Here is a 449,258-nt window from a genome sequence, read left to right as displayed (position 1 = left end):
CGGAAATGCTGGCGGGCGGCATCGACCTGATGGTTGAGGTGCCTCCGGTAGCATTGGGTGAATTCCAGAGCGACGCCTACACCGTGCACGAACAGGCGGGTCCGCACGTCTGGTTCCTGATCCTCAATGCCAAGGAAGGCCCCTTTGCCGACAAGCGCGTACGTCAGGCGGCGAACTATGCGATCAATAAATCCGCGATCGTGAATGACGTTCTGGAAGGCACCGCGGAAGTCGCCGCCGGTCCGACGCCTCCGGCCTTTGCCTGGGCCTATAACGAGGAACTGGAACCTTATCCCTATGATCCGGCCAAGGCCAAGGAGCTGATCTCCGACGCGGGCGCCGAAGGGGCGGAACTGACCTTCTACGTCACCGAAGGTGGCTCGGGCATGCTGGATCCGCTGGCCATGGGTACCGCCATTCAGGCCGATCTTGAGGCTGTCGGGTTTGACGTCAAAATCGAAACCTACGAATGGAATACCTTCCTTGGCCAAGTGAACCCCGGTCTGGAAGGCAAGGCTGACATGGCCGAGATGGCCTGGATGACCAACGATCCGGACACCCTGCCGTTCCTCGCGCTGCGCACCGGCGCATGGCCCGAAGAAGGCGGTTTCAACTCCGGCTATTACTCCAACCCCAAGGTGGATGAGTTGCTGGAAGCCGCCCGCGCTGCCACCGATCAGGAGGAGCGCGCCAAGCTCTACCGCGAAATGCAGACCATCGTGCAGGAAGACGCCCCGTGGGTCTTTGTCGCCAACTGGAAGCAGAACGCGGTGACCTCTGATCGGGTCGAAGGTTTTGCCCTGCAGCCGTCGTTCTTCCTGTTGCTGGATGACGTGGCCAAGAAATAAGAAACAAGGCGTCGCCGCAGCTGATCTTGCGGCGGCGCCACTCAGGAGGGACGCGCCATGGCGGGCTATATTCTGAAACGGCTGATGTCGGCGATACCTGTGCTGTTTGGTATTTCCATCATCGTCTTCGTCATCATGGCGATGATCCCCGGTGATCCGGCCACGGCTATTCTGGGCTCCTATGCCACGCCGGAGAATGTTGAGAAACTGAACCGGGATCTGGGTCTCGATCAGCCGATGGTGCAGCGGTATTTCATCTGGCTTGGCAATATGCTGCAGGGTGATTTCGGCCGCAGCTTCTCTCTCAACCGTGCCGTGCTGGACGAGGTGCTGGACCGCTTTGGCGCCACTCTGGTTCTGGCTGGTACCTCCTTTGTGCTGTGTTCCATTCTTGGCATCGCTGCGGGCGTTGTTTCCGCGGCGCGCCAATACGGTCTGGCGGACAAGGCGATCACCTTTGCCGTGCTTCTGGGGATTTCCATCCCGTCGTTTTTCCTTGGCATGATGATGATCCTGATCTTTGCCGTGAAGCTGCGCTGGTTTCCCGTGTCGGGCATGTGGCCCATATATGGCGCCCGCGATCTCTCTGCGCTGATCAGTCATCTGACCCTGCCCGCGCTGGCGCTGGCGGTGGTTGCGACCGGGGTGATTGCCCGGCTGTCGCGTTCGGCCATGCTGGAGGTGCTGCGGCAGGATTTCATCCGCACCGCGCGGGCCAAGGGCGTCCATGAACGCTCGGTGATCTGGCGCCATGCCCTGCGCGCGGCCATGGTCGGCATCATCCCGGTTCTGGGGGTGCAGGCGGGCTTCGTGCTGTCGGGCGCGGTCTATATCGAAATGGTGTTTCAGTGGCCGGGTGTCGGGCGGATGCTGGTCGATGCCATCCTGAAACGCGACATCCTGCTGGTGCAGGGCGGCGTGGTCTTTGTGGCGGCTTGTTACGTGCTGTTCAACATCGCGGTCGATGTCGCCCAGAGCATGCTGGATCCAAGGATCAAGACATGAAGAGCTTTCTTTCGCTTCTCGCCCGCAACCGGCTTGCCCTTGGCGGGCTGATCGTGATGGGCGTCGTCGTGCTGCTGGCGCTGGTGACACCGCTGTTGCCGCTGGCCGATCCGGATGTAACCAATACGGCAAACCGGTTCAAACTGCCGCTGTCAGAGGGCGGCTTGTTGGGCACCGATCATCTGGGCCGCGATCTTCTGAGCCGTCTGATGTGGGGCACCCGCCTGTCGCTGGCGGTCGGATTTGCCGCTGCGGTGATCGCCGCCACTCTGGGCGCTGCGATCGGGATCGTGGCGGGGTTCTATGGCGGGCGCACCGACAATATCATCATGCGCGGCGTCGATATGCTGATGGCCTTTCCCTATATACTGCTGGCGCTGGCCATCGTTGCGGCGCTGGGGCCGGGGCTGATGAATGCGTTGATCGCCGTCGCCGCTGTCAATATCCCCTTTTTCGCGCGCAACATCCGCGGCATCACCGTGGGCATCGCGCATAAGGAATTTGTCGATGCGGCGCGCTTGTCCGGCATGACCGACTGGCGGATCATCCTGACCGAAGTGCTGCCCAACGTGATCCCTGTGATCGTGATCGCGATGTCCACCACGGTCGGCTGGATGATCCTTGAAACCGCCGGTCTCAGCTTCCTCGGTCTCGGTTCACAGCCGCCGCAGGCCGACCTCGGCTCGATGCTGGGCGAGGCGCGTGCGGCGCTGATCTCGAACCCGCATACCTCGATTGTACCGGGGGCGATGATCCTGGTGATTGTCATGGCGATCAACCTTTTGGGCGACGGGGTGCGCGATGCGCTGGATCCCCGGCTGAAGTCCGGGGCGCTGTCGCGGCCGATGCCCACCACCCGTGTCGATCGAAGCGGCCCGGTTCCGGTGGCATCTGACGATGCCCTGCTGGCGCTGCGCGGGCTCAAGACCGAATTTCAGGTCAAGGACCGCGTCTACAAGGCGGTGGGCGGCGTCGATCTGAAGGTTCAGCCCGGCGAATGTCTGGGCGTGATCGGCGAAAGCGGCTCGGGCAAATCCGTCACAGCACTCAGCGTGATGGGGCTGGTGGCCTCGCCCCCCGGCGTGATCACCGGCGGCGCCGTCCACTACAAGGGCAAGGATCTGATTGGTGCCCCCTATGAAACCCTGCGGAGCCTGCGCGGCAGCCGGATCGCCTATATCTTTCAGGATCCTTTGGCGACGCTGCACCCCCTTTACACCATCGGCGATCAGCTGATTGAGGCGGTGCGCGCGCACCACCCAACGGACCGGGCCGCGGCGCGTGCCCATGCCATCGAGCTGCTGAAATCGGTGCGCATTCCCAATGCCGAGCAGCGGGTGGACAGCTACCCGCATGAGATGTCGGGCGGCATGCGGCAGCGTGTCGGCATCGCCATGGCGCTGGCCAACGATCCCGAGGTCATCATCGCGGATGAGCCGACCACCGCGCTGGATGTGACGGTGCAGGCGCAGATCCTGTCTCTGCTCGATGACCTGCGGCGCGAACGCGGGTTGGCGATCATCTTTATCACCCATGATTTCGGCGTTGTGGCGCAGATCTGCGACCGGGTCGCGGTGATGTACGCGGGGCGGATCGTGGAGGAAGGCCCCAGTGAGGCGATCCTCAACGCTCCGGCGCATCCCTATACCGCGCGGTTGATGGCCTGTGTGCCCGAATTGGGGCAGGGGCGGCGCGAGCTGGCCGCGATCCCGGGGCTGCCGCCTGCGGTCGACAGGTTGCCGCAAGGTTGCGCCTTTGCAGATCGATGCCACAAGGCACAAGAGGGCTGCCGAGCGGCAGATGTCCTGCTTTCCGATCATGGCGCCGACCACCGGGTGCGCTGCATCGCCCCCGAAGACACATTGCAGGAGGCACGCGCATGACGACGGCTCTGAAACTGACCGACCTCAGCAAGACCTTTCCGGTGGGCAAGCGTCTGTTCGGCCCGGCCAAGGGACTGGTGCGTGCGGTGCAGCCCCTGTCGCTCTCTGTTGAAGAGGGCGAAACACTCGGGATCGTCGGTGAGTCGGGCTGCGGGAAATCCACACTGGCGCGGATGCTGGTGGGCTTGCTGCCGCCCTCCACCGGTACGATTGAAATCAACGGTGCGCCGCTGGATGCCGCCGATCCGGCGGTGTTTGGCCGCAAGATCCAGTATGTGTTTCAGGACCCGATCAGCAGCCTCAATCCGCGCAAGACGATCCGCCAGATCATGGAAGCGCCGCTGAAGCACCTGCATGGCATGTCTGCCGAGGAGCGAGACGCCCGGATCCGGGAAATCTTTGCCGCGGTGAACCTGCGGGAGGAGTTCCTTGACCGCTACCCGCATGAATTCTCTGGCGGGCAGGCGCAGCGGATCGGCATCGCGCGCGCACTGGCGGCGGATGCGCGGATCCTGATCCTGGATGAGCCGGTCTCGGCGCTGGATGTTTCGGTGCAGGCGCAGGTTTTGAACCTGCTGGCTGATCTGAAGCAAAAGTTCGGGCTGACCTATCTGTTCATCAGTCACGATCTGGCTGTGGTCGAGGCAGTTAGCGACCGCGTTGCCGTGCTCTATTTCGGCGCGGTGGTCGAGGTCGGCCCGGCGGAGCAGATCTTTGCCCAGCCGAAACACCCCTATACCAAGCTCTTGGCGGATAGCGCCCCGGTTGTCGGGCGTGCGCTGGTGGCGCCGGAGGGACGCGAGACCGAACTGCCCGATCCGCTGAACCCGCCGCCGGGCTGCGCCTTCAGCGCCCGTTGTCCTTACGCCAGCGCTGAATGCAGGCAGGCGCCGCCGCCGCTTGAGCAGCAATCGGACGGGGTCTGGGCTGCCTGCTATCATCCGCTGTCTGAAACGGCCTGAAACCTTGGCGCGCGGCGCATGGGAGTAGGCCCCTGATAGGGCTGGATAGCCGGGGGAAATATGCGTCCCGCACAGGTTTGTCGCCTGCTGAATTTTTGACGCTATCGCCAATAAAATGAGCACTCACCCGTGGTCGGCGTCCGGCCGCGGCTCTGGCGCTGGCCTGCGGCACTGCGGCTGCTTGCGGAGCCAGCAGGGTTCGCCCTAGCGGGAATAATGAGTGCCAGATTGACAGTTGTTGTTGTCGAAGAAGATCGTGATCGTGCAATTGCCGTTGTCGATGCGATCAAGGATACCGCCGAGTGCGATGTCTACGTGATCGGCAATTCCAGTGCCCTGGCGCGCAAGATTGCGGCCCATGATCCCGACATTGTTCTGATCGACATCGACAACCCGACCCGTGACATGCTGGAGGAACTGACGCTGGCCTCCGGGCCTCTGGAGCGGCCGGTGGCCATGTTCGTGTCCGGCCCCGCCGGCGGGTTGGCGCAGACCGCGATCGAGGCGGGCGTATCGGCCTATGTGGTAGACGGTCTGGCGCCGGACCGGATCAAACCCGTTATGGACACCGCCATTGCTCGCTTTCGCATGGTGCGCCAGATCCGCAACGAACTGGCCGAAACCCGGCGGGCATTGGAAGAGCGCAAGGTCATCGACCGAGCCAAGGGGCTGCTGATGAAGGCAAAGGGCATTGATGAAGACGCCGCCTATGCGCTGCTGCGCAAGACGGCGATGGATCAGGGACGCCGGGTGCCGGATGTGGCAGAGGCGCTGGTCACGGCTTCGGGGCTCTTGGGATGAAGCGAAGCCACCTGCCTGTCGCCTATATGCCTCTGGTCGATGCTGCGCCGCTGATCATCGCGCAGGAGATGGGATTTGCCGAGTCCGAAGGGATTGCGCTTGATCTGATCGCCGCGCCCTCGTGGTCGTCTGTACGGGATATGCTGGCCTTTGGCCGGGTCGAGGCCGCTCATATGCTGTCACCGGTCCCGGTGGCGATGGCCATGGGGCTGGGCGGTGTGAAAACGGACCTTTCGGCGGTGTCGGTCCTGTCGGTCAATGGAAACGTCATCGGTGTTGGCCGTGCGCTGGAAGAGCGGTTGCGTGACATTGGCTATGGTTTTGATTTCGCCGATCCGGTGAAGGCCGCCGCAGCGCTGGCCGAGGTGCGCTCCGGCCCGGTTGTCTTTGGCGTGCCGTTTCCGTTCTCGATGCATGTGGAATTGCTGCGCTACTGGTGTGAAGGCACTGCCCTTGGGGCTGGGGGGATTGAAATCCGCACGGTGCCGCCGCCGCTGATGGCGACTGCGCTGGCCAATGGCGATGTGGATGCCTTCTGTGTCGGTGAACCCTGGGGATCGGTCGCGGTGGATCAGGGCTCAGGGGCGCTGCTGCTGCCCGGCAAGGCGATCTGGGGCTTTGCGCCGGAAAAGGTACTCGCCGTCAAAACCGATTGGGCCGAGAGCGAACCGGCTCTTCTGGGGCGGATGATGCGCGCGTTGTGGCAGGCTGGGCGCTGGCTGGCCAAACCCGAAAGTCGCAGCACCGCCGGAGAGATCCTGTCGCGCAAGAACTATCTGGATGTGTCGCCGGAACTGATTGACCGAGCCCTATCGGGGCAGTTCACCGTTTCGGATCGGGGCGAGCAGCGCCGGGTCGACAGTTTTGTCGAATTCCACCACGGCGCGGCCACCTTTCCGTGGCGCAGTCAGGCGAAATGGATCGCCCATCGTCTGCAACAATCCCATGAGGCCGCAGCCTCGCCCTCCCTTGATGAGGTCGCCCGGGTTTTCCGGGCGGATCTGCACCGCAGCCTACTGAGCGAAGCCGGAGTGGATATGCCGGGGGCCTCCGAAAAACTGGAAGGTGCGATTCGACACAAAACGGCGGTGGCCTCGACGCGGGGCGAATTGTGCCTGATGCCAGATGCGTTCTTTGATGGTCGGATTTTTGACCCAGAGGCCCTGGATTGATCACTTATTGGGCAGAAATCCCGCCCAGGCCGTCCTGGTTGGGAAAATCCCGATCAGATTTTCGTTTTTTCTTCGCGATCATGCTGCGCTGCCGCAAGATGAGGACATCGGTTCACAACGGGGTGGACCGATCCGAAATTCTCCCACTGACAGGGATATTCTGAGCAAGGCCGCTCTCGCACCGCCGAAACCATCGGCGCGTAGCGTAGCGGCCTGTTTTGCGTTTGCCCGGTTCCATCCTCCTCCGACCGGGCCTTACCGAAAGGGAAGAAGATGAGAAAACTGATGCTTGGCCTCGTGGCCTCTACCGTTCTGACCAGCCCGGCCTTTGCCGAAGCACTGGAACTTGAAAAAGATGAGTTGACCTTCGGCTTTATCAAGCTGACCGACATGGCGCCCCTCGCTGTGGCCTATGAGCAGGGCTATTTCCTCGACGAAGGCCTGTTCGTCACACTGGAAGCGCAGGCCAACTGGAAGGTGCTTCTGGACGGGGTGATCGGCGGCCAACTGGATGGCGCGCATATGCTGGCAGGGCAACCGCTGGCCGCGACCATCGGCTTTGGCACCGAGGCACATATCATCACGCCCTTCTCGATGGATCTGAACGGCAACGGCATCACCGTCTCCAACGAAGTCTGGGACATGATGAAGCCGAATATCCCCACCATGGATGACGGTCGCCCGCAGCATCCCATTTCTGCCGAGGCGCTGGCGCCGGTGGTCGAACAGTATAAATCCGAAGGCAAGCCCTTCAACATGGGCATGGTCTTCCCGGTCTCCACGCACAACTACGAACTGCGCTACTGGCTGGCCGCAGGCGGTCTGCATCCCGGCTATTACAGCCCGGAAAATGTGAGCGGCCAGATCGGCGCCGATGTCTTCCTGTCCGTGACCCCGCCGCCGCAGATGCCTGCCACGCTGGAAGCGGGCACCATCAACGGCTACTGCGTGGGCGAGCCGTGGAACCAGCAGGCGGTGTTCAAGGGCATCGGCGTTCCCGTGGTCACCGATTACGAGCTGTGGAAGAACAACCCGGAAAAGGTCTTTGGCATCACCGCCGAGTTTGCCGAAGAATACCCCAACACCACCCGCGCCGTGACCAAGGCCCTGATCCGCGCCGCCATCTGGCTGGATGAGAACGACAACGCCAACCGCCCAGAAGCGGTCGAGATCCTGAGCCGCCCGGAATATGTCGGCGCCGATTATGACGTCATCGCCAACTCGATGACCGGCACCTTTGAATATGAAAAGGGTGACAAGCGCGAAGTGCCCGATTTCAACGTCTTCTTCCGCTACAACGCCACATACCCGTTCTATTCGGATGCCGTCTGGTACCTGACGCAAATGCGCCGCTGGGGCCAGATCGCAGATGCCAAGCCCGACAGCTGGTATGACGAGGTCGCCAAATCGGTCTACCGCCCAGATATCTACCTGGACGCGGCCAAGATGCTGGTCGACGAGGGCCTTGCCGACAGTGCCGATTTCCCCTGGGACAGCGATGGCTACAAGGCCGCGACCCCGGCCGAGGATATCATCGACGGCATCGCCTTTGATGGCCGCACCCCCAACGCCTACCTCGAAAGCCTGCCGATCGGCCTGAAGGGTGAGCAGGTTGTCGTGGGCGCCGGTGTCGAAGGCTGACCTCTCCTGACCCGGAGCGCGCCTGAAGCGGCGCGCTCCATCTCCCCCCTCTCCGTTGTACCTCCGGTTCCGAAAGGCTCTTCCGATGACCACGACCGACCCCGATTTTGCCGCTGCCGAGGAGCGCGAAGCCCGGCGCGCAAGGCTGTTCACCAAGATCAACACCGCCGACAAATGGTTCCAGGTTCTGGGCCTTGCCTGGATGACTCCGATCCTGAAAGCGGTTGCTGGCGACAACCCGCAGGCCCAGGTCAAGGAAATCTGGCGCCTTCTTGCGGTGCCGCTGATCGCGATCCTCGCCTTCCTGCTGCTTTGGGGCACATTGGCGCCGAAGGTGCAGACCTCGCTTGGCGCGGTGCCCGGTCCGGCGCAGGTCTGGGCCGAGGTGGTGAACCTGCATGAAGACGCGCAGGCCAAGGCGGCCAAGCGCGAAAAATTCGAGGCCATGCTGGCCAAGCGCAACGAGAAACTGATCGCCGCGGGCCGCGCCGATGAGGTCAAGACCGTCGCCTATACCGGCGCGCCGAGCTATTACCAGCAGATCTGGACCTCGATCCGCACGGTGTTCTTTGGCTTCCTGATCGCCACCGCCGTTGCCGTTCCGCTGGGCATCGCGGCAGGTCTGTCGCCCACGGCAAATGCCGCCATCAACCCGCTGGTGCAGATCTTCAAGCCGGTTTCGCCGCTGGCCTGGCTGCCGATCGTCACCATGATCGTCTCGGCGGTCTATGCGACCAATGATGGGCTGTTCTCCAAGAGCTTCCTGATCTCGGCCATCACCGTGACGCTCTGCTCGCTCTGGCCGACGCTGATTAACACCGCGCTGGGCGTCGCCTCGATCGACAAGGATCTGGTGAATGTCTCCAAGGTCCTGAAAATGAACACCTGGACCAAGATCACCCGGCTGGTGCTGCCCTCGGCGCTGCCGCTGATCTTTACCGGGCTGCGCCTGTCCCTGGGCGTGGGCTGGATGGTGCTGATCGCTGCCGAAATGCTGGCGCAGAACCCCGGTCTTGGCAAATTCGTCTGGGATGAATTCCAGAACGGCTCTTCCAGCTCGCTCGCGAAGATCATGGTTGCCGTCTTCACCATCGGCATCATCGGCTTCCTTCTGGACCGGGTAATGTTTGCGCTGCAGTCCCTGTTCACCTTCACGAACAACCGGTGATCGCCATGGCTATTTTGACATTCGACAACGTCTCCAAAAGCTTTGGCACCGGCACCAGCGAAACCCATGTGCTGAAGAACATCAACCTTGAGGTGGAGGAAGGCGAATTCCTCGTGCTGCTTGGCTTTTCCGGCACCGGCAAGACGACGCTGATCAACCTGATGGCGGGGCTCGACAGCCCGACCAAAGGCACCGTCAGCTTTCGCGGCCAGAAGATCGACGGCCCGGGCCCCGAGCGCGGTGTGATCTTTCAAAGCTATTCGCTGATGCCCTGGCTGACCGTGGCGGGCAATGTGCGCCTTGCCGTCGACACCGTGTTCCCCAAGATGGCAAAGGCGGAAAAAGACGCGAAGGTCGCGCACTACATCGAGATGGTGGGCCTGTCCCATGCCGCCAGCCGCCGCCCGGCGGAACTGTCGGGGGGGATGCGTCAGCGGGTCAATGTTGCCCGCGCGCTGGCGATGTCGCCCGAGGTGTTGCTTCTGGATGAGCCGCTTTCGGCGCTGGATGCGCTGACCCGTGCAAATCTGGCGGATGAGATCGAGGCGATCTGGGAGGCGGACAAGAAGACCTGCGTCCTGATCACCAATGACGTGGATGAGGCGATCCTGCTGGCCGACCGCATCATTGCGCTCAATCCCGATGGCACCCTGGGTGAGGAGTTCCGTGTCACCATCCCCCGCCCGCGCGACCGGGTCGAGATGAACCACCACGAGGGGTTCAAATCCCTGCGCAGCCAGGTCACATCCTACCTGATGGAGGTTGGCATCGAATCCAAGGTCGAAGGCACCCGCCTGTTGCCGGATGTCACCCCGATCCATGGTCTGCCATCTGCGGTGGCCAAAGCCCAGGAAAGCGCAACCGAGGAACGCTTCCTCGACTTCTCGCAACTGCACAAGATCTACCCCACGCCAAAAGGGCCGCTCACCGTGGTCGAGGATTTCAACCTCAAGATCAACAAGGGCGAGTTCATCTCGCTGATCGGCCACTCGGGCTGCGGCAAATCCACTGTCCTGACCATGGCGGCGGGCCTCAACCCGATCTCCAAGGGCGCGATCAAACTGGACCGCCGCCACGTGGAGGGCGCCGATCCCGAACGCGCCGTGGTGTTCCAGTCGCCGAACCTGTTTCCCTGGCTGACCGCACGGGAGAACTGCGCCATCGGTGTCGACAAGGTCTACCCCAAAGCCAGCCGCGCCGAACGCCAGGACGTGGTGGAATACTATCTGGAGCGTGTCGGCCTTGCCGATGCGATGGACCGCCCGGCCAGCGACATGTCCAACGGCATGCAGCAACGGGTGGGCATCGCCCGCGCCTTTGCCCTGTCGCCAAAACTTCTGCTGCTGGATGAACCCTTCGGGATGCTCGACAGCCTGACCCGCTGGGAACTGCAAGAGGTGCTGATGGAGGTCTGGTCCCGCACCAAAGTGACCGCCATCTGCGTCACCCACGATGTGGACGAGGCGATCCTTTTGGCTGACCGGGTGGTGATGATGACCAATGGTCCGCAGGCCACCATCGGCAAGATCACCGAGGTCGACCTGCCGCGCCCACGCACCCGCAAGGCGCTGCTCGAACACCCGGATTACTACAGCTATCGGCAAGAGGTGCTCGATTTCCTGGAAGAATACGAGCATGGCGCGAAACCGAAAAAACCGGCGCTGAGCGCCGTCGCTGCGGAGTGAGGACCATGAAGCAGAAACTCGTTATCGTCGGGGCAGGCATGGCCTCGGGACGGATGCTGGAGCATCTTCTGAACGCGGACCCAGAGGCCTATGAAATCACCCTCTTCAACGCCGAACCCCGCGGCAACTACAACCGGCTGATGCTGTCGCCGGTGCTGTCGGGCGAAAAGACCTATGCCGAGATCGTCACCCATGACGAAGACTGGTACGCCGAAAATGGCATCACCTGCCGGTTTGGTGAAAAGGTCCACGCCATCGATCCTGCGCAGAAAGTCGTGCGCGGTGAAAAAGGCGATGTCGCTTACGACAAGCTGGTCATCGCCACCGGGTCCAACCCCTTCATGATCCCCCTGCCCGGACATGATCTGGCGGGCGTGATCCCCTACCGCGATCTGGAAGACACCGAGGCGATGATGGCCCTTGGCGACAGGCCCGGCACAAAGGCCGTCGTGATCGGTGGCGGCCTGTTGGGGCTGGAGGCGGCAGCGGGCATGGCGGCGCGCGGCGTCGATGTCACCGTCGTCCACATCATGGGTCACCTGATGGAGCGTCAGCTGGATGAGGCGGCAGGGTACCTCTTGCGCAAATCGCTGGTTGAGAAGGGGATCAAGGTCCTTTGCCAGGCGAACTCCAAGGAGATCCTGGATGACGGCACCGGCCATGTGAAGGCCCTGCGGCTGGAGGATGGCACCGAACTGCCCTGCGATCTGTTGGTGATGGCGGTGGGCATCCGCCCCAATATGGCGCTGGCAGAGGCAACGGGCCTTTCCTGCAACCGGGGCGTCGTGGTGGACGATCACATGGTGACCTCGGATCCCGATATCCTCGCCCTTGGTGAATGCGTTGAACACGATGGTGCGCTCTTTGGTCTTGTGGCGCCACTATACGATCAGGCCAAGGTGCTGGCGCAGACCCTTTTGGGACAAGAGGCGCGTTTCGTGAACAAGGAGGTCTCGACCAAGCTGAAGGTCACGGGATGTGATCTGTTCAGCGCCGGGGATTTCGCCGAAGGCGAGGGGCGCGAGGACATCGTATTCCGCGATCCCGCGCGCGGCGTCTATAAGCGTCTGGTGCTGGAAGGCGATCGTCTGATCGGCGCGGTCATGTACGGCGATACCGCCGATGGCAGCTGGTTCTTCGGACTGATCAAGGACGGCAGCGATATCAGTGAGATGCGCGATACGCTGATCTTTGGTCCGGCCTATCAGGGGGGCGCCTCTGCGGACCCTTTGTCAGCCGTTGCAGCCTTGCCGGATGATGCGGAAATCTGCGGCTGCAACGGCGTATGCAAGGGCGATATCGTCTCGGCGATCCACGATGGCGCCACCGATCTGGGAAGCCTGCGCGCCTGCACCAAGGCGTCGGCCTCCTGCGGGACCTGCACGGGGCTGGTGGAACAGGTGTTGGCGGTCACTCTTGGCGATGATTACGCCGCCCCAACGGCGCAGCCGATCTGCACCTGCTCTGACCTCACGCACGAAGACGTGCGCCGCCTGATCAAATCACAAGAGCTGAAATCTCAGGCTGCGGTCTGGCAGGAGCTGGGCTGGAAAACCCCCAATGGCTGCCATGTCTGCCGCCCGGCGGTGAACTTCTACCTTCTTGCCGACTGGCCGGTGGAATATCAGGACGATCCGCAAAGCCGTTTCGTCAACGAACGCAAGCACGCCAATATCCAGAAGGACGGCACCTTTTCCGTGGTGCCGCGCATGTGGGGGGGGATGACCACCCCGGCCGAGCTGCGCGCCATCGCCGATGCAGCCGAGAAATACAACGTGCCCACCGTGCATGTGACCGGCGGCCAGCGGATCGACCTCCTTGGCGTCAAGGGCGAGGATCTGCCGCATATCTGGGCCGATCTCAACAAGGCGGGCATGGTCTCGGGCCACGCCTACGCCAAGGGGCTGCGCACGGTGAAAACCTGCGTCGGCAAGGATCATTGCCGCTTTGGCACCCAGGACAGCACCGGCCTTGGCATCAAGCTGGAAAAAAGGCTCTGGGGTTCGTGGTCCCCGCATAAGGTGAAGCTGGCCGTCTCGGGCTGTCCGCGCAACTGCGCCGAGGCCACCTGCAAGGACATCGGCGTTGTCTGCGTCGACAGCGGTTACCAGATCGGTGTCGCAGGCGCGGCTGGCATGGATGTGAAGGAAACCGAACGGCTGGCCGATGTGGCAACCGAGGAAGAGGCGCTCGACCTCGCCACCGCCTTCATGCAGCTTTACCGCGAGAACGCCAAATACCTCGACCGGCCCTACAAATGGGTCGCCAAGGTCGGCCTTGATTGGGTGAAGGCCCGCGTCGTGGACGATCTGGAAGAACGCCAGCGCCTGATCGACGCGTTTGAGTTGTCACAAACCATCTACCGCAAGGACCCTTGGGCCAAGGAAGTGGAGGAGAAATCCGCCTCTTATGCCCCCCTTGCCGAACTCACCCTGGAGGCCGCGGAATGAGCTGGATCGATATCGGACATATTGACGAGGTGCCCCTGCGCGGGGCGCGGCTATTGAAAACCCCGATGGGCTGTATCGCGGTTTTTCGCACAGGCGAGGCAGAGGTCTTTGCCGCCTCCAACAGCTGCCCGCACAAGGGCGGCCCCTTGTCCGAAGGCATCGTGCATGGGCAATCGGTGACCTGCCCGCTGCACAACTGGGTCTTTGACCTCAATACCGGAGAGGCGCAGGGTGCTGATGACGGGCGGATCGAGACCTACCCCTTGCGTCTGGAAGGGCAGCGTATGCTGCTTGACTCCAGCGCCCTTACCGGGCGGAGCGCCGCATGAGTGCGTCCGGCGGGATCCGCTCCACCTGTCCTTATTGCGGGGTGGGCTGCGGGGTTCTGTTGTCTGAGGACAAGAACGGCGGTCTTGCCGTACGCGGCGATCCCGACCACCCGGCCAACTTCGGGCGGCTCTGTTCAAAAGGTTCGGCCTTGGGGGAAACTCTGGGGCTGGAGCATCGTTTGCTTGCTCCTAAGATAGACGGGCAGAATAGCGATTGGGACACGGCGCTCGATCTGGTTGCGGACCGGTTTTCCCAGACGATCCGCGATCACGGGCCGGACAGCGTTGCCTTCTATGTTTCGGGCCAGTTGCTGACCGAAGACTACTACGTCGCCAACAAGCTGATGAAAGGCTTCATCGGCTCGGCCAATATCGACACCAATTCGCGGCTCTGCATGGCCTCCAGCGTGGCGGGGCACAAGCGCGCCTTTGGCAGTGATACCGTGCCCGGCACCTACGAGGATCTGGACGAGGCCGATCTGGTGGTGCTGGTGGGATCGAACCTCGCCTGGTGCCATCCGGTGCTCTACCAGCGCCTTCTTGCGGCCCGCAAATCACGCGGCACCAAGATTGTGGTGGTGGACCCGCGCCGCACCGCCAGCTGCGACGGCGCCGATCTGCATCTGGCCTTGCAGCCGGGGTCGGACGTGGCCCTGTTCAACCACCTTCTGAGTGAGATCGATGCACGCGGTGCCATCGATGCCGAATACATGCAAGACACCACCGGTTTCGCGGCTGCGCTGGAGGCCGCCCGGGCAGACACGCTTGCCCCGACCGGCCTGACAGAGGAAGAGGTCCGCGCCTTCTGCGACATGTGGATCGGCACCAAAAAGACCGTCACCATCTACAGCCAGGGGGTCAACCAATCGACCAGCGGCAGCGACAAGGTCAACGCAATCCTCAACTGCCATCTGGCCACCGGGCGCATCGGCAAGCCCGGCATGGGGCCCCTGTCGGTGACCGGCCAGCCCAACGCCATGGGTGGGCGCGAGGTCGGCGGGCTGGCGAACATGCTGGCCTGTCATCTCGATCTGGAAAACCCCGATCACCGCCAGGCGGTGCGCGATTTCTGGCAGGCTCCGCAGATGCCCGAGGCACCGGGGCTGAAAGCGGTGGACATGTTCCGCGCTGTTGCCGATGGGCGGATCAAGGCGCTGTGGGTCATTCACACCAACCCCGCCGTGTCGATGCCCGACTCCGCCGCCGTGCGCGCTGCGATCAAGGCCTGCCCTTTCACCGTGGTCAGTGACATCACCGAACACAGTGACACCGCGCGTCTGGCACGGGTGCTGCTGCCCGCCAGCGCCTGGGGGGAGAAGGACGGCACCGTCACCAATTCAGACCGCACCATCAGCCGCCAGCGCGCGGCCCTGCCCGCACCCGGTGCGGCCCGACCCGATTGGCAGATCCTCTGCGAGGTGGGCAAACGCATGGGCTGGCACGCGGCCTTTGATTATGAAAGCCCGGTTGAGATCTTCCGTGAATATGCCGCCCTCTCCGGGATCGCTGGTCAGTTCGGACGTGATTTCGACATCTCCGGCTTCTCCGGGTTGGAGGCATCGGCCTATGACACCCTTGCCCCCACACGCTGGCCTGTCATCGCAGATCGCAGCGGTGGCCGGTTCTTTGCCGATGGCAATTTCTACCATAGTGACAAAAAGGCCCGGCTGCTGCCGCTGCGCTATCGCCCGCCTGCAGCCAGGACGGGGCCAAAGTACCCCTTCCGGCTGAATACCGGGCGGCTTCGCGACCAATGGCACACGATGACGCGCACGGGGCTGTCGCCACGCCTTGGCGCGCATATGCCCGAACCCTTCCTTGACCTGCACCCCAATGACGCCGCCACATTGGGTATCACCCCTGCGGATCTTGTGGAGGTGCGCAGCCCCAATGGAAGCGCCATCCTGCGCGCCCGGATCAGTGACGCGGTGCAACCCGGGCAGGTCTTTGCGCCGATCCACTGGACCGGGGAAACCGCGCCCTCTGGCCGGATCGACGATCTGGTCGCCGCCGAAACTGATCCGGTGTCAGGCCAGCCCGAAAGCAAGGCCAGCGTCGTTGCCGTCCAGAAGATGGAGGCCGCCTGGTATGGTTTCGCGGTCTCGACCCTGCCCATGGCGCCAAACGCCGACTATTGGGCGCTGGCCCCCACCCGTGGCGGCTATCGCGCCGAGATGGCCGGATACGCGCCTGCGCCTGAATGGGAAGAGGAAGCCCGCCGCCTGTTCGATCTGCCCGGCGCCGAAGCTGCCACCATTCTGGACCCCGCACGGGGAACAGCCCGGATCGCCCTGTTCGACAAGGGGCGCCTGCTTGCGGCCCTGTTTGTCGACCGGGAACCGGTGGCGGTGGTGCGGGATTATCTTGCCACGCTCCCGGATGCGGCAGGCACAGAGGTTCTGACCGGTCGCCCCCCGGCGGATGTGCCTGACCCCGGTCCGGTGATCTGCTCCTGCTTCGGGATTGGGATCAACACCATCATCAGTGCCATCGAAACCCAGCACCTGATGACAGTGGAAGCGATCGGTGTCGCACTGGAGGCGGGTACGAACTGCGGTTCCTGCCGTCCGGAACTGGCCGCCATTCTGGCAAGCACCCATCAGCGGGAGGCTGCGGAATGAGCCTGGCCGGTCATGTCGCCACCCTGGGCCGTGGCCCCGGACGCTCCCGCTCTTTGACCCAAGACGAAGCGCGGGACGCCATGACCCTGATGCTGGGCAAGGACGCCGCGCCCGAGGCCATTGGCGCGCTGTTGATGCTCTTGCGCATGAAGGGCGAAACGGCGGAAGAGATCGCCGGTTTCGCGGCTGCCGCACAAGAACAGGCCCCGGCGCTGCCGCGGGTCGACCTCGACTGGCCGTCCTATGCGGCAGGGCGCACGCGTGGGCTGCCCTGGTTCCTTGTCTCGGCGCTGATGGTGGCCCAAAGCGGCAAACGGGTGATGCTGCATGGCTGGAACGGATCCGATCCCACTGTGCGAAACGGTCTTGAAACCCTTGGCATCCCGATTGCCCATACCCCCGCCGAGGCTGAAGCCGCGCTGAACGCAGGGAATATCGTTTATATGCCGCTGGAAAATCTTTGCCCGCCCCTAATGCACCTCTTGTCCCTGCGTGCCGTGCTTGGCCTGCGTTCTTGCGTCAACACGGTGTGCCGGATGCTGAACCCCGCTGGCGCGGCTGCCAGTGTTCAGGGCGTCTTTCACCCCTCCTACCGGCTGTTGCAGGCCGATGCCGCCCAGCGACTTGGCTGGCGATCCCTGACCGTGATCAAGGGGGGCGGCGGCGAATTCGAACGCCACCCGGCCAAGGCCATCGAGGCCTTCGGTTTGCGGGACGGTGCCCCCTGGCAGGAAACCGAGGCGGCCCGACTGGAAGGCACCCGGCGGCTGGCGGACAGCGCCAGGCCGATCAACTCGCTGAAGGTCGCAGTCAGCCCCGCCGCCCTGCCGCGTTTCGAATCCGAAATCATCCTCGGCACGGCTCATCTTGCCATGGACACGCTGGGCTGTGCCGACAGCCCCTTGCACTTTCCCGATGGTACTCACGCGTCGACATCGCTTCCCCTGACAGCCTGAAAGGACATCCCATGACATTGCTGCAACGGCTGTTTCACATCCCCCTGTTTGTCCCGGTGCAAACACTTGCTCTCGCTTCAGGGCCTGCCTCCCTCATCCTGGCGCGGGTGGGCCGCACGCTGGACCGGATGACACCCCAGCTTAGCGCCCCTTCCACGCCGAAGGAACGGCAGGCAAAAGGTCATATCGCCTTGGTCGGGGCAGGGCCGGGGGCGGCGGACCTTTTGACCCTGCGCGCGGTCAAACGCCTGCAGCAGGCCGACGTGATTTTCTACGACCGCCTGGTTGATCCTGAAGTGCTGGAGCTTGCCCGGCCCGGTACTGAAATGGTCTTTGTCGGAAAACATGTCGGGGCGCACAGCTGGCCGCAGGAGAAGATCAACCGCGTGATCGTAACCGAAGCTCTGAAAGGACGCCGCGTTGTGCGGCTGAAATCCGGCGATCCCGGCATCTTTGGCCGCGCCAGCGAAGAGATGGAGGCGGCTGATGAGGCGGGCATCCCGGTTGAGCTGGTGTCTGGCATCACTGCAGCCTCAGCCGCTGGGGCGGCGCTGGGGCGCAGCCTGACCAGTCGCGGTGTTGCCAATGCACTGGTGCTGACCACGGGCACCGGCTGTGCCAGCGATCCTTTTCCCGATTGCACCCGCCTGTCGGGACCGGGCACGACGACGGCCTTTTACATGTCGGTGCGTCAGGCGCGGCGGCTCGCGGATCAGTTGATGCAGAAAGGCCTGCCTGCGGACAGCCCCGTTGATATCGCGGTGGAGGTCTCCAAACCCGGAGAGCGGCATTTTGCTGCCACGGTGAGCTCTTTGGCGGATGTCATCGCGGCCTGCCACATCACCGGCTGCGCGATCCTGCTGGTCACCTGGCCAGAGGGCGGGGTGCCCACAGTGCAATCGCAAACGGCGGCGGGTCAGACCGCCGAGGGTCCAAAGGCCGTGGCGGTTGTCTGATCTTCAGGCCCAGTCCAGCGGCGTGATGTCAAAGGACTTGATCCGCGAATAGAGCGTCGTCGGTTTAATCTGCAACAGGGTGGCGGCGCCGGTCGGGCCGGAGACGCGCCCGCCTGCCTCGCGCAGGGCGGCGATGATATTGTCCCGGACCATCTCCTGCATTCTGGCCTCGGTATGGAACCTGGTGCCGGGTGCCGGGGCGTCTTGGGTCGTGCCGGAGAGTTCGATGACCAGCTTGCGATCCTGCGAGACGATGGCGGCGCGCTCCATCGCATTGTGCAATTCGCGCACATTGCCGGGCCAGTCATAGGCCTGCATCTGCTGCATCACCCGTTCGGTGATCACCGGCACCGGCCGGTTCAGCCTGCGGCAGGCGATCTTCAGAAGGTGTGCGGCCAGCAGCGGAATGTCTTCGCGGCGGTCGCGCAGTGGCAGGCAGTTGATGGGAAAGACGTTGAGGAACAGAAACAGATCCTCGCGGATGCGCCCGGTGCGGCGCACGGTCTCCTCAGCCAGCGAGGTCGCCGCGATCACCCGGATATCGAGCGGCTTTTCCCGGGTATCGCCCAGCCGGGTGACGGATCCGCTTTGCAGGGCGTGTAGCAGCTTGCCCTGAATTTCGACCGGCAGTTCCGCGACATCGTCGATGAACAGGGTGCCGCCGTGGGCCAGTTCCAGTTTGCCGGGCTTGTCGCGCATGGCGCCATTCGGGGCGCCGCGCATCTGGCCGAAAAGTTCGGCCTCGACCTCCTCGGGGGCGACCGAACTGCATTTGAAATGGATCAGCGGCCGCCGGGCGCGGGGGCTGGTCTTGTGAATTTCGGTGGCGACCAGCGATTTCCCGGTGCCGGTTTCGCCGCTGATCAGGACAGTCGCCGTCGTCTTGGCCACCAGATCAATGCGGGCCACGATCTGCCGGATGGCGGGCGAGGATCCGATGATGTCGTGATGGGCGCGCTCTGATGTGATCGCCTCCTGCAGATAGGCGTTTTCCTGCTCCAGCCGGTCACGCAGGGCCGCGACCTCCTCCATCGCCTCGCGCAGCTTGCGTTCGCTTTCCTTGCGTTCGGTGATGTCGCGAAAGATCACCACCGCCCCAACCAGCACCTTCTGATCGTAGATCGGGGTCGAAACATATTCGACCCGGATCGGCTTGCCATCCTTGCGCCAGAATACCTCGTCCTCGATCCGGTGGACCTGTTCGAAGCGGAAGGAGCGGTAGATCGGGCATTGCTGCGACGGGTAGTGTTCGCCGTTGAGGTGATGATGGTGGATCATCGAGTGGATGTCCTTGCCCAGCAGATCTTCGGAGGTCCAGCCCAGCATTTCGCGCGCCGCGCGGTTGACGAATGTGGTCTTGCCCTCGGCGTTGACACCGTAGATGCCTTCGCCTGCAGCGTTGAGGATCAGCTGGTTCTGGCGTTCCAGCTCGGCAAAGAAACCTTCGGTGCGTTTCCAGTTCACAAGGCCGGCACGAAAGGTTTCCGCCAGCGCAGCAGTTTCGGCGCGCTGATCAAGAGCGCGCAGATCGGTCAGCGCCAGGATGATCCAGCCGTCCTGTCCCGGCACCGGCTGCGCCCGGAGTTCGCAGTTCAGCGCGCTGCCATCCCCAGCCCGCAGAGTAACGTCGCGGGTCCAGCTTGCGCCGCGATGGTCCACCTCCTCGAGGAACACCACAAACCGGGGCATGTCCTTACCCAGATAGTGTGAGAAGGGCAGGGGTGCGCTGCCGTCGTGCCCGTTTCCGAGGAGCCGGGCAGCGGATTGGTTCCAGTCAACCACCCGGTCTTCCGTGGTGTCGAGGACAAGCATGGCCTCGGGAATCGACTGCAAAAGGGAATCGGCGTTGAGAAGATCGAGTGACATGGGAAAAGGTTAAACCTCGTCCTCGTCAGGTTTAAACGAAATTTCGTAATTTACGATATATCGTAAATACGGGTGTCCGAAAATTAGCATAATACACTGAAATAATGTGTTTTTGTTTGCTGCTCAAATGTTGGGCGGCTGCTTTTTTTGTCCCGTGGCGGCTGTCAAAGTTTACGAAACATTGACTGAAAGGGGACACCCATGACGACAAAGAGCCTTGGAAATCCGTTCTCGGATAAGACCGATCTGCGACACGGCGCCGATTGCGGTTGCGATGGATGCCTGTCCGGACACGGCCATGACAAGGGCCATACCGAGCCGCAGCATATGTCCTCTGACGACATGATGGAACGCGCCGTCGAAAGCGCCATCGTGCGCTCGGTCTTTGGGCACAATGACATCGGTCGTCGCTCTTTCATGGGCATGCTGGGCGGCAGCACTGTGGCTGCGGCGCTGGCCTCGGTCTTTCCGATGGAGCAGGCCAAGGCGGCGATCCTCGACGAGCTGGGCCCGCCGGAGAAATCTGATCTCAACATCGGCTTTGTGCCGATCACTTGCGCCACCCCGATCATCATGGCGCAGCCGATGGGCTTCTACGAGCGCTATGGCCTCAACGCGCAGGTCATCAAGACGGCTGGCTGGGCCGTGGCCCGCGACAAGTCGCTGTCGGGGGAATATGACGCCAGCCACATGCTGACACCGATGCCGCTGGCAATGACGCTGGGCGCCGGATCCATCGCAGAACCCTACATCATGCCCGCGGTCGAGAACATCAACGGCCAGGCTATCGTGCTGTCGAACGAACACCTGGACAAGCGTGACCCGAAACAGTGGAAAGGCTTCACCTTCGGCGTGCCGTTTGAATATTCGATGCACAACTTCCTGCTGCGGTATTACGTGGCCGAACACGGGCTGGACCCGGATGTGGATATCCAGATCCGCGTGGTGCCGCCGCCTGAGATGGTCGCCAACCTGCGCGCTGGCAACCTTGATGGTTACCTGTCGCCCGACCCGTTCAACCAACGCGCCGTCTGGGAAGGCATCGGCTATATCCACATGCTGACCAAGGACATCTGGGAAGGTCACCCCTGCTGCGCCTTTGCCGCGCCGTTGTCCTTTGCGACCGAATTGCCGAACACCTATGGCGCCCTGCTGAAATCGATCATCGACGCCACGCAATACGCGTCAAACCCAGAAAACCGCAAGGAAATCTCCGAGGCCATCGCGCCGACCAACTACCTGAACCAGCCGGTTCCGGTGATCGAGCAGGTGCTGACCGGCACCTATGCCGACGGTCTGGGCGAGGTTCAGCGCGTGCCCGACCGGATCGATTTCGACCCCTTCCCCTGGCATTCCATGGGTGTCTGGATCCTGACCCAGATGAAACGCTGGGGCTATATCGAAGGCGACGTCGATTACAAAACGGTGGCTGAGCAGGTCTATCTGGCCGCCGACGCCAAGAAGGTGATGAACGATCTCGGCTACGAGGCGCCCGATGTCACCTACAAATCGCACACCATCATGGGCAAGACCTTCGATCCGGCCAAGCCCGAAGAATACGTGTCCAGTTTTGCGATCGGAAAGGGGTGATCCATGCTGGATAACCTTTCAGTCAATCAGCGCGCGGTGATCCTGTCCGTGGTGATGCTGGTGGTGGGCCTCCTGATCTGGGAGGCCGCCATTCCCGCCCAGAAGGCCGCGTCCGAGCTGACGGAATACGAGCGCCTGACCGGCGGCGGTGCCCCCAAGGCGGGCGTGCCCCCGCCAAGCCAGGTGATCGCCAAGGCCTGGGAGCAGCTATCGAACCCTTTTTATGATGCAGGCCCCAACGACAAGGGTATCGGCATCCAGATCGGCTATTCCATCTACCGGGTGCTGACCGGCTATCTGATGGCGGCGCTGATCGCAATCCCGCTGGGTTTCCTTATCGGGATGAGCCAGGTCGCCTATAAGGCCTTCAACCCCTTCATTCAGGTGCTGCGCCCGATTTCGCCGCTGGCCTGGATGCCGCTTGCGCTCTTCATCATTCAGGACAGTGAAGCCTCGGCGATCTTCGTGATCTTCATCTGTTCGATCTGGCCGATGCTGCTCAACACCGCCTTTGGCGTTGCCGGGGTGCGCGAGGACTGGGTCAATGTGGCCCGCACGCATGAACTCGGCGCTTTGCGCACCGCCTTTACGGTGATCCTGCCTGCGGCGGCGCCGACCATCATCACCGGTATGCGGATCTCCATCGGCATCGCCTGGCTGGTGATCGTTGCGGCAGAGATGCTCGTGGGGGGGACCGGCATTGGCTACTACGTCTGGAACGAGTGGAACAACCTCGACCTGACCTCCGTCATCTTCTCGATCCTCATGATTGGCGTTGTTGGCATGATGCTGGATGCCGCCTTTGGTGTCCTGCAGCGCGCCGTCGCCTACGCCGAATAGGAGCATTCCAATGCCTAAACCCTTTCTCAGTATCGAGCGTCTGACGCAGAAATTCCCCGACGGTCAGGGGGGCACCCTGACCGTTTTCGAAAACGCCACCTTTGGCATCGAAAAGGGAGAGTTCGTCTGCATCCTTGGCCACTCTGGCTGCGGCAAGTCGACGATCATGAACATCCTTGCCGGGCTAGCCGAGCCGACTTCGGGCGTGGTCAAGATGGATGGCACCGAGGTCTCCGGCCCGTCGCTGGACCGCGGGGTGGTGTTCCAGAACTATTCGCTGCTGCCCTGGCTTTCGACCCTGAAGAACGTCACCTTTGGTGTGAAGGCGCGCTATCCCGACTGGTCCAAGGCCAAGGTCGAAGAACACGCCCGGGAATATCTGGCCATGGTCGGGCTTGAAGGCGATGTGGTTCAGCGCAAGCCGAGCCAGCTGTCGGGTGGTATGCGTCAGCGGGTCTCCATCGCGCGGGCCTTTGCCAACCATCCCAAGCTTCTGCTGCTGGATGAACCCTTTGGCGCGTTGGATGCGCTGACCCGGGGCACCATTCAGGACGAACTCCTGAAGATCTGGGGCGGGACCGAGCAGACGGTATTCATGATCACCCATGACATCGACGAGGCGATCTTGCTGGCTGACCGCATCCTGCTCATGACCAACGGTCCTTTTGCCCGCGTGGCGGAGTCGGTGGAGATCACCATCCCGCGTCCGCGCAGCCGTACCGAGATCGTCGAACATCCCAACTACTACGCCATCCGCAACCACCTGGTGCAGTTCCTTGGCCAGAGGTCGAAAGAACTGGCCGGACAGAAAAGCGACGATCCCGATCAGCGGCCCGAAACCGTGCGGATCGACAAAACTGCGGCAGAACCCGCCACCGAAGCCGCACCAGAACCGGAACCGGCCCGCCACCTACAGGCGGTCAACGACTGACAGGTCGGCGCGGCCGGCTGAAGACAAATCAGGAGGACAACAGATGAAAGATACTTTTGAGGTGCCCACGATGATGAGCAAAGAAGACGTGACGATGATGATCCTCTCGGCCAAGAAACAGGCCGGGATGACCTGGGAAGGCATCGCCGAAAAGATCGGCATGTCGCCGGTCTGGACCCATTCGGCCTGCATGGGCATGAATGGCTTTCCCAAGGACAAGGCCGAAGCGCTGGTGACGGCTCTTGCCTTGCCGCAAGAGGCGGTCTCGGTTCTGGAAGAGCCGCCGACCAAGGTCTGGGAACAAGCCATCCCCACCGATCCCTGCATCTATCGACTGTACGAAATCGTCGGCGTCTACGGCCCGACCATCAAGGCGCTGATCGAAGAGAAATTCGGCACCGGCATCATGTCGGCCATCGATTTCGATATGCAGGTGATCCGCGTGCCCCACGAAAAGGGCGACCGGGTGAAGATCGAGATGTCCGGCAAATACCTCGGCTATAATTCCTGGTAAGCCATCAATCGGCCCATGTGCATTGGAACATGGGCCGCAGAAACCTTCGCACCCGCCGTTCCGCCCGATCCTCTTCCCTGGCAGGATGGTCGGGGTGGTCTATTTTAGATCAGTGGTTCAGCTGCGCGCGCAGCTCTTCGGCCTCGCGGCGGGCATCGCGCAGACCTTCCATGGCCGCGCTCAGCTCGGCTTCGGTCTGGGTCAGCTGGTTGGTCAGCTCCGCTTCGCGCTGTTGCAGATAGGTAATGGCCTGATCGCGTGTCTCTTCAGCCTCGTGCAATTCCTGGCTCATCCGGTCCAGATCGGCGACGTCGCTTTGCCGGACGCGGGTGAAACGGTGCACCAGCCAATTGGCAAACCAGCCCATCGCGAAGGCGGCAAACAGGATGATTGCGGTGGTGAGGATGAACTCTGTCCTGTTCATTGGCCCGATGTCTCCTGTTCTGTGTCGCCGGTCTCAGTGTCAGCCGCCTGTGCGTCGTCATCTTGCGTATCGTCAGCCTGGGTTTCCGTATCGGCCTCAGCGTCGCTGTCAGCCTCAGCGCTTTCGGCCTCTGCTGCCGTCTCCTCCACGGGCGCCGCGGCGCTGTCGAGGGTGCTTTCCTCGCTCTCGCCAGTCGTCGGCAGCAGCAGGCGGAAATCGATGCGGCGGTTGGCTTCGCGGCCTTCCTCGGTGTCATTCGAGGCGATCGGGCTGCTTTCGCCAAATCCGCGCGCGATATAGGTCGAGGTCAGGATCCGCCGCGCCCGCAGTTCATTGAGCACCGATTGCGCCCGCGCCTGGCTGAGGTTCTGGTTCATCTCCTCGCGGCCCTGACTGTCGGTGTGGCCCTGAATTTCAAGCCGCACCGGGCCGCATTTCTCAAGGATCGCGGCGATCTTGTCGATGATCACGTTGCTGCCGGCCTCCACCGTGGCCGAGCCGGGTTCAAAGGTGATCTTGCCATTCTCCAGTTGCACGCTGGTCAGCGCGGCCTGACACAGCTCCGGCGCCATCGGCTGATCCTTGGGCGCGGGGGGCTCTTCATAGGTGATGTCGAGCTCATAGTCTTCGGCCTCGCCCAGTTTGGCGGACAGGAACTTGGCAATCTCGGAGGAGGCGTCCTTGCGGTAGCTCATGCCGCGCAGGGTCAGATCCTCCGGCGTGACGCTGACCGCGCCGCGCTCCAGATAGGAAAGCGCCTCAAGCCCGGCCAGCACCCGCACCGGCCAGTCGGCAGGCAGGCCTTCGGCCACCCGCGCGGCGGTATAAACGCTGTCGGAGCCAAATCGCGCCTTGGCATAGCTGTCGGCGATGGTGCGGGTGGCGGCATCGGTGATGCGCCCGCGCAGCTGCACCTGGCCTTCGGGGCTGAGCGTGGCGGTGAATTCGGGCGGTCCGGCAGCGGCATCGGTTTCCGGCATAGGCAGCACCGCGTGCAGGGCAAAGACCTGCGGCAGCGCGGTTTCCAGCTCTCCCACCACTGTGTCGAATTGGGCCTCCGGCGTGCCTTCGGCGGCGACAAGGGTGATATCGGCGTTGGCGATGGTGACCGAGCCCTGACCCAGTTCCGCAAGGCTCTGAATGCTGAGTTCGGCGGCATCGGCCCATGTGGGGGAGGGAACCCCCATGCCAATCACGCAGTCGGCCTCTCCCTCCAGCCCGGCAGCGCGGGCGGCGGACAGGATGCGGGCGCGGCTTTCCTCGTCCTCGGCTGAGCAGGCATCGAACCGGGCACCGCTTTCGGAAATCAGGAACCGCAGGGTAAAGGGCGTGATCACCGGGCGCGGTGCCGCAATATCAAGGCTGAGACGGATTTGCGGCGGTGCCATCCTGCTCAGCTGGCGTTCAAAACTGTCGCGTTCTTCGACGCTGTCGGCGATTGCGGTCACCGAAACCGCGCCTGCCTCGACCGAGATCTTGGAGCGCGGCAGCAGCTCCAGCGCCGCGACGGCAAATTTCAACGCCGGGTCCCAGCCATCGGGGGTCGGGTAATCGGCGGTTTCCAGAAGATCGGCGACCTTCTTGTTGTTGTCTTCGGCGATCCGGTCCAGCTGACCGACCAGCGTCTCGCGCGAGGCGGACAGCGGGATCAACCCGCTGATTGAAATCCCCCGATCATTGCGCAGGATTTCCGCCGAAAACCGCGGCGGCGCCAATCCGTCCGAGGGCGGCACCGTGATATCGTCTATCACCCGCGCCGCATCGACAATGCTGCCTGCCAGAGAAATCGCTGCAAACCGGGTGGCCTCGTCCGGGGCGGTGCCCTGCAGGGTGACCCGCAGCCCGTCGGCGGTGACCTCGGCCCAGTGCAGGCCCGCAACATCCAGAGACCGGCGCACTTCGCGCTCGCTGCCACGCTCGACGGCTGTGACCGCAAACCCCGCTGCGATCAGGCTCAGCCCTGCCGCCGCGGCGAAGGACAAAGTCGGGATCAGAAACGAAGACAGGCGCATTGCAACAGCATTCCCAGATACGGTTGGGCTCTGTCATACAGGCCAGCGGCGGCCTGTTCAATCACACGAAAGTCGCCACGGCAAAGAAGATCAGCGGAATCAAGCCGGTATCGCGGTTGAGCCGGAACAGCTTCAACAGGCGTGGGTTGTTTTCGGGATCAAATACGCGCAATTGCCAAGTCATGTGCCAGCCCATAGCCCAGGGACCGGCAAGCGCAATCAGCAGGGTCAGAAGGTTGGCATCGACATGTGCGGCCAGCACCACGGCAAGGGCCATCAGGCCCACGGTTGCCACGATGAAGCGGCGCAGCCAGCTGGGGCTGTTGTTGCCAAACAGGCGGGCGGTGGATTTGACGCCGATCAGCGCGTCGTCCTCGGTGTCCTGATGCGCATAGATGGTGTCATAAAACAGCGTCCAGGCAATCCCCGCCAGATAGAGGATGACCGGCGGCCAGGCCAGCGATCCGGTATGCGCCACCCAGGCCAGCATCGCCCCCCAGTTGAAGGCCAGCCCAAGGAAGATCTGCGGCCACCAGGTGAAGCGTTTGGCAAAGGGGTAGACGGCAACCGGCAACAGCGCCAGCACGCCCATGCCGATGGCAGCCCAGTTGAAGGTCATCAGGATGCCAAAGGCTACAAGCGCCTGCGCGCACATCCAAGTCACCGCGCCCCGCACCGAGACTTGACCCGAGGGGATCGGGCGCGACCGGGTGCGCTCGACCGCGCCGTCAAAGTTGCGGTCGGTGATGTCGTTCCATGTGCAGCCCGCGCCGCGCATCAGCCAGGCGCCAAGCCCACAGGCGACAAAGATCCAGGCGTCCTGCCAGACCGGGGTGTCATCCCAGAGGATGGCCAGCGCCAGACCCCACCAGCAGGGGATCAGCAACAGCCATGTGCCGATCGGGCGGTCTGCGCGGCTCAGCCGCAGATAGGGGCGCGACCAGGCGGGCGCGTGGGTGTCCACCCAATTCCCCTTGACCGCATCTGCGACCTGACCATCTGGTGTTGGCGATTGCCCTTGCATATGTAGGACCTCATGAGTGCGAAGATCAGACTGTATGTAGAGCACCCCTTGGGGGCAGGGCAAACCATTCCTTTGGACCGGGATCAGGCGCATTACCTTTTTGGGGTGATGCGGCAGGCTGTCGGCGCCAAGGTGGCTTTGTTCAACGGGCGGGATGGGGAGTGGCTGGCCGAGGTGGCCGAAGCGGGCAAACGCGGCGGGGTTCTGGCCTGCCTTGAGCAGACCCGCCCCTTGCAGATGCCGCCGGACCTGTGGCTGATTTTTGCCCCGATCAAGAAGGCGCGCACCGATTTTATCGTCGAAAAAGCCGCCGAGATGGGCGCGGCGCGGATCATGCCGGTGCAGACCGAATTCACCAACTCCGAGCGCATCCGTCAGGACCGGCTGCAGGCCCACGCGGTGGAGGCTGCCGAGCAATGCGGTGGTACCTTCGTTCCCGAGGTGACGGATCTGCAGAAACTCTCGCGCCTGCTGGATCAATGGCCGCAGGAGCGTCAGTTGATGTTCTGCGACGAGGCCGAGGTGGGGCAACGACTGTTTCTGGACCGTGTTACGGGCGACGGTCGTGCGGGGGTGGACGGGCGCTGCCCGGCCTATCGTCCGGGCGAAGTCTCTCAGCCAGGATCCTGGGCCATCCTCATCGGTCCCGAAGGCGGTTTCTCTGAGGTGGAACGTAAGCGCCTGCACGGGATGCAGCAGGCCCATGTGGTCAGCCTTGGCCCGCGGATCCTGCGCGCGGACACCGCAGCGGTGGCGGCAATGACCCTGTGGCAGCAAAGTCTCGGGGATTGGTAACATGGTCTGGCGCGCCGCCCGCGCGGCTGACATTCCGCCGGTAGAGCGCCTGCTGCGCCAGCATCTGCAAAGCTCGATGTTCCTTCTGGGCAACCTGCAGGATCCCGGCAATGGACAGGTGATGGATCTTTGGGTGCAGGATGACCACTCGGGCGTCTTTGGTCTGACAGAGGCGGGCATGGTGCTGATGCAGGCGCCCCACGCGCGCGTCGAAGACTGGCAGTCTGCATCGGTGCTGCTGGCGGGACGCAGCATCGCGGGCTGCGCCGGAGACACCGCACAGCTGCGCGCCTTTCTCGCCGCCAGTGATTTTGTCTCCCGCCCCACACGGCTGGATGAAGACGAGCCGGGGTTCTCCCTTGACCTTGACCAGCTGGAAATACCGAAGGCCGAACAGGCGGCGCTGATCCCTCTGGCCGCGGCGCCGCGCGATCTGGTTCTGGACTGGCGGGCGGCCTATCATCGCGAAGTCTTGGCAACTGGGGCGGATGTCAGTGAAGAAAAGGCGGCGCAGGATATCGCCAGCTACCTCGATCGTGACAGTCACCGGGTCCTTGTTATTGCAGGCCAGCCGGTTGCCATGACAGGGTTCAATGCCCAGATACCGGAGGTGGTGCAGATCGGTGGCGTTTATACGCCGCCGGGTTTGCGGGGCAGGGGGTTGGCCCGCCTTGCCGTCGCCCTGCATCTGGACGAGGCCCGCAAGGCCGGGGCGCAGCGGGCCGTGTTGTTCGCCGCCAGCCCGGCAGCAGCGCGCGCCTATGAGGCAATCGGGTTCCGGCCCGCTGGATCATTTTCTCTGGTGCTTTTTGCCCCGGAACAGGAGGTGCCATGAGTTTCATCCGACCCGAAGCACAGGCCAGCCTGTGGCGCTGGCGCGAGCTGATCGTCGCGGCGCTGATGCTGCTGGTGGGGCTGAAGTGGGCTTTCACCTCCTATGGATTTACCGCCATGACCGGCTGGGCGCTGATCGCGGTCGGGCTGGTTCTGGCCGTGGTAGGCGCGCAGCGGTTGCGCTTCCGGCTGGGCGCGGGCGGGCCGGGTGTGGTCCAGGTGGACGAAGGGCAGATCGCCTATTTCGGCCCTCTCACAGGTGGCGCCGTTGCGGCCTCTGAAATCGAACGGCTGCGGCTGGATCACACCGCGAAACCGCCCCATTGGGTGCTGGAACAGCCGGGACAGCCGCCGCTGGCGATCCCGGTCAACGCCGAAGGTCACGAGGCACTGTTTGACGTCTTTGCCAGCCTTCCGGGGCTGCGCACGGAACGGATGCTGGCCGAGCTTCGCAAGGCCGGTGCTCACCAGGTCGTGATCTGGGAGCGCATCCCAAGCCGACCCACCCACCAAAGGCTGCATTGACACCGGCGTCGTTTGGCCCCACTTCTGACCGCCGAAAACAGCGAAACAACAGGACGGAGTGCCCGGCATGTCCATTCCCCAGTCCGGCGGCGGACCGATCGAACGCCACGAACAGATGGCCGAATACCTGGCCTCCGGCTGTAAACCGAGCACCGATTGGCGCATCGGCACCGAGCACGAGAAGTTCGGCTATTGCAAGGATACGCTGAAACCGCTGCCCTATGCTGGTCAACGCTCGATCCAGGCGGTGCTGGAAGGGCTGCGCGACCGCTATGGCTGGTCGCCCGTCACCGAAGGCGGCAACCTCATTGGTCTGACTAAGGATGGCGCCAACGTTAGCCTGGAACCCGGCGGGGCGCTGGAGCTTTCGGGCGCGCCTCTGGAAACCATTCACGAGACCTGCGACGAGGTGAACGTCCACCTGCGCGAGGTGAAGGAAATCGCCGACAAGATTGGCGTCGGTTTCATCGGCCTTGGCGCCGCTCCGATCTGGACCCATGACGAGATGCCGCTGATGCCCAAGGGGCGTTACCGGCTGATGAACGATTACATGGCCAAGGTTGGCACCATGGGCCGGGACATGATGCGCCGCACCACCACGGTGCAGGTGAACCTTGATTTCGCCTCCGAGGCCGACATGGTGCAGAAACTGCGCGTCGCCCTGGCGTTGCAGCCGGTGGCCACTGCGCTGTTTGCCAATTCGCCTTTCTTCGAAGGTAAACCCAACGGCCACAAGTCCTGGCGCAGCAAGATCTGGCGCCATCTCGACGATGCGCGCACCGGCATGCTGCCCTTCGTCTTTGAAGAGGGCATGGGATTTGAACGCTACGTGGAGTACGCGCTCGATGTGCCGATGTATTTCGTCTACCGCGATGGTGAATACATCAACGCGCTGGGTCAGTCCTTCCGCGACTTCCTCAATGGCAAACTGCCCGCGTTGCCCGGTGAAACCCCGACGCTCAGCGATTGGGCCGACCACCTGACCACCGCCTTTCCCGAGGCGCGGATCAAGAAATACATGGAGATGCGCGGCGCCGATGGCGGCCCCTGGCGCAGGCTCTGTGCGCTGCCGGCCTTCTGGGTGGGGCTGATGTATGACCAAAACAGTCTCGATGCGGCCTGGGATCTGGTCAAGGGCTGGGATGCGGAAACCCGCGAGGCCCTGCGTGTTGGCGCGGCGGAACAGGCGCTGCAGGCCGAGGTCGGCGACATCAAGATGCACGATCTGGCGCGTCAGGTGCTGGAGATTTCCGAGGCAGGCCTCAAGGCGCGCGCCCGTCCCGGCGCTGGTGGCATGGTCCCGGACGAGACGCATTTCCTGAATGCACTGAAGGAAAGCATCGACAGCGGCAAGGTCCCGGCAGACGAACTGCTGGAGCATTATCACGGCGACTGGAACGGCGATCTGACGCGCATCTACGCCGAATACAGCTACTGATCCGAAGGCTCTTCGCGGGTCAGAAAACCGGTTTGGTGAGCATCAGCCAGAGAATGCCCAGAACCGCCGCAAAGGCGGGCCAGCCACAGGCGAACCACCAGCGATAAAGCTGGTGGTAGCGTGCGGGCAAGGGCCTGCCTGCAACATGGGCAGCGCGGGCCAGATCGCGCAGCCGGATCTGGATCCAGACCACCGGCAGCCAAAAACAGCCGACCAGCACATAAAGGCCGAGCGACAGGACGACCCAACCCTCGGTCAGGGGCCACCCGGCCTGTTGCGTCAGCAAGTATCCAGTGATGGGTTGCAGGATTGCGGCGGTTGCGGTGAAGACCCCATCGGCCAGCACCACAATGCCCGAGACATGGGCGATCAGCGCCGGATCACGGCTGCGGTTCGAGATCAGCATGAAGAAGGCAATGCCTGCGCCGGTGCCAAGAAGGACGGTTGCACCGATCACATGCAGGAAGAGAAGAAGATCGTAGGTCATCTTTCCTCCATCAGCAGCCAGACCATGACGGCCAGCACCATGCCCGGCAGGACCTTGACCATCGGCCCCAATGGATCGCCCCACAGATCCGGGGCGACGAGGGCGCTTGCCAAGAGGTAAAGGGCAGAGAGGGCAATCATGGACAGGGCGGCGGGTCTGGTCCAGCGCCGCCAGAGGATGCCTAGGCCCAGACAGATGTCCGCTGCAGCGCCGCCCATGACGATGGGTGCAGCCAAGCCATGCGGTATGGCGCGATCGCTCAGCACTGCCGCAGCGCTGGCTACGTCAGCCAGTGCGATAAGGCCGGACAGGGTCCAGAACAGCGCAAGCACCGCAATGGCAAGCGGTAGCGCTAGAAAGGCGCGGGCAAAAATCCTGTCCTGCCGCGTGGCCGGGATACTGCGCAGCGTTGCTGTGAGGGATCGGCAGGGGGAACCTCCGGCGGCTGTCCAGTTCTGTGGATCGCCAGCTATTCCGTCTTGCAAGGCGGTGAGGGCGGTATTGCGCAGGGGCGCGCGCCAGCCGAGGTGCCCGAGAAGATCCGCAACCGCGCCAATGGGTTTGAGAATGCGTTGACCAAGGGGCAAGGACCAGCGCGCGGGCGGGTATCCCAGCCAGCTCCGCATGGCTTGCAGCAGTTCGGGGAAGCTGCGGCTCTCCTCTTCGGTGAGATTCGCAAGGGTGCCAGCGGGCACCTCGGAACGGGCGGCCATGCAGATGGCTTGGGTCAGATCGTCGATATGGACCGTCTGGATCTGGGCCTTGGGGAAAAGACGTGGGATCACGCCGGGCAGCGCCGCAGCAGCACGTAGCAGCGCGGTGCCGCCATAGGCCTCGGGTGCCAAGACAAGCGTAGGGCGCAGGATGACCCAGTTGTGATAGCGTGCCGCGATCAGCGCATCGCCCCGCGCCTTGGTGCGGAAGAACCGGGTGCTGGCCTCGGGGTGGGCACCTGCGGCGGAGATCTGGATCAGGCGGATCTTTGTGCCTTCAAGGGCCGCAAGAAGGGTGGTGATTGCCGTGACATGAATGGCTTTAAGATCGTCGCGGCCACCATCCTGAAGCGCGCCTGCCGCGTTCACCACAACATCAACGTCTGCAAGGATCGTTTTCCAGTCGCTGACAGAAAGGGCAGGGATGTCGCGGATGATCCACTCGGCCTGCGCATCGGACGCAAGGGCGGCTGTGCGCGACCGGCCAAGGCCGATGGTGTGAAACCCCGCTTGCGAAAGCGCGCGCATGGTGGCGGCGCCGATCAGCCCGTATCCACCAAGGACCAGCGCCTTGGGGCGGGAGGAGGTGTCTTTGTGGTCGGGGATCATGAGAAGCCTCGATTTGGCGGTGCCTGGGGGCGGTTGGGGGCGGGGGCCGTTTGGGGAAGGGGGCGCCGCTGAGGCGCCCCGCTTTCTGGTGACCTGTGCTCAGGCGGCGCTTGCGGCCGGTTTGCCTGTGGCAACTGTGGAAGGTGGGTTCACCGCCTCGCGGACCACGGCGCGCAGGGTGGCGACGGCGTGGGCGAAGCCGAGGCCGAGGCAGATCGCAGCAAAGCCGAGCGTGGGCAACAGGCCCCAGACACCTAGGTCAAGCACCGGCATCGCGGCGCCGATCAGCCCGATGCCCCCGAGGGCGATCATGGCATAGCCGGTTGCGATGGTGACGCCTGCCGCCTGCGCGGCACTGCCCGATTGCGGGCAGTCGCCTAAGATGCTGGAAATTTTGAGGATCATCAGAGTCATCGCGGTGACCATGAGAAGGGCGAGGGCGAGGTAGGTTGCGATTTGAAACAGCATGGTGGTGTCCTTTCGATTCAGAGGGGTTGTTTGTAGAAATCACGTTTGAGAGAGGCGTAAATGCAGCCGCTGATCCAGCCCCAGATAGGGGCAAAGAGACTTCCCCAAATCAAGCGCATGCCATCCCAGCTTTGTGTGGAACGGGACATGTCAGGCAGTTGTAGAATGATCCCAAACAGAATGAGGTTGGTAAGAAATGCCAGCCCTGCCCATGCTTCCGGAGACGAGTCGCGCATGGCCAGGTAGGCCAGCATTATTGGTGTTCCGGCCAGAACATAAACTGGTCCACCGATAAGGGTGGCGAAGGGGCTGATCAGAGTCGGTGCTCCTATCAATCCAACCAGCAGCGGCCCGCCGACGACGGCGAGGGCGAAGGCAACGGGGTCCACCAGGTGGCGCTTTGCCACGACTTCGGGCTCAGTATTTTTTAACCTATCAGTTATTTCTGTCATTTGTGAAATCTCCAGGTAAAATTTTTTGGGCAGGTCTAGTCGGATTTACCGCCGGGCAGGAAGCGCACCAGTTTCGATCCCATCTTCAGCACCGCCAGATGCACCGCGCGGGGCAGGCGGGAAAAGTCCATGTACCAGTCATCAAACATCTGCATCACGCGCAGGGTCTCGCCCATGCGCGCCTTGATGACCTTGGGGGTGTTGTCCTCTTCGGCCTCGGCCATGACCTCTTCAAGGGCGCGTAAGGTAGGGGCGAACTCGCGTTCACGGCGGGCGGCGATCACGGCATCCACCAGATCGAACATGTCGCGGATCGAGGTGAAATGATCGCGTCGGTCGCCCAGCTGGCGGGAGGATTTGACCAGCCCTTGTGACTGTAGTTCCTTTAGCCCGTTGGATACGTTGGAGCGGGCAAGGTTCAGCGTGTCGCAAATTTCCTCGGCGGTCAGCGCATCGGGCGAGATATGCAAGAGCGCGTGGATCTGCGCAACAGACCGGTTCACGCCCCATTTGGAGCCCATTTCCCCCCAGTGGAGGATGAAATTCTGCATGGCCGGGGTGAGGTTCATTCGAGCGATCCTGAAATTTCTGTAATTGCAGAAATAACTGGATTGCGAGTCGAGTCAAGAAAAAACCGACGGCAGGGGAATCCTGCCGCCGGGTAAAGCGTCCGTGAGTGAGGTCGCTTTTGCTAAGGCGTGGGAACCTTACTGGTTCTGCAGCTCAACCGGATCTTTGTGCTCGATGTCGCCCCAGTTTGCGTCGGCTTTTTCGATGAAGCCTGCGACGTCACCTTCCCAGCGCTCCTGGATGTCGGTTGCCAGGTTCAGGTACAGTTTGTCGTCAACGATTTTCCACAGGGTCGGGTCGCCGTCGAATTTGAAGCCCATGGCCGCGCCGAATGCGCAGTATCCGCCGTACTCGGGCAGGTAGGCTTCGGGGTTCTTTTCAAATGCAACTTTGTTTTCTTCGGAAGCAAAGCGATACAGAGCGTCGTTGTGCAGCGCGGTGATTTTCCAGTTGCCGGGGGTCGGCTCACCAACGGTGAAATATGCAACCGGGTCGTAGCCTTGCAGGGCCAGGCCGGTCGAGGACGCGTTCAGTTCCACGCCTGCTGCCATCGCCGAAGTCGCCAGTGCAACGGACAGCGCGACACCGCTCACAATAGTCTTGAATTTGTTCATGGTTCCATCCTTTGGAATGCGGGCCGATGGCGAAATGCGCCATGCGTCGGCCCTTGGGTCGATAGTCTGCGTGCAACCCTTTGCGGCTGTCACAGCACCCATGTGGAGGCAGAGGCGCTCACGTTCAAAACAACTCATAGTGACTGCGCTTGGTGGCACTTTTGGGTGTTCAGAACTGCACATCACAAGGCTGCGTGTTTTCTGTGATGGGGGTACGGCGCCTGCGGTTGCAGTGTCGAATGTTGCGCCGCACCAGCGCATTGCGAACAAAGGACAGGGAGCCTGACCGGATGAACAGGGTCTGACGCAAAAGAATGGTTAAAACTGCTTTTGCGCGGCAGGGAGCTTTAACCATTGCATGCTAGGAACCGGACCGCACATCCGATCAAGAGTCATCATGTTTAAAATTCGCTCCGAGGCCGACAAATGGAAATATGTCGTGGGCATTACCGGCATGGCCGTTTGCCTTTCGGTCCTGCTGACATGGCTGTTGCTGGGGGATGGGCTGTCGACCGATATGCTTCGGGCTTCGATTCTGGGGCCGCTGCTGATCGCGCCGCCTGCCTGCCTGATGTCGGCCAAACGCTCGCTTGAAATCCACCAGCTTAACAAACAGCTGGAGCATCTTCTGGCCCATGACCAGATGACCAACCTGCTCAGTCGCAGTCATTTCATGCGGCAGATGCATGAGATGCAGGGGGATCTACGGGGCAGTTTCCTGATGCTGGATATCGACCTGTTCAAGCAGGTGAACGATACCTATGGCCACCTAGTGGGGGATGAGGTGATCCGCCGCGTCGCCGCGGTGATTGAAGAACACGTGAAGCAGGACGGGCTGGCGGCGCGCTATGGCGGCGAGGAATTCGTGGTCTGCCTGCCGCAAAAGGATCTCGATGATGCCATGCAGCGCGCCGAGGACATCCGGCAGGCGGTGGAGCGGCAGACCGTCAAGGTGCTGGACAAAGAGCTGAACTGCACGATTTCCATCGGGCTTGGCTATGCCGATGGCTGCAACCCGGTGGAGGAGGTGCTGCGGCGCGCGGATGAGGCGCTTTATCTGGCCAAGCGTCAAGGTCGCAACCGCGTTGGGGCGCCGCTGCCGCTGGCCACATAGGCCGGGTGCGCCGGGGGTGCCGGAGTTATTTCTGGCCGATCTTCGGTTCAGTTCCGGCGCGCAGGCGGGCGATGTTTTCCGAATGGCGCCAGAAAACGATCACGGTCAGGGCAATGGTCAGCGCCACGATCTGCGGCACACCCAGCAGCAGCGCCCAAACCGGGGCGGCCAGCGCTGACAATAGCGCCGAAGCCGATGACATGCGGGTGATCGCAGCGCCTGCCAGCCAGGTCAGGCAGGCAGCAACGCCCACCGGCCAGGCCAGGGCCAGCATCAGGCCTAGGAAAGTCGCAACGCCCTTGCCACCCTTGAAGCCGAGCCAGACCGGGAAACAATGGCCGAGGAAGGCCGCAAGACCCGCCAGCTGCGCCGCGTCCTCTCCGGCCAGCATCCGTGCCAGAACCACCGCGGCCGCGCCCTTGCCACCATCCAGGAGTAGCGTCAGCAAGGCCGCGAGTTTCGATCCGGTGCGCAGCACATTGGTGGTGCCGATATTGCCCGATCCAATGTCCCGCAGGTTGCCAAGTCCCATCAGCCGCGTCAGCACCAGACCAAAGGGAATGGACCCCAGCCCGTAACCCACAAGGGCCCAGAGCAGCATCATCAGGAACGGGGTGTCGAATGCAGGCATCAGTCTCTCCGGAAAACGGGCGCGCCGGCCACATAGGTTGCCAGCACTCTGCCCTGCATCCGCTGGCCGTCAAAGGGGGTATTCTGCGATTTCGATTTCAGCGTAAAGCGGTCCAGCACAAAAGGCACATCCGCATCGAACAGGATCAGGTCCGCAGGTGCCCCGGCAGACATACGTCCGCAAGCGAGACCGAGCCGTTTTGCGGGGTTCAGGGACATCGCCCGGAACAGGGTCGGCAGATCCAGTTGCTCGGCATGATACAGGCGCAGGGCTGCGGGCAGCAGAGTCTCCAATGCCACGGCGCCGGCAGCGGCTTCTTCAAACGGCAGGCGTTTGCTTTCCTCATCCTGCGGCGTGTGCATCGAAGAAATCGTGTCGATCAGCCCGCTGCGCACCGCTTCGATCACCGCCAGCCGGTCCTCTTCCGCGCGCAGCGGCGGTTTCACCTTGAAGAAGGTGCGGTAGTCGGCCACGTCGAGCTCATTCAGGGTCAGGTGGTGGATCGAGGTGCCAGCCGTGATGTCCAGCCCATTGGCCTTGGCACGCTCCAATGCGGGCAGGGCGCGGGCGGTGGTGATCTGGTCGGCGTGATAGCGCGCGCCGGTCATCTCCAAGAGTGCGATATCCCGGTCCAGCCCCATGCGCTCCGCCATCGGGGACACCGCAGGCAGGCCGCGCAGGGTGGCGAATTTGCTGCTGCTGGCGGCGGCGCCCGCGCTCAGAACTGGCTCCTGCGGATGCGCAATCACCAAGGCGCCGCAGCTCTTGGCATAGGCCAGCGCGCGGGAAAACACCTTGGTATTGGCCACCACGTGATCGCAGTCGGAAAAGGCGACGGCGCCCGCATCCAGCAGAAAACCGATCTCGGTCATTTCGCGCCCTTCGCGCCCCTTGGTGAGCGCGGCCATGGGCAGCACGTTGACCGGCGTGTCGGCTTGGGCGCGGCGGGTGACGAACTCCAGCGTTTCGGGACTGTCGATTGCGGGATTGGTGTCCGGGCGGGTGATCATGGTGGTGACACCCCCCGCCGCCGCCGCAAGGCCGGCGGTCTTATAGCTTTCCTTGTGCCGCTCACCCGGCTCGCAGACCTTCACGCCAATATCGACGATACCGGGGGCGAGGCATATGCCGCCGCAATCGACCACTTCGGCCTCTGTCGGGTCAATGTTTCGCGCGCGAAACAGGTGCTCTGCCTGCGTACCCTCGGGCAGGATTTCGGTAATCTGACCGTCCGCGACAAGCACAGCCCCCGGCGCATCCGTTCCGGCCTCGGGGTCGATCAGTCGGGCATTGATGAACAGAGTGGTCATGCGCGGGCTCTTTCGATGGCTGAGAGGGTGGCGGCCGGATCGGCCTGATACTTGATAAGGTGCTTGTCACCGCCCCTGGTGATGATCTGGACGTAGCTGCCCATCGACCGGGCGGTCTCGATCTCACCCAGCGGCACCCGGCGCTCGGCGGGGCCGGTCAGCACACCATCTGCGATGCGCCAGACGACGGCCATTTCCTCGCTCGCCAGATACCAGCCGCGCAGGGCGATGGCAGCAAGCCCGCCGATGGCGCCGGTCCAGATATGCGGATTGCCCGCCGCCCAGAGGATCCCCATGCCCGCCGCCATGGCAAAGGCCGCCATCCAGGCGTGGGCGCGGATATAGGCGCTTCGGTCAGGGGTGAAGGTGATGTCGTCGGTACCCTGCTCCATGTCAGCGCACCAGCAGATAAAGTACGAGCCCGACCAGCCCCATCACCACCGCAAAAAGCGTGGCGCCGATGCGGCGGGCCTCGGCGCGCGCTTTGCGCGGGGCCAGCTTCGGTGCGGAATAGGGTTTGGCGCTTTCCGTCTCAATCGGGGCGCCACTCCAGCTGGTGCCGGGCGTGCCGTAGGTGGCGACGGGCTGGATCTGCTCGGCGGGCGTCAGGCGCATCTCGCGTCCGCCAAAGGCGCGCGAGCGGATCACCATGACATGTCCTTCGAGCGCGGCAAGGCGCTCTCGGTCCGGGGTAATCTGTTCTTCCGGAACGCCCATGCCTTCGGTCAGGTAGCCTGCCAGACCAAGCTCTTCGAGGTCGCTGACCGGGAAGATTTCGACCTGTTCCATATCCAGCGCATCAATCCCCAGCACCTGCGCCAGCGCGCCGGGCTCGCGCAGAAAGACGGCCTGTTCGGGGCGCATGTCGAGCTGGAACAGGCGGATCACGCCGTGTTCGCCCGCAGGGATATGAAGGACACCCTCCACCGGGATCAGCCCGCCTCTGCGACGCGGTCGGCGCGCAGGTTGCGGGCCAGAAGATCCATTGCGGCCATGCGCACAGCGACGCCCATTTCCACCTGCTCCTGAATGACCGAGCGGTTGATGTCATCGGCGATGGTGCCGTCGATTTCGACACCGCGGTTCATCGGGCCTGGGTGCATGACGATGGCGTCGGGTTTGGCCAGCGCCAGCTTTTCGGCATCGAGTCCGTAGCGGTGGTAGTATTCGCGTTCGGAGGGGATGAAACCGCCGTCCATGCGTTCCTTTTGAAGGCGCAGCATCATGACGACATCAACACCCTCAAGCCCTTCGCGCATGTCATCATAGATCTCGGCGCCGAATTCGGCGAAATGGCCGGGCACCAGCGTTGGCGGCCCGATCAGGCGGATGCGGTTTTCCATCTTGCCCAAGAGGATCAGGTTTGAGCGCGCCACGCGGCTGTGGGCGATGTCGCCGCAGATCGCGATGTTGAGGCGATGCAGCCGTCCCTTGGCGCGGCGGATGGTCAGCGCATCCAGCAGCGCCTGCGTCGGGTGTTCGTGCCGCCCGTCGCCCGCGTTCAGCACCGCACAGTTTACCTTTTGCGCCAAAAGGTCCACGGCGCCGGAATGGGGATGGCGCACCACCAACAGATCGGGATGCATCGCATTCAGCGTCATCGCGGTGTCGATCAGCGTCTCACCCTTTTTGATGCTGGACGCCTGCATCGCCATGTTCATCACATCCGCGCCCAGCCGTTTGCCGGCCAGTTCGAAGCTGGCCTGAGTGCGGGTGGAGTTTTCAAAGAACATGTTGATCTGCGTCAGCCCCGCCAGCACGTCGGAATGTTTTTCCGGGCGGCGGTTCAGATCCACGTAGGTATCGGCCAGATCCAGGATCTCGGTGATCTCATGGGGCTTCAGATGCTCGATCCCCAACAGATGACGGGCTGCAAAACCGGGGCCGGTGGGGGGTGGGGAAACATGAGACATGAGGCAGGCTCCGCGCTGTTTGCGCGCCCTTATAGGCGCGGCGTCGCTGCCGGGCAAGGCACCGTGCTGCCGCTGCGGGGTGGTTTGGCTCAAAGGTGTTACCTCTTGTCCCGATGCGCAAGTCTCTGGTTCCGCTTGGCGCTGAGGCAGAGTAGCTTTGCGCCATGGAATCGGCATTGGATTATCACAGCGCCCGCGCCTTGCTCGCGTGGCAGATCGAACTGGGCGCAACCGAAGCCCTGTGCGAGACGCCCGTGAACCGCTACGAGCTGGAGCAGCAGGTGCCCAAACCCGCGCGCGGCGCGCAGCCTGATGCACCGCAGCCCGGACAGATCCAGCGCCTCCCCGAGGTGGACCCGGTCGAAGTCGCGCAAAAGGCCGCCGCAGCTGCGACCTCCCTGCCTGCACTTCGCGAGGCGATGGCCGCCTTCGATCACTGCGAGCTGAAGCGCGGCGCCCGCAATCTGGTGTTCTGCGACGGTCAGGCCGGTTCCCGCGTGATGATCATCGGAGAGGCCCCGGGTCGCGACGAGGACCGCGAGGGGCGGCCTTTCGTGGGGCGTGCCGGGCAACTTCTGGACAAGATGCTGGGCGCCATCGATCTGGACCGCGACAAGAACGTCTATATCACCAACGTGCTGCCCTGGCGCCCGCCACAGAACCGCGATCCGCTGCCTGCGGAAATGGCGATGATGGTGCCTTTCCTGAAACGCCACGTGGAGCTGGCCGAGCCGGAGGTGCTGGTGCTGATGGGCAATATCAGCTGTCAGGCAGTGTTGGGCAAACGTGGCATCACCCGGCTGCGCGGGCAGTGGGATCAGGTCTGGGGCAAGCCGGTGATCCCGATGTTCCACCCGGCCTACCTCTTGCGCCAGCCCGCGCAGAAACGCGCCGCCTGGGCCGACCTTCTGGAGCTGAAGGCGCGGCTCACCGCCCTTTGACGAGGCTTTACACATGAATATTCTTGCCTTTTCCGACCTGCATCTGGTTCGCGCCCGCGCCGCCGATCTGGTGGCGGCCAGCGCGGATGCGGATCTGGTGGTGGGGGCCGGGGATTTCTGCAACGGGCGACAGGGGCTGGATCAGGCGATGGAGCTGCTGTCGGGGATCACCGCGCCGATGGTCATGGTCGCCGGCAATGCCGAAAGCGCCGAGGAGCTACGCGCTGCTGCGCCCGGGCATGCCCATGTGCTCCATGGAAATGGTGTCACAATCGATGGCATTACCTTCTGGGGGTTGGGCGGCGGTGTGCCGGAAACACCCTTTGGCGCCTGGTCCTGGGTTCTGTCCGAAGACGCAGCCGAGGACCTGCTCGCGCCCTGCACGCAGGCAGACGTGCTGGTGACCCATTCGCCGCCCAAGGGGCTGGGCGATCTCACCTCCACCGGCCTGTCGGTCGGCTCCACAGCGATCCGCGCCGCGATTGAGCGCCTGCAGCCGCAGCTGGCCCTGTTCGGTCACGTGCACGAGGCCTGGGGCACGCGCGGGAAGATCGGGCAGACGGCCTGCGCCAACCTTGGCCCGATGGCCAGTTTTTTCGAGGTGAGCCATGATTGATCCGCTGACGCTTCTTGCCTTTGTGCCCGCGGCGCTGGCGCTGAACCTGACGCCTGGGGCGGATATGATGTTCTGCCTTGGGCAGGGGCTGCGCTCGGGGCGGCGCGCGGCGGTCGCGGCCAGCGCCGGGATCACGGCGGGGTGTTTCGTGCATGTGGCACTGGCGGGTCTCGGCCTTGGAGCGGCGGTTGCTGCGGTTCCGGGACTTTTCGATGTAATCCGTTGGGTCGGCGTGGCCTATCTTCTTTATCTCGCTTGGACCACCTTCCGCAGCGGCCCGGCCCCCGGCGATGCGCCTGCGGTGCCTGCGGCGCGGGCCTTTCGTTCCGGATTTCTGGTGAATCTCACCAACCCCAAGGTGATCCTGTTCGTCCTCGCCTTTATCCCGCAATTCGTGGTCCCCGAGGCAGGCCCAGTGCTGCTGCAGTTCCTGATCTTCGGTGCGGTCCTGTCGCTGGGCGGTTTCGTGATCAACGGGTTGGTCGGGATCTTTGCGGGGCAGGCCGGGCGGCGGCTGATCACCAACCCGGTGGCGGGGCGCTGGCTGGGGCGGATCTCTGGCGGTATTTTTGCCGGTCTCGCGCTGAGGCTGGCCATTCTGGAAAAAGCATAAGGCGTAGCAGACCATGTCGCGTATCGATGAGAGCAAAGACTTCATTCCCGTCCGCATAGCCATCCTGACCGTCTCGGACAGTCGCTCTCTGGAGGAGGACCGCTCCGGGCAGGTTCTGGTGGATCGGCTGACCGAGGCAGGGCATGTGCTGGCCGATAGGAAGATCCTGCCGGATGAGCGCAGCGAGATTGCCGATCAATTGCGCGCCTGGGTGGCGAACTCGGAGGTGGACGTCGTGATTTCCACCGGCGGCACCGGCCTTACGGGCCGCGATGTCACGGTCGAGGCGCACCGCGATGTCTATGAAAAGGAAATCGACGCCTTCGGTACCGTCTTCACCATCGTGTCGATGCAGAAGATCGGCACCTCGGCGGTACAGTCACGGGCCACGGGGGGTGTTGCCGGGGGTACGTATCTGTTCGCTTTGCCCGGCAGCCCGGGCGCCTGCAAGGACGGCTGGGACGAAATCCTGGGCAGACAGCTCGATTTCCGCCACCGCCCCTGCAATTTCGTCGAGATAATGCCCCGTTTGGACGAACATCTGCGGCGGAAGTGATCCGCGGCCGCGTGTAACCTCGTAACGGGTACGTTCAGTTGCTATCTTTTCAGGTGGGCGATTGCGCCTGCCCAGGTGTTTTGCGGAATCGAAGCGGCAACATCTGCCACCGGAAGGAATATGAATGCGGTTTTTGCGGCATAGTTTGACGGGTCTTTTTCTGACGGCGGCGATGCTGGGTCTGCTGCTCTACGCGGGCTGGCTGGTGATGGGCGCGGTGCAGGCGCGGCTCAATGCCGAACCGCGCACGCCGCCTGCGCGCGAACGGATCTTTGCGGTGCGGGTAGTCTCAGCCGATGCACAGACCATCGCGCCAGAGCTGATCGCCTTTGGCCGCATCGACAGCCGCCGGACGCTGGAGTTGCGCACCGCGTTGGCCGGTCGGGTCATTCACCTGTCCGAGAATTTTGAAGAGGGGGGCCGCGTCGAGCAAGGCGCGTTGCTGGTGCAGATCGATCCTGCCGATGCGCAGGCGGCACTGGACCGGGCCGAGGCCGACATGATGGATGCCCGCGCCGAAGAGCGTGATGCGGGACGGGCCCTGATCCTGGCCAATGATGAGCTCGAAGCTGCGCAGGATCAGGCGGAATTGCGCGGCAAGGCCTATCAGCGGCAGCTGGATCTTGAGGAACGAGGTGTCGGTACCACGGCAACGGTGGAAACCGCAGCGCTGGCGGCAGCGCAGGCACGGCAGGCGGTGATTTCCCGCAGGCAGGCGATTTCGCAGGCCGAGGCCCGAGTGGATCAGGCCAAGACGCGGGTGGCCCGCGCCGAGATTGCGCTGGAAACCGCACAGCGCGATCTGGAAGATACCACGATTTCGGCCGCCTTCAGCGGTACCTTGCAGGCGGTCAGCCTGGTCGAAGGGCGTCTCGTCTCGGCCAATGAAAAACTCGCCGAACTGGTGGACGCGGACCGGCTGGAGGTGGCTTTCCGGGTTTCGACCCTGCAATACGCCCGCCTGCTGGATGATGCCGGACACCTGATCGAGGCCCCGGTGCGGGTGATGCTGGATGCTGCCGGGGCCGCGCTGTCGGCCACCGGGCAGCTGTCGCGGGTCAGCGGCGCCGCCGGGGACGGGCAGACCGGTCGTCTGGTCTATGCGCGCCTTGATGCGGCGCCAGGGTTCAAACCGGGGGATTTCGTGACCGTTTCGGTGACCGAACCGCCGGTGGAGAATGTCGTGCGGGTGCCTGCCTCGGCGCTGGGCAGCGACGGTGCGGTGCTGGTGCTGGGCGCCGAAGACCGGCTGGAGGCGCTGCCGGTGGAACTGGTGCGCAGACAGGGCGATGCGGTTCTGATCCGGGGCGAAGGCCTGGCAGGGCGCGAGATCGTCACTGGGCGCACGCCCCTTCTGGGCGCGGGTATCCGGGTGCGACCCCTGCGGATCGACGCCAAGGCTGAGATTGCCCCCGAAGCCGCAGGGCCTGAGCTGATAGAGCTGACCGAGGATCGCCGCGCCCGTCTTGTCGCCCTTGTCGAAGGCAACGCGCAGATGCCGGAAGAGGCTCGCAAACGGGTGCTGGCGCAGCTCTCGGAAACGGCGGTGCCTGCGCAACTGGTCAACCGTATCGAAGCCCGCAAGGGAGGCTGATCCATGCGCGATCTGTCCCGGCCCGCTGGCGGCCTGCTAAGCTACTTCACCCGTCACCGGACGGCGGCCAACCTTCTGTTGGTGATCTTGCTGGTGCTGGGCGCGGCGGCGATCCCCAACATGCGGGCGCAGTTCTTTCCCGATGTGATCGTGGAAAACGTCACCGTCCGGGTGCAATGGGATGGTGCCGGCCCCGAGGACGTGGATAGCGCCATCGTGCAGGCGTTGGAACCGGCCCTTCTGGCGGTGGACGGGGTCGAGGAAACCAGCGCCATCTCCCGCGAGGGTCTGGGCACCATCACGCTGGAGTTCGAACCGGGCTGGGATATGTCACGCGCCTCGGACGATGTGCAGACAGCGGTCAGCCTGGTCACCACCCTGCCGGAAGAGGCGGAAGAGCCCACCGTCAAACGCGGTGCCTGGCGCGATCGGGTGACCGACGTGGTGATCACCGGCGATATCGGCCCCGAGCAATTGGGGCTCTTTGCGGATGAGCTGGTCGTGCGCCTGTTCGAGGTCGGGGTCACCCGCACCACTATCCGCGGTGTTGCTGCGCCGGAAACCATCGTTGAAGTGCCCTCGTCTGCGCTGATCACCCATGATGTCAGCATGGCGGAAATCGCTGCCGCCATCGCCGCCGAGGTCGATGCCGATCCGGCGGGCGATGTCACCGGCGCCAATACCCGCGTCCGCACCGGCAGCGAGAAACGCACGCCGGACGAGCTGGCCGGAATTGTCCTGCGCACCAATGCGGACGGCTCGGCGCTGACCATTGGCGATGTGGCAACGATCCGGGTCGAAGGTGTCGACCGCAGCCGCTCCTATTTCGTGGGGGAGCATCCGGCGATGTCGGTGCGGGTCGACCGCTCGGATCAGGGCGATGCCATCGGCATCCAGCACAAGGTTGAAAAGGTCGTCGACGAATTGCAGCTGAGCCTGCCGCAGGGCGTCACCGCGGGGTTGATCCGCACTCGGGCCGAGGCGATCTCGGACCGGCTCAACATCCTTGTGGACAACGGGCTGATGGGGCTTGGGCTGGTGTTGATCCTGCTGTTCCTGTTCCTCAATGTGCGCATCGCCTTCTGGGTCGCGGCAGGCATTCCGGCGGCGATGTTTGCGGCCGTGGCGCTGATGTACGCGGCGGGGCTGACCATCAACATGGTCTCACTTTTTGGTCTGATCATCACCCTGGGGATCGTGGTCGATGATGCCATCGTGGTGGGCGAACATGCCGATTTCCGGGTTCGGCGGCTGGGCGAGACGCCGATGCAGGCGGCCGAGAACGCGGCCCGGCGCATGGCTCTGCCGGTGTTCGCTGCAACCCTGACTACGATCATCGCCTTTTTCGGTCTGGTTATCATCGGCGGGCGCTTTGGCGATCTGATCCGGGATATTCCCTTTACGGTGATCATGGTGCTGGCGGCCTCATTGGCGGAATGCTTCCTGATCCTGCCGAACCACATGGCTCATGCCCTGACCCACGCGCAGCAGCGGCACTGGTATGACTGGCCCAACCGGGCGGTGAACCGGGGCTTTCGCTGGGTCCGAGACGTCCTGTTCCGCCCGTTGATGGCGCTGGTGGTGCGCGCGCGTTACGTGGTGCTGGCAGGCGCGGCGGTCATTCTAGCCAGCCAGCTGGCGCTGTTCATTGGCGGCGATGTTAAATGGCGGTTCTTCAACGCGCCGGAGCGCGGTTCGATCACCGGCAATTTCGCCATGGCCGAGGGGGCGACCCGCGAAGACACGCTGGAGATGATGCGCGAGATGCAGCGCGCGACCGAGGCGCTGGGGGCGGAATACGCTGAACGCTATGGCGAAAACCCGCTGGATTTCGTCATGGCCGAGATTGGCGGCAATGCCGGGCGCGGTCTGTCAGGTGTCGAGGCCAAGGACGCTGACCTGCTGGGCGGCATCTCGATCGAGCTGATCGACGCGGACAAGCGGGATTACTCCAGCTTTGCCTTTGTCGCGGAGCTGCAGCAACGGGTGGTGCGCCATCCACTGGCAGAGACCGTTTCCTTCCGCAGCTGGCGGTCGGGGCCGGGCGGCGATGCGATGGACGTACAGTTCTACGGCGCCGATGTGCAGACGCTGAAGGCGGCCTCGGAGGATCTGAAAACCGCCGTCCTGCGCTATCCTGAGGTTTCGGCGGTGGAGGACAACCTCGCCTATGACAAGGAAGAGGTCATTCTGGATCTGACCCCGCAGGGGCAGGCGCTGAACTTTACCATCGACAGTCTGGGCCGGGCGCTGCGGGCGCGGCTCAACGGGATCGAGGCAGCGACCTATCCGGACGGACCGCGCAGCGCCACCATCCGGGTCGAACTGCCCGAGGGAGAGCTGACGGCGGATTTCCTGGAGCGTACCCTGATGCGGGCGCCGGGCGGCAGCTATGTGCCGCTGGCCGATATCGTTTCGGTCAGCCAACGCAGCGGGTTTTCCACCGTGCGGCGCGAAAACGGCATCCGGGTGATCAGCGTTACCGGCGATATCTCGGAGGACGATCCCGCCCGCGCCGAGGCGGTGATCACCGCGCTGCAGGAGGAGATCCTGCCGACAATCGCCAGCGAGCGTCAGGTGGAATGGCGTCTTGCGGGCCTCAGCGAGCAGGAGGACACTTTCCTGTCCGAGGCGGGCACCGGTATGATCCTGTGCCTGACCGGCATCTACCTGGTGCTGGCCTGGATCTTTGCCAGTTGGACGCGGCCCATCGTGGTGATGGCGATCATTCCCTTCGGCCTCGTGGGCACGATTTGGGGGCATTACATCTGGGAGGTGCCGCTCAGCATGTTCACGGTGGTGGGGCTTCTGGGCATGACCGGGATCATCATCAACGATTCCATCGTGCTGGTCACAACCATCGACGAATACGCGGCTGAGCGCGGCTTGGTGCCCTCGATCATCGACGGGGCCGCGGATCGTTTGCGTCCGGTAATGCTGACGACGCTGACCACCGTGCTGGGTCTGGCGCCTTTGATGTACGAAAGCTCGCAGCAGGCGCAGTTCCTGAAACCGACGGTGATCACGCTGGTCTACGGATTGGGTTTTGGCATGTTCCTAGTGCTTCTGGTGGTTCCCGCACTGGTCGCGGTGCAGCGGGACGCGGCGCGGCCCATCACATCGCTGCGCCGGGCGCTGCGGGCCGGTCAGCGCGCCCATACCCGGGTTTTGCGCTGGCTGATCGGCGGATCGGCTTTGGTACAGCTCGGCTGGCTGGTGCTTACGCTGGGCTGGGCCATTGCAACAGGCGCGCTGCATCCGGCCCTGCGTGGGGGGCTTATGGCCTCGGACACCGGGCTGGCCACGATGGAGCCGGTGCGGGCGGGGCTTATTCTGTTCCTGCTGGGGGCCGTGGTGTTCGGGCTGCTGACCTATGTGATCGGGGCGCTGTCCCACGGGCTGCGGTCGCGCCAGCGCGACCGGGCCAAGAGCGCGACCTCGGCCACCTGATCGATCAGCTCCAGCCCGCTGCGGTGCAGATCGTCCACTGCCACCCATTTGGCCTGCAGCGCATCATCATCCGGGGTCGGGGCGCCGCTGACATAATCGCAGAGCACGGCGGTCAGCAGGTAGTGGTGCGAAACCGCCTCGTCCGGGCCGGGCAGGATCACGTCGACATTGGTCAGATAGCCCCGCGGACGGGCGTGAACGCCGGTTTCCTCGTGAAGCTCGCGTGCGGCAGCCTCAAGCGCGGTTTCGCCCCATTCCACATGACCGCCGGGAAAGCCCCACCAGCCTGCGTTGGGCGGATTGCGGCGCTGGATCAGGATCACGCTGTCCTGTCCGGCCACGGTCTGGCAGACCACCGCCAGCGCGCCCAGAACCGGGCGGCTCATCCGGCGTCGCAGCCCTTGATATCCACCGAATGGCTGTGCCCCAGCACGGTAATGCGCAGTTTTGACCGGTCAATGGAGGTCGGGCTGTTGCTGGTTGCGGGCATGAACTCGGTCCGTGCCAGCAGAATACCGCCGCGTCGTTCGGTGCTGGTTTCCCCGGCCATCAGATGCGGTGTGCCCGGTTCGATCACCGCGACTTCCTCGCCACCGGCGCTGGGCATGGTGATCTGCGCTTCGACGCGCATACCGTAATTGCCGGGGGACAGGCTGCAGATCGCCGAGGAGACGCCTGCCTCCTGCGCCGAATAGGGTCGCGAGGCCAGCGCCGCGACGATCGCCGGGTTGCGGCCTGCTTCGGGGTCTGGCCGGTGATCAAAGGACAGCTCGGATGGCACGCAGACGTCCTTGCAAACGCCCAGTTCCATGCGTCCCTTGATGCGGACGGGTTTGGCAGGATTCGCGGGGGTGATCTCGATCGGCAGCACCAGCTGATCGTGATAGCCGATGGTGCGGTAGCCGGAGGTCATGAAGACTTCGGGGGCGGGCCATGTCATCGACACGTCGCCAATGTTGCGCGATCCACGCCAGGAAAATCTGGGCGGAATGCCGGCATCCCCGGGCGCCCGCCAGTAGGTTTTCCAGCCGCTGTCGAGCGTCAGCCGCAGCGCGCCCATATAGGTGCCCCGTTTCGTCATCCCGCCATCGAGGATCTCGATCTGCACCGGATCGGGCGATGCGCCCGCCTGCACAGTCGCAACCGGCATCAGCGCAAGAACGGCGCAGGCCGCCACGGCGGATTTCAGACGGGCCAGCCCGAACACAGATCGGGACACAGGGCGAGAGGAGGGGCGTTCATGTCTCATACACCAATAAATGCGCATTCCGTCTGCAAATGCCAAGTCACGTTCCGGTCAGACTTCGTCAGATCTGGCTGCTTCAGTGTCGCAGGGGACCAGCCCTTGCACCTCTGGGCGTGGGGCTGCATGCTGGTCGCATGCGGTCTGGTCCGATGGACCAAGCAGACAGAAAGACAGGCGATATGGATCTGACAGGTAAACTCTTGATTGCCATGCCGGGAATCGGCGATCCGCGGTTCGAACATGCGGTGGTGTTCCTGTGCTCTCACAGTGATGAGGGGGCGATGGGGCTGATCGTGAACAAGACGGCGCCGGGCGTGCAGCTGGGCAGTCTGCTGGAACAGCTGGAGATCGAGGCAAACACCGATGTTGCATCTCTGCCTGTCCGTTTCGGTGGTCCGGTCGAGACCCAGCGCGGCTTCGTTTTGCATTCGGACGATTATCATTCGCGGGTCAATTCTCTGGATGTTCCGGGCGGTTTTGCAATGACCGCGACGTTGGACATTCTGGAAGACATTGCCGAAGGCAGCGGGCCAGAGCAGATGGTCGTGATGCTGGGCTATGCTGGCTGGGGGCCGGGGCAGCTGGAAAGCGAAATCGTCGCCAATGGCTGGCTGACGGCCGAGGCCAGCGCCGAGCTGTTGTTCGAGATGGACGATCTGGAAAAATGGGGCGCGGCGTTGAAAACGCTGGGCGTGGACCCGGTGTCGCTGTCCTCAAGCGCCGGAACCGCCTGACCCCAGACGGCCAGTGCGGCCAGATACGCAGGGGCGGGTGGCCCCTGCGTGTTATTGTCTGTCAGGTCTGCGCCAATTAGGGACGGACGTAAGAGAACCCTTGTTCCTGCAGTTCCACCAGCCGGACCACACCGGAAGGCACGATCGAGGCTTCCTCGAGCAGCGCAACTTCCTTGCCTGCCTTCTCGCTCATCTTGCGGTGGGTGTTGCCGCAGGCGGAAAAGGACAGTTTGTCGTTCTCAAGGCTCATGGTTGCAATGCGGTCCGCGACTGGGCTTTTCCCCGGAATCAGCATGTGCAGGCCGGGGCCGTAGGCGACAACTTCCACAACCGCCGTGTCCCCTTGCGCCTCGTAATAGCGGGTCAGGTTCTGCACGTTGTTGAGCGCCATGTTCATGACCTTGGGGTCATTCTGATTGACATGAACGGCGATGTGATGCGTGGCACCTTCGGCAAGGGCTGCGGTGGTCCAGCCTGCGCACAGGCTTGTGGCTACAGCGGCCGCTGTCAGTAAATGTTTCATGATGTTCCTCCCTAGTAGGAGGTCAGGATAGCCCGGTATCCCGTTTATGCATAGAGACTAGCGAATATATGAATAATTGATGGGGTTTTGGCGGATCTGGCTGGCCGTTCGGGCCGGGTCAGTGCGCGGAACTGTCGTCCCGGGGCGCGGCGGCCCGGCGCAAACGGTCGTTGATCGCGCTGCCAAGGCCATGTTCGGGGATGGGCGCGACAGCAATCGGCTGACCGATTGCATCAAGCCGGTGCAGGTGTTCGAACAGATTGGCGGCGGCTTCGGCCAGATCGCCGATCGCTGACAGGTTCAGATCACAGTCCATGGAGCCAAAGCCGAGCAGCAGCTCGCCCTCACCGGCTTCTGTCGCGTTTAGGCGGACGCGGGCATTGGGCGCGTAGTGGGACAGCAGCTGCCCCGGCGCCGACAGGGGATCGGCTGCGTCGCGGTCGGTCAGCGACGTACCGAGGGTCGCCTCAATGTCCTCGGCTGCCAGTCCGCCGGGGCGCAGCAGCATGGGGTCTGGTCCGCTGAGGCCAACGATGGTGGATTCCACTCCTACGCCGCAGGGACCATCGTCCACGACGGCAGAGATCCTGCCGTTCAGCCCGGCCAGCACATGCGCGGCCGTAGTGGGGCTGATCCGTCCCGACGGGTTGGCCGAGGGCGCTGCCACCGGTCCGTCCACGAGGCGTAGCAGCCGCAGGGCGGTGGGATGGGCCGGAACCCGAACTGCCAGTGTCTGAAGTCCCGCGGTCACCAGTCCGGAAACGCCGTGGCCCTCGCGCAGTGGTAAGACCAGGGTCAGCGGCCCGGGCCAGAAGGCCGCTGCCAGCCGTTCGGCCAAATCGTTCCACTGCACCAGCTGCTGCGCCGCCGCGACGGAATGTACATGGGCAATCAGCGGGTTAAAGCTGGGGCGCCCCTTGGCTGCATAGACCGAAGCCACCGCCGTGCCGTTGCGGGCATCGGCGCCCAGGCCGTAGACCGTCTCGGTCGGAAAGGACACCAGCTGCCCCGCCTTCAGAAGATCGGCGGCGCGGCTCAGATCAGCATCCGAGGTCCCCAGAATTTCGGTGGTCAGGCTGGACATGGCGGGTGACGCGGCGTTTTGGTTGATTGAAAAGGTCGAGAGGATAGGTAATCGGACAGGCCGCGAGATATAAAGGGCCTCGTAAGCAATGCCAAGACTGGGTAAAAGACTAGCCCAGACACGAGAGAGCCCCACAGGACGCCAAGAGGACGCCAATGACCTTCCGTTCCCCCGTTTCCGAGTATGAGTTCATGCTCAAGCACATCGTCGGTTTCGAGGATGTGTCCGCAACCGACCTGTTTGCCGAGGCTTCGGACGACATGGTGACGGCGATTCTGACCGAAGCGGGCAAGATGTGCGACGAGGTGATGGCGCCGCTGGAGCGTCCGGGGGATCTGAACCCGGCCTATCTGGAAAACGGCGTTGTGCGTACTTCGCCCGGCTTTGCCGATGGCTGGCGTGCCATCGCCGAGGGAGGCTGGCTCGGGATGAGCGCACCGCAGGAGCACGGTGGCATGGGGCTGCCTATGACGATCACCTCGGCGGTCAATGAAATGATGTCCGGCGCCTGCCTGTCGTTGCAGCTGGCCCCGCTGATGAGCCAGGGCCAGATAGAGGCGTTGGATCACCACGCCAGCGACGCGCTGAAAGAGCTATACCTGCCGAAGCTGATTTCGGGCGAATGGACCGGCACCATGAACCTGACCGAGCCGCAGGCCGGATCGGACGTGGGCGCGCTCAGTTCCAAGGCCGTGCCGAATGGCGATGGCACCTATGCCGTCACTGGGCAGAAGATCTATATCACTTGGGGCGACAACGATTTCGCAGACAACGTCTGCCATCTGGTGCTGGCGCGGCTGCCCGACGGGGTGCCGGGCACCAAGGGGATCTCGCTGTTCCTGGTCCCCAAATTCCTGCCGGATGACAATGGCAACCCCGGCAAGGCCAACAGTCTCAAGGTGGTGAGTCTCGAACACAAGCTGGGCTTGCACGGCAGCCCGACCTGCGTGATGCAATATGATGGCGCCACCGGCTGGCTGGTGGGCGCCGAACATGGCGGTATGGCGGCCATGTTCACCATGATGAACAACGCGCGTCTGGGTGTCGGCGGTCAGGGTGTCGGCATTGCCGAAGCCGCCTATCAGAAGGCGCTGGCCTATGCGCTGGAGCGCAAGCAGGGCAAGACGCCGTCGGGCGGCATTGTTGACCACGCGGATGTGCGCCGTATGCTGATGGAGATGAAGGCGGATCTCTTTGCCTCCCGTGCGATCCTGCTGGCCTGCGCGCAGGCAATCGACATGTCCACTGCCACCGGAGATTCGGATTGCAAGACCCGCGCCGCCTTCCTGACCCCGATTGCCAAGGCATTCGGCACCGACACCGGCATTCGCGTCGCAGATATCGGCCTGCAGGTGCATGGTGGCATGGGCTTCATCGAGGAAACCGGCGCCGCGCAATTCTGCCGCGATGTGCGCGTGACCTCGATCTACGAAGGCACCAACGGCATTCAGGCGATGGATCTTGTTGCCCGCAAGATGATGGATGGCGGCGAGATGGCCAACCGTCTGATGGATGAGATCGAAGAACTGGCCGAACGCGCCCGTCCGACCCACCCCAATATGGCCGAAGCCGTCTGGCAGGCCTGCGAAAGCCTGCGCGAAGCGACCGACTGGCTGGTGGGGCAGGGTGATCTGCAGAACCGCTTTGCCGGGGCGGTGCCCTATCTGCGGGCCTTTGCCCGTGTTCTGGGGGGGCATTACCACCTGATGGCGGCCTTGGCTGACAAGGGCGGCCCGCGCGAAAAACTGGCGCGGTTCTACATCAAGCGGATGTTGCCCGAGCATGTCGGCCTGCTGCAGCACGCGCAGGAAGGTATCGAGGGTGCCATGGCGCTGACACTGGACGAGCTGGCCAGCTGATGGCCTCCGTTCCCGAAGTCGGCCCGCGTACCCCCTGGGAAGAACCGCCCGCGCTGGGCGAGGTGATCGAGGTCGCCGAAGGCGTCCTGTGGATGCGCCAGCCGCTGCCGATGAAGCTGGACCACGTCAACGTCTACGCGCTTGACGAGGGCGATAGCTGGACGGTGATCGACACCGGGTTCAACACCCGCAAGAGCCGCGAACTGTGGCAAAGCCTGATGGCAGGCCCGCTGAAGGGCAAACCCATCAGCCGTGTCGTCGCCACCCACCATCACCCGGATCACATCGGTCTGGCGGGCTGGTTCCAGTCCGAATACGGCGCCGAGCTGGTCACCACCCGTACTGCCTGGCTGTTCGCCCGCATGCTGACGCTGGATGTGCAGGAAACCTGGCCCGAGGAAACGCTGGCCTATTACCGCAGCGCGGGCATGGACAAGGAAATCTATGACCAGCGGGTTGCGGACCGGCCGTTCAATTTTGCCGATACCGTCTATCCGATGCCGCTGGGCTTTACCCGGGTGCAGCAGGGCGATGTGTTCCGCATGGGCGGGCGCGACTGGGATGTGCACATGGGCAACGGCCACGCGCCGGAACATGCCACCTTCTGGAGTCGTGACGACAATCTGGTGATCACCGGGGATCAGATTCTCTCGTCGATCAGCCCCAATATCGGCGTCTATGCCACCGAACCGATGGCGGACCCCTTGGGCGAATGGCTGGAGGCCTGCGAACGTCTGGCGCCGCTGGCACGGCATGATCATCTGGCCCTTGGGGGTCACAAGCTGCCGTTCTCGCGTCTGCCGCTGCGGATGCGGCAGCTGATCGACAACCACCACGGCGCGCTGGATCGGCTGATGGACCATCTCGACAGCCCGCGCACCGCGGCCGAGTGTTTTTCGCCGCTGTTCAAACGCGCCATCGGGCCGGGTGAATACGGGCTGGCGCTGGTCGAGGCGGTGGCCCATGTCAATCACCTTTTCCATCTGGGGCGGGTCACACGCGAACAGCGCCAAGACGGCGCCTGGCTGTATCAACGCAAAGGCTGACGGGGTGGCGCCAGGGCGCTACGCCGGGAAAGGCGGGCACAGATGAGTGACAAGACACGCAAACCGAGCGCTTCGGCCATTCACGACAGTATCGACACCAGCGCCGAGGCCGTCGAAGCGGCGATCCTGCCGCAGGTGCATGAGGTGCATTGCGACCCGAGGCCGGGCCAGAGCAGCCCGACGCTGCCCAAGGCGATGCAGAAACCGGCCGAAGAGAAAAGCCCGGCCCGCTGGGCCTATGAGCGGATGATTCTCTATATCAAGAACTTTGAAGAGCAGCTGGACAGCGCTCATGAGGTCGCGATGGGGTTTGCCGGTGGCGACGCCGGTGTCATGCGGATCGAGGGTATGGGCTATTTCGACCCTGACATCGTGACCTTTTACGGGTCGGATAACTCCGGTGCCCGCACGCAGCTGGTCCAGCATGTGACGCAGCTCAACGTGATGCTGCGGGCCCTGCCCAAGGCGCAGCCGGAAACCCCGGCCATGCGGATCGGATTTCGTCTGGCGAAGGATCTGGAGCCTGATCCGGCCCCGGATGCGGATCCCGATATCGTGGCAGAGGCAGAGCCGGATACCTGAGAGACCCGGTGCAGGGTCAACCGCGCGATTCGGCGATGTGATGCGTGACGACCCGCAAGTCGGGGCGAGACGGCTGTGCAAACAGGCCGCAGGCCTCGGGTTTTTCGCCCTGCTGCGCTGCATTGACGTCGTGACAGGGCGCGGGAAATCCAGTAATCAGCAGGAAATCGAACGCGAATAGGACATTTAGACATGGCTGAGCATAAACACGGAACCATGGACATCTCGGTTCAGGAAAAAACCTTTGCGGGTTTTGTGACCTTCACGGTGCGCTTCTGCATCGCTCTGGCGCTCTTCGCGGTCTTCCTGGCCGTCTTCGCGACCTGATCTTCGGGCTATGTCCGTGGGCCGTTTGCTGCTGCGCCTGACGCTTTGTGCGTCGGTTGCAGGGGGAGCCTTTGCGCTGTCGGGCTGCGCGTCGCAGCCGCAGCCCAATGCCGATGATGCAACGCTGGAACGTGTCGCGTATCGCGCCGAGGGCGCCCCATCCCTGACCCTTTATACGATGGTCAACAATCGGACCGGACAGGGCGGGCATACCTCGCTGATGGTCAATGCCTCGGAGCGGGTCATCTTTGATCCCGCCGGGTCGTTTTATGCAGACCGCGTACCCGAACGGGATGACGTGCTTTACGGGATCACGCCTGCCGTGGAAAAGGCCTATCGCGGATCGCACGCCCGCAGCACCCATCACGTGATGGTTCAGGAAGTTGCAGTGACGCCGGAACAGGCGCAACGCGCCTATGAACTGGTTGTCAGCAATGGCCGCGTGCCCGGTGCCTATTGCGCCAATGCCACCGCTTCGGTGTTGAAACAGGTTCCCGGTTTCGAGGATATCAAGGTTACCTTTTATCCGGTGAAGCTGGCCGACCAGTTTGAACAGCGGCCCGGCGTGAAAACCACCCGGTATTACGAGAACGATAGCGCCGACCTTCAGGAAGGGCTCGCGCGCAACAATGCGATCCTAAACGGAGAGTAGCGCGGCGCATCCTCAGAAAGTGCGCCGCAGCGGTGGATCCGTGGCCGACGCTTGCGTTTTAGCCCGATACGTAGAGCAGCAGCACGAAGGACCCTGCGCCAGTTCCCATGGCCAAGAGTACATTCTTGGTCAGATAGCCGACTGCCAGCGTCAGCGCCGCCACCGCGACATGCGGCAGGCTTGGGGTGCCGCCGGTCGGAGCGGGCCAAGCCACCAGCGGCGCCACCAGCGCCGGGATGATGGCAACAGCGGTATAGCGCAGGTGGCGCATCAGCCAGTCCGGCATGGCGCGCCCGCCGACAATCCCGATAAAGGCAAAACGCAGGGCGAAGCTGCCAACAGCCAGTCCGATGATGGCCGTCCACAGGATCACGGGGTCGATCAGGGCAGGGGCAGTGCTGGTCATTGCGCGGTCTCCTCTTGGCTGCGGCGCAGCCGGTTTTCCAGCCAGACCTCCGTCTGGGCGCCAGCCATCATACCAGCCAACCCAGCCACGATCAGACCCAGGTTATAGGGCAGCGCCGCCGCGGGCAGGGCGGTCGCGACAGCGACGAAACAGGCCACTACATGCGCGGGGGTGCGCAGCATCGGGCCGATCATCGCCAAAAAGGCCAGCGGCAGCACAAAGTCGAGGCCCCAGCTGTCGGGGACCTGCGCGCCGATCATGGCACCGGTAAAGGTCGCGATCATCCAGCCCGGTGCCACCAACCCGTTGGTGCCAAAGAAATACGCCATGCGTTCTGGTACGGTCATCTCCGGCTCGGTTTCGAATTGCACGATCGACAGGGCATAGGACTGATCGACGGTGAAATAGGCGGCAATCGCCCGCTGCCACAGCGGCGCCGACCCCAGATAGGGCGTCAGCGAGGCCGAATACATCGCCACCCGTAGGTTCACCGCAAGCGCCGAAATCAGCACGATGAGAATCGGCGCGTTCTCCTGCATCAGTTGCAGAGCGGTGAATTGAGCCGATCCGGCAAACACCGCGAGCGAGAAGGTCAGTGCCTCGGGGACAATAAGTCCCGCCTCGGCGGCCAGAACACCAAACAGCAGGCCAAAAGGTCCTGACACCAGAAGAAATGGTGCGCCATCGCGGACGCCCTTCCAAAAGGCCGATTTGGGTGTGGTGATCGCCATTTGCACGTCCTAAATTGAGACGCAGCACGGGGCTGCTGTCATGGCCTACGGGGGATTGGGGAGGTTTGCAATTGGCAAAAGCCGAAGATCACGCAGAGTATATCATCGCGCCTGCGCCGAAGAACGCGCGGCTGACACGCGCGGTGACGGGCGTCGATCACACCGGCGCCCAAAGCGAGATTTCCGTGGTCGAGGAACGTCCGCTGACCATCTATCTCAACCGGCAGGAGATCGTCACCGCAATGACAATCGGGGATTATCCCGAGTACCTGGCGCTTGGCTTTTTACGCAATCAGGGCATGCTGCGCGACGATGATGTGATCACCGGCGTCGATTACGACGAAGAGCTGGAAACCGCCGTTGTGCGCACCGAGGTCGAGACTTCGTACGAGGAAAAGCTGCAGAAAAAGACCCGCACCTCGGGCTGCGCCGTGGGCACCGTCTTTGGCGACATGATGGAGGGGCTGGAGGATGTCCGCCTGCCCGCAACGCCGGTGCGCACCTCCTGGCTCTATGCGCTGGCGCATAAGATCAACCGCACGCCGTCCCTATACCTTGAGGCCGGGGCCATCCACGGCACGGTACTGTGCCACCGCGACCGCCCGCTGGTCTATATGGAGGATGTCGGCCGCCACAATGCGGTGGACAAGATCGCAGGCTGGATGCTGTCCACGGGCAGCGATCCGGCGGATAAGATCCTTTACACCACCGGGCGGCTGACCTCTGAGATGGTGATCAAGACGGCGATGATGGGCATTCCGGTGCTGGTCTCCCGCTCCGGTTTCACCGCCTGGGGGGTAGAGATCGCCCGCGAGGTTGGCCTGACCCTGATTGGCCGGATGCGCGGCCAGCGGTTCATCTGTCTCTCCGGCGATGACCGGCTGGAACGGGACGTGGACCCCGCATCGATGCCACAGGAAGACAAGAAACATCGCAGGAAGAGCGCAGAATGATGTCAGCTACTCGTCATTGCCCGGCAAAGCCGGGCAGCGCCCAACCCGCCCTCCACGGGGCGGGCGCTTCGCACCCTCCCCGCCGGGTAGGACGCTGGGAGGGTGTGGCATGACCAAACCGCTCGGCGCAATCTTGGCGGGCGGTCTGGCCACCCGCATGGGCGGTGGCGACAAGGGGCTGCTGAACATCGGCGGGCAAAGCCTTTTGTCCCGCGTGATCGATCGGCTGTCGCCGCAAGTGGCAGGCCTCGCGCTCAACGCCAATGGGGATGCTGCGCGCTTTGCCGATCTTGGCCTGCCGGTGGTCGCCGACAGTATCGAAGGTTTTGCCGGGCCCCTGGCGGGTGTGCTGGCTGGGCTCGACTGGGCCGCCGAGCAAGGCGCTGAAGCCATCGTGACGGCGGCTGCCGACACGCCTTTCTTCCCTATCGATCTGGCGGCGCGGCTGATGGAGGCCTCCGAAGGGCAGACCCATCCCTTGGTGCTCGCCACAACCCCGCGCACCGGGGAAGAACTGAAATCCGGTGGGCGCAGCAAGGTGAACCGCCACCCCACCTTCGGCCTTTGGCCCGTGGCCCTGCGCGATGATCTGCGCGCGGCCCTTAATGATGGCCTGCGCAAGGTGGTCCTGTGGACCGACGCCCACGGCGGGCGTGAAGCGCTGTTTGAGGCTGATCCCTTTGATCCATTTTTTAACGTCAACACGCCCGAGGACCTGGCGCGTGCAGAGAGATTGCTAGTATGAAAATTTACGGAGTAACCGGCTGGAAAAACGCCGGCAAGACAGGCCTGATGGAGCGGCTGGTGGCTGAATTTTGTGCTCGTGGCCTGAGCGTTTCGACCCTGAAACACGCCCATCACAGCACCGATGTGGATCAGCCCGGCACCGACAGCCACCGCCATCGCAGCGCGGGCGCCTCAGAGGTTCTTCTGGCCTCGCCCAACCGGGTGGCGATCATGCAGGAATTGCGCGATGCGGAAGAGCCGTCCTTTGTCGATCTGCTGTCGCGGCTCAATCCAGTGGATCTGGTCCTTGTCGAGGGCTTCAAACGCGAACCGCATCCCAAGATTGAGGCCTATCGCACCGATGCGGGCAATCCGCTGATCGCGCCGGGGGATCAATCGATTCGGGCCGTGGCCAGCGATATTTCCCTCAATCTGGATCGGCCCGTGTTTGATCTGGACGATACCGTGGCGATTGCCGATTTTATCGCGGGTGAACTGGGCTTGTGAGGCCGTTTGACACCTTCGTGATGGTGGATTGGTCTGGCGGCAACGATGCCGGATCGCGTCCACGTCGCGATGCGATCTGGGCCTGCCAGGCGGACTGGCAAGGCGCCGAGGATCCGCTCTATTTCCGCAACCGGCAACTGGTCGAAGACTGGTTGTGCGATCAGGTGGAATTGGCGCTGAGCCGGGATCAACGGATTTGCATCGGATTTGATTTTCCCTTTGGCTATCCCGCAGGCTTTGGCCCGGCGCTGACCGGGCAGAGCGATCCTCTGGCGCTCTGGGATTGGTTCGAGGCGCGCATCGAAGACAGCCCCAGGGCAAACAACCGTTTTGATCTGGCGGGCCAGATCAACCGCCGCTTTGGCGGGCAGGGGCCTTTCTGGGCCAATGCGCTGAAGCGCGATATCGACGGGCTGCCGCGCACCAAGCGCACCTACCAAAACCCCTTTCCGGATCGGCGCGCGGTCGAACATCTGGCGCCGGGCGCCTTCACCTGCTGGCAGATGGCTGGCGCAGGTTCTGTCGGTGGTCAGATGATGATGGGATTGCCGGTGCTGTCCCGGTTGCGCCGCCGCTTTGCCCCGCATGTGGCCGCCTGGCCGTTTGAGGCGCTCGACAGGCCGGTGGCGCTGGTGGAGATCTGGCCCTCGCTGACGGTTCCTACGCCGCCTGCTGGCATGATCAAGGATGCCTGGCAGGTGCAGCAGGTGGCTCTGGAACTTGCCCGCCGCCCTGTGGCAGAATTGGAGAAGATGCTGGATATTACCGCCCCCGAAGAGGGCTGGATCCTTGGAGTGGAGCCGAGATGACCCTGAAGCCGCCGCCCCTGCGCGATGATTGCTTTGCCTTGCCGGCGGGCGTGAACTGGACCCCGGTCGAGGATGCGCTGGCGCTGCTGCGGCAGCGGCTGGGGCCGGTGACAGGCGTGGAGAGCCTGCCGCTGGATCAGGCGGTGGGGCGGGTGCTGGCCGCAGATGTGGTGGCGCAGCGATCGAACCCGCCGCAGCCCAATACCGCGGTGGATGGCTATGGCTTTGCCGGTCCCATACCCGAAGGGGCACAGGTCATGGATCTGGTCGCCGGGCGTGCGGCGGCGGGGGTGCCCTTTGACGGCGTGGTGCCTGCGGGGCAGGCCATTCGTATCCTGACCGGGGCCGCTCTGCCCGAAGGCGTCGATACGGTTATCCTGGAAGAGGACGTGACAACGGATGGCAGTCAGATCGCCTTTCACGGGCCGCTGAAGAAAGGGGCCAATACCCGCCGCGCCGGTGAGGATGTGGCGGCTGGAGATGTGATTCTGGGTGCGGGGCGGGTGGTGACACCTGCCGATCTGGCGCTCGCCGCGGCGACGGGAAACGACACATTACCACTTCGGCAGCCCTTGCGCGTTGGAGTGCTTTCCACCGGCGATGAACTGCGCGATCCGGGTGCGCCTGCCGGGCTGGGGCAGATCTATGATGCCAACCGGCCGATGCTGCTGGCGTTGCTGCGGCAGTTGGGCGTGATTGCCGTGGATCTGGGACGCGTCGGTGATGATCGCGCTGCGCTGCGGGCGCGGCTGGAAGGCGCGGCGTCGCAGGCGGATGTGATCCTGACCAGCGGCGGTGCCTCGGCGGGGGATGAAGATCATGTCTCGGCCCTTTTGCGGGAGGCAGGCGCCATGCAGGAATGGCGCATTGCCCTGAAACCCGGCCGTCCGCTGGCGCTGGGGATGTGGCAGGGAATGCCGGTCTTTGGCCTGCCGGGCAATCCGGTGGCGGCGCTGGTCTGTACGCTGATCTTTGCGCGCCCTGCCATCGGGGTGATGGCGGGGGCCGGGTGGCAGGAACCGCAGGGGTTCGATGTGCCTGCCGGGTTTGAAAAGCGCAAGAAACCGGGGCGGCGGGAATACCTGCGGGCCCGTATCCGGCAGGGGCGCGTCGAAGTGTTCAAATCCGAAGGCTCTGGCCGGATCAGTGGCCTCAGCTGGGCCGAGGGTCTGGTCGAGATTGGCGAGGATGCGGCGCATATCCGGCCCGGCGACCCGGTGCGTTTCCTGCCCTATGGCAGTTTTTCCCTTTAGGCAGGTGTCTGTGGGGCGGGAAGCTCCCGCCCATTCAGTATCATTGCAGGCAATGACCTTCGCGGTTGGGCCGGGCGCCCTGCGGTGCAGGGCGCGGGATGGTGGCAACCGCGCCGTACCCCGCGCGGGTGTCCCCTTGCCGAAAGCTGTAAAGACGGGAGCTGTGCGCCCGCCCGCTGAGGATCAGTCGAAAGTGCCCGCGACGCGGCCCACCAGCATGAAGGCGCGCGCGGTGCGGGTGTCGCCAAGAGCGGAGATTTCGCTGTCGTTGGCTTCGGTCTCAAATTCGGTGAACATCTGGTCGAACCGGCGCAAGAAGTGATGCGCGGCATCGCGGAAGATCGGATCCTGTTTCATCCGTGCGGCTGTCAGGGCCAGCGATGTCCGGTCCCGCACCCCGCCAAGCGCCGCCACGGCGCGACCGCGGGCGCCCTGGGCGAACTGGCGCCAGATTTCGGGGCGTGCCATATCCGGGCGCAGATCGTCCATATAGATGCCGTCTTGGCTGAGCAGGGTCAGAACGTCCTGCGCCGCCTGGATCACCTGCGAGGCCTTGCGGTCCTTGAGCGCGGCGCGCAGGGCCGAGAAGCCTTCTTCGTCCTCGGCGGTTTCCGGGAAATTGAGCGCGCGGATGAACTGGTCCACCGGCAGCGGCGGCGACATGTCCTCAGAGGAGGTGCCAAGGGCCAGCGTACCCTGATCCGCTGCCGCCATTTGCGCGGCCTCGGCAGGGATCGCCGGGCGCGGCGGGTTGCGGCGGCTGCTCTGGAAAGTGGCCAGTGCGCTTTCGGTCTTGCGCGTCGCCTCGGCGATTTCCTCGAGCTTCTTGGTGACCGAAGGCTCCGCCACCGCCGTGGCCTGCTGGGCGTGGGTCAGGTAGCTGTGCCGCAGACCGTCGATGGCCGATTGCAGGCGCAGGGTTTCCTCGCGCATGATCCGGATCGACCGCAGCACCATCGCGCCGCCCCAGAGCAGGATCACCGGCAGGCAGACGGCCAGCGCCGTCTGCACCCAGCCGGTCCAGCCATCGGCACCGTCCGTTTCAGCAGGAGCCAGAAGGTAGGCCGCCAGAACCGCCAAGAGCCAGATGCAGCCCAGCACGATCGCCCCCATCTCGGCGCCGCCCAATCCCGTGGCCGAGGGGCGCTCGAACGTGCCGAGCGGCTGGTTATGGGCGGTCTTTGAGGCGGGATCCGGTGCGGTCATGGCGGATGGGTTCTGTCTTGTCAGGAATAAACGATTTGCAAAATCTCATAGGCGCGCTCCCCGCCGGGGGTGCGTACCTCCACACTGTCGCCTTCTTCCTTGCCGATCAAGGCCCGGGCAATCGGTGATTTGATGTTCAGCAGGCCCGCTTCGATATTGGCCTCGTGTTCGCCGACGATCTGCCAAGTCTTTTCCTCGTCGGTGTCTTCATCCACCACGGTGACCTTGGCGCCGAATTTCACAGACCCTGACAGTTTCGCCGGATCGATCACATCGGCGAGGCTCAGAATGCCTTCAAGTTCCTTAATGCGGCCTTCGATGAAGGACTGTTTTTCGCGCGCCGAATGGTATTCGGCATTCTCCGACAGATCGCCAAGCTCGCGGGCTTCGGCGATGGCCTGGATGATGGCCGGGCGCTCGACGGATTTCAGGTTTTTGAGTTCCGCTTCGAGGGCCTGAAAGCCCGTCGGCGTCATCGGGATCTTTTCCATGGTCTGCTCCGCTTTCGTCTGGTCGTGCCGTGCATGTGCTACGGGTCTTTTGAACGTGACAGCCCCGCCGCAGGTGCGACGGGGCATTTATTCGTGTTGGCATTTACCTGACCCAATCGCGGGGCCAAATGCAAGGGGGACCTGCGGCCACGGGCAGAGTTTTGCTGCAGGGACCGGGACTTGCTGCGGGATTTATCGCCGCTTGATATGTCGCGGTGGCAGCGGGTCCGGCACTGGCAGATGCGCTTCGATGCGCCAGAACTGTGCCTCGGCCTGATCGCCGTGGAACCGCGTGCTGTGCCTGCCCCGGGGCCGCCTGTGTGCGTCGAGACCCAACAGCTCAATCATATTGAACAAGCTCATATTCCACCCCCTCTCCATCCAGGAAATAGAACCGTCGTCCGGGTTCGTAATCGGCGTGGTTCATCGGCGTGAAGCCGACCTCCCGAACCGCCTCCTCGGTGCGGTCCAGATCCTCGACGATCAGCGCCAGATGGTTGAGCGTTCCCTTGTTGGCATAGCGGGGCAGCGGATCACCCAGGTCTTCCGGTGGCGTATAAAGCGCAAGATAGCTGTCCTTGCTGCCGACGTGGACCGAAAGGCCGCCGTGGATTGCCGGACCCTGCCAGCGGATGCGCCAGCCAAAGACCTTTTCCATCCAGGCGGCGGTGGCATGGGGATCGCTGACGCAGAGGTTCGCGTGTTCAAGAATGGCGGTCATTTCGAATCTCCTTTGATAATCTCTGCATCCTGTGTAATTTCTAAACCTAACTTTAGATCAAGGTATTTTTCATCACGTCAGGGAAGGGATCCGACATGGCAAAATCCGCAGGTGTTTCGATTGGCTATCTGGCAGAGCGCACCGGGCTGGCGGTCTCTGCCATCCGGTATTACGAGGCGCAGGGTCTGGTAGAGCCCTGGCGCAATGCGGGCGGGCAGCGGCGGTTCCTGCGCTCGGATCTCAGGCGGCTCAGCTTCATCATGATCGCGCAGCAGTTCGGGTTTTCCCTGCCGGAGATCCGCGAGTACCTGAAAAAACTGCCGGGCGGGCGCACCCCGACGCAAGAGGATTGGGCGGCGATTTCCTCGGACTTCCGCGATCATCTGGATCAGCGAATCGAGACGCTTATGAAGCTGCGTGATAACCTTGATGGCTGTATCGGATGCGGCTGCCTGTCCTTGCCGAGATGCGCGCTATATAATCCGCAGGACAAGGCGGGAGAGAAGGGCACCGGCCCGCGCTATCTGATGGGGGACAGCCCAGAGGTTGAAAATGACGGATGAGCGTCGGAAATGAGTATGTTTTATACGGAAAAGCCCGTTCTGCTGGAACGTAACGCAGAGTATGGATTGACCTTTGTAATCCCCAAACGCTAAGCAACCGCGAAAGAAAATTGCGCCCAGGACCATCTGTCCGATGGGGACAGAAACGAACGATAGCCAAGGAGCACATCATCTATGGCCAAGATTGAACGCGAAGCGATGGAATATGACGTTGTGATCGTCGGGGCCGGCCCTGCGGGTCTGTCGGCGGCGATCCGTCTGAAGCAGCTGGACAGCGACCTTGAGGTCGTGGTGCTGGAAAAAGGCTCCGAAGTGGGCGCGCATATCCTGTCGGGCGCGGTTCTGGATCCCTGCGGTCTTGATGCGCTGATCCCCGACTGGAAGGAAAAGGGCGCGCCGCTCAACACGCCGGTCAAGGAAGACAACTTCTACATGATGGGCGAGTCGGGCGAGGTGCGGATCCCCAACTTCCCGATGCCGCCGCTGATGAACAACCACGGCAACTACATCGTCTCCATGGGCAATGTCTGCCGCTGGATGGCTGAACAGGCCGAGGAACTGGGCGTCGAGATTTTCCCGGGCATGGCCTGCTCCGAGCTGATCTACGGCGACAACGGCGAAGTCAAAGGCGTGGTCGCAGGTGTCTTCGGTCTGGAGGCCGACGGCTCTTACGGTCCCAACACTGAGCCGGGCATGGAGCTGCACGGCAAATATGTCTTCCTCGGCGAAGGCGTACGTGGCTCGCTGTCCAAGGAAGTGATCGCCAAATACGGCCTGTCCGATGGCAAGGAGCCGCAGAAATACGGCGTCGGCATGAAAGAGATCTGGGAGATCGACCCGGCCAAACACAAGGAAGGCACCGTCACCCACACCATGGGCTGGCCGCTGAATTCCAACGCTGGCGGTGGCTCCTTTATCTATCACCTGGAAAACAACCAGGTTTACGTGGGCTTCGTGGTGCACCTGAACTACAAGAACCCCTACCTGTTCCCCTACATGGAATTCCAGCGGTTCAAGCACCACCCGATGGTCGCCGAGCTGCTGGAAGGCGGCAAGCGCGTTGCCTATGGCGCCCGCGCCATCACCGAAGGCGGCTGGCAGTCGATGCCGAAGCTTGTGGCACCCGGTGTGGCGCTGCTGGGTTGCGCCGCAGGCATGGTCAACGTGCCGCGCATCAAGGGCAACCACAACGCCATGCTGTCGGGCAAGGCCGCAGCCGAAGCCGCATATGACGCCATCAAGGCCGAGCGTTCCGGTGACGAGCTGTCCGCCTATGAGACAGACGTGCGCGAAGGCGCTATCGGCAAGGACCTCAAGATGGTCCGCAACGTCAAACCGATGTGGTCGAAGTGGGGTCTCACTGCCTCGCTGATGCTGGGTGGTCTGGATATGTGGACCAACAACATCCTTGGCCTGTCCTTCTTTGGCACCCTTGGTCACGGCAAGAACGACGCCGAAGCCACCGAAGAAGCCAGCAAGCACAAGCCGATTGATTACCCGAAACCCGATGGCACCCTGTCCTTTGACCGGCTGACCAACGTCTCCTTCGCGATGACCAATCACGAGGAAAGCCAGCCTTGCCACCTGCACCTTGGCAATGCGGATACGCCGATCTCTGTCAACCTGCCGAAATACGACGAACCGGCGCAGCGCTATTGCCCGGCCGGCGTCTACGAGGTGGTCGAAAAGGACGGCAAGCCGGAGTTCGTGGTGAACTTCCAGAACTGCGTGCACTGCAAGACTTGTGACATCAAGGACCCGAGCCAGAACATCACCTGGACCACGCCGCAGGGCGGTGACGGGCCGAACTATCCCAATATGTGATCCGGTTTGGGCAGATTTGCCCGCAGCCGGGCGGATTTCCTCCGGTTTTGCCGGAAATAACGCAAAAGTGGGGCGCCTTCCGAGGCGCCCCATTGCGTGTTGTCAGCGCCCGGATTACCCTTTTTCACAATCACGAATACATACCCTTGGGGGAGGTCCCGGTGCCGGTTCAAAATCTTCGCAACCTGTCATCCGCGGCGCTGGTTGCGCTGTCTGTTTCGGTCACATCCACGCTGGGCCTTGCGGCGCCAGCTGCAGCCAACGGATTGGCGGGGGCTTACCTCGCTGGTCGTGCCGCCACCTATGAGAGTGATTTCTCGGCAGCTGCCGAATATTACACCCGCGCTCTGGTCCGCGATCCGAAGAACCCCGTGTTGATGGAAAATGTGGTCTTTGCCCAGCTGGCGCAGGGCGATCTGGATCGCGCACTGCCGGTGGCACAGCGCCTGTGGGAGATGGAGCTGCGCAGCCAGGCGACGAATATGGTCATGGTGGGCGATTTCGCCCGCCGCGGCGCCTTTGTCGACATTCTGGCGCGGGATCTGGCGATCCGCGATATTCACCCGCTGGTGGATGGGTTGCTGACAGCCTGGGCGCATATGGGCGAAGGGGCTGTCTCCGCCGCGATGCAGAGTTTCGAAGCCCTTGCCGAAGACCAGAACCTGCGCCCCTACGCGCAGTTTCATCAGGCGCTGGCGCTGGCCTCGGTCGGGGACTACGAGGGCGCAGAGGCGATGTTCGCCGCCGAGGATGGCAAGCTGACCCGCCTGTCGCGCCAATCGGTTCTGGCGCGGATGCAGATCCTGTCGCAGCTAGGGCAGAACGAAAAGGCGCTTGAGGTGCTGAGCGGGGCTTTCAGCAGCGGCTTTGATCCGGCGCTTGCGGATTTGCGGGGCCGACTTGAGGCAGGCGAGGCGCTTGGCTTTGCCATGGCGCCCGGCCCGGTCGAAGGGATCGCCGAAGTCTTTTTCACCATGGGATCGGCGCTGAATGGGCAGCAGGCGGATGACTATGTGCTGATGTATGCCCGCATGGCCTCGGTCCTGAACCCGGATCACGTCGATGCGGTTCTGCTAAGCGCGGAGCTCTTGGACAAGCTGGGCCGCTTCCCGCTGTCGATCGCCACCTATAAACAGGTGCCGCGCAGCCATCCCGATTATTATGCCGCTGAAATGGGCCGCGCCGAGGCGCTGCGCCGCTCGGCCAAACCGGACGCCGCAGCCGAGGTATTGGCGCAACTGGCAGAGATCTATCCTGAACTGCCACAGGTTCAGGTCAGCCTGGGCGACCTGCTGCGACAGCAGGAAGACTACACTGGCGCCGTGACCGCCTATGACAAGGCGCTGACCTACACGCCCGAGCAATCACCGAGCCGCTGGTTCCTTTATTATGCCCGCGGCATCTGCCACGAAAGGCTGGATAACTGGGCCGAGGCCGAGGCCGATTTCCGTGCCTCTCTGGCGCTGGAGCCGAACCGTCCGCAGGTGCTGAATTACCTTGGCTACTCGCTGGTGGAAAAGCAGAAGAACCTGGATGAGGCGCTCGACATGATCGAGCGTGCCGTCGCGGCACGTCCCGAGTCGGGCTATATCGTCGATTCGCTGGGCTGGGTGCTGTATCGCCTGGGCCGGTATAGCGAGGCGGTGGGCCATATGGAGCGCGCGGTGGAGCTGATGCCGGTGGATCCGGTGGTGAATGACCATCTTGGCGATGTCTTCTGGGCCGTGGGCCGCCAGCGCGAGGCCGAATTCCAGTGGAAACGAGCGCTGTCCTTCATCCACTCTGGCGAAGGCGATGGTGAAGCCGATCCCGAACGGATCCGCCGTAAGATCGAGGTCGGTCTGGATGTGGTGCTGGAAGAAGAAGGCGCGGATCCCCTGAAGGTTGCCAATGGCGGTTGAGGCTTTCGCCCCGGCCAAGATCAACCTGACCCTGCATGTGACCGGCCAGCGCGCCGATGGTTATCACCTGCTGGATTCGCTGGTGGCGTTTTGCGATGTCGGGGATCAGGTGCGGGTGCGCCCGGCTGAGGATCTGTCCCTGCATGTGACTGGGCCACGGGCGGCTGGCGTGCCCACGGACGGTTCCAACCTTGTGTTGCGGGCGGCAGAGGTTTTGAAACCTGCCGGGCAGGGCGCCGAGATTACGCTGGAAAAACACCTGCCTGCAGCGGCTGGCATTGGTGGCGGCTCTTCGGATGCGGCGGCAACGCTGCGGGCGTTGGCGCAGCTTTGGGATGTGGAGCTGCCCGGCGAAGCGGATTTGTTAAGCCTCGGCGCAGATGTGCCCGTCTGCATGGCGCCGGGAGCCTGGCGCATGGCCGGGATTGGCGAGGACCTGACGCCGCTGCCACCCTTGCCGTCCTGCGATATCCTGCTGGTGAATCCTGGTGTGGCGGTCTCGACCCCGGTGGTGTTCCGCGGGTTGGCCTCGCGCGAGAATCCGGCCATGCCGCAGGACCTGCCGGGCTGGGGCGATGCGCTGGAGCTGTCGGCATGGCTGGCGCGGCAGCGTAACGATCTGCAGGCCCCAGCCGTGGCCGCTGCGCCGGTGATCGGAGAGGTTCTGGACGCGCTGCGTGCCTCGGGGGCGTTGTTTTCGGCCATGTCCGGCTCTGGCGCCACCTGTTTTGCGCTGTTCGAACCTGACGAGGGGCAGGCGCAAAGCACGGCAGAGGATATTCGTGCGAAACACCCTGACTGGTGGGTGGCTTCGGGGCGCTTGCTCTAGGTGCGGGGGGCCTCCCGCGCCTGTATCGCCGCATCAAAGATGCAGCAAACAGCCTTGGGCCCGGCAGCGCGCCTGCGGCGCGCCGTTTTCCAGATCTGCTGAGAGGCGCCTGAAGCGCAGGTCTGCGCTGCAGGCGCCACATCGAGTGTGGAGTTCCAAAACCCGCCTCAAGGGCAAGCCGCGCGAGGCGCGGAGGCTGACGCCTCCCTTGACCCGGACTTTGGAAGAAAGGGGCTGACATGCCCGCTTTGGCGGGTTGCTCCGGCGGTTAGTGCAGCCGTGCCACCACGTAATCGGCGAGATCATGCAGCATCTGGCGGATCGGGTGCTCCGGCAGGCTTTGCAGCGCGGTCTTGGCCTTTTCGGCCCAGGCCATGGCGTCGTCGCGGGTGGCCTCCAGCGTCTTGTACTTGCCCATCAGCGCCAGAGCGTGGTCGAGATCGCCCTCTTCCTGGCGGCCCTTTTCGATGGTGCGGGTCCAGAAGGCGCGTTCCTCATCGGTGGCCTGCGCCACTGCCTTGATCACCGGCAGGGTCAGCTTGCGTTCGCGGAAATCGTCGCCGACGTTCTTGCCAGTTGCCTTGCTGTCGCCCTGATAATCCAGAAGGTCATCGGCGATCTGGAAAGCGATGCCCAGGGCATCACCGTAATCGAACAGCGCCTTGATCTGCGCTTCCTCCACCCCGGCGATGACGCCACCGACCTCGGTTGCGGCGGAGAACAGCGCTGCCGTCTTGCCGCGCACCACCTGCAGGTAGATCGCTTCGTCGGTTTTGAGGTCGGTTGCTGCGGTCATCTGCAGCACCTCGCCCTCGGCGATGGTGGCGGCAGCATTGGCGAGGATGTCCAGCACCCGCAAAGAGCCGGTTTCCACCATCAACTGGAAGCTGCGGGCAAAGAGGTAATCGCCGACCAGAACCGAGCTTTTGTTGTCCCACAAGAGGTTGGCGGTGGGACGGCCGCGGCGCTGGCCGCTTTCGTCGACCACATCGTCGTGCAGCAGGGTAGCGGTGTGGATGAACTCCACTGTGGCCGCCAGTTTGACGTGATTGTCGCCCTCGTAGCCACACATGCGCGCCGCCGCCAGGGTCAGCATCGGGCGCAGGCGCTTGCCGCCAGCCTCGACCAGATGGGCGGTTACCTCGGGGATCCGGGGCGCGTGCTCGGAGGCCATCCGCGTGCGGATCAGCGTGTTTACCGCCGCCATCTCGTCGCTGAGGGTGGCTGCCAGCATTTCATGCGGCTTTTGCGTCATGACTTGGTCCATTGCTTTCCCGGCTTTCAGGCTCGACAAGGTATTGCCCTTGCTCTTAGATCCATCCCCATGAAGGAACTTCTGCGCAGCACCGATCCAACCGTCCTGGCCTTTGCCTCAGCCCTTCTTGAGGGAGAGGATATAGACTGCTTTCAGTTGGACGTAAATATGAGCATCCTCGAGGGCGGCATCGGAATTTTCCCGCGCCGTTTAATGGTGCATCCGGATGATTATGACCCGGCTTTGCGGGTGATGCGCGACAATGACATCCCGCTGGGCCAATGAGCAATTTTGCCGACGCGGATCTGACCTGTAACGAGTTCCTGGGCGGCCGGGTGCGGCTGTATCAGCCCGTCAAAGGCTACCGTGCCGGGGTTGATCCTGTGTTGTTGGCGGCCGCTGTTCCGGCGCGGGCGGGGGAGCATGTGCTGGAGCTCGGCTGCGGTGCGGGGCAGGCGCTGCTGTGTCTTGCGGCACGGGTGCCGGGGCTGCGCCTTACGGGCGTGGAGTTGCAGGCCGCCTATGCCGACCTGGCGCGGCGCAACGGCGCGCTGAACGGGCAGGATGTCGATGTGATCAAGGCGGATCTGGCGCAGCTGCCGGTGTCTTTGCGCCAGACGCAGTTCGCCCATGTGATTGCCAATCCGCCCTACTACCGGGCAGGGGGGCACAGCCCGGCGCAGGATGCCGGGCGGCGGGTTGCCCTCGGAGAAGAGACACCGCTGCAGGACTGGATCGCCGTTGCCGCCAAACGGCTGGCGCCGCGTGGATACCTGCACATGATCCAGCGCGCGGACCGGTTGCCGGATATGCTGGTGGCCTGTGCCGGGAGGCTGGGGTCGCTGGAGGTGCTGCCGCTGGCGCCGCGACAGGGGCGGGCGGCAGAGCTGGTGATCCTGCGCGCGCGCAAGGAGGGGCGGGCGGAGTTCCGGCTGCACGCGCCGCTGATCCTGCACAAGGGCGCGCGGCACGAGCGGGACGGCGAAAGCTATCAGGAAGAGGTGGCCGATGTGCTGCGGCAGGGTGCGGCCCTGCCCTGGCCCGGGGAAAAGCGGCCCGCCTGAGCAGCCAATCCTCTATCGCGGCGAGTCGATCGCCAAGGCGGTGACGTGGTATCGGGGACTGCCATCAGAGCGTCGCCGGCGCCTGTCTGACCGGATGCTCATATGGGTAGGACCCTTGCGTCTTTCAAGCGTTACATAGTCGTTTTACCGTGGCTTTGCGCCTTTATTGCAAGGCCGAGCGGCGGTTTTTGGCAGTCTTCAGCCGATGCAACAAATTGATGACAAAACTGTGCGCCTGCAGCGTGACAGAAGCATTTTCTTATGCTCCACTTGAGGTGTCCTGCTGACGCAGGGCGTATTTTGCTCAAAAAGGAGGAACGGCATGAGCCTCAGCTCGCATCTCACGGAACTGAAGAAGAAGCACGAGCACCTCAGCATGGAAGTCGAACAGGCCCAACGTGCACCCAGTACCGACGGTCTGGAAGTCGCTGCCATGAAAAAGCAGAAACTGAAGCTCAAGGAAGAGATTGAGCGATTGTCCGCAAGCGAACTGGCGCACTGACGCGCGAGCAACTCGGGCGCAGCCGCAAACCGGAGCAAAACCGGCACGGGCGGCGCGCCCACGATATGTCTGATGAAATTGGGCTGCCAGATCTGGTGGCCCTTTTGCTTTTGAAAGGGGCTGTCCGGGCGAACCGCGTGCGAGTGGTCAGGAATGTTGCATTCAGGGGTGGGCGATATCGGTGACCGGGATGATATCGAACCGCTCAGACACATAGGATGTCTTGTCGATCTCACCCATGAACCAGTCGCGGAACGCCTTGATCTGGGGGCGATCCTCGGTGCCCTTGGCGCAGACAAAGCGAAACCGTCCTTCGGTTTCAATCGCAGTCGCGAAAGGGGCCACCAGACGCCCGGCGTGCAGATCGGTCACCACCATGGCGCGGCGGCCAAGCACGACGCCCGCCCCGGTCAGGGCGGCATCCACCGCATGGTCGGCCTGCGAGAAATGCGCGCCATGCGTGGGGGCAAAATCGATTCCGACAGCGGCGAACCATGCTGGCCAGTCGCAGGGCGGCTGCAGGAAGTTCAGGGATTCGTCGAACAGAAGCGGCGCCTCGGTCAGGCTTTCGGGGGTTTTGTATTTCTCTGCCAGTTCCGGCGTCATCACCGGTGTCATCCATTCCTTGCGCAGGGGCAGGGACCAAAGGCCCTCGTCCGGGCCGACGCCAAACCGGATTGCCACATCTACCTCGTCGCGCTGGAAATCCATCTGTCTGAGCGTCGCGGAAAAGCGCAGGTCGATTTCGGGATGGGCGCGGGCGAATTCATAAAGACGCGGCGCCAGCCATTTGGCGGTAAAGCCGGGGCCAGCGGTCACCGTCAGTGTGCTGTTGTCCTGCAGCCGCCGGGTGGCGCGCCAGGCATCGCCAAGAATCTCGAAACCCTCGGCGGCGCCTGGGGCCAGCGTGCGTCCGGCCTCGGTCAGCTCCACCGCACGGTTGAGCCGACGGAACAGCTGCGCGCCGAGGTGCTCCTCGAGCGATTTGATCTGAAAAGACAGCGCCGCCGGGGTCACGTTCAGCTCCTCTGCCGCCTTGGCAAAGGACATGTGGCGGGCGGCGGCATCAAAAGCGCGCAGAGCGGTCAGGGGGGGCAGGCGTTCTGGCATAGTCACATAAGTAATACTTAACTGAATGACTGAAAAGTCTCGTTTGTAAGTTTTTTCACCCGCAATCATATTGGTGTCAGGTTAATGATGCTGATCCGAAACGGAGGTTTGCGAGATGGAATATACAGTCAACGCCGATATCAAACTGGCCATGCAGCGTGCACATGAAGAACGCGGCAAGGTGCTGAAATCCTTCTGGGCGCGCCTGTTCCGCCGTGGCAAGCCTTCGCTGGTCAGCACAAGGGTTTCCCGCTGGGCATAGTGCACATGTCCTTACGGGATTGAAAAAGGGCCGGTCCATCAGGACCGGCCCTTGTTGTTTTTACCATTGCGCACTCGGATCAGACGAAGAACTGACCGCCGTTGGCGGAAATGGTCGACCCGTTGATGAAGCCTGCGTCGTCAGAGGCCAGGAAGGTCACGCAGCGGGCGATTTCCTCGGGCTCGCCCAGGCGGCCGGTCGGGATCTGTGCGATGATCGAATCACGCACCTTTTCCGGCACGGCCATCACCATTTCAGTGGCGATATAGCCGGGGCAGATCGCGTTGGCGGTGATGCCTGCGCGGGCGCCTTCCTGCGCCAGGGATTTGACGATGCCCAGATCGCCTGCCTTGGTGGCAGCATAGTTTACCTGAGCGAACTGACCTTTCTGACCGTTGATCGAGGAGATCACGATGATACGGCCGAACTTGCGCTCGCGCATGCCGGGCCAGATCGGGTGAATGGTGTTGAAGACGCCGGTCAGGTTGGTGTCGATCACCTGGTGCCACTGCTCGGGCGTCATCTTGTGGAAGGGGGCATCGCGGGTGATCCCAGCGTTTGCCACCACGACGTCAATGGGACCCAGATCGGCTTCGACCTTTTCGATACCGGCCTTGCTTTCCTCGTAGTCGCCCACGTTCCACTTGTAGGTCTTGATGCCGGTTTCCTCGGTGAATTTGGCCGCGGCTTCGTCATTGCCGGCATAGGTGGCTGCGACGTCATAGCCTTCGGCCTTCAGAGCCTTGGAAATTGCTGCGCCGATGCCGCGGGAGCCGCCTGTGACGAGTGCAGTTCGTGCCATTGAGTTGTCCTCCAGTGATTCATTTACTTGGTAATCTTGCTACATGCAGAGGTTAGTTTGAGCAACAATATTGCGCAACGGATTTTGCTGCGCCGCCGCATAAATTGTCGCACCCCTGACAAACCTTTGAAGCCTAAAAGAAAAGGGCGCCAGCATGGCGCCCTTAGATATGTCCGGTTACGAGGCCACGTTACGGGCGCTCCACGCACATGGCGACGCCCATACCGCCACCGATGCAAAGCGTGGCGAGGCCTTTCTTGGCACCGCGCCGCTTCATTTCAAACAGCAGCGTGTTCAGAACCCGGCAGCCCGAGGCGCCGATGGGGTGGCCGATGGCGATGGCGCCACCGTTGACGTTGACGATGCTGGGATCCCAGCCCATTTCCTTGTTCACGGCGCAGGCCTGCGCGGCAAAGGCTTCGTTGGCCTCAACCAGATCCAGATCCGAGGCGCTCCAGCCTGCCTTCTCCAGCGCCTTGCGGGAGGCGTGGATCGGGCCGACGCCCATGATCGAGGGATCGACGCCAGCGGTGGCATAAGAGGCGATGCGGGCCAGCGGCTCGATACCGCGTTTCTCGGCTTCATCGGCGCTCATCAGCAGGGTGGCCGCAGCACCGTCGTTCAGCCCGGAGGCGTTGGCAGCGGTGACCGATCCGTCCTTGGTGAAGGCGGGGCGCAGTTTCTGCATGGCTTCGATGGTGGCGCCGTGACGGATGTATTCGTCGCTGTCCACCACGATGTCGCCCTTGCGGGTTTTCACGGTGAAGGGGGTGATTTCATCAACGAACTTGCCCGCCTTCTGGGCGGCTTCGGCCTTGTTCTGGCTGCCGACGGCGAATTCGTCCTGCTGATCGCGGGAGATCTGCCACTGTTCGGCGACGTTTTCAGCGGTCTGGCCCATGTGGTAGCCGTTGAAGGCATCCCACAGACCGTCACGGATCATGGTGTCGATATACTTCATGTCGCCCATCTTGTGACCGGCGCGCAGATTTGCGGCGTGGGGCGACAGGGTCATGCTTTCCTGGCCGCCGGCGCAGACGATGGCGGCATCGCCCAACTGGATGTGCTGTGCGCCGAGGGCCACGGCGCGCAGACCGGAGCCGCAGACCTGGTTGATGCCCCAGGCGGCGCTTTCGATGGGCAAGCCGGCATTGATATGGGCCTGACGGGCCGGGTTCTGGCCCTGAGCGGCGGTCAGAACCTGACCGAGAATGGTTTCAGAGATCTCGCTTTTGTCGACGCCGGCGCGGGCAACAACGGCCTCCAGAACAGCGGCACCCAGATCATGGGCGGGCGTATTGGCGAACGAGCCGCCAAAACTGCCGACGGCGGTCCGTGCGGCGGATGCGATTACAACATTGGTCATTGATATGGGTCCTCTGCCATCAATTAACTCCGGAGATGTTGCACCCGCGCGGTCGGTGGTGAAATCAAAACCCCGCGATGGCAAACACGTCCTCCCGTACTCCGGGGCAGGCATAGCGTATTGCTGCACCTGCAGCAATCGACAGGGTGTCCCAGCGGCTGACGGGAAGTCAACCGGCATAAACGCAAAAAACCACCGGTGACGGTGGCTCTTTTTTGGGGGTCATACGGCCAGATGCACAGAAGGCTCTGAAACAAGGAGGCTATTTCCGAGCGCTGCAGTGCAGCGGATCAGGCGCGGCTGCGTTCCTTCAGTTCCTCCAGCCAGGGCGGGCTGACCGTCGGGGCGCCGAACAGGAAGCCCTGCATGCAGTCGACGCCGATGGAAACAAGGTATTGCGCATCGGCTTCGGATTCCACCGACTCGGCCACCACCAGCATGTCGAACTGCTTGGCAATGCCGACCAGAGCGCAGGTCACGGCCTGATTGTCCGGATTGCCGCTGATGCCGCGGATGAACTGACCGTCGATCTTGACCGCGTCAAAGAAGAATTCGCGAAAGTGAGCGATGGCCGTGGTGCCGGCCCCGAAGTTATCCAGCGCAAAGGCGATGCCGTGTTTCTGCAGCCGCTCCATGAAGTCGATGACCAGCTCTGGCGCGGCCATGGCCGAGGCTTCGGTGATTTCCAGAACCAGACGTTCGCCAATGGTGGAATCTTTCTTCAGGAAGCGGTTCAGCACGTCCATCCAGCGGCCGTAGCCGATGGAGCGCGCCGACATGTTCACGGACAGGCGGATCTGGGGCGATTTCATCAGCGCCCGCAGCCCGTGCTGCAGCGCCAGACAGTCCAGTGCTCGGCCGATTTCCTTTTCCTCGACCACATGCATGAAGTCACGGGCAGGAATCACCCGGCCGGTGGCATCCAGAACCCGGATGTAACCCTCATAAAAGGCGGTCTGATGCGGGGGCATGGCCTGCATGACCGGCTGGAAGGCCAGCATCGTCTGGTCATGCTTCACCGCCTCGGCAACCATATCCAATGTGGACCGGTCGCGGGATACTACCGCTGCGTTCAGTGGGTTTTCTGAGCCTTCTGGCAGGTCCGCTTTTTTCCAGCGACTGTGTTTCACTGTTTTGCCCCCTGGCTATACCTGTGCCTGATCATGTGCATGGAAACTATGCGTTGCTTTGCACTCTCGGACAAAAGGGTGAACCATGGATTAAAGTTAAAACTTTAGGAAAAGTCGCATCTGATGTCGCGGCCCGGTCTGTCAGGTCGGGTCGGCTGGTTGTTCAAATCCCGGCGTGCCGCGGTCCTCCGGGTTGCGGGCCAGGTATTTCGCCTTGATGGTTTCGCTGGTGTCGCGGCTACCATCGTGGCTGTAGCCGGGCGGCGCCAGCGCATAAAGCAGCCTTTGTTTCAGGGTCAGGCCGGGCTGGGTCATGTCACGGAAAATCCCCACCCATTCGTGAAAGGCGACCCGTAGCGGATTGAAGGTGCCGATGTTGTGGACAAGGCCGTAATCGACGCGGTCGTTCTCCTGTTCAGGAACGAAGGTGCCGAACACCCGGTCCCAGATGATGAAGACGCCGGCATAATTACAGTCCAGATAGCGCGGGTTGCGGCCATGGTGGGCGCGGTGGTGGCTAGGGGTGTTCATCACCGCCTCGAACCAGCGGGGCATCTTGCCAATCGCTTCGGTGTGGATCCAGAACTGGTAGATCAGGTTGAGGCCACCGACGAACAGTACCAGCGCCGGGTGGAATCCCAGCAGCACCAGCGGCGCGCGCACCACCATCATGAAGGTGAAGGTGCCGGTCCAGGTCTGCCGCAGCGCGGTGGTCAGGTTGTAATGCTGGCTGGAGTGATGGTTCACATGGCTGGCCCAGACCCAGCGTACCCGGTGGCCGAACCGGTGCACCCAGTAATAGCGCAGATCATCCAGCACGAAACAGACCAGCACCGCCCAGATCGACGTCCCCATATCAAGCGGCGTGAGCCGCCACAGAACCATGAAGAACGCCCAGGCGATGAAACCCAGCAGGATCCCTGCCGCGACGCTGCCCGCCCCCATGATCAGCGAGGTCAGCGCATCGCGGGTTTCATACCGCCCGCCCCGGCCTTTGATCGCGATCCACAGGAACTCGGCCAGGATCGTCGCGATGAAAAACGGCACCGCGTATTGGGTCACATCGGGGTAAGAGATTGGATCGCTCATCGGCGGGGTTCCTTCAGGACGGGATCATCATCTGTTGCCAGTCTTCGCGTTCGTGCGGCGCAAGAGAGAGCGAGACGCCCGGCGTGCCAAAATCGTGGAACTCCAGCCTGAGGCCGGTTCCGGTTTCAAAGACATCAAAATCAATAAGATGGCGCGCCACGGTGTCGGCGCCAAAGGCCCAGAGAAGGCCGGTTCCGCCTTCGGTCTGAACCAGCGCGGCGTGGCCGTTTTCGGCGATCAGCACCTGGTGGATCACATCATCGGGGAAATGGCGATGCCACTCGGCGCGGGCGTCCTCGACCGACAGCACCGTCTGCGCCGAGCGGCCCGACAGATGCAGGATCGCGGCGACCGCGCTGACGCCGCCGATAACCATGATCAGCAGGATCTCTAGTGGCATATGCTCCTCCCTGATCCCTACATTGGCGGACCGGGAAGGAGCCTGTCAAAGGTCGCGTGAGGTCAAGCCGTGATCGGGGCGCGGCCGGACCCGTTGCGGGATGCGCAGATCAATGCGTTGCAATCATCTCTTTGATGATCGCCTTGGCGCTGTCGCTGTTCCATTCCGCATCGCCCAGAAGGCGGGCAACCTCTTCGCCTTCGCGGTTGATCAGAACGGTAATGGGCAGGCCGATCACTGCCATGTTGCGGGCCAGTGCCTGTTTCGGATCGGTGTGGCGGGGCAGGCCGGTGATGCCGTTTTCCTCGAAGAACTTGACGATACCGGCGGGGGAATTGCGCCCGGTGGCGATGGTCAGAACCTCGAAGTCCTCGCCGCCGAACTCTTCCTGCAACTCGGCGATTTGCGGCATTTCCTTGCGGCAGGGGGCACACCAGGTCGCCCAGAAGTTCAGCAGAACGATCTTGCCCTGATAATCGGTCAGCGTGGCGGTGCCGCCATCGTTTTCCAGAAAGAACTCCGCGTCAGAGACGGGGCGCGGCTCGGAATGGACGACCAGCCGTTTCAGACTGTCGGCGCGCAGCGCCTCCAGCGTCGCGACATCTGCGGCGAAGGCGGCATTTGCACCCAAGGCAAGGGCCATATAAAGGGTGAGGTGACGAAACAGACGCATGTTATCTCCGGGGTTCAGCCATGACAGATCAATCCTCAAACCAGATGTGGGGCGGCCGCTTTGCCGCTGGCCCTGACGCGATCATGGAGGCAATTAATGCCTCAATCGGGTTTGACAAGCGTATGGCAGCCCAGGACATCGCAGGCTCAAGAGCCCATGCCGCCATGCTGGCCGCGACAGGCGTCATTACGGATAACGACGCCGAGGCCATTCGGGAAGGGCTACTCACGGTCTTGTCAGAGATCGAAAGCGGCAGCTTCCAGTTCTCTACCGCGCTGGAAGACATCCATATGAACGTCGAAGCGCGCCTGAAAGAGGTGATCGGAGAGCCCGCCGGGCGTCTGCACACCGGCCGGTCGCGCAATGATCAGGTGGCGACCGATTTCAAACTCTGGGTGCGCGATCAGTTCGACGCTGCCGAAAAGGGCCTGCTGGCGCTGATCAAGGCGCTGGTCGATCAGGCCGAGGCTGGCGCCGACTGGGTGATGCCCGGCTTTACCCACCTGCAGACCGCGCAGCCGGTAACCTGGGGCCATCACATGATGGCCTATGTGGAAATGTTCGGCCGTGATCTGTCCCGCGTGCGTGATGCCCGCGCCCGGATGAACGAATCGCCCCTGGGTGCGGCGGCGCTGGCTGGCACCTCCTTCCCCATCGACCGTGACATGACCGCATCGGCGCTGGGCTTTGACCGTCCTGCGGCAAACTCGCTCGATGCCGTGTCGGATCGCGATTTCGCGCTGGAGTTCCTGAGCACCGCATCGATCTGCGCCGTGCACCTCAGCCGTTTTGCCGAAGAGCTGGTGATCTGGTCCTCGGCCCAGTTCCGCTTCGTGACGCTTTCGGATCGCTTCTCCACCGGCTCCTCGATCATGCCGCAGAAGAAGAACCCGGATGCGGCCGAACTGATCCGCGCCAAGGTGGGCCGGATCTTCGGCGCCAATACCGCGCTGATGATGGTGATGAAGGGCCTGCCGCTGGCCTATTCCAAGGATATGCAGGAAGACAAGGAGCAGGTCTTTGATGCAGCCGACAACTGGATGCTGGCGCTGGCTGCGATGGAAGGCATGGTCAAGGATATGACTGGCAACCGCGAGTCGCTGGCTGCCGCCGCAGGTTCGGGTTTCTCCACCGCCACCGATCTGGCCGACTGGATGGTGCGGGTTCTGAAGGTGCCCTTCCGCGATGCCCACCATGTCACCGGCGCCTTGGTCGCGATGGCCGAGGGCCGTGGTTGCGATCTGCCTGACCTCAGTCTTGAGGACATGCAGGGCGTGCACGAAGGCATCACCGAGGATATCTTCACCGTTCTGGGAGTCGAAAACTCGGTCAACTCGCGCATGTCCTATGGCGGCACAGCGCCCGCGCAGGTGCGCGCGCAGGTGAAGCGCTGGAAAGAGATCCTGGCGGGCTAAGCAGCCATTCGCCGAGATCCTGTGGCGGGGGCGCTTGTGATTGGCCAGCGCCCCGCCCATATTGAATGAATACCCACCCGAGCCGAGGGCTTCTCTCCGATGCGCGTTCTTGTTGTTCTTTTCGTTGCAGCCATAACGCTTGCGGCCTGCGGCGTGGATGGAGAACCGGTGCGCCCCACGCTGAATGCCGGGGTTGGGGTCTCTACCAGCGGTGTCCATGCCGGGGGCAGCGTTGGCGTGCAGCAGGGACCGTTCAGCCTTCTTCTGGGCTTCTGATGCCTTCGCGCGCGGCCTGCGCCGTCCTCTGGCTGCCGGTCGTGGTCGCTTTGGCGGGATGTGAGCCGTCGGCCTCTGAACGCACTGCGGGTACCGCAAGCGGTAGCTCTGCGTCTCAGACACCCGGGTCGGGTGTGACAGTTTCGGGGTACGCCCGGGTTGGCGTTTCTATCGGGAACTGAACGCCGAAACCTTTGTCCCGGCACGATTTGAACAAATCCCAGCATAGTGATCGCCCAGCGACCGGCTGCCATATTGCGGTCCGATGGCGTCCTGCTGGCAGGAGGTCAGGAAAAACTCGAACGGCCCCCAGACGTGACGCGGGGTGCAACGTTTCATCACTGATAGGGTTGCATGGCCCAGCCACAGCGGCAGGTGGGTGATCCGGGCGGGTTTACCGAGGGCGTCAAAGGCCAGTTCTGCGATCTGATCGAGGCTCAGCACCTCGGGGCCGCCGATCTCCACATCCGCCTCCCCGGCTTCGATGGCATCAAGAATGGCACAGGACAGATCGCGGGCATGAATCGGATTGATCCGCACCGATCCGTCACCGATCAGCCAGACCCGGCCCTTTTTCGCCATCGACAGGATCTCTTCCATATCGGCAAAGAACCCGTTGGGGCGGATGACGCACGCCTGCAGCGGGGCGGTTTGCAGCACGCCGACGAACCGCGATTTGGCCGCCACCAGATCAGAGGTGGGGGTGCCCCGGGTCAGCACATGCACATAGGCAAACTGACCGACCCCGGCGTTCACCGCCTCTTTCAGCAGGTTGAGGTTGGCCTGATAATCCACATCCAGATAGGTCACACGGTCGGTCTGCCGGGTCAGCCCCAAGGCCGAGACAACGAGTTCCACCCCATCCATAAGTCCGCTGAGGCTGGCCGGGTCGGTGGCCTCTGCGGTGACGATTTCAACACCTCGGGGAAACCCGGACGTATCCGAGCCGGACCGGACCAGTGCCCGCACGGAGTAGCCCCGGGCCGACAGTTGCGCCACCAGATGGCGCCCCAGATGGCCAGTTGCACCGGCGACAAATGCAATCTTCTGATTTTCACTCATTGACACTAATCCATTTTTGACCAATTGGTCAGATATAGCGCGCTATCTAGGGGCCGCATGACTGACCCGCAAGTCATTTATATGCCGGGATAGGTCAACCCCGCTATGCATTCCGTGCAATCAGGCCCAAAAGGAACGGCAATGCCGAAGATCGTCGACAAGGATAAAATGAGGGCTGAGATCCTCGAGGCGGCGATGATGTGTTTTGCGCGCACGGGCTATCAGGCCACCAAAATGACCGATATTGCTAGGGCCGCAGGCGTGGCCAAGGGCACGCTCTATCTGTATTGCGACGGCAAGGATGACCTCATCCTGAGCTTGATCGGGCAATACTTCGACGGGCTGAGGGGCCAGATCACCCTGCTGCCCGCCCCGCAGACGCTTGAGCTTTATCTGGATGGCCTGCGCCAGACGGTGATCCTGGCGCAGCGTGATATGACATCGCTGATCTTTGAAGTGCTGGGACCGGGGTTCAAGGATTCCCGTGCCGTAGAGATCATCGACGGGTTTTTCGATTGGCTGGCCCGGCACTGGGCAGAACATTTCGCAGACCTTGCCGAAGCGCAGGAAATCCGCGCCGACTGCGATCCGATGGCGCTGGCGCGGGCGGTGATCGCGATGCTGGACGGGGTTTTCCTGCATCTGAGCCTGTTCGATGCGGGGTCCAAGATCGCCACCCTGCGGCGCGAGACCGCCTTTACCATGATCGCATCGGGGCTGCGGGGATAAACGCGCAGTGGACAGCGCTGTAGCAGGACAAATTCCATTGATCCGGCGGCCTCTTTTGGTCTAATCGCCAAGACATGGATCATTTTCTTTACCGCGATGGCGCGCTCTGCGCCGAGGACGTTCCGGTGGCTGAAATCGCCGCCGCCGTAGGCACGCCGTTCTATGTCTATTCCACCGCGACGCTGCTCAGGCATTTCCGCCTGTTCGACGAGGCGCTGGAAGGCACCGAGCATCTGGTCTGTTTTGCGATGAAGGCGGCCAGCAACCAGGCCATCCTGCAGACGCTGGCGCAGGCGGGCGCGGGCATGGATGTGGTCAGTCAGGGCGAATACCTGCGGGCCAAGGCGGCTGGTGTGCCGGGCGACAAGATCGTCTTTTCCGGCGTTGGCAAAACGGCCGAGGAAATCCGCTGCGCCCTGTCCGGTGGCATCCGCCAGTTCAACGTGGAATCCGAGCCCGAGATGGAGGTGATCAACGCGGTTGCGCTGGAACTGGGCACCCGTGCGCCGATCACCATCCGCATCAACCCCGATGTCGATGCGAAGACCCACGCCAAGATCGCCACCGGAAAATCCGAGAACAAATTCGGCATCCCGATTTCCCGCGCCAGCGAGGTCTACGCCCATGCCGCCAGCCTGCCGGGGCTGGAGGTGATCGGGATCGACGTGCATATCGGCTCGCAACTGACCGAGCTGGCTCCGTTCGAGGCCGCCTATCAGAAGGTTGCGGAGCTGACCGAGACCTTGCGCGCCGAAGGTCATGACATCCGCCGCCTCGATCTGGGGGGTGGGCTTGGCATTCCCTATACCCGCTCGAACGAGGCGCCGCCGCTGCCGGTGGAGTATGGCGCCCTGATCAAGCGTACGCTGGGCCACCTCGGCTGCGAGATCGAGATCGAACCGGGTCGCCTGATCGCGGGCAATGCCGGGCTGATGGTCAGCAAGGTAATTTATGTGAAATCCGGCGAGGGCCGTGATTTCCTGATCATCGATGGAGCCATGAACGATCTGATCCGCCCCGCCATGTACGAGGCGCATCACGATATCGTGCCGGTGATCGAACCGGAGCCGGGCGTCGAGAGCCAGCCTTATGATATCGTCGGGCCGGTCTGCGAATCCGGCGATACCTTTGCCAAGCAGCGCGATATGCCGCCGCTGGCTGCCGGGGATCTGATCGCCTTCCGCAGCGCCGGAGCCTATGGCGCGGTGATGTCGAGCGAATACAACTCGCGCCCTCTGATCCCCGAGGTACTGGTGCATGGGGATCAATTCGCGGCTATTCGCCGACGTCCGACCTTTGACGAAATGATAAACCGCGATACCATTCCGGAATGGCTCTGATCGCGGCTGCGGATTTTTCGCGGTCGGGGCACCCCCGCAACCGCGCCCGCACCCGCGCAGAGAGGCATCGCCGAAATGGCCGCATCCGACGCTGCATTCCCCAAGGCTGACCCGCGTCTGAAACCGCTGCGCTGGCCCCTGCGCCTAACGCGGGCGGGCATGATCGCGGAGCAGCTGCTGCGCGCCCTTTGGCCTGCGGCATCGGTGCTGATGCTGGCGCTGGCGGCGGTGATGCTGGGGCTGCACGATGAATTACCGGTCGAACTGGTCTGGTCTGGTGCCGTGCTCAGCGCGCTAGCGCTGGGGCTGGCGCTCATCTGGGGCATCAAACGGTTTTCCTGGCCAAGCCATGCGTCGGCGCTGGCGCGGCTGGACGCAACCCTGCCGGGGCGGCCGGTCAGCGCGCTCTTGGACAGTCAGGCGATTGGCGCTTCCGACCCGGCCTCGGCGGCCCTATGGCAGGCGCATCAGCGGCGCATGGCGACAGCGGCGCGGCAGGCCCGCGCGCCCTCTCCAAATCTGAAAATCGCAGCGGCGGATCCCTTTGCCCTGCGGTATATGGCACTGCTGGCGCTGGTAGTTGCGCTGGTCTTCGGCTCGTTCTGGCGGGTCAGCAGCCTCAGTGGCATGACACCGGGCGCGGCCTCAGCGATGAACGGGCCGACCTGGGAAGGCTGGATCGCACCGCCGCGTTACACGGGCCTGCCGGTTCTTTACCTCAACGATCAGCCTGCCGGAGAGCTGACCCTGCCCGAGGGCAGCCAGATCACCCTGCGGTTCTATGGTGAGATCGGCGCATTGACGCTGGATGAGACCGTTTCCGCCCGCACTGGCGAACTGCCCCCGGCGACCGATCCGCAGCAGGAATTCGAGGTCCGTCAGGAAGGTCAGCTGGCCATCGCCGGGCAGGGCGGGCGCGATTGGCAGGTCACGGTGACGCCGGATGCACCGCCCGCAGTTGCGGTGGCGGGCGCGCCGGATCTAGGCCCCGAAGGCGCGCTGAACCTACCCTTCGCGGCGCAGGATGATTACGGCGTCGTCGGCGGAACCGTGCGGATTTCTCTGGACCTTGCGGCGCTGGACCGGCGGCACGGGCTGCAGATCGACCCGGACCCGCGCGAGGATATCGTACTGGACCTGCCGCTGCCTCTCACCGGCGGGCGCAGCGATTTTACCGAACGCCTGATCGAGGATTTCTCGCAGCATCCCTGGGCCAATTTGCCGGTCACTTATACCTTCACCGCGCAGGACGCGGCGGGGCAGAGCGGCACGGCGGCTCCATTTGGCGCGCCGCTGACAGCGCGGCGCTTTTTTGATCCGCTGGCCGCCTCGGTAGCAGAGCAGCGCCGTGATATCCTTTGGGCGCGGGCCAATGCGCCGCGGGTGGCGCAGATCCTGCGGGCGGTGTCGCATCGCCCCGATGGGGTTTTCCGCGATGCGGGCAGCTATCTGCGCCTGCGCGGCATTCTGCGGCGGCTCGAAAGCCATCTGGCGGCAGGCGCACTGACATCCCCTGCGCAGGAAGACATCGCAGCGGCGCTGTGGGATCTGGCCATCGCGCTCGAGGAAGGCGATGTGGGCGACGCGCTGGAGCGGATGAAACGCGCTCAGGAGCGGCTGAGCCAGGCCATGCGCGAAGGCGCCAGCGATCAGGAGATCGCCCGCCTGATGCAGGAGCTGCGCGAAGCAACCGATGATTACCTGCGCCAGCTGCAACGGCAGGCCGAACAGAACGGCGAGATGATGGAACCGGGTGAGATGCCCGAGAACATGATGCAGCTCAGCCAGGACGACCTGCAGGCGATGATGGACCGCATTCAGGAACTGATGGAGCAGGGTCGCATGGCCGAGGCCGAGCAGGCCTTGCGTGAATTCCAGCAGATGATGGAAAACATGCGCATGACCCGCGGCCAGCAGGGCCAGCAGGGCGGCGATCAGGGACGTCAGGCCATGGAAGGTTTGGCAGAAACCCTGCGCGAACAGCAGGGTCTTTCCGATCAGGCCTTCCGCGATTTGCAGGAACAATTCAACAGCGACGCGCAGCGCGGTCAGAGTCAGGGCAACGAGGGCCGCAACGGCGGTCAGGGCCGTGGACAGAGCCACGATGGAACCGGCGGCACTGGCGAGGGCGGCGAACAATCCGGGCAACAGCAGGGTGGCGGCGGCGATCCGGGGCAAAGCCAGCCGGGGCAGGGTGGCTCTGGTGCCGATGGCAATCCCAGCGCGGGCGATCTGGCCCAGCGTCAGCAGGCCCTGCGGAACGAGCTGGAACGTCAGCGTGACGGCCTGCCCTTTGGGGGCGAGGAAGGGCGCAATGCCCGCGATGCGCTGGATCGGGCAGGCCGCGCCATGGAGGGTGCCGAAGAGTCGTTGCGGAACGGCGATCTGGCCGAGGCCATCGACCAGCAATCCGATGCGATGGAGGCCCTGCGCGAAGGCATGCGCTCGCTTGGCGAAGCCATGGCACAGCGCCAGCAGCCGGGACAGAACCAGGGACAGCAGGGACAGGCCCAGCCCAATGGCTCGGCCGAGGGGCTGGATCCGCTGGGACGCGCCAGCGGCATGGACAATGGCGACAGAGGTGCGGTTCCGGACCGGGGTTCGGCGCATGGCCGGGCCTGGGATCTGTTGGAGGAAATCCGTCGCCGGTCGCAGGATCGCAGCCGTAGCGAGGAAGAGCGCAACTATCTGCAGCGGCTGTTCGACCGGTTCTGAAGCGGCTAGGGCTGAATTGAGACCCTATGCGTGGCATTCTTTAAGGAAATGACGGTCTCAAACGCAGTTGATCAATGCGCCTGCTGGACCAGAAGCGGTGATCAGGGCTGCGGTGTTTGCAGCGCCTTGACCTGCGCATCCAGCCACAGCCGCGCCTGATCGACCCAGGTGACATAGCTGCTGAGGTAAGGATCGGCCTGCGGTACCGCCTCGGCGATCTTGGCGGCGTTGGTGTAGATCATCATCAGGATCAGCGCGAGCAGGATGGTGAGCGCAAAACCGCGTGCAAAGCCGCTTTTGCGTGGCACTGGCGTGTCCTCGGCAGCGGCCTGAACGGCGGCGGCATCCCCGGCGCGCAGGGTCGAGTTGATCTCTTCGATATCCGGCAGCACGCCCCGGCGTTGTCCGCTGGCTTCGGCTGCCAGTTGACGCGGGTCCTGCCCCTTGATCCGGGCCATCCGGTCCTTGGCCTGACGGGCGCGCAGGGCCTGTTCGTTTTCGGGCAGATCATCCAGACCCAGATTGGGCTGGCTCTCCAGCCCCTGTGCAGGCGCAGAGGCCGCGCGGAGGGAGGCTTCGCGCTCCGCCTCTTCGCGCAGGATGTCCGATAGCGCCGGGTCCAGGCCCCGCTGCCGCCGCGCGGCGCGTTCGGCTTCGTCATCCATGTCAGGGGCGGGGGCAGGCTCTTCCGGCTCGTCCTCTTCCTCGGCTGGCAGCTCCTCGGAGGTGGTCAGATCCTCTGCCGCCTCGGGTATCTGCTCTTCTTCAACATGGGTAGCGTGTTCTGGGGAAGGTGTTTCCTCGGCTGCGGCCTCTGATGTGATGGTTTCTTCTTTGGCGACCTGTTCGGATACCTCTGGTGTGCCCTCAGGCTCTGGGGCTGCGTCCTCGGCCACAGGGGGCTCTGCGCTGGCGCCTGCAGCGGGCTGGAACCAGGTGGTGCCGCAGCTGGAGCACTGAACATCGCGTCCTTCTTCCGGGATAACGTCATCCGGCACTTCGTACTGGGCAGCGCAATTCGGACATGTCAGGCGCATTCTCGGTCTCCTTGGACCCGGAGTCTTCCGGGTGCAATTCAGCGGTATTTTCAAATGACCATAGGGAGTTCGGGGCCATCAAGGAAGGGGCAATTGCGCGGGGCGCCGCGCACGCGGGCGTGACCGGCGGCGCCCGCACGGCTGCGGGCCATTGAAACTGGCGGTGCTCTGGGGCAAAACGAGCAAGCAGCACCAGGGGGACGCCGTGATCGAGCTGGACAACGTAGGCTACAATTATGGCGGCGGAGAGCTGCTGAGCAATCTGTCGATGCAGCTGGCGCCGGGATCCTTCCATTTCCTGACTGGTCCTTCGGGCACCGGCAAGACAACCCTGCTGAAGCTTTGCTATGGAGCGCTGACCCCGACCTCGGGGCGGGTGCGCGTCTTCAACATGGATGTCAAAGGGCTGGACCGGGACCAGATGGCCTTTCTGCGCCGCAGGGTCGGCGTGGTGCATCAGGATTGCCGGTTTCTGGACCACCTGCCGGTGATCGAGAATATCGCCCTTCCGCTAACCGTCTCGGGGCGGGATCTGGGGCAGGAGCAGGCGAACCTGCGCGAATTGCTGAACTGGGTCGGGCTTGCGGAGCGCTCGGATGCGCTGCCGCCAGAGCTGTCCGGCGGCGAACGCCAGCGTGCGGCGCTGGCGCGGTCGGTGATCCTGTCGCCGGATGTGATCATCGCCGACGAGCCGACTGGGAACGTCGATTGGGAAATGTCGCAACGGCTGCTGCAATTGCTGGTCGAGCTGAACCGCATGGGCAAGACCATCCTTGTGGCAACCCATGATCTGTCGCTGATCCGGGCGGCCAAGAACCAGGTTCAGGCCCGGGTGCTGAGGATTTACGACAAACAGCTGCATCTTGCGGGAGCGGATCTATGAGCAGGGACGGCTTTGGCGGGCGCCTGCGGGCGCTGATCAGCGGCGATGCACAGGCCGACCGGGTGGTGCCCCCCAGTGGCTTCACGGCGCAGCTGACCCTGTTTGCCGCGGGCGCGATGGCGTTTCTGGCGGTCTTTGCGCTGGCGCTGTCGCTGGCCTCGGGGCGGCTGGCGGACCGTTGGGCGGATGAACTGGCCCGCGCCGCGACCCTGCGCATCAATGCTCCCGCCGAACAGCGTGCCGCCCAGACCGAGGCGGCCCTGACCATTTTGCGGCAGACGCCGGGCGTGGCCTCGGCACGCGCCTTTACCCCCGAGGAACAGGCGGCGCTGCTGGCGCCCTGGTTCGGCGCCTCGGTGCCGATTGATGCGCTACCGGTGCCGCAGCTGATCGAGGTGATCGAGGATGATCCCGGCTATGATGCCACCGGGCTGCGCCTGCGCCTGCAGGCCGAAGTGCCCGGTGCGGTGCTGGACGATCACACCCGCTGGCGGGCGCCGCTGGTGGATGCGGCGCAATCGCTGCGGCGTCTGGCGGTGGTGTCGATCCTGCTGATCGGTGGCGCCATGGGGGCGATGATCTCGCTTGCGGCCAATGCGGCGCTTGCGGCCAATGCCCAAGTGATCGAAGTGCTGCGCCTTGTCGGCGCGCAGGACAGCTATATCGCGCAGGCCTTTATCCGCCGCTTTACCCTGCGGGCCTTCAGCGGCGCGGTTGTGGGGATGGGATTTGGCATGTTGGGTGTCTGGCTGATGCCTGCCGCCTCGGACGAGGGCGGCTTTCTGACCGGGCTTGGCTTTCAGGGCTGGGGCTGGCTGCTGCCGCTGGTCATTCCGGTGCTGGGGGCGCTGGTGGCCTATGTGGCGACGACCCGCGCGGCCAACAAACGTCTGGGAGAATTGACGTGAAGGATGCAATTCAATGGCTGCGCTCGCTGCTGTTCGTGGGCCAGATCTACCTGATGATGCCGGTGATTGGCCTTGCCTTTGCGCCCTGGGCGATCTTCAGCAAGCGCGGTGCGCGCGTCTGTTGCAAGACCTATTCGCGCTGGGTGTTCTGGAGCGCCCGCTGGATGGTTGGCATCCGCTGCGAGGTGCGCGGCACCCCGCCATCGGGTGAGGCGCTGATCGCGGCCAAGCATCAATCGTTCCTTGATATCATGATGATCTTCACCGCGCTGCCAACGGCCAAGTTCATCATGAAAAAGGAAATCCTGCGCACCCCGGTGATCGGTCAATACGCCAAGCTCTTGGACTGTGTGGCGGTGGATCGGGGCAAGCGCGGCGCCGCCATCCAGAAGATGGTTGCCGATGTGCATGCCGGGCGGCAGGAGGCGGGCCAGTTGGTGATCTACTCGCAAGGCACCCGCGTGGCCCCAGGCGTGAAGGCCGAGTATAAGGTCGGCACCGGCGTGCTCTACGAACAGCTGCAGCAGACCTGCGTGCCGGTGGCCACCAACGTTGGTGTGTTATGGCCGCGCAAGGGGATCATGCGCCGCCCCGGCGTTGCAGTGGTGGAGTTCCTGGACCCCATCGAACCGGGGCTGGAGCGGCAGGAATTCATGAAGATATTGGAAGAACGGGTCGAAGAGCGATCCGATGCATTGATGCGCGAAGCGGGGTTTGAACCGGATGGATTACATCGAAACACTTGAAGATCTGGAGGCGCTTTACGGGGAACCGGGAGCGCCTTCTTTACGAAAAGTGGCACGGCGGATAACGCCGCTTTACCGCAAATGGATCATGGCCTCGCGGCTGTGCGTCCTCTCGACCGTCGGTCCCGAAGGCACCGATGCAAGCCCGCGCGGCGACGATGGCCCCTGCGTGCTGGAGCTGGACCCCGGCACCCTGGCGCTGCCTGATTGGCGCGGCAACAACCGGATCGACTCGCTTCGTAATATCGTGCGCGATCCCCGGGTATCGCTGATGTTCTTCGTGCCCGGTTCAAACAACGTGGTGCGTCTCAATGGTCAGGCACGGATCACCGCCGATGAAGCCCTGCGCGCCCGCTTTGACCGGAACGGCAAGCAGCCCGCCACGGTGCTGGTGATCGCCATCGACGAGATCTACAGCCAATGCGCCCGCGCCCTGATGCGGGCGGGAACCTGGACCGCAGGCGATCAAAGCGAAGGCCTGCCCAGCATGGGAGAGATCCTCGCCGAGCAGACGAATGGCGAGGAAGGCGGCAAACCCTATGATGATGCCTGGGGCGCACGGGCGGCTGCGACCATGTGGTGAGAGGGCAGGAGCCAGCGCGGCCTGCGTATTCTGCACCGGCCTGCTAAATGAAAACGCCCCTGCAGCATGTTGCGGGGGCGTTTGTTTTTGGTCAAAGGGCAGGCTGCCCTCATATGCCTGATGTCAGGCGTGGATCGCGCCGTCGCCGCAGGCGAGTGCGGCTTCGCGCACCGCTTCGGAGTAGGTCGGGTGCGCGTGGCAGGTCAGGGCCAGATCCTCGGCAGAGGCGCCGAATTCCATCGCAACGCAGACCTCGTGGATCAGATCACCGGCGCCGGGGCCGATGATGGCAGCGCCCAGGATGCGGTCGGTTTCCTTGTCCGCGATCAGTTTGACGAAGCCTTCGCCCTGGTGCACGGCCTTGGCGCGGCCATTGCCCATAAAGTTGAACTTGCCGACCTTCAGCTTGCGGCCTTCGGCCTTGAGCGCGTCCTCGGTGGCGCCGACGGTGGCAACCTCGGGGGTGGTGTAGACGACACCGGGGATCACGCCATAGTTCACGTGGCCATGCTTGCCCGCGATCACCTCGGCCACCGCCATGCCTTCGTCCTCGGCCTTGTGGGCCAGCATCGGGCCCTCGATTACGTCGCCGATGGCGTAGATGCCCGGCACGCTGGTGGCCCATTTCGCATCGGTCGCGATCTGGCCGCGTTCGGTCAGTTTGACCCCCAGCGCATCAAGGCCCAGCCCCTCAGCATAGGGTTTGCGGCCGGTTGCAACGAGCACCACATCGGCGTCCAGCACCTCGGCATCGCCGCCTTTTTTCAGCTGGTAAGTCACCTTGCCCTTGGTCTTGGTGGTCTCGACGCCCTGAACGGCGGCGCCCATGATGAAGTTGAGGCCCTGCTTTTCAAGGATCCGTTTGAAGGTGCGCTGCACGTCCTTGTCCATGCCGGGGCAGACCGCGTCCATGTACTCGACGACGGTCACCTCCGAGCCAAGGCGGGCATAGACCGAGCCAAGCTCCAGCCCGATGACGCCCGCACCGATGACGACCATCTTTTTCGGCACCTTGGGCAACTCCAGCGCGCCGGTGCTGTCCACCACGATGCCCTTGTCGTTGTCGACCTCGACGCCGGGGAGGGAGGAGGGAACCGAGCCGGAGGCGATCACGATGTTCTTGGCCTCGTGCACGTCGTCGCCGACCTTGACCTGACCAGCAGCGGGGATCGAGGCCCAGCCTTTCAGCCAGTCGATCTTGTTCTTCTTCATCAGGAATTCGACACCGCCGGTGTTCTGGCCGATGACATCGTCCTTGTAGGCCTTCATCTGGTTCCAGTCGACGGACGGCGATTTGCCCTTGAGACCCATCTTGGCAAAGTTGTGCTCTGCCTCGTGCAGGGAGTGGGTCGCGTGCAGCAGCGCCTTGGACGGGATACAGCCCACGTTGAGGCAGGTGCCGCCAAGGGTTTCACGCCCTTCGACGATAGCGGTCTTCAGACCCAGCTGGGCGCAGCGGATGGCGCTGACATAGCCGCCGGGGCCGGCGCCGATGATGATCACGTCATAGGAAGCCATGGGAGGTCCTTTCGTTGGAACTAAGGAGAGGGCAGGGGCAATGGTCACGCATCGCCAGCGGCCCGTATTCGGGAATATGAGGAGGAGCGCCGCGCATCAGATCAGCGCCGCGATCAGCATGAGGGTGGTGGCCAGGAAGCCGACCGACCAGACGACCGACCGCCAGGGCGTGAGGCCGAATGCATAGGCGGGCACGTACAGAACCCGGCTCAGCACATAGACCCAGCCGCAGGCGGCGGTGAAGGGGGTGGACTGGCCGCCAAGGGTCACCACCACACATGCGATGGTGAAGAGGATCAGCCCTTCGAAGTGATTGTTCAGCGCCCGTTGCAGGCGGCCTGCCGTGCCGGTCAGTTGCACCGGCGTGTCACGCGGCCCCATTGCTACCTTGGGGCCGACCTGCCGGTTGGCGGTGATGGAATAGGCGAAGAATTGCAGAACCTGCAGCAGGGCGGCAAGTGTGAGGGCGGTGAGTTCAGCGGTCATTCCTAGCCTCTTCGTTTGCCCGGCAGTGCCGGGCAGCGCCCGACCCTCCCCACGGGAGGGCGCTTTCGCACCCACCCAGGGTCGGGCGCTGCCCTATGTTCTTTACAGATCCATCAGCAGGCGGCGGGGATCTTCCAGGGCTTCCTTGACGCGCACCAGGAAGGTCACGGCGCCTTTGCCGTCGACGATGCGGTGGTCATAGCTGAGCGCCAGATACATCATCGGGCGGATCACCACCTCACCATTGATGGCCATCGGGCGGTCCTGGATCTTGTGCATACCCAAAATACCCGATTGCGGCGGGTTCAGGATCGGCGAGGACATCAAGGAGCCATAGACACCACCGTTGGACAGGGTGAAGGTGCCGCCCTGCATCTCAGCCATCGACAGCTTGCCGTCACGGGCGCGCTTGCCCTTCTCGGCGATTGCCTTTTCGATCTCGGCAAAGGACATGCTGTCCGCATCGCGAATGACCGGAACCACGAGGCCGGTGGGGGTGCCGGCAGCAACGCCCATATGCACGAAGTTCTTGTAGACGATGTCGGTGCCGTCGATTTCGGCGTTGACCTCGGGAACTTCTTTCAGCGCGTGGCAGCAGGCTTTGGTGAAGAAGGACATGAAGCCGAGACGCACGCCGTGCTTCTTCTCGAACTGGTCCTTGTACTGATTGCGCAGGGCCATCACCTCGGTCATGTCCACCTCATTATAGGTGGTCAGCATGGCGGCGGTGTTCTGGCTGTCCTTCAGACGCTTGGCGATGGTCTGGCGCAGGCGGGTCATCTTCACCCGCTCTTCGCGTGCAGCATCATCGGCAGCAACCGGTGCGCGCGGTGCGGCCGGGGCAGCAGCAGGCGCGGGGGCAGAGGCTGCGGCGGCCACGGCGCGGGCAACGTCATCCTTCATGATGCGGCCATCGCGGCCGGTGCCTTCGACATTGGCAGCGGAGATCCCGGCTTCGGCCATGGCCTTTTCCGCCGAGGGCGCATTGGCGACGTCCTTGGCCGCGGCGGCAGGTGCCGCAGCTGCAGCGGGCGCAGCAGCCGGGGCCGCCGCCACCGCAGCACCGGAGCCCGAGATCACGCCGAGTTTCGCCGAGGCATCCACGGTGGTGCCTTCGGGCGCGGTGATTTCGGCCAGAACGCCAGCGGCGGGCGCGGGCACTTCGACAGAGACCTTGTCAGTTTCCAGCTCGCAGAGCATTTCATCCTGCGCGACAGTGTCGCCGACCTTCTTGAACCAGGTGGAGACGGTCGCCTCGGTCACGGATTCGCCAAGGGTCGGCACCATCACGTCGGTGGAGGCACCGCCGGCCGCGGCGGTGTCATCCCCGCCTGCGGGGGCCGCTTCGGCCTGCGCAGCAGCCTTGGGCTGGGGTGTTTCGGAGCCTGCGCTGCCTGCTTCGGAGATATTCGCCAGCAGCGCATCAACGCCCACTGTGTCGCCTTCGGCGGCAACGATCTCGGCTAGCACCCCAGCGGCGGGGGCGGGCACTTCGACGGTGACCTTGTCGGTCTCCAGCTCGCAGAGCATTTCATCGGCAGCAACCGCATCACCGGGTTTCTTGAACCAGGTGGCCACGGTTGCCTCGGTCACGGATTCACCCAGGGTGGGTACGCGCACTTCGGTGGTCATATCTCTTTTCCTCAGATGCTCAGCGCTTCATTCACAAGCGCGGCTTGTTGGGCTTTGTGTTGGCTGGCCAGGCCCGTCGCGGGCGAAGCCGATGTGGCGCGGCCGACGTATTGGGGCCGGGTGTGCTTGGAGCCGATGCGGGTCAGCACCCATTCGATGTTGGGCTCGATAAAGGTCCAGGCGCCCTGGTTCTTGGGCTCTTCCTGGCACCAGACCACTTCGGCATCCTTGAACCGCTCCAGCTCCTTCACCAAGCTGATCGCCGGGAAGGGGTAATACTGTTCGATCCGCATCAGGTAGATGTCGTCGATGCCACGGGCGTCGCGCTCCTCCAAGAGGTCGTAGTAGACCTTGCCCGAGCACAGCACGACGCGCTTGATCTTGTCGTCGGCAGCCAGTTTGGTTTCCGAATTGCCGTGCTGGGCGTCATCCCACAGCACCCGGTGGAAGCTGGAACCGGTGGTGAATTCCTCGGTCTTGCTGACCGCCAGCTTGTGACGCAGCAGCGACTTCGGTGTCATCAGCACCAGCGGCTTGCGGAAGGTGCGGTGCAGCTGACGGCGCAGGATGTGGAAGTAGTTCGCCGGTGTGGTGCAGTTGGCGACGATCCAGTTGTCCTGTCCGCACATCTGCAGGAAGCGTTCCAGACGCGCCGAGGAGTGCTCGGGGCCCTGACCTTCGAAACCATGCGGCAGAAGGCAGACAAGGCCGGACATCCGCAGCCATTTGCTTTCACCGGAGGAGATGAACTGGTCGAACATGATCTGGGCGCCGTTGGCGAAATCGCCGAACTGGGCTTCCCACAGGGTCAGCGCGTTGGGCTCGGCCAGAGAGTAGCCGTATTCAAAGCCCAGAACCGCGTATTCCGACAGGGCGGAATCGATCACCTCGTATTGCGACTGGCCCGCCCGGATGTTGTTGACCGGGTAGTAGCGTTCTTCGGTGTCCTGATTCACGATGCCGGAATGGCGCTGCGAGAAGGTGCCGCGGGTGGAGTCCTGCCCGGCCAGACGTACCGGGTAGCCTTCGGTCAGGAGCGAGCCAAAGGCCAGTGCCTCGCCGGTGGCCCAGTCGATGCCAGCACCGTTTTCGAACATCTTGGCGCGTGCATCGAGGAAGCGACCGATGGTCTTGTGCACCGGGAAACCGTCGGGCAGGCGGGTCAGAGCACCGGCAACCTCGTTGAAGGTCTCTTCGCTGATCGAGGTCTGACCGCGCTGATAGTCGTCCTTCTGCTTGTCCAGATGCGACCAGCGGCCATCCAGCCAGTCGGCCTTGTTGGGCTTGAAGTCCTTACCGGCTTCGAATTCCTCGTTCAGCTTGGCCTGGAAGGCGGCCTTCATGTCCTCGATTTCGCCCTCGGGGATCAGACCGTCCTTGACCAGACGCTCGGTATAGAGGCTGAGCGTGGTCTTATGGCTCTTGATGTTCTTGTACATCAACGGGTTGGTGAACATGGGCTCGTCGCCCTCGTTGTGACCGAACCGGCGGTAGCAGAACATGTCGATGACCACGTCTTTGCCGAACTTCTGACGGAACTCGGTCGCGACCTTGGCGGCGTGCACCACGGCTTCGGGATCGTCGCCGTTGACATGGAAGATCGGCGCCTCGACCACCAACGCGTTGTCGGTGGGGTAGGGCGAGGAGCGCGAGAAATGCGGCGCGGTGGTGAAGCCGATCTGGTTGTTCACCACGATGTGGATGGTGCCGCCGGTCTTGTGACCGCGCAGGCCCGACAGGGCGAAACATTCCGCCACAACGCCTTGACCGGCAAAGGCCGCATCGCCGTGCAGCAGGATCGGCAGAACCTTGGTGCGGGTGGCGTCACTCTTCTGGTCCTGCTTGGCGCGGACCTTGCCCAGAACCACCGGGTTCACCGCCTCAAGGTGCGAGGGGTTGGCGGTCAGGGACAGGTGAACGGTGTTGTTGTCGAACTCGCGGTCCGAGGAGGCGCCGAGGTGATATTTCACGTCGCCCGAGCCATCCACGTCTTCGGGCTTGAAGCTGCCGCCCTGGAATTCGTTGAAGATGGCGCGATAGGGCTTCTGCATCACGTTGGCCAGAACCGACAGGCGGCCACGGTGCGGCATGCCGATGACGATTTCCTCGATGCCGAGGTTGCCGCCACGCTTGATGATCTGCTCCATCGCCGGGATCAGGCTTTCGCCGCCATCTAGGCCAAAGCGCTTGGTGCCCATGTATTTGACGTGCAGGAACTTTTCAAAGCCCTCTGCCTCGACCATCTTGTTGAGGATCGCCTTGCGGCCCTCGCGGGTGAACTGGATTTCCTTGCCGAAGCCCTCGATCCGCTCTTTCAGCCAGGAGGACTGCTCGGGATCGGAGATATGCATGTATTGCAGCGCAAAGGTGCCGCAATAGGTGCGCTTCACGATGTCGATGATCTGCCGCATCGAGGCGACCTGAAGCCCCAGCACGTTGTCGATGAAGATCGGCCGGTCCATGTCCGCATCGGTGAAGCCGTAGGTCTTGGGGTCCAGCTCCGGGTGCGGGGTCTGGCCGCGCATGCCCAGCGGGTCCAGATCGGCGGCCAGATGGCCCCGGATCCGGTAGGCGCGGATCAGCATCAGGGCGCGGATCGAATCCAGCACCGCGCGTTGGATCTGTTCGTCAGAGACCTCAACCCCGGCCTTTGCGGCCTTTTCCGCGATCTTCTTGCCTGCGGCCTTGGCCTCCACCGGAGCGGGCCATTCGCCGGTCAGCGCACCGGTCAGATCGTCATTGGGCGCGGGTGGCCAGTCGCTGCGGGCCCAGGACGGGCCTGCGGCCTCGGCTTTCACGTCAAGCTCGGCATCGCCCATCTGGCGGAAGAACTCGGCCCAGGCGGCATCTACCGCACTCGGGTCATTGGCATACTGGGCATAAAGCTGCTCCAGATATTCCGCATTGTGTCCTTGCATGAACGAGGACGCATGGAAAATGTCATTTGGGCTTTGGTCGGTCATCTATAACTCCCGAAGAGTCGGTATGCGGTTGTGGGGTCAGATCAGGGTTCGCACTGGAACGTGACTTGTTCCTTGGTCGGGTCAAGCGCCGGTTCCGGGCCGGAGGTAATTGTTATGGAACTGGCGCCTTTGCAGATTTCGTTTGCGAGGCGGGCTTTGATGTCCTCGATGGGGGTGCCGGGTTCGAAATTCAGAACACCCTGCATCGGGGCGGTGATGGCCGCAGCGGAGGTTGCGGTCAGCACGGAAAGACACAGCGCGCCTGCAGTGGTGTGCAGCCGCGTGCGGAATGAGGGCGCAGGGAAGACATCATCTGGGTTGTGTTCAGTCATTTGGGCGCCTCTTGCAGGGTGGAACCGTGTGCGACTTGGCCTGTGGTCATTCGGAGCAGACTGGCCGACCCGGGTTTCCGAAAGGTGAAGCCGCAACGGGACGCTGCTGCAAAAGACGCCGGGATGGCCTCTTCAGCAACAGGGTCCGGGTGAAGGTGATTTGTCAAAACTGAAGACACCGCCCGGCGGCAACGCCGGGCAGCGCCGAACCCACTCCACGGGAGGGCGCTTTCGCACCCCCCCAGGGTCGGGCGCTGCCCGTGGCTGATATGGTCAGCCGCAGACACGTCAGCCCAGCTCGATCGCTTTCAGCACCGCTTCGCCCAGGCCCGCGGGGCTGTCGGCGACCACGATACCGGCCGATTTCATGGCTTCGATCTTGTCTTCGGCGCCGCCCTTGCCGCCGGCGACAATCGCGCCCGCGTGGCCCATGCGGCGGCCCGGAGGGGCGGTACGGCCGGCGATGAAGCCAGCAACCGGCTTCCAGCGGCCTTTCTTCTTCTGCTCGGCGAGGAAGGCTGCTGCCTCCTCTTCGGCAGAGCCGCCGATTTCACCGATCATGATGATCGACTGTGTCTCGTCGTCATCGAGGAACATGTCCAGCACGTCGATGTGCTCGGTGCCCTTGATGGGGTCACCGCCGATGCCAACCGCAGAGGATTGGCCGAGGCCGATATCAGACGTCTGTTTCACGGCTTCGTAAGTTAGGGTGCCGGAACGGCTCACAACACCCACGCTCCCGCGTTTGTGAATGTGACCGGGCATGATGCCGATCTTGCAGGCGTCGGGGGTGATGACACCGGGGCAGTTCGGGCCGATCAGGCGCGATTTGGAGCCTTCCAGCGCGCGCTGCACCTTCATCATGTCCAGAACCGGGATGCCTTCGGTGATGCAGACGATCAGTTCCATCTCGGCGTCGATCGCTTCAAGGATGGAATCCGCCGCGAAGGGGGGCGGCACGTAGATGACGGATGCATTGGCTTCGGTCACGTGCTTGGCTTCGTGCACCGAGTTGAAGACCGGCAGGTCAAGGTGGTTCTGACCACCTTTGCCGGGGGTCACGCCGCCGACCATCTTGGTGCCATAGGCGATGGCCTGTTCAGAGTGGAAGGTGCCCTGCGAGCCGGTGAAGCCCTGACAGATGACCTTGGTGTTTTCGTCGATGAGGACTGCCATTTGGCGTTCTCCTTAGAATTCTGAGCTTTGGGGAAAGGTGGGTTGTCACCCACCCCAAGGATTAGCCTTTGACGGCCTTAACGATCTTCTCGGCGCCGTCGGACAGGTTGTCTGCCGCGATCACGTCCAGGCCGGAGGTGTTGATGATCTCCTTGCCTGCTTCGACGTTGGTGCCTTCCAGACGCACGACCAGCGGAACCTCGAGACCGACCTCTTTCACCGCGGCGACCACGCCTTCGGCGATGACGTCGCAGCGCATAATGCCGCCGAAGATGTTGACCAGGATGCCTTTGACGTTGGGGTCAGAGGTGATGATCTTGAACGCCTCGGTCACTTTTTCCTTGGTGGCGCCGCCGCCCACGTCGAGGAAGTTCGCAGGCTCAGCGCCGTAGAGTTTGATGATGTCCATGGTGGCCATCGCCAGACCCGCGCCGTTCACCATGCAGCCGATCTCACCGTCGAGCGCGATGTAGTTCAGGTCATACTTGGAGGCTTCGAGTTCTTTGGGGTCTTCTTCGGTCTCGTCGCGAAGGGCGGCCACATCGGGGTGGCGGTAAACGGCGTTGCCGTCAAAGCCCAGCTTGGCGTCAAGCACCTTCAGATCGCCGCCATCGGTCACGATCAGCGGGTTGATCTCCAGCATCTCCATGTCTTTTTCGACGAAGGCTTTGTAGAGCTGACCCATCAGCTGCACGCACTGCTTGACCTGCGCGCCCTTGAGGCCGAGCGAGAAGGCGATGCGGCGGCCGTGGAACGGCTGGTAACCGGTGGCCGGATCGACGGAGAAGGAGAGGATTTTTTCCGGGGTCTCTGCCGCGACTTCCTCGATGTCCATGCCGCCTTCGGTGGAGCAGACAAAGGAGATGCGCGAGGTCTGGCGGTCCACCAGCAGCGCGAGATACAGCTCGGTCTCGATGCCGGACCCGGCTTCGATATAGATGCGGTTGACCTGTTTGCCCGCCGGGCCGGTCTGGTGGGTCACAAGGGTGCGGCCCAGCATCTTCTTGGCTTCTTCGGCGGCTTCTTCGACCGATTTGGTCAGGCGTACGCCACCTTTTTCACCGGCATCGGCTTCCTTGAAGGAGCCCTTGCCGCGGCCACCTGCGTGGATCTGCGCTTTGACAACCCAGAGCGGGCCGTCCAGCTCGCCGGCTGCGGTTTTTGCTTCATCGGCTTTCAGCACCACGCGCCCGTCGGACACCGGAGCGCCGTAGCTGCGGAGAAGGGCCTTGGCCTGATATTCGTGGATGTTCATAGAAAACTGTCCCGTCTGGCTAAATTGGTCGTCACTATAACGCCGTCATAGAGCAAAGGTTTAAAGGGTTTTCTGACGGCAGTCCGAGAAATGATGAAGTTTTTTCGCATTTGTGATCACACGTTTGAGGGCTGTGATCACAAATTTGACGACGCGGCGCTTGATTCGTCTGGCGCTGAAAATTTATTCAAAATGCCGAATGTCGTCACCCTCGCACGGGCAGCTCCGGCAAAGCCTGTCGCCATGATCCCCTCCGGAACAACGCATCGGTCAGATCGTCAGCACGATCCCGGACAGCAAAACGGGTCTCATCCACCTTATAAATTATGATGGGATGAGACCCGCAAGACCCGGTTCTGGAGGTGGGTGGGTTAGTGCGCAGCCATCGGCTGGGCAGTGTCGGCGGATTGTCGGCGCCGCAGCAGGATCAGCGCGCCAAGGACAAACGCCCATTCGGTCACCGTCACGATGATCAGTGTGGCATCTGGGGTACCGTCAAATCCGATGCTGACGATGCGGCCCAGCCCGTAGCCTGCATAGATCAGCAGGGACAGCAGCAGGGCAGGTTGCATATCCCGTCCGCGCAGCGCCGCGCCCAGCACGAAAAGGCCGGAAATCAGCACCACCACCCCGCCTGCGCGCAGGTCCGATCGGATCATGGTGCTGTCCGGCAGGATCTGGGCAGAGCTGGCATAAAGCGCTTCGGGCGCAAAGCTGAGCATCACCCCGACGAAGAGCAGGACTGCAGCGGACAGAAACAGATAGGGTTTCACGTATTTCGACATGAGAATGCCTCCTTTGACACGGTGTAAGATTTGTGATCTTGTGGCGCATAATCTTACGTCATGTCAAGCTGGAATCTTACATCGTGTCAAATAAGCGCGTGCAAACCCGCAATCTACTCCTTGAAACCGTCCTGTCGTTGCTGCTGGCCCCCGGGGGATCACCCCTGCGGATGGTGGATGTGGCCAAGGCTGCCGGGGTGACCCGGCAAACGGTCTATGCCCATTTTTCTAACCGTTCGGAGATGCTGATCTCGGCGATCCTGCATTTCGGCGATCAGCTCGATATAGAGGCGCGGCTGGCGCCCAGCCGCACGGCGCCGGACGGGCGCAGCCGCCTAGAGGCCTACACTCGGGCGATGCTGGAGTTCTTTCCGGAGATCTACCCACTGAAACAGTCGTTGATGCGGATGGGCGCGAGTGATGAAGAGGCGAAATCCGCTTGGCAGGACAGGATCCGCGCCATGAAGGAAGGCTGCGCCGAGGCGGTGAAGGCGCTGAAATCCGATGGCGACCTGCTGGAGCATCTAAGCGAAGCGCAGGCGACGGATCTCTATTTCACTCTGCTCAGCATGGATGGATGGGCGCATTGCGTGCTGGAAAACGGCTGGTCCGATGCGGACTACCTGGCCGAGATGCAGCGGGTGATCACCCTGGCGCTGGTCAAGCAGTGAGCCGCTGATCCGCAACGAAAAAGGGCCCGGAAAACCGGACCCTTTTGCAATTTTGTCTGACGACCGCGTCTTACGGCTTGGCGCTTAGGCCAGCGAGGCGTCAATGCCTTTGCAGGCGTCGACCAGACCTTTGACTGCGTTGACCGAGTTGTCGAACATGGCTTGCTCGTCTTTGGTCATCTTGATGTCGATGACGCGCTCGACGCCGCCGGCACCGATCACGGTGGGCACGCCCACGTACATGCCGTTGAGACCCAAGGCACCGTCCACATAGGCGGCGCAGGGCAGAACGCGCTTCTGGTCTTTCAGGTAGGCTTCGGCCATTTCGATTGCCGAGGTCGCCGGTGCGTAGAAGGCGGAGCCAGTTTTCAGCAGGCCAACGATTTCGGCGCCGCCATCACGGGTACGCTGCACGATGGCGTCCATCTTCTCTTGTGTGGTCCAGCCCATCTGCACCAGGTCGGGCAGCGGGATACCGGCAACGGTGGAGTAGCGGGTCAGCGGAACCATGGTGTCGCCGTGGCCGCCCAGAACGAAGGCGGTGACGTCTTTCATGGAGACCTTGAATTCTTCGGCCAGGAAGTGGCGGAAGCGGGCGGAGTCCAGAACGCCGGCCATGCCGCAGACTTTCTCGTGGGGCAGGCCCGAGAATTCGCGCAGAGCCCAGACCATCGCGTCCAGCGGGTTGGTGATGCAGATCACAAAGGCGTCGGGCGCGTTGTCGCGGATGCCTTCGCCAACGGATTTCATCACTTTCAGGTTGATGCCCAGCAGGTCATCGCGGCTCATGCCCGGCTTGCGCGGCACGCCGGCGGTGACGATGCAGACGTCTGCGCCCGCGATATCGGCATAGCTCTGGGTGCCCTTCAGCGAGGCGTCAAAACCTTCGGAGGGACCGGATTCTGCGATATCCAGCGCTTTGCCTTCCGGGGTGCCTTCGGCAATATCGAAAAGAACGACGTCGCCGAGTTCTTTCAGAGCTGCGAGATGGGCAAGGGTGCCACCGATCTGACCTGCGCCGATAAGGGCGATTTTGGGTCGTGCCATGGGGATGTCTCTCCGGTCCGGTTGAATTTGCAGCGATGCCTAAGCCCTAACGCGCCGCCACGCAAGCCTTCTGCGCTGCGGCGTGGGCTTTACGCGGCTTGCGGGCCTGCCGAAGGGCGGGCTAAATGATTTTGAAATAAAGGAGTTCTGCTGCGTGCCGATGGTGGATGTCAACCCGATGTTTTTCGCCGTTGCGGTGCCTGCCGTGGTCTTTGCCGGGGTGTCCAAGGGCGGCTTTGGCTCGGGCGCGGCCTTTGCCGGAGCTTCGATTCTTGCGCTGATTGTCGAGCCGGGTCAGGCGCTTGCGCTGATGCTGCCGCTGTTGATGCTGATCGATGTGGCGTCTCTCAGACCCTATTGGCGGCGCTGGAATGGGCGCGATGGTCTGTTGCTGATCGCGGGCGGGTTGCCGGGGGTGGCGCTGGGGGCCTGGCTGTTCTCCGCAATCGAGGCCGATACCATGCGGCTGTTGATCGGGGGGCTGTCGATTGCCTTTGTGATCTGGCAATTGCGCGGCCGCATCGGGCTGGCCATGCGGGCGCAGCGCGATCTGCCGGGCTGGAGCGGGGTTCTGGCCGGGGGCGTTGCGGGCTTCACCAGCTTCGTCAGCCACGCGGGCGGGCCGCCCGCCGCGGTCTATCTCCTCAGCCGCCGCCCTACGAAAACCGAATATCAGGCAACCACGGTGCTGGTCTTCTGGGTGCTGAATATCGCCAAGGCCGTGCCCTATGCCGGGCTGGGCCTGTTCAGCGCCGAGACGCTGAAACTGGATCTGATGCTGGCGCCCTTTGCCCTATTCGGGACATGGGCGGGGGTGCGGCTGCACCACAGCATTCCCGAAAGGGTATTCTTTGCCTTGGCCTATGTCCTGCTGACGGTGACGGGCGTCAAACTGATCTGGGACGGGCTGACCTGAGGGCTAGGCCCTGCGCATCCCGGCCCGTGTCAGCAGGCCGTATCAGGCGTCGTTGTCTGCGTTGGGCAGGGCTTCGGCCAGCGCCTCGTAGGATTGGCCCGAGGCCATCAGGCAGGTCATGCCATTGGGCATCGTCACGGTGATGGTCCAGGTGCCGGATTCGGTCGAGGCAAAGGTCTCCATCACCACGCCCTGACCGCCAATGCCGATGCTTTGGCGGCTTTCGCCGTATTTCTCGGCCAGTCGTCCGACGACGACCTCGCGCGGGGCGCAGTTGCGGCCCTGGGCGAAGGATTGCGTTGCGGTCAGCACCAGGATGGCCAGACCTGCGGTTGTTTTGAACATCGTCTTCTTCATGGGTTTTACCCTTTCCCGAACGGCCTGACAGGGAAAGAGACAGCAACCTGCGCTCTTCCGAAGTCCCATGTGTGGGCCGGTGTGTGAGTGACGTAATCGTTATGCGGGCCTTTGGCCCAGGGGAGTCTGCGGACCGCCGGGTCAGCAGGTTCAATGCAGGCCATTCCGGCCCCGTGCGGGCGGATCACAGTCGGACTGAAATGGGCTGGCCGTGATCACCTGCGCGATAGGTAAACTGTGCCAAGAAGGTGCTGATAACAGGTTAACCCTGTGCGCGCCCACGATTCGGTTGGAAATTCAAGGACTTTGTTGCGCGGATTTTGTGCTTTCTGCACTGCGGCAGGATTTTTCTTGAAAGTATCTGGCCGAATCTGTACCGGTTTGCGCAACAAAATAACTTGGAGAGATCAGATGGACCCGCGCACCCGCCCTTATCGTTCGGTTCTGTATATCCCCGGCTCAAAGCCGCGCGCGCTGGACAAGGCCCGCAACCTGCCGGTTGATGCGGTGATCTTTGACCTCGAGGACGCGGTTTCGGTCGAGGAAAAGGAAAACGCCCGCGACACGCTGGCCACGGCGCTGGCCGAAGGGGGGTATGGCGCCCGGGTGCGGATCGTGCGGATCAACGGGCTGGACACCCAGTGGGGCCGCGCCGATGCCGAGGCGGCGGCAAAGATGGATTGCGATGCGATCCTGCTGCCGAAGGTTTCCTCGTCGGCTGATCTGGACGCGCTGGCCGAAATCACCGGTGACAAGCCGCTCTGGGCAATGATGGAAACCCCGCGCGGCATGCTGAATGCGGCGGAGATCGCAGCGCATCCCAAATTGCAGGGCATGGTGATGGGCACCAACGATCTGGCCAAGGAGTTGCAGACCCGGTTCCGCGCCGACCGCCTGCCGATGATGGCCGGGCTGGGCCTGTGCCTGCTCGCGGCCAAGGCCGAAGGTAAGATCATCGTCGATGGCGTCTACAATGCCTTCAAGGATGATGGGGGGCTGAAAGTTGAATGCGATCAGGGTCGCGACATGGGCTTTGACGGCAAGACGCTGATCCACCCCGCGCAGGTTGATGTGACCAACACCGCCTTTGCCCCGTCTGAGGCCGAGATTGATCTGGCCCGCCGCCAGATTGCCGCCTTTGAAGAGGTCGAAGCGTCGGGGCAGGGCGTGGCCGTGGTTGATGGCAAGATCGTCGAGAACCTGCACGTCGCGACGGCGCGGGAGATTCTTGCAAAAGCGGATGCAATCGCAGCCATTTCGGCCTAGGTGTGAATCAGTTTAACACCTAAATCGGAGACTGATATGGCACTTCTGGTCCTGGGCATCCTGCTTTGGTGGGGCGGGCATATGTTCAAACGCCTCGCCCCCGACGCGCGCGCCTCCCTTGGCGACAAAGGCAAGGGGATCACCGCATTGGCCATCGTGGCGGGCATTGTCCTGATGGTCATCGGCTATCGCGCTACAGATTTCATCTACGTCTGGGCGCCGCCGTCCTTCATGGTGCATATCAACAACCTGCTGGTGCTGATTGCGATCTATATGATGTCTCCGGCCCCGAAAAAGGGCGCCCTGCTGTCCGGTATGCGGCATCCGATGCTGACGGGTTTCGCGCTTTGGGCGATTGCGCACCTTCTGGTCAATGGCGATCTCGCCTCGATCGTGCTGTTTGGCGGTATGCTGCTTTATGTGCCGGTGCAGATGATGCTGATCAACCGCGCAGAGCCGCAATGGACGCCCGGCCCCAAGGGCAGCATCGCCAAGGATGGCATGTTCTTTGTCGCCTCGATCGTGCTGCTGGCGGTGATCGGCTATATTCATGGGCTGATCGGCCCCACACCATTTCCGGGATAACTGAGCCATGAAACTTTACCGCTTTCTGAGCGAAGACGACACTTCTGCCTTTTGTCACAAGGTGACCGATGCGCTGAACAAGGGATGGGAGCTGTATGGCTCCCCCACCCAGACCTTTGACCCGGTCAAGGGCATCATGCGTTGCGGCCAATCCGTGGTGAAAGAGGTGGAGGGCACATACACACCTGACACAAAACTAGGAGAGCACTGATGGCCAAGACCACAGCTGCAAAAACCAATCCGGGGCGCTTTTTCGAAGACTACAAGGTGGGGGATGTGATCGCCCACGCGGTGCCGCGCACCGTTTCGGGGGGCGAACGGGCGCTGTATCACGCGCTCTATCCGGCGCGTCATGCGCTCTATTCCTCGGATGAATTTGCGCGCGGCTGTGGTCTGCCTGCAGCGCCGCTGGATGATCTGGCGGCCTTCCACATCGTGTTCGGCAAGACGGTACCGGATATCTCGCTCAATGCCGTCGCGAACCTGGGCTATGCCGAGGGCCGTTGGTTGCTGCCTGTTTACGAGGGCGACACGCTGCGCTCGGAATCCGAGGTGATCGGGGTCAAGCAGAACTCCAACGGCAAATCGGGCGTGGTCTACGTGCGGACCCGCGGGCTGAACCAGAACGACGATGTCGTGATGGAATACGTGCGCTGGGTGATGGTGCGTAAGAAGGACCTTGATGCGCCCGCGCCCGAAACCGTGATCCCCGAACTGAGCAAGGTGATCCCGGCCTCGGATCTGAAGATCCCCGGCGGGCTTGATTTCAGCACCTATGACTTCACCCTCGCCGGTGAGGCGCATCGCTGGGGCGATTACGAGGTGGGCGAGACCATCGACCACGTCGATGGTGTGACGGTTGAAGAGGCCGAGCATATGCTGGCCACCCGTCTGTGGCAGAACACCGCCAAGGTGCATTTCGACGCCACCGCGCGGCCCGATGGTACCCGGCTGATCTATGGCGGTCACGTAATCTCCATGGCGCGGGCGCTGTCCTTCAACGGGTTGGCCAATGCGCAGATGATCGTCGGGCTCAACGGCGGTGCGCATGCGAACCCCTGCCTGTCCGGCACCACCATCCGCGCTTGGTCCGAGGTACTGGACAAGGCCGATACCGAAGCCCCCGGCGTCGGTGCCATCCGCCTGCGCCTGGTCGCCACCAGCGGCGGCGCCCCCTTCGCGCTGAAGGGCGAAGACGGCAAATACCTGCCCGAGGTTCTGCTGGATCTCGACTACTGGGCGCTGATGCCCAAGTAAGCTCAATAGGCACGCCCCCGCTTGCGACCCGGCTGTTGCCCGGGACGGTGCGGGGGCTCTACACTTCTGACATCGAAATACGGATATATCGTCGGCCAGGCGGAGCCGAAGCGCCGCAGCCGTGATTCTGCGCAATTTTTGGGAAACCAAGATTTGTGATCACTTATCTGACCCGCGTGATCACAAAATCCGGCTTTTCTGCGATGCAGTACAAATATGACCCGATTTTTACCACTCGTTTGCGTGACAGCGCGCAAAAATCCGCTAAAACGTGAGCAGCTAACCGGAAAGGAGCCAACATGGCCGATGTAAATCGGGGCAATCGCCCGCTTTCGCCGCATCTGTCGATTTACCGCCCGCAGATCACCTCTGTCACCTCGATCCTCACGCGGATCACAGGCAACGCCCTGATCGTGACCGCATTGCTGGTTGTCTGGTGGTTCCTCGCTGCGGCGACCTCTGCTGAATATTTCGCAATCGCCAACGGAGTGCTGACCAGCTGGTTCGGCGATCTGGTCCTCAGCCTGTCGGTCCTGGGCATGTGGTATCACCTGCTGGCCGGTGTGCGTCACCTGCTCTGGGACAACGGCAAGATGATGGATCTGGAACCCGCGCAGAAACTGGGCTGGGTTGTCGTCATCGGGTCGGTCGTCCTGACCGCCATCACCCTGATCATCGTCTGACGCCAAGGGAGAGAGAAAGCTATGCGATATCTTACAGACCGCAAGCGCGCCATTGGCATGGGCGCCGCGAAATCCGGAACCGAGCATCACTGGTCGATGCAGGTCAGCTCGGTCGCGCTGCTGATCCTGGTGCCGCTGTTCATCTTCACCTTCGGCTGCGCGCTGGGCGGATCCTATGAAGAGATCACCGCCTATTACGCGCGTCCCTTCCCGGCGATCATCGCCGCGCTGACCATCTGGGTTGGCATGATGCACTTTAAATCGGGTGCGCAGATCATGCTTGAGGATTACGTCCACGGCTTCAAGGGCCGCCTGGCGATCATCCTGATGACCTGCCTGTCCTACGCCGTCGCCGTGACCGGGGTTTACGCCCTCGTCCGTCTGGCCCTTTAATCCCCGAGGTTCCCAATGGCTGCTTACGAATACGAAACACATGACTATGACGTGGTCGTGGTGGGTGCCGGCGGCGCCGGTCTGCGCGCGACTCTCGGCATGGCCGAACAGGGGCTGCGCACGGCCTGTGTAACCAAGGTTTTCCCGACCCGCTCCCACACGGTTGCGGCGCAGGGCGGTATCGCCGCCTCCCTGTCGAACATGGGCCCGGACCACTGGCAGTGGCACATGTATGACACCGTCAAGGGCTCGGACTGGCTGGGTGACACCGACGCGATGGAATACCTTGCCCGCGAAGCGCCCAAGGCGGTTTACGAGCTGGAACACTATGGCGTGCCCTTCTCGCGTACCGAAGAAGGCAAGATCTACCAGCGTCCGTTCGGTGGTCACACCACCGAATTCGGCGAAGGCCCCGCCGTGCAGCGGACCTGTGCCGCGGCTGACCGGACCGGTCACGCCATCCTGCACACGCTTTATGGTCAGAGCCTCAAGAACAACGCTGAGTTCTACATCGAGTATTTCGCCATCGACCTGATCATGTCCGAAGACGGGCAGTGCCAGGGCGTTGTTTGCTGGAAACTCGATGACGGCACCATGCATGTCTTCAACGCCAAGATGGTCGTGCTGGCCACCGGCGGTTATGGTCGTGCCTACTTCAGCGCCACCTCGGCCCACACCTGCACCGGCGACGGTGGCGGCATGGTGGCCCGTGCGGGTCTGCCGCTGCAGGACATGGAGTTCGTGCAGTTCCACCCGACCGGCATCTATGGCTCCGGCTGCCTGATCACCGAAGGCGCGCGCGGCGAAGGGGGTTACCTCACCAACTCCGAAGGCGAACGGTTCATGGAGCGTTACGCGCCCCAGTACAAGGACCTTGCCCCGCGCGACTATGTCTCCCGCTCCATGACCATGGAGATCCGCGAAGGCCGCGGTGTGGGCGAACATGGTGATCACATTCACCTGAACCTGTCGCACCTGCCGCCCGAAGCCCTGGCCGAACGTCTGCCGGGCATCTCGGAAAGCGCCAAGATCTTTGCCGGTGTCGATGTCACCAAGGAGCCGATCCCGGTTCTGCCGACGGTGCACTACAACATGGGCGGCATTCCGACCAACTACTGGGGTGAAGTGCTGAACCCCACCGCCGAAGATCCCACCGCCGTGGTGCCGGGTCTGATGGCTGTTGGCGAAGCGGGCTGTGCCTCGGTGCACGGTGCCAACCGTCTTGGCTCCAACTCGCTGATCGACCTCGTCGTGTTCGGTCGCGCCGCTGCGATCCGCGCCGGCAAAGTGGTGGATGCAGACGCGCCGAACCCGGTGCTGAACCAGTCCCAGATCGACAAGGCCTTTGATCGCTTCGACGGGCTGCGCAACGCGAGTGGCGGCATCCCGACCGCGGATCTGCGTCTGGAAATGCAGCGCACCATGCAATCCGATGCGGCTGTGTTCCGTACCTCGGAAACCATGGCCGAAGGCGTTGAGAAGATGACTGCCATCGCTGCGAAACTCGGGGACCTCAAGGTTACCGACCGCTCGCTGGTCTGGAACTCTGACCTGATGGAAACGCTGGAGCTGACCAACCTGATGCCGAACGCGCTGGCCACCATTGTTGGCGCAGAGGCCCGCAAGGAAAGCCGCGGCGCCCACGCGCATGAGGATTTCACCACCCGTGACGACGAAAACTGGCGCGTCCACTCGGTTGCCCGCGTCGAGGGCAATTCGGTCGATCTCAGCTATCGTCCCGTGGTCGTGGATCCGCTCAGCACCGAAGCCGAGGGCGGCATCAGCCTCAAGCGGATCGCGCCCAAAGCGCGGACCTTCTGAGGCAGAGCACCCAATGCCTCTGGTCGCATATCCCTTGCTTCATGCAGCGCGTCCCCTTCCGGGAGGGCGCCTGCCTGCATGCGGGGCTATGCGGGCCTGTGATATTGCCTGTGACGGGAGGGGCATCTGATGGCCTCTGTCGCATCGCAACCGGTCTCTGCATGGCAGCAGTTGGGGATTATCCCCGGCGTTGCCCTGCGCCTGTTCGGCATGCGCCGCTCGGGCAACCACGCCATCGTGGGGTGGATGCAACGCAATGCACCGGGCGGACGGTCGGTGTTCCTCAACAATTGCAAGCCGGGCAGCGATCCGTTCCGGTCCTTTCGCGGGATCGAAGTGGATGGTGCCCACGCGCCCCAGCACAAGGCGCTGCGTGATATGGCTTCGGTTGCGGGCACGGCAGGCAATGGCGCGCTTCTGGTGATGTCGTACGAGGATACCTCTCCGGCAGAATTCACTGGTGAGCGGCAGGTCTCTGGTCCCTTTGATGAGGGGCTCTTGACGCGGAACGTGGTGATCTATCGCAGTTTCCTCAACTGGTCCGCCTCGCTTTTGAAAAAAATGCAGGGCAATTCCGGTTACAGCCTGGTGCGGCGCAACGCGATCCTGCTGCGCGCCATGGACACCTATACCCGGCTGCTGGGACTGGTCGAACAGGCCCGCGATCTGGCGATCAGCTGCATCTCTTATGATCGCTGGTGCGGTGACGCGGCCTATCGCGCCGCGTTGCTGGGTGAGTTGGGTCTTGAGACCCGCGACAATACCCTTGGCACCGTGCAGCGCTATGGCGGTGGCTCCTCTTTCCAGAAAGAGGCGCAGAGCGCCGAAGACCTGCAAACCGATCAACGCTGGCGTCAGATGGCCGGGGATGCGGAATATCAGGCGGTGCTGCACCTTGCGGCGCGTGATACCGCGCTGACCGACCGGCTGTCGCGCCTGTTCCCCGCAGATGCTGCCGTGCTGTCCGGCATAGCGGCCAAGGCGCCAATGGCAAACGGAGGGCTGGCATGATGGCCCCCGCAGATAACAACGCTGACGCCCTTTTGGGCGCAACACTCGCTTTCCGGCAGGGTCGCCCCGCGCCGGTTCATCCGATCTCCTGTCTGCAGGCACCGCTTTGGTCCCTGACGATGGGCGGCTAAGCAAGGAGACAGATCTATGGTCGAATTCGCACTTCCGAAAAACTCCAAGATCACCACGGGTAAGACGTGGCCCAAGCCTGAAGGCGCAACCAATGTCCGCAAGTTCCAGATCTATCGCTGGAACCCGGATGACGGCAAGAACCCGCAGGTCGACACCTATTTCCTGGACATGGACAAATGCGGTCCCATGGTTCTGGACGCGCTGATCAAGATCAAGAACGAGATCGATCCGACGCTGACCTTCCGCCGCTCCTGCCGCGAAGGCATCTGTGGCTCCTGCGCGATGAACATCGACGGGATCAACACCCTGGCCTGTATCTATGGCCTGGATGAGGTGAAGGGCGACGTGAAGATCTACCCGCTGCCGCATATGCCGGTGGTGAAGGACCTTATCCCCGATCTGACGCATTTCTATGCGCAGCATGCCTCGATCATGCCCTGGCTGGAAACCAAGACCAACCGCCCCGCCAAGGAGTGGAAACAGTCCATCGAGGACCGCAAGAAGCTCGACGGTCTTTATGAATGCGTGATGTGTGCCTCCTGCTCCACCTCCTGCCCGAGCTACTGGTGGAACGGTGATCGCTACCTCGGCCCGGCGGCGCTGCTGCACGCCTACCGCTGGATCATCGACAGCCGCGATGAAGCCACCGGCGAGCGTCTGGATCAGCTGGAAGATCCCTTCAAGCTTTACCGCTGCCACAGCATCATGAACTGCGCCAAGACCTGCCCGAAGGGCCTGAACCCCGCCAAGGCGATTGCTCATATCAAGCAGATGATGGTCGAACGCGCCGTCTGATCCCAATAACGGTTTTGAAATCTGATCCGCCGCGACGAGTCCCTCGTCGCGGCGGTTTCTTTTGGGCTGGGGGCGCCGCGCCTCCTTGCCGCGCTTTGCCAAACCTGTCTAAGTCACCGGCATGGATCCTTTCATCTCTGCCCTTGTTTTGGCTGGTTTTGCCGGCTTGGCGCTGCCGATTGGTGGTGTGCTGGCGTGGATCGAGAACATCCGCGATGCAGAGCTTCAAAAAGCGGTGCTGTCCTGGGTTACCTCCTTTGGCGGTGGCGCCCTGCTGAGCGCGGTAGCGCTGGTGCTTATCCCCGAGGGAACAAGAATGCTGACGCCGATGGAGGCCCTGTTCTGGCTGGGGGCAGGCGGGCTCGCGTTCTACTGGATCGACAAGGGCATGTCCCGGGGGCAGGGCAGCCTGGCGCTGCTGTTTGCCATGCTGCTGGATTTCCTGCCTGAGGCGCTGGCCCTTGGCGCCATGCTGAGTGCGGAGGACGGCACCGCGCTGTTGCTGGCGCTGATGATCTTTTTGCAGAACGTGCCCGAAGGCTTTGCCGCATTCCGCGATATCTGGCGTTGCGACAGTCCAGCCTGGCACGCGCTGCTGCTGTTTGTTGGCCTGGCAGCCCTTGGCCCGCTGTGTGCCGCAGTGGGGCTGATCTGGCTGGAACAGCAGTCGCATATCCTGGACGTGATCATGGTCTTTGCCTCGGGCGGGATCCTGTATCTGCTGTTTCAGGACATTGCTCCGAAAGTGCATGAGGCGGGCAGTTCGGCGCCGTCGCTGGGGGCCGTGGCAGGCTTTGCGCTTGGGCTGGCCGGGCATCTGCTGATCGGATGATGTGCGGGCTGTTCAACGATGGCTCGTTTGTGGGGCGGCAGAGCTGCCGCTGCGCCAGGTCTTCTTGGGTCAAAGGTTTGTCATTTCTGCATGGCGACTTTGCTCAAAAGCGACCTGCTCACGCCTGCGTTCCTTGCATATGTTCTGGCCAAGGGAGGAAGCAGCCTGAACACAAGGACATGTTTCCATGGAAAATACCGTCGCACAGACCGCCAAACTCATCGAAGACAAAGCCGCCGCAGCGCTCAAGGATCTGGAGCAGGCATGGGCCTATTTCACCCCCGCTGCCCTGCCGCAGCCGCGTGAAGAGCAGCCGGTTGCCGCCTACGCGCCTTACTACGAGGCAGCCTGACCCGGGCACCTTGGCTGAGGCCGGATTGATAGGCTTGCAGGAGGGCGCTAGACAGCGCGTATGCCCATTCTTCTGCTGATCCTTCTCGCCGGTGTCTTTGCCTATTTCATTTGGCGCCATAACACGTCTTCGCTGACCCGCAACTGCCGCTGGCGCGCAGAGCGCAGCAAGGGCCAGTGGCGCTGCACCTTTTGCGGAGCGGTGCAGCCGGGTGACGCGGCGCCGCGCCAATGCCTGAACCCGGCAAGACAGGGCAGGGGAGGGCGCTGATCGGGGCGCCGGGGGATCTCCCGCGCACGACACGGCAGCCAGAGGCTGCCTTTCGCCCTTGGGCGGAGCGCCGCGCGATACGCGGCGCGGGACACGCGGCAGTTGGCGTGTTTCTGATGCGAGGGTTGCACCCCTAGGGTAGGGCCGGGCGTTGCCGATTCAGTGCAGCTTTCGGGGCGCTGAAAAAATCCGCAGCCTCGTGCAGAAAACCACTTGAACGACTCAAAGGTTTGCCCGATATGCGCGCTTAAGACGCCAACGCACGCGCCTCTGTCGAAAGGGCTCAAAGCCCTAGGGTTACGTAGCGACGGTAACGTCTCTGATTGAAGTGAGCGGTCATAGATGGCCGGGTCTTTTGGAGATGACCATGAACGCAAACGTCACCGGGCAAATCGCCCGCGAATGTGAAGTCGTACCTGCAGCACGCCACATCGAGTATATCGCGAACACCGCTTTCGCACGTCCTACCCTTGTGATCGACGGCGCCGCCGTGTCGCGCCAGTATCAGGCGCTGGCAAATGGTCTGGGCCGGGCGCGCATCCACTATGCGGTCAAGGCCAACCCCGAGGCAGCCCTGCTGCGCCGCCTCGTGCGCTCGGGTTCCAACTTCGATGCGGCCAGCCGCGCCGAGATCGAGATGTGCCTGGCCGCCGGTGCCGCGCCGCATCAGATCACCTTTGGCAACACCATCAAACGCCCGGCTGACATCGCCTTTGCCCATGGCATTGGCATCCGCCATTTCGCTGTCGATGCGGTGGAGGAGCTGGAGAAACTGGCCGAACACGCCCCCGGCGCCCATGTCTGTGTGCGTCTTCTGGTGGATGCGACCGGCGCGGACTGGCCTCTCAGCCGCAAGTTCGGCTGCACCCCGGATATGGCGCTGGCGCTGATGGATCGTGCGCGCACGCTGGGCCTCGTGGCCGATGGCCTGTCCTTCCATGTCGGCTCGCAGACACGTGACCCGATGATGTGGGGTGCAACTCTCGATCAGGTCCACGCTGTCTGGCAGGCCGCAAAAGATGCAGGCCATTCCATGCGCCTTCTGAACATCGGTGGCGGTTTTCCGGCGTCTTACGTCAATACCGTGATGGGGCCGAGTGACTATGCCCGCGCGGTGATGGCGCAGGTTGATGCACGTTTCCCTGATGCGTCCGAGGTGATGGCCGAGCCGGGCCGCGGTCTGGTGGCCGAGGCAGGCGCCATTGTGGCCGAGGTGCTGCTGGTGTCGAAAAAACACGACGAAGATCTGCACCGCTGGGTCTATCTGGATATCGGCAAGTTCTCGGGGCTGGCGGAAACCATGGATGAGGCGATCCGCTATCGCATCACCTCTGACCGCGATCATGAGAGCACTGGGCCTTGCGTTCTGGCGGGGCCCTCCTGCGACAGCGCGGATGTGCTTTATGAAAAGCAGCCCTACCAGCTGCCGCTTGGCCTCAAGGCTGGGGATCGCGTGGTGATCCATGCTTGTGGTGCCTATACCTCGACCTATGCCTCGGTCGGGTTCAATGGCTTCCCGCCGCTGGATGTGGTGGTGATCTGACCCCGGTGCGGGCCATGATCAGGGAAATTTGAAGGTCGCAAGGGCGTTCGGGGCTTGTACCCGGACGCCTTTGGTTTTTTGAATGCAGAGAACGACAACCGGACACCGCGCCCATCGTCGCAGATCGACCGCTTGTTCGGCCTTAGGCCGGACAGCCCCCGCCCGCCCCCAAGGCGGGGGCTTTGCCCCCACCACGGGCGAGGCCTGTCCTGCGCGCAATGGAAGAGGAGACACGGTACCCAGACACGAGGAGCCCTTGCGACCATGACCCATACCCATCATCCCGCCCCGGCAGACGCCGAGGCCCGCAAGGCCGTCAAACCGGTCATCTGCTATCCCAATGAAACACTGCCGGTGCCGGATCTACCGCTCTACCGGGCGGCGCGCGAGGGCGCGGAGAAGACCGGCGAGGTGCTGGTTCCGGCCCGCGATGCGGCTTGTTTCGAAGTGCCCGCCGGGCATTTCTTCCGCATCTCCTCGGTCGAGGGGCCGCAGGTGGGGGATCTCAACCTGTGGAACCGCAATGACCTGTCCGAGCGTTTCTATTCCGGCAAGAGCCGCGCCCTGCATGGCACCCACCTGACCAGCGGGGAGCGCATGTGGACCAGTTTCCCGTATCTGCGCCCAATGGCCACCATCACCGAGGATACGCTGGAGTGGTACGGCATGGATGCCTATGGCGGATCGGTGCACGATGTGATCGGCACCCGCTGTGATCCCTATACGGGCAATCTGCTGGCGGGCAGCCAGTACCACCATTGCTGCCACTCCAACCTGACCCGGGCGCTGGCCGATCATCTCGGGGTGAGCCTTGTGGAGGCGGAACCGCATGTGCATGACGTGCTGAACGTTTTCATGTGCACCGGCTTCACCCGCGACACCGGGCAGTATTTCATGAAGGCCAGCCCGGTGCGCCCCGGAGATTATCTGGAATTCTTTGCCGAGATAGACCTGCTGGGGGCGCTCAGCGCCTGCCCCGGCGGGGATTGCTCCTCCGAGCATTCCAGCGATACCGCTGCGTGCCATCCGTTGCTGGTAGAGGTCTTTGCCCCTGCTGCGGGCGCGCTGGAGGGATGGAGCAGCCCGCCGGTGAATGGCTACGACCGCAGTCACGGCCGCTAAAGCGGGCTCTCCCGCGCCTCTTTGCAGCCCTGCCGGGGGGCCGCAAAAGCCTTGGGCCCGGCAGCGCGCGTGCCGCGCGCTGCGCCATCGCCTGACGCAAGCACATAAGAAAGGCAGCGGAGGCGATCCGCTGCCTTTCTTATGTTCCTTAGAGATCGTGACCACGCCAGTCTCAGGCGAAGGCGGCTTCCAGCGCGATTTCAACCATATCGCCAAAGCTGCGCTCGCGCTGATCCGAGGGCAGCGCTTCGCCGGTTTGCAGATGGTCCGACACCGTCAGCACCGCCAGCGCCCGGCAGCCATAGCGCGCCGCGAGGGTGTAGAGCTCGGCGGCTTCCATCTCGACGCCCAGAATGCCGTGACGCACCATCTGTTCATTGAGGTCGGGCCGTTCGTCATAGAAGGTATCCGAAGAATAAATCCCGCCCACGTGGGTGGTGACATCACGCGCCTCGGCGGCCCGCGCAGCGGCCTGCAGCAGCGACCAGTCAGCGCAAGGGGCGAAATTGACCTCTTTGAAGATCGTGCCTGATGGGGATCCGGCAGTGGTGGCCGTCATCGCGAGGATGACATCTCTCAGTCCAACCGTTTTCTGCATGCCACCGCAGGAGCCGATACGGATCAGGGTTTTGGCGCCAAAATCCCGGATCAGCTCATTTGCGTAAATGGAAAGCGATGGCATTCCCATGCCGCTCCCCTGAATTGTCACCGGATTGCCGTTCCAGCTGCCGGTAAATCCCAGCATGCCCCGGACGTCATTTACCAGACGGGCGTCCTGTAAAAAGGTTTCTGCCGCCCATTTTGCGCGATAAGGATCGCCGGGCATCAGAACCGTTTCGGCAATCTCGCCATTTTTGGCGCCAATATGGATTGTCACTGCGTTTCTCCAGTCCGGTCAGGATCAGATTTCCAGATCCGAGATATCCATTCCGGCGGTCAGGGCAGCATGCACCCAGTGCGGTTTACGGCCACGGCCGCTCCAGGTTTCTTCGGGATTGTTCGGATTGCGGTATTTGGCGGCCGCTTTTTGTTTTTTACCGCCGCCACGCTGGTTGCCACCGGTAATCTCTTCCAGAGCAAAACCGTATTTGGCAGCAGCGGCTTCGGCGGCTTTCAGGGCTTCCTGACGTTCGCGGATTTCTGCCGATTTAATTGCCGCATCAATTTGAGATTTCAGCTCAACAAGTTCGCTGCGCGACATGGAAGAAAGATCAATGCTCATTGTGATACTCCGGATCGTTAGGGCCACACCCAATTTTTCGTGCGGCCCTATATGACGATATTGACCCGGAAATATTAGCGGAATTTTCCCCATTTTGGGAAAAAAATCGTGATCAACCCATTAAGATGCAATCGCGGGTGGTTTTGCGAGGTCGACAATGTCGCTCATAATTGAATTTAGCTCGAAGTCTTTTGGCGTATAGACCCGCGCCACTCCCATTTTTTTCAACCGTTCGGCATCGTCATCGGGAATAATACCGCCGACAACCACCGGAATGTGATCCAGCCCGGCATCGCGCAGCAGCTGCATCATGTCCTCGACCAGCGGCAGGTGGCTGCCGGACAGGATCGACAGGCCGATCACATGGGCGTCGTCCTTCTGAGCCTGAGCCACCAGTTCCTGCGGCGTCATGCGGATACCGTCATAGGTGATGTCCATGCCGCAGTCGCGGGCGCGGAAGGCGATCTGCTCGGCGCCGTTGGAGTGACCATCAAGGCCGGGTTTGCCGACCACGAACTTGAGCCGCCGTCCCAGCTGGTCGCTGACCGCGTTGACGGCATCGCGCAGGTCCTCAAGACCCTCGGTCTTGTTCGAGGGGGAGCCGGAGACACCGGTCGGGCCGCGATAGGTGCCATAGGCCTTGCGCATTTCCTCGGCCCATTCACCGGTGGTGACGCCTGCCTTGGCTGCCGCGATGGAGGGTTCCATGATGTTGCTGCCGTCCTTGGCCGCCTGACGCAGCGCGGCCAGCGCCTGCTCTACGGCGGCATTGTCGCGTTCGGCGCGCCAGGTGTTGAGGCGGGCGATCTGCTGCTGCTCTACGGCAGGATCGACGACCATGATGCCGCCATCTTCGGTCTGCAGCGGCGAGGGCTCGCCCTCGGTCCAGCGGTTGACGCCGACCACGACGGTCTCGTTGCGCTCGATCCGGTTCAGGCGTTCGGCGTTGGAATCCACCAGACGCGATTTCATGTATTCAATCGAGGCAACGGCGCCGCCCATGGAATCGAGGTTGGCCAGCTCGGCACGGGCGCCGTCCTTCAATTCCTCGACCTTGCGGTCTACCGCCGGGTTGCCGTCGAAAAGGTCCTCGTATTCCAGAAGGTCGGTCTCATAGGCCAGGATCTGCTGCATGCGCATCGACCATTGCTGATCCCAGGGGCGCGGGAGACCCAGCGCCTCGTTCCAGGCGGGCAGCTGCACGGCGCGGGCGCGCGCCTTTTTCGAAAGCGTCACCGCCAGCATTTCGATCAGGATACGGTAGACGTTGTTTTCCGGCTGCTGCTCGGTCAGGCCGAGGGAGTTGACCTGCACACCATAGCGGAAGCGGCGGAATTTCGGGTTGTCGACGCCATAGCGCTTTTCGCAGACCTCGTCCCAGAGATCGACAAAGGCGCGCATCTTGCACATCTCCGTCACGAACCGGATGCCTGCGTTCACAAAGAACGAGATCCGCCCCACCAGCGCCGGGAAATCCTCGGGTGCGATGCGCGGGCGCAGCTCGTCCAGAACCGCCTGCGCGGTGGCAAGCGCAAAGGCCAGCTCCTGCTCGGGCGTCGCGCCCGCCTCTTGCAGGTGGTAGGAGCAGACGTTCATCGGGTTCCACTTGGGCACGTTGGTGTAGCAGTATTCAGCCACATCCGCGATCATCTTGAGGCTGGGTTTCGGCGGACAGATATAGGTACCGCGCGACAGGTATTCCTTGATCAGATCGTTTTGTACCGTGCCTTGCAGCTTGCTGATGTCAGCGCCCTGTTCCTCGGCCACGGCAATATAAAGCGACAACAGCCAGGGCGCGGTCGCGTTGATCGTCATCGAGGTATTCATCTGCTCCAGCGGGATCTGGTCGAAGAGAGTACGCATGTCGCCCAGGTGGCTGACCGGCACACCGACCTTGCCCACCTCGCCGCGCGCCAGGACGTGATCACTGTCATAGCCAGTCTGGGTCGGCAGGTCGAAGGCGACGGACAGGCCGGTCTGGCCCTTGGCCAGGTTCGAGCGGTACAGCGCGTTGGAGGCCTCGGCGGTGGAGTGTCCGGCATAGGTCCGGATCAGCCAGGGACGATCGGCTTTGCGGTCATTCTGCGTCTGCGACATGGGCGGGCCTCGCGATTCTGTGGTGGGTAATTTTATTTCGCTGTGGCGATGTAAAGCGGAATAATAAACCCATGTCAATTCGCTGCGTTGCGGCGAACACCGCGTCAGGCGCTGATCCTGCGTTACAATTGCCCGTGCAGGCCTTTGCTGCCACAGTCGGGCCATGACGAGTACCGTAGAGCTTCCGCTTTGGCTGTTTGTGCTGATCCTGCTGTTTGCTGCGGTCACCTTTGCCTCGCATTTCCTGTTTCCATCCGTGCGCTGGTTCTTCCGGCGGCGGCTGGAACGGGCGGTGGCACGGCTCAACCAGCGGCTGGAGCGCCCGATCGAGCCATTCCGCCTTGCGCGGCGCTATGACATGATCCAGCGGCTGATCTACGATCCGCAGGTGGCGCAGGCGGTGGCCGATCACGCGGCGACCGAGGGCATTCCCGACAATGTCGCCTTTGAAGAGGCGCGGCGGTACGCACGCGAGATCGTGCCCTCCTTTTCCGCCTTCACCTATTTCAGCTTTGCCATTCGCGTCACGCGCTGGCTGTCCAATGCGATCTACCGGGTGCGGCTGGGCCATCAGGACGAAGAGGCGCTGCGTCGCATCGACCCGGAGGCAACGCTGGTTTTTGTGATGAACCACCGCAGCAATATGGATTACGTGCTGATCACCTATCTGGCAGCGCGGCGCTCGGCCCTGTCTTATGCGGTGGGGGAGTGGGCGCGGGTCTGGCCGCTGTCGCGGTTGATCCGGGCCATGGGGGCCTATTTCATCCGTCGCAAATCCCGCAATGAACTCTATCGCCGGGTGCTGGCCACCTATGTACGCCTTGCCACGCAGGGCGGCGCGACGCAGGCGATGTTCCCCGAAGGGGGGCTTAGCCTGGACGGCGCGCTGGCGCCGCCGCGTCTTGGGCTGCTGAAATACATTGTCGACGCGCGGGACCCGGCCGGGGCGGGGCGGGATGTGGTCTTTGTGCCGGTGGGGCTGAATTACGACTGGGTGCTGGAGGACAAGATCCTGACCTCGGCCGGGCGCGCCGGAGAGCGCCGGTTCCGCGCCCGTATCGGCGTGGTGATGGCGCGGATGCTGCGGCAGCTGTGGCTGTGGATGACCGGTCGCTATCACCGGTTCGGCTATGCTGCGGTGAACTTTGGCCGCCCTTTGAGCCTTGCGGAATTCACCGCCGCGCAGCAGGCTGCCGATCCTTCTGGGCCGGTCACGGCGTCAGATCTACCCGAACCCCTGTCGCAGGAGCTGATGGAGCGGATCGGTGATATCGTACCGGTACTGCCGGTGCCCGCGGTCTGCTGGTTGCTGCTGTCCGAAGGCGCAATGACGCGCAGCGCGCTGGAACAGCGGCTTGCGGCGCTGCTGGAGCGGATGCCGCTCTCCCATATCCATCTGCCCCGCGACAGCCGGTCCTATGCGGTTGAAACAGCGCTGCGGATCCTGGTGCGGCGCGGCATCCTGCGCTCCGAACACGGGCGTTACGTGCCGGTGCCCGCCAAACGGGACCTGCTGACCTACTATGCCAACTCCATTCGTCACCTCCTGCCTGCAGCGGCCCTGCCCACGGATGCTGCAGACGCCAAGGAAATTTCTGCGTCTGCGAGGTCATAAAATTACAAAACAACCTCAAATGGGGTTGCATTATTACCTTGCCGTTTTTATTCCCTAGGTAGACCCGCGATTCTGCATTGCGGCAAAACCGTTTTAACGAAGGAGGCCATCATGGCTCTGGACACGCAGACCGACGTTCTGTCCTACGAGGCGCCCGAGAAGGATCTCTATGAGATGGGCGAAATCCCTCCGATGGGTTACGTCCCCAAGAAGATGTACGCCTGGACCATCCGCAAGGAGCGCCACGGTGAGCCGAACACTGCCATGGTCGAGGAAGTGGTGGATGTGCCCGAGCTGGACAGCCACGAGGTGCTGGTCCTGGTGATGGCCGCCGGCGTCAACTACAACGGTGTCTGGGCCGCGCTGGGCAAGCCGATCTCGCCCTTTGACGGTCACAAGGCCCCCTATCACATCGCCGGCTCCGATGCCGCGGGTATCGTCTGGGCGGTTGGATCCAAGGTGAAGCGCTGGAAAGTCGGCGACGAGGTCGTGGTGCACTGCAACCAGGACGACGGCGACGACGAGGAATGCAACGGCGGCGACCCGATGTATTCGCCGAGCCAGCGTATCTGGGGCTATGAAACTCCCGATGGCTCCTTTGCTCAGTTCACCAATGTGCAGGCCCAGCAGCTGATGCCGCGCCCCAAGCACCTGACCTGGGAAGAAAGCGCCTGCTACACGCTGACGCTGGCCACCGCCTACCGGATGCTGTTCGGCCACGAGCCGCACGACCTGAAGCCGGGCCAGAACGTTCTGGTCTGGGGCGCGTCGGGTGGTCTTGGCTCCTACGCGATCCAGCTGATCAACACCGCCGGCGCCAATGCCATCGGCGTGATCTCGGACGAGAGCAAGCGGGAGTTCGTCATGGGCCTGGGTGCCAAGGGCGTTCTGAACCGCAAGGACTTCAACTGCTGGGGCCAGATGCCGACGGTCAACACCCCGGAATATGCCGCCTGGTTCAAGGAAGCGCGCAAGTTCGGCGCCGCGATCTGGGAAATCACCGGCAAGGGCGTGAACGTCGACATGGTGTTCGAACACCCCGGTGAGGCGACCTTCCCGGTCTCCACCTTTGTCTGTAAAAAAGGCGGCATGGTGGTGATCTGTGCAGGCACCACCGGCTATAACCTGACGCTCGATGTGCGCTACATGTGGATGCACCAGAAGCGCCTGCAGGGCAGCCACTTTGCCCACCTGAAACAGGCGTCTTCCGCGAACAAGCTGATGCTGGAGCGTCGTCTTGATCCCTGCATGTCCGAAGTGTTCACCTGGAACGACCTGCCTGAGGCGCATATGAAGATGCTGCGCAACGAACATCTGCCCGGCAATATGTCGGTTCTGGTGCAGGCGCCCAAGACCGGTCTTCGCACCCTTGAGGACGTTCTCGAAGCGGGCAAATAATCCCGCCCTGCCGGGTTTCTATTGCTGAAAATCAGAAGAGCGAATCATTTCAAGTGGTTCGCTCTTTTTTGTTTTCTGAATCTTAAAATATAACAATTTCAGAATGTTACTCTGGGCTTTCCTCACCATTTCTGGGGAAGGAAAATCTGCGAATATACGAAAAATTCTCGCAAAATTAGGCTGTCCTTGGGTGACATAGGCTCAAGGGGGGCCGATATGGCAAAAAATGAATGGATTCTGGACGTTCTCGTTGACCTCAGAGAGGTTGCCGCTGCAAAAGGTCTGGGGAGGCTAGGCGACCAGCTCGATATCGCGCTGGATATTGCTTATGCAGAGATCACGCCTCAGCTTGATGACAACGGTACGCGATCCTATGGGGAAAACGGTAGATCTGGACGGCATCCTGGAGGACTTGGATGCCACCACGACACTTGAGGGTCTGCAAAAGATCACCGAGCGCGTCCGGGATGCCTTTGAGATCGATCATATCGTCTATCACTGGGTCGATAGCGCAGGCGAGCAATACGGCTGTGGCACCTATGATGATGTCTGGGTCCAGCGCTATCTGGAGCAGGGGTATCTGCGGACCGATCCGGTCATCATTGGTTGTTATCAGCGGTTTCATCCGGTCGATTGGAAGCGGCTCGACTGGTCCACCAAATCGGCGCGTATTTTTCTGAAAGACGCGCTGGCGCATGGGGTCGGCAATCAGGGTTATTCAATTCCGATTCGCGGTCCCAACGGGCAATTCGCGCTCTTTACCGTCAATCACAATTGCTCAGATGAGGACTGGGAAGAATTCACCGAAGCCCACAGCCGCGAACTGATTCTGATGGCGCATTATTTCAACCGCAAAGCGCTGGAATTCGAACCTGATCGCGGCCCGGAACAGGCCCAAACCCTGTCGCCAAGGGAAATTGATGCACTGACCCTGCTGGCAATTGGTTACAGCCGTGCGCAGGTCGCACAAACGCTTTCAATTTCGGAACATACCTTGCGCGTTTACATTGAAAGTGCTCGATTTAAACTCGGCGCGCTGAATACGACTCATGCAATTGCCCGCGCATTAAGCTGCGGCTTTATCGTTGTCTGATCCGGGCGCGAAAATCTGCTCAAATCCAATCTTATGAATTCGTTAATGTCTTTGGCGCATCGCCTTCTGGGCGTAAGCTCCCCCTGCATTTCAAGCAAAAGGGGACGAAAAAATGCTTCGCTATATCTACGGACACGACCTGCATAAACATCCTGAACTGGCCCGCTCCATGTTTCAGGATCGCGCCGACCAATTCCGCACCCGTCTGGGCTGGGAGGTCAGCGTCGATGCCAACGGACAGGAACGCGATCAATACGATGCGCTGGATCCGCTTTATGTGATCTGGGAAATGCCGGATGGCAGCCATGGCGGCTCCATGCGGTTTTTGCCGACCACCGGGCGCGTGATGGTGAACGAAATTTTTGGCCATCTCACTGGCGGCAGCCCGATCACCAGCCCGCTGATCTGGGAATGCACCCGGTTCTGCCTGTCGCGCAATGCGCCGTCCAAGGTGGCAGGTGCGCTGATGTTGGGCGGGGGTGAGATCATGCGCAATTTCGGCATCCGCCATTTCGTCGGTGTCTTTGACCGTCGGATGATCCGGATCTATCGCGCCATCGGCTCCAGCCCCGAGGTTCTGGGCACCGAGGGAGAAGGCCGTGACCAGATCAACGTCGGTCTGTGGGAGTTCACTCCGGACAGTTATGACATGGTGGCCAGCCGCGCGGGCATCGCGCCCGAGCTGTCGCGGCTGTGGTTCGACCGCTCCTTTGGCGGTGCCGACCCGATGAAGCAGATGGCGCTGACTGGCTAGGACCCGGGTCTGTCTTGCGACCCCACATGCCACGGGGCCGGTTGCATCTGGTGCAGCCGACCCCGCAGCTGTAGGGTCGCGCCATGACAAAGCCGCTTATTCAATTCTCCGACGATCAGGCCGCCGCTTTTGACAGCGTGACTGCGCTTTTGCACCAGGCCGGGGTGGATCTGGACGATGGTCTGCTGCATCCGCCGCGCGGCGATGCCGGGGTGATGGCGGTGATCGGCAAGGCGGGATCGGGCAAGACCCTGCTGCTGGCCGAGCTTTACAAGGCGCTGGAAGATGCCGGCGTCGAAGTGGTGTCGGGCGATTACGAAAGCCGCAAGAAAAGCGGCAAGCGCACCCTTGCGATCCTGGCTCCCACCAACAAGGCAGCCAGCGTGCTGCGCCTGCGTGGGGTGCCCGCGACCACCATTCACCGGATTCTCTACACGCCGGTCTACGATCCCGAATACGAACGCATCGCCGAATGGTTGGCCGGAAACGGCGAAGAGCCTGATATCGAAGGTCTGACCGAAGAGGCGCTGGCCCGCGCGGCGGCCTTTTACGAGCGCAACAAATCGATCCCCGGGGCGCTGGCGGCGGCAGGGCTGCGCGGCTCCGATTTCATCACCGGCTGGAAGCGCCGCGAGGATCCGCTGGACATCGGCTTTGTCGATGAAGCCTCGATGCTGGATGATCGCCAGTTCAGCGATCTCAAAGAGATTTTCCCGACCCTGCTGCTGTTTGGCGACCCGGCGCAGCTGGCACCGGTGAACCAATCCGGCGCCATGATCTTTGACGGGCTGCCAGAGACGCGCAAACTGGTGCTGAGCCGCATTCACCGACAAGAGGCCGATAACCCTATTCTGGACCTTGCTCATGCGCTGGCGGATCCGCAGCTCGGGTTCGAAGATTTCGAACGCATGGTCGAAGACACCGCCCGCCGCGACGAGCGCGTGGTCTGGGGGCAGCGGGTCGAGGTCGACCTGATGGCGCGCTCTCCGGTGCTGGTCTGGCGCAACAACACCCGCATCCGCCTGATCAACGCCTTCCGCAGCGTCCATGGCGCCCCCGAGGACGCCCTGATTGAAGGCGAACCTTTGATCTGCGATGGCATCGAACTGCCGCTGAAACACCGCAAGAAACGTCTTGATCTTGAAGCCCGCGGGTTGATCAAGGGCGCGCAGGTGATCTACCTCGGCCCCGGCCGCAAACCTGGATTTTCCCGCCTGCACGTGATGGGCGCCGAGGATCCGCAGGTCTCGGCCGCCTCCATCGTGAAGATCGAGAAACCGGATGAGGAAGAGCCCTTCATCCCCTATGCCGCGCGCATGGGGGCGACCTTTTTGCACGGGGCGGCGGTGACCATTCACAAGGCGCAGGGCTCGCAATGGGAGACCGCGCAGGTCTTTGCCCCCGATATCTATGCCGCCGCGCGCATGGGCCGGGTCGAGGCCGGTCAGCCGCTGTGGAAACGGCTCGCCTATGTGGCGATCACCCGGGCGCAGGAGCGGCTGATCTGGGTGGTGCGCAACCGGCTGGCCAAACCCACCGGGCCGCTCCGGGTGGATGATCTGCGCGCTGCACCGGTGGCGGCGCTGACACTCGAGGCAGAGGAGGAAACCGCGTTATGAGCAACAAGACAATCCTGATCACCGGCGCCAGCTCTGGCATTGGCCGGGCGGTGGCCGAACAGTTCCTGACCCAAGGCTGGACCGTGGGCCTGCTGGCCCGGCGCGCGGACAAGCTGGCGGATGTGGCGCTGGGGCACGACCGGGCCTATGTGCTGCCTGCCGATGTCACCGATGCCACCGCCGTGGATCATGCGGTCAACAGCTTTGCCATGCAGGCCGGGCGGCTGGATGTGCTGTTCAACAACGCGGGTATCTTCACGCCGCCCGGCACCATCGATGAGATCGCGCTGGAGGATTGGCATGCCTCGGTCAATGTGAACCTCACGGGCATGTTCCTGGCGGCGCGGGCGGCGTTTCGGCAGATGCGCCATCAGGCACCGCAGGGCGGACGGATCATCAACAACGGCTCCATCGCTGCCCATGTGCCGCGTCCCGGCTCGGCCCCCTATGCGGCCACCAAATCGGCGATCACCGGGCTGACCCGCAGCATCTCTCTGGACGGTCGGCCCTTTGACATAGCGTGTGGGCAGATCGACATCGGCAATGCCCGCACCCCAATGGTGGAGGATCTGGCCCATCGCCATGCCGAGGCCAATCCCGAGGCGGCGCCGATGGACACCTTTGATGTGGCGGATGCGGCGCGGTCGGTGCTGCATATGGCTGAATTGCCGCTGGAGGCCAATGTGCAGTTCATGACGGTGATGGCCACCAAGATGCCCTATATCGGCCGCGGCTGAGGACGGCAGGGCGGGGGGCATAGAGGGGGAGCGCTCCCGCCTGTCTTCGATCTGCGGACGCAGCTCTCATCCCGTTGGGCCCGGCACCGCGCGTGGTGCGGTGCCTGTTGCGAGAGGTCGTGATCCTGTCGCCCTTGAAGACCTGGGCTAACCGTCTCGTCCCGGCTCGTTCGGGTTGCTGGAAAACAATGCGATCTTGTTGCCTTGTGGATCGCGCAAGTAGCCGACAAAGAACCGGGGGCCATAGGTGTCACGAAATCCTGGCGGCCCTTCGTCAGAGCCACCTGCGGCCAGCGCGGCGGCGTGGAGGGCGCGCACCTGTTCCTGGCTGCGCGCCTCAAAGGCCACCATGGCGCCATTGCCAGCCGAGGCCGCCTCTCCATCGAAGGGCGGTTTGACGTAGAAATCAGGCAGAGCGGGAGACTGGCCCGGCTCCACTGGCAGGGCGTAGCTTAGACCTTCAGGCCCCTCCGATAGCCCATAGCCAAGGGCCGGTAGGAAGGCAGAATAGAACTGTTTGGCACGCGTGATATCGTCAGCTCCGACGGTGACATAGGCGATCATGCTTGCTGTCCCATTGCGCGATACATCTGATTGCCAAGGTGGCAATCCGACTGGCTGTTTAGACTGCGAAACGGCATGAATTGACGCTCCTACCGGTCGCGCAGCAGCTGGAAGGCTGCCGAGGCGCCCCAGCCGGCAAGGACGGCAATGACCAGTGACATGATCCCGTAAATGAAGGGCCGTTCGCGCGAGAGGGCGTAGAGGAACCGCTCCAGCCCGACCTTGCGCACGTCGATTGCGGTTTCATAGCTGGAGACCACCTCGCCGCCGCGGGTCAGCAGGACGCGGGTGGTATAGGCGCCCTCGGTCAGGTTCGCGGGCATGTCGATCGCGGTGCGGAACAGGGTTTGCTGGTCCACGGTGACGGTGCTGGGCCGCAGGGAGTAAAGCCCTTCCTCGCGGCGGATGCGCACCACGGCCTCGGCAAAATCCTGGGCGCCGCGGATGTTCATCGCGGCCCCGACCGAGCGGATGGCGCGTTCGACCGATACCTTGTGGCGCAGGTCCTCGATATCCGTCAGAACCGCGCCGAAGGGGGCGCTGGTGGCTACGGCGTAAAAGCTAGGCGCGGAGTCGACCAGCACGCTGTCAACATTGACCCAGATGCCAAGCTTCTTTTCCTTGCGACGCACGGTGACCGGGGCGGAGGGGCCAGACACGGTGACGATCACTTCGAGCGGCGGCGCATCCGCCGGGATCGGAGTGTCGCGTTTCACCGCGCCGAAAACCAGGATTTCAGAGCCGTCAAAATCGGCGGTGATGGCGACGCGGTTCTGGCTGAGGCCAAGCACAACCGCTTCGCGCTCGTTAGCGCGACCCGGGGAAGCGAGAACCGCAGGAAGGCTGAGCAGGGCAATTAGCAACAGGCGGAAGAGCGGCGTCATCAGTGACCTCCTGCCACGCCGAGCGAGAACAACTCGTCCGGCTGAATAAGAAGCTCAAGCCCCAGTTTACCGCAGACCAGCAGCACCATCAGCGCCAGCAGGATCCGCAGCTGTTCGGCCTTGAGATAGGTGCCGATGCGGGTGCCGATCTGTGCCCCGACGACGCCGCCAACCAATAGGAGCACGGCCAGCACGATGTCCACGGTAAAGTTGGTGGTGGCGTGCAGCATGGTGGTAAAGGCGGTGACGAGGATGATCTGGAACAGCGAGGTTCCGACCACCACCTTGGTCGGCATGCCGAGGATATAGATCATTGCGGGCACCATGATGAAACCGCCGCCCACGCCCATGATCGCGGCCAGAATGCCGACCGCGACGCCGACCAGAACCGGCGGGATCACCGAGATATAAAGCCCGGAGGTGCGGAACCGCATCTTGAAGGGCAGGGCATGCACCCAGCTGCGCTGCCGCCGCGCAGCGGGCGCGCCGCCCGATTTGCGGGATTTGCGCAGGGCGCTGAGGCTTTCGATGAACATCAACCCGCCCACGACGCCAAGGAAGACAACGTAGCAGAGCTTCACCAGCAGATCGACCTGACCCATCTGTTTCAGGTGGTTGAAGACCACCACGCCGAGCGCGGCGCCAAGAAGACCACCGGCCTGCAGCACAAGCCCCATCTTGATGTCGACGGTACGCCTTCGAAAATGGGCAAGGACGCCGGAAAAAGAGGAAGCGACGATCTGGTTGGCCTCGGTCGCGACCGCCACAGCAGGCGGAATGCCGATGAAGAACAGCAGCGGTGTCATCAGAAAACCACCGCCGACGCCGAACATCCCCGAAAGGATACCCACCAGCCCACCCAGCCCCAGAAGAAGGAAGGCATTGACCGAAACCTCGGCGATGGGAAGGTAGATCTGCATACTCAATTTAGACCCCTTTGCCGGTGCAAAATCAACTGGCGATGCCGCCCCGCAGCATTCAGGACCGATAATCCGGATCAATCTGGACTTATCACCCCGGATGGGGGGGAAGAGCGCGGCCAAAACGCAAAACCGCCCGGCGCGGGGGCCGGGCGGTTTCAGCAGACTGAATGGGTGTATCAGGCCCTGTTCAGCGCTCCTTCACATAGGGCGCGCCGCCCGCGCGGGGCGGAATGGCCTTGCCGACGAAACCGGCCAGGATCACCACGGTCAGGATATAGGGCAGGGCATCCATCACCTGCACCGGGATGGTAACGCTGCCCAGTTCGATATTCTGGAACCGCAACGCGACCGCCTGCAACAGGCCGAACAGCAGGCAGGCGCCCATCGCGTGCCAGGGCCGCCATTTCGCAAAGATCAGCGCCGCCAGCGCGATGAAGCCGCGCCCGGCGGTCATGTCTTTCACGAAACCAGCCTGCAGGGCCGTCGCCAGATAGGCGCCCGCGATGCCGCACAGAAGGCCGCAGATCGCAACGGCGGCAAACCGCAGCCCCACCACCGAAACACCGGCCGTGTCCACCGCTGCCGGGTTTTCCCCGACCGCGCGCAGACGTAGGCCGAAACGGGTGCGGAACAGCACCCACCAGGTGAGCGGCACCGCGAGGAAGGCGGCATAGACGAGGATGGAATGCCCGGAGAGCAGCTCGGAATAGACCTGCTGGAACATGCCCGCTTCTGCGATCAGTTCGGACAGGGGGCGGCCCGCTGCCTCGGCGTCGCTGGGGCCGATGGCAAAGGGCAGTTCAAGACCGCCAAAGCGTCCTTCGCGCAGCAGCGAAGGCGTGCGTCCGCCCTGCTGGAACCAGTCCTGCGCGATCAGCACGGTCATGCCTGCGGCCAGAAAGTTGATGGCAACGCCTGAAATCAGCTGGTTGCCCCGAAAGGTGATCGAGGCCACCCCGTGCAGCCCAGCCAGCACCAGCGAGGAGGCGATACCCGCGAGCAGTCCCAGCCAGACATTGCCGGTGACTGCGGCCACTGCAGCGGACAGAAAGGCGGCCATCAGCATCTTGCCTTCAAGGCCGATGTCAAAGATGCCCGCGCGCTCTGAGAACAGGCCGGCCAGGCAGGCCAAAAGCAGCGGCGTCGCCAGACGGACGGTGCTGTCCAGCACCTGAATGATGGTCAGGAATTCCATCAGGCTTTCTCCTTCCGCAATGCAAGGAAGATCTTTTCAAGCGGTATCCGCACCATATTGTCCAGCGCGCCGGTAAAGAGGATGACCAGCGCCTGAATGACGACGATCAATTCGCGCGGGATCGAGGTCCAGAGCGCCAGTTCCGCGCCGCCCTGATAGAGGAAGCCAAAGAGGATCGCGGCCAGAAAAACGCCAAAGGGATGGTTGCGCCCCATCAGCGCCACGGCGATGCCGATGAAACCAGCGCCCTCGGTAGAGTTCAGAACCAGACGCTCGGCCTCGCCCATGACGTTGTTGATCGCCATCATGCCCGCAAGCCCACCCGAGATCAGCATCGAGATCATGATGATCTTCACCGGAGAGATCCCGGCATAAAGAGCGCCGGGTTCGGAATGGCCATAGGCGCGGATTTCATACCCCAGCCGCGTACGCCAGATCAGCAGCCAGACCACCACGCAGGCGGCAACGGCGACCAGAAGGCTCACGTTGGCCGGTGCCGATTTGGAAAAGGCGATACCGAATGGGGCTAGCAGCTCGTGCAGGCTTGGCAGGTGAACAGCTTCGGCAAAGCGGGCTGTGGCTGGATCCATGGCCCCTGCGGGCTTCAGCACATTGACCAGCATATAGTTCAGAACCGCGGCTGCGATGAAGTTGAACATGATGGTTGTGATGACGATATGGCTGCCGCGCTTGGCCTGAAGATAGGCCGGTATGGCAGCCCAGGCGGCCCCAAAGAGGGCGGCGCCAAGGGAGGCAAAGATCAGCGCCAGAGACCAGTGAGGCCAGGGGATGTAAAGGCAGACAAGCGCAACGCCAAGCCCCCCCAGCATCGCCTGACCTTCGCCGCCAATGTTGAACATCCGGGCGTGGAAGGCGACGGCGACCGCAAGGCCGGTGAACAGGAAATTGGTTGCATAGTACAGCGTGTAGCCCCAGCCGTAGGTGGAGCCGAGCGCGCCTGTCACCATCATCTTGACCGCGGCGAGTGGGTCCTCGCCGATGGCCAGAATGACCAGAGCCGACAGGAAGGCAGCCAGTATCAGGCTGATCAGCGGAATCAGGACCACATCGGCCCATTTCGGCATTTTTTCCATTTACGCGGCCTCCCCCGCGACACCGGCCATCAGAAGGCCCAGTTCCTTTTCATCGGTCTGATCGGCGGCGCGTTCGCCCATGATCATACCGTCAAACATCACCGCCACCCTATCAGACAGGGACAGGATCTCTTCCAACTCGACCGAGACCAGAAGGATCGCCTTGCCCTCATCGCGCAGGGCGACGATCTGCTTGTGAATGAATTCGATGGCGCCGATGTCGACGCCGCGGGTGGGCTGGCCGATCAGCAAGAGGTCGGGATTGCGCTCGATTTCACGGGCGACGACGATCTTCTGCTGGTTGCCGCCGGAAAAACTTTTGGCGGCCAGCCAGGGATCCGGCGGGCGCACGTCGAATTTCTCCATCTTCGCAGCGGTGTCGGCGCGCAGGGCGGCGTTGTCCATCAGAAGGCCCCGCTGGTATTCCGGCGCGTGGTGATAGCCAAAGGCGACGTTTTCCCAGGCGTGGAAATCCATGATCAGCCCTTCGCGCTGGCGGTCTTCGGGGACGTGGGCCACATGGGCGGCGCGGCGTGCCCGCCCGTCCGATCCGGCGCCAGACAGCGGCAGCGGCGTGCCATTGAGGCGGATCGTACCGGTGCCGGGGCGCATGCCGCCCAGCACCTCCAGCAGCTCTGACTGGCCATTGCCCGCCACACCGGCGATGCCGAGGATCTCTCCGGCGCGCACATTGAGGTCGATGCCCTTGACGCGCTCGACGCCTGCCTCGTCCACGACGCGCAGGTTCTCGACTTCCAGGATCGGCTTGCCGGGCTTGGCGGGGACCTTGTCCACGCGCAGCAGCACCTTGCGGCCCACCATCAGTTCGGCCAGATGTTCGGGGCTGGTCTCGGCGGTTTTTACCGTTGCGGTCATCTTGCCGCGGCGCATGACGCTGACCGTGTCGGTCGCCTCCATGATCTCGCGCAGCTTGTGGGTGATCAGGATGATCGTCTTGCCCTCGGCCCGCAGCCGGTCGAGGATGCGGAACAGCTGGTCCGCCTCTGCCGGGGTCAGAACGCCGGTGGGTTCATCCAGGATCAGGATCTCGGCCTTGCGGTACAGCGCCTTCAGGATCTCCACCCGCTGCTGCATGCCGACGCCGATCTCGTCGATGCGCTTGTCCGGGTCCACGAAGAGCTCGTATTCCTCTTCCAGCGCCTTCAGCTCCTTGCGGGCGCGGGTCAGCGAGGGCATCAACAGCCCGCTGTCCTCGGCGCCCAGAACGATGTTTTCCAGCACCGTGAAATTCTCGACCAGCTTGAAATGCTGGAACACCATGCCGATCCCGGCGGAAATGGCGGCCTGGCTGTCTGGGATTTCGGTCTTCTTGCCGTTGATCCAGACCTCGCCGCTGTCGGCCTTGTAAAAGCCGTAAAGGATGCTCATCAGGGTGGATTTGCCGGCGCCGTTTTCGCCGATGATCCCGTGGATCGTGCCGGGGGCGACGCTGATGGAGATGTCCTTGTTGGCCTGGACGGGGCCAAAGGCTTTGGAGATGCCTTTCAGTTCAATCGCTGGTGCCGTCATTCTGGCTCCTCAACATGCGGGGGCGCGGACCGGGGGGATGCCGGTGTGATGCGCAGGGGGCGGATACCGGTGCGGCGGTGCGTCCCTCGGATGGGATGGAAAAACCAAACCCGGAGGCGGCGTTGCGGCAGCCTCCGGGCAAAGTGGGCTCTGGCTATGCCTTTTCAGGCCGGGCCAGAGCGGTTGCCGATCAGAACGACAGCGCCGGGCAGCTGTCGTCAGACATGTAGTCATGCACCTTCAGCTCGCCCGAGGCGATCTTGGCTGCTGCAGCGTCCACCATGGCTTTCATCTCGTCCGAAACCAGCGGTGCGTTGTTGTCGTCCAGCGCGTAGCCGACGCCGCCATTGGCCAGCCCCATGACCGAGAAACCGGTTTCCATGTCAGCGCCATCGCTGAAGGCCTCGTAAACCGCGTTGTCCACGCGTTTCATCATCGAGGTCAGTACCTTACCCGGGTGCAGGTGGTTCTGGTTGCTGTCCACGCCGATGGACAGGATGTCCTCATCCGCAGCGGTCTGCAGAACGCCCACGCCGGTGCCGCCTGCCGCAGCATAGACCACGTCAGCGCCCTGGCTGATCTGCGCCTTGGTAAGCTCGGAGCCTTTTACCGGGTCGTTCCAGGCCGCCGGGGTGGTGCCGGTCATGTTGGCGATCACCTTGGCGTCGGGGTTGGCGGCCATCACGCCCTGGGCATAGCCACAGGCGAATTTGCGGATCAGCGGGATGTCCATGCCACCGATGAAGCCGACGGTGCCGGATTTGGAGGCCTCAGCTGCCATCATGCCGACGAGGTAGGAGCCCTCGTGCTCGTTGAAGACAACCGAGCGCACGTTGGGCGCGTCCACGACCATGTCGATGATGGTGAATTTGGTGTCCGGGTAGTCGGCAGCCACCTGGCCCAGAGCGTCAGCAAAGGCAAAGCCTGCCATCACGATCGGGTTGGAGCCCGCTTCGGCAAAGCGGCGCAGGGCCTGCTCGCGCTGGGCCTCGGATTGCAGTTCGATCTCGCGGAAGCTGCCGCCGGTCTCGTCTGCCCAGCGTTTTGCGCCCATGAACGCCGCTTCGTTGAAGGATTTGTCGAATTTGCCGCCAAGGTCAAAGATCAGCGCCGGATCCGCCAGGGCCGCGCCCGCAGTGACGGCCAGTGCGGCCGAGCCGCCCATCAGGGTTTTCATCAGGCTCATTAGAATACTCCCAGTTGTGTTTTATGATTGTCACAGCCGCCGTTGGGCTGCCCGGTGCGTTATGTGACCGGGACGAATAGAGGTGCGGCAATTTAGCCCGCAGCATCGCGGCAGGGTCAACCGCTTTTTGACCAAACGGTGGAATTCCATACGGGTGGCCTAACGTAAGCTGCACCGCATAAGCACCGCGTCCACAGGGGCGGCGCCTTTGCGGGCATAATAACCGGGCCGGGTTCCGCAAGTGGCGAATCCGCATGCCTGGTAGAGCGCCTGCGCCGGGGCATTGTCGGCGGCCACCTCCAGAAAGGCTTCGGTGGCGCCGCGTGTGCGGGCGAGATCCTGCCAGTCCTGCATCACCTGCCGGGCCAGACCCCGGCGCTGGTGCGCGGGGTGGGTGGCGATGGTCAGCAACTCGGCTTCATCCGCGATGACGCGGACAAGGGCGAAACAGCGGGCATCACCGATTGCAAAGGTCAGGGGGCTGTCCAGGAGGTCGGCGAATTCCGCAGCGCTCCAGGGGCGCGACTGGGTAAAGGCCGCTGCGTGGGTCTTGGCCATGTCGTCTGTGGCTGGGGCAGAGGCCACGGCGTCAGCCATCGATCAGCGCAGGCGGGGTATCGCGCGCGGGGGCGGCATCGGCAGCGCGCAGATAAAGCGGCGCGGGGGCGGCGGTGTCCTGATCCATCCGGGCGGCTGCCAGACGCGCGATCGCCTCGGCCAGCCCTGCGGGAGAGGCCTCGGGCGCAAAGGTCAGCCCGGCACCGCGCGCGGCTTCTTCGGCTTCCTCGCGGGGCATCAGACGCGGTGCCTGATCCGGCAGGGCGGCATAGACCTGATCACGCGGGGCCGGAATGCCGGGCAGGGTTCCTGCGGCGGCGCGGGCGTCAAAACCGTCGATGCCCACGGCCGGAACGCCAAGGCCCAGCGCCAGACCTCGGGCGGCGGAAACGGCGATGCGGATACCGGTGAAATTGCCGGGGCCTACGCCAACACCGATGGCATCCAGATCCGCCCATGTGGCGCCGCCTGTCGCCAGCACCTCTTCCAGCAGCGGCATCAGCCGTTCGGCCTGCCCGCGTGTCATCGGCTCCAGCGCCTCGGCAACAAGGGTGTCACCGCGCAGCAAAGCGGCCGCGCAATGCGCGGCCGATGTGTCAAAGCCCAGAACCAGTGGTTCGGTTGTCATCCTCTGTCCTTTCAGGTCGCCAGCATGGCGACGGGTCTGTCCTGCCGCTCAGACGGCGACCGGGCGGACCTCGGTGACTTCGGGGATGTAGTGGCGCAGCAGGTTCTCGATGCCCATTTTCAAGGTCAGCGTCGAGGAAGGGCAGCCCGCGCAGGCGCCTTGCATGTGCAGGTAGACGACGCCGCGTTCAAAGCCGTGGAAAGTGATATCGCCGCCGTCCTGGGCCACGGCCGGGCGCACGCGGCTGTCCAGCAAATCCTTGATCTGGTTGACAACTTCACCGTCCTCGCCGCTGTGTTCGGCATGGCCCGAGGCCTGCTCACCGCCCGCGCTGATCACCGGCTGGCCGGATTGGTAATGCTCCATCACCGCGCCCAGGATGGCGGGTTTGATGTGATCCCATTCGACGTCGTCGGCCTTGGTGACGGTGACGAAATCATTGCCGAAGAACACGCCGGTGACGCCGCTGACGGCGAAGATGCGGCTGGCCAGAGGAGAGCTCTCTGCCGCTTCGGGGCTGGCGAAATCGGCGGTGCCTGCCTCCAGAACGGTCTGCCCCGGAAGGAATTTCAGCGTCGCCGGGTTGGGCGTGGATTCGGTCTGAATGAACATTTCGGGTCTCCGTTGGTCTGCAGGAGATATGCGCGCCGTGGCCGCACAAGTCAAGGTTTGGAACGGTTCTAAATTGCCAAAGCCACCTGTGCATCAGGGAACAGCGGCAGCAATTGGGGGCTCAGGTAATCGCTTCCAGCCGGTCCTTGGACAGATCGCCCGGCACGATGGTGATTGGCACCGGCAGGCTGCCCGAGGTCTTGCTCAGCTGGTTTACCAGCGGTCCCGGCCCCTTGCGGTCGGTGCCCGCGCCCAGCACTAGAACGCCGATGTCGGGATCGGCTTCGATCTGGGCCAGGATCTCGGGTACGGCCTCGCCTTCGCGGATGATCAGCTCCGGATCCACCCCCTGACGGTCGCGCATCCATTTGGCGAAAACCTCGAAATGGGCGTGAATGCGTTCGCGGGCCTCTTCGCGCATGACTTCGCCCACGCCGATCCAGTGGTTGAATTCATCGGGCGGGATCACCGACAGGATCGCCACCCCGCCACCGGTGCGGGCCGCCCGCATCGCGGCGAACCGCATGGCGTTCAGGCATTCACGGCTGTCATCCAGCACAACCAGAAATTTGCGCATCTGTAGCCTCCACAATCCTGATCAATCTGCCCGAGGGGCCGCGTCCTGTCCATCGCTTTTCAGTGCGGCGCTGTTGGCAACCCGGGTTGCGTAGAGCATCAGAACCACCGCCAGCACCATCAGGCGGAACAGGTGTGCCGCCGCGACAAAGGTAGGATCGGCGCCAAGCGCGGCGCCGAGAATGATCATGGTTTCCAGCCCGCCGGGGGAAAATCCCAGCAGCACATCCAACAGCGGTAGGCCCGACAGATAGGCCGCTGGCAGGGCCGCTATCGCTGCCAGGCCGCAGGTCAGAAGGACGATCACGCCGCCCGCCAGCAGGCTGCCCTGCAATTCACGCCAGCTCATGCCGGTAAAGCGTCCCCCGATAAGGCTGCCCATCAGGATCAGCGCGCCCTGCGCCCCCCAGCCGGGCAACCCGCCGGCAGTCCAGCCGCCAAGATGGGTCGTCGCAGCGACCGTTATCCCGGCTATCAGCGTCGGGGCGGGCAGTTTGATCCGGCGCAGCGGCGGCGCGATGGCAAGGGCGATGGCGATCTGGATCGCGATCCAGCCCAGCGGTGTCACAGCGGCGCTGCCCGGCAGGCCAAAGCCGATCTCCATCCCCGCAAGGGTTGCCCCCAGCGGCACCAGCAGGGTCAGCGACATCAGCCGGATCGAGGCCAGCACCATCGGCCGCGTCAGGGACAGAGACAGGCTGTCCGCCAGCGCGATCACCAGCCCCAGATGCCCGGGCGCGGCGGCGAGAAAGGATTCATGCCGTTCAAACGGCAGGATGCGGGGCACCAGACTGCGCCCGGCGAAAGGCGTGACAATGGTCAGGGCCGCCAGCAGTCCAAAGGCCACCGGCCAGCGCATCATGGCGGCAAAACTTTCGGGGCTGACCATCGAGCCGATGCTGAGCCCCATCACCAGAAACGCCGCATCCCGAAGCCGGGGCGCGATATCCATGGGCGCGCCCCAGAGCCCGGCAAGAGAAACGGCGATGGCAGGCCCGGCCAGCAGGGCCATCGGCATATGGATCAGGGAGGCGATCAAAGCTCCGACCCCGCCGACGGCGATGGTCAGAAAGCTTTGTCGCCACTCACCCATGTGTGGCAGCCCAGTCCCAATACATCTCGCGCACGCGGCGGGCCATGGGGCCGATCTGATACTGACGGTCGTCGAAAGCGGTGACCGGGGTGACCTTGCTCATGTTGCCGGACATGAAGACTTCGTCGGCCTCCTCAAAGTCCTTAAAGCTCAGCACGGTCTCATGCACGGTGACGCCGTCGGCCTTCAGGTTCTTGATGTGACGGGCGCGGGTAATGCCGGCCAGGAAGGTGCCGTTGGCGATGGGGGTAAAGACCTCGCCATCGCGCACCATAAAGATATTGGCGGTGGCGGTTTCGGCCACGTTGCCCATGGCATCCTGCACCAGCGCGTTGGCAAAGCCCTTGGCCCGGGCCTCGCGCAGCATGCGGGCGTTGTTGGGGTAAAGGCAGCCGGCCTTGGCGTTGACCACGGCGTTTTCCAGCACCGGGCGGCGGTACTGGGTGCGGGTCAGCGTGGCGCTGGCATCCGCCGGGGCCATCGGGATCTCTTCCAGGCAGAGCGCGAACTTGGTGGTCTCCGGCTCGGGCGCAATCATCGTCGCATCGCCATCGGTGGCCCAGTACATCGGGCGGATATAGACCGCAGCGCCGGGGGCAAAGCGTTTCAGCCCCTCGCGGGTGATCTCCACCATATCCTCGACCGAGACGGTGGGTTTCATCATCAGCGCCGAGGCCGAGGCATTGGCGCGGGCGCAGTGTAGATCCAGATCCGGCGTCACCCCGTCAAACAGCCGCGCCCCGTCAAAGATCGAAGAGCCAAGCCAGGCCGCGTGGTCGGCGGCGGACATGATTGGCACGTCCCCGTCGTGCCACTGACCGTTGAAGTAGGTGTGGATGGTGCTGCCAGCTGCCATGATCGGGGCCTTTCAAAATGTCTTGCGTCCCCGGGACACTAGGAGGCTCTTCCGGCAAGGTCCAGTGCCCGGTCGGCGCTTCTTTGCACATGGGTGTGTGGGGGCCGCGGAGGTGTTGCGTTGCCACTGCGCGCCGGGACAAGGAGCTGGCAAGCTGTTTCGCACGCGAAACAAATGGGAAAACACCGAGGATCGGGCGCTTTGCGCGCGCCGCCCGGCGCGCGCCCGGCCCAAGGGGACAAGGCGCATCCGTGATGCGCAGCGTCCGGGCGGGAGTGCCCCGCCTGCCTGCCCGCCTGACTATATGGGCGCTTTTCCGGGAGACCGCGTAGGACCCTGTGTCGGATTGGGGGGCCGGAGCGGCTCAGTTGCCCGGTGTCAGGCCCAGCTTCCCAAGGATCGCACCCGCGTCTGCGGCCCAACGGTCGTGCAGCTCGGCATTGGTGTCATGGCGCAGGCCCATCGCGCGCAGCCCGTCGAATTTCTCCGAGGTTTGCGAGCCGAAAGAGGCCGCAACGCGGGGCCACCAGTAGTCCACCGCTTCCTGCGCCTGCGCTGTCTCGCCGTTCTCTACCAGCTGGGTCAGCCCCTCTTCGGCCAGCTCTGCATGGCGCTGCTCGATCGGGGCGATGCTGCGGAAAGCCTCTGCCAGAGGCTGGTAGGAGACCTGCGACAACTCCCCAAGTTGCACCGTGACAGCGCGGCCCATCAGAAGGTTCATCACCACCGCGTCAAGCCAGCCTTCCAGCGGGTAGTTGAACACCGCAAGGCGCATGTCGTGCTTGCTGCGGCTCTGGCCGATGTCGGCATCGCGGGTCAGCCGCGCGGTCCAGGGGTGGTGATCGGCGTAGGCCTCGGTATCGGCGCCGAATTCCCCCATGATCCGCAGCACCTTGTCGGCATTGTCGGATTTCTCCAGCACGATCTTGGCGGCGGCGATGCGGGCCTTGATGCCGGGACCTTCGTTGATGATATCGGCAAAGCCCGCGGCCCCGGCCAGCTCGCTGTCGACAAAGGTCGCCATCAGTTTCAAGAGTTCCGCACGATAGCGCGGCGGCACGTTGGATGGATTGGTGAGCTTGCCGCCCTGCGCAAGATAGCTGCTGAGGCTCATGTCCTCGGCCATATCTGATCCTCCCTGAATTCGGCCCTGTGAAACGGGCCCTTAAACACAGACGCGCCCGGAAGGGCGCGCCATTAAATGCATTACTGATCGTAATCCACGACCACCCTATCGGTGACAGGATAGGCCTGGCAGGACAAGACGTAGCCCTTTTCGACCTCGTAATCTTCGAGCGCGTGATTGGTGACCATTTCCACCTCGCCCTCCAGCACCTTGCAGCGGCAGGTGGAGCAGACCCCGGCCTTGCAGGCGTAGGGCGCGTCCATGGCGTTCTCCAGCGCCGCATCCAGGATGGTGGTGTCCTTGCCCATCTCGATGGTCTGGGTGGCGCCATCAAGGGTGATCGCGGCAGAGGTCTGGTTCGCGTTGCTGGCCGCATCGGCGGCGCTCGCCTTGCGCTTGGCCCGGCCGGGCTGGGCGCTGGCGAAGAGCTCGAACTTGATCTGATCGTCCTTCAGGCCTGCCGTGCGCAGCGCTGCGGCGATGCCCAGCATCATCGGTTCCGGCCCGCAGATAAAGGCGGTGTCGACGTTGTCGATATCAATCCAGTGCTCGAACAGCTGGGCGCATTTCTCCTCGGTCACCAGACCGGTGAAGAGGTCGATCTCCTGCGCATCGCTTTCCAGAATATGGATGACGTTGAAGCGCCCCATGTAGAGGTTCTTCAGGTCCTCCAGCTCCTCGCGGAACATGATCGTGTTGACGCCCTTGTTGGCGTAAACCAGCGTGAAGGTCGAATTTGGCTCGGCCGCCAGGGTGGTCTTCAGGATCGACAGCACCGGGGTGATGCCGGATCCGCCGGCAAAGCCGAGATAGGATTTTTCGGCGCCAGCATCGAGCGGCGTGAAGAAGGTGCCCATCGGCGCCATCGCCTGTAGGGTGTCACCGGGTTTCAGGTCGGTATTGGCCCAGGTCGAAAAGGCGCCGCCATCGACGCGCTTGATGCCGACCTGCAGGATGCCGTCCTCCTTGCCCGCGCAGATCGAGTAGCTGCGGCGCAGCTCCTCGCCGTCGAAATCGCGGCGGAAGGTCAGGTACTGGCCTTGGGTGAAATCGAACTCCGCCGCCGCGCCATTGGCGGGCTTCAGGGAGACAACAACCGCATCGCGGATCGTCTTGCGGACATCGGTGACTTCTAGATCGTGAAAGCGCGCCATGGAGGTCTCCTCAGATGCACTTGAAATAATCAAAGGGTTCGAGGCAGTCCTGACAGCGCCAGTGTGCCTTGCACGGGGTGGAGCCGAACTGGCTCACACGGGTGACGTTCTTGCTGCCGCAATGGGGGCATTTTTCGGGGCCGCCTGCGGCCTGGGGCGGAGCGATGCCGTATTCCTCCAGCTTGGCGCGGCCTTTTTCCGACAGCCAGTCGGTGGTCCAGGGCGGGGCGATCTGGGTTTTGAGGCGGATGTCCTCGACCCCGTGATCGCGCAGGGCGGTTTCGATATCCATGTTGATCACCGCCGTCGCAGGGCAGCCCGAATAGGTCGGGGTGACGGCCACCTCCAGCGTATCGCCGTCCCAGGCGACACCGCGGATGATGCCGAGATCGACCAGAGAGATCACCGGGATTTCCGGATCGGGCACGGCGTCCAGCCATTCCCAGATCTGCTCCACGCTTGGCTTGTCTACTGTTTGGCTCATGTGGATGTCCTCATCGGCTGTACCGCCCGGCCGATAGGCCGGGCAGCGCCCGTCCGCCCCCATTGGGCGGGCGCTTCGCTTCCGCCCGCGGACGGGCTCTGCCCTTGTTACTCTGCGCGCAGCCTTACCACTTGGCGCCGGGATAGGCGCGCTGCAGCCACTGCATATGGGTCAGAAGGTGGCCCAGATGCTCGGTGTGCATCTTACCGGTGCGCCCACCCTTGTGACCAAAGGCACTGTCTGGGATGGTCAGCGTTGCCTCGCCCATGATCCGGCCGATCAGCGCATCGAAATCACCCCGCAGGCTGGCCGGGTCGGGCGCGATACCCGCCTTGACCATCTCCGCGTCCACATCGTCGGATTGGAACATCTCGCCCACATAGGGCCAGAGGTAGTCCAACGCTTCCTGCATGCGGCGGTGGCTTTCCTCGGTGCCATCGCCCAAGCCGACGACAGTATCGGCCGAGCGTTCCAGATGATAGGCAACTTCCTTGCTGGCCTTGGCGGCAATCGCGGCGACCCGTTCGTCGCTGGATTTCATCAGATGGCCCAGCTGGATCGAGTGCCAGGCATCGAACAGGCACTGGCGCATCAAGGTGCGGCCAAAGTCGCCGTTCGGCACTTCGACCAGCAGCACATTGCGGAAATCCCAGACGTCGCGCAGGAAGGCGAGGTCATCGGCGCTCTTGCCTTCCCCCTGCACTTCGCCCGCAAGGCCAAGCCACATCTGGGTCTGGCCGATGAGGTCGAGCGCGGTATTGGCCAGCGCGATATCCTCTTCCAGAACCGGCGCGTGGCCACACCATTCGCTGACGCGGTGGCCCAGAATCAGGGTGTTGTCACCCATCCGCAAAAGGAACTGTGTAAAGGCTTCCTTGCGGGTCATCACATCGCCCCCACTTCTTCGGGGATGTCAAAAAAGGTCGGGTGACGGTAGACCTTGGATTCCGACGGCTCGTACAGCGGGCCTTTGTCACCGGGCGAGGAAGCGGCGATATTGTTCGCCTCGACCACCCAGATCGACACGCCTTCGTTGCGGCGGGTGTAGACGTCGCGGGCGTTCTTGATCGCCATTTCGGCGTCCGGCGCGTGCAGCGATCCGACGTGGCGGTGGCTCATGCCATGCTGACCGCGGATAAAGACTTCCCAAAGGGGCCATTCATGTTTCATGGGGTGTTCCTCCTGGCTGAGGGGCCACCCTGCCGCAGGTCGATCATGGACCGGGCAGGGGGCAGATAAGGCTTGGGTCGGTTATTCGGCGGCGTGTTTGCGCGCGGCCTTCTTCTGGGCGTGGGCCAGCAGGCCGTCACGGACCCATTCGCCGTCTTTCCAGGCGTCATTGCGCGCGGCCAGACGGTCGGTATTGCAGGGGCCGTTGCCCTGGATCACGTCGAAGAACTCCGACCAGTCGGGATCGGTGTAGTCATAGTGACCGCGTTCCTCGTTCCACTTGATGCCGGGATCGGGCAGCTCAAGACCCAGGAATTCGATCTGCGGCACGGTCTGGTCGACGAACTTCTGACGCAGTTCGTCATTGGTGTTCATCTTGATCTTCCAGGCCATCGATTGCGCCGAGTGCACCGAATCCTTGTCCGAGGGACCGAACATCATCAGCGACGGGAACCACAGACGGTTCAGCGCGTCCTGCGCCATCTTCTTCTGCTCAGGCGTACCTTCGGCCATCTTTCGGATGGCGTCATAGCCCTGGCGCTGGTGAAAGCTTTCTTCCTTGCAGACCCGGATCATGGCGCGGCTGTAAGGGCCGAAAGAGGTCCGCTGCAGCGGCACCTGGTTCATGATCGCGGCGCCGTCCACCAGCCAGCCCACTGCGCCGATATCGGCCCAGTTCAGCGTCGGGTAGTTGAAGATCGAGGAATACTTCATGCGGCCATCCAGCAGCATTTCCGTCAGCTCGTCACGGGACACACCCAGTGTTTCCGCCGCGCAGTAAAGATACAGACCATGGCCCGCCTCGTCCTGCACCTTGGCCAGCAGGATCGCCTTGCGCTCCAGCGTCGGGGCACGGGTGATCCAGTTGCCTTCGGGCAGCTGACCGACGATTTCCGAGTGGGCGTGCTGGCCGATCTGGCGGATCAGCGTCTTGCGATAGCCCTCGGGCATCCAGTCCTTGGGCTCGATCTTTTCGCCCCGGTCGATCCGCGCCTGAAAGGCGGCGAGTTTTTCGGGGTCGTCTTGCGTGGCCTCGGATTTCACCATCTGAGCATACATAGCGCGTTTCCTCCCTTACTGATTACACACGTTCAAGGATCAGGGCGGTGCCCTGTCCGACACCAACGCACATGGTGCACAGCGCGTAGCGCCCGCCAGTACGTTGCAGTTGATAGGCGGCGGTCAGCACCAGCCGGGCGCCGGACATGCCAAGCGGATGGCCGATGGCGATAGCACCGCCATTGGGATTAACATGGGGCGCATCGTCCGCCACGCCAAGGGCGCGAAGGGTCGCAAGCCCCTGCGAGGCGAAGGCCTCGTTGAGTTCGATCACGTCCATCTGGTCGATGGTGAGGCCGGTGCGGGCCAGAACCTTTTGCGTCGCGGGGACCGGGCCGATGCCCATCACGCGGGGTTCGACCCCGGCGGCGGCCATGCCGACGATGCGGGCCATCGGTTTCAGGCCGTTCTTGGCCGCGGCTGCCTCATTCGCCATCAGGATGGCAGCGGCGCCGTCGTTGACGCCCGAAGCATTGCCTGCGGTCACGCTCTTGTCCGGGCCGTTGACGCCTTTCAGCTTTGCCAGCTTGTCGGCGCCGGTGCCGGGGCGGGGGTGTTCGTCGGTGTCCACGACCAGGGCATCGCCCTTGCGCTGCGGAATGGTCACCGGGGTGATCTCTTCGGCAAAGACGCCTGCCTCATGTGCGCTGGCCCAGCGGACTTGGCTGCGGGCGGCAAATGCGTCCTGATCCTCGCGGGAGATATCATAATCTTCTGCAACGTTATCAGCGGTCTGCGGCATCGAGTCGGTGCCATACATCTCGTGCATCTTCTTGTTCACGAAGCGCCAGCCGATGGTGGTGTCGTAAACCGCATTGGCGCGGGTAAAGGCGCTGGTTGCCTTGGGCATCACGAAGGGCGCGCGGCTCATGCTTTCGACGCCGCCTGCGATGGCCATGTCATAGTCTCCGGCGCGGATGCCGCGGCTGGCCATGCCCACTGCGTCCATGCCGGATGCGCATAGGCGGTTGATGGTGGTGCCGGGCACATCCACCGGCAGGCCTGCCAGCAGGGCCGCCATGCGGGCCACGTTGCGGTTGCTTTCCCCGGCCTGGTTGGCATCGCCAAAGATCACATCGTCAATGCTGGCCCAGTCAACGTCCGGGTTGCGCGCGACCAGCGCGGCAATCGGGGCAGCGGCCAGATCGTCGGTGCGGACCTGGCTGAGGGCGCCGCCGTAGCGGCCAATGGGGGTCCGGGTGGCATCGCAGATGAATGCATCCATGGGGTTCGCGTCTCCTGTTTGGCTCAAAAATTAGCCGACCGTGTAGTCGGTGTACATTAAAGCAGCGATTCGCGGCAAGCAAAATGTAACGTAAAAGGTAGGTGATTGGAAAATCTGTAACACATTGTCGGAATCTGAATGACTTAACGTCCTTTTCCATCGGCGCGGATTTTCTGTTGCGGCCTGCCTGCGCTTTCAGGCAGGCTGAAACAGAACGATCGGTCTGTTGTGGTGCGGAGGACATCGCGACAGCTTTGCTAGGCCTGAAACAGGCGCATTGCGTCACGGGGGAGAGGACATGGCGGATATTCTGCGCATCGGCGGCGCCAGCGGCTTCTGGGGTGATGCTGCGCTGGCCACACCGCAGCTGCTGGCAGCGGGCGGGCTGGATTTCATCGTCTATGACTACCTGGCCGAGATCACCATGGCGATCCTGGCCCGCGCGCGCGCCAAGGATCCGGGCGCAGGCTACGCCACGGATTTCGTCAGCGGCGCCATGGCGCCCAACCTGACCGAGATCGCGGCGCAGGGTGTGCGGATCATCTCCAACGCGGGTGGGGTGAACCCCGGTGCTTGCGCTGCGGCCCTGCGGGAAGAGATCGCGCGGCAGGGGTTGTCGTTGAAAGTGGCCACCATCGAAGGCGACGATCTGACCGGGCAGGCTGAAGAGATCGCCGCAACAGGCCCGGTCGAGATGTTCTCGGGCGCGCCTTTCCCGCCCAAGGACAAGATCGCCAGCATCAACGCTTATCTTGGCGCCTTTCCCACTGCCGCCGCGCTGGACCGGGGCGCTGATATCGTCATTACAGGTCGTTGCGTCGACAGCGCCGTCACCCTTGGCGCCTGCATCCATCATTTCGGCTGGGCGCCGCAGGATCTGGACCGGCTCGCAGGCGGGTCACTGGCAGGGCATATCCTGGAATGCGGACCGCAGGCCACGGGTGGGAATTTCACCGACTGGCGCGAGGTGGTCGAGGGGCTGGATCGCATCGGCTATCCCATCGCCGAAGTGCAGGCAGATGGTAGTTTCGATTTGGTGAAGCCCGAAGGCACCGGCGGGCTGGTCTCGCGCGGCACGGTGGGCGAGCAGATGCTCTATGAGATCGGCGATCCGCAATCCTACGTGCTGCCGGATGTGATCTGTGACTTCTCGAATGTGACACTGGTGGAGACCGCTCCGAACCGGGTGCATGTGGCGGGGGCCAAGGGGCGCGGCGTCCCCGGCGACTACAAGACCTGCCTCACCCATGCCGATGGCTATCGCGCCGGGCATATTTTCACTTTCTACGGGCTGGAGGCCGAGGAGAAGGCCCAGGCCTTTTGCGATGCGGCGCTGGCGCGAACCCGGGCGGCTTTGACCCGCATGAACGCGCCCGATTTCACCGATGTCAGCGTGGAGCTGATCGGCGCCGAAAGCCAGTTCGGCGCGATGCGCCACAGCGCCCCGGCGCGCGAGGTCGCTGCCAAGATCGCGGTGCGCCACGTCGATGCCCGCGCCATTGGCCTTTTCATGAAAGAGGCAACCGGCCTGGGTCTTGCCACACCGCCGGGCCTTTCAGGATTTGCGGGCACACGGCCCCGGCCTAGCCCGGTGCTGGCGTTGTTTTCTTACCTCACGCCAAAGGATCAGGTGCCGGTGACGCTGCGCGACGGGGCGGGAGAGGTCGAGATCCCGACTGCTGAACCGCAGCCCGCCGATCCGCCCAGGCGCCCTGCGCTGCCGGTTGCTCCGGCAGCGAATAGGGTGGTCGAGGTGCCGCTCGTGCGCCTGGCCTATGGGCGCAGCGGTGACAAGGGTGACATCGCCAATATTGGCATTCTCGCCCGTCGCCCAGACTTCATGCCCTGGATCTGGTCCGCGCTGGACGCGGACCACCTGACCCGCGTCTTTGGTCATTTCACCAAAGGCCGGATTGAGCGGTTCTATCTGCCGGGGAGTGCGTCGATGAACATCCTGCTGCATGGCGCGCTGGGCGGGGGCGGCACCTCCTCCCTGCGCAATGACCCGCAGGCCAAGGGATACGCCCAGCTGCTGCTGGCCGCCCCGGTGCCGGTGGATGCGGATCTGGTGAGGGGGTGGGATGAATAACGAGGTGTCAGCCAGAAGGGCAGAGCTCGTCCGCGGGCGGAAGCGAAGCGCCCGCCCATGGGGGCGGACGGGCGCTGCCCGGCCTGTTGGCCGGGCGGGACAAGGCAAGATGATACAGGGAGCCGTGACATGACAGTCTTTCAAAGCCGGATCAGCCCGGCCAGCGATGCCTTTCAGCAGAACCGCGCCGAGATGCTGGCGCTGGTGGACCGGATGCGCACATTGGAAGCCCGCGCGGCAGCGAAATCCGATGAGCGCCGCCCGGTCTTTGACAAGCGCGGCCAGCTTTCTCCGCGCGAACGGGTCTCGGCGCTCTTGGATCCCGGCATGCCCTTTGTCGAACTCTACAACATGGCCTCATACCTCGTGGATGACCCGGATCCCGAGACATCGATCCCCGGTGCCTCGATCATCACCGGGATCGGGTATGTCTCGGGCGTGCGCTGCATGGTCTTTGCCGATGACGCGGGGATCAATGCAGGGGCGATGACCGGAAAATCGGTGGACAAGGCGCTGGGCGCGCTGGAGATCGCGCATCGCCAGAAGCTGCCTTTTATCCATCTGGTCGAAAGCGCGGGCGCCGATCTGATGCGCTACACGGTGGAACTCTGGGCCCATGGCGGTGGCATGTTTGCGGGGCTTGCAAGGCTCTCGGCGGCGGGCATTCCGGTGATCACGGTGCTGCACGGGGCATCGACTGCCGGGGGCGCGTATCAGCCGGGGCTGTCGGACTATGTGATCGGGGTCAAGGGCAACGGTATGGCGATGCTGGCGGGGGCCGCGCTGGTGCAGGCCGCCACCGGAGAGGTTGCCAAGGACGCCGACCTTGGCGGCGCCGAGATGCACGCCGAGGTGACGGGACTGGTGGAATACCTGGCCGAGGATGACGCCCACGGGATCGAGATCGCCCGCGATGTGGTCGCGGGGCTGGGCTGGCCTTCGGGGGCTGCGCAGGGTCCTGACTATGACGCGCCGCAATACGACCCCGATGAACTTGCGGGCGTGGTGCCGGTCGATTACCGTAAACCCTATGACATGCGCGAGGTCGCGGCGCGGATCGTGGATGGCTCGCGCCTTTTGGATTTCAAACCGGGCTATGGGCCTGCAACCCTGTGTCTGCAGGCGCGCATCATGGGGCAGCCCGTTGGGATCCTCGCCAACAACGGACCCATCGACCCGGACGGCGCCACCAAGGCGACGCATTTCCTGCAGGCAATAGATCAGGCGGGCACGCCGGTTGTCTTTCTGAACAACACCACCGGTTACATGGTGGGCACCGAGTATGAGCGCGGCGGCATGATCAAGCACGGCTCCAAGATGATACAGGCGGTGACGAACCTGCGGGTGCCCAAGATCTCGCTCTATGTGGGGGCAAGTTTCGGGGCCGGGAACTATGGCATGTGCGGCCATGCCTTTGGTGCCGACTTCTTGTTTACATGGCCCAACGCGATGACCGGCGTGATGGGCGGGGAACAGGCGGCGCTGACGATGGAGCAGGTCGCCCGCCGCACCGCCGCGCGCAAGGGGATCGCGGTGGATGAGGCGCGCCTTGCCGCCCAGCGGGCCAAGATCACCGCGCATTTCGACCGGCAATCGGATGCGTTTTACACCTCGGGGCATATGCTCGACATGGGGATGATCGACCCGCGCGACACCCGCCGGGTGATCGGCTTTTGCCTTGCCACCTGCGCCGAAGGGCGGGCGCGCGATCTGCGGCCCAACGCCTTTGGCGTGGCGCGGGCATGACGGGGGAGACGGACATGACACAGATCACATCACTCCTTGTTGCCAACCGGGGCGAGATTGCCCTGCGCATCATGAAAACCGCTCGCGCCATGGGGATCACCTGCATCGCGGTCCACACCGAGGCGGACGCCGCCAGCCCGCATGTGGCTTTTGCCGACCGGGCCATCTGCATTGGCGCAGGGCCGGTGGCCGACAGTTACCTGTCGGCGGAAAAACTGATCGCGGCAGCGCGGGAGGCGGGTGCGCAGGCGGTGCATCCGGGCTATGGCTTCCTGTCGGAAAGCGCCGAATTCGCAAGCGCCTGCACAGGGGCGGGCCTCATCTTCATTGGCCCCGGGGCCGAGGCGATCTCCCTGATGGGCAACAAGGCCGCCGCCAAGCGCCGCATGATCGCGGCGGGGGTGCCTTGTGTGCCGGGATACGAGGGCGAGGATCAGTCGGCGGATGTCTTGGCGGCAGAGGCCGCGCGCATCGGCTATCCGGTGATGATCAAGGCGGCAGCGGGCGGCGGCGGGCGCGGCATGCGGCTGGTGGAGGCGCCAGCGGAGTTTGCAGGCGCATTGGGGCTGGCGCAAAGCGAGGCTTTGTCCGCCTTTGGATCAGACGAGGTGATCCTGGAAAAGGCAGTGATCCGTCCTCGCCACGTGGAAATACAGGTCTTTGCTGATAGTCAGGGCAACACGATCCATCTGGGCGAACGCGATTGTTCCGTGCAGCGCCGTCATCAAAAGGTGGTGGAGGAAGCGCCAAGCCCCGCTCTGGATGAAGACTTGCGCGCCCGCATGGGCGCCGCTGCCGTGGAGGCTGCCCGCGCCATTGGCTATGTCGGCGCCGGCACGGTGGAGTTCCTGCTCGATGACAGCGGCGCCTTCTACTTTCTTGAGATGAACACGCGTTTGCAGGTGGAGCACCCGGTTACCGAAATGGTCACAGGTCTTGATCTTGTGGCGCTACAGATCCGCGTGGCAGCAGGGCGGCCCCTTGGGATCGTGCAAGAGGATGTAATCCTGACAGGCCATGCCATCGAGGTGCGCCTTTACGCCGAGGACCCCGCACAGGATTTTCTGCCGCAGGCCGGGCGCATTGCCCTCTGGCAGCCCCCGGTTGGCACGGGCATCCGCGTCGATGCGGGGATTGCCAGCGGGCAGGAGGTCTCTCCTTATTACGATCCGATGCTGGCGAAACTGATCGCCCATGGGGCCAGCCGGGCCGAGGCGTTGGAACGGCTGATCGGCGCACTGAAGGATCTGGCGCTGTTTGGACCGGCCAGCAACCGCGACTTCCTGCTGAGGGTGCTGGCCCATCCCGAGTTTGCCGCAGGGCAGGCCACGACCGGGTTTATCGCCGATCACCTGCCAGGGGATCTGACCGCACCGCTTGGCTCCGCAGAGGTCGCTTTGGCGGCGGCGCTGATCTATCGCAGTGATCAGGCTGCGGCAGCGCGGGCAAGTGGCGTGGCGCCCGAGCTTCTTGGCTGGTCCGCGCAAGGGGCTTTGCAATCGCGGATGAAGATCGCCGCCGGTGAAGCGGTCCATGATCTGCGGCTCAGCGAGACGGGCGGTGTCTTGACCGTCGCAGGGGGGGAGTGGTCGCATCAGGTGACCGGGCTGGACAGCGCGCTGCGCGTGGATGGCACCCGCGCGGATCTGCGGCACACTCATATGGAGGGCGACCGTCTTTTCCTGGCAACGGGCGCGCGCATTTTCGAGGTCTCGCGCATCCGCGCCGGGGCCAGCGCGGCAGCAGGAGAGGCTGATGGCCAGATCACCGCGCCGATGCATGGCGCGCTCTTGGAGGTCTGCGTCGCGGCGGGCGACAGTGTCACGCCGGGCAGCCGCCTCGCGGTGCTGGAGGCGATGAAGATGCAGCATGAAATCCTTGCCGCTGCTGCAGGCGTGGTGGCCGAGGTTCCGGTCGCCGCAGGCACACAGGTCAAGGCAGGCGATCTGTTGGTTTCCATCGACGTGGAAGGCGGCGCGGCATGAAATCGGATCTGTGCAAGCAGCTTAGCATTGAATTTCCGCTCTTTGCCTTTTCCCATTGCCGCGATGTGGTGGCCGCCGTCACCAATGCGGGCGGCATGGGCGTTTTCGGCGCCGCGATGATGAGCCCCGAGCAGCTTGAAGAGGAACTGAGCTGGATCGACGATCACGTCGGCGGGCGGCCCTATGGCGTTGATTTGATCGTGCCCAATAAGTTCGAGGCCAAGGGGCAGGACATTCCTGACGAACAGATCCTTGCCATGGTGCCCGAGGGGCATAAGGAATTCGCCGCCTCGGTGCTGCGCGACAAGGGCCTTGATCCCGGCGATCTGGACGCGCGGCGGCAGGAGCTGTTGGTCTTTCGCGACAATATCAGCGCGGACGGGGCAAGGCGCAGTCTGGAGGTCGCCTTTCGTCACCCCATCGCGCTGATTGCCAATGCGCTGGGCGTGCCGCCTGCCGATATGCTGGAGATGGGCAAGGCGCATGGGGTTGCCGTGGCGGCGCTGGTTGGCACGGCGCAGCACGCCCGCGCGCAGGTCGCGGCCGGGGTGGATATCATCGTCGCCGCAGGCGGAGAGGCCGGCGGGCACACGGGTGAGATTTCCACCATGGTGCTGGTGCCCGAGGTGGTTCAGTCCATCGCCGATATGGGCGCTGATGTGCCCGTGCTGGCGGCGGGCGGCATTGCCAGCGGCGCGCAGATGGCGGGCGCCATGGCGATGGGGGCGGCAGGGGCCTGGTGCGGCTCGGTCTGGCTGACGACCGCCGAGGCGGAGACCAACCCGGTGGTGAAGGAAAAGATGCTGGCGGCCAGCAGCGCCGATACGGTGCGGGCGCGGTCGCGCACCGGCAAGCCCTCGCGCCAGCTGGTCAGCGGCTGGACAGAGGCCTGGGAAGGGAAAGGCGCGCCCAAACCGCTGCCGATGCCCTTGCAAACGCTGGTATCTGAACCGGCGCTGGCGCGGATCGACCAGCTGAGCCAGACAGGCGATGCAGGCGCGCAGGAGCTGGCCACCTATTGGGTCGGGCAGGGCGTTGGTCTGATGACGCAGGCCATGTCGGCGGGCGCGGTGGTGCAGGCCTTCAAGGAGGATTTCCTGCGTGGCTATGAGCGGCTTCAGGCGGCGCTGGAGGGCTGAGGCAAAGGGCCGGAGCGGTCAATCGCCGGTGTAGTGCAGCACCGTGTTGGGATAGCCGGTGCCGTCGATCTCAAAGACGGTTTCGCCAACCGAGGCAAATCCCTGACGGTGATAAAACCCGATGGCGGGAGTGTTTTCGGAGTTCGTGGAGAGCCACGGCGCGCCCAATCCCTTGGCGCGGCAATGGTCCAGTCCAGCCCGCAACAGCGCCTGTCCGATGCCCCGCCCGTGGTGGCGCGGCTGCACGTAAAGGGTTGTGATCTCGGTGTTTGTGCCGCCGACTGGTGAGGGGCGATCTTCGGTGATCCGGATATAACCATCGATCCCGACCCGGTTCTGCGACACGATCAGCGTCTCACCCGGGTCCTGCAGCAGCGCGGCGAAATGGGCGGGGGTAAAGGCCTCCAGCACAAAGGTGGCAAAGGTGTCATTGACGCCCTCGCGCAGGTAGGTGCCGGTCCAGACCTCGATCGACAGCGCCGCCAGCGCGGCGCAATCGGTGGTTTTTGCCGGGCGCAGCTGCAGGAGGTGTTTGGTTTGGGGCTTTGCGGACATGGGGGTCTTTCCGTTTTCTGTCTGCGCATCCGTTGCGCCGCAACAGGGATCACATCCCGGCAACGGTGAAAATGGCGCGCCTGCATTTCGCGCTGTGGTTGCGGCGCGGCGGCAACAGGCCGGGCGCGCTGTTCTCTGGCTTTTGCGGCTGGCCTTCTTGCTTCACCTGTTTAATAGTTTGCGGACAAATCGCGGAGCAACGGGAGGGGAGCGCCGATGAATATTCTCTACATCATGTTTGACCAGCTGAGGTTCGATTACCTCAGCTGTGCGGGGCACCCTCATCTGCAGACGCCGCATATCGATGCGCTGGCAGCAAAGGGCGTGCGCTTTACCCGCGCCTATGTGCAGTCGCCGACCTGCGGCTCGTCGCGGATGTCCAGCTATACCGGGCGCTATCCTTCCAGCCACGGGGTGCAGTTCAACGGCTATCCCCTGCGGGTTGGGGAATGGACCATGGGCGATCACCTGCGCCGCGCCGGGATGGGCTGCCATCTGATCGGCAAGACCCATATGGTGGCCGATGCCGACGGGATGGAGCGTCTGGGGCTGGCGCCCGACAGTGTGATCGGGGTACGGCAGAGCGAATGCGGCTTTGATCCATTTATCCGCGACGACGGGCTTTGGGCCGAGGGGCCCGATGGGTTCTACGACGCCAAGCGCAGCCCGTATAACGAATACCTGAAATCCAAGGGCTATCCTGGCGAAAACCCATGGAACGACTTTGCCAATGCCGGGGTCGAGGGCAATGACGTCGCCTCGGGCTGGTTCATGGTCAATGCAGACAAGCCCGCCAATATCGCCGAAGAAGACAGCGAAACCCCCTGGCTGACCACCCAGGCGATGGAGTTTATCACTCAGGTTGAGGCGAAGGGTGATCAGCCCTGGTGCGCGCATCTGAGTTATATCAAGCCGCATTGGCCCTATATCGTTCCGGCGCCCTATCACGACATGTACGGCCCCGAACACGTGCTACCCGCCGTGCGTTCGGAAGCGGAGCGGGAAGATCCGCACCCAGTCTTTGGCGGCATGATGAACAACCGGATCGGCAAGACATTCTCGCGCGATGAAGTGCGCGAGCGGGTGATCCCCGCCTACATGGGGCTGATCAAGCAGGCCGACGATCAGATGGGCCGGCTGTTCGCCTGGCTGGAAGAGACCGGGCGGATGAAGGACACGATGATCGTGGTGACCTCGGACCATGGCGATTATCTGGGTGATCACTGGATGGGCGAGAAGAACCTGTTTCACGAACCGTCGATCAAGGTGCCGCTGATCATCTACGATCCGCGCGCCGAGGCCGATGCCACCCGGGGCACTACCTGTGATGAGCTGGTGGAGGCGATCGACCTGTTGCCCACCTTCCTTGAGGTCGCAGGCGGCGCTCCGGCGCCGCATATCCTGGAGGGGCGCTCACTCATGCCGCTGCTGCGCGGGGAGGAAACCGAGTGGCGCGACCACGCGGTGGCGGAATTCGATTACGCCACCAACCCGATCTGCGAAACGCTGGGGCTGGCGCCAAAGGATGCGCGGCTGTTCATGGTTGTGGACCGGCGCTGGAAGTTCATGCATGCCGAAGGCGGCCTGCGCCCGATGCTGTTCGATCTGGAGACCGATCCGGACGAGCTGGTGGATCTGGGCGCCAGCGCGGAGCATGCCGAGGTGATCGACCTGATGTACGACCGGTTGCTGGCTTGGGGGCTGCGCATGTCCCAGCGCATCACCCTGTCGGATGAACAGATTGCCGCCCGCCGTGGCAAGGCGCCGCGCAAGGGCATCCTGCTGGGCGTCTATGAACCGGATGAGCTGGCGCCCGAGCTGACAGCGAAATACCGGGGCGCTGTTCCCTCAGAGTAAGACAGCGAATACGGGGAGGCTCCCGCCCGGCCGGGTCCTTTTGAAAAGACCGCCAGGGACCACCCGGCTCTGCCGGTGGTCCCGCGGGCGCGGGAGCCTTCCGCCCCCTTCGCGAGGAGAGATCGGATGCGCACATTCTATGCCGTTTCAGCCATCATCGGCACGTTGGTGCCTTGGCTGTTCTTCGGCTCCTTCTTTGCCCTCAACGGGATTGATATCCCGGCCTTTCTGCGTGGGTTGTTTGCCAATGGCGCGGCGGCAGGGTTCTCTGCCGATGTTCTGCTGTCGATCTTGGTGTTCTGGGTCTGGAGCTGGCGGGACGCCCGCGATCTAGGTCTGCGCCGCTGGTGGTTGGTCCTACCTGCAGGCTGCACCGTTGGCCTATCCCTAGCGCTACCGCTGTATCTCTGGATGCGCGAAGGGCGGATGGGCGCCGCCTGATCTTGTCAGGCTGCCGGGGCCGGGCGCCGTTGCCTCTGGCCGGGGGGCACCCTATCCTGCGTCAAAAGCCAAAGAGGCGGGAGAACGGAACAGGCATGGCCGGGCAGAGCGAGCAGCTACTCAACGCGATCCTCAGCGATATCGACGCCGGGCGGCTGAGCCCGGGCGATGTGCTGGACGAAGCCGGTCTTGTGGCACGCCACAACGTCTCGCGCACGCCAGTGCGGGAGGTGCTGATCCAGCTGGAAACCGCCGGGCTGATCCGCCGTCTGCCGAGGAAGGGCGCGGTGCTGTTCAAACCGACGCTGGAGGAGTTCCTCGCCATCCTCGAAGTACACGCCAAGCTGGAAGGACAGGCCGCGGGCCTTGCCGCGCGCCGCATGACCAAGGCTCAAGCCGAGGAACTGGAGCGTATTGTCTCTGCCTGCGAGGCGCACGCGGCCGAGAAGGGCGACGGCGATCCCGATGGCTACTATCAGCTGAACCTGCGCTTTCACGAGGTGATCGCGCTCGGCTCGGGCAATCCCTTCCTTGTGGAGATGATCAAAACGAACGCGCGCAAACTGATGGCCTATTACCGGGCGCGCTATCGCTATCCCGGTTCCATCGCGCAATCGGCCAAGGACCACCGCAGGCTGGCCGGGTTGATTGAGGCGCATGACAGCGCAGCGGCAGAGGCCGAGATGGCCGCCCATGTTCAGTTCGATCAGGTCACGGTGATGGATCTCTTGGCGGCGCTGGGCTGAGCTACGTCAGCCGATGCCCTGCTCGAAGAACCGCGCCAGCGCCTCGGCGAAGCGGGCCTGATCGGAGGTCTCCGCAAGGCTTGCCACAGCCTGCGCATGCACATCTTCCGGCAACATGCCTTTCATTTCCTCGGTCAGGGCGGTGATGAAGCCATTGCTCATTTCCGGGTGATGCTGGGTGGTCCAGATGTGGCGGCCGATGGTGAACCCCGCGATCATGCCGTTGCTGGTGGCTGTCTGCACCGCACCCTCGGGCAGGGCGCAGACGCATTCCTTGTGAGAGCCATAAAGGCGCAGGGGATCGGGTAGCTCCCGCGCCCAAGGCGGCGTGTTTTGCAAGGCGTTGAGCGTCAGCCCCTGCACCCAGCCGCAGGGGTTGCTGCCCAAAACACCGCCAAGGGCTAGCGCCACGGCCTGGTGGCCAAAACAGGCGCCAAAGAGGGGCTGCTTGCGGGCGTTCATGTCCCGGATCAGATCCATCAGCGGCGCGATCCAGGGCAGCTCATCGCGGACCGAGGCCGGGCTGCCGGTGATCATCGCGCCGTCAAAATCCGCGATGTCCTTGGGGAACACGCCATCCTTTACCGAAAAGACCGAAACGTCCCAGCCGGGGCGGGCCATATGGATGAGGTCCGCGAACTTTTCTCCATCCTTGGGGTGGTGCGCGGCAAAGTCGCTCTCGTCCGTGTTGGTCATCAGAATGGCCAAGTGCATGATATGCCTCGCAAGATTTTCGTTTACATATTTATGGGGTCTAATAATATACATAAAGCAACCATTCGGGAAGCCCCTCATGACGATCTGGACACCGCAGGACGACGGCTTTGCCGATCTCAGCAGCCACGACACCTTTGCCAATGGCGCGCCGCATAACACCTTTGCCCGGCTGCGCCGCCACGATCCCCTGCACTGGACGGAATACGCGGGCGGTGAAAACTACTGGTCCGTCACCCGCTATGAGGACATCACCGCGATGAACAAGAACACCGAGGTGTTTTCCTCGGCGCGCGGTATCCGGATGGAGGATCAGTCCTACGAGGAATACCTCGCCCGCCGCACCTTTCAGGAGACTGATCCGCCGGAGCATTCCAAGGTGCGCATGAAGCTGATCAAGGCCTTCTCCAAGACCACCATGGCGCAATACGAAGAGGATATTCGCACGCTCTGTGCCGAGATCCTGGATCAGGCGCTGGCGAAGGGCACATTTGACGCCACCAAGGAAATTGCCCGGCAATTGCCGATGCGGATGCTGGGGCGCGTCGTGGGCCTGCCGGAGGAGGACCTGCCCTGGCTGGTGGAAAAGGGCGATGCGCTGATTGCCAATACGGACCCGGATTTCACCACGCATGTGCTCGACAAGATGGACACGGATGAATTCCGCATGATGCCCTTCAACTCTCCCGCCGGGGCGGAACTCTATGTCTATGCCAAGGAGCTGATGGAGGCGAAGGCGAAGAAGGGTGACACCTCTGGCGTTTTGAACCTGATCCTGGAACCGGCCAAGGATGGCTCCACCATCACCGAGACCGAGTTCCGCAACTTCTTCTGCCTGCTTGTTGCAGCAGGCAACGATACCACGCGCTATTCGATTGCGGCTGGCATTCAGGCCATGTGCCATCAACCCGAGCTGCTGGCGCAGATGCAGGCGGGCGGCGCGGTGTGGGAGACGGCGGCGGATGAGATCATTCGCTGGGCCACGCCCGCGCTTTACTTCCGCCGCACCGCGACCCGCGACGTTGAGATGCACGGCAAGACGATCCGGGCAGGCGATAAGGTGCTCTACTGGTTCATCTCGGCCAACCGGGACGAAAGCTATTTCGGTGATCCCTTCCGCGTCGACCTGATGCGCAGCCCCAACCGGCATGTGTCCTTTGGGCAGTTCGGCCCGCATGTCTGCCTTGGCATGTGGTTGGCCCGGCTGGAGGTCACGGTGCTGTTTCAGGAGTTGGCCAAGCGGATTTCGCATATCGAGGCGGCGGGGCCGCATAAATTCCTGCGCTCCAACTTTGTCGGCGGCATCAAGGAATTGCCGGTGCGGGTTAAGGCGGCATAGGCTGGGATAAACCTTTGGTCCGGGGCGAAGGCCCGGACAGCGCCCGACCTCCCGCACGGGAGGGCGCTTACGCACCCACCCGAGGTCGGCCGCTGTCCTCTGGTGGTTGGGTGAAATGATATGGGCATAACGGCACGCAAAAGATGCCGCAGCCCGTCCAACAGGAAGGACCTTGAGCTATGAAGACCCGCCTGCGCGCGATGTTCTGCGATCACCTCAGCATCATGCGGGGAAAATACCTCCCCAATTCCAAGATCGGTGACGATGCCACGCGGTTCTGCCGCTCGGTCTTTGGCACCCATTACGACAAGGACCTGCTGGATGCGCCCGGCTCCATGGTGAAACAGGGCCTGCCGGATATGGAGCTGAAATGGCTGCACGATGATATCCGCGACAGCTGGCATGCCTCCACCAAGGTGGTGCTTGGTGACCTCTACGACGATGCGGGGGAGCCGCTCTCCCTTTGCCCACGCGGGGCGCTGAAACGGGCAGTGGCGGCCTGGTCCGCCAAGGGGCTGCAGCCCAAGGTCGGGATCGAGCTGGAAGCCTTTGCCCTGCAGGCCGATGAGAACGGCCGCCTGATGCCATACGATGCGCCGGGCGGCGTGGTCTATGGCACCGGCCCTTTTGCTGACCCCTTGCGGTTCAACGACCGGATCTGGGCGATGGCGGATGAGATGGGCTTTAGCCTGGATATGATCACCGCTGAATTCGACAGCCCCCAGTTCGAATACACGCTGACCTTTGATGATGCGGTGAAGGCAGTGGACGATATCGTGCTGTTCCGCCTGATGGCGCGGGAGATCGCGCTGGAATATGGCATCGTGCTGACCTTCATGCCCAAACCCATCGCCGAGGCGGGCGGATCGGGCATGCATATCAACTATTCCTTCGTGGACGAGGCGGGCGGCAATGCTCTGTCCTCCGGCCCACGCGGCGGCCCCGAGCACATGAACGATCTGGCGCGCGGCTGCCTCGCTGGTGTGCTGCACCACCACAAGGGGTTGGCCGGTCTGATTGCACCGACCGCCAACAGCTATATGCGGCTGCAGCCCGGCAGCCTGTCGGGGTACTGGCAGAACTGGGGCGGCGATCACCGCAACGTCACCACGCGGATCAGCTCCGAAGGCGGCGCCAAGGCGCGGCTGGAACACCGGATGGCCGATGCTTCGGCCAATCCCTACACGGCGGTGGCGGCGGTGCTGCAGGCCTCCCTTCTGGGGGTCGAGAAGGGTTACTCCCTGCCACCGATGGAAACCGGCGACGGTTTTGACCGCACCGATGCGCGCGAGGGCACGGCGATCGACCTGAAAGGCGCGGTGACGGATCTGGAGCGCGACACGGTTCTGGCAAAGGCAGTCGGGGAGGAACTGGTGGCAAACCACGTCTTCATGAAACGCAAGGAAGTGCGCAAGACCCGCGATCTGGAAGGCGACGGGATGCGCGATTTCTATGTGCATTTTGTCTGATTGCGGCAGGCGGGACCGAGTGGGGGAGAGATGACAGTGAAAGTGACCTGGAAATTGCCTGATGGCGCAGAGATCACCGGCGCAGCGGAAAACGGGCAGAACCTGATGCAGGCGGCGCTGGCTCATGATGTGCCGGGGATCATCGGTGAATGCGGCGGCACACTCAGCTGCGCCACCTGCCATGTCTATGTGGATCCGGCCTGGTCCGACAAATGCGGCGCGCCCGAGGATTTCGAGGACGCGATGCTGGATATGGCCGAGGAACGGCGCGACAGCTCCCGCCTCAGCTGCCAGATCGAGGCGAGCCCGGATCTGGACGGGCTGGTGCTGATCGTGCCCGAAGAGTAACGCGCCTGGCGAAACAGCGGTGCCCGGCGCGGCTGCTCTTGTTTTTGGTCCGGGCGCTGCGCAGGCTGCGCCAGACCAACAACGGGACGAGGGCAAGCGCGTGGCGGAGACGGGGCAGAGGGCAGACGATTTGGAATTGCAGCCCGATGTCGTGGCGGCCAATTGTCTTGGCGTTCTGGTGCCGCAATCACGCTTCCTCAGTGAAAAGCGCATCGCCAGGATCAACGCGGCCCGCTATGAGGGGCAGGAGATTGCCGGTGCGCTGCATGTGATCGAAAAGGGCGACCGGGTGCTGGAAATCGGGGCCGGGATCGGCGTCGTCGGTGGCGTGATGGCGCGCCACAGTGGGGCAGAGCGTATTCTATCGTTTGAGGCCAACCCGCAGCTGATCCCGGTGGCTCGCGCGCTCCATGCGATGAACGGGCTGGAAGAACGGATCGAGGTGCGAAACGAAGTGCTGGTGACGGCGCCCGACGCGCCGGAGGCGATGGAATTCCATGTGCGCAGCAGTTACCTCGGCTCTTCCCTGCTGAACCCGGAGGGTCGCCCGTCGGACCTGGTCCGGGTGCCGACCCGGTCCTTTGCAGAGGTTTGCGCCGAGCTGAAACCCAATATTCTGATCATGGATATTGAGGGAGGCGAGCTGGAATTGCTGCGCCACATGGATCTGTCGGGTTTCCGGGGCGTGGTGCTGGAATTTCACCCCGAGGCCTATGGCATCGGCGGCATGCGGGAATGCAAGAATGTGCTACGGGATGCCGGATTTACCCGCATCGCGGAGAAGTCGACCCGTATCGTCTGGACCTGTCTGCGGATGGAGGCAAAGGTCGAGGGCGATGGGGCCTCTGTAGCGGAAACCACCTAAACTCTCGAAATAAAGTGCCCTTGCTGTACCCCGGTGCCGCGCCGCGTCAGCGGCGCCACCGAGAGACGCGGGCCCGAAGCGGAGGCTTCGGGCCCGCCATGGTATCTGGTGGCCTGTGCCGGGCCATTGGCCCGGCACAGGCGCCCGCGCACGAATGCAGAGCTGGGCGCAGATCAGCTGGCGGCAGCAAGGCCCGCATCAAGGGCCGAAAGGATGGTGCTGACATCGGCGGCCTCCAGCACCAGCGGCGGCGACAGGATGATATTTGGACCAGAGACCCGCACCATGGCGCCCGATTGATAGGCAACCTCCTGCACCATGCCGATGGTCTTCTTGTCGATCGGCGTCTTGCTGACGTGATCGCCAACCAGTTCCAGCGCGCACATCAGCCCGTGGCCGCCACGCACATCACCGATAAGCCCGTATCTGTCCTTCAGCGCCAGAAGACCCTCGTGCAGTTCCGCGCCGCGCGCTGCGGCGTTTTCCGGCACGTTGAGGCGTTTGGTTTCCGCAAGGCAGGCGAGCGCCGCGGCCGCGCCCACCGGGTGGCCGGAGTAAGTGTAGCCGTGGCCAATGGCCGCCTTGCCGCTTTCGTCGTTTTCAAAGACCTCGGCCATCCCATCGGCGATCATCACCGCGCCAAAGGGGAAATAGCCATTGGTGATCGCCTTGGCGGTGCACATCAGGTCGGGCTGCACCCCCCAGTGACGCGATCCGGTCCAGGATCCCGTGCGGCCAAAGGCGGTGATCACCTCATCCGCGATCAATAGGATCCCGTGTTTCGAGCAGATATGCCGCACGCCGGGCATGAAGCTTTCATGCGGCGGGATCACCCCGCCGGCGCCGAGGATCGGCTCCATGATGAAGGCGGCGATGGTGCCTGCGCCCTGAAAGGCGATCTCATCCTCCAGCGCCTGCAGGCAGAGCTGGGCCAGACGCTCAGGATCACTCTCATTGAAGGGGTTGCGATAGGTATAGGGCGCCGGAATATGGTGGCAGCCGGGTAGAAGCGGTTCGTACTGGGTGCGGAAATTGGCGTTTCCGTTGACCGAGGCACCGCCCATATGGGTGCCGTGATAGCCCTTCTTGAGGCTGAGGAACTTGGTGCGCCCCTCCTGACCGCGGATCTTGTGGTACTGGCGCGCCAGCCGCAGGGCGGTTTCCACCGAATCCGAGCCGCCCGAGGTGAAGAACGCGCGGCTGAGGCCGTCGGGGGCAAAGAAATCCTTCAGCTCTTCGGCCAGCTGGATCACCTGATCATTGGTGGTGCCCCGGAAGGTGGAATAATAGGGCAGGACATCCAGCTGCGCGGCGATGGCATCCTTCACCGGCTGGCAGGAGAACCCGAGGTTCACGTTCCAGAGGCCGCCGACCGCATCCACGACCTCGTGCCCGTCAACATCGGTGATCGAAACGCCCCGGGCGCCGGTCACGATGGTGGGCGGATTGGCAAGGCTGTCGGCCGGATGCGCCATCGGATGCCAGAGCGATTTGGCGTTATGTTCTTTGAGGAAATTGGAATCTTTCATGGAACGAGCTCCTGATTGCGGGGCCATCCGGCGGCGCCGGTGGGGGAAAGGCGGAAAAACGGGATCATATGCGGCATCATGCGGCGGCCTCTTGGGGGTAGTCGGCCGGGGCGGCGCCGCCGATACGATGGGTCAGGGTCTGACCGGCGCGGTGCAGGGCGGCGGTGATCAGAACGGCTTGTTCTGGCGTCATGCGGGACACCGGCGCGGCCACGGCAAGGGCGCCGATCACCTGACGGTCGGCGCCAAAGACCGGCACCGCATGGGAATGTACTTCGGCTTCGAAGCCGCCGACGGATTGCGCCATGCCGCTGCGGCGGACCTCTTCCAGCTGGCGGCGGATCGCCTCCGGGTCGGTCACGGTGGCGGCGGTGTGGCTGTGCAGCGGCCCGGACAGAACCGCATCGACGAACTCGGGATCGGCATAGGCCAGCACGGCCAGGCCGGAGGCAGTGCCGTGATAGGTCAGAACCTCGGCATCCTCCATCATCACCCGGGCCGCGTGGCGCGGCGAATAGGCGTGGCTGAGCGAGTTGAGCTGGGTGCCCTGTACCAGCGACAGGTGGGTGGTTTCGCCGGTTTCCTCGCTCAGATCCTTCAGCACCCGGCGCGAGACGGAGAGGATCGGAACCGCGGCTTCGCGCAGGGCGGCGAGGCGCAGAACCTGCGGACCCAGCCGGTAGGACCGGTCGCCATCGGCCTGTTCGACAAAGCCTGATTCCTGCATTTCCCCCATTAGCCGATAAACAGTCGCCTTGTTCATGCCGGACAAGCGCGTGAGATCGCTGAGCCCGATCTCGGTGCGGCCATGATTGAAATATGTCAGCAATGACAAGGCTTTGGAGACTGTACCCATGTGGTTCGGCGATCCCGTGAATGCTGTGTGATCAGGCAAAGTCCAGGAATTTCCATCTCTGCCTTTCAAATTTGTTGACAGATAACCGGGGAGGCTGTCAATCTAAATTCAAACCAGCGGTTCGAATAATGAACCATCAAGACCCAACAGAGTCCAACTGACAGCAACCGGGAGACTTGCAATGAAACTGACCACCATCGTCAAAGGCGCAGCGGCGGCCACCGCCCTTGGCCTCAGCGCCGTTGCGGCGCAGGCCGAGTATCCGGAAAAGCCGGTGAACTTCATCGTGCCTTGGCCTCCGGGCGATCTGGAAGACGTGCTGACCCGGATGATCGCCGAAGATTTCCAGAACGAATACGGCGTCGCGGCGGCGGTGGTGAACAAGCCCGGCGGTGGCGGTGGACCCTTCCCCGGTGCGATCGAGGTCGCCAATGCGCCCGCTGATGGTTACACCATCGGCTCCTTCGTGATCGGCGTGCCGGTTGTTGGCCACCAGATCGACATCCCGCCGCTGACCCCGGCCAAGTTCGACCCGCTGGGCATCTTCCTGACCTATCCCTTTGTCATCGCGACTTCGGGTGATGCGCCCTATTCCTCGATGGAGGAACTGGCAGCATACGCGAAGGAAAACGACGTGGCGCTGGGCCATTTCGGCGACGTGCTGACCCCGACGCAGGTGACCAAGGCTTTCGCCAAGAACGCCGGTTTCGAATGGGGCTCTGATGCGGCATTCGATGCGCTGGATTGCAACACGCTGGCCTCGGGCGATGCGGATGTGATCAACACCACGCTGCAGCTGATCCTGCCCTGCCTTGATGATGTGAAGGTGCTGGTCTCGATCACCGATGAACGCATCCCCCTGGTGCCCGATGCGCCTGCGATCGGCGAGCTGGACGACAGCCTCAATATCGCGCTGTGGAATGGTCTCTTCGTGACCAAGGACACGCCGCAGGACGTGCGCGACAAGATCATCGCGGTGGCCGAGAAAACCGTGATGAGCGAACGCGCCCAGAACGTGGCCAAGGAAACCGGTGCACTGATCTACTGGCAGAACGCCGAGGACAGCGCTGCCCGTGTGGCCGCTGACATTGACACAATGGCGCGGATCGGTTCGATCCTCGAATAACCCATCCTCCCGGATCGGGGCGCCTCGCGGGCGCCCCGGACCCTTGTTTCCTGCGCGACAGAAGTTCCCCTCCATGACGACAGAACGCGAACGCCGTTTCCCCGGACCCCGGCGCGGACAGCTGGTTTTTGCCCTTGGGTTTCTTGGGCTTTCCGTGCTGCTGCTGGTGCTGATTGGTGATCAGACCGCTTGGGTGAAAAAGACCAAACTCTTTGCCCAACCCCGGTTCTGGCCCGGCGTGGCCCTAGGCGGCATGGTTCTGATGGGGGGCTTGCATCTCTACCGGCTGCCCTGGCGGCGCACGACGCGTTTCGACCTGAACGAGGCCCGGCGCTGGGGGCAGGCGGTGGAATACGTCGCCTGGTTCATGGCCTACGTGCTGCTGGTGCCGCTTGTGGGCTATCTGCCGGTGACGCTGGTCTTCGTGCCGCTGCTGACCTGGCGCATGGGCTATCGCAGTCGCCTGATGCTGTGGACCAGCGCTGGTTTCGCCTTTGCCGTGGTGCTGGTGTTCAAGGGGCTGCTATCGGTGAAGATCCCCGGCGGGCTGCTCTATGAATATCTGCCGGGGTCCCTGCGCAGTTTTGCCATCCTCTACCTCTAGGCCTTCAGTATAACGGGATCCCCGATGGACCTTATTCTTTCTGCAATCGAGATCCTGATGCGCTGGGACGTGGCGCTGGCGCTGCTGGCCGGGTCGGTGGGCGGCGTGCTGATCGGTGCCATCCCCGGCGTCGGTCCGGCGGTTGCGATTGCCATCCTGCTGCCCGCGACATTCTCGATGGATCCCATCGTGGGGCTGACCGTGCTGCTCGGCATCTACGGCTCCTCCATGTACGGTGGCGCCATTCCAGCGATCCTGATCAACACACCCGGCACGGCGGTCAACGCGCTGACCACCTATGACGGCTACCCGATGACCGCGCGGGGAGAGCCGCGACGCGCGCTCAGCCTTGCCTATTCCGCCAGTTTCTTTGGTGGGGTCTTTTCGGTCATCTGTCTGATCCTTTTCGCGCCGGTGCTGGCCAAGGTCGCGCCGATGTTCGGCAGTCGCGAGATCTTCCTCGCCGCGCTGCTGGGCCTGTTGCTGGTGGTGGTGGCCCATCGCGGGCAGGCGCTAATCGCAGGGGCGCTCGCTTGCTTTGGCATTTTCCTCAACACCATCGGCATGGAGCCGGTGAAATACACCCAGCGATACACCTTCGGGCAGGATTTCCTAGGCGGTGGCATCAACCTCATCGTCGTGGTTCTGGGCCTCTTCGCGATCTCTCAGGCTTTTGTGCTGCTGACGGATGAGGACGAGAAGATCCGTCTGACACGCCTGCGCGGCGGCATGTTCCAGGGCCTGCGAGAGCTGTCGCGCCATCCCCGTGTGGCGTCAGTCTCTGCCGGGTTTGGCGTCCTGATGGGGATGATCCCCGGCGTCGGCGAATTCACTGCGCAGTTCATGTCCTACACCTATGCGCAGAAGACCTCCAAACGACCGCAGGATTTCGGGCGCGGGTCGTCCGAAGGGCTAATCGCCGCCGAAACCGCCAACAATGCCGTGCCCGCCGCTGCCATGGTGCCGCTTCTGGCGCTGGGCATTCCGGGCGAGGCGCTGACGGCGATGATGCTGAGCGTCTTTTACGTCCATAACGTGGTGCCGGGGCCGGGGCTGTTCCAAAACGACATGGATTTTGTGGTGGCGCTCTATCTCGCGCTCTTGATCCTCAACGTCTTGGTGCTGATCTTCCTGCTGTTTGCGACCCGCAGCCTGATCCAGGTGGTCAGGATCCCCAATCGCTTCCTTGGTGTCTGTATCCTGACGCTCAGCTTTGTCGGGGTCTATTCCCTGCGCAACTCTGCCACCGACTGCGTGATGGCGGCGGCATTTGGTCTGGTGGGCTATGTGTTGAAACGCCTGTCGCTGCCTGCGGTGCCGATCATCCTTGGCATGGTTCTGGGCGGCATCATGGAGGTGAAGCTGCGCGCGGCCATGGCGCGGGTCAAAACCCCCCTTGATTTCATCGACCGCCCGGTGGCGTTCATCCTGTTTTCCATCATCATACTGGTCCTTGTGATGCATACCGTCCGCATTCTGCGCGACCGCAAGGAGCTGAAGGAGGCCGAATGGCAGACCAAAACCTCATCAACGAACTTCGGCGGGCTGATGTGGCGCCGCAAAAACTCTTTCTTGAAGGATCGTGGCAAGCAGGTTCGGGCACGCCATGCGAAGTTACTTCGCCGATTGACGGATCTGTTCTGACCACGCTTGAAGGCGCGTCAGCGGCGGATGTGGAGCGTGCGGTGGCTGCTGCCCGCGCCGCGTTTGAGGATGGCCGCTGGTCACGTTTGGCGCCCGCTGCGCGGAAAAAAGTGCTGCATAAGATCGCCGACCGGATCGAGGCGGAGGCGCTACCCCTTGCCGTTCTGGGCGTGCGCGACAATGGCACCGAAATGGGCATGGCGCTGAAGGCCGAGCCGGGATCGGCGGCGGGCACCTTCCGTTATTACGCCGAGGCGCTCGACAAGGTCGCGGGAGAGGTCGCTCCCACCGCCCCCGATGTGCTGGGGCTGGTGCAGCGCGCACCAGTGGGCGTTGTCGGCGCCATCGTGCCCTGGAACTTCCCGCTGATGATCGGCGCCTGGAAACTGGCGCCTGCACTGGCAATGGGCAATTCGGTGGTCTTGAAACCCGCCGAGACCGCCTCGCTATCGCTGCTGCGACTGGCCGAGATCTGCGCCGAATGCGGCCTGCCGGACGGGGTGCTGAACGTGGTCACCGGCGCGGGCGCGGAAACCGGCGCGGCGCTGGCCGAATCCATGGGCGTCGATGTGCTGGCCTTTACCGGATCGGGCGGCACCGGGCGCAAACTGCTGGAGGCCTCGGCGCGCTCCAACCTCAAACGCTGCTATCTGGAGTTGGGCGGCAAATCCCCCAATATCGTCTTTGCCGATGCCCCCGATCTGCGCCACGCGGCAAAAGTTTCGGCGGCGGGGATTTTCCGCAATTCGGGGCAGGTCTGCGTGGCTGGGTCACGCCTTCTGGTCGAAGCCTCGGTGCATGATGAATTCGTCGCCATGCTGATCAACGAGGCCGAGGCGCTGCGGGTGGGCGACCCGCTGGATCTGGGCAATCACATCGGTGCGGTCAATTCCGAGGACCAGCTGCGGCGCAACCTGTCTTTCATGGATATGGCCCGCGCCGAGGGTGGTCAGGTGGTGACCGGCGGCAACCGGATCCTGCAGGAGAGCGGCGGCACCTATATGGCGCCCACCATCGTGACCCACGTTGCACGGGACCATGCCCTGTTCCAGCGCGAGGTCTTTGGCCCGGTGCTGTCGGTGACCAAGTTCGAAACCGAGGAACAGGCGCTGACGCTGGCCAATGGCACTGATTTCGGCCTTGCGGCCGGGGTCTGGACCGCCAACCTGTCCCGTGCCCATCGCATGGTCGCGGGCATCCGCGCGGGGGTGGTCCATGTGAACACCTATGGCGGCGCAGATAATACGGTGCCGTTGGGCGGGGTCGGGCAGTCCGGCAATGGCCACGACAAATCGCTGCATGCGCTCGACAAATACGTCGATCTGAAAACCGCCTGGATCCAGCTTTAACCGGAGGCAATGACAAGATGCCCGATAAAACCATTCTGATCGCCGGGACCTATGACACCAAGGATGCCGAGCTGGCCTACCTGGCGGATGTGATCCGGGGGCAGGGCGGCGGCGTCCTGACCATGGATGTCAGCGTCTTGGGCGATCCGAGCCAGCCCACCGACATCGGCAAGCATCAGGTGGCCGAGGCAGGCGGCAGCTCCATCCAGGCCGCCATCGACAGCGGCGATGAAAACACCGCCATGCAGATCATGGCGAGAGGCTCCGCAGCCAAGGCGCTAGGGCTCTATCGTGCCGGTTCCATCGACGGCGTCATTGTGCTGGGCGGCACCATGGGCACCGATCTGGCGCTGGACCTTTGCGCGGCGCTGCCGCTGGGGGTGCCGAAATATATCGTTTCCACCGTGTCCTTTTCACCGCTGATGCCGCCGGAGCGTATCCCGGCCGATGTCCAGATGATCCTCTGGGCCGGGGGGCTTTATGGTCTGAACTCGGTCTGCAAAGCTTCGCTGAGCCAGGCGGCCGGCGCGGTTCTGGGCGCGGCCCGTGCGGTGGAGCCGCCAAAGCGGGAGCGGCCACTGATCGGCATGACCTCCTTTGGTAAAACGGTGCTGCGCTATATGGTGACGCTGAAACCGGCGCTTGAGGACCGCGGCTATGAGGTGGCCGTCTTCCACGCCACTGGCATGGGCGGGCGGGCGTTTGAAAGCCTCGCCAGCGAAGGCGCCTTTGCCGCGGTGATGGATTTCGCCCCGCAGGAAGTGACCAACCACCTGTTCGGCGGTCTGTCGGCAGGCGCGGACCGGATGACCAATGCAGGCACTTCGGGCACCCCGCAGTTGGTGGCGCCGGGCTGTTATGATCTGGTGGATTTTGTCGGCTGGCAGGAGACCCCGCCGCAGCTACAGGGGCGACCCAGCCATGCCCACAACCGGCTGCTGACCTCGGCGGTTCTGGACGCCGGCGAGCGCCGCCTTGTCGCCCGCACCATCAGTGACAAGCTGCAAGGTGCCACCGCCCCGGTCGCGGTGCTGCTGCCCGAGCAGGGCTGCAACGAATGGGACCGCCCCGGCGGCGATCTGCACGATGCCGAGGGGTTGTCTGCCTTTTGCGATGAAATGCGCGCGGCCTGCCCGGGCAATGCGACATTGCACGCGCTGGACTGCCATATCAACGACGCAGCCTTCGCTGAGAAGGCGCTTGAGATCTTCGACGGCTGGGTGGCTGAGGGACTGATTCCGCAGGGATAGACGTCTGCGCGCCTGCCGGATCACCAAATCTTGAAAGCGCAACAAGGGCGCCCGCGACAGTGGGCGCCCTTGTTGCGCGTTAGGGTGAATAGAATAGGTGTTCGGTGTTTTGCTGCCGAAAATACTTCCTGCGCGCAATGATATTACTTGCCAGGCGAAGGGACGCGGCCTAGGGTGCTGTCAAATTAGTGGAACAATGTTCTACATAGTGGAATAGGGATTGACAGTCAGACCGCTGGCCTGAATTCTGCGGCTCCGCAGATGACGCCGGGTTCTGGCAAGGGCGGCAAAGACCGGCCTTGGCGCGCGGAGGAGGGCGTGGCTAGATCCCGACAGGAACAGGGGGCGTGTGCAAAAGGCCAGAGGCCCGCAGCCCCGCCAAGGAGAGGAAAATACGGATGACGGATGCCATTGGATACGAACGCGTTGGGGATATTGCGGTCCTCAAGGCGCAGAACCCGCCGGTAAATGCGCTGGGCCTGGACGTGCGCCAGGGCCTGGTGGACGGGATCGAGCGGGCCGAATCGGAAGGCGCCAAGGCGGTGCTGATCTACGGTGACGGCCGCACCTATTTCGCCGGCGCCGATATCCGCGAATTCGGCAAGCCGCCGCAGGGGCCGTTTCTGCCCGATGTTTGCACCCGCATCGAATCGTCGCCGCTTCTGGTGATTTCGGCGCTGCATGGCACCGCACTGGGCGGCGGGCTGGAGATCGCGCTTGGCTCGCACTATCGCATCGCCGTGCCTTCCGCGCGTATCGGTCTGCCGGAAGTGCTGATCGGCGTGATGCCGGGCGCCGGTGGCACCCAGCGTCTGCCGCGCCTCATCGGTATTGACGCCTCGGTTGACGTGATCACCTCGGGCCGTCAGGTCGGCGCCAAGGAAGCTTTGAGCCTCGGCATTCTGGACCGCGTCGAAGAGGGCGAGCCGCGCGAGATCGGCCTTGCCTATGCGCAGGAGCTGCTGGATCAGGGCGCCCCGCGCCGCGCCATCAGCGAAATGCCCGCGCCCGAAGCCGTCGATTTCGATGCGCTTTATGACTCTGTGCTGAAAAAGGGCCGCGGCCTTCTGGCGCCTGCGGTTGCGATCCGCGGCATTCAGGCCTGCTGCGAGCTGCCCTTTGACGAGGGCATGAAGCGTGAGCGGGAACTCTTCATGGAGCTGATGAGCACCGATCAGCGGCAGGGCATGATCCACGCCTTCTTCTCGGAACGCGCAGTCAGCAAGCTGCCGGAACTGAAAGGCGTTGAGCCGCGCGCGCTGAACAGCCTCGGCGTTATCGGTGGCGGCACCATGGGGGCAGGCATCGCCACGGCAGCGCTGCTGGCCGGTCTGCCGGTCGTGATGCTGGAGATGACCCCCGAGGCCGCCGAAGCCGCCAAGGGCCGCATTTCGGGCAACCTTCAGGGCGCGCTGAAGCGCGGCAAGATCAGCCAGGAAAAATTCGACCACCTGACCGGTGAGGCGCTGACGCTGGCCACCGATTACGATGCGCTGAGCGATGTCGATCTGGTGATCGAGGCCGTCTTCGAAGAAATGGGCGTCAAGAAAGAGGTCTTTGGCAAGCTGGATGCTGTCTGCAAGAAAGGCGCGATCCTGGCCTCCAACACCTCCTATCTCGATGTGAACGAAATCGCCGCCAGCACCTCGCGCCCCGAGGATGTCATCGGGTTGCACTTCTTCTCTCCGGCGCATGTGATGAAGCTCTTGGAGATTGTTGTTGCCGACAAGACCGCGCTCGACGTGGTTGCCACCGGGTTCGAGCTGGGCAAGCGGCTCAAGAAAATCTCGGTCCGCGCCGGCGTCTGCGATGGTTTCATCGGCAACCGGATCCTGGCGACCTATCGCAAGGCGGCCGATCACATGGTGCTGGACGGTGCCTCTCCGTACCAGATCGACAAGGCGCTCACGGATTTCGGCTTTGCCATGGGGCCCTTTGCGGTGGCGGATCTGGCCGGGCTCGACATCGGCTGGGCCGTGCGCAAGCGCAAGCGCGCCGAGGGCATGGACCCGCGCGAGCGTGACAGCAGCTACATGGACAAGATCTGTGAGGCGGGCAACTTTGGCCAGAAGACCGGCAAGGGCTATTACGTCTACGAGGCAGGCAAACGCGGCGGCACCCCGAACCCGGAGGTGACCGAGTTGATCGAGGCAGAGCGTGCCGAGAAGGGCATCACCCCGAAAGAGTTCACCGATGAGGAGATCGTGACCCGCTACATGGCGGCCATGGTCAATGAGGCGGCCAAGGTGGTGGGCGAAGGCATCGCGCGCCGTCCGCTGGACGTCGATATGACGCTGCTCTTTGGCTACGGCTTCCCGCGTTATCGCGGCGGGCCGCTGAAATGGGCCGACATGCAGGGGCTGGATACGCTTCTGGCGAACATCAAATCCTACGCCGAAGAAGACGATTATTTCTGGCAGCCCGCGCCGCTGCTGGAGCAGTTGGTTGCCGAGGGGCGCACATTCGACGATCTGAACAAGGAAAACAGCTGATATGAAAGAAGTCGTTATCGTCTCTGCCGCCCGCACCGGGCTGGCCAAATCCTTTAGGGGATCCTTCAACATGACCCACGGCGCCACCATGGGCGGTGCCGCGGTCGAGGCCGCTATGGCCCGCGCCGGGATCGAAGGCGCCGAGATCGAGGATTGCATCATGGGCTGCGGCGCTCCCGAAGGGGAAACCGGCGCCAATATCGCCCGCCAGATCGCCCTGCGCGCCGGGCTGCCGGTCACCGCATCGGGCATGACCGTGAACCGCTTCTGCTCCTCCGGTCTGCAGACCATCGCCTTGGCGGCGCAGCAGATCATCTGCGAAGGCGCAGGTCCGATGGTGGCAGGCGGGGTGGAAAGCATCTCGATGGTGCAGCCGAAACTGCGCCCCGTGCAGGAAGCCTGGCTGAAAGAGCATAAGCCCGCCGTCTATATGACCATGATCGAAACCGCCGATATCGTCGCGGAGCGTTACGGCATCAGCCGTGAGGATCAGGACGCCTATGGTCTGCGCAGCCAGCAGCGTATCGCTGCAGCGCAGGAAGCCGGCCTGTTCAAGGATGAGATCATTCCCGTCTCTACCACCATGGCGGTGAAGGACAAGGAAACCGGCGAGATCTCGATGAAGGACGTTGTCGTGGACCGCGACGAATGCAACCGTCCCTCGACCACGCTCGACGGTCTCGCTGGTCTGGCGCCGGTGCGCGGCGACGGCAACTTCATCACCGCAGGCAACGCCAGCCAATTGTCCGATGGCGCCGCTGCCGTGGTGCTGATGGAAGCCAAGGAGGCCGAGAAGCGCGGGCTTGAGGCTATGGGCGCCTTCAAGGGCTTCTGTGTTGCAGGCTGCGAGCCGGACGAGATGGGCATCGGCCCGGTCTTTGCCGTGCCGCGGCTGCTGGAACGCCACGGGCTGACGGTGGATGACATCGATATCTGGGAGCTGAACGAAGCCTTCGCGAGCCAGGCGCTCTACTGCCGCGACCGTTTGGGTATCGATGACGAGAAATGCAACGTCAACGGCGGCTCAATCGCCATCGGTCACCCCTTTGGCATGACCGGCGCCCGTATGACCGGCCACATCCTGCGCGAAGGCAAGCGCCGCGGCGCCAAGCTGGGCGTCGTCACCATGTGTGTCGGCGGCGGCATGGGCGCAGCGGGCCTGTTCGAAATCTACTGAACCGCAATCAAAGACCACGCGGCACCCGGAGGGCAGTCATCGCCCGCCGGATGTCGCCCGGCCCGGTTGGATCGTGCCGAAGGGCCATGAGGAGAATGAAATGGATCTGAGTTACACCCCCGAAGAACAGGCCTTCCGCGAGGAGGTGCAGCGTTTTCTGGACGAGAAACTGCCCAAGGAAATGTCGGATGCGGTCCGCGAGGGACGCAGCCTCGGCAAGGAAGGCCACGAACGCTGGCATGCCATCCTGAACGAACAGGGCTGGCTGGCGCCGAATTGGCCGCGCGAATTTGGCGGCTGCGAATGGAATGCCGTGCAGCGCCATATCTTCGAAGAGGAATGCTGCCGCGCTCATGCACCGCGCATCGTGCCCTTTGGCCTGACCATGCTGGCGCCGGTGTTGCAGAAATTCGGATCCAAGGAACAGCAGGATTACTACCTGCCTAAGATCCTGAGTGGCGAACACTGGTGGTGCCAGGGCTATTCCGAGCCGGGCGCAGGGTCTGACCTTGCCAGCCTGAAAACCAAGGCGGTGCGCGATGGCGACCACTATATCGTCAACGGCCAGAAGACCTGGACCACGCTGGGCCAGCACGCCAACTGGATCTTCTGCCTGGTGCGCACCGACCCCGATGCCAAGCAGCAGGAAGGCATTTCCTTCCTTCTGATCGATATGGACACGCCGGGCATCGAAGTGCGCCCGATCATCCTGCTGGACGGCACCCACGAGGTGAACGAAGTCTGGTTCACCGACGTGAAAGTGCCGGTGGAAAACCTGGTGGGCGAGGAAAACAAGGGCTGGACCTACGCCAAGTACCTCCTGACCCATGAACGAACCAATATCGCCGGTGTCGGCTTCAGCCAGGCCGGTCTGGATGCGGTGAAACGTCTGGCGCGCGTGCAGATGCACAAGGGCCGCCCGCTGATCGAAAATCCCTATTTCGCGGCGCGTATGGCGCAGGCGGAGATCGATCTGATGGCCATGTCCACCACCAACCTGCGCATCATCTCGGCTGCGGCCTCCGGTCAGGCGCCGGGTGTCGAAAGCTCGATGCTGAAGGTGAAGGGCACCGAAATCCGTCAGGAAATCAACGATATGGCGCGCCGCGCTGCGGGCGTTTACGCGATGCCCTTTGCCTCCGAAGCGGTGGAAGGCGGCAATGAACCGCCGGTCGGCCCCGAAGGCACGGCTGCCGTTGCCGCGCAGTATTTCAACAACCGCAAACTGTCGATCTTTGGCGGTTCCAACGAAATCCAGAAGAACATCATCGCAAAAGTGAAAATGGGAGGCCGGGCATGAACTTCGACCTGACCGAAGAGCGGCAGATGCTGCAGGACAGCCTGCGTCGCTTCCTGTCGGACCGCTACACGACATCCGTGCGCAACGACATCCTGGAAAGCGAGATGGGTTTCTCCGCTGACATCTGGGGCCAGCTGGCCGAACTGGGTGTCATCGGTGCGCTGTTTTCCGAGGAAGACGGCGGGTTTGGCGGCGCCGGTTTCGACATCTCCACTGTGTTCGAGGAACTGGGCCGTGCTGGCGTGGTCGAACCGCTGCTGGACACCGCGCTGCTGGGCGGTGGACTGATCGCGGCGCTGGGCAATGACGATCAGAAGGACCTCGTCGAAGAGGTGATCGGCGGCGGCGTGCAGCTGGCATTCGCCCACGGCGAGCCGAACAGCCGCTATGAGCTGTCGCGCGTGGAAACCACGGCCAAGACCGAGGGTGATCAGATCGTTCTGAACGGGCGCAAGGCTGTTGTCGTCAACGCCGAGGCTGCCGATCACCTGGTGATCTCTGCGCGCGAAAGCGGCGCGGCGGATGCGACCGATGGGATCTCGTTGTTCCTGGTGCCCCGCGATGCCGAGGGCCTGTCGCTGCGGGGCTATGCGCTGCTGGCTGGCGGTCGCGCTGCCGAGGTCGAGCTCGATAACCTGCGCCTGCCTGCCTCTGCCCGTCTGGGCGAGGCTGGCGCCGCATGGCCTGCCATGGCCGGCGTTCTGGCCCGCGCCGAGGTAGCGCTGGCTGCCGAGACCCTGGGCGCGATGGAAACCGCGACCGAGCTGACGCGCCAGTACCTGCTGACCCGCAGCCAATTTGGCCGCCCGATCGGCACCTTCCAGGCGCTGCAGCACCGGGTGGCGGATCTGCTGATCGAGATCGAGCAGGCGCGCTCGGCGGTGATCAACGCGGCCGGCCATCTGGAAGGCGACGCGCGGATGCGCGATCTCAACGTGGCGGCGGCGCGCAACCTGATTGGCCGTGCAGGTCGTCTGGTGGCCGAGGATTCGATCCAGCTGCACGGCGGTATCGCCATGACGCAGGAATACGAACTGGCCCATATCGCCAAACGGATCGTCATGGCGGAGCACCGCTTTGGTGATGCGGACACGCAGCTGGAGCGTTTTCTTGACCTCAGCGCCGCGTGATACCGGCGAGGTCCGCCTGATCGAGGAACCCGGTTGCCAGCAGATGGTTGGCTACCGGACCGAGGTCGATACCCGGGATGGCTCCTGCACCGTGACGCTGGAGCTGGAGCCCCGGCATATGAACCGCCATGGCATCGTCCATGGCGGCATGGTGGCCACGGTTTTGGATGTGGTCTGCGGCAATACTGCAATGCAGTTCTTCGATCCGGACGGAAACGCGGACCTAGTCACCGTTTCGCTGAACCTCTCCTATGTGGGGTCGACGCGGACCGGGGCCATTACGGCCCGCGCCCGGCCTACGGGGGGCGGCAAAAGCATCGCCTATGTCTATGGCGAGCTGTTTGATGACACCGGCCGCCTGCTGGCCACGGCAAACGGAATTTTCAAGAGGATACGGAAATGACCCGACGTGCACGGATGGACGATCTTGGCGACCGCGCGGTTGTCGTGAATATGAACCCGGAGCGCCGGGGCGCCCTGTCGCAGGATCTTTACGATGCCATTCAGGCGGCGCTGGATCTGGCGCAGGAGCCGCGCATCCGGGCCGTGCTGCTGACCTCGGAAGGTGGATTTTTCTGCGCGGGCGGCGATCTCAACGTGCTGATCGAACGGCGCGGCCTCAGCGAGGACGAGCGCCGCGCCAAGGTGAACAACCTGCACGATCTGATCCGCGGCATCCGCGATTGCCCGGTGCCGGTGATCGCCGCCGTCGAGGGCGGCGCGGCCGGGGCCGGTCTGTCGCTGGCGCTGGCGGCGGATCTGATCGTGGCCTCTTATGGGGCGAAATTCACCGCCGCCTACGTCAAGGCGGGGCTGGTGCCCGATGGCGGGCTGACTGCGGCGCTGGCGCGGATGCTGCCGCGTCCGCTGGCGATGGAAATGTGTCTTTTGGGTCGGCCGGTGACAGCCGGACAGATGGCTGCGCTCGGCGCGGTCAATCAGGTGGTGGCGCCGCAGCGCGTTCTTGGCGCGGCGCACAGCCTTGCCGATGCGCTGGCCCAGGGCCCGCGCGCGGCGCAGGGCACCATCCGGCATCTGGTCTCCAGCGCCTATGAGGCGGCAGAAACTGCACAGCTTGATGCAGAATGCGCCGCCATGGCCCGTGCGGCTGGCGGCGAGGAGGCAGGCGAGGGCATCGCGGCCTTCCTGGAAAAACGCGCGCCGCAGTTCAGCGGCTAGGGTCCGGCCCGCACAGGGCCTGCACCCACGACATAACCGGCGCCGGATTTGGGAGGAGAGGGCAATGGAACGATGGCATGATTTACTGACCGCTCAGGTGGCCGAGCGGCCGGAGGCTGCGGCCTTTTCCGACAGTGGCGGCACGGCCTGGAGCTATGCCGAGCTTTCGACAGCCGTAGAGGCGGTAGCCGAGCATCTGCGGAAGGTTGGCGTGCAGCCGCGTGACCGTGTCATGGTCTTGTCGGAAAACTGCTGCGCGGCGGTGGCAGCGATGCTGGGCGCCTCGCGGATCGGGGCCATAGCCGTGCCGGTCAATGCAAGGATGAGCGCGGGGGAAGTGGACCGGATCCTGTCCCACGCGCGCCCGGCGGCTGTGCTATGCACCTCCGCAATTTCCCCCGAGGCCGAAGCCCATGCCGCGCGGATTGAGGCACGCGAGATCCGAGGCGCCTTTGGCACTCTGCATCTGGCCTGCCCCTATGCCTCAAATCCCGATGCCCCGGAGGAGGTGGCGGTTCTGCTTTATACCACTGGCACCACGGGTGCGCCAAAGGGGGTGATGCTGACCCATGCAAACCTCCTGTTTGGCGGCAAATCCTCGGCCGAGCTGCGCGATATGGGGCCGGGCGATGTGATCTATGGCGTTCTGCCGATGACCCATGTCTTTGGCCTTGCTTCGGTGATGACGGCGGCGATCCTGTCCGGGGCCGAGGTCTGGCTGGAGGCGCGTTTCTCGGCGGCGAAACTCTATGAGGCGCTGCGCCGGGGCGTAACGCGTCTGGCGGCGGTGCCGCAGATGCACGCGCTGGTGATGCAATACGCCAAGGAACAGGGGTTGGAGCGGCTTGGCAGCGAGGTCCTGCAATACGTTTCCTCCGGGGCGGCGCCGCTGGATCCTGAATGGAAGCGCAAGGCCGAAGGGTTTTACGAGGTGGCCCTGCAGAATGGCTATGGCATGACCGAGACCACTGCCGGGGTCTGCGCCACCAAGAACAGCCAGCTGGGGGATCCCGACATTTCCACCGGTCCGCCGATGCCCGGGGTCGAGGTGCGCATCGATGAGAGCGTTCCGGGCGGTGGCGATGGGCTGGGAGAGGTTTTGGCGCGTGGGCCGAACATCATGCTGGGCTATTATCGCAACCCCGAGGAAACCGCCAAGGTGCTGGACGCAGAAGGCTGGATGCACACCGGTGACATGGGCCGTCTGGACGCCCGCGGGTTCCTGCATATCGAGGGGCGCTCGAAGGAGTTGATCATCCACGGTGGTTTCAATGTCTTTCCGCCCGAGGTGGAGGCGGCGCTGAATGCCCATCCGCAGGTGGTGCAATCCGCCGTTGTCGGGCGCAGGGTCAGCGGCGATGAAGAGGTTCTGGCCTTTGTGCAGGTGGTGCCGGGCGATGCGCCGGATCCGGCAGAGCTGATGGCTTTCGTGCGCGGTCAGCTGGCCGGATACAAATGTCCGGCGCTGATCGTCCCGGTCGAAGCATTGCCTGCGGCGCCGACGGGCAAGATCCTGAAGCACAAATTGCTGGAGACTTTTGCGGACCGTCTGGAAGAGGCGTGAACGGGGCGCTCCCGTCCCCGGACGGGCGGCCTGCAGGGCAGGCCTTGTGCGGGGTTGGGCGTGGCGCCGCTGCGCGGCGCCGGGAAAGATCTGCTGAGAGGCGTTTCAGGGGCAGGTCTGCCCTGAAAGCGCGACGCCCAGTGTTGCCCGGTAGAGCGCCGCCTCAAGGGTAAACCGCGCCGGTGGCGCGGCTGCAGAGGCAGCCCTTGACCCGCCGCTCTCCCTCAGATGCCGTCTCCGGTGGAGACGGCGGCAGGAAGGGAACTTCCCTCAGGTCCAGGTGCCTTCGGCGGCGGCGCGGATGGCGCGGATGTTTTCGCCATAGACGCCCGGGTTATCGACCGAGCCGCCGCGGAAGACCGCAGAGCCGGCCACCAGCACATCGGCGCCGGCCTTGGTCACCAGCGGCGCGGTGCTGGGATCGACGCCGCCGTCGATTTCAATGTGCACAGGCCGATCGCCAATCATCTGGCGCAGGGTTGCGATCTTGCTGGTCATATCGATGAATTTCTGCCCCCCAAAGCCGGGGTTCACCGTCATCACGCAGATGAGGTCGGTGAGGTCGAGAAGATGCGCCACAGCCTCGGCCGGGGTGCCGGGATTGAGTGCAACGCCGGCCTTCATGCCTGCTGCGCGAATGGCTTGCAGGGTGCGGTGAATATGCGGGCCTGCCTCGACATGGGCGGTCAGAACATCGGCGCCCGCATCGGCATAGGCGTCGATATAGGGATCCACCGGCGCGATCATCAAATGCACATCCATCACCGTTTTCACATGCGGGCGGAAGGCTTTGACCGCTGCGGGGCCAAAGGTGAGGTTCGGCACGAAATGCCCGTCCATCACGTCCACATGGACCCAGTCGGCGCCTTCGGCCTCGATGGCCTGGATTTCCTGGCCGAAGTTGGCGAAATCGGCGGAGAGGATGGAGGGGGCGATCTTAACACTGCGGTCAAAGGACATGGGAGGGGTTCCTGCATACTGGGGCGCTGGTGGAGGGTCTTCTGCGCATATAGACCGGCGCGGGCGCGGTTTACAGGGGGCAGTTTGTCCTTGCCCGCTATTTCCCCCCGTTGCCCTGTGGACCGTGACCCCCGGTGCGTTCTGTGACGCAGGCATGACGGTTTCGTGGCTGCGGGGCGGTCCGCGTTACAAATAATTCACCGCGATTACACAAATGATTTGAGGAGCACCGTTAGGCAGTCCCGGAAACGAACGGGGGCCGATTGTGCTGCGCATAGAAAAACTCACCAAACGCTTTGGCGACAAGACCGCGGTGGATACCGCGACTCTCGACATCGACAAGCCCTGCATGATCGGCATTATCGGCCGCTCCGGCGCGGGAAAATCGACCCTGCTGCGCATGATCAACCGTTTGGGCGATGCCAGTGAAGGGCAGATCCTGTTCGAAGGGCGCGATGTGACCCGGCTGAAAGGGCGTGAGAAGCGCGCCTGGCAGTCGGACTGCGCGATGATCTTTCAGCAGTTCAACCTGGTGCCGCGCATGGATGTGGTGTCGAACGTGCTGCATGGCACGCTCAACCGCCGCTCGGCGCTGGCGACCATGTTCAACCTTTATCCGATGGAAGACATCCACCGGGCGATCGACATTCTGGACCGTCTGGGCATTGCCGAACATGCGGCCAAGCGGGCCGAGGCCTTGTCGGGCGGGCAGCAACAGCGCGTCGCCATCGCCCGCGCCCTGATGCAGGACCCGAAGATCATCCTGGCGGATGAGCCCATTGCCTCACTCGATCCGATGAATGCCCAGACCGTGATGGAGGCGCTGCGCCGCATCCACGAAGAAGACGGGCGCACCGTCATCGCCAATCTGCATACGCTCGATACCGCGCGCCGCTATTGCGACCGGGTGGTGGGCATGCGCGACGGGCGCATCGTCTTTGACGGGCTACCCGAGCAGCTGACCACCGGCGTTGCCCGCGAGATCTACGGCGCCGGCGCCGATTTTTCTGAAGCCGCCACATCCACCGAGATCGAAACGCTGACGCGTACCGAAGGCCCCATCCGCGAGGCCGAGGCCGCCGCGCTCTGATCTTCACCCTCTTTCATCATCCCAAAGTCACAAGGCTTTGGGCCCAAACCAAACCGGAGTGACCTAGAGATGAAAAAACTGATTGCTGCCGCCCTGATGACAACTGCCCTGACCACCCCGGTCATGGCCGAGGACATTCAGGAATTCCGCATCGGCATCCTTGGCGGTGAAAACGCCCAGGACCGCATGAACAACAACGAGTGCCTGCGCGCCAAGACCGAAGATCTGCTGGGCGTCGAAACCAAGCTGTTCGCCCCCGCTGATTATAACGGCGTGATCCAGGGTCTGTTGGGCGGCACCATCGACATGGCCTGGCTGGGCGCCTCTGGCTATGCCAAGACCTTCCTGTCCGACCCCGAAGCGGTTGAGCCGATCCTGGTGAAAGTGAACAACGACGGTGGCTACGGCTACTACTCGGTTGGTTTTGCCCGCAAGGACAGCGGCATCACCGCGCTGGAAGACGTCAAAGGCAAGGTCTTCGGCTTTGGCGATCCCAACTCCACCTCCGGCTTCCTGATCCCCTCGATCGAGATCCCGCAGGCAACCGGCGCCAGCATGACCTCGGGCGACTACTTTGGTGAAGTGAAGTTCACCGGCGGTCACGAGCAGACCATCGTTGCGGTCAACAACGGCGATATCGACGCCGGTGTGACCTGGGCCGACGGCCTGGGCAACTGGGAAGACGGCTACAACTCCGGCGCCCTGCGCAAGGCGGTTGATGCCGGTCTCGTGGACATGAACGACCTGGTCAAAATCTGGCAGTCCAAGCCGATCCCGGAAGGCCCCGTTGTTCTGCGCAAGGACCTGCCCGAAAACGTCAAGGTCAAGATGACCGGCCTGATGGCAAGCCTCAAATCCATGGATGCAGATTGCTTCTACGGTGTGGCCGCGGGTGAAGCCAAAGGCTTCATGCCGATCACCCACGACGCCTACGAGGTGATCATCGAAGCACGCAAATTGAAGTCCAACTGATTTTAGGACCAACGCGGCGGGGTCCGGTCTTTGTGCCGGGCCCCGTATTCCTCTGACGCGCGCCCTTGCAGGGGCGTCCCTGCGATCAGAGGCCCATCCGAACACCAATATATCCCCAGGAAACCCCATGGCAGATCTGACAGCGGCCCAGCCTTCCGGCGCCTCCCCGACCGAGGCCATCCGCGCCGATTATGTCGACCTCACCCGGCGCAAGCGTCTTTACGGGTCGATCCTCCTGATCGTCTTTGTTGCCATGATGGTGGCCGGGTTCCGCACCGCAGATGACCGCAATGCCGGGTCCTTTGCTGATGGGTTTACCCGAATTTTCGACTACCCGGCCGAGGTGCTGAGCGAAGCTGCCGAGAAGGTGACAGAACTGCCCGGCCAGGTGGTGCATTTTTTCCCGGCGCTGGTCGAGACGCTGAATATCGCGGCGGCCTCTACCCTGATCGGTGCCATCTTCGGCACGCTTCTGTCGCTTTTGGCGACACGGGGCATGGCGCTTTGGCCGTCGCTGATCCCGGTCTTTCGCCGGGTGATGGATATCTGCCGGGCGATCCCGGAAATCGTCATCGCGCTGGTGCTGATCTTCCTCCTGGGTGGTGGCCCGGTGCCTGCGATGATCGCCATTGCCATCCATACGGCGGGTGCATTGGGCAAGCTGTTTTCCGAGGTGAACGAGAATGCCTCTTTGAAGCCGGTCGAAGGCCTGTCCTCGGTCGGGGCCACCTGGGCACAGCGCATGTGGCTTGGCGTCATCCCGCAGGTGGGGCCGAACTATGTCAGCTATGCGCTGCTGCGGTTTGAAATCAACATTCGCGCCTCGGCGATCCTTGGCTTCGTCGGCGCGGGCGGCATCGGCTACGAGCTGAAGAACGCCATGTCCTGGGGCAAGGGCCGCTACGACGAGGCTGCGGCCATCTTTATCCTCCTGTTCGTCACCATCGTCGTGGTCGATCAGATCTCTGGCAAGCTGCGTGACCGGCTGATCAATGGAGCCAAACAATGACGACTCTGGATGTGAACCCGGGTGCAGGCGCGCGCCGTGACGCCGCCGCGCTGAAGCAGGAGATGGCGGGGCTGTTCCGCACCAAGAAGCTGATGGCCTTCGCGGTGCCGCTGGTGGTGCTGGTCTATATGGCCTACGTCTTTTTCGCCTTCGACGTGTCGGGCCTGTGGGAGCGTGCCAGCCTTGAAAACGCCCGCACTCTTGTCAGCGACAGCTACAGCTACAAGACACATGTGACCCGCGACAACCACGATGCCTCCGTCTCGGTCGCCATCGAAGGTGAGCGTAAGGGCAGCTATCCCGAAGGCGAGGCGCCGGATTGGGTGAGCCTTGGCGAAACCACGGTGATCGCGCTGGAAAACGGCCATACCGTGCGCTTTGGACCTGAAACTGTGGAATATGACATTCCCGGCTACGGCACCGTGCGCGCCACCCCCAGCCGAAGCGCCGGGGTGCAGGCCGAGTTTCCCGCGGGCGATGTACCGGACTGGATCAGCTCCTCGAAGAACCGTCTGGCGATCAAGACCGACGCAGGCCGCCTGACAGTGACCCGCAACCGCTCCGAAGTGTTCCGCTATTTCACCGGCTGGGAGCTGTTCTTCTTCACCCTCGACAGCCCCTATCACGGGATGAGCGCCTCTGCGCTGTTGGGGCGGGCGGCCTCGGGTGAGGCAGGCGCGATCTTCAACGATTTCTGGACCAACAAGATGTGGCGCCATCAGGATGTGGCCTGGGCCATTGGGGAAACGTTGCTTATGGCCTTCCTCGGCACCATCGGTGCGGGCATCGTGGCGCTGCCACTGGCCTTCCTTGCAACCCGCAACTTTATGCCGATCCGCACCCTGCGCTTTGCCACCCGCCGCCTGTTCGATTTCGTGCGCGGCGTGGACAGCCTGATCTGGACGGTTGTGCTGGCGCGCGCATTCGGACCCGGTCCGCTGACCGGTGCGCTGGCGATCCTGGTGACCGATACCGGCACCTTCGGCAAAATTTTCTCGGAGGCGCTGGAGAATGTCGATGAAAAGCAGATCGAAGGCGTGGCCTCGACCGGTGCCAAACCGGTGCAGCGCTATCGGTTCGGGGTAATCCCGCAGGTAACCCCGGTTCTGCTGTCGCAGCTGCTCTACTTTCTTGAATCCAACACTCGCAGCGCCACGATCATCGGCGCCATCACCGGCGGCGGTATCGGCCTTTTGCTGACCCAGGCGATCATCACCCAGAAGGACTGGGAAGAGGTGGCCTATTACATCGTGCTGATCATCGTGATGGTGATGGTGATGGACTGGTTCTCGGGCATGTTGCGCCGCCGCCTGATCCAGGGCGATCCCGGCAAGCCGCGCCGGGGCAAGGCGAAGAAGGGCGAGAAGAAGAACATGCCCTTCGTGCTGCCCTGAGCATGCAAGAGACCGGAACAGGAAAACAGACCATGGCCCGCCTTCAGGCAGATCAGCCCTTCATTCATCCCGATTGCCAGATCACCGGCAGTGCCTTTGGCGCCTATGTGGAGATCGGCGCCGGCAGCCGCATCGCGAACAGCCGCTTTGGCGACTACAGCTATTGTGACCGCACCTGCGATATTGCCAATGCTGAGGTGGGGAAGTTCGCCAATATTGCCAGCTTCACCCGCATCGGGGCGACGGATCACCCGATGGAGAAGGCGTCATTGCACCACTTCCTGTATCGGTCTGCCGATTATTGGGATGATGCCGGGGTCGATGAGGACTGGTTTGCCCATCGCGCCAGCCGCATGGCCCATATCGGCCACGACACCTGGATCGGCCACGGCGCGATGATCAAGCCCGAGGTCACCATCGGCCACGGCGCGGTTGTGGCGTCAGGTTCGGTCGTAACCAAGGATGTTGCGCCCTACACCATCGTCGGCGGCAACACTGCCCGCCTGATCCGCCGTCGCTACCCTGAACCAGTGGCCGAAGCGATGATGGATCTTGCCTGGTGGGACTGGGACAATACCACCCTGAGGGCCGCTTTGCCCGATTTCCGCGCACTGCGGGCCGAAGAGTTCCTCGAAAAATACGCCTGATTGTGGAAGGGCGGGGGTGCTCCCGCCCGTGTCTGGCCCTCTCAAAAGAAGGGTCGACCCGGTTGGGTCGGGCGCCGCTTGCGCGGCGCCGGGGATATTAGGGTGGCGTTGTAGGCGTTTGCAAAGTGTGTTGGGCGGGTTTGAGCACGGCGGAGATCACGATGCATACGGCACCGTTTTTCATGTGGATCGAAGAGACGCGATCAACGCGCTGACCATCTCGGATGCGTTGTGTTTCAAAGGGTCTCTCACACTGTCGGCAAGTCCGAACATGAGTAGCAATCCCAGTACCGCCGAGTGTATCGCCAGGGCTTCCTGACGCACGCCTTTTGCATCGCTGTCCAGCCTATCCGCAAGGGCGCCATACATCCTGTCGGTCACAGGGTGAATCCTGTCTAGCAGCGCAGCATCGTGAGAGGCTTTGACGCTTTGCTTGAGGGTCTGCGGCAACAGATACATCATCCGAAATCGGTCGAGGTCCTCAAAATGAAACCCGGCGATGGCTCTGACAAATGCATCGACGGCCTCATCGCGCTTCGTGGTCCCGGACACCGACTGTATTGCGGTTTCCGCTTCAGCCTCAAGCCACGGAAGAAACATCGCGGCGAGCAGGTCATGCTTGCTCGGATACCAGTAGAGTACCGCTTGTTTCGTGCACCCCAGACGACGGGCTATCGCATCGAACGATACCGCCGCCAGACCTTCGGATGCCAACAGGTCGCGAGCGGTTTCCAAAATCTGATCACTTGTATTCTTGTGCGGCATCGACACGATCCTTGACTGCTTACCAATGGTAAGATACTTTGTTTACCAATGGTAAGGAAGGGTGAGAACCTTTGCCAACCAAAGGCGCCACATGGGGAGCCGAAAGATGACCGCACTCACTTTGGAAAATCCGGTCTTCGTCACCTATGTGATTGCCGCTGCGCTCCTGGTGCTCAAGGTTATGGCCCAGGGTTGGATGACAGTTCACCGAATGATGAAAGTCAGGGCGGGCTGGGCGAGTCCCGAAGACCTTCAAAAAGGGCTCCTCAATACAGCTCCCGATCCGTCGCAACTGGACGTCAATGAATACGTTGACCGATCCCGTCGGATGCACCGGAATGACCTGGAAAACATACCGGCCTTCTGGGCAGCAGGCCTTCTGTTTGTGGCAATCGGCCCTTCTGTCTGGCTGGCGCATGTCCTGATGTATGGTTTTGTTGCGGCGCGGCTGGCGCACTTCTGGGCCTACACGACGAAGCAATCCCATGAAATCCGGGCGACATTCTACACCGTCGGGTCCCTAATCGTCATTTACATGGCGTGCCATGTGCTCTGGGTTGCGATCACGTAGGCACACGCCATCGCCCGCGCCGCGTCAGCGGCGCCCGGCCCAACGGGAGCGGATCATATTCATGATCCGGCGACGGGCGGGAGGGCTTCGCCTCAGCCTTCGATATCACCGTGGATGGCGAATTGTTCCAGGCCTGCCGATTGCGCCTCGATCATCCGGTAGCTTTCGCGCACGCCCGCATCGGTCAGCTCTCGCATCACCGTCAGCAGGGTGTTCGGGTCATGATCGGCGCAGAGGTCGGCCATGTGGGCGATCTCCTCGGCCGCCACGGGGCGGGCGGCGGCCACATCCGGCGCGCCGTAGTAGCTGACGAAATGATGCGCCAGAAGATCGGTCAGGGTTTCCAACTCGGCCTCTTCAATCTTCGTCACCGCGACAAATGTCACCCGCCCGCCGGTTTCCAGCCCCATCCAGCCATTGGAGAAGGCCTGGCGCTGCTTGCCGGTCAGATCCGCCTCGCCCCAGTTGGAAAATTCAAAACCGCCCGAGATGCACCATTCGCCGGTGCGGGCCGGGCTGGCAAAGACGTTTTGATCGCTCTCGTCGAAATGGATGGCGCGGGCCAGTTGCATCACGGGGTCTCCAGAAGCGTTGTCAGGGGGATCAGATGGGTGGTGTCGCCGTCGCGCAGCAGCATGCCGAAATCCTCGTCAATGCCAAGGAAGGTGCCGCTGAGGTCATTCTGCCGGGTCTCTTCGCCGATACCATGGGCGAGGCCACGCCATTCTTCGTGCAGCGGTTTGGGGCCGTCCTCTTCCCAGCGGGTGATCCAGTGCAGGCAGTGGCGGGCCCAGCTTTCGACCAGCGCAGGCGCCTCCACATCGGCGCAGCCTTCGGCATAAAGCGCGGTGTCCTCGGGCGCGGCGCCGCCGTCCTCGTCCTTGGGCCAGAGCGGCAGCTCCAGCCCGATCACCAGCCAGTCGGGCTCTTCCGCCGGATCGCTGGTGCTGGCGGCGGCGCGCAAGCGGCCGCAGCGGGCACCGTTGATGCGGATCGCGCCGCCCCAGTCCAGATGCACCGCGACCTCAGGCGGGGCAAGGGCGCCCAAGGCGTTCTGAAAACCGACGCCGCAGGTGGGCAGCATCGCCATGGCGCGCGCGAGCGGGACCTCGGGGGCAAAGACCAGCGCCGCGCGCAGGGTGTCATGCGCCAGATTATAGACCACCAGACCGGCATCACAGCCCAGGACCGCCCGTTTGCAGGCGGTCTCGAACGGATCCTCAGGGCCGGTCACCGCCTCGCCGGACATCAGCGGTGGAAAGGACAGGGCAGGGGCGGCCTCGCTCATGCGGCGCCCCGTTGGATAAGACCGAGTGCCACCTCCTGGAATGCCTTGGCCTGCGGGCTGTCAGGTTTGCTGACCACCACCGGCGCGCCGCCATCAGCGGCAAGGCGCACGTCCAGATGCAGCGGGATTTCGGCCAAGAGCGGCACGTTCAGCTTCTTGGCTTCGGCGGCGACGCCCCCATGGCCAAAAATATGTTCCTCATGGCCGCAGTTGGAGCAGATATGGGTGGACATGTTTTCGATCAGCCCGACGATCGGCACGTGCAGCTGTTTGAACATGTCGATGCCCTTGCGCGCGTCGATCAGCGCAACGTCCTGCGGGGTGGAGACCACGATGGCGCCATCCACATGGGCCTTCTGCGCCAGGGTCATCTGCACGTCACCAGTGCCCGGCGGCAGGTCCACGATCAGCACATCCAGCGCGCCCCATTGCACCTGCATCATCATCTGCTGCAGCGCGCCCATCAGCATCGGACCGCGCCAGACCACGGCCTGATCCTCGTTCGTCATCAGGCCGATGGACATCATGGTGACGCCGTGGTTGCGCATCGGCAGGATGGTCTTGCCATCGGGGCTGGCGGGACGGCCGGACACGCCCAGCATGCGCGGCTGCGAGGGGCCATAGACATCCGCATCCAGCAGACCGACACGGCGGCCTTCGGCAGCCAGCGCGCAGGCGAGGTTCGCCGAGACGGTGGATTTGCCAACGCCGCCCTTGCCCGAAGCGACCGCGATGATGCGATCCACGCCAGGGATCTTCTGCGGTCCCTGCGGCTGGGCGGCTTTCTTCGGTTTCAGATCCGGCGGCGGCGCCTTGGTGGAATGGGCGGTCAGCAAGGCCGAGACCTTCTCGACCCCGGCAAGGGCGGTGACCTTGGCCTCTGCCGCGTCGCGCACGGGGGCGTAGGCCTCGGCGCGGGCCGGATCGACTTCCAGCACGAAACGCACGGCGCCGTCTTCGATATTCAGAGCCCGCACGATGCCGGCGGCGACGATGTCGCTGCCGCTGACGGGGTCGGTGATGGTCTTCAGTGCCTCGAGGACAGTTTCACGGGTGAGGGACACGCCGGTCTACTCCTTTGGTGGGTTCGTTTGCGTCTGTGTACGGAACACTTGACTGAAATGTAGGTTGATCCCTAGCATTTCGAATGGTCCGTTTGTCTTTTCTCTATCCGATCCGGCCAGAGCGTGCAGCGCTCAATTTTACCGGGGTGCGTGCAGCGCTCAGTTTTGCAGGAGTGCCTGCATTGCTGCACTGGATCAGGACTGCGGCGGCGGGCCGGGCTGCGTTGATCCCGGTGCTTGTGCTCTGGCTGCTGGCGGTCGGCAGTCCCGTTCAGGCCGAGGATCGGTTGGTCCGGCTGGCGGTGCCGCAGGGGCTGGTCGAAACCGGATTTCTGAAACATCTTCTGCCGCGGTTTTCCCTGAAAACGCAGGTGCGTATCGAACTCGTCACGCCCGGCGCGGCTGCCGAGGCCGCGTTTTCCGACATGCCCAAGGGAACGCCGGTGTTTCAGGATGCGGCCGCGCTCTGGCACATGCAGGTGCTGGATGGTGCCCATCCGGGCACGGCGCGGTTTGTTGACTGGCTCGGCTCGGACGTGGGCGCGCGCACCATCACCGCCTATGCGCCGGACGGGGTGCAGATGTTCACCCTGCCGCAGATCACCGCCGAGGTGGAGGAAGAGATCGTGTTTGAAGGCGACGCCATCAAGGGACGGGACCTGTCGCGCAGCAAATGCGGGCGTTGCCACGCGGTGGCCGAGGACATGCGCATGACCGATATCGGATCGACGCCGTCCTTTTTTGTGCTGCGGGCGCTGCCGGATTGGGACTACAGGTTTCAGGCCTTTTATGCGCTGAACCCGCACCCCTCCTTCACCCAGGTCGCCGATGTGACCGAGCCCTTCCCCGCGGACCGCCCGTCGCCCATCGTGCCCGTGGCCATGACGCTGGACGAACTGGAGGCGATCCTGGCCTATGTGTCCAGCCTCACCCCGGCAGATCTGGGAGCTCCCTTGCAACATCAGTGATCGCGTCGCTTGCTGAGGTAATCGGCCGTGGTGCGCACGCGCGGGCGTTCCTTGCCTTCGAAGGGATTGTTTTCCTGATGGAACTGCGCGTTGACCCGGCAATCGTCGCACATCTGGATCATCCGTGCCGCATCCGAGGTGGCGAACATCGCGTGTTTTCCGGCCAGTTTCTCGGTGATCCGTTCGATGGTGGATTTCACCCCAAAGAGCGTGCCGCATTCGACGCAGGCAAAGGGTTCCTCTTCGTGCACCACCACCTGGCTTAGCGCTTCGGGCTGCAGGTTCAGGCGCGGCTCATAGCTGATCGCCTGCTCGGGGCAGACATTGGCGCAGAGGCCGCATTGCAGGCAGGCGTCCTCTTGGAACCGCAGCTGCGGCAGGTCGGGATTGTCCCCCAGCGCGCCGGAGGGGCAAAGGGAGACGCAGGACAGGCACAGGGTGCAGCTGTCGGTATCGACCAGCACTGCGCCATAGGGCGCATCATCCGGCAGGGGCAGCATGTCGGCCTCAGGCGCCAGCGCGCGAGCGGCCTGACGGGTGATCTGGCGGCGGGTGCCCATGGGGCGCAACGGCTCATTTATCGGCGCGGGCACTTCGGCGCCAAACAGCGCATCGCTCAGCGCGTCAGGGTCGTTCAGGTCCAGCAGCGTGGCCTTGTCGCCCGCGATGGCCTGGGCCAGGGTCAGCTCACGCTCCTGCACTGCGCGGTCCACCTTGGGCGACATCAGCAGCGACACATGGGCAAATCCGGCGGCCAGTGCCGCGAGGATTTCGGCATGACCAAAGGTATTCATCGCTTCCAGCTCCAGCGGCAGCACATCGGCAGGCAGCCCGCGTCCGAACCGGGCCGCAAGGCGGATCATCTCGGCGCCGTGTTCGTTCACCACCAAGAGGCGCGGGGCGCTGCCCCCGGCATCGAGATAGGCCTTTGCCAGCACCTGAATGCGGCGCATCAGCGTATCGGTGGGCGGCGCGTCATAGGTGATCGAGCCAGAGGGACAAAGCGAGGCACAGGCGCCGCAGCCGGCGCAGATCATCGGGTCGATGCTGACGTGATCGCCATTGGGGCTGATGGCGCCGGTAGGGCAGACATCAAGACAATTGGTGCAGCCGGTCTGGCTGGCACGTGAATGGGCGCAGAGCAGCGGTTCGCTGCGCACGTAGAGCGGTTTTTCGAAGGTGCCGACCAGTTGGCTGGCCTCCAGCACCGCATCGGCCACCGCCTGCACGCCCTTGGGGTCGGCGCGCAGGTATCCTTCGCGTTTTTCATGGGCCGGGAACAGCGGCGTGCCGCCGGTCAGGTCCAGAATGATATCGCATTCCGAGTGACCACCATCGCGGGGGGCTGTCCAGCTCCAGCTGCGGCCGGTGGTGTCGAGCTGCTGCAAGGCGTCGATGGTGACCTGAAACTGGCCAAGCGCGCCAGAGGCCTGCCGCAGCTGTCCCCGCACCACGTCGAAGTCGCGGCTCATCGGCGGTTCGTCTTCACCTGTCAGCAGCACCGTCACGGCCAGACTGTCCTGCAACCGTTTGGCGGCGGCCAGCGCCACATCGCCCGAACCGACGATCAGGCACAGGCCCTCGGACACCACATCGACGGTCTTAGCCGCCGAGGTATCTAGCGCCGCCTCGGCCACGAGGGCGGACATTTTGGGTAGCAAATCGCCCTCATCAGCGGTCCATCCGGCCCTGTCCCTGAGGTCAAGGAAGGCCGGAGAGGGGGCACCGATTTCGCCCGCGATCTCCTCGAAAAGGCGCTGTTCCTGAGTGCAGCAAATGACCGCGTCTCCGGCACCGATTGCAGCGGCAGCGCTGTCGGTCTGGCTGGTGCAAAGGGCCGAATGCATCTTTGAACATGACAATCCCGTGACGTCGGAAAGTCGCTCCGAATCGATCTCCTGGGATCCGGAACAATCGCATAGAATCAACTGCTTGGCCATTCTTTCCTCGCTTGCATCAGGGCTGGCGTGACGGGCGGATAACCGCCATCCGGGCCACAGATTAGGCATGATTCTGAAGCCACGTAAACCGGTTTGCACCCCGCAGCAGGCCCCGGATGGGGCGCAAAATACCGGGGTGATTCGCGTGGTTTTGTGTACAGCGGTATTCCGATTATTTTTGTCGACATAGACAATTCGACCAAGGCGGAACTCTGCCCCCCTGCGTCTGCCCCAATTTGTCCGGGTTGCGGGAAATTTGCAGATGGGGCGCAGAGCAGGCTTTCACGAAGGCGTGACCTTGCGGCACACTTGTCCGACGCAGGGAGATGTAGGGTGCGCAACCAGTGAGCCGTAGTTTGGACAAGACCGACGTGATGCCGCTTGGCATCGTACTTCGCCGGACCCCGGGGGTGACCCGCTGGGCACGATGGTCTTGGAAGGTGGCAGGCGTCTTGCCCGCAGCCCGGTCCGCAGACTGGCAATTGCTGCGCGAGGAAGACGGCGCCAGCGAATTCCACGCCGCGACACTGCCGCTGGAACTGCACCGCGCCGATGCCGAAGCCTATATGCACGGGCTGACCGCCGAACCGCCCTGTGTCTACGTTGTGATGCGTGAAAGCGATGATGCCGACCGCCCGCTGGAAATGACGCTGGTCACCGCCTCTCCTTACGAGGCGCAGGACTATGCCGACAGCGGCGAGGAACTGGTGGAGAAGGTGCCGATGCCCTCTGGTCTTGTGGCCTGGGTGCGGGAATTCGCGCTGGCGCATTTCAAGGAAGAGGAATTCAAGAAACGCCGCCGTGACAAGCGCACCGTGGGGGAGGCCGAGGATGGCATTGGCGATCCGCGCATCGCGCAGCTGACCGACGTGTACCGCTCGCCCGCCCTGGTCAAGAAGGGGCGCCTGCAATGAGCCGCGATTTCTGGTCCCGCCGCAAGGCCGCCGTAGAGGCCGAAGCCGCAGCCGAAGCCCGCGCAGAGGCTGCTGTTGAGGCAGCGGAGCGCGACGCGGTGCTGGAGGAAAAGAGCGACGCCGAGATCCTCGCCGAGCTGGAATTGCCCGATCCCGACACGCTGGAGGAAGGCGACGATTTCAAGGTCTTCCTGCGTGACGTGGTTCCGGCCCGCATTCGCACCCGCGCCCTGCGTCGCCTGTGGCGTCTGAACCCGGTGCTGGCCAATATCGACGGGCTGGTCGATTACGGTGAGGATTTCACCGACAGCGCCATGGTCGTGGAGGGCATGCAGACCGCCTATCAGGTGGGCAAGGGCATGACCAAACACGTCGAGGAACTGGCCCGTCAGGCAGCAGAAAAGGCCGAGGCCGAAGCGGCAGTCGCCGCCGCACCCGCCGAAGGCGCACCCGAAGAGGGTGCAGAAAGCGAAGAGCAGGGCATAGACATCGCCGCGGAGACCTCTGAGGTCGTCGCTGCCGGGCCTGCACAGACCGCCGACGACTGGAACGCCACTCGGCAAGAGCCGCAGACCGAGGCTGACCCGAGCGGGGATTCCGGTGATACTGCCCCCGGGAACATGATGCCGCGCCGGATGCGCTTTTCCTTTGATGGAAGCCAGAGCCAGATCCGGGGCACGGCATGAACAAGGAGCAAGACATGACAGCCACCGCTGATGCCGCAGCGCCGTTGGTAAGCGAAGAGGACCGCCTGCGCGCGGATCTGTATAATTTCCTGGGTCTCATTCTGGCGTCGCCGCCGGATGAGTTCCTGCTGGGGCAGACCGCTGGTCTGCAGGGGGATGACACCGATCTGGGCGTGGCGATCAACGCGCTGGCCAAGATCGCCAAACTGTCGAAGCCGCCCGCGGTGGAGCGTGAGTTCAACAAGCTGTTCATTGGCCTCGGCCGGGGTGAGCTGCTGCCCTATGCCAGCTACTACCTGACCGGGTTCCTGAATGAAAAACCGCTGGCGCAGCTGCGCCGGGACATGGCGGCGCGGGGCATGACCCGGGCGCAGAACGTCTATGAGCCCGAGGACAATATCGCCTCGCTGATGGAAATGATGGGGGCGCTGATCGCGGGCCGCTTTGGCGAACCTGCCTCGCTGGCCGATCAGAAGACCTTCTTCAACACCCATATCGGCCCCTGGGCCGGTCACTTCTTTTCGGATCTCGAGAAGGCAAAGAACTCGGTTCTCTATGCCTCGGTCGGCGCTGTCGGCCGGGTGTTCATGGAGATCGAGGCCGAAGGGTTCCGGATGAGCGCGGAGAAATCCGCATGAGCCGGGGCGGCAAGGTCCGCCCCACAACCGTGAGCGATCACCAAGGAGGAGAGACTCACATGACCAAGAAAGCAGAGGCAGCATCGAGCCGCCGCGACTTTCTGAAGATCGCCGCAACCACGGCGCCGCTGGCAGCGGTGGCGGTTGCGACGACCGGGGGCGAGGCCGAGGCCGCCGCACCCGATCTTGCGAAGGAGACGATGCAGGATACCGCGCATACCCGCGCCTATTACGAAAGCGTCCGGTTCTAACGCGCCGCATGCATCCCATGACCGATGGCAACTGGTTGCGTGACGCCCGACCGCCAGAGGTTTTTCGTTAACCCAGCGCGCTTTCTGAGGAGGAAGCAAGCAAGGGAGGTTCTAAATGCTTAGGAAAAAGACCAACGGGGTTGCGAGACGCCCCCAGCGGACCAGTATCCTGTCCAACGTCGCGGAAACATCCGTCGACCGCCGCGCCTTTCTGCGCGGCTCCGGCCTGGCCATCGGCGGCCTGGCTGCCATCAGCGCCACCGGCGGGTCGGTGACCCAGGCCAATGCGGCCACCGCTGCGGCGGGCGCTGTTGAAACCGTAAAATCCGTCTGCACCCACTGCTCGGTCGGCTGCACCGTCGTGGCAGAAGTTCAGAACGGTGTCTGGGTCGGGCAGGAACCCGGCTGGGACAGCCCGTTCAACCTCGGCGCCCATTGCGCCAAGGGGGCATCGGTGCGCGAGCACGCCCATGGCGAGCGTCGTCTCAAGTACCCGATGAAGAAAGAGAACGGCGAGTGGAAACGCATCAGCTGGGATCAGGCGATCAACGAGATCGGCGACGGCATGATGCAGATCCGCGAGGAAAGCGGACCTGACAGCGTCTACTGGCTCGGCTCGGCCAAGCACAACAACGAACAGGCCTACCTGTTCCGCAAGTTCGCCGCCTATTGGGGCACGAACAACGTGGATCACCAGGCACGGATCTGTCACTCCACCACCGTTGCGGGTGTTGCGAACACATGGGGCTACGGCGCCATGACCAACAGCTACAACGATATCCATAACTCCAAGGCGATCTTCATCATCGGCGGCAACCCGGCCGAGGCGCACCCCGTCTCGCTGTTGCACGTGCTGAAGGCCAAGGAGCAGAACAACGCGCCGCTGATTGTTTGCGATCCGCGTTTCACCCGCACCGCGGCCCATGCCGACGAATATGTGCGCTTCCGTCCCGGCACCGATGTGGCACTGGTCTGGGGCATCCTGTGGCACATCTTCGAGAACGGCTGGGAAGACAAAGAGTTCATCCGCACCCGTGTCTGGGGCATGGACCAGATTCGCGAAGAAGTGGCCAAGTGGACACCCGAAGAGGTCGAGCGCGTCACTGGCACGCCCGGCAGCCAGCTGCGCCGGGTTGCGCGCACCATGGCCAACAACCGTCCCGGCACCGTGATCTGGTGTATGGGCGGCACCCAGCACACCACCGGTAACAACAACACCCGCGCATACTGCGTGCTTCAGCTGGCGCTGGGCAACATGGGTGCATCGGGTGGCGGCACCAACATCTTCCGCGGCCATGACAACGTGCAGGGCGCAACCGACCTTGGTGTTCTGTCGCACACGCTGCCGGGCTACTATGGCCTGTCCAAAGGCGCCTGGGCGCATTGGGCGCGGGTCTGGGAAGAGGATCCCGAATGGCTGGCAGGCCAGTTCGACACGCTGAAAGGCGCGGACGGCAAAGACAAGAGCCTGCAGAACCTGACGGGTATTCCGGTCAGCCGCTGGATCGATGGTATCCTTGAAGACAAGGAAAACATGGATCAGCCGAACAACGTTCGGGCCATGGTTCTGTGGGGCCACGCGCCCAACTCGCAGACCCGGATGACGGAAATGAAGACGGCGATGGAAAAGCTGGACATGCTGGTCGTTGTCGACCCGTATCCCACCGTTTCCGCCGTGCTGCATGACCGCGAAGACGGTGTCTACCTGCTGCCGGCCTGTACCCAGTTCGAAACCCGCGGTTCCGTGACCGCGTCGAACCGGTCGTTCCAGTGGCGCGACAAGGTGGTGGATCCGCTGTTCGAAAGCCTGCCCGATCACGTGATCATGGCGAAATTCGCCAACAAGTTCGGCTGGGCGGATCGGCTGTTCCGCAATATCGAGATGGAAGACGCGGAAACGCCGAACATCGAGAGCATCACCCGCGAGTTCAACAAGGGTCTGTGGACCATCGGCTATACCGGTCAAAGCCCGGAACGGCTGAAGAAGCACATGGCCAACCAGCACACCTTTGACCGCACCACGCTGCGCGCGGTGGGTGGCCCGGCCGATGGCGACTACTACGGTCTGCCCTGGCCTTGCTGGGGAACGCCCGAGATGAACCACCCGGGCACGCCGAACCTTTATGACATGTCCAAACCGGTCTCCGAAGGTGGTCTCACCTTCCGCGCCCGTTTCGGCGTGGAGCGGGACGGTGACAACCTGCTGGCCGAAGGCGTCTATTCCGTGGGCTCTGAAATCCAGGACGGCTATCCTGAATTCACCATGCAGATGCTGATGGATCTCGGCTGGGACAGCGACCTGACCGACGAGGAACGCGCTGCGATTGATGCTGTGGCGGGTCCCAAGACCAATTGGAAAACCGACCTTTCCGGCGGCATCCAGCGGGTCGCGATCAAGCACGAATGCGCGCCCTTCGGCAACGCCAAGGCCCGTGCCGTCGTGTGGACCTTCCCGGATCCGGTGCCGGTTCACCGCGAACCGCTCTATACCAACCGCCGGGATCTGGTTGCGGATTATCCGACCTACGAGGATCGCAAATTCTATCGTCTGCCGACGATGTATGCCTCGATCCAGAAGAAGGATGTCTCGCAGGACTTCCCGATCATCCTCACATCCGGCCGTCTGGTCGAATACGAGGGTGGCGGCGACGAGACCCGCTCCAACCCCTGGCTGGCCGAGCTTCAGCAGGACATGTTCGTGGAAATCAACCCGCGCGATGCCAATAACCTTGGCGTGCGGGATGGCGAACAGTGCTGGGTCGAAGGTCCCGAGGGCGGCAAGGTCAAGGTCATGGCCATGGTCACCGAACGGGTCGGCGAGGGCGTTGCCTTCATGCCGTTCCACTTTGGCGGTCATTTCCAGGGCGAGGACCAGCGGCACAAATATCCCGACGGCGCTGATCCATATGTGCTGGGCGAAAGCACCAACACGGCTCAGACCTACGGGTATGACAGTGTGACCCAGATGCAGGAGACCAAGTGTACTCTCTGCAAAATCATGCCAGCGTAAGGAGATAGAGTAATGGCAAGAGCGAAGTTTCTCTGCGATGCCGAACGCTGCATCGAATGTAACGCCTGTGTCACCGCCTGTAAGAACGAGCATGAGGTGCCCTGGGGTATCAACCGCCGCCGCGTTGTGACCATCAATGATGGCAAGCCCGGCGAACGGTCGATCTCGGTCGCCTGTATGCATTGTTCGGACGCGCCCTGTATGGCCGTTTGCCCGGTGGATTGCTTCTACCAGAACGAGGAAGGGGTGGTTCTGCACTCCAAGGACCTCTGCATCGGCTGTGGCTACTGCTTCTACGCGTGCCCCTTTGGCGCGCCGCAGTATCCGCAGGCAGGCAACTTTGGCAGCCGTGGCAAGATGGACAAATGCACCTTCTGCGCCGGTGGCCCGGAGGAGAACCACTCCAACGCGGAGTTCTCCAAATACGGTCGCAACCGGATCGCCGAGGGCAAGCTGCCCATCTGCGCCGAAATGTGCTCGACCAAGGCGCTGCTCGCCGGTGACGGCGACGTGGTGTCTGCCGTCTACCGCGAACGCGTCGTGGCGCGCGGGTTCGGCTCGGGTGCTTGGGGCTGGGGCACGGCTTACGAGCAAAAGGGCGGCTAAACCCGTCTTTTCAGCGTAAAGCTGGGGATGGCCTGCCGTGCGCGGGCCATCCTGACCTATCTGTTATACATACGACAAACCCGAAGGAGTGTGGCACATGCTGCGCATGGCTTTCGCATTTGTTCTGCAACTTACGCTGCTGGTTGGCGCGGTGCAGGCCCAGGAGGCGGCTGTACCCGCGCCTGCGGACCGCAGCGCCACAGGTGGTGCGCAGACGCTCGAAGATATCCTCGCCCGGCAACGCGGCGAGAAACTGGATGACTCCTTCCGCCGCGACGCAACCGGAGATCCGGATGCGGCTGCCGGGATTTCCCAACAGCTTGGCACCCTAGGAGGTGTCTCCGACCCCGAGATCTGGCGCCAGGTGCGCTATGGTTCGGCCGAGGTTACCGTCTCTGCCGGGGGCGAGGTCGCCAGCGTCCTGATACAGGATGGCGGCATGACCTGGCTCTCCTTCCGCGAGGGGCCGCTGCGCCAATACGGCGGCTGGCTGCTGCTGGGCACCCTTGGGGCGCTGGTGGTGTTCTACCTGCTGCGCGGACGTATCCCCGTCGACGGAGAGCTGACCGGCCGCACCGTCACGCGATTCAAATTCATCGAACGGATGGCGCATTGGACGTTGGCCGGATCCTTCATCCTGCTGGGGATCACCGGCCTTCTGACCCTGTTTGGCCGCGCCTTCATCGCGCCCTATCTGGGCAAGGATCTGAACTCCTTCCTGCTGATCTATGGCAAATGGCTGCACAACTCGGTCGCCTGGGCCTTCATGGTAGCGCTGGTATTGGTCTTCGTGATGTGGGTGATGCACAATATTCCCAACCGCACCGATCTGGTATGGATCCGTCAGTTCGGCGGCATCATCGGCAACAAGCACCCGCCCGCGAAGAAATTCAACGCAGGTCAAAAGGTGATCTTCTGGTCGGTGATCCTGTTCGGCGCCTCGATTTCGGTCTCGGGTCTGTCGCTGCTGTTCCCCTATGAGCTGCCGCTTTTTGCCAAGACATTTGCGGTGTTGAACGACATCGGCCTGCCGCAGTGGGTCGGGCTTGGCACCCTGCCGGAGCAGTTGTCTCCGCAAGAGGAAATGCAGTTCGCCCAAGCCTGGCACGCGATCATGGCCTTTGTCCTGATGGCGATCATCATCGCGCATATCTACATCGGCTCGGTCGGGATGGAAGGCGCTTACGATGCCATGGGATCGGGTGAGGTGGATGAGGCCTGGGCTCATCAGCACCATTCGATCTGGCTGGACGAGGTGCTGGAGGAAGAAAAGGCCAAGGATGCCGGACGCGCCAAGGGCGCCACACCGGCGGAATAGCCTCTGGGGACCTGCGGCATCATGCGTTTCCTTGCCAGCCTGAGCCTTGTTGCAAGTCTTTGCGCCGGAGCGGTTTCGGCGCAGGGCTTCACCACGCTCAAAGGCCACGGCGGCCCCGTGATGGGGCTGGCGACCGCGCCCTCGGGGCAGGTGGCCAGTGTCAGTTTCGACAATTCCGCGGCCCTGTGGCAGGACCGGCAGCCGCTGTGGCTCGAAGGTCATGATGCGGCGGTGACGGCGGTGGCCTTTGACGGGGCAGGGCGTCTGGTGACGGGCAGCGATGATTTCACAGTCCGCCTGTGGGACCCGGATGGCGGTGTGCGCCTGTTAGGCACGCACAGGGGCAAGGTGCGCGGTCTCGCAATCTCGCCCGACGGGCAATCGGTTGCCTCGGCCAGCTGGGACGGCAGCGTCGGGATCTGGCCGCTGGCAGGCGGTGCGGGGCGCAGCCTCAAAGTTGGCAGTGGTGTGAATGACGTGGCCTTTGGCCCCGAGGGCAGCCTCTTTGCCGCCACCATGGATGGCGGGGTGTTGCGGTTCGATGCAGAGCCGGGCACAGCGCCGCGCCCGCTGGTGCAGCAGGGGTTTGGTGTCAACCGGCTGGTTGTCGACGCTCGGGCGGGCTGGCTGGCCTATGGCGCGGTGGACGGGGCAACCCGCATCATCGACATGGAGAGCGGCGCCCCGATTGCCGATTTCACCCTCGACCGTCGCCCGATCCTGGCGATGGCCTATCACGCCTCCACCGGCCAATTGGCGGTGGGGGATGGTCATGGCTACATCATGATGATCGACACTGGCAGTGATGGGAACGGCTGGCGCATCGCCCGCGATTTCCGTGCCACGCGGCAGGGGCCGGTCTGGGCCCTTGCCTTTTCGCCGGATGGCAACACCATTTGGGCCGGAGGACTTGATGATGTGGTCTATGGCTGGCCGGTGGCGCTGATGAATGAATTCGACCCCGCGATGGGGCAAGAGCGTACATTCCTGCGTCCGGCCGACAGCATGCCCAACGGCGAGCGGCAGTTCATGCGCAAATGTTCGATCTGCCACGCGCTGACCGGCGGGGAGAGCCGCAAGGCCGGACCCAGCCTGCACGGGCTGTTCGGACGCCGCGCCGGAACGCTGCCGGGATACCGGTATTCGCCGGTGCTGCAGGGATCTGATATCATCTGGAACGACGACACGATCGATGCGCTGTTCGATCTGGGACCGGACCACTACATTCCGGGGTCGAAAATGCCGATGCAGCGCATCACTGCCGCCGAGGACCGCAAGGACCTGGTGGGTTTTCTGAAACACGCAACGCAACCGGAGAAGTGACAGGATGAAAGCGATGTTTGCAGGCTTTGCGGCGATTGCCGTGATCGCCGTAGGAGCGGATCTGGCTCTGGATCGCGCAGGATTTGCCGCGGATGAGAAATTCGCAGGCCAAGCGGTGCGCCTGGATTGAACCAGCCCGTCATCTCTGCCGTCCCGCGCGATGAATACGGCGAAAACCTTGCCGGTGCTTCGATCCTGGTGATCGATGACGAACCGGGTATGCGCAATTTCATGACCAAGATCCTCAGCCCGCGTTGCAAGCGGGTCGAGCAGGCGGCATCGGCGGCGGAAGCCTCCGCAATCCTCGATCAGTCGCATTTCGATCTGGTGATCCTCGACAATATCATGCCGGGCAAGACCGGGCTGGAATGGGTGCAGGAACAGCGCCGGGTGGGGCTGTTTGCCGATACCATTCTGGTCACCGCCTATGCGGATCTGGAAACCGCGATCATGGCGCTTCGTGCCGGGGTGGCCGATTTCGTGCTGAAACCGTTCCGGGCCAATCAGATCCTCAATTCGGTGGCGCGGGCGCTGGACCGCAAATACCTGCGCCGGGAAAACTACCTGCTGAAACACGAGTTGTCGGCCGAAGGGTCCGCGGCGCGGGGGCGGCTGCTGGGCAAATCGGCGGCCATCACCCAGGCACGCGAGATGCTGACCCGGCTGGCGCCACTGCCAACGCCGGTGTTGTTCACCGGCGCCAGCGGCACCGGCAAGGAAATCGCAGCGCGCACGATGCATTCGCTGTCGGATCGGGCGCAGAAGCCGTTTGTAGCTGTCAATTGCGCCGCCATCGCCCCGGACCGGATCGCGCACGAGCTGTTCGGCGTTCTGGACGAACAGGACCGACGCCGAGACGGGTTGTTCCTGCACGCGGATGGCGGCACGCTGTTCCTTGATGAGGTGGCGCAGATGCCCGATCAGGTGCAGGCGGCGCTGTTGCGGGTGCTTGAGGACCAGCGGGTGCGCCCCGTCGGTGCCGAACGGGACATCCCGCTGAACCTGCGATTCCTTTTTGCCACCAATGCCGATCTCGAAGAGGCCGTGGCCGAGGGCCGGTTCCGCGCCGATCTGTATCATCGCATCAATGTGGTGAAGATCGAGATGCCCCCGCTGCGCGAGCGGATCGAGGATATCATTGAACTGGCAGCGCTGTTCATGGAGCAATTCTCGGCGACGCTTGGCATGCCCGCGCTGGAGCTGAACGAGGAAACCTTGCTGAAGTTTTCCCGCTATGACTGGCCCGGCAACGTGCGTGAGCTGCGCAACCTGATCGAACGCTCGGTCATTCTGGGTGAGTTCCCGGAAGAGTTCTCCGGCAAGGGGTCGGTCACTGGCCCGGCAGCGATTGAAACGCTGGATCTGGTGACCCAGCGCCACATCATGCACATGCTGGACGCCTGCGATGGCAACCGCGCCGAAGCCGCCCGCCGTCTGGGCGTATCGCGCAAGACCATCGACCGAAAATGCGCCTCCTGGGGGGTGTAAAGAGGTTTAAGTACTGGCCGGAAGCGCCGTTTCAGTCGCGGCGCTCCGGCAGCCAGATCGCAAAGGCGGCGCCGCCCTCCTCGCGGTTTCGCACCGTGATGATCCCGCCTGCATGCTGGATCAGGGTCTGGCTGATCGACAGGCCCAGCCCGGTGCCTTCGCCCGGTTTGGTGGTGTAAAACGGGTTGAACACCTCTGAAATGTGATCCTCGCTGATGCCCGGGCCGCTATCGGCCACTGTCAGGCAAGCCCCCGGCGTGCCATCGCGTTCTTCTGCCTTGAGTGTCAGGGTCAGCGTGCCGGTTTCCTTCATCGCCTGCGCCGCATTGATCACCAGATTGATGATCACCTGCTGCAACTCACCGGGATCAATACGTACCGCCGGGGCGACATCGAAATGACCATCGACCACGATGTTATGCTTGCTGAGCACGTGATCCACCAGCACCAGGCAATCGGTGACCACATTGGCGATATCGACGCTTTCCTTGAAGGTGCCGAATTCTGAAGGCCGGGCGAATTGCAAGAGCTTGCTGACGATGGCGCCGATCCGCATGACCTGATTGTCGATGAGATCCAGCTCGGTCTTCACCTCTGCCGCGCCCGGTCCCAGCGTCATCCGCATCACGTCGACATTGCCCTGGATCACCGCAACCGGGTTGTTGATTTCATGCGCGACCCCGGCGGTGATTTCCCCGATCGAGGCCAGCTTTTCGCTCATCACCAGCTGTTTGTAGGTGTCTTCCAGTTTCTGGTTCGCGGCCCGCAGTTCCGCGGTGCGCTGATCGACGCGGGCGTTCAGCTCTCCGGCCCATTCGCGTAGCTTCTGATCGCGGTCCTGCAACTGGTCCAGCAGGGTATCAAGGTGCGATGCCACCTGTCCGATCTCGTCGCGGCTGCCCACATCGCCATTGCGCGCAGTGAGATCGCCGCGCTCCACCCGTTTCATGGTCACGGTCATCCGCTCCAGCGGTGAAAAGATGCCCTTGGCCAGCCACAGGAACAGCGGCGCCGACAGGGCCAGAACCATCAGGAAGGCGCCGACAATGGTCCAGTACGCCTCGGATTTGGCCGCCATATAGGGCGCTTCGAGGAAGCCGACATACAACATCCCGACCCGTTCTCCGAAACTGTCGGTCAGCGGCAGATAGCCCGAGATATACCAGTCGTTGACCACAAAGGCGCGGTTCAGCCAGGTGCGGCCCTCTTCCAGAACCACGCGGCGCACCACCGCCGAGACCCTTGTGCCAAGGGCGCGCACGTCTTCGAACAGGCGCACATTGGTCGACACCCGCGTGTCCTCAAGAAACAGGGTGGCGGTGCCCTGCCGGTTGCCGCCGTCCTCGTCGCTGAGATAGACTAGCGCGTTCAGCGTATCGATGAAATCGAGGTTGCGGTTCAGCAGAAGCCCGCCGCGCAGCACCCCGTTATGGCCGGGCATGATCACCGGGGCGGCGGTGTGCACCACCATGCCGCGATCCTCGACCTTGCGGGTGGTCGGCGCGGCGGCTTCTGTTTCGATCAGGGTGATATTGGCGCGTTCCTGCAGGGCAGGGGAGAGAAGGGACAGATCATCAGAGGAGAAAATGTCGATCTCCGAGGCCAGTTGTCCGGTGGCGGCCGTGCGGATCACTGGCCATTTCTGTTGTGGCCCTTCCAGTTCGGCAAGCGGCAGATATTCGAGGAAATCGAGCTGCAGTTGTTGTCTGCGACTTTCAAGAAGTCGGTTCACCGCCTCGGAGCCATCGTTCAGGGCGGCCTGAAAGGCGGTGGATTGCGCCAGGTTCAGCATGCTGTTGGCGGTGCCGGTCTGCAGGTGGCCCAGATATTGCTCGGCGATGCGCAGGTCGCTGTCGACCTTGGCAATCAGGACGGCATCATAATCGGCATTCCAGCGGGTCATTGCCAGAATAAGCATCAGCGGCATCAGCACGCTGAGCGGTAACAGCGCCAGCAGCAACAGGCGTAGCCGAACGGATTTCAAAGTTTGCCCCTCCCATGCCGTGCCATTGTTGCCCGGATCATGCCGACATCACTGTGGCACCTCACGGGTCAGCGGGGCAAGTGGGGCTTGGCAGGTTGCGGAGGTTCCTCACAACCCGGTGATCCGTTCAGGCATCGGGCCGTGCCTTCAGGCCGGGACAGGTTTTCCGGCCCAGTCAAAAACCATGCCGCTGTTCTCGGGTGACAGCCCCGCGATCACCCCGGCCAGACAATCCGCAGCATAGGCGGGGGTGAACAGCTTGCCTTCGGGCACCGCACGGCTGAAGGGGCGGGACAGTTCAGTGTCTACGGTGCCGGGGTGCAGCCCGGCGCAGACGAAATCGGGATTGAGCCGCGCCATTTCGATGGCGTAGTTGCGCAGCAGCATGTTCAGCGCCGCCTTGGAGGCGCGATAGGCGTGCCAGCCGCCCAGCCCGTTGTCAGAGATCGAGCCGACCCGCGCCGACAGCGCCGCAAAGATGGTGCGCCGGTCCCTTGGCATCCGTGGGATCAGGTGACGCGCTGCCATGGCCGGGCCAAAGGTATTGACAGCGAAGACCTGTTCGAAGGCAGACAGGCTTTGCTGTTTCAGGGATTTTTCGGGTCTCAGCGCGGTTCCGTCCGACAGGATTCCAGTGGCCAGGATGATCAGATCGGGCGCCTCCAGCGCGTCAGCCAGCGCGATCAGGCTGGCCTCATCTGTGATATCGGCGGCATGGGGCACCACGGGTCCACCCTCGGGAGTGTCGCCCTGACGGGACACTGCATGCACGGTTTCGACATGGGGCTGGGCGGCGTAATGCTGCACCAGCGCCGCGCCGATGCCGCCACTGGCGCCAAGGATCACAACCTGTTTCGGGGCAGTGTGTGTGGGCATCAATCCCTCGCTACATCAGTTTCAGGAACAGGCGGCGCGGCAGCAGGCGACCAAGGGTGAAGACCCAGGAAAACGGCGCTGGAAAGCTGGTGCTGAAGCGCCGCCCCTGCATGGCGTGCAGGCAGCGGCGGGCGGCGTCTTCCGGCTCAAGGATCTGCGGCATCTTGAATTCGTTCTTCTGTGTCAGCCGGGTGCGGATAAAGCCGGGGTTGATCACCTGCACCCGCACGCCGCTGCCGCGCAGATCAGCCTGCAGGTTTTCCCCCAGATGCATCAGCGCCGCCTTGGAGGCGCCATATCCGATGGCACCCGGCAGGCCGGTGAACCCGGCCAGCGAGCCGATCAGCACGATATGGCCACTGTCCCGGCGGCAAAACTGCGGCACGATCTGCCCCAGTACCCGCAACGCGCCGGTGAAATTAACCGCGCACATGGTCTCCACCGCCTCCGGCTGCCAGTCCTGCGCGCTGAGCGGATCATAGGCCCCGGCGCAGTAGACCACACCGTCCACAGGCCCCAGATCTGCAATGGCGCGGATCACATCATCCGGGTCCGTCACATCCATAGGCAGCGCCCGGGCATTGGACAGGCCGTCGCAAAGGTGCTGCAGCCGCCCGGCATTGCGGGCGGACAGGATCAGCCGGGCGCCCGCGCCGTCCATCTCCTTGGCCAAGGCCCGGCCCAGCCCTTCGCTGGCGCCGACGATCCACCAGGTCTGCCCTTCGAACATCTCAGCCCTCCGCCGGGCGCATGGTGGCGATCAGCTCGGCGACCTTGATGCCGAACTTGCGCATTTCCGAGCGGTTCAGAATGGTGCCGTTGTCCATCAGGTACATCCAGTCGGTGACGTCCAGCACGTGGCCTCCGGCATCTTCGGGCAGACGGATGCGATAGGTGAGCCGCACGGTGGCGCCCATCTGCTGGCCCTTGCCCTCGCCGATGATATCGTCGGCGGTGGCGGTGAAATGCCCGTCCTCGCCAATGGTCAGATACCATTTGCGCGCCTGGGTGCTGCCATTGGCATAGGCGAAATCCTCGCTCAGCGTGCCGGTGGCGCCGTCCCATTCCCCGTTCATCCGCGCAACAAAGCGCGACACAACGCGTCCGCGCGGCCCGTAGATCATGCCTTCGGAGATCAGTGTGCCGGAAAGGCGCTCCTGAATGTCAAAGGCGGGGCCGGTGTCTGCGTAATGCGCCAGCCGCTGGGCGCGAAAGCCAAATCCGGGCCGCCAGAGGGCGAGCACAAGCACGGCAACAAGAAGCAGGAGAACCAGTTTCATGACAAGGAGACCTCTCGCGGCAGGCGCATCACCAGGGCGATCGCCAGCAGTTTGATAAGACAGGGCAAAACGGCATAGGCCAGGGTCAGCGCCATCAGGGCGCTGGCGTCATTGGGGCCGCCGGGTTCAAATCCGCTCAGTTGCAGCGCGGGCAGCAGGATCACTGCCGCGGCGGCTAGGGACAGTTTGGCGGCGAATGTCCAAAGGCCAAAGGCCTGCCCGCCGCGTAGCCCGGCCCGCGCCAGCGCCGTCGAGAACAACACCGGCAGGATCACCATATCCGCGCCAAGAGCGGCCCCCGATCCGATGCAGATCGCGGCAAAAGCCCAAGCTGCGCCTGTGGGCAGGAGTGCTGCCCCGCTGAACGACAGGATGGCCAGGGCCATGGCCGGAACCAGTACCTGTCGGGCACCATAGGCAGCGCTGGCCCGGGTCCAGATTGGCACCGACAGGCCCGCCGCCAGAAAGAACAGGATCAGGAACGGCCCGGCGAGGTCCGGCAGCGCAAGTTTCTCATCGACAAAGAACAGAAACAGGGTCGAAGTCATCGCCACAGGCAGGCTGTTGACCAGGGCAAGCACCAGAAGGCGCAGGCCCCCGGCGCGGCGCAGGGCGGCCCAAGTGACCGGCGCCTCGGGGCTGCTGGGAATCTGCCACAGCGGGCGGGTCAATGCCCAGACGCCAACGCAGATCAGGGCCAGCAGGATACCAAAGGCGGCATAGCCGCCACCATTGGCCCCTGCCTGCTGCAACAGCGATGGCGCCAGCGCAGCGAGGATGATCCCGGCGAGCGTGCCGCCCTCGCGCCAGCCTGCCAGCCGGATCAGTGCCTCAGGCGATCCCGCCAGGCTGGTGCTGTGGCCATAAAACAGGATGGTCCCCAGGCTGTAGGCGCTGAACAGCAGCACCAGTGCGGCGATGAGCCAGACCAGCCCGCCCTCGGCGGGTATCAGGGTGTAGAGCATCAGGAACCCCGCTGCCATGCCAAGGCAGGCGAGGGCGGCAAAGGCGCCGCGCGCATGCTCATACCGGTCAATCAGCCAACCAAGCGCTGGATCCTGCACGAAATCCACCACCCGGATCACCGCCAGAATGGCGCCAAGGGTGGCAAGGCTCATCCCCAGCTCTGCCGAGGCATAGCGCGGCAAATGGATATAGAGCGGCAACCCCGCTGCCGCCAGCATGAGCGCAAAAAGACTGATCCGGGCTGCGTGCATCAATCGCCTCGCAGCCGCGCCGACAGCCGCGCCGAGCGGCTGTTGTCCGAAAGCCAGATGCCAAGGAAGCGTTTGCGCAGGTCTGGGTGACGAATGGCGCAGGTCTGCTGCCCGTTGAGATGCAGAACCAGACTGTCTGGCTGGGTCGATACAGCCGTGAATACATCACCGCGCGCCACATCGCGGAAACAGCTGGCAAGTTTCTGCATCATCGCGGCCTGATCCGCGCGCGGCCCTTCGATCCGCTGGATCTCGACGCGGGTGGATTTGGTCAGATCGTCCTGCGAGATGCTGCGGAAATATTCAATCTGCAGGGCCAGCGGCTGGCGCCAGCCAAACCGGGACTCCCCCTCTGTGTGCAGGCTGGCGCGGTAGATCGGCAGCCCCAGCCAGCGCACCATGACGGTGCCCAGTTCAACCGGCTGCGACAGGCCAAAGCCCCGCAGGTTTGCCGCTGCCGCGCCGGGCAGCAGCAGCGCCGCGATAAACAGCGCGGCGGCCAGAGGCGGGAACCGGTGCTCAGGCATGGGTCAGCTCAACCTGCACCACATCGGTCTGGCCCACGGCAAAGGAGCCGGCACAGATCTCAAGATAATAACGCCAGTTGCGCAGGAAGGCCGCGTCATAGCCAAGCTCCATGATCCGGGGCGCCCGTTTCGCCAGTTGCTGGGCCCAGGTCCGGCAGGTGCGGGCATAATCCTGTCCAAAGGCGAAGGAGTTCGTCACCTGCAGCCCTGCCTGCCGCGCCTGATGGGCAATCACCGCATCCGACAGGAGCATGCCACCGGGGAAAGTGTACTGGCGGATATAATCCGAGGAGTTGCGGTAGATGTCGAAATAGCTGTCCTGCACGGTGATCGCCTGAATGACCGCCTTGCCGCCTTGCGCAAGACGCGCCTTCACGGTCTGGAAATAGCTGGGCCAGTAGCGTTCACCCACCGCCTCGATCATCTCGATCGAGACGATATTGTCGTAAGTGCCGGTGGATTTGCGGTAATCGCACAGCTCGATCGAGGCGCGCCCGTCCAGCCGCGCGTCGGCATAGCCATGCTGGCTGGGGGAGATGGTCAGCCCGGTGACATCGCGCCCGGCATCGGCTGCCCGTTCGGCAAAGCCGCCCCAGCCACAGCCGATCTCCAGCACCCGCTCGCCCTGTGTCAGCCGGTTCAGCACCCGGTCGTATTTGCGGTTCTGGGCGCGCTCCAGATCGTTGTCGCCGGGTGCAAACAGAGCCGAGGAATAGGTCATGCCGCTATCGAGCCAAAGCTGGTAGAACTCGTTCCCGACGTCGTAATGCGCCTTGATGTTGCGGGCCGAGCCACGGATCGAGTTGGCGCGCAGGATCTTGTCGACGGCGCGGAACTTCAGCCCGCTCCAGAAGCTCGGGTAGGCAAAATCGGTCAAATAATCGAGGTTCAGGATCGCCACCTGGATCAGGGTTTCGATGCTGGAGGTTTCCCACATGCCTTCGATGTAGGTTTCGCCCAGCCCGATATCACCGCGCGCGGCCATGGCTGAAACAGCGGCCCAGTCGAACAGCACCATGTCTGCCGCCGGGGCGCCGCTGCCGAAATCATGCACTTCGCCTTCCGGCGTGGTCAGGCGCAGGCTGCCCTTGCGGATCTGGGCGCAGCTGTCGAGAAAATCGCGTTTTACGCGGTTGGTAATGAAAAGCATCAGCTGACCTCCTGCTTTGGGGGGAGGGGGCGTGATCTGTATGGCGCCCCTTTGAGTTTCAGTTTCAGGGCCTGCCAATGGATCAGGGCGATGGTGCGGAACGCGCCAAAGGGCCGCCGCAGGGCCGCCCGCAGGATCGAGCCGTTGCTGAGCCGCTGCCGCCGCCCGGTCAGGGTGGCGATCACGCCTTCGGACCCATGTTCCAGCGCGATGCGGATGGCGATCCGGTCCGGGCGGATATCGTAGTTGAACCGGTAGTCTCCCGCGATCTGCTGGAAGGGCGAGACGTGAAAGATTTTGCTGGCGGTAATTTCGTCACCAGCGGCAATCGGCGCGAACCCGTCAAGATGGCACAGATAGCTGTGGCGGTCGCCAAAAGTGTTGGAGACCTCGGCAATCACCGCCCGCAGCGTGTCACCCTCCATCGCCAGCCAGAAGCTGACTGGGTTGAAAGTGTACCACAGGAATCCCGGTTGCGTCAGCAGCAGAATCTGAAGGCCGTCCAGCTCCAGACCGGCCCCGGCAAAGACCTCTTGCGCCCAGGGTAGGCCGCGCCCCGCGCCCGGCGCGCCGCCATGGTTGCGGTCATTGACCGAAGACAGGTTGAAACCATTGCGTGAGAACAGCCCCGGCCGCGCCTCTGACAGCGGGTCGATCAGCACGTAATCGACACCATAGCGGAAGGCATTGCGGATGCCGCCGCGGCGCGCGTGGCTGGTGTGGCCCGCGATATGGTCGGGCCAGAGGGGAGCGGGGCTGTCGCTCATGCCAGCACCTGCGACAGGCTGCGGGCGTCGATGCCGCGGGCGACGCGCACCGCGCTGGCAAATCCGTCCTCGTGGAACCCGTGGCGCAGATATGCGCCCGCGAACCAGGTGTTGTTGTCGCCCTGGATGTCGTGGATCTGTTTCTGGGCGCGAATAGCTGCCTGATCGAACACCGGATGGCGGAAGGTGTTGGTGTCATAGATCGTCTCGTCACGCACCGGCCTGACTGGGTTCAGCGAGATGAACAGCGGATCACTCTCTGGAATATTCTGTAGCCGGTTCATCCAGTAGGTCACGCCGATCGCCGGGCGGCTGTCCTGCGCCGCCGCCTTGTAGACCCAGGAGGACCAGCAGGCGCGCCGTTTCGGCATTTGCCCGGCGTCGCGGTGCAGGATTACCTCGTTATCCTGATAGCGCATATTGCCGAGGATCATCTCTTCCTGCGCGGTGGGAGAGGACAGCAGCCGCAGTGCATCGTCGGAATGGCAGGCCATGATGACCTGATCGAACTCCTGCGTTTCGCCATAGGGCAAGCGGATGGTGACGCCTGCCTCGGTGCGGTCCACCGCCTGCACCGGCGTGCCGGGGCGCAGGGTGCAGCCATTGGCCTTCAGATGCGCCTCCAGCCTGCGGACGTATTCGATGCTGCCACCCTTTACCGTCCACCACTGGTGCTGCCCCGTGGCGCTGAGCAAGGCGTGATTGCGGAAGAACTGCACCAGCGACCGGGCCGGAAAGCCACGGATTTCCTCCATCGGGGTGGACCAGATCGCGCCGCAGATCGGCATCAGGTAATAGCGCTGGAACCAGTCGCCAAGGCGAAGCTCGTCCATCAGCTGACCGATGGTGACATCGTCACTGCGGGCGGTTTCGACCGCGCGGGCGTTAAAGCGCAGGATATCGCGCACCATGCCGTGAAAGGCCGGGCGGGCCACGTTACGGCGCTGGCCGAACAGGGATGTGAGGCTTTTCAGCCCGTATTCGACGGCGCCGTCGTCAATGCTGGCGCCAAATGTCATATCGCTTTTGATGATGGGCACATCCAGATCGCGGAACATCGCGGTCAGATGCGGATAATTGACAAAGTTGAACACGATAAAGCCGGTATCGACCGGCTGGGTCCCATGCATCCCCGCCTGGACAGTGCGCGCGTGTCCACCAAGGCGCGGCGCGGCTTCGAACAGGGTCACGTCATGGCCGGGTGCCAAACGATAGGCGGCGGCGAGACCAGAAATGCCACCGCCAACAATAGCAATGCGCTGGCGACGTAGGGGTGGGACATCAAATGACATGTGTTCTCCGTTTCTTTTCAGGGAGTACGCCGCCATTCCCTGGCCGGATCAAAAGTTTTCGCCTTCTTGGGATGAAATCGAAGCGATGCGTTCGCGCAGAAAAAATTCTGGTGGCTTTTGATCCAGTCGCAGCGGCGCCACGTAACACTGGCATGTTGGAACTTGATGCAGATCCCGCTCTTGATGCGCCCGCGCCACCGGTTACGGTAGGTGAGGTGACCGCCGATGCGCGGGAAAGGAAACAAGTGGATACCAACAGCTTTTCTGAGCAGACCCTCTGGATGCTTGCGGTGCGGGACCAGCGGGACCGGGCCGCCTTTGGCTTGCTGTTCGACCACTTTGCGCCGCGGCTCAAAGGGGTGATCTGCCGCTCGGGCATTTCACAGGGTCAGGCCGAGGATATCGTGCAGGACGTGATGCTGACGGTCTGGCGCAAGGCACACCTGTTCGACCCGCAGCGGGCGCAGGTGTCGTCCTGGATTTACCAAATCGCGCGAAATCGTCAGATCGATGTGATCCGAAAGGAACGCCGCCCCGTACCCGAAGAGCTGAAGCAACCCGAAGAGGTGCAGGAAGACGCGGCGCAGATCGTTGCCCTGGAGCAAGAGACGTCGCGCCTGAGGGAGGCCTTGAAGCGGCTGAAGCCCGCACAACGCGAGATGGTGGAAAAGGCTTACCTCGGGGAGCTGAGCCATTCGGACATCCGCGCTGAAACGGGTCTGCCGCTTGGCACGATAAAATCCCGCATCCGGCTTGGACTGGAACGGTTGCGGCACGAATTGAAGGGAACTGAAACCTCATGAGCAGCATCACCCATCATATCCCTGATGAGCTGCTGATCGCCTATGCCTCGGGGAGCCTGGAACAGGCTTTCTCGCTGGTGCTGGCGGCGCATATCTCTATGTGCGACGAGTGCCGCGCCCGTCTGGGTGCGCATGAGGCGGTTGGCGGCGCCATGCTTGAAAATGCTTGCGGCACCGAGGCCGGAATGGCCTTGTCGGCGGATCTGAAGGCGCGGCTTCTGAATGCGCTGGATGACCCTGTTGAGCCCGCGCCCCCGGCCTATCACCGCTCTGGTGTGTTTCCCGGACCGGTGATGGAGGCGCTGGGCGGGCTGCCCCCGAAATGGAAACCGCTCGGCATGGGGGTGCGGCAGTCGATCTTGTCTCATGGCAAGGGCGGCAGCGTGCGATTGCTATATATCCCCTCGGGGCAGGCGGTGCCGGACCATGGCCACAACGGGCTGGAGCTGACGCTGGTGCTGCAGGGCGCGTTCCACGATGAAACCGGACGTTTTGGCGTCGGCGATGTAGAGATTGCCGGCAGCGATCTGGAGCATACTCCGGTGGCCGAAGAGGGCGCAGCCTGTATCTGCCTGGCCGCCACCGATGCGGCGCTGCGGTTCCGTTCCTTCATCCCGCGTCTGCTGCAACCGGTGTTCCGGATCTAGACGGGCAGATCAGATATCTCCGCTCGGTTGGGCGGATTGAGGCAAGGGCCGCGCATCGCGTGGCCCTTTTTGCGTGTACCAGTCAGGGCGACGCATATTGTTGTGAAGGTACACCTCTAGACTTTGATTTTGATATTTCATATATCACTATACCCATATGGATTCACCATAGTGTAATTTCAGGTATGCTTCATGATTACCGGCCCCCAGATGCGCGCGGCGCGTGCCCTTCTTGGTATTGATCAGAAAACCCTCGCGGAACGCGCCGGGCTTTCGGTGCCGACGATCCAGCGCATGGAGGCCAGCGCAGGCAACGTCCGGGGCGTGGTCGACAGCCTGACCAAGGTGGTCACTGCGCTGGAACAGGCGGGTATCGAGCTGATCGCCGAAGGCGTGCCCAGCACGGCTGGCGGGCGCGGTGTGCGCCTGAAATCTCCACCCCAGACCCCTTAAGATCCAAATCCGCGACGGCGACCGCCGACGTTATGCCGACGATCCCGCCGCACACCAACCAAAGGTGCGGCCCAGATGAAAGACCAGACCAGCAGTGCGCATGAAGCGCCAAGCTTTGCAGAGCTGTTTACCCCGAAACTGATTACCGTGCTGCGCGAAGGCTACGGTCTGGCGCGGCTGCGCGGCGATGCCATTGCCGGGCTGACGGTCGCCATCGTGGCGCTGCCCCTGTCGATGGCCATCGCCATCGCCTCGGGGGCGACCCCGGCGCAGGGGCTTTATACGGCGATTGTCGGCGGATTTCTGGTCTCGCTGCTCGGAGGATCGCGGTTCCAGATCGGCGGCCCGGCCGGCGCCTTTATCGTTCTGGTCGCCGCAACGGTGGCGCAGCACGGGATCGAAGGGCTGATACTGGCGACCTTCCTGTCGGGGTTGATGTTGCTGGCGGTGGGGTTCCTGCGGCTGGGCACCTTTATCAAGTTCATTCCCTTTCCGGTCACCGTGGGCTTCACGGCGGGGATCGCGGTGATCATCTTTGCCAGCCAGATCAAAGAGCTGTTCGGGCTGACCTTGCCTCATGAACCGGGAGAGCTGCTGGAAAAACTCCCGGCGCTTTGGGAGGTGAGGGGCAGCATCACCCCGGCGGCGCTGGGCCTGTCGATTGTAACCGTTGCGGTGATCCTTGGCTTCAAACGCTGGCGCCCGCATTGGCCCGGCATGCTGATCGCAGTGGCGCTGGCGGCGACGGCCACGGCATTTCTGGCACTGCCGGTGCAGACCATCGGCACCAAATTCGGCGGCATTCCCGCCTCGTTGCCTGCGCCGCGCCTGCCGGATCTATCGCTAGCTCACATTCTGGCGGTGCTGCCCTCTGCGGTGTCCTTTACCCTGTTAGGGGCCATTGAATCGCTGCTGTCGGCGGTGGTGGCCGATGGCATGACCGGGCGCCGTCACCGCTCTAATTGCGAGTTGGTGGCGCAAGGGGCGGCAAATATAGGTTCCTCCCTGTTCGGCGGCTTTTGCGTCACCGGCACCATTGCCCGCACTGCGACCAATGTGCGCGCCGGGGCGCATGGTCCCATCGCGGGGATGTTGCACGCGGTCTTCCTGCTGCTGTTCATGCTGATCGCGGCGCCGCTGGCCTCCTACATTCCGCTGGCTGGGCTGGCCGGGGTGTTGGCCGTGGTGGCGTGGAACATGATCGAACGGCCAGCGATCGCCATCCTGCTGCGCTCGGGCTGGGGTGAGGCGACGGTTCTGGCCGCGACCTTCTTCCTGACCATTTTCCGCGATCTGACCGAGGCCATCGTTGTCGGTCTTGCCCTGGGATCGGTGCTGTTCATCCAGCGGATGAGCCGGGCAACGGCGGTGTCGCGGCATACGCCACTGGTCGGGCGGGACGAGGCCGATAGCGCCGATGGGCGCGGCGAATACCACGAAGAGCAGGCGGCGAACCCGGATGTCGTGGTCTACCGCATCACCGGGGCACTGTTCTTTGGTGCCACCGCCTCGATCGGGTCGGTGCTGGACCGCATCCAGGATAGCCACAAGGCGCTGATCGTGGATTTCTCGGCGGTGCCGTTTCTGGATTCAACCGGCGCCAATATGATCGAAGGTCTGGCGCATAAGGCTCAAAAGCAAGGCGTCGCCCTGTGGCTGACAGGGGCGGGGCTGGATATCCGGCGCGTCTTTGCCACCCATGGGCTGAGCCACCCGCTGATCCATGACGCGGTCAGCGTGGAGGCGGCGCTGGCCACGATCACAGGCGCCGCCGACGAGGCCCGCAAGGCCGGGTGATCTGCGGTCTATATAGCACGAAAAAGGGGCCGCTGCGTGCGGCCCCCGTGCAATCCCACCCGCCATGATCTGCCGCGTGGTTCAGTGATTGCTTGGTCTTGTGCGCTCAGCTGGCGAGCGCCATCTCTTCTGGCTTCATCAGGCGGCCCATGTGGCGGCCGGTGTCCAGCATGCGGTTGGAAAAGCCCCATTCGTTGTCATACCAACTAACCACCCGCACCAGCCCTTCGCTGGTGACAGCGGTCTGCGCGGCGGCAAAGCAGGACGAATGCGGGTCGTGGTTGAAATCGACCGAGACCATCGGATCCTCTTCATAGGCCAGAATGCCCGCCAGCCCGTTCTCCGAGGCTGCGCGCAGGGCGTCATTGACCTCTTCGACCGTGGCAGCGCGCTCGGGCACAAAGCTGAGATCGACAACCGAGACGTTCGGCGTCGGCACCCGGATGGCGGAGCCTTCCAGCCGTCCTTTTAGATGCGGCAGCACCTCTGCGATGGCGCGGGCGGCGCCGGTGGAGGTCGGGATCATCGACAGGGCCGCGGCGCGGGCGCGATAGGGGTCCTTGTGCGGGCTGTCGTGGGTCGGCTGGTCGCCGGTATAGGCGTGAATGGTGGTCATGTAGCCAGTCTTGATGCCAAAGGCCTGATCCAGCACCTGCGCCACCGGCGCCAGGCAGTTGGTGGTGCAGGAGGCGTTGGAGACCACCAGATCGTCCGCGGTCAGATCCATGTGGTTGACGCCATAGACCACGGTGCGGTCGACCTCCTTGCCGGGGGCGGAGATCAGGACGCGCTTCGAACCATTGCCCAAATGCGCCGCCGCCGCATCGCGGCTGGTGAACAGGCCGGTGCATTCATAGGCGATGTCGACGCCTTCCCAAGGCAGATCCGCCGGATTGCGCTCGGCGCTGAGCCGGATGGTGTGGCGACCCACCCGCAGGACTCCGTCCGCGAGAGAGACAGGTGCGCGCAGGCGACCATGCACGGAATCGTATTTCAGCAGATGTAGCAGGGTTTCGGCGGGGGCCAGATCGTTGATCGCCACCACGTCGATGTCGGTGTCGCCGCGTTCCAGCAGGGCGCGCAGGACGCCACGGCCGATGCGGCCAAATCCGTTGATTGCGATCTTGAGGGTCATGGCATCTGTCTCCGTGCAGTGGGCGTGTTCAGAATCGCCCCTTGGTTGCGGTATCGATAGCGGTGGCGCTAACATTTGTGTATTCGTTATCGATAACGATCAAGTAAATCAACCCTGCCTGAAATCATCGGCCAATCCCGGCCCGCTGCCTCTTGCGGCTGGGCGCGAAGTGCTGGACCATGCGCGCATGACAAAGAAGCTGCTGCTCAAGGACGTCGCCCGTCTGGCCGGGGTCAGTGAAATGACCGCCTCCCGCGCGTTGCGCGGGACCACGGATGTGTCCAAGGCAACCCGCGCGCGGGTCGAGGAAATCGCCCGTGCCCATGGCTATGTGCCCAATCGCATCGCCGGATCGCTGTCCTCGCAATCGGTCAATCTGGTTGCGGTGGTGGTGCCGTCGCTGAACAGTTTTGTCTTTCCAGAGGTGCTGTCGGGGATTTCCCACGTGCTGAAGGAAACGCAGCTGAAACCGGTGGTTGGCGTATCGGGTTATGAACTCGATGAAGAAGAGGCCGTGATTCGCGAAATGCTGAGCTGGCGTCCCTCGGGATTGATCGTGGCGGGGCTGGAGCACACTGAGGCCACCCGGCGCATGCTCGAGCAGGCGGATTGCCCGGTGGTGGAGGTGATGGATGTGGATGGCACCCCGGTGCGCCACTGCGTCGGCATTTCCCATCTGCAGGCGGGACGCGACATGGCGGCGCAGATCCTGTCGCAGGGTTATCGGCAGATCGGCTTTATCGGCACCAAGATGCCGCAGGATTTCCGCGCCCGTAAACGTTTTGACGGCTTTGTCGAAGGATTGGCAGAGCAGGGTGTCACGCTGATGGACCGGGAACATTATGCCGGAGAAAGCTCGATCCAGACCGGGCGTCAGCTGACCGCGCAGATGCTGGAGCGCACGCCGGAACTGGAGTGCATCTATTATTCCAGCGACGTGATGAGCGTCGGCGGTCTTATGCATTGCCAGGCCGAGGGGCTTTCGGTGCCCGGCGACGTGGCGCTGGCGGGGTTCAATAACCTGCAGATCCTGCAAGGACTTCCGCAGGAACTGGCCACCACTGATGCCTGCCGCCGCGAGATCGGCGAACGCGCCGCGCGCATCGTGCTTGAGACGCGGGAGGCGGATCAGCCAACGCCGCCCGTTTGCGTGCAGTTGAGCCCGACCATCAGCCTGGGGCGGTCGCTCTAGCTCTGCCTATCCGTCTTACGGTTGGATGGGGTCCGCTGTCAGGATCGCCTCCATTCCTGCGGTGCAAAAGGCGATCAGCTGGTCGACCTGCGCTTCGGCGGCGCCGGGGCTCAGCGCCTCGATCCGCCAGCCGGTGTTGAGAAAGGCGAGCATCGCAGCCACGGAATAAACCTGACCGGTGGCGGCGGCCTGACGTTCAGCCTGCGGATAAAGCGCCAGAATCTCCTCGATAAACCGGTTGGCCGTGGGGTCGAAACACTGCGCCGCCAGCGGCCGCCAGCGCGGATCGGCGGACACATGCGCCACCAGGCGGCCATAGTGCTGCCAATGGGGGCCGCCGGTGCGTGCCAGCGTCACATAGGCCCGCATGAAGACATCCAGGAGCCCCCGCAGCGACAGGGCACCCTCGGCCCTGAGGCGCTCCAGCCCTGCCAGACGCACGTCGGCCAGTTCATCGGCACGGCGGGTGACGGTCTGGTGAAACAGCTCTTCCTTGCCGCCACCGTGATGGTGCACCAGCCCGACCTGTACCCCGGCCAGCGCTGCGATATCGCGTAGCGAGGCACCTTCGAATCCGCGCTCGGCAAAGAGCGCTTCGGCGGCGTCCAGGATCCGCGCCTTGGTCTGCAGTGACCGCGCCGAAGGGGCGCGTTTGCGTTGTTTTTCCACGAAAAACTCCCGTTGGTGAAAATATCTTGCCTTATTTTGAACGTTTGTTCAATCTAATCTCGGAGGACAGGGAGGAATTATGACGGAAACGCGCGGGCAGTATGCCCTCATCGGCGCCGGGCCAATGGGGCTGGCCATGGCCAAGGTGTTGGTCGAACAGGGCATTCCCTTTCAGGGGTTTGAATTGCATTCGGATGTGGGCGGTTTGTGGGACATCGAGGGGCCGAACTCCACGATGTACGAAAGCGCCCATTTGATCTCATCCAAGCGGATGACGGAATTTGCGGATTTCCCGATGAAGGACGAGGTGGCCGAATACCCCTCGCATCGGGAGCTGAAAAACTATTTCCACGATTTCGCGGATCATTTCGGCCTGCGGGAGCGGTATCACTTCAACGCCGAGGTCCTGAAGACCGAACCATTGGGCGGTCCGGGCGAGGGTTGGCGCGTCACCTGGCGCGATCCGGAGGGCGAGCACAGCGCCGAATTTGCCGGTGTGCTGATCGCCAATGGCACCCTGTCAGAGCCGAACATGCCGACATTCCCAGGCGACTTCACGGGCGAGCTGATCCATTCCAGCCAATACCGCAAGGCCGAGCAGTTCGGCGGTAAGCGCGTGCTGGTGGTAGGCGCGGGCAATTCGGGCTGCGACATCGCGGTGGATGCGATCCACCATGGCAACAGCTGCGATCTGTCGATGCGGCGCGGCTGCTACTTCGTACCCAAATACGTCTTTGGCAAACCGGCAGACACCATGGGCGGGCTGATCCAGCTGCCGATGTGGCTGAAGCGGCGCATCGATGGTCTGATCCTGAAATGGTTTGTGGGCGATCCGCAAAAGTATGGCTTCCCGAAACCCGATTACCAACTTTACGAAAGCCATCCTGTGGTGAATTCGCTGGTGCTCTATCACGCGGGCCACGGCGATCTAAAGATCCGCCCCGATATTGACCGGATAGACGGCAAGACGGTGCATTTCACCGATGGCAGCAGCAGCGAGTATGACATGATCCTCGCTGCGACGGGCTACAAGCTGCACTATCCCTTTATCGATAAGGAGTTGCTGAACTGGCAGGGCGATGCACCGCATCTGTATCTCAACGCGATGCACCCTGCGCGCGACGATCTGTTCGTTCTCGGCATGGTCGAGGCCAGCGGCCTTGGCTGGCAGGGACGGCACGAGCAGGCCGAGATGGTCGCGCGCTATATCAAGGGGCTTGAGACCGGCAATGCCGGGGCCAAGGCCCTGAAGGCGGAAAAGGCCGCGGGATTTGAACGCGCAACCGGCGGTATGGCCTATCTGAAACTGGCGCGGATGGCCTACTACGTGGACAAGGCGACCTATCGCAAGGCGGTCACGGGCTGGATCAAGCGGCTCTCCGGGGCGGGCGCATGAGCGGGATTGATGAGATCACGCTGAATTTCAGCCCCGCCTCTCTGACGCTTCTGAATGGGATCCTCGCGGTGGTTATGTTCTCCATCGCGATCGATCTGAAGCCTTCTGATTTTCACCAGCTGCGACGGGCGCCCAAACCGCTGATCGTCGGGCTGCTGTCGCAGTTCATCGTGCTGCCGGTGCTGACCTTTGCGCTGGTCTGGCTGACCGCGCCGCGTCCCTCGATTGCGCTGGGGCTCATTCTGGTGGCGGCCTGCCCGGGCGGTAATATCTCCAACTTCATCACCCATCGCGCGGGCGGCAATTCCGCCCTGTCTGTGTCGATGACGGGGTTTGCCACCGTGGGGGCGATCCTGCTGACACCGATCAATATTGGACTCTGGGGTGGGCTTTACCCACCGACGCGGGCGATCCTGCAGCAGACCGAGATCGACCCGGTGCAGATCGCCATCACCGTCGGTCTGATGCTGATCCTGCCCCTCGTGTTGGGGGTGCAGCTCAATATGCGGGCGCCCGATCTGACGGCACGCATCCGGCGGCCCCTGCAATGGCTGTCGATGGGGATCTTCGTTGCTTTTATCGTGCTCGCGCTGGCGGCCAACTGGGGCTTCTTCCTGCAATTCGCAGGCGCGGTCGCCGGGCTGGTGATCCTGCACAATACGGTGGCGCTTGGCGGGGGCTGGATCACCGCGACGCTGGCGCGGCTGTCGCCTTATGACCGGCGTGCGGTGACGATAGAGACTGGCATCCAGAACTCGGGTCTCGGTCTGGTGCTGATCTTTGCCTTCTTCGGGGGCTTGGGCGGCATGGCCGTCGCGGCAGCCTTCTGGGGGATCTGGCATGCCATATCGGGGTTGGCACTGGCCGCTCTGATGTCCCGGACGGAGGCGACGCGATGACCGAGGATGCAAAGACCAAAACCGTTCTGATCACCGGCGCTGCTGGCATGGTGGGCCGTGCCCTGCTGTGGGAGCTGCCCGCCTGCCGGGTGATCGCCTCGGATCTGGCGCCGCCTGCGGATCTGCCCAAGGGCGGAGAGTTCTGCCGCATGGATGTCACAACCGATGATCCCGCCCGGGTCATCGGCGAATATAAGCCCGACGTGATTTTGCATTTGGCCTCCATCGTGACCCCGCCCAAGGGCAGCAGCCGCGATTTCGCTTATGCCGTCGATGTCGCGGGCACGCGCAAGGTGTTGGAGGCCGCCGTGGCGCATGGGGTGGAACGTATCGTCGTGACCTCCTCTGGTGCGGCCTATGGCTATCACGCGGACAACCCGCAGCCGCTGCGCGAGAACGACAGCCTGCGCGGCAATCCGGAATTCGCCTATTCCGACCACAAGCGTCAGGTCGAGGAAATGCTGGCCGAATACCGCCGTTCGGCGCCGCAGCTGCAGCAGGTGATCCTGCGCGTCGGCACGGTGCTGGGGGCGGGCACGGAAAACCAGATCACCGCCCTGTTCCGCCGTCCGCGCCTGCTGGCGGTGACGGGCAGCGAAAGCCCCTTTGTCTTTATCTGGACCCGCGATCTGGCCCGCATTCTGGCCCGCGCGGCAACCGATGGGCCAGAGGGAGTCTTCAACGTCGCCGGGGATGGGGCCATGGGCGTCACCGATCTGGCGCAGGCGCTGGGTAAACCGGTTCTGCGCCTGCCGGCCTGGGTGCTGAAGGCGGCTCTGGCGCTCGCGAAACCCCTTGGCCTCAGCCAATACGGGCCGGAACAGGTGCGGTTCCTGCAATACCGGCCGGTGCTGGACAACAGTGCCCTGAAACGGGACTTCGGCTATACGCCCGAGCTGACCAGCGCCGAGGTTTTTGATGTGTGGAGGCAGCAGGCAGGCCTATGACGAAGAAAAAAACAGCAGTCATTTCCGGCGGCGCCGGTGGGCTTGGCCGGGCCTTGTCCACGGCGCTGCAGGCGCGGGGCTGGCGGGTGATCCTGCTGGATCTGGATATCTCGGGGCTGGACAGTAGCGAGACCCAGATCCCGATCCGCTGCGATCTGACTGATGCGACCCAGTTGCGCAGCAAGGCCGAGCAAATCGAGCAGCAGTATCCGGTGATTGATTTGGTCATCTACAACGCCGGTATCACCCAGATCGGGGGCTTTGATACCATCGACGAGGCCAGTCACCGGAGGGTGTTCGACATCAACTATTTTGCCGCCGTCGCCATGGCGGGCCATTTTCTGGCGGCGGTCCGGCGGGCATCGGGGACGCATATCGCGGTGTCTTCTGTGGCGGGGTTTGCGCCGCTTTATCATCGTACCTCTTATGCGGCGTCCAAACACGCGCTGGAGGGGTTCTTCAAATCCCTGCGCTCGGAAGAGCGGCCCTATGGTGTCGATGTGCTGATCGCGGCGCCGTCTTTCGTGGCCACCAATATCGGCAACGACCAGCGTCAGATCGACGGCATCGCGCGGCCGGGATCGGCCGCAGATGGGATGGATTACATGACGCCCGAGGCTGCCGCCGAGGAGATCCTGCGCGGGCTTGGCCGACGGCAGCCGATGATCCCGGTGGGACGGGTGGCGCGGCTGGCCTGGTGGGTGAACAGCCTGGCGCCGCGCCTTTATCAGCGGCTGATGGAGCGGCAGATCGGCGGCCACGAGGGCTAGGTGCCGTCGCCTTCTGTATCCGCGTCCGGCAGGATCGGCAGCGAGAAGCCTGTTTTCACCCGGTTCATCACCACGGAGGTACGGAACCGGGTGATATTTTCTTCGTCAAAGAAATGCCGCCGGGTGAAGGCTTCGAAATCGGGCATGTCGCGGGCGGTCAGGATGACGATAAAATCGGCATTGCCGGTCACATAATAGCACTGCATGACCTCGGGCGCCTCGACCATGCGGCGGCGGAAGCGATCGATATCCTCGGCGCGCTCGCTGTGCAGGGTGACCTCGACGATCAGCATCAGCCCACGGCCCAGTTTTTCAGGATTGAGCATCGCGATATCGGCATCGACATAGCCCTGCGCGCGCAGCCGGGTCAGCCGCTTGCGGCAGGCATCGGGGGAAAGCCCGGCGATATGCGACAGGGCCTCGGCTGTCAGCCGGTTGTTGTCCTGGATCGCGGCAAGGATGAGCTGGTCGAATCTGTCCATGTCACGCCTCCTTAGGGCTGCAAGTTTGTCCGTTTTTCCGTGACTTGCACAGCCGGAGTGCTGCCATTGTCCGGTATTCTGCATCAAATGTGAAAAGTCATCAGAAAATCGGCCTGCAGGGCGGCGAAATTTCCGAGAAACCGATGGCGGTGCAGATTAGGTTGGGCAAAAATCGAACAACAAAAAGAAGAGGAGGTCGATCCATGGATGGGGCGTTGAGCAAGACACTCGATAACATGTGGCGGGGCGGCGCGTTGCCGGTTGCGGGAACTGAGCCTCAGCTTTATCCCAGCGTTGCCGCCGATGCGGTGGCCAAGCTGCTGACAGTATGTCCGCGTCATGCGATCACACCGCTGATTGAGGCGGATGAGCTGGCGAAAAAGGCCGGGGTGGCCAGGATCTGGATCAAGGACGAGCGCGCCCGCATGGGGCTGGGCAGTTTCAAGGCGCTGGGCGCGGCCTACTGCATTGCCAGCGCAGCGGGTGATGCATTGAAGGACAAGATCGGCGCCTCTCAGGTCTGGGAAACGGCCCTGCACGGACAAACCTATGCCACGGCAAGCGCCGGCAATCACGGGCTGTCGGTTGCGGCTGGGGCGCGGCTTTTCGGGGCCGAGGCGGTGATCTACCTGTCGCGGGCGGTGCCCGAGGCCTTTGCCCAGCGGCTGCGCGACAAGGGCGCCCGGGTGGTACGCGCCGGTGATAATTACGAGGCCAGCATGGCCACTGCTGCGGCGGATGCCGAAGAAAACGGCTGGACGCTGCTCTCCGACAGTTCATGGCCCGGCTACAGCGCCCCGGCTATCGCGGTGATGGAGGGCTATCTGCAATTGGCCGCCGAGGCTGTCGCCCAGATCGACGGGGTGCCGACGCATATCTTCCTGCAGGCCGGTGTCGGCGGGCTGGCGGCTGCGGTGGCCGCCTATGCGCGGCAGGTCTGGGGGAATGCGCCACAGATCATCGTGGTCGAACCGGACGCGGCGCCCGCGCTGATCGAGAGTATCCGCAGCGGCGAATTGCAGGACACGCAGGGGCCGGTGTCCTCCATGGGGCGGCTCGATTGCAAGACCCCGTCGATGGTGGCGCTGAACGGGCTGGCGCGCGATGCCGATGTCTTTGCAACCATATCCGAGGAAGAAGCTGCCGCAGGGGTCCGGACCCTTGCCGAATATGGCTATGCAACGACGCCATCGGGCGGCGCCGGTCTGGCAGCGCTTCTGGCGGGGCGTGTGAAGGATCTGGGACCCGATGCGCGGGTGCTGGCCATCCTCAGCGAAGGTCCGGAAGATGGCTGATCCCGCCCGCGGCTTTGACCGGGGTGAGTTCCTGCGGCGGCGCGATGCCCTGCAGGCGGGTATGGCGGCAGCGGGCATGGAAGCGCTGCTGCTGACCACGGCGGCGGATATCTTCTATGTCACGGGGTTCCTGACGCGGTTCTGGGAAAGCCCGGCGCGCCCCTGGTTCGTGGTGGTCCCGGCCAAAGGTGACCCGGTTGCGGTGATCCCCGCGATTGGCGCGGATCTGATGCGGCAAAGCTGGATTTCCGACATTCGCTGCTGGGATGCGCCGGATCCGAAGGATGATGGCGTCAGCCTGCTGGCGGCGACCCTTGGCGATCTGGTGCCGGAAACAGGGGCAATCGGCACACCGATGGGACTGGAGACGCAATTGCGCATGGCGCTTGGCGATTACATGGCGCTGACCACGCGCCTGGCGCCGCGCCGCATGGTGGATGCCACGGATGTAGTGCAGCGGGTGCGTGAGATAAAGTCCGAGGCCGAGGTGGCCAAGATCCGCGCCGCCTGCGCGGTGGCGGATCGTACATTCGCCCGGGTGCCGGAGTTCGCAGGCTCCGGCAGGCCGCTTGATGCTGTGTTTCGCGATTTCCAGCGGGTTCTCCTGGAAGAGGGCGCCGATTGGGTCAGCTACACGGCGGGCGGCGCCGGGCCGGGCGGCTACGGTGATGTGATCTCTCCGGCGACGCCGCAGCCGTTGGCGGTAGGCGATGTGCTGATGCTGGACACCGGCGCGGTGCGCGATGGCTATTTCTGCGACTTCGACCGCAATTACGCCATCGGTCCGGTCGCGCCTGAGACCGCTCAGGCGCATGCGTCGCTTTATGCGGCCACGGATCTGGCGCTGGAGAAGCTGCGCCCCGGCATGACTGCCGCGGATGCGCACCGGATTCTCTGCGAGGGGCTGCGTGCCCATGGCGCCACGCCCGGCGGTGGGCGGCTTGGCCATGGACTGGGGGTGACGCTGACTGAATGGCCCTCGTTTACGCCCAAGGATCAGACGGTGCTGCGCGCCGGGATGGTGCTGACGCTGGAACCGGGCGCCGAGATCGCCCCGGGCCGCATTCTGGTGCATGAGGAAAACATCGTCCTGCGCGACAGCGGCCCCGAGCTTTTGTCCACCCGTGCCCCGGCAGAGCTGCCGGTTCTGGAGTAGATCATGCAGAATTTCCCCTATGAGCTGACGGGGCGGATCGGCAGCCACGCCACCTTTGGCCATATCGTGCTGCAAGTGGATGAAACGCTGGAGCAGGACATGCGCCGCCTGTTGCCGGGAGGCGAGGTCGCCCATCACGTCAGCCGCATTCCCAGCGGCGATGAGCTGACGCCGGACACCATCGCAACCATGAAAGAGACGCTGCCTGCGGCTGCCGCGCTGTTGCCGCCTGCGGCAGACTTCGACGTGATCGGCTATGGCTGTACCTCCGGGACGACCCTGATCGGTGCGGACCGGGTCGCGGATCTGGTACGGCAGGGCGCTGCCTCGACCCATGTCACCGATCCTCTGACCGCGGCTCTGGCAGCGCTTGCGGCGTTGGACGTCCGGTCGCTGGCCCTGGTGTCGCCTTATGTGGAAAGCGTCAGTGCCCCGGTCCGACAGGCTTTTGTGGCGCGGGGGTATGATGTCAGCGGCACCGTGTCGTTCGGGGAAGAAGTGGAGGCGCGGGTGGCGCGGATCGATCCAGCCTCGATCCACGCGGCGGCCCTTTCCGTGGCCGGGGACGCCGATGCGGTGTTCCTGTCCTGCACCAACCTGCGCACGCTTGATATCATAGATGATCTTGAGGCGCGTCTAGGCAGGCCGGTGCTGAGCAGCAATCAGGTGCTTGCCTGGCATATGGCGCAGTTGGCGGGGGCGCCGAAACAGTGCAAGGGCCCGGGACGCCTGCTCGGGATCTGAGCAGGGACTAGGGGGCGAGGGGGGATTGCGTTGGGGGCGTGTTGGCGAAACCAAGAGCTGCCCAAACGGATCCGATTCGTCTGACGGCAGCACCGGTCACTTAGGATGTGATCCTGCCCGAACGTCTTGGCGGCGAGCTGGTGGCACAAGGCCCTTAGGTTGTGCCGAGGTCGTTAGATATGCCTCAAATGAGGCGCGGAATGGATCTGGTGAAGATGTCATCTGACCGTGAAATGAGCGGTGCGTATATCGTGGCAGAAGTCTTTCTGGAACAGGCGGGCGTGACTGGTGTTGGCTTAAGTAGTTTTTATATATCAGGTGCTTAGTTTTCTATTATGACTGATCTAACGCGTTGTGCTGCTGCGTAAATCACGGGCCCTTCAGCCGTGGCGTGCACCCCTTTCCGACTCCATGCTAAATTATGTTTTAGGGTTTAATATTTTAATCTTGAAACAAAACAGAGAAGCCGCCTAGAGTTTTGAGGTCAGCCACCAGGCGGTGGGCCTGCCGGATGCGGCAGCCTTGCCCCGGGCGGCGGATGAAACGTCAGGATGTGAAATCCACCACTGCACGGCAAACGGCAGAAGGTGTCCCCGTCAGAGGGAAAAGGCGATCAAGGACTGGCGCCACCCGCGCGAAGCGGAAATAGTGGGGTCACAGGAATAACCGCGGCCAACGCGGATCCGGTCGATAACTGCAATAGGGAGACTATAGGAAATGAAAGCAATCAAAACACTGGCGCTGGCGACAGCGGTGTCCGCTCTGGCCGTCGCGGCGCAGGCCGAGACCAAGATTGGCATGATCACCACCCTGTCCGGCGGCGGCGCCAGCCTTGGCGTGGATACCCGCGACGGGTTCATGCTGGCGATGGAAAACGCCGGGCGCGATGACGTCGAAGTGGTGATCGAGGACGATCAGCGCAAACCTGCAACCGCGGTGCAGATCGCCGATCAGATGATCCAGTCCGAAAAGGTGGATATCCTGACCGGTATCGTCTGGTCGAACCTGGCCATGGCCGTGGTGCCATCGGCGACCGGGCAGGGGCTTTTCTACCTGTCGACCAATGCCGCGCCGGCACAGCTGGCGGGCAAGGGCTGCAACCCGAACTATTTCTCGGTCTCCTATCAGAACGACAACCTGCACGAAGCGGCCGGTGCCTACGCCACCAGCGCCGATTTCAAGAAGACCTTCATCATGGCGCCGAACTATCCGGCCGGGAAGGATTCCCTCAACGGGTTCAAGCGCTTCTACAAGGGTGAACTGGCGGGTGAGATCTACACCAAGCTGGGTCAGACCGATTATGCTGCCGAACTGGCGCAGGTCCGTGCCAGCGGCGCCGACTCGGTCTTCTTTTTCCTGCCTGGCGGAATGGGGATCTCCTTCCTCAAGCAATACGCCGCCAGCGGTATCGATCTGCCCGTAGTGGGCCCGGCCTTCTCCTTTGACCAGGGCATTCTGCAGGCCGTGGGCGATGCGGCGCTGGGGGTGAAGAACACCTCGCAGTGGAACAAGGATCTGGACAATGCGGCCAACGCCGAATTCGTTTCTGGCTTCCAGGAAAAATACGGCCGACTGCCGTCGCTTTATGCGGCGCAGGGCTATGACACCGCCAACCTGATCCTGAGCGCGCTGGACAAGGCCGACGTGTCGGACAAAGACGCCTTCCGCGCTGCCCTGAAAGAAGCTGATTTCGCATCGGTGCGGGGTAAGTTCAGCTTTGGTCCGAACCAGCACCCGATTCAGGACATCTACGTGCGTGAGGTCATCAAGGAAGGTGATATCTTCACCAACAAGATCATCGGCACCAGCCTTACGGATCACTCCGACGCCTATGCGGCAGAGTGCAAGATGTAATCTGATCCTCCCTGCGGGGGCGCCAATGCGGCGCCCCCGTCAGAACGGAAATCTCCCATGTCCATTGTTCTCATTCTTGAGCAGATCCTGAACGGATTGCAGTTCGGGGTCATGCTGTTTCTCATGGCTGCGGGCCTGACGCTGGTCTTTGGCGTCATGGGCCTGATCAACCTCGCCCATGGTGCGCTTTATATGGTCGGGGCCTTTGCGGCGGCGGCGGTGGCCGGACTGACCGGTTCCTTCCTGCTGGCGCTGATTGCCAGTCTGGCTGCGGCGGCTGCGGCCGGGGCCGTGGTCGAGATTGCGGTGATCCGGCGGCTTTATGACCGGGATCACCTTGATCAGGTGCTGGCGACCTTTGCGCTGATCCTGATTTTCTCCGAAGGCACCCGCTGGATCTTTGGCTCCTTCCCGCTGTTTCTGGATGTGCCTGCCGCATTGGCCGGGCCGCTCAGCCTGCCGGGCGGCATCGAATACCCGGCCTACCGCCTTGCCATTATCGGCATCGGGCTGGTGGTGGCAGCGCTGCTGTTCTGGCTGATCGCCCGCACCCGCATTGGGATCCAGATCCGGGCCGGTGAAGCCGACCGCGAGATGATCGCAGCGCTGGGGGTGGATATTTCCCGGCTGTATACGCTGGTCTTTGCCTTGGGCGCCGCGCTGGCGGGTCTTGCCGGTGCCTTGGTCGGAGCCATCCAGTCGGTTCAGGTCGGCATGGGAGAGCCGGTTCTGATCCTCGCCTTTGTGGTGATTGTCATCGGAGGCATCGGCTCGATCAAGGGCGCGCTGGTCGGCGCGCTGCTGGTGGGGCTAACGGATACGCTGGGCAAGGTCTTCCTGCCGCAATTCTTTGGTCTGTTCCTGGAACCGGCCAGTGCTGCCTCGGTCGGGGCCTCGCTGGCGTCGATGCTGATCTACATCCTGATGGCGGCGGTTCTGCTGGTGCGCCCCTCGGGACTTTATGGGGGGAGCGCATGAGCATGAACCGTGAAAACCTGTTCAACTGGGCGCTGGCGCTGGCACTGCTGGCGGTGCCGCTTTGGGCCAATGCCATGGACGAGCCCTTTATCATAACCCTCGCCACCAAGGTCGCGATCCTGGCGCTGGCCGGTGTCGGCCTCAATATCGCGCTGGGCATCGGCGGGCTGGTGAGCCTTGGCCATGCGGCGTTCTTTGGGATCGGCGGCTATGCCATGGGCATTCTGGCCGCCCATGCCCAGAACCATGAGCCGCTGATGCAGGTGCCATTTCTGATCGAGGGCACCAATCAGATGCCGGTGATCTGGCTGGTGGCCACCGTGGCCAGCGCGCTGGTGGCGCTGGTGATCGGGGCGCTGTCGCTGCGCACCTCGGGCGTCTATTTCATCATGATCACGCTGGCCTTTGGTCAGATGCTTTACTATTTCGCGATCTCCTGGTCCGCCTATGGCGGCGAGGACGGGTTGTCGATCTGGGTGCGCAACGAATTTCCCGGCCTCAACACGCTGGATCCGATCCAGTTCTTCATGATCGCCTATGTCATCCTCTGCCTGGTGCTGGTTTTCTCTGCCCGGCTGGGGCGCTCGCCCTTTGGCCTGGCGCTGGCGGCTGCCCGCCAGACCGAAGAACGGGTGATGACCGTGGGGCTGACGCCCTTTCATCTGCGGCTGGTGGCCTTTGTCATCTCGGGCGCGATCACCGGTCTTGCCGGCGCGCTTTATGCTGATCTCAACCGCTTCGTCAGCCCAACCATGCTGAGCTGGCACACCAGCGGTGAAATCATGGTCTTTGTCATCATCGGCGGGGTGGGGCGGCTGTTCGGCCCTGTTGTGGGCGCTGCCGTTTATATCCTGCTGGAGCATCTCCTGGGCGGGATCAGTGAATACTGGCAGATCTTCCTCGGGCTATTGCTGCTCCTCATGGTGCTGTTCGCCCGCGGCGGCCTGATCGGCGCCCTGACAGGACGGGAGGTGGCCCATGACTGATCCACGCACAAACCCGGTGCTGCAGGTCGAAGGCATCAGCAAAAGCTTCGGCGCGCTCAAGGCCAGCGACAATGTCAGCATCGACCTGCGTCCCGGTGAAATCCACGCCCTGATTGGCCCCAATGGCGCGGGAAAATCCACCCTGATCAAGCAGATCTCGGGCAGCCTGCGTCCCGACACCGGCCGGATCGAGGTTCTGGGCCGCGAGGTCACCGACCTTGATACCGTGGCGCGGGCGCGGCTTGGGCTGGGGCGGACGTTCCAGATCTCCTCGCTCGCGATGGAGTTCACCGTGCTGCAGAACGTGGTGCTGGGCGCCCTTGGCGCGCAGGGCCGGGTGTTTTCCTTCTTCCGCAATGTGATGAAGGACAAGACCCTGCTGGAGCCTGCCCGCCGCGCCTTGGAACGCGTCGGTCTGCAGGATGAGGCGCAGCGGCGCACCGCCGATCTGTCGCATGGCCAGCGCCGTCAGCTGGAGGTCGCGGTGGCACTGACGCTCAATCCCAAACTGTTCCTGATGGACGAACCCATGGCGGGGCTTGGTGCCAGCGGTTCCAAGACCCTCACCGGGTTTCTGGATGAGCTGCGTCACGAGGCGCCGATCCTTCTGGTGGAGCACGATATGGACGCGGTCTTTGCCCTTGCCGATCGGATCAGCGTGCTGGTCTATGGCGCGGTGATCGCCACCGGCACCGCCGATGAAATCCGCGCAAACCCCGAGGTACGACGCGCTTACCTCGGAGAGGAGGACGCCGCATGAGCCTGTTGTCCCTGAACAAAGTCGAGGCCTCCTACGGCCCCTCGCAGGCGCTGTTTGGCGTCTCGCTGGATCTGGCCGAAGGCGAGGTCGTCGCCCTGATGGGCCGCAACGGCATGGGCAAGACCACCACCATCAAATCGATCTGCGGCATGGTGCATCCCTCTGCGGGCGAGGTTCGCTTTGACGGGCACGATCTGCGGCAATTGCCCTCGCACAAGATCGCGCGGCTGGGGATTGGTCTGGTACCCGAGGGGCGCCGCTGCTTCGGCCCGCTGACGGTGGAGGAAAACCTGACCGCCGCCGCCCGCCCGGGCCCCTGGGATTTTACCCGCGTCGCCGGGCTGTTTCCACGGCTCAAGGAACGGCGCGATCAGACCGCAAGTTCCCTGTCGGGCGGCGAGCAGCAGATGCTGGCCATTGGCCGCGCCCTGATGACCAACCCGCGCCTTTTGATCCTGGATGAGGCGACCGAGGGGCTGGCCCCCGTGGTGCGGCAGGAAATCTGGGCGGCGATTGCCCAGCTGAAGCGTGAGGCGGGCTTGTCGATCCTGGTGGTGGACAAGACGCTGAAGGAACTCGCCCAGATCGCTGACCACGCGGTGATCCTGAACCGGGGTCAAAGCGTCTGGACCGGAAGGATGGAAGACCTGACCCCGGATCTGACGGATCAGTATCTGGGGGTTTGAAGGGGAGCGCAAAGTGATTTCCGGAGGGACTCGCCGAGGAGGGGTCCCCATACTGCTATCCCAAAATCCGTGAAGAGTTGTTGGTTGGCTTGTCGTATTACGCGGTCGGTCACGCACATAAATGGACGTATTTTGCGTCACTCACTGGCCGTTAGCTTTGCCCAACTTCTGTTTCGCGTAGTCTCAACAGTGACCCTTCTGCCGGAAATCTGCCTATGGTTGATCTGTGAGGCGCTTGTTGATACACGTCTCTGGGATTGCCGTTGGGCATTCATCAAGAGCACCTAATCAGTTATCACGGAACAATTTTTATGTCGTCTCTGAACAGCACTCTCCGCGCGTCGCGCACCTTTGTGGAAATCGATGGGACCTGGGGCGATGACGTGATTACCTTGGATGACGGTTACTTCAGAATCTACACATCAATAGGAACCGACACTCTGATCGTGCAACATCAAATTGCCGATGTTGAGATCATCAGTCACTCTCTTGGGTTCTCGATCGAGCACTCTGGTGGCTATGCTTCGATCTCCAATATCGAAATTCTCCAATTCGATGATGTTACGTTGAACGTCTTCGATGGCAGATCAACTTTGCCTTCAAACCTGGCGGGGAGCAACGGTGGGGACCTCTTACTCGGAAAGGGATACGCAGACACTTTAGTTGGTCGAGGTGGCAATGACTTTCTATATGCGGAAGGTGGAGCGGATACTTTGAAAGGTGGGCTCGGATCTGATTGGCTATATGCAGGTAGTGGTGATGATGTTGCGCGTGGAGGGGCGGGAAATGATTATCTATTCGGCCAAGACGACAATGACCGTTTGTTCGGCAACGCTGGACGCGATTCACTGAGCGGCGGCGGAGGTCACGACAGGCTTGTGGGGGGCAATGGCAATGACAGCCTCAAAGGTAATAGCGGTAGCGACCTCTTGAGTGGAGGCCGTGGTGCCGACACTATTGATGGTGGATACGGGAATGATACCCTGAAAGGAGGAGCAGAGGCGGATGTTTTTGTTTTTTCCAAAGGAAAAGACACCATCCGCGATCTGGAAGACGCTGACCAAATTGATCTTGGTACTGCTTCCGGCATTCGCAACTTCCGTGACTTGGTAAGAAACCACACTGAGGAACTAAACGGCAATCTGATCATTACGGATGATGCAGGCCATTCCTTGACCCTTATTGGGACGGATGTTTCTGACCTCTCCGCGGGCCACTTTCTCTTTTGAGAAACGAGAGAACTAACCCGGCTACGCGGGGAGATTTTCAAAGTCGGAGCTATTTCTCCTACCCCGCCTCATGCCGCCGCCGCACAGTCTCGGGCCGTCCCGGCAGCATAAGGCGCGCGTCCCCACGGGCGCTGCGGGCGATGACCTTGCCCTTCGACACCACCGCCAGCCGGGCGGGGCGCAGGCGGACGGCTTCGGTGGGGGTGCTGGCGTCCAGAACCACGAGGGAGGCATCGCTGCCAACTTTCAACCCATAATCCTCCAGCCCCATGATCTGGGCGTTGACCTCGGTCACCATGGTGAAACAGCGGGCCATCTCATCGGGGTGGCTCATCTGCGCCACGTGCAGTCCCATGAAGGCGACGTCCAGCATGTCGCCGGTGCCAAGGGAATACCAGGGATCCAGCACGCAGTCCTGCCCCCAGCCGACGGGGATGTCCATCGCCTGCATTTCCTTCACCCGGGTAAGACCCCGGCGTTTGGGGAAAGTATCGTGCCGCCCCTGCAGCATGATGTTGATCAGCGGGTTGGGGATCGCGGAAATACCTGCCTCGGCGATCAGCGGCAGCAGTTTGGAGACATAGTAATTGTCCATCGAATGCATCGAGGTCAGGTGACTGCCCGCAACCCGGCCCTCTAGGCCCAGCCGCTGGGTCTCATAGGCCAGCGCCTCGATATGGCGGGACATGGGATCGTCTGTTTCATCGCAGTGGATATCGACCATCAGACCCCGCGCGGCGGCGATCTCGCACAGATCACGCATCGACTGCGCGCCGTCCGCCATGGTGCGCTCGAAATGGGGGATGCCGCCCACCACATCAACTCCCATATCCAGCGCGCGGATCACGTTCTCGCGGCCCGTTTTGGTGCGGTAAAGACCATCCTGCGGGAAGGCGACCAGCTGCAGGTCGATGTAATCTTTGACCTTCTCCTTCACCTCCAGCATGGCGGTGACGGTGTTGAGGTGATCTGGCGTTGTATCCACATGGGATCGGATCGCCAGCGTTCCCATTGAGGCGGCCCAGTCGCAATAGGTGAGGGCGCGCTCGACCATCTCATCCACGGTGGCAATGTCGCGCAGTTCCCCCCAAAGGGAGATCCCTTCCAGCAGCGTGCCCGAGGCGTTGAGCCGGGGTTTGCCATAAGACAGCGTTGCATCCATGTGGAAATGCGGGTCAACAAAGGGCGAGGAGACGAGATCTCCGCTTGCGTCGATCACCTCACCCGCTTCGGCATCGAGACGGGCCTCGATGGCGGTGATCTTGCCGCCTGTAATGCCGATATCGGCGGTTGTTCCATCGGGCAGGGTGCCGCCCTTGACGATCAGGTCGAACATCATCTTTCCCCCTTGTTGAAGGGCACCATCAGCGCCGCCGGGATCTCGGCGCGGCGGGACATCACCACCAGCGCCAGAATGGACAGGATATAGGGCATCATCAGGAAGACCTGATAGGGCACCACGGCCCCGATGCCGGTTTGTTGCAGGCGGATCTGCAGGGCGTCAAAGGCGGCAAACAGCACCGCGCCCAGCACCGCCTTGCCCGGTTTCCAGGCGCCAAAGACGACCAGCGCGATACAAATCCATCCGCGCCCGTTCACCATGTCGAAGAAGAAGCTATCAAAGGCCGACAGCGTCAGGAAGGCGCCGCCAATGGCCATGAAGCCCGAGCCGACCACCACCGCGCCCATGCGGATCGCGGTGACCGACAGGCCCTGCGCCGCCACGGCTTGCGGGTTTTCCCCGGCCGCCCGCACCGCAAGGCCCAAGGGCGTCCGGTAAAGGACCAGCGCCGTCAGCCCTGCCAGCACAAAGGCGGCATAGGTCAGCGGCGTCTGGGAAAACAGGGCAGGGCCTACGAGGGGCAGATCTGACAGAAGCGGGATCTCATAGGGCTGAAAGGCGGTGATTTTCGGCGGCGAAGACACCTCGGGCAGGATCACCCGGTAGGTATAGAAGGTCAGCGAGGTCGCCAGCAGCGTTAGCCCGACCCCGACCACGTGTTGCGACAGGCCAAAGGGCACTGAGAATACCGAATGCACCAGCCCCAGCATCATGCCGGTCAGCATGGCCACCGCGACCCCGCCCCAAAGCGGCAGGCCGCCCCAGACCGCGATCCAGCCTGCAAATGCGCCCGCGACCATGATGCCCTCGATGCCGAGGTTCAGAACGCCCGCGCGTTCGCAGATCAGCTCTCCGATGGTGGCAAAGATCAGCGGCGATGCGATGCGGATGGCGGCAGCCCAGAAACTGGCCGACAGCAGGATGTCGATGAGATCCATGTCAGTCCCTCCGCAGGCGGAATTTGGTGAGAAGGATCGCCAGCACCATGAACAACAGGGCCGAGGCGAGCATGATATCGGCAAGGTAACTGGGCACGCCTGCGGCGCGGCTCATGCTGTCGGCGCCGACAAAGATGGCGGCCACGAACAGCGCCGCGACAACCACGCCCAGCGGGTGCAGCAGCGCCAGCATGGCGACCACGATGCCGGTGTAGCCAAAGCCGGGGCTGAGATCGAGCGTCAGCGATCCCTTGAGGCCGGAGACCTCGGAAAAGCCCGCAAGACCGGCAAGGCCACCGGACAGCAGCGCGGTTTTGAGGATCACCTTGGTGACCGGGATGCCGGCGAAACCGGCGGCCTCGGCGTTCTGGCCGACGGCTCGCATTTCATAGCCCAGCGTGGTGCGGGTGTTGATCACCCAGACGGCAAGTGCCGCGATCAGCGCCAGCGCAAAGCCCCAGTGCAGGCGCAGCCCTTCGACGATGCGGGGCAGGCGGGCCTCTGGCAGCAGTCGCGCGGATTTGGGCCAGCCCATGCCCATGGGATCCTTCAGCGGTCCTTCGAGCAGGTAGCTGACAAACAGCAGGAAAATGAAGTTGAGGAGCAGCGTCGTCACCACTTCATCGACGCCCAGCCGGGTTTTCAAGAGGGCAGGACCCAAGAGAATCAGCGCCCCGGCCAGCATCGCAGAGATGGCGCAAAGCGCCAGCATCAGCGGCGCAGGCAGCGACAGGGCGCCGGTGCCCAGAACCACGGTGATCACCGCACCGGCATAGAGCTGCGCCTCGGCGCCGATGTTCCAAAGCTTGGCGCGGAAGGCCACCGCGATGGCCAGCCCGGTAAAGATCAGCGGTGTTGCGCTGTTCAGTGTCTCCAGAATGGCGAATTTCGATCCAAACGCGCCTTTCAGGATCAGGCCAAAGACCGCGAACGGATTGCCGCCCGCGATCATCGCCAGCAGGGCCGCCACCACAAAGGTCGCGGCGATGGCCAGCGCTGGCGGCAACACGCGCCGCCCAAGGCTGGGCGCTGCAATCGGTTCAAGCCGCATCGGTCATGTCCTTGTCAAAGCCTTCGCCCGCCATCCAGCGGCCCAGATCCTCGGGGCGCATGGTGCCACGGGCAAATTCCGGGCTGAGCCGCCCTTCGGAAATCACGTGGATCACATCCGACAGGCGCATGATTTCATCAAGGTCCTCAGAGATCAGCAGAACGGCGGCGCCGCGGTCGCGGGCCTTGGCTAGTTGTTCATGCACGTAGTTCACCGCGCCAATGTCCAATCCCCGCACCGGCTGGTTGGCCAGAATGATGTCTGGCGCGCCTTCGAGCACTCGGCCGAGGATCAGTTTTTGCATATTGCCGCCCGACAACAGGCGAATGCGGATATCGGGCCCCGGGCAGCGGATGTCGTAGCCCTTGATCAGGCTCTCGGCAAAGGCGCGGGCCTTTTTCCAGTTCATCCAGCCGCGCTGACTGAACCGGGTGGCGTAGGTTTCCAGGATCGCGTTTTCGGTCAGGTCGAAATCGGCGATGGTGCCGGTCTTGTGCCGGTCCTCGGGAATGCGGGCGACGCCGTTGGCGATGGCGGCGCGGGGCGACCAGCCCTGCGGTGCTTGCCCGTGCAGGGTGATGCTGCCGCTGGATGGGACGATGAGGCCGGAAATCAGATCCGACAGCGCCGCCTGCCCATTGCCAGATACCCCGGCAAGCCCGGTGATCTGGCCCGCACGCAGGTCCAGCGCTACCCGTGCCAGTCCCGGCGCCGATCCGGCGCCTGGCGTGGTGACTCCGCGCAATGACAGCAGCGGTGCGCCGGGGGTAGCGGGTGCGATGCTTGGCGCGCTGACCTCAGCGCCGACCATCAGCGCGGCGAGTTCCTCGCCATTGGTGTCTGCGGTGGCGCGCTCGGCCACCAGGCGGCCATGGCGCAGCACCAGCACGCGGTCGGAAATCGCCATGACTTCGTGCAATTTATGGGAAATGAAGATCACAGACAGCCCCGAGGCAATCGCCTCGCGCAAAGTGGCGAACAGCGCGTCGGCCTCTTGCGGGGTCAGAACCGCGGTGGGCTCGTCCAGGATCAGGATCTTTGCATCGCGGTAAAGCGCCTTCAGGATCTCGACCCGCTGACGCTCGCCCACGGTCAGGCGGCCGACCTTGGCGTCGGGATCGACCTTCAGGTGAAAGCGTTCCGACAGATCGCGGATGCGGGCCTTGGCGGCGGCGGGCCTCAGGCTGGCGGCGCCAAGGGCATCAACGCCCAGCACGATGTTTTCCCAGACCGTCAGGTTCCCTGCGAGGGTAAAATGCTGGTGCACCATGCCGACACCCGCATCCAGCGCCGCGCGCGGATTGCCCGCGGGCAGGGGCTGGCCGAACAGCTCGACTGATCCTTCATCGGCGGTGTACTGGCCGAACAGGATGTTCATCAGCGTGGTCTTGCCCGCGCCGTTTTCCCCCAAAAGCGCGATCACCTCACCCCGGTGCAGGGCAAAGCTGACGTCTTCGTTGGCGGTGACGGGACCGAACCGTTTCGTAATGTTCTGAAGGCGCAGGACAACCTGCGCCTTGTCTGTTTCTGTCATAGCCGAAAGGCCCGTATCAGGAGGATTTGGGTTCTTCGTCGTTGATCGCAACGGTGAAGGAACCGTCCTTGATCGCGGCGGTGCGGGAGGCAACCAGATCCAGCGCCTCTTGCGGGATCTTGCCTTCGAAGGTGCCATAGGGCGCCAGCGAACAGCCGCCTTCCTTCATGAAGGAATACATGCCGTAGTCAGCGGCGGTAAAGCTGCCGTCCTTGACCGCTGCAATGGCCGCATCCAGCGTCGGTTCGAAATGCCAGATCGCCGAGGCAACCACGGTTTCGGGGTAATCCGACTGGGTGTCGATGACGTTGCCGATGGCCAGAAGGCCCTTTTCCTTGGCTGCGTCTGACACGCCAAAGCGTTCGGCGTAAAGGATGTCGGCGCCGTTCTCGACCATGGCGAATGCGGTTTCCTTGGCCTTCGGCGGATCGAACCAGGAACCGATGAAGGAGACCTGGAACTTCATCTCGGGGTTCATCTCCCGCGCACCGGCCATGAAGGCGTGCATCAGGCGGTTTACTTCCGGGATCGGGAAGCCGCCGACCATGCCGATATTGCCGGATTTCGACATTGCGCCCGCGATAATGCCGGAAAGATAGGAGGCATCCTGAATATAATTGTCAAAAACAGATAGGTTCGGGATTGCCGGATCTTCCTTGAAGGAGGAGCCCATCAGGAAGGCCACATCGGGGTATTCGGCGGCAACTTCGCGCGCTTCGGCTTCGACACCGAAGATTTCACCGATGATCAGCTGGTAGCCTTGTTCGGCATATTCGCGCATCACGCGGGAATAGTCCGAGTTCGAGGTGTTCTCGGAATAGGTATAGCTGATGTCGCCGCGGTCCTGCGCGGTCAGGGCGGCCACATGGATACGGCTTACCCATTGCTGTTCGACCGGCACGGTATAGATGCCCGCGACTTTCAGCGGCTCAGAGGCCATCAGGCGGCTAGGCGCAGCAACGGCGCCTGCCGTCAGAGCAGCGGCAGCGCTGGTGGCCAGGAACTGGCGGCGCGATACGGCGCCCTTGAATTCATTTGTCATGGAACAATCCCCCTGTTGAATAAGCCCCTGAAACACGGGACAATTGTCCAATCGGTAGAAACACCGCGCCGATCAGGCAAGCGGTCATATGTTGGACATGTATCCTTCTGAGCCTTCGCCTAATTTGTGGGCAAAGGCAAGAATTTTCGCCACTCAAAACGTCAGATGGAGGATGCGGATGGGGGCGCCCCGCCCGTGGTTCGGGCGGGGTCTGGGGGGCTGGATCTACCGGTCAGGCACTCTCTTCTTCAAAGACGCCCGCGTATGCGATGCGCAGGTCGCGCTTCAGGATCTTGCCGCTGGCGTTCTTGGGCAGCGCCTCGACCAGGGCGATATGCTTGGGGCTTTTGAAATGGGCCAGGTTTTCACGGCAATAGTCCATCAGCGCCTCAATGCTGGTGTCTTCGCCCGGTTTGGCTACCACCACGGCGGTTACCGCCTCGATCCATTTTGGGTGCGGAATACCAAAGACCGCGACCTCGGCCACGGCGGGGTGGTGAAAGATGCATTCCTCCACCTCACGGCTGGCGACGTTTTCGCCCCCCGTTTTGATCATGTCCTTCTTGCGGTCGACCACATAGAGGTATCCTTCCTCGTCAAAACGGCCCAGATCACCCGAATGGAACCAGCCGCCCTGAAAGGCTTCGGCGGTCTTGGCGGGGTCCTTGTAGTAACCAAGGATCAGATGCGGGCTGCGGTGCACGATTTCGCCAATCTCGCCCACGGGTAGGTCGTTGCCATCGTCATCGACCACGCGGGTTTCGACGTTCAGCGCGGGCCGGGCCGAGCCGAGCTTGCTCAGCTGTTCATGCGGCAGCAGGATGGTGGCGACAGGGGCCATTTCCGTCTGGCCGTAGAAATTGAACAGGCCCAGGTTCGGCAGGCGGCTGGTCAGCTCCTCGATGATTGCCGTGGGCATGATCGAGGCACCGTAATAGCCCTTGCGCAGAGAACTGAGGTCGGTCTTGTCGAAATCCGGGTGGCGCAGCAGCGCGATCCAGACGGTGGGGGGACAGAACAGTTTGGTGACGCCCTCGGCGGCGATGGCTTCCAGCATCTTGCCCGGATCGGCGGCCTCCATCAGGATGCTGGTGGCACCCAGATACATGTCGGGCGTCAGGAAGCAGTCCAGCTGCGCGCAGTGGAACAGCGGCAGGCAGTGCAGCTCGATGTCGTCGGCAGCCATCTCTCCATCGCTGATGCAGCTGCCGTATTGCGCATAAAGCGCGTCCGAGGACAAAAGCGCGCCCTTGGGCCGGGATTCCGTGCCGCTGGTATACATCATCTGGATCGGATCATCGCCCGCGATCTCCACATACGGCGCGCTGTCGTCGGCATGCTCCAGCACGGTCTCGGCGGCTTCCCAGCCTGCGGGGACGGCGTCGGCGGCATGTGCAATCGACAGGCGGAACAGCATCGGCTGATCCAGCTGGGCGAGCGCCGCATCGGCAGTGGCACAGAGCGCGTCCTCGGCGATGATGGCCCGGGCGCCGGAGTGATCCAGGATATAGGCCACGTCTTCGGCGTTCAGCATGAAGTTGACGGGCGTCGTCACCGCCCCCAGCCGTGCCAGAGCCAGTCGGAACACCACGAAGGCGCGGTTGTTGTGGGACAGGAGCGCCACCCTGTCGCCCTTGGTGATGCCGCGCGCGGCCAGACCGTTGGCAGCGCGGTTCACCGCTGCATCGAGTTCGGCAAAGCTGTCGCGCTGCCCGCGGAACACCAGCGCGGTCTTCTGCGGCGTGCGGGCGGCGCTGCGGCGCAAGAGATCGCCCAGCTGCTGGCTGCGGGCACGGGCGATGGTGGCGGTAAGCTCCGCTTCGGTCTGTGTTGTCATTCTGTCCTCCCTGGTTCTGGCGAGATCCTGCCCGATGTCGCCGGGGCGTCAAGCCTTTGGACGGGCAGAACCCTCCGTCACGTTGCGTGCCTTTTGCAGGGCAAGGGGGGCGTTGTGGCTGCAACGGTAGGGGGCCCATCTGCCGGGGCTTTGTATTCGGGGTTGAGCCATGTCAAAGTTCAGGGCGCGCCGTGCCCCTATCGATGGGGGCCAAGAGGTGAACATGCCCGACGTCGTCTTCAGAACCAAGGACCTGACCAAGGTCTATGATACCGGCCAGCAAAAGGTGCATGCGCTGGCGGGGGTCGATCTTGAACTATACGCTGGTGAGCTGGTGGTGCTGCTGGGGCCGTCGGGCAGTGGCAAATCCACGCTGCTGAACATTCTTGGCGGGCTGGATCACGCCACCGATGGGCGCGTCTGGTTCCGCGATCAGGAGCTGACGGGCATGGGTGACCGGGGGCTGACCCGGTTCCGGCGCGATCACGTCGGGTTTGTCTTTCAATTCTACAATCTGGTGCCCAGTCTGACCGCCTGGGAAAATGTGCAACTGGTGACGGACGTGGCGCGCGACCCGATGCCGCCCGAAGAGGCGCTGAAAGAGGTCGGTCTGGGCAGCCGCATGGATCACTTCCCGGCGGAAATGTCCGGCGGCGAGCAGCAGCGCGTCGCCATTGCCCGCGCCATCGCCAAACGCCCCGAGATCCTGTTGTGCGATGAACCCACTGGGGCGCTCGACAGCAAGACCGGGGTGCAGGTTCTGGAGGCGCTGCGCCGTATCAACGAGAGCACCGGTACCACGACCGTGGTGATCACCCACAATGCCGCGATCCGGCAGATGGCGCATCGGGTGATCTGGTTCCAGGATGGCAAGATCCGTCTGGTGGAGGAAAACGCCACCCGGCTCGCCCCTGCCGAGATCGAGTGGTAGGGCGATGCAGGCGCTGGATCTCAAACTCTTGCGCAGTTTCCGCCGTCTTTGGGCGCAGGCGCTGGCCATTGCACTGGTGCTGGCCTGCGGGGTTTCGATCCTGCTGATGGCCTTTGGCATGGAGCGGGCTCTGGATGACACCCGCGCCGCCTATTACGAGCGAAACCGCTTCGCCGATGTCTTTGCCCGCGCAACGCGGGTGCCGGATCACGAGATGGGGCGGGTGCAGGCCATCGACGGCGTGCGCGCTGCCGAGGCGCGGGTCGAACACTACGCCATCCTCGATCTGCCGGAAAAGGTCGAGACGGTGACGGGGCTGGTACTGTCGCTGCCCGGAAATGGCGGGCCGTTGCTCAACGTGCCACTCCTGCGGAGTGGGCGCCTGCCGGATGCGGATGCCTCGGATGAGGTGGCGATCAATGATCCCTTTGCCCGCGCCAACGGGCTGCGCCCCGGCGACCGGTTCAGCGCCAACCTGAACGGCCAGCGGCGCGACCTGCGGGTGACTGGCACGGTGCTGTCGCCGGAATTCATCTATACTCTGGGGCCCGGTGCACTGCTGCCGGACAACGAAACCTTTGGCATTATCTGGCTGCCGGAACGGGTGGCCGAAGCGGCGTTCGATATGAAGGGCGCCTTCAACAGCCTGTCGGTCAAGCTCAACCCCGCCGCCCGGCAGGATGAGGTGATCGACCGGATCGACGATATTCTGGCGCCCTATGGCGGGCTTGGCGCGCATGGCCGCGACCTGCAGCTGTCGGATCAGTTCATCGACGCCGAGCTGAGCGAGCTGCGCAATACCGCGCTGATCCTGCCGCCGATCTTCTTTGGGATCACCGCCTTTCTGGTCAATATGGTGGTGGGGCGGATCGTGCTGCTGGAGCGCAGTGAGATCGGCCTTCTGAAGGCGCTGGGCTATTCCAACTATGAGGTCTGCCTGCATTATCTGCTGCTGGCTGGTCTGATCGCCTGCCTTGGGGTGCTCATTGGCTGGGCTGCGGGCACCTGGCTGTCGCGGTCGCTGGCGCAGATCTACGCGCAATTCTTCGAATTTCCCTATCTGATCTTCCACACGCGGCTTGATGCCTATGCGCTGTCCGGGGTGCTGGCGTTGCTGACCGCGGGTCTTGGCGCGGCGCAAAGCGCGCTGCATGTGGCCCGTATGGCGCCCGCGGTGGCGATGTCGCCGCCTGCGCCGCCCCGGTTCAAACGCAACCTTCTGGACCGGATGCTGACCCGGCTGCGTCCCTCGCAGGCGGTGATGATGATCCTGCGCAGTCTGGTGCGCTGGCCGGTGCGCTCGGGCCTCAGCATTCTGGGGCTGTCGCTGGCGGTGTCGGTGCTGGTGGCCTCGGGCTTTTTCCAGGACGCGCTGGACGAGATCATGGAGACCTCTTTCTATCAAGCGAACCGGCAGGATGCGGCGCTGATCTTTACGCCCGAGATCCCGGAAACTGCCCTGCCCGAGGTGGCGAACCTGCCCGGCGTGCTGCAGGCCGAGGGGCAGTTCTATCAGGCGGCGGTGCTGCGCCATGGCCATCTCAGCAAGGATATCTCGATCGAGGCCCGTCGCCCCGGCGCAGATCTGGCCCGCATTCTGGATGGCGACGGCCGGGTGGTGGAGCCGCCTGCAGGTGGCATCCTGCTGTCCGAACGGTTGGCCGGGCAATTGGAGGCGCGCGCGGGCGATGTGATCGAGGTCGAGTTCAAGGGCGGGCGCAATGAAACGCACATGGTACGGGTCTCGGGCACTGTGACACAGTACTTCGGCATCGGTGCCTATATGGACCTCGACACGTTGAGCGCGCTGCTGCGGCAGGCGCCGCGCATCACGGTGGCGCATCTGCGGCTGGATCAGAACGCGGTGCCAGAGCTGCACGCGCTTCTGAAGGAAACGCCCTCGCTCAGCGGGCTCAGCATGATGAGCGAGATCCGCCAGTCGTTCCGCGAAACCATCCGCGAGAATGTCATCGTGATGACCACGGTCTATGGCGTGATCGCAGTGCTGATCACGGTTGGGGTTGCCTATAACGGCGCCCGCATCCAGATGTCGGAACGCGCCCGCGAACTGGCCAGCCTGCGCATCCTGGGCTTCACCCGGGCCGAGGTTTCTTTCATTCTGGTGGGGGAGACCATGCTGCTGGCGCTGCTGGCCCAGCCGGTCGGATGGCTTCTGGGCGCGGGGATTGCGGCGCTGCTGGCACATGGGTCGTCCAGTGACCTCTATTCGATTCCACTGGTCCTGAAACCGGCGGGCTTTGCCACGGCCAGCCTTGTGGTGCTGGGGGCGGCGCTGGTGTCGGTGCTGCTGGTGCGGCGGCGTCTGGACCGGCTGGATCTGGTCCAGGTCATGAAAACGCGGGAGTAGAAAGACGATGCTGAGAACACGAACCGTTGTCATGGCCGCAGGGGCGGCGCTGGTTGCCGGAACCTTGGCCTTTGTCGCCATGCGGACCGATCCGGTGGCGGTGGATCTGCACCAGATCGGCACCGAGCCTTTGCAGGTGACGGTCAATGCCGATGGCAAGACCCGCATCCGCGAAATCTACGATGTCGCGGCGCCGATCACTGGCACCGCGCAGCGCGCGCCGGTGCGGGTGGGCGATAGTGTCGTGGCCGGGGAAACCGTGGTGGCTGTGCTGACGCCCGCCGCCGCAAATCTGCTCGATGCGCGCAGCCAGGCCGAAGCCGAGGCCGCCGTGCGCGAGGCCGAGGCAGGACTGGCGGTGGCGCGCAGCAAGATGCGCCAGGCCTCGGAAACGTTGACTCTGTCGGAAAGCGAATTCCGCCGCGCAGATACGCTGGTGCAGCGCGGCGTGGTCTCCCGCACCCGGCTGGAGGAGCTCGAACAGAAGCTGCATATCGACCGGGCGGCGATGACGGCGGCAGTGTCGGCGCTGGAAATGGCCAAGGGCACGCTGGATCGCGCCCGCGCTGCGCTGATCGAACCCGGCGCCGCCGAGGCGGGCCAGACCTGCTGCCTGACCGTGACCGCGCCGATGTCGGGGCAGGTGCTGACCGTCGATGTGCTGAGCGAACAGACCGTCCTGGCCGGAACCCGGCTGATCTCCATCGGGGACCCCGAGGATCTGGAGATCGTTGCCGATCTTCTGTCCAGCGATGCTGTGCGGCTGAAGGAAGGCGACCGGGCCATCGTGGAACGCTGGGGCCGCGATGCGCTGCTGGAAGCGCGGGTGCGGCGCATCGAACCGGCAGCCTATACCAAGGTCTCCGCCCTCGGGATCGAGGAACAGCGGGTCGATGTGATCCTCGACCTGACCTCTGCGCCCGAAGACTACGCGGGCATGGGCGATGGCTATGCCGTCTTCCTGCGGATCGTCGAATGGGAAGGGACGGATGTTCTGTCGGTGCCGCTGAGCGCGGTATTCCGTCAGGGCGCAGGCTGGGCGGTCTTTGTCAATGAGGCGGGCATCGCCCGGCGCAAAGCTGTGAGGCTGGGCCGCCGCAACGACCGCAGCGCCGAGGTGCTGGAGGGGCTCTCCCCCGGTGATCAGGTCATCCTGCACCCTTCGGACCTGATCTCGGACGGCAGCGCAATCGCGCCGCGCCCGGATCAGAGTTGAACCATGCTGGGCTGACCGCAGTGGCGGCTCAGTCCAGATCCGCTGCGAAGGTTTCGATCAGCTTGTGCTTCAGGATCTTACCCGTCGGGGCAGCAGGCAGCTGCAGGGTCAGTACCACTCGCGAGGGACGTTTGTAGCCCGACAGCCGCTCGGCCACATGCGCCTTCAGCGTGGCCTCATCGGTGGCAGCAAGATCGGCCACCTGCACAAAGGCCAGCACCTCTTCATTGCCATCCGCCGCGCGGCCCACCACGGCGCTTTGTACCACGGCGGGGTGATCGTTCAGGGCTGCCTCAACCTCTTGCGGGTAGACGTTGAAGCCTGAGCGGATGATGATTTCCTTGCTGCGCCCGACGATATGCAACCGGCCCTGTTCATCGAACCGGCCGATGTCACCTGTGCTGAGCCAGCCATCCGCGTCGATGGTGGCGCGGGTGGCCTCGGGGTTGCGGTAATAGCCGACCATGACATGCGGGCCACGGGCCTCGATCTCGCCGGTTTCGGCGCCGTCCTTGATGCGGGCCTCGGTACCGGGCAGGGCGGTGCCGACGCTGGTGTCGGGATCGCCGATCAGATTGGTGGTGGCCGACAAGCCGGCGGTGCATTCGGTCATGCCATAGCCGTTCTGCAGCGCCAGACCGTAAAAGGCCTCGGCGTTGCGTTTCCAGGCCGGGTCCAGCGGCGCCGCCCCGGAAGAGACATAGCGCAGCTTGCTGCCTTCAAGTTTGCTGACGCCCTGTTCGCGGGCGTATTGCATCAGCAGGGCGTGCATCTGAGGCACGGCGGGCAGCACGGTGACGCCATCCTGCAGCGCCTCATAAAGAGCGGCGGGCGTGAAGCGGGCCTGCAGCCGCACCGCAGCCCCGGCGCGGGCCGAGGCGACGATCATCGAGGCCAGACCAAAGACATGGGTGACAGGCAGTCCGCCATAGACCTGATCGCCGGGCTTGATCCCGCGCAGATTGGCCGAGGCCTGCCCGGCAAACAGCAGGTTTGCGTGGCTGAGCATCACGCCCTTGGGGTCGCCGGTGGTGCCGGTGGTATAGAGCATGACCGCGATCTGCTCCGGCCCGTCCTGAACCGGTTCCGGCGCGCTGGGACCAGCCACGGCAATGGCCACCTGACCATAAAGTCCATAACGGCTTTGTGCCTCCAGCCGGAGCGCATGGGCGGCGGCGTCCTTTGACGAGGCGGTGGTCAGGACGATCACGCGCGGTGTGGCATGGGAGGTGACGCGGGTGATTTCATCCGCGCTCATCCGGGCATTGACCGGCACCGCCCAGGCGCCGATCCGGCTGCAGGCAAACAGGAAAGCCACAGTCGCCGCCGCGTTTTCCGACACGATCAAAACCCGGTCCCCTGGCGCCACGCCTTCGGTGCGCAGATCCGCCTCGGCGTCCTTGCTGGCCTGCTGCAATTCGGCATAGCTCAGCGGGCGCCCGTCGAAATCAATAAGAGCCAGCGCCTCGGGAGAGGTCACGGCCCAATGCTCAACGGTTTCGTGGATGCGGGTATAGTTGGTCATGGGCTGGGTCCGGGGTCAAAAGTGAGTGTCAGGAGCGGTGCGCGCGGGTCAGTCTTTAGCAGCAGAGCCGCCGTTCAGCCGGTCGGTGGGAACCCGGCGAAATACCCCGTTCGAGGTGGCGATCAGGGTGCCGTCTTCTGCCTCCAGCCGCCCGGCGATGAACAGGGTGCTGCGCCCGCCGCCGGTGATCTGCCCGGTTGCGGTAACCCGTCCGGCATAGGCGGGGGCGATGAACTGGGTGGTCAGGGAGATGGTCAGAAACGGCGCGCGTCCCGTGGGATCGACGCTCATCGAGCCGGTGGCGCCGCTGGCGCTGTCCAGCAGCGTGGTGGCGATGCCGCCGTGCAGAACTCCGTGGCGGTTCAGGTGCGTTTCGTTGAGGTCCAGCCAGCAGCGCGCGCCGCCATCACCTGCGCTGTTGCTGACGTCCAGAACATAGCCGATCAGGCGCTGCGGGCCGGTTTCGGAATGGATGATCAGGTCGTCAGTGGACATTGAAGGCTCCTTGGTCTGCGGGGGCTGGACTGCGCCGGTCGCGGGCACAACACGGGCGCGCGCAGCCGATTTTGCGGCACCTTAGCAGGGCCGTCGATCATTTCAATAATTAAAATGCAATTCCGATATGCGGAATTATCCGCGTTGGACAAGCGCCGGGCTTTTGCCTGTCATTCGCTCTAGCGTACGCACGGCGGCCTGCAGTTTCGGTCCCACTTCGTTCTCCATCCGCTCGACCGTCAGCATCTCGGGGGTGGCGCCGCAGGTGAAGACTACGGGCTCGTCGAATTCATGGCTGCGGAAGGGAACGGAAACCGCGTTGACCGTACTGGCATAGCGTAGCCCGTGCCCGGCAATCACGAAGCCCCGGGCGACCAGCTGCGAATAGGCATCCTCGCGCAGGCTGGCTACGGTGACGTCGGAATCCTCGACCATTTCGCCATAGGTGTCGACGTAGCTGGCGAATTCCCTATCCGACTGGGCCGCGAGTTGCGCCTGTCCCGAGGAGGAATGCGTCAGCGGGATACGGTGACCGACCTCCAGCCAGATCGATGACGCCTGATGCGGGCGCCAGGTCTTGGTCAGCAGGATCTTCTGATCGTCTCGCACCCCGATCAGAACCAGGGTGCCGGTTTCATCCGCCAGCGGCTGCATGATGTCGGTGGCCGTGTCCACAAAGGACACCGAAGCCGCCGCTACATTGCCAAGGGCCAGCAGGGCCGGGCCGGGGCGATACCGGTCATGCCGGTGCCCATGCGACAGGTAGCCAAGCGCCTGCAGGGTGAAGGTCAGCCGCGACACGGTGGATTTCGGCAGACCGGTGCGCTCGGACAGTTCCTGATTGCTGAGCCCGTCATCGCTGGGCCTGAAGGCGCGCAGAACACTCATCCCGCGCGCCAGGGTGGTTGCAAACCGGCGATCCGTCGGAGCTTCCTTGGCCATATGTGTCAATCCCGTCATGTTTTGCTTCAGACCGGATTACATCATCGAGTTCGGTAGAAGCAACGAAATCGCGGGAAAGGCCATCAGAAGGATCAGGACAATGACGTCGACGGACAGAAACCGTGCGATTCCGGCAAAGATCCGGTCGATCGGCGCGTCCTTGCCCACCACATTGGCGATGACAAAGACGTTGAGACCCACCGGCGGGGTGATCAGGCCGATTTCCAACAGCTTGATGATCACGACGCCGAACCAGATCAGGTCCATCCCGTAGGTTTCCACCAACGGCACCACCAGCGGCAGGGTCAGAACCATGATCCCGATGGGATCAAGGAACATGCCCAGCAAAAGGTAGATCAGCGCAATCGACAGCAGCAGCCAGAACACCGACAGCTCGGCCTGGGTCACCACATCGACAATCGCGGGGGCGACGCCAGTCAGCGCCACGAAGGCGACAAAGATCTTGGCGCCAGCGGCGATGAAGAAGATCGACGCGGTCTGCAGGCAGGTTTCGCGGAAGGCCTCCCAGATCGAGGTCAGGGTCAGCTTGCGCTGCAGCACACCAATCAGCACCGCAAGGCTGAGACAGACAGCTGCTGCCTCGGTCGCGGTGAAGATGCCGCCGTAGATGCCGCCGATGATGACGATGAACAGCACGAAGGCAGGCCAGGCCAGTGCCGCGGCGCGGAACCTGTCGGCATAAGAAATCTCGGCCGTGTCCACCGGGGCGGCCGCCGGGTCGCGTTTGACCCAGATAAAGATCACCAGAACGAAACCGGCGAGGGTCAGAAGACCGGGCAGGATGCCAGCGACGAACAGCCGGTTGATCGAGGTTTCGGTGAAGATGCCGTAGATGATGAACAGAACGCTGGGCGGGATCAGGGATCCCAGGGTGCCGCCCGCTGCGACCGATGCGGTGGCCAGGCGGTTGTCATAGCCCATGCGCAGCATTTCCGGCGTGCAGATCCGGCCCATGGTCGAAGCGCAGGCAATCGAGGATCCGGTGATCGCGGAAAAGCCGCCGCAGCCCATAACCGAGGCCATGGCAACGCCGCCGGGCACCGCCGACAGCCAGACCCGCGCTGCGTGGTAGATCCGCGTGGTGATATCGGCCTTATAGGCGATATGCCCCAGCGCGATGAACAACGGTATCATCGACAGATCGTAGGAGTGAATAAGGTCGAAGGAGTTGGAGAACACCATTGAGGTGGTCGCCCGGATGGCGCGTTCTGGCATGAAGGTGCCGGTGCGGAAGGCGAAGATGCAGAAGGTGCCGACGGCCGCAACAGCGGCAAGGGTGAAGCTGATCGGCACCCGCAGCGCCAGCAGGATCAGAACGGCGGCAAAGGCAATCAGCCCAATCGTAGAGGCGTCCATCAGTCCAGTCCCTCGGCATGTGTGTCGGCAAAGCTGTAATCGCCCGCGCGGATGGCGCGGATGTCCTGCACCACCAGCACCAGAAGGCGCAGCCAGCACAGGGAAATCCCGATCAGGAAAATCAGGCGGCCGGGCCATTTCGGCAGTTCCAGATCGCCGTAGAAAAACCCGCCCGAGGTAAAGTTATGGGCAAATTCGCGCCCGCCGGCATAGATCAGCGGCATCAGGGCAAAGAGACCTACGATCGAGCCGAAGACCGCCAGCCAGGCCTGTGCCCGGGGCGGCAGGCGGTTGGCGAGGAATTCGACCGCTACGTGGCTGCGCGCCAGGGTGGCAGCGGCCAGCGGCAGCACGATGGCGGCGACCATCAGTTCGCGCACGATGACGATCGTGTCGGGCAGGGCCACGTTGAATATGGCCCGCGAAAATACGCTGGCGGTGATCATCAGCCCCAGGGCGATGACGGTTGCCACCGCAAGGTTCAGCAGGAAAGTTTCCAGTGCTTTCAGCATCAGAGCCTCGTGTGGGTCAGGCATTGCAGGAGAAAAAGCGGGGGCGGCAAGAGGCCCGCCCCCGCAGTCGTTGGTCCCGGTGTGGTGTTGCCACCAGTCATGAGGAGGCGGGACCTACGGTTTAGCGGGTCCAGGGGTAACCCTTGCTGTCACGCTCTTCGGTGTATTTGGCGATCAGGCCGCGGTATTCCTCCAGGAGGGCCGCACCATCCATGCCGGATGCGTTCATCTGCTCAACCCAGGCGTCGATGTGCTTGGTACCGGCGGCGACCAGCTTGGCACGCTCTTCCTCGGGCAGGGTGAAGACCTCGATACCCTTTTCCTTCATGGTTTCGATGGCAGCATCGTTCGCGGTGGTGATCAGACGACCGAATTCATCCGCCATGCCGCGACCGGCATCCAGCAGGACCTGCTGCTGGTCTTCGGAAAGGCTGTCAAAGACGTCCTTGTTCATCAGGATACCAAGACCGCCGACCTGACCCCAGTTCAGCAGGGTGTAGTTGTCCATGACTTCCTGCTGTTTCAGGGCGGTGACAGCGTAGGAATAACCTTGCGAGCATTCCAGCAGACCGGTGTCCAGACCTTGGTAGGCCTTGTAGATGCTCATGTTGACCATGTTGCCGCCAAGCTCGCCGAAGACCTTGCCATAAGCGCCGGTGCCGCGGATCTTGCGGTCCTTGATGTCTTCGACCGAACGGATCGCATCGCCGGTGCAGCCGATGTGCACGGCGGAGGTGGTGAAGGTGCCGATGTAAACGAGGTTCTTCTTGGCCAGATCCTCGGCAATCACCGGGGAAGAGCGCATCAGTTCATCCGTGGCGCGCATGCCGACCCAGGCGTCGGGGTTGTCGAGCGGCAGATCCGCGATGCCATAGGACTGCATTTCCTGCGGGTAGTAGACTGCGATCACGGTGCCGAGGTCAGCAACGCCGTCACCGATGGATTGCACGGCGGCATTGGCCTTGAACAGGGCGCCGCCCCATTGCACGTCCACCTTCAGATCGCCGCCCGAGGTCTCGCCGACGGTATCGGCGAACCATTGCAGCGCGGCGGCACGGGCGCCGCGATTCGGGCCGGCCTCGCCGTGGATCAGGGTGGTCTGCGCCGAAGCAACGCCGGCAAAGGCCATCAGCGCAGCGGGCAGCAGGGCGGATTTCAGGCGTGATTTAAACGGGGTATTCATGACGGTCTCCTCCCAGAGATATTCCACTATGTAGAATTAAGTTCCGATATAGGGAAATTCTTGGCTGATCATGGGGAGAAAGGCAACAGGATTCTTGTGTCGATTGGCGCAGGCGGCTGACGCAAGGTCAGTTGCTGCATCGCAGCACTGAGGGTGCAGGCGGAGGGCTTCAGCCTCAAACCTGCAGAAATCCAATGGAAAACGGGAAAGGGGTGGAAATTCAGCCGAGAAAGTCGCGGTCGCGGGCGTTCTTCAGCGTTTCCTGTGGGGTACATCCATAGCGTGTCTTGTAGTATTGTGAGAACCGCCCGAGATGGGTCATGCCCCAGCGTTCGGCCACTTCGGTGACGCTGGCCTCGCGCCGCCCCTGCAGCAGATCCTCGTGTGCCCGCTGCAGGCGGATGTCACGCAGATAGGCCATGGGCGCCATCGACAGGAAGCGTTTGAACCCCAGTTGCAGGTTGCGCGCGCTGACCCCGGCATAGGCGGCGATCTCGTCGATATCCAGCGGGCGGTCGAGGTTGGCCAGCATATAGGCCTGCGCCCGGCGCACATGGCCGGGAATGACCGAAGAGGTCACCCGCCGCAGCTGGCCGGAATAGTTGTGCCGGTGCGCCTCCAGCAGGCCGGTCATCACCGTGTTTTCCATGTAATGCGTCAGCAGCGGGCTGGGATTTGCCAAAACGGCGGACGGGGCAGGGAATGGGGCGCTGGGGGGCAGGGCAGGATCCCGCGCCTGTTCCGCATCCGCCACCAGAAGATGCACCAGACGCAGCAGCCGGGTCCCGGCGGCGCTGGTCAGATCCAGCGCCCCTTCGAATGCGATGGGTTGATCGGTGGTGAGGCCGAGATTGGCATTGGCGTGGGCCGTCAGCGCCCGGCGGCTGATCTGCAACAGCAGCTGTTTGCAGCCTTCCTCCCAGATCATCGTGGTTTCCCGGTGTGGGTTCAGCACCGCCGCCCGCCCCGCATCGCTGGTATAGCGATCGGTGCCATTGACGATGGCGGCGCTGCCGCTGACCGGGATCTGCACCAGATAGAACTGATCCAGACATCCCGGTGCGATCTGCGTCTTGGCGCCATATTCGATGTAGTTCAGCGACACGCGCTCCCCTGGCACATGGTGATGCCGCGCCTGGAATGGCGCCTTGCCGATGGTATTGAGCTGATGCGGACAGAAAATGCGGCCGACGGCCTCCCGGGCCTCGTCCAGATCGTGGGTGCGGAACCGCGCAAACCGCGCAAGCGGTACTGCCGGTTCCCGGAATGTCTCCTGCGGGCCTGGCATCTGTCGTCCTGTTGAACCTGCCCCTGCATAGCACGGGTTCCGCCATTCCACCTAGGGCGACGCAGATTTCTTCGTTTTTTGGATAATGGCTGCGCCTATCGGATAGCCGGAGACCGATGCGGCGGGAAACCTGTCTTTCACAACTGCACAAGAACCACAACAGCACGACAGGGATATGACAGATGAAGGGACTGGACGGCAAGGTTGCCATCATTCCAGGCGGCGCCACCAAGATCGGCGCAGCCATCGCACAGGCGTTCCGCGCCGCGGGCACAAAGGTAATGATCGCCGACATCAATGAAGAGGCAGGTCAGGCGCTGGTGGGCGATGGTATTGCCTTTTGCAAGACCAACCTGCGCGAGGACGATGACATCGCGGCGCTGGTCGCGGCCACCAAGAAAGAATTCGGGCGCATCGACTTTCTGGTCAACGTGGCCTGTTCCTACCTCGACAACGGCGCGGAATCGACCCGGGCGGAGTGGCTGGAAAGCCTTGATGTGAACATCGTCGGCTCGGTCATGCTGATGCAGGCCGCGCGCGAAGAACTGGCCAAGAACCGCGGCGCCATTGTCAATTTCGGCTCGATCTCGGCGCGCGTCGCGCAAAAGGGTCGCTGGCTCTATCCGGTCTCCAAGGCGGCAATCCTGCAGCTGACGCGCAACCAGGCGATGGATCTGGCGCCCGATGGCATCCGCGTCAACGCGGTCAGCCCCGGCTGGACCTGGTCCAACATCATGGATGAGCTGACCGGCGGCGACCGGGAGAAAACCGACAGCGTGGCCAAGCCGTTCCACCTGCTGGGGCGCACCGGCAACCCCGAGGAAGTCGCCAATTCGGTGCTGTTCCTCTGCTCGGACGAGGCGGGCTTCATCACCGGCACCGATATCCGCGTCGACGGGGGCTATACCGCGATGGGGCCGGAACGCGACGAAGAAGCCATCGCCCAGCTGATGGCCTGAGCCTGCGCACAAAAACAAACCGACAGGGAGTAACAACCATGAGAAAGATCACCATCATCGGTGGCGGCCAGTCCGGACTGCAACTGGGGCTTGGTCTGTTGAAACAGGGCTACAAGGTCCGCATCGTGCAGAACCGCACCGCCGAAGACATCAAGACCGGCCGCGTCATGTCCAGCCAGTGCATGTTCGGCGAATCGGTACAGAACGAGCGCGATCTCGGTATCGATTTCTGGACCGAGGACCAGTGCCCCCCGGTCGAAGGCATTTCCTTTGCCGTGCCGCACCCCGAAGAGGCAGGCGCCAAGGCAATCGATTGGACCGGGCGGCTGGACCGCTTTGCCTATTCGGTGGACCAGCGGGTCAAGATCCCGGTCTGGCTGGAGGAGTTCGAACGCCTCGGCGGCCAGCTGGTCATCAAGGAAGCCGGCATCAGCGATCTGGAGCTTTATGCGCGTGAAGACGATCTAGTGCTGGTCGCCTCGGGTAAGGGCGACGTGGGTCGGCTGTTCGAACGCGACGCGGAAAAATCCCCCTATGACAAGCCGATGCGCGCGCTGGCGCTGACCTATGTCACCGGCATGACCCCGCGCCCCGATCATTCGGCGGTCTGTTTCAACCTGATCCCGGGCGTTGGCGAATATTTCGTCTTCCCGGCGCTGACCACCACCGGCCCTTGCGAGATCATGGTGTTTGAAGGCGTGCCGGGTGGTCCGATGGATTGCTGGGGCGATGTGAAATCCCCCGAACAGCATCTGGCGAAATCCAAAGAAATCCTGTCGACCTTCCTGCCCTGGGAGGCCGAGCGTTGCACCGATATCGAACTGACCGACGACAACGGCATCCTCGCGGGCCGCTTCCCGCCGACAGTGCGCAAACCGGTGGCGACGCTGCCCTCGGGCGCCAAGGTTCTGGGCATCGGCGATGCGGTCTGTCTCAACGATCCGATCACCGGGCAGGGGTCCAACAACGCCTCCAAGGCGGCCAAGGTCTATATGGACCGGATCCTCGCGCGGGATGATCTGCCCTTTGACGAGGCCTGGATGCAGGGCACCTTCAACGCCTATTGGGACTATGCGCAATGGGTGGTGAACTGGACCAACATGATGCTGCTGCCGCCGCCGCCGCATGTGCTCAATATCATGGGCACCGCCTGCGCCGAGCCGCGTCTGGCCAACCGGATCACCAACGGGTTCGACGATCCGCGCGACTTCTTCCCGTGGTTTGCCGATCCGCAGGCGGCAGAGGCCTATCTGTCGCAATTGCAGGCGGCCTGAGGCATGGGCATGAGCGTCGATCCAGCCAGCTTCCGTTCGGCGATGGCGCGGTTCCCGGGGGCGGTGACGGTGATCACCGCCCTGTCGGGGCCAGATGCGGGCCGGGAACGTCGGGGCATCACCGCCACCGCCGTTTGTTCGGTTTCGGCCGAGCCGCCCAGCCTTCTGGTCTGCGTCAACCGCGCCACCGGCACTGGCGCCGCGATCCGGGACACCGGGCGGTTCAATGTCAACTTGCTGGCCAAACCCGATGGCCTGCTGGCCTTGCAATTCGCGGGGCAGGGCGGGGTCACCGGCGAAGAGAAATTCGCCGAGGGCGATTGGCAGGAGGACTCCCGCGGCCTGCCACGCCTTGCCTCTGCGCTATTGTGTTTTTCCTGCGAGGTACGCGAAGCGACCGAGGCGGGCAGCCATACGGTATTCATCGGTGAGATCACCGATATCGCCCACGGCGATGGCGAGCCGCTGCTGTATGAACGGTCGGGGTTCCAGTGCCTCGCCCCGATCTGAAGACCGGTTTCCGGGCGCGTCAGTAACCGCGCGCCCGGTCCACCTCGTGCAGCAGCGCCTGACCGGTGCCAAGGCGGCGCAGGTTCTCCACCACATCCCCCAGTGCATCCCCCAGATGCCAGCCCGACACATGCGGGGTGATGGTCACACGCGGGTGGCGCCACAGCGGATCATCTTGGGGCAGGGGTTCCGTGCACAGGACATCCAGCACCGCATGACCGGGCGTGCCGCGATCCAGCGCTGCGATCAGGGCGGCCTCGTCGATCAGATCGCCGCGCCCGGCATTGATCAGCACCGCGCCGGGCTTCATCGCCGCCAGCAGTTCCGCATCCATCAGCCCGCGCGTATCGGCGGTCGAGGGCAGGATGGCGCAGACATAATCGCATTGGCCCAGCATCTGCGGCAGTGCCTCTGCGCCGTGGTGACAGGTGATGCCTTCAATCTCCTTGGGGGAGCGGCTCCAGCCGTGAACCTGAAAGCCAAGGCTCGCCATCAGCCGTGCGGTCAACCCGCCGATATGGCCGAGGCCAAGAACGCCGACCGTTGTCACATGGGTGCGTTTCGGGGCCACCGAATCCCATTCAGCCCGGGCCTGCGCCGCCGCGTGATGCAGGAGATTGCGCTGTTCGCGCAAAATATAGGCGAGGCAGTATTCCGCGATTTCGCGCGCGGGTTCTTCCGGCTTCAGCCGTGCCACGCGCACATGCGGCGCCACGGTGGGGTGATTGACGATGGTTTCGACCCCGGCGCCCAGTTTCTGCACCAGTTGCAGATTGGGCAGCTGTGCGGCGATGTCGGTTTTCAGCGAAGAAACGGCCAGCATGGTGATCTCATCCAGGTTGCCAGGGTTTGAGGCCGGGCGGATATCCGCGCCGGGGCTGAGCGCGCGCAGCTCTTCTGCCAGCTCTTCTTCGGTGAACCAGCCGCCATGTCCGATGCTGATAAGTAGTGCCATTCGCTCTGTTTCCTTCCGTTACTTCCGTACCGTCAGCCTGTTACGTTCCGTCACAGTGCTGGACAGCGTTCGCGCGACTAAGCCATGATTTCAGCCAAAGCGAAAGGCGCAGGGAGGAAGGTCATGGATATGAATTTTGGGATGCGGGACGAGAACCGCAAGCTGCTGGATCGGGTCGCAGCGATGGTGCGCGATGAGATCATGCCGCTGGAAGCCGAATACCAGGCTGAGATCGGCAAGGGCGACCGCTGGGCCTATACCGAACGTCAGGCCGAGATCCTTGAAGGGCTGAAGGCCAAGGCGAAAGCTGCCGGTCTGTGGAACTTCTGGCTGACCGACAGCGACCGTGGCTTTGGCCTCACCACCGTGGAATATGCCCACTTTGCCGAGGAAATGGGCAAGACGCCGCTGGGCTCCGAAGTGTTCAACTGTTCAGCTCCCGATACCGGCAATATGGAAGTCTTCGAGCGCTACGGTACCGAAAAGATGAAGAAGGAATGGCTGGCGCCGCTTCTGGAGGGGGAAATCCGCTCCGCCTATCTGATGACCGAGCCGGAAGTTGCATCTTCCGATGCCACCAATATCGACATGTCCTGCGTACGCGATGGCGATGATTATGTCTTGAATGGTGAAAAATACTGGGCCTCGGGTGCGGGCGATCCGCGCTGCAAGGTCTATATCGTAATGGTGCGCACCGGCGGTGATGATCTGCCCAAGCACGGGCGCCATTCGATGATCGTGGTGCCTGCCGATGCGCCGGGCATCGAGATCCTGCGCCCGATGGAGGTCTTCGGCCACGATGATGCGCCCCATGGCCACATGCACCTGCGCTTCACCAACGTGCGCGTTCCGGCCGAGAACCTGCTGGTTGGTGAAGGACGCGGCTTCGAGATCGCCCAGGGACGTCTTGGGCCGGGCCGTATCCACCATTGCATGCGCTCGATTGGTCAGGCCGAGTCGGCGCTGGAGCTGATGTGCCGCCGCTCGCTCGAGAAAGAAGCCTTTGGCAAGAAGCTGGCGCAGCTGGGGGCCAACTACGACATCATTGCCGAATGCCGCATGGAGATCGAGATGGCGCGGCTTCTGTGCCTCAAGGCCGCCTGGATGATGGATCAGGGCGATGCGCGCGCTGCCGCGCCGCATATCTCGCAGATCAAGGTGGTTGCCCCGCGCGTCGCGCTGAAGGTGCTGGACGAGGCGATGCAGATGCATGGCGGTCAGGGCATTTCCCAGGACACGCCGCTGGCCATGGGCTGGACCTGGCAGCGGGCGCTACGCTTTGCCGATGGGCCGGATGCGGTGCACCGCCGTCAGGTGGCACGGACCGAACTGAAGAAATACACGCAGGAAAAGGTCTGAACCTGATGTCAAAGGCGCAGTCGCCGAACGCCCTGTCGGCGGCGCCGTTCTTTTCCCAGCGCACCGATGGCGCTTTTGTCGGCAATGACCCGGCCCGGGGGCCCTGGTCCCCGGATCATTGCCACGCCGGTCCGGTCACCGGGCTGGTGGCGCGGGCGGCAGAGCAGGCGGTGGGGCCGGGCAAGATGCTGACCCGGCTCACCCTCGACATCCTGCGCCCTCTGCCGCTGGCGGGGCTTTGGGTGGCGGCGGAAACCACCCGCCACACCCGGACGCTGGCAACCACTTCGGTGACGGTCCACGATGACGGCGGAACGCTCTGCGTGCGGGCCTCTTCGATGCATCTGGTCGAGAAGGATCTGGGGCAGGTGCCGACGGCGCCGGTCACGCCCTTGCGGCTGGAGGAGGCCACGCCTGGCGATTTCACCGTCGGCGCCGGGCTGCACGACAGGCCCTATTTCGGGCAGTTTCTGGATGTTGCCTACCCACCGGGGGCGGGCTTTGGCCCTGGCCCTAAGGCGATGTGGATGCGCACGACGACCCTGCTGGAGGGAGAGGAGCAGTCGCCGATCCAGTCGCTCTGCGCGCTTGCCGATTGCGGCAATGGCATTTCCTGGAACGCGCGTCCGGCCGAGATGGGTTTCATGAACACCGACCTGACCCTGCATGTGCACCGCGCCCCGGAAAGCGACTGGCTGGCCTCCGATTCCGTGTCGCATTGGCACGGCACCGGCATCGGCATGTCGCAGTCGGTCCTGCAGGACACCAAAGGGCCGGTCGCAACCGCCTTGCAGACTTTGGTGCTGCACCCGCCCGCCTGAGGTTGCGGTGGGGCAGGGGCTCTCCCGCCTGTTTGCAGCATTCTGCGAATGCTCCGCACAGTTGGGCGTGGCGCCGCTGGCGCGGCGCAGGGCTGCTGGGGAAGCGGTTCAGGGGCAGGTCTGCCCTGAACGCGCGCCTTCGATTGTGAGTTTGAAATGCCGCCTCAAGGGTAAACCGCGCGTGCCGCGCGGCGGCAGGGCCGCCCTTGACCCGGCGCGTGAGGCTCGGAACCGCGCCGCGTTAGCGGCGCCCGGCCCAAGGCTTTGCTTTGCATCTGTGATGCAGGGAAAAGGCGCGGGAGCCTGCCCCCTCGTGCCATGGTGGGGCGTTTTGGTTATTCGGCGGCAAAGACCGGATCGGGGTAACCGACGCGGGCCAGATAGAGGCCATGTCCGGGGCAGACCGGGCCACAGGCGGCGCGATCGCGGGCTTCAAGTGCTGCCTTTACGTCGGCGGCGGACCAGCTGCCTGCGCCGACCCGTTCCAGCGTGCCGACGAAGCTGCGCACCTGATTGTGCAGAAAGCTGCGGGCGCGCACGTGGAAATGGATTTCCGGTCCGGTGAAGCCGTCGACCCGCTCCACCGTCAGCTCGTCCAGGGTTTTGACCGGGCTGGCGGCCTGGCAGATGGTGGAGCGGAAGGTGGTGAAATCGTGGTGCCCGATCAGGTGATCTGCGGCCTGCTGCATCGCATCGGCATCAAGTTCATGCGGCACCTGCCAGACCTGGCCTGCCTCATGGGTGGCCGGGGCGCGGCGCATCAGGATGCGGAAGAGGTATTGCCGCTCGACCGCCGAGAACCGCGCGTGCCAGTCATCGGTGACCCTTGCGCAGGCGGTGATGGCGACCGGATTGGGCTTCAGGTGGAAGTTCAGCGCTTCTGACAGGCGGAAGGGATCCCAGTCTTTCTGCAGATCGCAATGCGCCACCTGGCCCAGCCCGTGCACTCCGGCATCGGTGCGCCCGGCGGCGGCGATGGTGTGATCCCCAGGCTCCAGTCGCGCCAGCGCAGCCTCGATCGCCCCCTCCACAGAGGGGTGTTCCTTTTGCCTTTGCCAGCCGGCAAAGGGCGCCCCATGATATTCGACTTTGAGAGCAAAACGCGGCATGGCGCGGCAGTAGCGCGGTGTGGGACGCAAGGCAAGTCCTTTGCCCCGGCGGGCCTTTGCTTGCGGTATCGGGCACTGGTATCCAGCCTGGAGCCTGCCTATCTTGAGGTCAGCGGCCCCGCCGCCGGAGCGACAAAGTAGAGCAGAGTACAGCAGAACAGGACAAAGGCAGGCGCGTGGTACTGACATCCCTAGCCGACAGCGCGGCCCGCCGGGTCGAGGCCCTGGGCAGCAGCCTGTCGGAGACTTTTCTGGAACCGAGCCTGAGGCTCGGCGTCACCGGGCTGGCGCGGGCGGGCAAGACCGTCTTTATCACCTCTTTGGTGGCCAATCTGATGAACCGGGGCCGCATGGTGCAGCTATCGGCGGCGCGGGATGGGCGGATCGAGACCGCCTATCTGCAACCCCAGCCCGACGACACGGTGCCGCGGTTCGACTATGAATCCCATTTGGCCGCCCTCACCGGGGCTGATCCGCATTGGCCGGACAGCACCCGCGCCGTTTCCGAACTGCGCCTCAGCCTGAAGGTGCGGCCCTCGGGGCTGCTTGCCGGGTTGCAGGGCCCCCGGGTGCTGCATTTGGATATCGTGGATTATCCGGGAGAATGGCTGCTGGATCTGGCGCTGCTGGACAAGAGCTTTGATCAGTGGTCCGGCGAAGTGCTGGCCCGGATCGCAGGGCGGGAAGAGGCGCAGGGGTTCCTTGCGGCCGCAGGGGCCACCGATGCGCATGCCGCCCATGACGAGGGGCAGGCACAGGCGCTGGCGGCCTCCTTCACCGAATACCTTAACGCCGCGCGCAAAGCCGGGTTCTATGACTGCACGCCGGGCCGGTTCCTGCTGCCGGGTGATCTCGCAGGCTCGCCGGTGCTGACCTTTGCGCCGCTTGCTGTCGGGGAGGGCAGCGCGCCGCGCGGCAGCCTGCGGCGTGAAATGGCGCGCCGCTATGAGGCCTATAAGGCGCGGGTGGTTAAGCCGTTCTTTCGCGATCATTTTTCCCGCATCGACCGGCAAGTGGTGCTGGTCGATGCGCTGGGGGCGATCCATTCCGGCCCGCCCGCGGTCGAGGATCTACGCCAGTCGATGGCGGATATCCTGGGCGCCTTCCGGCCCGGGCGCAACCGGTTCCTGACCCGGATCCTGGGCGGCAAAAGGGTGGAGAAGATCCTGTTCGCCGCCACCAAGGCGGACCATTTGCACCACGTCCAGCATCCGCAGCTGACCGCGATCATCGAGGCGTTGACCCGAGAGGCGCAGGACCGCGCCCGCTTTGCCGGGGCGGAAACGGCGGCCCTGTCGCTGGCCTCTTTGCGGACCACGACCGAGGAAATGCGCGCCCATCAGGGACAGGAGCTGCCCTGCGTGCGCGGCACATTGCTGGAGGGTGGACGGCAAGCGGCCTTTTACCCCGGCGCTTTGCCCGAGGATCCGGGCAAGCTGCTGACCCCGGCGCGGCAAGGGGCGGAGAGGTGGCTGGAGGGAGACTATCAGAGCATGGCCTTTGCGCCTGCGCCCCTGAGCCTCAGACCCGGGGATGGCCTGCCGCATATCCGACTGGACCGGGCCGCCGAATTCCTGATCGGAGATCGTCTATGAGCCTTGAATTGCGCCCGGCGCGCCCGACGGATGCGGGCACGATTGGCGATATCCTGCACCGGTTTGCGGCAGAAACGCCCTGGATGCCAGAGCTGTATTCCGGGGCCGAGGCGATTTCCTTTTGCGGGGTGATGATCGACCGGGGGTGGGTCACCGTGGCCGAGGAGGGCGCCAGGGTGCTGGGATTTTTGGCCCGTGATGGTGCGGAAATCTGCGCCCTCTATCTGGCGCCCGAGGCGCGCGGGCAGGGCATAGGCAAACGCCTTCTGGACGCGGCCAAGGGGACCAGCGGGCATCTGCACCTCTGGACCTTTGAGGCCAATACCGGGGCGCAGCGGTTCTACCTGCGCGAAGGGTTTACTGAGACGGCGCGCAGCGATGGCGCGCGCAATGACGAAGGGTTGCCGGATATTTCCTATGCCTGGCAGGCCGCGAAACAGGAGGCCGCGTGATGAGCCAGGGACCCGTTGTCTTTGATCTGGAGGAAGACCAGAAACCGGCCCCCGCTGTCAGCGATGCGCCGCCGGTTCCCGATCTTGGGCCGGAGGTGCCGGGCGGGCCGCCTCCGGCTGCCATGCAGCGGGCTGCGGCGCTGGCGGCCCGGCCTCCCTCGCGGCTGTCGCGCTGGTTCTGGGGCACGGTTCTGGCACTGCTCGGCGCGATGGTGTCCGTTGCGGCCTGGGACTTTGCCACCGGGCTGATTGCACGGGTGCCGGTTCTGGGCTGGGCGATCTCTGCCGCTTTGCTGCTGGCGCTGGTGCTGGCGGTGCTGATGCTGCTGCGCGAAGGGCTGGCGCTGGCGCGGCTGAAGCGGGTTGACGATCTGCGACAGGCCGCGATCCCGGCGGTGGAGGATCCCACGGCGGCGCGCGCCTATGTGGCGCGGCTGGAGCGGTTTTATGGAGATCGTGCGGATCTGGCCTGGCATCGCGCGCGACTGGCCGAGCGCAGCCCCGAGGTGATGGATGCCGATGCCTTGTTGCAGCTGGCCGAGGACGAGTTGCTGGCGCCGCTGGATGCGCGCGCACTGCAGGAGGTCGAAGGCGCCGCGCGGCAGGTGGCGACGGTGACGGCATTGGTGCCGCTGGCGCTGGCCGACGTGGTGACGGCGCTTGTTGCCTCGGTGCGGATGATCCGGCGGGTGGCCGAGATCTACGGCGGACGCTCGGGCCTGCTTGGCTCCTGGCGGCTGACACGGGCTGTGCTGGCGCATCTGGTGGCCACCGGCGCGGTTGCGGCGGGGGACGATCTGCTGGAATCCGTGCTGGGCGGATCGGTCCTGTCGAAATTGTCGCGGCGGTTTGGCGAAGGCGTGGTCAATGGTGCACTGTCGGCGCGGGTTGGCATCGCCGCGATGGAGGTCTGCCGCCCGATGCCGTTTTCCCCGCGCCACCGCCCTTCGACCCGCAGGGTCGTGCAGCGGGCGCTGTCCGGTCTGTTTTCAAGATCCAAGTCAAAGGTGGACGCAGACCGCTAGACCCGCACCTCAGAACAGTTTGGGCGGCGCATCCTTGGGCTGGCGCATGGCGGTTACGCCGGTTCTGAAGCCTTCGCCGATCCGGTCGGCGAGCGCGCCCCAGCTTTGCGCGGTCTGCGTGGGCAGTTCGGCCTTCAGAACGCTGTGAAACAGGTCAAGCCAGAGTGGGAAATGCTCGGCCTTGATATCGGGGCGAGAGACATGCACCCGCATCGGATTGCCGTTGTAGCACTTCTCGCGCAGGATTGCGTTGCGCCAGAACCGGGCGATCTTTTCCTCGTGTTCCGGCCAGTCGGTCACATGGGCGCCGAACACCGGCCCTAGCACGGGGTGCTGCCGTATCTTGCCATAAAAAACACGCACGACCTCGTCGATCTCGGCGCCGCTGATGTCAAAGCGGCGCAGCGGGGCGTCTTGCGCGGGGGGGCTGGGCAGATCGGGGGAGGTCACGGGAGGTCCTGACTTTGGTTTCGAAGGACAGCAATAACCGGGCCGGGCGTGCGGGAAAAGGGGGCTGATGTAGGCCGACCGAAGCCGTTTAGAAAAAAATCGTATCGGGCATGAAACTTTTTGCGCGCGGGCTTCGTGGCTGTGGGCAGAGGTTCAAACAAAGGGAGAGATACCTATGGCCCATCTGGCTTCATCCTATGCATCCTACGAGACGTTCCTGCGCGGCGCCGACGCCTTCTGGTCGGTAGACCTGGGGGCGATGAATAATTCGGGCGTCACCGGCGATGCGCTGCTGTCGGTCAATACCGAAGAGGACGGTACCCGCTATCTGAATATCTCGATCTCGGCGGCGGGCCTGACCCCGAATGTGCGCCACGCCCAGCATGTGCATGGCACCTTTGATGACGAAGGGAACCCCTCGGATGCCCGCATGCCGGTGATTGCGGATGATGCGGATCAGGACGGATTTGTCGAAGTTCTGGAAGGGCTGGCCGCCTATGGCGACATCCTGTTGCCGCTGACCGATGGCGATGGGGTGCTGCCGATGACCCGGTCGGACGGCACAATGAATTTCATCCAGAGCTATGAGCTGGGTGACGACAGCAATTTCTTCAGCCCGGTCAGCGGTAATGACTATACCGCGGCGGATCTGATGCCGATGGAAAACCGGGAAATCGTTATTCATGGGCAAAATGTGGGGTCGGGCTTTGGCGCCGGGACCGGCGGCGAGATCAACGGATCGCAGGATGGCTATGTCGGCCTGCTGCCCGTGGCCGCGGGTGAGATCGAAGGCACCAACCGGGCGCAGGCGCTCGACATCCTTGAGGACCAGTTCCAGCGGGCTTCGGAAACCGTGCGTCTGGGCGCGGGGGATGATGTCTTTGATGGCGGTCTTGGCAATGACCGGATTTATGGTGGCAAGGGGACCGACCGGATCGATGGCGGCGCCGATGATGACTGGCTCTGGGGACGTAGCCAGAACGATGTGCTGCGCGGCGATGGTGGCGACGATCATCTTTTCGGCAACAAGGGCAGCGACCGGTTGTTCGGTGATGAGGGGGATGACCACCTGAAGGGCCACGGTGGCGGCGATGATCTGAACGGCGGCTCTGGCAATGACATGCTGAAAGGCCACCGCGGCGACGATATGCTGAATGGCGGCGCCGGACGAGACATGCTGAAGGGGCACGGCGGCGATGATGTCCTGACCGGCGGCAATGGCCGCGACGTGCTGACCGGTGGCGCAGGCTGGGATGAGTTCGTCTATACCGATATGCGCGAAGGGCGCGACCGGATCACCGATTTCGAGGACGGGATCGACCTGATCAGCCTCAATACCCTGGGCATGGATTTTGCCGATCTCAGCATCAGCGATGCGGGGCGCGGCGCGCGGGTGGAATTTGGCAATACCTCGATCCTGCTCGAAGGCGTCATGGCGGATCAGCTGGACCAAAGCGATTTCATCTTCTGATCCCTGCTGTTGAGGGCAAAACAACGACGGGGCGCGGTCTTCTATTTGAGGGCTGCGCCCCTTCTTTTGCCGCGATAGGGTGGCGTAAATGCCCTGCCCGGAGACCCCACAATGACAGACCACGGCCACAGCCCGCAGGAGATCAAGGACCGGATCGGCGCACCGCCGGGGCGGGGGGTGCTGCGCGATGTGGTTTATGGCGGCATCGACGGATCCGTCACCACCTTTGCCATCGTGGCGGGGGTGGCGGGCGCGGGGCTGTCGCCCTTTGTGATTGTGGCGCTGGGGCTGGCCAATGTGCTGGCCGATGGGTTCTCCATGGCGGCAGGCAACTATTCCGGCACCAAGGCTGAACTGGACGACGCCCGCAGACTGCGCCAGGTCGAGAACCATCATATCGATCACTACCCGGATGGAGAGCGCGAGGAGGTGCGAGAGATCTTGCGGCTCAAGGGTTTGAGCGGTCGCGTGCTGGACGAGGCCACCGACGAGATCTGCAAGAACCGCGAAACCTGGGTCGACCTGATGATCGAGGGCGAATACGGGCTTGCCGGGGTCGACCCACACCCGATGAAGGCCGCCATTGCCACATTCGTGGCCTTTCTTGTGGCGGGCATGGTGCCGCTGCTGCCGTTCCTGTTCGGCCTCTCCAATGCCTTTACCGTGTCCTCCTGGATGACCATGGGCTGTTTCTTCGCCATTGGCGCCCTCAAAAGCCGCTGGTCGCTGGCGCCCTGGTGGCGCTCGGGCGGGGAAACGCTGGTGATCGGCGGCGCGGCGGCGGCCATGGCCTATGGTGTGGGGCTGATGTTCCACGCTTGAGGCGCGGTGTCTGCCCGGCGGGGGAAAATGTTTCGCGTGCGAAACGGTTTAAGACCTTGTCAGGTTATCCTGACAGTCCTTTTTTATGGCGCGCTGAGGCCCCGCAACGGGGGCCACAGAACCTTTGCTTCTGACTGATCCGCAGCGCGGATCACTTGACCTGGATTTTGGGAGGGTAGCCGTAGAGGTCCAGAGACTTGTCACGTTCACTGGACATTCCGGCCAGCACAGCCGCCCCCAGTAGACCACCACCCCAAAGAACCTGCGCGGCGGCATTTTCCTGGGCCTTGAGCTTGGTGAGGTTCGTCACCTCTATGGTTTGAGTGACAGTCTTTTTGCCATCTGTGCAGGCGATCGTCATCGGCGGTGTGGCGCGACCAAAGCTGGGCAGGTTCACCTTGCCCGGAACCCGCAGAGCGCCTGAAAAGGCGGAGCTGGTCAGTGTACAGTCCGCTTGGGTCATGGGGGGATTGGCTTCGTTCAACTCGTTTTGCGCAAAGCTGATCCGGGTCTGTGTCGCCGTTTGCAATGGCAGCCTTTTCCCGGCCGCGGTCAGCGAGATATTCTTTGAGACAGGCAGCTGTTCTGCGGTTTGCAGCCTGCTGGCGTAGGTTTCACTGGGGGATTCTGCGGTGTCGCAAGCCGAAAGCGTGACGCTGGCGGCAATCAACGCGGGTAGAATGTAGGTTTTCACTAAAAAGGGTCCTGTGTTGTGTTTTTAATTGATTATTTCTCCGTAAATACAGCGCATGGGTGTGTCCGGCAACTGTTGAGGCGAAAGAATGTTGCGCAGCAGCGCAGGGTGTCGCGACGTTGTGTGCTTTACCCTCCTGATGCAGCGCCCTATAAGGCCCGCATGTCCCACCGTGCGGCCATCATTATTCGAATTACGTACCCGGCGCTCTGATCCGAACACGGAATCCTAAGAGCCGCCGGGCAAAGGTGCTTGAGCCATCGCACCGAACCGAATATCCCACAGATAATCCTGACGACGACCAGCTATTCAAAGGACGCCACCGATGTGCGCCGACACGCCTCAGACCCCCGACTATAAGAACACCCTGAACCTGCCCAAGACCGATTTCCCCATGCGCGCGGGCCTGCCCAAGCGGGAACCCGCATGGCTGGAGCGCTGGGCAAAGATCGGTGTCTATGACCGGCTGCGCGAAAACAACGAAGGCCGCGAGCCGTTCACGCTGCATGACGGCCCACCCTATGCCAACGGCCACCTGCACATCGGTCACGCGCTGAACAAGACCATCAAGGACATGATCGTGCGCTCGCACCAGATGATGGGCTATGATGCGCGTTACGTGCCGGGCTGGGACTGCCACGGTCTGCCGATCGAATGGAAGATCGAGGAACAGTACCGCAAGAAGGGCAAGAACAAGGACGCGGTGCCGGTCATCGAGTTCCGCCAGGAGTGCCGCGCCTTTGCCGATGAATGGGTCGACATCCAGCGCGAAGAGTTCAAGCGTCTTGGCATCACCGGCAACTGGGCGAATCCGTACCTTACGATGGATTACCACGCCGAAGCGGTGATCGCGGGCGAATTCCAGAAGTTCCTGATGAACGGCACGCTGTATCAGGGCTCCAAACCCGTGATGTGGTCGCCGGTGGAAAAAACCGCGCTGGCCGAGGCCGAGGTGGAATACCACGACAAGGAAAGCTTCACCATCTGGGTGAAGTTCAAGGTGGCCGAGCCTGCCGATCACAAACTGGCGGGTGCCTATGTGGTGATCTGGACCACCACCCCCTGGACCATGCCGTCGAACAAGGCCGTGGTTTACGGCGAAGACATTGCCTATGGCCTTTATGAGGTGACCGGCACGCCAGAGGAATCCTGGGTCAAGGTGGGCGATAAATACGTTCTGGCCGACAACCTTGCTGCCGACGTCATGAAGCGCGCGCGGCTGGAGGAAGACCAGTATACCCGCGTTGCCGATGTCCCGGTGTCCGATCTCGAAGGCATCGGCCTCACGCACCCCCTCGCAGGTGCCGAAGGCTCCAATGGCGAATGGGACGACATCCGCGATTTCCGCGCGGCCGATTTCGTCACCGATACCGAAGGCACCGGCTTCGTGCATTGCGCGCCCAGCCACGGGATGGAGGAATTCGAACTCTACCGTGACCTTGGCATGCTGAAGCAGGTCATCACCTACAACGTGATGGACGACGGTTCCTTCCGTGCCGATCTTCCGTTCTTTGGCGGCAAATACATCCTGAACCGCAAGGGCGGCGAGGGCGATGCCAACAAGACCGTCATCGACAAGCTGGTCGAGGTCGGCGGGCTGATGGCGCGTGGCAAGATCAAGCACAGCTATCCGCATTCCTGGCGCTCCAAGGCGCCGATCATCTATCGCAACACGCCGCAGTGGTTTGCAGCCGTGGACAAGGAGTTGGGCGACGGGCTCGATACCTATGGCAAGACCATCCGCGAGCGGGCGCTGACCTCGATCGACCAACTGGTGAAATGGACCCCGCAGACCGGGCGTAACCGCCTCTATTCGATGATCGAAGCGCGCCCCGACTGGGTGCTGTCGCGTCAGCGCGCCTGGGGTGTGCCGCTTACCTGCTTCACCAAGAAGGGCGCCCTGCCCACCGACGATGATTTCCTGCTGCGCAACGATGAGGTCAACGCCCGTATCGTCGCCGCCTTTGACGAAAAGGGCGCCGATGTCTGGTACGAGGACGGCTTCAAGGCGCAGGTGCTGGACGGTATCGTTGATCCCGACGCCTATGATCAGGTCTTTGACGTTCTCGACGTGTGGTTCGATTCCGGCTCCACCCATGCCTTCGTGCTGCGTGACCGCGAAGATGGCACCGAGGACGGTATCGCCGATGTCTATATGGAAGGCACCGACCAGCACCGCGGCTGGTTCCACTCTTCCTTGCTGGAGGCCTGTGGCACCCTGGGCCGCGCGCCTTACCGCAACGTGGTGACCCACGGCTTCACGCTGGATGAGAAGGGCATGAAGATGTCCAAATCGCTGGGCAACACCATCGTGCCGGAAAAGGTCGTACAGCAATACGGCGCCGATATCCTGCGTCTGTGGGTGGCCCAGACCGATTACACCGCCGACCAGCGGATCGGCCCGGAAATCCTGAAAGGCACCGCTGACAGCTACCGCCGCTTGCGCAACACCATGCGGTATATGCTGGGCAGCCTTGGCGATTTCACCGAAGACCAGCGCGTTGATCCCGCCGATATGCCCGAGCTGGAGCAATGGGTGCTGCACCGTCTTGCAGAACTGGATCACAAGGTGCGCTCCGGCTATGCCGCCTTCGACTTCCAGGGCGTGTTCTCCGCGGTCTTCACCTTTGCCACCGTGGATCTGTCGGCCTTCTATTTCGACGTGCGCAAGGATGCGCTCTATTGCGATGGCGATACGCTGAATGCCCGCGCCGCGCGCACCGTTCTGGACATCCTGTTCCATCGCCTGACCACCTGGCTGGCGCCGATCCTGGTCTTCACCATGGAAGAAGTCTGGCTGGAACGCTTCCCGGGCAAGGACAGCTCGGTCCATCTGGTGGACATCCCCGAAACGCCGGCCGACTGGCTGAACGAGCCGCTGGCCGCGAAATGGGCCGCGATCCGTCAGGCCCGCCGGGTGGTGACCTCGGCGCTGGAAATCCAGCGCACCGACAAGGTGATCGGTGCCTCGCTTGAAGCAGCGCCGGTGGTGCATCTGCGCGACCCGGAGATTCTGGAAGCGCTGAAATCGGTGAATTTTGCCGATATCTGCATCACCTCGGATGTGGTTCTGACTGGCGATCCGGCCCCTGCCGAAGCCTTCCGCATGCCAGAGATCGACGGCATCTCGGTTGTGTTTGAAAAGGCCGAAGGCGAGAAGTGCCAGCGCTGCTGGAAGATCCTGCCGGATGTGGGCACCCATGCCCATGCCGGTGTCTGCGGTCGCTGCGACAGCGCGCTGAGCTAAGACGTACCGCCTCCTTTTGCGGGGGCGGGTCCAAAACAGATTGCGCCGCCGTTGCCTGTTGAGGGCAGAGGCGGCGCTTTTTCGTCGGACATCCGGGTCTTTGGAGAGGGGCGGCGCGCGGGAATCAGGCAGCAACGACCTTTTGCGCCGCCTTGTAATTGGCACAGGCGTTGATGACGTTCATCGGCAGCGGCCCAACCGGGTGGCCGGCCAGCAGGGCAATATACTGCCGCCACAGTGCCTTGGCAGCGGCGGAAATCTCGGATTGGGCACCGTAGGCAGAGCCTGTCACGCGTTCGCGGCGCATGTCGTCCTGAGCCTTTTCCCAGGGTGATGCATCCGGTTGCCCCGGCATCTGCTGCGCGTCGCGTACCACCAGGGACGGCTTGGCCGGACCAGTAAAGACCGAGTTCACACTGCTATTCTGCATCTTTGGCGAATTTTGCAGGGCCTCTTCGCGCTGCTGGCGGAAGGCCAGACCTTGCTGGCTGCCATCGACCTGTTCGGTCGCGGCTTGAACCTTTTCCTTCTCGGGCAATGCTTTCAGGCGATAGGCCGATTGTTCGGAGAGGCCCATCTTTTCGGACAGGCTGGCGTTCTCCTTTTCAGCCTGCACTGGGCCGACCATGACCGGCTGATTGGCTGACCAGCTTTGTTTCCAGGCCAGGTTGGCCGCATCCAGTCGAATCATGTCCTTGTTCCCACCTTTACTTTACCGAGACGTGCAGCTGGTCTGTCCTGTCATTGCTCCTCCAGGTGGCCGAAAGGCTGTCCGTGGCAGAGGCCGGGATATTGCAGCACGACGCAGGCACCCCGCTCTGCGTACCTTCATTAATACATATTAATTAAACTGCTTGGCACCTGCCCGCTTGGGCAGGGGAGAGCGGCAGAGGGATAAGGCACCTATACCAAAGTGCGCATTTCGCACCTTGAGCGGCTCGCCCGGGCTTGCGGCCCGCTTCGGCCCGCCGCAGGGTGGGAATGCCCAAAGTGAACAACCGCAAGAGGACAGAACGCATGCAGCAGCCGAGCGCGCATCTGAAAACCCCGGTCGGGCGGGTGGTCGTGACCGCGCAAGATGGGGTGATCACCCGGCTGCGCTGGGAGGAAACTCCCGCAGAACCTACGCAGGCGCCTGCCGGAGATGCCGCAACGGAGGAGGTGCTGAGCCGGGCAGTGGCGCAGCTGCGTGCCTATTTCGCGGGAGAGTTAGAGGCCTTCAGCCTGCCGCTGGATGTGGCAGGGTCCGCCTATCAGCAGGCGGTTTGCGCGGAAATCGCCGCCATTCCCTTTGGCGAGACGCGCACCTACGGTCAGCTGGCGCAGACTCTTGGCAGTTCGGCGCAGGCGGTAGGCAATGCTTGCGGCGCCAATCCCATTCCGATCATCATCCCCTGTCATCGGGTGCTGGGTGGCAGCGGGCTTGGCGGGTTTTCAGGGCAGGGTGGGGTCGAAACAAAAGTATCCCTGCTGCGCCATGAGGGCGCGGCAGGGTTGCTGATCTGAGATCCTAAGATTTGTCCGTCAGGCGAGACGCCTGAAGCGCTGTTCAGGAAAACAATGCTTTCGCCTTGTCATACTCTGACATGGCGCCGGTGCCAGTTGGGGCAGGATCGCCTGCGGCCAGACCCAGAACGACGGTTTCCATATCTGCGCCGCTGGTCTCTGCAAGGCTGGTGTCCGCCTGCGCGGGCTCTGCCTCTTCGGGGGCCTCAAGCGGGCTGACCGCGACCTCGGTCGCCGGATCGCTGTCGCTGACATTGCTCACAGAAACGGTGATCTCGCCCGCTTCATTGGTTTCAAACAGGGCCACAAGGCCGCCGTGTTCGCCGTTCTCGAAGTTAATCCTGATCTCGCCGCCGCCGGTGCCGCTGTCTGTAGCGACATTCAGCCCGCCGTCCTCGCGGGTGACCTCGATGTCGAATGCACCACCGAGGTCTTCAATCCGGATGGAAATTTCGCCAAAGCTGCCGCTCAGCACCGCATTGACACCCTTGGGCGGTGTGGTTTCTGCCGGAGGCTCTGCGGGCGTTTCAGCGGCCTGCTTGGCGCGCCAGCCCCAGGCCTTGGCATGATCGGGCGGACCAACGCGGTCCGGCTGGTCCGACTGGCCGGGCGGGGTGAACTGCCGGGGCGCAGAGTGGGCGTGATGGGCGGATGACTGGCCGCCGGGGGCATGGATCGAATTCATGGTATGATCTCCTGAACGATTGGAACGCACCCCCGGTGCAAAGGATGCTCCATCGATCCTGACGATCAGAATTTAAGGCAGGCTTACCCAAGGGAAGCCATAGTGCCTCGCATTTGAGACGGCTTTGAGACGTATTCAGAAGCTACTGGTTTCAGGCCGGTTTTGTCGCACGTGGTTGCGTCGGCAGCAGGCTCAGGCGCGTTTGGGCGGGAAGATCTGCTGCACGATCCCGACGAAAAGCAGGTAGACCGAGGTCACGATCAGCCCCCAGTGGGCCCAGCTTTCGGGATGGAAATCGATCCAGGCCGCATAGCCTGCCAGCGCGGTCCAGACCAGCGCCACCGGCAGCGAAATGCGGCGCCAGCGCTGGGTGCGGACCGGATGAATGAACTTCAGCGGCAGGAACATCGCGATGGAAAGCAACGTCACCAGCGCCAGGCTGGTCCAGTGGCTCGGCTCCAGCGCAAAGATCACCAGCACCAGCATGTTCCAGCAGCCGGGGAAGCCGGAAAAGGAGTTGTCCTTTGTCTTCATCCGGGTGTCAGCAAAATACATCGCGCTGGCAAAGGTGATGACGATAATGGCGAACCAGCCGGTCCAGCCTGCCATCAGCCCGGATTTAAACAGGGCAAAAGCCGGGATGAAGACATAGGTCAGGTAATCGATGATTAGATCCAGCAGGACACCGTCAAACTGCGGCGCGTAGCGTTTGACGTGATAATGCCGCGCCAAGGGGCCATCCACACCGTCCACCGCAAAGGCCACCACCAGCCACAGGAACATCAGGCTCCACTTGGCATCGGCGGCCGCCAGCATTGCCAGAATGGCAAAGACGGCGCCGGTGGCGGTCAGAAGATGAACGAGAATGGCGCGGATCTGAGGTTTCATTCACCCGTGATGGCGAATTTGCCCTCGGCCCGCAAGGGTTCAGTGCAGCGTTTTGCTGATATGGGGCGCGTTTTCCACGGCCGCATCAAAGGCGGCACTATCATCGGACATATACAGCATTTCCCTTACGACGCCGGGGATGGAGCCGGGGAAGGGCCAATGCGAAACAGGAATGGAGCGGGGGAGGCGGATCTGAGAGACGGGCGCCGCCGGTGCAGCGGGAGCCTGGCCAAAACAGAAATGGGGGTCGTGATACATAGGGCATCCTTTCTGGAGCGGGTTTGCCCCTATCAACTCTGAACGCGGTTAAGGAGAGGTTGTCGGCAGGCTTCGGAATATATTGCATTTTATTTATTCCGCGCGCTTGGATGCCTGTCTCATCCGGTGGGGGGCCGCCTGAGCGTTTTGCATTCTGATAATCGCATGTCTAATGTGCTGGCCAGATATGCTCCGGCACGGGGAGCGTCTGAAGGAGGAGCGTGATGTCAGACCAGAGCGCACATTGGAATGCTGTCTATGAGAGCAAGGCGCCGACGAGCGTCAGCTGGTATCAGGCGTATCCCAAGGCTTCGCTGAAGGCTATTGATCTGATCGGCGCGCAGGATCAGCCGTTTCTGGACGTTGGGGGTGGCGCTTCGGATCTGGCGGCGGTTCTGCTGGAACGTGGCTGGCGGGATCTGACGGTTCTGGATATCTCCAACGCTGCTTTGGCGGTACAGGCACAGCGGCTGGGAGACCGGGCGGAGGAGGTCGTGCGCATCGCCGCCAATATCACCGAATGGGTGCCGCCGCGCGCCTATGGGATCTGGCACGATCGGGCGGTGTTCCACTTTCTGACCAACGCGGCCGACCGTGCCGCCTATGTGGCTGCTTTGCGGATTGGGGTGCGTCCCGATGGACATGTGATCCTTGCAACCTTTGCGCCGGACGGGCCGGAGACATGCAGCGGCCTGCCGGTGCGCAGATATTCCGCCGAAGGGCTGGCGCAGGAGCTGGGGGACGCGTTCACCCTGTTGCACCACTGGCGAGAAGTACACCAGACACCGGGCGGCGCCGAGCAACCTTTTACCTGGGCTGTCTTCCAGCGACGCTGAGGGGCCTTTCAGTCTGAGATCAGGCCTTGGGATGGGCGCGGTTGTAGACTTCCATCAGATGCGCCGTATCCACCGCCGTGTAAGCCTGCGTGGTGGAAAGCGAGGCATGGCCCAGAAGCTCCTGAATGGCGCGCAGATCTCCTCCGGCCTCCAGCAGGTGGGTGGCAAAACTGTGCCGCAGCGCGTGGGGCGTGGCCGAGGCAGGCAGGCCCAGCTGGGCGCGGGTTCTGGCCATGACCCCCTGGATCTGGCGGGGATTGAGGGCACCGCCGCGCTGGCCGCGAAACAGCGGTGCGTCCTGCGTTTGCGGATGCGGGCTGAGGTCCAGATAGCGATCCACCGCATCGCGGGCGGCGGCGATCACAGGCACCACCCGTTCCTTTTCGCCCTTGCCCTTGATCCGCAGGACCTGTGGCAGCGGCGCATCGCCGCCGGTGAGGCTGAGCGCCTCGGAAATGCGCAAGCCGCAGCCGTAAAGCAGGGTCACGACCGCCACGTCGCGGGCGGCGACCCAGTCGCTGGTGGATTGCAGCTCAACCGTCTCGATGACGGCGCGGGCGGCGTCCTGCGCCAGCGGGCGGGGCAGCTTTTTCTGGAACTTCGGTGCCCGCACCGCAAGAACCGCGGTGGGCTCGAACCCTTCGCGTGTCGCCAGCCAGCGATAGAAGCTTTTGACCGAGGAGAGTTTGCGTGCCAGCGAGCGTGAACCGGTGCCCGCGCTGCGCTCGGAGGCCATCCAGGCGCGCATGTCGGCAGTGGAGATCTGCGCCAGCGCCCCCAGCCCCTGTGGGCCGCCGGTATGGCTGGTCATGAAGGCGAGGAAGCTGGTGACATCGCCCTGGTAGGCGGTGATCGTATTGGCCGAGGCGCCCCCCAGCGCGGCAAGCCCCTCCAGCCAATGCTGCAGGGCGTCGCGGCAGGCCGGGGAGATCAGGCTCATGACAGCCAGCGGCGCATGGTTCGTTCAAAGACGCCCGCGAAGAAGCCGAGAAGGTCGGTGCCCTGCTGTGGCGAGAACTGATGCGGATCCTCTGAGCCGAGCACCAGCATGCCGGGCAGGCGGCCGCTGCCCAGATCCAGCTTCAGGCAGGCCTCGGAGCGGATCCACTCCGCCTTGCCGCCATAGATCCGGGCGCTGCCGGTCTGCAGCTGGCGCAGGGTGACCTGACGGTCCGGCCCGCCGCGCCCGCCTGCGGCGGCGTAGTCGGCGACATAGCCGGGAGAGACGATTTTCAGCACATCGCCGATACGTTCGGCGGCGGCGCTGCCGTCCTCCTGCCGGGTTTCCAGCACCAGTGCCAGTGCATCGACACGCAGGATTTCGGCCATCTCTTGATTGAGGCTGGTCAGGAAACCAGTGAAATCGGTGGGGTCCAGCAGGCGCAGCACCGCGCGGTGGATCTGGTTGGTGCCGGACAGGTTTTCATAGGCCGCGGCGATGACTGAACGGTGCGTATCCTCCAGCCGATCCAGTCGCGCCTCCAGCCGCTCCATGGCGATGCCGCGCAGATCCACGATATTCGAGCCCATCGCGCGTTCATTGGCGCTGACGAGGGCGTTCATCAGATTCTGATCCTCCAGGATCGCGTCTGGTTTCTCCAGAATCGCGGCGCGCAGGGCGTCGTCGAGTTTGGCGGTATTGCTGCTCATGTTCGAACCTCTTTGGGGTCTTTTGACCGGGTTATAACATGGGTTTTGGGCGATGCGGGTGAAAAATGTGTCTCTGGTGGGAAAACGCCGAAGCTCCGCATTAAGGGTATCGGGAGGCTCCCGCCCACTGCGGGGCCGCCATGGGCGGCCTCCTCGCTGGTTGGGCCGGGCGCCGGGCTGTTGCCCGGCGTGGCGGTCCTGGCGGACCTTTTGAGGTTTGCTGAGAAGCGTTTGAGGGGGCGCTCTGCCCCCTCAAAGCGCCCTGTCGATTGTGTTTTGAAAGGCGCCGCATCAAGGGTGGATCGCGCGGGGCGCGACCGCTGCGCGGCCCTTGACCCGGCGGTTTGCGCCGGACCAGGAAACGCCAAGAAAAAAGCGCCCCGGGAAGGGGCGCCTTTGGGTCGTTTGAATATTGGCCCCGGATCAGAGGATCTTGATGCCTGCGTCCTTGATGTCGGCGAGGAAGGCATCAAGCCCCTTGTCGGTGAGCGGGTGGTTCACCATGGATTTGATCACGGCAGGGGGGGCGGTGATCACGTCGGCGCCGATGCGGGCCGAATCCAGCACGTGGTTCACGGTGCGGATTGAGGCGGCGAGAATCTCGGTCTCGAACCCGTAGTTGTCGTAGATGGTGCGGATGTCTTCGATCAGCTCCATGCCATCGAGGTTGATGTCATCCAGACGCCCGATGAAGGGAGAGATGAAGCTGGCACCGGCCTTGGCCGCCAAAAGCGCCTGATTGGCGGAGAAGCACAGCGTCACGTTGACCATATTCCCGTCGTCGCTGAGCACTTTGCAGGCCTTGAGGCCATCCCAGGTCAGCGGCACCTTGACGGCGATATTCTCGGCGATTTCGACCAGCTTGCGGCCTTCGGCGATCATGGTTTCGGCATCGGTGGCCGTCACTTCGGCGGAAACGGGGCCGTCGACCAGATCGCAGATTTCCTTGGTGACTTCGATGATGTCACGGCCGGATTTCTTGATCAGCGAGGGGTTGGTGGTGACGCCATCCACCATGCCAAGGTCATTGAGTTCGGCAATGGCATCAATTTCGGCGGTATCTACGAAGAATTTCATATCCGGGAATCCTTTGGCGTGGGTTGGCCTTGATTGGGCTAGCCTTTACCTCATGGGGGAGGCATTAAAAAGCCCCGGCGGTTTTGCAGGGACACTTTGCACGGACAATTTGCAAGGGCACAAGGTAGGTAGCGGTGAGCGATCAGGAGCATTTCGAAGCAGGAGAGCGGGTGGCGGTGCTGACCACGCAGCCGCTTGACCGGCTTCTGGATTACCGCGCCCCCGAGGGCGGTTGTTTCCTCGGCGCCTATGTCGAGGTGCCGCTGGGTCCGCGCAAGGTGCTGGGCGTGGTCTGGGGGCCGGGCGCGGGCGATTTTGATTCGTCGAAACTGCGCAGCGTCACCAGAGTTCTGGATGTGGCGCCGATGCGGGGCGAGATGCGCGCGTTTCTGGGCAAGGCGGCCGATTACACGCTGACGCCGATGCCCGCGATGCTGCGGTTGGCGAGCCGGGCGCCGGGGCTGTCCGATCCGCCCTCGATGCGCAAGATCCTGCGCCGGGGCGATCAAGAGCCGGACCGGATGACCGATGCCCGCGCCCGGGTTTTGGACGCGATGGAGGAATTTGGTGGGCTGGCTTTCACCCCCAAGGAACTGGCCGATATGGCGGGCGTGACCCCGTCGGTGGTCAAGGGGCTCGTAAAACAGGGCGCCCTGCGCGAGGAGGAAACCCCGCGCGATCTGCCCTATCCAAATCTGGATCCCGATCTGCCAGGCAAAGAGCTGACCGGCGATCAGGCGGCAGCGGCGGCGGCGCTGGAGGAAGGCGTCAAAAGCGGCGCCTATGGCACCACGCTGCTGAAAGGTGTCACCGGATCGGGCAAAACCGAGGTTTATCTGGAGGCGGTGGCGGCGGCCTTGCGCGCCGGGCGGCAGGCGCTGGTCCTATTGCCCGAGATCGCGCTGACAGCGGAGTTTCTGAAACGGGTCGAAGCGCGGTTCGGCGCCACCCCGGCGGAATGGCATTCCGGCGCCACCATGACCGAACGCCGACGGGTCTGGCGCATGGTGGGGCAGGGCAAGGCGCAGCTGGTGATCGGCGCTCGCTCGGCGCTGTTCCTGCCGTACCGGAACCTAGGGCTGATCATCGTCGATGAGGAACACGACACCTCTTACAAGCAGGAGGATGGCGTCCTTTACAATGCCCGCGACATGGCGGTGCTGCGCGCGGCCATGTGTTCGGCGCAGGTGGTATTGGCCTCGGCCACGCCCAGCCTTGAAACCTGGGCCAACGCCGACGCAGGCAAGTACAAGCGGCTGGATCTGACCTCGCGCTTTGGCGCCTCGGTGCTGCCGGAGATGCGCGCGGTGGATATGCGGGCCGAGGATCTTCTGCCCTCGACCTGGATCTCTCCGACGCTGAAATACGCCATGAAGGCGCGGCTGGAGCGGGGGGAACAGTCGCTGTTGTTCCTCAACCGGCGGGGATTTGCGCCGGTGACCATCTGCCGGGCCTGCGGCGCACAGGTGGCCTGCGATCACTGCGACAGCCGCATGGTCGAGCACCGGTTCCTGAAACGGCTGATGTGCCACCAATGCGGTGAGACGAAACCGGTGCCCGAGGTCTGTCCATCGTGTCAGGTCGAAGGCAAGATGGCCCCGGTCGGCCCCGGGATCGAACGGCTGGGCGAGGAAGCCGCCGCGCTGTTTCCCGAAGCGCGCATCGCGGTTCTCAGCTCGGATCTGTTTGGGTCGGCCCGCGCGTTGAAACAACGGATCGAGGAGATTGCGGCGGGGGAGGCGGATATCATACTCGGCACGCAATTGGTGGCCAAGGGGCATAACTTTCCGCTGCTGACGCTGGTGGGTGTGATCGATGCGGATCTGGGTCTGCAGGGGTCTGACCTGCGCGCAGCAGAGCGGACATTCCAGCTGATGCGGCAGGTAGCGGGGCGTGCCGGGCGGGCGGAAAAGCCGGGCGAGGCGCTCTTGCAGACCTTTCAGCCTGAACATCCGGTGATCCGGGCGATCCTGTCGGGGGACGAGGAAGCCTTCTGGAAGGCTGAGGCCGCTGAACGGCAGGCCGCCGGGGTGCCACCCTTTGGTCGCATGGCGGGGATCATCTTGTCGGGATCGGATCTGGCGCAGGTCTTTGATCTTGGCGAAACGCTGGCGCGCAACGATGGCGCCCTGCGCCAGATCGGCGCGCAGCTGTTCGGCCCGGCCCCTGCGCCCATCGCCCGGGTACGGGGCCGCCACCGGGTGCGGCTTCTGGTGAAGGTGGCCAAGGGCGCGCCATTGCAAGAGGCCATCGCCCGTTGGATCGCGCCGGTGCGGCCAAAGGGCGATCTGCGCCTCAGCGTCGATATCGACCCGCAGAGTTTCTTTTAGGGCACGGGGCCTTCCTGCTCCCTTGCGTACACCGCTTTTCGCTGGCCGATATGGTCACGAAAAGTCAGAGCAGCTGATCATAGGCCTTCTCGGCCAGTGTGCGCAGGTGATCACGTGGCATCTGGCCGACCACCGCATAGCCCAGCGGGCCATCCTGCCAGTAAAGGCCTTGTGTTGCTCCTTCACCGGCGTAACGGAAGGCGCTGTCGCCGCCGGAATGCTGAGGGGCAATATAAAGGGTAATCCGGGTGCCAGCGTCGTTTTCGTACATGAAAAGCCCGGCCGTTCCGTCCTCGGACGGTAGAACCCGGCCGCCCATCAGCGCAAAACCGGAGGCCGCGAGGTCGGGTGGAACCAGCGGGGCGCCGACGCGTTTTGAGATCCAGCTTTCCAGATGGTCGCGCTGACTGGCGGGCACTTCGACCGGGTGCACCACCTCGACCACATAGGTGTCATGAGCCTTGAGCGCGGCCTGTGCCAGATCAGTGCCAGACGTCATGGGAGCCAGCGCGCCGCGCCCGATCCAGCCGCCAAGCCCGCCAAGTGTCAGAAGACCCACCATTGCCGCCACGCGTGCCGGGGCGCGAAGGGGCGAGCGCGGCGCGGTTGCAGGGGCGGGGCGGCGCAGAATATCGGTCAGGGCCTCGGGCGTGGGCTCCTCCGGTTCGGGGAAGAGCATCCGCAATTCCTCGTCCTGCTGCGCCCAGTCGGCGAGCCGTGTCTGTGCCGTGGGGTCGGCTGCGATCCGCTCGGTCAGCGCGGCGCGCGCGGCCTCGTCCAGTTCGCCGTGGTGATAGGCGAGCAGCTCATCATCGCTCAGCGGGGTGTCGGGATGGGTGGTCATCGGTTGGGTCTTCCGGTTGGTTTCGGCGCGGCGGACGTTGCGCCGCCGCGGCCGGTCATGGTGCGCAGGCTGGCGCGGGCCCGGGCCAGCCGTGACATCAGGGTGCCGCGCGGAATGTCGAGCATGGTCGCGGCCTCGTCGAATGTGGCGCCATCAAGCGCCACAAGCAACAGAGCGCGGCGCTGGTCCTCGGGCAGCCGGGCGATGGCAGCCTCGGTTTCACGCAGCGCCATATGGGCCTCCTGTCCTGCCGGGCGCGAGGGTTCGCTTGGCAGCTCGTCGACGGCGATCAGGTGGCCAGGCCGTGGGGCCCGGCGCATCAGGTCGCGGTGGCGGTTGATCAGGATGCGGAACAACCAGGCTCGCAGCGCGCCATCGGGACGGCGCTGATGCAGCTTGGCCACGGCCCGTTCGAGGCAATCCTGGACAAGATCGTCGCCCGCCTCGGCGTCGCGCATCAGCGCATGGGCATAGCGGCGCAGTGCCGGGATCTGGGCTTCGATCTTGTCCAGGTCAGTCATGGGAGGGGGACCTTCGGGGCTGGGGCGCGCCTACGGACGGGCCAGGTGCCAGACGCCCTTGACGCCGTCACCGGTGATATCGCCGGACTTGGCATCCTTGAACCATGTGTAGAGCGGCTTGCCCTCGTGGGTCCACTGGCGGGCGCCATCGGCGCGCAGGATGATGCCAAAGGCGCCCTGCGGTCGGGCCTTGCTGCTGGCCTCCAGCGGCGGCCATTTCGTGGCGCAATCGCCATAGCAGTTGGAAACGGCGGCTGTGTCCTTGTCGAAGGTATAAAGCGACATGCCGCTGCCGTCGGTCAGGATCGCGCCCTTGGCGCTGTCGCCGCTCTGGATCGCGGTAGCAGCCTGTACGACTGAGCCAATCATGGCTGCGGCGATAACGGCAATAGGGAAGGTGAAGCGCATCTTTTGGTCCTTTCATCTAAGATCGTACCGGTCCGTTGCGACCGGCAGATAATAAGACGCGCCTGCGCGAGAAATAATCCCACTGACCTACAAATTTTTATGCGGTCACCGTCCGGCCCGGCTGATCGATCAGGAAATCGGTCAGCATCGCTCCGATCCACATGCAGAACAGCGCCAGCCAGGCAGTGCCGGCAAAGATCGACCCGCCGGTGACGCCCGCGCCGATGGCGCAGCCACCCGCCAGCATGCCGCCAAATCCCATCAGGGCCGCGCCGATCATCGCCTTGCGCATGGTGACGGCGCCGTCAAAAGCCTGGATCCGCATCTCCCCGGACAGGGCAGCGGCCAGCATCGCGCCGATAAAGACGCCCGGCACCAGGCCCACGTCGAATTCAAGAATGGCGTTGCGGTCGAGGAAGAACATTAGGGTATGGGCCGAGGGGCCGGTGAAGGTGGCACTTTCGATCTGCACCGGGTCAAAGGCGACGAGGCTGAGCTCATAGGTCAGCACCCAGCCCATGGCGACGGCAAACCCCACGCCCGAGGCAAAGATCAGCCGCGCCGCGCCGATACGGTTGCGGCGCGACAGCCAGAGCGCCAGCACAGCAATCGCCGCGCCAAGGGCCAGACCGCCCCATTCCGGCAGGCCAAAGGTGGCAAGAAGATCCATGTTGCGCCCGCCGGATGTCACCCAGAGCCCGGCCAGCCGGTCGCGCAGCGGTGACAGCACGCCCGAAAGGCTCATCTGTGCCACGACGGCAAAGATCAGCCCGGACACGACCGAGCGCAGGTTGCCGGTGGCCGCCAGCACCAGAAGTCGCCCCGAGCAGCCCCGCGCCAGCACCATGCCAGCGCCAAAGATCAGACCGCCGATCACCGCGCCGGACCAGCTGCCCGGCACCGCCATCATCCGCGCATCCGCTGCATTCATCAGCCCCAGCAGCTGCGCCGCCTGCACCCAGACCACGGCGGTAGAGAAGGTCAGCAGCCAGACCGCCACCTTGTCCTCCATCCGGCCGCGCGCGAATTCCACCGTGGCCGCGCGCAGGCAAAATCGGGAGCGCTGCGCCGCAACGCCAAAGGTCAGACCGGTGAGCAACCCGAACAGGGCCGCCGTCGGGGCCTCTCCGATGCCTTCTACAAGTGAAACCAGATCCATTGCGCGCCTCCTGATCTATGCACGCATCGTAATATGTATAAATCAGAGGCGCTGCATTGATGCAGATCAGATGTGCACGGGCGGTTTTGCTCTCGCCAGAGCGGGCAAAGGGGCGTACATGCTTGACCCATGTTCAATCCCGTCCCGATAGAGACCGCGCGCAATATGCCGCGCTGGCGTCGCCCGACCACGCTGTTGTTCGTCATGGCGCTGTGTATGCCGATTGCCTTCAATGCCTGGAATGCGCTGCTCAATAACTTTGTCATCGAGGTGGCTCAGTTCGACGGCGCCGACATCGGCCTGCTTCACACGGTGCGGGAAATCCCAGGATTTCTGGCCATCGGGGTGATCGCAGTGATCCTGCTGGTGCGTGAACAGGTGTTGGGACTGGTGTCGCTGATGCTCCTCGGTGCGGCGACAGCGGTGACCGCCTGGTTCCCCTCGCTGGGCGGGATCCTGACCATCACCATGCTGTCCTCGATCGGGTTTCACTACTATGAGACGGTGAACCAGTCGTTGCAGTTGCAATGGCTGCCAAAGGCACGGGCGCCGCAGATTCTGGGCTGGCTTCTGGCCGCTGGATCGGCGGCGACGCTGGTGGTCTACGGGCTGATTGTCCTGCTGTGGGAGCCGCTGAACCTCAGCTACAACGTCGTTTTCATGAGCGCAGGCGGGGTGACGACGCTGCTGGCGCTGGTTTGCCTCATGGTCTATCCGCAATTCGAGGCACCGCACCCGCAGGTCAAAAAGTTGATCCTGCGCCGCCGCTACTGGCTCTATTATGCGCTGCAATTCATGGCCGGAGCGCGGCGGCAGATCTTTGTCGTCTTTGCCGGCTTTATGATGGTCGAGAAATTCGGGTTTGAGGTGCATGAAGTCACCGCCCTGTTCCTGATTAATCTGGTGATCAACATGACCGTGGCGCCGCTGCTGGGCCGGTTTGTCGCTAAGTTCGGTGAACGGCGAACCCTGATCTTTGAATACGCCGGGCTGGCCGTGGTCTTTGCCATGTATGGCGGCATCTACTGGTTCGGTTGGGGCGTCGTGCTGGCGGCAACGCTTTATGTCATCGATCACGTGCTGTTTGCGCTGGCGCTGGCGCTGAAGACCTATTTCCAGAAAATCGCCGATCCCGGCGATATCGCCCCCACGGCAGCGGTTGCCTTTACCATCAACCATATCGCGGCGGTCTTCCTGCCGGTCCTGCTTGGTCTATTGTGGGTGATCTCTCCGGCCGCGGTCTTTGGTCTGGCGGCAGCGATGGCGCTGGTCTCGCTGACGCTGGCCTGCCTGATCCCGCGCCATCCCGAGCCGGGCAACGAGACGGTGTTCAGCAAGTTTACCGCTGCCGCCCCGGCCGAGTGAGGCCGGGCTGAGGCAGGCGTGCCTGTGGACCTGCGCGCCTTACGCTTGACGGGACCGTCTGCGGGGCCTAGGCGCTGTACAGCACATCCTGGAGACCCGCCATGCCCACTTTCACCGCCCTGACCACCCTCACCGGAAAAGCCAAAGCCGAGGCGCTGGGCGATGCGATGGAACGTCTGACCCCGGAACCCACCGGTGTCGGTGTATTCGAGGTCGAGGATGGATCGGGCCTGTGGGAGGTTGGCGGCTATTTCACCGAAGCTCCGGATGAGGCGGGTCTTGCGCTGCTGGCAGCGATGCATGAGGCGAAACCCTTTGCCGTCTCTGAACTGCCGGAAACCGACTGGGTCGCCCATGTGCGCCGCGAACTGGCCCCGGTCGAGGCCGGGCGGTTCTTCGTCTACGGCAGCCACGATGCGGATAAGGTGCCGGGGGACAAGATCCCGCTCCTGATTGAGGCGGCAATGGCATTCGGTACCGGCCACCACGGCACCACGTTGGGCTGTCTTCGGGCGCTGGATCATCTGATCGACACCGGATTTACTGGCGCCAAGGTGGCCGACATCGGCTGCGGCACCGCGGTTCTGGCCATGGCAGCGGCGCGGGTCTGGGACGGGCAGTTCATGGCCAGCGATATCGATCAGGTCGCTGTCGAGGTCGCCGAGGCGAACCTCAAGGCCAATGACATGGGCGGGCAGGTGACCTGTCTTGAGGCCGCAGGCTTTGATCACCCGGATCTGAAGGCGGTGGCGCCCTATGATCTGATTTTTGCCAATATCTTGAAAGGCCCGCTTGTGGCGCTTTCCCCGGATATCGCCGCGAACCTGCGCAAGGACGGCTTTGCCATCCTGTCGGGCATCCTCAACGAGCAGGCGGACGATGTGATCGCGGTCTACGCAGAGAACGGTCTGACCCTGCGGCGGCGGGATGAAATCGGTGAATGGACGACGCTCTTGCTACAGAAAGAGAGCTGATTGAGCTAAGTTTACCTCTTATTTTAACTATCTGCCCAAAACTTGCCACATTTCGCGCGCATACTGCCTCAATCGCTGGTGGGGGCCAGTAGGTTTTGGGGGCTCGTGTTATGGGCAAGCAACATCAAGAATTCCAGGCGCGTCTGCGGCGCCTTGAAGGCAAGCACAACGACATGTCTGCTGGCTATTCCGCCCGGGTGCGCTCGGACGGTCTGATCGTGGTGGCACCGCGCCAGATACGCTCGCGGATCACACCGCGCGCGGTGGTGTTTTTCCTCTGCGCCTTTTTCCTGTTCAAGGGTTTCCTGATGGCGGCGCTGGGGTTCGCCAGCTACGACGCACGGGTGGCGGACCTGTCCAAAGGGGTCGCGGTCGAGCGGGCCGGTGCCTTTCTGATGCAAGCCGAGCCGGTGTCCATGCTGATCGGAGAAAAACTCCGCCCCTATCTGCACTGAATAGCGATATCGCGCGTTTTCCCTGCCCGCCTGTATCGGTTGCAGCGGCGGGTGCCGACACATTCCTGAATTCAGACGAAAAACGCCGCAGACCAGGGTGGTCCGCGGCGTCTTACTGTGCGCCCTGAGGGAAAAAGAGCGTCAGTCAGGTCAAGGGAGGCGATCAGAAGACCGGCTTGCCCTCTGCAATGTCGTCAATGTCGCCGCGGCACATGCCGATGTCGGCCAGTTCGCGGTCGCTGAGACCGGACAGCGCCTTGCGGGTTACACGCGCGTCATTCCAGGCCACGACAGAGGCCAGAGTGGTGGTCAGAAGGCCGCCGATACGGCCAAACAGGCCGACGGAGCCATAGGTGGTGCGGGTGGTGTCGAATGCAGCCATATCCTTGTCCTCTTGGGTAGGTGTTACTGTGATGCGCCGTGTGACGTTAATCGGCAGGTAGAGGCGAAATCCGTCGGCAGCAAGGTCGATTTTTGCATGGCCCCATGCAAATTTTGCATGGCTTTTGGCCTTGTAAATAAGGGCTCTCCTCCGTTTTGCAGTGTTTACGCCAGCGGATGTCGCAGCCCGACATCGAGAGGGCGTTTTCGAACCCGAATTTACCGATTTGCGCCGTCTCCGGTGTTCGCGCCCCTGGGCGGCCCAAGGCGAAAGCGTTTGGATATGTTCGCCTTTTGTGCTAGTGAATCTTCAAAACAATTCGAACCAATGAGCAGGGACCGGTCACAGCATGCGGATTTTGGGAATCGACCCGGGGCTGCGGACCCTCGGTTGGGGCGTTATCGAATCGCAGGGCACGCGCCTGTCGCATGTGGCGAACGGGTTGTGCCAGTCAGATGGGGATGATCTGGGAGAGCGGCTCTTGTCGCTCCACAATCAGGTCAGCGAGGTGATCGCGGCCTACCGTCCAGATCAGGCGGCCATCGAACAGACCTTCGTGAACAAGGACGGCGCAGGGACGCTGAAACTGGGGCAGGCGCGCGGCGTTGCGCTGTTGACCCTGGCCAAGGCCGGTCTGCCGGTGGGGGAATATGCGCCCAACCGGGTGAAGAAGACGGTGGTTGGCGTCGGACATGCGGACAAGGGGCAGATCCTGCATATGGTCAAACTGCAACTGCCCGGCTGCGCGCCCAAGGGCGCGGATGCGGCCGATGCGCTGGCGATTGCCATCTGTCACGCCTATTACGGGGGTACGCAGCAGCGGGTCCTGAAGGAGGTGCGGGCATGATTGGAAAACTCACCGGACGGTTGGAGTACCGCGCCCAGGACCACGTGCTGATCGACGTGCGCGGCGTTGGTTATATTGTCTATTGCTCGGATCGGACCATGGCGGCGCTGCCCGGCGTCGGAGAGGCGGTGGCGCTTTATACCGAACTCCTGGTGCGCGAGGACCTGATGCAGCTGTTCGGGTTTACTTCGCTGGTGGAAAAGGAATGGCATCGGCTGCTGACCTCGGTGCAGGGGGTCGGGGCGAAGGTCTCGCTGGCCATCCTCAGCGCGCTGGGGCCAGATGGGGTTAGCCGCGCCATTGCGCTTGGCGACTGGGCAGCGGTCAAGGCGGCCAAGGGGGTCGGTCCCAAGACCGCGCAGCGCATCGTGCTCGATCTGAAGGACAAGGCGCCCGGCGTGATGGCCATGGGCGGGACCGTCACCGAGGCAATGGACGGGCCTGAGCTGGACGCGGTGGTGGAAACGGGCGAACCCGCACCCGCGGCAAAACCCGCGCGCAAGAAACAGCAGAAACAGCCCAGCGGAGCTGCTGCGGCCTCGGCCGGGGCGCTGTCGGCGCTGGGGAACCTTGGCTATGGCCCGTCGGATGCCGCCGCTGCCGTGGCCGAGGCCGCAGCAGCAGAGCCGGAAGCCGGAGAGGCGGAGCTGATCCGCGCCGCGCTGCGCCTGCTGGCGCCCAAAGGGTGAACGAAGAATGGCAGTGAAGCACAAAGGGCAGTGCCCGGCCGCTGGTGGAAACGAAGTGCCCGCCTGGAGGGGCGGCCGGGCACTGTCCGGCCTGTCAGCCGGACGGGAGCGTGCGAATGATAGCCTGCGAGGCCGAAATGATTGACGCCGATCCCACTCTGCGCCCCGATCCATTGCCCGAAGACGGTGCAGGCGATGGCGACCGTGCCCTGCGCCCGCAGGGGCTGGGCGAGTTTATCGGTCAGGCCGAAGCGCGTGCCAACCTGCGCGTCTTTATCGAAAGCGCCCGCCGCCGCGGCGAGGCGATGGACCATACGCTGTTTCACGGGCCTCCCGGCCTTGGTAAGACAACGCTGGCGCAGATCGTGGCGCGCGAGCTGGGCGTTAACTTCCGCATGACCTCTGGCCCGGTGCTGGCCAAGGCAGGTGATCTGGCCGCGATCCTCACCAATCTGGAGGCGCGGGACGTCCTGTTCATCGACGAGATCCACCGGTTGAACCCGGCGGTCGAAGAGGTGCTTTACCCGGCGATGGAGGATTTCGAGCTGGATCTCGTCATTGGTGAAGGCCCGGCGGCCCGCACCGTGCGGATCGAGCTGCAGCCCTTTACCCTGGTTGGGGCCACCACCCGGATGGGCCTGCTGACCACACCGCTGCGTGACCGGTTCGGTATCCCTACCCGGCTGCAGTTTTATACCGTGGAAGAGCTGCACGAGATCGTCACCCGCAACGCCCGCAAGCTGGGCGCCCCGGCGGATGAGGCCGGCGCGCGGGAGATCGCGCGGCGCGCCCGCGGCACCCCCAGGATCGCCGGGCGGCTCTTGCGCCGCGTGGTGGACTTTGCGGTGGTCGAGGGCGATGGCACCATTACCCGGGAGCTGGCCGATGGCGCGCTGACCCGGCTTGGTGTCGATAATCTGGGCCTAGATGGTGCCGACCGCCGTTACCTACGGTTGATTGCCGAGAATTATTCGGGCGGCCCGGTGGGTATCGAAACCCTGTCGGCGGCGTTGAGCGAAAGCCGTGATGCGCTGGAAGAGGTGATCGAGCCCTTCCTGTTGCAGCAGGGGCTGATCCAGCGCACGCCGCGTGGCCGGATGCTGGCGCAGAAGGCCTGGACGCATCTGGGGATTGCACCGCCGAAATCGCAAAGCGATCTGTTTTCCTGAAGGGGCGGGGCGCCGCTGCCGCGGCGCGAGAAGCTGCTGAGAGGTTCCTGAAGGACAGATCTGTCCCTCAGGAACCTGTCCCAGTGTGTGTTCCCCTTTTTCGCCTCAAGGGTGAACCACGCGTACCGCGTGGCCGCTGGCGCGTCCCTTGACCCGAAAAAGGGGGCGTGCGCGGATGGCGCAACCGCGCCGCGACAGCGGCGCCGGGCCCAAGGCCGGTCAGGATCATCGGCGCAGCCGGGATCCTGCGGGCGCGGGAGCTGCCCCTTGCCGTTCAGCTTTCTTGCAGGCATAGACGGCCCCGATGCGAGACTGGGATGACCGACGGAGCCGCCATCATGACACTGGACCTGACACCGGAGCAGATCGAAGCGCTGTTTTCCCGCCCCGGCGGCGGCTATGCCTTTGCCCGCTGGGGCCGACCGATTGCACCTATCGTCTTTGGTGTCGAAGAGGAGACGCTGAAGACAATCAAGGGTGCGCTCGAAGCTGTGGTGACGCTGGCAGGGCACCAGATGGCCGAAACCGACCCGGAACTGGGCGCCAATCTGATGTTCTTTTTCTTCCGCGAGTGGGATGAGCTTTTGGAAGTTCCGGATCTGGGCCGTCTGATCCCGGATCTGGATCCTCTGGTGGCGCGGCTCAAGGCGGCGGATGCCAGCCAGTACCGCGCCTTTCGGTTTGATGATCAGGGTGCCATCCAGGCCGGGTTCGTCTTCCTGCGGATGAAAGGCGAACTGGCGCGGATGCCTGCGGAAACCCTGGCGTTGACGCAGGCGGTGCAGGTGATGCTGATGTGGGGCGAGGGCGCCTTTGCCGATAGGTCCCCGCTGGCGGTGCTGCCGGAAACCGGCGCGACCATCCTGCGCCCGGAGATCGCCGGGGTGATCGCCGCCGCCTATGACCGGATGATGCCGGTGGCTGCGGATGATTCCTCGCACGCGCTGCGTCTGTTTGCGCGTCTTCAGGCGCCGCCGCCGGACACACCTGTGCAATAGAGAGGGGAGGTCAGCGCCATGCGGTCCTTCGTCGGGCTGTCACTGCCAGAGGAGGCCATTCTGGCGCTGGAGACCCTGCAAGAGGAGATCCCGGTGGGGCGCGTGGTGCCTGGGGGCAATCTGCATCTGACGCTGGCCTTTCTGGACGATCAGCCCGATTTCGCACTGCAGCTGCTGCATGAAGAGCTGACGCGGATTGCGGCGGTGCCCTTGAGGTTGCGGATCACTGGGCTGGATCTGTTTGGCGGTCGTATGCCGCGTATCCTTTTTGCTGCGGTGGCGCCGGATCCCGGCCTGTCCCGGTTGCGCGATCAGGTGCGGCGGGCAGCAGAGCGGGCGGAGATCGACCTGCCGCGCGAAAGATTCCGTCCGCATATCACCCTTGCCCGGTTTCCCCGCCTGATGCCGGAGCACAGGGCGCAGCGCCTTGGCGCCTTCCTGCAGGCGCAGGGGGATTTCTCGCTGCCAGAGATGCAGATCGACCGGATGGCGCTGTTCCGCTCGACCCTGACGCCGGATGGTGCGCGCTATGAGGTGCTGGCGGACTACCCCTTGGAAGATCCCGCACCGTCATAAAGGCCTGGGGCTTGCTGGCCTGAGGGGGGCGCCCTAGGGTGCGGGCAAGAGCGAGAAAGGGCAGATCATGACGCATGAATTCCCGTTACAGGTCTACTATGAAGACACCGACATGGGCGGGATCGTCTATCACGCCAACTACCTGCGCTATATCGAGCGGGCGCGCAGCGACTGGGTGCGCAAGCTTGGCAATGACCAGAATGCCATGCGCGATGCGGGTCTCATCTGGGTGGTGCAGCGGATCGAAGCCGATTACCTGGCGCCTGCCAAGTTCGAAGATGAGCTGGTGGTGGAAACCGAGGTGGAAAAACTGACCGGGGCGCGGCTTACGATGCGGCAGCTGGTGCGGCGCGGCGACACGCCCCTGTTCAAGGCGGTGGTCACGGCGGTCTGTGTCACCGCGGCGGATGGACGTCCCACACGCCTGCCGGCAGAGATTCGCGCATTGCTCTAGGCTGGGGCCTCTGTCACGCCTGTTTCATTGGCTTTTCCGTGTGAACTGCGCTAGCGTTGCCTCAATCAAGGCCGCAGGCAGATGGCCGGAAACGATAGAGCAGGCAAATGGAAGCAGAAACTCTGGCGCTGGCGCAGGAGATTGATTTCTCTATGTGGGGCCTATTCGCGCGGGCCACGATCACCGTGAAACTGGTGATGCTGATGCTGATCGCCGCCTCGGTATGGTCCTGGGGCATCATCATCCAGAAGATCATCAACTATCGCAAGGCACGGGCCGAAGCGGCGGATTTTGAAGCCGCCTTCTGGTCGGGTGAGCCTCTGGACGGGCTGTTCGATCAGCTGGGGCCGGATCCGGCCGGGCCATCGGGGCGGATCTTTGCTGCTGGCATGGCGGAATGGCGCCGCAGCCACCGTAGCGATGGCGGGCTGATACCCGGGGCGCAGGCGCGCATCGACCGGTCGATGGATGTGGCCATCGCCAAAGAGGCAGAAACCCTGCAAAGCGGGTTGCCAGTGCTGGCCACCGTCGGTTCCACGGCGCCTTTTATCGGTCTTTTCGGCACCGTCTGGGGTATCATGACTGCCTTTATCGAAATCGCCGAACAGCAGAACACCAACCTTGCCGTTGTCGCGCCGGGTATTGCCGAGGCGCTGATGGCAACGGGCCTTGGCCTTCTGGCCGCCATCCCGGCGGTGATCTTCTACAACAAGCTGAGCGCGGACAGTGACCGGATCCTTGGCGGCTATGAAGCCTTTGCCGATGAATTCGCTACCATTCTCAGCCGTCAGCTGGATTCCTGAGCCATGGGCGCCGCTGTTCAACAGTCGTCTTCGGGATCGGGCGGGCGCCGCCGGGGCCGCCGTCGCGGCCGGGTGCAGCCGATGGCTGAAATCAACGTCACGCCCTTTGTAGATGTGATGCTGGTGCTCTTGATCATCTTCATGGTGGCCGCGCCGCTGATGACGGTGGGTGTGCCGGTGGATCTGCCGAAAACCGCTGCCGGCGCCTTGCCTGGCGATGAGGAAGAGCCGTTGACTGTCACCATGACCGCAGGCGGCGATATCCAGATCCAGACCACCTCGGTGGCGCGGGATGACCTAGTGGTGAAACTGCGCGCCATCGCGGCTGAGCGCAGTTCTGACCGGGTCTATCTGCGCGCCGATGGGGCGATTGCCTATAGCGATGTCATGCAGATCATGGGGGCGCTCAATGCGGGCGGCTTTTCCAACGTGGGTCTGGTGACCGACGTGGGTGGTCCGGCGCTGGATGGTGCACCAGTGGGTGCGGCAGATGGCGGGTCGGGCAGCGGCCCGGATCAATAGGCGGGGGCACGACGCGTGCAGACCGGAACCAAGATCTCTCTTGCAGGGCATGGGCTGCTGCTGAGCTGGGTCGCATTTGGCGCCTGGTTTCCGTCCGAGCCGTTGCCGTTCGAGGTGCAGGAGGTCTCTCTCATCAGCGCCGAGGAATTCGAGCGCCTCAGCCAGACGCGGCAGGCGCCGCAGGTGGCGCCCGAGGCCAGCACGCTGCAGCCGCCGCAGGAAAGTGCCGCGCCGGAGGTGTCCTTGCCGCCACAGCAGCGGCCAGAGCCGGAGCCCCCCACACCCGAACCCCTGTCCCCGCCAATCCCCGATCCGGTGGTGGCAGAAACGCCCGAACAGCCCCCGGAACCTGCCGAACCCGAGGTGCCGGACACGGCGCCCGGCGTGCCCGAGCCGCCGGAGACAACGGCGCTGGTGGCGCCGCAGCCCGAAGTGCAGCAGCAGCGCCCGGTGGACCGGGTCGCCCCAGTGCCAGTAGCCCCGCCCGAGCCGGACACGGCAGTGGATGAGATCGAACAGCCCGAAGTCGCCCCCGACGTTGGCGCCGAGACAGAGCAGGAAGTCCAGGAGGCCACCGCCCCGGAGGCCGCCAGCGACCGTATCGTGACCGAAGAGAACGAAAGCGACGAGCAGACCGTGACCGCGCCTGAGCAGTCCCTGCGGCCCCGTGGACGGCCGGTACGTCGCGCGGCGGCGCCGGAACCGGAGCCTGAAGCGGCGCCGACGCCGGTTGAGACCGAAGACACCCAGCCGCAGGTGGACCCTTCTGCTGTGGAGGATGCGCTTGCCGCTGCGCTGTCCGGCGGCGCGGATGTGGAAGCGCCGGAACCCTCTGGCCCGCCGCTGACTTCGGGAGAGAAAGACGCCCTACGGGTCGCGGTGTCGCAATGCTGGAACGTCGGCTCGCTATCGACCGAGGCGCTGAAGACCACCGTGGTCGTCGGGGTTGCTCTCGCGCAGGATGGCAAGCCCGACACCGGATCGATCCGGATGCTGTCCAGCACCGGCGGCTCGGCAACGGCGGCAAAACAGGCATATGAGGCCGCCCGGCGGGCAATTATCCGCTGCGGTTCACGAGGATTTCAACTTCCCCCTGAAAAATATGCGCAATGGCGTGATATTGAGATGACATTCAATCCCGAAAGGATGCGGATCAAATGAAGACCTATCTGGCACGCTTGGCTCTGATTGGCCTGACATTCTGCGGCGCCGTTCTGGCGCTGAACGGGTCTGCCTTGGCGCAAGACGGGCCGTTGCGGATCGAGATCGATCAGGGTGTGATCGAACCCTTGCCCTATGCGGTGCCCGATTTCATTCCTGACGATCCGGCGGCGCGCGAATACGCGGCGCAGATTGCCCGGGTGGTGGCTGCGGATCTGAGCGGCACCGGCCTGTTCCGCGAGGTTCCGGCCTCGGCGCATATTTCCAAGGTTGCCGCCTTTGACGACGCTGTGAAATTTGCCGATTGGAAGGCCGTCAATGCACAGGCGCTGATTACCGGCGCGGTCAGCGTAAAGGGCAAGCGTCTGACCGTGCGTTTCCGCGCCTATGATGTGTTCTCCGAAGGCGAGCTTGGCGGCGGGTTGCAGTTTTCCGGCACCACCGATGGCTGGCGGCGCATGGCGCACAAGGTGGCCGATGCCGTCTACAGCCGGATCACGGGTGAGGGCGGCTATTTCGACAGCCGGGTGGTATTTGTGTCTGAAACCGGCCCCAAGAACGACCGCCGCAAACGGCTGGCGATCATGGATTATGACGGCGCCAACGTGCAGTATCTGACCAACAGCGATGCCATTGTGCTGGCGCCGCGGTTTTCGCCTACCGGCGACCGGGTGCTTTATACCAGTTACGAGACCGGCTTTCCGCAGATCCACGTGCTGGACGTGGGTAAGGTGCAGCGCCGCATCCTGTCGGCGGACGATGGTATCATGAGCTTTGCTCCGCGTTTCGCCCCCGATGGGCGCACGGTGGTCTATTCACAGTCCCAAGGCGGCAATACCGACATTTACACGATGGATATCGCCAGCGGAAAACGCACCCGCCTGACCAACGCACCGTCGATCGAAACGGCGCCTTCCTATTCGCCGGATGGCAGCCAGATCGTGTTTGAAAGCGACCGCTCTGGCGCGCCGCAGCTCTACGTGATGCCCGCAGCGGGTGGCGCGGCGCGGCGGATTAGTTTTGGCACCGGGCGCTATGGCACCCCGGTCTGGTCGCCGCGCGGCGATCTGATCGCCTTTACCAAGCAAAGCAAGGGCCGGTTCCATATCGGCGTCATGCGCACCGATGGCAGCGAGGAACGCCTGCTGACGGCATCCTTCCTGGACGAGGGGCCGACCTGGTCCCCGAATGGCCGGGTGATCATGTTCACCCGCGAAACCCAGGGGGCGAGCGGCCGGGCGCTGCTCTATTCGGTGGATATCACTGGGCGCAACCTGAAGCCGGTCCGCACCCCCGACGGGGCATCGGATCCTGCCTGGTCGCCGCTGCAAAATTGAGGCCCAGACCGTAAAACGACGGTCATAGGGGAAAATACCGGCATGGCTGCCTGATCCGACATGTGGTAGGCTGCCAGCAAGAAACGTAAAGGGGTAGGGAATGAGCATGAGCGGTTTCAAAAAGGCACTTCTGGTGGTCGCGGCCCTTGGGGTTGCAGGCTGTAGCAACGCCTCCTGGGACGACACCAGGTTCGGGGATGGCAGCGGCGCGGGCGCCGGTGCAGCTGGATCGGTTTCAGACCCCACCAGCCCGGCTTATTTCCAGCAGGCCATCGGTGACCGGGTGCTGTTCGCGGTGGATCAGTCCAGCCTGTCGCCTGCCGCCGAAGAGGTCCTGCGCGGGCAGGCGGGTTGGCTGCTGACCAATACCGATTACAACGTCACGATCCAGGGCCACGCGGATGAGCAGGGCACCCGGGAATACAACCTTGCGCTTGGCGCGCGCCGGGCCAATTCGGCGCGGGAGTTCCTGATTTCCCAAGGGGTTGCGGGCAACCGTATCCAGGTCGTCAGCTATGGCAAGGAACGCCCGCTTGAGATCTGTTCGGCCGAAAGCTGCTATGCCAAGAACCGCCGCGCCGTGACCGTTCTGGCCAGCGGCCTGACGGGGTAAGGCGATGCAGCTGCCCCGCCGGATCCGCGCCACCCTGATTGCCTCGGCCGCCGTTGCCGCGCTGTTCGGGCCGCTGCCCGCAGCAGCGCAGGACCAGCAGACCCTTGCCGATATCCGGCAGGAGCTGACCGTCTTGCACGTGGAAATCCAGCGACTGACGCGCGAATTGTCCACCACCGGCGCGCCTGCCACCAATCTGGCAGGCAGTTCCGTGCTGGACCGGGTCGAGGCGATCGAAACCGAGCTGCAGCGCCTGACCGCTCAGACCGAACAACTGGAATACCGCATCAACCGGATCGTTGCCGATGGCACCAACCGCATTGGCGATCTGGAGTTCCGTTTGGTCGAACTGGAAGGCGGCGACATCAGTGCCTTGGGTGAAACCTCGACGCTGGGCGGGGACACCGAGGCGGCAAGCATCGAGACTTCTGTGCCGGTTCCTGTGCCGGGTGATGCCAGCGAGTTGGCGGTGGGCGAGCGCGCCGATTTCGATGCCGCGAAGCAGGCGCTGGACGAGGGCAGCTATCAGGACGCCGCCGAGAAATTCGCGGCCTTCAATGCCGCTTATCCGGGTAGCCCGTTGGCGGCAAAGGCCGATTTCCATCGCGGCAAGGCGATGGATGGTCTGGGCGACACGCGTGAGGCGGCGCGGGCCTATCTGGCGTCCTTTACCGGCGATGCGGTTGGCCCGATGGCGCCCGAGGCGTTGTTCGAGCTGGGTGCCGCTCTTGGCCGGTTGGGCCAGCGCGATCAGGCCTGCATCACCCTCTCTGAAGTCAACGCACGGTTCCCCGGCAATGATACGGTGGCCCGTGCCGAGGCGGAGATGGCCACGCTGGGCTGCTCTTGACGCAAGACGCAGCGGATATCATTGCAGGCGTTTGCGCCCAGATTCCACACCCCCTGCCAGACCGGCTGGGGGTTGCTGTTTCCGGGGGGAGCGACTCGGTTGCGCTTCTTCACATCCTACACCGCGCTTTGACTCCCGAAGGGGTGCAACTCTACGCGGTCACGGTGGACCACGGATTGCGCGCAGCCTCGGCCGCCGAGGCTGAAGGGGTTGCGGCGCTGGCCACGGGCCTTGGACTTTCACACGATATTCTGCACTGGGCCGAGGGACCCGGCGCGGGCAACCTGCAGGATCAGGCCCGGCAGGCCCGCTATGGTCTGCTGCGGGATTGGGCGCGCAGCAAAGGCATCGCCGCACTGGCACTGGGTCATACGGCAGACGATCAGGCGGAAACCGTGCTGATGCGGCTGACGCGGGCCTCTGGCGTGGATGGATTGTCAGCAATGTCCGCCGTGCGGCAGCTTGAGGATCTGACGCTGCTGCGTCCGCTCTTGTCTTTGCGCCGGGCGGATCTGCGAGATTACCTGCGCGCCGAAGGCGTACCTTGGGTCGACGATCCGTCAAATGAGGACAGGCGATTCGACCGGGTGCGGTTGCGCCAGGCCCTGCCGATGCTTGAAGAACTGGGGCTGAGCGTCGAGGCGCTGTCGCTTGTTGCAAAAAATATGCAACAGGCGCGGCAAACGCTTGATCACTATGCACTATCGGCGGCGCAGGAGGGATTTTCGTTTCAGGCGGGCGCTGTGGCGGTAGAGCGGGCGTATTTTGCGGGACTGCCGGATGAAATTGCCCACCGGTTGCTGCGGGCGGCGCTGCAATGGGTTTCTGGCGGCACCTATCCGCCGCGGCGCCCGCCGATGATGGCGGCGCTGGAAACCGCCCGTACCGGCGGTTCGGCTACCCTTGCTGGTGGGCGCATCCTGTGCCGCCGGGGCCGTGTCTGGATCTGCCGCGAAGCGCAGGCCGTACGTGGCCAGATCGCGGAACCCGGTGAGGTCTGGGATGGGCGCTGGGGAATTAGTTGCGTAAAATCAGACGATTGTAAGGTGCGTGCCCTCGGGGCAGAGGGGCTTCAGCTCTGTCCGAATTGGCGGGAAACCGGTCTGCCGGGACCAGTGCTGGAGGTCACCCCTGCTTTGTGGCGCGGGGCCGATCTGGTTGCCGCACCGCTGGTGAGACCGGCGCCGGGATGTACGGCAGAGCTGACCTGCAGCGAAGAAGAGTTCTTTGCATCCTTTTTATCGCATTGAACCTGACCGAATGTTCCCTATTTTAAGCGCAACGTGGGCGATCTACGCGTCGCCTCGAATATTGGGAGATTTTCCTTGGGTAATGCACGCAATATCGCCTTCTGGGTCGTTCTGTTTCTGCTGATCCTCGCGCTGTTCAATTTGTTCAGCGGGTCGGGCAGCACCATGCAGAGCCGTGAGCGCACCTATTCCGACTTTGTTGCCGCCGTCGAAGGCGGACAGGTCAGCACCGTCACCCTTGACGGGGAGCAGGTTCGTTTCACCACATCCGATGGCCAGAGCTATGTCACCATCAAGCCGGGGGACGCGGAAGTCACCTCGATGCTGATCGAGAACAACATCCCGGTGCGAGCTGAGAAACAGCAGCAGTCGGGTTTCCAGTCGTTCCTGATCACATTGCTGCCCTTCCTGCTGCTGATCGGTGTCTGGGTCTATTTCATGAACCGGATGCAGGGCGGAGGCAAAGGCGGCGCCATGGGCTTTGGCAAGTCCAAGGCGAAGATGCTGACCGAGAAACACGGCCGCGTCACCTTTGACGATGTTGCCGGTATCGATGAAGCCAAGGAAGAGCTCGAAGAGATTGTGGAATTCCTGCGCAACCCGCAGAAATTCTCGCGTCTTGGTGGCAAGATCCCCAAGGGTGCGCTGCTGGTAGGCCCTCCGGGTACCGGTAAAACGCTGCTGGCCCGCGCCATCGCGGGTGAGGCTGGCGTGCCCTTCTTCACCATCTCCGGTTCGGACTTCGTTGAAATGTTCGTCGGTGTCGGTGCATCCCGTGTGCGCGACATGTTCGAACAGGCGAAAAAGAACGCGCCTTGCATCGTGTTCATCGACGAAATCGACGCCGTGGGCCGCCATCGTGGCGCCGGCTATGGCGGCGGTAACGACGAGCGCGAACAGACGCTGAACCAGCTGCTGGTCGAGATGGACGGTTTTGAAGCCAACGAAGGCGTGATCATCCTGGCGGCGACCAACCGTAAGGACGTTCTTGACCCCGCGCTGCTGCGTCCGGGCCGCTTTGACCGCAACGTCACCGTCGGTAACCCCGACATCAAGGGCCGCGAAAAGATCCTCGGCGTGCACGCACGCAAGACCTCGCTGGGCCCCGATGTGGATATGCGCATCATCGCACGCGGGACCCCGGGCTTCTCTGGTGCGGATCTTGCGAACCTCGTGAACGAGGCTGCGCTGATGGCTGCTCGCGTCGGCCGCCGCTTTGTCACCATGGAAGACTTTGAGAACGCCAAGGACAAAGTGATGATGGGCGCCGAGCGTCGCTCGATGGTGCTGACGGCGGATCAGAAGGAAAAGACCGCCTATCACGAGGCGGGCCACGCTGTTGTCGGCCTGAAGCTGCCCGAGTGTGATCCGGTCTATAAGGCGACGATCATTCCGCGCGGCGGTGCCCTGGGCATGGTTGTCAGCCTGCCCGAGATGGATCGCCTGAACTGGCACAAGGATGAGTGCGAGCAGAAGCTGGCGATGACCATGGCGGGCAAGGCCGCCGAAATCATCAAATACGGTGAAGGCCACGTTTCGAACGGTCCGGCCGGCGATATCCAGCAGGCCAGCCAGCTGGCCCGCGCCATGGTGATGCGCTGGGGTATGTCGGAAAAGGTCGGCAATATCGATTATGCCGAGGCGCACGAAGGTTACAGTGGCAACACCACCGGCTTCTCTGTTTCCGCCCATACCAAGGAGCTGATCGAGGAAGAGGTACGCGAGTTCATCCAGATGGGCTATGACCGCGCCTTCAAGATCCTGACCGATCATCACGACGAATGGGAACGTCTGGCGCAGGGTCTGCTCGAGTACGAAACCCTGACCGGCGATGAGATCAAGCGCGTCATGGGTGGCGAGCCGCCGCATTCTGGAGAGGACGAAGGCGACGATACCGATCAGGGTAGTGCCTCGGTCACCGCAGTGCCCAAGGCCAAGCCGAAGAAAACCCCGCCCGAGGGCGGCATGGAGCCGGAACCGTCTTCCTGAGGCGTTTCCTGAATTTAGAAGGCCCGGTCTTTGACCGGGTCTTTTTCTTTGCAGCAGTGGACATTCGGTTGGACTGGGCCGGTTGGGGTGGGGGTGGCGCTGGGGCGCCGGACAGCTGTGCTGCCCGGCGCCCCAGCGCCCGGATCGGATCGCGTTGCGATCCGACCGCCCCCCTGGATGAACCCCATGGTTCTCTCTGGCAGTTCGGGGCTTAGCGTGTATGGTTCGGCAAAAGCGCTGTGCCCTGCGAAAGCGGTAGTGCAAAGCGGATGAAGTACAGGGGAGTCCTCACATGCCAGTCTTGCGCGAAACCGAATTCACCGGAGAGATTGTCTGGATGGGACAGGTTCCGGCAGGAGAGGGGCTTGCAGCGATTCCACAGCAGACGCTGGACCTCGGCTTTGACGGCATTGCGGGGGAGCGTCACGAGGGCAGTTTGCGTTCCTCCTGCGTGCGGGTGAAGAACCTCTATCCCACCGGCACCGAAATCCGCAACGTGCGCCAGCTGACCATTCTCTCTGAGGAAGAGCTGGCCCTGATTGCGACGGATATGGGGCTGGAGCAGATCGACCCGGCCTGGCTGGGTGCCAGCCTGGTGCTGCGCGGTATTCCCGATTTCACCTTCATCCCGCCCAGTTCCCGGCTGCAGGGGCCGGATGGCACCACCCTGACCGTGGATATGGAGAACCGCCCCTGCGTGCTGCCGGGGCGCGAGATCGAAAAGGATCATGGCGGTTACGGCGCGAAATTCAAACCTGCGGCGAAAAATCGACGGGGAATCACCGCCTGGGTAGAACGTCCGGGGCGGCTCTCAATCGGGGATGCTCTGACGGTTTTTGTGCCGGATCAGCGCGCCTGGGCGCCCTGAAGCCGCGCCCGAAAGGAACAATGCGTTCCTTTCGGACACCCGAAGTTCCGATCGAATTCGCCCTACGCCGCTTCAAGACACGATAATGTCGGAAATCACGCGCGCCATTTGCCGCAGTCTGGCTAAGTCTTGGTCAACTCCGGCCCGCGAGCCGGTCAACGGACAGAAACAGGTCAGGAACCAGGCCATGAGCTACAAGAGTGACATCGAAATCGCGCGCGAAGCGAAGAAGCTCCCCATTCAGGACATCGGCAGCAAGCTGGGCATGTCGCATGACGATCTGCTGCCCTACGGCCACGACAAGGCCAAGGTGAGCCAGTCCTTCATCAACTCGGTGCAGGACAAACCCGATGGCAAGCTGATCCTGGTGACCGCGATCAACCCGACCCCGGCGGGCGAAGGCAAGACCACCACCACCGTGGGGCTGGGCGATGGTCTGAACAAGATCGGCAAGAACGCCATGGTCTGCATCCGCGAAGCCTCGCTTGGTCCGAACTTCGGCATGAAGGGCGGCGCCGCTGGTGGTGGCTACGCGCAGGTCGTGCCGATGGAGGACATGAACCTCCACTTCACCGGTGACTTCCACGCGATCACCTCGGCACACTCGCTGCTGAGCGCGATGATCGACAACCACATCTACTGGGGCAACGAGCAGGAAATCGACATCCGCCGCGTCCAGTGGCGCCGCGTTGTCGACATGAACGACCGGGCCCTGCGCCAGATCAACGTGTCGCTCGGCGGTGTTGCCAACGGGTTCCCGCGCGAAGGTGGTTTCGACATCACCGTGGCCTCCGAAGTGATGGCGATCCTGTGCCTGGCCAACGACCTGCAGGATCTGGAAAAGCGTCTGGGCGACATGATCGTGGCCTACCGCCGCGACCGCAGCCCGGTTTATTGCCGTGATATCAAGGCAGAAGGCGCCATGGCGGTGCTGCTGAAGGACGCAATGCAGCCGAACCTGGTGCAGACGCTGGAAAACAACCCGGCCTTTGTCCACGGCGGTCCCTTCGCCAACATCGCGCACGGCTGTAACTCTGTCATCGCGACAAAGACCGCGATGAAAGTTGCTGATTACGTTGTGACCGAAGCGGGATTTGGTGCGGACCTCGGCGCCGAGAAGTTCATGAACATCAAGTGCCGCAAGGCCGGTATCGCACCCGACTGCGTTGTGCTGGTCGCCACTGTGCGCGCGATGAAGATGAACGGTGGCGTGGCCAAGGCAGATCTTGGCGCCGAAAACGTCGAAGCGGTGATGGAAGGCTGCGCCAACCTCGGCCGTCACATCGGCAACCTGAAATCCTTTGGTGTGCCGGTTGTCGTCGCGATCAACCACTTTGTCACCGACACCGATGCGGAAATCCAGGCGGTCAAGGACTACGTGGAAACCCAGGGCTCCGAAGCGATCCTGTCGCGTCACTGGGAACTGGGCTCGGAAGGCTCTGCCGATCTGGCCCGCCGCGTGGCGGAAATCGCCGACAGCGGCGTCAGCCAGTTCGCACCGCTCTACAACGATGAGCTGACCCTTTTTGAGAAGATCGAGCGCATCGCCAAGGGCATCTACCGCGCCGATGAGGTGCTGGCCGACAAGAAGATCCGCGATCAGCTGAAACTCTGGGAAGATCAGGGTTATGGCAACCTGCCGGTCTGTATGGCGAAGACCCAGTACAGCTTCTCGACCGATCCCAACCTGCGCGGCGCGCCCACCGGCCACTCGGTCCCGGTGCGTGAGGTCCGCCTCTCTGCGGGCGCCGGGTTTGTCGTGGTTGTCTGCGGTGAGATCATGACCATGCCGGGCCTGCCCCGCACCCCTGCGGCGGAAAACATCCATCTGAATGCCGAAGGGCAGATCGAAGGCTTGTTCTAAGGCGCAAATTGCGCAATCTGCGGCCCGGGGACCTATTCCCGGGCCGTAGGAGTTTTTGTGACGATGACCAATCCGAAACCACCGCAGGACTGCGCCGATATGGGAGAGTTGCGCGCCGCGATTGATGCGCTCGATGTGGCACTGGTCAGGATGCTGCGGGCGCGGGCGGATTATATCGACCGGGCGGTAGAGCTGAAGCAGGTGAATGGCTGGCCCGCACGGATCCCGGCCCGTGTTGAGGAGGTTGTGGTCAACGCCTGCCGCACCGCCGAGGCCGAGGGGCTCGATCCTGCTCTGGTCGAAGGTATCTGGCGCGATATGGTGGATTGGTCGATTTCGCGCGAGGCGCGAGAGATCCCCGAGACATGAGCGCGAGGCCGCATCTGGTCTTGCAGCCCTGAGAAGGAACGAAGCGATGGCAGCAAATATCATTGACGGCAAGGCCTTTGCGGCCAAGGTCCGCGGTCAGGTCGGCGAACATGTGGCGCGCCTGAAGGAAGAGCACGGCATCACCCCCGGTCTGGCGGTTGTGCTGGTGGGCGAGGATCCGGCGAGCCAGGTCTATGTCCGCTCCAAGGGCAAGCAGACCGTCGAGGTCGGCATGAACTCCTACGAGCACAAGTTGGAGGCGGAAACCTCCGAAGCCGACCTGCTGGCGCTGATCGATCAGCTGAACAATGATCCCGCTGTGCATGGTATTCTGGTGCAGCTGCCGCTGCCCGGTCACCTGGACGAGGATCTGGTGATCAACGCCATCGACCCGGCCAAGGACGTGGACGGCTTCCATATCTCCAACGTCGGCCTTCTGGGCACCGGCCAGAAATCCATGGTGCCCTGCACGCCGCTGGGCTGTCTGATGATGCTGCGTGATTATCACGGCAGCCTGTCGGGCATGGACGCGGTGGTGATCGGCCGCTCCAATATCGTGGGCAAACCGATGGCGCAGCTGCTGCTGGGTGACAGCTGCACCGTGACCATCGCGCACAGCCGCACCAAGGATCTGCCCGATGTGGTGCGCCGCGCCGATATCGTGGTGGCCGCCGTCGGGCGCCCGGAAATGGTGCCCGGCGACTGGATCAAGGAAGGCGCTACTGTGATCGACGTTGGTATCAACCGCATCGACGCCCCCGAAAAGGGCGAAGGCAAGACCCGCCTTGTCGGTGACGTGCATTTCGAAAGCGCCGCGGCCCGCGCCGGTGCCATCACCCCGGTGCCGGGTGGTGTCGGTCCGATGACCATCGCTTGCTTGTTGGCCAACACGGTCACCGCCTGCTGCCGGGCCAACGGTCTGGCAGAGCCGGAAGGTCTGACCGCCTGATTGCTTTGATACTCTGACGCTTTTGTCAGCTGCACCCGCCGGACTGTTTCGGCGGGTGTTCTGCTGTTTGGTCTCTGGTGGGGCAGGATTTTATTTGGCGACCGGCACCATGGTGCCTTGCAGGATCGCCACCAGCTTTTCTTCCTCACCGGTGATGGCATGGACTTCGCAGGTGGCCACGACCAGCCGCCGCCCGGGTTTCACCACGGTGCCGGTGGCCCGCAGGCGATCCCCAGCGCCGGGCGCCAGCAGGTTGATCTTAATTTCTGCGGTCATCACTTCCTGATCCTCGGGCATCAGGGACAGCGCCGCGTATCCTGCTGCGGTATCGCCGATGGCAAAGGTCAACGCCGCGTGGGCGACGCCGTGCTGTTGCAGGCTGCTGGGCAGGATGGGGGCGGAGACCACAACCTTGCCTGGCGACACGGAATCCAGCGTGGCGCCAAGGGTCTGCATCATGCTTTGGCGGGCGAAACTGTCTGATATGCGATCTGTGCTCATGCCGCGATCATACGGCCTGCAGGGACCGGTGGGAACAAGACGTTGCGTTAGCGGGGCCGGTCTAGCTGGGCAGCCTAGCGGGGCATTGGGCAGGGCAGGGGTTTTGGTCCGGTCAGGATCGCAATCGCTTCTGGCGCCATCAGTCCCGCAAGGGCAGGATCACTGCTGCGCAGCCCACCGGTATAGGTGCCAAAGGCGGGCAGGATCAGTCGGGTGCGATCCAGCAGAAAGGCGGGGCGGGCACTGCCCCGGCGTAGCCGCGCCTTGGGGTGGTAATGGCCTGAGATCTCTCCTGCTTCGGCGTCACCCTCGGCAATATGGCGAAAGGTGAGCGGTCCAAGGCGCATCTCGGTGCAGGAGCGACCGCCAAATCCCGTAGGGCCCGGATCGTGGTTGCCCTCTACCCAGATCCATTCCTGTACGGCGATCAGGCTGCGTAGGTCCTGCACGTCCTCTGGAGGCAGCGCACGGGCGGCGGCCAGATCGTCGAAACTGTCGCCTAGGCAGAGCACGGTTTCGGGCTGCAGTTGCCGGATCAGCGCCGCCAGCCGCGCCAGTGTATCGCGGGTCTCATAAGGGGGCAGGGGCGCACCGCCGCGCCGCAGGTGGCGCTCGGATTTGCCCATATGCAGGTCCGAGACGCAAAGCAGTCGCCGCTCTGCCCACCAGAGCGCGCCGCTGCCAAGCGCGGTGAGCCGTGCGCCTGCCAGCGTGAAGTCATAGCCGAGCAGGGCGCCCTGGGATCCTGCCGGATCGTTCATGTGTCCAGCTCCGCGAGGCCCGAGGTGCGCATCAGTTCTTCGGCTTCGCGCTCCAGAAGTTTCTGTGCCCCAGCGCCCTGAACTGGCACCTTTCCCATTTCCAACAGTAAGGGCGCGGCCAGCGGGCTGATCCGCTCAAGTCGTCGCAGGGTCACGCGGCCCCGGATGCGGTCGGCCATTTCCTCGATACGGGCAAAATCCACCAACCCGCTTAGCGCTTCGTCGCGGGTGATATCCAGCAGCAGGTGATCGGGATCGTATTTGCGCAGCGTGTCATAGAGGATATCGGATGAAAACGTCGCCTGCCGCCCGGATTTGCGGGCGCCGGGGCTGTTGCGTTCGATCAGCCCGGCGATGGTGGCCGCGCCGCGAAAGGCGCGTTTCATCACCGCGTTTTCCGCCAGCCACCGCTCCAGCCCGTCGCGCAGGGCCTCGGCCTCCAGCAACGGCGCGGGGTCGGTCAGCTCCGCAAGGCCCCAGATCAGCGTGGCGTAATCTGTGGCGACAAAGCCCAGCGGATCAAGGCCCAGCTCCTCCATCCGTTTGGTCACCAGCAGCCCCAGCGTCTGCTGAGCGTTGCGCCCGGCAAAGCCATAGAGACAGGTATGTTCCCGGCCCTGATGCGGAAAGCTTTCGATCAGCATCTGCCCGGCGCGGGGCAATTCGGACACCTGGCGCTGCAGGTCAAGCCAGTCGGCGGTGTGGGCGGGCAGATCGGGCCAGTCGCCGCGCGCCAGAAGGTCCAGAATGCCCTTGCTCAATTGGGTGGAGGTGGCGAATTTGGTGCCCGAGAACACGGCGATCTTCGGCTTGCGGCCCCGGTCGCGGCTAACCTCCACTGTCATTTCGCGCAAGGATTCATAGCGCACGATCTGGCCACCGATCAGGAAGGTATCGCCGGGGGTCAATGTGGCGGCAAAGGCCTCTTCGATCTCGCCCAGCGGCTTGCCGCCGCGGCTGTGTTTCATCCGCACCTTCAGAAGGTCGGCGTCCTGAATGGTGCCGATATTCATGCGGATGCGGGCCGCCGCGCGCGGATCGCGCAGCTGCCACAAGCCGTCCGGGCGCTGCAGCAGGCGCTGCCATTGGTCATAGGCGCGCAAGGCGTAACCGCCGGTGGCGCAGAAATCGAGACAGGCCTCAAATTCAGGACGGCTGAGGCTGGCATAGGCGCCTGTGCTGATGACCTCGGCATAAAGCGCATCCGCATCAAACGGTCCTGCGCAGGCGGTGATCAGGATATGCTGGCACAGCACGTCGCGCGGCCCCGGCGGGCGCGGATCACCATCGAGCCTGCCGGCCTGCACCGCCTCCAGCGCGGCGTGACATTCGATCACCTCAAACCGGTTGGCGGGCACCAGAAGCGCTTTGGACGGGGCGTTGTAGCGGTGATTTGCCCGCCCGATGCGCTGCACCAGCCGTTTGACGTTCTTCGGGGCGCCAATCTGGATCACCAGATCCACGTTGCCCCAGTCGATGCCCAGATCCAGCGAGCCGGTACAGACCACGGCGCGCAGCTCTCCGGCGACCATCGCGGCCTCGACCCGCTCGCGCTGCGCCCGGTCAAGCGAGCCGTGATGAATGGCGATGGGCAGCGCATCCTCATTGGCGAGCCACAGGTTGTGAAAGAAAATTTCCGCCTGTGCCCGGGTGTTGTGAAAGATCAGCGTGGTCTGATGGGCGCGGATCTGTTCCAGCACGGCAGGGATCGCATAGGCCGCGCCGCCCCCGGCCCAGGGCGGTGCCTCACTCGTGTGCAACATGGCGATATCGGGGGCGGGGCCGGGATCAGCCAGCACGATATCGCAGGGGTCCGGATGGCGCGCCAGATAGCGGGCGATGGCGGCGGGATCATCCACTGTGGCCGAAAGGCCCACCCGGCGCAGATCCGGGCAGAGGCTTTGCAGCCGCGCCAGCGCCAGCATCAGCTGATCACCGCGTTTGCTTTCGGCGAGAGCGTGGATTTCGTCGATGACGATGCGCCGCAGCCCGCCAAAGGTGCGGGCGGCATCCTCGTAAGAGACCATCAGCGCCAGGCTTTCGGGGGTGGTCAGCAGGATATGCGGTGGGTCGGCGCGCTGGCGTTTGCGGCGCGATTGAGGGGTGTCGCCAGTGCGGTCGTCAATGCGGATCGGCAGTCCCATTTCCTCGACCGGCGTGCGCAGGTTGCGTTTGATATCCGCCGCCAGCGCCTTGAGTGGTGAGACATAGAGCGTGTGCAGACCTTCGTGGCTGCCGTCTGCCAGCTCGGCCAGCGTCGGTAGGAAACCGGCCATCGTCTTGCCGCCGCCAGTGGGGGCGATCAGCAGCGTGGCGGGATCGGTGGCACGGTCCAGCATGTCCTGCTGATGCGGATGGATGGACCAGCCTCGGGCGCTGAACCAGTTCAGGATCCGGGGCGGCAAGACGGCGGTGCTATCCATAAAGGTTCCGTTTGGGGCGGCGGCGGGCAGGGCGTCAGGAGGCGCCGGGGACCTGCGCCAGCCGTGCGCTGATGGCGTTGATCTCGTCCGGGAAACGGTTGTTGCCGATATCTCCGGCTTCTTCGGTCCAGGTGACGAACCGTTCGAACAGGGGGACAAATAGGGCGAGTTCCTCTTCGCTCCAGCCCGACAGGAATTCGCCAAGAACAAGGAACTTGAACTGGCGCACGGCTTCGATGATGGCGGTGCCCCGTTCCGTCAGCTCCACCAGAGTGCGGCGGGCGTCGCGCTGGCTGACGGTGCGCCGGGCCAGCCCTCGGGCGATCAGGTCGCTGGTCAGCCGTGAGGCCCGCGACGGGTCGATGCGCAGGCGCGCGGCAACGGTGGAGACCATGACCTCTTCCTCGGCATCGTCGCTGCCAAAGGTGCTGGCCGGGGCCCAGATTGCCATCATCACGTCAAGCTGGGCCAGATCGACCTCCTCGGCCAGCCCAAAGGCCGCCAGCGCCGCCGAGCCAAGCTCGCGCTTGTTCACCCGGCGCCGCCACTGTTGCAGCACGTCGTCAATCTCCAGCGCTGCCGTGCTGGTGCGGCTGTCAATCCCGGCCTGTTCCAGGAAATTCGTCAGTTCGGTGTTGCGCCCGGCTATGGTTCCATCCTCCAGGAGGTCGTCGGCCCGGGGGGGCTGACAAAATTACATGCTGTTGACATGTAAATGACGTCGTCATACATGTGCTATTATCAGATGACCTGTTTCAGGGCCGAACGCAATGCAACTGCGGAGCGGCCACCTTTCAAATCAAGCCAGAGCAAGGATTATCACGTGAGCGGACCGATCCCAAGCACCCCCGGAGCCCTGAACGACAGAGAGCTGAAGCTGATGATCGGCGCGGTGGCCTCTGTTTTGTTCATTGCCTCGCTGGGTCAGACGGTGGTGACGACGGCGCTGCCCACGATTCTGAGCGAGCTGGGCGGATTGTCGCAGATCACCTGGGTCATTACCGCCTATCTGATGGCGGCGACCGTCGGGGCGCCGGTCTGTGGCAAGCTGGGCGACCTGTTCGGGCGCAAACCGGTGATGCAGGGCGGCATCGTGGTGTTTCTTGTTGGCTCACTTATCTGCGCGCTGGCGCCGAACCTCTGGGTGCTGGTGGCGGGGCGGTTTGTGCAGGGCGTTGGCGGCGGCGGGCTGATCGTCGTCTCTATGGCCACTGTCGCCGATGCTGTCCCCGCCCGCGAGCGGGGCCGCTATCAGGGGATGCTGGGCAGCGTCTTTGCTGCCTCGACCGTGGTCGGCCCGCTGGCGGGTGGCTTTATCGTGCAGCATTTCGCGTGGGAGTGGCTGTTCCTGCTGAACCTGCCGCTGGGGCTGGCGGCTTTTGTGGTGTTGGCCCGCTCGCTGCGCTCGGTGCCAACCGGGCGGCGACCCTCGATTGACTATGCGGGCGGGCTGAGCCTGTCGCTGCTGCTTTCACTGGCGGTGATCTCAGCGAGCCTTGGCGGCTCAACGCTGCCCTGGAGCAGCGCCGAGATGCAGGGCCTTCTGATCGCGACACTGGCGGCGCTGGCCGTCTTTGTGATGATCGAAAGCCGCGCCAAGGAGCCGATCCTGCCGCTGCGCCTGTTCCGGATCAACAATTTCCTGGTGTCCAACGCCGTTGGGCTGATCGTCGGTTCGGCGATGTTCGGTACCATCGTGTTTGTGCCCTTTTTCATGCAGGTGGTGCGGGGCATGTCCCCGGCGCTGTCGGGCATGTTCACCTTTCCGATGATGGTCGGGATCATCCTTGGCTCGTCCCTTTCGGGGCGGATCATGGTGCGGAGCGGGCGGTATCGCTGGATGCCGACCGTATCCACGCTGATCCTGGCCGGGGCGATGGCCTCCCTTGCGCAGATGGGCACCGGCACACCCGAATGGTGGATTGCGGTGTCGATGGTGCTGACCGGGCTGGGGATCGGGCCGGTGATGGCGGTTGGTGTCACTTCGATCCAGAACGCGGTGCCGCTGACCATGGTCGGTGTTGGGACCGCTAGCGCCAATATGTTCCGGATGATCGGCGGCTCGGTCGGCACGGCGGTCTTTGGCGCGGTGTTTGCCGCCGGTCTGACGCGGGAACTGGGCGGCGCCCTTGGCGGTATGAACCCGCGCAGCCTCAGCAAGGATGCCATCATGGCGATGGAGCCCGGCCTGCGCGAGGCGGTGCTGACCGGTATCGCCGAGGCGCTGCACCCGGTGTTCTGGGCTGCTACGGTGCTGGCTTGCCTTGCCTGCCTGATGTCGCTGTTCCTGGCGGAAATCCCGCTGGAGGATCGCACCATGAGCCGGGCGGCAGAAGCGGATTAGGCAAAGCCACAAGAAATGCGCTGCCGTCCCCTAGCCTAGGGGCGCTGTTTGCAGCGTCTTACTTCACGATCTCCTCATCCTCGACAAACATGTTCGCCCAGGCCCGGTCGATCAGATCGGGGCTCATCTCGTAGGGGATGCCTTCGAAATCGCAGATCGCCATCATCTGGTCGATCAGGAACACCGGCTGGTAGTTGGCGTAGACGTTGTCGATGGTGGGGTATTTCGTCTTCAGGAGATGCACCAATGTAGCCTCGTCCAGACGCATGCCCTTCTTGCGCGCCACCAGGGCAAAGATCTTGAGGAAGTTTTCCTGATCCGGGCCGTCGATCTTGATCTTGAAGAAGATCCGGCGCAGTGCGGCCTGGTCAAAGATCTCGTTCGGGTGGAAGTTGGTGGAAAAGATCACCAGCGTATCAAACGGCACCTCGAACTTTTCACCCGATTGCAGCGCCAGGATGTCACGCCCCTCTTCCAGCGGCACGATCCAGCGGTTGACCAGCGCCTGAGGCGGCTCGGCCTGACGGCCAAGGTCGTCGACGATGAAGATACCGCCGGTGGATTTCAACTGCAGAGGCGCCTGATAGGTGCGCGCGGTCGGATTATAGACCAGATCAAGCATCGACAGGGACAATTCGCCCCCGGTGACGACGGTGGGCCGTTCGCATTTCACATAGCGGGTGTCGAACCGGCGCGGGCGGCGCAGGGCGTTGGGGTCTTCGGCTTCTTCCTCGGCCGCGGTGTGCACGATGGGGTCATAGACGGTGATCACCTGACCAGCGTATTCGATGGCGCGCGGCACGTAGACACAATCGCCCAGGGCATCGCGGATCCCGTTCGAGATGGAGGATTTACCGTTGCCGGGCGGGCCATACATCAGGATCGACCGGCCGGCGCTGACGGCAGGGCCAAGGTGGTCCAGTAGACTGTCCGGCAGGATCAGATGCCCCATCGCGTCCGTCAGTTGCTGCCGCGTGACCATGATGTTGCGGATCGACTGGCGCTCGACCTGTTCGCGGTAGACATCCAGCGGCACCGGCATGGCACCGTAATATTCCGACTGGCTGAGCGCATCGAGCGCGCGGGCGCGCCCCGCATCGGTGAGCTGATAGCCCATTTCATTGCCGCTGTTGGCGTTGAGCGTGCCGGTCGCCTCCAGCAGTTTGTGTTCGCGTGCCATGTCGACCAGTTCCTGCGTTACCGGGATCGGCAAGCACAGCGCGGCAGCGATATCGCTGACCATATCCGCGTTCTTGCGGAACATGGTTTTCAGAAGGATATCGCGCATCATCACGATGGGCAGCTGCATCTGGGCAAGCCCCTTGGGCGCGGGCGGCGCCACCACGGCGCTGGTCTGCATGTTCATGTCACGGCCTGTCTGTTCATCCTGTGCCCCTGCTACGCCTCTGCCTGGCGGGGCAGGGGACAAGAGCTGCGTTGCTGGCCTCACAGTCTATTCACCACTGTGGCAAGACAACGGCAATGCTGGTGCATTTCCGGGAAAGGCGTTGCAATTTGAGCTGGATTTTAGTGACCGACAGGAGGTCTCAGCTTTGGTATCAGGCGGCTGCAGGCAGGCTGCCAAACAGGGCGCCAAGGATCAGGTAGATGGCCAATGTGCCGCCAAGGCATAGGCCCATGGGAAACTTGCTGCCGACGTTCCAGCTGCGCCAGTCGGGCGCGAGCCTGCGCAGCGGTGTGTATTTTACCAGCCTATGGGTGACAAAGCCCGCAAGGAGATTGGCGGAAAAGATCATCATCACCGCAGGCAGATCACCCAGCGCCACCAGCGGTGCGGCGGCACCCGCGAATTTGGCATCCCCGGCGCCAATCATGCCTGCAGAATAGAACAGAAAGCCAAGGCCGATCCCGATGGGTAGATGCAGCAGCTGCCAGCCATAATCGGCCCAGGTCGGCATCACGAAAAGCCCGACCACCACATAGACCGCACCCAGCATGTCATTGATCCAGTTGGGAATGCGCATGCCGCGCAGATCCGTCAGCGCTGCCGCATAGCACAGCGGCAGCACGAAGGGCAGGAACCACAGCGCGGCCTGGGCCGGGATGGCCAGATGGACCATGGATCAGCCGTTTTCGAGGGCCGCCAGCGAACGGGCCGCGGCCTCAAAATGCTGGGGATGGGTGGAGATGGCTTCGCGCAGCAGGTTCTCACCTGTCTTGACGTCGCCCTGTTTCACCGCCGACAGCGCCAGCGTGTGTAGCAGTTGGGCGCGCTCTGTCTGATCGAGCGGGATTACCGGCAGGGTGTAATTGCGCTGGGCACCGCGGGCCAGAACCAGGTTGTTCTTGGCGGTGAACAGCGAGGGATCCTGACGGATGGCGTCGCTGAACAGGCGCTCGGCCTGGGCATAGCTGCCGCGCGAGAGTTTTGAGTAACCCCAGTTGTTCATCACCTTGGCAGGCTGCGTGGTGAGACCAGTGGCGATTTCATAGAAACTGTCGGCGCGTTTCCATTCCTTGTTGGCATCCGCCACCATCGCCTCAAGCCGATACCGGCGATAGGTTTCATGTGTTGGTGGCACTGAATCCAGCGCGGCCTTTGCGCCTTTCCAATCGCCGGTGCGGATCAGGGCGTCTGCCAGCGAGACCTTGTCTTCCACGGTCGCCTCGGGGTGGGCCGCGACTTTTTTCCAGGCGCTTGCGGCCTCGGTATTGCGTTTGGCGCGGATCATCGAAGTGGCCAGTCCGCGCTGGAAATCGATCCGGTCCGGAGAGGATTTCAGCGATTTCTGGAAGTAGCTCACCGCCTCATTCGGGTCCGCCACGGTCAGCATCACATCGTTGAGGTTGTGTTCATCGACGACGTTCACGTCCTGAAACGCCCGTTCGACGGTTTCCTTGCCATCGGGTTTTACGCAGGCCGACAGGGCCAGTGCGCCGATCAGGCATGGTGTCACAAGAATTGACTGGCGCATTTTATGCGTCCTTTTGCTGCTCTGCCTTTGCGGTCTTGGGGTCAGGGCACCTTGCCAATCCGGTAGCTGCCGCCGCCTTGCCGCATCAAAGTGTAGTCGTTTCGACTTTCGTTTTGCGGATCACTATGCGCAGATTTTTCAAGATTTTCGAGAGCCCGGCGCAAATTATCCCGGATTGCGTCACTTTCGCCATTATCCAGCGCATAGGCTCGGCGCAGAATTTGTGTGGCTTCCGGAGTTTTTCCGCGCTCCATCAGGACGACGCCAAGGTTGTTCAGGGCCTCGGGCCAGTCTGGCGCGGCCTTTGTTGCGCGTCGCAGCAGGGTTTCTGCCTGACCCAGACGGCCAAGTCCCAGATTGGCCGATCCCATGCTGGACAGCACCTCGGCGGTCAGCCCGTGCTCCAGCCCGGCGCGGGTAAAGGCATCAAGGGCCAGCTCGTACTCTCCGGCATCCATCAGGCGGTGGCCGACCACCAGCCCGTCCTCGGCCTGTTTGCGGGTATCCACGCCGGGTGCCCAGGGGCTGGCGGGATCTTGATGCATAATCTGCGTATCGCAGGCCCCAACAGCAAACACCGCCATCAGCGCGGCGGCACGGATGGCGGTTTCAGAAACGTATAGGCGGTGGGGCACTGCCCTCCGCGAATTGGCCATGATCAGTTACCCATGTTGCCCATATTCAGGATGCCCTGCACCGAAGGTCCGACCAGAATGATCAGCAGCGGCGGCACCGTGAGGCCCATTGTTGCAAGAGTCATTTTCACTGGCAACTTGTTTGCAGCCTCTTCGGCGCGCATCACGCGTTTGTCCCGCATTTCATCTGCATAGACCCGTAACGCATCGGCGATCGAGGTGCCGAAGGCCTGCGACTGGATCATCACGGTGGTGAAGGACGAAACATCCTGCACCCCGCAGCGGGTGCCCATGTCGCGCAGCACCTTTTCCCGTTCCTTGCCCGCCTTCATTTCATAGGCGACGACTTCGAATTCCTCGGCCAACGCCGGGTATGAGGCGTGCAGCTCCTTGGCGACGCGCACGATGGACTGGTCCAGCGACTGACCTGCCTCCACGCAGACCAGCATCATGTCGAGCGCATCGGGAAAGCCTTGGGTGATCTGTTTCTTGCGCTCTTCGATACGGCGGGTGACCCAGTATTTGGGCAGCATATAGCCCGCGCCGCCGGGGCCAATGATGCGCAGGGCCAGCTGTTGGCTGTCAAATTCAGTGCCGGCCTTCAGCACGAAGACATAGAACAGCCCCGCGCCAAGCCCCAGAAGACCCAGGGCAAACTGGGCAAAATGGAACAGGCGCACTGAGTCCTTTGAGGCATAGCCGGCCTGACGCAGCTTCAGCTCCATCGCCGAAAGTTCCTCGGCGTTCTGCGGCTCCAGGAAGGAGGCGAATTTCTGCAGCTGTTCGTTGCGGTTGGCCTGGCGCAGGCGTTCTTTTTGCGGTTTTGCCTGCGTTTCCGGCGCCATGTTCTTTTGCAGCTTCTTCAGCGGATCCTCAGGCTGATTGAGGATCAGCGGGATCGCCAGCAGGATCATGAACAGACCCAGAAGACCCAGCGCCAGCAGCGGACCGAAGGCGCCGAACTGATCGGTCAGAAAGCCGTTGATGTCGGAAAGAATGGACATTGCGCGCTCCTCAGACCTCGATATTGGTCAGCATTTTCATCACGAACAGATTCACGGTCAGCATGATCCCGACAAGGAAACAGGCAGGTATGAACCACGGGTGATCCAGAACATTGTCGTAATAGTTCGGATCCTTTAGAAGAATGCCCCCGAGTGCCAGAAGCGGGAAGGCAGAGAGGAACTTGCCCGACCATTGCGCTTCGGCGGTAATCGCCTTCACCTTGCGGAACAGGCGGAAGCGGGCACGGATCACTTTGGCCAGCCCGGCCAGAACCTCGGCCAGGTTGCCGCCCGATTGCTGCTGGATGGTAACGGCGACTGCCAAGAAACGCATGTCTTGCATGTCCAGCCGTTCGGCCATTTCTTTCAGCGATTCACCCACGTCGCGGCCATAGGCGGCTTCATCGGCAATCATGCCGAACTCTGAGGCAAGCGGGTCTTCGATTTCGTTCGAGACGATCTGAATGGCCGAGGTGAAAGGATGGCCGACCCGCAGCGAACGCACCATCAGTTCGACCGCGTCGGGCAGCTGTTCCTCGATCATCGTCATACGTTTGGTGGCCTTCTTGTTGACCCAGAAGAAGACGCCGCCGACGCCGATCACGATGGAGCCCAAAATGCGCACGGGGAACGGTGCAGCGGTGCCCACGCTGAGCCCGATAAAGGCGATGATGGCAACCCCGCCCATGATCATGATCAACTGCTTGGGGGTAAAGGCGATCGCTGCCTTCTGGGCCCGTTCCGCCAGCAAAGAATAAAGTGGGATGGTTTGCGATTTGCCGTGCTGTTTCAGCTCTTTACGCAGCTGTTCCAGCACCTGTTCGCGGGTGCTGCCTTTTTCCATCATCTCCAGACGGCGGCTGACCCGGCTGTTGAGGCGGATGGATTTGCCAAAGACAACAAGATAGATGCCTTCGACCAGCACGACGACGCCGACAAAGATCAGCCCGTAAATCAGCGGTTCGATAGGGATTTGCATCAGATCACCTCCATCCGCGTGGGCTCATAGATCGACGGCGGCAGGTCATAGCCCCACAAACGGAAGCGTTCGGAATAGTGGCTGCGTACGCCGGTGCCGGTGAAATGGCCGATGATCTTGTTTTCCGGGGTCAGCCCGACGCGTTGGAAGCGGAAGATCTCCTGCATGGAAATCACATCACCTTCCATGCCGGTGATTTCGGTGATCGAGGTCATCCGGCGCGAACCATCCTGCAGGCGTGAGGCCTGAACGATCACGTTCACCGCGCTGGCGATCTGGCTGCGCACCGCCTTGATCGGCATTTCAATCCCGGCCATGGCGATCATGTTCTCAAGGCGCGAAATCCCATCGCGGGCCGAGTTGGCGTGGATCGTGGTCATCGATCCGTCGTGGCCGGTGTTCATCGCCTGCAGCATGTCGATGACCTCTTCACCGCGGGTTTCGCCGACGATAATCCGGTCCGGGCGCATCCGAAGGGCGTTTTTCAAACAGTCGCGCGGGGAAACCTCGCCTTTGCCTTCGACGTTCGGCGGGCGGCTCTCCATGCGGCCCACATGGGTCTGCTGCAGCTGGAGTTCGGCGGTATCCTCAATGGTGAGGATGCGTTCCGAATCGTCGATAAAGCTGGACAGCGCGTTGAGCGTGGTGGTCTTGCCCGAACCGGTACCGCCCGAGACGATCACGTTCAGCCGGGTCGACACGGCAGCTTGAAGATAGGCGGCCATTTCCTCGGTGAAGGCGCCGAAGTTCACCAGATCGTCGATGCCGAGCTTGTCTTTTTTGAATTTCCGGATCGAAACCAGCGATCCGTCAACCGCAACTGGCGGGACCATGGCATTGAAACGGGAGCCATCGGCAAGGCGGGCGTCCACATAAGGGTTGGATTCATCGACCCGCCGCCCCACAGCCGAGACGATCTTGTCGATGATCCGCATCAGGTGCTTTTCATCTTTGAAGGTCACATCTGACAGCTGCAGCTTGCCGTCGCGCTCGACAAAGATCTGCTGCGGCCCGTTGACCAGAATATCACTGACGGTTTCGTCCTGAAGCAGGGTTTCCAGCGGCCCCAGACCGGTGACCTCGTCATACAGCTCCTTGTTGAGCGTCATGCGGTCTTCGCGGTTGAGGGCGATACCCTTTTCTTCAAGGATTTCGCCGGCGATCTGCGAGATTTCGGTGCGCAATTCCTTTTCGCTGGCTTTTTCAAGGGCTGCGAGGTTCAGGTTTTCCAGAAGTTCACGGTGCAGCTGCACCTTGATTTCGCCCAGCCGTTCTTTGCGCTTGCGGTCCCTGTCCGCCCGCGGCGCTTCGGCCTTGGCGCGCGTCATGGGGCGGCGTAGGGAGGCTGCCGCTTTGGGCGCGGCCTCCGCGGCCGCCGGGGCAGCTGCGACAGGCGCAGCAGATGCCTGAACCGGTGCCGGACGTTTCTTGGCGGCTGGTTTTTTGTATTTCGAAAACAACTTCTATCCCCCGGTTTTGCCGCAGCCTAAGCGGCTGCGTCGGCTTCCGCCTGGCCCAGCTCGTGCAGGGATTGCGCGAGCTTCGCGATTTCCTTACGCAGTGGATTCTTTGGATTGGACAGCGCCAGCGGCAGACCGTGGTCGCAGCTTTGCAGTACAGGTTTGCCGCCGTCCGGTAGCAAGAGTTCAATCGAGATCCCGAGACTGTCTGCCATGCGTTTGACGCGACTTTTGCCACTCAGATCGGTGAATTTCGGCGCCCGGTTCAGTGCAAAGCGCAGCTTGTCAAACGGCAAGCCTTCAGATTGCAGCGCCCGCTTCAGCCGCAGGGTGTTCTGGGCCGAGCGCATATCAAGCTCGATCATCGCGAAATAGACATGCGCCATGTGCAGGATGGTTTCGGACCATTGCACCAGCGTATGTGGCAGATCGACCACCACGAAATCAAAATGGCTGCGCGCCATTTCGATCACCCGTTCCACGTCCTCAGGGGTGATGATTTCCAGCGGGATCATGTCCGATGGGGCGGTCAGCACCTGAAGTTTATCCTGGAAGGGCAGCAGGGCCTGTCCAAACACCTCTTCGTCCAGGCTTTCGGTCTCGCTCAGCATTTCCATCACGACTTCGCGGCGGGGCAGGTCAAGATAGGTGGAAACCGAACCGTATTGCATGTCGAAATCCAACAGGCAGACGCGTGGTTCCTTGCTCTTGCTGAGCTCGGCCAGCTCCCAGGCGAGGTTCACCGCCAGCGTGGTCGATCCGGTGCCACCGGCCAGGCCGTGGCAGGCGATCAAGGCCCCTTCGCGTCGACTGCCGCTTTTCAGCTGGTGCGGATTGGTGTCGGGTTCCGGCGGCTTGTCCTCGGCGCTGAGCCGGTCGATGGCCGCCTGCAATTCCTGTTCCGGCAAGGGGTAGGGGATGAATTCATCGGCGCCCTGGCGCAGCAGCGAATGCAGCGCTGCCGGGGTCACGTCTTCGGCGATGAGGATGACCTTGATCTCCTTGGCATGAGCCTGTGCAATGATTTCCCCCATCAGGGTCAGATCATCCTCGTCCTGGGCATCCATCGCCATGGCAACGAATTGCAGGGTTTCTGCCTCGGGCTGGGCGAAGAACGCCAGCGCCTCGGAAAACCCGAGATCGCCCCAGGCTTCACCCAGAGCTGCCTCCATGTCTTCGATCAAGAGGTCGAAATTCTGAACATCGCGACTGATCGTACAGGCAACAATTGCAGGTGTATCAGTTTGCGGCAGTCCGCTGCTCATCGCCAACATCCTCATAGTCAAAAGAAGCCGGGCCCCGGAGCGGGGCGCACCTTACCTCTTGTAGAGAATGTCCGTTAAGATCTTGACCACAATTGGACGAAAAAGCCCCAATTGTAGGGAAAAGTTAAGGGGTTTTGAGTCGGAATTTTATTCCAGATTGCTCTGCAGCGATTGCTCAGCCGTCAGCGTCGAGGCGGGAACGGCACTGGCAACATACTCGCGGTAGATGATCTGCGCATACTTGCCATCCAGCACCGTGGGATGTCGTTTCAGGAAGCCGCTGACCTCGGTCACGGTGCGGCGGTTGCGCCGTTCACGGTCCTGCGTGACGATGAGCGGCTGGGTCTCGCCATAGGATACCATTGCCTCCAGCCGGGCCCGGCTAATCCCGCGTGAAACCAGGTAGTTAACGGCGGCCTGTGCGCGGCGCCGACCAAGGCGTTTGTTATAGCTGCTGCTGCCGACGGCATCGGTATGGCCGTAAACGCGGAAGCGGACCTCGGGGAACTGTTTGATCCAATGCGCCTGCTGATCCAGCGTCGCGCGGGCGGCACCGTCAAGCTGGGCGCTGTCGAATTCGAAGTTGATGGTGGTCGGAACTTCCTCGGCGAACCGGCCCGCGAGCTGGATTGCGAAATCGCGCTCGCCGCTCATCACGGCAGTATTATTGGCATTGGATTGGCCAAACAGGTCACCTGACAGCGGTTTGCCCGCTTCCCGCGTTGCGCAGGCGGAAGTGGCAAGAAGCAGTGCCAGAACAGCGGATTTCTTGATCATCGGCCCCATCTTTCCTGTGGTCAGTCCATTACATAGCCATAAGAGCCGTTGAAGTCCTGTTTCGCCACTTCACTGGCGGGGCCGGAGCTGCTGCGTGCGGTGCGGCCGAACAGGAACAGGTCCGCTTCGCTCGGCGGCTTGATGCGGTCGGTCGGAAGCGTCAGGGCCTCGCCACGGGTCGGGGTGACCAGATGGGCGCTAACGATGATGACCAGTTCGGTCTGGGCGCGTTGGTAATCGGCGCTGCGGAACAGGGCGCCCAGCACCGGTACATCCCCAAGCCAGGGCAATTGTGACGAGTTATCAAGAAATTCGTCCTTGATCAGTCCGGCAATGGCAAAGCTTTCGCCATCACGCATCTCAACCGTGGTCGAGGTTTCGCGGCGTGAAAACGCGTTGATCGACAGCCCGTTCAGTTCCAGCGAATTGGTCGGGTCGATGGCCGATACGGCGGCTTTCAGTTCCAGATTCACGATATCCTCATCCACCACGCGGGGAATGAAGTTCAGCTCGATCCCGAAGGGTTTGAATTCGACGGTGATCAGCCCATCTTCCTGCGCGACCGGGACGGGGTATTCACCGCCTGCCAGGAATTTTGCCTCTTGTCCAGAGAGGGCGGAAAGGTTGGGTTCGGCCAGCGTGCGCACGACACCCTTCTGTTCAAGTGCCTCCAACAGCAGTCCGACCTGAACCGATCCGGCGTTAAAGCCAAACAAGACGGCGCCGGTATTGCTATTGGCGGCGGGAATGTTGCCGGTCAGCGAATTGGTCAGGCCGGGCTGGTTGTTCAAGGTGTTGGTGCCACCGTTGACGCCAAAGCTGCTGCCGCCGCTGATTCCCAGCGAAGAGCTGAGAGATTTGGAAACGGAACGCTGCATTTCGGCAAAGCGGACTTTCAGCATGACCTGCTGTACGCCGCCGACGGACATCAGGTTGCTGACACGGTCAGGCGCATAGCGTTCGGCAAGATCCAGCGCCCGCTGCAGGCGGGCCGAGCTGGAGGCGGTGCCGGAGAGCACAATGCCGTCATTGGCAGTGCGCACTTCGATCTTCTCGCCGGGCAGGATCTGCCGCAGACGTTCCTTGAACTCGGTCACATCGGCGGCGACGCGCACATCCACATTGGTGATCAGTCGCCCCGAGGCATCCAGCAGCGTCAGAGTGGTCAAGCCGGGCGATTTGCCAAGCACATAGATCGTGCGATCGGAAAGAGAAGAGATGTCGGCGATGCTGGGATTGGCGATGCTGAGTTCGGCAAAGGGTTCGTCGCTTTCGACCACGACGGCGCGGTTCATAGGCACATTCAGCGATGCCGAAGTCCCTTTCTTCACCACGCGCAATCCATTGGCCAAAGCCCCGTCCGGGACGGCCATACACACCAACGATAGCCCGGTCAGGGCTGCCGCTACAAACCTACGAAATGCCATGTGACCTGCCTTTCCGATCACGCCTCAACTCCGGGTCTTTTTGCCCGATATTTCAGGTCACTGTGCGGCAGTTCCCGATTTATTGCAAGAATCAAAGGAAAACGGGCTGTTGTGGCGGCGCGGCTGTGTGGGGTCGGGGCAACAAAAAAGCGCGCCAGCGACCCATTCTGGGCAACTGGCGCGTGGTCCAAGGTTTTGGGACTATTTTATTTTTCGGCATATGGCGCCGGTTTTTGCTTCAGTCGGAGCAGGGGATCGGGATCTCGACCACCTCGGCTCCGCGGCGGGTGCGGATTGTGCAAACCCGCTCTTCCTTGGCGATAACCGGTGCTTCCACCGCGCTGAGCCCCAGCAGTTTGCGCTGGTCCACTTCGACAAGCGCAGCCACGGTATCGTCCTGAGCGCCAACAAGGGCGAGGGACAGTTTGCCGGTGCTTTGGGCCTGGGCGAGGGCGGCGACCTGCTCGGGCCGGGCGGCAACGGTGACGGTGCGGGCGATCACGGCGCCGCTGATGTCTCCGCCTGCGCTCTGATCGACGGCGATCAGTTCGACGTTGGTTTCGATCAGCCGGGTGACTTCCCCTTGGACATTGGAATTGGTGCCCCGCACGGTGCCGGTCCAGTAGACATCGACGCGGTCACTGGGGCGCAGGAAGCCGGACACACCGGATGCCACATCAACCTTGATGGCAAAGGCACGCATGCCGCGGGCGAGGCGCGAGGTAATACCTGCATCTTCGCCCGGCGCGGTGACCTTGACCGCAAGCAGCGGTTCGCCTTTTTCCATGGTGCGCAGCACGACGCGCGGCTCATCGGCGCGTTCGGGAGGAAACAGCGCCTCAAGGCTGGTAAATGCACCTTCCGGAACGGCATTTTCCGGCCAGCGTACCTTGCGGACGGCATCCTCGGACAGCCGTTCGCCATATTTCAGCGCCTTGTCTGCAACGTATACATCAGTGACTGGGACGACTTCGGCCCGGTTCGCCCGCTCACGGGCCAGTTCGTTCTGATAGGCCGAGATGTAGTTCTTCGCCATCATAACGGCGCCACCGGCCAGGGCGACACCGACAATCAGCACGAGTCCGAAAACCGCACGCATTGTGGTACCTCTCATTTGTTATCTTCCGGCGTCCACCTGGTGGAGTCGGGGGCTTGATTCTGAAATCTACTGCGCGAGGCAGCCGGTCAGAGCCATCGGGAGTGCCTTGTTCAGCCGAACGTCCAGTTGGACATATAGGCCATCAGCGCATTGGCCAGTCCCATTGCACCATCTTCCATTGCAGAGGAAATCAGCACAGTCAGACCAATGATTGCTGCGGTCAGAACGACCCAGTCGACAGTCACTGCACCCTCGTCTCGGGCTAGAAAAGACCAGATCTTTTTCATGATGTCCCGCTCCCGCTTAGCGTCTGGGAAAAAGGCCGCGCCCTTGTGGCAAAGGCGCGGCCCAAAACTGTTCCGTAATATTGTCCTAAGACTAATTACTGGCCTGCGGTGCCAACGGTGGTGCCTTTATCGGTCAGGAAGGTGCTGGTTGCGGTGGTCAGGTTGCCCGAACCGGTTTCGATTGCCGTGTAGACAGCGCCTGCCAGGGCGGCAACGGCTGCGGTCAGAACAACCCAGTCAACGGTCACGGCGCCAGAGTCGTCTTTACGGAAGTTTTTGATGAACTTGATCATGGTTATGTCCCTCCAAAGGATCACTGAATTTGCACTATCCCGCCGTCCGTTGTGTGGGTCTGTCTCTCTCTCTCACCGACCCTGTCCGGCTTGGATGAATACATATAGCCGGGTGAGCGTGGCAGCATTTGGGCCGAAAACCGGAAAGGCAGTCAAAATTTAATGATTTTTAAAGAAATTTAGCAAGACTCTGAAACTAAAGGATTTAAGTCTTTATGAGATGTAAACCTGCGTGGCTTTTGCGCGGCAGGCCCCTGTAAATATGGCGAATATGCCAGATTCTGAACCTGTGGACTGGATTCGGGTGGGGATTTCACCGAGTCTTGAGACCCAAAAGCTGAGCGCTTCACAGGATTTTGAATAGTCCCATGACCATTCGTCGTTTTCGTGCCGCTGTTGCGGTGTGGTTTTCCCTTTGGCTTGCCTTGCCCGTAAGCGCGGAACAGGCGCCTAAACCTTTTCCCGACTTCGAGGCAAAGCGGGTTAAGCCGCCGCAACCCGGGGCAGGGCCGCGCATCACCGTGCAAATCGAACCAAATGCAGAGGCGCCGCCAGCGCAAGCGGTGGCGACCGGCGAAGCTGACGGAGAGATCCAGCCGGGGCGCTATGAGTGGTTCTGGGAGCAGGTTGCGCCGGAACTGGGGGCGACAACCGGCGCTGCACGTCTGGAGCTTGCCATCGCCGCGCTTTCCTCACCCGGGGGCACAGGTGGCGTTGCTGCGCCGCGGCTGCAGCTGCTGCAGGACATCGTTGCAGCGCAAGGCACGCCGATCCTTTTGTCCAGTGTGGGCACACGGGTCTCTCCGGCGCTGGCTCTGGCGGTGATCGCGGTGGAAAGCGAGGGGCGGGTAGATGCGCAAAGCTCGGCCGGGGCGCAGGGGCTGATGCAGTTGATGCCGGACACCGCCATCCGGTTTGGGGTCACCGATGCCTTCGAGGCGCCGCAGAATATTGCGGGGGGCGTCAAATACCTCGATTGGCTGATGCAGGAATTTGAAAACGACGCGGTTCTGGCCCTGGCCGGATATAACGCGGGCGAGGGCGCGGTGCGCAGCCATCAGGGCGTGCCGCCCTTTCCGGAAACGCGGGATTACGTGCCAAAGGTGCTGGCGGCCTATCAGGTGGCCCGCAGCCTGTGCATGACGCCGCCCGAGTTGATCACCGACGGCTGCGTTTTCCGCCGTTTTGAATGACCGTCGAACAACCGGGCAGGTGTCAGGTTGAGGGGATCTGCAGATCAATCAGCCCGCGCGCGGCCTCTTTGGCGTCCGCAGCGGGGTCTCCGGCCAGCCCGCCGCCACGCGCCAGCACTGCCGAGACGATTGCGCCTTCTTTCAGCAGCAGCAGTTGACGGGCCAGCAGCCGCGGATCATTGGCGCCTGCGGCCTCTGCGATTTCGGAAAAATGGTCCTGCAGGATCTGCTTGTGCGCGGCCGACTGGGCGTGGATCGGGTGGTTGATTTCCTGGAACTCGGCGCTTGCCTTGATGAACATGCAGCCACGAAACTCGGGCTTGGTGAACCATTCCGAAAGCGCGTCGAACAACGCCAGCATCTGTCCTTTCGGCGTGTCGCTCAGCTCTTCGATGCGGCGATAAAGCCAGTGGCGGAAGTTTTCATCCCGAAGGCGCAGCACCGCGAGGATCAGATCCTCCTTGGTGCGGAAGTGTTTGTACATCGATGTCTTCGACACACCGGTTTCGCTCACCAGCTTGTCCATGCCGGTGGCGTGAAACCCGTTCCGGTAAAATACATCAAGGGCCTTTCGGACCAGCTCGTCTCGCTTGTTTGGGCGCATGATTCGTCTCTTTGTGTACCGATCTGTACATAGTTTGCAGGTGCAGCGTTGGCAACTGCGACACATTAAAGTGAACAATTTCATAGGATTGAGATCGTGTTCACGAATTCGTTCAATGGACATCACAAAAAATGAATTGCAAAAGGGTACCGATCAGTACACTTTGAGTTCAGGATTTACCGATCAGTACAGTTAAGCAAGCGCAGCAGTGGAGGCGCAGATGAAACGACTATTCAGCCCCATGCGATCCCCTTTGGCTCCCGTTGTTCTGACCGCAGGTATTGCCGTGGCGATGCTGGCGCCCCCACCGCCGGAAGCTACCGTTCTTTCCCTTCCGTCTGACCCCGCCAATGGCGCCATGGCGCCGAGCCGTGCTGCCGCTCTCGCAACCCTTTTTACCGTTCATGTGGCTGCCCCGGTGGCTGCCCATGTGGCGAAGGCCAACACCCCGGCTTTCGCCTTGAAGGTGGCCGCCGACTGATTGGTGCCGCCCTCAATAAACCCCGGCCAAGCCTCCCCCTGGCCGGGGTTTCCTTACCTTCTCCTCCTCCGAACCAAATGAAGACCAAAGGACACGCCGAATGACCCGTCCCCCCTTGCCGCCTTTTGACGAAGCCAGCGCCAAAAAGAAGGTGCGCCTTGCCGAAGATGGCTGGAACACCCGCGATCCGCAGATCGTCGCTCCGGCCTATACCGATAACTGCCCCTGGCGGAACCGCGCCGAATTCGTCACCGGCCACGATGAAATTCGCGCCCTGCTGACCCGCAAGTGGTCGCGTGAGCTGGAATACCGCCTGATCAAGGAGCTCTGGGCCTATACCGACAACCGCATTGCCGTGCGGTTTGCCTATGAATGGCGCGATGATAGCGGCCAGTGGTACCGGGCCTATGGCAACGAAAACTGGGAATTCGCCGAAGACGGCCGCATGCAGCGCCGCATCGCCTCGATCAATGACAAGCCGATCAGCGAAGACGAGCGTCTGTTCCACTGGCCGCTGGGCCGTCGCCCCGATGATCACCCCGGTCTGTCTGACCTCGGTCTCTGATCTGTCCGTTCAGTCCTAAGAAAGCGAGAGCAACCATGCCCCGTGCCTTTGCAGAAATTGCCTTTACCGAATCCGTGCGTGAGCATCAGAAGCGGCAGGGGTCTGCCCGTGCCTATGGGCGCCTGCTGGAAACCCCGGAACGCTCCGGCGATCGGATCGGCGTTGCCGAAGCCGCCTTTATCGCCGAGCGCGACGGCTTCTATCAGGCAACCGTTTCGGAAACCGGCTGGCCCTACGTCCAGTTCCGGGGTGGACCGCGCGGTTTCCTGAAAGTGGTGGACGAAAAGACCATCGCCTATGCCGATTTCAGCGGCAACAAGCAGTATATCTCGCTTGGCAACCTGACCGACAACGCCCGTCTCGCGATGATCCTGATGGATTACCCGAACCGGCGGCGGCTGAAGATCTGGGGCACGGTTGAAATCATCGAAGGTGCAGAGGCCACGGATGGCCTGTTCCCGACCGGCGCGCGCGCCGCGCCTGAGCGGGCCATCCTGATCCATCTGGAAGCCTTTGACTGGAATTGCCCCAGCCACATCCCCGAGCGTCTGACGCTGGAGGAGCTGGAGCCCCACCTGGCCCCCCTGCGCAGCCAGCTGGCCCAGCTCAAAGCGGAGAATGAAAGACTGAAAGCAGGCCAGAAGGTCTGAAGGCAGCCATTCCGTTTCTGCTGGCTGCAGTACGTTCTGTTACGAGGTAAATTGATATGACATTCGACCCGATGAACATGCTGAATTCAGCCCTTGTTTCGGCGGCGCTGACGCTCTCTCCTGCGGTGGCGCCGTCGGCTCAGGCATCCACGATGCCTGAGACCGCCTTTTCCTCGCAAATGATCGAGGGCCTCACGATTGCCTATCGTGAGGCAGGTGATCCCAGGAACCCGACGGTGCTGCTGCTGCACGGGTTCCCCAGCTCTTCCTATATGTTCCGTGACCTGATCCCGGTGCTGGCGGAGGAGTATCATGTGATCGCGCCGGATTATCCCGGGTTTGGCGCCTCGGACATGCCGCTTGCTGCCGATTATGACTACAGCTTTGCCAATACGGCGGATCTGGTGACGCAGCTTCTGGACCAGAAGGGCGTGAAGAATTACGCGGTCTATATGACCGATTATGGCGCGCCGGTTGGGTTTCGCATGTTCGCCGAGGATCCGGCGCGGGTCTCGGGTTTCATCATCCAGAACGCCAATGCCTATGAAGAGGGGCTAAGGGAGTTCTGGGGGCCGATGCGCGCCTATTGGGCCGATCCCAGCCCGGAGAACGGCGATGCGCTGCGCGGCTTCCTGACCCTTGATGCCACCAAATGGCAGTTCACCCATGGAGCAGAGGATCCGGCCAGCGTCAGCCCGGACCATTTCTGGCACGCCCAGTATCTGCTGGACCGCCCGGGCAACCAGGAGGTGCAGCTGGAAATGTTCCTCGATTACGGCAAAAACCTCGGCGAATATCCCAAGTGGCAGGCACTGTTTCGCGAACACCAGCCCCCCGCTGTTGGTCTGGGGCGCCAATGATCAGATCTGCCCCGAGGAAGGGGCGCACCCCTATAAACGCGATCTCACGGATCTGGAGTTTCACTTGCTGAACACCGGCCATTTCGCCTTGCAGGAAAAGGGTCATGAAATCGCCGGGAAGATGCTGAGCTTTCTCGATCGTATCAACAACTGACAGGGTGGGGGCCGGGATGATATCCGCCTCCGACTGTTTACTGCCGTAATGCCTTTGCCGTCGACATTACCCTGGGCGAGGACATGGGCGCTACATCGCTGCTGCAGGCCGTCATCTCCTGTGGGCACAGCGCAAGTATGTACGCCTCTGGCACGGCGCGGGTGATTTCGAGGTCCTGCACCCGCTTCGGCCAAAAAGAAGGCCCGCCTAATGTATCAGGCGGGCCTTTTTTGTTTCTGCTGTCGCTAAGCAATCAGTTGACGATGGTCGCCTCGGTTGCGGCGCGCAGTTCTTCTTCGGTGACGCCTTCGGCCAGCTCAACGATCTTCAGGCCACCTTCGACCACGTCCAGAACGCCCAGACCGGTGATGATGCGGTCCACGACGCCCTTGCCGGTCAGCGGCAGGGTGCAGGCCTTCAGAACCTTGCTGTCGCCGTGCTTGTTGGTGTGGTCCATGACCACGACCACGCGGCCAACGCCTGCGACCAGATCCATCGCGCCGCCCATGCCTTTGACCAGCTTGCCGGGGATCATCCAGTTGGCCAGATCGCCGTTTTCCGCCACTTCCATCGCGCCCAGGATCGCCATGGCGATCTTGCCGCCACGGATCATCGCAAAGGACTGTGCCGAGTCGAAGAATGCGGTCTGCGGCAGCTCAGTGATGGTCTGTTTACCGGCGTTGATCAGGTCGGGATCCTCGTCACCCTCATAGGGGAAGGGGCCCATGCCCAGCATGCCATTCTCGGATTGCAGCGTCACCTCGACGCCTTCGGGGATGTAGTTCGACACCAGCGTCGGGATACCGATGCCGAGGTTCACATACCAGCCGTCCTGCAGCTCCTGTGCCGCGCGTGCGGCCATCTGATTGCGATCCCAAGCCATTATGCGGTCTCCTTCTGACGAACGGTGCGCTGTTCGATGCGCTTTTCGTGCTCGCCCTGGATGATGCGGTGCACATAGATACCGGGCAGGTGGATGTGATCAGGGTCAAGGCTGCCAGTGGGCACGATTTCCTCGACCTCGACAACGCAGACCTTGCCGCAGGTGGCGGCGGGCACGTTGAAGTTACGCGCGGTCTTGCGGAACACCAGGTTGCCGGTTTCGTCTGCTTTCCAGGCTTTCACGATGGCGAGATCGGCAAAGATGCCCTCTTCCATGATGTAGTCCTGCATGGCGCCATCCGGTCCGGTCGGGAACTGCTTTTCGAACTTGCCTTCGGCAATCACGGTGCCCACGCCGGTCTTGGTGAAGAAGCCGGGGATGCCCGCGCCGCCTGCGCGCATGCGCTCGGCCAGGGTGCCCTGCGGGTTGAATTCCAGCTCCAGCTCTCCGGACAGGTACTGGCGCATGAATTCGGCGTTCTCACCCACGTAGGAGGAGATCATCTTTTTCACCTGCTTGGTCTGCAGCAGGATGCCGATGCCAAAATCATCAACGCCCGCGTTGTTGGAGGCGAAGGTCAGATCCTTGGTGCCGGCGTCTTTGATCGCGTCCAGCAGAAGCTCTGGAATACCGCAGAGGCCAAAGCCCCCGGCGGCGATGAACATGCCGTCATGAAGCAGCCCGTCAAGCGCTTCGGCGGCGTTGGAGTAGACTTTTTTCACGGAGTTCTCCCTAAACTGCCTATTGGAGAGGGTTCTGCGCCTCGGCGTCGGCAGAGTCAATAATACGGAGAAAAACGCGTATTTCTACGGAGTCAGGTTCCCATGACCGACGCCGTGACCACCGGTGTCCCGTGGCATGGCCGTGCCAGGACCTACTGTCAATGATGCTCAGCGACACGGGTTTCCGGAAAGGGGAATGTTAAGAGTTGTTGGGCTAATGTTGGAATAGTTGAATATGTTGCGTGTAGGAGCCCTGTATTGGCTCAGAAAACAATCGAAGTTATCAATCTGGGTGCCATGGCCGATCTGGATCCTGACGAACAGGATGCGGTGGCCGAGAATGCGGCGGCGCTGGTCGGCATGACCTTCGGCTCTGCTGGATCTCCCTTGTATCAGCAGTTGGACTATCTCACTCTCGATGATCCAAGCGGTGACGGTGCGGTTTCCAGCAATGATTACGGCTGGTCTCCCGAAGATGTGATCTTTGATGGCATCGCGTCGGGGCTCGACAGTGTCATCGATTACCAAGTCGATCTCGTCTTCAATGACGGCTCCACAGCCGCAGCCGAGATTCTGTTGCTGCAGGATATGTCCGGGCGCACCTTTCTGGCGCCCTTCCTGGTGGGGTCGGCCAAAAACGATGTGCTGAATGATGGCGGCATTCGCTTGATGACGTTCACCGGCATCGTTAATGACGCGGGCACCCATGCCTATGTCGACCGCGAAGCCGATGCTTTTGTTGTCTGCTTTCTTGAAGGAACGCGGATACGCGCAGCGGCCGGGGAGGTCCCGGTGGAGCGCCTGTCGGTCGGCGATCTCGTGGAAACGCTGGATCATGGGTTTCAACCCCTGATCTGGCTGGGGCAGGAAACCGTGTCAGCGGGGCGGCGGACCTCCCCGATCCGGCTTCGGGAAAAAGCGCTGGGTGCGGGATTTCCGGAACGCGATCTCTATCTGTCGCCGCAGCACCGGGTTTTGTTCGACTCGCCCATTGCAGGCCGGATGTTTGGAACGGATCAGGTCTTTGTCCCGGCAACGAAGATGATCGATCTGCCGGGCGTCACCCAGCCGGTGGTACAAGCGAGGCATCACTACTGGCACCTGATGCTCAAACGGCACGAAATCCTCTTCGCCGAAGGCGCTCCGGTCGAGAGTTTTCTACCGGGCCCCATCGCACTGGCAGGCCTGTCGCCGGAAAACCGCGCCAGCCTGCGAAAACGCCTGCCGTTTCTGATGCAGGGACAGCCCGCGCCAAGTGCCGCCAGACCCTGCATTTCCGGCGCTGCGGCTGCGAACCTCGTCCGGCGTCACCGGCGTAACAAACGGCCGCCTCTGGCGAACCCAGCCGCTTGGGAGGCTTCGTCAGGCATGCTGTGGGATCGCGCCTAGGCGCTGAACCTAGAATGCCGCCTGGACGAGCTTGAATTTGGGTTGTGCAAAGATGGCCAGCCCGGACCGCGCCGCGTCAGCGGCGCCGGGCCCAACGGAACGTTCACAGTTCTTCACTGTGACTCGATCCGGCGGGAGCCGCCCGGTTTCTGGCCGGGCAAGGGTGGTCATGTGTGGCGAAGGTCGAGCCTAGCTGTCGCCTGCGTCTTTGGCTGCGGTCTTCTTGCTGGCTGTCTTTTTCGCCGCAGGTTTCTTGGCAGTGGTTTTCTTTGCAGCGGCCTTCTTGGGTGCGGCCTTTTTCGCCGGGGCTTTCTTCTTGGTCTTGCCCGCTTTGTCGGCGATCAGCTGCACCGCCATTTCCACGGTAACATCCTTGGGCTCTACGTCCTTGGGCAGGGTGGCGTTCACCTTCTCCCATTTGACGTAAGGCCCATAACGACCGTCCATGATGCTGATGGCGCCGCCGCTTTCGGGGTGTTCGCCCAGTTCCTTCAGCGGCTTGGCAGCAGCGCGGCGGCCACGGCCCGGGTTGGCGCGTTTCTCGGCCAGCATTTCCACCGCCCGGTTCATCCCGATTTCAAAGACATCCAGCGTCTCTTTCAGGTTCACGTAGACCGGTTTTTCTTCATCCGGGCGCTGGTGCATGATGTAAGGACCGAACCGGCCAAGGTTCGAGGCAATCATGCCGCCATCGGGGTGTTCCCCGATCTGGCGCGGCAGGGTCAGCAGCGTTACGGCTTGCTCCAGAGTGATCTCGTTCGGGCCCCAGCCCGGCAGATAATCACGGCCCTGTTTTGGCAGGGATGAGCGTGGCGGCTTCTTGTTTTCCGGCGTGGCCTCGCCGCGCTGGACGTAGGGGCCAAAGCGGCCGGATTTCAGGTGGATCTCGTCACCGTCATCCTCGCCCAGCACCCGCTCATAGCCTTCGGCGCCTTCGCCAGAGATCGGGCGGGTGTAGTTGCATTCCGGGTAGTTGCCGCAGCCAACAAAACCGCCGGTGCGCGAAGTTTTCAGGTGCAGCTGGCCCGCACCGCATTTGGGGCAGATGCGCGGGTCGGTGCCATCTTCGCGCGGCGGGTAGAGCTGCGGCGCCAGCGCATCGTCCAGCACATCCAGCACCTCGGAGATCCGCAGATCCGATGTCTCGGCAATCGCAGCGGAAAAGTCGCGCCAGAAATTGCTCAGGATGTCCTTGTAATCGGCCTCACCGGCGCTGACGTCATCCAGCTGTTCCTCCAGCGCGGCGGTGAAATCGTATTCCACGTAGCGTTTGAAGAAGTTCAGTAGGAAGATGGTGACGATCCGGCCCTTGTCCTCGGGGAACAGGCGGTTCTTTTCCTTGCGGACGTATTCGCGGTCCTGGATCGTGGTGATCACGCTGGCATAGGTCGACGGACGGCCGATGCCCAGTTCTTCCATCTTCTTGACCAGCGTCGCCTCGGTATAACGCGGTGGCGGCTGGGTGTGGTGCTGCAGGCCCAGAACGGCGGCGTTCTCCGACAGGATCGCGGCGTCCTTGCCCGCTTTTTCTGCCTGCGCTGCCAGCGAGGAGGCAAAGCTGACGTTTTCGCCGTTCATGATTTGCGGCAGGCGCTTGTCGTCCTCGTCCACCACATCGTCGCGGCCTTCTTCGTAGACGCGCATGAAACCGTCGAACAGCACCACTTGACCAGTTGCGCGCAGCACCACCTGACCGTCGCCTGATCCGATATCGACGGTGGTGCGCTCCATCCGGGCGCCTTCCATCTGGCAGGCAATCGTGCGCTTCCAGATCAGATCATAAAGCTTGCGCTGCTCTTCTTCGCTGACCTTCAGGCTTTTTGCATCGCGGCTCATATCCGTGGGGCGGATACATTCGTGCGCTTCCTGGGCGTTCTTGGCCTTGTTCTTGTAGATGCGCGGCGAGGACGGCACATAGTCGGCGCCATAGCGGGTTTCGATCTCTGCGCGGGCGGCCTGAACCGCCTCGGGCGCCATGTCGATACCATCGGTCCGCATATAGGTGATATAGCCTGCCTCATAAAGCCGCTGCGCCGCGTTCATACACTGGCGTGCGCCCATGCCGAACTTGCGGCTGGCTTCCTGCTGCAGGGTGGAGGTCATGAAGGGCGCCGACGGGTTGCGGGAGGCAGGTTTTGCCTCCACCGATTGCACCTTCAGGTCGCGGCTGGAAACTGCTTTGACTGCCAGGTCTGCGGCAGTGGAGTTGGCGAGGCTGTATTTATCCAGCTTGTCGCCGCCCAGAACCGTCAGGCGCGCTTCGAATTCCTGCCCGCGCGGGGTCGAAAGTTGCGCCTTCACCGACCAGTATTCGCGCGGATTGAAGGCTTCGATCTCCATCTCGCGCTCAACGATCAGACGCAGGCAGACCGATTGCACACGGCCTGCGGACCGTGCGCCGGGCAGTTTGCGCCACAGCACCGGCGACAGGTTGAAGCCCACGAGGTAATCCAGCGCGCGGCGGGCCAGATAGGCCTCGACCAGCGGCATATCCACCTGACGCGGGTTTTTCATCGCTTCGGCGACGGCTTCCTTGGTGATCGCGTTGAAGGTCACGCGGCTCACCGGTGTGTCCTTCTTGATCGAACGGCGCTTGGTCAGCGCTTCCTGCAGGTGCCAGCTGATCGCTTCTCCTTCGCGATCAGGGTCAGTCGCGAGAATCAGGGCGTTGTCTTCTTTCAGAGCGTCGGCGATGGCCTTGACGTGTTTGCGGCTGTCGTTTCCGACCTCCCATTTCATGTCAAACTCATGCTCGGTATCGACCGACCCATCCTTTGGCGGCAGGTCACGGACGTGTCCGTAAGACGCCAGCACAGTGTAGTCAGAGCCCAGGTATTTATTGATTGTTTTGGCCTTGGCCGGGGATTCGACGACAACAACTGGCATGTAAATTCAGGACCTCTTGAGGGGCGGATACTGCGCGTTCTATGGCGGGGCAACATGTGGCGCGCAAGGGGAGATTGTCAATCCGTGGGCTTTGGACGCATGCGTTGCGCTGCCTTTGCACCATGTTTTGCGCCATGTGGGGCAAGCTGTGAGGACCGGGTTGCTTGCCCGGATAGGCTGGCCCACGTCATCCTTCGTTCCTTCCGGGCGGGCGGGACAGCATGCCCCCGGGATGGCGGTCGACTGCGCCATCCAGTTCCAGTTCGGTCAGGACCGAGGACAGCTCCTTTGGCGCGACAGAGAGGTCCTGCAGCAATTGATCCTCCGGCGTGGGAGAGGGGCCAAGACGAGCCAGAACCTGTTGATGCAGCGCGGCTGTTTCGCGCAGGCTTCGCCGTTCGGGAGGCGGCGGCGGCAGATCCGCGAGGCCTGCGTTGGCAGGTGGCGCGTCAGGCTGATCGGCAGGGCTTGAAAGAGGGGCAGACTGTTCCACCGGCGGCAGCGCGGCGATCACGTCTGCGGCATTGCGCACCAATTGCGCCCCGTCGCGGATCAGCATGTTGCAGCCCGAAGCGCGGGCATCGAAGGGATGGCCAGGAACCGCCAGCACCTCGCGGCCCAGATCTAATGCGTCGCGGGCGGTAATCAGGCTGCCGGATTTGGCTGCGGCCTCGACCACCACAACGGCCTGGGCCAGCCCCGCAATGATTCTGTTGCGTTTCGGGAAATGGCGGGCCTGGGGCGCCAGGCCCATGGGTTGTTCGGACAGGATCAGACCCTGCTCACCGATACTCTTGCCCAGGCTCGTGTTCTCCGAGGGATAAATCACATCAGCGCCGCCTGCCATGACGGCAATGGTACCGGAGGGCAGGGCGGCAAGATGCGCGGCCGTGTCCACGCCGCGCGCCAGCCCGGAGACGACCACATATCCTGCGGCACCGAGATCATGCGCCAGTGCCCGCGCCATCCGCGTCCCGAGGGAGGAGGCATTGCGGGCCCCGACGATGGCAATCATGGGATGTTGCAGCAAGGACAGGTCGCCAATGGCCCAAAGCGCGGGCGGTGCGTCTTTCAGGTGTGCAAGCGGAGCGGGATATTCAGGATCCGAAAAGCACAAAAGCCGCGCTTTGGCGGCTTTTGCGACATTTATTTCGGCGTCTACCGCATCGGAAGGGCATATTTCATACCCTTTGAGCCCAGCGGAACGTGCCATTTTAGGCAACGCTTCCAGCGCATTCTGCGCTGAACCGTGTTCAGACAGCAGCCGGTAAAATGTAGCCGGACCTACCCGTCTGGAGCGCAAAAGGCGAAGCCACGAACGCCGGAGATCTTCCGTGGTGGGTGGGAGTGGGGGGTGAGTGGAAGAATATGCTTCTTCAGTCATCCGTTGCTCCGCCTGTTTGCACAATTAGAATTAACCTTGACGGGTTAACAGGTGGTGAATGACCCTTAATTTTCCGAAGATTTTCGAATTCTTTGAATAGCTATTTGTTTTTAAATGAAAAAAGTTGGCGCGATCGCGAATGGCGCCCTCTTCCCGGCGGCAAGACTGATTCAGTTTCTGATACAGTCACGCAAAAAAACGGACCGTTGGGTCCGTTTTGTGCTCAACTCCGAAGGGTTTGGTCGGGGAATCTTTACTTAGATTGCTGCCCCGCCAACGGTGAGTCCCCCCATTAGAACAGAGGGTTGGCCGACTCCGACGGGTACCCATTGGCCTGCCTTGCCGCAATTGCCCATGCCGGGATCCAGTTCCATGTCGTTGCCGAGGGCGCGAATCTGCTGCAGCGCGGTGGCACCATCGCCGATCAGGGTTGCGCCCTTCACCGGTGCGCCGACCTTGCCGTTCTGCACGCGGTAGGCCTCGGTGCATGAAAACACGAACTTGCCGTTGGTGATATCCACCTGCCCGCCGCCGAATCCCACGGCCCAGATCCCGTCCTTGATTCCGGCCACCAGATCTGCCGGGTCGGCATCACCGCCCATCATATATGTGTTGGTCATCCGCGGCATGGGGGCGTGGGCATAGCTTTGCCTGCGTCCGTTGCCGGTGGCCTCAACCCCCATCAAGCGGGCGTTCTGGCGGTCCTGCATGAAGCCAACCAGAATGCCGTCTTCGATCAGGGTGGTTTTCTGGCTAGGGGTACCTTCATCGTCGACCGTAATCGAGCCGCGCCGATCCGGGATGGTGCCATCGTCAAGCACTGTGACACCCGGGGAGGCGATCCGCTGCCCCATCAGCCCGGCAAAGGCCGAACTGCCCTTGCGGTTGAAATCGCCCTCAAGACCGTGACCGATGGCCTCGTGCAAGAGGATGCCCGGCCAGCCCGGCCCAAGCACGACTTCCATCTCCCCGGCAGGGGCGGGCACTGCTTTAAGATTGACCAGCGCGATTCGCAGCGCCTCGCGGGCTTTGGCCTGCCAACTAACGGGATCAATCAACCCGTCCAGACCAACCCGGCCACCGCCTCCGGCCGAGCCGCTTTCGCGGCGGCCGTCCTGTTCCACGATCACCGAGACATTGAGCCGGGTCATCGGGCGCACGTCGCGCACCCGCACCCCGTCGGCGCGCAGGATCTCTACCTCTTGCAAGGAGGCCGCCAGCGTCGCCGAGACCTGAACCACCCGGGGATCCAGATCGCGGGCGAACGCGTCGATCTCGCGCAGGGTCTCGACCTTCACCGGAAAGGGCAGGGCACTGATCGGATCGGTATCGGCGTACAGATGTCTGTTGGTGGCCGCAGGTGGTTCGGCATAGGTGCCGCCGCCATCGCCCACCGCAAGGCGCGCCGTTTCCGCGGCGCGGGTCAGAGCGCTGATCGACACGTCGGTGGAATGGGCGTAGCCCGCCACATCGCCATTGACCGCCCGCAAGCCAAAGCCTTCGGAGGCATCGTAACTGGCGCTGCGCAGCCGCCCGTCATCAAACACGAGCGCCTCCGATTTGCGCCGCTCGGCAAAAATCTCGCCATCGTCGGCCCCTTGAGTGGCGCTGCGCAGCACACCAAGCGCCTCATCCTCGGGGAGGCTGGTCTCAAACGGGCGGTAGGCCGTGGTTTCCATGTCTCAAATCCTCTTCGCGACGGCGGTTTTTTTTGATCTAAATCAAGAAAGCGACGCTTTGCCGCTCGCCTGCCTCTTTATCTGCACGTTGGAATATGATTTTAAGCAGCGTCAAAGACAACGGGTTCGGTGCGTTTTATGGAATCAAGCTTTCCAGCGACGTTACCGGTAGCAGCTAATAACGCGATCAAACGATCAGGACACGATATGAAGAATGCTTTGATGCTTTCGGGCCTTTTCGCTGGCCTCTCAAGCCTTCCAGCCACAGCGCAAGAAGGTCTTGAATCCATTGGTAAGCCGACCAACGGCGGTCTGGGTTTCCAGCCGGCCGCAACTGAACTGGCGGAAGGCATTCACATGCTGGACGGGCTGATCCTGGTGATCATCACCGCCATCTGCGTTTTTGTGGCTGGTTTGCTGCTGTTCGCAATCGTTCGCTTCAACAAGCGCGCAAACCCCAACGCGGCGCAGTTCACCCACCACACTCCGATCGAAATCGCATGGACCGTGATCCCGATCCTGATCCTGGTTTTCATCGGCTCCTTCTCGCTGCCGGAACTGTTCCGCCAGCAGGAAATCCCCGAAGCCGACGTCACCATCAAGGTCACCGGCTACCAGTGGTACTGGGGCTATGAATACGTCGACCACGAGTTTGGCTATGAAAGCTTCCTCCTCGCCAAGGACGAACTGGCCGATTACGGCTATGCCGAGGACGAGTACCTGCTGGCAACCGACACCGCTGTTGTTGTCCCGGTTGGCAAGACCATCGTGATGCAGGTGACCGGCGCCGACGTGATCCACTCCTGGGCGATGCCTGCCTTCGGCGTGAAGCAGGACGCGGTTCCCGGCCGTCTGGCTGAACTGTGGTTCAAGCCCACCAAAGAAGGCATCTACTTCGGTCAGTGCTCTGAACTCTGCGGCAAGGACCACGCCTATATGCCGATCACTGTAAAAGTGGTCAGCCAGGAAGCCTATGACGCATGGCTGGACGGCGCGATCGAGGAATATGCGGGTCTGCCGCAGTCCTATCAGGTTGCCTCCAACTGACTAACGCAGGGGCCGGAACGTCCGGCCCCGAACATGGGCGCGCCGCGATGGTAGCGCCCATAGCACCATCTTAAATGCAACGAGGATGCGCCGCGCGCGGCCATCCTTCAGTGGCCGAAGAGACTGACATGAGCGACGCAAGCATCAATGCCAGCACCATCCGCGAAGACGAGCCCAGCTTTGGCGATTATTTCGCCCTGCTGAAGCCGCGCGTGATGTCACTGGTCGTGTTTACGGCCCTCGTCGGCTTGCTGGCTGCTCCGGTTGGTGTGCATCCGGTCATCGGATTTGCCGCGATTCTGTTCATTGCCATCGGTGGTGGCGCCTCTGGCGCGCTCAATATGTGGTGGGATGCGGATATCGATCAGGTAATGAAACGCACCAAGTCGCGCCCGATTCCCGCAGGCAAGGTCGACAAGGGCGAGGCGCTGAGCCTTGGTCTGGCGCTTTCGGGCCTTTCCTGCATCATGCTGGGACTGGCAACGAACCTCTTTGCCGGGGCGTTTCTGGCCTTCACCATCTTCTTTTACGTCGTCATCTACACCATGTGGCTGAAGCGGGCGACGCCGCAGAACATCGTTATCGGCGGTGCCGCCGGGGCCTTCCCCCCGGTGATCGGCTGGATCGCCGCCACCGGTACCATGTCGGTTGAACCCTGGCTGATGTTCGCGCTGACCTTCATGTGGACGCCGCCGCACTTCTGGGCGCTGGCGCTGTTCATGCGCTCGGATTACGATGATGCGGGCGTTCCGATGCTGACCGTGACCCACGGTCGCCGCGCCACCCGCGTTCATATCCTCGTCTACACCATCCTGCTGGCGATTCTGGCCGTGGGCACCGGGTTCTCGGGCATCGGTGGTCCGGTCTATCTGGCCGTGGCCGTGGTGCTGAACGCGCTGTTCCTGCACGGCGCCTGGAAGATCTTCCGCCGCGATGAGGACGACAGCGAGGCCGACAATTTCAAGGCTGAGCGCAGTTTCTTCAAGCTGTCGCTGCTCTACCTCTTTTTGCACTTCGGCGCGATTCTCGTCGAAGCCCTGTTGAAACCCTATGGTCTGGGAGGCTGGTAATATGGCTTTGCGCAAGGAACACGAACTGCACAAACGGCGCCTCGGGCGCAACATGGGCGTTGGCCTGCTGCTGGGCGCCTTTGTGGTGCTGGTGCTGGCTCTGACCATGGTCAAGGTCACCTCGAACGGCTTCAAATTCCCGCAGACCCAATCACAGGCGGGGCAGGGCTGATGGCGATCAAAGGACCTCAGAAAACGGTTCTGCAACTGGTCGGCGTGGTCGCGCTGATGGGCGGGCTGTCCTGGGCATCGGTGCCATTCTATGACTGGTTCTGCCGGGTCACCGGATTTGGCGGCGTCACCGGCGTGGCCGAGCAAGGCGCGGATACTGTGCTGGATCAGACCATCACGGTGCGCTTTGACGGTTCCAAGGAACGCGACATGCCCTGGGAGTTCAAACCCGTGCAGCGCGAGATGGAGCTGAAGATCGGCGAGACCGGTCTGGCCTTCTACGAAGCATACAATCCAACCGACCACCCCGTCGCGGGGCAGGCAGCGTATAACGTGACGCCTTATTCGGCCGGTGGCTACTTTGAGAAAATCGCCTGTTTCTGCTTCACAGAGCAGGTGTTGCAACCGGGGGAGCGGGTGCAGATGCCCGTGACCTTCTTTGTGGATCCGGAAATCGTCAACGACCGGGACGCAAAATACGTGCATACGATCACGCTTTCGTACACGTTCTATGAAATCGATCTGCCCGAGGGCTATGCCGCTCTCGACACCGGTGATAAAGCCGGGGCAGGCATAACCACGAACTAGGCCGCTAGGTGAGGGACACTTAAATGGCGCATGCTAAAAATCACGACTTTCATATTCTGCCGCCGTCGATCTGGCCGTTTCTGGGCTCCGTAGGCGGGTTTGCAATGCTGTTCGGCGCAGTGCTGTGGATGCATGGCATCACGGCATGGCTGTTCTGGGGCGGCCTGGCGATGGTGCTCTATGTCATGTTCGCCTGGTGGTCCGAAGTGGTGGCCGAAAGCCGTCAGGGCGATCACACCCCGGTGGTCCGCATCGGCCTGCGTTATGGCTTCATCCTCTTCGTTATGTCCGAGGTGATGTTCTTCTTCGCCTGGTTCTGGTCGTTCTTCAAACACGCCATCTACCCGATGGAAACCTATGTCGGCACCTCCTATGTGCAGCCCGACATCTATCCGGTCGATGCCTTCCACCTGCCGCTGATCAACACCCTGGTCCTGCTGCTGTCCGGCTGTGCCGTCACCTGGGCGCACCACGCACTGGTGCACAACAACGACCGCAAGGCGCTGGTTCAGGGCCTGTCCATCGGTATCGTTCTGGGCCTCTTCTTCACCTTCCTGCAGGGCTATGAATACGCGCACCTGCTGCACGAAGGCTGGGAATTCGGCGCTGATGAGTTCTACTCGAACTTCTTCATGGCCACCGGTTTCCACGGTTTCCACGTGATCATCGGCACTATCTTCCTGACGGTTTGCCTTATCCGTGCGCTGAAAGGTGACTTCACCCCCGAGCAGCACGTCGGTTTCGAGGCCGCTGCCTGGTACTGGCACTTCGTTGACGTTGTCTGGCTGTTCCTCTTCGTAGCGGTCTACGTCTGGGGCACCGCAGGTCTGGCGCACTAAGCCGACCCGGGCGACACCGGAAATTGTAGCGGGTACAGGTTTGTGGTTCCAAAATCCGCAGACAGCCCGTAAGAAACGCAGCGCGCGGGGGGCTTCCTCCGCGCGCTTTTCATTGGCGATGAGGACGCGATGCGGCGGTTTATCTTTCTATCCCTTGTTGGCGGGCTGGGCCTATTGGCGCTGCTATCGCTTGGGATCTGGCAGATGCAGCGCCTGGCCTGGAAGGAAGACATCCTGGCCACCATCGAAGCGCGCATTGCGGATGCCCCCGGCCCTTTGCCCGAGGTGCTGGAGCCGGAGCGTGACAAATACCTGCCTGTGCGTCTTGAGGGCGAGATCCTGCCGGGTGAATTGCACGTTCTGACCTCGATTCAGGGCACCGGCGCGGGCTATCGCGTTATCGCGCCTTTCGTGACCGACGGCGGTCGTCGCCTGCTGCTGGACCGTGGCTTCATCATAGCCAACCGCAAGGATGAGACCCGCACCACCGGCCTCGTGACCGTGATCGGCAACCTGCACTGGCCGGTCGAGGTGGACGGGTTCACACCGGAGCCGGACACGGAAAAGAACATCTGGTATGCCCGCGACGTTGCGCCGATGGCGGCAGAGCTGGGCACCGAACCGGCGATGGTGATCTTGCGCGAGCTGCGCTCGGACGTAGTGGATCCCGGCGCGACCCTGCCGCAGCCCGTTACCATATCGGGCATTGCCAATGACCACTTGCAATATGCACTCACCTGGTTTTCGCTGGCCTTTATCTGGGCCGCGATGACCGCCTATTTCCTGTGGCGCAACCGCGCCAAATCCGAAGGCTGAAGCGATGAAATACATCTCCACCCGCGGGCAGGCGCCCGAGCTGACGTTCGAAGAGGCGATGCTGACCGGGCTGGCCCGCGACGGCGGCCTTTATGTGCCCGCCGAGATCCCGCAGATGAGCCATGATGAGATCGCGGCCTTGTCGGGCCTGTCTTACGAGGAAACCGCCTTCCGGGTGATGCGTCCCTTCCTCGGCGATTGCTTCACCGATGACGAATTCCGCGAGATCATCGCCAAGGCCTATGCCGGGTTTGGTCACGCTGCCCGCGCGCCGCTGAAACAGCTGGCGCCCAATCATTTCCTGTTGGAGCTGTTCCACGGCCCGACCCTCGCGTTCAAGGATTTCGCGATGCAGCTGATCGGTCAGCTCTTCGAAGTCGCCCTGAAACGCCGCGGCGAAAGCGTGACCATCGTCGGCGCCACCTCTGGCGATACCGGCTCTGCCGCGATTGAAGCTTTCCGGGGGCTGGATGCGGTCAATGTCTTCATCCTTTACCCACACGGCCGCGTCAGCGAGGTGCAGCGACGCCAGATGACCACGCCTGCGGACAGCAACGTGCACGCACTGGCGGTCGAAGGCGACTTCGATGACTGTCAGGCGGCGGTCAAGGACATGTTCAACGATTTTGAGTTCCGTGACAGCGTGCGCCTTGCCGGGGTGAACTCGATCAACTTTGCCCGCGTGCTGGCGCAGGTGGTCTATTACTTCTCCTCTGCTGTCAGCCTTGGCGCGCCGCATCGCAAGATCAGCTACACCGTGCCCACGGGCAACTTTGGTGACATCTTCGCAGGCTATATCGCCAAACAGATGGGTCTGCCGATCGACCAGCTGGTGGTCGCCACCAACCAGAACGACATCCTGCACCGCTGCCTCTCGGGGCAGGGCTATTTCAAGGGGGACACCATTCCCTCGATCAGCCCGTCGATGGACATTCAGGTCTCTTCCAACTTTGAACGTGCCCTGTTCTACGCCTACGGGCGGGATGGCGCTGCCGTGAGTCAACTGATGGATGAGCTGAAGACGGGCGGCTTTGAGGTCAGCCAGGGCGCCATGCAGGCGCTGCAGGAGACCTATGTTTCGGGCCGCGCCTCGGAAGAAGAAACCATGGCGACGATCAAATCCGAATGGGCCGCCTCGGGCGAACTGCTGTGCCCCCACGGCGCCGTTGGTGTGAAGGTTGCAAACCAGTTGCGCGTTGCCGATATCCCCATGGTGACGCTGGCGACGGCCCACCCGGCGAAATTCCCAGCCGCGGTGGAAGAGGCGAGTGGTATCCACCCGCCGCTGCCCGCCCGCATGGCGGATCTTTATGAGCGCGACGAGCGCGTCACTCGCATCGACAACGATCTGGCCGCCCTTGAGGCGCATATCAGAAAGAACATCGCGAATTGACAGTTCAGCAACACACACTCGCCAATGGGTTCCGCATCGTTTCGGAGAACATGCCGGGGCTGGAGTCCGCCTCTATCGGGATCTGGGTGACAGCAGGCGGCCGCCACGAGCGGCCTGAACAGAATGGGATCGCCCATTTTCTTGAGCATATGGCCTTCAAGGGGACTAAGACCCGGTCGGCGCTGCAGATTGCCGAGGCGATCGAGGATGTGGGCGGCTATATCAACGCCTATACCAGCCGCGAGGTTACAGCCTATTACGCGCGGGTTCTGAAGGATGACGTGCCGCTGGCGATGGATGTGATCGGGGATATCCTGCTCAACCCGGTGTTCGACCCGCGTGAGATTGAGGTCGAGCGCGGGGTGATCCTGCAGGAGATCGGTCAGGCGCTGGATACGCCGGACGATGTGATCTTTGATTGGTTGCAGGAAGAAAGCTATCGCGATCAGGCGCTGGGGCGCACTATTCTGGGCCCGGCGGAACGCATTCGCAGCTTTTCTCGTAATGACCTGCAAGGCTTTGTCGATCAGCACTACGGACCGGGACAGATGATTCTGGCCGCGGCCGGTGCGGTGGATCACGACGCGCTGGTGCGGCTGGCCGAGGCGCAGTTCGGCCATATGGCGCCACGACCAGTGCCGGAACCGGATGCCGCGCGCTTTACCGGTGGCGGCGAGGCGCGGCGGGATAAGCAGCTGGAGCAGGCTCATTTTGCGCTGGCTCTTGAAAGCCCCGGCTACCGCGATGATGAGATCTACACCGCGCAGATCTATGCCAGCGCTCTTGGCGGCGGCATGTCCTCGCGCCTGTTCCAGGAAATCCGCGAAAAGCGGGGTCTTTGCTATACAATCTTTGCGCAGGCAGGCGCCTATGCGGATACCGGGTCGACGACGATTTATGCAGGGACTTCGGGCGATCAGCTTGCCGATCTGGCGCATATCACCATCGACGAAATGAAGCGCGCCGCCGAAGATATGCGCGAAGACGAGGTTGCGCGTGCGCGCGCCCAGATGAAGGCCGGCATGCTGATGGGGCTGGAAAGCCCGTCGAACCGTGCCGAACGTCTGGCCCGTCTGGTGCAGATCTGGGACCGGGTGCCGCCGCTGGAGGATACCGTGGCGCGCATTGACGCGGTAACCGTCGCCGGGGTGCGGGCTTTGGCCGAACGCCTTGCGGTCGCGGCACCGGCGGCGTTGGCGCTTTATGGTCCGGTCGCTGATGCGCCCAGTCTGGCGCGGCTGCAGGAGAGGCGCGCTGCCTGATGCTGCTGTCCCGCCGTAAAGTCCGGCTTGAAACAGAACGTCTGACGCTCAGACCGCCGGTGCATGGCGATTTTCACGGCTGGGCCGCGTTGCGGCTGCAAAGCCAGGACTACCTTGTCCCTTGGGAGCCGGTCTGGGCGCCGGATCATCTCAGCCGCAAGGCCTTTACCAACCGGGTCTACTGGGCGCAGCGGGCGGTGTCCTCCGGCTCGGCGCTGCCGCTTTTCCTGGTCCGGCGCTCGGATCAGGCACTGGTGGGGGCGATCACGCTGGACAATATCCGCCGCGGCCCGGCGCAGGCGGGCACCCTTGGATACTGGACCGGGCAGCCCTTTGCGCGGCGTGGTTACATGGCCGAGGCGATTGGCGCAGTGGTGCATCATGCCTTTGGCAAGCTGGACCTCAGCCGAATCGAGGCAGCCTGCTTGCCGGAAAACGTGGCTTCGCGCGGTTTGCTGGAACGCTCAGGTTTCAAATACGAAGGCGTGGCGCAATCCTATCTGCAGATCAATGGCCGCTGGCGCACGCATGTGCTCTACGCCTCGCTGCGCCACGATAGGCGCGGCAAGACCCTGGTTGGTCAGGCTTAGAAATACCTCTTCAAAGTATGAGGGCGAGCCCTCCCGCACCCGTAGGTGCACCGGCTGCGCCGATGCGCGCTAGCGGCCTTGGGCATGGCGCCGCGCGTTGCACGGTGCAGCGCCGCACCCTGTGCGGCGCCCGGCCCAACGGGGCAGGGGCATTCTGTGAATGCCGCAGGCCGGGCGGGAGTGTTTGCCGACACGATCAGAGCGCAGCGGCGCATAACTCGGGGCAGTGTCTGGGGGGCAGAGGCTCACTTATGCTGATTTTGCGGAAAACAGGCTGACAGAAAGGGCGAGTGCGCTACACTTCTGCCATGCGTGTTTTTGTTCAGTATCTGGTTTCGCTCGTAGTCTCGGCAATCTTCGCCGCTCCGCTGGCCTCGCAGGAGCGCCGGGCCAGCCATTGTATTGCTCTCGCTGAGGCGGCCCCGGGGATCGCCTATCTGCACAAGGCCAGCTGGCAGGACCCGGTGCCGGAACATTCGGTGCGGATCCGGTATCTGTCGCACGCCAGTTTCCTGATTCAGACCGAAGGTGGACTGAACGTGGTGACCGACTTCACCGGCTTTACCGGATCGGCCGATTTCATCCCGGATGTGGTCACCATGAACCACGCTCATGAAACCCATTGGACCGCCCATCCCGATCCGGCTATCCCGCATGTGCTGGAAGGCTGGGGTGCCTTTGGTGAGGGGATCAGCCACCATCTGGATCTGGGTGAAATGCTGATCCGCAACGTGCCCACCGATATCCGCTCTGCCTATAGCGATGGGGTAGAGGTGGCCGGGAATTCGATCTTCGTGTTTGAGGTCGCCGGGCTCTGCATCGGGCATTTGGGCCATCTGCATCACGTGCCGACGCCCGAGCAATTCGCGGCACTGGGTCGGCTTGATGTGGTAATGGCCGCCGTGGATGGCGGCATGACCCTGGCGCTGCCTGAAATGGTCGAGGTGTTGAACCGGCTGCGGTCCTCGGTGATCCTGCCGATGCATTGGTTCACCGATTACTCGCTGGAGCGTTTCCTGTCGCAGATCGGGCCGGAGTTCGATGTGGTGCAGGATGGCGCGGCAGATATCACTGTGTCGCTGCGCAGCCTGCCGGACAGGCCGACGATCCATGTGCTGCGCCCCTCCTATCTGCGCAAAGACGAGTAAGCAGTCTTGCCTTGAGAGGCGCAATTGGACATGCAGGTTTCATGACACTGAATTCTGCCGATTCCGCCTTTGTCGCCCGCCTTGCCGATCAGTTGCCTGAGGGTGTTTTGCGCCCCGCCGACCCACGCTATCTGGAAGAGCCGCGTGGAAGGTATCAGGGGCAGGCGGGCTTGCTGGCCGTGCCGCACTCCACCGAAGATGTCGCAACGCTGGTGCGCGCTGCGCATGAGGCGCGGGTGCCCGTGGTACCCTATGGCGGCGGTACCGGTCTGGTCGGCGGTCAGGTGATGCCGGAAGGCCCGGCGCCCCTGCTGCTGTCGCTGGAAAAGATGACCGCGATCCGCGGCGTCTACCCCGCGGAAAATGTGCTGATTGCCGAAGCGGGCGCGATCCTTGCCGATGTGCAGGCCGCCGCGACTGAGGCCGGGCGCCTGTTCCCGCTGTCGCTGGCCGCCGAAGGCTCGGCCCGGATTGGCGGCAACCTTGCGACCAATGCAGGCGGGGTCAATGTGCTGCGCTATGGCAATGCCCGCGATCTGTGTCTGGGGCTGGAGGCGGTGCTGCCCAATGGAGATATCTGGCACGGGCTGTCGCGCCTCAGGAAGGACAACACCGGCTACGATCTGCGCAATCTTCTGGTCGGCTCCGAAGGCTCTCTGGGCGTCATCACTGCGGCATCGTTGAAACTGTCACCGATCCCGGCGGCGCAGGGCACGGCGGTGTTCGTGGTGCCATCGCCGCAGGCGGCAATTGCGCTGCTGTCGCTGGCGCGTGACCAGTTGGGCGAAGGGATCAGCGCCTTTGAACTGATGCACCGGCAGGGGCTGGCGTTTCTGGCAGAAACCATGCTGCAGGTACGCCAACCCTTTGCCGAGGCTCCGGAATGGTGCGTGCTGCTTGAGCTGGGGCTGGCGCGCGGGCTGGACCCGGAAGAGGCGCTTGCGGACCTGTTCGAGGCGGCGCTGGAGGCCGATCTGGCGCAGGACGGGGTGATTGCCCAGTCGGCGGCGCAGCGCGAGGCCCTGTGGACGGTGCGCGAGACGATCCCCGAGGCCAACCGTCTGATCGGCGCGATTTCCAGCCACGATATCTCGGTGCCGATCTCGGAAATTCCGGATTTCATCACGCGCGGCGGAGAGGCTATTGCGCGGCTGGGAGAGGGCGATATGCGGATCAACTGCTTTGGCCACCTGGGCGATGGCAACCTGCATTACAACGTCTTCCCGGCGGCGGGAAAGACGCGCAAGGAGTACGAACACCTGCGCGAGGATGTGAAACGCACGGTGCATGATCTGGTGGCCGAATTCGACGGGTCGATGAGCGCTGAGCACGGCATCGGGCGTATGAAAACCGGCGATCTGGAGCGCTATGGCGATCCGGTAAAACTGGCAGCGATGCGCGCCATCAAGGCGGCGCTCGATCCCCATGGCATCATGAATCCCGGCGCGGTGTTGCGGCAGGGCACCTGACAACGTAGCTCTCCCGCGCCCGAAGGATCTGGTTTTGCCAGAACGCTCACAGCTTTGGGTCCGGCAGCGGGCAAAGCCCGCTGTGCGCAGGGGGCACGGCTCGGCAGAGCGCGGGTGAAGGGTCAGGCGATGCTGGGGGTGGCCGACGGTTTCTGCGGGCGGCTGCGCATTAGCAGGTAACCGATGATCAGGATATTCAGCCCGTTCCAGGCAATGCCGTTGATGAAGGCCATCTGGTAGTTGCCGGTCACGTCGTAGATCCAGCCGGACATCCAGCCACCCAGAGCCATGCCGAGAATGGTCATCATCATCACGAAACCGACCCGCGCGCCGGCCTCTTTCGGGGGCATGTATTCGCGCACCACCAGCGCATAGCTGGGCACGATACCACCTTGCGCGAGGCCGAACAGCGCACTCACCAGATAAAGCGGCACCATGCCGTCAAAGGGCAGGTAGAAGAACAGCGCGATGCATTGCAGGACCGAACCGATCAGCAGGATCGCCACGCCGCCAAGCCGGTCGGCCGCGAGGCCTGAAAGGATCCGGCTGACCACACCGCCCAGCAGCATCAGCGACAGCATTTCCGCCCCCACCGCAGGCCCGTAGCCGAGGCCGACGCAATAGGCGACGATATGCACCTGGGGCATAGACATGGCCACGCAGCAGCCGATCCCGGCAAGCCCCAGCAGCCATTGCAGGGTGCGCGCGGACATGCCGGTGCTGCGCGCATTGAGCGCCGAGGCGGCATCAGAGGCGGCATAGGCCTCTGCCGGGACACGGCGGCGCAGCAGCAGCGCAAGCGGGATCACCACGGCAACGGTGATCGCGGCCAGGGCAAAATAGACCATGCGCCAGCCGCCAGTCTCCAGCAGCCCGGCCAGCAGCGTCGGCCAGATCGCACCCGAGAGGTAATTGCCGCTGGCCACCAGCGCCACGGCGATACCGCGCCGCCGTAGGAACCAATGCGAGATGTCAGCAATAAGAGGCCCGAAACCTGCTGCCGTGCCCAGACCCAGAAGCAGGTGCGTGAGAGACAGAACCGCCATCGTCGGCGCAAAGGTGGAGAGCACATAACCCGAAGCCGTCGCAGCAACGGCGCCAATCAGCGCGAGGGTAATGCCAAACCTGTCCACCAGCCGCCCGATCAGCAGGTTGCCAAGGGCAAAACCCACCATGGTAAGCGTATAGGGCATGGAAGAGGCCGCGCGCCCGGAGCCGAATTCGGCTTCGACGGCGGGCATGATGACGATGATCGCCCACATGCCCACGTTGGCCACGGTTGCAATGGCCAGGGTGATGAGAAGTCGAAGCCAGGAATAGCGGCTGTCAAGGATCGCGGCAGTGTTCATGCCGGCACGCTAGGGCGCGTGCCGGCGGGCTGCAACTGAATTCGCCATCACGAATTCGCGTCTGCGGTTACTTCGGGAGGATGACCTTGTCGATCACGTGGATCACGCCGTTCTCGGCCTCGATATCGGCGGTGACCACGCTGGCATCATTGACCATCACACCCTTGTCGAGATCAATCATCACCGCGCTGCCCTGCACGGTTGCGGCGCTCATGTCGTCAGTAAGGTCACCGGACATCACCTTGCCCGGCACCACGTGGTAGGTCAGGATCGATACCAGCTTTTCCTTGTTCTCGGGCTTCAGCAGGTCTTCGACCGTGCCTTCGGGCAGGGCAGCAAAGGCGGCATCGGTCGGGGCGAAGACGGTGAAAGGACCTTCGCCTTTCAGGGTGTCCACCAGACCGGCGGCCTTGACGGCGGCGACCAGGGTGTTGAAGTCTCCGGCGCCGACAGCGGTGTCGACGATATCCTTGGAATGACCGCCTGCGAAGGCCGCTCCGGCCATGAACAGCGTGGCTGCGGTGGTCGTCATCATCTTGCGGAACATCTTGGTCTCCTCATGTGTTTCGGTTGTGCGACACCTTTCGTCAGGCATCGTGAGACCTACGGCAGAGGGGGCGGTCCGGATGAAGCGGGTTTTCGCCGGGAGGGATTTGACAAGAAAACCGCCGGAGCTAAGCCCGGCGGCGTCATGATTTCCAATCAACAAAACGTGATCAGGATGTGAGTAATCCGTGACCCTGTTTCGGCGCGGGCCGGTTCAGTCGCCTTCGAATTCGCACAGGACGTGGACGTCCATTCCGAGATCCTCAAGCTTCTTGCGGCCGCCCAGATCGGGCAGGTCGACAATGAAGGAACAGGAGATGATTTCACCACCCAGCCGCTCGATCAGCTTGATCCCGGCGCCTGCGGTTCCGCCGGTGGCCAGCAGATCATCGACCACCAGCACCTTTTCTCCGGGCTGGATGGCATCGTCGTGGATCTCGACAATCGCTTCGCCGTATTCCAATTGGTATTCTTCGCTGATGGTGGTGCCGGGCAACTTGCCCTTCTTGCGGATCGGCACAAAGCCGACGCTTAGCTGGTGAGCGATGGCGCCACCCAGGATGAACCCGCGCGCCTCAAGACCCACGACCTTGTCGATCCGCTCACCAGCGTAGGGGTGCAGCATCTGGTCGATGGCCATACGGAACCCGCGCGGATCGGCGAACAGGGTGGTGACATCGCGGAACATGATCCCTTCGTGCGGGAAATCGACGATGGTGCGGATGTAGTCTTTGACGGCGGTTTTCTTGGGCATGGAAGGCTCCTGCTTGCGGGAACGGATGGCGCGGATGGGTGCGGCCCGGACCGGTAAAGGGGCACCGGAGCCGCCACGGGGTTTGGCCGAAGCGCGCCGCCCATGCAAGGAAAACCTTGCGATCCTGGGCCGCCCGGTGCCGTAGAGCGGCAGTGAGCGGGCCCAAGACGATTGGAGGGCGATCAGGCGCTGAGCACGCGGCCTGCCACCGCATCCAGTTTGGCCAGAACCGCAGGGTCGCGTTTTTCGGGGGCGGTCATGATGGCGTATTCAAGCGCCCGGTCGCAGCCATGCGGACAGGGCGCGCGCTCGGCGCCCAGAATGCCCGGCAGGCGACGCACGAGTTCACGCCCGTTGCTGGAGTTGCCCTGCAGCGTGGCCAGGATCTCGGTGATATCAACGGCGCCGTGGTCGGGGTGCCAGCTGTCGTAGTCGGTCACCATCGCGATGGAGGCGTAGCACAGCTCTGCTTCGCGGGCGAGTTTGGCCTCGGGCATGTTGGTCATGCCGATCACGTCGCAGCCCCAGCTTTCGCGGTACATTTTGCTTTCCGCCATCGAGGAGAACTGCGGCCCCTCCATGCAAAGATAGGTGCCGCCGCGGTGCACGGTGATCCCGGCATCGCGCGCTGCCGCCTCGGCCGCATCGCTGAGCCGCTCGCAGGTGGGGTGGGCGACGCTGACATGGGCGACGCAGCCGGTCCCGAAGAAGGATTTTTCCCGTGCAAAGGTGCGGTCGATAAACTGATCGACGATGACGAAATCGCCCGGCGCCATGTTTTCGCGAAAAGACCCGCAGGCAGAGACGGAAAACACATCTGTAACGCCCAGCCGTTTCAGCGCGTCGATATTGGCGCGGTAGGGCACTTCGGTCGGGGAATGCACATGGCCGCGCCCATGCCGCGGCAGGAAGGCCATTTTCACGCCGTCCAGCGTGCCGGTCAGAATCTGGTCCGAGGGCGTACCCCAGGGGGTTTCAACGCTGACCCACTCGGCCCCGTCCAGCCCGTCGATATCGTAGATGCCGGAGCCGCCGATGACGGCGATCATGGTGTCCTTGGTCACGTCCTATTCTCCTGCTGATGTTGCTTCTTGGGTATGCGCAAGACGGCGCCCTTTTGGCAAGCCCCGCTGTCTCACGATGCCGAAACCGGATGGGCTGGGCGCGCAGGTAACCCCGTGCGAGAGGTCAGCGCTTTGGTGTCGATGCGCGGGTCAAGGCGCTGTCCATCATGCGCCGGAAGGTGGGGCACTGACTGTGGTCCGGAGCAGTGCATTCTGCCACGTGGCGCAGCGCACGGGACAAGACACGGAGCTCTCGGATGCGCTGCTCGACCTCATCTGCGCGCGCGTGCAGTCTTTGGCGGTCCAGATCGAACCCGTCTGCATTGCCCAGCATGGCGCCTATCTCTTGCAGGCTGAACCCGGCGGCCCGTCCCATGGCAATGAGCGCGAGCCGGTCCAGAACGCTGTCGTCATACTGACGTCGCAAGCCCTTCCGGCTGTCGGCGCGGATCAGGCCGATATCTTCGTAGTATCGCAGGGCAGAGGGTTTGACGCCGCTGCACCGGGCAACCTCGGCGATGTCCAGAGATTTCATCTTGACCTCAAGCTGGCTTGAATTTGCACACCTCAGATCTCTAGCAGTTTGAGTTATGAAACAGGAGCAAATTATGGAGATGCATTGGAGCCTGATCTGGCAGGTCACTTTCGTTGGGAGCGTTGCAACTGCGCTGATTGATGTCGCAGCATGGGCGCGAGGCCGCTGGATGGGCGTGCGGGGGCCGAACTGGGGACTTGTCGCACGCTGGGTGTTGGGTCTTTTCCAAGGACGCCTGATGCTGGGCGCAGGGGGAAAGAAGATGCCCCCAAGGGGTTTTGAAACCGCGCTGGGTTGGATGTTTCACTATGCGGTGGGGGGCGCGCTAGCCTTCGGCCTGTGCGGCATAGTCGGCGCAGGATGGCTTCAGGCACCGGCCTTTGGTCTGTCGCTTGGCTACGGAGTATTGACGGTGGTCTTGCCCTTTTGCCTGTTGCAGCCCGCAATGGGTTTGGGATTTGCCGCCCGCAAGACAGCCTTTCCGTGGCGCGCTCGATTGAACAGTCTGATCACGCATGGTCTTTTTGGGTTTGGTCTGTTTTTGGGCAGTGTGCTATTGCAGGTGATTTCAGCCCGCTAACCAAAGGGCGAGAGGAGGTCAGATCGGATCACGAGCCTTGCCCCCAAGGCCAGTTTCAGCTAGGGGCGGGCCACAACGTGACCTCCTCCAACCGCAGGTATTCTTGATGAAACGCGCCGCCATGGCCCTTTTGGCCAATCGTATTTCCCCGCCGAACCTATCCATCATGCAGGACGAGGGCTGGTCCGTGGGCCGCGTGCGCACCGAGCTGTTGTCGGGGCTGACCGTGGCGTTGGCGCTGGTCCCCGAGGCGGTGGCTTTTGCCTTTGTCGCCGGGGTGCACCCGCTGGTGGGTCTTTATGCGGCCTTTATGGTGGGGTTGATCACGGCGCTGATCGGCGGACGGCCCGGCATGATCTCGGGGGCGACGGGGGCGCTTGCGGTGGTCATGGTGGCGCTGGTGGCGGAACATGGCGTCGAGTATCTTTTTGCGACCGTGGTTCTGATGGGCATCCTGCAGGTGATCGCAGGGGTGATGCATTGGGGTAAATTCATCCGTCTGGTGCCGCATCCGGTGATGCTGGGCTTTGTGAACGGTCTGGCCATCGTTATTTTCCTAGCGCAGCTCACCCAGTTCAAGGTCCCCGGCAGCGGCGGCACCGAGTGGTTGTCTGGTCTGTCGCTTTATATGATGCTGGGGCTGGTGGCCCTGACCATGGCGATTATCTGGGGCACGCCCAAGATCACCTCGGTGATCCCGGCGCCGCTGGCGGGCATTGGCATCGTGGCAATCCTCGTGATCGCATTGGGCCTTGATGTGCCGCGGGTCGGCGATCTGGCCTCGATCGAAGGCGGCTTTCCGGCCTTTCACAATCCCTTTGGTGATGGCATTGGCCTTTATGGGACTGCGCTGGCGCCGTTCAATCTGGAAACCCTTGAGATCATCCTGCCCTATGCGGTGATCCTGGCCGCCATTGGTCTGATCGAAAGCCTGCTGACGCTGAACCTGGTGGGCGAAATCACCGGCAAGCGCGGCGGTGCCAGCCAGGAGTGCATCGCGCAGGGCACCTCGAATATCGTCACCGGTTTCTTTGGCGGCATGGGCGGCTGCGCCATGATCGGCCAGTCGATGATTAACGTGAAATCGGGTGGCCGCACCCGGATTGCGGGCATCGCAGCGGCGCTGTTCCTGCTGACCTTTATCGTCGTGGCTTCGCCGCTGATCGAACAGATCCCGCTGGCGGCGCTGGTGGGGGTGATGTTCATGGTGGTGATCGGCACCTTCGCCTGGAACAGTCTCAAGATCATGACCAAGGTGCCGCTGATGGATGCTTTTGTGATCGTGCTGGTGACAGTGGTGACGGTGATGACCGACCTTGCCATCGCCGTGGTGGTGGGGGTGATCGTCTCGGCGCTGGCCTATGCCTGGAACAACGCGCGCCGCATTCACGCCCGCACCCGCGAATCCGCCAGCGACAAAGGCGCCAAGGTCTATGAAATCGAAGGACCGCTGTTCTTTGGCTCCACCGATGGCTTTATCGAGCTCTTCGACGTGGCAGGCGATCCCGAGCGTGTGATCGTCGATTTTGCCAACAGCCGGGTGGTGGACCAGTCTGCTCTGCAGGCGATCGAGGCGCTGGCCGGAAAGTACGAGGAGGAGGGCAAGACCATCGTGCTGCGTCACCTCAGCCGTGATTGCCACCAGCTCCTGTCCAAGGCCGGCCACTTGATGGTCGACAGCGACGATGACCCGGAATACGCGCTGGCGGTGGATTACTCGGTGAAGACCGGGGTTCTGGGCGGCCACTGACCGTCTGGGTCAAGTCTGGAAAATAGAATGGGGCCTCCGGATGCGGAGGCCCCTTTTTGATGTGTGGAGGGTCTGGGATAAAGAAGTCTCGGGCTCACCAAAGCAGCAGCCCCGGATCCGCCCACGCGCGGCCTGTCTGTCACGAACCCTGTCCCGCGCGACAAGCAAAATATCCGTATCCACGCCCCTGTTTGGGGCGCGGAACCTCGGCAATTTGGCTTGCACTTGGTCCGGCTTCGTGCCCGCAGGCTTGCGTCGAGGGCGGCTCCGAAGCAGCAACTTGGGCAGGTGTTAGTCGGGCGCGAGGCTTTCGAGCATATCGAGATCGCCGGACAGCAGCGCAGGCTCGGCGCGCAGGATCAGATCGACAGGCCAGTCCCACCATTTGAGGGCCAGAAGCCGCGCGATCTGGGGTTTTGAAAAGCGAAAGCGCTCGGCGCGTCCGGGATTGCCGGTGACGATGCCATAGGCCGGAACCGAGCCGCGCACCACAGCGCCTGCGCCGATGATGGCGCCATCGCCGATGCGCGCACCGGGCAGGATTATCGCGCCATAGCCGATCCAGACGTCATTACCGATCACGGTATCGCGGGTGTCGGGCTGAAAACCTGCCATCTGCGCGGGGTCGAAGACCGGAAAGGGGTAGCAGCTGAGCCCGTCCTGCCCGTGGTTGGCCGAGGCGGTGATGAAACGCGCGCCATGGGCGATCTGGCAAAAGCGTCCGATCACCAGCCTTTCGCGGGCACCGGGGAACAGGTAGGGCGCCAGATGCGACGCCCAGTCCTTTGGCGGATCGAAATCCGAGGCATAGCTGTAGTCACCCACCTGGAAATTGGGATGGTCCACCGCGCGCGACAGCATCACGGTGCCCGCATGGGGCGTGCCGTCTGGCAGGATGATCGGGTGGCGCAGGCCGGGATCGGGAAGGGGCATGATGGGGCTCAGTCGTCGGGGCGGGCCAGCGAGAAGACCTCGGTCACGCGGGAATAATCGCGGTAACCAAGGCGGGCAAGCGGTTCAAATGTGGTGACGTCGAACATGCCGTCCTTCATGCAGTCATCGCGCAGGTGCACGCCAGTCACTTCGCCAAAGGCGACGCGGTTGGAGACTCCGGGTAGCGTCACGATCTTGGTCAGCTTGCACTCCAGCGCGGCGGGGGCACCGGCAATGCGCGCGCAATTGATGGTCTGGCAATCCTCGGCGGTAAGACCCGCATGGGCGAATTCATCGACCTCTTTGCCCAAGGTCTGCGAGCTGGCATTCATCGCATCGCGCATGGCGTAGGAGACGATATTGACGCAGAAGACGCCGGTCTCCTCGATATTGGCCATGCTGTCCTTGGTGTTGTCCTGGTCTTCCTTGCTGCCGGTGGAGGCAAACATCACCTGCGGCGGCGTATAGGCGACGCCGTTGAAAAAGGAATAGGGCGCCAAGTTGTTGACACCGTCAGCCGAGCGGGACGAGATCCAGCCGATCGGGCGCGGCGTGATCACGGCGTTGAACGGGTTATGGGGCAGGCCGTGGCCGTCTTCGGGGCGGTAGAACATGCGCATCTCCAATTGTTTGCTCAATGCTTAGGCCCGTGCTAGGGCGAATTCCACCCCTTTACGGGTGATTTCGCGGAGGCGTGAGTGGCGTGATCGAACTGAAACCGGAGCAGCCGGACGACCGCTGGGAAGTGGAGGCGCTTTATGATCTTTGCTTTGCGCCGGGGCGTGAGGCGCTGTCGTCCTATCGGTTGCGCGATGAGGTTCCGCCGGTTTCGGGCCTCAGCCTTGTGGCGCGGGATGAGCAGGGCATTCTGGCCGGTGCCATCCGGTTCTGGCCGGTGCATGTGGGCACGGCAGATGCGCTGTTGCTGGGGCCGGTGGCGGTACACCCGACCCACCAGGGCGAGGGGCTTGGCGGGTCTCTGATCCGGGACAGCCTTGCGCGGGCCGCCGATTCAGGCTGGGCGCGCGTCATGCTGGTGGGCGATGCGCCCTATTACCGCCGGTTCGGGTTCGAGAAGCTTGAAGGCGTGTTGATGCCGCCGCCCACCAACCCCGACCGGGTGCTGGGACTGGCGCTGATCGCGGATGCCTGGGACGGTGTTGACGGAGATGTGACCCGCTGGACCCGCATGCAGGATTAAGCGGTCGATCCCGCTTCAACTGGGGGCCTGTTCTCTGCTATCGTAAAAGGAGGATAGGGGCTGTATCCACAGAAACCCTGCAAGCCCAGGTGATGCCACATTGAACAGATTCGCTCTGTCTGCCATTTCAAAGTCGGGGACGGGGACCGCAACCCAGGTCGCGGCACTGTGTTTTCGCATCACTAAGACCGGCAAGCCGCGGATTCTGATGATCACGTCGCGAGGAACCGGGCGCTGGATCTTGCCGAAAGGCTGGCCGATCCCGGGGCGCAGCCTGGCCGAATCCGCAGCCATCGAAGCCTGGGAGGAAGCGGGCGTGCGGGGCGTTCCGGTGGACAACTGCCTGGGCGAGTTTACCTATGACAAATGGCGCAGCGAATTATCACCTGTGCCCTGTGTCGTGCGGGTCTATCCCGTCATCGTGACGGCCTTGCAGGATGAGTTCCCCGAACGGCATCAGCGCCAGCGGGCGTGGACATCCCCGCGCAAGGCTGCGGGGTTGGTGCAGGAAAAGGCGCTGAAGAAAATTCTTACCCGGTTTGATCCTGATGGGATCGGCTCTGAACTTTTCAACTCTTGAAGTGAGGTGAGGGGAACGCGTAATGGGCAGTATCCGCTGCGAGAAACGAGATGATACAGTATAGTCTGAAATGCGCCGAGGGTCACAGCTTTGACAGCTGGTTCCAGTCGGCTGCTGCCTTTGACAAACTGGCCGCCGCCGGGATGGTGTCCTGCGCCATCTGCGGTTCGCAAAAGGTGGAGAAGGCCATTATGGCGCCGCATGTGCGTCCCGGTCGCAAGTCTGTTTCCCCCTCAACTGACCCTGATACCGCCACCGCGTCCGCGCAGGCAGGCGGAGCTTCGCCGCAGGCTTCTGTTCCTGCCCAGGTGCCGGAAGGGGCGCCAGGTGCCCTCAGCGCTCCTGCCAGCGAGCAGGAAAAGGCCCTCCGCGAGCTGCGGCGCCAGGTCGAGGAGAACTCGGACTACGTCGGAAAGGATTTCGTCTCGGAAGCGCGTGCCATGCATTTGGGCGATGCGCCCGAACGGGCCATTCACGGCGAGGCGCGGCTGGACGAGGCAAAGGCATTGATCGAGGACGGGGTGCCGGTTTTGCCGCTGCCTTTCGGTCCGACGCGAAAAACGAATTAAAGGGACAGGCATATGCACGCAGTTGTGACCGGGGCGAGCCGGGGCATTGGCCGGGAGCTGGTAAAGCAGCTCACAGAGGCCGGGCACGAGGTGACAGGCACCTCGCGGGATCATTCCTCGGGGGTGCGGCTTGATGTCTGCGATTCCGGCCAGCAGGCGAGATTTGCCGCCCACCTGGGCGACAAACCGGTTGATCTTCTGGTCTGCAACGCTGGCGTCTATATCGACAAGGGCATGGCGCTGGAGGATTACACCACCGAGGTCTGGAGCAAGTCCCTGGCGGTGAATGTCACCGGCGTGTTCCTGACTGTGCAGGCGCTGCTGCCGAACCTGCGCCTGTCGGATAACCCGAAAATCGCGATCATTTCTTCCCAGATGGCCAGCCATGCCCGCGCCCCGGGGGGCAGCTATGCCTATCGCGCCTCAAAGGCGGCGGCGCTGAACATCGGGCGCAATCTGGCGACGGATTTGAAACCTGAAGGTATTTCGGTCGGGATCTATCATCCCGGCTGGGTGCGCACCGATATGGGCGGCAGCGAAGGGGATATCTCGGTCCAGGAATCGGCGGCTGGGTTGATGCATGAATTCGACGTGCTGACACTGCAGACGACGGGCTGCTTTCACACCTGGGATGGCCGTATCCACGCCTTCTGAGCCGAACCAACGCGTGTCGCCAAATGAAAACGCCAGAGCGGTCAGGCTCTGGCGTTTTGCTTTATGTGCAGGTCTGTTCTACGTCGTTACTCCCAGCAGCTGACCAGAACGGTCATGCCGCTGGCGTGGCGTACCAGTGCCTCGTTCGACAGGGGCGCGGCACCGGCGGATTGATCGGCACTGGCGATCCCTGCAGCCGTGATTGCATTGCGCAGCGCGGTGGCATTGATGCCAAAGCTGACACCTTCGGGCAGTTGGCGGCCCTTGATTTCGCGCGGCAGCAGCATGCCCAGAACCGCACCAGAGGCATCCAGCACCGGACCACCCGCATCGCCGGGCTGGGCTGCGAGATCCAAGCGGATCACGCCGTTGTTGCCATCAAGGCTTTTGATATCGGCCAGGGTGCCGAAGGTCAGGCTGGGGGCGCCCAGAATGCCCTCGTAGGAGAAACCCGATACGGCGATCTCGGATTGCAGGCGCGGCGTCTGGGTGGTGAACCCAGCAACGGCCATCGGGGCCAGGTTCTGGACAGGCTGCAGGATCGCGAGGCCATCCTCGGCATTGTTTGCGGCGACGGTTGCCTGATAGCCATGGTCCAGCGTGATCCGGCTGCAGCCTGCAACCACATCCGAGGTCGTCACCACGGCGCCGTTCTGGTCGACAAAGAAACCGGTCCGGGACAGGCGGGGCTTGCGCACTTCCAGACCGGACACCAGATCGACGCTCTGGCGCACATCGCTGCCTGCGGCGGCGTCCAGCACCCCGTCAAGCCGCTGGAAACTGTTCTGCATGGCGGCCAGCACCCGGGCACGGCGGTCCTCATCCCCGGTCGGCCAGATCAGGGTGAAGCCCTTGATCTCACCATTCTGCAGTCTGGCCTCGGTATGAGAGACGATCTGCCCGTTGCTGCCTTCGATGGTGAAACTGTCGTTGCCGCGCTGCCGGGGGCCGTCCAGAGGGACGATCTCAAGCGTCTGCATGATGTCATAAAGACCGAACAGCGTGTTCTTGTCGCCGCGCTGGCTGATCATCAGCACGCGCACGCCCAAAGAGCCGCGGCTGTCGTAATGGGCAAAGGGCGATTCATAGCGGGAGAAGGCGACTTCACCAGCGGGAATATCCATCGAGATCCCGGCGCCGGTATCGATGACATTGGCCATGCCGACGGAAATCAGCGGCGCGTTGTAATCATCCAGCAGAACCTGACGCTGTGCGGTGGTCAGAACGCCGGTGGGCTCAAAACCCTTGAAGGACTGCCAGTCCGACATGGACCGGCGCGTGCCGCGGCCAAAGGCGCCGTCGATCGCAGCACCATAGAAACCGGCGGCTTTCAGGGCGATCTGAAGCTCCTCGCGCTCTTCTCGGGTCAGAAGGCGTTCGCTGCGGCGGGCCTCGGCCGGGGTTTCATCGGGCAGGGTGAATTGCGGCTGCGATTCAACAACAGGTTCGGACGCCTGCGGCACGGCCGGAGCCGTCGCGGTGGCCTGATCCTGTGCGCCGACCGGATAGAACTGATTGCGTAGGTTGGCCTGGAAGGCGATGAAGCTGTCGCGGGGGATTTGCCCCTCGCTGCGGTAGACCTGCAGGACCCGTTCGGCATCCTGGCGGGTATAGGGGCCAAGAACGATGCCGTACCAACCTGCGCCAAGGGTGAAACCGGCCACATCGGGCAGTCGCGCGGCATAGCTCTGCGCTTCCTGCTGGGCATCAGCCAGCGACGGGCGGGCCGCGATCTGGATCCAGACGGTCTCCTGTCCGGCTTGTTGCGCCTGTGCTGGGCCAGCCAGAGCAAATGCAAACATATTGAGCGCCAGCAGCAGGGCGGTGACTATTCTTTTCATTACAGGACCTCTATCCCGATGGGGCAATTTGTTGTTGCGCAGATAAGCATTTTGATGGGGTAAAGAAAACTCCTGCAGAAGGGGGAATTCGTGCCTTGATGCAGCAAACCATCACCTTTGCCGCAGCCAGAGGCGCAAAGCATCCCTTACCTTGCCGTTCAAAGGCGACTAGCCGTTGACCCCCGGCGGGGGCTTGCATAGGAAGAACCCCGCATTTGCTGCCCTATTGAGATGTCCCAGAGAGGGATCTGATATGACCCAGACCACCAGCGGCGCCGCCGCCACCACTGCCTCCACCGACGCGCCGCGCTCGTTTCAGGAAATCATCCTGCGGCTGCAGGCCTACTGGGCATCCAAGGGCTGCGCCATCATGCAGCCCTATGACATGGAGGTCGGCGCCGGCACCTTCCACCCGGCCACGACGCTGCGCTCGCTAGGCTCGGCGCCCTGGGCTGCGGCCTATGTGCAGCCTTCGCGCCGCCCCACCGATGGCCGCTATGGTGAAAACCCCAACCGCCTGCAGCATTACTACCAGTATCAGGTGCTGATCAAACCCAGCCCGCCGAACCTGCAGGAGCTTTATCTCGGCAGCCTTGAGGCGATCGGCATCGACATGGAGTTGCACGACATCCGGTTCGTCGAGGACGACTGGGAAAGCCCGACCCTGGGTGCCTGGGGGCTTGGCTGGGAAGTTTGGTGCGATGGCATGGAAGTCAGTCAGTTCACCTATTTTCAGCAGGTCGGCGGTCATGACTGCGCGCCGGTGTCGGGTGAGCTGACATACGGTCTGGAGCGTCTGGCGATGTATGTTCTGGGTATCGACCACGTGATGGACATGCCTTTCAATGATCCGAATGCGCCGATCCCGCTGACCTATGGCGATGTGTTCAAGCAGACCGAAGAGGAATACGCCCGCTGGAACTTCGACGTGGCCAACACCGAGGTTCTGCTGCGCCATTTCGAAGAGGCCGAGGCGGAGTGCAACACGATCCTGTCGCAGGCGCATGACGACCCAAAGACCGGCAAGCGCATCATCATGGCGCATCCGGCCTATGATCAATGCATCAAGGCGAGCCATATCTTTAACCTGCTGGATGCGCGCGGGGTGATTTCGGTTACCGAACGTCAGGCCTATATCGGCCGGGTTCGGGCGCTGGCCAAGCAATGCGCCGATGCCTTTGTGCAGACAGCCGCTGGCGGACAGGCCGCCTGAAGGGGACAGACGCCATGCTGGGCAAGGTTCTTGCGATCATTCTTGGACTGTCCGCGCTCGTCGCGGGCGGCGCCATGTACTATCTTCAGGTCTATGGCTTCTATGAAGAGGTCGCGCCGCAACCGGGCCGCGACGTGGTGCTGTTGCCACGTGATGGCAGCGAGCCGCGCCCGATCGCCTATGATGATTTCCAGGCCATCGACGCGGACAGCTCTCCGATCCGCTACCGGGCCTGCTTCACGACCGATTTGACGCGGCAGGATCTGGCAGCGGAATTCACCCCCTCCAAGCAGACCGTGCCGCGCAATGCGCCGGGCTGGTTCGACTGTTTCGACGCCGAAGCGCTGGGCACGGCGCTTGAGGAAGGTACTGCCACCGCTTTCGTTTCAGTGAAGAACATTTCCTATGGTGTCGATCGCATCGTGGCGATCACCGATCAGGGACAGGGCTTTGTCTGGCACGATATGAACGATTGCGGCAAACAGACCTATGATGGCACCTCTGTGGTGGAGGGCGCCTGCCCAGAGCGGGACGAGTAAACCATCTGTCAGCCCATCCGGGGCTGCTGCACTGACTGAAGATTTTTCGCGCCACCGGCGCATCTACCCCCGAGGACCTGGAATGCCCGATCTGCTGATTGAACTGTTTTCCGAAGAAATCCCGGCCCGTATGCAGGCGCGTGCGGCGGCGGATCTGAAAAAACGGATGACCGACGGTCTGGTCGAGGCCGGTCTGACCTATGCCGCGGCCCATGCCCTGTCGACACCGCGCCGTCTGACCCTTGCTGTCGATGGTCTGCTGGCCGAAAGCCCCACCCTGCGCGAAGAGCGCAAGGGCCCCAAGGTCGGCGCGCCGGACAAGGCCGTCGAAGGCTTCCTGCGTGGCGCCGGAATTTCCCGTGATCAGCTGGAAGAGCGCGAGACGCCAAAGGGCGCCGTCTATTTCGCCACTATCGAAAAACCCGGTCGCCCGGCGGCAGAGATCATCGCCGAGGTGCTGGAGACGACGATCCGCAACTTCCCCTGGCCGAAATCCATGCGCTGGGGCGCTGGTTCCTTGCGCTGGGTGCGTCCGCTGCAATCGATCCTCTGCATCCTGTCGGATGAGGGCGGCGCCGAGCTGGTGCCGTTTGAAATCGAAGGCCTGAAGGCGGGCGACAGCACCCGGGGCCACCGCTTCATGGCGCCGGACAGCTTTACCGTCACCGGTTTTGAGGACTATTCCGCCAAGCTCAAGCGCGCTTACGTGATCTTGCACCCGGCAGAACGCGAGGCAGCGATCTGGCATGATGCTACCAACCAAGCCTTCGCTGGTGGTCTTGAGGTGGTCGAGGACAAGGGGCTGTTGACCGAAGTCGCGGGTCTTGTGGAATGGCCAGTGGTCCTGATGGGCAAGATCGACGACGATTTTCTGGAGCTGCCGCCCGAGGTGTTGCAGACCTCGATGAAGGAGCACCAGAAGTTCTTCTCGGTCCGCAATCCAAAGACGGGCCGGATCGAAGGCTTTGTTACCGTTGCCAACCGCGAAACCGCCGATCACGGCGCCACCATTCTGGCGGGCAACCAGAAGGTTCTGTCGGCGCGTCTGGCCGATGCGAAATTCTTCTGGGAGAACGATCTGCGCGTGGCCAAAGAGGGTATGTCCTCCTGGACCGAGGCGCTGTCGAACGTAACCTTCCACAACAAGCTGGGCACCCAGGCCGAGCGGATTGAGCGGATTGCCGCGCTTGCCCGCGAGCTGGCACCGGTGCTGGGCGCCGATCCGGACCTGGCCGAACAGGCGGCCCGCGTGGCTAAGGCGGATCTGTCGTCGGAAATGGTCTATGAATTCCCTGAGCTTCAGGGCCTGATGGGCCGCTATTACGCCGAGGCCGCGGGTCTGCCGCAAGAGGTAGCCAATGCCTGCGAGCAGCACTATTCGCCGCTTGGCCCGTCGGATGATGTGCCGAGTGAGAAGATCTCGGTCACGGTGGCGCTGGCAGACAAGCTGGACACGCTGACCGGTTTCTGGGCCATCGATGAAAAACCCACCGGATCGAAAGACCCCTTTGCCCTGCGCCGCGCGGCCCTGGGGGTGATCCGGCTGGTACTGGAAAACGACATCCGCACGCCGCTGGACCAACATATCGACACCCATCTGCTGCGCCACGAGCTGGAACAGAACGGCGATGACGCTGTATCGGCCGGGCTGATGCGCGACATGATCAAGGAAATCGCCGAACATGGCGTCTTCGGCTCCGCGGTGCGCACGGTTCTGGATGCCTTTGACGGCGATCTGCCCAAGCATATGGAAGAGCTGAAGGATAGTCTGCCGGATGTGTCGCGCGATCTGCTGACCTTCTTCCATGACCGGCTGAAGGTGTTCCTGCGTGATCAGGGTATCCGTCACGATGTGATCGATGCCTGTATTGCCATGGACGGCAACGACGATCTGACACTGCTGGTAAAACGCGCCCGGGCGCTGGAAGCCTTCCTCAAGACCGAGGATGGCGAGAACCTGCTGCAGGGCTTCAAACGCGCCAACAACATCCTGTCCCAGGCCGAAGAGAAGGACGGGGTCGAATACTCCTTTGGCGCCGACAAGAAATTCGCCGAGGACGACAGCGAGATTGCGCTGTTCGATGCGCTTGAACTGGGCGAGGGGGCGATCTCCTCGGCCATCGAGGCCGAAGATTTTGCGGCCGCCATGGGCGGCATGGCGGCGCTGCGGGCGCCGATCGACGCCTTCTTCGAGGCGGTGCAGGTCAATTCGGACAAGGAAATCGTGCGCCGTAACCGGCTGAACCTGCTGCACCAGATCCGCGCGGTCTGTGGCCAGGTGGCTGACCTGACCCGCCTGGAAGGCTGAACGGCATCCCGAGCTTCAGGCCCGGATAAAACTATAGTAAACGCCGCGCTGATTGCGCGGCGTTTTTCGTTGGACGCGGCAGGGCCTTCGCAGGGCACCCGGCTCGGCGTGGATAACGTCAGGAAAATATGGCGTTGCATGGGCTTCTCTTCTGTTCTCCTCTTGCAGGAGCGCAAAGGCGGCTTATGCTGCTAGGAAACTGTGAGTGCCGCAGTGCAGAAAGTTCAGGATAGACAATGCCCGATGCGCCCCTGGCCACGCTGATCACCCAGACAGCCCCAATTGCGACCTCCAGCCATGGCGGGCGCGCCAAATGTCTGCAGCGCTTGGTCCGGCTGGATCTGCCGGTGCCGCGCACCGTTGCTCTGTCTTTTGATGCGGTGCACGAAATCGCCGCGGGAGATATGCCGGATATCAGCGCCATCCTGTCGGAGTTTCCAACCGATGCGCTGCTCTGCGTACGGCCCTCATCCGAAGATCCGGATTGGGGCGGGCCGGGTGCGATCCTCAACATCGGTATGAACGAGGACCGCTGCAAAGGGCTGTGCAATCGGCTTGGAGAAGAGGCAGCGGCGGGTCTGTATTTGCGGTTCGTGCAATCCTATGCGGTGCATGTGGCGCGGCTGGACCCGGACGCCTTTGACGATGTCGAGGACGGCGGCCCGGATGCGCTGCGCGAAACGCTGATGGCCTATGAGGCGGAGACAGATGAGCCCTTCCCGCAGGATCCGGCTGAGCAACTGGCGGCCGTTTTGCGCTCGATGGCGCGCGCCTGGGAAGGCACCTCGGCACGGCTGTTGCGCCAGGCCAAGGGCGCTCCGGCGGATGCTGGACTGGGTCTTGTGGTGCAGGAGATGATTCCGGGGCTGGGGCAGGGGGAATGCGGCTCTGGCGTGTTGCAGCTGGTCGACAGCCGCACCGGTAAGCCGCAGCTGACCGGCCGTTACCTGAGCCAGTCGCAGGGCCGCGAGGCGCTGGGCGCCGGGGCGCGCGCGCTGTTTCTGGAAAAGGACGCCCGGGGCCCCTCGCTTGAGGAACTGGCGCCCACGGCCTTTGCCGATCTGAAATCCTATGCCGGATTGATGCGGCGTCGGCTGCGCGAAGAAATGCAGGTGGAATTCGTCATTCAGGACGACGACGTGCATATTCTGGACGGGGTGCGGGTGGCACGCTCGGCGCAGGCGGCAGTACGGATCGCGGTAGCGCTGGCGCAGGATGGTATTATTCCCCCGCACGAGGCGGTGATGCGGGTCGACGCCCATGCCCTGAACGAGCTTTTGCACCGGCAGGTACTGCCAACGGCCGAACGGGATGTGATTGGTGCCGGGATCGCGGCCAGTCCAGGCGCGGCGACAGGCAGGCTCGTGTTCACGGCGGCCGAAGCACAGGCCAGCGCCGCGCGCGGTGAGCCATGTATTCTGGTGCGGCGTGAAACCTCGCCAGAAGATGTTCGCGGCATGCATGCGGCCGTCGCAGTGCTGACCGAACGGGGCGGCATGACCAGCCACGCCGCGGTGATCGGTCGGGGGCTGGGGGTGCCGTGTATCGTTGGCGCCTCGAACATGAAGTTCCTGACCAAGCAAAAGCAGCTGGTGGCCACGGACGGCCGGGTCTTCAAGGCCGGTGACACCGTCACCATCGATGGCAGCAACGGTCAGGTTTTGGCCGGTGAGCCGGAAATGCTGGAAGCGGCGCAGGACGATGCCTTCCAGACCCTTCTGACCTGGGCGGACGAGGCGCGCGACATGGGAATTCGCGCAAATGCGGATACGCCTGCCGACGCTCAGACAGCGCGCAACTTCAAGGCCGAAGGCATCGGGCTGTGCCGGACCGAGCATATGTTCTTTGATCCCGGTCGGCTGACCGTGATGCGCGAGATGATCTTTGCCGAGACCTCTTCGGGGCGGGCGGCGGTTCTGGCCCGACTGCTGCCGATGCAGCGGGACGATTTCCGCGAACTGTTCCGGATTATGGAGGGGCTGCCGGTCTGTATCCGGCTGTTCGATCCGCCCTTGCACGAATTCCTGCCCACATCGCTGTCCGGTCAGCGTGAGCTGTCCGAGGCGCTGGGCATTCCCGTCAGCGATGTCACCCGGCGGGTGGAGGAACTGCACGAGTACAATCCGATGCTGGGTCTGCGCGGTGTACGGCTGGGGGTCACGGTGCCGGAAATCTACGATATGCAGGCCCGCGCCATTTTTGAGGCCACGCTTGAGGCCTCCAAGGACGGGGCTCCCGTGGTGCCGGAAATCATGATTCCACTGGTTTCGGCCAAACGCGAGGTGGAACTGGTCAAGGCGCGCATCGATGCGGTGGCCTCGGCCGTCAGCGCCGAGCGCGGTCAGAAGTTCGATTACCGTCTGGGCGTCATGGTCGAAACGCCGCGCGCCGCCCTGCGCGCTGAAGAGATCGCGCCGCATACGGCGTTTCTCAGCTTCGGAACCAACGACCTGACGCAGATGGCCTATGGTCTGTCGCGCGATGATGCGGGCCGTTTCATGTCAAACTACGTGCAGCAGGGCGTCTTCCCAGAGGATCCGTTCCACGTTCTGGACGTGGACGGGGTCGGAGAATTGCTGAAACTTGGTGCGCAGCGGGGTCGCACGGGGCGCGCAGATATCACCCTGTCGATCTGCGGTGAACACGGCGGCAACCCCGAATCGATTGCCTTTTGCCGTGAGGCGGGCTTTGATTACGTGTCTTGCTCTCCGTTCCGCGTTCCGGTGGTGCGTCTGGCTGCGGCGCAGCTGGCGATTGGAGAGAAGATCGGCAAGGCCGCCCCAACCTACGTAAAGACTTAATAAAATTCGATTTCAGACAGCTTTGGCTGGGTCCATCTAGGCGGTTCCCTACTGGGCGCACAGGGACCTGACCATTCGTATAGGTGGACGATCTGCGGATATTCGTTTAGAGCCTGCCACCGCGCAACCTGGGGAGGCCGTGCGCGAGCTGACAAACGAGGATCTGTAGATGAAACTCCTGACGCTGGCTGCCACTCTGGCGGCCCTGACGGTCACGTCACCCATGGCCCATGCCGAGACTGGCCTGAAGTCTCTGTTCGAACGCGAACAGTCCACCCTGAACGCCGTGCCCACACGCCGCCTGAACGGATTTTTCGGGTTCAAACGTACCCCATCCAAGCCGGATGTAAAGGACCTGCGGTTCACCCGTGCATGGCTCGACGAACAACCCAAGGCGACTGGCGGCGAAAACTTTGCTTGCCTCGCAGAGGCGCTCTATTTCGAGGCGCGCGGTGAAACCGTCAAGGGCCAGTTCGCTGTCGCCGAGGTGATCCGCAACCGGGTCGAAAGCAGCCAATTCCCCGGCAGTTTCTGCGGCGTGATCAATCAGGGAACCGGCCGCCGCTACCAGTGCCAGTTCACCTATACCTGCGATGGCCACAAAGAGGTCATTCGCGAAAAACGCGCCTTTGAACGCGTGGCCAAGGTGGCCCGTCTGGTTCTTGACGGTGTTGATACCGGCCTGACCAAGGGTGCCACCTATTACCACACCACCGCAGTGCGCCCGCGCTGGAGCAGCCATTTCACCAAAACCGCACGGATTGGCGTACACCAGTTCTACCGTGACGACCGGTTCCGCACCGCTTCCAGCGAGTGATAGGGCCGCAAGGGTGATTGCACCGGCCGGATCGCCGTAAAGGCGGTTTCGGTCGCTGGTACGGCGCATGCGGGCCTGCTATGGACGGGGAGACAGATGTACGGTGGACACCGTACGTTTTGATACCGCCAGACAAAGGCCCGCAGCCATGCCCTCAGAAATCCGTCTCGCATTTGAACACCCTTCGGAACGGTCGATTGCGACCGCCAGCGGTGGTCCTCTGGACCGGATCTCGCTGCGGGATCACCTGGTCGAAGTGGAAATCGGCGCCTTTCAGGCCGAGCGCGGCACTACACAGAGAATCTGTTTCAATGTGGTGGTCGAAGTGGCGCCGCTGCCTGCGGATCTGGATGATGATGTGGATCGCATCCTGTCCTATGACAAGGTGACCGAGGCAATCGCCTATGAGCTGGCCGCCGAGCGGCTGAACCTCCTTGAAACTCTGGCCGAACGCGTGGCCGAACGGGTCCTGCTGGAACCGCAGGCGATCCGCTGTTTCGTACGGGTGGAGAAACTGGACCGTGGACCGGGGGCGCTGGGGGTGGAAATCGTCCGCTCCAAGGATCAGGTCACGCACACGGTGGACGAAGGCGAAGTCCCGCATCCGCGCCTGATGTACCTGTCCAATGAGGCCATCGACAGCGACAATCTGACCGGCTGGATCGATCAGATGGAGTGCCGCCAACGGCCGCTGATCCTTTGTGTCGGCGCGCATCCTCTTGCGGTGCCGCAGACCGGCCACAAGATGACCCAGCGCCGGATCGACCTGCTGGCGATCGAACAGAACGCCTGGCGTCTGGCAGCCAAGGACCACCGCTGCGTTGTGGTGGCGACCCGGACTGAATTGGACTGGGCGATGAAAAACGGCCAGATCTGCGTCTGGGCCCCGTCCAAGATCGTTCTGGATGCCGTCGATGGTCCCTCGGCTGCCCCTGCCGAAGCGGTTGCGCTTGCCTCCTGGTTTGCGGCAACATTCGAAGCAGGAGAGATGATCGTGATCGGTGCGGACCTGCCGACCGATCCGCAGGTGCCCTTGCGCGCCGTCGATATGGAGCAAACCACACTGTGATGTATTACCGCCCGCTGGTGCAGCACGGAGACCTCCGCCCCGAAGGGGCGGTTCCCTTGGCGGGCGGATCTTCGCTGTGGTTTTCCGAAGCAGAGGTGCTGAGCCGCGACGCGCCGCCGCGCCTTATTCCAGCAGGGCTTATCCCGGAAGACATCTGTCACCGGCTAAGTGGCCGCCGCGCTGCGATTGCCGGTCTTGATATGACCCAGCCGCAGGTCATGGGGATTCTGAACGTCACCCCGGACAGTTTTTCAGACGGCGGTCGCCACAGCGGGGTAGAGGCAGGCTGCGCTGCCGCCCTGCGGATGGTCGAGGAAGGCGCTTCGATCATCGATGTGGGCGGCGAATCGACCCGCCCCGGCGCGGATTTCATCCCCGAAGACGAGGAAATCGCCCGCACCGCGCCGGTGATTGCCGCCATCCGCGAGGTGTCGCAGGTGGCCATATCCATTGACACCCGCAAGGCCGAGGTCGCCGCGGAAACGCTGGAGGCCGGGGCCGGGCTGATCAACGATGTGTCGGGATTCACCTTTGATGCCGCATTGGCGCCGCTGGCGGCGCAGGCCGGGGTGCCGGTCTGCGTGATGCATGCGCAGGGCGATCCCGCCACCATGCAGGAAAACCCGGTTTATGAAAATGTGCTGCTGGACGTCTATGACTTTCTGGCGGCGCAGGTGGACCGGCTCGAGGCGACTGGGGTTCTGCGGGACCGGATCGTCATCGATCCCGGCATCGGCTTTGGCAAGACGCAGGAGCACAACCTGACCCTGCTGCGTAATCTTAGCCTGTTTCATGGTCTTGGCTGTCCGATCCTTCTGGGCGTGTCGCGCAAGGGCTTCATCGGTAAGATCGGTCAGGCACCTGCACCAGATGCCCGCGCGCCGGGATCAATCGCCGTCGGGCTCGCTGGTCTGGCGCAGGGCGTTCAGATCCTGCGCGTGCATGACGTGGCAGAGACCGCGCAGGCCGTGCGCCTGTGGCAGGCGGTGCGCTGAAGCAGGCTTAGGCGCGTGAAAAAAGGCGCCGCAAGGCGCCCCACTGGCTGATGCAGAGGCCGCTCAGGATCAGGGCCATCGCCAGGAGCATCGAGGCGGGCAGGGCTTCACCCAGAAAGACCGCGCCGATGACCACGGCCCAGACGGGCACCTGGTAGTTGGTCAGGGTCATGAATGTGGGGCCTGCCTCGCGCACCACGATCACCCGCAGGAAATTGGCTGCAGCGGTTGGGATCAGCCCCAGGAAGGCGATAATCGCAAGCGTGTGACTGTCCGGCATGACCGGAGGGCCTTCGATGGCCCAGGCTGTGGGCAGGATGATGACGCTGCCGATGACCAGCAGGATCGCGGCAAGACCCACCGGATCGACGGGCGGCAGGCGGCGGGTCAGGATCGAGCTGACCGCGTAGCATCCTGCGGCAGAGAGGCAGGCGATACGGCCCAGAAGTTCCAGCTCTGAATTGCTGCTTTCAAAGGCCTTGCCGCCGATCAGCAGGGCAACACCGACAAAACCGATCACAAAGCCGATCACACGCCGCAGGATCATGCGCTCGCCGGGTACAAAAAAATGCGCCAAGGGGAGCACAAAGAGCGGGATTGCTGCCATGCTAAGCCCCGTGAAGCCGGCCGAGACATGCTGCTGTCCCCAATTGATCAGCATGAAGGGAAGGGCCGTGCTGGCAAAGCCGATAATCAGAAGAGGCGTCCAACTGGTCTGCGCCTTGAATAAACCACCGCCTCGCAAGCCCCAGATTGCACAGAGCAAAACGGCGGCAAAGCCAATGCGTCCGGCTGCCAGCCAGAAGGGCGTGATCCCTTCCAGAGCCACTTTGATCAGGGGAAAAGTACCGCCCCAGACCAACCCGAGGGTGGCGATCATGGCCCAGTATTTTCCCATCCGCTCTGGCATCTTTTCGCTGTCCCTAGTTCGCCTGCAAGTGATTGCCCCAAGGTGGGGCAGTCAACCTGACTGACACCTCTCTTGCGTCAGCCGCGCGACAAGACCCGAGCGCTGCGCCGAGGTCAACCAATTAGTCTTTGGTTCAGGGGGCGTTCAGGATTGCGAAGGGCTTGTCGGTTGTCTCAGGAATGGGCAGGGGCGCGGCGGCGGGGCGTGCGGCTCAGCAGCAGCCCGCCAAGGATGAGCACCAAAGCTGCAAAGAGCTGTGGTGGCAGGGTCTCGTTCAGCAGGGTGGCGCCGAACAGCACCGACCAGACTGGCACCTGATAATTCACCGTCGACAGGAAGGAAGGCCCGGCGCTGCGGGCGATTTGCACCAGCAAAACCTGCGCCAGCGCGGTGGGCAGCAGCCCAAGGTACAGAACCGCTGCCAGCGGCGTTGTCTCCGGCAACTGCGGGACGCCCTCGGCCCAGAGCGCGGCGGGCACAATCATCATGGCAGCACAGCTGAGCGCCGCCGCCGAGAGCGACAGCATGTTCACAGAGGGGCAGAGCCGGGTGATGATGGAGCCGACCGCATAACAGAGCGCAGCGCCAAGGCAGGCAAGGCGCGCAAGCGATTCAAAATCCGTGCCCGCGCTGCTGAAGGCCTCAAGCCCGATCAGCACAACCACGCCTGCAAAGCCGGTCAGGAACCCGATACTGCGCCGCAGGGTCATATGCTCGCCCGGCACCAGAAAATGCGATAGCGGCAGCACGAAGAGCGGCACAACTGCCATGCAGACCCCGGCAAAACCGCTGGCCACATGGGTCTGCCCCCAGCTGAGCAGGGTAAAGGGCAGCGCGTTGCTGAAGAAGCCCATGCCAAAGGCGCAGGCCCAGATCAGCCTCCCGGCGCGGTTGGTTATCGGCGGCAGTGAGATCCCCATGGCGCGGATGATGGCCAGCAGGCACAGGGCGCCAACCGTGATCCGCGCGGCTGCGATCGTGACCGGCCCAAGACCATCCAAAGCGACCGAAACCGCCATGAAGGAGGCGCCCCAGATCATGCCGAGAAACAGAAGCTTGATCCAGTTGAGGGTGCCGGGGCCGTCGTGCATGGGAATACTCCGAAAACAAAAGAGGCGCTCCGGTTGCCCGAAGCGCCCTGCAGAGGAATAAGGCGGCGGGACAGGCCCGCCAAGCCGAAAAGGCGCCTTAGTTCTTTTCTTTGTCGACCATCTTGCCGGCCGAGATCCAGGGCATCATGTCGCGCAGTTTCTCACCGACCTGCTCGATCTGGTGCTCGTCGTTCAGACGGCGGGTGCCTTTGAAGAACGGCTGGCCAACGGCGTTTTCCTGCATGAAGTCACGCACGAATTTGCCGGTCTGGATGTCGGTCAGAACCGCTTTCATCCGGGCTTTGGTTTCGTCGTAGGGCAGGATGCGCGGACCCGAGACATACTCGCCGTATTCGGCGGTGTTCGAGATCGAGTAGTTCATGTTCGCGATGCCGCCTTCGTAGATCAGGTCCACGATCAGCTTCACTTCGTGCAGGCACTCGAAATAGGCCATTTCCGGCGCGTAACCGGCTTCGACCAGGGTTTCAAAGCCCATGCGGATCAGTTCAACGAGACCACCGCAGAGAACGGCCTGCTCACCAAAGAGGTCGGTTTCGCATTCTTCGCGGAAGTTGGTTTCGATGATGCCCGAGCGGCCGCCACCGATGGCGGAGCAGTAGGACAAGCCGATTTCCAGCGCCTTGCCGGTGGCGTCATTGTCCACGGCCACCAGGCAGGGCACGCCGCCGCCTTTGGTGTATTCGCCGCGCACGGTGTGGCCGGGGCCTTTGGGCGCCATCATGATGACGTCGACGCCTTCTTTCGGCTCGATCAGGCCGAAATGCACGTTCAGGCCGTGGGCGAATGCGATGGCTGCGCCGGGCTTGATGTTGTCGTGTACGTATTTCTTGTAGGTCTCTGCCTGAAGTTCATCGGGCATGGTGAACATGATCACGTCACACCAGGCTGCCGCTTCGGCGATGCCCATGACCTGCAGGCCTTCGGCTTCGGCTTTCTTGGCCGAGGCAGAGCCTTCGCGAAGGGCGACGACAAGGTTCTTTGCGCCGCTGTCGCGCAGGTTCAGGGCGTGGGCGTGGCCTTGCGAACCGTAGCCCAGGATGGCCACTTTCTTGTCCTTGATCAGGTTCACATCGCAATCGCGGTCATAGTAAACGCGCATGTCAAAATCCTCCGGTTGACGTTTGAGGGTGATCATAGACAGTGAGGGGGCGATTGCGATGGACCTGCGCGCATAAATCGCGCTCATTTTGCAATAGTCATTCGTCGATTTGATCTATACTGACCAAATCATGCTTGATGATCTGGATCGGCGCATTCTGCGCCACATGCAAAGCGAGCCGGAACAATCGATTCCGGATCTTGCTGAACGGCTGGGCCTCACGCCATCGCGCCTGTCGCGGCGGCTGGAAAAGCTGCGCGAGACAGGCGTCATTCTGGGCCAGCACGCGGTGATCGACTGGCGCGCTCTGGGCTATGCGGTAGAGGTCTCCTTGCGGGTGACACTGGACAAGACCAACCCGCGCGCCTTTGACGAATTCCTGGAGGCCGCGCGGCTGATCCCCGAGGTGCTGGAGATCCAGACCTTTCTGGGGCAGGTCGATGTGCGCCTTTCGGTGATTGCTCGCGACATGCCGCATTATCAGGAGATCTACCGGGCCCAGATCCTGACCCTGCCGCATATCACGGATATCGAGGCGTTGATGCATGTGGCCCGGATCAAATCGAACGAAAGCTTGCCACTATGAGCCGCAGCGATCTCGACGATATCGATTTTGCCATCTTGCGGGCGCTGTCGCGGGATGCCACGCGCACTGCCGGGGCGCTGGGGCGGGAACTTGGCCTCAGCCAGCCCGCCACATGGCGCCGCATCCGCCGCCTGCAGCAGGCGGGGATCCTGCTGGGGCGTCGTCTGGATCTGGACCGCAAGAAACTGGGGTTCGGCGTGACGGTGTTTCTGGGCATCAAGCTGGCGACCAAGGGGCGTGTCAGCCTTGAGGACTTCGAACGCGCGGTCTCTGCCATCCCCGAAGTGGAAACGGTGGAGCATATCCTTGGCATGTATGACTACCGCCTGCGCGTCACCGCCCGGGATATCGCCGATTTCGAACGGGTGCTGCGGCGCCGGATCATGACCTTGCCGGGGGTCGGCAACGTGGATGCCAATGTGCTGCTCTCCGAAGAGCGTAGGCCGGGGCCGCTGGGATAGGCAGCGCTTTGTCGATGATCGGAAACCCGATCTCCGATTTCCGTGCTTCGGGGTAACGCTTTGGTCTATGCTTTTCCATCTGTTCTGCACATACCAAGGCCAGTATCGCGCCCCGGTATGCCAAAGTAGACTTTGCCAAAGCAGGGCGACAGCGCTAGCGATAGACAGCAAAAGAAGGAGGATCACCGATGGCATTGCTTGATACCGTGGACCCGAAGGGGCTGGATGAATTTTCGGTGGTCTTCACCGACCGCTCGCTCAACCATATGTCGAAGGCCTTCCAGCAGGTGATGCTGGATATCAGCGACATGCTGAAAGAGGTGTACAGCGCCGAGGCTGTGGCCCTGGTGCCCGGTGGCGGTACCTTCGCGATGGAGGCTGTCGCCCGCCAGTTTGCCCGCGGCGCCAACGCCTTGGTGGTGCGCAACGGCTGGTTCTCCTACCGCTGGAGCCAGATCTTTGAAAGCGGCGGCTTCACCGCCTCAAGCACGGTGATGAAGGCGCGCCAGACCGGCAACAGCACCCCGTCGCCCTTTACCCCCGCGCCGATCGAAGAGGTGGTGCAGGCGATCCGCGAACAAAAGCCCGATATCGTCTTTGCGCCGCATGTGGAAACATCGGCCGGGGTGATCCTGCCGGATGATTATGTTACAGCCATGGCCGCCGCCGCCCATGAGGTCGGCGCGCTGATGGTGCTGGATTGCATCGCGTCGGGCTGTGCCTGGGTCGATATGAAGGCCACTGGCGTTGATGTGCTGATCTCGGCCCCGCAAAAGGGCTGGAGCGCGTCTCCCTCGGCGGGGCTTGTGATGTTCTCCGAGGCGGCGCTGAAACGTCTGGAGGAGACCACATCGGACAGTTTCGCAATCAACCTGAAGCAGTGGCGCGCCATCATGAAGGCCTATGAGGACGGCGGTCACGCCTATCACGCCACCATGCCCACCGATGCGCTGCGCGCCTTCCGCGATACCATGCTGGAAACCCGCGAGTACGGCTTTGACCGGCTGCGGGACGCGCAATGGCAGCTGGGTAACGGCGTGCGCGCCTATCTGAAGGACAAGGGCGTGGTCTCGGTCGCTGCCGAAGGGTTCGGTGCGCCGGGCGTCGTGGTCAGCTATACCAGCGATCCTGAGATTCAGAACGGCAAGAAATTTCTGGCGCTGGGCATGCAGATCGCCGCTGGCGTTCCGCTGCAATGCGACGAGCCCGATGATTTCCGCACCTTCCGTCTGGGTCTGTTCGGTCTTGATAAGCTGTATGATGTGGAAGGCACGCTGAAGCGCCTGACATCGGTTCTGGATCAGGTGCTCTGACCAGATAGCAACATCAGCCTGCTGGGGATCATGTCGGCAGGCTGGCCACCGTTGCCCGGATGAAGTCCTCGCAAAGCGCGGGCTGGGTGATGGGCAGCATATGGCCAAAGCCCGGTTCGATCCGGCATTTGAGGCCAAAAGCCTCCATCGCGCGGCCCTGTTCTTCGGCATTCAGCACTGCGTCATCCGCTCCGAACAGCACCGCGCCGGGCGTGCGCAGCTCGCGCAGGTACCGGTCGGCTTGCTCTGCAATCGTTGGGTAGAGCAGCGTGGCATCGGCAGAAGCCGCGATAAAGCTTTGCGGGCGCAGGCCCAGAATGCCCCCGGCCCGGTCGAGGAAGTCCGGAGGGCAGGTTTCAGGAGCAAAGATCTGCGTCAGAACCGCCTCGGCGGTGCGTTTGGCAGCGGGGATGGCAACCGTATGGGCCATCAGGCGCCGGACCATGGGGGAATGTACGATCAGCCCCTTGAAGGCATCTGCCCCGCCCGCCGAAGGATGGGTCAGGGGCGCCAGCAGCGCCAGCCCCCGGATCCTGTCCGCCGCGGCCAGTGCCATTGCCAGCGATACCGCGCCGCCTAGCGAGTGCCCCACCAGAACCGGGTTCTTCACCCCGTTGGCATCCAGAAGCTCCTGGATCATCGCGGCTTGCGCGGGCAGGCGGGCAAGTGTGTCGCTGTTGCGGGTGGAGTATCCGCAACCGGGCCGGTCCAATGCAATGATATGAAAATCCTGCGCCAGACGTCCGGCCAGCGCATAAGTAAAATGCTGCAATTGCCCCGATAGGCCGTGGATCAGCACCAGTGTCTGCGCTTTATGCGGTCCCATTTCCACGTAATGCAGCCGACCGTGGGCGGTCTGGTGGAACTGTCCGGCCGGAGGCACCAGCTGCTCTGCCGCGCGGGCCTGTTTGCGGGTGCTGAGATGCGCCGCCCCCAATAGCGCGGCAGGCGCGGCGAGCGCTGCAATGGAAAAGGTACTCAAAACAGACATTGAAAACTCCGGGTGGGATTAGCGCTCCTGCGGGGCACCCAGCTCTGAAAGATCCGGGGAGGGCAGGGCGTCCAGCAATTGAAACACCCGGTCCCGGCAGGCTTCGCCGCTCCAGGATGCGGGGTGGAATATCGGCGGCAGGCCGGGGTGGCGCAGCACGATCCGGCGCCAGCGGTGCACGATCAGGGTGCGCAGCGTGGCGATCTGGGCCGGATCCAGATCCGTCGGCGGGGTCTTGATCCCCTGCAGGGCCGTGTTGAGCCTATCGCAGGCCTCTTGCAGGTCCTCAGGGAAGAGACGGTCTTTCAGCCAGACGGGCACCGAGATCTTTGAAAACTCGATGGCCAGCAGGTCATCAAGGTTCCCCGGTATCTTGCCATGGCCAAGGGCGGTGTGCCGGTTAACCGCCACATATTGCGGCAGCAGCAGAACGTCATCCAGCGTGGCCTGTCCTGCGCCTTCCTCACTGATCAGCAGGTGCCAGTCGGTGGGTGCGGGCGGGTGGCGCTCGTAGATGCGCGGGGTCACCGCAGCGGATTGGCTGCGGCCGAATTTCGTCAGGAAATGCACAGAAGCGCGCCCGGAACGGGAGCTTTCGACCCAGCCGTCCTTACGCAGGCGGTGCAGCGCCACGCGGATGGCTTCGGGTTTGATGCCCATGGGCGTGATGATCCGCGTCAGGGCGCTGCCGCTGATCTGGGCGCCCTCCTTCTGCGCAAGATCACCAAAAAGGGAGACGATGATCGACCAGACCCGCAGGTTCTGCGGATCGTTCAGCTGCGCGACGCTGGCTTCAAACCACTGGTTTTGTTCTGTGCTCATTCTCACAGAATAGAATGCCCGGGCCGCTTGCGCTAGCCCGGGCAAAATTTCTCTTTGGTTGCCGCCTGCTATCAGAAGGCGTTCATGGTCAGCAGTTCGTATTCCGCGACCAGTTCGTCGTCCTGATTGGTCAGGGTCACGTGCCAGCGTACCTCGCCGTATTCTTCGTTGCGGGGAGTCTTCTTCTTGACGGTCAGGCGCACCTTGATGCTGTCGCCGGCTGACACCGGTTTCATGAAGCGCAGACCATCAAGGCCGGTGTTGGCCAGCACCGGGCCTTCGTCCGGCTGCACAAAGAGACCCGCGGCAAAGGACAGGAGCAGATAGCCATGCGCGACGCGGCCCGGGAAGAAGGGATTCCGCTTCGCTGCGGCGTCATCCATATGGGCATAGAAGGTATCGCCGGTGAAATGAGCAAAATGTTCGATATCATCAAGTGTAACGGTGCGTGGGGCTGTATGGAGGGTCTCTCCAATTGACAATTCACCATACTTCCGGGTGAAGGGATGCGCCGGAGCCGCGATTTCAGTGCCGCCCGGTACCCATTTGTCACCGATGGCGGAGAGGATATCGGGGCTGCCCTGGATGGCGGTGCGCTGCATGTAATGTTTGACGCCGCGCACGCCGCCCAGCTCCTCGCCGCCGCCGGCGCGACCCGGGCCGCCGTGAACCATATGGGGCAGCGGAGAGCCGTGGCCGGTGGATTCCTTCATCGAGTCGCGGTTGTTGAAATAGAGGCGCCCGTGGAAGGCGCCGGAGCCAAGCGCGACGGCGCGCGCGACTGCCGGATCATGGGTGATGACCGAGGCAACAAGCGAGCCCTGGCCGCGATTGGCCAGCGCGATGGCGTGGTCCAGATCACGATAGCCCATGACGGTCGAGACCGGGCCGAAGGCTTCGGTGTCATGCACATGCACAGCCGTGTCGGGGTCTTCGCAGTGGAACAGCATCGGCGGCACAAAGGCGCCCTGTTCGGCGTCGGCGCCTTCGACGGCAAAATTTTCGGGATCACCAAAGACGCGTTTGGCTTCGGTGCCGATCAGGGCCGCTTTTTCCAGCACGTCGCGTTTCTGACTGCCAGACACCAGCGCGCCCATCCGGGTGGTTTCCAGGCGCGGATCGCCGATCACCACTTTCGCGAGGCGTGCGGACAGGGCCTCGATCACCGCCTGAACCTGCGCTTCGGGGGCGATGATGCGGCGCACGGCGGTACATTTCTGACCTGCCTTGGCGGTCATCTCGCGGCTGACTTCCTTGATGAACAGGTCAAATTCCGGCGTGCCAGGCGCTGCGTCAGGCCCCAGGATCGAGGCGTTGAGGCTGTCCTGTTCGGCCACGAACCGCACTGAGTTCTCAACAATGGCCGGGGTGTTGCGCAGTTTCAGCGCGGTGTTGGCGGAGCCGGTGAAGCTGACCACGTCCTGGCAATCCAGACGGTCCAGCATGTCGCCGATGCCGCCCGAGACAAGCTGCAGCGCGCCCTCGGGCAAGATGCCGCTATCGAGCATGGTCTTTACCGCCAGTTCAGTGACATAGCAGGTCGCGGTCGCTGGTTTCACGATGGCAGGAACACCCGCCAGCAGGGTGGGCGCCAGTTTCTCCAGCATGCCCCAGACCGGGAAGTTGAAGGCGTTGATATGCACCGCAACCCCTTGCAGTGGGGTGCAGATATGCTGGCCGAGGAAGCTGCCTGTGCGGGAAAGCTGTTCGACATCGCCGTCCAGATAGACATGGCCATCGGGCATTTCGCGACGCCCCTTGGAGGCAAAGACGAACATGGTGCCGATACCGCCGTCGATGTCGATCATGTGATCCGATTGCGTGGCGCCAGTGTGGAAGGACAGATCGTAGAGCGCGTCCTTGTGCTTGCCGAGTTCGGTGGCCAGCGCCTTCAGCATGCGTGCGCGGTCGTGGAAGGTCAGTTTGCGCAAGGCAGGGCCACCCACCTTGCGGGCATGATCCAGCATTGCCTGCACATCAAGGTCATCATTGCCGGCGCTGGCGATAGTGGCGCCGGTCACCGCACTGGCGATATTGCGGGCGCCTGCGCCGGGTTTCACCCAGTCTCCGGCGGCGTAGCTGGAAATCTCAAGAAGGCTCATTGCTGTCTCCCTAGGTTGCCCGCGCCAGCTTTGGTCGCCCCGGACACGGGGCAGGATCAGATGCCGCATGGCGGGCAGGATTGATTTGCGATATATATTGACCGTCCGGTCGGTTTATGCAAGAAAATTGTCCAGACGCCGCCCGAGCTGGTGATTTGGGAAAGAAAACAGCCTTCTGGCGGATCAAGTGATACTGGGGGTGAGGGGAATGACAGATTCGATTCTGGTCGCGGATCACGGGCAGTGGGTGGAAATCACCCTGAATCGCCCGGACCGGCTGAACAGCTTCAACGATGAGATGCACAATGCCTTGCGCGCCGCGCTGGAGGCTGCCCGCGATGGCGGCGCCCGAGCGGTTCTGCTGACCGGTGCTGGCCGGGGCTTTTGCGCCGGGCAGGATCTGGGCGACCGCGATCCGCGCAAGATGGACGGCCCGCCGGATCTTGGAAACACCGTACGCACCTTCTATGCGCCGCTGGTGCGGTTGATCCGCTCACTGAATTTCCCGGTGATTTGCGCCGTGAATGGCGTTGCTGCCGGGGCAGGGGCAAATATCGCACTCGCCTGTGACGTGGTTCTGGCGGCCGAAAGCGCCAAGTTCATCCAATCCTTCTCCAAGGTGGGTTTGATCCCCGACACTGGCGGTAGCTGGCATCTGCCGCGTCTTCTGGGTGAAGCGCGCGCGAAGGGGCTGGCCTTTACCGCCGAGCCGCTGCCCGCCAAAAAGGCCGAGGACTGGGGGCTGATCTGGAAGGCGTTGCCGGATGAAGAGCTTATGACCGAAGCCCGCGCCATGGCCGAGAAATTCGGCAATGGTCCGACTCTGGGTCTGGGGCTGACCAAGCAATGTATTCAAGCTGCCGCCGTCGACACGCTGACCGACCATCTGGAGATGGAAGCGGACGCCATGAAAACCTGCGGTGAAAGCGCCGACTATGCCGAAGGCGTTGCCTCTTTCCTGGAAAAGCGCAGCCCGGAGTTCAAAGGCAAATGACCATGACCCCGAAAGAACGCGCGGAAAAATCCAGCGCCGCCATGTGGTCCAGCGACAATGCGTCGAAATGGGCCGGAATGGAGATCGCCGAGGTCGACGCCGGGCGCGCGGTACTGCAGCTGACGGTCGAAGCGCACCATTGCAACGGCCACGGTATCTGCCATGGCGGCGTGACCTTTATGCTGGCCGACAGCGCCTTTGCCTTTGCCTGCAACAGCCGCAATCAGGCCACCGTGGCGCAAAGCAACAGCATTACCTATACCGCGCCGGGACGCCTTGGCGACCGGCTGACCGCCGATGCGCGAGAGGTCTCCTTGACCGGGCGCAGCGGCATCTACGACGTGACCGTCAAAAATCAGGATGATCTGGTGATCGCAGAGTTCCGGGGCCTGTCCCGTGCGATCAAAGGCCAGCTTTTCGAAGAATAGGTGAGGAGGACGCCATGAAAGACCTGACCCCCAACAAGGCCGAGCTCGACCCGATCGAAATCGCCTCCATTGACGAAATCCGCAGCCTGCAGCTGGAGCGCCTGAAATGGTCGCTGCGCCATGCCTATGAAAACGTGCCGATGTACAAGCAGCGGTTCGATGAGGCGGGCGTGCATCCTGACGATCTGCAGCAGCTTTCGGATCTTTCGAAGTTCCCCTTCACCTACAAGAATGACCTGCGCGACAACTACCCGTTCGGTCTCTTTGCCGTGCCGCGCGAGGAAATCATCCGCCTACACGCGTCCTCGGGCACCACGGGCAAGCCGACCGTCGTGGGCTATACCAAGGGTGACATCGACAACTGGGCCGATCTGGTCGCGCGGAGCTTGCGCGCCGCCGGTCTGCGCAAGGGCAACATGGTGCATAACGCCTATGGCTATGGGCTCTTCACCGGCGGGCTTGGCGCCCATTACGGAATCGAACGCCTTGGCGCCACTGTGGTGCCGATGTCCGGCGGCCAGACCGAGAAACAGGTGGGCCTGATCACCGACTTCAAACCTGACGGGATCATGGTGACGCCCTCCTACATGCTCAACATCCTTGAGCAGTTCCACAAGGTGGGACTGGACCCGCGCGACAGCTCGCTGCAGGTGGGTGTCTTCGGCGCCGAGCCCTGGACCGATGCCATGCGCAAGGAGGTCGAAGACGCCTTTGACATGCACGCGGTGGATATTTACGGCCTGTCGGAAATCATGGGGCCGGGTGTGGCCAGCGAATGCGTGGAAACCAAGGACGGCCCGGTCATCTGGGAAGACCACTTCCTGCCCGAGATCATTGACCCCGTCACCGGTGAAGTGCTGCCCGACGGCGAAATGGGCGAGCTGGTCTTTACCACGCTCACCAAGGAAGGCCTGCCGATGGTGCGTTACCGCACCCGCGATCTGACCCGCCTGCTGCCGGGCACCGCCCGCACCATGCGGCGGATGGAAAAGATCACTGGCCGCAGCGACGACATGATCATTCTGCGCGGCGTCAACGTTTTCCCCAGCCAGATCGAAGAGCAACTGATGGCCACCGGTGGTCTGGCGCCGCATTACCAGATCGAGCTTTATAAATCCGGCCGCATGGATGCGATGCGCGTCTTTGTCGAAGCCAACCCGGATGCCACCGACGAAATGTCGAAAACCGCTGCAGCGCGGATGCTGACCAAACGGATCAAGGATATGGTCGGGGTCTCGACCGAGATCATCGTTGGCGAGCCGGGCGAGGTGGAGCGCAGCCAGGGCAAGGCCAAGCGCGTCGTCGACAACCGCGACAAGGGATAACCAGAGCAGTGGCCCGCACGATCGCAAAAGACCATGACCTGAAACGGGCGCAGATCCTCAAATCTGCGGCCAAGGTCTTCGCTGACGCCGGTTATGACCGCGCGTCGATGACCCAGCTGGCGCGGGAGTGCGGGATCTCCAAGGCCAATATCTATCACTACTATGACAGCAAGGATGCCGTTCTCTTCGGCCTCCTTGAAACCTATCTGAGCGATCTGCGGGACCGGGTCTGCGAGCTGGACCTGTCGGGCCTTGAGGCAGAGGCCCGCCTGCGCCGCATCGTGGCGGAAATCCTGCTGGCCTATCAGGGGGCCGATGACGAGCATCAGGTGCAGATCAGCGCCATGTCGGCCCTCCCCGAAGAACAGCAGACATTGCTGCGTGGCTATCAGCGCGAGTTGGTGACCTTCATGAGCGACGCGATCAGCGCCGTCGCGCCGGATGTCTTTGCCGGGAACCCGGCCAAGCTGCGCGCGGCGACCATGTCGGTCTTTGGCATGTTGAACTGGTATTACATGTGGAATTCCGGCGCCGGGTCCGAGGCCCGCGAAGACTATGCCGATATGGTGGCAACGCTGACGCTGAACGGCGTGAAGGGGCTTTGAAAGTCGCTGCCTCCACGCCGTTATTCATGCTCGATCAAGGGCATAAATCATGCACTTTGAGTTCGTCACCAAGGCGAGAAACCTCAAAATAAGCGACTTTGCAGCCGGATGGGGAAAACGCCAGGGGAGGTTCTATGCGCCCCTGGACTTCGTGAATCCAGTCGCTTTGGCCCTGCTTGTCCTCCACGACGCGATAAAGACCCCTTGTTGAGGGGGCTATAGGCCAGCCAGAGATTTGGAAATAGGCTTGGCCGTTGACCGCATATGCATCCTCTTGCGTGTAACAACTGCAACCGCAAGAGAAACAGGCAGATTTTTCCCTCACATAGAGTGGATCGTCAGTCGGCAGCAGGAAACTGGAAAGAACCTCCAGGTCTTCCGAAAGCCACCAGGCTGTTCGCAGGCAGGTTTCCTTTGGCTCCTTGGATTTGCAGTGCGTTTGAAAGGCAAAGAACATCTTGGCGGAGCTGTCCTTGATGACCAGGGGAAGTGACTTGTTTCCGGGATCTTTCACGGGCAGCTCGATTTTCTGAACAGCACCGTCATTGAACGTCAGGAGCCCGATCTTCCCAAGGTGTCTGAAATAGTAGAAATTGATGTAGGGCATGCGGGGAAATCCCTGGTTCATGCCGCGCTGTCGGCTGAGGAAATCCACCTGTGTAATCCGGTGTTTCTCGCCTTCGATCATCATGTATTTGTCGGAACGAAGATGAGTATCGCCCGAATAGACCTTTTCCGACCAGATCGCGCCAGGAACGGTCGGGCTAATGGTGATGTCCGGAACCCAGTACTTGGGCGGATAGGCGGGCTGAAACTCTGACGGGGTCAGCTGACCATCCGAAGTGCGTATGAAGTACGCATTACCCTGCCGTACAAGAAGCTCATCTTCCGACAGCCAATTGATGGGGGTTATCTTGGTGGCGAGGTCGACTTCCCTTTCCGGAACGCATCTTGTGGCCAGAAGCGCAACCAACAGGAGCACCATGAGCGAGATGATGGCTCGCGGTCGTTGATTAAACAATTTGGTCACTCTGATACTTTTTGATCTTTCCGCCATTTTGCATCAGGAGCTTTTATTGTGAAGATCCACCTGGTATTTTTCGGAACCCTTCTGATCTGTAGGGTACTGCAAGTGTCTCCAGCGATCATAACATTACGCGAGACAGCGAAAAAGCCGCCCGAAAGGGCGGCCTTTGGTGATTCGGGAAGCAAAAGCACCGTCATCATTTTTAATGTGGTTTGCGCAGAGGGTTACTCTGCCAACAACCTCAGAGCAGTTCCAGCGAACCTGCGGACTGCTTGCCGTCACGGCCGGTTTCCAGTTCATAGGAAACTTTTTGGTTGTCGTTCAAACCGTTGAGGCCCGAGCGTTCAACCGCCGAGATGTGCACGAACACATCTTTTCCGCCAGCTTCGGGCTCGATAAAGCCGTAGCCTTTAGTTGCGTTGAACCATTTTACGGTGCCATTGGCCATCCGATATCTCCAGTATAGACTTCCTCCGCAACGTGCGAAGGTATTCAAACGCCTATCACAGGCTGACCGGTCCGACCATGCCAATAATGTCATAGGTCTTGCGCAGGATCGGGGCTGTGATTTCGCGGGCACGTTCAGAGCCGCGCGACAGGATGCGGTCGATTTCGTCCTGCTCACCCATCAGCCGGGCCATTTCGGTCGAGATCGGCGCCATCTTGGACACGGCCAGATCTGCCAGCATCGGCTTGAACTCCGAGAACTGCCGCCCGCCAACATCGGCCAGCACCTGGTCCACGGTCTGCTCGGCCAGGGCCGCGTAGATGTTCACCAGATTGCGCGCTTCGGGGCGCTCTTCCAGGCCCTTGGCTTCCGACGGCAGGGCCTCCGGGTCGGTCTTGGCCTTGCGGATCTTCTTGGCGATTGTGTCGGCATCGTCAGTCAGGTTGATGCGGCTTGCATCTGAAGGATCCGATTTCGACATCTTCTTGGAGCCGTCACGCAGACTCATCACCCGCGTGGCGGCACCCTCGATCACCGGCTCGGTCAGTGGGAAGAAATCAACGCCATAGTCGTGGTTGAACTTGGCCGCGATGTCGCGCGTGAGTTCAAGGTGCTGTTTCTGGTCCTCGCCCACCGGCACATGCGTGGCGTGGTAGATTAGGATGTCCGCCGCCATCAGCGACGGATAGGCCAGAAGACCCAGCGAGGCGTTCTGCTGGTTCTTGCCCGCCTTGTCTTTCCACTGGGTCATCCGCTGCATCCAGCCCATGCGGGCGACACAGTTGAAAACCCAGGCCAGTTGCGCATGTTCAGGCACCTGGCTCTGGTTGATGAGAATGGATTTCTCCGGATCAAGCCCGGCGGCAATGAACCCGGCGCACAGTTCGCGGGTGGCTTTCTTCAGATCGTTGGGATCCTGCCAGACGGTGATCGCGTGCAGGTCGACCATGCAGTAGATGGTCTCCATGTCCTTGTCCTGCCAGTCGACAAACCGTTTGAGAGCGCCAAGGTAGTTGCCAAGGTGCAGGTTGCCCGAGGGCTGGATGCCGGAAAAGACACGCGGCGTGAAAGTGGTCTCGGTCATCGAGAAACTCCCGTCTGGAAATAGGGCCTGCGGTGGCTTAACCATGGGCGCAACGGTCGTCAACAGCCCGTCCAGGTGGCGGGTCCACAAGGGCGCGTCAAAAGGCCGGGACAGGCAAAAAGGGCAGGAAAGAAATGAGCAGCAGTGAAAACCCATCACCCGTGAACCCGCTGCCGCCCGTGGTGGTGGCGCTGGTGCTGGTTATCATGGGGATCGAGGCGGCGTTTTCGCTTGGCGCGCGCGGCATCGTCGGAGGCCCGTCCGCCGTGGGCTGGCGGCTGGAGGCTTTCCAGTCTTACGCGTTTTCGGCCGAGATCTTCTGGTGGATGTGGGAGACCGGACAATGGCCCGCGCAGCATCTGCTGCGGTTTGTCTCCTTTGCCTTTGTGCACGGCAGTTTCACCCACGCGCTGTTTGTCTGCGTCTTCGTGCTGGCCATGGGCAAGATGGTCGGAGAGGTCTTCGGCGATATTGCCATGATCCTGATCTTCGTGCTGTCGGCAGTCGGTGGGGCGCTGGGCTATGCGATTTTCTCCGGCAGTCCGGTACCCCTGATCGGCGGATTTCCGGCGGTTTACGGGTTGATCGGGGCCTTTACCTATATCCTGTGGCGACAATTGTCGCTGGTGGGCGCGCAGCAGAGCCGGGCGTTCTCGCTGATTGCCTTTCTGATGGGGATCCAGCTGCTGTTTGCGCTGCTGTTTGGCGGCCAACCCGACTGGATCGCGGATCTGACGGGTTTTGCCACCGGGTTCTTCCTGTCGTTTTTCCTGGCGCCCGGCGGCTGGGCGCGGTTCCGCAACAAGATCCGTCACGACTGAACGCGGGCAGGGGGCTCCCGCCCGGATTGCGGCAGGACACCATGCCTGATCCCGTTGGGCCGGGCGCCGTGCCAGGGCGCGGCGCGGTCAGCCCCGGTTGCGGCGGAGTGCCTTTTTGAATTCTGCGAGCCGGAAGGCGCCAACGGCCTGTCCGACGCCAAAGTAGATCACCGCCCCGGTCAGGATCAGTCCCAGAAGGGCCAGATAGCGCCAGCTTGGCAGGTAGAAGAGCCAGGCCAGCTGCTGTGTGCCGATATGAAGCACCGCGCCCATCAGCAGCGAGACCGCAAGAATGCGCCAGCCGCGTCGGAAGAAACGCGCATCAAAGCGGGCGACATCCCCCATGCGGCGCCCGGCCCCCATCCACAGCAGAGCGACCATCGCCCAGCCTGCCGTCGATGCGGCGATGGCGGGAGAGACCCAGCCCACAAGTGGCTTCAACCCGATGGCCAGCACCGCATTAAGGATCATCGCCACCAGCGCGTAGTAGAACGGCGTGCGGGTGTCCTGGCGGGCAAAATAGAGCGGTTGCAGGACCTTTTGCAGCACGAAGGCAGGCAGCCCGGCGCCGTAGATCGCCACAGCCAGGGCAATGGCCGCCACGTCCTCGGGGCCTGTTGCGCCGCGTTCGTAGAGCACCGAAACCAGCGGCACCGGCACCGCGATGAAAGCGGCAGCCGAGGGCAGTGTCAGCAGCAATGAGAACTCCCCGGCGCGCGAAAGCCCCTCGCGCGCGCCCGTATCATCACCTGCCCGCAGGCGCCGGGTCAGATCCGGTAGCAGCACGATGCCGACAGCAATCCCGACCACGCCAAGCGGCAGTTGATACAGACGGTCGGCAATGAACAGCCAGCTGACCGCGTTCTCAATATCCGAGGCGACCAGCTGCCCCACCACCAGATTGACCTGGGTGACGCCCATGGCCAGCGCGGCCGGAATCGCCACCCGCACGAGGCGGCGCATGGCGGGGGTGACGCGCGGCAGGCCGGGGCGCAGGCGGATGCCCGCACGCTCGGTCGCGCGCCAGACCAGTGCCAGTTGCGCAACGCCAGCAACCGGGATGGTCCAGACCAGCCAGGTGATGACCTCATGGCCAAGCGCTGCCCCAGTGATCATCGCGCTGCAGGCAAAGATATTGAGCAGCACCGGCGCCGCCGCAGCAGCAGCAAAACGCCCCGTAGCATTCAGAACACCGGAAAACAGCGCCGCCAGCGACATGAACAGGATGTAGGGAAAGACGATATGACCATAGCCGACGGCCAAATCGAAACGCGCATCCCCGACAAAACCCTCGGCCGTGGCCCAGACGAGGGCGGGCATGAAGACCATGCCAAGGCCGGTCAGGGCCAGTACCGCAGCGGCGAGCAGGTTGAACGCCTGTTGGGCGAAGCCTTCTGCGTCTTCATTGGCCTCTAGCCGGTCGGCGAACTGGGGCACAAAGGCTGCGTTGAAGGCACCTTCGGCAAAGAAGCGGCGGAACAGGTTGGGCAGGCGGAAGGCAGCGACAAAGGCATCAAGCACCGGACCGGGGCCGATATAGGCGGCGATCAGGATTTCGCGCACAAAGCCGAGGATGCGGCTGGCCAGTGTCCAGAAACCAACCGTGACAAAGCCGGACAGCAGTTTGATCGGCTTCATGAACCGGCTCGCTTGGCCCCGGCGGAAATGGCCTCGCGCAGCTTGCGCTCAAGGGTCTTCTGCTTGGATTCCGAGTGGTATTTCAGGCCGAACATGTCTTTGACATAGAAGGAATCGACCACCTGTTCGCCGTAGGTCGCGATCACCGCATTGGCGATATAGACATTGGCATCTGCAAGGGTGCGCGCCAGATCATACAGCAGGCCAGCCCGGTCACGGGTATCCACCTCGATGATGGTGTAGATCTCTGACCCTTCGTTATCAAAGGTGATGTGGGTCGGCACGTTGAAGGCCTTTTCACGCTTCTTGATCTTGTCGCGCGACACCAGCGCCTCGCGGGCGATGACCTCACCCTTCAGGGTTTTCAGGATCATCTGGGTCAGGCGGGGCAGGCGCGAGGCCTCATAGGGGTGGCCTTCGGCGTCCTGAATCCAGAAGGCATCGGTCACATAGCCGTCCTTGGTCGTATAAGAGCGTGCATCGACGACATTGGCCCCGACCAGTGCCAGGGCGCCCACCATACGGGCAAAGATGCCGGGATGGTCGGCCATGGCAAAACAGGCGCGGGTGGCATCGCGGTCTTCATCGGGATGCATGCGGATGATGACTTCACCCGGATCACCGATCTCTTCCAGCTCGCGCAGCATTTCGGCAAAATCCACATGCGCGGTTACATGCAGGCCTTGCCAATAGGGCGGATAATGGCGCGAGGTTTCGCGTTTGAGATCGGATTTGCTCCAGTCTGGCAGCGCCGCGCGCAGGCGCTTCTTGGCGGCTGTGCCTCGGTGCTCGCGGTTCAGCGCCTCCATGCCGTCTTCCAGCGCGCGGCGGGTCTGGTTGTAAAGCGAGCGCAGCAGGGCGGCTTTCCAGTTGTTCCAGGTGTGCGGTCCGACGCCGCGGATATCGCAGACGGTCAGCAACAGAAGCAGATCCAGCCGTTTCACCGATTGCACCGCCTTGGCAAATCCGCGCACGGTGCGCGGATCGGCAATATCGCGTTTTTGCGCCATGTCCGACATCAGAAGGTGATAGCGCACCAGCCATTCGACGGTCTCGCTGTCGGATTTGTTGAGCCCCAGCCGCGGCGCCACCTTGCGGGCGATCTGGGCGCCAAGGATCGAATGGTCCTGTTCGCGCCCCTTGCCGATATCGTGCAGCAGCATGGCCACCATCAGAACCTTGCGGTTGACCCCTTTGCGCAGCACTTCGGAGGAAACTGGCAGTTCGTCTTCCAGCTCGCCACGTTCAATGGATGCAAAGTTCGAGATCACCTGAATGGTATGCTCGTCCACCGTGTAGGAATGGTACATGTTGAACTGCATCATAGCCACGATCGGTTCGAATTCCGGCAGGAAGGCAGAGAGGACGCCAAGCTCGTTCATGCGGCGCAGCGCGCGTTCGGGGTTTCCGTGCTTCAGCAGCAGATCCAGAAAGATGCGGCAGGCTTCCTTGTTGGCGCGCATTTCATCATCGATCAGGTCCAGATTGGCCGTGACCAGACGCATCGCATCAGGGTGGATCAGCATGCCTGTGCGCAGACCTTCTTCGAAGATCCTGAGCAGGTTCAGCTTGTCCGCCAGAAACTCTTCGGGATCGACGATATCCAGCCGGTTGTGCACCACCTTGTAGCCGGTTTTGATTTTTGGGCGGCGGCGGAAAATCCGTTCCAGCAGCGGTTCGCCCTTTTGCTGGCTTGCCTCAAGCTTGGTCAGGAAAATGCGGGTGATATCCCCGACCTGGGTGGCCTTGCGGAAATAGTCCTGCATGAAGACTTCGACGCCGCGCCGCCCGGCGCGGTCCTGATAGCCCATGCGCTCGGCGACCTCGACCTGCAAATCGAATGTCAGCTGCTCGGTTGCGCGCCCTGTTGCCAGATGCATGTGCGAGCGCACCGCCCAGAGAAAATTCTCGGCCTCGGCGAAGAATTCGAACTCTTCCCGGCTGAACAGACCCAGCGGCACCAGTTCGGCGACGTCCTGCACCTGATAAAGATACTTGGAGATCCAGAAAAGCGATTGCAGGTCGCGTAACCCGCCTTTGCCTTCCTTTACATTGGGTTCGACCATGTAACGCTCACCCTGTTTCAGGTGGCGTTCGTCCCGTTCGGCCAGCTTGGCCTCGACGAATTCACGTGCATCCTTGGAAAAGAGATCGCTGCGCAGCCGGTTGTCCAGCTCTTGGGCAAGGTCGGCGTCACCGGACAGGAAACGATGTTCCAGCATGGCGGTGCGGATGGTGTAATCCTCGGCGCCAAGGCGGATGCAATCCTTGATCGTGCGGCTGGAGTGGCCGACCTTCAGCCGCAGGTCCCACAGCATATAAAGCATCGATTCAATGACGCTCTCGGCCCAAGCGGTGATCTTGTAGGGGGTCAGAAACAGCAGGTCGACGTCCGAAAACGGCGCCATTTCGGCCCGGCCGTAACCGCCCACGGCCATTACGGCGATACGTTCGCCCTGGGTCGGGTTGGCCAGCGGATGCAGGAACTGGGTGGCGGCCCGGAAGGCGGTCGTGACCAGCCCGTCGGTCAGGTGGCTGTAGGACTGGGTCAGCGCACGGGCGGCAAAGGGCGCCGCGGTAAAGGCTTCGGCAATCGCCGCGCGGCCTTCCTTGTTGGCCTCACGCAGCAGACGGACCACCTCTGCGCGCAGCGCTGCCGCCTCCATGTCCTTGGCTGCGGCAGCAATCTGCTCGTGTATCGCCGCAGCGTCAAAAATCTTGTCTGCGGCGCAGATCAGCGGGCCTTTGACCGGGGCGAGGGGCGGGGTGCCTTGATGGGCCGGATCAGAATCCTGTGCCGGAGAAGCTGCTGGGAGCTGGGTCAATGACGACCACCTTCTGTTCTTGGATTGTTGCGACCGCAAGGCCGCGTTCATTGGTTCCATCGGCGCGCAGGCGGAAGATACCGCCAGTACCCTGGAAGCCTGCGCCCTGGGTCAGGGCGGCGCCGGTTAGGGCGTCGGATTTCCCGGCACTGACCAGAGCCCCGATCGCGGCGATACCGTCATAGGCAAGCCCGCCGATGGAATGCGGAGCGCCCCCGTAGGCAGAGCTGTAGCGGGTAATGAACTGCTGCGATTTGCTCGGGTCGGGCAGGGCAAACCAGCCGCCCTGCACACCGGGCAGGGACAGGGTTGGCGAGGGGATGTCCCAGCGAGTCAGACCGATGTACTGGGTGCTTTCCTTATCCAGGCCCGCTTCGGGCAGAAGCTGGGTCAGCAGCGGCAGGGCGCCTGCGGTGGTCGCCGTCATGAAGACGGCGTTGGCATTGTTGGCACGCGCGGTGTCGCGGATCGGGCCGACGGCGTCGATCACGCCTTTCTGGGACAGCTCATATCCGACCGACCCGGCAATGGTTGCACCAGTGCGCCCGGCTGCGGCCTGAATGGCAGCGCTTCCTGCACGGCCCGCAGCGTCATTGCCGCTGACGATCACGATATTGCCGCGCCCCTGGCGCACAGCGTATTCGGTCAGGCGCTGGGCGGTATTGGCAAAGGTCGCCCCCAGGATAAAGACATTGCCGCCGGCGATTGCGGTGTTGTTGGAAAAGGCCAGCACGTTGACGTTGCGCTTGGCCGCGGCGACGCCTGCAGCATTTGCGGCTTCGGCATAGACCGGACCAAGGATAATTCGCGCGCCGTCGTTGATGGCCTGGGTGGCCGCATTGGCTGCTGTCGCCGGATCGCCTGCTGTGTCATAGACCTTGAGGTCCACCTGCACGCCCTTCAAATCGCCGATCGCCAGACGCGCCGCGTTTTCGAGGCTTTGCGCCAGGACGCTGTCGCCGGATTTGGCCGATCCGCGCGGCACCAATAGCGCCACGGGAACCGGTTTCGAGGTGTTGATGCTCGGGCCGCTTCCGATGCTGGTCGGGTTGCAGGCGCTCAGAGCAAAGGCGGAAATTGCGGTAATCGCGGCGAATGCCGCCTTGCGGGCCTGTTTGAAAACGGCGAACATGATGGACCTGAAACTCCCCTTTTCCGGCGCAGGGCGCCGTGTTGGTGGCCGTATTGGTTTAAGGGGATCATAAACGACCAAAAAGGCGGGTCCAGCGTGAATCATCAGATCGTCAAATTGTTGCCGGGGCTGCACTTTGTGGCCACGCCCATCGGCACCGCGCGCGACATCACCCTCAGGGCGCTGGATGTGCTGGCGTCGGCTGATGTGATCGCCGCCGAGGACACCCGGTCGCTGCGCAAGCTGATGGAAATTCATGGTGTGCCGCTGAACGGACGCCAGATCATCGCCTACCATGATCACAGCGGCGCAGGCGCCCGGGCAAGGCTGATGCAGGCGATGGAGGCGGGGCAGTCGGTTGCCTATGCGTCTGAGGCAGGCATGCCGCTGATCGCCGATCCGGGCTATGATCTGAGCCGCGCGGCAGCTGAAGCCGGGCATAAGGTTACCGTAGCGCCGGGTGCCTCGGCGGCGCTGGCAGCGCTGACACTGGCGGGCTTGCCGACCGATGCGTTCTTTTTCGCCGGATTCCTGCCCAACGCCAGCGGCGCCCGACGCAAGCGGCTGGAAGAGCTGCGAAACGTGCCCGGAACCCTGATTTTCTACGAATCGCCCAAACGCATCGCTGCCTCGGTGGCGGATATGGCGGCAGTTCTCGGGGACCGGCCTGCCGCCCTTTGCCGCGAGTTGACCAAGAAATTCGAAGAGATCCGGCGCGGCAGCCTGAGTGATCTGGCGGCCGGGCTGGAGGAGAAACCGGTGAAGGGCGAGATTGTCATGCTGGTGGATCGCGCCCATGGCGAAGAGGTAAGCGAAGCCAGCCTTGAGGAAGACCTGCGCGCGGCGCTGAAGGACAATTCGGTAAAGGATGCCGCATCCATCGTGGCGGAAACCCACGAATTGCCGCGCCGCAAGGTCTACCAGCTTGCCCTGCAACTGGCCAAGGACGCAGGCTGAGCGGATGGAGGGGCGACACCATCAAGGCCAGCGCGCCCATCTGGCTGGAAAGGCTGCCGAAGACGCAGCCGCGCGCGCCTATGAGGCACGGGGCTACCGCGTGGAAGCCCGGCGCTGGCGCGGCCCCGGGGGTGAGATCGACCTGATCCTGCGCAAGGGGGACATGCTGATCTTTGCCGAGGTCAAGCACAGCGCCACATTCGCATCCGCCGCCGCCCGCATCACGCCCACACAGATGCAGCGGATCCAGGCCAGCGCCGCGCATTTTCTGGAAGGAGAACCTCGGGGGCAGCTGACCGAGGCGCGGCTTGATGCCGTGTTTGTGAACGGCGAAGGGCAGGTCGAGATCCTCGAAAACGCCTTTGGTCAGGGCTGACAGCGTTCTGCTCTATTGAACCTTTGTGCCCGCTGGGCCATCTATTTGCCGAAACAAAAGGGATGCACTTCATGAAAATCGCCTTCCAGATGGACCCGGTCATGGGCGTCGACATCAATGCCGACAGTAGCTTCCGCCTTGCTGAAGAGGCGCAGGCGCGCGGGCACGAGCTGTTTTACTACAGCCCCGATCACCTCGCCTATCAGGAAGGGCGCATCACCGCCCGCGGCTATGACATGACCGTGCAGCGCGTCGCCGGGACCCCGGCGGTGCTGGGCGACGAGCGCGAGGTGGATCTTGCGGATTTCGATGTGGTCTGGCTGCGGCAGGACCCGCCGTTCGACATGCATTACATCACCTCGACCCATCTGCTGGACCGCCTCAAGGGGCAGACGCTGGTGGTGAATGATCCCTTCTGGGTGCGCAATTACCCGGAAAAACTGCTGGTTCTGGATTTCCCCGACCTGACGCCGCCCACGGCGATTGCCCGCGATCTGGACACGATCAAGGCGTTCAAGGCCAAGCATGGCGACATCATCCTGAAGCCGCTTTACGGCAATGGCGGCGCCGGGGTGTTCCGTCTGGACGCCAACGACCGCAACCTGACCTCGCTGCACGAGCTGTTCACCGGCTTCAGCCGCGAGCCGCTGATCGTGCAGAAATTCCTGCCCGATGTCAGCAATGGCGACAAACGTGTCATTCTGGTGGACGGCGAACCCGTTGGCGCCATCAACCGCGTGCCCGCCGCCGGTGAGACACGGTCTAACATGCATGTGGGCGGACGCCCGGAAAAGATCGGCCTGACCGAGCGTGACCGTGAGATCTGCGCCGCCATTGGCCCGCTTCTGAAGGAAAAGGGCCAGATTTTTGTCGGCATCGACGTGATCGGTGATTACCTGACAGAGATCAACGTGACCTCGCCCACCGGCATTCAGGAGCTGGAACGCTTTGATGGCGTGAATATCGCCGAGAAAGTCTGGCAGGCGATCGAATCCAAACTGTAAGACACATCCGGCTGGCGGCACTTCAGCCTGCCAGCCGGAACCCCAGCGCCTCAGCCGCATGTGGACGCAGGATTTCCGGCTCCCCTTCCAGATCGGCGATGGTGCGCGCCACCCGCAGCACCCGATGATAGCCGCGCGCGGTCAGGGCGAAACGGTCTGCGGCGCGCTGCATCAGCTCGCGGCTTTCCGTATCCAATACGGCAATGTCTTCCAGCAGCGCCCCTTCGGCATCGGCGTTCTGCTGCGCACCGGGATGGTCTGAAAACCGCCGATCCTGCCGCGCGCGCGCGGTTTCCACCCTTTGTAGGATTTCGGCAGACCCTTCGGCGGCAGCGGGTAGGGTAAGATCGTCATAAGACACTGGCGGCACGTCGATGCGCAGATCAAAGCGGTCCATCAGCGGGCCGGAAATGCGTCCCATATAATCCTCCGCGCAGAGTGGCGCGCGGGAGCAGGCGCGGGATGGATCCGCCAGATGGCCGCATTTGCACGGGTTGGCCGCAGCCACCAGCATGAAGCGGCTGGGGTATTTCACATGGGCATTGGCGCGGGCCACCATGACCTCGCCGGTTTCCAGCGGCTGGCGCAGGGTTTCCAGCACCGGGCGGGCAAATTCGGGCAGCTCGTCTAGAAACAACACGCCATTGTGCGCGAGGCTGATCTCACCAGGCTGTGCCCGTCGCCCGCCGCCGACGATGGCGGCCATGGATGCGGTGTGATGCGGTTCTCGAAACGGGCGGCTCCGGTTGATGCCACCATCCTCGATCAAACCGCACAGGGACTGGATCATCGAGGTCTCCAGCGCCTCAGCCGCCGTCAGGGGCGGCAGAATCGTCGGCAGCCGCGCCGCCAGCATGGATTTGCCGGACCCGGGTGGGCCGACCATGAGGATGTGATGCCGTCCGGCGGCAGCGATCTCCAATGCGCGTTTGGCCCGTTCCTGCCCTTTCACGTCGCGCAGATCGCGTGTGCCGATGTCGTCATGGACTTCCCCCGCGATGGCCTGCGCCAGGGGCATCTTGCCGGTGAAATGGCGCACCACGTCGATCAGGCTGGCGGCGCCGATTACCCGAGCCGTATCGACCCAGGCGGCCTCTGCCCCCGATGCCTTGGGGCAGATCAGCAACCGGTCCTCGCTGGCCGCGGTCATCGCAGCGGGCAGGGCGCCCACCACCGGGATCAACGTCCCGTCGAGCGACAATTCTCCCAGCGCGATGGTCTCGCTTGCGGCCTCGCTTGGGATTACCTCGATCGCAGCGAGAAGCGCCAGTGCGATGGGCAGGTCGAAGTGGCTGCCTTCCTTGGGCAGATCCGCGGGTGACAGGTTCACCGTGATCCGTTTTGACGGCAGCGCAATCGACATGGCGGCAAAGGCCGAGCGCACCCTCTCGCGCGCTTCGCTCACCGCCTTGTCCGGCAGGCCGACGATGGAAAAGGCGGGAAGGCCCGGCGCCACGGCGCATTGCACCTCGACCGGGCGGGCCTCCACCCCTTGAAAGGCGACAGTGTAGGCCCGTGAAATCATGCTGGGCTATCCCTCTGAAGATACCAGAGAAAATCATAGCGAACGGCGGACCGGAGTCGCCCTTAAAGCACGTTATGCGTGTATTTTTGTCGTTGACTTTGCGGGCCGACGACGCGGCGCGTCAGTCAAGGCTCCAGGGGCGGCGCTCCAGTTCCATCGCATAAGGCTCGGGGTCGTAAGTCACCTCACGCGCCTGTTCCTGCCAGTGCAGCACCGCCGGATCGGACAAGAGCGCGCGGCAATAGGCGCGGGTTTCAGGCGACACCGGCAGGTTATATCCGATGATGCGGGCCGCAACCGGCGTGTAGAACACATCGGCAAGGCAGTAGTCGCCAAAGAGCCAGCCCTCCGCAGCGCCAGACACCTTGCGGGCATGCGCAAACAGGGTCTCGATCCGGGCAAGATCCTGTTGCACCGCTTCGGAGGGGGTAAATCCCTGCCAGATATGGCTCAGCTGCATCGGGCAGTCCCCGCGCAGGGCGGAAAACCCGCAGGCCATTTCGGCCACCAGCCAGCGCGCAGTCGCCCGCGCCGCCGGATCACTGGGCCACAGGCCTGCCTCCGGGTGCCGTTCGGCCAGGGTTTCCCCCATAGCCAGGCTTTCGCCGATCACCGTGCCTTCGGGCGTGCGAAGTGTGGGTACCAGCCGGGCAGGCGCCAGATCTGCCAGATCCGCCGCCATGGTTCCGGAATAAAGCCCCACCATATGCACCACATGGGGGAGCGAGAATTTTTCAAGCATGAGCCAGCCGCGCAAGGACCAGCTGGAATACATGCGGTCACCGATAAAAAGATCATATGTCATGCAGGCAGGCTAGCGCAGCTTCACGGGGTGCCAAATCGCTGATTTGTGCGCGGTGCCATCACGGAAGGTGATTGATCTTTCCGGTGCGCCAACCATCGGTTCCGTCTCCCGGAAGGTGGTGGATTTCGGTGACCGATAGGTTGTCGATCCGGTGCGAAAACGCCTCTTCTGCGGTCAGCCGTTCGGCGCGCTGGATCTGGGTCAGGATCTGGCCGAAATGGCCGACCACGATCAGATTGCGGCCCCGGTGGGCTTCGATCAGGCTGTCGATGGCCCGGTCCACGCGGGCGCAGACCTCATTCCAGCTTTCTCCGCCGGGGGGGCGGACATCGCCGGGGGTGTCCCAATAGGCGCGGATGCGTTCGGGATCTTCGGCGTCGATGTCTTTCCAGGTGCGCAGCTCCCATTCCCCGAAATGGATTTCTCTGAGGTCGGGCAGGTGGGGCAGGCGCGCACGGTCGCCTTGGATGGCACTGGCGGTATCTGCAGCGCGGGACAGATCCGACGACACCACCAAGGCATCTTCGGGCAGGGCAGCTGACAGGCGGCGAATTGCGGCGCTGTCGGACAGGTCCGCCGGAAGATCAGACCAGCCGACCATGGATTTGGCGTGGGTCGGGCCGTGGCGGACAAGGAATAGGCGGGTCATGAAAGGCTTCCTTTCAGCACCAGCGGCAGGCCTGCGGTGACCTGCACCACCGTCTGCGCGCGGGCGGCGATTGCGATGTTGAGCCGCCCCTGCGCCTCGCGGAACCTCCGGGCCAGGGCGTTCTCGGGCACGATGCCAAGTCCGGTTTCGTTCGACACGATCACGATTTCTGCGCGGCAGGTATCAATCGCCTGCAACAGGGTCTCGGTTTCGGCCTCCAGATCATGGTCCGCCAGCAGGTGATTGGTCAGCCACATGGTGGCGCAATCGATCAGGCAGATCTGTCCCTCCACAAGGGCGCCAAGGGCCTTTGCGGCATCGAATGGTTCTTCATGTGTGGTCCAGTCCGCACCGCGCTGGGCCAGGTGTTTTGCAACTTTTTCGCGCATTTCACCATCAAATATCTGTGAAGTTGCCCAGTAAGCTTTTGGCTTGCCTGAGGAAAAGCATAGACTTTCAGCAAAGGCAGACTTTCCCGATGCGGCCCCGCCAAGAATGAATGTGACAGCTGCGGACACGTCTTCTACCCTGAGTTCGGTGATGGTTGCAGGAGTTTGGGTATCTGCTGATCTGGCCTGAAACAAGCCTGAACCTGCCATGTCCGATGACGCCCCGCAGATGCGGACCGGGATCTGCAGCAGGGACACGACCAAGGGCGGACAGGTTCCAAGGTGGGGAGCAAAGCGGCGCCCCCGATGGTCTAAAACGGCCTGATGCACCGGGGTAAGGCGCTGAAAACCGGGCCTGATCGGAGAAAAAATACAGCCAAAGTGATCCGATCCCGGCGCCACTGCGTAACATTAGTAATCAGTTTGGAGGGGAGTATCATGGCACTTGACACGACCAGTGAAAACCCGCTGCCAAAGCAGGCCATGAAGGCCGAGCTTCTGGACGCTGAAACGGAGCTGCGCCTGGCCTATGCCTGGCGCGACGACCGTGACGAAGAAGCACTGCACCGGCTGATCCACGCCTACATGCGGCTGGCGATCTCTATGGCCGCGAAATTCAAACGCTACGGCGCGCCGATGAATGACCTCATCCAAGAGGCCGGTGTCGGGCTGATGAAGGCGGCAGACAAATTCGACCCCGACCGGGGGGTGCGGTTTTCCACCTACGCGGTCTGGTGGATCAAGGCGTCGATCCAGGACTACGTGATGCGCAATTGGTCGATGGTGCGCACCGGCTCCACCTCCTCGCAGAAATCCCTGTTCTTCAACATGCGCCGGGTGCAGGCCCAGCTTGAGCGCGAGGCGCGCGCGGCAGGCGTCAAACTCGACAAGCATCAGCTGAACCAGCAGATCGCCACGGAAATCGGCGTGCCATTGCGCGATGTGGAGATGATGGACGGGCGGTTGTCCGGCTCTGACTTCTCGCTAAACGCCGTGCAATCTTCCGAGGACGAGGGCCGCGAATGGATCGAAGCGCTGGAGGATGACAGCGCGCAGGCCGCTGAACTGGTGGAAGAGCGGCATGACCGGCGCCAACTACGGGCCTGGCTGGTCGAGGCGCTGCAGGCCCTGAACGAGCGGGAGCGGTTCATCATCACCGAACGCAAACTGCGGGAAGAGGCGCGCACGCTGGAAAGCCTTGGTAACGAGCTGAACCTGTCCAAGGAACGGGTGCGGCAGCTGGAGGCCGCGGCGTTTCAGAAGATGCGGAAAACGCTTGAAGGGTGCTCCCGGGAGGTGCACAACTTCCTCTCATGACAAAGTCGATTCTTTTTATCAGAAAAGCGGGTGCCGTCTGTGCGGCAGCCGCTTTCTTTATGTATGGGGCAAACTCCGCCGCCGTGGCCGAGCCTGCAGTGCTTCCCTCGGCCAAGGCTGCGGCCGAAGTCCTGCAGGAAGCCGATGTGGCCATTCTGGGTGAGGTTCATGACAACGCGGCCCACCACCAGAAGCAGGCCGAAATCCTGCGGCATCTGGCGCCGCGCGCCGTGGTTTGGGAAATGATAACGGAGGCGCAGGCAGAGAGGCTGAGCGAGCCAATGATGAGCGACGCGGAAGCGACTGCCGACGCGCTCGATTGGGAGGCCTCGGGCTGGCCGGAGTTTGCGCTCTACGCGCCGGTCTTTGAAGCCGCCGCGCCCGCGCGGCAGTACGGCGCGCTGGTGCCGCGCACGGTCGCGCGTCAGGCGCTGGATCAGGGGATCGCGGCCTATTTCGGCGTACGGGCCGCAGATTTCGGGCTGGATCAGCCCCTGCCAGAGGCGGAGCAGACGGAACGCGAGGCGGATCAGATGGCCAATCACTGCAATGCGATGCCTGCGGAGATGCTGCCGGTGCTGGTCGATTTCCAGCGGCTGCGTGATGCGGCACTTGCTGCAGCGGTGGATCAGGCGCTGGAAGAGACTGGCGGGCCGGTGGCGGTGATCACCGGCAATGGTCATGCGCGGCTGGATCGGGGTCTTGCGGTCTACCTGTCAAAGGCGCGGCCCGAGGTGCGGATCAAGAGCCTTGGCCAGAGCGAGGGCGGCGCGATATCCGGGGATTTCGATCTGCTGCTGGATAGCGCGGCGGCAGAGCGCCCGGACCCCTGTCTTGCCTTCGGCAAGGGTTGAGGGGAAAACCGTTTCACACTTTGGCCTGGGCCAAGTAAAGTCGGCGCTGACGCAGAACTCCAAGGTGGCGCAGGGGCGGATAATATGCTGGCAGGCAAACATATTCTACTGATCATCGGTGGCGGCATCGCGGCCTATAAGGCGCTGGAACTGATCCGCCGCCTGCAGGATCAGGGCGCCAGCGTGGCGCCGGTCCTGACCAAGGCCGGGGAAAAATTCGTGACCCCGCTGTCGGTCTCGGCCCTCGCTGGGGCGCCGGTGCACCGGGATCTGTTTGACCTCACAGCCGAGGCGGAAATGGGCCATATCCAACTGTCGCGCAGTGCGGATCTGGTTGTTGTGGCACCTGCCACCGCGGATCTGATGGCGAAGATGGCGCAGGGGCTGGCCAATGATCTGGCCTCGACCCTGCTCCTGGCCACCGACACGCCGGTTCTGGTGGCGCCCGCCATGAATGTGCGCATGTGGGAACACGCCGCCACGCAACGCAATATCGCCACGCTGAAAGCGGACGGCATCCGCTTTGTCGGCCCAAACGCGGGCGGCATGGCTTGCGGCGAATTCGGTCCGGGTCGGATGGCCGAGCCGGATGAAATCGTCGCTGCCGCTGCCGCCGAGTTCCGGGACGGACCTCTCAGTGGCAAACGCATCGTCGTGACCTCCGGCCCAACACATGAGCCCATTGATCCGGTGCGCTATATCGCCAATCGCTCCTCCGGGGCGCAGGGCACAGCGGTGGCCCGTGCTCTGCGTGATCTGGGAGCGGAGGTGGTGTTCGTCACGGGCCCGGCAACGGTCCGCCCCCCCGAGGGGGTAGAGGTCGTTCCCGTCGAAAGCGCGCTGGAAATGCAGGCGGCGGTAGAGGCAGCCTTGCCCGCCGATGCGGCCGTATTCGCTGCTGCGGTGGCCGATTGGCGGGTGGCCAGCGCCTCGGACCGGAAGCTGAAGAAATCCAAGGATGGCCTGCCGACGCTGGAGTTCGCCGAAAACCCGGACATCCTGAAGACGGTCTCGCATATGACTGCAAACAGACCGGGACTGGTGGTGGGGTTCGCTGCAGAAACCAACGACGTGGTGGACAACGCCACCACTAAACGGCTGCGCAAGGGGTGCGACTGGATCGTGGCCAATGACGTCTCACCCGCCACCGGTATCATGGGTGGCAGCGAAAACGCGGTGATCCTGATCACAGACACCGGTGCCGAGGAATGGCCGCGCATGGCGAAGCAGGAGGTTGCCGGGAAACTGGCCAACCGCATCGCTGCTGCCCTCGATAGCTAAGCCCGTCCCATCCAGCCACTGACACAGCACATCAAACCGCAGGTTCCGATATGGTGACAATCCGTATACGCCGTGATGCAGAGGCGGATCACGATCTGCCGCTGCCCTCGTATGAAACGCCGGGCGCCGCAGGCGCGGATCTGCGGGCCGACCTGACAGGGCGCGGCAGCATCCTGCTGGCGCCGGGAGAGCGAGCGCTGGTGCCAACCGGGCTGCGGGTGGAAATCCCGGCGGGATACGAGATCCAGATCCGGCCCCGCTCCGGCCTGGCGCTGAAACACGGGATCACCCTGCCGAACACGCCGGGTACCATCGACAGCGATTATCGCGGACCGCTGGGCGTCATCGTGCTGAACGCGGGGCAGGAACCCTTCGAGATCCGCCACGGGGAGCGGATTGCGCAGATGGTGATTGCGCCGGTTGTGCAGGCGGCCTTCGTCGAGGTGCAGGAGCTGAGCGAGACAGAGCGCGGCAGCGGTGGTTTTGGCTCCACGGGGAGAGGCTAATGATACTGGTTCTGGGCCTTGCAGGGCTGATCTGGTGGGGCGGGCGCCTGATGGGCCTGCCGCGTGCGATGCGGGGAAGCCTGCTGGCGCTGCTGTTTACGGCCGTCGTGATCCTGCAACTGACCCTGCCGAATGGCCATGGTTTGCGGGCCGCCACCGGTGGCTCTGCCTCCTCTTGGCTGATCCTTGGCGGGATCGTGCTGCTGATCGGTGTCTACAGCTGGGGCGTCTCCCGCCTGCGCGCCCGGGCGGAGGCTAATGAAGAAGCCGAAGATGGCGGGGAAGCACCCACGGCCGAAGCGAAAACGGCGGCCAAACCGGGCCGGTTTTCCGAGACAGAGCTGAACCGCTATGCGCGCCATATCGTGCTGCGGGAGCTGGGCGGTCCAGGGCAGAAGAAACTGAAGAACGCCAAGGTGCTGGTGATTGGGGCCGGGGGGCTTGGCGCCCCGGCGCTGCAATATCTGGCGGCGGCGGGCGTTGGCACCATCGGTGTGATCGACGACGATGTGGTGGAAAACGCCAACCTGCAGCGGCAGGTTATTCACCGCGATCAGGATATCGGTCTGCCCAAGGTATTCTCGGCGCAAAAGGCGATGGAGGCGCAGAACCCCTTTGTCACCGTGCGCCCCTATCACCGCCGTCTGACGGATGAGATCGCCGCCGACCTGTTTGCGGAATATGACATCATTCTGGATGGCACCGATAATTTCGAAAGCCGCTATCTGTCGAACCGCACCGCCGTGGCGCTGGGCAAGCCGCTGATTTCCGGCGCCCTGTCGCAATGGGAGGGGCAGCTGTCCGTCTTTCATCCCAAGGCAGGCGGCCCCTGCTACCAGTGTATCTTCCCGGAGGCCCCGGCAGCGGGGCTGGCACCGAGCTGTTCCGAAGCCGGCGTCATCGGTCCCTTGCCCGGGGTCGTCGGCGCGATGATGGCGGTGGAGACGATCAAGCAGATCACCGGAGCGGGCGAAGTGCTGCGTGGCGCCATGCTGATCTACGATGCCCTTTACAGCGAAACCCGCCGCATCGGGCTGAAACAGCGGGTCGACTGCCCGATCTGCGGCGCCGGGGGCGATGGGAATGGGTCTGACGACAGCGGTGGCAAAGCTGCCTCTGGCAACGAATAAGCGTCAAACGCCACGCATAGAGCGAAGTCCACGTGTCCGAAGCGCTATATATTTCCCTGTTGTGCGGTGCCCTGATGGGCGGTGAGCCGGAACAGGTGCATCAATTCGACTATCCCGAAGGCCGGGCCTCGATCCGGGTCGATTGCGAGAACAGCAATCGGGTGGTGGAGTTTGGCCTCGACAAGCGCAGCAGCCTTGACAGTCTGCAACAGGCGTTGTTCGCGGCCGAAATCACCGGCAAGGAGGCCGTCGTGGTGCTGATCGACACCGATGGGGTCATGGGCCGGTTCGAGTGGCGCATTGCCCGAGCCGCGAATATTGCAGGCGTTCCGATCCGCATCATTGCCGCCGATCTGGTCGAGGATCTGAGGCCGGGCGGCTAGTATTTGCGGAAAATCCGCGTGCGTCTCTGGACGCTGCCGGGGCGCGGGCATAGCTTCTGGGCAAAGGAGGCCTTGCCTATGACCAACCCCCTGCTGTCCCACTGGGATACCCCGTTTGAGATTGCGCCCTTCGACCAGATTTCCGACGAAGATTTCGCGCCCGCGCTGGATCAGGCCCTTGCGGCCCATAACGCCCAGATCGACGCTATCGCGTCAAATCCCGATGCGCCGACCTTTGACAATGTGATCGGGGCGCTGGAAACACCTTGCCAGGCGCTGGAGCAGGTCCTGTCGGTGTTCTACACGGTGGCAGGCGCCGACAGTAATCCCAAGCGGCAGGAGTTGCAGCGTGCATTCTCCCCAAAACTGGCGGCGCATTCTTCGGCCATTACCGCGAACAAGGCGCTTTATGCACGGATCAAGGCGGTCTGGGATCAGCGCGATGAGCTGGACCTGACCGAGGAACAGCAGCGCGTGTTGATGCTGACCCACCGCAGTTTCGTGCGCGGTGGTGCAGCACTGGAAGGGGCGGAGGATGCCCGGATGCAGGAGATCAAGGGACGGCTTGCCACCCTTGGCACCGAATTCACTCAGAACCTGCTGGCGGATGAGAGCAACTGGTTCATGGAACTCTCTGAAGAGGATCTGGAAGGCCTGCCGGACTTCGCCATCGCGGCTGCCCGGGCTGCGGGCAAGGAAAAGGGCGTCGACGGGCCTGTCGTGACGACCTCGCGCTCCATCATCACGCCGTTCCTGCAATTCTCTCCGCGCCGGGATCTGCGGGAAAAGGCGTTCCAGGCCTGGGCGGCGCGCGGAGCCAATGGCGGCAAGACGGACAACCGGGAGATTGCGGCAGAGATCCTTGCCCTGCGCGAGGAACGAGCCAAGCTCTTGGGATATGAGAATTTCGCGGCTTACAAGCTGGAAACTGAAATGGCCAAGACGCCCGAAGCCGTGCGGGGCCTGCTAATGGATGTCTGGGGCCCGGCCAAGGCGCGGGCGGATGCGGATGCGGTCATCCTGACCGATATAATGCAGGCCGATGGTATCAACGGTGATCTGGAGCCTTGGGACTGGCGCTATTACTCGGAAAAGCGCCGCAAGATCGAACATGACCTCGATGAGGCCGAGCTGAAGCCCTATCTGCAGCTCGACAAGATGATCGAGGCGGCCTTCTCCTGTGCGAACCGCCTGTTCGGGCTGGAGTTCGCGCCGCTTGATATCCCGCTTTACCACCCCGATTGCCGCGCCTGGGAGGTCACGCGCAACGGTGAGCATATGGCGGTCTTCATCGGCGACTATTTTGCCCGTGGATCGAAACGCTCGGGTGCCTGGTGTTCGGCCATGCGCGGTCAGGCGAAGTTTCCGGAAAAACAGGCGCCTGTCGTGATCAACGTCTGCAACTTTGCCAAGGGCGATCCGGCGCTGTTGTCCTATGATGATGCGCGCACCCTGTTCCACGAATTCGGCCACGCGCTGCATCAAATGCTGTCGGATGTCACCTATGAAAGCATCTCGGGCACCTCGGTGGCGCGCGATTTCGTGGAGCTTCCTTCGCAGCTCTATGAACACTGGCTGGAAATGCCCGAGGTGCTGAGCGAGTTTGCTACCCATGCCGAGACTGGCGAGCCGATGCCCAAGGAAATGCTGGACAAGGTTCTGGGCGCTGCGACCTATGACATGGGCTTTCAGACGGTGGAATACGTTGCCTCGGCGCTTGTCGATCTGGCCTTCCACGATGGCGCCGCCCCGGCAGATCCGATGGCGCGTCAGGCCGAGGTTCTGGCCGAAATCGGCATGCCCCACGCCATCACCATGCGCCACGCGACGCCGCATTTCGCGCATGTCTTCTCCGGCGATGGCTATAGCTCCGGTTACTACAGCTACATGTGGTCCGAGGTGATGGACGCTGATGCCTTTGCCGCCTTTGAAGAGGCAGGCGGGGCCTTTGATCCCGAACGCGCCAAGGCGCTGGAGGAGCATATCCTGTCCACTGGCGGTTCCAAGGATCCGGCAGAGCTGTATACCGCCTTCCGCGGGCGTCTGCCCGGGGTGGATGCGCTGCTGAAGGGGCGGGGGCTGGCCGCAGAATAAGCTGCTGAATAAAAAAACTGGCGCCAGGAAGATTGCTCTTCCCGGCGCCATTCGTTTCGGGGTCAGATAATGGTCCCGTCAGTAACCCAGCGACCGGTCCACCAGATGCAGGAACGGCTCACCCGCCTCGCCGCGGCGGATGTTTTCCGCGATCACCTGCGATGCCGTGCTGGCCCGGGTTTCCGCCGCGATATGGGGCGTGACGGTGACATTGGGATGCGCCCAATAGGGATCATCTGCGGGCAGGGGTTCCACCCGGAACACATCCAGCGTGGCATGGCCCACCTGACCGCTATCCAGCGCTTCCAGCAGGGCTGCATCGTCGATCAGCGGACCGCGACCCGGATTGATGATCCGCGCGCCCTTGGGCAGCATCGCCAGAGTATCGGCGTTCAGGATGTTGTTGGTCGCGGGTGTATCCGGCAGCAACAGGATCACGATTTCCGCCTCTGACAACGCCTGTTTCAGCCCGTGGTCTCCATGCAGGCATTTGATCCCGTCGATCTCCTTGGCCGAGCGCGACCAGCCGGTGACCGGAAAGCCGATACGGGCCAGGCTCTGTGCGCAGGCGCTCCCCAGCGCGCCAAGGCCGAGCACAGTCACTGGGCGTTCAAAGGCCAGCGGCGGCACTACGGGCTCCCACCGGTCCTGCATGGCGATCGAGCGGTCAATGTCCAGATGATAGCGCAGCACGTGGCCGCTGACCCATTCCACCATGCCGGCTGTCAGCCCCGGATCCACCATCCGGCACAGCGGCATGGTCAGGGTCTGGTTGCCGACGATCTTTTCCACCCCGGCCCAGAGGTTCAGCACCGCCTTGCAGCGGGTATAGGGGGTGAAATCCTGCAGGTCGGAATTCGGCGCATAGACCACGTAATCCACCTGATCGGCGGGATGATCCTGCCGCATATCGACCGTCAGCCCGGCCTCGGCAAAGGCCCGTTTCAGCGGCTCGCGGTAGGTGTCCCAGCGGGCGGGCAGGGCGGCGAACTGAACGTTGATCATGTGGCAAATACTCCTGCCATGTCCCGGAAGCCCTTGATCTCGATCGGGTTGCCTGCGGGATCGTGAAAAAACATCGTGCTTTGCTCACCCGGTTCTCCGGCAAAACGGGTGGTAGGGGGGATGGTGAAGTCGATCCCCTCGGCCTCCAGCCGGTCGGCAAGAGCGCGCCATTCTTCTTGTGGCAGGATCACACCCAGATGCGGCATCGGCACCATGTGCTCACCCACCTTGCCTGTATTGGCGGTGGCAAAGACCGGCCCGAGATGCAGCGAAATCTGATGGCCGAAGAAATTGAAATCGACCCAGGTGTCGGTGCTACGCCCCTCGTTGCAGCCCAGAACACCGCCATAAAAGGCGCGGGCTGCTTCCAGATCGTCAACATGATAGGCAAGGTGAAATATGCTCATTGTCCGCACTTCCTGTTGTTGGTTGGGCCGCCCGTTCTAGCGCGGGCGGTGGACGTTTGCGCTTTGCACCAGGCCAAAGGCGGCGAGCAGCACCAGCATGGCCGAGCCCCCGTAGGAGACCAGCGGCAGGGGCACGCCGACGACCGGCGCAAGCCCCATCACCATCGACATGTTCACGGCAAAGAACAGGAAGAAGGTGATGGCGATGCCAAGCGTCACCAGTGACGAGAACCGGTCTCGCGCCGCAAGCGCGGTGGCGACGCAGAAGACGATGATCAGCACGTAGATGCTGAGCAGGGTAAAGCCGCCGATGAAACCGAATTCCTCGGCCAGGGTGGTAAAGATGAAATCGGTGTGTTTTTCCGGCAGGAAGTTCAGCCGTGACTGGGTGCCCTGCATGAAACCGCGCCCTGACCAGCCGCCCGAGCCAAGGGCGATCTTGGACTGGGTGATGTGATAGCCCGCGCCGAGCGGATCCTGCGAGGGATCCAGAAAGGTATCGATGCGGCGGAACTGGTAGTCCTTGATCAGCTGCCAGTCGGTGCCGCGGCTGTAGAACACCGCCGTGACCAGACCAACGGCGCCGGCAATCACAGTCGCGAAATAGGCCCAGTGCACGCCCGCCAGGAACATGACGCCGCCCCCGGCGGCCATCAGCAGGATCGAGGTGCCCAGATCCGGCTGCCGCAGCACCAGAAAGGTCGGGAACAGGATCATGATCACCGGCACCAACACCCAGAACAGGCGCGAGGTCTTTTCCGTTGGCAGCCAGTCATAATAGGCGGCTAGTAGCATCACTAGGGTGATCTTCATCAGCTCAGAGGGTTGCAGCCGCATGAAACCAATGTCGATCCAGCGCTGCGCACCCATGCCGACGGTGCCGAAGAACTCCACCGCCAGCAGCAGCACGATGGACATCAGATAGGCAAGGACGGAAATGTTGCGCCAAAACCAGATTGGCACCATGGCCACCATGATCATGACCGCCATGCCAAGGGCAAAGCGTTTTGCCTGCGGCTCGGCCCAGGGCGAGAACGACCCACCTGCCACGGAATAGAGCATCAGAAACCCCACCCCGGCGACCGAGGCCAGCAGCAAGGTCAGCGGCCAGTTCAGATACAGGATCTTGCGCAGGCCCGAGGGGACGGATTTGGCGCGGCTTTCAAGATAACTCATGCCCGGTCGCTGCCTCCGGTTTCTTCCCGTTTCAGACGTTCGCGTTCCAGCCGCTCCTGCTGCGCCTTGATGCGGCTGCGATCGCCCTTGGGGTAGGCGGACAGGGGCGGCGTTCCATCAAACAGCGCCTGCAACATGACATCGCGGGCAATGGGTGCGGCGGCGCGTGACCCGCCACCCCCGTGTTCGACCACGACAGCAACCGCAAAGCGGGGTTTGTCATAAGGTGCAAAGCAGACATAAAGCGCGTGGTCGCGCCGCTCCCAGGGCAGATCCTCGTTGCGGATCACCCCGGCGGCGCGTTCGGCCGCGGTGATATTGCGCACCTGGCTGGTGCCGCTTTTGCCGGCCATGCGGATGTCTTCGGCGATGATGCGTGAGCGGTAGCCAGTGCCGCGCCGGTCGTTACTGACCGAGAACATGCCCCGGCGCACGGTCCGCAGGTTGTTTTCATTGAGCCCCAAAGGCTCGCCGCCGCCGCTAGGCTGTTCGATCCCGTCGATGGATTTCAGCAGACGCGGGGTGATACTGCGCCCCGAGGCGATCCGCGCGGTCATCACTGCCAGTTGCATTGGCGAGGCCAGCATATAGCCCTGCCCGATAGAGGCGTTAGCAGTGTCGCCGATCAGCCAGTCCTGCCCGTGCACCCGCTGCTTCCACTCACGGTTCGGGGCCAGGCCGCTGGCCACGGCCGACATCGGCAGATCGTGACGCACACCCAGCCCCAGCTGGTTGGCCATGGCAGAAATCTTGTCGATTCCCACCTTCAGCGCCAGATCGTAGTAATAGACGTCGCAGGATTGCTTCAGCGAGGTGTTGAGATCCACATGCCCATGGCCCGCGCGTTTCCAGCAGTGGAACCTGCGGCCGGAGACCTCCAGATACCCGGGGCACCAGACGGTTTCCTCGGGGCCGATCAACCCTTCCTCCAGTGCAGCCAGCGCCGTCACCATCTTGAAGGTCGAACCTGGCGGATAGGTGCCCTGCACCGCCTTGTTCGCCAGCGGACGGTAGGGGTCGCCGGTCAGCAGGCTATAGTCGGCGACCGAGATGCCACGCACAAAGAGGTTGGGATCAAAGCTGGGCGAGGAGGCGATGGCGCGGGTGTCCCCATGCTCGCAATCGATGATCACCGCGGCGGCGCTTTCGTTGCCAAGGCGCGCCTGCACATAGCTTTGCAACTCGGCATCGACGGTCAGTTGCATGTCGGCGCCGGCCTCACCTTCGCGCCGGTCCAGCTCGCGCATGACGCGGCCGGTAGCATTCACCTCGACGCGCTTGGCGCCGGCCTTGCCGCGCAGGGCGTCCTCACGCTTGGCCTCAAACCCAACCTTGCCGATCTGGAAACGAGGAATGCGCAGGATCGGTTCCGGCGATTCCATCTTGCTGAGGTCATAATCCGAGACCGGCCCGACATAGCCGACCACATGGGCAAAGGCGCCGCGTTGCGGATAGATCCGCGTCAGGCCGACCTCGGGGGTAATGCCGGGCAGGGCAGGGGCGTTGACCGCTACTTTCGAGATGTCCTCCCAGCCGATTTGATCGGCCAGCGTTACCGGCAGGAAGGGCGGAGAGCGGCGCATCTCGGCCATGGCGCGCTCGATATCTTCAGGGTCGATTTCGATCAGCCGCGACAGTTTGGCGATCACCTCGCCTACATCGCCGGCGTCCTCGGGGACGATGGTGATGCGATAGGAGGGCGAGTTCTGCGCCAGGGTGATGCCGTTGCGGTCGAAGATCTCACCGCGTGCTGGCGGTAGCAGGCGGATATTGATCCGGTTTTCCTCGGCCAGCAGCCGGAACTGATCGGCCTGATCTACCTGCAGATAGCGCATGCGTGCCGCCAACCCGCCCGCAAACCCCAGTTGCAAACCGCCCAGAAGCAGCGCCCGGCGGGTCAGCTTGCGGTGGCTGAACTCTAGCTCTTTCGGATTGCGTTTCATCAGCGGCTTCCCAGGGCTTCGGCTTCGGCAGGTGACAGTTTGCGCACACCCAATAGGCTTTGACTGATGATCACGACCAGAGGATAGGCGGCAATCGTCAGCAGGGCTTGAATCAGCGTGAGGCCCAAGGGTGCCTGCGCCACGGCCAGAATAGCAAGAATGGCTCGGTTGAGCACCACGATACCTGCGATCACAAAAGCGACGGCGAGCCATTCCGCGGCAAAGGCGGTTTCCCGGTGCGGCGGGATTCGCGACTTCAGGAATTCGCAGCCCAGCACCACCAGCAGCGCAAAAAGGCCGGGCGGGCGCTGGAACATCATGTCGGCGACCAGCATGGTTGCCCCCAGCAGCAGAACAGGCACGAAATCCGGCCGCCGCAGTGACCAGGCCATGGCAAGCGCCAGCAGCAGGTCTGGCGGCGCCCAACGGCGCGGCAGAGTGTCCAGCGGCAGCAGGTGAAAGAAGATCAGCACCAGTGCCAGAGCCGGAAAGGCCATCCGCATCATCCAGATCCGCGCGGGCGAGGTGCTAGCCATTGCTCTCCCCTTCGGACGCGGACAGGGCCTCGGGCGTCAGGTTTTGCGGCCGCGGGAGAGGCACAGTGGCATCCGGCGCCGGGACAACCAGTCCGCCGGGCTCCTTGATCACCTCAGAGCCCTGATGGCGCAGCACCCGCAGGAATTCCAGCCGTTCGTAGTCGGCAGACAGGCGCACCCGCTTACGGCCGGTGCGGTCCTCGGTCACCTGACCGATCAGCAGCCCGGGCGGAAAGACGGAGCCATCGCCAGAGGTGATGACCCGGTCGCCGGGGCGGATCAGATCGGGGTTTTCAAGGAAATCCAGCACTGGCGCAGCGCTGTTGTCACCGGTCACCAGAACGGTCTGCCCCGAAGGCTGGATGGTGGCGGGCACCGCGCTGGCGGCATCAGTCAGCAGAATGACCCGCGCGGTATCCTGTCCGGTGCCGGAAATACGTCCCACCAGACCGATCCCGTCCATGGCGGCCCAGCCATCCTGTATCCCGTCCCGGGCGCCGATGTTGAGGATCACAGACTGGCGAAAGGGCGATCCGCTGTCGGCCATCACCACACCGGTGATATAGGTCAGCTTGGGATCGAGCCGCACGTTGTTGAGATCCAGCAGGCGGGCGTTTTCCTGTTCCAGCTGCAGCGCAGCTTCTTTCCAGGCGCGCATTTGGCGCAGCTCGGAGCGCAACTCTTGGTTCTGTTCGGAAAGGCGCTGATAGCTTTGGAAGTCCCGGAACAGGTTGACCGTCGCGGTGACCGGCACCATGGCCCAGTCCATATTCGGCACAACGGTGTCCACCAGCTGCGCGCGGAAGCGTTCGACCCTTGGGCTATCGATCCGCCAGACCAGAAAAATGGCTGCAAGGCACAGGCACACCAGCCCGATCAGCAAACGGCGCAGCGGGGCGGAATAATCTTCGCGCTGTGACCGGTCTTTGGCCAAGGGACTCCTTTCGGGTGTGGATCACCCCGGCATGCGCGGGGCAGGGCGCCTCAGCTGTCGTAGTCGATGGCGTGGCGCAGCTGTTTTTCGAATTCCAGTGCCTTGCCGGTGCCAAGGGCGACGCAGTTCAGGCTTTCGTCGGCGATGGAAACCGCAAGGCCGGTCTGCTCGCGCAGGGCCAGATCCAGATCGCCCAGCAGCGCGCCGCCGCCGGTCAACATGACGCCACGGTCGACGATATCGGCGGCCAGATCCGGCGGGGTGGTTTCCAGCGCGGTCATCACGGAATCGCAGATCTGCTGCACCGGTTCGGCCAGCGCCTCGGCGACCTGCGCCTGGCTGATCTCGATTTCCTTGGGCACGCCGTTCAACAGGTCACGGCCGCGGATCTGCATCGACTGGCCTCGACCATCGTCGGGCATGCGGGCGGTGCCGATGGAGGTCTTGATACGCTCGGCGGTGGCTTCACCGATCAAAAGGTTCTGCTGGCGGCGCAGGTAGGAGATGATTGCCTCGTCCATGCGGTCGCCGCCGACGCGGACCGAGCGTGCGTATACGATATCCCCAAGGGACAGAACCGCCACCTCGGTGGTACCGCCGCCGATGTCCACGACCATGTTGCCGGTGGGGTCGGTGATCGGCATGCCCGCGCCGATGGCGGCTGCGATGGGCTCTGCGATCAGCCCGGCGCGGCGGGCACCTGCGGAGAGCACCGACTGACGGATCGCGCGTTTTTCAACCGGGGTCGCGCCATGGGGTACGCAGACGATGATCTTGGGCTTGGAGAAGGTCGAGCGTTTGTGCACCTTGCGGATGAAATGCTTGATCATTTCCTCGGCGGTGTCGAAGTCCGCAATCACGCCTTCGCGCATCGGGCGGATCGCCTCGATCGAGCCGGGGGTGCGGCCCAGCATCAGCTTGGCGTCCTCTCCCACGGCCAGCACCTTTTTGACGCCGTCCTTGACGTGATAGGCAACAACCGACGGCTCGGACAGGATCACGCCGCGGCCCTTGACATAGACCAGAGTGTTCGCAGTGCCGAGATCGATGGCCATGTCCGAAGTGAACAGACCGCCTAGATTTCCAAAGAGCGCCATAAATGAGGGATCCTGTAAGTTCTGCCGTTCGTGCCCGCGACTCTGCTGCCAACGCGCATTGTAGATCTTATAAGCAGCGCAGCGCTGCCGCGAAAGGGCCGATTACCTCCAACTAGCGCCTTTCCGCCTGTGAAACATGGGGGTTGGCCACGCCTTGGGCATGTTGAACACTGTGATTCGGGTGGTTCTTGGGCGATGCCGGGCAGGGCGTTTTGCGGCGCAGCATCGGCGAAAGGATCTTTCTATGGCGCGCCAACCGGGGTAGGGGCTGTGTCATGCTGTCCTATCAACATATCTACCACGCCGGAAATCTGGCGGATGTCCAGAAACACGCGCTTCTGGCCTGGATGCTGACCTATCTGACCCGCAAGGACAAACCGCTCAGCTATATCGAAACCCACGCCGGGCGAGGCGTCTATGAGCTGCAGGCACCCGAGGCGCTGAAGACGGGGGAGGCGGCCGCAGGGATTTCCCGGGTGCTGGAAAACCACGGACTGGCGGCGGATCACCCGCTGAGCCGCGCCATTGATGCCTGTCGCGAGCGGTTTGGCGAGACCAGCTATCCCGGATCGCCGCTGGTGGCGGCGGCCCTGCTGCGCGAGATGGACAGCCTGCATTTTGCCGAATTGCACCCGCAGGAATACGCTGCCCTGCGGCAGGCACTGCGGCCCTGGCATGCCAAGGTGCATCAGCAGGATGGGTTCGAGCTGGCCCTGTCGCTGGCACCGCCGACGCCGCGCCGAGGGCTCATGCTGATCGATCCGTCTTATGAGATGAAATCCGATTACGCACGTATCCCCGGCATCATCGGCAAGCTGCACCGGAAATGGAACGTCGGCGTCATCGCGCTGTGGTATCCGATCCTGACAGATGGGGCGCATCAAAAGATGCTGAGCGCGCTAGAGACGCAGGCGCTGCCGGGCGCCTTGCGCCACGAGGTGCGCTTTCCGCCGGCGCGCGCCGGGCACCGGATGGTTGGATCGGGTATGTTCGTAGTGAATGCGCCCTTTGGCGCCAAAGAGGAAGCCGCGCGTATTTCGGCCCTGTTCGAGAGGCTCAATCAGGGCTGAGACTAAGACCTGTAGAGGAGGGGGGATCTCCCGCCCCCTTGGCCGCCCCCATCAGAGATGGGCGACAAGGCGTTGGGCTTGGCGCCGCGCCTGCGGCACGGCGCCGAATCTTTCAGACGCTCAGGTCGCGTCCTTGTAGGAGATTTCGCGGGTATCGGCGCCTTCGCCGACCTTGCCGCGGCGCACGATCAGCCGGTTCAGCGCGTTGATATAGGCCTTGGCCGAGGCAACCACAGTATCTGTGTTGGCCGACTGGCCGGTGGCGATATTGCCGTCTTCCTCCAGCCGGACGGAAACCGTTGCCTGTGCATCGGTGCCTTCGGTCACGGCGTGAACCTGATAAAGCTGCAGGTGCGCCGAGTTCGGATAAAGCTCGCGCACCGCTTTGAAGGCGGCATCCACCGGGCCATCGCCCTGTGCCGTGGCGCTCAGATCCTTGCCGTCGATCTCCATTTCCAGCGTCGCTTCGGCCGGGCCGCCGGTGCCGCAGATCACTTTCATCGACACCAGTTGCAGATGATCGTTCTCGGCATCCTCGCCAGAACGCATGAGCGCGATGATGTCGTCGTCAAAGACTTCCTTCTTGCGGTCGGCCAGCTCCTTGAAGCGGACAAAGATATCCTTGAGCTGGTTGTCGCCGACCTCATAGCCGAGGTTATTCAGCTTGTCGCGCAGCGCCGCGCGGCCTGAGTGCTTACCAAGCGGCAGCGAGGTTCCTGAAAGACCTACGTCCTCGGGGCGCATGATCTCGAAGGTTTCTTTGTTCTTCAGCATCCCGTCCTGGTGGATGCCGCTTTCATGGGCAAAGGCGTTCTTGCCGACGATGGCCTTGTTGAACTGCACCGGGAAGCCAGAGACGGTGGAGACCCGGCGGGAGATATGCATGATCTTGGTGGTGTCGATCTGCGTGTGCCAAGGCATGATGTCATTGCGTACCTTCAGCGCCATCACCACCTCTTCGAGCGCGGTGTTGCCGGCTCGCTCGCCCAGACCGTTGATGGTGCATTCGATCTGACGCGCGCCGCCCTCGACGGCGGCCAGAGCGTTGGCCGTGGCAAGACCCAGGTCGTTGTGGCAGTGGGTGGCAAAGATCACCTCGTCCGCGCCCGGTACGGTTTCGATCAGGCGGCGGATCAGATCAGCCGATTCCAGCGGCGCGGTATAGCCAACGGTGTCGGGGATGTTGATGGTGGTGGCGCCGGCCTTGATGGCGATCTCGATCACCCGGCAGAGATAATCCCATTCGGTGCGTGTCGCATCCATGGGCGACCATTGCACGTCATCGACGAGATTGCGCGCATGGGTCACGGTGTCGTGAATCCGCTCGGCCATCTCATCCATGGTGAGATTCGGAATGGCGCGGTGCAGGGGCGAAGTCCCGATAAAGGTGTGAATGCGGGGTTTGGCAGCCTTGCGCACGGCCTCGGCGCAGCGGTCAATATCCTTGAAATTGGCGCGCGCCAGACCGCAGATCACGGCGTTCTTGGAGCGTTCGGCGATCTCGCTCACCGCTTTGAAATCGCCTTCGGAGGCGATGGGGAAACCGGCCTCGATGATGTCGACGCCCATCTCGTCCAGAAGGCCCGCGATTTCCAGCTTTTCATCGTGGGTCATGGTGGCGCCGGGGCTCTGCTCGCCGTCGCGCAAAGTGGTGTCGAAGATCAATACGCGATCTTTTTCAAGTGCAGTCGTCATGTCGGTAGCTTTCTTAAAACTCTGTCCTGGATCCATTCTCGTGGCGCGCAAGCCTCCTCCTCTGAGCGGGCGCGCCGAATGGCACGCTCAGAGGCGGGTTAGGATCAGTAGGTCGCGCAGAGCCGCACCGCAAATGGCGGTGGCCGGGCCGAAGATATGTGCGCGAGCTGTCATGCGGCAAAGTTATACAGAGCGCGCCGCGAATGGAAAGAGCGAAAATAGCTCAGTGATCCTGACCATTTGGCGGTCGGCAGAGCGCTTTGGTGCGGGCAGATTTGATTTGTGGGAAATTCCTCCTAGCTGCGCCAGAGCCTTGGCGATGAGCCATAGGCAGAAGGTGCGGCAGAGGCAGGACACATGGCAAAACTCATCCTAATTCTTGGCGATCAACTGAGCCTGTCGCTGTCGGCGCTGCAGGTCGCGGACAAGGACACCGACATCATCGTCATGGCCGAGGTTGCCGAGGAAGGTACCTATGTGCGTCACCACCCCAAGAAGATCGCGCTGATTCTCGCGGCGATGCGGAAGTTTGCGGAGCAGTTGCGGGCAGAGGGCTGGACTGTCGCCTATACCCGGCTTGACGATGCGGAAAACACCGGCTCCATCGCGGAGGAAATCCTGCGCCGGGCGGCCCAGAGCGGCGCTGATGAGGTGATCGCCACAACGCCGGGGGAATGGAGGCTGATCCGGCATCTGCAGTCTCTGCCTTTGAAGGTCGGCCTCAAGCCGGATACGCGGTTCATTGCCACGCGGGCTGATTTCAACGACTGGGCCGAGGGGCGCAAGCAACTGCGCATGGAGTATTTCTATCGCAAGATGCGGCGCAAGACCGGAGTGCTGATGGAGGGTGACAACCCCGCCGGGGGCAAATGGAACTACGATCAGGAGAACCGCAAGGCACCGCCCAAGGACATAAAGACCCCAGGGCCCATGCAGTTCACCCCGGATGACGAGACGGAAGAGGTTCTGGACCTTGTCGAGCGGCGGTTTGGGGACCACTTCGGCGATCTGCGTCCGTTCCATTTCGCGGTCACCCGTGCCGATGCCCTGAGGGCAATGGCGCATTTCATCCGGCATGGCCTGCCGCTGTTCGGGGACTATCAGGATGCGATGATGACAGGGCAGAAATGGCTCTACCATTCGGTTCTGTCGCCATATCTCAATATCGGCCTGTTGCAGCCGATGGAGCTGTGCGTCGCGGCCGAAGAGGCGTGGAAAGCAGGTGATGTGCCGCTCAACGCCGCCGAAGGGTTCATCCGGCAGATCCTTGGCTGGCGCGAATTCGTGCGTGGGATCTATTTCCTCGAAGGGGAGGACTATCCGCAGCGCAACGCGCTGGGCCATGATCACGCGCTGCCGCCGCTTTACTGGGGCGCTGAGACGGGCATGCACTGCCTGTCACAGGCGGTATCGCAGACCCGGGAAGAGGCCTATGCTCATCATATCCAGCGGCTGATGGTGACCGGCAATTTCGCGCTTCTGGCCGGGATTGATCCGCAGGAGGTGCACGAATGGTATCTGGCTGTCTATGCCGATGCTTTTGAGTGGGTCGAGGCGCCTAATACCGTCGGGATGAGCCAGTTTGCTGATGGCGGTATCGTGGGTTCCAAACCCTATGTCTCAAGCGGGGCCTATATCAACCGCATGTCGGATTACTGCAAATCCTGCGCCTATTCCGTCAGCCGCAAGGTGGGGGAGGGCGCCTGTCCGTTCAACCTGCTCTACTGGCATTTCCTCGACCGCCACCGGGAGCGGTTCTCGGCAAATCCGCGCATGGGCAACATGTACCGCAGCTGGGACCGGATGGATGCGGAGAAGCGCGCGCAGATTCTGGAAGAGGCTGACGCCTTTTTGGCCGGGCTTGAGGCGGGCGGTACGGTCTGACCCGAAGGGCGGACCGCCGCTGGATCAGTTGTCGGTGCTGGCGGCGTTGTCGTCCGCAGCGGCGTCCGTTTCAGTAGTTTCGGTCACCAAGGCGCCATTCTGCCAGTCACCGTCGGTTTCCTGACCAGTGGCATAACGCATCTTGCCGGGGCCCTGCCGCTTGCCGTTGACGAAGCTGCCTTCGTAGACATCGCCATTGGCATAGGTGGCAACACCTTCGCCGGTGATCTTACCTTCCTGCCAGTCGCCTTCGTAGACAAAGCCGCCGGGCATCTCGATCCGGCCCTTGCCGTGGCGTTGGCTGTTGGCAAACTGCCCGGTGTAGACCGATCCATCCGCATAGGTGACCTTGGCCTGCCCGTGGCGCTGCCCGTCCTGCCATTCACCTTCATAGCGGTATCCGCTGGCATAGGTCATCACGCCCTGACCGTGGTTGCGGGCGTTCTTGAAACCGCCGGTGTAGGTCACGCCGTTGGGATAGGTGGCGGTGCCGGTGCCTTCGATGACACCGGCGATCCAGTCGCCTTCATAGGTCGAACCATCGGGATAGGTGATCTTACCTGTGCCATCAGCCAGATCATCGCGGAATTCCCCCACGTAGACCGAGCCGTCAGGATAGGTGACCTTGCCGGTGCCCTCGATCTGACCCGCCAGCCATTCGCCCTCGTAGACGTAGCCATCGGTCTTGGTGAAGGTACCGGTGCCGTGGCGCAGGTCATCCTGGAATTCGCCGACATAGACGTCACCATTGGCATGGGTCTGTTTGCCGATACCCTGCCTGCGGCCGTTTTCCAGCGGACCTTCGTAGACGTCGCCGTTGGGCTGGGTCAGCTTGCCGGTGCCGTGCATCTGGTTGTTGGCCCAGTCGCCTTCGTAGATCAGCCCGTCGGGCATGGTCAGCGTGCCGGTGCCATGCAACAGACCGTCTGCGATCCCACCTTCGTAGGTTGCACCGTCAGGATAGACGATCTTGCCTTCGCCTTCCTTGCGGCCCTCAACCCAGTCGCCAGCGTATTCATAACCGCCGGGATTGCGCATCACGCCCTTGCCATGGTGCTGACCGTTGACGAAGCTGCCTTCGTAGCGCGCGCCATTGGCGTAGACCGCGATGCCCTGACCACTGATCAGACCATCGGTCCATTCGCCTTCATAGGTGCCGCCATCGGCAAAGGTGATCTTGCCGAGCCCCTCGGGTTTGCCCTTGGCGAACTCGCCTTCGTAGACGGCGCCGTTCGGGTAGCGCGCCACGCCCTGACCGCGGATTTCGCCATCGACCCAGTTGCCGGAATACTCATAACCATTGGGCAGCCGGTAGGTGCCGGTGCCATGCTGCAGGCCGCCGCGAAAGGTGCCTTCGTATTCGCCGCCGATTTCATCCTGCGTGGTGAGGACCTGACCGTCCTGCGCCTGCAGGGGAGAGGCCAGCGCCATAGCTGCTGAAATCACGAATACGGAGCCGAAACGGGTCATGAAACTTCTGCCTGCCCTTTAGTTCTGCGCCGGACCAATGGGCCGGGCGCGGTGCCAGTCTGCGGATGGAACACCGCCTGATGTTGCATCTCAGCTGCGAAACTATGCGACAGGGCGGCCTGTCGCAATGTCTTTTGCGGCCTGCACTCTTTCCCTTGGCCGGGGATCTGGTAAACGGCTGAGAAGAAGTTTTGCGAAGGGCACGACCACCATGGCAGACCGTTTCCGTATCTCTCTGGCGCAGCTGAACCCGACGGTCGGCGATATTGCGGGCAATGCGGCCAAGGCCCACGCGGCCTGGGAGGAAGGTCGCAAGGCCGGTGCGCAGCTTGTGGCGCTGCCCGAAATGTTCCTGACCGGCTATAACACCCAGGATCTGGTGATGAAGCCGGTGTTCCACCGCGCCGCCATGGCGGCTGCCGAACAGCTTGCGCAGGATTGTGTCGGCGGGCCCGCGCTGGCCATCGGCGCGCCCTGGGCCGAGGGTGGCAAGCTCTATAATGCCTATCTGATCCTCAAGGACGGACGGATCGCATCGCGCACCCTGAAACACCACCTGCCCAATGAAACCGTCTTTGACGAGGTTCGCGTCTTTGATGCCGGGCCGCTGGGTGGGCCTTATGCGATTGACGATACCCGCATCGGCAGCCCGATCTGCGAGGATGGCTGGCACGAAGACGTGGCCGAGACGCTTGCAGAGACCGGCGCCGAGTTCCTGCTGATCCCGAACGGTTCGCCCTATTTCCGCGGCAAGATGGAGGTGCGCTATAACATGATGGTGGCGCGCTGCATCGAAACCCATCTGCCGGTCATCTACCTCAATATGGTTGGCGGGCAGGACGATCAGATCTTTGACGGTGGCAGTTTCGTGCTGAACCCCGGCGGCGCGCTGGCGCTGCAGATGCCGCTTTATGACGAGGCGGTGACCCAGCTGGATCTTGAACGCACCGATGAAGGCTGGCGCGCGGTCGAGGGCGAGAAGGCGCATTTCCCCGATGAATGGGAGCAGGACTACCGCGCCATGGTCGAATCCCTGCGCGATTACATGGCCAAGACCGGGTTCAAAAAGGCGCTTCTGGGTCTGTCCGGTGGGGTGGATTCGGCCATTGTCGCCGCCATTGCCGTCGATGCCATCGGGGCCGAAAATGTGCGCTGCGTGATGCTGCCCTCGGAATATACCAGCGCGGAATCCCTGGAAGATGCCGAAGCCGTCGCCAAGGCGCTGGGCGTGCATTACGACTATGTGCCGATCAGCGAAGGGCGGGCAGCCATCACCAACACGCTGGCGCCGCTGTTCGAAGGGCGCGACGCCGACATTACCGAGGAAAACATCCAGTCCCGCCTACGCGGTCTTCTGCTGATGGCCATGTCGAACAAGTTTGGTGAGATGCTGCTGACCACCGGCAACAAGTCCGAGGTCGCAGTGGGGTATGCCACGATCTATGGCGATATGAACGGCGGCTACAACCCGATCAAGGATCTCTACAAAACCCGCGTCTTTGAAACCTGCCGCTGGCGCAATGCCAATCACCGGCCCTGGATGATGGGCCCGGCGGGCGAGGTGATCCGCCCCAATGTAATCGACAAACCCCCCAGTGCCGAGCTGCGTGAGGATCAGAAAGACAGCGACAGCCTGCCCGATTATCCCGACCTGGATGCCTTGCTCACGATCCTGGTGGACGAGGAAGGTTCGATTGCCGATTGCGTCGCTGCCGGGTTCGACCGGGATGTGGCGAAACGGGTGGAGCACCTGATTTATATCAGTGAATACAAGCGCTTCCAGTCCGCTCCGGGCACCCGCCTGACGCCGCGCGCCTTCTGGCTGGACCGGCGTTACCCGATTGCAAACCGTTGGCGCGATCCGGGCTGAACCGGCGTATTTTCCAGCAAGAGTGCCCGTCCGGGGGCAGGAAAACCATACCCCCGCGTGCCTGGGCTGACGCGAAAAAGCCACAGCTTGCACGGGGTGGATGAAAGAGCGCTCTTGCCCCATGGACCAGGGGCGCGGGGCACGGCATAGACCTCTTATGCCTGGACCTAAGCTGCCACATTTCCAAGCTGATCTTGCCCTGCCCAAACGTGTCGATGCAGTTGTCATCGGCGGGGGAATCATCGGCTCTACGACCGCTCTCGAATTGGCAGAGCGGGGATATTCCGTTCTTCTTTGTGAAAAGGGCCAGATCGGTGCCGAGCAAAGCTCGCGCAACTGGGGCTGGGTGCGCATCTCGCAGCGTGATCCACGCGAATTGCCCCTGATGGCCAAGGCGATGGAAATCTGGCCTGGGCTAGAGGCCCGCACCGGGCATCCCACCGGCTATACCCGATCCGGTATTCTGTTCACTGCCGAACGGGCGCGGGCCGAGGCCGAACTAGCCACTTGGGCAGAGCATCTGACTCCTTTTGACATTCCGGCACAGATGGTGCGCGGAGAGCAGCTGGCAGAGCTGATGCCGGGACACCAAACCGGCACCATCGCGGCGCTGCATACGCCCGAAGACGGCCGGGCCGAGCCGCAACTGGCCACCCATGCCATCGCCAGCGCTGCACGGGCCGCCGGGGCCAAGGTGATGACCGAATGCGCCGTGCGTAGTGTCGAAACCGAGGCAGGGCGGGTCAGCGGGGTGATGACCGAACGCGGCCGTGTCGGTTGTTCGGCCGTGGTGGTTGCGGGCGGCGCCTGGTCGCGGCTGTTCCTTGGCAATGCGGGTGTGGCGCTGCCGCAGCTCAAGGTGTTGAATTCTGTGCTTAGAACCTCGGCGGTGCAGGGCGGTCCCGAGGCGGCCATGTGGGCCGCCGGATTTGCCATGCGCAAGCGCGCCGACGGTGGCTATTCCATCGCCGATGGCACCGAAAACGTGGTGGACATCGTTCCCGATAGCCTGCGGCTGGCACTGAAGTTTTTTCCGGCCTTCTTGGAGGAATGGCGATCCCTCCGGTTCCGTCTGTCCGACCGTTGGCGGATCGAGGCGGGGTACGATCGGCGCTGGGCACCGGATCAGCGCACGCCGTTCGAAACCTGCCGGGTGCTGGATCCTGCGCCCTCGCAAAAGGCGATCCGCAACAGCTGGGCCGCCGCGCAAAAGGCCTTTCCTATCCTGCAGGGCGCTGATGTGGTGCAAAGCTGGGGCGGCATGATTGATGTGACCCCGGATGCCATTCCGGTGATTTCGCAGGTGGACGATCTGCCGGGGCTGTTCGTTTCGACCGGCTATTCCGGGCATGGGTTTGGCATTGGCCCTGCTGCCGGGAGGCTGACCGCAGATCTGGTGACGGGCGATGCGCCCATCGTGGACCCGCGCGCCTTTGCGCTGAGCCGGTTCACGAAAAAGGCGCGGACAGCCGTGCCCGCGCCCGAGGTTATTGGCACCGCCCGTTAAGGCGCGCGGCGCATGCCTCAGCCCATCATCTGATAGCTGACCGGCACAAAACGGAATCCCTCGCCACGGGTTTCGACAAAACCGGCTGCCGGGAAGGGCATGTGATAGCCGATCATTGGCGTGCGCGTGGCAGACAGCATATCCAGAATACGGCGGCGCGATGCGGTGGCAGCAGCCTTGTCCATGTCAAACCGGACCTCCCATTCCGGGTGGGCGAAGGACCAGACATAATGGTTGGCCAGATCCGCTGTCAGCAGCAACTGCTGATCGCCGCTGTCCAGCATATAGGTCATGTGACCGGGGGTATGGCCAAAAGCGGCCATCGCCGTGATACCAGAGGCCACTTCGCCGCCGTCCTCGACAAAGGTCATCTTTTCGGCCATCGGGGTCACCTTCTTGGAAACCAGATCGGCAACGCGGTTTTCGGCGTCCATCTTGGCCCAGAAATCATACTCGGTGCGCCCCGTCACATAGCGCGCATTGGCAAAGGTCGCGGCGCCGCTGGTGGTCATGCCGCCGATGTGGTCGGGGTGCATATGGGTGATGACGACCACATCGATCTGATCCGGGGTGACGCCTGCCTCTGCCAGGGCTTTCTGGATGCCGCCCTGACCAAGCCCGGTATCGAAGAGGATCTTTTCTTTGCCGGTATCGACAAGCGTGGGGGTGAAAAAGAACTGCGCCATTTCGGCGGGGATAAAGTTCTGGGCCGAGACTTCGGCGAACTCCTCGTCCGTTGCACCGCCGCCGAAAATTGCCTTGGCGCCGTCGCGGGGCAGGCTGCCGTCCAGCAGGGTCGTCACGGTGAAATCGCCCAGCTTGAAACTGCGAGCGTGGGTGGCCGGTGCCATGGCCGCGTGGCCCTCTGCCAAGGCGGGCGTGACGGTCGCGGCCAGGGGGAGGGCGGTTGCGCCGGTCAGCACGCTGCGGCGGGACATCTTTACGGTCATATTCTGGTCTCCTCTGTGTTGGTTGGCACTTGTTATGCGGTCTTTGGGATCGAGATAGGGCTTTTTGGCGGGGGACAAGGTACGCGCAGACCGAGGTCACGGGATCGTGTCGCTTTACGAGGGGGGCAGCGGGTAAATCTCCTCTGGGCCCCAGCAAAGACACCAATCCGAAAGGAGGGGGCGCTATGGGTGCCAAAACTGGACAAAACCCGTTCCATGTGAGATGGGGCACAGCAACAGGAGACCATTCATGACCACCACCCGTTTTGCTCCGTCGCCCACCGGCTATATCCATGTGGGCAACCTGCGCACCGCGCTGATGAATTACCTGATCGCCCGCAAGGCTGGCGGCACGTTCATCCTGCGCATCGACGACACCGACCCCGAGCGGTCGAAGGAAGAATATGTCGATGCGATCAAGCAGGATCTGGAGTGGCTGGGTCTTGGCTGGGACCGGATCGAACGCCAGTCCGAACGGCTGGACCGCTACCATGAAGCGGCTGACAAGCTGCGCGAGATGGGCCGGTTCTACGAGGCCTTCGAGACGCCGACCGAATTGGATCTGAAGCGCAAGAAGCAGCTGAACATGGGCAAGCCGCCGGTCTATGACCGCGCTGCGCTGGAGCTGTCTGAAGATGAAAAAGCCGCCCTGCGCGCCGAGCGCGGCGATGGTGTGTGGCGGTTCAAGCTGGACCACCAGCGCATCGAATGGAACGATGGTATCCTTGGCGATATTTCAATCGACGCGGCCTCGGTTTCGGATCCGGTTCTGATCCGTGGCGACGGGCAGTTCCTGTATACGCTGGCCTCGGTCGTGGATGACACGGAATTTGGCGTCACCCACGTGGTGCGTGGATCGGATCACGTGACCAATACCGCGACCCAGATCCAGATCATCGAGGCACTGGGCGGCAAGGTGCCGGAATTTGCCCATCACTCGCTGCTGACCGGCCCGCAGGGGGAGGCGCTGTCCAAACGTCTTGGCACGCTGGCGCTGCGCGATCTGCGCGAACAGGGCGTGCAGCCGATGGCGCTGCTGAGCCTGATGGCGCGGCTTGGCTCCTCTGACCCGGTCGAGCTGCGCAGCGAGATGGCCGAGCTGATCGAGGGCTTCGACATCAACCGTTTTGGCGCCGCGCCGACGAAATTTGACGTTGAGGATTTGTTCCCGCTCACCGGGCGCTATCTGCAGAGCCTGCCGCTGGAAGCCGTCCAGGAACAGGTCGAGGCGCTGGGTGTTCCGGCGGAAAAACAGGCCGCCTTCTGGGATATGGCCAAGGAAAACATCACCACGCTGAAAGACCTTGAAGGCTGGTGGACGCTGTGCCGCGACGGGGCTGAGCCGCTGATCGCGGATGAAGACAAGGACTTCATTGCCGAGGCGATGGCGCTGCTGCCTGATGGCCCCTACGACTCAACCACCTGGGGCAGTTGGACCGCTGCGGTGAAAGAGGCGACTGGCCGCAAGGGCAAATCCCTCTTCATGCCGCTGCGCCACGCAGTCACGGGCATGGAACGCGGCCCCGACATGAGTGCCCTTCTGGCGCTGATGGAGAAGGTCCGCGCCAAGGGGTGAGCGGTTGGGGCGCGATCCGCGCCTGATTGACCAGAAAAGACGGTCCGGTTTCCGGGCCGTCTTTTTCTTTGATGGCCATCTGCACGGGCGGATCTAGGGCTTTGCTTTCAGCTCTTTGCCCATGTCGGTAGCGGAATTCGCCAGTTCCCTGTTCGGATGCGAGGAGAGGGCCGTCAGCGCTTGCTGCATCCATTTCATCACGAAAGGGTCCTCCTTGCCGCAATGGGCAATCGGGGCAAAGCTGCTGTCCAGCAAAAGCTTGGGCGATACTGGCACCATACTGACATGTTCAAACATGCAGTCATCCTCGGTCGGATCTTCGGGGAGCGTTTCCCACAGCAGGCGTTCCAGTCGCCCCATCACCTCAATCGCGGTGCCAGGGTCGTTGACGCCGGGCGACAGGGCCTTTTGTGCCGTCTCGGCCAGCAGCGTCAGGCCAAAAACCGGATCCTGATCGAAACTGCGTACATCGCCGATTTCAATGGCCTTTGCGGCTTCCTTGCAGAGGCTCTCATCGCCGCTTTCTGCCCAAGCGACAGGGCGGCCGCGCAGGACAAAATCACCCGGGGCGCGGTGCAGGGTGATATGCGCATCGGCCTCGGCGGCGATTTCGTTCAGGCGGGCCATATCGGCAAAACGCACGAAACCACTGCGCCTGGCCGGAATGGGCAGGGCGCCCTCTGGCTGTTCATCGCTGTCAGCGGGTTTGCCCCCCAGGCAGGGGCGTTTTGCCTGCTGTTTCAGGCTGGTACGGCTACGGGTTTCAATGAGACGCAGGGTGTGGTCCATGCTGCCAAGTCCCGACAGGTGGTCGATCCACCGCAGGATGGCGATGACGATCAGTGCCACGACAAAGATGGTCATGGCAAAGACTACAATGGCGGATTCAGGCGCGTAGACCTTTGCCCGGAACAGGATGATCGCGCACAGCGAATAGACGAACCCGCCGACAAAAGTGGCAAGAACGCTTTGCGTTACCGTGTCTTCGAGCAGCAGTCGGTAGACCCGCGGCGTAGACATCGAAGAGGCGGTCCGGTAGGCGCTGACCATGACGTTGAGCGAAAAGGTCGTTACCGCCAGCATGCCAGAGGCAAGAATGGTCAGGATCGGCAGGACTGCGTCACGCCCGAACCGGTTGCTCAGCCCCTCAGGCAGCATGGGGGTCAGAAGCGGCGCCAATGCCAGAGCGAGCACGGAGCAGAGCGAGATCAGAACCACCCTCAGCCACAGCTGGCGCGTCAGGCGCTGGAAATAGAGCAGTGTTTTCGAGATCATGACGCAGGGCGCAGTCTGCGGGCGCCGGTTGATGCGATCAGATCGTCAAACAGGCTGCGTTCCTGCGCGGTGGTGGGTTGGTGGCGCGGATAACGGGGCGCGTCGCGGTCATCCAGAATAGGCGCGTCCCAGCCATCGGTGGTCGCAACAAAGTCGATCACGCCTTCGCGGCCAAAGACCTGCATGTATCCCTGAAGCACCACGTCAAGATAGCTCAGCAGGATCGGATGGCGGTTCGACCCCGGTGCTTGGCGCTCAGCCGGAACCGCGTAGACCGAGATTTCCGGCGCGCCGGGCAGGTCGTGGCCCACCGCTTGCGAAGCGAGAACCCGGTCATAGGCGTACTCGCGTTCATCAAGCGCCGCCCAATCCGCGCCGGGAACAGCAGCGATCAGCCCGTCGATGGTATCGCCCGGCGCCGGTTTGGCGGTCAGAAAGGCCACGTCGCGCAGATCAGTATGTGCCCAGGTGCGGCGCCAGCCACTCAGTCGGGCAGGGCGCGGATCGCTGTAATCGTGGGTCGCCGTGTTCACGAGGCTGCCATATCCGAAGAAATACGGAGCGGTCTGGGTCATCTCGGGTCCTCCTTGCCATTTGATCTATGTCAAATCGGGCGCTGAAAAAATATATACTGTAATCTGCATGTTTTGAGGGGTGCAGAACGATGCGAATTACAAAGAGGACGAATATTGCCGTCCGGTTGCTGATGTACTGTGCGGCCAATGCTGACCGGTTGGTGACCAAATCAGAGATCGCAGAGTCCTGCAATATATCAGAAAATCATTTGGCGCAGGTGATCAATCAGCTGAGCCAGCTTGGCTACCTGCACACCCAGCGGGGCCGCAATGGCGGTATGAGCCTGGGGCGAACCGCCACTGAGATCCGGATCGGTGACGTGTTTCGTCATATCGAAGGCGATCTGCCGATGGTGGAATGTTTTGCTGACGCCGATAACACCTGTCCCTTGGTCGATGCCTGTCGGCTGCGGCTGGCCCTTTCGGATGCGGCGCAGGCTTTTTACGAATCCCTCGACAACGTCTCATTGGATTCTCTGATCTGCGACAATCCGGATCTGATGCGCTTGCTGCAACCAGCTACCTGCACCCGGTGATCGCAGTTGCCGCCCCGTTGTCGGGGCAGCTGATCAATCTCGGGCGCGCAGAATGCGGGCCGGGCGTGCCGCCAGCGGACGCAAGGCGAAGGCAAGACCGGCCAGCAGTGTCGTCAGGATTCCGCCGCCGACCACGGCCAGCGCATTCGGCCAGATGATGCTGTAGCTGGTTTCAAACACATAGGAATTCACTGCCCAGGCTCCGGCGATACCTGCCGCCAGCGCCACCATGCCCGCGCCTGCGCCCAGAATGATGGAGCGCAACGCAAAGCTTTTCAGGATCTGCGCGCGTGGTGCCCCGAGTGTTTTCAGCAAAGCAGCCTCGTAGCGGCGGGCGGGTTCTCCGGCGGCTGCGGTGCCAAGCAGCACCAGGAACCCGGTCAGCAGAGTTGCCGCCGCCCCGTATGAAGTCGCCGCTGCCAGCTGGCGCAGGATGTCGGACACCCGGTCCACCGCATCGCGCACCCGGATCGCGGTGATATTCGGCATTTCCTGGGCCAGATCCCGCAGGATCTGCGCCTCGGCCTGCTCTTCGGCATAGACGGTGGCGATATAGCTGTGCGGCGCAGCGGCTAGCGCGGATTCGTTCATGGCAATCACGAAACCCATCCCGGCGGTGGAAAAATCGACCGAGCGGAAACTGGTGACTGTGGCGGTGATGTCGCGGCCCAGTACATTCACCGTCATGGTGTCGCCAATGGCAATGCCGAGCTCTCCGGCCTCTTCTTCGGCCAGGCTGATCTGTGGCGGACCGTTGTAGTCTTCGCCCCACCATTCCCCCGCAGTGACTTGGGTGTTTTCGGGCTTGGCGCCTGCGTAGGTGAGGCCACGGTCGCCGCGCACCACCCAGTGATCTCCAGCGACTTCGCTGGCGGGCTGACCGTTGATGCCAGTCACGACCCCGCGCAGCATCGGCGCGCTTTCGATACGGCTGACGGCGGGGTCACCTTCGACCCGATCCAGAAAGGCGGGCATCTGATCGCGCTGGATGTCGACGAAGAAATAGGAGGGCGCGACATCTGGCAGGGTGCCGGTGATGGCGCGGCGCATATTGCCGTCGATCTGTCCGATGGCGGCCAGAACAGTCAGGCCAAGACCCAGCGCCAGAACGGCTGGAACCGCGCCATCGCGGGAGGTGCCAATCGCCGCTAGCGCCCATCGCAGGGCCGGGCGTCCACGGGCAATGCGCGCGGCGCGCCGGGCCAGACCGCCAAGGATCAGCGCAGCCACCATCAGAACGGCCAGCGCCCCGCCCAGGCCGCCAGCAGTCCAGAGCGTCAGCCGCACTGATCCGCTGAACAGGGCCGCCGCCGCCACCAGCAGCGCCAGTGCCAGCGCGGTTGCGAGCACATAGCGGGGCGCGGGCAGGCTGCTGCCACCGGCAAAGGCATCGCGGAACAGCGCCGCTGCGCGGATCCGCTCGGCCCGGGCCAGCGGCCAGAGCGCAAAGATGAAGGCGGTCAGCAGACCATAAAGCGCCGCCTCGGCCAGCGCGCCGGGGTAGACTGAGAAGATCGCGGGAAATGGCAGCTGCGCGGCGATCAGCGGCCCCACCAGAACCGGTCCAAGCCCACCGATCGCCATGCCCATGGCAATGCCCAAGAGCGCCAGCACCCCGATTTGCAGGAAATAGGTGAGAAAGATCACCTGCCGCCCGGCGCCAAGGGTGCGCAGGGTGGCAATGGTTTCGGTCTTGCCTGCCAGAAAGGCGCGTACGGCGGCCGAAACGCCGACACCGCCCACCGCGAGACCGGAGAGGCCGACCAGCACCAGGAACCCGCCCAGACGCTCTACAAAGGAGGTGATGCCCGGGGCACCATTGCGGGCATCGCGCCAGCGCATGCCGGAATTGGCAAACCGCTCCTCGGCGGCAGCTTGCAGCTGTTCAAGGTTTGCACCGGGGGGCAGATCAAGCCGGTATTTCGAGGAATAAAGCGTTCCCGGCTCCAGCAAACCCGACTGCGCCAGCGCGGTTGTGGCAACAATGGTGCGGGGACCAAGGGTGAAGCCGGATGCCGCCGCATCCGGTTCGTTCTCAATAATGGCCATCAGGCGCAGATCCTGGGTGCCAAGACGGAAGACATCCCCGGGAGCAAGGCCCAGACGGTCCGCCAGGACTCGCTCCATCAGACCGCCGGGCAACCCATTCGATCCCACCAGCGCGTCTTCCAGCGGAATGTCGGGCGACAGGCGCAGGGTCCCCGTCAGCGGGTAAAGCCCATCGACCGCCTTCACCTGTGTCAGCGCGCGTTCCTCGCCCACTACTGCCATGGAGCGGAAGTCGGCAATTTCCGAACTGCGCTCGGCGATGGAGGCCATCCAGTCGCGCTCTTCCTCGTTGGCAAAGCGGTAGGTAAAGGACATCTCCGCATCGCCGCCCAGCATGGTGGCACCCTCGCGGGTTAGCCCGGCCTCGATCGAGGCGCGTATCGAACCGATGGCGGCGATCACCCCGACGCCCAGCGCAAGGCAGGCCAGGAAAATGCGAAATCCCTTCAGCCCGCTGCGCAACTCACGCAGGGCAAAACGCCAGGCGAGGCGAAGATCTGGAAACTTCATTCCGCTGCCTCATGCGCGGCCCGATCATCCAGCAGATGCCCATCGCGCAGCCGCACGACCCGGTCGCAGCGTGCAGCGAGTTCCGGCGCATGGGTGACCATGATCAGCGTGGCGCCATAACGGTCGCGCAGGCCAAATAGCAGGTCCATCACGGCGGCGCCGTTGGCCTCGTCCAGATTACCGGTGGGTTCATCCGCCAGCAGGATCGCTGGGCGCGGCGCCAGGGCGCGGGCCAGCGCCACCCGCTGTTGTTCGCCGCCGGACAGCTGCGCCGGGTAGTGACCTGAACGGTGGCCAAGACCGACAGCGTCGAGCTCCGCCTGTGCGCGTTCAAAGGCATCCGTAACCCCGGCCAGCTCAAGCGGGGTTGCCACGTTTTCCAGTGCGGTCATTGCCGGGATCAGGTGAAAGTTCTGAAAGACGACCCCCATGTGATCGCGGCGGAAATGGGCCAGTGCGTCTTCGTTCATCGCGGTCAGATCCTGCCCCAGTGCCGTAATGGTACCACCGGTGGCTTGTTCAAGCCCGCCCATCAGCATCAAGAGCGAGGATTTCCCCGATCCCGAGGCGCCGATCATGCCCAGTGTCTCGCCCTTGTGCACATCCAGGGTGATGTCCTGCAAAATACGGACGGGACCGGTATTGCCATTCAGGGTCAAAGACGCATCTTTGAGGTGAAGAACGGGGCGGTTTTGATCTGTCATAAAGGCGGCCTGTTGAATGTGTTCTTTCGGATATGGAGCGATTGTGACAATGCGCAAGGTATGGGTGATAATCGGATTTCTGATCAGTGTCTCTGCGGCCTGGGCCGAACCGGTGCGGATCACGGTGTTTGGCGACAGTCTGGTGCAGGGATATGGCCTGCCACAGGGGGATGGATTCGTGCCCCAGCTGGAACACTGGCTGCAGGATCACGGCGCCGAGGTCGAGATCACCAACGCGGGCGTCTCGGGGGACACGAGCGCGGGCGGGGCGGCGCGGATCGACTGGACGCTGGCGGATGACCCCGACGCTCTGATCGTCCTTCTGGGCGGCAACGATCTGCTGCGCGGCCTGTCGGCCGAGGAAATGCGCGCCAATTTGAGCAAGATCCTGAGCGCCGCAGAACAGGCCGACACCGAGGTCCTGCTGGTCGGCATGCGGGCGCCCAATAACTATGGACCCGATTATCGGGCCGCGTTCAACGCTGTGTACCCGGATCTGGCCGAGGAGTTCGGTGCCCTGCTGCACCCAGATGCCTTCGCCGGGATTTTTGAACGTGTCGGAGGGGATCCTGCCAAGGCGCAAGAATTCATGCAGGACGACGATATCCACCCCAATGCCGAAGGCGTTCGGGAAAATATCGAGGCGCTGGGTCCGGTCGCGCTGCAACTCGTGGCACGGGTTTCGGGCTGAGCCGCCCCTTAACACTGCAGCAAGAACGACCGAGACAGCAGCTCCCAAGCAGGGAGCTGCAGCATCGTAGCGCTGGTCCGGAGGAATTACCCGGCAGTCAGAGCAGTTGAAGATCCACGGCCGACTCGCGGCCATCACGGCCCGGTTGCAGCTCGTAGGATACTTTTTGGTTGTCTGCGAGGCCGGTCAGGCCCGAGCGTTCAACCGCTGAAATGTGAACAAATACGTCTTTGCCGCCCGCATCGGGGGCAATAAATCCATAGCCTTTGGTTGTGTTGAACCATTTGACGGTGCCTGTGGCCATCGTCTGTACTCCTAAAGTCTAGTCTCAGTCTAACCGCCGGTGCGGTCAGGCGGCCGCATCAGCAGATGGTCACGACCGTGCCTGTAAGGCGTACAGTAATGTCATTCGCGTAACGTCGCAGTAACAGCATTGGCCATCCTGCCCCCATCACGCAAGAAAAACGCGCGCCTTATCTTGGTGGGGATTTTTGCTGTGTGGCTAAAATGCGCCTGTTGCGATGCGCGCAGCGTCTAAAGAACGGTCACGACGGTGCCCAGCGGAACCCGTTCATAAAGGTCCACCACATGTTCGTTCAGCATGCGAATGCAGCCGTTGGAAACGGAATGCCCGATGGTGTCCGGCTGGTTGGTGCCGTGGATGCGGAAATAGGTGTCGACGCCGTTCTGAAACAGGTAAAGAGCCCGCGCGCCCAATGGGTTATCGGGGCCACCCGGCTGAATGTACTTGTTGCCTGCAAACCGGCTGTAGGTGCGTGGGCTGCGCTCGATCATTTCCTGCGTCGGCCGCCAGGTGGGCCATTCCTTCTTGGCCTCGATCACCGCGCTGCCGGTGAATTCCAGGCCCGCCCGGCCAACCCCGACCCCATAACGGATCGCCTTGCGGGGCTCTGTCACGAAATAGAGGTAATAGGACCGGGGCAGGACCAGAATTTGCCCGGGGGCGAATTCTTTCTTGATTCTCACGACCTGAGGAGTCGGATCGAAAGCACCCTCAGCAGCGGCAAAACCGGGAAGGGTCGCGGCGAGGGCGGAACTGGCGAGAAACAGGCGGCGTGAAATCATATCGGCCTCATTTACTATGGAACGTTACAGATCAATATTTTGATCTGGTGCTGAATTTGCGTCAATGGGGGCGGGAAGCATGCAGTCTGAGGTGTGATCACAATGACCTGAGGCAGTGATTGACAGTGCATGTGCGCCTCTTGCTGGGGACGGTTTCATTCCTATATGGAATTTTGAATATTTTAGCAGAGGCGGAGCGCCCTCTGCCCCTGACCCGTTTGAGGAGGATCCTGCCATGGGAGCCAAAACCCTGACCTGCCTGTCCTGCGCCCAGCTGAATCGGGTGCCCGAGGAGAAACTGACCGCAGGCGCCAAGTGCGGCACCTGTGGCGCGGCTCTGATCCCGGATGCGCCGCTGGATGTCGATCCGGCCATCCTGCAAAAGGCGGCCAAGAATGACGACCTGCCGCTGGTGGTGGATTTCTGGGCACCCTGGTGCGGCCCCTGCCGGATGATGGCGCCAGAGTTCTCCAAGGCGTCGAAGAAACTGGCGGGCAAGGCGCGGCTGGTCAAGCTGAACACCCAAGACCACCAGTCCACCGGCGCGCGCTATCGTATACGCGGTATTCCGACCATGGTCGCCTTTGAGCGCGGTCGCGAGAGCAAGCGCCAGTCAGGCGCGCTGAGCGAAGGTCAGATCGTTGGGTGGGTGAAAAGCCCGGCGTAGCAGCGACCCGTACGGGAACAGGCTGGGGCTGAGCGTGGCGTTCAGGCCTCGACCGTTGTTTCGTCTGCCAAGTGCGGAGTATCAACAAGATTGCGCAACAGCACCGCAATCGTCAACACCAGCGCTGTTGCAATGCCGACACCGGAGTAAACCAGAAGGCTGGTCCAAACGGAATGGCCCAGTACAACAAGGCTGAACAGCGCCGAGAAGAAACCGGTCAGCGTTCCCATCATGATGCCTGCAAGTGCCATGTCTTCTCCTGTTTCCGGATAGATCGACGGAAGGAAGATACCTCAGCCCGTGTCTTTCACTACAGACAATAGTTCTTAAGATTTTGTTTAAATCTGGATGGATCTGCGGCGACGCTGTGAAAAATCCACGGCAGGGAGTGGGGCGGTTCCCGCGGGGACAAACTGTCTGGGGGATCTTCTAAGGCTCGAATGGGCAGAGCCCTTCGCAGATGTCAGTCCCTGAAGTGTACCAGTTGTGATCTGTCCTATGGGACGTGGGGCGCCAGCCGCACGGCCCGCGCCTTATGTTCTGAAGTTGACTGCTACCAATCGACAAAGTCCAAAATATTCTTCGGTCGAATTAGCTCACACTCACCTAATTTGTCTTCCCAAAACTGCAGTCTTTCTGGCTTAGGGCCTTCGCCTTTACGCTCAACAACCCTAAGTCGAATATTAGGATCTTCGTCAAGTTTCTTCTGTATTCTACGATTTAGGTGATCATCGAAACCTGAATACCCAAAAACGGTGATACTATCCGTTTCCTTCAGCGCCCTGTCGAGCATTTTCCAGTATGCGCTCAAGACGGGGGAAGCAGAAATCACACTCCTCTTGTGTTTGACGTTTGTTAGGACAATATGTCCGCTTCTGTCACCTGCCAACAAATCGACTTCTGCTACATGTGCTTTTCGCGCGCCCCCTGCTTCATCGTCGTGAAACAGAGGTGACCCATGAAGGTGTAGGTAGTAAGAAGTTCGCGCTTTGCTTTGCCTATGTAAATTGTCCTTCGAAAAGTCGCCGTTTGCAAAACCGTCAATCAGGCAGGAGTAACCGCTGAAAACCGGGGTTCCAATGAAATTATAGTATAGCAATTTGTCGTAATTCAGCGTTGCGACATGAGACTTTGTTCGAACGATAAATTCTCTCAAAGGCTGTGCAAAGTCCTCTGGTAGCGCTGGCCCGTCAGCATGAAACTCACACGCAGCCCTGTGCACGTAGCTTCGAATTGCAGCTGGAAAACTCTTGCCTCTTTGAGAGAGCCAGCCTTCATCTGTTTCGGTTTCGAGTTCATTGATCATGTCGCAAGCTGCAAGAATTTGCTGAAGTTTGTCGAGATCATCTTCCGAAGTGGGCGCGCCTTCCTCTTCAATGACGTCTTCTGGTAAACAGCGTCTGATCAGTTGGCGCTGCTCTTCATCTAGTACGTCGTTGTCATTCCAAGCTGCATGCAACGTTCGCTGAAGAGAGAAGAAGTTATTGTCTATAGCTCTACCGAGCCCGTTGCCGAAAACTAAGAGACTTTTAGGCATGAATAAACCCCGCAAAATATCTTGCGGGGTTGATAGTCCTGTTGAATCGAGCGCACAAGCATGAGTTGTGGTTAACGCACAAATTTCTTGTGCTTCAGGCGCTTGGGTTCCAGCGCGTCGGCGCCAAGCCGGCGTTTCTTGTCTTCTTCGTAATCTTCGAAGTTGCCCTCGAACCACTCCACATGCGCATCGCCTTCAAAGGCCAGGATGTGGGTACAGATCCGGTCGAGGAAGAAACGGTCGTGCGAGATGACAACCGCGCAGCCCGCGAAATCCACCAGCGCGTCTTCGAGCGCGCGCAGGGTTTCCACGTCGAGATCGTTGGTCGGTTCGTCGAGCAGCAGCACGTTGCCGCCTTCTTTCAGCAGCCGGGCCATGTGCACGCGGTTGCGCTCACCACCGGATAGCAGGTTCAGCTTTTTCTGCTGATCGCCGCCCTTGAAGTTGAAGGAAGAGCAATAGGCGCGCGAGTTCACCTGTGCATCGCCCAGTTCAATGATCTCGGCGCCACCGGAAATCGCTTCCCAGACGGTTTCATTGTCATTGAGATCGTCGCGCGACTGATCGACGTAGGAAAGCTTTACCGTGTCGCCGAATTCGACGGTGCCATCGTCGGGCTGTTCCTGCCCGGTCAGCATGCGGAACAGGGTCGATTTACCGGCGCCGTTGGGGCCGATCACACCGACGATGCCACCCGGGGGCAGCGAGAAATCCAGCCCTTCGATCAGCTGCTTGTCGCCATAGTGTTTGGACAGACCGTGGACCTCGATCACCTTGGAACCAAGGCGCGGACCATTGGGAATCACGATCTGGGCGCGGCCGACCTTTTCGCGTTCGGACTGGTTCGCCATCTCGTTATAGGCTGCGATACGAGCCTTGGATTTGGCCTGGCGTGCCTTTTGTCCCTGACGCATCCATTCCAGTTCGCGCTCCAGCGTTTTCTGCTTGGATTTGTCTTCGCGGGCTTCCTGCTCCAGCCGTTTGGCCTTCTGCTCCAGCCAGCTGGAATAGTTGCCTTCCCAGGGCACACCGGCGCCGCGGTCCAGTTCCAGGATCCAGCTGGTGATGTCATCGAGGAAATAACGGTCGTGGGTGACGCAGAGGATTGTGCCTTTGTAATCAATGAGGTGCTGCTGCAGCCAAGCGATGGTTTCGGCATCGAGGTGGTTGGTCGGTTCGTCGAGCAGCAGCATGTCCGGCGCTTCGAGCAGCAGTTTGCACAAGGCCACCCGGCGTTTTTCACCGCCCGAGAGGGTCTTCACGTCTGCGTCATCCGGCGGGCAGCGCAGCGCCTCCATCGACACGTCGATCTGGCTGTCCAGATCCCAGAGGTTCTGGGCGTCGATCTCGTCCTGCAGCTTGGCCATTTCCTCGGCGGTTTCGTCCGAGTAGTTCATGGCGAGTTCGTTGTAACGGTCCAGAATTGCTTTCTTTTCCGCAACACCCAGCATGACGTTTTCACGCACCGACAGGCTTTCGTCCAGCTGCGGTTCCTGCGGCAGGTAGCCCACTTTGGCGCCTTCTGCGGCCCAGGCCTCACCGGTGAAATCCTTGTCGATCCCGGCCATGATGCGCAGCAGAGTCGATTTACCGGCGCCGTTGACACCGACGACACCGATCTTCACGCCGGGCAGAAAGGACAGGTGGATGTTTTCAAAGCATTTCTTGCCACCGGGGTAGGTCTTGGAGACCCCCTGCATGTGGTAGACGTATTGATAGGCGGCCATGTGACTGCTCCATAATCGGGGAAATTCGCTGCCCGGTGTGATAGCGGATGGGCAGGGAAGGAGCAATCGGGTAGGCGCGCGGGGCTGAGGCTCTGACACGCACAGCATCTTGGAGGTGTGCATAAACCATCAGTGCAACGCTCTAATGCGCGGTTTGCCTCACCTGGGAAGGACCCGCGTCCGAACCGAGGGGCGCAGCCAATTGATTTCCCCGCAGAACTATGCGCATCAAGTCGCTCATGACCTGCGGATATCCATATCTTCGCCCCGGCATGCGCGTGGGGCTGCTTGGCGGCTCTTTCGATCCGCCGCATCGGGGGCATGTTGAGATCAGCCTGGCGGCGCTGAAACGGTTTGGGCTGGACCGGATGCTCTGGCTGGTCTCTCCGGGCAATCCGCTGAAGTCCCGTGCCCCGGCCACGCTGGAGCGGCGGGTCGCGGCGGCGCGGGAGATGATGCAGCATCCGCGGATCGAGATCAGCGATATCGAGGCACGCCTTGGCACGCGCTACACGGCGGAGACCCTGCGGCATCTGCGGGCGCGTTATCCCGGCGTGCGATTTGTTTGGCTGATGGGGGCGGACAACCTCACCCATTTTCACCGCTGGAAGGACTGGCGCGAGATCCTTGAGACGGTGCCGGTCGGGGTGCTGGCGCGCCCCGGCGACCGGATCTCGGCGCGGCTGTCTCCGGCTGCGAAGATCTATGGGCACTACCGGCTGAAAAGCAGCCAGAGCCACCTGCTGGCCGGGGCAGAGACTCCTGCCTGGTGTTTCCTGAATGTGCCGATGGTCGATACCAGTTCGACGGAAATCCGCGCGCGGGGGGACTGGTCAGCGACGTAAGCTGGCCGAGGCGATCCCGGCGCTGATCACCACCAGAAGCCCGGCCCATGTCAGAAGATCCGGCAATTGACCGAAGACGGCCCAGCCCAGCAGCACCGCCGCGATCAGCTGGAAATAGACGGTGGGCGCCAGACGCGAGGCCTCGCTCCGGCTATAGGCATAGAGCAGTAGCAGGTTCCCCAGCATGGAAAAGGTCGCGCTTCCGACGGTCAGGGCGGCGGTAGAGAGACTCGCCTCGGGCAGGTTGGACAGGCCAAGCGGCAACAGAAACAGCGCGCTGAGCAGGAGCTGCGTAAAGCTCAGCTCGACCGGTTTGCCGACATGGGCCAGCCAGCGCGACGCCGTCAGGAAACAGCCGTAGAAACAACCCGCCAGAACCGCATACATCAGATTGGCCGAGCCACCGAAGCCGGGGCGGACCACCAGAAGCACACCGCAGAAGCCCGCGCCCATCAAGATTGCGCGCAGCGGCGTGGTACTTTCCCGCAAAAGGGTCACGGACAGTACATAGCTGATCACCGGCCCGATGAAGAAGGCGGCAAAGACATCGGCGATCGCCTCGGTCTGCAGGGCCGTCTGGATCGACAGGATACCGCCGGTAATGAGGCTCGCACGCAGCCAGATCCGCCAGTCCTTCAGCAGGCGCAGGCAGCCCCGGGGGGCAAAGGGCAGCACCAGCAGCGCACCGATGGCAAAACGGGACCAGGCCACGAACCCGGGTGTTGCCAGACCGCTGCTGGTCAATAACTTCCCGCAAAGATCCCCGGCGGGGATCATTGACATGGCGATGAACATGATAGTGACTGCTTGGAACATGGGGGCCAGCGGTAGCAGGCAGGGCACGGAGGCGAAACAGAAAAAGCCGCCCGGGTTTGTCGTTTGGCAGTTTTTATAAGACACTGACAGATATGATATCGCGACGAAAATTCCTTGGCGCCGGGATGGCGGCGCTAGCAGGATCTGCAAGCTGGGCCAATGCGCCGACGGTGTCCCTGCGTCCTTTAGCTCGGAAAAAGGTACTTGCCGGAGCAGCGGCTGCGGATCTGGAGGCGATCCTGGCGGGCTCTGGCCTGCAGGGCAAGGTTGCCTGCGCGGTGGCGGATGTCAAAACCGGGGCGCGGCTTGAATCGCAAGCGGGCGCGGCCGGGCTGCCGCCGGCCAGCGTCGCAAAAACCCTGACGGCGCTTTATTCGCTGGATGTGCTGGGGGCTGAACACCGGTTTACCACCCAGGTTCTGGCCGCAGGCCAGATCCGCAGTGGCGTGCTGCATGGTGATCTGATCCTTGCTGGTGGCGGCGATCCGATGCTGAACACCGACCATCTGGCGCAGCTGGCGCGTAGCATGAAGGCCGCGGGCCTGCGTGAGGTGCGTGGCGATTTCAAAGTCTGGGATGGCGCCTTGCCACAGGTGCAGTCGATCGATCCGGAGCAGCCGGATCACGTGGGTTACAGCCCGGCGGTGTCTGGCATCGCGCTCAATTTCAACCGTGTTCATTTCGAATGGAAACGCGGGGCCAAGGGCTGGTCCGTCAGCATGGATGCCCGCACCGAGAAATACCGCCCCGAAGTTGCCATGGCGCGCATGGCGGTGAAGAACCGCGCCCTGCCGGTCTATACCTATGCGGACCGGGGCGGCGCCGATACCTGGACCGTGGCCAGTCAGGCGCTGGGCAATGGTGGTTCGCGCTGGTTGCCGGTGCGGCGCCCGGCGGAATATGCGGGGGATGTGTTCCGGACCCTGGCGCGGTCGCACGGTATTGCCCTGCGCAAGGCCAAGGTCACGCAGAGCCTACCGCAGACGCAGGTTCTGGCCCAGCATCAGAGCCCGCCGCTGAGTGTGATGCTGAAGGCGATGCTGAAGTATTCCAACAATCTGATGGCTGAAATGATCGGCATGTCGGCGACAGCAGCAGCGGGCAAGCGTCCCGGATCGCTGCGGCAGTCCGCTGCCCAGATGGGCGATTGGGCAGCGCGTAAATACGGTATGAAAGACAGCCGGTTGGTGGATCATTCGGGCCTTGGCGATGCCTCGCGGATGACGCCGGATGATCTGGTCACGGTGCTGATCGCGGCCCATGGGGCAGGGCAGCTGAAGCCCCTGCTGAAACCGTTTCCGATGCGGGACCGCAAAGGGCGGGTCTTGAAATCTCATCCCATCAAGGTGCTGGCCAAGACCGGGACCCTGAATTTCGTCTCGGGGCTGGGCGGTTTCATGACGGCTGCCGACGGTACCGAGCTGGCCTTTGCGATCTTTGCCGCCAACACCACGGCCCGGTCACGGATCAAACGCGCCGACCGGGAGCGCCCGCCAGGCGCGCGTGGATGGAACCGCAAGGCAAAAGCGCTGCAACAGATGCTGATCGAGCGCTGGGGCAGCGTTTACGGAAGTTGACACCGGGGCCTTCCCAAAAGGCCGATGGTGTCCCCTTAAAATGAAAAACGCGGCCCCTATTGGGCCGCGTTTTTTTATCCTTGAGGAGTGGGCAGGGATCAGAAGTCTTCCCAGCCTACCGCCACTTTCGCGGGCGGCTCGTCCGCAAAGAAATCGTCGTTCTCGCTGCCGGGTGCCGGGTGGGCCGATGGCGCGGGCATCGTTGCGATGCTGGCCACGGGGCGACGACCGCCCCCGGTGTTGAAGACCGAGACATGCCGGGCCAGTTCGTTGGCATCGTTGCGCAGGATCTGGGCTGCGGCGGTTGCCTCTTCGACCATGGCGGCGTTGTGCTGGGTGACCTGATCCAGCTGGGTGACGCCGGTGTTGATCTCGGCGAGTGTTGTCGACTGTTCCCGTGCGCCGCCGGCGATCTCGGAGATATGGCCGGAGATGGTGCCGACGCGGTCGATGATCTTCTTCAGCTCGTCACCGGCCTTGCCGACAAGATCAACGCCCTTGTTCACATGCTGGGAACTTTCGGCGATGAGGCCCTTGATCTCCTGAGCAGCATCCGAGGAACGCTGCGCCAAGGCACGTACTTCCGAGGCAACGACGGCAAAGCCACGGCCTGCTTCGCCTGCACGGGCGGCTTCCACCCCGGCGTTCAGCGCCAGAAGGTTGGTCTGGAAGGAGATATCGTCAATGACCGAGATGATCTGCGAGATCTTTTCGGAAGAGGTTTCGATCTGGGACATCGCGTTGACCGCATCGGTCACCACCTTGCCGCTTTGCTCGGCGGTGGATTTCGCCTCGGTCACGATGGTTTCAACTTCCTTGGCGCCATCCGCGGCGGAGCGGACGCTGACGGTCAGCTCTTCCATGGCCGCTGCAGTCTCCTCCAGCGTGGCCGCCTGGCTTTCGGTGCGCTGCGACAGATCGCTGGACGACTGGCTGATTTCCTCGGAGTTTTCCCGGATGCGGGTCGAATTGTCGATCACCGCGTCGATGATGCCGACCATCTTTTCCACGGTGGCATTGTAGTTCTGGCGCAGGCTTTCGTATTCGGTGGCAAAGGGCGTGTCGATGGTCTTGCTCAGATCGCCTTCGGACATGTCCTGCAGCGCCACGTTCAGCGTTTCGACGACCTTTTTCTGCTCAGCCTGGGCCACCTTGCGCTGCTCCTCCACCTCACGGGCGGCGGCCAGTTGGGACTTCAAATGATCCAGCGTCTGGGCAATTCGGCCGATTTCGTCGCGGCGGTCCAGATGGCTGACTTCGGTGTCGTAATCGCCGTCGGCAATCACGTCGATCGACTTGGTGACGCTGCTGAGCGGGCGCGACAGGATAGAGCGCAGTGCAAAGACCGATAATGTACACATGATCACAAACGCGGCGATCGCGAAGACCATGGACATCATTTCGTCAAAGGCGGCTTCGGCAAAGGCCACCTCGGGCGACCAGAGCATTGCGACAGAGCCGACAATGACGGATCCATCTGCCCCGGCCGTCGCGGGAGCGGCAACATAGTAACCGTCCGCCGACATTTCCGTCTGACCAGACTGGGCCGAGGCATGGCCGAGCTCGCTCAGCTTTGCCAGGTCGGCTTCGCTGATTTCTCCTCCGGTTGCAACGACCTTGCCATCCTTGTTTACGGCAACCCCTGCCAGGGCGCGGCCATCGGACAGTTCGATCAGTTTCTCGATATCAGCCGACAGCCGGTCCGAGTCCCCAAACCGGATGGCGCCGCCACTGCGGGCTGCCACGGTGATTGTGACCCCGCTGCCCAGCGTGCGGACGCCCTTTTCAACGGCGGCCTTGAAGGTCTTCTCGTTCTTGTAGGTCAGCGATCCGGCTACCACCAGAGTGGTTGCCGCGATCAACAGGCAGCATTTCATGAATACCGACATGCCTTTGAACAGGGATATCGAGGGAAGACGGACTTTCATTTGTGCACCTTTCGATCTTTTGCAGTGCGTGGAACGCGCTGGATTACATCAGCGATTCAGCGTCAACAGCCACCGTCATTGCTCCGATCGGAGCGCCGGTTGCGGGATCCACAATGGTAAGCGAGATTTGCGCCTGATAGCTTTGGGTAGATGCATCAAGCTCGACATCCCCGAAGTGCGCGGCATCCGGGCCGACGGGGTAGGTCTGCTGGAACTTGGCCTCGTCGCCTTGCCACATGTCAGAGGTCGCCGCCGAGGCAGCCACGTTCAGCCCATGGGCATCCATGACGAAAACTTCGGTGATCTGGCCACCCGATTTCACCACCTGCTCGCGCAGGAAGTCGGCGGCGGCATTCTCCAGCACAGGCGTGATCGTCGGTGTGGAGGCGGTCCCCACTTCGGCGCGCCAAGCTGTGTCCATGGCATCGATCTGAGCCTGCGAATAGCCGGAAGTCCGGGCGTTTTGCCCGTTGATGGCATCAATCAGAACCGGGGCGGTCGCCCAGTCACGGATGCTATTTTCCAGATACGCTTTCATGCTTGGCTCAAAGTCGTTGGCCCAGACGGGCGACAGAACAAGGGAAAACAGGGCGGAACAGGTAACTATACGCATTGGATACTCTTTGCTGTGATTTAGGTCGGGATGCAGACCATGATCGACGCTAGGTCCAAGGGTTTACGGATGAATTAACGGTGCAGTGAGGGGCCTGGGCGGCCTTTGGGCCAGGTTTTGAAGGGGAATTCTGCGTTGCAGCGACTGATCGGGGGCGTGCCTGCGAAATGCAGCAAGCCTCTGAATTACATTCAAAATCACGATTGTGTGACAGGGCGCAGTAAGGAAGACATGGCCTTGAAACAGGGGGAAGGGGGGCGTGTGCACGGGGGGCATTGGAGATAACAAGCTTAAAATTGTAAGTGTTATCTCGCGGTTTTCATGGCGTTTTTGATGGTTGAATATTGACGGCACAGGGGCGGTTACCAGTCGATTCCATTCATGGCATCGCGAGCTTTCGAATATTGGAAAAGTCATTGTGATCTGGACCGAACCGCGCGGCATTGAAGTTGCACTCTGCAAGCCCCTAATGTCACCGCATGATTGAGCTCAAAGACCTACAACTGCTGACGGCGCTGGCCCGACACCAGCATTTCGCCAAAGCTGCACAAGAATGCGGCATGTCGCAGCCTGCCTTCTCGATGCGGATCCGCAACCTGGAGGACAAGTTGGGCGTGTCCATCGTGCGGCGCGGCAACCGGTTTCAGGGTTTGACAGGCGAAGGCGAGCTGATCGTGGCGCGGGGCCGGTCGCTGCTGGATGACGCCCGGGCGCTGGAGCAGGAGATCGCGGCCGCCCGCGGGCAGGTTACTGGCACGCTGGATCTGGGTGTGGTGCCGACGGCCACCAGTTTCGCGGCGCGGTTGGTCAACCGGCTGCAACAAGCCCACCCGCGCATTCTAGCTCGAATCAACGTGATGTCTTCGGCGGCCATCCAGCAGCGTCTGTTCGAGGGAACGCTGGATGCGGGGCTCACGTATATGGACTCCATCGAACAAAATCTTGTGATCAGGCAGCCGCTTTACGACGAACGCTATGTGGTTCTGGCGCCGGTCGGCTTGGTGGCGCAGATCGCTCTGCAGACGGGCGAGGGCGCCGGTGAAATCAGCTGGGCACAGGCTGCTGAACTGCCGCTGAGCCTCTTGGATCAATCGATGCAGAACCGGCGTATTCTGGACTGGATCTTTGCCGAGCAGGGGCTGCGGCCCGAGGTCCTGTCGGAATCCAGCGGCTTTATGTCCGCTATTATTATGGCGCGTGAGGGGCTTGTGGCTACCATCCTGCCGCAAGCGCTGGCCGATGCGCTGGGCCCGATCGAAGGAACCCGGGTGCTGCGGCTGGAGGCGCCGGAACAGGCGCGGCCGATCTGCATGGCCACGCTGGACCGCGAGCCCGAGCTGACCACGGTCCGGGCGCTGAGGGACGTGGTTGCCGCCTTTGAACAATAAGTCTTCGTTATCGTGCCTTATGAATATGCGATTTGACGATATTCACAGCTGATGAAATGCCAAAGCGCATGGCACCAGCGAAGTGGAGATCAACGTGGCACCGTTGGACAATAGCAAGGGCGTATGGAAATCCGGCAAGGGCAAGGGACGCAAAACCCCCAAGGGTCGTCAGCTTGACGATCAGGCCCACGAGGAAGTCTTGGCACTTCTGGGGGACCGCCCCCGCAATCGCGATCTTCTGATCGAATTCCTGCATCTCATCCAAGATGCGTATGGCTGTCTCAGTGCGGCGCATATCCGGGCGCTGGCCGAGGAAATGCGCACCGGTCAGGCCGAGATCTATGAGGTCGCCAGTTTCTACGCACATTTCGATGTGGTGAAGGAAGGCGAGACCCGGCCGCCTGCGCTGACCATCCGGGTTTGCGACAGCCTGTCCTGCGAACTGGCCGGTGCCCAGCAGCTGCAAAAAGCGCTGGAGGATGGGCTGGACCCGTCCGAGGTGCGTGTGCTGCGCGCGCCTTGCATGGGCCGTTGCGACACGGCGCCGGTGCTGGAGATCGGTCACAATCACATCGATCACGCCACCGCGGAAAAGGCGATTGCCGCCGTTCACGCCGGTGACACCCACCCGCAGATCCCCGATTACCAAACCTATGCCGAATATGTCGCCGATGGCGGCTATCGCATCCTTGCCGAGCTGCGCGCGGGCGGCGACTGGGAAGCGGTGCAGGACACGGTGCTTGAGGCCGGTTTGCGCGGTCTTGGCGGCGCCGGTTTCCCCTCGGGTAAGAAATGGGGCTTTGTACGCGCCAATCCTGGTCCCCGCTATCTGGCGGTAAACGGCGATGAGGGCGAGCCCGGCACATTCAAGGACCGTCACCATCTTGAGCGCGACCCGCATATGTTCCTTGAGGGCATGCTGATCGGCGCCTGGGCGGTCGAGGCCGAGAAAGCCTTTATCTATATGCGCGACGAATATCCGGCGGTGCTGGAAATCCTGCGTCGCGAGATCAAGGCGCTGGAAGATGCCGGTATTGTCGAGGAAGGCTATATCGATCTGCGCCGCGGGGCAGGGGCCTATATCTGCGGCGAAGAAAGCGCGATGATCGAAAGCATCGAAGGCAAGCGCGGTGAGCCGCGTCACCGCCCGCCGTTTGTGGCGCAGGTGGGGATCTTTGGTCAGCCGACGCTCGTGCACAATGTCGAAACCCTCTACTGGGTGGCGCGCATCTGCCGGTTTGGCCCCGAAGTGCTGAATTCGGTTGAAAAGAACGGTCGCAAGGGGCTGCGCAACTACTCCGTCTCGGGCCGGGTCAAGAACCCCGGTGTTCATCTGCTGCCCGCAGGTTCCACCATCGCTGATATCATCGAGGCTGCGGGCGGTATGCTCGATGGCCACGCCTTCAAGGCCTATCAGCCGGGCGGTCCGTCCTCCGGTCTGTTGCCAGCGCATATGGACGATATCCCGCTCGATTTCGACACGCTGCAACCGCATGGCACATTCATCGGTTCCGCTGCCGTGGTGGTCCTGTCCGATCAGGACAGCGCCCGCGAGGCCGCGCTCAATATGCTGCGGTTCTTTGAGGATGAAAGCTGCGGTCAATGTACCCCCTGCCGGGCTGGTTGCGAAAAAGCCGTGAAGCTGATGCAGGCCGACAAGTGGGATCAGGGCCTTTTGGAGGAGCTGAGTCAGACCATGGTCGATGCCTCTATCTGTGGTCTGGGCCAGGCCGCGCCGAACCCGATCCGCCTGACCATGAAACATTTCCCGGAGGAGATCTGAGCATGATCCTTCAGTTGATGTTCCGCCCGGCGGGTAACGCCGGGCAGCGCCCGACCCGCCCCAATGGGCGGGCGCTTCACGCCCACCCCGGGTCGGGCGCTCCCCTATTCTCATCTTCGCAAGCCAAGGAGATCTGAGCCATGTCGAAGCAAATCACCTTTACCCTCGACGGCGAACAGGTCACCGCGGATGCGGGCATGACCATCTGGGAAGTCGCGAACGGTCGCGGTCTGAAAATCCCGCACCTGTGCCACAAGCCGCAGCCCGGCTACCGCCCCGACGGCAACTGTCGCGCCTGTATGGTGGAGATCGAAGGCGAGCGCACGCTCGCAGCTTCCTGTATCCGCGAACCCGCCGAGGGCATGGTTGTCACCACCAACAATGCGCGCGCCACAAATGCCCGCAAGATGGTGATGGAACTGCTGGTGGCCGACCAGCCCAAACAGGAAGAGGCGCATGATAAGTCCTCGCACCTGTGGGACATGGCCGAGCTGAACGGGGTTTCGGAGTCGCGTTTCCCGAAACTGGAAGAGGGTCGCATTCCGCTGCTCGACGATAGCCATGTCGCGATGAGCGTGAATCTTGACGCCTGCATCTCCTGCGGCCTCTGCGTGCGCGCCTGCCGCGAAGTGCAGGTGAACGACGTCATCGGGATGGCTGGGCGTGGTCACGATGCCTATCCGACCTTTGATATCGCCGACCCGATGGGCGCATCCTCCTGCGTGGCCTGCGGCGAATGCGTGCAGGCCTGCCCGACCGGCGCGCTGATGCCCGCCTCTGTGGTGGACGAGGCGCAGGTTGGCGACAGCAAGGATTACGATTCCGAAACCGAGAGCGTCTGCCCCTTCTGCGGCGTCGGCTGCAAGGTCAGCCTCAAGGTGAAGGACGGAAAGGTCAAATACGTCGAGGGCATCAATGGCCCGGCGAACGAAGGCCGTCTCTGCGTCAAGGGCCGCTTCGGTTACGACTATATCCACCACCCGCACCGCCTGACCAAGCCGCTGATCCGTCGCGACGACGCTCCCGCCAAGGGGCTGAATGTCGATCCGGGCAACCTCTCCACCCATTTCCGCGAAGCGACTTGGGAAGAGGCGCTGGATCTCGCGGCCAAGGGGCTGATCAAGCTGCGCAACGAGGATCCGCGCAACGTTGCGGGCTTTGGCTCGGCAAAATGCACCAACGAAGAAGCCTATCTCTTCCAGAAGTTCATTCGCCAGGGCTTCAAGCACAATAACGTCGACCACTGCACCCGTCTGTGCCACGCTTCCTCGGTGGCGGCGCTGATCGAAAACGTCGGCTCCGGTGCGGTGACCGCCAGCTTCAACGAGATCGAAAACGCCGATGTGGCGATCATCATCGGTGCCAACCCGATCGAGAACCACCCGGTGGCGGCCACCTACTTCAAGCAGTTCACGAAACGCGGTGGCAAGTTGATCGTGATGGATCCGCGCGGTGTCGGCATGCGCCGCTACGCGACTGAGATGCTGCAGTTCCGTCCCGGGGCGGATGTGTCGATGTTGAACGCGATCATGAACGTGATCGTCGAGGAGGAGCTCTACGACAGCCAGTACATCCACCGCTGGACCGACAACTGGGCCGCCGAGAAAGAGCATCTGCGCCAGTTCACCCCTGAGAAGATGAGCGAAATCTGCGGCATCCCGCCGGAGCAGCTGCGCCGCGTGGCCCGGATGTTCGCTGGCGCGCAATCTGCGCTGATCTTCTGGGGCATGGGCGTCAGCCAGCATATCCACGGCACCGACAATTCGCGCTGCCTGATCAGTCTGGCGCTGATGACCGGCAACGTCGGGCGTCCCGGCACCGGCCTGCACCCGCTGCGCGGTCAGAACAATGTGCAAGGTGCATCCGATGCTGGCCTGATCCCGATGTTCCTGCCGGATTACCAGACGGTGACCAGCGACGAAGTGCGCAGCTCCTTTACCGATGTCTGGGGTGGCGGCGACTTCTCGAACGAGAAGGGCCTGACGGTGACGGAGATCGTCGATCAGGTCTATGCGGGCAATATCAAGGGCATGTACATCCAGGGTGAGAACCCGGCGATGTCCGACCCCGACGCGGATCACGCGCGGGAGGCCTTTGCTAAGCTGGAACTGATGATCGTGCAGGATATCTTCCTGACCGAGACTGCGAACTTTGCCGACATCATCCTGCCCGCCTCGGCCCTTTACGAGAAAAACGGCACCGTCTCGAACACCAACCGGCAGGTGCAGCGGGTCCGCCCGGCTGTCGCCCCTCCGGGTGAGGCGCGCGAGGATTGGTCGATCACCGTCGATCTGGCGCAGCGGATCGGTCTGCCCTGGACCTATACCGATGTGTCCGAGGTCTTTGCCGAGATGAAGCTCAACATGAAGTCGCTCAACAACATCACCTGGGAGCGGCTGGAGAACGAGACCGTGGCCTACCCGTCGCTGTCGCCCGAGGACCCGGGCCAGTCGGTGGTGTTCGGCGATGGCTTCCCGCGCGAAGGCGGCAAGGCGATGTTCACGCCGGCGGCGGTGATCGCGCCGGATGAGGCGCCGGATGATGAGTATCCGATGATCATGACCACCGGCCGCCAGTTGGAGCATTGGCACACCGGAGCGATGACCCGCCGGTCGCTGGTGCTGGATGCGGTAGAGCCGGAAGCGAACTGCTCGCTGCATCCGAAGACCCTGCGCAAACTGGGTGTTGAGCCCGGCGGCATGGTGCGTCTCTCCACCCGGCGCGGTTCGATCAAGATCATGGCGCGCGCCGACCGGGCCGTGTCCGAAGATATGGTCTTTGTGCCCTTCGCCTATGTCGAGGCGGCAGCGAACGTGCTGACCAATTCGGCGCTGGACCCCTACGGCATGATCCCCGAGTTCAAATTCTCGGCGGTCCGGGTCGAAAAGGCGGAAGAGCAGATCGCGGCGGAGTAATCCAGCCAAATGAGACTGTTACCGGGCGCAATGTCATCCACATTGCGCCCGGTTTTATTTGTATGGGTTAACCCAAGAGGGTGATGGCCCCGTTGCCCGCGGCCTGACGCAGGCCGTGCACTTCTTTCAACTCTTCATCGTTGATCCAGCCGAGCGCAGCCTCGGTGCTGTCGAATTCCAGGATCACGCCGACCCCGGTTTCGTCACGGGAGCCTTCAATCACCCGCTGCTGCGGGGAGGAGGTCACGATCCGCACCCCGTGTTTTGCAAGCGCGGCGCCTGCTTTTTCGCGATAGGCGGCAAAGCTGTCGGGGTTGGTGATGGGCAGATTGACATAGGCATAAACCATGATGCGTTTCCTTCTGTGGAGTGGTCGGGTTTGCGACCCGTGTTTCAACCCGTGCTGAATGCCCGGCGGTGCGGTGTAGAAAAACGCGTGAATTTCGACATCAGACATGCAAAAACGCACGCATGAAGATCACATGGGATGATATGCAGACCGTTCTTGCGCTGGTGCGCGGCGGCAATCTGGCCGCTGCGGGCGCGCAGCTGGGGCTGACCTATACCACCGTGGCGCGCCGCATCCGCCGCGCCGAGGAGGCGCTGGGTCGTCCGTTGTTCGAACGCCGCCCCGAGGGCTATCACCCGACCGAAGAGGCGCATGAGATCGCTGCGGCCGCCGCCCGAATGGAGGCCGAGGAGCAGGCGGCGATGCGGCGCCTGTCGGGCCGGGCACAGGATCTGAGCGGCCCTTTGAGCCTCACCGCGCCGCCCTTGCTGATCCAGACCTTTCTGGCGCCGCTTTTGGCAGAGTTCACGGCCGCGCACCCACAGTTGGAGCTGACCGTCAGGGCGGCCAATGGCGTTCTGGATCTCGCCCGGCGTGAGGCTGATCTGGCGCTCAGGATCAGTCGCTACCCGCAAGAGACGCTGGTGGGGCGCAAGCTTGCCGAACAGCAGAGCGGGTTTTTCGCGCTGCCCGAGATCGCCGAAGCGGCGGCGCGTGATCCGCAGGCGCCGCTGGATTGGGTGCTTTATGCGGGGCACGATGCGCCGCCCGCCGCCGCCAGCAAGATCCATCCCGATATACGGGTGCGGGCACGGCTTGATGATATGCCCAGCATGATCGCGGCGGCGCTGGCGGGGATGGGTGCCCTGCGTATGCCCGTCTTCCTTGGGCGCGCCTATCCGCAGTTGGTGCCGCTGCCGCAACTGCCGGTACAGCCCTACGCGCCGATCTGGTTGCTGAGCCACCGGGACCTGCAGGGATCGGCCAAGGTCACGGCGCTCAAGGGCATTCTGGAACCTTGGTTTCGCGACAACAGAACCCTGTTCTCATGCCTGCCCTGAGGCGCTAGCATCGCGGCAGATTTCAAAAAGGATTTCCCATGCCGCGCCGATTTGTCGATCTTTCCGTTGCTCTAGAAACAGGTATCCAGTCCGACCCAGAGATCATGCTGCCGCAGATCGAATACCTTTCTCACGATCAGACCGCTGAACAGGTGATGAGCTTTTTCCCGGGGCTGAAGCGCGAGGATCTTCCCGGCGGTGAGGGCTGGGCGATCGAACGGCTGCAGATCGCCACCCACAACGGCACCCATCTGGATGCGCCCTATCACCATCATTCCACCATGAATGGCGGGGAGCGGGCGATCACCATCGACGAGGTGCCGCTGGAATGGTGCATGGCGCCGGGGGTAAAATTGGATTTCCGCCATTTCGACGATGGCTATGTGGTTACAGCCGCGGATGTGGAGGCCGAGCTGGACCGGATCGGCCACGAATTGCAGCCGCTTGATATCGTGGTGGTCAATACCTCGGCCGGGGCGCGCTATGGGCATCCCGATTACCTCGTGCGGGGCTGCGGCATCGGGCGGGAGGCGACGCTGTACCTGACCGAGCGGGGTGTGCGTGTCACCGGCACGGATGCCTGGAGCTGGGATGCGCCCTTTCCGCTGACGGCGCAGGAATACGCAAAATCGGGCGATCCCGCGATTATCTGGGAAGGGCACCGCGCCTCGATGGAGGTGGGCTATTGCCATATGGAGAAGCTGACCAACCTTGACCAGCTGCCGCCGACAGGGTTCGAGATTTCCTGCTTTCCGTTCAAGATCAAGGGTGCCTCTGCCGGGTTCATTCGGGCGGTGGCGATCTTCAACGACTAAGGAACAGCGCGCTGTTCAGCGATGGCGCGCCATGAAGCGGTCGATGTCCTTTTGCGCGGGCTTCTGGCCGGTGAAAACCTCCATATAGCCCGGCATCCGCGCCAGACGCTGGGCCGCGTCCTCGTGCACCTGCATCGAGATATAGCCGATCTGAGTGTAGATCATGGTGAGCGCGCGGATCTCGGCGTCCTCGGGATCATACCCGTACCGGATCAGCATATCGGTCATCGCCCTCTTGCGGCGAGCATCGGCCAGATCCAGTCGAGCCTGTAGCGACGGGTCGCTGCGCGCCCAGTTGCGGATCGCCAGATCCAGCCGGGAATCGAACAGATCCGGGGCCAGCCAGCAATCAAACAGGTTGAACACCGCCTCGAACAGGTTCTCTGCATAGGCTTCGGTGCGGGCGACCAGATTGCCGGTGTTCTTGTCCTCCCAGTGGCGGATCATCGCCTCCAGTAGCGCCTCGCGATCCTTGAAGTACCAGTAGAAACTGGTGCGCGAGACCCCCAGTTTTTTCGCCAGCGGCATGATTTTCACCGCGCCGACGCCATGGGCGGTCAGCTCTTCATAGGCGGCCATCAGCCAGGCATCCGCGCTGCTGGTCTGCTGGGAGAGTTCTGCAAGGGTCTGAGAAGCGTTCATGGTATTTTGCATAACAGCGACATCCTCGTGACGCAATCGAAGTTGACGTATGTGATTATTGAATTGACACTTGTGTCAACTGATGATGTCAATTCGATAAGAGGAGGTCGCACAGATGGCAGAGGTGGCAGTCAAATCGCGGGGTCGGCGGGCGCGCCGCAGCGCTGGGCGCACGGCAGAGCCGGGGCAGAACGAACACCTGCGCGTGCCCTATATCAGCCGCAGGATCCCCACCTATGACATCCTGTCCGAGGAGAGCCTTGCGCAGATCGAGGCCACCGCCGAGCGTATCATGTCCGAAATCGGACTGGAGTTCCGCGACGATCCCGAAACCGTTGCCCTGTTCCGCGCAGCGGGCGCCGCGGTGACCGATCTGACCGCCAGCAGCTGGAATCTGAAATTTGCCCCCGGCATGATCCGGGAGATTCTGAAAACCGCGCCCGCGCGATTTACCCAGCACGCCCGCAATCCCGCCAACTCGGTTGAGATCGGCGGCGATGCCATGGTGCTGGCGCCCTCTTACGGCTCTCCCTTCGTGATGGATCTGGACAATGGCCGCCGCTACGGCACCATCGCCGATTTCCGCAATTTCGTGAAACTGGCGCAGATGAGCCCCTTCCTGCACCATTCCGGCGGCACCATCTGCGAGCCGACCGATATTGCCGTCAACAAGCGGCATCTGGATATGGTTTATGCCCATATGCGCTATAGCGACCGGGCCTTCCTGGGATCGATCACCGCGCCCGAGCGTGCCGAGGACAGTATCGAGATGTGCCGCATCCTGTTTGGTGCGGATTTCGTCGACCAGAACTGCGTCATCATGGGCAATTTCAACACCACCTCGCCGCTGGTGATTGATGGCGTCACCTCGCAGGGGATCCGCGCCTATGCGGCGGCGGGGCAAGGGTCGATCCATCTGCCCTTCCTGCTTGGCGGGGCAGTGGCGCCGCTGACTATGGCGGGGGCGCTAGCGCAATGCCTGGCCGAAACCATGGTGTCCTGCGCCATCACCCAGTTGGTGCGCCCCGGTGCGCCTGCCATTCTAGGCTCTTTCATCAGTTCCATGTCGCTGCGGTCGGGCTCGCCCACCTTTGGTACACCGGAACCGGCGCTGGCCTCGCTGGCCATGGGGCAGCTGGCGCGTCGCTTGAATCTGCCGCTGCGCTGCGCCGGGAATTTCTCAACCTCGAAACTGCCGGATGCGCAGGCGATGCAGCAGTCGATGATGTCGATGATGTCTGCGGTGCAATGCGGGGCCAATTACATCCTGCATTCGGCGGGCTTCCTCGACGGGCTTTTGTCGATGTCCTACGAAAAATTCATTCTCGATACGGACCTTTGCGGTGCGCTGCATGCCTATCTGAAAGGGTTCGAGGTCAACGAAGACACGCTCGGGTTCGACGCTCTGGCCGAAGGCGGCCCCGGGCAGCACCTGTTTTCCACCCAGCACACCCTGCGCCATTACCAGACCGCCTATTGGGACAGCGCGGTGGACGATCACCAGCCTTGGGAAACCTGGGATGAAAAGGGCGGCGTCGATGCGGCCTCCCGTGCCAACGCCCGCTGGAAGGCACAGCTGGCCGCATATGAGGCGCCTGCCATGGATGAGGCCACCGATGAGGCGCTTCAGGCCTTTATCACCCGGAAGAAAGCCAAGGTCCCCGATGCCTGGTATTAAAGCCGACACTGAGGCCTTTTCCTGAACCCGTTTCCGTTTCACCATTGACCCGACAACCCCGCAACAGATGCCCGCAAGGAGAGCGCCAAGATGTCCAATGATCCGCTTTTGCAGCCCTACCAACTGAAACACCTGACCCTGCGCAACCGGATCATGACCACCAGCCATGAACCGGCTTATCCCGAGGATGGCATGCCAAAGGAACGCTATGCCGCCTACCACGCGGAACGGGCCAAGGCAGGGGTGGCGCTGACCATGACGGCGGGGTCGGCGGCGGTGTCCAAGGACAGCCCGCCGGTGTTCAACAACGTGCTGGCCTATAAGGACGAGGTGGTGCCTTGGATCCAGGCGCTGACCGACCGGGTGCACGAACACGGTGCGGCGGTGATGATCCAGCTGACCCATCTGGGGCGCCGCACCAACTGGAACAAGGGCGACTGGCTGCCTTCGGTCAGCTCCACCCGCCACCGCGAACCGGCGCACCGGGCCTTTCCGAAACTGGCCGAGGATTGGGATATCGAACGGATCATCACCGATTTCGCCGATGCCGCCGAGCGGATGAAGGCAGGCGGCATGGATGGTATCGAGTTGCAGGTCTACGGGCACCTTCTGGATCAGTTCTGGTCGCCGCTGACCAATGATCTGGATGGTCCCTATGGTGGCGCGAGTCTGGAAAGCCGCATGAAATTGCCGCTCGATGTGCTTCAGGCGGTGCGCGACCGGGTCGGCGAGGAATTCATCGTCGGCCTGCGCTACACGGCGGATGAGGATCAGACCGGTGGCATCACCCCCGAAGAGGGGCTGGAAATCTCCAAACGACTCGCCGCGACTGGCATGGTGGATTTCCTCAACGTGATCCGGGGGCGCATCCATACCGATCCGGCGATGACCGACGTGATCCCGGTGCAGGGCATGGCCGCCGCGCCGCATCTTGATTTTGCCGGGTCGGTGAAACAGGCCACCGGCATGCCCACCTTCCATGCCGCGCGCATTCCCGATGTGGCGACGGCGCGCCATGCGGTGGCCTCGGGGCTCTTGGACATGGTGGGGATGACCCGCGCCCATATGGCCGACCCCCATGTGGTAAAAAAGATCATGGAGGGGCGCGAGGATGATATCCGTCCCTGCGTCGGGGCCACCTATTGTCTGGACCGGATCTATCAGGCGGGCGATGCCCTGTGCATCCACAACGCCGCAACGGGGCGCGAGCTGACCATGCCGCATGACATTCCGGCGGCAGACGAGAAGAAGAAGGTCGTCATCATCGGCGCCGGCCCTGCTGGACTGGAGGCAGCGCGTGTTGCCGCCGAGCGTGGTCATGACGTGACTGTGTTCGAGGCTGCCGCCGACCCCGGTGGGCAGGTCCTGCTGACGGCGCAAAGCCCGCGCCGACGCGAGATGATCGGCATCATCGACTGGCGCATGGCCCAATGTGCGGCGCGTGATGTGACCTTCCTCTTCAATACCTGGGCCGAGGCGGCGGATGTCACCGCCCTCAACCCCGATGTGGTGATCGTCGCCACTGGCGGTCTGCCCAACGGCCACCTGTTCGAGGTCAAGGAGGAAGCCGCCAACGTGATTTCGGCCTGGGATCTGATTTCAGGCGATGTGAAGCCTGCGCAGAACGTGCTGATCTATGATGAAAGCGGCGATCACCCCGGCCTGATGGCGGCCGAGGCTGCGGCTGCGGCAGGCAGCACAGTCGAGGTGATGACCCCGGATCGTGTGTTCGCGCCGGATATCATGGCGATGAACCTGGTGCCTTACATGCGCAGCCTTCAGGACAAGGATGTGCGCTTTACCGTGACGCGTCGTCTGCTCGATGTGGCCAAGAACGGCAATGTCCTGACCGCCACCATCGGCACCGATTACAGCGATCACAGCTATACCGCCGATTATGATCAGGTGGTGGTGAACTATGGCACCCTGCCGCTGGATGATCTCTACTTCGATCTGAAACCGCTTAGCCGTAATGGCGGTGAGCTGGATCACGAGGCGCTGATCGCAGGGAAGCCGCAACAGGTGGCGCGCAATGAAGATGGCACCTTCCAGCTGTTCCGCATCGGCGATGCGGTTTCGGCCCGCAACACCCATGCGGCGATCTATGATGCCTTGCGCCTGATGAAGGACATCTGAGATGCGCATTGGCGTCATCGGAACCGGCACCATCGCGGCCGCGGTGGTGCGCGGCATTGAGGGCGACGGCCACCAGATCACGGTTTCGGAGCGCAGCACGGGTGTCTCTGCTGCGCTGGCCGATGCGTTTGAAAACGTGACCATCGCGCCGAACCAGCAGGTTCTGGATCAAAGCGATGTGATCTTTCTCGGGCTCATGGCCGGGGCCGCGCCGGGTATCCTCGCGCCGCTCACCTTTCGCGCGGATCAGCGGGTGATCTCCTTCATGGCGGGCGCCGATCTCGGGCTGGTGGGGGAGCTAGTCGCCCCCGCGCGGGCCTCGGCGGTGATGATGCCCTTCCCCGGCATTGCGCAGGGCGGATCCGCCATCATGGCGCAGGGCGATACCGATCTGGTCAATGAAATCTTTGGCATCCGCAATACCGTTTTTGCGCTGAAGGACAGTGCGGAACTGGACGCCTATCTTTGTGCGCAGGCGGTGCTGTCACCGGTGGCGCGCATGGTTGGCGATGCAGCGGATTGGCTGGGGGAGCGCGTTGCAGATCCGGCGCAGGGAGAGGCCTTCCTGCGGATGCTGGTCGCCACCAGCCTCGCCGAGGCAGGCTGCGCCGATCTGATCGAAGCGCTGAACACGCCCGGCGGCTATAACCAGCGCCTGCGCCTGCATATGGAGGACGCCGGGATCACCGGCGATCTGATGTCAGGACTGAACGACCTGGAGGGCTGAGCCATGAGCACCTTTCCGCATATCTTTCGCCCGGTGACCCTGCGCCATAAGACGCTGCGCAATCGTATCGTTTTTGGCGCCCATACCACCAACATGGCCCATGGCGGCCTGCCGGGGGAGGCGCATACGGCCTATTACCGCGAACGGGCGCTGGGCGGCGCGGCGATGATCGTGGTCGAGCCGATGCCGGTGCATGCCTCTGCGGTGCTGACGCGCGGGAATTTCCTCCATTCCAGCGATGAAGTGATCCCCCACTTCCGTCGCCTGACCGAGGCCAGCAAGGCCGAAGGCGCGGTGATGATTCAGCAGCTCTATCACGTCGGCGCCCACGGCGATCAGGACAACTCCTGGCACGCCGCCTGGTCGCCCTCGGGTGGGCCAAGTTACCACGACAGCGACGCCAGCCACATGATGAGCGAGGCCGAAATCGAGGAAACCATCGAAGGGTTCGTTCAGGCCGCGATCCGCTGCCAAAAAGCAGGGTTCGACGGGGTCGAGGTCTGGGCCGCCTACCATTGCCTGCTCGATCAGTTCTGGACGCCCTTTTCCAACCAGCGCGATGATCGCTGGGGCGGCAGTCTGGAGAACCGCACCCGCCTGTCGCGCGAGATCCTGCACCGCATCCGCCGCGCCTGCGGGGAGGACTTTATCATCGGCCTGTCGGTCAATGACGAACCGGGGGTCGATATTGCTCTCAGCCGTGAAAGCATGGCCGAGATCGTCGCCCTGCACGACAGCGAAGGTGCAATGGACTATGTGACCGTCGGCTCCGGTTCCTATTTCGATTTCGCCCGGTTGCTGCCCAGCTTTCAGCACGGGGAGAAGCTGACCTCGGATCTGGCCGGAACGCTGAAGGGCGCGGTAGGGCAGGCCCTTGTGACCTCCGAAAGTCATATCCGCACGCCGGAGAACGCCAATACCCTTCTGGGCGCGGGAGAGGCAGATCTGGTGTCCCTGGTGCGCGGCCAGATCGCCGATCCGCATCTGGTGGCTAAGGCAGAGACGGGCAGGGCAGAGGATATCCGGGGCTGCCTGTCCTGTAACCAGCAGTGTTGGGGGAGGCGCAGCCGGGATTACTGGATTTCCTGCTTGGTCAATCCATCCGCCGGGCGAGAGCATGACTGGGGCGGTGATCGCTTCAACCCGACGACCGATCCGAAAAAGGTGCTGGTGGTCGGCGGTGGCCCCGCCGGGCTGGAGGCTGCCCGGGTTGCGGCCGAGCGTGGCCACCACGTGACCCTGGTCGAGGCGGCTGCGCATCTAGGGGGGCAATTCCATCTGGCTGGTCTGCAGCCACGCCGGGGGCAGATTACCGATCTGATCAGCTGGTACGATCGCCAGCTCACTCGTCTGGGCGTTGATGTCCGGCTCAACGCCTATGTGGATGCGAAGGACATAAAGGGCGAGGGCGCCGATAGGGTGGTCCTGGCTACCGGCAGCCAGCCGACGGAGACCGGGTTCCAAAAGGCCCTACCGCATCTGGCCCACCTGCCGGGGATCGAACACGGCCACGTCTGGTCCGCCGAGGATGTGATGGCCCGCCGTGCCCGTCTGGGCCGGGAGGTGATCGTGCTGGATGAAGGCGGCAACTGGCGCGGCTGCGGCACCGCCTGGCGGCTGGCCGAAGACGGGCACCGGGTGACGCTGGTGACGCCGGACCCGATGGTGGGCAAGGAGCTGCAGCGTTCGGCCACGGATCTCCACCTGCGCCGCGCACTGGCGGAGCTGGGTGTCACCTTCGTGACCGAGGCCGCCATCGCAGGCTGGGACGAGCAGGGCGCGACGGTGACCTGCCTGCTGACCGGCTCGCAAAGGGCCATTCCGGCCGACGATTTGGTAATGGCGGTCCCGAACCATGCGGATATGTCTCTGCGGGACGAGTTGATCGGGCTGGGTGTTACGCCGCAACTCGTCGGTGATGCCGATGCGCCCCGGATGGCGGCGCAGGCAATTTTCGATGGTCGTCGAGTCGGTTTGGCCCTCTGACCGGCTCTCGTCCGGGCGATTCCCATCCGATTCCAACCCGATTCAGGTGTGATTCAACGGTGCTCTGTGGATAACCCTGTGGAGGACTAAGCGTCCCTCGCCGAGTGTGGGGGGAAGGACCAGCAAATAGGAGAATGTACTGCTCAATCGCACATCGGGGCCAGATTTAAGTGTTGGTTAAGCATTTGATTTTGTTGAATATTACGAGAAAATTCCCGTTTTTTCGGT

434 protein-coding genes (1 of these 434 running past the window's edge) are annotated in these 449,258 nt (G+C 62.8%); 246 read left to right on the top strand and 188 right to left on the bottom strand.

Annotated features, from left to right (window positions below; all coding sequences use genetic code 11):
* From AC5SSZ_RS19360 to cobA, 14 genes are all read left to right on the top strand, one after another.
* Positions 1-848: the 3' portion of an ABC transporter substrate-binding protein gene (locus tag AC5SSZ_RS19360; RefSeq protein ID WP_495439511.1), read on the top strand. 727 nt of this gene lie to the left of the window's left edge; the window shows 848 of its 1,575 coding nt (coding positions 728-1,575); its start codon lies off the left edge, out of view; it ends in the stop codon at positions 846-848.
* A 57-nt stretch (positions 849-905) separates the two neighbouring features.
* Complete coding sequence (locus AC5SSZ_RS19355) at positions 906-1,853, top strand: ABC transporter permease (RefSeq protein WP_065272428.1); 948 nt, start codon at positions 906-908, stop codon at positions 1,851-1,853.
* Positions 1,850-3,736 carry a dipeptide/oligopeptide/nickel ABC transporter permease/ATP-binding protein gene (locus AC5SSZ_RS19350; RefSeq protein ID WP_368999341.1) on the top strand — a complete coding sequence of 629 codons (1,887 nt, stop codon included), beginning with the start codon at positions 1,850-1,852 and terminating at the stop codon, positions 3,734-3,736. Before AC5SSZ_RS19355 ends, AC5SSZ_RS19350 begins: the two co-directional genes overlap by 4 nt.
* A complete protein-coding gene (locus tag AC5SSZ_RS19345) occupies positions 3,733-4,698 on the top strand; it encodes an ABC transporter ATP-binding protein (RefSeq protein WP_495439508.1) in 966 nt (321 codons plus the stop codon). Before AC5SSZ_RS19350 ends, AC5SSZ_RS19345 begins: the two co-directional genes overlap by 4 nt.
* Positions 4,699-4,914: 216 nt before the next feature.
* A complete protein-coding gene (locus AC5SSZ_RS19340; protein WP_065272431.1) occupies positions 4,915-5,499 on the top strand; it encodes an ANTAR domain-containing response regulator in 585 nt (194 codons plus the stop codon).
* Positions 5,496-6,671: a CmpA/NrtA family ABC transporter substrate-binding protein gene (locus AC5SSZ_RS19335; RefSeq protein WP_495439504.1), complete on the top strand. Its 1,176-nt coding sequence runs from the start codon at positions 5,496-5,498 to the stop codon at positions 6,669-6,671. The genes AC5SSZ_RS19340 and AC5SSZ_RS19335 overlap by 4 nt, the downstream gene beginning before the upstream one ends.
* Positions 6,672-6,944: 273 nt before the next feature.
* Positions 6,945-8,312 (top strand): CmpA/NrtA family ABC transporter substrate-binding protein, encoded by a 1,368-nt coding sequence (locus AC5SSZ_RS19330; protein ID WP_495439502.1) that lies wholly within the window; start codon positions 6,945-6,947, stop codon positions 8,310-8,312.
* An 85-nt stretch (positions 8,313-8,397) separates the two neighbouring features.
* Positions 8,398-9,480 (top strand): ABC transporter permease, encoded by a 1,083-nt coding sequence (locus AC5SSZ_RS19325; protein WP_065272434.1) that lies wholly within the window; start codon positions 8,398-8,400, stop codon positions 9,478-9,480.
* A gap of 5 nt (positions 9,481-9,485) precedes the next feature.
* Positions 9,486-11,165 (top strand): ABC transporter ATP-binding protein, encoded by a 1,680-nt coding sequence (locus AC5SSZ_RS19320; RefSeq protein WP_495439499.1) that lies wholly within the window; start codon positions 9,486-9,488, stop codon positions 11,163-11,165.
* 5 nt (positions 11,166-11,170) lie between these two features.
* Positions 11,171-13,615, top strand: a complete 2,445-nt coding sequence (nirB, locus tag AC5SSZ_RS19315) for a nitrite reductase large subunit NirB (protein WP_495439497.1) — start codon at positions 11,171-11,173, stop codon at positions 13,613-13,615.
* Positions 13,612-13,944: a nitrite reductase small subunit NirD gene (gene nirD / locus AC5SSZ_RS19310; protein ID WP_495439495.1), complete on the top strand. Its 333-nt coding sequence runs from the start codon at positions 13,612-13,614 to the stop codon at positions 13,942-13,944. Before nirB ends, nirD begins: the two co-directional genes overlap by 4 nt.
* The gene (locus AC5SSZ_RS19305) at positions 13,941-16,565 is read left to right on the top strand and encodes a molybdopterin-dependent oxidoreductase (protein ID WP_495439493.1); all 2,625 of its coding nucleotides are present in this window, start codon (positions 13,941-13,943) and stop codon (positions 16,563-16,565) included. Before nirD ends, AC5SSZ_RS19305 begins: the two co-directional genes overlap by 4 nt.
* Positions 16,562-17,521 carry a glycosyl transferase family protein gene (locus AC5SSZ_RS19300; RefSeq protein WP_495439491.1) on the top strand — a complete coding sequence of 320 codons (960 nt, stop codon included), beginning with the start codon at positions 16,562-16,564 and terminating at the stop codon, positions 17,519-17,521. Before AC5SSZ_RS19305 ends, AC5SSZ_RS19300 begins: the two co-directional genes overlap by 4 nt.
* An 11-nt stretch (positions 17,522-17,532) precedes the next feature.
* Positions 17,533-18,477: a uroporphyrinogen-III C-methyltransferase gene (gene cobA / locus AC5SSZ_RS19295; protein ID WP_495439489.1), complete on the top strand. Its 945-nt coding sequence runs from the start codon at positions 17,533-17,535 to the stop codon at positions 18,475-18,477.
* Between the two features lie 3 nt (positions 18,478-18,480).
* Here cobA and AC5SSZ_RS19290 read toward each other — a convergent pair whose 3' ends face one another.
* Entirely contained in the window at positions 18,481-20,343 is a 1,863-nt protein-coding gene (locus AC5SSZ_RS19290) for a sigma 54-interacting transcriptional regulator (protein ID WP_495439487.1), read from the bottom strand.
* Positions 20,344-20,544: 201 nt separating this feature from the next.
* On the opposite strand from AC5SSZ_RS19290, the gene AC5SSZ_RS19285 reads away from it, so the two are divergent.
* The 4 genes from AC5SSZ_RS19285 to cynS are packed head-to-tail and all read left to right on the top strand — an operon-like array spanning position 20,545 to position 24,218.
* The gene (locus tag AC5SSZ_RS19285; RefSeq protein WP_274834664.1) at positions 20,545-21,933 is read left to right on the top strand and encodes a CmpA/NrtA family ABC transporter substrate-binding protein; all 1,389 of its coding nucleotides are present in this window, start codon (positions 20,545-20,547) and stop codon (positions 21,931-21,933) included.
* Between the two features lie 3 nt (positions 21,934-21,936).
* Complete coding sequence (ntrB, locus tag AC5SSZ_RS19280) at positions 21,937-22,773, top strand: nitrate ABC transporter permease (RefSeq protein ID WP_274827548.1); 837 nt, start codon at positions 21,937-21,939, stop codon at positions 22,771-22,773.
* Positions 22,774-22,783: 10 nt separating this feature from the next.
* Positions 22,784-23,704, top strand: a complete 921-nt coding sequence (locus AC5SSZ_RS19275; protein WP_274827549.1) for an ABC transporter ATP-binding protein — start codon at positions 22,784-22,786, stop codon at positions 23,702-23,704.
* 43 nt (positions 23,705-23,747) lie between these two features.
* The gene (gene cynS, locus AC5SSZ_RS19270; protein WP_237028372.1) at positions 23,748-24,218 is read left to right on the top strand and encodes a cyanase; all 471 of its coding nucleotides are present in this window, start codon (positions 23,748-23,750) and stop codon (positions 24,216-24,218) included.
* 109 nt (positions 24,219-24,327) lie between these two features.
* Here cynS and AC5SSZ_RS19265 read toward each other — a convergent pair whose 3' ends face one another.
* The 3 genes from AC5SSZ_RS19265 to ubiA form a co-directional block, all read right to left on the bottom strand.
* On the bottom strand, positions 24,328-24,642 hold the full coding sequence (locus AC5SSZ_RS19265) for a hypothetical protein (RefSeq protein WP_065272443.1): 315 nt from the start codon (positions 24,640-24,642) through the stop codon (positions 24,328-24,330).
* Complete coding sequence (locus AC5SSZ_RS19260) at positions 24,639-26,654, bottom strand: OmpA family protein (protein WP_495439481.1); 2,016 nt, start codon at positions 26,652-26,654, stop codon at positions 24,639-24,641. Before AC5SSZ_RS19260 ends, AC5SSZ_RS19265 begins: the two co-directional genes overlap by 4 nt.
* Before the next feature lie 61 nt (positions 26,655-26,715).
* Complete coding sequence (gene ubiA / locus AC5SSZ_RS19255) at positions 26,716-27,678, bottom strand: 4-hydroxybenzoate octaprenyltransferase (RefSeq protein ID WP_495439479.1); 963 nt, start codon at positions 27,676-27,678, stop codon at positions 26,716-26,718.
* Positions 27,679-27,690: 12 nt separating this feature from the next.
* Between ubiA and AC5SSZ_RS19250 the strand changes: the two genes are divergently transcribed.
* The 4 genes from AC5SSZ_RS19250 to AC5SSZ_RS19235 all read left to right on the top strand — a co-directional run bounded on the left by AC5SSZ_RS19250 (position 27,691) and on the right by AC5SSZ_RS19235 (position 31,270).
* On the top strand, positions 27,691-28,473 hold the full coding sequence (locus tag AC5SSZ_RS19250) for a 16S rRNA (uracil(1498)-N(3))-methyltransferase (RefSeq protein ID WP_495439477.1): 783 nt from the start codon (positions 27,691-27,693) through the stop codon (positions 28,471-28,473).
* Between the two features lies 1 nt (position 28,474).
* The gene (locus tag AC5SSZ_RS19245; RefSeq protein ID WP_495439475.1) at positions 28,475-29,308 is read left to right on the top strand and encodes a GNAT family N-acetyltransferase; all 834 of its coding nucleotides are present in this window, start codon (positions 28,475-28,477) and stop codon (positions 29,306-29,308) included.
* On the top strand, positions 29,305-29,832 hold the full coding sequence (locus AC5SSZ_RS19240; RefSeq protein WP_065272447.1) for a hypothetical protein: 528 nt from the start codon (positions 29,305-29,307) through the stop codon (positions 29,830-29,832). Before AC5SSZ_RS19245 ends, AC5SSZ_RS19240 begins: the two co-directional genes overlap by 4 nt.
* A gap of 67 nt (positions 29,833-29,899) precedes the next feature.
* Complete coding sequence (locus tag AC5SSZ_RS19235; protein ID WP_495439473.1) at positions 29,900-31,270, top strand: glutamate--cysteine ligase; 1,371 nt, start codon at positions 29,900-29,902, stop codon at positions 31,268-31,270.
* Between the two features lie 19 nt (positions 31,271-31,289).
* Here the strand turns inward: AC5SSZ_RS19235 and AC5SSZ_RS19230 are convergent, their stop codons facing one another.
* The 6 genes from AC5SSZ_RS19230 to AC5SSZ_RS19205 form a co-directional block, all read right to left on the bottom strand.
* Positions 31,290-31,757, bottom strand: coding sequence for a DUF2269 family protein (locus tag AC5SSZ_RS19230; protein WP_274834657.1), 468 nt, complete (start codon positions 31,755-31,757; stop codon positions 31,290-31,292).
* Positions 31,754-33,079 carry an SDR family oxidoreductase gene (locus tag AC5SSZ_RS19225; protein ID WP_495439470.1) on the bottom strand — a complete coding sequence of 442 codons (1,326 nt, stop codon included), beginning with the start codon at positions 33,077-33,079 and terminating at the stop codon, positions 31,754-31,756. The genes AC5SSZ_RS19230 and AC5SSZ_RS19225 overlap by 4 nt, the downstream gene beginning before the upstream one ends.
* Before the next feature lie 99 nt (positions 33,080-33,178).
* Positions 33,179-33,547, bottom strand: coding sequence for a hypothetical protein (locus tag AC5SSZ_RS19220; RefSeq protein WP_274834655.1), 369 nt, complete (start codon positions 33,545-33,547; stop codon positions 33,179-33,181).
* Between the two features lie 17 nt (positions 33,548-33,564).
* Complete coding sequence (locus AC5SSZ_RS19215) at positions 33,565-33,999, bottom strand: hypothetical protein (RefSeq protein ID WP_495439469.1); 435 nt, start codon at positions 33,997-33,999, stop codon at positions 33,565-33,567.
* A 35-nt stretch (positions 34,000-34,034) separates the two neighbouring features.
* Positions 34,035-34,568, bottom strand: coding sequence for a GbsR/MarR family transcriptional regulator (locus AC5SSZ_RS19210; protein ID WP_065272450.1), 534 nt, complete (start codon positions 34,566-34,568; stop codon positions 34,035-34,037).
* Between the two features lie 138 nt (positions 34,569-34,706).
* On the bottom strand, positions 34,707-35,183 hold the full coding sequence (locus AC5SSZ_RS19205) for a YHS domain-containing (seleno)protein (RefSeq protein ID WP_065272451.1): 477 nt from the start codon (positions 35,181-35,183) through the stop codon (positions 34,707-34,709).
* A gap of 397 nt (positions 35,184-35,580) precedes the next feature.
* Between AC5SSZ_RS19205 and AC5SSZ_RS19200 the strand changes: the two genes are divergently transcribed.
* The gene (locus AC5SSZ_RS19200; protein ID WP_495439466.1) at positions 35,581-36,297 is read left to right on the top strand and encodes a GGDEF domain-containing protein; all 717 of its coding nucleotides are present in this window, start codon (positions 35,581-35,583) and stop codon (positions 36,295-36,297) included.
* Between the two features lie 25 nt (positions 36,298-36,322).
* On the opposite strand, the gene plsY is transcribed toward AC5SSZ_RS19200, so the two are convergent.
* Genes plsY through AC5SSZ_RS19175 form a run of 5 tightly spaced genes read right to left on the bottom strand, consistent with a single transcriptional unit; the run spans position 36,323 to position 40,151 of the window.
* The gene (gene plsY / locus AC5SSZ_RS19195; RefSeq protein ID WP_495439464.1) at positions 36,323-36,928 is read right to left on the bottom strand and encodes a glycerol-3-phosphate 1-O-acyltransferase PlsY; all 606 of its coding nucleotides are present in this window, start codon (positions 36,926-36,928) and stop codon (positions 36,323-36,325) included.
* A complete protein-coding gene (pyrC, locus tag AC5SSZ_RS19190) occupies positions 36,928-38,238 on the bottom strand; it encodes a dihydroorotase (RefSeq protein WP_274839400.1) in 1,311 nt (436 codons plus the stop codon). Before pyrC ends, plsY begins: the two co-directional genes overlap by 1 nt.
* Positions 38,235-38,630 (bottom strand): hypothetical protein, encoded by a 396-nt coding sequence (locus tag AC5SSZ_RS19185; RefSeq protein WP_495439462.1) that lies wholly within the window; start codon positions 38,628-38,630, stop codon positions 38,235-38,237. Before AC5SSZ_RS19185 ends, pyrC begins: the two co-directional genes overlap by 4 nt.
* 1 nt (position 38,631) lies before the next feature.
* Positions 38,632-39,165 (bottom strand): hypothetical protein, encoded by a 534-nt coding sequence (locus tag AC5SSZ_RS19180; protein ID WP_495439460.1) that lies wholly within the window; start codon positions 39,163-39,165, stop codon positions 38,632-38,634.
* Between the two features lie 5 nt (positions 39,166-39,170).
* On the bottom strand, positions 39,171-40,151 hold the full coding sequence (locus AC5SSZ_RS19175) for an aspartate carbamoyltransferase catalytic subunit (protein WP_065272457.1): 981 nt from the start codon (positions 40,149-40,151) through the stop codon (positions 39,171-39,173).
* Positions 40,152-40,315: 164 nt separating this feature from the next.
* Here AC5SSZ_RS19175 and AC5SSZ_RS19170 point away from each other — a divergent pair, with 164 nt between their 5' ends.
* The 6 genes from AC5SSZ_RS19170 to AC5SSZ_RS19145 all read left to right on the top strand — a co-directional run bounded on the left by AC5SSZ_RS19170 (position 40,316) and on the right by AC5SSZ_RS19145 (position 47,921).
* Positions 40,316-41,092 (top strand): uracil-DNA glycosylase, encoded by a 777-nt coding sequence (locus AC5SSZ_RS19170; RefSeq protein ID WP_274831446.1) that lies wholly within the window; start codon positions 40,316-40,318, stop codon positions 41,090-41,092.
* Positions 41,093-41,105: 13 nt separating this feature from the next.
* Positions 41,106-41,708 (top strand): metallophosphoesterase family protein, encoded by a 603-nt coding sequence (locus AC5SSZ_RS19165; RefSeq protein WP_495439457.1) that lies wholly within the window; start codon positions 41,106-41,108, stop codon positions 41,706-41,708.
* Positions 41,701-42,321, top strand: a complete 621-nt coding sequence (locus AC5SSZ_RS19160; RefSeq protein ID WP_274827565.1) for a LysE family translocator — start codon at positions 41,701-41,703, stop codon at positions 42,319-42,321. The genes AC5SSZ_RS19165 and AC5SSZ_RS19160 overlap by 8 nt, the downstream gene beginning before the upstream one ends.
* A gap of 13 nt (positions 42,322-42,334) precedes the next feature.
* Positions 42,335-42,877, top strand: coding sequence for a molybdenum cofactor biosynthesis protein B (gene moaB / locus AC5SSZ_RS19155; RefSeq protein WP_370570621.1), 543 nt, complete (start codon positions 42,335-42,337; stop codon positions 42,875-42,877).
* A gap of 124 nt (positions 42,878-43,001) precedes the next feature.
* Entirely contained in the window at positions 43,002-44,471 is a 1,470-nt protein-coding gene (locus AC5SSZ_RS19150) for an efflux RND transporter periplasmic adaptor subunit (protein ID WP_495439454.1), read from the top strand.
* A 3-nt stretch (positions 44,472-44,474) separates the two neighbouring features.
* Entirely contained in the window at positions 44,475-47,921 is a 3,447-nt protein-coding gene (locus AC5SSZ_RS19145; protein ID WP_495439452.1) for an efflux RND transporter permease subunit, read from the top strand.
* Here AC5SSZ_RS19145 and AC5SSZ_RS19140 read toward each other — a convergent pair.
* Positions 47,843-48,307, bottom strand: a complete 465-nt coding sequence (locus tag AC5SSZ_RS19140; RefSeq protein WP_495439450.1) for an NUDIX hydrolase — start codon at positions 48,305-48,307, stop codon at positions 47,843-47,845. The genes AC5SSZ_RS19145 and AC5SSZ_RS19140 overlap by 79 nt on opposite strands.
* Positions 48,304-49,170 carry a protein-disulfide reductase DsbD domain-containing protein gene (locus AC5SSZ_RS19135; RefSeq protein ID WP_495439448.1) on the bottom strand — a complete coding sequence of 289 codons (867 nt, stop codon included), beginning with the start codon at positions 49,168-49,170 and terminating at the stop codon, positions 48,304-48,306. Before AC5SSZ_RS19135 ends, AC5SSZ_RS19140 begins: the two co-directional genes overlap by 4 nt.
* Positions 49,171-49,346: 176 nt before the next feature.
* Between AC5SSZ_RS19135 and AC5SSZ_RS19130 the strand changes: the two genes are divergently transcribed.
* Positions 49,347-49,901, top strand: a complete 555-nt coding sequence (locus tag AC5SSZ_RS19130) for a YqgE/AlgH family protein (protein WP_369000872.1) — start codon at positions 49,347-49,349, stop codon at positions 49,899-49,901.
* A 76-nt stretch (positions 49,902-49,977) separates the two neighbouring features.
* On the opposite strand, the gene AC5SSZ_RS19125 is transcribed toward AC5SSZ_RS19130, so the two are convergent.
* Together AC5SSZ_RS19125 and AC5SSZ_RS19120 are read right to left on the bottom strand one after the other, a co-directional pair.
* The gene (locus AC5SSZ_RS19125; RefSeq protein WP_065272465.1) at positions 49,978-50,424 is read right to left on the bottom strand and encodes a DsrE family protein; all 447 of its coding nucleotides are present in this window, start codon (positions 50,422-50,424) and stop codon (positions 49,978-49,980) included.
* Between the two features lie 118 nt (positions 50,425-50,542).
* Positions 50,543-51,508: an L-threonylcarbamoyladenylate synthase gene (locus AC5SSZ_RS19120; protein ID WP_495439445.1), complete on the bottom strand. Its 966-nt coding sequence runs from the start codon at positions 51,506-51,508 to the stop codon at positions 50,543-50,545.
* 155 nt (positions 51,509-51,663) lie between these two features.
* Between AC5SSZ_RS19120 and AC5SSZ_RS19115 the strand changes: the two genes are divergently transcribed.
* The 5 genes from AC5SSZ_RS19115 to AC5SSZ_RS19095 all read left to right on the top strand — a co-directional run bounded on the left by AC5SSZ_RS19115 (position 51,664) and on the right by AC5SSZ_RS19095 (position 55,974).
* Positions 51,664-53,367, top strand: coding sequence for an acyl-CoA dehydrogenase family protein (locus AC5SSZ_RS19115; protein ID WP_495439443.1), 1,704 nt, complete (start codon positions 51,664-51,666; stop codon positions 53,365-53,367).
* Positions 53,367-54,413, top strand: a complete 1,047-nt coding sequence (locus tag AC5SSZ_RS19110) for an MBL fold metallo-hydrolase (protein ID WP_495439442.1) — start codon at positions 53,367-53,369, stop codon at positions 54,411-54,413. Before AC5SSZ_RS19115 ends, AC5SSZ_RS19110 begins: the two co-directional genes overlap by 1 nt.
* A 42-nt stretch (positions 54,414-54,455) precedes the next feature.
* The gene (locus AC5SSZ_RS19105) at positions 54,456-54,995 is read left to right on the top strand and encodes a DUF6173 family protein (protein ID WP_495439440.1); all 540 of its coding nucleotides are present in this window, start codon (positions 54,456-54,458) and stop codon (positions 54,993-54,995) included.
* 192 nt (positions 54,996-55,187) lie between these two features.
* A complete protein-coding gene (locus tag AC5SSZ_RS19100; protein WP_065272469.1) occupies positions 55,188-55,322 on the top strand; it encodes an aa3-type cytochrome c oxidase subunit IV in 135 nt (44 codons plus the stop codon).
* Between the two features lie 10 nt (positions 55,323-55,332).
* Positions 55,333-55,974 carry a hypothetical protein gene (locus AC5SSZ_RS19095; protein ID WP_237028373.1) on the top strand — a complete coding sequence of 214 codons (642 nt, stop codon included), beginning with the start codon at positions 55,333-55,335 and terminating at the stop codon, positions 55,972-55,974.
* Positions 55,975-56,032: 58 nt separating this feature from the next.
* Here the strand turns inward: AC5SSZ_RS19095 and AC5SSZ_RS19090 are convergent, their stop codons facing one another.
* The gene (locus tag AC5SSZ_RS19090; RefSeq protein WP_065272470.1) at positions 56,033-56,380 is read right to left on the bottom strand and encodes an AzlD domain-containing protein; all 348 of its coding nucleotides are present in this window, start codon (positions 56,378-56,380) and stop codon (positions 56,033-56,035) included.
* Entirely contained in the window at positions 56,377-57,111 is a 735-nt protein-coding gene (locus AC5SSZ_RS19085) for an AzlC family ABC transporter permease (RefSeq protein WP_274839407.1), read from the bottom strand. The genes AC5SSZ_RS19090 and AC5SSZ_RS19085 overlap by 4 nt, the downstream gene beginning before the upstream one ends.
* Before the next feature lie 65 nt (positions 57,112-57,176).
* On the opposite strand from AC5SSZ_RS19085, the gene AC5SSZ_RS19080 reads away from it, so the two are divergent.
* The 5 genes from AC5SSZ_RS19080 to AC5SSZ_RS19060 all read left to right on the top strand — a co-directional run bounded on the left by AC5SSZ_RS19080 (position 57,177) and on the right by AC5SSZ_RS19060 (position 61,359).
* The gene (locus AC5SSZ_RS19080; RefSeq protein ID WP_495439434.1) at positions 57,177-58,064 is read left to right on the top strand and encodes a formate dehydrogenase accessory sulfurtransferase FdhD; all 888 of its coding nucleotides are present in this window, start codon (positions 57,177-57,179) and stop codon (positions 58,062-58,064) included.
* 109 nt (positions 58,065-58,173) lie between these two features.
* Entirely contained in the window at positions 58,174-58,809 is a 636-nt protein-coding gene (gene mobA, locus AC5SSZ_RS19075) for a molybdenum cofactor guanylyltransferase MobA (protein WP_495439432.1), read from the top strand.
* Positions 58,806-59,297: a molybdopterin-guanine dinucleotide biosynthesis protein B gene (mobB, locus tag AC5SSZ_RS19070; RefSeq protein ID WP_065272474.1), complete on the top strand. Its 492-nt coding sequence runs from the start codon at positions 58,806-58,808 to the stop codon at positions 59,295-59,297. Before mobA ends, mobB begins: the two co-directional genes overlap by 4 nt.
* On the top strand, positions 59,294-60,106 hold the full coding sequence (locus AC5SSZ_RS19065; RefSeq protein WP_495439430.1) for a molybdopterin guanine dinucleotide synthesis: 813 nt from the start codon (positions 59,294-59,296) through the stop codon (positions 60,104-60,106). Before mobB ends, AC5SSZ_RS19065 begins: the two co-directional genes overlap by 4 nt.
* Positions 60,103-61,359 carry a molybdopterin-binding protein gene (locus tag AC5SSZ_RS19060; protein WP_495439429.1) on the top strand — a complete coding sequence of 419 codons (1,257 nt, stop codon included), beginning with the start codon at positions 60,103-60,105 and terminating at the stop codon, positions 61,357-61,359. Before AC5SSZ_RS19065 ends, AC5SSZ_RS19060 begins: the two co-directional genes overlap by 4 nt.
* Positions 61,360-61,542: 183 nt before the next feature.
* On the opposite strand, the gene AC5SSZ_RS19055 is transcribed toward AC5SSZ_RS19060, so the two are convergent.
* From AC5SSZ_RS19055 to AC5SSZ_RS19045, 3 genes are all read right to left on the bottom strand, one after another.
* Complete coding sequence (locus AC5SSZ_RS19055; RefSeq protein WP_274827580.1) at positions 61,543-62,565, bottom strand: hypothetical protein; 1,023 nt, start codon at positions 62,563-62,565, stop codon at positions 61,543-61,545.
* A 20-nt stretch (positions 62,566-62,585) separates the two neighbouring features.
* Positions 62,586-63,056, bottom strand: a complete 471-nt coding sequence (gene greA / locus AC5SSZ_RS19050) for a transcription elongation factor GreA (RefSeq protein WP_065272478.1) — start codon at positions 63,054-63,056, stop codon at positions 62,586-62,588.
* Between the two features lie 340 nt (positions 63,057-63,396).
* Complete coding sequence (locus AC5SSZ_RS19045) at positions 63,397-63,777, bottom strand: VOC family protein (RefSeq protein ID WP_274837542.1); 381 nt, start codon at positions 63,775-63,777, stop codon at positions 63,397-63,399.
* A gap of 95 nt (positions 63,778-63,872) precedes the next feature.
* On the opposite strand from AC5SSZ_RS19045, the gene soxR reads away from it, so the two are divergent.
* From soxR to AC5SSZ_RS19025, 4 genes are all read left to right on the top strand, one after another.
* Positions 63,873-64,340, top strand: a complete 468-nt coding sequence (gene soxR, locus AC5SSZ_RS19040) for a redox-sensitive transcriptional activator SoxR (protein ID WP_065272480.1) — start codon at positions 63,873-63,875, stop codon at positions 64,338-64,340.
* Between the two features lie 174 nt (positions 64,341-64,514).
* A complete protein-coding gene (locus tag AC5SSZ_RS19035) occupies positions 64,515-66,164 on the top strand; it encodes an electron transfer flavoprotein-ubiquinone oxidoreductase (protein ID WP_495439426.1) in 1,650 nt (549 codons plus the stop codon).
* Between the two features lie 161 nt (positions 66,165-66,325).
* Positions 66,326-68,065, top strand: a complete 1,740-nt coding sequence (locus tag AC5SSZ_RS19030; protein ID WP_495439425.1) for a tetratricopeptide repeat protein — start codon at positions 66,326-66,328, stop codon at positions 68,063-68,065.
* Complete coding sequence (locus AC5SSZ_RS19025) at positions 68,055-68,894, top strand: 4-(cytidine 5'-diphospho)-2-C-methyl-D-erythritol kinase (RefSeq protein WP_495439424.1); 840 nt, start codon at positions 68,055-68,057, stop codon at positions 68,892-68,894. Before AC5SSZ_RS19030 ends, AC5SSZ_RS19025 begins: the two co-directional genes overlap by 11 nt.
* A gap of 268 nt (positions 68,895-69,162) precedes the next feature.
* On the opposite strand, the gene AC5SSZ_RS19020 is transcribed toward AC5SSZ_RS19025, so the two are convergent.
* A complete protein-coding gene (locus tag AC5SSZ_RS19020; protein WP_274834634.1) occupies positions 69,163-70,161 on the bottom strand; it encodes a polyprenyl synthetase family protein in 999 nt (332 codons plus the stop codon).
* Positions 70,162-70,218: 57 nt separating this feature from the next.
* Between AC5SSZ_RS19020 and AC5SSZ_RS19015 the strand changes: the two genes are divergently transcribed.
* The 3 genes from AC5SSZ_RS19015 (at position 70,219) to AC5SSZ_RS19005 (ending at position 71,715) form a co-directional block, all read left to right on the top strand.
* Positions 70,219-70,434 (top strand): putative signal transducing protein, encoded by a 216-nt coding sequence (locus tag AC5SSZ_RS19015; protein WP_065272484.1) that lies wholly within the window; start codon positions 70,219-70,221, stop codon positions 70,432-70,434.
* On the top strand, positions 70,431-71,213 hold the full coding sequence (locus AC5SSZ_RS19010; protein ID WP_495439421.1) for a tRNA1(Val) (adenine(37)-N6)-methyltransferase: 783 nt from the start codon (positions 70,431-70,433) through the stop codon (positions 71,211-71,213). Before AC5SSZ_RS19015 ends, AC5SSZ_RS19010 begins: the two co-directional genes overlap by 4 nt.
* 322 nt (positions 71,214-71,535) lie before the next feature.
* Positions 71,536-71,715, top strand: a complete 180-nt coding sequence (locus AC5SSZ_RS19005; protein WP_065272486.1) for a YdcH family protein — start codon at positions 71,536-71,538, stop codon at positions 71,713-71,715.
* A gap of 162 nt (positions 71,716-71,877) precedes the next feature.
* Here AC5SSZ_RS19005 and AC5SSZ_RS19000 read toward each other — a convergent pair whose 3' ends face one another.
* The gene (locus AC5SSZ_RS19000; RefSeq protein ID WP_495440331.1) at positions 71,878-72,825 is read right to left on the bottom strand and encodes a transcriptional regulator GcvA; all 948 of its coding nucleotides are present in this window, start codon (positions 72,823-72,825) and stop codon (positions 71,878-71,880) included.
* Between the two features lie 115 nt (positions 72,826-72,940).
* Between AC5SSZ_RS19000 and AC5SSZ_RS18995 the strand changes: the two genes are divergently transcribed.
* Positions 72,941-73,087 carry a hypothetical protein gene (locus AC5SSZ_RS18995; RefSeq protein ID WP_495439419.1) on the top strand — a complete coding sequence of 49 codons (147 nt, stop codon included), beginning with the start codon at positions 72,941-72,943 and terminating at the stop codon, positions 73,085-73,087.
* Between the two features lie 79 nt (positions 73,088-73,166).
* Here the strand turns inward: AC5SSZ_RS18995 and phbB are convergent, their stop codons facing one another.
* From phbB to AC5SSZ_RS18965, 6 genes are all read right to left on the bottom strand, one after another.
* A complete protein-coding gene (gene phbB, locus AC5SSZ_RS18990) occupies positions 73,167-73,889 on the bottom strand; it encodes an acetoacetyl-CoA reductase (protein ID WP_274827588.1) in 723 nt (240 codons plus the stop codon).
* Positions 73,890-74,079: 190 nt separating this feature from the next.
* A complete protein-coding gene (locus AC5SSZ_RS18985) occupies positions 74,080-75,255 on the bottom strand; it encodes an acetyl-CoA C-acetyltransferase (protein WP_065272489.1) in 1,176 nt (391 codons plus the stop codon).
* Between the two features lie 290 nt (positions 75,256-75,545).
* Complete coding sequence (locus AC5SSZ_RS18980) at positions 75,546-76,385, bottom strand: EAL domain-containing protein (protein WP_065272490.1); 840 nt, start codon at positions 76,383-76,385, stop codon at positions 75,546-75,548.
* 141 nt (positions 76,386-76,526) lie between these two features.
* On the bottom strand, positions 76,527-77,474 hold the full coding sequence (locus AC5SSZ_RS18975; protein ID WP_495439417.1) for a sterol desaturase family protein: 948 nt from the start codon (positions 77,472-77,474) through the stop codon (positions 76,527-76,529).
* 13 nt (positions 77,475-77,487) lie between these two features.
* Entirely contained in the window at positions 77,488-77,874 is a 387-nt protein-coding gene (locus AC5SSZ_RS18970) for a hypothetical protein (RefSeq protein ID WP_274834630.1), read from the bottom strand.
* A gap of 109 nt (positions 77,875-77,983) precedes the next feature.
* The gene (locus AC5SSZ_RS18965; RefSeq protein WP_197492318.1) at positions 77,984-78,547 is read right to left on the bottom strand and encodes a TlpA disulfide reductase family protein; all 564 of its coding nucleotides are present in this window, start codon (positions 78,545-78,547) and stop codon (positions 77,984-77,986) included.
* A 20-nt stretch (positions 78,548-78,567) separates the two neighbouring features.
* On the opposite strand from AC5SSZ_RS18965, the gene argH reads away from it, so the two are divergent.
* Positions 78,568-79,962 (top strand): argininosuccinate lyase, encoded by a 1,395-nt coding sequence (argH, locus tag AC5SSZ_RS18960; protein ID WP_274827589.1) that lies wholly within the window; start codon positions 78,568-78,570, stop codon positions 79,960-79,962.
* Positions 79,963-80,061: 99 nt separating this feature from the next.
* Complete coding sequence (locus AC5SSZ_RS18955) at positions 80,062-80,238, top strand: hypothetical protein (RefSeq protein ID WP_495439414.1); 177 nt, start codon at positions 80,062-80,064, stop codon at positions 80,236-80,238.
* Between the two features lie 168 nt (positions 80,239-80,406).
* On the opposite strand, the gene AC5SSZ_RS18950 is transcribed toward AC5SSZ_RS18955, so the two are convergent.
* Entirely contained in the window at positions 80,407-81,300 is an 894-nt protein-coding gene (locus AC5SSZ_RS18950; RefSeq protein WP_495439413.1) for an SDR family oxidoreductase, read from the bottom strand.
* Positions 81,301-81,441: 141 nt separating this feature from the next.
* Between AC5SSZ_RS18950 and AC5SSZ_RS18945 the strand changes: the two genes are divergently transcribed.
* The 3 genes from AC5SSZ_RS18945 (at position 81,442) to AC5SSZ_RS18935 (ending at position 86,084) form a co-directional block, all read left to right on the top strand.
* Positions 81,442-82,029 carry a TetR/AcrR family transcriptional regulator gene (locus AC5SSZ_RS18945; RefSeq protein WP_495439411.1) on the top strand — a complete coding sequence of 196 codons (588 nt, stop codon included), beginning with the start codon at positions 81,442-81,444 and terminating at the stop codon, positions 82,027-82,029.
* Positions 82,030-82,103: 74 nt separating this feature from the next.
* Positions 82,104-83,369: a diaminopimelate decarboxylase gene (gene lysA, locus AC5SSZ_RS18940; RefSeq protein WP_495439409.1), complete on the top strand. Its 1,266-nt coding sequence runs from the start codon at positions 82,104-82,106 to the stop codon at positions 83,367-83,369.
* 75 nt (positions 83,370-83,444) lie between these two features.
* Positions 83,445-86,084: a TIGR02302 family protein gene (locus AC5SSZ_RS18935; RefSeq protein WP_495439407.1), complete on the top strand. Its 2,640-nt coding sequence runs from the start codon at positions 83,445-83,447 to the stop codon at positions 86,082-86,084.
* Positions 86,085-86,185: 101 nt separating this feature from the next.
* Here AC5SSZ_RS18935 and AC5SSZ_RS18930 read toward each other — a convergent pair whose 3' ends face one another.
* The gene (locus tag AC5SSZ_RS18930; RefSeq protein ID WP_495439405.1) at positions 86,186-87,121 is read right to left on the bottom strand and encodes a zinc-ribbon domain-containing protein; all 936 of its coding nucleotides are present in this window, start codon (positions 87,119-87,121) and stop codon (positions 86,186-86,188) included.
* Positions 87,122-87,326: 205 nt separating this feature from the next.
* On the opposite strand from AC5SSZ_RS18930, the gene AC5SSZ_RS18925 reads away from it, so the two are divergent.
* The 4 genes from AC5SSZ_RS18925 to AC5SSZ_RS18910 are packed head-to-tail and all read left to right on the top strand — an operon-like array spanning position 87,327 to position 90,241.
* Positions 87,327-88,004 (top strand): cell division ATP-binding protein FtsE, encoded by a 678-nt coding sequence (locus tag AC5SSZ_RS18925; protein WP_065273706.1) that lies wholly within the window; start codon positions 87,327-87,329, stop codon positions 88,002-88,004.
* Positions 88,001-88,912, top strand: a complete 912-nt coding sequence (locus AC5SSZ_RS18920; protein WP_274831423.1) for a cell division protein FtsX — start codon at positions 88,001-88,003, stop codon at positions 88,910-88,912. The genes AC5SSZ_RS18925 and AC5SSZ_RS18920 overlap by 4 nt, the downstream gene beginning before the upstream one ends.
* Positions 88,909-89,658: a lysophospholipid acyltransferase family protein gene (locus AC5SSZ_RS18915; RefSeq protein WP_065272500.1), complete on the top strand. Its 750-nt coding sequence runs from the start codon at positions 88,909-88,911 to the stop codon at positions 89,656-89,658. The genes AC5SSZ_RS18920 and AC5SSZ_RS18915 overlap by 4 nt, the downstream gene beginning before the upstream one ends.
* Positions 89,636-90,241: a pyridoxamine 5'-phosphate oxidase family protein gene (locus tag AC5SSZ_RS18910; RefSeq protein ID WP_495439401.1), complete on the top strand. Its 606-nt coding sequence runs from the start codon at positions 89,636-89,638 to the stop codon at positions 90,239-90,241. The genes AC5SSZ_RS18915 and AC5SSZ_RS18910 overlap by 23 nt, the downstream gene beginning before the upstream one ends.
* A 123-nt stretch (positions 90,242-90,364) precedes the next feature.
* On the opposite strand, the gene lpdA is transcribed toward AC5SSZ_RS18910, so the two are convergent.
* From lpdA to AC5SSZ_RS18870, 8 genes are all read right to left on the bottom strand, one after another.
* The gene (gene lpdA, locus AC5SSZ_RS18905) at positions 90,365-91,759 is read right to left on the bottom strand and encodes a dihydrolipoyl dehydrogenase (RefSeq protein WP_495439398.1); all 1,395 of its coding nucleotides are present in this window, start codon (positions 91,757-91,759) and stop codon (positions 90,365-90,367) included.
* 96 nt (positions 91,760-91,855) lie between these two features.
* Entirely contained in the window at positions 91,856-92,245 is a 390-nt protein-coding gene (locus AC5SSZ_RS18900) for an MAPEG family protein (RefSeq protein WP_495439396.1), read from the bottom strand.
* Between the two features lie 102 nt (positions 92,246-92,347).
* The gene (odhB, locus tag AC5SSZ_RS18895; protein WP_495439393.1) at positions 92,348-93,877 is read right to left on the bottom strand and encodes a 2-oxoglutarate dehydrogenase complex dihydrolipoyllysine-residue succinyltransferase; all 1,530 of its coding nucleotides are present in this window, start codon (positions 93,875-93,877) and stop codon (positions 92,348-92,350) included.
* An 11-nt stretch (positions 93,878-93,888) separates the two neighbouring features.
* Positions 93,889-96,840 (bottom strand): 2-oxoglutarate dehydrogenase E1 component, encoded by a 2,952-nt coding sequence (locus tag AC5SSZ_RS18890; RefSeq protein WP_065272507.1) that lies wholly within the window; start codon positions 96,838-96,840, stop codon positions 93,889-93,891.
* A gap of 41 nt (positions 96,841-96,881) precedes the next feature.
* A complete protein-coding gene (locus AC5SSZ_RS18885; protein ID WP_495439391.1) occupies positions 96,882-97,172 on the bottom strand; it encodes a hypothetical protein in 291 nt (96 codons plus the stop codon).
* A 288-nt stretch (positions 97,173-97,460) separates the two neighbouring features.
* The gene (gene sucD, locus AC5SSZ_RS18880; RefSeq protein ID WP_274831418.1) at positions 97,461-98,348 is read right to left on the bottom strand and encodes a succinate--CoA ligase subunit alpha; all 888 of its coding nucleotides are present in this window, start codon (positions 98,346-98,348) and stop codon (positions 97,461-97,463) included.
* A gap of 61 nt (positions 98,349-98,409) precedes the next feature.
* Entirely contained in the window at positions 98,410-99,603 is a 1,194-nt protein-coding gene (gene sucC / locus AC5SSZ_RS18875) for an ADP-forming succinate--CoA ligase subunit beta (RefSeq protein WP_495439389.1), read from the bottom strand.
* 371 nt (positions 99,604-99,974) lie between these two features.
* Complete coding sequence (locus AC5SSZ_RS18870) at positions 99,975-100,388, bottom strand: DUF4345 domain-containing protein (RefSeq protein ID WP_495439388.1); 414 nt, start codon at positions 100,386-100,388, stop codon at positions 99,975-99,977.
* Positions 100,389-100,471: 83 nt separating this feature from the next.
* Here AC5SSZ_RS18870 and AC5SSZ_RS18865 point away from each other — a divergent pair, with 83 nt between their 5' ends.
* The gene (locus AC5SSZ_RS18865) at positions 100,472-101,059 is read left to right on the top strand and encodes a TetR/AcrR family transcriptional regulator (RefSeq protein WP_274827602.1); all 588 of its coding nucleotides are present in this window, start codon (positions 100,472-100,474) and stop codon (positions 101,057-101,059) included.
* Positions 101,060-101,143: 84 nt separating this feature from the next.
* Here AC5SSZ_RS18865 and mdh read toward each other — a convergent pair whose 3' ends face one another.
* On the bottom strand, positions 101,144-102,106 hold the full coding sequence (mdh, locus tag AC5SSZ_RS18860; protein WP_065272512.1) for a malate dehydrogenase: 963 nt from the start codon (positions 102,104-102,106) through the stop codon (positions 101,144-101,146).
* Between the two features lie 160 nt (positions 102,107-102,266).
* Here mdh and AC5SSZ_RS18855 point away from each other — a divergent pair, with 160 nt between their 5' ends.
* Positions 102,267-103,022, top strand: a complete 756-nt coding sequence (locus AC5SSZ_RS18855; RefSeq protein WP_495440329.1) for a sulfite exporter TauE/SafE family protein — start codon at positions 102,267-102,269, stop codon at positions 103,020-103,022.
* A 42-nt stretch (positions 103,023-103,064) separates the two neighbouring features.
* Here the strand turns inward: AC5SSZ_RS18855 and AC5SSZ_RS18850 are convergent, their stop codons facing one another.
* Entirely contained in the window at positions 103,065-103,379 is a 315-nt protein-coding gene (locus tag AC5SSZ_RS18850) for a hypothetical protein (protein WP_065272514.1), read from the bottom strand.
* Positions 103,380-103,790: 411 nt separating this feature from the next.
* Between AC5SSZ_RS18850 and AC5SSZ_RS18845 the strand changes: the two genes are divergently transcribed.
* The 14 genes from AC5SSZ_RS18845 to AC5SSZ_RS18780 all read left to right on the top strand — a co-directional run bounded on the left by AC5SSZ_RS18845 (position 103,791) and on the right by AC5SSZ_RS18780 (position 115,441).
* Positions 103,791-104,645 carry an HpcH/HpaI aldolase/citrate lyase family protein gene (locus AC5SSZ_RS18845; RefSeq protein WP_495439384.1) on the top strand — a complete coding sequence of 285 codons (855 nt, stop codon included), beginning with the start codon at positions 103,791-103,793 and terminating at the stop codon, positions 104,643-104,645.
* A gap of 36 nt (positions 104,646-104,681) precedes the next feature.
* Positions 104,682-105,230: an NnrU family protein gene (locus tag AC5SSZ_RS18840; RefSeq protein ID WP_065272516.1), complete on the top strand. Its 549-nt coding sequence runs from the start codon at positions 104,682-104,684 to the stop codon at positions 105,228-105,230.
* Between the two features lie 7 nt (positions 105,231-105,237).
* Positions 105,238-105,441 (top strand): DUF1737 domain-containing protein, encoded by a 204-nt coding sequence (locus AC5SSZ_RS18835; RefSeq protein WP_065272517.1) that lies wholly within the window; start codon positions 105,238-105,240, stop codon positions 105,439-105,441.
* Positions 105,441-106,487 carry a MaoC family dehydratase gene (locus tag AC5SSZ_RS18830; protein ID WP_369000852.1) on the top strand — a complete coding sequence of 349 codons (1,047 nt, stop codon included), beginning with the start codon at positions 105,441-105,443 and terminating at the stop codon, positions 106,485-106,487. Before AC5SSZ_RS18835 ends, AC5SSZ_RS18830 begins: the two co-directional genes overlap by 1 nt.
* Before the next feature lie 299 nt (positions 106,488-106,786).
* Positions 106,787-107,170: a succinate dehydrogenase, cytochrome b556 subunit gene (gene sdhC, locus AC5SSZ_RS18825; RefSeq protein WP_065272519.1), complete on the top strand. Its 384-nt coding sequence runs from the start codon at positions 106,787-106,789 to the stop codon at positions 107,168-107,170.
* A gap of 21 nt (positions 107,171-107,191) precedes the next feature.
* The gene (gene sdhD / locus AC5SSZ_RS18820) at positions 107,192-107,563 is read left to right on the top strand and encodes a succinate dehydrogenase, hydrophobic membrane anchor protein (RefSeq protein ID WP_065272520.1); all 372 of its coding nucleotides are present in this window, start codon (positions 107,192-107,194) and stop codon (positions 107,561-107,563) included.
* A gap of 15 nt (positions 107,564-107,578) precedes the next feature.
* Positions 107,579-109,384, top strand: a complete 1,806-nt coding sequence (gene sdhA / locus AC5SSZ_RS18815; protein ID WP_065272521.1) for a succinate dehydrogenase flavoprotein subunit — start codon at positions 107,579-107,581, stop codon at positions 109,382-109,384.
* Between the two features lie 129 nt (positions 109,385-109,513).
* Positions 109,514-110,395 (top strand): hypothetical protein, encoded by an 882-nt coding sequence (locus tag AC5SSZ_RS18810; protein WP_495439381.1) that lies wholly within the window; start codon positions 109,514-109,516, stop codon positions 110,393-110,395.
* 147 nt (positions 110,396-110,542) lie between these two features.
* A complete protein-coding gene (locus AC5SSZ_RS18805) occupies positions 110,543-111,322 on the top strand; it encodes a succinate dehydrogenase iron-sulfur subunit (RefSeq protein ID WP_065272523.1) in 780 nt (259 codons plus the stop codon).
* A 121-nt stretch (positions 111,323-111,443) separates the two neighbouring features.
* The gene (locus AC5SSZ_RS18800) at positions 111,444-112,154 is read left to right on the top strand and encodes a ZIP family metal transporter (RefSeq protein WP_495439379.1); all 711 of its coding nucleotides are present in this window, start codon (positions 111,444-111,446) and stop codon (positions 112,152-112,154) included.
* A 187-nt stretch (positions 112,155-112,341) separates the two neighbouring features.
* On the top strand, positions 112,342-112,506 hold the full coding sequence (locus AC5SSZ_RS18795) for a hypothetical protein (RefSeq protein ID WP_156767923.1): 165 nt from the start codon (positions 112,342-112,344) through the stop codon (positions 112,504-112,506).
* A 60-nt stretch (positions 112,507-112,566) separates the two neighbouring features.
* Positions 112,567-112,776 (top strand): hypothetical protein, encoded by a 210-nt coding sequence (locus AC5SSZ_RS18790; protein WP_065272525.1) that lies wholly within the window; start codon positions 112,567-112,569, stop codon positions 112,774-112,776.
* Between the two features lie 361 nt (positions 112,777-113,137).
* Positions 113,138-114,319 carry a type III PLP-dependent enzyme gene (locus AC5SSZ_RS18785; protein ID WP_495439376.1) on the top strand — a complete coding sequence of 394 codons (1,182 nt, stop codon included), beginning with the start codon at positions 113,138-113,140 and terminating at the stop codon, positions 114,317-114,319.
* A 264-nt stretch (positions 114,320-114,583) separates the two neighbouring features.
* Entirely contained in the window at positions 114,584-115,441 is an 858-nt protein-coding gene (locus tag AC5SSZ_RS18780; protein ID WP_065272527.1) for an urea carboxylase-associated family protein, read from the top strand.
* Between the two features lie 172 nt (positions 115,442-115,613).
* On the opposite strand, the gene deoD is transcribed toward AC5SSZ_RS18780, so the two are convergent.
* From deoD to AC5SSZ_RS18765, 3 genes are all read right to left on the bottom strand, one after another.
* Complete coding sequence (gene deoD / locus AC5SSZ_RS18775; RefSeq protein WP_495439373.1) at positions 115,614-116,318, bottom strand: purine-nucleoside phosphorylase; 705 nt, start codon at positions 116,316-116,318, stop codon at positions 115,614-115,616.
* Positions 116,319-116,342: 24 nt separating this feature from the next.
* Positions 116,343-116,663, bottom strand: a complete 321-nt coding sequence (locus AC5SSZ_RS18770) for an H-NS histone family protein (RefSeq protein ID WP_065272529.1) — start codon at positions 116,661-116,663, stop codon at positions 116,343-116,345.
* A gap of 120 nt (positions 116,664-116,783) precedes the next feature.
* A complete protein-coding gene (locus AC5SSZ_RS18765; protein WP_495439371.1) occupies positions 116,784-118,760 on the bottom strand; it encodes a methylmalonyl-CoA mutase family protein in 1,977 nt (658 codons plus the stop codon).
* Between the two features lie 163 nt (positions 118,761-118,923).
* Between AC5SSZ_RS18765 and AC5SSZ_RS18760 the strand changes: the two genes are divergently transcribed.
* The 6 genes from AC5SSZ_RS18760 (at position 118,924) to AC5SSZ_RS18735 (ending at position 125,976) form a co-directional block, all read left to right on the top strand.
* Entirely contained in the window at positions 118,924-120,375 is a 1,452-nt protein-coding gene (locus AC5SSZ_RS18760; protein WP_495439368.1) for a 1-acyl-sn-glycerol-3-phosphate acyltransferase, read from the top strand.
* A 111-nt stretch (positions 120,376-120,486) separates the two neighbouring features.
* Positions 120,487-121,773: a crotonyl-CoA carboxylase/reductase gene (ccrA, locus tag AC5SSZ_RS18755; protein WP_065272532.1), complete on the top strand. Its 1,287-nt coding sequence runs from the start codon at positions 120,487-120,489 to the stop codon at positions 121,771-121,773.
* Positions 121,774-122,146: 373 nt separating this feature from the next.
* Positions 122,147-122,866 carry a helix-turn-helix transcriptional regulator gene (locus tag AC5SSZ_RS18750; RefSeq protein WP_065272533.1) on the top strand — a complete coding sequence of 240 codons (720 nt, stop codon included), beginning with the start codon at positions 122,147-122,149 and terminating at the stop codon, positions 122,864-122,866.
* 112 nt (positions 122,867-122,978) lie between these two features.
* Positions 122,979-123,620: an acyl-homoserine-lactone synthase gene (locus tag AC5SSZ_RS18745; protein ID WP_065272534.1), complete on the top strand. Its 642-nt coding sequence runs from the start codon at positions 122,979-122,981 to the stop codon at positions 123,618-123,620.
* Between the two features lie 83 nt (positions 123,621-123,703).
* A complete protein-coding gene (locus AC5SSZ_RS18740) occupies positions 123,704-125,239 on the top strand; it encodes an ATP-dependent DNA helicase (RefSeq protein ID WP_495439366.1) in 1,536 nt (511 codons plus the stop codon).
* Complete coding sequence (locus AC5SSZ_RS18735) at positions 125,236-125,976, top strand: SDR family oxidoreductase (RefSeq protein ID WP_065272536.1); 741 nt, start codon at positions 125,236-125,238, stop codon at positions 125,974-125,976. The genes AC5SSZ_RS18740 and AC5SSZ_RS18735 overlap by 4 nt, the downstream gene beginning before the upstream one ends.
* Before the next feature lie 147 nt (positions 125,977-126,123).
* Here the strand turns inward: AC5SSZ_RS18735 and AC5SSZ_RS18730 are convergent, their stop codons facing one another.
* From AC5SSZ_RS18730 to pcaF, 20 genes are all read right to left on the bottom strand, one after another.
* Positions 126,124-126,540, bottom strand: a complete 417-nt coding sequence (locus tag AC5SSZ_RS18730) for a VOC family protein (RefSeq protein WP_368947275.1) — start codon at positions 126,538-126,540, stop codon at positions 126,124-126,126.
* A gap of 89 nt (positions 126,541-126,629) precedes the next feature.
* Positions 126,630-127,424: a TIGR02186 family protein gene (locus tag AC5SSZ_RS18725; RefSeq protein WP_065272538.1), complete on the bottom strand. Its 795-nt coding sequence runs from the start codon at positions 127,422-127,424 to the stop codon at positions 126,630-126,632.
* A complete protein-coding gene (locus tag AC5SSZ_RS18720) occupies positions 127,424-128,344 on the bottom strand; it encodes a sulfite exporter TauE/SafE family protein (protein ID WP_274827617.1) in 921 nt (306 codons plus the stop codon). The genes AC5SSZ_RS18725 and AC5SSZ_RS18720 overlap by 1 nt, the downstream gene beginning before the upstream one ends.
* Before the next feature lie 190 nt (positions 128,345-128,534).
* Positions 128,535-129,542 (bottom strand): ABC transporter permease, encoded by a 1,008-nt coding sequence (locus tag AC5SSZ_RS18715; RefSeq protein ID WP_495439363.1) that lies wholly within the window; start codon positions 129,540-129,542, stop codon positions 128,535-128,537.
* Positions 129,542-130,636, bottom strand: coding sequence for an ABC transporter permease (locus AC5SSZ_RS18710; RefSeq protein ID WP_274827619.1), 1,095 nt, complete (start codon positions 130,634-130,636; stop codon positions 129,542-129,544). Before AC5SSZ_RS18710 ends, AC5SSZ_RS18715 begins: the two co-directional genes overlap by 1 nt.
* Complete coding sequence (locus AC5SSZ_RS18705) at positions 130,637-132,166, bottom strand: ABC transporter ATP-binding protein (protein WP_495439361.1); 1,530 nt, start codon at positions 132,164-132,166, stop codon at positions 130,637-130,639.
* Positions 132,167-132,356: 190 nt separating this feature from the next.
* Positions 132,357-133,352, bottom strand: coding sequence for a BMP family lipoprotein (locus tag AC5SSZ_RS18700; protein ID WP_065272543.1), 996 nt, complete (start codon positions 133,350-133,352; stop codon positions 132,357-132,359).
* 159 nt (positions 133,353-133,511) lie between these two features.
* Positions 133,512-133,949, bottom strand: coding sequence for a GNAT family N-acetyltransferase (locus AC5SSZ_RS18695; protein ID WP_495439359.1), 438 nt, complete (start codon positions 133,947-133,949; stop codon positions 133,512-133,514).
* Entirely contained in the window at positions 133,942-134,538 is a 597-nt protein-coding gene (tsaB, locus tag AC5SSZ_RS18690) for a tRNA (adenosine(37)-N6)-threonylcarbamoyltransferase complex dimerization subunit type 1 TsaB (protein WP_495439358.1), read from the bottom strand. The genes AC5SSZ_RS18695 and tsaB overlap by 8 nt, the downstream gene beginning before the upstream one ends.
* Before the next feature lie 48 nt (positions 134,539-134,586).
* Entirely contained in the window at positions 134,587-135,150 is a 564-nt protein-coding gene (locus tag AC5SSZ_RS18685; protein WP_065272546.1) for a NifU family protein, read from the bottom strand.
* Positions 135,151-135,271: 121 nt separating this feature from the next.
* Positions 135,272-135,727 carry a universal stress protein gene (locus tag AC5SSZ_RS18680; protein ID WP_065272547.1) on the bottom strand — a complete coding sequence of 152 codons (456 nt, stop codon included), beginning with the start codon at positions 135,725-135,727 and terminating at the stop codon, positions 135,272-135,274.
* Positions 135,728-135,748: 21 nt separating this feature from the next.
* Positions 135,749-136,819, bottom strand: coding sequence for an AbrB family transcriptional regulator (locus tag AC5SSZ_RS18675; RefSeq protein ID WP_495439356.1), 1,071 nt, complete (start codon positions 136,817-136,819; stop codon positions 135,749-135,751).
* On the bottom strand, positions 136,812-137,675 hold the full coding sequence (locus tag AC5SSZ_RS18670) for a branched-chain amino acid aminotransferase (protein ID WP_065272549.1): 864 nt from the start codon (positions 137,673-137,675) through the stop codon (positions 136,812-136,814). The genes AC5SSZ_RS18675 and AC5SSZ_RS18670 overlap by 8 nt, the downstream gene beginning before the upstream one ends.
* A gap of 364 nt (positions 137,676-138,039) precedes the next feature.
* On the bottom strand, positions 138,040-138,801 hold the full coding sequence (locus AC5SSZ_RS18665; RefSeq protein ID WP_274827623.1) for a Phenylacetic acid catabolic protein: 762 nt from the start codon (positions 138,799-138,801) through the stop codon (positions 138,040-138,042).
* 80 nt (positions 138,802-138,881) lie between these two features.
* Complete coding sequence (gene paaE, locus AC5SSZ_RS18660) at positions 138,882-139,955, bottom strand: 1,2-phenylacetyl-CoA epoxidase subunit PaaE (RefSeq protein ID WP_065272551.1); 1,074 nt, start codon at positions 139,953-139,955, stop codon at positions 138,882-138,884.
* 10 nt (positions 139,956-139,965) lie between these two features.
* Positions 139,966-140,439 carry a 1,2-phenylacetyl-CoA epoxidase subunit PaaD gene (gene paaD / locus AC5SSZ_RS18655; RefSeq protein ID WP_065273708.1) on the bottom strand — a complete coding sequence of 158 codons (474 nt, stop codon included), beginning with the start codon at positions 140,437-140,439 and terminating at the stop codon, positions 139,966-139,968.
* Positions 140,440-140,563: 124 nt separating this feature from the next.
* Entirely contained in the window at positions 140,564-141,325 is a 762-nt protein-coding gene (paaC, locus tag AC5SSZ_RS18650) for a 1,2-phenylacetyl-CoA epoxidase subunit PaaC (protein WP_495439354.1), read from the bottom strand.
* Positions 141,325-141,609 carry a 1,2-phenylacetyl-CoA epoxidase subunit PaaB gene (gene paaB, locus AC5SSZ_RS18645; protein WP_065272553.1) on the bottom strand — a complete coding sequence of 95 codons (285 nt, stop codon included), beginning with the start codon at positions 141,607-141,609 and terminating at the stop codon, positions 141,325-141,327. Before paaB ends, paaC begins: the two co-directional genes overlap by 1 nt.
* An 81-nt stretch (positions 141,610-141,690) precedes the next feature.
* Positions 141,691-142,668, bottom strand: a complete 978-nt coding sequence (gene paaA / locus AC5SSZ_RS18640) for a 1,2-phenylacetyl-CoA epoxidase subunit PaaA (protein WP_065272554.1) — start codon at positions 142,666-142,668, stop codon at positions 141,691-141,693.
* Positions 142,669-142,690: 22 nt separating this feature from the next.
* Positions 142,691-143,893, bottom strand: coding sequence for a 3-oxoadipyl-CoA thiolase (gene pcaF / locus AC5SSZ_RS18635; protein ID WP_495439351.1), 1,203 nt, complete (start codon positions 143,891-143,893; stop codon positions 142,691-142,693).
* A gap of 298 nt (positions 143,894-144,191) precedes the next feature.
* Between pcaF and AC5SSZ_RS18630 the strand changes: the two genes are divergently transcribed.
* The 4 genes from AC5SSZ_RS18630 (at position 144,192) to AC5SSZ_RS18615 (ending at position 150,852) form a co-directional block, all read left to right on the top strand.
* Positions 144,192-145,982, top strand: a complete 1,791-nt coding sequence (locus tag AC5SSZ_RS18630) for an acyclic terpene utilization AtuA family protein (protein ID WP_495439349.1) — start codon at positions 144,192-144,194, stop codon at positions 145,980-145,982.
* Positions 145,983-146,111: 129 nt separating this feature from the next.
* The gene (locus AC5SSZ_RS18625; RefSeq protein ID WP_495439347.1) at positions 146,112-147,728 is read left to right on the top strand and encodes an acyl-CoA carboxylase subunit beta; all 1,617 of its coding nucleotides are present in this window, start codon (positions 146,112-146,114) and stop codon (positions 147,726-147,728) included.
* Positions 147,729-147,742: 14 nt separating this feature from the next.
* Positions 147,743-149,713, top strand: a complete 1,971-nt coding sequence (locus AC5SSZ_RS18620; protein WP_495439346.1) for an acetyl/propionyl/methylcrotonyl-CoA carboxylase subunit alpha — start codon at positions 147,743-147,745, stop codon at positions 149,711-149,713.
* The gene (locus tag AC5SSZ_RS18615) at positions 149,710-150,852 is read left to right on the top strand and encodes a nitronate monooxygenase (protein WP_495439345.1); all 1,143 of its coding nucleotides are present in this window, start codon (positions 149,710-149,712) and stop codon (positions 150,850-150,852) included. The genes AC5SSZ_RS18620 and AC5SSZ_RS18615 overlap by 4 nt, the downstream gene beginning before the upstream one ends.
* Positions 150,853-150,870: 18 nt before the next feature.
* Here AC5SSZ_RS18615 and AC5SSZ_RS18610 read toward each other — a convergent pair whose 3' ends face one another.
* On the bottom strand, positions 150,871-151,407 hold the full coding sequence (locus tag AC5SSZ_RS18610) for a GNAT family N-acetyltransferase (RefSeq protein WP_495439344.1): 537 nt from the start codon (positions 151,405-151,407) through the stop codon (positions 150,871-150,873).
* A 216-nt stretch (positions 151,408-151,623) separates the two neighbouring features.
* Here AC5SSZ_RS18610 and AC5SSZ_RS18605 point away from each other — a divergent pair, with 216 nt between their 5' ends.
* From AC5SSZ_RS18605 to AC5SSZ_RS18595, 3 genes are all read left to right on the top strand, one after another.
* The gene (locus tag AC5SSZ_RS18605) at positions 151,624-153,264 is read left to right on the top strand and encodes a sulfatase-like hydrolase/transferase (protein WP_495439342.1); all 1,641 of its coding nucleotides are present in this window, start codon (positions 151,624-151,626) and stop codon (positions 153,262-153,264) included.
* Positions 153,265-153,390: 126 nt separating this feature from the next.
* Positions 153,391-153,705, top strand: a complete 315-nt coding sequence (locus AC5SSZ_RS18600; protein ID WP_495439340.1) for a DUF2834 domain-containing protein — start codon at positions 153,391-153,393, stop codon at positions 153,703-153,705.
* Between the two features lie 95 nt (positions 153,706-153,800).
* Positions 153,801-154,451: a GntR family transcriptional regulator gene (locus AC5SSZ_RS18595; RefSeq protein ID WP_274866949.1), complete on the top strand. Its 651-nt coding sequence runs from the start codon at positions 153,801-153,803 to the stop codon at positions 154,449-154,451.
* A gap of 6 nt (positions 154,452-154,457) precedes the next feature.
* Here AC5SSZ_RS18595 and AC5SSZ_RS18590 read toward each other — a convergent pair whose 3' ends face one another.
* Positions 154,458-155,165 (bottom strand): type 1 glutamine amidotransferase, encoded by a 708-nt coding sequence (locus AC5SSZ_RS18590; protein ID WP_495439338.1) that lies wholly within the window; start codon positions 155,163-155,165, stop codon positions 154,458-154,460.
* Positions 155,166-155,244: 79 nt separating this feature from the next.
* Here AC5SSZ_RS18590 and AC5SSZ_RS18585 point away from each other — a divergent pair, with 79 nt between their 5' ends.
* From AC5SSZ_RS18585 to AC5SSZ_RS18570, 4 genes are all read left to right on the top strand, one after another.
* Positions 155,245-156,504 (top strand): cytochrome P450, encoded by a 1,260-nt coding sequence (locus tag AC5SSZ_RS18585; protein WP_495439336.1) that lies wholly within the window; start codon positions 155,245-155,247, stop codon positions 156,502-156,504.
* Positions 156,505-156,683: 179 nt separating this feature from the next.
* Positions 156,684-157,973: a type I glutamate--ammonia ligase gene (locus AC5SSZ_RS18580; protein WP_347508643.1), complete on the top strand. Its 1,290-nt coding sequence runs from the start codon at positions 156,684-156,686 to the stop codon at positions 157,971-157,973.
* 30 nt (positions 157,974-158,003) lie between these two features.
* On the top strand, positions 158,004-158,321 hold the full coding sequence (locus AC5SSZ_RS18575) for a 2Fe-2S iron-sulfur cluster-binding protein (RefSeq protein WP_370570663.1): 318 nt from the start codon (positions 158,004-158,006) through the stop codon (positions 158,319-158,321).
* 130 nt (positions 158,322-158,451) lie between these two features.
* Positions 158,452-159,186: an FkbM family methyltransferase gene (locus AC5SSZ_RS18570; protein ID WP_495439333.1), complete on the top strand. Its 735-nt coding sequence runs from the start codon at positions 158,452-158,454 to the stop codon at positions 159,184-159,186.
* Between the two features lie 173 nt (positions 159,187-159,359).
* On the opposite strand, the gene AC5SSZ_RS18565 is transcribed toward AC5SSZ_RS18570, so the two are convergent.
* The gene (locus AC5SSZ_RS18565) at positions 159,360-160,715 is read right to left on the bottom strand and encodes an aspartate aminotransferase family protein (RefSeq protein ID WP_495439331.1); all 1,356 of its coding nucleotides are present in this window, start codon (positions 160,713-160,715) and stop codon (positions 159,360-159,362) included.
* Positions 160,716-160,791: 76 nt separating this feature from the next.
* Positions 160,792-161,571, bottom strand: coding sequence for an IclR family transcriptional regulator (locus AC5SSZ_RS18560; RefSeq protein WP_495439330.1), 780 nt, complete (start codon positions 161,569-161,571; stop codon positions 160,792-160,794).
* Positions 161,572-161,752: 181 nt separating this feature from the next.
* On the opposite strand from AC5SSZ_RS18560, the gene AC5SSZ_RS18555 reads away from it, so the two are divergent.
* The 12 genes from AC5SSZ_RS18555 to AC5SSZ_RS18500 all read left to right on the top strand — a co-directional run bounded on the left by AC5SSZ_RS18555 (position 161,753) and on the right by AC5SSZ_RS18500 (position 176,386).
* On the top strand, positions 161,753-162,697 hold the full coding sequence (locus AC5SSZ_RS18555; RefSeq protein ID WP_065272570.1) for a tripartite tricarboxylate transporter substrate binding protein: 945 nt from the start codon (positions 161,753-161,755) through the stop codon (positions 162,695-162,697).
* 73 nt (positions 162,698-162,770) lie between these two features.
* Positions 162,771-163,301 carry a tripartite tricarboxylate transporter TctB family protein gene (locus tag AC5SSZ_RS18550; protein WP_495439328.1) on the top strand — a complete coding sequence of 177 codons (531 nt, stop codon included), beginning with the start codon at positions 162,771-162,773 and terminating at the stop codon, positions 163,299-163,301.
* A 24-nt stretch (positions 163,302-163,325) separates the two neighbouring features.
* Entirely contained in the window at positions 163,326-164,945 is a 1,620-nt protein-coding gene (locus AC5SSZ_RS18545) for a tripartite tricarboxylate transporter permease (RefSeq protein WP_274866957.1), read from the top strand.
* A complete protein-coding gene (locus AC5SSZ_RS18540; RefSeq protein ID WP_495440325.1) occupies positions 164,852-166,294 on the top strand; it encodes an aldehyde dehydrogenase family protein in 1,443 nt (480 codons plus the stop codon). The genes AC5SSZ_RS18545 and AC5SSZ_RS18540 overlap by 94 nt, the downstream gene beginning before the upstream one ends.
* A gap of 17 nt (positions 166,295-166,311) precedes the next feature.
* Positions 166,312-167,544, top strand: a complete 1,233-nt coding sequence (locus tag AC5SSZ_RS18535; RefSeq protein ID WP_495439326.1) for a Tm-1-like ATP-binding domain-containing protein — start codon at positions 166,312-166,314, stop codon at positions 167,542-167,544.
* A 398-nt stretch (positions 167,545-167,942) separates the two neighbouring features.
* On the top strand, positions 167,943-170,036 hold the full coding sequence (locus tag AC5SSZ_RS18530; RefSeq protein ID WP_274866959.1) for a 3-hydroxyacyl-CoA dehydrogenase NAD-binding domain-containing protein: 2,094 nt from the start codon (positions 167,943-167,945) through the stop codon (positions 170,034-170,036).
* Between the two features lies 1 nt (position 170,037).
* A complete protein-coding gene (locus tag AC5SSZ_RS18525; protein WP_065272575.1) occupies positions 170,038-171,213 on the top strand; it encodes an acetyl-CoA C-acyltransferase in 1,176 nt (391 codons plus the stop codon).
* A gap of 100 nt (positions 171,214-171,313) precedes the next feature.
* The gene (locus tag AC5SSZ_RS18520) at positions 171,314-172,513 is read left to right on the top strand and encodes an acyl-CoA dehydrogenase family protein (RefSeq protein ID WP_274831385.1); all 1,200 of its coding nucleotides are present in this window, start codon (positions 171,314-171,316) and stop codon (positions 172,511-172,513) included.
* A complete protein-coding gene (locus tag AC5SSZ_RS18515; protein ID WP_495439323.1) occupies positions 172,510-173,643 on the top strand; it encodes an acyl-CoA dehydrogenase family protein in 1,134 nt (377 codons plus the stop codon). The genes AC5SSZ_RS18520 and AC5SSZ_RS18515 overlap by 4 nt, the downstream gene beginning before the upstream one ends.
* Entirely contained in the window at positions 173,624-174,046 is a 423-nt protein-coding gene (locus AC5SSZ_RS18510) for a PaaI family thioesterase (RefSeq protein WP_335645278.1), read from the top strand. The genes AC5SSZ_RS18515 and AC5SSZ_RS18510 overlap by 20 nt, the downstream gene beginning before the upstream one ends.
* Entirely contained in the window at positions 174,043-174,822 is a 780-nt protein-coding gene (locus AC5SSZ_RS18505; protein WP_495439321.1) for an oxepin-CoA hydrolase, alternative type, read from the top strand. Before AC5SSZ_RS18510 ends, AC5SSZ_RS18505 begins: the two co-directional genes overlap by 4 nt.
* A 64-nt stretch (positions 174,823-174,886) precedes the next feature.
* A complete protein-coding gene (locus AC5SSZ_RS18500) occupies positions 174,887-176,386 on the top strand; it encodes a class I adenylate-forming enzyme family protein (RefSeq protein WP_495439319.1) in 1,500 nt (499 codons plus the stop codon).
* 270 nt (positions 176,387-176,656) lie between these two features.
* On the opposite strand, the gene rpe is transcribed toward AC5SSZ_RS18500, so the two are convergent.
* Positions 176,657-177,346 (bottom strand): ribulose-phosphate 3-epimerase, encoded by a 690-nt coding sequence (gene rpe, locus AC5SSZ_RS18495; protein WP_495439317.1) that lies wholly within the window; start codon positions 177,344-177,346, stop codon positions 176,657-176,659.
* A 265-nt stretch (positions 177,347-177,611) separates the two neighbouring features.
* On the opposite strand from rpe, the gene phnC reads away from it, so the two are divergent.
* The 5 genes from phnC (at position 177,612) to AC5SSZ_RS18470 (ending at position 182,458) form a co-directional block, all read left to right on the top strand.
* The gene (gene phnC / locus AC5SSZ_RS18490) at positions 177,612-178,436 is read left to right on the top strand and encodes a phosphonate ABC transporter ATP-binding protein (RefSeq protein ID WP_274827646.1); all 825 of its coding nucleotides are present in this window, start codon (positions 177,612-177,614) and stop codon (positions 178,434-178,436) included.
* A 69-nt stretch (positions 178,437-178,505) separates the two neighbouring features.
* Positions 178,506-179,408: a phosphonate ABC transporter substrate-binding protein gene (phnD, locus tag AC5SSZ_RS18485; protein WP_065272583.1), complete on the top strand. Its 903-nt coding sequence runs from the start codon at positions 178,506-178,508 to the stop codon at positions 179,406-179,408.
* 127 nt (positions 179,409-179,535) lie between these two features.
* Positions 179,536-180,417, top strand: coding sequence for a phosphonate ABC transporter, permease protein PhnE (phnE, locus tag AC5SSZ_RS18480; RefSeq protein WP_495439315.1), 882 nt, complete (start codon positions 179,536-179,538; stop codon positions 180,415-180,417).
* Positions 180,414-181,811 (top strand): phosphonate ABC transporter, permease protein PhnE, encoded by a 1,398-nt coding sequence (gene phnE, locus AC5SSZ_RS18475; protein ID WP_495439314.1) that lies wholly within the window; start codon positions 180,414-180,416, stop codon positions 181,809-181,811. Before phnE (AC5SSZ_RS18480) ends, phnE (AC5SSZ_RS18475) begins: the two co-directional genes overlap by 4 nt.
* A 32-nt stretch (positions 181,812-181,843) precedes the next feature.
* Entirely contained in the window at positions 181,844-182,458 is a 615-nt protein-coding gene (locus AC5SSZ_RS18470) for an LbetaH domain-containing protein (protein ID WP_369000819.1), read from the top strand.
* A gap of 180 nt (positions 182,459-182,638) precedes the next feature.
* Here AC5SSZ_RS18470 and AC5SSZ_RS18465 read toward each other — a convergent pair whose 3' ends face one another.
* The gene (locus AC5SSZ_RS18465) at positions 182,639-183,223 is read right to left on the bottom strand and encodes a TetR/AcrR family transcriptional regulator (RefSeq protein WP_495439311.1); all 585 of its coding nucleotides are present in this window, start codon (positions 183,221-183,223) and stop codon (positions 182,639-182,641) included.
* Positions 183,224-183,329: 106 nt separating this feature from the next.
* Here AC5SSZ_RS18465 and AC5SSZ_RS18460 point away from each other — a divergent pair, with 106 nt between their 5' ends.
* Positions 183,330-183,794: an MAPEG family protein gene (locus AC5SSZ_RS18460; protein ID WP_274827652.1), complete on the top strand. Its 465-nt coding sequence runs from the start codon at positions 183,330-183,332 to the stop codon at positions 183,792-183,794.
* A gap of 92 nt (positions 183,795-183,886) precedes the next feature.
* Here the strand turns inward: AC5SSZ_RS18460 and AC5SSZ_RS18455 are convergent, their stop codons facing one another.
* Genes AC5SSZ_RS18455 through apbC form a run of 3 tightly spaced genes read right to left on the bottom strand, consistent with a single transcriptional unit; the run spans position 183,887 to position 186,146 of the window.
* The gene (locus AC5SSZ_RS18455; protein WP_274827653.1) at positions 183,887-184,366 is read right to left on the bottom strand and encodes a DUF6505 family protein; all 480 of its coding nucleotides are present in this window, start codon (positions 184,364-184,366) and stop codon (positions 183,887-183,889) included.
* A complete protein-coding gene (locus tag AC5SSZ_RS18450; protein ID WP_495439308.1) occupies positions 184,366-185,082 on the bottom strand; it encodes a biotin/lipoate--protein ligase family protein in 717 nt (238 codons plus the stop codon). Before AC5SSZ_RS18450 ends, AC5SSZ_RS18455 begins: the two co-directional genes overlap by 1 nt.
* A complete protein-coding gene (apbC, locus tag AC5SSZ_RS18445; RefSeq protein ID WP_065272588.1) occupies positions 185,079-186,146 on the bottom strand; it encodes an iron-sulfur cluster carrier protein ApbC in 1,068 nt (355 codons plus the stop codon). The genes AC5SSZ_RS18450 and apbC overlap by 4 nt, the downstream gene beginning before the upstream one ends.
* A gap of 83 nt (positions 186,147-186,229) precedes the next feature.
* On the opposite strand from apbC, the gene AC5SSZ_RS18440 reads away from it, so the two are divergent.
* Positions 186,230-187,114 carry a hypothetical protein gene (locus tag AC5SSZ_RS18440; protein WP_495439306.1) on the top strand — a complete coding sequence of 295 codons (885 nt, stop codon included), beginning with the start codon at positions 186,230-186,232 and terminating at the stop codon, positions 187,112-187,114.
* Here AC5SSZ_RS18440 and AC5SSZ_RS18435 read toward each other — a convergent pair.
* Positions 187,108-189,054, bottom strand: coding sequence for a 4Fe-4S binding protein (locus AC5SSZ_RS18435; protein ID WP_274837586.1), 1,947 nt, complete (start codon positions 189,052-189,054; stop codon positions 187,108-187,110). The two genes, AC5SSZ_RS18440 and AC5SSZ_RS18435, sit on opposite strands and share 7 nt — an antisense overlap.
* A gap of 374 nt (positions 189,055-189,428) precedes the next feature.
* Between AC5SSZ_RS18435 and AC5SSZ_RS18430 the strand changes: the two genes are divergently transcribed.
* The 10 genes from AC5SSZ_RS18430 (at position 189,429) to AC5SSZ_RS18385 (ending at position 199,288) form a co-directional block, all read left to right on the top strand.
* Positions 189,429-189,968, top strand: coding sequence for a DUF3305 domain-containing protein (locus AC5SSZ_RS18430; RefSeq protein ID WP_065273714.1), 540 nt, complete (start codon positions 189,429-189,431; stop codon positions 189,966-189,968).
* Complete coding sequence (locus AC5SSZ_RS18425) at positions 189,965-190,654, top strand: DUF3306 domain-containing protein (RefSeq protein WP_495439303.1); 690 nt, start codon at positions 189,965-189,967, stop codon at positions 190,652-190,654. The genes AC5SSZ_RS18430 and AC5SSZ_RS18425 overlap by 4 nt, the downstream gene beginning before the upstream one ends.
* Positions 190,651-191,292 (top strand): TorD/DmsD family molecular chaperone, encoded by a 642-nt coding sequence (locus AC5SSZ_RS18420; protein WP_065272591.1) that lies wholly within the window; start codon positions 190,651-190,653, stop codon positions 191,290-191,292. Before AC5SSZ_RS18425 ends, AC5SSZ_RS18420 begins: the two co-directional genes overlap by 4 nt.
* Positions 191,293-191,351: 59 nt before the next feature.
* Positions 191,352-191,543 carry a twin-arginine translocation pathway signal protein gene (locus tag AC5SSZ_RS18415; RefSeq protein WP_065273715.1) on the top strand — a complete coding sequence of 64 codons (192 nt, stop codon included), beginning with the start codon at positions 191,352-191,354 and terminating at the stop codon, positions 191,541-191,543.
* A gap of 115 nt (positions 191,544-191,658) precedes the next feature.
* A complete protein-coding gene (locus AC5SSZ_RS18410) occupies positions 191,659-194,553 on the top strand; it encodes a formate dehydrogenase subunit alpha (protein WP_065272592.1) in 2,895 nt (964 codons plus the stop codon).
* Between the two features lie 12 nt (positions 194,554-194,565).
* A complete protein-coding gene (gene fdh3B, locus AC5SSZ_RS18405; protein ID WP_065272593.1) occupies positions 194,566-195,159 on the top strand; it encodes a formate dehydrogenase FDH3 subunit beta in 594 nt (197 codons plus the stop codon).
* Positions 195,160-195,256: 97 nt separating this feature from the next.
* Positions 195,257-196,477: a formate dehydrogenase subunit gamma gene (locus AC5SSZ_RS18400; RefSeq protein ID WP_495439299.1), complete on the top strand. Its 1,221-nt coding sequence runs from the start codon at positions 195,257-195,259 to the stop codon at positions 196,475-196,477.
* Between the two features lie 21 nt (positions 196,478-196,498).
* Positions 196,499-197,800: a c-type cytochrome gene (locus tag AC5SSZ_RS18395; protein WP_495439297.1), complete on the top strand. Its 1,302-nt coding sequence runs from the start codon at positions 196,499-196,501 to the stop codon at positions 197,798-197,800.
* A 4-nt stretch (positions 197,801-197,804) separates the two neighbouring features.
* Positions 197,805-197,930 carry a hypothetical protein gene (locus AC5SSZ_RS18390; protein WP_257784210.1) on the top strand — a complete coding sequence of 42 codons (126 nt, stop codon included), beginning with the start codon at positions 197,805-197,807 and terminating at the stop codon, positions 197,928-197,930.
* Entirely contained in the window at positions 197,927-199,288 is a 1,362-nt protein-coding gene (locus AC5SSZ_RS18385) for a sigma-54-dependent transcriptional regulator (RefSeq protein WP_274827663.1), read from the top strand. Before AC5SSZ_RS18390 ends, AC5SSZ_RS18385 begins: the two co-directional genes overlap by 4 nt.
* Before the next feature lie 31 nt (positions 199,289-199,319).
* Here the strand turns inward: AC5SSZ_RS18385 and AC5SSZ_RS18380 are convergent, their stop codons facing one another.
* The 9 genes from AC5SSZ_RS18380 to AC5SSZ_RS18340 all read right to left on the bottom strand — a co-directional run bounded on the left by AC5SSZ_RS18380 (position 199,320) and on the right by AC5SSZ_RS18340 (position 208,381).
* Positions 199,320-201,272 carry a sensor histidine kinase gene (locus AC5SSZ_RS18380; protein WP_065272597.1) on the bottom strand — a complete coding sequence of 651 codons (1,953 nt, stop codon included), beginning with the start codon at positions 201,270-201,272 and terminating at the stop codon, positions 199,320-199,322.
* Between the two features lie 147 nt (positions 201,273-201,419).
* The gene (locus AC5SSZ_RS18375; protein WP_495439294.1) at positions 201,420-202,148 is read right to left on the bottom strand and encodes an SDR family NAD(P)-dependent oxidoreductase; all 729 of its coding nucleotides are present in this window, start codon (positions 202,146-202,148) and stop codon (positions 201,420-201,422) included.
* A gap of 10 nt (positions 202,149-202,158) precedes the next feature.
* Complete coding sequence (locus AC5SSZ_RS18370) at positions 202,159-202,878, bottom strand: SDR family NAD(P)-dependent oxidoreductase (RefSeq protein WP_495439292.1); 720 nt, start codon at positions 202,876-202,878, stop codon at positions 202,159-202,161.
* A gap of 1 nt (position 202,879) precedes the next feature.
* Positions 202,880-203,428 (bottom strand): DUF3833 domain-containing protein, encoded by a 549-nt coding sequence (locus AC5SSZ_RS18365; RefSeq protein ID WP_495439290.1) that lies wholly within the window; start codon positions 203,426-203,428, stop codon positions 202,880-202,882.
* On the bottom strand, positions 203,425-204,645 hold the full coding sequence (locus AC5SSZ_RS18360; RefSeq protein WP_495439288.1) for an MFS transporter: 1,221 nt from the start codon (positions 204,643-204,645) through the stop codon (positions 203,425-203,427). Before AC5SSZ_RS18360 ends, AC5SSZ_RS18365 begins: the two co-directional genes overlap by 4 nt.
* A complete protein-coding gene (locus tag AC5SSZ_RS18355) occupies positions 204,645-205,172 on the bottom strand; it encodes a chalcone isomerase family protein (RefSeq protein ID WP_495439286.1) in 528 nt (175 codons plus the stop codon). Before AC5SSZ_RS18355 ends, AC5SSZ_RS18360 begins: the two co-directional genes overlap by 1 nt.
* Positions 205,165-206,322, bottom strand: a complete 1,158-nt coding sequence (locus tag AC5SSZ_RS18350; protein ID WP_495439284.1) for a class I SAM-dependent methyltransferase — start codon at positions 206,320-206,322, stop codon at positions 205,165-205,167. The genes AC5SSZ_RS18355 and AC5SSZ_RS18350 overlap by 8 nt, the downstream gene beginning before the upstream one ends.
* A complete protein-coding gene (locus AC5SSZ_RS18345) occupies positions 206,322-207,089 on the bottom strand; it encodes a DUF1365 domain-containing protein (protein WP_495439282.1) in 768 nt (255 codons plus the stop codon). Before AC5SSZ_RS18345 ends, AC5SSZ_RS18350 begins: the two co-directional genes overlap by 1 nt.
* Positions 207,086-208,381: an NAD(P)/FAD-dependent oxidoreductase gene (locus AC5SSZ_RS18340; protein WP_495439280.1), complete on the bottom strand. Its 1,296-nt coding sequence runs from the start codon at positions 208,379-208,381 to the stop codon at positions 207,086-207,088. The genes AC5SSZ_RS18345 and AC5SSZ_RS18340 overlap by 4 nt, the downstream gene beginning before the upstream one ends.
* 152 nt (positions 208,382-208,533) lie before the next feature.
* Here AC5SSZ_RS18340 and AC5SSZ_RS18335 point away from each other — a divergent pair, with 152 nt between their 5' ends.
* The 4 genes from AC5SSZ_RS18335 to AC5SSZ_RS18320 all read left to right on the top strand — a co-directional run bounded on the left by AC5SSZ_RS18335 (position 208,534) and on the right by AC5SSZ_RS18320 (position 212,081).
* Positions 208,534-209,184, top strand: a complete 651-nt coding sequence (locus tag AC5SSZ_RS18335; protein WP_274827671.1) for a sigma-70 family RNA polymerase sigma factor — start codon at positions 208,534-208,536, stop codon at positions 209,182-209,184.
* A complete protein-coding gene (locus tag AC5SSZ_RS18330; RefSeq protein ID WP_495439278.1) occupies positions 209,181-209,831 on the top strand; it encodes a ChrR family anti-sigma-E factor in 651 nt (216 codons plus the stop codon). Before AC5SSZ_RS18335 ends, AC5SSZ_RS18330 begins: the two co-directional genes overlap by 4 nt.
* A 192-nt stretch (positions 209,832-210,023) precedes the next feature.
* On the top strand, positions 210,024-210,284 hold the full coding sequence (locus tag AC5SSZ_RS18325; RefSeq protein WP_274831365.1) for a helix-turn-helix domain-containing protein: 261 nt from the start codon (positions 210,024-210,026) through the stop codon (positions 210,282-210,284).
* Positions 210,285-210,359: 75 nt separating this feature from the next.
* The gene (locus AC5SSZ_RS18320) at positions 210,360-212,081 is read left to right on the top strand and encodes a SulP family inorganic anion transporter (protein WP_495439275.1); all 1,722 of its coding nucleotides are present in this window, start codon (positions 210,360-210,362) and stop codon (positions 212,079-212,081) included.
* Positions 212,082-212,187: 106 nt separating this feature from the next.
* Here the strand turns inward: AC5SSZ_RS18320 and gap are convergent, their stop codons facing one another.
* Entirely contained in the window at positions 212,188-213,216 is a 1,029-nt protein-coding gene (gap, locus tag AC5SSZ_RS18315; RefSeq protein WP_274831363.1) for a type I glyceraldehyde-3-phosphate dehydrogenase, read from the bottom strand.
* Between the two features lie 187 nt (positions 213,217-213,403).
* Between gap and AC5SSZ_RS18310 the strand changes: the two genes are divergently transcribed.
* Positions 213,404-214,408 (top strand): LacI family DNA-binding transcriptional regulator, encoded by a 1,005-nt coding sequence (locus AC5SSZ_RS18310; RefSeq protein ID WP_065272610.1) that lies wholly within the window; start codon positions 213,404-213,406, stop codon positions 214,406-214,408.
* A gap of 15 nt (positions 214,409-214,423) precedes the next feature.
* Here the strand turns inward: AC5SSZ_RS18310 and AC5SSZ_RS18305 are convergent, their stop codons facing one another.
* Positions 214,424-215,077 (bottom strand): TetR/AcrR family transcriptional regulator, encoded by a 654-nt coding sequence (locus AC5SSZ_RS18305; RefSeq protein WP_274837599.1) that lies wholly within the window; start codon positions 215,075-215,077, stop codon positions 214,424-214,426.
* A 79-nt stretch (positions 215,078-215,156) separates the two neighbouring features.
* Between AC5SSZ_RS18305 and AC5SSZ_RS18300 the strand changes: the two genes are divergently transcribed.
* From AC5SSZ_RS18300 to AC5SSZ_RS18285, 4 genes are read left to right on the top strand one after another with little or no spacing between them, the layout of a single operon-like run.
* The gene (locus AC5SSZ_RS18300) at positions 215,157-216,473 is read left to right on the top strand and encodes a flavin-containing monooxygenase (protein ID WP_495439272.1); all 1,317 of its coding nucleotides are present in this window, start codon (positions 215,157-215,159) and stop codon (positions 216,471-216,473) included.
* Positions 216,470-217,372 (top strand): bile acid:sodium symporter family protein, encoded by a 903-nt coding sequence (locus AC5SSZ_RS18295; protein WP_274837601.1) that lies wholly within the window; start codon positions 216,470-216,472, stop codon positions 217,370-217,372. The genes AC5SSZ_RS18300 and AC5SSZ_RS18295 overlap by 4 nt, the downstream gene beginning before the upstream one ends.
* Complete coding sequence (locus AC5SSZ_RS18290) at positions 217,369-218,319, top strand: SDR family oxidoreductase (protein ID WP_495439269.1); 951 nt, start codon at positions 217,369-217,371, stop codon at positions 218,317-218,319. Before AC5SSZ_RS18295 ends, AC5SSZ_RS18290 begins: the two co-directional genes overlap by 4 nt.
* On the top strand, positions 218,316-219,089 hold the full coding sequence (locus AC5SSZ_RS18285; RefSeq protein WP_274834557.1) for an SDR family NAD(P)-dependent oxidoreductase: 774 nt from the start codon (positions 218,316-218,318) through the stop codon (positions 219,087-219,089). Before AC5SSZ_RS18290 ends, AC5SSZ_RS18285 begins: the two co-directional genes overlap by 4 nt.
* On the opposite strand, the gene AC5SSZ_RS18280 is transcribed toward AC5SSZ_RS18285, so the two are convergent.
* Positions 219,086-219,571, bottom strand: a complete 486-nt coding sequence (locus tag AC5SSZ_RS18280; protein WP_274866990.1) for an Lrp/AsnC family transcriptional regulator — start codon at positions 219,569-219,571, stop codon at positions 219,086-219,088. The two genes, AC5SSZ_RS18285 and AC5SSZ_RS18280, sit on opposite strands and share 4 nt — an antisense overlap.
* Positions 219,572-219,774: 203 nt before the next feature.
* Here AC5SSZ_RS18280 and AC5SSZ_RS18275 point away from each other — a divergent pair, with 203 nt between their 5' ends.
* The 10 genes from AC5SSZ_RS18275 to AC5SSZ_RS18230 all read left to right on the top strand — a co-directional run bounded on the left by AC5SSZ_RS18275 (position 219,775) and on the right by AC5SSZ_RS18230 (position 229,259).
* On the top strand, positions 219,775-220,866 hold the full coding sequence (locus AC5SSZ_RS18275) for a pyridoxal-phosphate dependent enzyme (protein WP_495439266.1): 1,092 nt from the start codon (positions 219,775-219,777) through the stop codon (positions 220,864-220,866).
* Complete coding sequence (locus AC5SSZ_RS18270) at positions 220,859-222,022, top strand: M24 family metallopeptidase (RefSeq protein WP_495439264.1); 1,164 nt, start codon at positions 220,859-220,861, stop codon at positions 222,020-222,022. Before AC5SSZ_RS18275 ends, AC5SSZ_RS18270 begins: the two co-directional genes overlap by 8 nt.
* A 3-nt stretch (positions 222,023-222,025) precedes the next feature.
* A complete protein-coding gene (locus tag AC5SSZ_RS18265) occupies positions 222,026-222,766 on the top strand; it encodes a maleate cis-trans isomerase family protein (RefSeq protein ID WP_495439262.1) in 741 nt (246 codons plus the stop codon).
* A gap of 200 nt (positions 222,767-222,966) precedes the next feature.
* A complete protein-coding gene (locus tag AC5SSZ_RS18260; protein ID WP_495439260.1) occupies positions 222,967-223,092 on the top strand; it encodes a hypothetical protein in 126 nt (41 codons plus the stop codon).
* A gap of 391 nt (positions 223,093-223,483) precedes the next feature.
* On the top strand, positions 223,484-224,620 hold the full coding sequence (locus AC5SSZ_RS18255) for an ABC transporter substrate-binding protein (protein WP_065272620.1): 1,137 nt from the start codon (positions 223,484-223,486) through the stop codon (positions 224,618-224,620).
* A gap of 57 nt (positions 224,621-224,677) precedes the next feature.
* Entirely contained in the window at positions 224,678-225,598 is a 921-nt protein-coding gene (locus AC5SSZ_RS18250; protein ID WP_065272621.1) for a branched-chain amino acid ABC transporter permease, read from the top strand.
* Between the two features lie 2 nt (positions 225,599-225,600).
* Positions 225,601-226,584 (top strand): branched-chain amino acid ABC transporter permease, encoded by a 984-nt coding sequence (locus tag AC5SSZ_RS18245; RefSeq protein WP_495440323.1) that lies wholly within the window; start codon positions 225,601-225,603, stop codon positions 226,582-226,584.
* The gene (locus tag AC5SSZ_RS18240; RefSeq protein ID WP_495439255.1) at positions 226,577-227,344 is read left to right on the top strand and encodes an ABC transporter ATP-binding protein; all 768 of its coding nucleotides are present in this window, start codon (positions 226,577-226,579) and stop codon (positions 227,342-227,344) included. The genes AC5SSZ_RS18245 and AC5SSZ_RS18240 overlap by 8 nt, the downstream gene beginning before the upstream one ends.
* Positions 227,341-228,030: an ABC transporter ATP-binding protein gene (locus AC5SSZ_RS18235; protein WP_495439253.1), complete on the top strand. Its 690-nt coding sequence runs from the start codon at positions 227,341-227,343 to the stop codon at positions 228,028-228,030. The genes AC5SSZ_RS18240 and AC5SSZ_RS18235 overlap by 4 nt, the downstream gene beginning before the upstream one ends.
* A gap of 311 nt (positions 228,031-228,341) precedes the next feature.
* Positions 228,342-229,259: a calcium-binding protein gene (locus tag AC5SSZ_RS18230; RefSeq protein ID WP_495439251.1), complete on the top strand. Its 918-nt coding sequence runs from the start codon at positions 228,342-228,344 to the stop codon at positions 229,257-229,259.
* A 58-nt stretch (positions 229,260-229,317) separates the two neighbouring features.
* On the opposite strand, the gene AC5SSZ_RS18225 is transcribed toward AC5SSZ_RS18230, so the two are convergent.
* The 6 genes from AC5SSZ_RS18225 to AC5SSZ_RS18200 all read right to left on the bottom strand — a co-directional run bounded on the left by AC5SSZ_RS18225 (position 229,318) and on the right by AC5SSZ_RS18200 (position 237,003).
* Positions 229,318-230,595, bottom strand: coding sequence for an amidohydrolase family protein (locus AC5SSZ_RS18225; protein WP_495440321.1), 1,278 nt, complete (start codon positions 230,593-230,595; stop codon positions 229,318-229,320).
* On the bottom strand, positions 230,595-231,539 hold the full coding sequence (locus AC5SSZ_RS18220; RefSeq protein WP_065272625.1) for an ABC transporter permease: 945 nt from the start codon (positions 231,537-231,539) through the stop codon (positions 230,595-230,597). Before AC5SSZ_RS18220 ends, AC5SSZ_RS18225 begins: the two co-directional genes overlap by 1 nt.
* Before the next feature lies 1 nt (position 231,540).
* Positions 231,541-232,590: an ABC transporter permease gene (locus tag AC5SSZ_RS18215; protein WP_495439248.1), complete on the bottom strand. Its 1,050-nt coding sequence runs from the start codon at positions 232,588-232,590 to the stop codon at positions 231,541-231,543.
* On the bottom strand, positions 232,580-234,124 hold the full coding sequence (locus tag AC5SSZ_RS18210; protein WP_495439246.1) for an ABC transporter ATP-binding protein: 1,545 nt from the start codon (positions 234,122-234,124) through the stop codon (positions 232,580-232,582). Before AC5SSZ_RS18210 ends, AC5SSZ_RS18215 begins: the two co-directional genes overlap by 11 nt.
* Before the next feature lie 16 nt (positions 234,125-234,140).
* A complete protein-coding gene (locus AC5SSZ_RS18205) occupies positions 234,141-235,166 on the bottom strand; it encodes a BMP family protein (RefSeq protein ID WP_495439243.1) in 1,026 nt (341 codons plus the stop codon).
* Positions 235,167-235,398: 232 nt separating this feature from the next.
* Positions 235,399-237,003, bottom strand: a complete 1,605-nt coding sequence (locus AC5SSZ_RS18200; protein WP_495439241.1) for an acyl-CoA synthetase — start codon at positions 237,001-237,003, stop codon at positions 235,399-235,401.
* Between the two features lie 223 nt (positions 237,004-237,226).
* On the opposite strand from AC5SSZ_RS18200, the gene AC5SSZ_RS18195 reads away from it, so the two are divergent.
* From AC5SSZ_RS18195 to AC5SSZ_RS18185, 3 genes are read left to right on the top strand one after another with little or no spacing between them, the layout of a single operon-like run.
* Positions 237,227-237,934 (top strand): ABC transporter ATP-binding protein, encoded by a 708-nt coding sequence (locus tag AC5SSZ_RS18195; RefSeq protein ID WP_065273718.1) that lies wholly within the window; start codon positions 237,227-237,229, stop codon positions 237,932-237,934.
* Between the two features lie 4 nt (positions 237,935-237,938).
* Complete coding sequence (locus tag AC5SSZ_RS18190; protein ID WP_274867001.1) at positions 237,939-240,302, top strand: ABC transporter permease; 2,364 nt, start codon at positions 237,939-237,941, stop codon at positions 240,300-240,302.
* A 7-nt stretch (positions 240,303-240,309) separates the two neighbouring features.
* Entirely contained in the window at positions 240,310-241,518 is a 1,209-nt protein-coding gene (locus tag AC5SSZ_RS18185) for an efflux RND transporter periplasmic adaptor subunit (RefSeq protein ID WP_495439237.1), read from the top strand.
* A gap of 28 nt (positions 241,519-241,546) precedes the next feature.
* Here AC5SSZ_RS18185 and AC5SSZ_RS18180 read toward each other — a convergent pair whose 3' ends face one another.
* The 7 genes from AC5SSZ_RS18180 to AC5SSZ_RS18150 all read right to left on the bottom strand — a co-directional run bounded on the left by AC5SSZ_RS18180 (position 241,547) and on the right by AC5SSZ_RS18150 (position 248,840).
* The gene (locus AC5SSZ_RS18180) at positions 241,547-243,043 is read right to left on the bottom strand and encodes a class I adenylate-forming enzyme family protein (protein ID WP_495439235.1); all 1,497 of its coding nucleotides are present in this window, start codon (positions 243,041-243,043) and stop codon (positions 241,547-241,549) included.
* Positions 243,044-243,091: 48 nt separating this feature from the next.
* The gene (locus AC5SSZ_RS18175) at positions 243,092-243,538 is read right to left on the bottom strand and encodes a PaaI family thioesterase (protein WP_274837617.1); all 447 of its coding nucleotides are present in this window, start codon (positions 243,536-243,538) and stop codon (positions 243,092-243,094) included.
* A 135-nt stretch (positions 243,539-243,673) separates the two neighbouring features.
* Positions 243,674-244,498: an IclR family transcriptional regulator gene (locus tag AC5SSZ_RS18170; RefSeq protein ID WP_237028378.1), complete on the bottom strand. Its 825-nt coding sequence runs from the start codon at positions 244,496-244,498 to the stop codon at positions 243,674-243,676.
* A gap of 18 nt (positions 244,499-244,516) precedes the next feature.
* Positions 244,517-245,857: a TRAP transporter large permease gene (locus AC5SSZ_RS18165; RefSeq protein ID WP_065272635.1), complete on the bottom strand. Its 1,341-nt coding sequence runs from the start codon at positions 245,855-245,857 to the stop codon at positions 244,517-244,519.
* Positions 245,857-246,369 carry a TRAP transporter small permease gene (locus AC5SSZ_RS18160; protein ID WP_495439231.1) on the bottom strand — a complete coding sequence of 171 codons (513 nt, stop codon included), beginning with the start codon at positions 246,367-246,369 and terminating at the stop codon, positions 245,857-245,859. Before AC5SSZ_RS18160 ends, AC5SSZ_RS18165 begins: the two co-directional genes overlap by 1 nt.
* 121 nt (positions 246,370-246,490) lie before the next feature.
* Positions 246,491-247,552, bottom strand: coding sequence for a C4-dicarboxylate TRAP transporter substrate-binding protein (locus AC5SSZ_RS18155; RefSeq protein ID WP_065273719.1), 1,062 nt, complete (start codon positions 247,550-247,552; stop codon positions 246,491-246,493).
* Positions 247,553-247,772: 220 nt separating this feature from the next.
* Complete coding sequence (locus AC5SSZ_RS18150; protein WP_495439228.1) at positions 247,773-248,840, bottom strand: AraC family transcriptional regulator; 1,068 nt, start codon at positions 248,838-248,840, stop codon at positions 247,773-247,775.
* A gap of 182 nt (positions 248,841-249,022) precedes the next feature.
* Between AC5SSZ_RS18150 and AC5SSZ_RS18145 the strand changes: the two genes are divergently transcribed.
* The 3 genes from AC5SSZ_RS18145 to AC5SSZ_RS18135 are packed head-to-tail and all read left to right on the top strand — an operon-like array spanning position 249,023 to position 251,583.
* Entirely contained in the window at positions 249,023-249,799 is a 777-nt protein-coding gene (locus AC5SSZ_RS18145) for an SDR family oxidoreductase (RefSeq protein WP_274837620.1), read from the top strand.
* Positions 249,800-249,837: 38 nt separating this feature from the next.
* Positions 249,838-251,073 carry a styrene monooxygenase/indole monooxygenase family protein gene (locus AC5SSZ_RS18140; RefSeq protein WP_274831339.1) on the top strand — a complete coding sequence of 412 codons (1,236 nt, stop codon included), beginning with the start codon at positions 249,838-249,840 and terminating at the stop codon, positions 251,071-251,073.
* A gap of 9 nt (positions 251,074-251,082) precedes the next feature.
* Positions 251,083-251,583 carry a flavin reductase family protein gene (locus tag AC5SSZ_RS18135; protein ID WP_274827701.1) on the top strand — a complete coding sequence of 167 codons (501 nt, stop codon included), beginning with the start codon at positions 251,083-251,085 and terminating at the stop codon, positions 251,581-251,583.
* A 19-nt stretch (positions 251,584-251,602) separates the two neighbouring features.
* Here AC5SSZ_RS18135 and AC5SSZ_RS18130 read toward each other — a convergent pair whose 3' ends face one another.
* Complete coding sequence (locus AC5SSZ_RS18130; protein WP_368998664.1) at positions 251,603-252,538, bottom strand: 2-hydroxyacid dehydrogenase; 936 nt, start codon at positions 252,536-252,538, stop codon at positions 251,603-251,605.
* Positions 252,539-252,661: 123 nt separating this feature from the next.
* Between AC5SSZ_RS18130 and AC5SSZ_RS18125 the strand changes: the two genes are divergently transcribed.
* Both AC5SSZ_RS18125 and AC5SSZ_RS18120 read left to right on the top strand, forming a co-directional pair.
* Complete coding sequence (locus AC5SSZ_RS18125) at positions 252,662-253,897, top strand: acyl-CoA dehydrogenase family protein (protein ID WP_274831336.1); 1,236 nt, start codon at positions 252,662-252,664, stop codon at positions 253,895-253,897.
* A 5-nt stretch (positions 253,898-253,902) separates the two neighbouring features.
* A complete protein-coding gene (locus AC5SSZ_RS18120) occupies positions 253,903-254,718 on the top strand; it encodes a thioesterase family protein (protein WP_370570704.1) in 816 nt (271 codons plus the stop codon).
* A 335-nt stretch (positions 254,719-255,053) separates the two neighbouring features.
* On the opposite strand, the gene truA is transcribed toward AC5SSZ_RS18120, so the two are convergent.
* Positions 255,054-255,827, bottom strand: a complete 774-nt coding sequence (gene truA, locus AC5SSZ_RS18115) for a tRNA pseudouridine(38-40) synthase TruA (protein WP_495440319.1) — start codon at positions 255,825-255,827, stop codon at positions 255,054-255,056.
* 176 nt (positions 255,828-256,003) lie between these two features.
* Between truA and AC5SSZ_RS18110 the strand changes: the two genes are divergently transcribed.
* Genes AC5SSZ_RS18110 through AC5SSZ_RS18100 form a run of 3 tightly spaced genes read left to right on the top strand, consistent with a single transcriptional unit; the run spans position 256,004 to position 258,899 of the window.
* A complete protein-coding gene (locus AC5SSZ_RS18110; RefSeq protein ID WP_495439225.1) occupies positions 256,004-257,422 on the top strand; it encodes a YcjX family GTP-binding protein in 1,419 nt (472 codons plus the stop codon).
* The gene (locus AC5SSZ_RS18105) at positions 257,419-257,874 is read left to right on the top strand and encodes a GNAT family N-acetyltransferase (protein WP_495439223.1); all 456 of its coding nucleotides are present in this window, start codon (positions 257,419-257,421) and stop codon (positions 257,872-257,874) included. The genes AC5SSZ_RS18110 and AC5SSZ_RS18105 overlap by 4 nt, the downstream gene beginning before the upstream one ends.
* Positions 257,874-258,899 (top strand): YcjF family protein, encoded by a 1,026-nt coding sequence (locus AC5SSZ_RS18100; protein ID WP_495439222.1) that lies wholly within the window; start codon positions 257,874-257,876, stop codon positions 258,897-258,899. Before AC5SSZ_RS18105 ends, AC5SSZ_RS18100 begins: the two co-directional genes overlap by 1 nt.
* A 9-nt stretch (positions 258,900-258,908) precedes the next feature.
* Here AC5SSZ_RS18100 and AC5SSZ_RS18095 read toward each other — a convergent pair whose 3' ends face one another.
* On the bottom strand, positions 258,909-259,349 hold the full coding sequence (locus AC5SSZ_RS18095; RefSeq protein ID WP_274827708.1) for a group III truncated hemoglobin: 441 nt from the start codon (positions 259,347-259,349) through the stop codon (positions 258,909-258,911).
* A gap of 175 nt (positions 259,350-259,524) precedes the next feature.
* Between AC5SSZ_RS18095 and AC5SSZ_RS18090 the strand changes: the two genes are divergently transcribed.
* Together AC5SSZ_RS18090 and AC5SSZ_RS18085 are read left to right on the top strand one after the other, a co-directional pair.
* Positions 259,525-260,820 (top strand): calcium-binding protein, encoded by a 1,296-nt coding sequence (locus AC5SSZ_RS18090; RefSeq protein ID WP_495439219.1) that lies wholly within the window; start codon positions 259,525-259,527, stop codon positions 260,818-260,820.
* A gap of 111 nt (positions 260,821-260,931) precedes the next feature.
* Entirely contained in the window at positions 260,932-261,642 is a 711-nt protein-coding gene (locus AC5SSZ_RS18085) for a VIT1/CCC1 transporter family protein (RefSeq protein ID WP_065272648.1), read from the top strand.
* 151 nt (positions 261,643-261,793) lie between these two features.
* On the opposite strand, the gene AC5SSZ_RS18080 is transcribed toward AC5SSZ_RS18085, so the two are convergent.
* On the bottom strand, positions 261,794-262,336 hold the full coding sequence (locus AC5SSZ_RS18080) for a hypothetical protein (RefSeq protein WP_274827711.1): 543 nt from the start codon (positions 262,334-262,336) through the stop codon (positions 261,794-261,796).
* A gap of 325 nt (positions 262,337-262,661) precedes the next feature.
* Between AC5SSZ_RS18080 and ileS the strand changes: the two genes are divergently transcribed.
* A complete protein-coding gene (gene ileS, locus AC5SSZ_RS18075; protein ID WP_495439216.1) occupies positions 262,662-265,583 on the top strand; it encodes an isoleucine--tRNA ligase in 2,922 nt (973 codons plus the stop codon).
* Between the two features lie 124 nt (positions 265,584-265,707).
* On the opposite strand, the gene AC5SSZ_RS18070 is transcribed toward ileS, so the two are convergent.
* Complete coding sequence (locus AC5SSZ_RS18070) at positions 265,708-266,274, bottom strand: hypothetical protein (RefSeq protein WP_495439215.1); 567 nt, start codon at positions 266,272-266,274, stop codon at positions 265,708-265,710.
* A gap of 326 nt (positions 266,275-266,600) precedes the next feature.
* Here AC5SSZ_RS18070 and AC5SSZ_RS18065 point away from each other — a divergent pair, with 326 nt between their 5' ends.
* Positions 266,601-267,089: a methylated-DNA--[protein]-cysteine S-methyltransferase gene (locus AC5SSZ_RS18065; protein WP_495439213.1), complete on the top strand. Its 489-nt coding sequence runs from the start codon at positions 266,601-266,603 to the stop codon at positions 267,087-267,089.
* A 43-nt stretch (positions 267,090-267,132) separates the two neighbouring features.
* Here AC5SSZ_RS18065 and AC5SSZ_RS18060 read toward each other — a convergent pair whose 3' ends face one another.
* Complete coding sequence (locus AC5SSZ_RS18060; protein WP_495439212.1) at positions 267,133-267,774, bottom strand: hypothetical protein; 642 nt, start codon at positions 267,772-267,774, stop codon at positions 267,133-267,135.
* Between the two features lie 192 nt (positions 267,775-267,966).
* Entirely contained in the window at positions 267,967-268,662 is a 696-nt protein-coding gene (locus AC5SSZ_RS18055) for a CDP-alcohol phosphatidyltransferase family protein (protein ID WP_065272653.1), read from the bottom strand.
* A 482-nt stretch (positions 268,663-269,144) separates the two neighbouring features.
* Here AC5SSZ_RS18055 and AC5SSZ_RS18050 point away from each other — a divergent pair, with 482 nt between their 5' ends.
* Positions 269,145-269,756, top strand: coding sequence for a methyltransferase domain-containing protein (locus tag AC5SSZ_RS18050; RefSeq protein WP_495439211.1), 612 nt, complete (start codon positions 269,145-269,147; stop codon positions 269,754-269,756).
* A gap of 19 nt (positions 269,757-269,775) precedes the next feature.
* Here AC5SSZ_RS18050 and AC5SSZ_RS18045 read toward each other — a convergent pair whose 3' ends face one another.
* The 3 genes from AC5SSZ_RS18045 to fsa form a co-directional block, all read right to left on the bottom strand.
* The gene (locus tag AC5SSZ_RS18045; protein ID WP_495439209.1) at positions 269,776-270,696 is read right to left on the bottom strand and encodes a tyrosine recombinase XerC; all 921 of its coding nucleotides are present in this window, start codon (positions 270,694-270,696) and stop codon (positions 269,776-269,778) included.
* Positions 270,693-271,406: a DUF484 family protein gene (locus tag AC5SSZ_RS18040; protein WP_369000772.1), complete on the bottom strand. Its 714-nt coding sequence runs from the start codon at positions 271,404-271,406 to the stop codon at positions 270,693-270,695. The genes AC5SSZ_RS18045 and AC5SSZ_RS18040 overlap by 4 nt, the downstream gene beginning before the upstream one ends.
* A gap of 423 nt (positions 271,407-271,829) precedes the next feature.
* On the bottom strand, positions 271,830-272,483 hold the full coding sequence (gene fsa / locus AC5SSZ_RS18035; RefSeq protein WP_065272657.1) for a fructose-6-phosphate aldolase: 654 nt from the start codon (positions 272,481-272,483) through the stop codon (positions 271,830-271,832).
* 134 nt (positions 272,484-272,617) lie between these two features.
* On the opposite strand from fsa, the gene AC5SSZ_RS18030 reads away from it, so the two are divergent.
* The gene (locus tag AC5SSZ_RS18030; RefSeq protein ID WP_495439207.1) at positions 272,618-274,813 is read left to right on the top strand and encodes a primosomal protein N'; all 2,196 of its coding nucleotides are present in this window, start codon (positions 272,618-272,620) and stop codon (positions 274,811-274,813) included.
* Positions 274,814-274,877: 64 nt separating this feature from the next.
* Here AC5SSZ_RS18030 and AC5SSZ_RS18025 read toward each other — a convergent pair whose 3' ends face one another.
* From AC5SSZ_RS18025 to AC5SSZ_RS18010, 4 genes are all read right to left on the bottom strand, one after another.
* Positions 274,878-275,657, bottom strand: a complete 780-nt coding sequence (locus AC5SSZ_RS18025) for an anti-sigma factor family protein (RefSeq protein WP_495439206.1) — start codon at positions 275,655-275,657, stop codon at positions 274,878-274,880.
* Positions 275,654-276,178 carry a sigma-70 family RNA polymerase sigma factor gene (locus AC5SSZ_RS18020; RefSeq protein WP_274831320.1) on the bottom strand — a complete coding sequence of 175 codons (525 nt, stop codon included), beginning with the start codon at positions 276,176-276,178 and terminating at the stop codon, positions 275,654-275,656. Before AC5SSZ_RS18020 ends, AC5SSZ_RS18025 begins: the two co-directional genes overlap by 4 nt.
* A 30-nt stretch (positions 276,179-276,208) precedes the next feature.
* Positions 276,209-276,586, bottom strand: coding sequence for a COG4315 family predicted lipoprotein (locus AC5SSZ_RS18015; protein ID WP_065272661.1), 378 nt, complete (start codon positions 276,584-276,586; stop codon positions 276,209-276,211).
* 97 nt (positions 276,587-276,683) lie between these two features.
* Positions 276,684-277,745 carry a YeeE/YedE family protein gene (locus AC5SSZ_RS18010; protein WP_274827723.1) on the bottom strand — a complete coding sequence of 354 codons (1,062 nt, stop codon included), beginning with the start codon at positions 277,743-277,745 and terminating at the stop codon, positions 276,684-276,686.
* Positions 277,746-277,874: 129 nt separating this feature from the next.
* Between AC5SSZ_RS18010 and AC5SSZ_RS18005 the strand changes: the two genes are divergently transcribed.
* The 3 genes from AC5SSZ_RS18005 (at position 277,875) to AC5SSZ_RS17995 (ending at position 280,539) form a co-directional block, all read left to right on the top strand.
* Positions 277,875-279,110, top strand: a complete 1,236-nt coding sequence (locus AC5SSZ_RS18005; protein ID WP_368998650.1) for an MFS transporter — start codon at positions 277,875-277,877, stop codon at positions 279,108-279,110.
* 101 nt (positions 279,111-279,211) lie between these two features.
* Positions 279,212-280,084 carry a 50S ribosomal protein L11 methyltransferase gene (locus AC5SSZ_RS18000; RefSeq protein ID WP_065272664.1) on the top strand — a complete coding sequence of 291 codons (873 nt, stop codon included), beginning with the start codon at positions 279,212-279,214 and terminating at the stop codon, positions 280,082-280,084.
* Between the two features lie 110 nt (positions 280,085-280,194).
* Positions 280,195-280,539, top strand: coding sequence for a hypothetical protein (locus tag AC5SSZ_RS17995; RefSeq protein ID WP_274827725.1), 345 nt, complete (start codon positions 280,195-280,197; stop codon positions 280,537-280,539).
* 163 nt (positions 280,540-280,702) lie between these two features.
* Here the strand turns inward: AC5SSZ_RS17995 and AC5SSZ_RS17990 are convergent, their stop codons facing one another.
* Entirely contained in the window at positions 280,703-280,921 is a 219-nt protein-coding gene (locus AC5SSZ_RS17990) for a DUF1127 domain-containing protein (RefSeq protein WP_065272666.1), read from the bottom strand.
* A gap of 349 nt (positions 280,922-281,270) precedes the next feature.
* Here AC5SSZ_RS17990 and ruvC point away from each other — a divergent pair, with 349 nt between their 5' ends.
* From ruvC to folD, 18 genes are all read left to right on the top strand, one after another.
* Positions 281,271-281,768, top strand: coding sequence for a crossover junction endodeoxyribonuclease RuvC (gene ruvC, locus AC5SSZ_RS17985; RefSeq protein ID WP_065272667.1), 498 nt, complete (start codon positions 281,271-281,273; stop codon positions 281,766-281,768).
* Positions 281,765-282,457 carry a Holliday junction branch migration protein RuvA gene (gene ruvA, locus AC5SSZ_RS17980; protein ID WP_065272668.1) on the top strand — a complete coding sequence of 231 codons (693 nt, stop codon included), beginning with the start codon at positions 281,765-281,767 and terminating at the stop codon, positions 282,455-282,457. Before ruvC ends, ruvA begins: the two co-directional genes overlap by 4 nt.
* Before the next feature lie 137 nt (positions 282,458-282,594).
* The gene (ruvB, locus tag AC5SSZ_RS17975; RefSeq protein ID WP_274827841.1) at positions 282,595-283,626 is read left to right on the top strand and encodes a Holliday junction branch migration DNA helicase RuvB; all 1,032 of its coding nucleotides are present in this window, start codon (positions 282,595-282,597) and stop codon (positions 283,624-283,626) included.
* 338 nt (positions 283,627-283,964) lie between these two features.
* Complete coding sequence (locus AC5SSZ_RS17970; RefSeq protein ID WP_495439200.1) at positions 283,965-284,624, top strand: hypothetical protein; 660 nt, start codon at positions 283,965-283,967, stop codon at positions 284,622-284,624.
* An 18-nt stretch (positions 284,625-284,642) separates the two neighbouring features.
* Positions 284,643-285,200: an RNA 2',3'-cyclic phosphodiesterase gene (thpR, locus tag AC5SSZ_RS17965; protein ID WP_065272671.1), complete on the top strand. Its 558-nt coding sequence runs from the start codon at positions 284,643-284,645 to the stop codon at positions 285,198-285,200.
* A gap of 67 nt (positions 285,201-285,267) precedes the next feature.
* A complete protein-coding gene (gene ybgC, locus AC5SSZ_RS17960) occupies positions 285,268-285,654 on the top strand; it encodes a tol-pal system-associated acyl-CoA thioesterase (RefSeq protein WP_274834516.1) in 387 nt (128 codons plus the stop codon).
* 107 nt (positions 285,655-285,761) lie between these two features.
* Positions 285,762-286,457, top strand: a complete 696-nt coding sequence (tolQ, locus tag AC5SSZ_RS17955) for a protein TolQ (RefSeq protein ID WP_065272673.1) — start codon at positions 285,762-285,764, stop codon at positions 286,455-286,457.
* Between the two features lie 3 nt (positions 286,458-286,460).
* Complete coding sequence (gene tolR / locus AC5SSZ_RS17950) at positions 286,461-286,979, top strand: protein TolR (protein ID WP_495439197.1); 519 nt, start codon at positions 286,461-286,463, stop codon at positions 286,977-286,979.
* A 15-nt stretch (positions 286,980-286,994) separates the two neighbouring features.
* Positions 286,995-288,140: a cell envelope integrity protein TolA gene (tolA, locus tag AC5SSZ_RS17945; RefSeq protein WP_495439195.1), complete on the top strand. Its 1,146-nt coding sequence runs from the start codon at positions 286,995-286,997 to the stop codon at positions 288,138-288,140.
* Entirely contained in the window at positions 288,137-289,477 is a 1,341-nt protein-coding gene (gene tolB, locus AC5SSZ_RS17940; RefSeq protein WP_495439193.1) for a Tol-Pal system beta propeller repeat protein TolB, read from the top strand. Before tolA ends, tolB begins: the two co-directional genes overlap by 4 nt.
* 106 nt (positions 289,478-289,583) lie before the next feature.
* The gene (gene pal / locus AC5SSZ_RS17935; protein WP_065272677.1) at positions 289,584-290,090 is read left to right on the top strand and encodes a peptidoglycan-associated lipoprotein Pal; all 507 of its coding nucleotides are present in this window, start codon (positions 289,584-289,586) and stop codon (positions 290,088-290,090) included.
* A gap of 4 nt (positions 290,091-290,094) precedes the next feature.
* Complete coding sequence (gene ybgF, locus AC5SSZ_RS17930) at positions 290,095-290,940, top strand: tol-pal system protein YbgF (RefSeq protein WP_274827734.1); 846 nt, start codon at positions 290,095-290,097, stop codon at positions 290,938-290,940.
* The gene (gene tilS, locus AC5SSZ_RS17925) at positions 290,937-292,190 is read left to right on the top strand and encodes a tRNA lysidine(34) synthetase TilS (RefSeq protein WP_495439191.1); all 1,254 of its coding nucleotides are present in this window, start codon (positions 290,937-290,939) and stop codon (positions 292,188-292,190) included. The genes ybgF and tilS overlap by 4 nt, the downstream gene beginning before the upstream one ends.
* A 75-nt stretch (positions 292,191-292,265) precedes the next feature.
* On the top strand, positions 292,266-294,179 hold the full coding sequence (gene ftsH / locus AC5SSZ_RS17920; RefSeq protein ID WP_065272678.1) for an ATP-dependent zinc metalloprotease FtsH: 1,914 nt from the start codon (positions 292,266-292,268) through the stop codon (positions 294,177-294,179).
* A gap of 292 nt (positions 294,180-294,471) precedes the next feature.
* Positions 294,472-295,047, top strand: coding sequence for an MOSC domain-containing protein (locus tag AC5SSZ_RS17915; protein ID WP_495439189.1), 576 nt, complete (start codon positions 294,472-294,474; stop codon positions 295,045-295,047).
* Between the two features lie 187 nt (positions 295,048-295,234).
* Positions 295,235-296,911 (top strand): formate--tetrahydrofolate ligase, encoded by a 1,677-nt coding sequence (locus AC5SSZ_RS17910; protein ID WP_065273725.1) that lies wholly within the window; start codon positions 295,235-295,237, stop codon positions 296,909-296,911.
* A 63-nt stretch (positions 296,912-296,974) separates the two neighbouring features.
* Entirely contained in the window at positions 296,975-297,280 is a 306-nt protein-coding gene (locus AC5SSZ_RS17905; protein WP_065272680.1) for a chorismate mutase, read from the top strand.
* Positions 297,281-297,326: 46 nt separating this feature from the next.
* Complete coding sequence (gene folD / locus AC5SSZ_RS17900) at positions 297,327-298,229, top strand: bifunctional methylenetetrahydrofolate dehydrogenase/methenyltetrahydrofolate cyclohydrolase FolD (protein ID WP_065272681.1); 903 nt, start codon at positions 297,327-297,329, stop codon at positions 298,227-298,229.
* 90 nt (positions 298,230-298,319) lie between these two features.
* On the opposite strand, the gene AC5SSZ_RS17895 is transcribed toward folD, so the two are convergent.
* The 4 genes from AC5SSZ_RS17895 to AC5SSZ_RS17880 form a co-directional block, all read right to left on the bottom strand.
* The gene (locus AC5SSZ_RS17895) at positions 298,320-298,730 is read right to left on the bottom strand and encodes a PaaI family thioesterase (RefSeq protein WP_065272682.1); all 411 of its coding nucleotides are present in this window, start codon (positions 298,728-298,730) and stop codon (positions 298,320-298,322) included.
* Between the two features lie 74 nt (positions 298,731-298,804).
* Positions 298,805-299,461 (bottom strand): ligase-associated DNA damage response endonuclease PdeM, encoded by a 657-nt coding sequence (gene pdeM, locus AC5SSZ_RS17890; RefSeq protein ID WP_495440316.1) that lies wholly within the window; start codon positions 299,459-299,461, stop codon positions 298,805-298,807.
* 26 nt (positions 299,462-299,487) lie between these two features.
* The gene (locus AC5SSZ_RS17885) at positions 299,488-301,914 is read right to left on the bottom strand and encodes a ligase-associated DNA damage response DEXH box helicase (RefSeq protein ID WP_495439186.1); all 2,427 of its coding nucleotides are present in this window, start codon (positions 301,912-301,914) and stop codon (positions 299,488-299,490) included.
* Positions 301,915-301,948: 34 nt separating this feature from the next.
* Positions 301,949-302,473: a MarR family winged helix-turn-helix transcriptional regulator gene (locus AC5SSZ_RS17880; protein ID WP_495439184.1), complete on the bottom strand. Its 525-nt coding sequence runs from the start codon at positions 302,471-302,473 to the stop codon at positions 301,949-301,951.
* A 264-nt stretch (positions 302,474-302,737) separates the two neighbouring features.
* Between AC5SSZ_RS17880 and AC5SSZ_RS17875 the strand changes: the two genes are divergently transcribed.
* The gene (locus AC5SSZ_RS17875; RefSeq protein WP_495439182.1) at positions 302,738-304,258 is read left to right on the top strand and encodes an MFS transporter; all 1,521 of its coding nucleotides are present in this window, start codon (positions 302,738-302,740) and stop codon (positions 304,256-304,258) included.
* Positions 304,259-304,316: 58 nt separating this feature from the next.
* Here AC5SSZ_RS17875 and AC5SSZ_RS17870 read toward each other — a convergent pair whose 3' ends face one another.
* The 13 genes from AC5SSZ_RS17870 to AC5SSZ_RS17810 form a co-directional block, all read right to left on the bottom strand.
* The gene (locus AC5SSZ_RS17870; RefSeq protein ID WP_495439180.1) at positions 304,317-305,624 is read right to left on the bottom strand and encodes a DUF8689 domain-containing protein; all 1,308 of its coding nucleotides are present in this window, start codon (positions 305,622-305,624) and stop codon (positions 304,317-304,319) included.
* A gap of 193 nt (positions 305,625-305,817) precedes the next feature.
* Entirely contained in the window at positions 305,818-306,339 is a 522-nt protein-coding gene (locus AC5SSZ_RS17865; RefSeq protein ID WP_495439178.1) for a prepilin peptidase, read from the bottom strand.
* A 3-nt stretch (positions 306,340-306,342) separates the two neighbouring features.
* Positions 306,343-307,194, bottom strand: coding sequence for a tetratricopeptide repeat protein (locus AC5SSZ_RS17860; RefSeq protein WP_495439176.1), 852 nt, complete (start codon positions 307,192-307,194; stop codon positions 306,343-306,345).
* Positions 307,195-307,235: 41 nt separating this feature from the next.
* A complete protein-coding gene (locus tag AC5SSZ_RS17855; RefSeq protein ID WP_495439174.1) occupies positions 307,236-307,850 on the bottom strand; it encodes a tetratricopeptide repeat protein in 615 nt (204 codons plus the stop codon).
* A 2-nt stretch (positions 307,851-307,852) separates the two neighbouring features.
* A complete protein-coding gene (locus AC5SSZ_RS17850; RefSeq protein WP_065272687.1) occupies positions 307,853-308,833 on the bottom strand; it encodes a type II secretion system F family protein in 981 nt (326 codons plus the stop codon).
* Positions 308,834-308,843: 10 nt separating this feature from the next.
* Complete coding sequence (locus AC5SSZ_RS17845) at positions 308,844-309,812, bottom strand: type II secretion system F family protein (RefSeq protein ID WP_495439172.1); 969 nt, start codon at positions 309,810-309,812, stop codon at positions 308,844-308,846.
* Positions 309,812-311,272 (bottom strand): TadA family conjugal transfer-associated ATPase, encoded by a 1,461-nt coding sequence (locus AC5SSZ_RS17840; protein WP_495439170.1) that lies wholly within the window; start codon positions 311,270-311,272, stop codon positions 309,812-309,814. The genes AC5SSZ_RS17845 and AC5SSZ_RS17840 overlap by 1 nt, the downstream gene beginning before the upstream one ends.
* A gap of 26 nt (positions 311,273-311,298) precedes the next feature.
* Positions 311,299-312,537, bottom strand: coding sequence for a CpaE/TadZ family protein (locus tag AC5SSZ_RS17835; protein ID WP_065272690.1), 1,239 nt, complete (start codon positions 312,535-312,537; stop codon positions 311,299-311,301).
* A gap of 147 nt (positions 312,538-312,684) precedes the next feature.
* A complete protein-coding gene (locus AC5SSZ_RS17830; protein WP_274834500.1) occupies positions 312,685-313,314 on the bottom strand; it encodes an OmpA family protein in 630 nt (209 codons plus the stop codon).
* 20 nt (positions 313,315-313,334) lie between these two features.
* Entirely contained in the window at positions 313,335-314,741 is a 1,407-nt protein-coding gene (locus tag AC5SSZ_RS17825) for a type II and III secretion system protein family protein (RefSeq protein ID WP_274831298.1), read from the bottom strand.
* 238 nt (positions 314,742-314,979) lie between these two features.
* Positions 314,980-315,840, bottom strand: coding sequence for a Flp pilus assembly protein CpaB (gene cpaB / locus AC5SSZ_RS17820; protein ID WP_065272692.1), 861 nt, complete (start codon positions 315,838-315,840; stop codon positions 314,980-314,982).
* A gap of 110 nt (positions 315,841-315,950) precedes the next feature.
* Positions 315,951-316,127 (bottom strand): hypothetical protein, encoded by a 177-nt coding sequence (locus AC5SSZ_RS17815; RefSeq protein ID WP_274837647.1) that lies wholly within the window; start codon positions 316,125-316,127, stop codon positions 315,951-315,953.
* A 95-nt stretch (positions 316,128-316,222) separates the two neighbouring features.
* The gene (locus AC5SSZ_RS17810) at positions 316,223-316,420 is read right to left on the bottom strand and encodes a hypothetical protein (protein ID WP_368947176.1); all 198 of its coding nucleotides are present in this window, start codon (positions 316,418-316,420) and stop codon (positions 316,223-316,225) included.
* A 368-nt stretch (positions 316,421-316,788) separates the two neighbouring features.
* Here AC5SSZ_RS17810 and AC5SSZ_RS17805 point away from each other — a divergent pair, with 368 nt between their 5' ends.
* Positions 316,789-317,613, top strand: coding sequence for a lytic transglycosylase domain-containing protein (locus AC5SSZ_RS17805; protein ID WP_495439165.1), 825 nt, complete (start codon positions 316,789-316,791; stop codon positions 317,611-317,613).
* Positions 317,614-317,635: 22 nt separating this feature from the next.
* Here the strand turns inward: AC5SSZ_RS17805 and AC5SSZ_RS17800 are convergent, their stop codons facing one another.
* Positions 317,636-318,217 carry a TetR/AcrR family transcriptional regulator gene (locus tag AC5SSZ_RS17800; protein WP_274831297.1) on the bottom strand — a complete coding sequence of 194 codons (582 nt, stop codon included), beginning with the start codon at positions 318,215-318,217 and terminating at the stop codon, positions 317,636-317,638.
* A 220-nt stretch (positions 318,218-318,437) separates the two neighbouring features.
* On the opposite strand from AC5SSZ_RS17800, the gene AC5SSZ_RS17795 reads away from it, so the two are divergent.
* From AC5SSZ_RS17795 to AC5SSZ_RS17775, 5 genes are all read left to right on the top strand, one after another.
* The gene (locus tag AC5SSZ_RS17795; RefSeq protein WP_495439162.1) at positions 318,438-318,698 is read left to right on the top strand and encodes a hypothetical protein; all 261 of its coding nucleotides are present in this window, start codon (positions 318,438-318,440) and stop codon (positions 318,696-318,698) included.
* 100 nt (positions 318,699-318,798) lie between these two features.
* Positions 318,799-319,263 carry a nuclear transport factor 2 family protein gene (locus AC5SSZ_RS17790; RefSeq protein WP_065272696.1) on the top strand — a complete coding sequence of 155 codons (465 nt, stop codon included), beginning with the start codon at positions 318,799-318,801 and terminating at the stop codon, positions 319,261-319,263.
* 35 nt (positions 319,264-319,298) lie between these two features.
* Positions 319,299-319,913 (top strand): pyridoxamine 5'-phosphate oxidase family protein, encoded by a 615-nt coding sequence (locus AC5SSZ_RS17785; protein WP_065272697.1) that lies wholly within the window; start codon positions 319,299-319,301, stop codon positions 319,911-319,913.
* 56 nt (positions 319,914-319,969) lie between these two features.
* Positions 319,970-320,773, top strand: coding sequence for an alpha/beta fold hydrolase (locus AC5SSZ_RS17780; protein WP_495439159.1), 804 nt, complete (start codon positions 319,970-319,972; stop codon positions 320,771-320,773).
* Positions 320,754-320,927 carry an alpha/beta fold hydrolase gene (locus AC5SSZ_RS17775; protein WP_495439157.1) on the top strand — a complete coding sequence of 58 codons (174 nt, stop codon included), beginning with the start codon at positions 320,754-320,756 and terminating at the stop codon, positions 320,925-320,927. Before AC5SSZ_RS17780 ends, AC5SSZ_RS17775 begins: the two co-directional genes overlap by 20 nt.
* 253 nt (positions 320,928-321,180) lie before the next feature.
* On the opposite strand, the gene AC5SSZ_RS17770 is transcribed toward AC5SSZ_RS17775, so the two are convergent.
* Together AC5SSZ_RS17770 and AC5SSZ_RS17765 are read right to left on the bottom strand one after the other, a co-directional pair.
* Positions 321,181-321,810 carry a 3-oxoacid CoA-transferase subunit B gene (locus AC5SSZ_RS17770; protein ID WP_065272698.1) on the bottom strand — a complete coding sequence of 210 codons (630 nt, stop codon included), beginning with the start codon at positions 321,808-321,810 and terminating at the stop codon, positions 321,181-321,183.
* Complete coding sequence (locus AC5SSZ_RS17765; RefSeq protein ID WP_065272699.1) at positions 321,810-322,532, bottom strand: CoA transferase subunit A; 723 nt, start codon at positions 322,530-322,532, stop codon at positions 321,810-321,812. Before AC5SSZ_RS17765 ends, AC5SSZ_RS17770 begins: the two co-directional genes overlap by 1 nt.
* Before the next feature lie 258 nt (positions 322,533-322,790).
* Between AC5SSZ_RS17765 and AC5SSZ_RS17760 the strand changes: the two genes are divergently transcribed.
* Positions 322,791-323,921 carry a Hint domain-containing protein gene (locus AC5SSZ_RS17760; RefSeq protein ID WP_495439154.1) on the top strand — a complete coding sequence of 377 codons (1,131 nt, stop codon included), beginning with the start codon at positions 322,791-322,793 and terminating at the stop codon, positions 323,919-323,921.
* A gap of 189 nt (positions 323,922-324,110) precedes the next feature.
* Here the strand turns inward: AC5SSZ_RS17760 and topA are convergent, their stop codons facing one another.
* The 3 genes from topA to tldD all read right to left on the bottom strand — a co-directional run bounded on the left by topA (position 324,111) and on the right by tldD (position 329,870).
* Positions 324,111-326,807: a type I DNA topoisomerase gene (gene topA / locus AC5SSZ_RS17755; protein WP_274827755.1), complete on the bottom strand. Its 2,697-nt coding sequence runs from the start codon at positions 326,805-326,807 to the stop codon at positions 324,111-324,113.
* A gap of 187 nt (positions 326,808-326,994) precedes the next feature.
* Entirely contained in the window at positions 326,995-328,191 is a 1,197-nt protein-coding gene (gene dprA, locus AC5SSZ_RS17750) for a DNA-processing protein DprA (RefSeq protein WP_495439152.1), read from the bottom strand.
* A 257-nt stretch (positions 328,192-328,448) separates the two neighbouring features.
* Positions 328,449-329,870 (bottom strand): metalloprotease TldD, encoded by a 1,422-nt coding sequence (gene tldD / locus AC5SSZ_RS17745; protein WP_065272703.1) that lies wholly within the window; start codon positions 329,868-329,870, stop codon positions 328,449-328,451.
* A 207-nt stretch (positions 329,871-330,077) separates the two neighbouring features.
* On the opposite strand from tldD, the gene coxB reads away from it, so the two are divergent.
* The 11 genes from coxB (at position 330,078) to AC5SSZ_RS17690 (ending at position 340,263) form a co-directional block, all read left to right on the top strand.
* On the top strand, positions 330,078-330,917 hold the full coding sequence (gene coxB, locus AC5SSZ_RS17740; protein WP_065272704.1) for a cytochrome c oxidase subunit II: 840 nt from the start codon (positions 330,078-330,080) through the stop codon (positions 330,915-330,917).
* A gap of 128 nt (positions 330,918-331,045) precedes the next feature.
* On the top strand, positions 331,046-331,987 hold the full coding sequence (gene cyoE, locus AC5SSZ_RS17735) for a heme o synthase (RefSeq protein WP_274831291.1): 942 nt from the start codon (positions 331,046-331,048) through the stop codon (positions 331,985-331,987).
* Position 331,988: 1 nt separating this feature from the next.
* The gene (locus tag AC5SSZ_RS17730) at positions 331,989-332,159 is read left to right on the top strand and encodes a cytochrome c oxidase system small membrane protein (RefSeq protein WP_065272705.1); all 171 of its coding nucleotides are present in this window, start codon (positions 331,989-331,991) and stop codon (positions 332,157-332,159) included.
* The gene (locus tag AC5SSZ_RS17725) at positions 332,159-332,746 is read left to right on the top strand and encodes a cytochrome c oxidase assembly protein (protein ID WP_065272706.1); all 588 of its coding nucleotides are present in this window, start codon (positions 332,159-332,161) and stop codon (positions 332,744-332,746) included. The genes AC5SSZ_RS17730 and AC5SSZ_RS17725 overlap by 1 nt, the downstream gene beginning before the upstream one ends.
* Positions 332,747-332,769: 23 nt before the next feature.
* Positions 332,770-333,585, top strand: a complete 816-nt coding sequence (locus AC5SSZ_RS17720) for a cytochrome c oxidase subunit 3 (protein WP_065272707.1) — start codon at positions 332,770-332,772, stop codon at positions 333,583-333,585.
* A gap of 129 nt (positions 333,586-333,714) precedes the next feature.
* Positions 333,715-334,401, top strand: a complete 687-nt coding sequence (locus tag AC5SSZ_RS17715) for an SURF1 family protein (RefSeq protein WP_495439148.1) — start codon at positions 333,715-333,717, stop codon at positions 334,399-334,401.
* 4 nt (positions 334,402-334,405) lie between these two features.
* Positions 334,406-335,794 (top strand): threonine synthase, encoded by a 1,389-nt coding sequence (gene thrC / locus AC5SSZ_RS17710; protein WP_495439145.1) that lies wholly within the window; start codon positions 334,406-334,408, stop codon positions 335,792-335,794.
* The gene (locus AC5SSZ_RS17705) at positions 335,791-337,056 is read left to right on the top strand and encodes a M16 family metallopeptidase (RefSeq protein WP_065272709.1); all 1,266 of its coding nucleotides are present in this window, start codon (positions 335,791-335,793) and stop codon (positions 337,054-337,056) included. The genes thrC and AC5SSZ_RS17705 overlap by 4 nt, the downstream gene beginning before the upstream one ends.
* Positions 337,056-337,646 (top strand): GNAT family N-acetyltransferase, encoded by a 591-nt coding sequence (locus AC5SSZ_RS17700; RefSeq protein ID WP_495439143.1) that lies wholly within the window; start codon positions 337,056-337,058, stop codon positions 337,644-337,646. Before AC5SSZ_RS17705 ends, AC5SSZ_RS17700 begins: the two co-directional genes overlap by 1 nt.
* Positions 337,647-337,954: 308 nt before the next feature.
* Positions 337,955-338,794, top strand: coding sequence for an MBL fold metallo-hydrolase (locus tag AC5SSZ_RS17695; protein ID WP_495440314.1), 840 nt, complete (start codon positions 337,955-337,957; stop codon positions 338,792-338,794).
* A gap of 41 nt (positions 338,795-338,835) precedes the next feature.
* Positions 338,836-340,263, top strand: a complete 1,428-nt coding sequence (locus AC5SSZ_RS17690) for an FAD-binding oxidoreductase (protein ID WP_495439141.1) — start codon at positions 338,836-338,838, stop codon at positions 340,261-340,263.
* Positions 340,264-340,385: 122 nt separating this feature from the next.
* On the opposite strand, the gene AC5SSZ_RS17685 is transcribed toward AC5SSZ_RS17690, so the two are convergent.
* The 5 genes from AC5SSZ_RS17685 to AC5SSZ_RS17665 form a co-directional block, all read right to left on the bottom strand.
* Positions 340,386-341,612 (bottom strand): MFS transporter, encoded by a 1,227-nt coding sequence (locus tag AC5SSZ_RS17685; protein WP_274831285.1) that lies wholly within the window; start codon positions 341,610-341,612, stop codon positions 340,386-340,388.
* A 67-nt stretch (positions 341,613-341,679) separates the two neighbouring features.
* Positions 341,680-342,159 (bottom strand): fasciclin domain-containing protein, encoded by a 480-nt coding sequence (locus AC5SSZ_RS17680; protein WP_274827765.1) that lies wholly within the window; start codon positions 342,157-342,159, stop codon positions 341,680-341,682.
* 213 nt (positions 342,160-342,372) lie between these two features.
* Positions 342,373-342,912: an adenine phosphoribosyltransferase gene (locus AC5SSZ_RS17675; protein ID WP_065272715.1), complete on the bottom strand. Its 540-nt coding sequence runs from the start codon at positions 342,910-342,912 to the stop codon at positions 342,373-342,375.
* A gap of 182 nt (positions 342,913-343,094) precedes the next feature.
* Positions 343,095-343,961, bottom strand: coding sequence for an S-methyl-5'-thioadenosine phosphorylase (locus AC5SSZ_RS17670; protein ID WP_495440313.1), 867 nt, complete (start codon positions 343,959-343,961; stop codon positions 343,095-343,097).
* Positions 343,962-344,100: 139 nt separating this feature from the next.
* Positions 344,101-344,511, bottom strand: a complete 411-nt coding sequence (locus tag AC5SSZ_RS17665; protein WP_347508399.1) for a helix-turn-helix domain-containing protein — start codon at positions 344,509-344,511, stop codon at positions 344,101-344,103.
* Positions 344,512-344,566: 55 nt separating this feature from the next.
* Here AC5SSZ_RS17665 and AC5SSZ_RS17660 point away from each other — a divergent pair, with 55 nt between their 5' ends.
* Positions 344,567-345,091, top strand: a complete 525-nt coding sequence (locus tag AC5SSZ_RS17660; RefSeq protein ID WP_495439138.1) for a DUF2938 family protein — start codon at positions 344,567-344,569, stop codon at positions 345,089-345,091.
* 106 nt (positions 345,092-345,197) lie between these two features.
* Positions 345,198-346,841 (top strand): SulP family inorganic anion transporter, encoded by a 1,644-nt coding sequence (locus AC5SSZ_RS17655; protein ID WP_274827768.1) that lies wholly within the window; start codon positions 345,198-345,200, stop codon positions 346,839-346,841.
* Positions 346,842-347,132: 291 nt separating this feature from the next.
* On the opposite strand, the gene AC5SSZ_RS17650 is transcribed toward AC5SSZ_RS17655, so the two are convergent.
* Together AC5SSZ_RS17650 and AC5SSZ_RS17645 are read right to left on the bottom strand one after the other, a co-directional pair.
* The gene (locus AC5SSZ_RS17650; protein WP_065272718.1) at positions 347,133-347,774 is read right to left on the bottom strand and encodes a CatB-related O-acetyltransferase; all 642 of its coding nucleotides are present in this window, start codon (positions 347,772-347,774) and stop codon (positions 347,133-347,135) included.
* Between the two features lie 8 nt (positions 347,775-347,782).
* Positions 347,783-348,388, bottom strand: coding sequence for a flavin reductase family protein (locus AC5SSZ_RS17645; protein ID WP_065273736.1), 606 nt, complete (start codon positions 348,386-348,388; stop codon positions 347,783-347,785).
* An 89-nt stretch (positions 348,389-348,477) separates the two neighbouring features.
* On the opposite strand from AC5SSZ_RS17645, the gene AC5SSZ_RS17640 reads away from it, so the two are divergent.
* From AC5SSZ_RS17640 to AC5SSZ_RS17625, 4 genes are all read left to right on the top strand, one after another.
* Positions 348,478-348,975 carry a GNAT family N-acetyltransferase gene (locus AC5SSZ_RS17640; RefSeq protein ID WP_495439137.1) on the top strand — a complete coding sequence of 166 codons (498 nt, stop codon included), beginning with the start codon at positions 348,478-348,480 and terminating at the stop codon, positions 348,973-348,975.
* A 100-nt stretch (positions 348,976-349,075) separates the two neighbouring features.
* Positions 349,076-349,555 carry an NUDIX hydrolase gene (locus AC5SSZ_RS17635; protein WP_495439135.1) on the top strand — a complete coding sequence of 160 codons (480 nt, stop codon included), beginning with the start codon at positions 349,076-349,078 and terminating at the stop codon, positions 349,553-349,555.
* A 50-nt stretch (positions 349,556-349,605) separates the two neighbouring features.
* On the top strand, positions 349,606-350,124 hold the full coding sequence (locus tag AC5SSZ_RS17630) for a DUF1178 family protein (protein WP_274834482.1): 519 nt from the start codon (positions 349,606-349,608) through the stop codon (positions 350,122-350,124).
* 12 nt (positions 350,125-350,136) lie between these two features.
* Complete coding sequence (locus AC5SSZ_RS17625; RefSeq protein ID WP_274827773.1) at positions 350,137-350,778, top strand: SDR family oxidoreductase; 642 nt, start codon at positions 350,137-350,139, stop codon at positions 350,776-350,778.
* A gap of 86 nt (positions 350,779-350,864) precedes the next feature.
* Here AC5SSZ_RS17625 and AC5SSZ_RS17620 read toward each other — a convergent pair whose 3' ends face one another.
* Positions 350,865-352,619, bottom strand: a complete 1,755-nt coding sequence (locus AC5SSZ_RS17620) for a trypsin-like peptidase domain-containing protein (protein WP_495439132.1) — start codon at positions 352,617-352,619, stop codon at positions 350,865-350,867.
* Positions 352,620-352,872: 253 nt separating this feature from the next.
* On the opposite strand from AC5SSZ_RS17620, the gene AC5SSZ_RS17615 reads away from it, so the two are divergent.
* The 7 genes from AC5SSZ_RS17615 (at position 352,873) to folP (ending at position 362,361) form a co-directional block, all read left to right on the top strand.
* Positions 352,873-353,832 carry a glycine--tRNA ligase subunit alpha gene (locus AC5SSZ_RS17615; protein ID WP_065272723.1) on the top strand — a complete coding sequence of 320 codons (960 nt, stop codon included), beginning with the start codon at positions 352,873-352,875 and terminating at the stop codon, positions 353,830-353,832.
* Between the two features lie 14 nt (positions 353,833-353,846).
* Positions 353,847-354,371: a DUF6446 family protein gene (locus AC5SSZ_RS17610; RefSeq protein ID WP_495439130.1), complete on the top strand. Its 525-nt coding sequence runs from the start codon at positions 353,847-353,849 to the stop codon at positions 354,369-354,371.
* An 82-nt stretch (positions 354,372-354,453) separates the two neighbouring features.
* Positions 354,454-356,679: a glycine--tRNA ligase subunit beta gene (gene glyS / locus AC5SSZ_RS17605; protein WP_495439128.1), complete on the top strand. Its 2,226-nt coding sequence runs from the start codon at positions 354,454-354,456 to the stop codon at positions 356,677-356,679.
* Positions 356,680-356,915: 236 nt separating this feature from the next.
* A complete protein-coding gene (locus tag AC5SSZ_RS17600; protein WP_065272726.1) occupies positions 356,916-359,480 on the top strand; it encodes a putative PEP-binding protein in 2,565 nt (854 codons plus the stop codon).
* Between the two features lie 169 nt (positions 359,481-359,649).
* Positions 359,650-360,297, top strand: coding sequence for a cell wall hydrolase (locus AC5SSZ_RS17595; protein ID WP_065272727.1), 648 nt, complete (start codon positions 359,650-359,652; stop codon positions 360,295-360,297).
* A gap of 148 nt (positions 360,298-360,445) precedes the next feature.
* Complete coding sequence (locus AC5SSZ_RS17590) at positions 360,446-361,366, top strand: dihydroneopterin aldolase (protein ID WP_274867064.1); 921 nt, start codon at positions 360,446-360,448, stop codon at positions 361,364-361,366.
* Positions 361,363-362,361: a dihydropteroate synthase gene (gene folP, locus AC5SSZ_RS17585; RefSeq protein ID WP_274834480.1), complete on the top strand. Its 999-nt coding sequence runs from the start codon at positions 361,363-361,365 to the stop codon at positions 362,359-362,361. The genes AC5SSZ_RS17590 and folP overlap by 4 nt, the downstream gene beginning before the upstream one ends.
* A gap of 7 nt (positions 362,362-362,368) precedes the next feature.
* On the opposite strand, the gene AC5SSZ_RS17580 is transcribed toward folP, so the two are convergent.
* The 3 genes from AC5SSZ_RS17580 to ilvC form a co-directional block, all read right to left on the bottom strand.
* Positions 362,369-363,271 carry a DMT family transporter gene (locus AC5SSZ_RS17580; protein ID WP_370570507.1) on the bottom strand — a complete coding sequence of 301 codons (903 nt, stop codon included), beginning with the start codon at positions 363,269-363,271 and terminating at the stop codon, positions 362,369-362,371.
* A gap of 173 nt (positions 363,272-363,444) precedes the next feature.
* A complete protein-coding gene (locus AC5SSZ_RS17575; RefSeq protein WP_368947159.1) occupies positions 363,445-364,362 on the bottom strand; it encodes a DMT family transporter in 918 nt (305 codons plus the stop codon).
* 97 nt (positions 364,363-364,459) lie between these two features.
* On the bottom strand, positions 364,460-365,482 hold the full coding sequence (gene ilvC / locus AC5SSZ_RS17570; protein ID WP_065273738.1) for a ketol-acid reductoisomerase: 1,023 nt from the start codon (positions 365,480-365,482) through the stop codon (positions 364,460-364,462).
* Between the two features lie 130 nt (positions 365,483-365,612).
* Between ilvC and AC5SSZ_RS17565 the strand changes: the two genes are divergently transcribed.
* From AC5SSZ_RS17565 to AC5SSZ_RS17555, 3 genes are all read left to right on the top strand, one after another.
* Complete coding sequence (locus AC5SSZ_RS17565) at positions 365,613-366,068, top strand: Lrp/AsnC family transcriptional regulator (protein ID WP_065272732.1); 456 nt, start codon at positions 365,613-365,615, stop codon at positions 366,066-366,068.
* A complete protein-coding gene (locus AC5SSZ_RS17560) occupies positions 366,065-366,529 on the top strand; it encodes an Lrp/AsnC family transcriptional regulator (protein WP_065272733.1) in 465 nt (154 codons plus the stop codon). Before AC5SSZ_RS17565 ends, AC5SSZ_RS17560 begins: the two co-directional genes overlap by 4 nt.
* A gap of 188 nt (positions 366,530-366,717) precedes the next feature.
* A complete protein-coding gene (locus tag AC5SSZ_RS17555; RefSeq protein WP_065272734.1) occupies positions 366,718-367,842 on the top strand; it encodes an aminotransferase class V-fold PLP-dependent enzyme in 1,125 nt (374 codons plus the stop codon).
* Positions 367,843-367,870: 28 nt separating this feature from the next.
* On the opposite strand, the gene AC5SSZ_RS17550 is transcribed toward AC5SSZ_RS17555, so the two are convergent.
* From AC5SSZ_RS17550 to paaZ, 3 genes are all read right to left on the bottom strand, one after another.
* A complete protein-coding gene (locus AC5SSZ_RS17550; RefSeq protein WP_495439121.1) occupies positions 367,871-368,833 on the bottom strand; it encodes an alpha/beta fold hydrolase in 963 nt (320 codons plus the stop codon).
* An 18-nt stretch (positions 368,834-368,851) separates the two neighbouring features.
* A complete protein-coding gene (locus tag AC5SSZ_RS17545; RefSeq protein WP_369000731.1) occupies positions 368,852-369,655 on the bottom strand; it encodes a PaaX family transcriptional regulator C-terminal domain-containing protein in 804 nt (267 codons plus the stop codon).
* Positions 369,656-369,726: 71 nt separating this feature from the next.
* Positions 369,727-371,757 carry a phenylacetic acid degradation bifunctional protein PaaZ gene (paaZ, locus tag AC5SSZ_RS17540; protein WP_495439119.1) on the bottom strand — a complete coding sequence of 677 codons (2,031 nt, stop codon included), beginning with the start codon at positions 371,755-371,757 and terminating at the stop codon, positions 369,727-369,729.
* 208 nt (positions 371,758-371,965) lie between these two features.
* On the opposite strand from paaZ, the gene paaG reads away from it, so the two are divergent.
* Genes paaG through AC5SSZ_RS17520 form a run of 4 tightly spaced genes read left to right on the top strand, consistent with a single transcriptional unit; the run spans position 371,966 to position 375,109 of the window.
* Positions 371,966-372,751: a 2-(1,2-epoxy-1,2-dihydrophenyl)acetyl-CoA isomerase PaaG gene (gene paaG, locus AC5SSZ_RS17535; protein WP_065272738.1), complete on the top strand. Its 786-nt coding sequence runs from the start codon at positions 371,966-371,968 to the stop codon at positions 372,749-372,751.
* A gap of 2 nt (positions 372,752-372,753) precedes the next feature.
* The gene (gene paaI, locus AC5SSZ_RS17530) at positions 372,754-373,179 is read left to right on the top strand and encodes a hydroxyphenylacetyl-CoA thioesterase PaaI (protein ID WP_495439117.1); all 426 of its coding nucleotides are present in this window, start codon (positions 372,754-372,756) and stop codon (positions 373,177-373,179) included.
* Positions 373,180-373,193: 14 nt separating this feature from the next.
* Positions 373,194-374,504 carry a phenylacetate--CoA ligase PaaK gene (gene paaK, locus AC5SSZ_RS17525; RefSeq protein ID WP_274827783.1) on the top strand — a complete coding sequence of 437 codons (1,311 nt, stop codon included), beginning with the start codon at positions 373,194-373,196 and terminating at the stop codon, positions 374,502-374,504.
* An 8-nt stretch (positions 374,505-374,512) separates the two neighbouring features.
* Positions 374,513-375,109, top strand: coding sequence for a TetR/AcrR family transcriptional regulator (locus tag AC5SSZ_RS17520; RefSeq protein WP_274834472.1), 597 nt, complete (start codon positions 374,513-374,515; stop codon positions 375,107-375,109).
* Positions 375,110-375,143: 34 nt separating this feature from the next.
* Here AC5SSZ_RS17520 and AC5SSZ_RS17515 read toward each other — a convergent pair whose 3' ends face one another.
* From AC5SSZ_RS17515 to trpS, 3 genes are all read right to left on the bottom strand, one after another.
* The gene (locus AC5SSZ_RS17515; RefSeq protein WP_495439114.1) at positions 375,144-376,139 is read right to left on the bottom strand and encodes a hypothetical protein; all 996 of its coding nucleotides are present in this window, start codon (positions 376,137-376,139) and stop codon (positions 375,144-375,146) included.
* Positions 376,140-376,377: 238 nt separating this feature from the next.
* On the bottom strand, positions 376,378-376,584 hold the full coding sequence (locus AC5SSZ_RS17510) for a cold-shock protein (RefSeq protein WP_065272741.1): 207 nt from the start codon (positions 376,582-376,584) through the stop codon (positions 376,378-376,380).
* Between the two features lie 55 nt (positions 376,585-376,639).
* A complete protein-coding gene (gene trpS / locus AC5SSZ_RS17505) occupies positions 376,640-377,668 on the bottom strand; it encodes a tryptophan--tRNA ligase (RefSeq protein WP_065272742.1) in 1,029 nt (342 codons plus the stop codon).
* A gap of 134 nt (positions 377,669-377,802) precedes the next feature.
* On the opposite strand from trpS, the gene AC5SSZ_RS17500 reads away from it, so the two are divergent.
* Complete coding sequence (locus tag AC5SSZ_RS17500) at positions 377,803-378,489, top strand: rhomboid family intramembrane serine protease (RefSeq protein WP_495439111.1); 687 nt, start codon at positions 377,803-377,805, stop codon at positions 378,487-378,489.
* 87 nt (positions 378,490-378,576) lie between these two features.
* Here AC5SSZ_RS17500 and murJ read toward each other — a convergent pair whose 3' ends face one another.
* Genes murJ through AC5SSZ_RS17485 form a run of 3 tightly spaced genes read right to left on the bottom strand, consistent with a single transcriptional unit; the run spans position 378,577 to position 384,084 of the window.
* Positions 378,577-380,127 (bottom strand): murein biosynthesis integral membrane protein MurJ, encoded by a 1,551-nt coding sequence (gene murJ, locus AC5SSZ_RS17495; RefSeq protein ID WP_495439109.1) that lies wholly within the window; start codon positions 380,125-380,127, stop codon positions 378,577-378,579.
* On the bottom strand, positions 380,124-382,952 hold the full coding sequence (locus AC5SSZ_RS17490) for a [protein-PII] uridylyltransferase (protein WP_495439107.1): 2,829 nt from the start codon (positions 382,950-382,952) through the stop codon (positions 380,124-380,126). Before AC5SSZ_RS17490 ends, murJ begins: the two co-directional genes overlap by 4 nt.
* A complete protein-coding gene (locus AC5SSZ_RS17485; protein ID WP_065272746.1) occupies positions 382,912-384,084 on the bottom strand; it encodes a penicillin-binding protein activator in 1,173 nt (390 codons plus the stop codon). The genes AC5SSZ_RS17490 and AC5SSZ_RS17485 overlap by 41 nt, the downstream gene beginning before the upstream one ends.
* Before the next feature lie 96 nt (positions 384,085-384,180).
* Here AC5SSZ_RS17485 and rsmI point away from each other — a divergent pair, with 96 nt between their 5' ends.
* The 3 genes from rsmI to gshB all read left to right on the top strand — a co-directional run bounded on the left by rsmI (position 384,181) and on the right by gshB (position 386,421).
* Positions 384,181-385,041 carry a 16S rRNA (cytidine(1402)-2'-O)-methyltransferase gene (rsmI, locus tag AC5SSZ_RS17480; protein WP_065272747.1) on the top strand — a complete coding sequence of 287 codons (861 nt, stop codon included), beginning with the start codon at positions 384,181-384,183 and terminating at the stop codon, positions 385,039-385,041.
* A gap of 4 nt (positions 385,042-385,045) precedes the next feature.
* Positions 385,046-385,417 carry a YraN family protein gene (locus tag AC5SSZ_RS17475; protein ID WP_274827787.1) on the top strand — a complete coding sequence of 124 codons (372 nt, stop codon included), beginning with the start codon at positions 385,046-385,048 and terminating at the stop codon, positions 385,415-385,417.
* A 71-nt stretch (positions 385,418-385,488) separates the two neighbouring features.
* A complete protein-coding gene (gene gshB / locus AC5SSZ_RS17470) occupies positions 385,489-386,421 on the top strand; it encodes a glutathione synthase (protein WP_495439105.1) in 933 nt (310 codons plus the stop codon).
* 22 nt (positions 386,422-386,443) lie between these two features.
* On the opposite strand, the gene AC5SSZ_RS17465 is transcribed toward gshB, so the two are convergent.
* The 4 genes from AC5SSZ_RS17465 to cobU all read right to left on the bottom strand — a co-directional run bounded on the left by AC5SSZ_RS17465 (position 386,444) and on the right by cobU (position 389,999).
* Entirely contained in the window at positions 386,444-387,946 is a 1,503-nt protein-coding gene (locus AC5SSZ_RS17465) for a YifB family Mg chelatase-like AAA ATPase (protein WP_495439104.1), read from the bottom strand.
* A 121-nt stretch (positions 387,947-388,067) separates the two neighbouring features.
* Positions 388,068-388,751, bottom strand: coding sequence for a glutathione S-transferase (locus AC5SSZ_RS17460; protein WP_495439103.1), 684 nt, complete (start codon positions 388,749-388,751; stop codon positions 388,068-388,070).
* Positions 388,752-388,809: 58 nt separating this feature from the next.
* Entirely contained in the window at positions 388,810-389,400 is a 591-nt protein-coding gene (locus tag AC5SSZ_RS17455) for a histidine phosphatase family protein (protein WP_495439102.1), read from the bottom strand.
* Positions 389,397-389,999 carry a bifunctional adenosylcobinamide kinase/adenosylcobinamide-phosphate guanylyltransferase gene (gene cobU, locus AC5SSZ_RS17450; protein ID WP_495439101.1) on the bottom strand — a complete coding sequence of 201 codons (603 nt, stop codon included), beginning with the start codon at positions 389,997-389,999 and terminating at the stop codon, positions 389,397-389,399. The genes AC5SSZ_RS17455 and cobU overlap by 4 nt, the downstream gene beginning before the upstream one ends.
* A gap of 228 nt (positions 390,000-390,227) precedes the next feature.
* Between cobU and AC5SSZ_RS17445 the strand changes: the two genes are divergently transcribed.
* From AC5SSZ_RS17445 to AC5SSZ_RS17415, 7 genes are all read left to right on the top strand, one after another.
* Entirely contained in the window at positions 390,228-391,106 is an 879-nt protein-coding gene (locus AC5SSZ_RS17445) for an RNA polymerase factor sigma-32 (protein ID WP_065272752.1), read from the top strand.
* A gap of 59 nt (positions 391,107-391,165) precedes the next feature.
* A complete protein-coding gene (locus AC5SSZ_RS17440; protein WP_495439099.1) occupies positions 391,166-391,960 on the top strand; it encodes a ChaN family lipoprotein in 795 nt (264 codons plus the stop codon).
* Between the two features lie 84 nt (positions 391,961-392,044).
* Positions 392,045-393,241 carry a bifunctional phosphopantothenoylcysteine decarboxylase/phosphopantothenate--cysteine ligase CoaBC gene (coaBC, locus tag AC5SSZ_RS17435; RefSeq protein ID WP_495439097.1) on the top strand — a complete coding sequence of 399 codons (1,197 nt, stop codon included), beginning with the start codon at positions 392,045-392,047 and terminating at the stop codon, positions 393,239-393,241.
* A 50-nt stretch (positions 393,242-393,291) separates the two neighbouring features.
* Positions 393,292-393,747, top strand: a complete 456-nt coding sequence (gene dut / locus AC5SSZ_RS17430; protein ID WP_495439096.1) for a dUTP diphosphatase — start codon at positions 393,292-393,294, stop codon at positions 393,745-393,747.
* The gene (locus AC5SSZ_RS17425) at positions 393,747-394,877 is read left to right on the top strand and encodes a HesA/MoeB/ThiF family protein (protein ID WP_495439094.1); all 1,131 of its coding nucleotides are present in this window, start codon (positions 393,747-393,749) and stop codon (positions 394,875-394,877) included. The genes dut and AC5SSZ_RS17425 overlap by 1 nt, the downstream gene beginning before the upstream one ends.
* Before the next feature lie 32 nt (positions 394,878-394,909).
* Positions 394,910-395,260 (top strand): hypothetical protein, encoded by a 351-nt coding sequence (locus AC5SSZ_RS17420; protein WP_065272756.1) that lies wholly within the window; start codon positions 394,910-394,912, stop codon positions 395,258-395,260.
* Positions 395,261-395,338: 78 nt separating this feature from the next.
* Complete coding sequence (locus AC5SSZ_RS17415; protein ID WP_495439092.1) at positions 395,339-397,354, top strand: M3 family metallopeptidase; 2,016 nt, start codon at positions 395,339-395,341, stop codon at positions 397,352-397,354.
* A gap of 78 nt (positions 397,355-397,432) precedes the next feature.
* Here the strand turns inward: AC5SSZ_RS17415 and AC5SSZ_RS17410 are convergent, their stop codons facing one another.
* The 7 genes from AC5SSZ_RS17410 to AC5SSZ_RS17380 are packed head-to-tail and all read right to left on the bottom strand — an operon-like array spanning position 397,433 to position 404,452.
* Positions 397,433-398,359, bottom strand: coding sequence for a 2-hydroxyacid dehydrogenase (locus AC5SSZ_RS17410; RefSeq protein WP_495439090.1), 927 nt, complete (start codon positions 398,357-398,359; stop codon positions 397,433-397,435).
* The gene (locus AC5SSZ_RS17405) at positions 398,356-398,766 is read right to left on the bottom strand and encodes a VOC family protein (RefSeq protein ID WP_065272758.1); all 411 of its coding nucleotides are present in this window, start codon (positions 398,764-398,766) and stop codon (positions 398,356-398,358) included. The genes AC5SSZ_RS17410 and AC5SSZ_RS17405 overlap by 4 nt, the downstream gene beginning before the upstream one ends.
* A gap of 36 nt (positions 398,767-398,802) precedes the next feature.
* Complete coding sequence (rodA, locus tag AC5SSZ_RS17400; RefSeq protein WP_065272759.1) at positions 398,803-399,942, bottom strand: rod shape-determining protein RodA; 1,140 nt, start codon at positions 399,940-399,942, stop codon at positions 398,803-398,805.
* A complete protein-coding gene (mrdA, locus tag AC5SSZ_RS17395) occupies positions 399,939-401,885 on the bottom strand; it encodes a penicillin-binding protein 2 (protein ID WP_274827798.1) in 1,947 nt (648 codons plus the stop codon). Before mrdA ends, rodA begins: the two co-directional genes overlap by 4 nt.
* On the bottom strand, positions 401,885-402,421 hold the full coding sequence (locus tag AC5SSZ_RS17390) for a rod shape-determining protein MreD (protein WP_495439085.1): 537 nt from the start codon (positions 402,419-402,421) through the stop codon (positions 401,885-401,887). Before AC5SSZ_RS17390 ends, mrdA begins: the two co-directional genes overlap by 1 nt.
* Positions 402,414-403,355, bottom strand: coding sequence for a rod shape-determining protein MreC (mreC, locus tag AC5SSZ_RS17385; protein ID WP_495439082.1), 942 nt, complete (start codon positions 403,353-403,355; stop codon positions 402,414-402,416). Before mreC ends, AC5SSZ_RS17390 begins: the two co-directional genes overlap by 8 nt.
* 50 nt (positions 403,356-403,405) lie before the next feature.
* The gene (locus AC5SSZ_RS17380; RefSeq protein ID WP_065272763.1) at positions 403,406-404,452 is read right to left on the bottom strand and encodes a rod shape-determining protein; all 1,047 of its coding nucleotides are present in this window, start codon (positions 404,450-404,452) and stop codon (positions 403,406-403,408) included.
* Between the two features lie 275 nt (positions 404,453-404,727).
* On the opposite strand from AC5SSZ_RS17380, the gene AC5SSZ_RS17375 reads away from it, so the two are divergent.
* On the top strand, positions 404,728-405,522 hold the full coding sequence (locus AC5SSZ_RS17375; RefSeq protein ID WP_495439080.1) for a 23S rRNA (adenine(2030)-N(6))-methyltransferase RlmJ: 795 nt from the start codon (positions 404,728-404,730) through the stop codon (positions 405,520-405,522).
* A 120-nt stretch (positions 405,523-405,642) separates the two neighbouring features.
* Here AC5SSZ_RS17375 and AC5SSZ_RS17370 read toward each other — a convergent pair whose 3' ends face one another.
* The gene (locus AC5SSZ_RS17370; RefSeq protein WP_065272765.1) at positions 405,643-407,217 is read right to left on the bottom strand and encodes a 2-isopropylmalate synthase; all 1,575 of its coding nucleotides are present in this window, start codon (positions 407,215-407,217) and stop codon (positions 405,643-405,645) included.
* 357 nt (positions 407,218-407,574) lie between these two features.
* Between AC5SSZ_RS17370 and AC5SSZ_RS17365 the strand changes: the two genes are divergently transcribed.
* Positions 407,575-409,101: a cryptochrome/photolyase family protein gene (locus AC5SSZ_RS17365; RefSeq protein WP_495439078.1), complete on the top strand. Its 1,527-nt coding sequence runs from the start codon at positions 407,575-407,577 to the stop codon at positions 409,099-409,101.
* A gap of 24 nt (positions 409,102-409,125) precedes the next feature.
* Here AC5SSZ_RS17365 and AC5SSZ_RS17360 read toward each other — a convergent pair whose 3' ends face one another.
* Positions 409,126-410,571, bottom strand: a complete 1,446-nt coding sequence (locus tag AC5SSZ_RS17360; RefSeq protein ID WP_065272767.1) for a 2-isopropylmalate synthase — start codon at positions 410,569-410,571, stop codon at positions 409,126-409,128.
* 211 nt (positions 410,572-410,782) lie between these two features.
* Between AC5SSZ_RS17360 and AC5SSZ_RS17355 the strand changes: the two genes are divergently transcribed.
* Both AC5SSZ_RS17355 and AC5SSZ_RS17350 read left to right on the top strand, forming a co-directional pair.
* Entirely contained in the window at positions 410,783-412,441 is a 1,659-nt protein-coding gene (locus tag AC5SSZ_RS17355; RefSeq protein WP_495439076.1) for an NAD+ synthase, read from the top strand.
* A gap of 157 nt (positions 412,442-412,598) precedes the next feature.
* Positions 412,599-413,948, top strand: coding sequence for an NAD(P)/FAD-dependent oxidoreductase (locus tag AC5SSZ_RS17350; protein ID WP_495439074.1), 1,350 nt, complete (start codon positions 412,599-412,601; stop codon positions 413,946-413,948).
* A 17-nt stretch (positions 413,949-413,965) separates the two neighbouring features.
* Here AC5SSZ_RS17350 and AC5SSZ_RS17345 read toward each other — a convergent pair whose 3' ends face one another.
* Positions 413,966-414,898 carry an MBL fold metallo-hydrolase gene (locus tag AC5SSZ_RS17345; RefSeq protein ID WP_274867098.1) on the bottom strand — a complete coding sequence of 311 codons (933 nt, stop codon included), beginning with the start codon at positions 414,896-414,898 and terminating at the stop codon, positions 413,966-413,968.
* A gap of 250 nt (positions 414,899-415,148) precedes the next feature.
* On the opposite strand from AC5SSZ_RS17345, the gene gltX reads away from it, so the two are divergent.
* Complete coding sequence (gltX, locus tag AC5SSZ_RS17340; RefSeq protein ID WP_274831243.1) at positions 415,149-416,474, top strand: glutamate--tRNA ligase; 1,326 nt, start codon at positions 415,149-415,151, stop codon at positions 416,472-416,474.
* Positions 416,475-416,567: 93 nt separating this feature from the next.
* Here the strand turns inward: gltX and AC5SSZ_RS17335 are convergent, their stop codons facing one another.
* Together AC5SSZ_RS17335 and AC5SSZ_RS17330 are read right to left on the bottom strand one after the other, a co-directional pair.
* Positions 416,568-417,749, bottom strand: a complete 1,182-nt coding sequence (locus AC5SSZ_RS17335) for a DUF2254 domain-containing protein (RefSeq protein WP_495439072.1) — start codon at positions 417,747-417,749, stop codon at positions 416,568-416,570.
* The gene (locus AC5SSZ_RS17330; RefSeq protein ID WP_065272773.1) at positions 417,746-418,324 is read right to left on the bottom strand and encodes a gamma-glutamylcyclotransferase family protein; all 579 of its coding nucleotides are present in this window, start codon (positions 418,322-418,324) and stop codon (positions 417,746-417,748) included. Before AC5SSZ_RS17330 ends, AC5SSZ_RS17335 begins: the two co-directional genes overlap by 4 nt.
* A gap of 89 nt (positions 418,325-418,413) precedes the next feature.
* Between AC5SSZ_RS17330 and AC5SSZ_RS17325 the strand changes: the two genes are divergently transcribed.
* Positions 418,414-418,860, top strand: coding sequence for an RrF2 family transcriptional regulator (locus AC5SSZ_RS17325; RefSeq protein WP_065272774.1), 447 nt, complete (start codon positions 418,414-418,416; stop codon positions 418,858-418,860).
* A 33-nt stretch (positions 418,861-418,893) separates the two neighbouring features.
* Here AC5SSZ_RS17325 and AC5SSZ_RS17320 read toward each other — a convergent pair whose 3' ends face one another.
* Together AC5SSZ_RS17320 and AC5SSZ_RS17315 are read right to left on the bottom strand one after the other, a co-directional pair.
* Positions 418,894-421,419 (bottom strand): ABC transporter permease, encoded by a 2,526-nt coding sequence (locus AC5SSZ_RS17320; RefSeq protein WP_495439069.1) that lies wholly within the window; start codon positions 421,417-421,419, stop codon positions 418,894-418,896.
* Positions 421,416-422,123, bottom strand: coding sequence for an ABC transporter ATP-binding protein (locus tag AC5SSZ_RS17315; protein ID WP_065272776.1), 708 nt, complete (start codon positions 422,121-422,123; stop codon positions 421,416-421,418). The genes AC5SSZ_RS17320 and AC5SSZ_RS17315 overlap by 4 nt, the downstream gene beginning before the upstream one ends.
* 49 nt (positions 422,124-422,172) lie before the next feature.
* On the opposite strand from AC5SSZ_RS17315, the gene AC5SSZ_RS17310 reads away from it, so the two are divergent.
* A complete protein-coding gene (locus AC5SSZ_RS17310; RefSeq protein ID WP_495439067.1) occupies positions 422,173-422,814 on the top strand; it encodes an arylesterase in 642 nt (213 codons plus the stop codon).
* A 97-nt stretch (positions 422,815-422,911) separates the two neighbouring features.
* Here the strand turns inward: AC5SSZ_RS17310 and AC5SSZ_RS17305 are convergent, their stop codons facing one another.
* Positions 422,912-423,118: a cold-shock protein gene (locus tag AC5SSZ_RS17305; RefSeq protein ID WP_065272777.1), complete on the bottom strand. Its 207-nt coding sequence runs from the start codon at positions 423,116-423,118 to the stop codon at positions 422,912-422,914.
* A 230-nt stretch (positions 423,119-423,348) separates the two neighbouring features.
* Positions 423,349-423,900 carry a L,D-transpeptidase gene (locus AC5SSZ_RS17300; protein WP_495439065.1) on the bottom strand — a complete coding sequence of 184 codons (552 nt, stop codon included), beginning with the start codon at positions 423,898-423,900 and terminating at the stop codon, positions 423,349-423,351.
* 235 nt (positions 423,901-424,135) lie between these two features.
* Here AC5SSZ_RS17300 and trxC point away from each other — a divergent pair, with 235 nt between their 5' ends.
* Entirely contained in the window at positions 424,136-424,567 is a 432-nt protein-coding gene (trxC, locus tag AC5SSZ_RS17295) for a thioredoxin TrxC (RefSeq protein ID WP_495439063.1), read from the top strand.
* A gap of 41 nt (positions 424,568-424,608) precedes the next feature.
* On the opposite strand, the gene AC5SSZ_RS17290 is transcribed toward trxC, so the two are convergent.
* The 3 genes from AC5SSZ_RS17290 to ettA form a co-directional block, all read right to left on the bottom strand.
* Positions 424,609-424,818 (bottom strand): hypothetical protein, encoded by a 210-nt coding sequence (locus AC5SSZ_RS17290; protein ID WP_274839490.1) that lies wholly within the window; start codon positions 424,816-424,818, stop codon positions 424,609-424,611.
* Positions 424,819-425,120: 302 nt separating this feature from the next.
* Positions 425,121-426,104, bottom strand: coding sequence for an SIR2 family protein (locus AC5SSZ_RS17285; protein WP_495439061.1), 984 nt, complete (start codon positions 426,102-426,104; stop codon positions 425,121-425,123).
* A gap of 71 nt (positions 426,105-426,175) precedes the next feature.
* Positions 426,176-427,831 carry an energy-dependent translational throttle protein EttA gene (ettA, locus tag AC5SSZ_RS17280; protein WP_274827814.1) on the bottom strand — a complete coding sequence of 552 codons (1,656 nt, stop codon included), beginning with the start codon at positions 427,829-427,831 and terminating at the stop codon, positions 426,176-426,178.
* Positions 427,832-428,070: 239 nt separating this feature from the next.
* On the opposite strand from ettA, the gene AC5SSZ_RS17275 reads away from it, so the two are divergent.
* Positions 428,071-428,676 carry a nicotinate-nucleotide adenylyltransferase gene (locus AC5SSZ_RS17275; RefSeq protein WP_495439059.1) on the top strand — a complete coding sequence of 202 codons (606 nt, stop codon included), beginning with the start codon at positions 428,071-428,073 and terminating at the stop codon, positions 428,674-428,676.
* Here the strand turns inward: AC5SSZ_RS17275 and AC5SSZ_RS17270 are convergent.
* Positions 428,665-429,471 carry a DMT family transporter gene (locus AC5SSZ_RS17270; protein WP_274831138.1) on the bottom strand — a complete coding sequence of 269 codons (807 nt, stop codon included), beginning with the start codon at positions 429,469-429,471 and terminating at the stop codon, positions 428,665-428,667. The genes AC5SSZ_RS17275 and AC5SSZ_RS17270 overlap by 12 nt on opposite strands.
* Positions 429,472-429,584: 113 nt before the next feature.
* On the opposite strand from AC5SSZ_RS17270, the gene dacB reads away from it, so the two are divergent.
* Positions 429,585-431,069, top strand: a complete 1,485-nt coding sequence (dacB, locus tag AC5SSZ_RS17265) for a D-alanyl-D-alanine carboxypeptidase/D-alanyl-D-alanine endopeptidase (protein ID WP_495439057.1) — start codon at positions 429,585-429,587, stop codon at positions 431,067-431,069.
* A 98-nt stretch (positions 431,070-431,167) separates the two neighbouring features.
* Here the strand turns inward: dacB and AC5SSZ_RS17260 are convergent, their stop codons facing one another.
* Both AC5SSZ_RS17260 and AC5SSZ_RS17255 read right to left on the bottom strand, forming a co-directional pair.
* Positions 431,168-432,997, bottom strand: coding sequence for a methyl-accepting chemotaxis protein (locus tag AC5SSZ_RS17260; RefSeq protein ID WP_065272784.1), 1,830 nt, complete (start codon positions 432,995-432,997; stop codon positions 431,168-431,170).
* Between the two features lie 43 nt (positions 432,998-433,040).
* Entirely contained in the window at positions 433,041-433,610 is a 570-nt protein-coding gene (locus AC5SSZ_RS17255) for a hypothetical protein (RefSeq protein ID WP_065272785.1), read from the bottom strand.
* Between the two features lie 479 nt (positions 433,611-434,089).
* On the opposite strand from AC5SSZ_RS17255, the gene AC5SSZ_RS17250 reads away from it, so the two are divergent.
* The 4 genes from AC5SSZ_RS17250 (at position 434,090) to fdhF (ending at position 439,696) form a co-directional block, all read left to right on the top strand.
* Positions 434,090-434,998, top strand: a complete 909-nt coding sequence (locus AC5SSZ_RS17250) for a LysR family transcriptional regulator (protein ID WP_495439054.1) — start codon at positions 434,090-434,092, stop codon at positions 434,996-434,998.
* A gap of 94 nt (positions 434,999-435,092) precedes the next feature.
* Positions 435,093-436,781 carry an NAD(P)H-dependent oxidoreductase subunit E gene (locus AC5SSZ_RS17245; RefSeq protein WP_495439053.1) on the top strand — a complete coding sequence of 563 codons (1,689 nt, stop codon included), beginning with the start codon at positions 435,093-435,095 and terminating at the stop codon, positions 436,779-436,781.
* A 2-nt stretch (positions 436,782-436,783) separates the two neighbouring features.
* On the top strand, positions 436,784-436,918 hold the full coding sequence (locus AC5SSZ_RS17240) for a hypothetical protein (protein ID WP_495439051.1): 135 nt from the start codon (positions 436,784-436,786) through the stop codon (positions 436,916-436,918).
* 3 nt (positions 436,919-436,921) lie between these two features.
* The gene (fdhF, locus tag AC5SSZ_RS17235; RefSeq protein ID WP_274831231.1) at positions 436,922-439,696 is read left to right on the top strand and encodes a formate dehydrogenase subunit alpha; all 2,775 of its coding nucleotides are present in this window, start codon (positions 436,922-436,924) and stop codon (positions 439,694-439,696) included.
* 67 nt (positions 439,697-439,763) lie between these two features.
* On the opposite strand, the gene AC5SSZ_RS17230 is transcribed toward fdhF, so the two are convergent.
* Entirely contained in the window at positions 439,764-440,045 is a 282-nt protein-coding gene (locus AC5SSZ_RS17230) for a DUF1330 domain-containing protein (RefSeq protein WP_274827823.1), read from the bottom strand.
* 122 nt (positions 440,046-440,167) lie between these two features.
* On the opposite strand from AC5SSZ_RS17230, the gene AC5SSZ_RS17225 reads away from it, so the two are divergent.
* Positions 440,168-441,046, top strand: coding sequence for a LysR family transcriptional regulator (locus tag AC5SSZ_RS17225; protein WP_495439049.1), 879 nt, complete (start codon positions 440,168-440,170; stop codon positions 441,044-441,046).
* Positions 441,047-441,084: 38 nt separating this feature from the next.
* Positions 441,085-441,861: a cyclase family protein gene (locus AC5SSZ_RS17220; RefSeq protein ID WP_274867112.1), complete on the top strand. Its 777-nt coding sequence runs from the start codon at positions 441,085-441,087 to the stop codon at positions 441,859-441,861.
* A 15-nt stretch (positions 441,862-441,876) separates the two neighbouring features.
* Here the strand turns inward: AC5SSZ_RS17220 and AC5SSZ_RS17215 are convergent, their stop codons facing one another.
* The gene (locus AC5SSZ_RS17215; RefSeq protein ID WP_495439047.1) at positions 441,877-442,515 is read right to left on the bottom strand and encodes a TetR/AcrR family transcriptional regulator; all 639 of its coding nucleotides are present in this window, start codon (positions 442,513-442,515) and stop codon (positions 441,877-441,879) included.
* 103 nt (positions 442,516-442,618) lie between these two features.
* Between AC5SSZ_RS17215 and AC5SSZ_RS17210 the strand changes: the two genes are divergently transcribed.
* The 4 genes from AC5SSZ_RS17210 to AC5SSZ_RS17195 all read left to right on the top strand — a co-directional run bounded on the left by AC5SSZ_RS17210 (position 442,619) and on the right by AC5SSZ_RS17195 (position 449,030).
* Positions 442,619-444,181, top strand: coding sequence for a trimethylamine methyltransferase family protein (locus AC5SSZ_RS17210; protein ID WP_495439045.1), 1,563 nt, complete (start codon positions 442,619-442,621; stop codon positions 444,179-444,181).
* A gap of 90 nt (positions 444,182-444,271) precedes the next feature.
* Positions 444,272-446,317 carry an oxidoreductase gene (locus AC5SSZ_RS17205; RefSeq protein WP_495439043.1) on the top strand — a complete coding sequence of 682 codons (2,046 nt, stop codon included), beginning with the start codon at positions 444,272-444,274 and terminating at the stop codon, positions 446,315-446,317.
* A gap of 1 nt (position 446,318) precedes the next feature.
* Positions 446,319-447,044 (top strand): NAD(P)-binding domain-containing protein, encoded by a 726-nt coding sequence (locus AC5SSZ_RS17200; protein ID WP_274837694.1) that lies wholly within the window; start codon positions 446,319-446,321, stop codon positions 447,042-447,044.
* A gap of 3 nt (positions 447,045-447,047) precedes the next feature.
* Positions 447,048-449,030, top strand: coding sequence for an oxidoreductase (locus tag AC5SSZ_RS17195; RefSeq protein ID WP_495439041.1), 1,983 nt, complete (start codon positions 447,048-447,050; stop codon positions 449,028-449,030).
* Positions 449,031-449,258: the final 228 nt, after the last annotated feature.

This window comes from Phaeobacter sp. CC-HEC084 (genome assembly GCF_059429255.1).
Note: the sequence above shows the minus strand (reverse complement) of the source record. Positions and strands in the feature narration are given on the sequence as shown.

Bases quoted from the DNA above. Each gene is read 5' to 3' on its own strand.
- AC5SSZ_RS18560 (WP_495439330.1), bottom strand. From the start codon at position 161,571: ATGGGTACAGTCTCCAAAGCCTTGTCATTGCTGACATATTTCAATCAT.
- AC5SSZ_RS18500 (WP_495439319.1), top strand. From the start codon at position 174,887: ATGGAACGATGGCATGATTTACTGACCGCTCAGGTGGCCGAGCGGCCG.
- AC5SSZ_RS18260 (WP_495439260.1), top strand. From the start codon at position 222,967: ATGGATCTGGTGAAGATGTCATCTGACCGTGAAATGAGCGGTGCGTAT.
- AC5SSZ_RS17240 (WP_495439051.1), top strand. From the start codon at position 436,784: ATGATCCTTCAGTTGATGTTCCGCCCGGCGGGTAACGCCGGGCAGCGC.
- ccrA (WP_065272532.1), top strand. From the start codon at position 120,487: ATGGCTCTGGACACGCAGACCGACGTTCTGTCCTACGAGGCGCCCGAG.
- AC5SSZ_RS18255 (WP_065272620.1), top strand. From the start codon at position 223,484: ATGAAAGCAATCAAAACACTGGCGCTGGCGACAGCGGTGTCCGCTCTG.
- AC5SSZ_RS17545 (WP_369000731.1), bottom strand. From the start codon at position 369,655: ATGAGCACAGAACAAAACCAGTGGTTTGAAGCCAGCGTCGCGCAGCTG.
- AC5SSZ_RS17200 (WP_274837694.1), top strand. From the start codon at position 446,319: ATGCGCATTGGCGTCATCGGAACCGGCACCATCGCGGCCGCGGTGGTG.
- AC5SSZ_RS18130 (WP_368998664.1), bottom strand. From the start codon at position 252,538: ATGGCACTACTTATCAGCATCGGACATGGCGGCTGGTTCACCGAAGAA.
- AC5SSZ_RS18765 (WP_495439371.1), bottom strand. From the start codon at position 118,760: ATGTCGCAGACGCAGAATGACCGCAAAGCCGATCGTCCCTGGCTGATC.
- AC5SSZ_RS17575 (WP_368947159.1), bottom strand. From the start codon at position 364,362: ATGCACGACGGCCCCGGCACCCTCAACTGGATCAAGCTTCTGTTTCTC.
- AC5SSZ_RS18370 (WP_495439292.1), bottom strand. From the start codon at position 202,878: ATGTTCGAAGGGCAGACCTGGTGGATCGTCGGCGCCAGCGAAGGGCTG.
- AC5SSZ_RS18355 (WP_495439286.1), bottom strand. From the start codon at position 205,172: ATGCCTGAGCACCGGTTCCCGCCTCTGGCCGCCGCGCTGTTTATCGCG.
- AC5SSZ_RS19130 (WP_369000872.1), top strand. From the start codon at position 49,347: ATGGATCTGACAGGTAAACTCTTGATTGCCATGCCGGGAATCGGCGAT.
- AC5SSZ_RS17410 (WP_495439090.1), bottom strand. From the start codon at position 398,359: ATGATCAACGTTCAGTTCGCCGCCCTGCCCGCCCGCTGGGACACCTAC.
- AC5SSZ_RS18595 (WP_274866949.1), top strand. From the start codon at position 153,801: ATGGCCGGGCAGAGCGAGCAGCTACTCAACGCGATCCTCAGCGATATC.
- AC5SSZ_RS18045 (WP_495439209.1), bottom strand. From the start codon at position 270,696: ATGAGCCTGATCTCCCCGGCCTGCCGCGACGCCCTGCAGCATTGGCTG.
- AC5SSZ_RS18440 (WP_495439306.1), top strand. From the start codon at position 186,230: ATGGTCCGTTTGTCTTTTCTCTATCCGATCCGGCCAGAGCGTGCAGCG.
- AC5SSZ_RS17915 (WP_495439189.1), top strand. From the start codon at position 294,472: ATGCCAGTCTTGCGCGAAACCGAATTCACCGGAGAGATTGTCTGGATG.
- AC5SSZ_RS18070 (WP_495439215.1), bottom strand. From the start codon at position 266,274: ATGATTCGACTGGATGCGGCCAACCTGGCCTGGAAACAAAGCTGGTCA.
- AC5SSZ_RS17620 (WP_495439132.1), bottom strand. From the start codon at position 352,619: ATGAAAAGAATAGTCACCGCCCTGCTGCTGGCGCTCAATATGTTTGCA.
- AC5SSZ_RS18345 (WP_495439282.1), bottom strand. From the start codon at position 207,089: ATGAGCGACAGCCCCGCTCCCCTCTGGCCCGACCATATCGCGGGCCAC.
- pcaF (WP_495439351.1), bottom strand. From the start codon at position 143,893: ATGGATGCATTCATCTGCGATGCCACCCGGACCCCCATTGGCCGCTAC.
- AC5SSZ_RS17485 (WP_065272746.1), bottom strand. From the start codon at position 384,084: ATGTTCGCCGTTTTCAAACAGGCCCGCAAGGCGGCATTCGCCGCGATT.
- AC5SSZ_RS17335 (WP_495439072.1), bottom strand. From the start codon at position 417,749: ATGATCTCGAAAACACTGCTCTATTTCCAGCGCCTGACGCGCCAGCTG.
- glyS (WP_495439128.1), top strand. From the start codon at position 354,454: ATGCCCGATCTGCTGATTGAACTGTTTTCCGAAGAAATCCCGGCCCGT.
- AC5SSZ_RS19275 (WP_274827549.1), top strand. From the start codon at position 22,784: ATGCCTAAACCCTTTCTCAGTATCGAGCGTCTGACGCAGAAATTCCCC.
- AC5SSZ_RS18870 (WP_495439388.1), bottom strand. From the start codon at position 100,388: ATGTCGAAATACGTGAAACCCTATCTGTTTCTGTCCGCTGCAGTCCTG.
- AC5SSZ_RS18795 (WP_156767923.1), top strand. From the start codon at position 112,342: ATGGAAAATACCGTCGCACAGACCGCCAAACTCATCGAAGACAAAGCC.
- paaE (WP_065272551.1), bottom strand. From the start codon at position 139,955: ATGGCGCGCTTTCACGATCTAGAAGTCACCGATGTCCGCAAGACGATC.
- AC5SSZ_RS19115 (WP_495439443.1), top strand. From the start codon at position 51,664: ATGACCTTCCGTTCCCCCGTTTCCGAGTATGAGTTCATGCTCAAGCAC.
- pyrC (WP_274839400.1), bottom strand. From the start codon at position 38,238: ATGACCACTCTGTTCATCAATGCCCGACTGATCGACCCCGAGGCCGGA.
- sdhD (WP_065272520.1), top strand. From the start codon at position 107,192: ATGCGATATCTTACAGACCGCAAGCGCGCCATTGGCATGGGCGCCGCG.
- AC5SSZ_RS18400 (WP_495439299.1), top strand. From the start codon at position 195,257: ATGCTGCGCATGGCTTTCGCATTTGTTCTGCAACTTACGCTGCTGGTT.
- AC5SSZ_RS18810 (WP_495439381.1), top strand. From the start codon at position 109,514: ATGGCCTCTGTCGCATCGCAACCGGTCTCTGCATGGCAGCAGTTGGGG.
- AC5SSZ_RS17305 (WP_065272777.1), bottom strand. From the start codon at position 423,118: ATGGCCACAGGCACCGTCAAATGGTTCAACACAACCAAAGGCTATGGA.
- AC5SSZ_RS17475 (WP_274827787.1), top strand. From the start codon at position 385,046: ATGGAGGGGCGACACCATCAAGGCCAGCGCGCCCATCTGGCTGGAAAG.
- AC5SSZ_RS18415 (WP_065273715.1), top strand. From the start codon at position 191,352: ATGACCAAGAAAGCAGAGGCAGCATCGAGCCGCCGCGACTTTCTGAAG.
- AC5SSZ_RS19330 (WP_495439502.1), top strand. From the start codon at position 6,945: ATGAGAAAACTGATGCTTGGCCTCGTGGCCTCTACCGTTCTGACCAGC.
- AC5SSZ_RS17715 (WP_495439148.1), top strand. From the start codon at position 333,715: ATGCGGCGGTTTATCTTTCTATCCCTTGTTGGCGGGCTGGGCCTATTG.
- AC5SSZ_RS19110 (WP_495439442.1), top strand. From the start codon at position 53,367: ATGGCCTCCGTTCCCGAAGTCGGCCCGCGTACCCCCTGGGAAGAACCG.
- AC5SSZ_RS19305 (WP_495439493.1), top strand. From the start codon at position 13,941: ATGAGTGCGTCCGGCGGGATCCGCTCCACCTGTCCTTATTGCGGGGTG.
- AC5SSZ_RS17780 (WP_495439159.1), top strand. From the start codon at position 319,970: ATGACATTCGACCCGATGAACATGCTGAATTCAGCCCTTGTTTCGGCG.
- AC5SSZ_RS19160 (WP_274827565.1), top strand. From the start codon at position 41,701: ATGATTGATCCGCTGACGCTTCTTGCCTTTGTGCCCGCGGCGCTGGCG.
- AC5SSZ_RS17885 (WP_495439186.1), bottom strand. From the start codon at position 301,914: ATGGATAGCACCGCCGTCTTGCCGCCCCGGATCCTGAACTGGTTCAGC.
- AC5SSZ_RS18325 (WP_274831365.1), top strand. From the start codon at position 210,024: ATGATTACCGGCCCCCAGATGCGCGCGGCGCGTGCCCTTCTTGGTATT.
- AC5SSZ_RS18295 (WP_274837601.1), top strand. From the start codon at position 216,470: ATGAGCGGGATTGATGAGATCACGCTGAATTTCAGCCCCGCCTCTCTG.
- AC5SSZ_RS18395 (WP_495439297.1), top strand. From the start codon at position 196,499: ATGCGTTTCCTTGCCAGCCTGAGCCTTGTTGCAAGTCTTTGCGCCGGA.
- AC5SSZ_RS17310 (WP_495439067.1), top strand. From the start codon at position 422,173: ATGCGCAAGGTATGGGTGATAATCGGATTTCTGATCAGTGTCTCTGCG.
- AC5SSZ_RS17665 (WP_347508399.1), bottom strand. From the start codon at position 344,511: ATGAAATCTCTGGACATCGCCGAGGTTGCCCGGTGCAGCGGCGTCAAA.
- AC5SSZ_RS19020 (WP_274834634.1), bottom strand. From the start codon at position 70,161: ATGGACCAAGTCATGACGCAAAAGCCGCATGAAATGCTGGCAGCCACC.
- AC5SSZ_RS18200 (WP_495439241.1), bottom strand. From the start codon at position 237,003: ATGACAACACAGACCGAAGCGGAGCTTACCGCCACCATCGCCCGTGCC.
- AC5SSZ_RS17615 (WP_065272723.1), top strand. From the start codon at position 352,873: ATGACCCAGACCACCAGCGGCGCCGCCGCCACCACTGCCTCCACCGAC.
- odhB (WP_495439393.1), bottom strand. From the start codon at position 93,877: ATGACCACCGAAGTGCGCGTACCCACCCTGGGTGAATCCGTGACCGAG.
- AC5SSZ_RS18120 (WP_370570704.1), top strand. From the start codon at position 253,903: ATGTCAAAGGCGCAGTCGCCGAACGCCCTGTCGGCGGCGCCGTTCTTT.
- AC5SSZ_RS18265 (WP_495439262.1), top strand. From the start codon at position 222,026: ATGCAGAATTTCCCCTATGAGCTGACGGGGCGGATCGGCAGCCACGCC.
- gap (WP_274831363.1), bottom strand. From the start codon at position 213,216: ATGACCCTCAAGATCGCAATCAACGGATTTGGCCGCATCGGCCGTGGC.
- AC5SSZ_RS18845 (WP_495439384.1), top strand. From the start codon at position 103,791: ATGGACCCGCGCACCCGCCCTTATCGTTCGGTTCTGTATATCCCCGGC.
- cpaB (WP_065272692.1), bottom strand. From the start codon at position 315,840: ATGCGTGCGGTTTTCGGACTCGTGCTGATTGTCGGTGTCGCCCTGGCC.
- AC5SSZ_RS17215 (WP_495439047.1), bottom strand. From the start codon at position 442,515: ATGCAAAATACCATGAACGCTTCTCAGACCCTTGCAGAACTCTCCCAG.
- AC5SSZ_RS17970 (WP_495439200.1), top strand. From the start codon at position 283,965: ATGACACTGGACCTGACACCGGAGCAGATCGAAGCGCTGTTTTCCCGC.
- AC5SSZ_RS17790 (WP_065272696.1), top strand. From the start codon at position 318,799: ATGACCCGTCCCCCCTTGCCGCCTTTTGACGAAGCCAGCGCCAAAAAG.
- AC5SSZ_RS17830 (WP_274834500.1), bottom strand. From the start codon at position 313,314: ATGATCAAGAAATCCGCTGTTCTGGCACTGCTTCTTGCCACTTCCGCC.
- AC5SSZ_RS17800 (WP_274831297.1), bottom strand. From the start codon at position 318,217: ATGCGCCCAAACAAGCGAGACGAGCTGGTCCGAAAGGCCCTTGATGTA.
- AC5SSZ_RS18550 (WP_495439328.1), top strand. From the start codon at position 162,771: ATGACGACAGAACGCGAACGCCGTTTCCCCGGACCCCGGCGCGGACAG.
- AC5SSZ_RS19120 (WP_495439445.1), bottom strand. From the start codon at position 51,508: ATGTCCAGCCTGACCACCGAAATTCTGGGGACCTCGGATGCTGATCTG.
- AC5SSZ_RS18310 (WP_065272610.1), top strand. From the start codon at position 213,404: ATGACAAAGAAGCTGCTGCTCAAGGACGTCGCCCGTCTGGCCGGGGTC.
- gshB (WP_495439105.1), top strand. From the start codon at position 385,489: ATGAAAATCGCCTTCCAGATGGACCCGGTCATGGGCGTCGACATCAAT.
- AC5SSZ_RS18890 (WP_065272507.1), bottom strand. From the start codon at position 96,840: ATGACCGACCAAAGCCCAAATGACATTTTCCATGCGTCCTCGTTCATG.
- AC5SSZ_RS19340 (WP_065272431.1), top strand. From the start codon at position 4,915: ATGAGTGCCAGATTGACAGTTGTTGTTGTCGAAGAAGATCGTGATCGT.
- truA (WP_495440319.1), bottom strand. From the start codon at position 255,827: ATGCCGCGTTTTGCTCTCAAAGTCGAATATCATGGGGCGCCCTTTGCC.
- AC5SSZ_RS19090 (WP_065272470.1), bottom strand. From the start codon at position 56,380: ATGACCAGCACTGCCCCTGCCCTGATCGACCCCGTGATCCTGTGGACG.
- AC5SSZ_RS18625 (WP_495439347.1), top strand. From the start codon at position 146,112: ATGACAGTCTTTCAAAGCCGGATCAGCCCGGCCAGCGATGCCTTTCAG.
- AC5SSZ_RS18240 (WP_495439255.1), top strand. From the start codon at position 226,577: ATGACTGATCCACGCACAAACCCGGTGCTGCAGGTCGAAGGCATCAGC.
- paaK (WP_274827783.1), top strand. From the start codon at position 373,194: ATGAAAGACCTGACCCCCAACAAGGCCGAGCTCGACCCGATCGAAATC.
- AC5SSZ_RS17220 (WP_274867112.1), top strand. From the start codon at position 441,085: ATGCCGCGCCGATTTGTCGATCTTTCCGTTGCTCTAGAAACAGGTATC.
- AC5SSZ_RS18230 (WP_495439251.1), top strand. From the start codon at position 228,342: ATGTCGTCTCTGAACAGCACTCTCCGCGCGTCGCGCACCTTTGTGGAA.
- AC5SSZ_RS17445 (WP_065272752.1), top strand. From the start codon at position 390,228: ATGGCACTTGACACGACCAGTGAAAACCCGCTGCCAAAGCAGGCCATG.
- AC5SSZ_RS19250 (WP_495439477.1), top strand. From the start codon at position 27,691: ATGAGTGCGAAGATCAGACTGTATGTAGAGCACCCCTTGGGGGCAGGG.
- AC5SSZ_RS17595 (WP_065272727.1), top strand. From the start codon at position 359,650: ATGAAACTCCTGACGCTGGCTGCCACTCTGGCGGCCCTGACGGTCACG.
- AC5SSZ_RS18280 (WP_274866990.1), bottom strand. From the start codon at position 219,571: ATGGACAGATTCGACCAGCTCATCCTTGCCGCGATCCAGGACAACAAC.
- AC5SSZ_RS18450 (WP_495439308.1), bottom strand. From the start codon at position 185,082: ATGAGCGAGGCCGCCCCTGCCCTGTCCTTTCCACCGCTGATGTCCGGC.
- AC5SSZ_RS19320 (WP_495439499.1), top strand. From the start codon at position 9,486: ATGGCTATTTTGACATTCGACAACGTCTCCAAAAGCTTTGGCACCGGC.
- AC5SSZ_RS18250 (WP_065272621.1), top strand. From the start codon at position 224,678: ATGTCCATTGTTCTCATTCTTGAGCAGATCCTGAACGGATTGCAGTTC.
- AC5SSZ_RS18335 (WP_274827671.1), top strand. From the start codon at position 208,534: ATGTTGGAACTTGATGCAGATCCCGCTCTTGATGCGCCCGCGCCACCG.
- sucD (WP_274831418.1), bottom strand. From the start codon at position 98,348: ATGGCAGTCCTCATCGACGAAAACACCAAGGTCATCTGTCAGGGCTTC.
- AC5SSZ_RS18330 (WP_495439278.1), top strand. From the start codon at position 209,181: ATGAGCAGCATCACCCATCATATCCCTGATGAGCTGCTGATCGCCTAT.
- AC5SSZ_RS19300 (WP_495439491.1), top strand. From the start codon at position 16,562: ATGAGCCTGGCCGGTCATGTCGCCACCCTGGGCCGTGGCCCCGGACGC.
- AC5SSZ_RS19240 (WP_065272447.1), top strand. From the start codon at position 29,305: ATGAGTTTCATCCGACCCGAAGCACAGGCCAGCCTGTGGCGCTGGCGC.
- ruvB (WP_274827841.1), top strand. From the start codon at position 282,595: ATGATTGACGCCGATCCCACTCTGCGCCCCGATCCATTGCCCGAAGAC.
- AC5SSZ_RS18995 (WP_495439419.1), top strand. From the start codon at position 72,941: ATGGAATATACAGTCAACGCCGATATCAAACTGGCCATGCAGCGTGCA.
- ruvC (WP_065272667.1), top strand. From the start codon at position 281,271: ATGCGGATTTTGGGAATCGACCCGGGGCTGCGGACCCTCGGTTGGGGC.
- AC5SSZ_RS19085 (WP_274839407.1), bottom strand. From the start codon at position 57,111: ATGGCGATCACCACACCCAAATCGGCCTTTTGGAAGGGCGTCCGCGAT.
- AC5SSZ_RS17325 (WP_065272774.1), top strand. From the start codon at position 418,414: ATGCGAATTACAAAGAGGACGAATATTGCCGTCCGGTTGCTGATGTAC.
- AC5SSZ_RS19260 (WP_495439481.1), bottom strand. From the start codon at position 26,654: ATGCGCCTGTCTTCGTTTCTGATCCCGACTTTGTCCTTCGCCGCGGCG.
- dprA (WP_495439152.1), bottom strand. From the start codon at position 328,191: ATGACTGAAGAAGCATATTCTTCCACTCACCCCCCACTCCCACCCACC.
- AC5SSZ_RS18220 (WP_065272625.1), bottom strand. From the start codon at position 231,539: ATGGATCTCATCGACATCCTGCTGTCGGCCAGTTTCTGGGCTGCCGCC.
- AC5SSZ_RS18785 (WP_495439376.1), top strand. From the start codon at position 113,138: ATGACCATGAACGCAAACGTCACCGGGCAAATCGCCCGCGAATGTGAA.
- AC5SSZ_RS18950 (WP_495439413.1), bottom strand. From the start codon at position 81,300: ATGAGTGAAAATCAGAAGATTGCATTTGTCGCCGGTGCAACTGGCCAT.
- AC5SSZ_RS19245 (WP_495439475.1), top strand. From the start codon at position 28,475: ATGGTCTGGCGCGCCGCCCGCGCGGCTGACATTCCGCCGGTAGAGCGC.
- AC5SSZ_RS18555 (WP_065272570.1), top strand. From the start codon at position 161,753: ATGAAACTGACCACCATCGTCAAAGGCGCAGCGGCGGCCACCGCCCTT.
- AC5SSZ_RS17440 (WP_495439099.1), top strand. From the start codon at position 391,166: ATGTATGGGGCAAACTCCGCCGCCGTGGCCGAGCCTGCAGTGCTTCCC.
- AC5SSZ_RS17350 (WP_495439074.1), top strand. From the start codon at position 412,599: ATGCCTGGACCTAAGCTGCCACATTTCCAAGCTGATCTTGCCCTGCCC.
- AC5SSZ_RS18175 (WP_274837617.1), bottom strand. From the start codon at position 243,538: ATGTCCACTGACGACCTGATCATCCATTCCGAAACCGGCCCGCAGCGC.
- AC5SSZ_RS17315 (WP_065272776.1), bottom strand. From the start codon at position 422,123: ATGACAGATCAAAACCGCCCCGTTCTTCACCTCAAAGATGCGTCTTTG.
- AC5SSZ_RS17770 (WP_065272698.1), bottom strand. From the start codon at position 321,810: ATGGCTTGGGATCGCAATCAGATGGCCGCACGCGCGGCACAGGAGCTG.
- AC5SSZ_RS17285 (WP_495439061.1), bottom strand. From the start codon at position 426,104: ATGCCTAAAAGTCTCTTAGTTTTCGGCAACGGGCTCGGTAGAGCTATA.
- gltX (WP_274831243.1), top strand. From the start codon at position 415,149: ATGACCACCACCCGTTTTGCTCCGTCGCCCACCGGCTATATCCATGTG.
- AC5SSZ_RS17250 (WP_495439054.1), top strand. From the start codon at position 434,090: ATGATTGAGCTCAAAGACCTACAACTGCTGACGGCGCTGGCCCGACAC.
- AC5SSZ_RS19165 (WP_495439457.1), top strand. From the start codon at position 41,106: ATGAATATTCTTGCCTTTTCCGACCTGCATCTGGTTCGCGCCCGCGCC.
- AC5SSZ_RS17645 (WP_065273736.1), bottom strand. From the start codon at position 348,388: ATGTTCTACCGCCCCGAAGACGGCCACGGCCTGCCCCATAACCCGTTC.
- fdh3B (WP_065272593.1), top strand. From the start codon at position 194,566: ATGGCAAGAGCGAAGTTTCTCTGCGATGCCGAACGCTGCATCGAATGT.
- AC5SSZ_RS17670 (WP_495440313.1), bottom strand. From the start codon at position 343,961: ATGATCGCCGTCATCGGCGGCTCCGGCATCTACGATATCGACGGGCTG.
- AC5SSZ_RS17510 (WP_065272741.1), bottom strand. From the start codon at position 376,584: ATGGCCAATGGCACCGTAAAATGGTTCAACGCAACTAAAGGCTACGGC.
- AC5SSZ_RS17690 (WP_495439141.1), top strand. From the start codon at position 338,836: ATGACACTGAATTCTGCCGATTCCGCCTTTGTCGCCCGCCTTGCCGAT.
- AC5SSZ_RS19345 (WP_495439508.1), top strand. From the start codon at position 3,733: ATGACGACGGCTCTGAAACTGACCGACCTCAGCAAGACCTTTCCGGTG.
- nirB (WP_495439497.1), top strand. From the start codon at position 11,171: ATGAAGCAGAAACTCGTTATCGTCGGGGCAGGCATGGCCTCGGGACGG.
- AC5SSZ_RS18840 (WP_065272516.1), top strand. From the start codon at position 104,682: ATGGCACTTCTGGTCCTGGGCATCCTGCTTTGGTGGGGCGGGCATATG.
- mrdA (WP_274827798.1), bottom strand. From the start codon at position 401,885: ATGAAACGCAATCCGAAAGAGCTAGAGTTCAGCCACCGCAAGCTGACC.
- AC5SSZ_RS18920 (WP_274831423.1), top strand. From the start codon at position 88,001: ATGAGCAGGGACGGCTTTGGCGGGCGCCTGCGGGCGCTGATCAGCGGC.
- AC5SSZ_RS19235 (WP_495439473.1), top strand. From the start codon at position 29,900: ATGTCCATTCCCCAGTCCGGCGGCGGACCGATCGAACGCCACGAACAG.
- AC5SSZ_RS17555 (WP_065272734.1), top strand. From the start codon at position 366,718: ATGGCATTGCTTGATACCGTGGACCCGAAGGGGCTGGATGAATTTTCG.
- ilvC (WP_065273738.1), bottom strand. From the start codon at position 365,482: ATGCGCGTTTACTATGACCGCGATTGCGATGTGAACCTGATCAAGGAC.
- AC5SSZ_RS17990 (WP_065272666.1), bottom strand. From the start codon at position 280,921: ATGGCTGCATTCGACACCACCCGCACCACCTATGGCTCCGTCGGCCTG.
- AC5SSZ_RS18470 (WP_369000819.1), top strand. From the start codon at position 181,844: ATGGCCCGCCTTCAGGCAGATCAGCCCTTCATTCATCCCGATTGCCAG.
- AC5SSZ_RS18850 (WP_065272514.1), bottom strand. From the start codon at position 103,379: ATGAAGAAGACGATGTTCAAAACAACCGCAGGTCTGGCCATCCTGGTG.
- AC5SSZ_RS17465 (WP_495439104.1), bottom strand. From the start codon at position 387,946: ATGATTTCACGGGCCTACACTGTCGCCTTTCAAGGGGTGGAGGCCCGC.
- AC5SSZ_RS18770 (WP_065272529.1), bottom strand. From the start codon at position 116,663: ATGAGCATTGATCTTTCTTCCATGTCGCGCAGCGAACTTGTTGAGCTG.
- cobU (WP_495439101.1), bottom strand. From the start codon at position 389,999: ATGGCAGGTTCAGGCTTGTTTCAGGCCAGATCAGCAGATACCCAAACT.
- AC5SSZ_RS18025 (WP_495439206.1), bottom strand. From the start codon at position 275,657: ATGACCACCCATCCCGACACCCCGCTGAGCGATGATGAGCTGCTCGCC.
- AC5SSZ_RS17275 (WP_495439059.1), top strand. From the start codon at position 428,071: ATGACCTGCGGATATCCATATCTTCGCCCCGGCATGCGCGTGGGGCTG.
- phbB (WP_274827588.1), bottom strand. From the start codon at position 73,889: ATGGCACGAACTGCACTCGTCACAGGCGGCTCCCGCGGCATCGGCGCA.
- AC5SSZ_RS19150 (WP_495439454.1), top strand. From the start codon at position 43,002: ATGCGGTTTTTGCGGCATAGTTTGACGGGTCTTTTTCTGACGGCGGCG.
- AC5SSZ_RS19125 (WP_065272465.1), bottom strand. From the start codon at position 50,424: ATGAAACATTTACTGACAGCGGCCGCTGTAGCCACAAGCCTGTGCGCA.
- AC5SSZ_RS18715 (WP_495439363.1), bottom strand. From the start codon at position 129,542: ATGGAATTCCTGACCATCATTCAGGTGCTGGACAGCACCGTCCGTCTG.
- AC5SSZ_RS18855 (WP_495440329.1), top strand. From the start codon at position 102,267: ATGGTGGATGTCAACCCGATGTTTTTCGCCGTTGCGGTGCCTGCCGTG.
- AC5SSZ_RS17675 (WP_065272715.1), bottom strand. From the start codon at position 342,912: ATGCCCAAGAAAACCGCCGTCAAAGACTACATCCGCACCATCGTCGAT.
- paaC (WP_495439354.1), bottom strand. From the start codon at position 141,325: ATGACCCGCAAGGAAGCCTTTACACAGTTCCTTTTGCGGATGGGTGAC.
- argH (WP_274827589.1), top strand. From the start codon at position 78,568: ATGACAGATCAATCCTCAAACCAGATGTGGGGCGGCCGCTTTGCCGCT.
- murJ (WP_495439109.1), bottom strand. From the start codon at position 380,127: ATGAAGCCGATCAAACTGCTGTCCGGCTTTGTCACGGTTGGTTTCTGG.
- AC5SSZ_RS18055 (WP_065272653.1), bottom strand. From the start codon at position 268,662: ATGAAACCTCAGATCCGCGCCATTCTCGTTCATCTTCTGACCGCCACC.
- AC5SSZ_RS18100 (WP_495439222.1), top strand. From the start codon at position 257,874: ATGAGCCAGGGACCCGTTGTCTTTGATCTGGAGGAAGACCAGAAACCG.
- ettA (WP_274827814.1), bottom strand. From the start codon at position 427,831: ATGGCCGCCTATCAATACGTCTACCACATGCAGGGGGTCTCCAAGACC.
- AC5SSZ_RS18185 (WP_495439237.1), top strand. From the start codon at position 240,310: ATGCTGAGAACACGAACCGTTGTCATGGCCGCAGGGGCGGCGCTGGTT.
- AC5SSZ_RS19015 (WP_065272484.1), top strand. From the start codon at position 70,219: ATGAAGGAACTTCTGCGCAGCACCGATCCAACCGTCCTGGCCTTTGCC.
- AC5SSZ_RS18360 (WP_495439288.1), bottom strand. From the start codon at position 204,645: ATGCACGCAGCCCGGATCAGTCTTTTTGCGCTCATGCTGGCGGCAGCG.
- AC5SSZ_RS17650 (WP_065272718.1), bottom strand. From the start codon at position 347,774: ATGCCCCTTCCCGATCCCGGCCTGCGCCACCCGATCATCCTGCCAGAC.
- thpR (WP_065272671.1), top strand. From the start codon at position 284,643: ATGCGGTCCTTCGTCGGGCTGTCACTGCCAGAGGAGGCCATTCTGGCG.
- AC5SSZ_RS17565 (WP_065272732.1), top strand. From the start codon at position 365,613: ATGCTTGATGATCTGGATCGGCGCATTCTGCGCCACATGCAAAGCGAG.
- lpdA (WP_495439398.1), bottom strand. From the start codon at position 91,759: ATGGCTTCCTATGACGTGATCATCATCGGCGCCGGCCCCGGCGGCTAT.
- AC5SSZ_RS17720 (WP_065272707.1), top strand. From the start codon at position 332,770: ATGGCGCATGCTAAAAATCACGACTTTCATATTCTGCCGCCGTCGATC.
- phnE (WP_495439315.1), top strand. From the start codon at position 179,536: ATGGCAGATCTGACAGCGGCCCAGCCTTCCGGCGCCTCCCCGACCGAG.
- AC5SSZ_RS18180 (WP_495439235.1), bottom strand. From the start codon at position 243,043: ATGACCAACTATACCCGCATCCACGAAACCGTTGAGCATTGGGCCGTG.
- AC5SSZ_RS17845 (WP_495439172.1), bottom strand. From the start codon at position 309,812: ATGCAAATCCCTATCGAACCGCTGATTTACGGGCTGATCTTTGTCGGC.
- AC5SSZ_RS17330 (WP_065272773.1), bottom strand. From the start codon at position 418,324: ATGACCCAGACCGCTCCGTATTTCTTCGGATATGGCAGCCTCGTGAAC.
- AC5SSZ_RS18215 (WP_495439248.1), bottom strand. From the start codon at position 232,590: ATGCGGCTTGAACCGATTGCAGCGCCCAGCCTTGGGCGGCGCGTGTTG.
- AC5SSZ_RS18010 (WP_274827723.1), bottom strand. From the start codon at position 277,745: ATGGATCTGGTTTCACTTGTAGAAGGCATCGGAGAGGCCCCGACGGCG.
- AC5SSZ_RS18740 (WP_495439366.1), top strand. From the start codon at position 123,704: ATGACAAAGCCGCTTATTCAATTCTCCGACGATCAGGCCGCCGCTTTT.
- AC5SSZ_RS18430 (WP_065273714.1), top strand. From the start codon at position 189,429: ATGCCGCTTGGCATCGTACTTCGCCGGACCCCGGGGGTGACCCGCTGG.
- fsa (WP_065272657.1), bottom strand. From the start codon at position 272,483: ATGAAATTCTTCGTAGATACCGCCGAAATTGATGCCATTGCCGAACTC.
- AC5SSZ_RS18585 (WP_495439336.1), top strand. From the start codon at position 155,245: ATGACGATCTGGACACCGCAGGACGACGGCTTTGCCGATCTCAGCAGC.
- phnE (WP_495439314.1), top strand. From the start codon at position 180,414: ATGACGACTCTGGATGTGAACCCGGGTGCAGGCGCGCGCCGTGACGCC.
- mdh (WP_065272512.1), bottom strand. From the start codon at position 102,106: ATGGCACGACCCAAAATCGCCCTTATCGGCGCAGGTCAGATCGGTGGC.
- AC5SSZ_RS18720 (WP_274827617.1), bottom strand. From the start codon at position 128,344: ATGCAGATCTACCTTCCCATCGCCGAGGTTTCGGTCAATGCCTTCCTT.
- AC5SSZ_RS18420 (WP_065272591.1), top strand. From the start codon at position 190,651: ATGAACAAGGAGCAAGACATGACAGCCACCGCTGATGCCGCAGCGCCG.
- AC5SSZ_RS19140 (WP_495439450.1), bottom strand. From the start codon at position 48,307: ATGAGCCGCCCGGTTCTGGGCGCGCTGGCGGTGGTCTGCCAGACCGTG.
- AC5SSZ_RS18985 (WP_065272489.1), bottom strand. From the start codon at position 75,255: ATGACCAATGTTGTAATCGCATCCGCCGCACGGACCGCCGTCGGCAGT.
- AC5SSZ_RS19325 (WP_065272434.1), top strand. From the start codon at position 8,398: ATGACCACGACCGACCCCGATTTTGCCGCTGCCGAGGAGCGCGAAGCC.
- AC5SSZ_RS18580 (WP_347508643.1), top strand. From the start codon at position 156,684: ATGAAGACCCGCCTGCGCGCGATGTTCTGCGATCACCTCAGCATCATG.
- AC5SSZ_RS18900 (WP_495439396.1), bottom strand. From the start codon at position 92,245: ATGACCGCTGAACTCACCGCCCTCACACTTGCCGCCCTGCTGCAGGTT.
- rpe (WP_495439317.1), bottom strand. From the start codon at position 177,346: ATGTCCTTTGACCGCAGTGTTAAGATCGCCCCCTCCATCCTCTCCGCC.
- AC5SSZ_RS18140 (WP_274831339.1), top strand. From the start codon at position 249,838: ATGAGAAAGATCACCATCATCGGTGGCGGCCAGTCCGGACTGCAACTG.
- phnD (WP_065272583.1), top strand. From the start codon at position 178,506: ATGAAAAAACTGATTGCTGCCGCCCTGATGACAACTGCCCTGACCACC.
- AC5SSZ_RS18830 (WP_369000852.1), top strand. From the start codon at position 105,441: ATGGCCAAGACCACAGCTGCAAAAACCAATCCGGGGCGCTTTTTCGAA.
- AC5SSZ_RS17835 (WP_065272690.1), bottom strand. From the start codon at position 312,537: ATGAGCAGCGGACTGCCGCAAACTGATACACCTGCAATTGTTGCCTGT.
- AC5SSZ_RS18705 (WP_495439361.1), bottom strand. From the start codon at position 132,166: ATGACGGCACCAGCGATTGAACTGAAAGGCATCTCCAAAGCCTTTGGC.
- AC5SSZ_RS18935 (WP_495439407.1), top strand. From the start codon at position 83,445: ATGGCCGCATCCGACGCTGCATTCCCCAAGGCTGACCCGCGTCTGAAA.
- AC5SSZ_RS18530 (WP_274866959.1), top strand. From the start codon at position 167,943: ATGACGGATGCCATTGGATACGAACGCGTTGGGGATATTGCGGTCCTC.
- AC5SSZ_RS18525 (WP_065272575.1), top strand. From the start codon at position 170,038: ATGAAAGAAGTCGTTATCGTCTCTGCCGCCCGCACCGGGCTGGCCAAA.
- AC5SSZ_RS18945 (WP_495439411.1), top strand. From the start codon at position 81,442: ATGCCGAAGATCGTCGACAAGGATAAAATGAGGGCTGAGATCCTCGAG.
- AC5SSZ_RS18835 (WP_065272517.1), top strand. From the start codon at position 105,238: ATGAAACTTTACCGCTTTCTGAGCGAAGACGACACTTCTGCCTTTTGT.
- AC5SSZ_RS18125 (WP_274831336.1), top strand. From the start codon at position 252,662: ATGGATATGAATTTTGGGATGCGGGACGAGAACCGCAAGCTGCTGGAT.
- AC5SSZ_RS19210 (WP_065272450.1), bottom strand. From the start codon at position 34,568: ATGAACCTCACCCCGGCCATGCAGAATTTCATCCTCCACTGGGGGGAA.
- AC5SSZ_RS18085 (WP_065272648.1), top strand. From the start codon at position 260,932: ATGACAGACCACGGCCACAGCCCGCAGGAGATCAAGGACCGGATCGGC.
- sdhA (WP_065272521.1), top strand. From the start codon at position 107,579: ATGGCTGCTTACGAATACGAAACACATGACTATGACGTGGTCGTGGTG.
- AC5SSZ_RS18290 (WP_495439269.1), top strand. From the start codon at position 217,369: ATGACCGAGGATGCAAAGACCAAAACCGTTCTGATCACCGGCGCTGCT.
- AC5SSZ_RS19205 (WP_065272451.1), bottom strand. From the start codon at position 35,183: ATGAACAAATTCAAGACTATTGTGAGCGGTGTCGCGCTGTCCGTTGCA.
- AC5SSZ_RS18195 (WP_065273718.1), top strand. From the start codon at position 237,227: ATGCCCGACGTCGTCTTCAGAACCAAGGACCTGACCAAGGTCTATGAT.
- AC5SSZ_RS19230 (WP_274834657.1), bottom strand. From the start codon at position 31,757: ATGACCTACGATCTTCTTCTCTTCCTGCATGTGATCGGTGCAACCGTC.
- ruvA (WP_065272668.1), top strand. From the start codon at position 281,765: ATGATTGGAAAACTCACCGGACGGTTGGAGTACCGCGCCCAGGACCAC.
- AC5SSZ_RS17560 (WP_065272733.1), top strand. From the start codon at position 366,065: ATGAGCCGCAGCGATCTCGACGATATCGATTTTGCCATCTTGCGGGCG.
- AC5SSZ_RS18800 (WP_495439379.1), top strand. From the start codon at position 111,444: ATGGATCCTTTCATCTCTGCCCTTGTTTTGGCTGGTTTTGCCGGCTTG.
- paaD (WP_065273708.1), bottom strand. From the start codon at position 140,439: ATGAGCCAAACAGTAGACAAGCCAAGCGTGGAGCAGATCTGGGAATGG.
- AC5SSZ_RS17625 (WP_274827773.1), top strand. From the start codon at position 350,137: ATGCACGCAGTTGTGACCGGGGCGAGCCGGGGCATTGGCCGGGAGCTG.
- AC5SSZ_RS19025 (WP_495439424.1), top strand. From the start codon at position 68,055: ATGGCGGTTGAGGCTTTCGCCCCGGCCAAGATCAACCTGACCCTGCAT.
- coaBC (WP_495439097.1), top strand. From the start codon at position 392,045: ATGCTGGCAGGCAAACATATTCTACTGATCATCGGTGGCGGCATCGCG.
- AC5SSZ_RS17320 (WP_495439069.1), bottom strand. From the start codon at position 421,419: ATGAAGTTTCCAGATCTTCGCCTCGCCTGGCGTTTTGCCCTGCGTGAG.
- AC5SSZ_RS18365 (WP_495439290.1), bottom strand. From the start codon at position 203,428: ATGAAACTGGTTCTCCTGCTTCTTGTTGCCGTGCTTGTGCTCGCCCTC.
- AC5SSZ_RS19035 (WP_495439426.1), top strand. From the start codon at position 64,515: ATGGCCAAGATTGAACGCGAAGCGATGGAATATGACGTTGTGATCGTC.
- AC5SSZ_RS19170 (WP_274831446.1), top strand. From the start codon at position 40,316: ATGGAATCGGCATTGGATTATCACAGCGCCCGCGCCTTGCTCGCGTGG.
- tsaB (WP_495439358.1), bottom strand. From the start codon at position 134,538: ATGACAACCGAACCACTGGTTCTGGGCTTTGACACATCGGCCGCGCAT.
- AC5SSZ_RS18680 (WP_065272547.1), bottom strand. From the start codon at position 135,727: ATGCGCAAATTTCTGGTTGTGCTGGATGACAGCCGTGAATGCCTGAAC.
- AC5SSZ_RS19145 (WP_495439452.1), top strand. From the start codon at position 44,475: ATGCGCGATCTGTCCCGGCCCGCTGGCGGCCTGCTAAGCTACTTCACC.
- AC5SSZ_RS19055 (WP_274827580.1), bottom strand. From the start codon at position 62,565: ATGACCGCACCGGATCCCGCCTCAAAGACCGCCCATAACCAGCCGCTC.
- AC5SSZ_RS18190 (WP_274867001.1), top strand. From the start codon at position 237,939: ATGCAGGCGCTGGATCTCAAACTCTTGCGCAGTTTCCGCCGTCTTTGG.
- ubiA (WP_495439479.1), bottom strand. From the start codon at position 27,678: ATGCAAGGGCAATCGCCAACACCAGATGGTCAGGTCGCAGATGCGGTC.
- AC5SSZ_RS18630 (WP_495439349.1), top strand. From the start codon at position 144,192: ATGGCGGATATTCTGCGCATCGGCGGCGCCAGCGGCTTCTGGGGTGAT.
- AC5SSZ_RS18390 (WP_257784210.1), top strand. From the start codon at position 197,805: ATGAAAGCGATGTTTGCAGGCTTTGCGGCGATTGCCGTGATCGCCGTA.
- mobA (WP_495439432.1), top strand. From the start codon at position 58,174: ATGACCAAACCGCTCGGCGCAATCTTGGCGGGCGGTCTGGCCACCCGC.
- tolB (WP_495439193.1), top strand. From the start codon at position 288,137: ATGAAGACCTATCTGGCACGCTTGGCTCTGATTGGCCTGACATTCTGC.
- AC5SSZ_RS17360 (WP_065272767.1), bottom strand. From the start codon at position 410,571: ATGACCCGTTTCGGCTCCGTATTCGTGATTTCAGCAGCTATGGCGCTG.
- AC5SSZ_RS17225 (WP_495439049.1), top strand. From the start codon at position 440,168: ATGAAGATCACATGGGATGATATGCAGACCGTTCTTGCGCTGGTGCGC.
- AC5SSZ_RS18015 (WP_065272661.1), bottom strand. From the start codon at position 276,586: ATGCGCTTCACCTTCCCTATTGCCGTTATCGCCGCAGCCATGATTGGC.
- AC5SSZ_RS18205 (WP_495439243.1), bottom strand. From the start codon at position 235,166: ATGACAAATGAATTCAAGGGCGCCGTATCGCGCCGCCAGTTCCTGGCC.
- AC5SSZ_RS18410 (WP_065272592.1), top strand. From the start codon at position 191,659: ATGCTTAGGAAAAAGACCAACGGGGTTGCGAGACGCCCCCAGCGGACC.
- AC5SSZ_RS18160 (WP_495439231.1), bottom strand. From the start codon at position 246,369: ATGCTGAAAGCACTGGAAACTTTCCTGCTGAACCTTGCGGTGGCAACC.
- tolR (WP_495439197.1), top strand. From the start codon at position 286,461: ATGGGCGCCGCTGTTCAACAGTCGTCTTCGGGATCGGGCGGGCGCCGC.
- AC5SSZ_RS18760 (WP_495439368.1), top strand. From the start codon at position 118,924: ATGACGAGTACCGTAGAGCTTCCGCTTTGGCTGTTTGTGCTGATCCTG.
- AC5SSZ_RS18970 (WP_274834630.1), bottom strand. From the start codon at position 77,874: ATGCCACTAGAGATCCTGCTGATCATGGTTATCGGCGGCGTCAGCGCG.
- coxB (WP_065272704.1), top strand. From the start codon at position 330,078: ATGAAGAATGCTTTGATGCTTTCGGGCCTTTTCGCTGGCCTCTCAAGC.
- AC5SSZ_RS18700 (WP_065272543.1), bottom strand. From the start codon at position 133,352: ATGAGCCTGATGAAAACCCTGATGGGCGGCTCGGCCGCACTGGCCGTC.
- AC5SSZ_RS17195 (WP_495439041.1), top strand. From the start codon at position 447,048: ATGAGCACCTTTCCGCATATCTTTCGCCCGGTGACCCTGCGCCATAAG.
- tolQ (WP_065272673.1), top strand. From the start codon at position 285,762: ATGGAAGCAGAAACTCTGGCGCTGGCGCAGGAGATTGATTTCTCTATG.
- AC5SSZ_RS17355 (WP_495439076.1), top strand. From the start codon at position 410,783: ATGGCAGACCGTTTCCGTATCTCTCTGGCGCAGCTGAACCCGACGGTC.
- AC5SSZ_RS17205 (WP_495439043.1), top strand. From the start codon at position 444,272: ATGTCCAATGATCCGCTTTTGCAGCCCTACCAACTGAAACACCTGACC.
- thrC (WP_495439145.1), top strand. From the start codon at position 334,406: ATGAAATACATCTCCACCCGCGGGCAGGCGCCCGAGCTGACGTTCGAA.
- AC5SSZ_RS19265 (WP_065272443.1), bottom strand. From the start codon at position 24,642: ATGAACAGGACAGAGTTCATCCTCACCACCGCAATCATCCTGTTTGCC.
- AC5SSZ_RS18300 (WP_495439272.1), top strand. From the start codon at position 215,157: ATGACGGAAACGCGCGGGCAGTATGCCCTCATCGGCGCCGGGCCAATG.
- AC5SSZ_RS17855 (WP_495439174.1), bottom strand. From the start codon at position 307,850: ATGGCCAATTCGCGGAGGGCAGTGCCCCACCGCCTATACGTTTCTGAA.
- AC5SSZ_RS18350 (WP_495439284.1), bottom strand. From the start codon at position 206,322: ATGCTTTTCATTACCAACCGCGTAAAACGCGATTTTCTCGACAGCTGC.
- trpS (WP_065272742.1), bottom strand. From the start codon at position 377,668: ATGACCGAGACCACTTTCACGCCGCGTGTCTTTTCCGGCATCCAGCCC.
- AC5SSZ_RS19000 (WP_495440331.1), bottom strand. From the start codon at position 72,825: ATGCCAGAACGCCTGCCCCCCCTGACCGCTCTGCGCGCTTTTGATGCC.
- AC5SSZ_RS18270 (WP_495439264.1), top strand. From the start codon at position 220,859: ATGGCTGATCCCGCCCGCGGCTTTGACCGGGGTGAGTTCCTGCGGCGG.
- AC5SSZ_RS17270 (WP_274831138.1), bottom strand. From the start codon at position 429,471: ATGTTCATCGCCATGTCAATGATCCCCGCCGGGGATCTTTGCGGGAAG.
- sucC (WP_495439389.1), bottom strand. From the start codon at position 99,603: ATGAACATCCACGAATATCAGGCCAAGGCCCTTCTCCGCAGCTACGGC.
- cynS (WP_237028372.1), top strand. From the start codon at position 23,748: ATGAAAGATACTTTTGAGGTGCCCACGATGATGAGCAAAGAAGACGTG.
- AC5SSZ_RS18105 (WP_495439223.1), top strand. From the start codon at position 257,419: ATGAGCCTTGAATTGCGCCCGGCGCGCCCGACGGATGCGGGCACGATT.
- mobB (WP_065272474.1), top strand. From the start codon at position 58,806: ATGAAAATTTACGGAGTAACCGGCTGGAAAAACGCCGGCAAGACAGGC.
- AC5SSZ_RS19175 (WP_065272457.1), bottom strand. From the start codon at position 40,151: ATGTCTCATGTTTCCCCACCCCCCACCGGCCCCGGTTTTGCAGCCCGT.
- AC5SSZ_RS18620 (WP_495439346.1), top strand. From the start codon at position 147,743: ATGACACAGATCACATCACTCCTTGTTGCCAACCGGGGCGAGATTGCC.
- AC5SSZ_RS18245 (WP_495440323.1), top strand. From the start codon at position 225,601: ATGAACCGTGAAAACCTGTTCAACTGGGCGCTGGCGCTGGCACTGCTG.
- AC5SSZ_RS18340 (WP_495439280.1), bottom strand. From the start codon at position 208,381: ATGTCATTTGATGTCCCACCCCTACGTCGCCAGCGCATTGCTATTGTT.
- AC5SSZ_RS18210 (WP_495439246.1), bottom strand. From the start codon at position 234,124: ATGACAGAAACAGACAAGGCGCAGGTTGTCCTGCGCCTTCAGAACATT.
- AC5SSZ_RS18780 (WP_065272527.1), top strand. From the start codon at position 114,584: ATGACCCATACCCATCATCCCGCCCCGGCAGACGCCGAGGCCCGCAAG.
- ntrB (WP_274827548.1), top strand. From the start codon at position 21,937: ATGCTGGATAACCTTTCAGTCAATCAGCGCGCGGTGATCCTGTCCGTG.
- AC5SSZ_RS18520 (WP_274831385.1), top strand. From the start codon at position 171,314: ATGGATCTGAGTTACACCCCCGAAGAACAGGCCTTCCGCGAGGAGGTG.
- AC5SSZ_RS18005 (WP_368998650.1), top strand. From the start codon at position 277,875: ATGTTCAATCCCGTCCCGATAGAGACCGCGCGCAATATGCCGCGCTGG.
- AC5SSZ_RS18745 (WP_065272534.1), top strand. From the start codon at position 122,979: ATGCTTCGCTATATCTACGGACACGACCTGCATAAACATCCTGAACTG.
- AC5SSZ_RS18050 (WP_495439211.1), top strand. From the start codon at position 269,145: ATGTCAGACCAGAGCGCACATTGGAATGCTGTCTATGAGAGCAAGGCG.
- AC5SSZ_RS18750 (WP_065272533.1), top strand. From the start codon at position 122,147: ATGGGGAAAACGGTAGATCTGGACGGCATCCTGGAGGACTTGGATGCC.
- AC5SSZ_RS17365 (WP_495439078.1), top strand. From the start codon at position 407,575: ATGGCAAAACTCATCCTAATTCTTGGCGATCAACTGAGCCTGTCGCTG.
- AC5SSZ_RS17380 (WP_065272763.1), bottom strand. From the start codon at position 404,452: ATGGCGCTCTTTGGAAATCTAGGCGGTCTGTTCACTTCGGACATGGCC.
- AC5SSZ_RS18730 (WP_368947275.1), bottom strand. From the start codon at position 126,540: ATGATCGCCTATGTCACCGTCGGAGCTGACGATATCACGCGTGCCAAA.
- AC5SSZ_RS17290 (WP_274839490.1), bottom strand. From the start codon at position 424,818: ATGGCACTTGCAGGCATCATGATGGGAACGCTGACCGGTTTCTTCTCG.
- AC5SSZ_RS19355 (WP_065272428.1), top strand. From the start codon at position 906: ATGGCGGGCTATATTCTGAAACGGCTGATGTCGGCGATACCTGTGCTG.
- AC5SSZ_RS19220 (WP_274834655.1), bottom strand. From the start codon at position 33,547: ATGCTGTTTCAAATCGCAACCTACCTCGCCCTCGCCCTTCTCATGGTC.
- AC5SSZ_RS18285 (WP_274834557.1), top strand. From the start codon at position 218,316: ATGACGAAGAAAAAAACAGCAGTCATTTCCGGCGGCGCCGGTGGGCTT.
- fdhF (WP_274831231.1), top strand. From the start codon at position 436,922: ATGTCGAAGCAAATCACCTTTACCCTCGACGGCGAACAGGTCACCGCG.
- AC5SSZ_RS17850 (WP_065272687.1), bottom strand. From the start codon at position 308,833: ATGTCCATTCTTTCCGACATCAACGGCTTTCTGACCGATCAGTTCGGC.
- AC5SSZ_RS18565 (WP_495439331.1), bottom strand. From the start codon at position 160,715: ATGAAAGATTCCAATTTCCTCAAAGAACATAACGCCAAATCGCTCTGG.
- AC5SSZ_RS17415 (WP_495439092.1), top strand. From the start codon at position 395,339: ATGACCAACCCCCTGCTGTCCCACTGGGATACCCCGTTTGAGATTGCG.
- AC5SSZ_RS19005 (WP_065272486.1), top strand. From the start codon at position 71,536: ATGAGCCTCAGCTCGCATCTCACGGAACTGAAGAAGAAGCACGAGCAC.
- AC5SSZ_RS19335 (WP_495439504.1), top strand. From the start codon at position 5,496: ATGAAGCGAAGCCACCTGCCTGTCGCCTATATGCCTCTGGTCGATGCT.
- plsY (WP_495439464.1), bottom strand. From the start codon at position 36,928: ATGCCTGCATTCGACACCCCGTTCCTGATGATGCTGCTCTGGGCCCTT.
- AC5SSZ_RS18685 (WP_065272546.1), bottom strand. From the start codon at position 135,150: ATGTTCATTCAGACCGAATCCACGCCCAACCCGGCGACGCTGAAATTC.
- AC5SSZ_RS18465 (WP_495439311.1), bottom strand. From the start codon at position 183,223: ATGCCGCACAAGAATACAAGTGATCAGATTTTGGAAACCGCTCGCGAC.
- AC5SSZ_RS18885 (WP_495439391.1), bottom strand. From the start codon at position 97,172: ATGACTGAACACAACCCAGATGATGTCTTCCCTGCGCCCTCATTCCGC.
- AC5SSZ_RS18275 (WP_495439266.1), top strand. From the start codon at position 219,775: ATGGATGGGGCGTTGAGCAAGACACTCGATAACATGTGGCGGGGCGGC.
- paaA (WP_065272554.1), bottom strand. From the start codon at position 142,668: ATGTATGCTCAGATGGTGAAATCCGAGGCCACGCAAGACGACCCCGAA.
- AC5SSZ_RS18675 (WP_495439356.1), bottom strand. From the start codon at position 136,819: ATGGGTGAGTGGCGACAAAGCTTTCTGACCATCGCCGTCGGCGGGGTC.
- AC5SSZ_RS17695 (WP_495440314.1), top strand. From the start codon at position 337,955: ATGCGTGTTTTTGTTCAGTATCTGGTTTCGCTCGTAGTCTCGGCAATC.
- AC5SSZ_RS18790 (WP_065272525.1), top strand. From the start codon at position 112,567: ATGCCCATTCTTCTGCTGATCCTTCTCGCCGGTGTCTTTGCCTATTTC.
- AC5SSZ_RS18670 (WP_065272549.1), bottom strand. From the start codon at position 137,675: ATGGCAGCTGGCAGCACCATCCACACCTACTTCAACGGTCAGTGGCAC.
- AC5SSZ_RS18545 (WP_274866957.1), top strand. From the start codon at position 163,326: ATGGACCTTATTCTTTCTGCAATCGAGATCCTGATGCGCTGGGACGTG.
- AC5SSZ_RS17655 (WP_274827768.1), top strand. From the start codon at position 345,198: ATGAAACGCGCCGCCATGGCCCTTTTGGCCAATCGTATTTCCCCGCCG.
- AC5SSZ_RS17815 (WP_274837647.1), bottom strand. From the start codon at position 316,127: ATGAAAAAGATCTGGTCTTTTCTAGCCCGAGACGAGGGTGCAGTGACT.
- pal (WP_065272677.1), top strand. From the start codon at position 289,584: ATGAGCGGTTTCAAAAAGGCACTTCTGGTGGTCGCGGCCCTTGGGGTT.
- paaZ (WP_495439119.1), bottom strand. From the start codon at position 371,757: ATGAGCCTTCTTGAGATTTCCAGCTACGCCGCCGGAGACTGGGTGAAA.
- AC5SSZ_RS17580 (WP_370570507.1), bottom strand. From the start codon at position 363,271: ATGCCAGAGCGGATGGGAAAATACTGGGCCATGATCGCCACCCTCGGG.
- AC5SSZ_RS18425 (WP_495439303.1), top strand. From the start codon at position 189,965: ATGAGCCGCGATTTCTGGTCCCGCCGCAAGGCCGCCGTAGAGGCCGAA.
- AC5SSZ_RS19100 (WP_065272469.1), top strand. From the start codon at position 55,188: ATGGCTGAGCATAAACACGGAACCATGGACATCTCGGTTCAGGAAAAA.
- lysA (WP_495439409.1), top strand. From the start codon at position 82,104: ATGGATCATTTTCTTTACCGCGATGGCGCGCTCTGCGCCGAGGACGTT.
- paaG (WP_065272738.1), top strand. From the start codon at position 371,966: ATGACAGATTCGATTCTGGTCGCGGATCACGGGCAGTGGGTGGAAATC.
- AC5SSZ_RS18455 (WP_274827653.1), bottom strand. From the start codon at position 184,366: ATGCAACTGGCCCGCGCCATCCATTTCGACGAGAGCGATCAAAACGTC.
- AC5SSZ_RS17810 (WP_368947176.1), bottom strand. From the start codon at position 316,420: ATGATCAAGTTCATCAAAAACTTCCGTAAAGACGACTCTGGCGCCGTG.
- topA (WP_274827755.1), bottom strand. From the start codon at position 326,807: ATGCCAGTTGTTGTCGTCGAATCCCCGGCCAAGGCCAAAACAATCAAT.
- AC5SSZ_RS17730 (WP_065272705.1), top strand. From the start codon at position 331,989: ATGGCTTTGCGCAAGGAACACGAACTGCACAAACGGCGCCTCGGGCGC.
- AC5SSZ_RS19285 (WP_274834664.1), top strand. From the start codon at position 20,545: ATGACGACAAAGAGCCTTGGAAATCCGTTCTCGGATAAGACCGATCTG.
- AC5SSZ_RS18710 (WP_274827619.1), bottom strand. From the start codon at position 130,636: ATGGAAAAAATGCCGAAATGGGCCGATGTGGTCCTGATTCCGCTGATC.
- AC5SSZ_RS18225 (WP_495440321.1), bottom strand. From the start codon at position 230,595: ATGTTCGACCTGATCGTCAAGGGCGGCACCCTGCCCGATGGAACAACC.
- tldD (WP_065272703.1), bottom strand. From the start codon at position 329,870: ATGGAAACCACGGCCTACCGCCCGTTTGAGACCAGCCTCCCCGAGGAT.
- AC5SSZ_RS17590 (WP_274867064.1), top strand. From the start codon at position 360,446: ATGCCCTCAGAAATCCGTCTCGCATTTGAACACCCTTCGGAACGGTCG.
- AC5SSZ_RS17895 (WP_065272682.1), bottom strand. From the start codon at position 298,730: ATGAGCACAGATCGCATATCAGACAGTTTCGCCCGCCAAAGCATGATG.
- AC5SSZ_RS18435 (WP_274837586.1), bottom strand. From the start codon at position 189,054: ATGGCCAAGCAGTTGATTCTATGCGATTGTTCCGGATCCCAGGAGATC.
- AC5SSZ_RS19105 (WP_495439440.1), top strand. From the start codon at position 54,456: ATGAGTGACAAGACACGCAAACCGAGCGCTTCGGCCATTCACGACAGT.
- AC5SSZ_RS18965 (WP_197492318.1), bottom strand. From the start codon at position 78,547: ATGCGTCTGTTTCGTCACCTCACCCTTTATATGGCCCTTGCCTTGGGT.
- AC5SSZ_RS18590 (WP_495439338.1), bottom strand. From the start codon at position 155,165: ATGCACTTGGCCATTCTGATGACCAACACGGACGAGAGCGACTTTGCC.
- AC5SSZ_RS18515 (WP_495439323.1), top strand. From the start codon at position 172,510: ATGAACTTCGACCTGACCGAAGAGCGGCAGATGCTGCAGGACAGCCTG.
- AC5SSZ_RS17260 (WP_065272784.1), bottom strand. From the start codon at position 432,997: ATGAAAGTCCGTCTTCCCTCGATATCCCTGTTCAAAGGCATGTCGGTA.
- AC5SSZ_RS19215 (WP_495439469.1), bottom strand. From the start codon at position 33,999: ATGACAGAAATAACTGATAGGTTAAAAAATACTGAGCCCGAAGTCGTG.
- AC5SSZ_RS18235 (WP_495439253.1), top strand. From the start codon at position 227,341: ATGAGCCTGTTGTCCCTGAACAAAGTCGAGGCCTCCTACGGCCCCTCG.
- soxR (WP_065272480.1), top strand. From the start codon at position 63,873: ATGGCAAAATCCGCAGGTGTTTCGATTGGCTATCTGGCAGAGCGCACC.
- dut (WP_495439096.1), top strand. From the start codon at position 393,292: ATGGTGACAATCCGTATACGCCGTGATGCAGAGGCGGATCACGATCTG.
- AC5SSZ_RS17455 (WP_495439102.1), bottom strand. From the start codon at position 389,400: ATGACCCGCCTATTCCTTGTCCGCCACGGCCCGACCCACGCCAAATCC.
- AC5SSZ_RS17905 (WP_065272680.1), top strand. From the start codon at position 296,975: ATGACCAATCCGAAACCACCGCAGGACTGCGCCGATATGGGAGAGTTG.
- AC5SSZ_RS17785 (WP_065272697.1), top strand. From the start codon at position 319,299: ATGCCCCGTGCCTTTGCAGAAATTGCCTTTACCGAATCCGTGCGTGAG.
- AC5SSZ_RS18610 (WP_495439344.1), bottom strand. From the start codon at position 151,407: ATGTCCGCAAAGCCCCAAACCAAACACCTCCTGCAGCTGCGCCCGGCA.
- AC5SSZ_RS18000 (WP_065272664.1), top strand. From the start codon at position 279,212: ATGCCCACTTTCACCGCCCTGACCACCCTCACCGGAAAAGCCAAAGCC.
- AC5SSZ_RS17345 (WP_274867098.1), bottom strand. From the start codon at position 414,898: ATGACCGTAAAGATGTCCCGCCGCAGCGTGCTGACCGGCGCAACCGCC.
- moaB (WP_370570621.1), top strand. From the start codon at position 42,335: ATGTCGCGTATCGATGAGAGCAAAGACTTCATTCCCGTCCGCATAGCC.
- AC5SSZ_RS17630 (WP_274834482.1), top strand. From the start codon at position 349,606: ATGATACAGTATAGTCTGAAATGCGCCGAGGGTCACAGCTTTGACAGC.
- AC5SSZ_RS17460 (WP_495439103.1), bottom strand. From the start codon at position 388,751: ATGACATATGATCTTTTTATCGGTGACCGCATGTATTCCAGCTGGTCC.
- AC5SSZ_RS17860 (WP_495439176.1), bottom strand. From the start codon at position 307,194: ATGCGCCAGTCAATTCTTGTGACACCATGCCTGATCGGCGCACTGGCC.
- AC5SSZ_RS17865 (WP_495439178.1), bottom strand. From the start codon at position 306,339: ATGGTCCATCTGGCCATCCCGGCCCAGGCCGCGCTGTGGTTCCTGCCC.
- cyoE (WP_274831291.1), top strand. From the start codon at position 331,046: ATGAGCGACGCAAGCATCAATGCCAGCACCATCCGCGAAGACGAGCCC.
- AC5SSZ_RS18615 (WP_495439345.1), top strand. From the start codon at position 149,710: ATGAAATCGGATCTGTGCAAGCAGCTTAGCATTGAATTTCCGCTCTTT.
- nirD (WP_495439495.1), top strand. From the start codon at position 13,612: ATGAGCTGGATCGATATCGGACATATTGACGAGGTGCCCCTGCGCGGG.
- AC5SSZ_RS18975 (WP_495439417.1), bottom strand. From the start codon at position 77,474: ATGAGCGATCCAATCTCTTACCCCGATGTGACCCAATACGCGGTGCCG.
- AC5SSZ_RS18165 (WP_065272635.1), bottom strand. From the start codon at position 245,857: ATGGACGCCTCTACGATTGGGCTGATTGCCTTTGCCGCCGTTCTGATC.
- rodA (WP_065272759.1), bottom strand. From the start codon at position 399,942: ATGAGTTATCTTGAAAGCCGCGCCAAATCCGTCCCCTCGGGCCTGCGC.
- AC5SSZ_RS19010 (WP_495439421.1), top strand. From the start codon at position 70,431: ATGAGCAATTTTGCCGACGCGGATCTGACCTGTAACGAGTTCCTGGGC.
- AC5SSZ_RS19290 (WP_495439487.1), bottom strand. From the start codon at position 20,343: ATGTCACTCGATCTTCTCAACGCCGATTCCCTTTTGCAGTCGATTCCC.
- trxC (WP_495439063.1), top strand. From the start codon at position 424,136: ATGGGAGCCAAAACCCTGACCTGCCTGTCCTGCGCCCAGCTGAATCGG.
- paaB (WP_065272553.1), bottom strand. From the start codon at position 141,609: ATGAAACATGAATGGCCCCTTTGGGAAGTCTTTATCCGCGGTCAGCAT.
- AC5SSZ_RS18090 (WP_495439219.1), top strand. From the start codon at position 259,525: ATGGCCCATCTGGCTTCATCCTATGCATCCTACGAGACGTTCCTGCGC.
- AC5SSZ_RS18150 (WP_495439228.1), bottom strand. From the start codon at position 248,840: ATGCCAGGCCCGCAGGAGACATTCCGGGAACCGGCAGTACCGCTTGCG.
- AC5SSZ_RS18605 (WP_495439342.1), top strand. From the start codon at position 151,624: ATGAATATTCTCTACATCATGTTTGACCAGCTGAGGTTCGATTACCTC.
- AC5SSZ_RS18695 (WP_495439359.1), bottom strand. From the start codon at position 133,949: ATGGCTGACGCCGTGGCCTCTGCCCCAGCCACAGACGACATGGCCAAG.
- ybgC (WP_274834516.1), top strand. From the start codon at position 285,268: ATGACGCATGAATTCCCGTTACAGGTCTACTATGAAGACACCGACATG.
- AC5SSZ_RS19135 (WP_495439448.1), bottom strand. From the start codon at position 49,170: ATGAGACATGAACGCCCCTCCTCTCGCCCTGTGTCCCGATCTGTGTTC.
- AC5SSZ_RS17995 (WP_274827725.1), top strand. From the start codon at position 280,195: ATGGGCAAGCAACATCAAGAATTCCAGGCGCGTCTGCGGCGCCTTGAA.
- AC5SSZ_RS17795 (WP_495439162.1), top strand. From the start codon at position 318,438: ATGAAACGACTATTCAGCCCCATGCGATCCCCTTTGGCTCCCGTTGTT.
- AC5SSZ_RS17680 (WP_274827765.1), bottom strand. From the start codon at position 342,159: ATGTTCCGCAAGATGATGACGACCACCGCAGCCACGCTGTTCATGGCC.
- AC5SSZ_RS17600 (WP_065272726.1), top strand. From the start codon at position 356,916: ATGCCCGATGCGCCCCTGGCCACGCTGATCACCCAGACAGCCCCAATT.
- greA (WP_065272478.1), bottom strand. From the start codon at position 63,056: ATGGAAAAGATCCCGATGACGCCGACGGGCTTTCAGGCCCTCGAAGCG.
- sdhC (WP_065272519.1), top strand. From the start codon at position 106,787: ATGGCCGATGTAAATCGGGGCAATCGCCCGCTTTCGCCGCATCTGTCG.
- AC5SSZ_RS17805 (WP_495439165.1), top strand. From the start codon at position 316,789: ATGACCATTCGTCGTTTTCGTGCCGCTGTTGCGGTGTGGTTTTCCCTT.
- AC5SSZ_RS18155 (WP_065273719.1), bottom strand. From the start codon at position 247,552: ATGAATACCCCGTTTAAATCACGCCTGAAATCCGCCCTGCTGCCCGCT.
- AC5SSZ_RS17870 (WP_495439180.1), bottom strand. From the start codon at position 305,624: ATGAACATGCAGACCAGCGCCGTGGTGGCGCCGCCCGCGCCCAAGGGG.
- AC5SSZ_RS18145 (WP_274837620.1), top strand. From the start codon at position 249,023: ATGAAGGGACTGGACGGCAAGGTTGCCATCATTCCAGGCGGCGCCACC.
- AC5SSZ_RS19350 (WP_368999341.1), top strand. From the start codon at position 1,850: ATGAAGAGCTTTCTTTCGCTTCTCGCCCGCAACCGGCTTGCCCTTGGC.
- AC5SSZ_RS18135 (WP_274827701.1), top strand. From the start codon at position 251,083: ATGAGCGTCGATCCAGCCAGCTTCCGTTCGGCGATGGCGCGGTTCCCG.
- AC5SSZ_RS17390 (WP_495439085.1), bottom strand. From the start codon at position 402,421: ATGGCTAGCACCTCGCCCGCGCGGATCTGGATGATGCGGATGGCCTTT.
- AC5SSZ_RS17725 (WP_065272706.1), top strand. From the start codon at position 332,159: ATGGCGATCAAAGGACCTCAGAAAACGGTTCTGCAACTGGTCGGCGTG.
- AC5SSZ_RS18320 (WP_495439275.1), top strand. From the start codon at position 210,360: ATGAAAGACCAGACCAGCAGTGCGCATGAAGCGCCAAGCTTTGCAGAG.
- AC5SSZ_RS17660 (WP_495439138.1), top strand. From the start codon at position 344,567: ATGAAACAGGAGCAAATTATGGAGATGCATTGGAGCCTGATCTGGCAG.
- cobA (WP_495439489.1), top strand. From the start codon at position 17,533: ATGACATTGCTGCAACGGCTGTTTCACATCCCCCTGTTTGTCCCGGTG.
- AC5SSZ_RS19225 (WP_495439470.1), bottom strand. From the start codon at position 33,079: ATGATCCCCGACCACAAAGACACCTCCTCCCGCCCCAAGGCGCTGGTC.
- AC5SSZ_RS17405 (WP_065272758.1), bottom strand. From the start codon at position 398,766: ATGAGCATATTTCACCTTGCCTATCATGTTGACGATCTGGAAGCAGCC.
- AC5SSZ_RS17370 (WP_065272765.1), bottom strand. From the start codon at position 407,217: ATGACGACTGCACTTGAAAAAGATCGCGTATTGATCTTCGACACCACT.
- ileS (WP_495439216.1), top strand. From the start codon at position 262,662: ATGTGCGCCGACACGCCTCAGACCCCCGACTATAAGAACACCCTGAAC.
- AC5SSZ_RS17550 (WP_495439121.1), bottom strand. From the start codon at position 368,833: ATGTCTGTTTTGAGTACCTTTTCCATTGCAGCGCTCGCCGCGCCTGCC.
- AC5SSZ_RS17825 (WP_274831298.1), bottom strand. From the start codon at position 314,741: ATGGCATTTCGTAGGTTTGTAGCGGCAGCCCTGACCGGGCTATCGTTG.
- AC5SSZ_RS18060 (WP_495439212.1), bottom strand. From the start codon at position 267,774: ATGAATTCGATCCATGCCCCCGGCGGCCAGTCATCCGCCCATCACGCC.
- AC5SSZ_RS17255 (WP_065272785.1), bottom strand. From the start codon at position 433,610: ATGCGTATAGTTACCTGTTCCGCCCTGTTTTCCCTTGTTCTGTCGCCC.
- AC5SSZ_RS18805 (WP_065272523.1), top strand. From the start codon at position 110,543: ATGGTCGAATTCGCACTTCCGAAAAACTCCAAGATCACCACGGGTAAG.
- AC5SSZ_RS18040 (WP_369000772.1), bottom strand. From the start codon at position 271,406: ATGAGCAGCAATACCGCCAAACTCGACGACGCCCTGCGCGCCGCGATT.
- AC5SSZ_RS19200 (WP_495439466.1), top strand. From the start codon at position 35,581: ATGTTTAAAATTCGCTCCGAGGCCGACAAATGGAAATATGTCGTGGGC.
- AC5SSZ_RS18735 (WP_065272536.1), top strand. From the start codon at position 125,236: ATGAGCAACAAGACAATCCTGATCACCGGCGCCAGCTCTGGCATTGGC.
- AC5SSZ_RS18170 (WP_237028378.1), bottom strand. From the start codon at position 244,498: ATGACGGGATTGACACATATGGCCAAGGAAGCTCCGACGGATCGCCGG.
- AC5SSZ_RS18575 (WP_370570663.1), top strand. From the start codon at position 158,004: ATGACAGTGAAAGTGACCTGGAAATTGCCTGATGGCGCAGAGATCACC.
- AC5SSZ_RS18375 (WP_495439294.1), bottom strand. From the start codon at position 202,148: ATGCCCACACACACTGCCCCGAAACAGGTTGTGATCCTTGGCGCCAGT.
- AC5SSZ_RS18930 (WP_495439405.1), bottom strand. From the start codon at position 87,121: ATGCGCCTGACATGTCCGAATTGCGCTGCCCAGTACGAAGTGCCGGAT.
- AC5SSZ_RS18460 (WP_274827652.1), top strand. From the start codon at position 183,330: ATGACCGCACTCACTTTGGAAAATCCGGTCTTCGTCACCTATGTGATT.
- AC5SSZ_RS18020 (WP_274831320.1), bottom strand. From the start codon at position 276,178: ATGACTGACCTGGACAAGATCGAAGCCCAGATCCCGGCACTGCGCCGC.
- paaI (WP_495439117.1), top strand. From the start codon at position 372,754: ATGACCCCGAAAGAACGCGCGGAAAAATCCAGCGCCGCCATGTGGTCC.
- folD (WP_065272681.1), top strand. From the start codon at position 297,327: ATGGCAGCAAATATCATTGACGGCAAGGCCTTTGCGGCCAAGGTCCGC.
- AC5SSZ_RS18665 (WP_274827623.1), bottom strand. From the start codon at position 138,801: ATGGCCGAGGACATGAGCCTCAGCAGCTATCTTGCGCAGGGCGGCAAG.
- AC5SSZ_RS18505 (WP_495439321.1), top strand. From the start codon at position 174,043: ATGACCCGACGTGCACGGATGGACGATCTTGGCGACCGCGCGGTTGTC.
- AC5SSZ_RS19060 (WP_495439429.1), top strand. From the start codon at position 60,103: ATGACCCTGAAGCCGCCGCCCCTGCGCGATGATTGCTTTGCCTTGCCG.
- AC5SSZ_RS17500 (WP_495439111.1), top strand. From the start codon at position 377,803: ATGAGCAGCAGTGAAAACCCATCACCCGTGAACCCGCTGCCGCCCGTG.
- AC5SSZ_RS17230 (WP_274827823.1), bottom strand. From the start codon at position 440,045: ATGGTTTATGCCTATGTCAATCTGCCCATCACCAACCCCGACAGCTTT.
- AC5SSZ_RS18065 (WP_495439213.1), top strand. From the start codon at position 266,601: ATGCAGCAGCCGAGCGCGCATCTGAAAACCCCGGTCGGGCGGGTGGTC.
- AC5SSZ_RS18725 (WP_065272538.1), bottom strand. From the start codon at position 127,424: ATGACGCCGCTCTTCCGCCTGTTGCTAATTGCCCTGCTCAGCCTTCCT.
- AC5SSZ_RS18910 (WP_495439401.1), top strand. From the start codon at position 89,636: ATGGATTACATCGAAACACTTGAAGATCTGGAGGCGCTTTACGGGGAA.
- AC5SSZ_RS18955 (WP_495439414.1), top strand. From the start codon at position 80,062: ATGCGCGTTCTTGTTGTTCTTTTCGTTGCAGCCATAACGCTTGCGGCC.
- AC5SSZ_RS17685 (WP_274831285.1), bottom strand. From the start codon at position 341,612: ATGAACACTGCCGCGATCCTTGACAGCCGCTATTCCTGGCTTCGACTT.
- AC5SSZ_RS17300 (WP_495439065.1), bottom strand. From the start codon at position 423,900: ATGATTTCACGCCGCCTGTTTCTCGCCAGTTCCGCCCTCGCCGCGACC.
- AC5SSZ_RS19095 (WP_237028373.1), top strand. From the start codon at position 55,333: ATGTCCGTGGGCCGTTTGCTGCTGCGCCTGACGCTTTGTGCGTCGGTT.
- ybgF (WP_274827734.1), top strand. From the start codon at position 290,095: ATGCAGCTGCCCCGCCGGATCCGCGCCACCCTGATTGCCTCGGCCGCC.
- AC5SSZ_RS17700 (WP_495439143.1), top strand. From the start codon at position 337,056: ATGCTGCTGTCCCGCCGTAAAGTCCGGCTTGAAACAGAACGTCTGACG.
- AC5SSZ_RS17425 (WP_495439094.1), top strand. From the start codon at position 393,747: ATGATACTGGTTCTGGGCCTTGCAGGGCTGATCTGGTGGGGCGGGCGC.
- dacB (WP_495439057.1), top strand. From the start codon at position 429,585: ATGATATCGCGACGAAAATTCCTTGGCGCCGGGATGGCGGCGCTAGCA.
- AC5SSZ_RS17610 (WP_495439130.1), top strand. From the start codon at position 353,847: ATGCTGGGCAAGGTTCTTGCGATCATTCTTGGACTGTCCGCGCTCGTC.
- AC5SSZ_RS17910 (WP_065273725.1), top strand. From the start codon at position 295,235: ATGAGCTACAAGAGTGACATCGAAATCGCGCGCGAAGCGAAGAAGCTC.
- AC5SSZ_RS18600 (WP_495439340.1), top strand. From the start codon at position 153,391: ATGCGCACATTCTATGCCGTTTCAGCCATCATCGGCACGTTGGTGCCT.
- AC5SSZ_RS19045 (WP_274837542.1), bottom strand. From the start codon at position 63,777: ATGACCGCCATTCTTGAACACGCGAACCTCTGCGTCAGCGATCCCCAT.
- AC5SSZ_RS17210 (WP_495439045.1), top strand. From the start codon at position 442,619: ATGGCAGAGGTGGCAGTCAAATCGCGGGGTCGGCGGGCGCGCCGCAGC.
- AC5SSZ_RS18535 (WP_495439326.1), top strand. From the start codon at position 166,312: ATGCCCGATAAAACCATTCTGATCGCCGGGACCTATGACACCAAGGAT.
- AC5SSZ_RS17375 (WP_495439080.1), top strand. From the start codon at position 404,728: ATGCTGTCCTATCAACATATCTACCACGCCGGAAATCTGGCGGATGTC.
- AC5SSZ_RS19185 (WP_495439462.1), bottom strand. From the start codon at position 38,630: ATGGAGCAGGGTACCGACGACATCACCTTCACCCCTGACCGAAGCGCC.